Annotated in this window: 423 protein-coding genes, 9 tRNA genes, 3 pseudogenes and 1 riboswitch; of the genes and pseudogenes, 231 read left to right on the top strand and 204 right to left on the bottom strand. The window is 74.0% G+C overall.

Features of this window, described 5'->3' with window-relative positions; all coding sequences use genetic code 11:
• Window positions 1-154: 154 nt before the first annotated feature.
• Window positions 155-667: a hypothetical protein gene (locus IG69_RS22050; RefSeq protein ID WP_157577375.1), complete on the top strand. Its 513-nt coding sequence runs from the start codon at window positions 155-157 to the stop codon at window positions 665-667.
• Window positions 668-1,541: 874 nt separating this feature from the next.
• Here the strand turns inward: IG69_RS22050 and IG69_RS0106065 are convergent.
• Both IG69_RS0106065 and IG69_RS0106060 read right to left on the bottom strand, forming a co-directional pair.
• A complete protein-coding gene (locus tag IG69_RS0106065; protein WP_030527276.1) occupies window positions 1,542-2,753 on the bottom strand; it encodes a tyrosine-type recombinase/integrase in 1,212 nt (403 codons plus the stop codon).
• A gap of 149 nt (window positions 2,754-2,902) precedes the next feature.
• On the bottom strand, window positions 2,903-5,992 hold the full coding sequence (locus IG69_RS0106060; RefSeq protein WP_157577390.1) for a DEAD/DEAH box helicase: 3,090 nt from the start codon (window positions 5,990-5,992) through the stop codon (window positions 2,903-2,905).
• Between the two features lie 142 nt (window positions 5,993-6,134).
• On the opposite strand from IG69_RS0106060, the gene IG69_RS0106055 reads away from it, so the two are divergent.
• Window positions 6,135-7,025, top strand: coding sequence for a nuclease-related domain-containing protein (locus IG69_RS0106055; RefSeq protein WP_030527274.1), 891 nt, complete (start codon window positions 6,135-6,137; stop codon window positions 7,023-7,025).
• Between the two features lie 423 nt (window positions 7,026-7,448).
• On the opposite strand, the gene IG69_RS0106050 is transcribed toward IG69_RS0106055, so the two are convergent.
• On the bottom strand, window positions 7,449-8,576 hold the full coding sequence (locus IG69_RS0106050; RefSeq protein ID WP_030527273.1) for a hypothetical protein: 1,128 nt from the start codon (window positions 8,574-8,576) through the stop codon (window positions 7,449-7,451).
• A gap of 135 nt (window positions 8,577-8,711) precedes the next feature.
• Between IG69_RS0106050 and IG69_RS0106045 the strand changes: the two genes are divergently transcribed.
• Window positions 8,712-9,230: a peptidylprolyl isomerase gene (locus IG69_RS0106045; RefSeq protein WP_030527272.1), complete on the top strand. Its 519-nt coding sequence runs from the start codon at window positions 8,712-8,714 to the stop codon at window positions 9,228-9,230.
• Between the two features lie 58 nt (window positions 9,231-9,288).
• Entirely contained in the window at window positions 9,289-10,167 is an 879-nt protein-coding gene (locus IG69_RS0106040; protein ID WP_245616092.1) for a rhomboid family intramembrane serine protease, read from the top strand.
• Between the two features lie 350 nt (window positions 10,168-10,517).
• Here IG69_RS0106040 and IG69_RS0106035 read toward each other — a convergent pair whose 3' ends face one another.
• A complete protein-coding gene (locus IG69_RS0106035) occupies window positions 10,518-10,772 on the bottom strand; it encodes a cell division protein CrgA (RefSeq protein WP_030527270.1) in 255 nt (84 codons plus the stop codon).
• 71 nt (window positions 10,773-10,843) lie between these two features.
• Here IG69_RS0106035 and IG69_RS0106030 point away from each other — a divergent pair, with 71 nt between their 5' ends.
• The 4 genes from IG69_RS0106030 (at window position 10,844) to IG69_RS0106015 (ending at window position 13,207) form a co-directional block, all read left to right on the top strand.
• The gene (locus IG69_RS0106030) at window positions 10,844-11,626 is read left to right on the top strand and encodes a DUF881 domain-containing protein (RefSeq protein ID WP_051750268.1); all 783 of its coding nucleotides are present in this window, start codon (window positions 10,844-10,846) and stop codon (window positions 11,624-11,626) included.
• Complete coding sequence (locus IG69_RS0106025; RefSeq protein ID WP_084696606.1) at window positions 11,623-12,300, top strand: class E sortase; 678 nt, start codon at window positions 11,623-11,625, stop codon at window positions 12,298-12,300. The genes IG69_RS0106030 and IG69_RS0106025 overlap by 4 nt, the downstream gene beginning before the upstream one ends.
• 4 nt (window positions 12,301-12,304) lie before the next feature.
• Entirely contained in the window at window positions 12,305-12,460 is a 156-nt protein-coding gene (locus tag IG69_RS22455; RefSeq protein WP_036829132.1) for a hypothetical protein, read from the top strand.
• 90 nt (window positions 12,461-12,550) lie between these two features.
• Window positions 12,551-13,207 carry an aminodeoxychorismate/anthranilate synthase component II gene (locus IG69_RS0106015; protein WP_030527267.1) on the top strand — a complete coding sequence of 219 codons (657 nt, stop codon included), beginning with the start codon at window positions 12,551-12,553 and terminating at the stop codon, window positions 13,205-13,207.
• Window positions 13,208-13,752: 545 nt separating this feature from the next.
• Here the strand turns inward: IG69_RS0106015 and pknB are convergent.
• The 6 genes from pknB to IG69_RS0105985 are packed head-to-tail and all read right to left on the bottom strand — an operon-like array spanning window position 13,753 to window position 21,230.
• Complete coding sequence (gene pknB / locus IG69_RS0106010) at window positions 13,753-15,600, bottom strand: Stk1 family PASTA domain-containing Ser/Thr kinase (protein ID WP_030527266.1); 1,848 nt, start codon at window positions 15,598-15,600, stop codon at window positions 13,753-13,755.
• A gap of 12 nt (window positions 15,601-15,612) precedes the next feature.
• On the bottom strand, window positions 15,613-17,067 hold the full coding sequence (locus IG69_RS0106005) for a peptidoglycan D,D-transpeptidase FtsI family protein (protein ID WP_030527265.1): 1,455 nt from the start codon (window positions 17,065-17,067) through the stop codon (window positions 15,613-15,615).
• Window positions 17,064-18,446: an FtsW/RodA/SpoVE family cell cycle protein gene (locus IG69_RS0106000; RefSeq protein WP_030527264.1), complete on the bottom strand. Its 1,383-nt coding sequence runs from the start codon at window positions 18,444-18,446 to the stop codon at window positions 17,064-17,066. Before IG69_RS0106000 ends, IG69_RS0106005 begins: the two co-directional genes overlap by 4 nt.
• Window positions 18,443-19,876, bottom strand: a complete 1,434-nt coding sequence (locus IG69_RS0105995) for a PP2C family protein-serine/threonine phosphatase (protein ID WP_030527263.1) — start codon at window positions 19,874-19,876, stop codon at window positions 18,443-18,445. Before IG69_RS0105995 ends, IG69_RS0106000 begins: the two co-directional genes overlap by 4 nt.
• Window positions 19,877-19,879: 3 nt before the next feature.
• Entirely contained in the window at window positions 19,880-20,377 is a 498-nt protein-coding gene (locus IG69_RS0105990; protein ID WP_030527262.1) for an FHA domain-containing protein FhaB/FipA, read from the bottom strand.
• Between the two features lie 10 nt (window positions 20,378-20,387).
• Entirely contained in the window at window positions 20,388-21,230 is an 843-nt protein-coding gene (locus IG69_RS0105985; RefSeq protein ID WP_030527261.1) for an FHA domain-containing protein, read from the bottom strand.
• 141 nt (window positions 21,231-21,371) lie between these two features.
• Here IG69_RS0105985 and IG69_RS0105980 point away from each other — a divergent pair, with 141 nt between their 5' ends.
• From IG69_RS0105980 to IG69_RS0105965, 3 genes are all read left to right on the top strand, one after another.
• A complete protein-coding gene (locus tag IG69_RS0105980) occupies window positions 21,372-22,358 on the top strand; it encodes a pirin family protein (protein WP_342666151.1) in 987 nt (328 codons plus the stop codon).
• A 75-nt stretch (window positions 22,359-22,433) separates the two neighbouring features.
• A tRNA-Leu gene (locus IG69_RS0105975) sits at window positions 22,434-22,516 on the top strand.
• A gap of 241 nt (window positions 22,517-22,757) precedes the next feature.
• The gene (locus IG69_RS0105965; RefSeq protein ID WP_030527259.1) at window positions 22,758-23,132 is read left to right on the top strand and encodes a DoxX family protein; all 375 of its coding nucleotides are present in this window, start codon (window positions 22,758-22,760) and stop codon (window positions 23,130-23,132) included.
• Between the two features lie 30 nt (window positions 23,133-23,162).
• Here IG69_RS0105965 and IG69_RS0105960 read toward each other — a convergent pair whose 3' ends face one another.
• The 3 genes from IG69_RS0105960 to IG69_RS0105950 form a co-directional block, all read right to left on the bottom strand.
• Window positions 23,163-24,356, bottom strand: coding sequence for a sterol desaturase family protein (locus IG69_RS0105960; protein ID WP_030527258.1), 1,194 nt, complete (start codon window positions 24,354-24,356; stop codon window positions 23,163-23,165).
• 62 nt (window positions 24,357-24,418) lie between these two features.
• Window positions 24,419-25,738, bottom strand: coding sequence for a DUF4232 domain-containing protein (locus IG69_RS0105955; RefSeq protein ID WP_030527257.1), 1,320 nt, complete (start codon window positions 25,736-25,738; stop codon window positions 24,419-24,421).
• 143 nt (window positions 25,739-25,881) lie between these two features.
• A complete protein-coding gene (locus IG69_RS0105950) occupies window positions 25,882-26,406 on the bottom strand; it encodes a hypothetical protein (RefSeq protein WP_030527256.1) in 525 nt (174 codons plus the stop codon).
• A gap of 131 nt (window positions 26,407-26,537) precedes the next feature.
• Here IG69_RS0105950 and IG69_RS0105945 point away from each other — a divergent pair, with 131 nt between their 5' ends.
• Both IG69_RS0105945 and IG69_RS0105940 read left to right on the top strand, forming a co-directional pair.
• Window positions 26,538-26,990 (top strand): DoxX family protein, encoded by a 453-nt coding sequence (locus tag IG69_RS0105945; RefSeq protein ID WP_030527255.1) that lies wholly within the window; start codon window positions 26,538-26,540, stop codon window positions 26,988-26,990.
• Between the two features lie 58 nt (window positions 26,991-27,048).
• Window positions 27,049-28,482, top strand: a complete 1,434-nt coding sequence (locus tag IG69_RS0105940) for a DNA polymerase IV (protein ID WP_051750266.1) — start codon at window positions 27,049-27,051, stop codon at window positions 28,480-28,482.
• 111 nt (window positions 28,483-28,593) lie between these two features.
• On the opposite strand, the gene IG69_RS0105935 is transcribed toward IG69_RS0105940, so the two are convergent.
• Window positions 28,594-28,863: a hypothetical protein gene (locus IG69_RS0105935; RefSeq protein ID WP_030527253.1), complete on the bottom strand. Its 270-nt coding sequence runs from the start codon at window positions 28,861-28,863 to the stop codon at window positions 28,594-28,596.
• A gap of 52 nt (window positions 28,864-28,915) precedes the next feature.
• Between IG69_RS0105935 and IG69_RS0105930 the strand changes: the two genes are divergently transcribed.
• Both IG69_RS0105930 and IG69_RS0105925 read left to right on the top strand, forming a co-directional pair.
• Window positions 28,916-29,476, top strand: a complete 561-nt coding sequence (locus IG69_RS0105930) for a hypothetical protein (protein WP_030527252.1) — start codon at window positions 28,916-28,918, stop codon at window positions 29,474-29,476.
• Between the two features lie 63 nt (window positions 29,477-29,539).
• Window positions 29,540-29,710, top strand: coding sequence for a CsbD family protein (locus tag IG69_RS0105925; protein WP_030527251.1), 171 nt, complete (start codon window positions 29,540-29,542; stop codon window positions 29,708-29,710).
• Window positions 29,711-29,738: 28 nt separating this feature from the next.
• On the opposite strand, the gene IG69_RS0105920 is transcribed toward IG69_RS0105925, so the two are convergent.
• Entirely contained in the window at window positions 29,739-30,542 is an 804-nt protein-coding gene (locus IG69_RS0105920) for an alpha/beta fold hydrolase (RefSeq protein WP_030527250.1), read from the bottom strand.
• Between the two features lie 50 nt (window positions 30,543-30,592).
• Between IG69_RS0105920 and IG69_RS0105915 the strand changes: the two genes are divergently transcribed.
• Entirely contained in the window at window positions 30,593-31,903 is a 1,311-nt protein-coding gene (locus tag IG69_RS0105915; RefSeq protein WP_051750265.1) for a condensation domain-containing protein, read from the top strand.
• Here IG69_RS0105915 and IG69_RS0105910 read toward each other — a convergent pair.
• Window positions 31,900-32,559 carry a GNAT family N-acetyltransferase gene (locus IG69_RS0105910; RefSeq protein WP_245616091.1) on the bottom strand — a complete coding sequence of 220 codons (660 nt, stop codon included), beginning with the start codon at window positions 32,557-32,559 and terminating at the stop codon, window positions 31,900-31,902. The genes IG69_RS0105915 and IG69_RS0105910 overlap by 4 nt on opposite strands.
• 268 nt (window positions 32,560-32,827) lie before the next feature.
• Between IG69_RS0105910 and IG69_RS20890 the strand changes: the two genes are divergently transcribed.
• Window positions 32,828-33,079 (top strand): (2Fe-2S)-binding protein, encoded by a 252-nt coding sequence (locus IG69_RS20890; protein ID WP_051750264.1) that lies wholly within the window; start codon window positions 32,828-32,830, stop codon window positions 33,077-33,079.
• Complete coding sequence (gene bfr / locus IG69_RS0105900) at window positions 33,066-33,560, top strand: bacterioferritin (protein WP_030527246.1); 495 nt, start codon at window positions 33,066-33,068, stop codon at window positions 33,558-33,560. Before IG69_RS20890 ends, bfr begins: the two co-directional genes overlap by 14 nt.
• Before the next feature lie 100 nt (window positions 33,561-33,660).
• Here bfr and IG69_RS0105895 read toward each other — a convergent pair whose 3' ends face one another.
• The 4 genes from IG69_RS0105895 to egtB all read right to left on the bottom strand — a co-directional run bounded on the left by IG69_RS0105895 (window position 33,661) and on the right by egtB (window position 37,648).
• A complete protein-coding gene (locus tag IG69_RS0105895) occupies window positions 33,661-34,452 on the bottom strand; it encodes a 2-oxo acid dehydrogenase subunit E2 (protein ID WP_030527245.1) in 792 nt (263 codons plus the stop codon).
• The gene (locus IG69_RS0105890; protein ID WP_051750263.1) at window positions 34,449-35,234 is read right to left on the bottom strand and encodes an SDR family NAD(P)-dependent oxidoreductase; all 786 of its coding nucleotides are present in this window, start codon (window positions 35,232-35,234) and stop codon (window positions 34,449-34,451) included. Before IG69_RS0105890 ends, IG69_RS0105895 begins: the two co-directional genes overlap by 4 nt.
• A 93-nt stretch (window positions 35,235-35,327) precedes the next feature.
• Window positions 35,328-36,320 carry an L-histidine N(alpha)-methyltransferase gene (gene egtD, locus IG69_RS0105885; RefSeq protein ID WP_030527243.1) on the bottom strand — a complete coding sequence of 331 codons (993 nt, stop codon included), beginning with the start codon at window positions 36,318-36,320 and terminating at the stop codon, window positions 35,328-35,330.
• A complete protein-coding gene (gene egtB, locus IG69_RS0105880) occupies window positions 36,317-37,648 on the bottom strand; it encodes an ergothioneine biosynthesis protein EgtB (RefSeq protein ID WP_051750262.1) in 1,332 nt (443 codons plus the stop codon). The genes egtD and egtB overlap by 4 nt, the downstream gene beginning before the upstream one ends.
• A 211-nt stretch (window positions 37,649-37,859) precedes the next feature.
• Here egtB and IG69_RS0105875 point away from each other — a divergent pair, with 211 nt between their 5' ends.
• Together IG69_RS0105875 and IG69_RS20025 are read left to right on the top strand one after the other, a co-directional pair.
• Window positions 37,860-38,453: a hypothetical protein gene (locus tag IG69_RS0105875; protein WP_084696605.1), complete on the top strand. Its 594-nt coding sequence runs from the start codon at window positions 37,860-37,862 to the stop codon at window positions 38,451-38,453.
• Window positions 38,450-39,910, top strand: coding sequence for a SagB/ThcOx family dehydrogenase (locus IG69_RS20025; RefSeq protein WP_051750261.1), 1,461 nt, complete (start codon window positions 38,450-38,452; stop codon window positions 39,908-39,910). Before IG69_RS0105875 ends, IG69_RS20025 begins: the two co-directional genes overlap by 4 nt.
• 185 nt (window positions 39,911-40,095) lie before the next feature.
• On the opposite strand, the gene IG69_RS0105865 is transcribed toward IG69_RS20025, so the two are convergent.
• The 5 genes from IG69_RS0105865 to IG69_RS0105845 form a co-directional block, all read right to left on the bottom strand.
• Entirely contained in the window at window positions 40,096-41,016 is a 921-nt protein-coding gene (locus IG69_RS0105865) for a lantibiotic dehydratase C-terminal domain-containing protein (protein WP_169742038.1), read from the bottom strand.
• A gap of 5 nt (window positions 41,017-41,021) precedes the next feature.
• Window positions 41,022-42,494 carry a hypothetical protein gene (locus tag IG69_RS0105860; RefSeq protein WP_051750260.1) on the bottom strand — a complete coding sequence of 491 codons (1,473 nt, stop codon included), beginning with the start codon at window positions 42,492-42,494 and terminating at the stop codon, window positions 41,022-41,024.
• A 65-nt stretch (window positions 42,495-42,559) separates the two neighbouring features.
• Window positions 42,560-45,988: a TOMM precursor leader peptide-binding protein gene (locus tag IG69_RS22045; RefSeq protein WP_157577373.1), complete on the bottom strand. Its 3,429-nt coding sequence runs from the start codon at window positions 45,986-45,988 to the stop codon at window positions 42,560-42,562.
• Window positions 45,985-48,579, bottom strand: a complete 2,595-nt coding sequence (locus IG69_RS0105850; protein WP_030527236.1) for a lantibiotic dehydratase family protein — start codon at window positions 48,577-48,579, stop codon at window positions 45,985-45,987. Before IG69_RS0105850 ends, IG69_RS22045 begins: the two co-directional genes overlap by 4 nt.
• Window positions 48,576-49,676: a hypothetical protein gene (locus IG69_RS0105845; protein ID WP_051750259.1), complete on the bottom strand. Its 1,101-nt coding sequence runs from the start codon at window positions 49,674-49,676 to the stop codon at window positions 48,576-48,578. Before IG69_RS0105845 ends, IG69_RS0105850 begins: the two co-directional genes overlap by 4 nt.
• Window positions 49,677-50,264: 588 nt before the next feature.
• Between IG69_RS0105845 and IG69_RS21520 the strand changes: the two genes are divergently transcribed.
• The 3 genes from IG69_RS21520 (at window position 50,265) to IG69_RS0105830 (ending at window position 52,705) form a co-directional block, all read left to right on the top strand.
• Complete coding sequence (locus IG69_RS21520; RefSeq protein ID WP_084696604.1) at window positions 50,265-50,423, top strand: thiazolylpeptide-type bacteriocin; 159 nt, start codon at window positions 50,265-50,267, stop codon at window positions 50,421-50,423.
• A gap of 355 nt (window positions 50,424-50,778) precedes the next feature.
• On the top strand, window positions 50,779-51,528 hold the full coding sequence (locus tag IG69_RS20885) for a helix-turn-helix transcriptional regulator (RefSeq protein WP_051750258.1): 750 nt from the start codon (window positions 50,779-50,781) through the stop codon (window positions 51,526-51,528).
• Window position 51,529: 1 nt separating this feature from the next.
• Window positions 51,530-52,705, top strand: coding sequence for an FAD-dependent monooxygenase (locus IG69_RS0105830; RefSeq protein ID WP_036829125.1), 1,176 nt, complete (start codon window positions 51,530-51,532; stop codon window positions 52,703-52,705).
• Between the two features lie 54 nt (window positions 52,706-52,759).
• Here IG69_RS0105830 and IG69_RS0105825 read toward each other — a convergent pair whose 3' ends face one another.
• The 17 genes from IG69_RS0105825 to IG69_RS0105740 all read right to left on the bottom strand — a co-directional run bounded on the left by IG69_RS0105825 (window position 52,760) and on the right by IG69_RS0105740 (window position 72,361).
• A complete protein-coding gene (locus IG69_RS0105825; protein WP_030527232.1) occupies window positions 52,760-53,614 on the bottom strand; it encodes a carbohydrate ABC transporter permease in 855 nt (284 codons plus the stop codon).
• Window positions 53,611-54,573, bottom strand: a complete 963-nt coding sequence (locus tag IG69_RS0105820) for a carbohydrate ABC transporter permease (RefSeq protein WP_030527231.1) — start codon at window positions 54,571-54,573, stop codon at window positions 53,611-53,613. The genes IG69_RS0105825 and IG69_RS0105820 overlap by 4 nt, the downstream gene beginning before the upstream one ends.
• Entirely contained in the window at window positions 54,570-55,877 is a 1,308-nt protein-coding gene (locus IG69_RS0105815) for an ABC transporter substrate-binding protein (RefSeq protein WP_030527230.1), read from the bottom strand. Before IG69_RS0105815 ends, IG69_RS0105820 begins: the two co-directional genes overlap by 4 nt.
• 204 nt (window positions 55,878-56,081) lie before the next feature.
• The gene (locus IG69_RS0105810; RefSeq protein ID WP_030527229.1) at window positions 56,082-56,522 is read right to left on the bottom strand and encodes a DUF6069 family protein; all 441 of its coding nucleotides are present in this window, start codon (window positions 56,520-56,522) and stop codon (window positions 56,082-56,084) included.
• A gap of 55 nt (window positions 56,523-56,577) precedes the next feature.
• Complete coding sequence (locus IG69_RS0105805; protein ID WP_030527228.1) at window positions 56,578-57,690, bottom strand: 3-dehydroquinate synthase II family protein; 1,113 nt, start codon at window positions 57,688-57,690, stop codon at window positions 56,578-56,580.
• Window positions 57,659-58,510 carry a 2-amino-3,7-dideoxy-D-threo-hept-6-ulosonate synthase gene (locus IG69_RS0105800; RefSeq protein ID WP_036829263.1) on the bottom strand — a complete coding sequence of 284 codons (852 nt, stop codon included), beginning with the start codon at window positions 58,508-58,510 and terminating at the stop codon, window positions 57,659-57,661. The genes IG69_RS0105805 and IG69_RS0105800 overlap by 32 nt, the downstream gene beginning before the upstream one ends.
• Window positions 58,511-58,512: 2 nt before the next feature.
• Window positions 58,513-60,060 (bottom strand): class I adenylate-forming enzyme family protein, encoded by a 1,548-nt coding sequence (locus IG69_RS0105795; protein WP_051750256.1) that lies wholly within the window; start codon window positions 60,058-60,060, stop codon window positions 58,513-58,515.
• Window positions 60,061-60,063: 3 nt separating this feature from the next.
• On the bottom strand, window positions 60,064-61,581 hold the full coding sequence (locus tag IG69_RS0105790) for a multicopper oxidase family protein (protein WP_030527225.1): 1,518 nt from the start codon (window positions 61,579-61,581) through the stop codon (window positions 60,064-60,066).
• 226 nt (window positions 61,582-61,807) lie between these two features.
• The gene (locus IG69_RS0105785) at window positions 61,808-62,563 is read right to left on the bottom strand and encodes an ABC transporter permease (RefSeq protein WP_030527224.1); all 756 of its coding nucleotides are present in this window, start codon (window positions 62,561-62,563) and stop codon (window positions 61,808-61,810) included.
• Window positions 62,564-62,590: 27 nt separating this feature from the next.
• A complete protein-coding gene (locus IG69_RS0105780) occupies window positions 62,591-63,559 on the bottom strand; it encodes an ABC transporter ATP-binding protein (RefSeq protein ID WP_030527223.1) in 969 nt (322 codons plus the stop codon).
• 144 nt (window positions 63,560-63,703) lie between these two features.
• Window positions 63,704-64,342 carry a response regulator gene (locus IG69_RS0105775; RefSeq protein ID WP_245616090.1) on the bottom strand — a complete coding sequence of 213 codons (639 nt, stop codon included), beginning with the start codon at window positions 64,340-64,342 and terminating at the stop codon, window positions 63,704-63,706.
• Window positions 64,339-65,490, bottom strand: coding sequence for a sensor histidine kinase (locus tag IG69_RS20015; protein ID WP_084696602.1), 1,152 nt, complete (start codon window positions 65,488-65,490; stop codon window positions 64,339-64,341). Before IG69_RS20015 ends, IG69_RS0105775 begins: the two co-directional genes overlap by 4 nt.
• Before the next feature lie 55 nt (window positions 65,491-65,545).
• Window positions 65,546-66,232, bottom strand: a complete 687-nt coding sequence (locus IG69_RS0105765) for a hypothetical protein (RefSeq protein ID WP_030527220.1) — start codon at window positions 66,230-66,232, stop codon at window positions 65,546-65,548.
• A gap of 204 nt (window positions 66,233-66,436) precedes the next feature.
• The gene (locus IG69_RS0105755) at window positions 66,437-69,061 is read right to left on the bottom strand and encodes a class III lanthionine synthetase LanKC N-terminal domain-containing protein (RefSeq protein ID WP_030527219.1); all 2,625 of its coding nucleotides are present in this window, start codon (window positions 69,059-69,061) and stop codon (window positions 66,437-66,439) included.
• 166 nt (window positions 69,062-69,227) lie between these two features.
• Entirely contained in the window at window positions 69,228-70,001 is a 774-nt protein-coding gene (gene map, locus IG69_RS0105750) for a type I methionyl aminopeptidase (protein ID WP_030527218.1), read from the bottom strand.
• A gap of 118 nt (window positions 70,002-70,119) precedes the next feature.
• Window positions 70,120-71,481 (bottom strand): dicarboxylate/amino acid:cation symporter, encoded by a 1,362-nt coding sequence (locus tag IG69_RS0105745; protein WP_051750255.1) that lies wholly within the window; start codon window positions 71,479-71,481, stop codon window positions 70,120-70,122.
• Between the two features lie 199 nt (window positions 71,482-71,680).
• Window positions 71,681-72,361 carry an NUDIX hydrolase gene (locus tag IG69_RS0105740; RefSeq protein WP_030527216.1) on the bottom strand — a complete coding sequence of 227 codons (681 nt, stop codon included), beginning with the start codon at window positions 72,359-72,361 and terminating at the stop codon, window positions 71,681-71,683.
• A 92-nt stretch (window positions 72,362-72,453) separates the two neighbouring features.
• Here IG69_RS0105740 and IG69_RS0105735 point away from each other — a divergent pair, with 92 nt between their 5' ends.
• The gene (locus IG69_RS0105735; RefSeq protein ID WP_030527215.1) at window positions 72,454-73,467 is read left to right on the top strand and encodes an SPFH domain-containing protein; all 1,014 of its coding nucleotides are present in this window, start codon (window positions 72,454-72,456) and stop codon (window positions 73,465-73,467) included.
• Window positions 73,464-74,351 (top strand): inorganic polyphosphate kinase, encoded by an 888-nt coding sequence (locus tag IG69_RS0105730; RefSeq protein ID WP_030527214.1) that lies wholly within the window; start codon window positions 73,464-73,466, stop codon window positions 74,349-74,351. The genes IG69_RS0105735 and IG69_RS0105730 overlap by 4 nt, the downstream gene beginning before the upstream one ends.
• 107 nt (window positions 74,352-74,458) lie before the next feature.
• Here the strand turns inward: IG69_RS0105730 and IG69_RS20010 are convergent, their stop codons facing one another.
• Window positions 74,459-77,233 (bottom strand): DEAD/DEAH box helicase, encoded by a 2,775-nt coding sequence (locus tag IG69_RS20010; RefSeq protein ID WP_036829120.1) that lies wholly within the window; start codon window positions 77,231-77,233, stop codon window positions 74,459-74,461.
• A gap of 79 nt (window positions 77,234-77,312) precedes the next feature.
• Here IG69_RS20010 and IG69_RS0105715 point away from each other — a divergent pair, with 79 nt between their 5' ends.
• Window positions 77,313-77,717: a YybH family protein gene (locus tag IG69_RS0105715; protein ID WP_030527212.1), complete on the top strand. Its 405-nt coding sequence runs from the start codon at window positions 77,313-77,315 to the stop codon at window positions 77,715-77,717.
• A 21-nt stretch (window positions 77,718-77,738) separates the two neighbouring features.
• Here IG69_RS0105715 and IG69_RS0105710 read toward each other — a convergent pair whose 3' ends face one another.
• Window positions 77,739-78,410: a DUF2461 domain-containing protein gene (locus IG69_RS0105710; protein WP_030527211.1), complete on the bottom strand. Its 672-nt coding sequence runs from the start codon at window positions 78,408-78,410 to the stop codon at window positions 77,739-77,741.
• Window positions 78,411-78,469: 59 nt separating this feature from the next.
• Between IG69_RS0105710 and IG69_RS0105705 the strand changes: the two genes are divergently transcribed.
• The gene (locus IG69_RS0105705) at window positions 78,470-79,306 is read left to right on the top strand and encodes an Fpg/Nei family DNA glycosylase (RefSeq protein WP_030527210.1); all 837 of its coding nucleotides are present in this window, start codon (window positions 78,470-78,472) and stop codon (window positions 79,304-79,306) included.
• Between the two features lie 27 nt (window positions 79,307-79,333).
• Here the strand turns inward: IG69_RS0105705 and IG69_RS0105700 are convergent, their stop codons facing one another.
• The gene (locus tag IG69_RS0105700) at window positions 79,334-80,986 is read right to left on the bottom strand and encodes an ABC-F family ATP-binding cassette domain-containing protein (protein ID WP_030527209.1); all 1,653 of its coding nucleotides are present in this window, start codon (window positions 80,984-80,986) and stop codon (window positions 79,334-79,336) included.
• A 167-nt stretch (window positions 80,987-81,153) separates the two neighbouring features.
• Here IG69_RS0105700 and IG69_RS0105695 point away from each other — a divergent pair, with 167 nt between their 5' ends.
• Entirely contained in the window at window positions 81,154-82,203 is a 1,050-nt protein-coding gene (locus IG69_RS0105695; protein WP_030527208.1) for a zinc-binding dehydrogenase, read from the top strand.
• 117 nt (window positions 82,204-82,320) lie between these two features.
• Here the strand turns inward: IG69_RS0105695 and IG69_RS0105690 are convergent, their stop codons facing one another.
• Together IG69_RS0105690 and IG69_RS0105685 are read right to left on the bottom strand one after the other, a co-directional pair.
• A complete protein-coding gene (locus IG69_RS0105690) occupies window positions 82,321-82,851 on the bottom strand; it encodes a YdeI/OmpD-associated family protein (RefSeq protein ID WP_030527207.1) in 531 nt (176 codons plus the stop codon).
• Between the two features lie 4 nt (window positions 82,852-82,855).
• On the bottom strand, window positions 82,856-84,016 hold the full coding sequence (locus tag IG69_RS0105685) for a WD40/YVTN/BNR-like repeat-containing protein (RefSeq protein ID WP_030527206.1): 1,161 nt from the start codon (window positions 84,014-84,016) through the stop codon (window positions 82,856-82,858).
• Between the two features lie 468 nt (window positions 84,017-84,484).
• Here IG69_RS0105685 and IG69_RS0105680 point away from each other — a divergent pair, with 468 nt between their 5' ends.
• Entirely contained in the window at window positions 84,485-85,666 is a 1,182-nt protein-coding gene (locus IG69_RS0105680; RefSeq protein WP_030527205.1) for an acyl-CoA dehydrogenase family protein, read from the top strand.
• A gap of 122 nt (window positions 85,667-85,788) precedes the next feature.
• Here IG69_RS0105680 and IG69_RS0105675 read toward each other — a convergent pair whose 3' ends face one another.
• The 5 genes from IG69_RS0105675 to IG69_RS0105655 form a co-directional block, all read right to left on the bottom strand.
• Window positions 85,789-86,649, bottom strand: coding sequence for an aldo/keto reductase (locus IG69_RS0105675; protein ID WP_030527204.1), 861 nt, complete (start codon window positions 86,647-86,649; stop codon window positions 85,789-85,791).
• A 112-nt stretch (window positions 86,650-86,761) separates the two neighbouring features.
• On the bottom strand, window positions 86,762-87,580 hold the full coding sequence (locus IG69_RS0105670) for a class II fructose-bisphosphate aldolase (RefSeq protein WP_030527203.1): 819 nt from the start codon (window positions 87,578-87,580) through the stop codon (window positions 86,762-86,764).
• A complete protein-coding gene (locus IG69_RS0105665; RefSeq protein WP_030527202.1) occupies window positions 87,577-88,455 on the bottom strand; it encodes an SIS domain-containing protein in 879 nt (292 codons plus the stop codon). Before IG69_RS0105665 ends, IG69_RS0105670 begins: the two co-directional genes overlap by 4 nt.
• Window positions 88,456-88,766: 311 nt before the next feature.
• Window positions 88,767-89,081 carry a hypothetical protein gene (locus tag IG69_RS0105660; RefSeq protein WP_030527201.1) on the bottom strand — a complete coding sequence of 105 codons (315 nt, stop codon included), beginning with the start codon at window positions 89,079-89,081 and terminating at the stop codon, window positions 88,767-88,769.
• Window positions 89,078-89,284 (bottom strand): hypervirulence associated TUDOR domain-containing protein, encoded by a 207-nt coding sequence (locus IG69_RS0105655; RefSeq protein ID WP_030527200.1) that lies wholly within the window; start codon window positions 89,282-89,284, stop codon window positions 89,078-89,080. The genes IG69_RS0105660 and IG69_RS0105655 overlap by 4 nt, the downstream gene beginning before the upstream one ends.
• A gap of 299 nt (window positions 89,285-89,583) precedes the next feature.
• Here IG69_RS0105655 and IG69_RS21515 point away from each other — a divergent pair, with 299 nt between their 5' ends.
• Window positions 89,584-92,883, top strand: coding sequence for an ExeM/NucH family extracellular endonuclease (locus IG69_RS21515; protein WP_084696601.1), 3,300 nt, complete (start codon window positions 89,584-89,586; stop codon window positions 92,881-92,883).
• Window positions 92,884-92,977: 94 nt separating this feature from the next.
• Here the strand turns inward: IG69_RS21515 and IG69_RS0105645 are convergent, their stop codons facing one another.
• Window positions 92,978-94,537, bottom strand: coding sequence for a DEAD/DEAH box helicase (locus IG69_RS0105645; RefSeq protein WP_036829118.1), 1,560 nt, complete (start codon window positions 94,535-94,537; stop codon window positions 92,978-92,980).
• 253 nt (window positions 94,538-94,790) lie between these two features.
• Window positions 94,791-95,738, bottom strand: coding sequence for an ROK family protein (locus tag IG69_RS0105640; protein ID WP_030527197.1), 948 nt, complete (start codon window positions 95,736-95,738; stop codon window positions 94,791-94,793).
• A gap of 90 nt (window positions 95,739-95,828) precedes the next feature.
• Between IG69_RS0105640 and IG69_RS0105635 the strand changes: the two genes are divergently transcribed.
• The 4 genes from IG69_RS0105635 (at window position 95,829) to IG69_RS0105615 (ending at window position 99,911) form a co-directional block, all read left to right on the top strand.
• Complete coding sequence (locus IG69_RS0105635; protein WP_036829115.1) at window positions 95,829-96,635, top strand: DeoR/GlpR family DNA-binding transcription regulator; 807 nt, start codon at window positions 95,829-95,831, stop codon at window positions 96,633-96,635.
• A gap of 224 nt (window positions 96,636-96,859) precedes the next feature.
• A complete protein-coding gene (locus IG69_RS0105625) occupies window positions 96,860-98,119 on the top strand; it encodes an extracellular solute-binding protein (RefSeq protein ID WP_245616089.1) in 1,260 nt (419 codons plus the stop codon).
• A 5-nt stretch (window positions 98,120-98,124) separates the two neighbouring features.
• Entirely contained in the window at window positions 98,125-99,090 is a 966-nt protein-coding gene (locus IG69_RS0105620; protein WP_036829113.1) for a carbohydrate ABC transporter permease, read from the top strand.
• Window positions 99,087-99,911 (top strand): carbohydrate ABC transporter permease, encoded by an 825-nt coding sequence (locus IG69_RS0105615; protein ID WP_030527193.1) that lies wholly within the window; start codon window positions 99,087-99,089, stop codon window positions 99,909-99,911. The genes IG69_RS0105620 and IG69_RS0105615 overlap by 4 nt, the downstream gene beginning before the upstream one ends.
• Before the next feature lie 137 nt (window positions 99,912-100,048).
• On the opposite strand, the gene IG69_RS0105610 is transcribed toward IG69_RS0105615, so the two are convergent.
• Window positions 100,049-100,756, bottom strand: coding sequence for a M50 family metallopeptidase (locus IG69_RS0105610; RefSeq protein WP_030527192.1), 708 nt, complete (start codon window positions 100,754-100,756; stop codon window positions 100,049-100,051).
• 96 nt (window positions 100,757-100,852) lie between these two features.
• Here IG69_RS0105610 and IG69_RS0105605 point away from each other — a divergent pair, with 96 nt between their 5' ends.
• The 3 genes from IG69_RS0105605 to IG69_RS0105595 all read left to right on the top strand — a co-directional run bounded on the left by IG69_RS0105605 (window position 100,853) and on the right by IG69_RS0105595 (window position 102,840).
• Entirely contained in the window at window positions 100,853-101,776 is a 924-nt protein-coding gene (locus tag IG69_RS0105605) for an N-acetylglucosamine-6-phosphate deacetylase (protein ID WP_036829111.1), read from the top strand.
• Window positions 101,777-101,863: 87 nt separating this feature from the next.
• Window positions 101,864-102,529 carry an LON peptidase substrate-binding domain-containing protein gene (locus tag IG69_RS0105600; RefSeq protein WP_030527190.1) on the top strand — a complete coding sequence of 222 codons (666 nt, stop codon included), beginning with the start codon at window positions 101,864-101,866 and terminating at the stop codon, window positions 102,527-102,529.
• A gap of 29 nt (window positions 102,530-102,558) precedes the next feature.
• Window positions 102,559-102,840, top strand: a complete 282-nt coding sequence (locus tag IG69_RS0105595) for a MazG nucleotide pyrophosphohydrolase domain-containing protein (RefSeq protein ID WP_030527189.1) — start codon at window positions 102,559-102,561, stop codon at window positions 102,838-102,840.
• Window positions 102,841-102,874: 34 nt separating this feature from the next.
• Here IG69_RS0105595 and IG69_RS0105590 read toward each other — a convergent pair whose 3' ends face one another.
• Both IG69_RS0105590 and IG69_RS0105585 read right to left on the bottom strand, forming a co-directional pair.
• Window positions 102,875-103,573: a dienelactone hydrolase family protein gene (locus IG69_RS0105590; RefSeq protein WP_030527188.1), complete on the bottom strand. Its 699-nt coding sequence runs from the start codon at window positions 103,571-103,573 to the stop codon at window positions 102,875-102,877.
• A 78-nt stretch (window positions 103,574-103,651) separates the two neighbouring features.
• The gene (locus IG69_RS0105585; RefSeq protein ID WP_030527187.1) at window positions 103,652-104,419 is read right to left on the bottom strand and encodes a fructosamine kinase family protein; all 768 of its coding nucleotides are present in this window, start codon (window positions 104,417-104,419) and stop codon (window positions 103,652-103,654) included.
• A gap of 93 nt (window positions 104,420-104,512) precedes the next feature.
• Here IG69_RS0105585 and IG69_RS0105580 point away from each other — a divergent pair, with 93 nt between their 5' ends.
• The 4 genes from IG69_RS0105580 to IG69_RS0105565 are packed head-to-tail and all read left to right on the top strand — an operon-like array spanning window position 104,513 to window position 107,747.
• On the top strand, window positions 104,513-105,286 hold the full coding sequence (locus IG69_RS0105580) for a GAF and ANTAR domain-containing protein (protein WP_051750254.1): 774 nt from the start codon (window positions 104,513-104,515) through the stop codon (window positions 105,284-105,286).
• 23 nt (window positions 105,287-105,309) lie between these two features.
• Window positions 105,310-106,461 (top strand): App1 family protein phosphatidate phosphatase, encoded by a 1,152-nt coding sequence (locus IG69_RS0105575; RefSeq protein ID WP_084696599.1) that lies wholly within the window; start codon window positions 105,310-105,312, stop codon window positions 106,459-106,461.
• 37 nt (window positions 106,462-106,498) lie between these two features.
• Complete coding sequence (locus IG69_RS0105570) at window positions 106,499-107,359, top strand: Fpg/Nei family DNA glycosylase (RefSeq protein WP_030527184.1); 861 nt, start codon at window positions 106,499-106,501, stop codon at window positions 107,357-107,359.
• Window positions 107,360-107,408: 49 nt separating this feature from the next.
• Window positions 107,409-107,747: a rhodanese-like domain-containing protein gene (locus tag IG69_RS0105565; protein ID WP_030527183.1), complete on the top strand. Its 339-nt coding sequence runs from the start codon at window positions 107,409-107,411 to the stop codon at window positions 107,745-107,747.
• Window positions 107,748-107,829: 82 nt separating this feature from the next.
• Here IG69_RS0105565 and IG69_RS0105560 read toward each other — a convergent pair whose 3' ends face one another.
• Complete coding sequence (locus IG69_RS0105560) at window positions 107,830-108,144, bottom strand: DMT family transporter (RefSeq protein ID WP_030527182.1); 315 nt, start codon at window positions 108,142-108,144, stop codon at window positions 107,830-107,832.
• 10 nt (window positions 108,145-108,154) lie between these two features.
• A riboswitch (guanidine-III (ykkC-III) riboswitch) is annotated at window positions 108,155-108,220 on the bottom strand.
• A gap of 259 nt (window positions 108,221-108,479) precedes the next feature.
• On the opposite strand from IG69_RS0105560, the gene IG69_RS0105555 reads away from it, so the two are divergent.
• A complete protein-coding gene (locus IG69_RS0105555) occupies window positions 108,480-110,135 on the top strand; it encodes an alkaline phosphatase D family protein (protein ID WP_030527181.1) in 1,656 nt (551 codons plus the stop codon).
• A 96-nt stretch (window positions 110,136-110,231) separates the two neighbouring features.
• Here the strand turns inward: IG69_RS0105555 and IG69_RS0105550 are convergent, their stop codons facing one another.
• Complete coding sequence (locus IG69_RS0105550) at window positions 110,232-111,797, bottom strand: M20/M25/M40 family metallo-hydrolase (protein ID WP_084696598.1); 1,566 nt, start codon at window positions 111,795-111,797, stop codon at window positions 110,232-110,234.
• 265 nt (window positions 111,798-112,062) lie between these two features.
• On the opposite strand from IG69_RS0105550, the gene IG69_RS0105545 reads away from it, so the two are divergent.
• On the top strand, window positions 112,063-113,277 hold the full coding sequence (locus tag IG69_RS0105545) for an ATP-binding protein (RefSeq protein ID WP_030527179.1): 1,215 nt from the start codon (window positions 112,063-112,065) through the stop codon (window positions 113,275-113,277).
• On the opposite strand, the gene IG69_RS21510 is transcribed toward IG69_RS0105545, so the two are convergent.
• Together IG69_RS21510 and IG69_RS22670 are read right to left on the bottom strand one after the other, a co-directional pair.
• Window positions 113,234-113,953 carry a methyl-accepting chemotaxis protein gene (locus IG69_RS21510; RefSeq protein WP_211250969.1) on the bottom strand — a complete coding sequence of 240 codons (720 nt, stop codon included), beginning with the start codon at window positions 113,951-113,953 and terminating at the stop codon, window positions 113,234-113,236. The genes IG69_RS0105545 and IG69_RS21510 overlap by 44 nt on opposite strands.
• A pseudogene (locus IG69_RS22670) lies at window positions 113,946-114,266 on the bottom strand (PAS domain-containing protein); the annotation flags it as partial. The gene IG69_RS21510 and the pseudogene IG69_RS22670, both read right to left, overlap by 8 nt.
• 124 nt (window positions 114,267-114,390) lie before the next feature.
• Between IG69_RS22670 and asd the strand changes: the two are divergent.
• From asd to IG69_RS0105525, 4 genes are all read left to right on the top strand, one after another.
• Window positions 114,391-115,242 carry an archaetidylserine decarboxylase gene (asd, locus tag IG69_RS0105535; RefSeq protein ID WP_030527178.1) on the top strand — a complete coding sequence of 284 codons (852 nt, stop codon included), beginning with the start codon at window positions 114,391-114,393 and terminating at the stop codon, window positions 115,240-115,242.
• Between the two features lie 153 nt (window positions 115,243-115,395).
• Window positions 115,396-115,794 carry an alpha/beta hydrolase family protein gene (locus tag IG69_RS22905; RefSeq protein ID WP_245616087.1) on the top strand — a complete coding sequence of 133 codons (399 nt, stop codon included), beginning with the start codon at window positions 115,396-115,398 and terminating at the stop codon, window positions 115,792-115,794.
• Entirely contained in the window at window positions 115,709-116,476 is a 768-nt protein-coding gene (locus IG69_RS20000) for an extracellular catalytic domain type 1 short-chain-length polyhydroxyalkanoate depolymerase (protein WP_245616086.1), read from the top strand. The genes IG69_RS22905 and IG69_RS20000 overlap by 86 nt, the downstream gene beginning before the upstream one ends.
• A gap of 40 nt (window positions 116,477-116,516) precedes the next feature.
• Window positions 116,517-117,737 carry an FAD-binding domain-containing protein gene (locus IG69_RS0105525; RefSeq protein WP_030527177.1) on the top strand — a complete coding sequence of 407 codons (1,221 nt, stop codon included), beginning with the start codon at window positions 116,517-116,519 and terminating at the stop codon, window positions 117,735-117,737.
• 3 nt (window positions 117,738-117,740) lie between these two features.
• On the opposite strand, the gene IG69_RS20875 is transcribed toward IG69_RS0105525, so the two are convergent.
• The 3 genes from IG69_RS20875 to IG69_RS0105510 all read right to left on the bottom strand — a co-directional run bounded on the left by IG69_RS20875 (window position 117,741) and on the right by IG69_RS0105510 (window position 120,452).
• Window positions 117,741-119,165, bottom strand: a complete 1,425-nt coding sequence (locus IG69_RS20875; protein ID WP_030527176.1) for an HNH endonuclease signature motif containing protein — start codon at window positions 119,163-119,165, stop codon at window positions 117,741-117,743.
• Window positions 119,166-119,301: 136 nt separating this feature from the next.
• Window positions 119,302-119,880, bottom strand: coding sequence for a mycothiol transferase (locus tag IG69_RS0105515; protein WP_030527175.1), 579 nt, complete (start codon window positions 119,878-119,880; stop codon window positions 119,302-119,304).
• Entirely contained in the window at window positions 119,877-120,452 is a 576-nt protein-coding gene (locus tag IG69_RS0105510) for a dienelactone hydrolase family protein (RefSeq protein WP_030527174.1), read from the bottom strand. Before IG69_RS0105510 ends, IG69_RS0105515 begins: the two co-directional genes overlap by 4 nt.
• Before the next feature lie 55 nt (window positions 120,453-120,507).
• On the opposite strand from IG69_RS0105510, the gene IG69_RS0105505 reads away from it, so the two are divergent.
• Both IG69_RS0105505 and IG69_RS0105500 read left to right on the top strand, forming a co-directional pair.
• On the top strand, window positions 120,508-121,479 hold the full coding sequence (locus tag IG69_RS0105505) for a helix-turn-helix transcriptional regulator (protein ID WP_030527173.1): 972 nt from the start codon (window positions 120,508-120,510) through the stop codon (window positions 121,477-121,479).
• 57 nt (window positions 121,480-121,536) lie between these two features.
• Complete coding sequence (locus tag IG69_RS0105500; protein ID WP_030527172.1) at window positions 121,537-122,943, top strand: amino acid permease; 1,407 nt, start codon at window positions 121,537-121,539, stop codon at window positions 122,941-122,943.
• Between the two features lie 40 nt (window positions 122,944-122,983).
• Here the strand turns inward: IG69_RS0105500 and IG69_RS0105495 are convergent, their stop codons facing one another.
• Both IG69_RS0105495 and IG69_RS0105490 read right to left on the bottom strand, forming a co-directional pair.
• Window positions 122,984-123,673: a VOC family protein gene (locus IG69_RS0105495; RefSeq protein ID WP_030527171.1), complete on the bottom strand. Its 690-nt coding sequence runs from the start codon at window positions 123,671-123,673 to the stop codon at window positions 122,984-122,986.
• A gap of 60 nt (window positions 123,674-123,733) precedes the next feature.
• Window positions 123,734-124,264 carry a GNAT family N-acetyltransferase gene (locus IG69_RS0105490; protein ID WP_030527170.1) on the bottom strand — a complete coding sequence of 177 codons (531 nt, stop codon included), beginning with the start codon at window positions 124,262-124,264 and terminating at the stop codon, window positions 123,734-123,736.
• A gap of 190 nt (window positions 124,265-124,454) precedes the next feature.
• Between IG69_RS0105490 and IG69_RS0105485 the strand changes: the two genes are divergently transcribed.
• Complete coding sequence (locus tag IG69_RS0105485; protein ID WP_030527169.1) at window positions 124,455-125,084, top strand: peroxiredoxin; 630 nt, start codon at window positions 124,455-124,457, stop codon at window positions 125,082-125,084.
• A gap of 107 nt (window positions 125,085-125,191) precedes the next feature.
• Here the strand turns inward: IG69_RS0105485 and IG69_RS0105480 are convergent, their stop codons facing one another.
• From IG69_RS0105480 to IG69_RS0105445, 8 genes are all read right to left on the bottom strand, one after another.
• Window positions 125,192-125,716: a metallophosphoesterase family protein gene (locus IG69_RS0105480; RefSeq protein WP_030527168.1), complete on the bottom strand. Its 525-nt coding sequence runs from the start codon at window positions 125,714-125,716 to the stop codon at window positions 125,192-125,194.
• A complete protein-coding gene (locus tag IG69_RS21505; protein ID WP_084696596.1) occupies window positions 125,713-125,868 on the bottom strand; it encodes a DUF2256 domain-containing protein in 156 nt (51 codons plus the stop codon). Before IG69_RS21505 ends, IG69_RS0105480 begins: the two co-directional genes overlap by 4 nt.
• A 33-nt stretch (window positions 125,869-125,901) precedes the next feature.
• On the bottom strand, window positions 125,902-127,527 hold the full coding sequence (locus IG69_RS0105470; protein ID WP_030527167.1) for an ABC-F family ATP-binding cassette domain-containing protein: 1,626 nt from the start codon (window positions 127,525-127,527) through the stop codon (window positions 125,902-125,904).
• 304 nt (window positions 127,528-127,831) lie between these two features.
• Window positions 127,832-130,627 carry a sugar-binding protein gene (locus IG69_RS0105465; RefSeq protein ID WP_051750253.1) on the bottom strand — a complete coding sequence of 932 codons (2,796 nt, stop codon included), beginning with the start codon at window positions 130,625-130,627 and terminating at the stop codon, window positions 127,832-127,834.
• Window positions 130,628-130,668: 41 nt separating this feature from the next.
• Window positions 130,669-131,496, bottom strand: a complete 828-nt coding sequence (locus IG69_RS0105460; protein ID WP_030527165.1) for a carbohydrate ABC transporter permease — start codon at window positions 131,494-131,496, stop codon at window positions 130,669-130,671.
• On the bottom strand, window positions 131,496-132,437 hold the full coding sequence (locus tag IG69_RS0105455) for a carbohydrate ABC transporter permease (RefSeq protein ID WP_030527164.1): 942 nt from the start codon (window positions 132,435-132,437) through the stop codon (window positions 131,496-131,498). The genes IG69_RS0105460 and IG69_RS0105455 overlap by 1 nt, the downstream gene beginning before the upstream one ends.
• On the bottom strand, window positions 132,434-133,798 hold the full coding sequence (locus IG69_RS0105450) for an extracellular solute-binding protein (protein WP_030527163.1): 1,365 nt from the start codon (window positions 133,796-133,798) through the stop codon (window positions 132,434-132,436). The genes IG69_RS0105455 and IG69_RS0105450 overlap by 4 nt, the downstream gene beginning before the upstream one ends.
• Entirely contained in the window at window positions 133,795-134,949 is a 1,155-nt protein-coding gene (locus tag IG69_RS0105445; RefSeq protein ID WP_051750252.1) for a PfkB family carbohydrate kinase, read from the bottom strand. Before IG69_RS0105445 ends, IG69_RS0105450 begins: the two co-directional genes overlap by 4 nt.
• A gap of 135 nt (window positions 134,950-135,084) precedes the next feature.
• Between IG69_RS0105445 and IG69_RS0105440 the strand changes: the two genes are divergently transcribed.
• Genes IG69_RS0105440 through IG69_RS0105430 form a run of 3 tightly spaced genes read left to right on the top strand, consistent with a single transcriptional unit; the run spans window position 135,085 to window position 138,042 of the window.
• Window positions 135,085-135,846: a DeoR/GlpR family DNA-binding transcription regulator gene (locus IG69_RS0105440; protein WP_030527161.1), complete on the top strand. Its 762-nt coding sequence runs from the start codon at window positions 135,085-135,087 to the stop codon at window positions 135,844-135,846.
• Window positions 135,843-137,207: a 6-phospho-beta-glucosidase gene (locus tag IG69_RS0105435; protein WP_030527160.1), complete on the top strand. Its 1,365-nt coding sequence runs from the start codon at window positions 135,843-135,845 to the stop codon at window positions 137,205-137,207. Before IG69_RS0105440 ends, IG69_RS0105435 begins: the two co-directional genes overlap by 4 nt.
• 52 nt (window positions 137,208-137,259) lie before the next feature.
• The gene (locus IG69_RS0105430; protein ID WP_030527159.1) at window positions 137,260-138,042 is read left to right on the top strand and encodes a lipase family alpha/beta hydrolase; all 783 of its coding nucleotides are present in this window, start codon (window positions 137,260-137,262) and stop codon (window positions 138,040-138,042) included.
• Between the two features lie 6 nt (window positions 138,043-138,048).
• Here IG69_RS0105430 and IG69_RS0105425 read toward each other — a convergent pair whose 3' ends face one another.
• The 4 genes from IG69_RS0105425 to IG69_RS0105410 form a co-directional block, all read right to left on the bottom strand.
• A complete protein-coding gene (locus IG69_RS0105425; RefSeq protein ID WP_030527158.1) occupies window positions 138,049-138,861 on the bottom strand; it encodes an ABC transporter permease in 813 nt (270 codons plus the stop codon).
• The gene (locus IG69_RS0105420) at window positions 138,858-139,811 is read right to left on the bottom strand and encodes an ABC transporter ATP-binding protein (RefSeq protein WP_030527157.1); all 954 of its coding nucleotides are present in this window, start codon (window positions 139,809-139,811) and stop codon (window positions 138,858-138,860) included. Before IG69_RS0105420 ends, IG69_RS0105425 begins: the two co-directional genes overlap by 4 nt.
• A complete protein-coding gene (locus IG69_RS0105415; RefSeq protein WP_051750251.1) occupies window positions 139,808-140,950 on the bottom strand; it encodes a LolA-like protein in 1,143 nt (380 codons plus the stop codon). The genes IG69_RS0105420 and IG69_RS0105415 overlap by 4 nt, the downstream gene beginning before the upstream one ends.
• A 211-nt stretch (window positions 140,951-141,161) precedes the next feature.
• Window positions 141,162-141,452 carry a GNAT family N-acetyltransferase gene (locus tag IG69_RS0105410; protein WP_030527155.1) on the bottom strand — a complete coding sequence of 97 codons (291 nt, stop codon included), beginning with the start codon at window positions 141,450-141,452 and terminating at the stop codon, window positions 141,162-141,164.
• Between the two features lie 115 nt (window positions 141,453-141,567).
• Between IG69_RS0105410 and IG69_RS0105405 the strand changes: the two genes are divergently transcribed.
• The 5 genes from IG69_RS0105405 to IG69_RS0105385 all read left to right on the top strand — a co-directional run bounded on the left by IG69_RS0105405 (window position 141,568) and on the right by IG69_RS0105385 (window position 146,443).
• Complete coding sequence (locus IG69_RS0105405; protein WP_051750250.1) at window positions 141,568-142,797, top strand: GAF domain-containing protein; 1,230 nt, start codon at window positions 141,568-141,570, stop codon at window positions 142,795-142,797.
• 457 nt (window positions 142,798-143,254) lie between these two features.
• Window positions 143,255-144,778 (top strand): acetaldehyde dehydrogenase ExaC, encoded by a 1,524-nt coding sequence (gene exaC / locus IG69_RS0105400; RefSeq protein ID WP_030527153.1) that lies wholly within the window; start codon window positions 143,255-143,257, stop codon window positions 144,776-144,778.
• Between the two features lie 4 nt (window positions 144,779-144,782).
• Complete coding sequence (locus IG69_RS0105395; protein WP_030527152.1) at window positions 144,783-145,172, top strand: DUF779 domain-containing protein; 390 nt, start codon at window positions 144,783-144,785, stop codon at window positions 145,170-145,172.
• A gap of 92 nt (window positions 145,173-145,264) precedes the next feature.
• Complete coding sequence (locus IG69_RS0105390; RefSeq protein WP_245616085.1) at window positions 145,265-145,744, top strand: OsmC family protein; 480 nt, start codon at window positions 145,265-145,267, stop codon at window positions 145,742-145,744.
• A gap of 48 nt (window positions 145,745-145,792) precedes the next feature.
• Window positions 145,793-146,443 carry a DUF2510 domain-containing protein gene (locus tag IG69_RS0105385; protein ID WP_030527150.1) on the top strand — a complete coding sequence of 217 codons (651 nt, stop codon included), beginning with the start codon at window positions 145,793-145,795 and terminating at the stop codon, window positions 146,441-146,443.
• Window positions 146,444-146,464: 21 nt separating this feature from the next.
• Here the strand turns inward: IG69_RS0105385 and IG69_RS0105380 are convergent, their stop codons facing one another.
• The 3 genes from IG69_RS0105380 to IG69_RS0105370 all read right to left on the bottom strand — a co-directional run bounded on the left by IG69_RS0105380 (window position 146,465) and on the right by IG69_RS0105370 (window position 149,890).
• Window positions 146,465-147,814, bottom strand: a complete 1,350-nt coding sequence (locus IG69_RS0105380) for a serine hydrolase domain-containing protein (RefSeq protein WP_030527149.1) — start codon at window positions 147,812-147,814, stop codon at window positions 146,465-146,467.
• Window positions 147,815-147,880: 66 nt separating this feature from the next.
• Window positions 147,881-148,705, bottom strand: a complete 825-nt coding sequence (locus tag IG69_RS0105375) for a sigma-70 family RNA polymerase sigma factor (RefSeq protein WP_051750249.1) — start codon at window positions 148,703-148,705, stop codon at window positions 147,881-147,883.
• 255 nt (window positions 148,706-148,960) lie between these two features.
• Window positions 148,961-149,890 (bottom strand): NADP-dependent oxidoreductase, encoded by a 930-nt coding sequence (locus IG69_RS0105370; protein ID WP_036829240.1) that lies wholly within the window; start codon window positions 149,888-149,890, stop codon window positions 148,961-148,963.
• Between the two features lie 169 nt (window positions 149,891-150,059).
• Between IG69_RS0105370 and IG69_RS0105365 the strand changes: the two genes are divergently transcribed.
• Together IG69_RS0105365 and IG69_RS0105360 are read left to right on the top strand one after the other, a co-directional pair.
• On the top strand, window positions 150,060-150,323 hold the full coding sequence (locus IG69_RS0105365; protein ID WP_030527146.1) for a hypothetical protein: 264 nt from the start codon (window positions 150,060-150,062) through the stop codon (window positions 150,321-150,323).
• Between the two features lie 110 nt (window positions 150,324-150,433).
• A complete protein-coding gene (locus tag IG69_RS0105360; RefSeq protein ID WP_030527145.1) occupies window positions 150,434-151,393 on the top strand; it encodes a DUF808 domain-containing protein in 960 nt (319 codons plus the stop codon).
• A 24-nt stretch (window positions 151,394-151,417) separates the two neighbouring features.
• Here IG69_RS0105360 and IG69_RS0105355 read toward each other — a convergent pair whose 3' ends face one another.
• A complete protein-coding gene (locus IG69_RS0105355; protein WP_030527144.1) occupies window positions 151,418-152,245 on the bottom strand; it encodes a methyltransferase domain-containing protein in 828 nt (275 codons plus the stop codon).
• A 177-nt stretch (window positions 152,246-152,422) separates the two neighbouring features.
• On the opposite strand from IG69_RS0105355, the gene IG69_RS0105350 reads away from it, so the two are divergent.
• Window positions 152,423-153,100, top strand: coding sequence for a winged helix-turn-helix transcriptional regulator (locus tag IG69_RS0105350; RefSeq protein WP_030527143.1), 678 nt, complete (start codon window positions 152,423-152,425; stop codon window positions 153,098-153,100).
• 52 nt (window positions 153,101-153,152) lie between these two features.
• Here the strand turns inward: IG69_RS0105350 and IG69_RS0105345 are convergent, their stop codons facing one another.
• Window positions 153,153-154,142 (bottom strand): LLM class F420-dependent oxidoreductase, encoded by a 990-nt coding sequence (locus tag IG69_RS0105345; protein ID WP_030527142.1) that lies wholly within the window; start codon window positions 154,140-154,142, stop codon window positions 153,153-153,155.
• Window positions 154,143-154,345: 203 nt separating this feature from the next.
• Between IG69_RS0105345 and IG69_RS0105340 the strand changes: the two genes are divergently transcribed.
• Entirely contained in the window at window positions 154,346-154,834 is a 489-nt protein-coding gene (locus tag IG69_RS0105340; RefSeq protein ID WP_030527141.1) for a cupin domain-containing protein, read from the top strand.
• 91 nt (window positions 154,835-154,925) lie between these two features.
• Here IG69_RS0105340 and IG69_RS0105335 read toward each other — a convergent pair whose 3' ends face one another.
• The 3 genes from IG69_RS0105335 to IG69_RS0105320 all read right to left on the bottom strand — a co-directional run bounded on the left by IG69_RS0105335 (window position 154,926) and on the right by IG69_RS0105320 (window position 157,499).
• Window positions 154,926-155,570 (bottom strand): TVP38/TMEM64 family protein, encoded by a 645-nt coding sequence (locus tag IG69_RS0105335; RefSeq protein WP_051750248.1) that lies wholly within the window; start codon window positions 155,568-155,570, stop codon window positions 154,926-154,928.
• A gap of 258 nt (window positions 155,571-155,828) precedes the next feature.
• Window positions 155,829-156,017 carry a hypothetical protein gene (locus IG69_RS19990; RefSeq protein ID WP_036829105.1) on the bottom strand — a complete coding sequence of 63 codons (189 nt, stop codon included), beginning with the start codon at window positions 156,015-156,017 and terminating at the stop codon, window positions 155,829-155,831.
• 48 nt (window positions 156,018-156,065) lie between these two features.
• The gene (locus tag IG69_RS0105320; protein WP_245616084.1) at window positions 156,066-157,499 is read right to left on the bottom strand and encodes an MFS transporter; all 1,434 of its coding nucleotides are present in this window, start codon (window positions 157,497-157,499) and stop codon (window positions 156,066-156,068) included.
• A 124-nt stretch (window positions 157,500-157,623) separates the two neighbouring features.
• Between IG69_RS0105320 and IG69_RS0105315 the strand changes: the two genes are divergently transcribed.
• Window positions 157,624-158,088, top strand: a complete 465-nt coding sequence (locus tag IG69_RS0105315; RefSeq protein ID WP_084696594.1) for a tetratricopeptide repeat protein — start codon at window positions 157,624-157,626, stop codon at window positions 158,086-158,088.
• The gene (locus IG69_RS0105310) at window positions 158,085-159,665 is read left to right on the top strand and encodes an LLM class flavin-dependent oxidoreductase (RefSeq protein ID WP_030527137.1); all 1,581 of its coding nucleotides are present in this window, start codon (window positions 158,085-158,087) and stop codon (window positions 159,663-159,665) included. The genes IG69_RS0105315 and IG69_RS0105310 overlap by 4 nt, the downstream gene beginning before the upstream one ends.
• 130 nt (window positions 159,666-159,795) lie before the next feature.
• Here the strand turns inward: IG69_RS0105310 and IG69_RS0105305 are convergent, their stop codons facing one another.
• Together IG69_RS0105305 and IG69_RS0105300 are read right to left on the bottom strand one after the other, a co-directional pair.
• Complete coding sequence (locus IG69_RS0105305) at window positions 159,796-160,416, bottom strand: methylated-DNA--[protein]-cysteine S-methyltransferase (RefSeq protein WP_030527136.1); 621 nt, start codon at window positions 160,414-160,416, stop codon at window positions 159,796-159,798.
• Window positions 160,413-160,901, bottom strand: coding sequence for an RNA polymerase sigma factor (locus tag IG69_RS0105300; protein ID WP_030527135.1), 489 nt, complete (start codon window positions 160,899-160,901; stop codon window positions 160,413-160,415). Before IG69_RS0105300 ends, IG69_RS0105305 begins: the two co-directional genes overlap by 4 nt.
• Window positions 160,902-161,038: 137 nt before the next feature.
• Here IG69_RS0105300 and IG69_RS0105295 point away from each other — a divergent pair, with 137 nt between their 5' ends.
• Genes IG69_RS0105295 through IG69_RS0105275 form a run of 5 tightly spaced genes read left to right on the top strand, consistent with a single transcriptional unit; the run spans window position 161,039 to window position 165,545 of the window.
• Window positions 161,039-161,857: a glycerophosphodiester phosphodiesterase family protein gene (locus IG69_RS0105295; RefSeq protein ID WP_030527134.1), complete on the top strand. Its 819-nt coding sequence runs from the start codon at window positions 161,039-161,041 to the stop codon at window positions 161,855-161,857.
• 10 nt (window positions 161,858-161,867) lie between these two features.
• The gene (locus IG69_RS0105290; protein ID WP_342666150.1) at window positions 161,868-162,359 is read left to right on the top strand and encodes an ATP-binding protein; all 492 of its coding nucleotides are present in this window, start codon (window positions 161,868-161,870) and stop codon (window positions 162,357-162,359) included.
• 23 nt (window positions 162,360-162,382) lie between these two features.
• On the top strand, window positions 162,383-163,273 hold the full coding sequence (locus tag IG69_RS0105285) for a DUF5926 family protein (protein ID WP_030527132.1): 891 nt from the start codon (window positions 162,383-162,385) through the stop codon (window positions 163,271-163,273).
• The gene (locus IG69_RS0105280; RefSeq protein ID WP_030527131.1) at window positions 163,273-163,986 is read left to right on the top strand and encodes a glycosyltransferase; all 714 of its coding nucleotides are present in this window, start codon (window positions 163,273-163,275) and stop codon (window positions 163,984-163,986) included. Before IG69_RS0105285 ends, IG69_RS0105280 begins: the two co-directional genes overlap by 1 nt.
• On the top strand, window positions 163,971-165,545 hold the full coding sequence (locus IG69_RS0105275; protein ID WP_030527130.1) for an MptA/MptB family glycosyltransferase: 1,575 nt from the start codon (window positions 163,971-163,973) through the stop codon (window positions 165,543-165,545). The genes IG69_RS0105280 and IG69_RS0105275 overlap by 16 nt, the downstream gene beginning before the upstream one ends.
• On the opposite strand, the gene IG69_RS0105270 is transcribed toward IG69_RS0105275, so the two are convergent.
• A complete protein-coding gene (locus IG69_RS0105270; protein ID WP_030527129.1) occupies window positions 165,463-167,631 on the bottom strand; it encodes a hypothetical protein in 2,169 nt (722 codons plus the stop codon). The two genes, IG69_RS0105275 and IG69_RS0105270, sit on opposite strands and share 83 nt — an antisense overlap.
• A 38-nt stretch (window positions 167,632-167,669) precedes the next feature.
• On the opposite strand from IG69_RS0105270, the gene IG69_RS0105265 reads away from it, so the two are divergent.
• The 3 genes from IG69_RS0105265 to pheA are packed head-to-tail and all read left to right on the top strand — an operon-like array spanning window position 167,670 to window position 170,354.
• Window positions 167,670-168,950 carry a glycosyltransferase 87 family protein gene (locus IG69_RS0105265; protein ID WP_051750247.1) on the top strand — a complete coding sequence of 427 codons (1,281 nt, stop codon included), beginning with the start codon at window positions 167,670-167,672 and terminating at the stop codon, window positions 168,948-168,950.
• A gap of 4 nt (window positions 168,951-168,954) precedes the next feature.
• Complete coding sequence (locus IG69_RS0105260) at window positions 168,955-169,383, top strand: DUF4446 family protein (RefSeq protein WP_030527127.1); 429 nt, start codon at window positions 168,955-168,957, stop codon at window positions 169,381-169,383.
• On the top strand, window positions 169,380-170,354 hold the full coding sequence (pheA, locus tag IG69_RS0105255; protein ID WP_030527126.1) for a prephenate dehydratase: 975 nt from the start codon (window positions 169,380-169,382) through the stop codon (window positions 170,352-170,354). Before IG69_RS0105260 ends, pheA begins: the two co-directional genes overlap by 4 nt.
• Window positions 170,355-170,793: 439 nt before the next feature.
• On the opposite strand, the gene IG69_RS0105250 is transcribed toward pheA, so the two are convergent.
• The 3 genes from IG69_RS0105250 to IG69_RS0105240 are packed head-to-tail and all read right to left on the bottom strand — an operon-like array spanning window position 170,794 to window position 173,326.
• Complete coding sequence (locus IG69_RS0105250) at window positions 170,794-171,285, bottom strand: META domain-containing protein (RefSeq protein ID WP_030527125.1); 492 nt, start codon at window positions 171,283-171,285, stop codon at window positions 170,794-170,796.
• A 16-nt stretch (window positions 171,286-171,301) separates the two neighbouring features.
• Complete coding sequence (locus IG69_RS0105245) at window positions 171,302-172,441, bottom strand: 1-acyl-sn-glycerol-3-phosphate acyltransferase (RefSeq protein WP_051750246.1); 1,140 nt, start codon at window positions 172,439-172,441, stop codon at window positions 171,302-171,304.
• 57 nt (window positions 172,442-172,498) lie between these two features.
• Window positions 172,499-173,326, bottom strand: a complete 828-nt coding sequence (locus tag IG69_RS0105240) for a patatin-like phospholipase family protein (RefSeq protein WP_030527123.1) — start codon at window positions 173,324-173,326, stop codon at window positions 172,499-172,501.
• 32 nt (window positions 173,327-173,358) lie between these two features.
• On the opposite strand from IG69_RS0105240, the gene IG69_RS0105235 reads away from it, so the two are divergent.
• Together IG69_RS0105235 and zwf are read left to right on the top strand one after the other, a co-directional pair.
• Window positions 173,359-174,738 (top strand): HAD-IB family hydrolase, encoded by a 1,380-nt coding sequence (locus IG69_RS0105235; protein ID WP_030527122.1) that lies wholly within the window; start codon window positions 173,359-173,361, stop codon window positions 174,736-174,738.
• Between the two features lie 228 nt (window positions 174,739-174,966).
• Complete coding sequence (gene zwf, locus IG69_RS0105230) at window positions 174,967-176,400, top strand: glucose-6-phosphate dehydrogenase (RefSeq protein ID WP_030527121.1); 1,434 nt, start codon at window positions 174,967-174,969, stop codon at window positions 176,398-176,400.
• A gap of 36 nt (window positions 176,401-176,436) precedes the next feature.
• On the opposite strand, the gene IG69_RS0105225 is transcribed toward zwf, so the two are convergent.
• A complete protein-coding gene (locus tag IG69_RS0105225; protein WP_030527120.1) occupies window positions 176,437-177,564 on the bottom strand; it encodes a diacylglycerol/lipid kinase family protein in 1,128 nt (375 codons plus the stop codon).
• 45 nt (window positions 177,565-177,609) lie between these two features.
• Between IG69_RS0105225 and IG69_RS0105220 the strand changes: the two genes are divergently transcribed.
• The 3 genes from IG69_RS0105220 to IG69_RS0105210 are packed head-to-tail and all read left to right on the top strand — an operon-like array spanning window position 177,610 to window position 180,261.
• Window positions 177,610-178,155 (top strand): DinB family protein, encoded by a 546-nt coding sequence (locus IG69_RS0105220; RefSeq protein WP_030527119.1) that lies wholly within the window; start codon window positions 177,610-177,612, stop codon window positions 178,153-178,155.
• Window positions 178,152-179,504, top strand: a complete 1,353-nt coding sequence (locus tag IG69_RS0105215) for a cation:proton antiporter domain-containing protein (RefSeq protein ID WP_051750245.1) — start codon at window positions 178,152-178,154, stop codon at window positions 179,502-179,504. Before IG69_RS0105220 ends, IG69_RS0105215 begins: the two co-directional genes overlap by 4 nt.
• On the top strand, window positions 179,494-180,261 hold the full coding sequence (locus IG69_RS0105210) for a type 1 glutamine amidotransferase (protein WP_051750244.1): 768 nt from the start codon (window positions 179,494-179,496) through the stop codon (window positions 180,259-180,261). Before IG69_RS0105215 ends, IG69_RS0105210 begins: the two co-directional genes overlap by 11 nt.
• On the opposite strand, the gene IG69_RS0105205 is transcribed toward IG69_RS0105210, so the two are convergent.
• Genes IG69_RS0105205 through IG69_RS0105180 form a run of 6 tightly spaced genes read right to left on the bottom strand, consistent with a single transcriptional unit; the run spans window position 180,207 to window position 187,601 of the window.
• Complete coding sequence (locus tag IG69_RS0105205) at window positions 180,207-181,865, bottom strand: dipeptide ABC transporter ATP-binding protein (RefSeq protein WP_030527116.1); 1,659 nt, start codon at window positions 181,863-181,865, stop codon at window positions 180,207-180,209. The genes IG69_RS0105210 and IG69_RS0105205 overlap by 55 nt on opposite strands.
• Complete coding sequence (locus tag IG69_RS0105200; protein WP_030527115.1) at window positions 181,862-183,025, bottom strand: serine hydrolase domain-containing protein; 1,164 nt, start codon at window positions 183,023-183,025, stop codon at window positions 181,862-181,864. Before IG69_RS0105200 ends, IG69_RS0105205 begins: the two co-directional genes overlap by 4 nt.
• Window positions 183,022-184,200 carry an anhydro-N-acetylmuramic acid kinase gene (locus IG69_RS0105195; RefSeq protein ID WP_030527114.1) on the bottom strand — a complete coding sequence of 393 codons (1,179 nt, stop codon included), beginning with the start codon at window positions 184,198-184,200 and terminating at the stop codon, window positions 183,022-183,024. The genes IG69_RS0105200 and IG69_RS0105195 overlap by 4 nt, the downstream gene beginning before the upstream one ends.
• Window positions 184,200-185,084 (bottom strand): ABC transporter permease, encoded by an 885-nt coding sequence (locus tag IG69_RS0105190; RefSeq protein WP_211250968.1) that lies wholly within the window; start codon window positions 185,082-185,084, stop codon window positions 184,200-184,202. The genes IG69_RS0105195 and IG69_RS0105190 overlap by 1 nt, the downstream gene beginning before the upstream one ends.
• On the bottom strand, window positions 185,081-186,058 hold the full coding sequence (locus tag IG69_RS0105185) for an ABC transporter permease (RefSeq protein ID WP_030527112.1): 978 nt from the start codon (window positions 186,056-186,058) through the stop codon (window positions 185,081-185,083). Before IG69_RS0105185 ends, IG69_RS0105190 begins: the two co-directional genes overlap by 4 nt.
• Window position 186,059: 1 nt before the next feature.
• Window positions 186,060-187,601, bottom strand: a complete 1,542-nt coding sequence (locus IG69_RS0105180; RefSeq protein WP_030527111.1) for an ABC transporter substrate-binding protein — start codon at window positions 187,599-187,601, stop codon at window positions 186,060-186,062.
• A 203-nt stretch (window positions 187,602-187,804) separates the two neighbouring features.
• Between IG69_RS0105180 and IG69_RS0105175 the strand changes: the two genes are divergently transcribed.
• Complete coding sequence (locus tag IG69_RS0105175) at window positions 187,805-188,440, top strand: LysE family translocator (protein WP_030527110.1); 636 nt, start codon at window positions 187,805-187,807, stop codon at window positions 188,438-188,440.
• Window positions 188,441-188,506: 66 nt separating this feature from the next.
• The gene (gene serS, locus IG69_RS0105170; RefSeq protein WP_030527109.1) at window positions 188,507-189,775 is read left to right on the top strand and encodes a serine--tRNA ligase; all 1,269 of its coding nucleotides are present in this window, start codon (window positions 188,507-188,509) and stop codon (window positions 189,773-189,775) included.
• A 28-nt stretch (window positions 189,776-189,803) separates the two neighbouring features.
• On the opposite strand, the gene IG69_RS0105165 is transcribed toward serS, so the two are convergent.
• Complete coding sequence (locus IG69_RS0105165; RefSeq protein ID WP_030527108.1) at window positions 189,804-190,166, bottom strand: YciI family protein; 363 nt, start codon at window positions 190,164-190,166, stop codon at window positions 189,804-189,806.
• A 117-nt stretch (window positions 190,167-190,283) separates the two neighbouring features.
• The gene (locus tag IG69_RS0105160; protein WP_030527107.1) at window positions 190,284-190,892 is read right to left on the bottom strand and encodes a GrpB family protein; all 609 of its coding nucleotides are present in this window, start codon (window positions 190,890-190,892) and stop codon (window positions 190,284-190,286) included.
• Between the two features lie 85 nt (window positions 190,893-190,977).
• Between IG69_RS0105160 and IG69_RS0105155 the strand changes: the two genes are divergently transcribed.
• The 11 genes from IG69_RS0105155 to IG69_RS0105105 all read left to right on the top strand — a co-directional run bounded on the left by IG69_RS0105155 (window position 190,978) and on the right by IG69_RS0105105 (window position 202,251).
• Window positions 190,978-192,399: a sensor histidine kinase gene (locus tag IG69_RS0105155; RefSeq protein ID WP_051750242.1), complete on the top strand. Its 1,422-nt coding sequence runs from the start codon at window positions 190,978-190,980 to the stop codon at window positions 192,397-192,399.
• On the top strand, window positions 192,396-193,100 hold the full coding sequence (locus IG69_RS0105150) for a response regulator (protein ID WP_281174718.1): 705 nt from the start codon (window positions 192,396-192,398) through the stop codon (window positions 193,098-193,100). The genes IG69_RS0105155 and IG69_RS0105150 overlap by 4 nt, the downstream gene beginning before the upstream one ends.
• A gap of 52 nt (window positions 193,101-193,152) precedes the next feature.
• Window positions 193,153-194,034, top strand: a complete 882-nt coding sequence (locus IG69_RS0105145; protein WP_030527104.1) for an ABC transporter ATP-binding protein — start codon at window positions 193,153-193,155, stop codon at window positions 194,032-194,034.
• Window positions 194,034-195,251, top strand: coding sequence for an ABC transporter permease (locus IG69_RS0105140; protein WP_036829100.1), 1,218 nt, complete (start codon window positions 194,034-194,036; stop codon window positions 195,249-195,251). The genes IG69_RS0105145 and IG69_RS0105140 overlap by 1 nt, the downstream gene beginning before the upstream one ends.
• 201 nt (window positions 195,252-195,452) lie before the next feature.
• Window positions 195,453-196,508 carry an ABC transporter substrate-binding protein gene (locus IG69_RS0105135; protein WP_030527102.1) on the top strand — a complete coding sequence of 352 codons (1,056 nt, stop codon included), beginning with the start codon at window positions 195,453-195,455 and terminating at the stop codon, window positions 196,506-196,508.
• Window positions 196,505-197,557: a FecCD family ABC transporter permease gene (locus IG69_RS0105130; RefSeq protein ID WP_084696592.1), complete on the top strand. Its 1,053-nt coding sequence runs from the start codon at window positions 196,505-196,507 to the stop codon at window positions 197,555-197,557. The genes IG69_RS0105135 and IG69_RS0105130 overlap by 4 nt, the downstream gene beginning before the upstream one ends.
• Window positions 197,557-198,624, top strand: coding sequence for a FecCD family ABC transporter permease (locus IG69_RS0105125; protein ID WP_036829094.1), 1,068 nt, complete (start codon window positions 197,557-197,559; stop codon window positions 198,622-198,624). Before IG69_RS0105130 ends, IG69_RS0105125 begins: the two co-directional genes overlap by 1 nt.
• Complete coding sequence (locus IG69_RS0105120; RefSeq protein ID WP_084696591.1) at window positions 198,621-199,463, top strand: ABC transporter ATP-binding protein; 843 nt, start codon at window positions 198,621-198,623, stop codon at window positions 199,461-199,463. The genes IG69_RS0105125 and IG69_RS0105120 overlap by 4 nt, the downstream gene beginning before the upstream one ends.
• Window positions 199,460-200,287 carry a siderophore-interacting protein gene (locus tag IG69_RS0105115; protein WP_157577365.1) on the top strand — a complete coding sequence of 276 codons (828 nt, stop codon included), beginning with the start codon at window positions 199,460-199,462 and terminating at the stop codon, window positions 200,285-200,287. The genes IG69_RS0105120 and IG69_RS0105115 overlap by 4 nt, the downstream gene beginning before the upstream one ends.
• A gap of 315 nt (window positions 200,288-200,602) precedes the next feature.
• On the top strand, window positions 200,603-201,397 hold the full coding sequence (locus IG69_RS0105110) for an HAD family hydrolase (RefSeq protein ID WP_030527097.1): 795 nt from the start codon (window positions 200,603-200,605) through the stop codon (window positions 201,395-201,397).
• 56 nt (window positions 201,398-201,453) lie between these two features.
• Window positions 201,454-202,251, top strand: coding sequence for a DUF1206 domain-containing protein (locus IG69_RS0105105; protein ID WP_030527096.1), 798 nt, complete (start codon window positions 201,454-201,456; stop codon window positions 202,249-202,251).
• On the opposite strand, the gene IG69_RS0105100 is transcribed toward IG69_RS0105105, so the two are convergent.
• Both IG69_RS0105100 and IG69_RS0105095 read right to left on the bottom strand, forming a co-directional pair.
• The gene (locus IG69_RS0105100; RefSeq protein ID WP_030527095.1) at window positions 202,236-202,964 is read right to left on the bottom strand and encodes a phosphatase PAP2 family protein; all 729 of its coding nucleotides are present in this window, start codon (window positions 202,962-202,964) and stop codon (window positions 202,236-202,238) included. The two genes, IG69_RS0105105 and IG69_RS0105100, sit on opposite strands and share 16 nt — an antisense overlap.
• Window positions 202,964-203,731, bottom strand: a complete 768-nt coding sequence (locus IG69_RS0105095; protein WP_084696590.1) for a phosphatase PAP2 family protein — start codon at window positions 203,729-203,731, stop codon at window positions 202,964-202,966. The genes IG69_RS0105100 and IG69_RS0105095 overlap by 1 nt, the downstream gene beginning before the upstream one ends.
• A 75-nt stretch (window positions 203,732-203,806) precedes the next feature.
• Here IG69_RS0105095 and IG69_RS0105090 point away from each other — a divergent pair, with 75 nt between their 5' ends.
• From IG69_RS0105090 to IG69_RS0105080, 3 genes are all read left to right on the top strand, one after another.
• Entirely contained in the window at window positions 203,807-204,613 is an 807-nt protein-coding gene (locus tag IG69_RS0105090; RefSeq protein ID WP_030527093.1) for a TrmH family RNA methyltransferase, read from the top strand.
• A 121-nt stretch (window positions 204,614-204,734) separates the two neighbouring features.
• Window positions 204,735-205,292 carry a DUF4240 domain-containing protein gene (locus IG69_RS20870; protein WP_030527092.1) on the top strand — a complete coding sequence of 186 codons (558 nt, stop codon included), beginning with the start codon at window positions 204,735-204,737 and terminating at the stop codon, window positions 205,290-205,292.
• Between the two features lie 132 nt (window positions 205,293-205,424).
• Complete coding sequence (locus IG69_RS0105080; RefSeq protein WP_030527091.1) at window positions 205,425-206,060, top strand: VOC family protein; 636 nt, start codon at window positions 205,425-205,427, stop codon at window positions 206,058-206,060.
• Window positions 206,061-206,212: 152 nt separating this feature from the next.
• Here IG69_RS0105080 and IG69_RS0105075 read toward each other — a convergent pair whose 3' ends face one another.
• The 9 genes from IG69_RS0105075 to IG69_RS0105035 form a co-directional block, all read right to left on the bottom strand.
• Complete coding sequence (locus IG69_RS0105075) at window positions 206,213-208,519, bottom strand: heavy metal translocating P-type ATPase (protein ID WP_030527090.1); 2,307 nt, start codon at window positions 208,517-208,519, stop codon at window positions 206,213-206,215.
• 1 nt (window position 208,520) lies between these two features.
• Window positions 208,521-208,832 (bottom strand): metal-sensitive transcriptional regulator, encoded by a 312-nt coding sequence (locus tag IG69_RS0105070; protein WP_030527089.1) that lies wholly within the window; start codon window positions 208,830-208,832, stop codon window positions 208,521-208,523.
• A 56-nt stretch (window positions 208,833-208,888) separates the two neighbouring features.
• Window positions 208,889-209,293, bottom strand: a complete 405-nt coding sequence (locus tag IG69_RS0105065; RefSeq protein WP_030527088.1) for a hypothetical protein — start codon at window positions 209,291-209,293, stop codon at window positions 208,889-208,891.
• A gap of 114 nt (window positions 209,294-209,407) precedes the next feature.
• Entirely contained in the window at window positions 209,408-210,157 is a 750-nt protein-coding gene (locus IG69_RS20865) for a hypothetical protein (protein WP_157577363.1), read from the bottom strand.
• Between the two features lie 136 nt (window positions 210,158-210,293).
• A complete protein-coding gene (locus tag IG69_RS0105055; RefSeq protein WP_036829087.1) occupies window positions 210,294-210,764 on the bottom strand; it encodes a GNAT family N-acetyltransferase in 471 nt (156 codons plus the stop codon).
• Window positions 210,761-212,209, bottom strand: coding sequence for an adenylosuccinate lyase (gene purB, locus IG69_RS0105050; RefSeq protein WP_051750240.1), 1,449 nt, complete (start codon window positions 212,207-212,209; stop codon window positions 210,761-210,763). Before purB ends, IG69_RS0105055 begins: the two co-directional genes overlap by 4 nt.
• Before the next feature lie 73 nt (window positions 212,210-212,282).
• The gene (locus tag IG69_RS0105045) at window positions 212,283-212,798 is read right to left on the bottom strand and encodes a low molecular weight protein-tyrosine-phosphatase (RefSeq protein ID WP_030527084.1); all 516 of its coding nucleotides are present in this window, start codon (window positions 212,796-212,798) and stop codon (window positions 212,283-212,285) included.
• A 53-nt stretch (window positions 212,799-212,851) separates the two neighbouring features.
• Window positions 212,852-213,559, bottom strand: coding sequence for a dethiobiotin synthase (bioD, locus tag IG69_RS0105040; protein ID WP_030527083.1), 708 nt, complete (start codon window positions 213,557-213,559; stop codon window positions 212,852-212,854).
• Entirely contained in the window at window positions 213,556-214,686 is a 1,131-nt protein-coding gene (locus IG69_RS0105035) for an 8-amino-7-oxononanoate synthase (protein WP_030527082.1), read from the bottom strand. Before IG69_RS0105035 ends, bioD begins: the two co-directional genes overlap by 4 nt.
• Window positions 214,687-214,799: 113 nt before the next feature.
• Between IG69_RS0105035 and IG69_RS20860 the strand changes: the two genes are divergently transcribed.
• Together IG69_RS20860 and IG69_RS0105025 are read left to right on the top strand one after the other, a co-directional pair.
• Window positions 214,800-215,744: a hypothetical protein gene (locus tag IG69_RS20860; RefSeq protein ID WP_051750239.1), complete on the top strand. Its 945-nt coding sequence runs from the start codon at window positions 214,800-214,802 to the stop codon at window positions 215,742-215,744.
• Window positions 215,741-216,115, top strand: a complete 375-nt coding sequence (locus tag IG69_RS0105025; RefSeq protein ID WP_030527080.1) for a GntR family transcriptional regulator — start codon at window positions 215,741-215,743, stop codon at window positions 216,113-216,115. Before IG69_RS20860 ends, IG69_RS0105025 begins: the two co-directional genes overlap by 4 nt.
• Before the next feature lie 105 nt (window positions 216,116-216,220).
• Here the strand turns inward: IG69_RS0105025 and IG69_RS0105020 are convergent, their stop codons facing one another.
• From IG69_RS0105020 to IG69_RS0104990, 7 genes are all read right to left on the bottom strand, one after another.
• Complete coding sequence (locus tag IG69_RS0105020) at window positions 216,221-217,537, bottom strand: S53 family peptidase (protein WP_051750238.1); 1,317 nt, start codon at window positions 217,535-217,537, stop codon at window positions 216,221-216,223.
• Between the two features lie 16 nt (window positions 217,538-217,553).
• Window positions 217,554-219,692 (bottom strand): hypothetical protein, encoded by a 2,139-nt coding sequence (locus tag IG69_RS0105015; RefSeq protein ID WP_030527078.1) that lies wholly within the window; start codon window positions 219,690-219,692, stop codon window positions 217,554-217,556.
• 113 nt (window positions 219,693-219,805) lie between these two features.
• The gene (locus IG69_RS0105010; protein WP_030527077.1) at window positions 219,806-221,122 is read right to left on the bottom strand and encodes an adenosylmethionine--8-amino-7-oxononanoate transaminase; all 1,317 of its coding nucleotides are present in this window, start codon (window positions 221,120-221,122) and stop codon (window positions 219,806-219,808) included.
• A gap of 121 nt (window positions 221,123-221,243) precedes the next feature.
• Window positions 221,244-221,798, bottom strand: coding sequence for an NADPH-dependent FMN reductase (locus IG69_RS0105005; protein WP_030527076.1), 555 nt, complete (start codon window positions 221,796-221,798; stop codon window positions 221,244-221,246).
• 106 nt (window positions 221,799-221,904) lie between these two features.
• Window positions 221,905-222,150: a biotin synthase auxiliary protein BsaP gene (gene bsaP, locus IG69_RS0105000; protein ID WP_030527075.1), complete on the bottom strand. Its 246-nt coding sequence runs from the start codon at window positions 222,148-222,150 to the stop codon at window positions 221,905-221,907.
• Window positions 222,151-222,155: 5 nt separating this feature from the next.
• Window positions 222,156-223,169 carry a biotin synthase BioB gene (bioB, locus tag IG69_RS0104995; RefSeq protein WP_030527074.1) on the bottom strand — a complete coding sequence of 338 codons (1,014 nt, stop codon included), beginning with the start codon at window positions 223,167-223,169 and terminating at the stop codon, window positions 222,156-222,158.
• A gap of 118 nt (window positions 223,170-223,287) precedes the next feature.
• The gene (locus tag IG69_RS0104990; RefSeq protein ID WP_030527073.1) at window positions 223,288-224,013 is read right to left on the bottom strand and encodes an AIM24 family protein; all 726 of its coding nucleotides are present in this window, start codon (window positions 224,011-224,013) and stop codon (window positions 223,288-223,290) included.
• Window positions 224,014-224,132: 119 nt separating this feature from the next.
• Here IG69_RS0104990 and IG69_RS22450 point away from each other — a divergent pair, with 119 nt between their 5' ends.
• A complete protein-coding gene (locus tag IG69_RS22450) occupies window positions 224,133-224,645 on the top strand; it encodes a hypothetical protein (RefSeq protein ID WP_030527072.1) in 513 nt (170 codons plus the stop codon).
• Window positions 224,646-225,005: 360 nt separating this feature from the next.
• On the opposite strand, the gene IG69_RS0104980 is transcribed toward IG69_RS22450, so the two are convergent.
• From IG69_RS0104980 to IG69_RS0104935, 10 genes are all read right to left on the bottom strand, one after another.
• A complete protein-coding gene (locus IG69_RS0104980) occupies window positions 225,006-225,389 on the bottom strand; it encodes a GatB/YqeY domain-containing protein (protein WP_030527071.1) in 384 nt (127 codons plus the stop codon).
• Window positions 225,386-226,228 carry a M56 family metallopeptidase gene (locus tag IG69_RS0104975; protein WP_030527070.1) on the bottom strand — a complete coding sequence of 281 codons (843 nt, stop codon included), beginning with the start codon at window positions 226,226-226,228 and terminating at the stop codon, window positions 225,386-225,388. The genes IG69_RS0104980 and IG69_RS0104975 overlap by 4 nt, the downstream gene beginning before the upstream one ends.
• A gap of 147 nt (window positions 226,229-226,375) precedes the next feature.
• Window positions 226,376-226,816, bottom strand: coding sequence for a BlaI/MecI/CopY family transcriptional regulator (locus IG69_RS0104970; RefSeq protein ID WP_036829083.1), 441 nt, complete (start codon window positions 226,814-226,816; stop codon window positions 226,376-226,378).
• A gap of 2 nt (window positions 226,817-226,818) precedes the next feature.
• Complete coding sequence (cydC, locus tag IG69_RS0104965; RefSeq protein ID WP_157577361.1) at window positions 226,819-228,459, bottom strand: thiol reductant ABC exporter subunit CydC; 1,641 nt, start codon at window positions 228,457-228,459, stop codon at window positions 226,819-226,821.
• Window positions 228,456-230,045, bottom strand: a complete 1,590-nt coding sequence (gene cydD / locus IG69_RS0104960; protein WP_030527067.1) for a thiol reductant ABC exporter subunit CydD — start codon at window positions 230,043-230,045, stop codon at window positions 228,456-228,458. The genes cydC and cydD overlap by 4 nt, the downstream gene beginning before the upstream one ends.
• 16 nt (window positions 230,046-230,061) lie before the next feature.
• Complete coding sequence (cydB, locus tag IG69_RS0104955; protein ID WP_030527066.1) at window positions 230,062-231,093, bottom strand: cytochrome d ubiquinol oxidase subunit II; 1,032 nt, start codon at window positions 231,091-231,093, stop codon at window positions 230,062-230,064.
• Window positions 231,094-231,112: 19 nt separating this feature from the next.
• On the bottom strand, window positions 231,113-232,570 hold the full coding sequence (locus IG69_RS0104950; RefSeq protein WP_030527065.1) for a cytochrome ubiquinol oxidase subunit I: 1,458 nt from the start codon (window positions 232,568-232,570) through the stop codon (window positions 231,113-231,115).
• 237 nt (window positions 232,571-232,807) lie between these two features.
• Window positions 232,808-233,827, bottom strand: a complete 1,020-nt coding sequence (galE, locus tag IG69_RS0104945; RefSeq protein WP_030527064.1) for a UDP-glucose 4-epimerase GalE — start codon at window positions 233,825-233,827, stop codon at window positions 232,808-232,810.
• Between the two features lie 31 nt (window positions 233,828-233,858).
• The gene (locus IG69_RS0104940; RefSeq protein ID WP_030527063.1) at window positions 233,859-234,245 is read right to left on the bottom strand and encodes a phage holin family protein; all 387 of its coding nucleotides are present in this window, start codon (window positions 234,243-234,245) and stop codon (window positions 233,859-233,861) included.
• Window positions 234,246-234,303: 58 nt separating this feature from the next.
• A complete protein-coding gene (locus IG69_RS0104935; RefSeq protein WP_030527062.1) occupies window positions 234,304-235,146 on the bottom strand; it encodes an aldo/keto reductase in 843 nt (280 codons plus the stop codon).
• Between the two features lie 172 nt (window positions 235,147-235,318).
• Here IG69_RS0104935 and hisC point away from each other — a divergent pair, with 172 nt between their 5' ends.
• Window positions 235,319-236,437 (top strand): histidinol-phosphate transaminase, encoded by a 1,119-nt coding sequence (gene hisC, locus IG69_RS0104930; RefSeq protein ID WP_051750237.1) that lies wholly within the window; start codon window positions 235,319-235,321, stop codon window positions 236,435-236,437.
• Between the two features lie 386 nt (window positions 236,438-236,823).
• A complete protein-coding gene (locus IG69_RS0104925) occupies window positions 236,824-237,885 on the top strand; it encodes an NAD-dependent epimerase/dehydratase family protein (RefSeq protein WP_245616083.1) in 1,062 nt (353 codons plus the stop codon).
• A 109-nt stretch (window positions 237,886-237,994) separates the two neighbouring features.
• On the opposite strand, the gene IG69_RS0104920 is transcribed toward IG69_RS0104925, so the two are convergent.
• Window positions 237,995-239,401: a hypothetical protein gene (locus IG69_RS0104920; RefSeq protein ID WP_051750236.1), complete on the bottom strand. Its 1,407-nt coding sequence runs from the start codon at window positions 239,399-239,401 to the stop codon at window positions 237,995-237,997.
• A 124-nt stretch (window positions 239,402-239,525) separates the two neighbouring features.
• Between IG69_RS0104920 and IG69_RS0104915 the strand changes: the two genes are divergently transcribed.
• The 4 genes from IG69_RS0104915 to IG69_RS0104900 are packed head-to-tail and all read left to right on the top strand — an operon-like array spanning window position 239,526 to window position 242,489.
• Window positions 239,526-240,197: a glycosyltransferase family 2 protein gene (locus IG69_RS0104915; protein ID WP_030527058.1), complete on the top strand. Its 672-nt coding sequence runs from the start codon at window positions 239,526-239,528 to the stop codon at window positions 240,195-240,197.
• Window positions 240,194-240,895 (top strand): TIGR04282 family arsenosugar biosynthesis glycosyltransferase, encoded by a 702-nt coding sequence (locus IG69_RS0104910; RefSeq protein ID WP_157577359.1) that lies wholly within the window; start codon window positions 240,194-240,196, stop codon window positions 240,893-240,895. Before IG69_RS0104915 ends, IG69_RS0104910 begins: the two co-directional genes overlap by 4 nt.
• Window positions 240,892-242,067, top strand: coding sequence for a molybdopterin-dependent oxidoreductase (locus tag IG69_RS0104905; RefSeq protein WP_084696589.1), 1,176 nt, complete (start codon window positions 240,892-240,894; stop codon window positions 242,065-242,067). The genes IG69_RS0104910 and IG69_RS0104905 overlap by 4 nt, the downstream gene beginning before the upstream one ends.
• The gene (locus tag IG69_RS0104900) at window positions 242,064-242,489 is read left to right on the top strand and encodes a hypothetical protein (RefSeq protein WP_051750234.1); all 426 of its coding nucleotides are present in this window, start codon (window positions 242,064-242,066) and stop codon (window positions 242,487-242,489) included. Before IG69_RS0104905 ends, IG69_RS0104900 begins: the two co-directional genes overlap by 4 nt.
• Here the strand turns inward: IG69_RS0104900 and IG69_RS0104895 are convergent.
• Window positions 242,456-244,249, bottom strand: a complete 1,794-nt coding sequence (locus IG69_RS0104895) for an alpha/beta hydrolase (RefSeq protein ID WP_051750233.1) — start codon at window positions 244,247-244,249, stop codon at window positions 242,456-242,458. The two genes, IG69_RS0104900 and IG69_RS0104895, sit on opposite strands and share 34 nt — an antisense overlap.
• 157 nt (window positions 244,250-244,406) lie before the next feature.
• Here IG69_RS0104895 and pdhA point away from each other — a divergent pair, with 157 nt between their 5' ends.
• The 4 genes from pdhA to IG69_RS0104875 are packed head-to-tail and all read left to right on the top strand — an operon-like array spanning window position 244,407 to window position 249,526.
• Window positions 244,407-245,606: a pyruvate dehydrogenase (acetyl-transferring) E1 component subunit alpha gene (gene pdhA / locus IG69_RS0104890; RefSeq protein WP_036829081.1), complete on the top strand. Its 1,200-nt coding sequence runs from the start codon at window positions 244,407-244,409 to the stop codon at window positions 245,604-245,606.
• A complete protein-coding gene (locus tag IG69_RS0104885; protein WP_030527052.1) occupies window positions 245,603-246,574 on the top strand; it encodes an alpha-ketoacid dehydrogenase subunit beta in 972 nt (323 codons plus the stop codon). Before pdhA ends, IG69_RS0104885 begins: the two co-directional genes overlap by 4 nt.
• 15 nt (window positions 246,575-246,589) lie before the next feature.
• Window positions 246,590-248,074 (top strand): dihydrolipoamide acetyltransferase family protein, encoded by a 1,485-nt coding sequence (locus IG69_RS0104880; RefSeq protein ID WP_030527051.1) that lies wholly within the window; start codon window positions 246,590-246,592, stop codon window positions 248,072-248,074.
• 3 nt (window positions 248,075-248,077) lie between these two features.
• Window positions 248,078-249,526: a Rossmann-fold NAD(P)-binding domain-containing protein gene (locus tag IG69_RS0104875; RefSeq protein ID WP_030527050.1), complete on the top strand. Its 1,449-nt coding sequence runs from the start codon at window positions 248,078-248,080 to the stop codon at window positions 249,524-249,526.
• A gap of 124 nt (window positions 249,527-249,650) precedes the next feature.
• Here IG69_RS0104875 and IG69_RS0104870 read toward each other — a convergent pair whose 3' ends face one another.
• The 3 genes and pseudogenes from IG69_RS0104870 to IG69_RS22900 all read right to left on the bottom strand — a co-directional run bounded on the left by IG69_RS0104870 (window position 249,651) and on the right by IG69_RS22900 (window position 251,970).
• Window positions 249,651-250,808: an RNA polymerase sigma factor gene (locus IG69_RS0104870; protein WP_030527049.1), complete on the bottom strand. Its 1,158-nt coding sequence runs from the start codon at window positions 250,806-250,808 to the stop codon at window positions 249,651-249,653.
• A complete protein-coding gene (locus IG69_RS0104865; protein ID WP_030527048.1) occupies window positions 250,805-251,212 on the bottom strand; it encodes a YciI family protein in 408 nt (135 codons plus the stop codon). The genes IG69_RS0104870 and IG69_RS0104865 overlap by 4 nt, the downstream gene beginning before the upstream one ends.
• Before the next feature lie 102 nt (window positions 251,213-251,314).
• Window positions 251,315-251,970, bottom strand: a pseudogene (locus tag IG69_RS22900) (sulfotransferase family protein).
• Between the two features lie 97 nt (window positions 251,971-252,067).
• On the opposite strand from IG69_RS22900, the gene IG69_RS0104850 reads away from it, so the two are divergent.
• A complete protein-coding gene (locus IG69_RS0104850; RefSeq protein ID WP_030527045.1) occupies window positions 252,068-253,270 on the top strand; it encodes an acyl-CoA dehydrogenase family protein in 1,203 nt (400 codons plus the stop codon).
• A gap of 297 nt (window positions 253,271-253,567) precedes the next feature.
• Window positions 253,568-254,779 (top strand): MFS transporter, encoded by a 1,212-nt coding sequence (locus IG69_RS0104845; protein ID WP_051750232.1) that lies wholly within the window; start codon window positions 253,568-253,570, stop codon window positions 254,777-254,779.
• Here the strand turns inward: IG69_RS0104845 and IG69_RS0104840 are convergent.
• The 4 genes from IG69_RS0104840 to IG69_RS0104825 form a co-directional block, all read right to left on the bottom strand.
• Window positions 254,760-256,604, bottom strand: a complete 1,845-nt coding sequence (locus IG69_RS0104840; protein ID WP_084696588.1) for an MDR family MFS transporter — start codon at window positions 256,602-256,604, stop codon at window positions 254,760-254,762. The genes IG69_RS0104845 and IG69_RS0104840 overlap by 20 nt on opposite strands.
• Window positions 256,601-257,077: a MarR family winged helix-turn-helix transcriptional regulator gene (locus IG69_RS0104835; RefSeq protein ID WP_036829078.1), complete on the bottom strand. Its 477-nt coding sequence runs from the start codon at window positions 257,075-257,077 to the stop codon at window positions 256,601-256,603. The genes IG69_RS0104840 and IG69_RS0104835 overlap by 4 nt, the downstream gene beginning before the upstream one ends.
• Window positions 257,078-257,219: 142 nt before the next feature.
• Window positions 257,220-257,696, bottom strand: a complete 477-nt coding sequence (locus IG69_RS0104830; protein WP_030527041.1) for an SRPBCC family protein — start codon at window positions 257,694-257,696, stop codon at window positions 257,220-257,222.
• Window positions 257,696-258,544, bottom strand: coding sequence for a maleylpyruvate isomerase family mycothiol-dependent enzyme (locus IG69_RS0104825; protein WP_030527040.1), 849 nt, complete (start codon window positions 258,542-258,544; stop codon window positions 257,696-257,698). The genes IG69_RS0104830 and IG69_RS0104825 overlap by 1 nt, the downstream gene beginning before the upstream one ends.
• Before the next feature lie 28 nt (window positions 258,545-258,572).
• Here IG69_RS0104825 and IG69_RS0104820 point away from each other — a divergent pair, with 28 nt between their 5' ends.
• Together IG69_RS0104820 and IG69_RS0104815 are read left to right on the top strand one after the other, a co-directional pair.
• Window positions 258,573-260,597, top strand: coding sequence for a bifunctional copper resistance protein CopD/cytochrome c oxidase assembly protein (locus IG69_RS0104820; protein ID WP_245616082.1), 2,025 nt, complete (start codon window positions 258,573-258,575; stop codon window positions 260,595-260,597).
• Window positions 260,598-260,680: 83 nt separating this feature from the next.
• Entirely contained in the window at window positions 260,681-261,487 is an 807-nt protein-coding gene (locus IG69_RS0104815) for a nitrilase-related carbon-nitrogen hydrolase (protein WP_030527038.1), read from the top strand.
• A gap of 179 nt (window positions 261,488-261,666) precedes the next feature.
• On the opposite strand, the gene IG69_RS0104810 is transcribed toward IG69_RS0104815, so the two are convergent.
• Window positions 261,667-262,587, bottom strand: coding sequence for a hypothetical protein (locus IG69_RS0104810; RefSeq protein WP_030527037.1), 921 nt, complete (start codon window positions 262,585-262,587; stop codon window positions 261,667-261,669).
• Window positions 262,588-262,817: 230 nt separating this feature from the next.
• On the opposite strand from IG69_RS0104810, the gene IG69_RS0104805 reads away from it, so the two are divergent.
• The 3 genes from IG69_RS0104805 to IG69_RS0104795 all read left to right on the top strand — a co-directional run bounded on the left by IG69_RS0104805 (window position 262,818) and on the right by IG69_RS0104795 (window position 264,824).
• Complete coding sequence (locus IG69_RS0104805) at window positions 262,818-264,197, top strand: FAD-binding oxidoreductase (protein ID WP_030527036.1); 1,380 nt, start codon at window positions 262,818-262,820, stop codon at window positions 264,195-264,197.
• An 87-nt stretch (window positions 264,198-264,284) separates the two neighbouring features.
• The gene (locus tag IG69_RS0104800) at window positions 264,285-264,464 is read left to right on the top strand and encodes a hypothetical protein (RefSeq protein WP_030527035.1); all 180 of its coding nucleotides are present in this window, start codon (window positions 264,285-264,287) and stop codon (window positions 264,462-264,464) included.
• Between the two features lie 105 nt (window positions 264,465-264,569).
• Entirely contained in the window at window positions 264,570-264,824 is a 255-nt protein-coding gene (locus IG69_RS0104795) for a DUF6458 family protein (RefSeq protein WP_030527034.1), read from the top strand.
• A 156-nt stretch (window positions 264,825-264,980) separates the two neighbouring features.
• On the opposite strand, the gene IG69_RS0104790 is transcribed toward IG69_RS0104795, so the two are convergent.
• Complete coding sequence (locus IG69_RS0104790) at window positions 264,981-266,852, bottom strand: acyl-CoA dehydrogenase (protein ID WP_030527033.1); 1,872 nt, start codon at window positions 266,850-266,852, stop codon at window positions 264,981-264,983.
• Window positions 266,853-267,031: 179 nt separating this feature from the next.
• Between IG69_RS0104790 and IG69_RS0104785 the strand changes: the two genes are divergently transcribed.
• From IG69_RS0104785 to IG69_RS0104770, 4 genes are all read left to right on the top strand, one after another.
• On the top strand, window positions 267,032-268,006 hold the full coding sequence (locus tag IG69_RS0104785) for an ADP-ribosylglycohydrolase family protein (protein ID WP_051750231.1): 975 nt from the start codon (window positions 267,032-267,034) through the stop codon (window positions 268,004-268,006).
• Between the two features lie 50 nt (window positions 268,007-268,056).
• Window positions 268,057-268,599: a hypothetical protein gene (locus tag IG69_RS0104780; RefSeq protein ID WP_030527031.1), complete on the top strand. Its 543-nt coding sequence runs from the start codon at window positions 268,057-268,059 to the stop codon at window positions 268,597-268,599.
• A 119-nt stretch (window positions 268,600-268,718) separates the two neighbouring features.
• Window positions 268,719-270,650 carry a glycosyltransferase family 2 protein gene (locus tag IG69_RS0104775; RefSeq protein WP_030527030.1) on the top strand — a complete coding sequence of 644 codons (1,932 nt, stop codon included), beginning with the start codon at window positions 268,719-268,721 and terminating at the stop codon, window positions 270,648-270,650.
• Entirely contained in the window at window positions 270,647-272,590 is a 1,944-nt protein-coding gene (locus IG69_RS0104770) for a DUF6541 family protein (protein WP_030527029.1), read from the top strand. Before IG69_RS0104775 ends, IG69_RS0104770 begins: the two co-directional genes overlap by 4 nt.
• A 45-nt stretch (window positions 272,591-272,635) precedes the next feature.
• Here IG69_RS0104770 and dacB read toward each other — a convergent pair whose 3' ends face one another.
• Both dacB and IG69_RS23250 read right to left on the bottom strand, forming a co-directional pair.
• Window positions 272,636-273,943 (bottom strand): D-alanyl-D-alanine carboxypeptidase/D-alanyl-D-alanine endopeptidase, encoded by a 1,308-nt coding sequence (dacB, locus tag IG69_RS0104765; protein WP_030527028.1) that lies wholly within the window; start codon window positions 273,941-273,943, stop codon window positions 272,636-272,638.
• A 723-nt stretch (window positions 273,944-274,666) separates the two neighbouring features.
• Window positions 274,667-275,335 carry a DUF3885 domain-containing protein gene (locus tag IG69_RS23250; protein ID WP_425414797.1) on the bottom strand — a complete coding sequence of 223 codons (669 nt, stop codon included), beginning with the start codon at window positions 275,333-275,335 and terminating at the stop codon, window positions 274,667-274,669.
• 260 nt (window positions 275,336-275,595) lie between these two features.
• Here IG69_RS23250 and IG69_RS22030 point away from each other — a divergent pair, with 260 nt between their 5' ends.
• Together IG69_RS22030 and IG69_RS22025 are read left to right on the top strand one after the other, a co-directional pair.
• The gene (locus tag IG69_RS22030; protein WP_157577357.1) at window positions 275,596-276,381 is read left to right on the top strand and encodes a hypothetical protein; all 786 of its coding nucleotides are present in this window, start codon (window positions 275,596-275,598) and stop codon (window positions 276,379-276,381) included.
• Window positions 276,382-276,383: 2 nt separating this feature from the next.
• Window positions 276,384-276,917 (top strand): hypothetical protein, encoded by a 534-nt coding sequence (locus IG69_RS22025; protein WP_157577356.1) that lies wholly within the window; start codon window positions 276,384-276,386, stop codon window positions 276,915-276,917.
• A 140-nt stretch (window positions 276,918-277,057) separates the two neighbouring features.
• Here the strand turns inward: IG69_RS22025 and IG69_RS0104750 are convergent, their stop codons facing one another.
• On the bottom strand, window positions 277,058-277,411 hold the full coding sequence (locus IG69_RS0104750; protein WP_030527026.1) for a hypothetical protein: 354 nt from the start codon (window positions 277,409-277,411) through the stop codon (window positions 277,058-277,060).
• A gap of 603 nt (window positions 277,412-278,014) precedes the next feature.
• Between IG69_RS0104750 and IG69_RS22020 the strand changes: the two genes are divergently transcribed.
• Together IG69_RS22020 and IG69_RS0104745 are read left to right on the top strand one after the other, a co-directional pair.
• Entirely contained in the window at window positions 278,015-279,280 is a 1,266-nt protein-coding gene (locus IG69_RS22020; protein ID WP_157577355.1) for a hypothetical protein, read from the top strand.
• An 8-nt stretch (window positions 279,281-279,288) separates the two neighbouring features.
• Window positions 279,289-279,564, top strand: coding sequence for a site-specific integrase (locus tag IG69_RS0104745; protein WP_051750229.1), 276 nt, complete (start codon window positions 279,289-279,291; stop codon window positions 279,562-279,564).
• Window positions 279,565-279,655: 91 nt separating this feature from the next.
• Here IG69_RS0104745 and IG69_RS0104740 read toward each other — a convergent pair.
• Window positions 279,656-279,729: transfer RNA gene (locus IG69_RS0104740), tRNA-Gly, on the bottom strand.
• Between the two features lie 96 nt (window positions 279,730-279,825).
• Here IG69_RS0104740 and dcd point away from each other — a divergent pair.
• Window positions 279,826-280,401 (top strand): dCTP deaminase, encoded by a 576-nt coding sequence (gene dcd, locus IG69_RS0104735; protein WP_030527024.1) that lies wholly within the window; start codon window positions 279,826-279,828, stop codon window positions 280,399-280,401.
• Window positions 280,402-280,580: 179 nt separating this feature from the next.
• Complete coding sequence (locus tag IG69_RS0104730) at window positions 280,581-281,330, top strand: alpha/beta hydrolase (protein ID WP_084696583.1); 750 nt, start codon at window positions 280,581-280,583, stop codon at window positions 281,328-281,330.
• Here IG69_RS0104730 and IG69_RS0104725 read toward each other — a convergent pair.
• The gene (locus IG69_RS0104725) at window positions 281,293-282,699 is read right to left on the bottom strand and encodes an MFS transporter (protein ID WP_030527022.1); all 1,407 of its coding nucleotides are present in this window, start codon (window positions 282,697-282,699) and stop codon (window positions 281,293-281,295) included. The genes IG69_RS0104730 and IG69_RS0104725 overlap by 38 nt on opposite strands.
• A 105-nt stretch (window positions 282,700-282,804) precedes the next feature.
• Here IG69_RS0104725 and IG69_RS0104720 point away from each other — a divergent pair, with 105 nt between their 5' ends.
• The 4 genes from IG69_RS0104720 to IG69_RS0104705 all read left to right on the top strand — a co-directional run bounded on the left by IG69_RS0104720 (window position 282,805) and on the right by IG69_RS0104705 (window position 286,414).
• On the top strand, window positions 282,805-283,947 hold the full coding sequence (locus IG69_RS0104720; RefSeq protein ID WP_051750228.1) for an ABC transporter ATP-binding protein: 1,143 nt from the start codon (window positions 282,805-282,807) through the stop codon (window positions 283,945-283,947).
• 1 nt (window position 283,948) lies between these two features.
• The gene (locus IG69_RS0104715) at window positions 283,949-284,596 is read left to right on the top strand and encodes an ABC transporter permease (protein ID WP_030527020.1); all 648 of its coding nucleotides are present in this window, start codon (window positions 283,949-283,951) and stop codon (window positions 284,594-284,596) included.
• On the top strand, window positions 284,593-285,372 hold the full coding sequence (locus tag IG69_RS0104710) for an ABC transporter permease (RefSeq protein ID WP_084696582.1): 780 nt from the start codon (window positions 284,593-284,595) through the stop codon (window positions 285,370-285,372). The genes IG69_RS0104715 and IG69_RS0104710 overlap by 4 nt, the downstream gene beginning before the upstream one ends.
• A gap of 118 nt (window positions 285,373-285,490) precedes the next feature.
• Window positions 285,491-286,414, top strand: a complete 924-nt coding sequence (locus tag IG69_RS0104705) for an ABC transporter substrate-binding protein (protein ID WP_030527018.1) — start codon at window positions 285,491-285,493, stop codon at window positions 286,412-286,414.
• A gap of 592 nt (window positions 286,415-287,006) precedes the next feature.
• On the opposite strand, the gene IG69_RS19965 is transcribed toward IG69_RS0104705, so the two are convergent.
• Window positions 287,007-290,576, bottom strand: a complete 3,570-nt coding sequence (locus tag IG69_RS19965) for a heterodisulfide reductase-related iron-sulfur binding cluster (RefSeq protein WP_084696581.1) — start codon at window positions 290,574-290,576, stop codon at window positions 287,007-287,009.
• A gap of 209 nt (window positions 290,577-290,785) precedes the next feature.
• On the opposite strand from IG69_RS19965, the gene cysK reads away from it, so the two are divergent.
• Together cysK and cysE are read left to right on the top strand one after the other, a co-directional pair.
• Window positions 290,786-291,715 (top strand): cysteine synthase A, encoded by a 930-nt coding sequence (cysK, locus tag IG69_RS0104690; RefSeq protein ID WP_030527016.1) that lies wholly within the window; start codon window positions 290,786-290,788, stop codon window positions 291,713-291,715.
• Window position 291,716: 1 nt separating this feature from the next.
• A complete protein-coding gene (gene cysE, locus IG69_RS0104685; protein ID WP_030527015.1) occupies window positions 291,717-292,313 on the top strand; it encodes a serine O-acetyltransferase in 597 nt (198 codons plus the stop codon).
• Between the two features lie 31 nt (window positions 292,314-292,344).
• On the opposite strand, the gene IG69_RS0104680 is transcribed toward cysE, so the two are convergent.
• From IG69_RS0104680 to IG69_RS19950, 5 genes are all read right to left on the bottom strand, one after another.
• Entirely contained in the window at window positions 292,345-294,795 is a 2,451-nt protein-coding gene (locus IG69_RS0104680) for a CHAT domain-containing protein (RefSeq protein ID WP_030527014.1), read from the bottom strand.
• A gap of 97 nt (window positions 294,796-294,892) precedes the next feature.
• A complete protein-coding gene (locus tag IG69_RS20855) occupies window positions 294,893-295,396 on the bottom strand; it encodes a hypothetical protein (protein WP_030527013.1) in 504 nt (167 codons plus the stop codon).
• Window positions 295,393-295,983 (bottom strand): RNA polymerase sigma factor, encoded by a 591-nt coding sequence (locus IG69_RS0104670; protein WP_036829067.1) that lies wholly within the window; start codon window positions 295,981-295,983, stop codon window positions 295,393-295,395. The genes IG69_RS20855 and IG69_RS0104670 overlap by 4 nt, the downstream gene beginning before the upstream one ends.
• Window positions 295,983-297,551: a S8 family peptidase gene (locus tag IG69_RS20850; RefSeq protein ID WP_030527011.1), complete on the bottom strand. Its 1,569-nt coding sequence runs from the start codon at window positions 297,549-297,551 to the stop codon at window positions 295,983-295,985. Before IG69_RS20850 ends, IG69_RS0104670 begins: the two co-directional genes overlap by 1 nt.
• Window positions 297,552-298,054: 503 nt before the next feature.
• Window positions 298,055-298,420 (bottom strand): hypothetical protein, encoded by a 366-nt coding sequence (locus IG69_RS19950; protein WP_036829064.1) that lies wholly within the window; start codon window positions 298,418-298,420, stop codon window positions 298,055-298,057.
• 158 nt (window positions 298,421-298,578) lie between these two features.
• Between IG69_RS19950 and IG69_RS0104655 the strand changes: the two genes are divergently transcribed.
• From IG69_RS0104655 to IG69_RS0104640, 4 genes are all read left to right on the top strand, one after another.
• Window positions 298,579-298,665 (top strand) — tRNA-Ser (locus IG69_RS0104655).
• A 561-nt stretch (window positions 298,666-299,226) separates the two neighbouring features.
• Window positions 299,227-299,619 (top strand): cupin domain-containing protein, encoded by a 393-nt coding sequence (locus IG69_RS0104650; RefSeq protein WP_030527009.1) that lies wholly within the window; start codon window positions 299,227-299,229, stop codon window positions 299,617-299,619.
• On the top strand, window positions 299,616-300,581 hold the full coding sequence (locus IG69_RS0104645; protein ID WP_051750227.1) for a DUF1206 domain-containing protein: 966 nt from the start codon (window positions 299,616-299,618) through the stop codon (window positions 300,579-300,581). The genes IG69_RS0104650 and IG69_RS0104645 overlap by 4 nt, the downstream gene beginning before the upstream one ends.
• 32 nt (window positions 300,582-300,613) lie before the next feature.
• Window positions 300,614-301,027, top strand: a complete 414-nt coding sequence (locus IG69_RS0104640; RefSeq protein ID WP_030527007.1) for a GNAT family N-acetyltransferase — start codon at window positions 300,614-300,616, stop codon at window positions 301,025-301,027.
• A 30-nt stretch (window positions 301,028-301,057) separates the two neighbouring features.
• On the opposite strand, the gene IG69_RS0104635 is transcribed toward IG69_RS0104640, so the two are convergent.
• On the bottom strand, window positions 301,058-302,056 hold the full coding sequence (locus IG69_RS0104635) for a LacI family DNA-binding transcriptional regulator (RefSeq protein ID WP_242525854.1): 999 nt from the start codon (window positions 302,054-302,056) through the stop codon (window positions 301,058-301,060).
• Between the two features lie 167 nt (window positions 302,057-302,223).
• On the opposite strand from IG69_RS0104635, the gene IG69_RS0104630 reads away from it, so the two are divergent.
• The 5 genes from IG69_RS0104630 (at window position 302,224) to IG69_RS0104610 (ending at window position 306,162) form a co-directional block, all read left to right on the top strand.
• The gene (locus tag IG69_RS0104630; protein WP_030527005.1) at window positions 302,224-303,330 is read left to right on the top strand and encodes a substrate-binding domain-containing protein; all 1,107 of its coding nucleotides are present in this window, start codon (window positions 302,224-302,226) and stop codon (window positions 303,328-303,330) included.
• A 2-nt stretch (window positions 303,331-303,332) separates the two neighbouring features.
• Complete coding sequence (locus IG69_RS0104625; RefSeq protein ID WP_030527004.1) at window positions 303,333-304,355, top strand: ABC transporter permease; 1,023 nt, start codon at window positions 303,333-303,335, stop codon at window positions 304,353-304,355.
• 58 nt (window positions 304,356-304,413) lie between these two features.
• Entirely contained in the window at window positions 304,414-305,247 is an 834-nt protein-coding gene (locus IG69_RS0104620) for an ATP-binding cassette domain-containing protein (RefSeq protein ID WP_084696580.1), read from the top strand.
• 114 nt (window positions 305,248-305,361) lie between these two features.
• Complete coding sequence (locus IG69_RS0104615) at window positions 305,362-305,754, top strand: universal stress protein (RefSeq protein ID WP_030527002.1); 393 nt, start codon at window positions 305,362-305,364, stop codon at window positions 305,752-305,754.
• A gap of 204 nt (window positions 305,755-305,958) precedes the next feature.
• The gene (locus IG69_RS0104610) at window positions 305,959-306,162 is read left to right on the top strand and encodes a cold-shock protein (protein ID WP_030527001.1); all 204 of its coding nucleotides are present in this window, start codon (window positions 305,959-305,961) and stop codon (window positions 306,160-306,162) included.
• Between the two features lie 227 nt (window positions 306,163-306,389).
• Here IG69_RS0104610 and IG69_RS0104605 read toward each other — a convergent pair whose 3' ends face one another.
• A complete protein-coding gene (locus tag IG69_RS0104605) occupies window positions 306,390-308,267 on the bottom strand; it encodes a penicillin-binding transpeptidase domain-containing protein (RefSeq protein WP_051750226.1) in 1,878 nt (625 codons plus the stop codon).
• A 159-nt stretch (window positions 308,268-308,426) separates the two neighbouring features.
• On the opposite strand from IG69_RS0104605, the gene IG69_RS0104600 reads away from it, so the two are divergent.
• Entirely contained in the window at window positions 308,427-309,878 is a 1,452-nt protein-coding gene (locus IG69_RS0104600; protein ID WP_051750225.1) for an LCP family protein, read from the top strand.
• A gap of 178 nt (window positions 309,879-310,056) precedes the next feature.
• A complete protein-coding gene (locus tag IG69_RS0104595) occupies window positions 310,057-311,523 on the top strand; it encodes a mannitol dehydrogenase family protein (protein WP_030526999.1) in 1,467 nt (488 codons plus the stop codon).
• Between the two features lie 33 nt (window positions 311,524-311,556).
• On the opposite strand, the gene IG69_RS0104590 is transcribed toward IG69_RS0104595, so the two are convergent.
• A complete protein-coding gene (locus tag IG69_RS0104590; protein ID WP_245616081.1) occupies window positions 311,557-312,588 on the bottom strand; it encodes an AraC family transcriptional regulator in 1,032 nt (343 codons plus the stop codon).
• Between the two features lie 258 nt (window positions 312,589-312,846).
• On the opposite strand from IG69_RS0104590, the gene IG69_RS0104585 reads away from it, so the two are divergent.
• From IG69_RS0104585 to IG69_RS0104570, 4 genes are all read left to right on the top strand, one after another.
• Window positions 312,847-314,214 (top strand): ABC transporter substrate-binding protein, encoded by a 1,368-nt coding sequence (locus tag IG69_RS0104585; protein WP_030526997.1) that lies wholly within the window; start codon window positions 312,847-312,849, stop codon window positions 314,212-314,214.
• Window positions 314,215-314,319: 105 nt separating this feature from the next.
• Window positions 314,320-315,252, top strand: coding sequence for a carbohydrate ABC transporter permease (locus IG69_RS0104580; RefSeq protein WP_030526996.1), 933 nt, complete (start codon window positions 314,320-314,322; stop codon window positions 315,250-315,252).
• On the top strand, window positions 315,249-316,064 hold the full coding sequence (locus IG69_RS0104575) for a carbohydrate ABC transporter permease (RefSeq protein ID WP_030526995.1): 816 nt from the start codon (window positions 315,249-315,251) through the stop codon (window positions 316,062-316,064). The genes IG69_RS0104580 and IG69_RS0104575 overlap by 4 nt, the downstream gene beginning before the upstream one ends.
• 37 nt (window positions 316,065-316,101) lie before the next feature.
• Window positions 316,102-316,845 (top strand): SDR family oxidoreductase, encoded by a 744-nt coding sequence (locus IG69_RS0104570; protein WP_030526994.1) that lies wholly within the window; start codon window positions 316,102-316,104, stop codon window positions 316,843-316,845.
• A gap of 279 nt (window positions 316,846-317,124) precedes the next feature.
• On the opposite strand, the gene IG69_RS0104565 is transcribed toward IG69_RS0104570, so the two are convergent.
• Window positions 317,125-317,214 (bottom strand) — tRNA-Ser (locus tag IG69_RS0104565).
• Between the two features lie 137 nt (window positions 317,215-317,351).
• On the opposite strand from IG69_RS0104565, the gene IG69_RS0104560 reads away from it, so the two are divergent.
• Window positions 317,352-317,849, top strand: a complete 498-nt coding sequence (locus IG69_RS0104560; RefSeq protein ID WP_030526993.1) for a hypothetical protein — start codon at window positions 317,352-317,354, stop codon at window positions 317,847-317,849.
• Here IG69_RS0104560 and IG69_RS0104555 read toward each other — a convergent pair.
• Window positions 317,774-318,295: a GtrA family protein gene (locus tag IG69_RS0104555; RefSeq protein ID WP_030526992.1), complete on the bottom strand. Its 522-nt coding sequence runs from the start codon at window positions 318,293-318,295 to the stop codon at window positions 317,774-317,776. The genes IG69_RS0104560 and IG69_RS0104555 overlap by 76 nt on opposite strands.
• Window positions 318,292-320,424 (bottom strand): ArnT family glycosyltransferase, encoded by a 2,133-nt coding sequence (locus IG69_RS0104550; RefSeq protein ID WP_030526991.1) that lies wholly within the window; start codon window positions 320,422-320,424, stop codon window positions 318,292-318,294. The genes IG69_RS0104555 and IG69_RS0104550 overlap by 4 nt, the downstream gene beginning before the upstream one ends.
• Before the next feature lie 81 nt (window positions 320,425-320,505).
• Between IG69_RS0104550 and IG69_RS0104545 the strand changes: the two genes are divergently transcribed.
• Window positions 320,506-320,994: a GNAT family N-acetyltransferase gene (locus tag IG69_RS0104545; RefSeq protein WP_245616080.1), complete on the top strand. Its 489-nt coding sequence runs from the start codon at window positions 320,506-320,508 to the stop codon at window positions 320,992-320,994.
• A gap of 109 nt (window positions 320,995-321,103) precedes the next feature.
• On the opposite strand, the gene IG69_RS0104540 is transcribed toward IG69_RS0104545, so the two are convergent.
• Both IG69_RS0104540 and IG69_RS0104535 read right to left on the bottom strand, forming a co-directional pair.
• Entirely contained in the window at window positions 321,104-322,606 is a 1,503-nt protein-coding gene (locus tag IG69_RS0104540) for a sensor histidine kinase (RefSeq protein WP_030526989.1), read from the bottom strand.
• Between the two features lie 4 nt (window positions 322,607-322,610).
• Window positions 322,611-323,351 carry a response regulator transcription factor gene (locus IG69_RS0104535; protein WP_030526988.1) on the bottom strand — a complete coding sequence of 247 codons (741 nt, stop codon included), beginning with the start codon at window positions 323,349-323,351 and terminating at the stop codon, window positions 322,611-322,613.
• 166 nt (window positions 323,352-323,517) lie between these two features.
• On the opposite strand from IG69_RS0104535, the gene IG69_RS0104530 reads away from it, so the two are divergent.
• Window positions 323,518-324,192 (top strand): hypothetical protein, encoded by a 675-nt coding sequence (locus tag IG69_RS0104530; RefSeq protein ID WP_030526987.1) that lies wholly within the window; start codon window positions 323,518-323,520, stop codon window positions 324,190-324,192.
• A 58-nt stretch (window positions 324,193-324,250) separates the two neighbouring features.
• Here IG69_RS0104530 and IG69_RS0104525 read toward each other — a convergent pair whose 3' ends face one another.
• Entirely contained in the window at window positions 324,251-326,077 is a 1,827-nt protein-coding gene (locus IG69_RS0104525) for a phosphoenolpyruvate carboxykinase (GTP) (RefSeq protein ID WP_030526986.1), read from the bottom strand.
• Window positions 326,078-326,347: 270 nt separating this feature from the next.
• Here IG69_RS0104525 and IG69_RS0104520 point away from each other — a divergent pair.
• Both IG69_RS0104520 and IG69_RS0104515 read left to right on the top strand, forming a co-directional pair.
• Window positions 326,348-326,420 (top strand) — tRNA-Arg (locus tag IG69_RS0104520).
• 723 nt (window positions 326,421-327,143) lie between these two features.
• Complete coding sequence (locus IG69_RS0104515) at window positions 327,144-327,677, top strand: hypothetical protein (RefSeq protein WP_157577354.1); 534 nt, start codon at window positions 327,144-327,146, stop codon at window positions 327,675-327,677.
• 197 nt (window positions 327,678-327,874) lie between these two features.
• Here the strand turns inward: IG69_RS0104515 and IG69_RS0104510 are convergent, their stop codons facing one another.
• Window positions 327,875-328,105, bottom strand: coding sequence for a hypothetical protein (locus IG69_RS0104510; protein WP_157577353.1), 231 nt, complete (start codon window positions 328,103-328,105; stop codon window positions 327,875-327,877).
• Window positions 328,106-328,784: 679 nt separating this feature from the next.
• Between IG69_RS0104510 and IG69_RS0104505 the strand changes: the two genes are divergently transcribed.
• On the top strand, window positions 328,785-329,192 hold the full coding sequence (locus IG69_RS0104505; protein ID WP_157577352.1) for a hypothetical protein: 408 nt from the start codon (window positions 328,785-328,787) through the stop codon (window positions 329,190-329,192).
• A 423-nt stretch (window positions 329,193-329,615) separates the two neighbouring features.
• Here IG69_RS0104505 and IG69_RS0104500 read toward each other — a convergent pair whose 3' ends face one another.
• A complete protein-coding gene (locus tag IG69_RS0104500) occupies window positions 329,616-330,242 on the bottom strand; it encodes a hypothetical protein (protein ID WP_030526982.1) in 627 nt (208 codons plus the stop codon).
• 153 nt (window positions 330,243-330,395) lie between these two features.
• Between IG69_RS0104500 and IG69_RS22665 the strand changes: the two genes are divergently transcribed.
• Window positions 330,396-330,659 carry a nitroreductase/quinone reductase family protein gene (locus IG69_RS22665; RefSeq protein ID WP_211250967.1) on the top strand — a complete coding sequence of 88 codons (264 nt, stop codon included), beginning with the start codon at window positions 330,396-330,398 and terminating at the stop codon, window positions 330,657-330,659.
• 38 nt (window positions 330,660-330,697) lie between these two features.
• Window positions 330,698-330,865: a hypothetical protein gene (locus IG69_RS22660; protein WP_211250966.1), complete on the top strand. Its 168-nt coding sequence runs from the start codon at window positions 330,698-330,700 to the stop codon at window positions 330,863-330,865.
• A gap of 26 nt (window positions 330,866-330,891) precedes the next feature.
• Here IG69_RS22660 and IG69_RS0104490 read toward each other — a convergent pair whose 3' ends face one another.
• Window positions 330,892-331,425, bottom strand: a complete 534-nt coding sequence (locus tag IG69_RS0104490; RefSeq protein ID WP_245616079.1) for a DUF1990 domain-containing protein — start codon at window positions 331,423-331,425, stop codon at window positions 330,892-330,894.
• A gap of 142 nt (window positions 331,426-331,567) precedes the next feature.
• Here IG69_RS0104490 and IG69_RS0104485 point away from each other — a divergent pair, with 142 nt between their 5' ends.
• A complete protein-coding gene (locus IG69_RS0104485) occupies window positions 331,568-332,503 on the top strand; it encodes an acyl-ACP desaturase (RefSeq protein ID WP_030526980.1) in 936 nt (311 codons plus the stop codon).
• Window positions 332,504-332,589: 86 nt separating this feature from the next.
• Here the strand turns inward: IG69_RS0104485 and IG69_RS0104480 are convergent, their stop codons facing one another.
• A complete protein-coding gene (locus IG69_RS0104480; protein WP_030526979.1) occupies window positions 332,590-333,033 on the bottom strand; it encodes a ferritin-like domain-containing protein in 444 nt (147 codons plus the stop codon).
• Between the two features lie 95 nt (window positions 333,034-333,128).
• A complete protein-coding gene (locus IG69_RS0104475) occupies window positions 333,129-333,539 on the bottom strand; it encodes a DUF1232 domain-containing protein (RefSeq protein WP_030526978.1) in 411 nt (136 codons plus the stop codon).
• Window positions 333,540-333,713: 174 nt separating this feature from the next.
• Between IG69_RS0104475 and IG69_RS0104470 the strand changes: the two genes are divergently transcribed.
• The 4 genes from IG69_RS0104470 to IG69_RS0104455 all read left to right on the top strand — a co-directional run bounded on the left by IG69_RS0104470 (window position 333,714) and on the right by IG69_RS0104455 (window position 338,800).
• Window positions 333,714-335,540 (top strand): GAF domain-containing SpoIIE family protein phosphatase, encoded by a 1,827-nt coding sequence (locus IG69_RS0104470; RefSeq protein WP_030526977.1) that lies wholly within the window; start codon window positions 333,714-333,716, stop codon window positions 335,538-335,540.
• Between the two features lie 121 nt (window positions 335,541-335,661).
• Window positions 335,662-336,690, top strand: a complete 1,029-nt coding sequence (locus IG69_RS0104465) for a hypothetical protein (RefSeq protein WP_051750224.1) — start codon at window positions 335,662-335,664, stop codon at window positions 336,688-336,690.
• The gene (locus tag IG69_RS0104460; protein WP_030526975.1) at window positions 336,687-338,078 is read left to right on the top strand and encodes a bifunctional PIG-L family deacetylase/class I SAM-dependent methyltransferase; all 1,392 of its coding nucleotides are present in this window, start codon (window positions 336,687-336,689) and stop codon (window positions 338,076-338,078) included. The genes IG69_RS0104465 and IG69_RS0104460 overlap by 4 nt, the downstream gene beginning before the upstream one ends.
• Window positions 338,075-338,800 carry a glycosyltransferase family 2 protein gene (locus IG69_RS0104455; RefSeq protein ID WP_030526974.1) on the top strand — a complete coding sequence of 242 codons (726 nt, stop codon included), beginning with the start codon at window positions 338,075-338,077 and terminating at the stop codon, window positions 338,798-338,800. The genes IG69_RS0104460 and IG69_RS0104455 overlap by 4 nt, the downstream gene beginning before the upstream one ends.
• Before the next feature lie 18 nt (window positions 338,801-338,818).
• On the opposite strand, the gene IG69_RS0104450 is transcribed toward IG69_RS0104455, so the two are convergent.
• Both IG69_RS0104450 and IG69_RS0104445 read right to left on the bottom strand, forming a co-directional pair.
• Window positions 338,819-339,514 (bottom strand): SDR family NAD(P)-dependent oxidoreductase, encoded by a 696-nt coding sequence (locus IG69_RS0104450; protein WP_169742036.1) that lies wholly within the window; start codon window positions 339,512-339,514, stop codon window positions 338,819-338,821.
• 102 nt (window positions 339,515-339,616) lie between these two features.
• Window positions 339,617-341,113, bottom strand: a complete 1,497-nt coding sequence (locus IG69_RS0104445; RefSeq protein ID WP_030526972.1) for an AAA-type ATPase lid domain-containing protein — start codon at window positions 341,111-341,113, stop codon at window positions 339,617-339,619.
• A gap of 163 nt (window positions 341,114-341,276) precedes the next feature.
• Between IG69_RS0104445 and IG69_RS0104440 the strand changes: the two genes are divergently transcribed.
• From IG69_RS0104440 to IG69_RS0104410, 7 genes are all read left to right on the top strand, one after another.
• Window positions 341,277-342,320 (top strand): amidohydrolase family protein, encoded by a 1,044-nt coding sequence (locus IG69_RS0104440; RefSeq protein ID WP_030526971.1) that lies wholly within the window; start codon window positions 341,277-341,279, stop codon window positions 342,318-342,320.
• Window positions 342,320-343,135, top strand: coding sequence for an iron-sulfur cluster assembly protein (locus IG69_RS0104435; protein ID WP_030526970.1), 816 nt, complete (start codon window positions 342,320-342,322; stop codon window positions 343,133-343,135). Before IG69_RS0104440 ends, IG69_RS0104435 begins: the two co-directional genes overlap by 1 nt.
• A 3-nt stretch (window positions 343,136-343,138) precedes the next feature.
• Window positions 343,139-344,173, top strand: a complete 1,035-nt coding sequence (locus IG69_RS0104430) for an NAD(P)-dependent alcohol dehydrogenase (RefSeq protein WP_211250965.1) — start codon at window positions 343,139-343,141, stop codon at window positions 344,171-344,173.
• Window positions 344,174-344,216: 43 nt separating this feature from the next.
• Entirely contained in the window at window positions 344,217-344,723 is a 507-nt protein-coding gene (locus IG69_RS0104425) for a DUF1097 domain-containing protein (RefSeq protein WP_051750222.1), read from the top strand.
• Window positions 344,724-344,830: 107 nt separating this feature from the next.
• Complete coding sequence (locus IG69_RS0104420; RefSeq protein ID WP_030526967.1) at window positions 344,831-345,160, top strand: putative quinol monooxygenase; 330 nt, start codon at window positions 344,831-344,833, stop codon at window positions 345,158-345,160.
• Window positions 345,161-345,257: 97 nt separating this feature from the next.
• Entirely contained in the window at window positions 345,258-345,749 is a 492-nt protein-coding gene (locus IG69_RS0104415; protein ID WP_030526966.1) for an SRPBCC family protein, read from the top strand.
• A gap of 76 nt (window positions 345,750-345,825) precedes the next feature.
• A complete protein-coding gene (locus IG69_RS0104410) occupies window positions 345,826-346,125 on the top strand; it encodes a putative quinol monooxygenase (RefSeq protein ID WP_030526965.1) in 300 nt (99 codons plus the stop codon).
• 18 nt (window positions 346,126-346,143) lie between these two features.
• Here the strand turns inward: IG69_RS0104410 and IG69_RS0104405 are convergent, their stop codons facing one another.
• Window positions 346,144-346,923 (bottom strand): isocitrate lyase/PEP mutase family protein, encoded by a 780-nt coding sequence (locus IG69_RS0104405; protein ID WP_030526964.1) that lies wholly within the window; start codon window positions 346,921-346,923, stop codon window positions 346,144-346,146.
• A gap of 126 nt (window positions 346,924-347,049) precedes the next feature.
• On the opposite strand from IG69_RS0104405, the gene IG69_RS0104400 reads away from it, so the two are divergent.
• The 5 genes from IG69_RS0104400 (at window position 347,050) to IG69_RS0104380 (ending at window position 350,396) form a co-directional block, all read left to right on the top strand.
• Window positions 347,050-347,331, top strand: coding sequence for a DUF427 domain-containing protein (locus tag IG69_RS0104400; protein ID WP_030526963.1), 282 nt, complete (start codon window positions 347,050-347,052; stop codon window positions 347,329-347,331).
• A gap of 101 nt (window positions 347,332-347,432) precedes the next feature.
• A complete protein-coding gene (locus tag IG69_RS0104395) occupies window positions 347,433-347,930 on the top strand; it encodes a DoxX family protein (protein WP_030526962.1) in 498 nt (165 codons plus the stop codon).
• Complete coding sequence (locus IG69_RS0104390) at window positions 347,930-348,883, top strand: glucosyl-3-phosphoglycerate synthase (protein WP_036829059.1); 954 nt, start codon at window positions 347,930-347,932, stop codon at window positions 348,881-348,883. Before IG69_RS0104395 ends, IG69_RS0104390 begins: the two co-directional genes overlap by 1 nt.
• Complete coding sequence (folP, locus tag IG69_RS0104385) at window positions 348,880-349,770, top strand: dihydropteroate synthase (RefSeq protein WP_211250964.1); 891 nt, start codon at window positions 348,880-348,882, stop codon at window positions 349,768-349,770. Before IG69_RS0104390 ends, folP begins: the two co-directional genes overlap by 4 nt.
• A complete protein-coding gene (locus IG69_RS0104380) occupies window positions 349,767-350,396 on the top strand; it encodes a class III extradiol ring-cleavage dioxygenase family protein (protein WP_030526959.1) in 630 nt (209 codons plus the stop codon). The genes folP and IG69_RS0104380 overlap by 4 nt, the downstream gene beginning before the upstream one ends.
• A gap of 101 nt (window positions 350,397-350,497) precedes the next feature.
• Here IG69_RS0104380 and IG69_RS0104375 read toward each other — a convergent pair whose 3' ends face one another.
• Window positions 350,498-355,546: a GH92 family glycosyl hydrolase gene (locus tag IG69_RS0104375; protein ID WP_245616078.1), complete on the bottom strand. Its 5,049-nt coding sequence runs from the start codon at window positions 355,544-355,546 to the stop codon at window positions 350,498-350,500.
• A 265-nt stretch (window positions 355,547-355,811) separates the two neighbouring features.
• Here IG69_RS0104375 and IG69_RS0104370 point away from each other — a divergent pair, with 265 nt between their 5' ends.
• The 4 genes from IG69_RS0104370 (at window position 355,812) to IG69_RS0104355 (ending at window position 358,258) form a co-directional block, all read left to right on the top strand.
• Window positions 355,812-356,819: a LacI family DNA-binding transcriptional regulator gene (locus IG69_RS0104370; protein ID WP_030526957.1), complete on the top strand. Its 1,008-nt coding sequence runs from the start codon at window positions 355,812-355,814 to the stop codon at window positions 356,817-356,819.
• A 187-nt stretch (window positions 356,820-357,006) separates the two neighbouring features.
• Entirely contained in the window at window positions 357,007-357,345 is a 339-nt protein-coding gene (locus IG69_RS0104365) for an ArsR/SmtB family transcription factor (protein WP_030526956.1), read from the top strand.
• Between the two features lie 5 nt (window positions 357,346-357,350).
• On the top strand, window positions 357,351-357,827 hold the full coding sequence (locus tag IG69_RS0104360; RefSeq protein WP_030526955.1) for an SRPBCC family protein: 477 nt from the start codon (window positions 357,351-357,353) through the stop codon (window positions 357,825-357,827).
• 14 nt (window positions 357,828-357,841) lie between these two features.
• Window positions 357,842-358,258, top strand: a complete 417-nt coding sequence (locus IG69_RS0104355) for a VOC family protein (protein WP_030526954.1) — start codon at window positions 357,842-357,844, stop codon at window positions 358,256-358,258.
• A gap of 3 nt (window positions 358,259-358,261) precedes the next feature.
• On the opposite strand, the gene IG69_RS19940 is transcribed toward IG69_RS0104355, so the two are convergent.
• Window positions 358,262-358,447: a hypothetical protein gene (locus IG69_RS19940; RefSeq protein WP_036829056.1), complete on the bottom strand. Its 186-nt coding sequence runs from the start codon at window positions 358,445-358,447 to the stop codon at window positions 358,262-358,264.
• Between the two features lie 40 nt (window positions 358,448-358,487).
• On the opposite strand from IG69_RS19940, the gene IG69_RS0104345 reads away from it, so the two are divergent.
• The gene (locus IG69_RS0104345; RefSeq protein WP_030526953.1) at window positions 358,488-359,144 is read left to right on the top strand and encodes a hypothetical protein; all 657 of its coding nucleotides are present in this window, start codon (window positions 358,488-358,490) and stop codon (window positions 359,142-359,144) included.
• 121 nt (window positions 359,145-359,265) lie between these two features.
• Window positions 359,266-361,032: a S8 family serine peptidase gene (locus IG69_RS0104340; protein ID WP_245616077.1), complete on the top strand. Its 1,767-nt coding sequence runs from the start codon at window positions 359,266-359,268 to the stop codon at window positions 361,030-361,032.
• Window positions 361,033-361,214: 182 nt separating this feature from the next.
• Here IG69_RS0104340 and IG69_RS0104335 read toward each other — a convergent pair whose 3' ends face one another.
• Genes IG69_RS0104335 through IG69_RS0104325 form a run of 3 tightly spaced genes read right to left on the bottom strand, consistent with a single transcriptional unit; the run spans window position 361,215 to window position 363,203 of the window.
• On the bottom strand, window positions 361,215-361,574 hold the full coding sequence (locus IG69_RS0104335) for a fluoride efflux transporter FluC (RefSeq protein ID WP_030526951.1): 360 nt from the start codon (window positions 361,572-361,574) through the stop codon (window positions 361,215-361,217).
• Window positions 361,571-361,981 (bottom strand): fluoride efflux transporter FluC, encoded by a 411-nt coding sequence (locus IG69_RS0104330; protein ID WP_030526950.1) that lies wholly within the window; start codon window positions 361,979-361,981, stop codon window positions 361,571-361,573. Before IG69_RS0104330 ends, IG69_RS0104335 begins: the two co-directional genes overlap by 4 nt.
• Window positions 361,982-361,985: 4 nt before the next feature.
• Window positions 361,986-363,203, bottom strand: a complete 1,218-nt coding sequence (locus IG69_RS0104325; RefSeq protein WP_030526949.1) for a pyridoxal phosphate-dependent aminotransferase — start codon at window positions 363,201-363,203, stop codon at window positions 361,986-361,988.
• 100 nt (window positions 363,204-363,303) lie between these two features.
• On the opposite strand from IG69_RS0104325, the gene IG69_RS0104320 reads away from it, so the two are divergent.
• Window positions 363,304-363,639: an MGMT family protein gene (locus tag IG69_RS0104320; RefSeq protein WP_036829050.1), complete on the top strand. Its 336-nt coding sequence runs from the start codon at window positions 363,304-363,306 to the stop codon at window positions 363,637-363,639.
• A gap of 71 nt (window positions 363,640-363,710) precedes the next feature.
• A complete protein-coding gene (locus IG69_RS0104315; RefSeq protein ID WP_084696576.1) occupies window positions 363,711-364,982 on the top strand; it encodes a PQQ-dependent sugar dehydrogenase in 1,272 nt (423 codons plus the stop codon).
• Window positions 364,983-365,162: 180 nt separating this feature from the next.
• Here IG69_RS0104315 and IG69_RS0104310 read toward each other — a convergent pair whose 3' ends face one another.
• Entirely contained in the window at window positions 365,163-365,780 is a 618-nt protein-coding gene (locus IG69_RS0104310; RefSeq protein WP_030526946.1) for a hypothetical protein, read from the bottom strand.
• 96 nt (window positions 365,781-365,876) lie between these two features.
• On the opposite strand from IG69_RS0104310, the gene IG69_RS0104305 reads away from it, so the two are divergent.
• From IG69_RS0104305 to pntB, 7 genes are all read left to right on the top strand, one after another.
• A complete protein-coding gene (locus tag IG69_RS0104305; protein WP_051750219.1) occupies window positions 365,877-367,211 on the top strand; it encodes an MFS transporter in 1,335 nt (444 codons plus the stop codon).
• A complete protein-coding gene (locus IG69_RS0104300) occupies window positions 367,208-368,653 on the top strand; it encodes a pyridoxal phosphate-dependent decarboxylase family protein (protein ID WP_036829048.1) in 1,446 nt (481 codons plus the stop codon). The genes IG69_RS0104305 and IG69_RS0104300 overlap by 4 nt, the downstream gene beginning before the upstream one ends.
• Before the next feature lie 20 nt (window positions 368,654-368,673).
• Window positions 368,674-368,892, top strand: a complete 219-nt coding sequence (locus tag IG69_RS0104295) for a hypothetical protein (protein WP_030526943.1) — start codon at window positions 368,674-368,676, stop codon at window positions 368,890-368,892.
• Between the two features lie 246 nt (window positions 368,893-369,138).
• Window positions 369,139-370,767, top strand: coding sequence for an AMP-binding protein (locus IG69_RS0104290; RefSeq protein ID WP_030526942.1), 1,629 nt, complete (start codon window positions 369,139-369,141; stop codon window positions 370,765-370,767).
• 192 nt (window positions 370,768-370,959) lie between these two features.
• Window positions 370,960-372,957, top strand: a complete 1,998-nt coding sequence (locus IG69_RS0104285) for a sunset domain-containing protein (RefSeq protein ID WP_030526941.1) — start codon at window positions 370,960-370,962, stop codon at window positions 372,955-372,957.
• Window positions 372,958-373,139: 182 nt separating this feature from the next.
• On the top strand, window positions 373,140-374,690 hold the full coding sequence (locus IG69_RS0104280) for a Re/Si-specific NAD(P)(+) transhydrogenase subunit alpha (protein WP_030526940.1): 1,551 nt from the start codon (window positions 373,140-373,142) through the stop codon (window positions 374,688-374,690).
• Entirely contained in the window at window positions 374,687-376,090 is a 1,404-nt protein-coding gene (gene pntB / locus IG69_RS0104275; protein WP_030526939.1) for a Re/Si-specific NAD(P)(+) transhydrogenase subunit beta, read from the top strand. The genes IG69_RS0104280 and pntB overlap by 4 nt, the downstream gene beginning before the upstream one ends.
• Window positions 376,091-376,343: 253 nt before the next feature.
• Here pntB and IG69_RS0104270 read toward each other — a convergent pair whose 3' ends face one another.
• Both IG69_RS0104270 and IG69_RS0104265 read right to left on the bottom strand, forming a co-directional pair.
• Complete coding sequence (locus IG69_RS0104270) at window positions 376,344-377,033, bottom strand: HAAS signaling domain-containing protein (RefSeq protein ID WP_030526938.1); 690 nt, start codon at window positions 377,031-377,033, stop codon at window positions 376,344-376,346.
• Complete coding sequence (locus tag IG69_RS0104265) at window positions 377,030-377,374, bottom strand: PadR family transcriptional regulator (protein WP_030526937.1); 345 nt, start codon at window positions 377,372-377,374, stop codon at window positions 377,030-377,032. The genes IG69_RS0104270 and IG69_RS0104265 overlap by 4 nt, the downstream gene beginning before the upstream one ends.
• 175 nt (window positions 377,375-377,549) lie before the next feature.
• Here IG69_RS0104265 and purM point away from each other — a divergent pair, with 175 nt between their 5' ends.
• Window positions 377,550-378,677, top strand: a complete 1,128-nt coding sequence (purM, locus tag IG69_RS0104260; protein ID WP_030526936.1) for a phosphoribosylformylglycinamidine cyclo-ligase — start codon at window positions 377,550-377,552, stop codon at window positions 378,675-378,677.
• A 192-nt stretch (window positions 378,678-378,869) separates the two neighbouring features.
• Here purM and IG69_RS0104255 read toward each other — a convergent pair whose 3' ends face one another.
• The 5 genes from IG69_RS0104255 to IG69_RS0104235 all read right to left on the bottom strand — a co-directional run bounded on the left by IG69_RS0104255 (window position 378,870) and on the right by IG69_RS0104235 (window position 383,792).
• Window positions 378,870-380,048, bottom strand: coding sequence for an endonuclease (locus IG69_RS0104255; RefSeq protein ID WP_030526935.1), 1,179 nt, complete (start codon window positions 380,046-380,048; stop codon window positions 378,870-378,872).
• 118 nt (window positions 380,049-380,166) lie between these two features.
• Complete coding sequence (locus IG69_RS0104250; RefSeq protein WP_030526934.1) at window positions 380,167-380,694, bottom strand: cysteine hydrolase family protein; 528 nt, start codon at window positions 380,692-380,694, stop codon at window positions 380,167-380,169.
• Window positions 380,691-382,235, bottom strand: a complete 1,545-nt coding sequence (locus IG69_RS0104245) for a purine-cytosine permease family protein (protein WP_030526933.1) — start codon at window positions 382,233-382,235, stop codon at window positions 380,691-380,693. The genes IG69_RS0104250 and IG69_RS0104245 overlap by 4 nt, the downstream gene beginning before the upstream one ends.
• Before the next feature lie 98 nt (window positions 382,236-382,333).
• The gene (locus tag IG69_RS0104240) at window positions 382,334-382,516 is read right to left on the bottom strand and encodes a DUF3073 domain-containing protein (protein ID WP_030526932.1); all 183 of its coding nucleotides are present in this window, start codon (window positions 382,514-382,516) and stop codon (window positions 382,334-382,336) included.
• A gap of 184 nt (window positions 382,517-382,700) precedes the next feature.
• Window positions 382,701-383,792, bottom strand: a complete 1,092-nt coding sequence (locus IG69_RS0104235) for a Glu/Leu/Phe/Val family dehydrogenase (RefSeq protein ID WP_030526931.1) — start codon at window positions 383,790-383,792, stop codon at window positions 382,701-382,703.
• Between the two features lie 177 nt (window positions 383,793-383,969).
• On the opposite strand from IG69_RS0104235, the gene IG69_RS0104230 reads away from it, so the two are divergent.
• The 3 genes from IG69_RS0104230 (at window position 383,970) to IG69_RS0104220 (ending at window position 386,831) form a co-directional block, all read left to right on the top strand.
• Window positions 383,970-384,368, top strand: a complete 399-nt coding sequence (locus IG69_RS0104230; protein WP_030526930.1) for a VOC family protein — start codon at window positions 383,970-383,972, stop codon at window positions 384,366-384,368.
• Between the two features lie 274 nt (window positions 384,369-384,642).
• On the top strand, window positions 384,643-385,680 hold the full coding sequence (gene fgd / locus IG69_RS0104225; RefSeq protein ID WP_030526929.1) for a glucose-6-phosphate dehydrogenase (coenzyme-F420): 1,038 nt from the start codon (window positions 384,643-384,645) through the stop codon (window positions 385,678-385,680).
• Window positions 385,677-386,831, top strand: a complete 1,155-nt coding sequence (locus tag IG69_RS0104220) for a CaiB/BaiF CoA transferase family protein (protein ID WP_030526928.1) — start codon at window positions 385,677-385,679, stop codon at window positions 386,829-386,831. The genes fgd and IG69_RS0104220 overlap by 4 nt, the downstream gene beginning before the upstream one ends.
• An 82-nt stretch (window positions 386,832-386,913) precedes the next feature.
• Here IG69_RS0104220 and IG69_RS0104215 read toward each other — a convergent pair whose 3' ends face one another.
• On the bottom strand, window positions 386,914-388,080 hold the full coding sequence (locus IG69_RS0104215; RefSeq protein ID WP_245616076.1) for an SGNH/GDSL hydrolase family protein: 1,167 nt from the start codon (window positions 388,078-388,080) through the stop codon (window positions 386,914-386,916).
• 61 nt (window positions 388,081-388,141) lie between these two features.
• Between IG69_RS0104215 and IG69_RS0104210 the strand changes: the two genes are divergently transcribed.
• From IG69_RS0104210 to IG69_RS0104165, 10 genes are all read left to right on the top strand, one after another.
• The gene (locus IG69_RS0104210; RefSeq protein ID WP_030526926.1) at window positions 388,142-388,903 is read left to right on the top strand and encodes an enoyl-CoA hydratase-related protein; all 762 of its coding nucleotides are present in this window, start codon (window positions 388,142-388,144) and stop codon (window positions 388,901-388,903) included.
• A gap of 247 nt (window positions 388,904-389,150) precedes the next feature.
• Window positions 389,151-389,237 carry a potassium-transporting ATPase subunit F gene (locus IG69_RS21490; protein WP_084696573.1) on the top strand — a complete coding sequence of 29 codons (87 nt, stop codon included), beginning with the start codon at window positions 389,151-389,153 and terminating at the stop codon, window positions 389,235-389,237.
• 13 nt (window positions 389,238-389,250) lie between these two features.
• Window positions 389,251-390,897 (top strand): potassium-transporting ATPase subunit KdpA, encoded by a 1,647-nt coding sequence (kdpA, locus tag IG69_RS0104200; RefSeq protein WP_030526925.1) that lies wholly within the window; start codon window positions 389,251-389,253, stop codon window positions 390,895-390,897.
• On the top strand, window positions 390,894-392,930 hold the full coding sequence (gene kdpB, locus IG69_RS0104195) for a potassium-transporting ATPase subunit KdpB (RefSeq protein ID WP_030526924.1): 2,037 nt from the start codon (window positions 390,894-390,896) through the stop codon (window positions 392,928-392,930). The genes kdpA and kdpB overlap by 4 nt, the downstream gene beginning before the upstream one ends.
• A 10-nt stretch (window positions 392,931-392,940) precedes the next feature.
• Entirely contained in the window at window positions 392,941-393,510 is a 570-nt protein-coding gene (gene kdpC / locus IG69_RS0104190) for a potassium-transporting ATPase subunit KdpC (RefSeq protein ID WP_030526923.1), read from the top strand.
• Window positions 393,511-393,520: 10 nt separating this feature from the next.
• Complete coding sequence (locus IG69_RS0104185; RefSeq protein ID WP_030526922.1) at window positions 393,521-396,022, top strand: sensor histidine kinase; 2,502 nt, start codon at window positions 393,521-393,523, stop codon at window positions 396,020-396,022.
• Complete coding sequence (locus IG69_RS0104180) at window positions 396,019-396,705, top strand: response regulator transcription factor (protein WP_030526921.1); 687 nt, start codon at window positions 396,019-396,021, stop codon at window positions 396,703-396,705. The genes IG69_RS0104185 and IG69_RS0104180 overlap by 4 nt, the downstream gene beginning before the upstream one ends.
• A 259-nt stretch (window positions 396,706-396,964) precedes the next feature.
• A complete protein-coding gene (locus IG69_RS0104175; RefSeq protein WP_084696572.1) occupies window positions 396,965-398,758 on the top strand; it encodes a BCCT family transporter in 1,794 nt (597 codons plus the stop codon).
• 93 nt (window positions 398,759-398,851) lie between these two features.
• A complete protein-coding gene (locus IG69_RS0104170; protein WP_245616075.1) occupies window positions 398,852-399,286 on the top strand; it encodes a GNAT family N-acetyltransferase in 435 nt (144 codons plus the stop codon).
• A gap of 37 nt (window positions 399,287-399,323) precedes the next feature.
• The gene (locus IG69_RS0104165) at window positions 399,324-400,859 is read left to right on the top strand and encodes an ATP-dependent DNA ligase (protein ID WP_030526918.1); all 1,536 of its coding nucleotides are present in this window, start codon (window positions 399,324-399,326) and stop codon (window positions 400,857-400,859) included.
• A gap of 43 nt (window positions 400,860-400,902) precedes the next feature.
• Here the strand turns inward: IG69_RS0104165 and IG69_RS20845 are convergent, their stop codons facing one another.
• Window positions 400,903-401,373 carry a hypothetical protein gene (locus IG69_RS20845; protein ID WP_157577351.1) on the bottom strand — a complete coding sequence of 157 codons (471 nt, stop codon included), beginning with the start codon at window positions 401,371-401,373 and terminating at the stop codon, window positions 400,903-400,905.
• 619 nt (window positions 401,374-401,992) lie between these two features.
• Here IG69_RS20845 and IG69_RS0104155 point away from each other — a divergent pair.
• Both IG69_RS0104155 and IG69_RS0104150 read left to right on the top strand, forming a co-directional pair.
• Entirely contained in the window at window positions 401,993-402,724 is a 732-nt protein-coding gene (locus tag IG69_RS0104155; RefSeq protein WP_051750215.1) for an HpcH/HpaI aldolase family protein, read from the top strand.
• A 43-nt stretch (window positions 402,725-402,767) separates the two neighbouring features.
• Complete coding sequence (locus IG69_RS0104150) at window positions 402,768-403,652, top strand: alpha/beta hydrolase (RefSeq protein ID WP_211250963.1); 885 nt, start codon at window positions 402,768-402,770, stop codon at window positions 403,650-403,652.
• A gap of 13 nt (window positions 403,653-403,665) precedes the next feature.
• Here IG69_RS0104150 and IG69_RS0104145 read toward each other — a convergent pair whose 3' ends face one another.
• A complete protein-coding gene (locus IG69_RS0104145; RefSeq protein ID WP_030526914.1) occupies window positions 403,666-404,634 on the bottom strand; it encodes an aldo/keto reductase in 969 nt (322 codons plus the stop codon).
• Entirely contained in the window at window positions 404,586-405,737 is a 1,152-nt protein-coding gene (locus IG69_RS0104140; protein ID WP_084696570.1) for a lysylphosphatidylglycerol synthase transmembrane domain-containing protein, read from the bottom strand. Before IG69_RS0104140 ends, IG69_RS0104145 begins: the two co-directional genes overlap by 49 nt.
• Before the next feature lie 168 nt (window positions 405,738-405,905).
• Between IG69_RS0104140 and IG69_RS22440 the strand changes: the two genes are divergently transcribed.
• Entirely contained in the window at window positions 405,906-406,361 is a 456-nt protein-coding gene (locus IG69_RS22440; RefSeq protein ID WP_030526912.1) for an ROK family protein, read from the top strand.
• 29 nt (window positions 406,362-406,390) lie between these two features.
• On the opposite strand, the gene IG69_RS0104130 is transcribed toward IG69_RS22440, so the two are convergent.
• Window positions 406,391-407,263 carry a DUF72 domain-containing protein gene (locus tag IG69_RS0104130; protein WP_245616074.1) on the bottom strand — a complete coding sequence of 291 codons (873 nt, stop codon included), beginning with the start codon at window positions 407,261-407,263 and terminating at the stop codon, window positions 406,391-406,393.
• 79 nt (window positions 407,264-407,342) lie between these two features.
• On the opposite strand from IG69_RS0104130, the gene IG69_RS0104125 reads away from it, so the two are divergent.
• The 4 genes and pseudogenes from IG69_RS0104125 (at window position 407,343) to IG69_RS22010 (ending at window position 409,202) form a co-directional block, all read left to right on the top strand.
• Window positions 407,343-408,191, top strand: a complete 849-nt coding sequence (locus IG69_RS0104125; RefSeq protein WP_030526910.1) for an SDR family oxidoreductase — start codon at window positions 407,343-407,345, stop codon at window positions 408,189-408,191.
• A gap of 388 nt (window positions 408,192-408,579) precedes the next feature.
• Window positions 408,580-408,723 (top strand): annotated as a pseudogene (locus IG69_RS23085) (helix-turn-helix domain-containing protein); the annotation flags it as partial.
• A gap of 46 nt (window positions 408,724-408,769) precedes the next feature.
• A complete protein-coding gene (locus IG69_RS22890) occupies window positions 408,770-409,024 on the top strand; it encodes a hypothetical protein (protein WP_051750212.1) in 255 nt (84 codons plus the stop codon).
• A 1-nt stretch (window position 409,025) separates the two neighbouring features.
• The gene (locus IG69_RS22010; protein ID WP_211250978.1) at window positions 409,026-409,202 is read left to right on the top strand and encodes an SDR family oxidoreductase; all 177 of its coding nucleotides are present in this window, start codon (window positions 409,026-409,028) and stop codon (window positions 409,200-409,202) included.
• 183 nt (window positions 409,203-409,385) lie between these two features.
• On the opposite strand, the gene IG69_RS0104110 is transcribed toward IG69_RS22010, so the two are convergent.
• On the bottom strand, window positions 409,386-409,688 hold the full coding sequence (locus IG69_RS0104110) for a helix-turn-helix transcriptional regulator (RefSeq protein WP_036829040.1): 303 nt from the start codon (window positions 409,686-409,688) through the stop codon (window positions 409,386-409,388).
• A 32-nt stretch (window positions 409,689-409,720) separates the two neighbouring features.
• Here IG69_RS0104110 and IG69_RS0104105 point away from each other — a divergent pair, with 32 nt between their 5' ends.
• The 4 genes from IG69_RS0104105 to IG69_RS0104090 all read left to right on the top strand — a co-directional run bounded on the left by IG69_RS0104105 (window position 409,721) and on the right by IG69_RS0104090 (window position 415,769).
• On the top strand, window positions 409,721-413,665 hold the full coding sequence (locus IG69_RS0104105; RefSeq protein WP_157577348.1) for a putative inorganic carbon transporter subunit DabA: 3,945 nt from the start codon (window positions 409,721-409,723) through the stop codon (window positions 413,663-413,665).
• Window positions 413,662-414,516: a DUF6671 family protein gene (locus IG69_RS0104100; protein ID WP_157577347.1), complete on the top strand. Its 855-nt coding sequence runs from the start codon at window positions 413,662-413,664 to the stop codon at window positions 414,514-414,516. Before IG69_RS0104105 ends, IG69_RS0104100 begins: the two co-directional genes overlap by 4 nt.
• A gap of 573 nt (window positions 414,517-415,089) precedes the next feature.
• On the top strand, window positions 415,090-415,407 hold the full coding sequence (locus IG69_RS0104095) for a Rieske 2Fe-2S domain-containing protein (RefSeq protein WP_030526906.1): 318 nt from the start codon (window positions 415,090-415,092) through the stop codon (window positions 415,405-415,407).
• A gap of 26 nt (window positions 415,408-415,433) precedes the next feature.
• Window positions 415,434-415,769, top strand: coding sequence for a cupin domain-containing protein (locus tag IG69_RS0104090; RefSeq protein ID WP_030526905.1), 336 nt, complete (start codon window positions 415,434-415,436; stop codon window positions 415,767-415,769).
• 340 nt (window positions 415,770-416,109) lie between these two features.
• Here the strand turns inward: IG69_RS0104090 and IG69_RS0104085 are convergent, their stop codons facing one another.
• From IG69_RS0104085 to IG69_RS0104050, 8 genes are all read right to left on the bottom strand, one after another.
• Window positions 416,110-416,784, bottom strand: a complete 675-nt coding sequence (locus tag IG69_RS0104085; protein ID WP_030526904.1) for a (Fe-S)-binding protein — start codon at window positions 416,782-416,784, stop codon at window positions 416,110-416,112.
• Window positions 416,785-416,946: 162 nt separating this feature from the next.
• A tRNA-Phe gene (locus IG69_RS0104080) sits at window positions 416,947-417,023 on the bottom strand.
• Between the two features lie 49 nt (window positions 417,024-417,072).
• Window positions 417,073-417,146, bottom strand: a tRNA-Asp gene (locus IG69_RS0104075).
• Between the two features lie 18 nt (window positions 417,147-417,164).
• Window positions 417,165-417,237: transfer RNA gene (locus IG69_RS0104070), tRNA-Glu, on the bottom strand.
• A gap of 120 nt (window positions 417,238-417,357) precedes the next feature.
• On the bottom strand, window positions 417,358-417,774 hold the full coding sequence (locus tag IG69_RS0104065) for a GntR family transcriptional regulator (protein ID WP_030526903.1): 417 nt from the start codon (window positions 417,772-417,774) through the stop codon (window positions 417,358-417,360).
• The gene (locus IG69_RS0104060) at window positions 417,771-418,826 is read right to left on the bottom strand and encodes a PHP domain-containing protein (RefSeq protein ID WP_030526902.1); all 1,056 of its coding nucleotides are present in this window, start codon (window positions 418,824-418,826) and stop codon (window positions 417,771-417,773) included. Before IG69_RS0104060 ends, IG69_RS0104065 begins: the two co-directional genes overlap by 4 nt.
• A 76-nt stretch (window positions 418,827-418,902) precedes the next feature.
• Window positions 418,903-420,114, bottom strand: a complete 1,212-nt coding sequence (locus IG69_RS0104055; protein WP_030526901.1) for a cysteine desulfurase-like protein — start codon at window positions 420,112-420,114, stop codon at window positions 418,903-418,905.
• 94 nt (window positions 420,115-420,208) lie between these two features.
• Window positions 420,209-421,645, bottom strand: coding sequence for a GuaB1 family IMP dehydrogenase-related protein (locus IG69_RS0104050; protein WP_030526900.1), 1,437 nt, complete (start codon window positions 421,643-421,645; stop codon window positions 420,209-420,211).
• Window positions 421,646-421,849: 204 nt separating this feature from the next.
• Between IG69_RS0104050 and IG69_RS0104045 the strand changes: the two genes are divergently transcribed.
• Together IG69_RS0104045 and IG69_RS0104040 are read left to right on the top strand one after the other, a co-directional pair.
• Entirely contained in the window at window positions 421,850-423,106 is a 1,257-nt protein-coding gene (locus tag IG69_RS0104045; protein WP_030526899.1) for a DUF445 domain-containing protein, read from the top strand.
• A gap of 34 nt (window positions 423,107-423,140) precedes the next feature.
• Complete coding sequence (locus IG69_RS0104040) at window positions 423,141-423,569, top strand: DUF2177 family protein (protein ID WP_030526898.1); 429 nt, start codon at window positions 423,141-423,143, stop codon at window positions 423,567-423,569.
• Window positions 423,570-423,593: 24 nt separating this feature from the next.
• Here IG69_RS0104040 and IG69_RS0104035 read toward each other — a convergent pair whose 3' ends face one another.
• From IG69_RS0104035 to IG69_RS0104025, 3 genes are all read right to left on the bottom strand, one after another.
• Entirely contained in the window at window positions 423,594-424,388 is a 795-nt protein-coding gene (locus tag IG69_RS0104035) for a DUF1295 domain-containing protein (RefSeq protein ID WP_030526897.1), read from the bottom strand.
• Complete coding sequence (locus IG69_RS0104030) at window positions 424,388-425,686, bottom strand: SAM-dependent methyltransferase (protein ID WP_030526896.1); 1,299 nt, start codon at window positions 425,684-425,686, stop codon at window positions 424,388-424,390. The genes IG69_RS0104035 and IG69_RS0104030 overlap by 1 nt, the downstream gene beginning before the upstream one ends.
• Window positions 425,687-425,757: 71 nt before the next feature.
• Window positions 425,758-426,753 (bottom strand): B12-binding domain-containing protein, encoded by a 996-nt coding sequence (locus tag IG69_RS0104025; protein WP_084696567.1) that lies wholly within the window; start codon window positions 426,751-426,753, stop codon window positions 425,758-425,760.
• 101 nt (window positions 426,754-426,854) lie between these two features.
• Here IG69_RS0104025 and IG69_RS0104020 point away from each other — a divergent pair, with 101 nt between their 5' ends.
• From IG69_RS0104020 to IG69_RS0103970, 10 genes are all read left to right on the top strand, one after another.
• Window positions 426,855-428,135: an NAD(P)/FAD-dependent oxidoreductase gene (locus tag IG69_RS0104020; protein ID WP_051750208.1), complete on the top strand. Its 1,281-nt coding sequence runs from the start codon at window positions 426,855-426,857 to the stop codon at window positions 428,133-428,135.
• Between the two features lie 4 nt (window positions 428,136-428,139).
• The gene (locus tag IG69_RS0104015) at window positions 428,140-428,895 is read left to right on the top strand and encodes a DUF1365 domain-containing protein (protein WP_030526893.1); all 756 of its coding nucleotides are present in this window, start codon (window positions 428,140-428,142) and stop codon (window positions 428,893-428,895) included.
• Window positions 428,892-430,145, top strand: coding sequence for an SAM-dependent methyltransferase (locus IG69_RS0104010; RefSeq protein WP_030526892.1), 1,254 nt, complete (start codon window positions 428,892-428,894; stop codon window positions 430,143-430,145). Before IG69_RS0104015 ends, IG69_RS0104010 begins: the two co-directional genes overlap by 4 nt.
• Window positions 430,142-430,573: an SRPBCC family protein gene (locus IG69_RS0104005; protein WP_030526891.1), complete on the top strand. Its 432-nt coding sequence runs from the start codon at window positions 430,142-430,144 to the stop codon at window positions 430,571-430,573. Before IG69_RS0104010 ends, IG69_RS0104005 begins: the two co-directional genes overlap by 4 nt.
• A complete protein-coding gene (locus IG69_RS0104000; RefSeq protein WP_030526890.1) occupies window positions 430,570-431,595 on the top strand; it encodes an NAD(P)H-binding protein in 1,026 nt (341 codons plus the stop codon). Before IG69_RS0104005 ends, IG69_RS0104000 begins: the two co-directional genes overlap by 4 nt.
• A gap of 5 nt (window positions 431,596-431,600) precedes the next feature.
• Entirely contained in the window at window positions 431,601-432,335 is a 735-nt protein-coding gene (locus IG69_RS0103995; RefSeq protein WP_030526889.1) for a CPBP family intramembrane glutamic endopeptidase, read from the top strand.
• A gap of 13 nt (window positions 432,336-432,348) precedes the next feature.
• The gene (locus IG69_RS0103990; protein WP_030526888.1) at window positions 432,349-433,713 is read left to right on the top strand and encodes a cryptochrome/photolyase family protein; all 1,365 of its coding nucleotides are present in this window, start codon (window positions 432,349-432,351) and stop codon (window positions 433,711-433,713) included.
• 257 nt (window positions 433,714-433,970) lie between these two features.
• Window positions 433,971-435,047, top strand: a complete 1,077-nt coding sequence (locus IG69_RS0103985) for a TerC family protein (protein ID WP_030526887.1) — start codon at window positions 433,971-433,973, stop codon at window positions 435,045-435,047.
• 103 nt (window positions 435,048-435,150) lie between these two features.
• The gene (locus IG69_RS19930) at window positions 435,151-435,984 is read left to right on the top strand and encodes a D-hexose-6-phosphate mutarotase (protein WP_036829036.1); all 834 of its coding nucleotides are present in this window, start codon (window positions 435,151-435,153) and stop codon (window positions 435,982-435,984) included.
• Window positions 435,981-437,147, top strand: coding sequence for an AGE family epimerase/isomerase (locus IG69_RS0103970; RefSeq protein WP_051750206.1), 1,167 nt, complete (start codon window positions 435,981-435,983; stop codon window positions 437,145-437,147). The genes IG69_RS19930 and IG69_RS0103970 overlap by 4 nt, the downstream gene beginning before the upstream one ends.
• 225 nt (window positions 437,148-437,372) lie before the next feature.
• On the opposite strand, the gene IG69_RS0103965 is transcribed toward IG69_RS0103970, so the two are convergent.
• Window positions 437,373-438,215: a transglutaminase-like domain-containing protein gene (locus IG69_RS0103965; RefSeq protein ID WP_084696565.1), complete on the bottom strand. Its 843-nt coding sequence runs from the start codon at window positions 438,213-438,215 to the stop codon at window positions 437,373-437,375.
• Complete coding sequence (locus IG69_RS0103960; protein WP_030526883.1) at window positions 438,206-438,784, bottom strand: TMEM165/GDT1 family protein; 579 nt, start codon at window positions 438,782-438,784, stop codon at window positions 438,206-438,208. The genes IG69_RS0103965 and IG69_RS0103960 overlap by 10 nt, the downstream gene beginning before the upstream one ends.
• Before the next feature lie 305 nt (window positions 438,785-439,089).
• Here IG69_RS0103960 and IG69_RS0103955 point away from each other — a divergent pair, with 305 nt between their 5' ends.
• From IG69_RS0103955 to IG69_RS0103930, 6 genes are all read left to right on the top strand, one after another.
• Window positions 439,090-439,263, top strand: coding sequence for a hypothetical protein (locus tag IG69_RS0103955; RefSeq protein ID WP_226902022.1), 174 nt, complete (start codon window positions 439,090-439,092; stop codon window positions 439,261-439,263).
• A gap of 129 nt (window positions 439,264-439,392) precedes the next feature.
• Window positions 439,393-440,415 carry an NADP-dependent oxidoreductase gene (locus IG69_RS0103950; protein ID WP_030526881.1) on the top strand — a complete coding sequence of 341 codons (1,023 nt, stop codon included), beginning with the start codon at window positions 439,393-439,395 and terminating at the stop codon, window positions 440,413-440,415.
• Window positions 440,416-440,583: 168 nt separating this feature from the next.
• Window positions 440,584-440,994 carry a TOBE domain-containing protein gene (locus IG69_RS0103945; protein WP_030526880.1) on the top strand — a complete coding sequence of 137 codons (411 nt, stop codon included), beginning with the start codon at window positions 440,584-440,586 and terminating at the stop codon, window positions 440,992-440,994.
• Between the two features lie 10 nt (window positions 440,995-441,004).
• The gene (gene modA / locus IG69_RS0103940) at window positions 441,005-441,844 is read left to right on the top strand and encodes a molybdate ABC transporter substrate-binding protein (protein WP_084696564.1); all 840 of its coding nucleotides are present in this window, start codon (window positions 441,005-441,007) and stop codon (window positions 441,842-441,844) included.
• Between the two features lie 131 nt (window positions 441,845-441,975).
• Window positions 441,976-442,737, top strand: coding sequence for an ABC transporter permease (locus IG69_RS0103935; protein WP_425414796.1), 762 nt, complete (start codon window positions 441,976-441,978; stop codon window positions 442,735-442,737).
• Window positions 442,734-443,801 carry an ABC transporter ATP-binding protein gene (locus IG69_RS0103930; protein ID WP_051750204.1) on the top strand — a complete coding sequence of 356 codons (1,068 nt, stop codon included), beginning with the start codon at window positions 442,734-442,736 and terminating at the stop codon, window positions 443,799-443,801. The genes IG69_RS0103935 and IG69_RS0103930 overlap by 4 nt, the downstream gene beginning before the upstream one ends.
• Before the next feature lie 21 nt (window positions 443,802-443,822).
• Here the strand turns inward: IG69_RS0103930 and IG69_RS0103925 are convergent.
• Window positions 443,823-443,895 (bottom strand) — tRNA-Lys (locus tag IG69_RS0103925).
• Between the two features lie 235 nt (window positions 443,896-444,130).
• Between IG69_RS0103925 and IG69_RS0103920 the strand changes: the two genes are divergently transcribed.
• Window positions 444,131-444,697, top strand: coding sequence for a 2'-5' RNA ligase family protein (locus tag IG69_RS0103920; RefSeq protein WP_030526877.1), 567 nt, complete (start codon window positions 444,131-444,133; stop codon window positions 444,695-444,697).
• Window positions 444,698-444,737: 40 nt separating this feature from the next.
• Here the strand turns inward: IG69_RS0103920 and IG69_RS0103915 are convergent, their stop codons facing one another.
• Entirely contained in the window at window positions 444,738-445,175 is a 438-nt protein-coding gene (locus IG69_RS0103915; RefSeq protein ID WP_030526876.1) for a MarR family winged helix-turn-helix transcriptional regulator, read from the bottom strand.
• Window positions 445,176-445,307: 132 nt separating this feature from the next.
• Here IG69_RS0103915 and IG69_RS0103910 point away from each other — a divergent pair, with 132 nt between their 5' ends.
• Complete coding sequence (locus tag IG69_RS0103910) at window positions 445,308-446,495, top strand: MFS transporter (protein ID WP_030526875.1); 1,188 nt, start codon at window positions 445,308-445,310, stop codon at window positions 446,493-446,495.
• Between the two features lie 45 nt (window positions 446,496-446,540).
• Complete coding sequence (locus tag IG69_RS0103905) at window positions 446,541-446,840, top strand: hypothetical protein (RefSeq protein WP_051750202.1); 300 nt, start codon at window positions 446,541-446,543, stop codon at window positions 446,838-446,840.
• A 3-nt stretch (window positions 446,841-446,843) separates the two neighbouring features.
• On the opposite strand, the gene IG69_RS0103900 is transcribed toward IG69_RS0103905, so the two are convergent.
• Window positions 446,844-447,419, bottom strand: a complete 576-nt coding sequence (locus tag IG69_RS0103900) for an NADPH-dependent F420 reductase (RefSeq protein WP_030526873.1) — start codon at window positions 447,417-447,419, stop codon at window positions 446,844-446,846.
• A gap of 92 nt (window positions 447,420-447,511) precedes the next feature.
• Between IG69_RS0103900 and IG69_RS0103895 the strand changes: the two genes are divergently transcribed.
• A complete protein-coding gene (locus IG69_RS0103895) occupies window positions 447,512-448,060 on the top strand; it encodes a MarR family winged helix-turn-helix transcriptional regulator (RefSeq protein ID WP_245616073.1) in 549 nt (182 codons plus the stop codon).
• A gap of 32 nt (window positions 448,061-448,092) precedes the next feature.
• On the opposite strand, the gene IG69_RS0103890 is transcribed toward IG69_RS0103895, so the two are convergent.
• Window positions 448,093-449,118, bottom strand: a complete 1,026-nt coding sequence (locus tag IG69_RS0103890; RefSeq protein ID WP_030526871.1) for a LacI family DNA-binding transcriptional regulator — start codon at window positions 449,116-449,118, stop codon at window positions 448,093-448,095.
• Window positions 449,119-449,462: the final 344 nt, after the last annotated feature.

Raw genomic sequence — 449,462 nt, 5'->3', positions numbered from 1 at the left:
GCCCTGTGGCCGCCTCGAACCGACTGAGCTTGGAAAGGCCGCGGCGCCACCTGTACTCCACGACTGACGTCGCTCCACGCCGGCGGAGATGGTTTGGGGTGGGTGATCAGTTGCCGACAAGGCGGCTGTCAGGCCCCCCCGATACGCTCGTCGCGTGGAAGACATCTCGTCAGGGGCCCCGCCCTTCGAACTCGTGGCTGCGGAGTTGCCACCCGAACTTGAATCGCTCCTGCTCAGCCAGGAGCTGGATGATGACGAAGTCGTCGTCCTGCCTCAGCGAGTCCAGGCAGGCCGCGGAGAGTACGCGGTAGAGGCCGTTCAAACAGTGAAGGTGCTCCGGGCACAAGGTCTCCAAGCCAGGCTCCTCCATTCCAGCGGGAACCGGACTTCCGTAGCGGAGTTCTCCACGGATGAAGTGGTTGCTCTCACCCTCTTTGTGGCCCAGTCACTAGGCCAGGAAGGCATTTCTCGATTGGTCGACTATCTGGTCGCTACGGTTAGGGGAGCAGGTAGGCGCGCAGCTCCCGCAACAATCGAAATCGAGATCGATCGCTTGGTGATCGAGGGTGATCGGAGGACCATCGAAGGAGTCGTGGTCAAGGGTAGAGGTGAGGAAGCGATTGACGGGGTTGTCAGTGTCCTTAAGCGTCTCGGGACGAGTGACTAGCGGCGACGCCTTCAATAGCAGCGGACCGCGCTCCCTCTCCGGTAGGACGATCCAGGGAATTGCGATTCATACGGGAGTGCCTCTCCCCCCGGAACGTGGACTGGGCCGAGAACAGGAACTCGAGGCTGAGGGCCGACGGCTTCTCCGGGCTGCGCTCAGGGAATTCGGCGCCATGGTCAGGGCAGGAGATGAAAGTGACTCTGAGCGGCGGGCAAGGCATGCCCTTGAACTCGCGGTGGACGCCTACAACTGCCTCGAAGACACGACTAGCGCCGATTGGTGCCATCAGTGGATCCATACGATCGGAGCCTTCGTCGCGGCGAATTTCGGGTGCGCTCATGAACTGTCGGAGGGATTGTGGTTCACAAGGTGCCCAGTGGTACTGGTGCACCTCCGGGTTGGTTTGTCGGTAGGCTTCACCGCTACCCGCGTCTGTTCAATCTGCAGACTCGACATCATGGAGTGCGACCACATCCTGGGACGGCAGTATGCAGTCGGTGGTGGTCAAGATGCCGAGGGCATCTGCCGGGTATGCGCCATCGTTGGGTGTAGGGAACATCGTGAAGGCGTCACGTATCCGGTCACGGCTCATCCCCTCGTCATATCGGTCGACGAGTTGAGGGAGATAAGTCTCGTTCCAAGGCCCCGCGACCCATTGGCCCGGGTTCAGGCGGTCTCTCTGCTGCCCGCAGAGGTGGTGAGGTATCGACCCGCTCAGGGCGAGTGCCCATGTGCAGGTGGATGTCCCGGATTCAAGCAGGCGCTGGATCTGATCTCCGGAGCCTTCCCATTTCGGCTGGACCCGACCCTGGAAGGTAGCGGGTCCCCCGCGGGTTCGCAGCGTCCCTAGCGCTGCCAGCCCTGAACGCGGCAATCAAGAGCCGGACAGTTCAACGCCGAGGCGCTTGAGTGCGTCCCGGGTTGAGTCCGAGGACACCTGAGAGTAGATCTCCATTGTGAGGGCGATGCGGCTGTGGCGTAGGACGGCCATCGCGACGCGAGGGTGAACGTCGACGGCAACGAGGAGACTGGCGCACGTACGCCGAGTGGAGTGAATAGGCACGACCGGAACACCGGCCTTCGCGGCCCTCAGCTTGAAGTCGCGGTGGAAGTTGCGTGGGTCGACCGGATCGCCGAGCCGGGTCGTGAAGACCAAGCCGCAGTCGCCCCACATGTCGCCGGCCGCGAGCCGTCGTCTGGCCTCCTCGACCCGATGCCGCTCGAGTGCCCGCACCGCGATCTCCGGCAGCGGCAGCGGGGCATCCGAAGACGGGGTCTTCGTGTGTCGCCGGAGCAGCTGGTGATCGACCCGCTGTACCTGCCACGCGATGAGCGCCTCGCCACCCTCGAGGTCGACGTCCTCCCAGGCCAGCCCTAGCAACTCCCCGCGACGCAGACCGAGCGTGAGAAGCAGGACGTACCCGGCATACATCGGGTCACCATCCGCGCGCGCCGACTCGAGGAACCGCCGCGCCTCATCGACGGTCCACACCGGCATCTTCTTCGACCGCGGCATGCGTACCCGTACGAGCGCGGCAACGTTGCGGAAGACGAGCTCCTCGCGCATCGCCTGGGTCAGCGCGCCCCGGTGCACCCGCCACGCCTGGTGGACCGTCCAGTCCGAGGCGACCTCATGGCAGCAAGCGCCGAGGGTGCAGCACTGCGGCTCGGGGCGGGCGGCATCCTTGCCCTGGAAGCAGCACTGGCAGCGGACCCGCAGCGTGTTCACCCACACCTGGACGTCCCGGACCATCAGCTTGTCGAGCTTGCGGTCGCCGAGGTCCGGGATGATGTACAGCCGGGAGAACATCTCGTAGTTCGAGGTGGTGGCCGGCGACAGGGTCGGCCGCACCGTCTCCTCCAGCCACCGCTCGAGGAAGTCCCGCAGGCGCGGGGAGACCGGAACCATCGGTCCCCGCCGCCCCTGCTCGTGGAGCCGAAGCCACTTGTCGTGGACCTCTGGCCTGGTCTTCCCGTGGACGGTCTTGCGCTGCCGGCGGCCCTTCGGGGTCACGATCCACACGTGCGCCGTCGAGCCGTTCCGGTACGGGTAGATCGACCCCTCGCCGTTCGCCCGCCGGCTCACGGCCAGTCCGCCTCCGCCGCGGCGGCGCGCATGGCGCCGTACTCGTCGACCCACGCCGGCGGTCCGGGGCGTGAGCGCCGTCTACCGATCCCGGCCCGATCGAAACGTTCCTCGCGTGGTCAGCCCGGAGAGAGAGTGCCGAAATATCGCTAACTGACAACACTCGCCGTGGCGAAGTCTGCGGCGGGCATCGGCGTTCGCAGTTGCCAGGTGATGGCGATGGGCCGCTCTCCGCGGTGCTCGTCATAGTCTGCCTCGCCCAACAGGAGGTAGGGGGCGCCAGCGCCAAAAGGAGAAACCCGATTGATGCGTGAGAATATCAATATGTGTGTTCCCAGGCGCCCATGGTTAAGGTAGCGCTGTCCCGTTTTTGATGCGACCGTGGTTCTGCCCTGTGTCTCCCAATGGAAGCGATCAGGGCTCATCGCAAAGTCCTGATACATGGTGGTGGGTGAGAACTCTGCCTCGGATTTGCGTAGTGTAATGAGACACGCATCGGCACGGAACTTAGGCGCGAAAAACACCCCGTTCTGGAAGCTTTTGGGTTTAATGCCATCAACTGCCGAATAGTCGAGTCCTGCAAGGATTTCTTCGCGCGTGTAACGCGCGTGAGTGCGCAGCGGACTCAATGAGAGCTCGCCGGTTAGCCGATTCGTGACCCGTTCGGCGTGGGCGAGCGATGTCTGGATGACTGCTCGTAGATCTTCACGAACCGCTGGCTCAGCGCGCAGCGCCTCGAGCCCCGCTCGGTACGACGTGAAGCCTCCTCCGTCCGGCCAGAGCGAAAAGAACAGCATCCGCCCGTATGCCTGGATGACCGCATCCGCCGAGTCGTAGCTCAGCGCGTCATCAGCCAGCCAAGTGAGGTAGGCCGCCGCGCGCTCGGGGTCGTCCACGTGGCACAGCGCACGCACACGCTTGAGCAGAGCGGTCTCCCAGGGTCCGCCCGTTGGCACGGACACCCCAGCCTCGCGACGGAGTCGAGTCCACGAGCGATCCCCGCGGACGACGTCCGACAGCTCGACCCCGGACTCGTCGAGGAAGGTCTGCAGCTCACTGGTCGGGTGGGCGCGGAGCTCGGAGGTGATGTTGGGCCAGCGGCTTGTCACCTGACTCTTGATGTTCTCGAGGACAAGCCGCTGACTCTGACGGTCCAGGACGATCTGTGTCCCAGAGGGGAGGAAGGGGAACCCCTGCTCGATGTCCCGCTCCAGCGCGGCTCGCGTGCTGCCGGTCATCGCGCGGAAGCGCTGGTCGAAGCGGAACTCCTTGCGGTGGTGCCCCACGAAGTCGAGCGCTGTGAGCACAGCTTTGTCCTTCGCGCGGCGAAGACCGCGCCCCAGCTGCTGGAGGAAGACGGTCGCGCTCTCGGTCGGACGCAGGAAGAGCACCGTGTTGATCGAGGGGACGTCGACACCCTCGTTGAAGACGTCGACCGTGAAGAGGGCCTTGAGGCGCCCCTCGCGAAGGCTTGCCACCGCCGCATCGCGGTCACCCGAGACGGTGTCGCCGAGCACCGCTGCCGCCGGGATGCCTGCGCGGTTGAAGACCTCGGCCATGTACCGCGCGTGATCACGGGAGACGCAGAAGGCCAGCGCCTTCATGGTCGACAGATCCGCGACCTTGTCCTGGACCGCCTTGAGGACGATGCGAGCGCGAGCGTCATTGCCGGTGAACAAGTTGGACAGCTCGCTGGTGTCGTAGGCGCCGGCCTTCCAGTCCAGCCGGGTCAGGTCCATCCCATCGGCGATCGCGAAGTAGTGGAACGGCGTCAGCAGGTCGGCCTTGAGGGCATCCCACAGCCGAAGCTCGGCGGCGGTGCGTCCATCGAAGAATGAGCGGACGTCGAGGCCGTCACCGCGCTCAGGTGTGGCGGTCAGGCCGAGCAGCTCGCGCGGATTGAGATGGTCAAGGATCTGCCGGTAGGTCTTGGCTTCTGCGTGGTGGAACTCGTCCACGACGACCACCCGGTAGGCACCAGCAGGGATGTTGCCAATCCCGTACGAGGAGAGCGACTGCACAGAGGCGAAGACGTGGTCCCAGCGTTCGGGGCGCTTGCCGTCCACGTACAACTCACCGAAGTTGGCGTCGCCCAGGACCTCGCGATAGGTGCGCAGTGACTGGTGAAGGATCTCGCGGCGGTGCGCCACGAAGAGCAGCGTCGGCCGGGTGGGGGCTACTTCGGCGAGGCGCCGGTAGTCGAGCGCGGCCACGACCGTCTTGCCTGTGCCTGTCGCGGCGATGAGCAGATTGCGATGCCGGCTATGCACGACGCGCTCGACCTCGAGCTGATCGAGCATCTCCTGTTGGTAGGGGTACGGCCGCACCTCGAGACCGGACAGCGTCAGAGTGACGCGACTGCTGTCGCGCCGCCCCGAAGCTTCGGCCAGGGCGTCGTCGAGCTTGTCGCGGTCGACGTCGGGGTCGTAGGTCTCGAAGGACGCCTCGTTCCAGTACGAGTCGAACGTGGCAAGAAACTTCTGCAGGAGCGGAGGGTTCGAGACTGCCGACAAGCGCACGTTCCACTCGACGCCGTCGAGCATGGCCGCTCGCGAAAGGTTGCTGCTGCCGACATACGCGGTGTCGAAGCCGGTGTTGCGGCGGAACAGCCACGCTTTGGCGTGCAGCCGCGTGCGCTGGGCGTCGTACTGGATCTTGACCTCGGCACCGAACTCTCGCACCAGCCGGTCGAGAGCTTGACGCTCAGTCGCGCCCATGTAGGTCGTCGTGATGACACGCAGCGGCACCCCGCGCTCTCGCGCTGCGCGGAGCTGCGTCTCGAACAGCCGCAGGCCGTACCACTTGACGAAGGCCATGATGACGTCGATGCGGTCGGCGCTCGCCAGCTCCGCCCGCACCTCGTGCCCGACTCCGGGCTCTCCCGGTGCGTTGGTCAGGAGGGCAGCGTCCGACAGCGGAGTGGCCGGACGTTCGCGCGTGAGGTGTCGCGGCGCGCCCGGGGCGGCCGGCGTGGTGAGCGCGAGGAGCTGGCCGGCCGACGACACCGAGTCCTCGGTCGCACCCAGCGTCTCGACGACCTCATTGACCAGCCGCAGCCGACGCTCGGCGTTCTTCTCTCGGCGCAGCGCACGGAGGGTCACATCCCGGATGTGCCGAGCCAAGACCTCTGGTTCATCGGCCTCGTCGATGGAGGCCAGTTGCGGTTCCAACGTGGATACGCCCTCCAGGCGCTCCCGCAAGGCACGCGTCAGCAGGCTCTCGTAGAGCCCCTCCAGCAGACTGTCTCCCCCGTCGCTCACCGCAGCAGCTTGCCAGGAGTCACCCCGACGATCAGCGAATCCGCCACCTTTGTGTCGGACAATCGTCCCCCCCTTTGTGGAAGTCGCTGTATAACAGGCTGACTGTGCCTACGGTGGCCGGATGACGGGGGCGGTTGACGAGAAGCGGATGCGGCTGCGGTACGCGGGGGTGTGTCGGGTCTGCGATGCCGAGCTGCCTGCGAAGGCCGAGGCTGTCTACGAGCGAGCGACGAAGAGCGTGCGCTGCGTGGCGCACGACCAGCCGGCGGACGAACCACCCACGCCGGCGGTCGAGATGGAGGACGCCTCGCTGGACGCCCAGCCACGGGTCGCTTATGCGGCCGAGCCGGCCGAACCCGAAGTGGTCGACAGCGGCGTCGCCGGGGCATCGGCTCGTCGAGAGTTCGAGCGGCGGAAGGCCAAGCGCGAGGAGAGCATCCGCACCAGGCACCCGAGGCTCGGTGGCCTCATCCTCGCGGTGAGCGACGACCCGCAGTCGACGCGGGCGTGGGACACCGGCGCCATCGGTGAGGAGAAGCTCGGCAAGGGCCTTAACGCCCAGGCCGGCGACACGGTCCGACTGCTCCACGACCGACGCATCCCACGGACGCGCGCCAACATCGACCACATCGCCGTCACCGCCCACGGAGTGGTCGTCATCGACGCCAAGCGCTACAAGGGCCGGCCGTCGCTGCGGGTGGAAGGCGGCATCCTGCGGCCACGGGTCGAGAAGCTGATGATCGGCTCGCGGGACTGCAGCAAGCTCGTCGACGGCGTCCTCAAGCAGGTGTCGCTCGTCCGCGACATCGTCGGGGAGGACGTGCGGGTCACGGGCGCGCTCTGCTTCCTCGACGCCGACTGGCCGCTGCTCGGCGGCGACTTCACCACCCGCGAGGTGCGGGTCCTCTGGCCGAAGAAGCTCTACAAGCACCTCCAGCAGCCCGGACCGCTGGATGCCGCCGCGGTCGACGCGCTTCACCGCCGTCTGGCCGCCGCCCTCCCGCCGAGCTGACCGCCGTCGAACCCCGGCGAAATCGTGATGAGACGGCGGAAACGCCCCTGACCATCGGCTTTGTCGTGGACCCCGTCGACAACCTTCGACAGTAGCCCGATCGGACCATTCCCCCGCGTGCGCGGCAGGTCTACATTCGGGCTCGTCGACTCCTGGCAGGGCCTCGAAGGGTTTCGAGCCGACACGGCCGACGTCCCGGGACGGTGACGCGACGGGTGCTGAGGGCACCTGGTCGCGACCCCCTCCATCGCCCCGGGACGTCCCGGCCGGACAACTCCATCCACACAGACGCACACGGCGCACGATCCAGAGCGTGCGCATCCCCGGACAGGGCGGCCGACAGGGGGTCGCCCCGTCCGGACACGACGGCGCCGGCCGTATCCCCGGGGGGATGCGGCCGGCGCCGGTCCGTCTGCGCTGCGGTCAGCTCTTGTCGTTCGAGCCGCCCTCGACGTTCGGGGTGGAGAGGTCGGAGCCCTCGGAGGTACCGGTCGTCGACGGGATGGTCGAGTCGCCGGTCTTCGCGTCGTTCCAGGTGGCGGCGGCCTCGTCGGCCGCGTCGCTCGCGGCGTCCTTGAGCTCGTCGGCCTTCGCGGCGGCCGCGTCCTTGGCGTCGTCGGCCTTCGAGGCCGCGGCGTCCTTGAGCTCGCCGGCCTTCTCGAGGCCCTTGTCCTTGAGCTCGGACGCACGCTCGGCGGCGGCGCCGGCGGTCTCGGCGAGCTTCTCGCGCACCTCGCCCGCCTTCTCCTTGGCGCTGTCGACGGCGTCGGACGTCTTGGTCGAGGCCGACGACGGCGGCGTGTAGGAGCCGGCGCTCGCCCACGGGTCGGGGCGCTCGGAGCTCTTGCGGTACGCCATGACGGCGGCGCCGGCGGCGACCGCACCGAGGAGGAGCACCCAGCGGCCCTTGCCGCGGCTCTTCTTTGCGCGGGCGTCGCCCTTGAGGACGGCGTAGGCGTCGGGGGCGCGCTCGGCGGCCTCGGCGGCCTGCTCGCGCGCGGTCGCAGCACCGGCGGCGATGGCGGTCAGGGCCGCCATGACCTTCGGGAGGACGTCGTCGGAGAAGGTCTCCTTGGCGTGCTCGGCGCTCTTCTTCGCGTGCTCGACGCGGGGAGCCAGCGCCTCGAGCGCCTCCTCGGCCTTCTCGCGCGCGGTCTCGGCGGCGTCCTGGGCGCGCTCGCGGCCCTCGCGCACCTTCGGCGCGACCGAGCCGGCGTAGTCACGCGCGGTGTCGGCGTAGTCGTGCGCCTGCTTGGTGGCGTCGTGGGCGAGGTCGCGGGCCGACGTGTTCGCGTCGTGGGCGAGGTCACGGGCCGACGCGTACTGCGCGACGGCCTCCTTCTTCGCCTTCTTGCCCTGCTTGCGCAGGTGCTTCGCCTCGGACTTGCTGCTCTTGCGGAGGTCCTTGATCTCGGACTTCGTCTTCTTGCGCAGGTCGTGGGCGGTGTCGGCGGCGCGCTCGGCGGCGTCGCGCGAGGCCGCGCTCACGCGGTCGGCGGCATCCGTCACGGCATCCACGGCCTGGTCGGTCCTGCTCTTGCTGCGGAACACGCGTCCTCCTCGGTGTGGGACATCTCTTCCGTCCATCCTGCCCTGTTTGCGCTGCTCGGGGCACATCAGGACAAGCCTTGATGCCGTGAGCCGCCCCACCCGGCGGCGTCGGGCCCGCGTGAGAGGATCGGAGGCATGAAGGCAACGCTGCACACCAACCACGGCCCGATCGTCGTCGAGCTCTTCCCCAACGAGGCGCCGAAGACCGTCAAGAACTTCACCGGCCTCGCCACGGGCGAGCAGGAGTACAAGGACGACGCGGGGCGCACCAACCCCACCCCGTTCTACGACGGCCTCGTCTTCCACCGCATCATCCCCGGCTTCATGATCCAGGGCGGCTGCCCGCTCGGCCAGGGCATGGGCGGTCCCGGGTACACCTTCGACGACGAGGTCCACCCCGACAAGCAGTTCGACCGCCCCTACCTCCTCGCGATGGCCAACGCCGGCAAGCGCATGGGCAAGGGCACCAACGGCTCGCAGTTCTTCATCACCGTCGCGCCGACCACCTGGCTCAACGGCAAGCACACGATCTTCGGCGAGGTCGCCGACGGCGCCAGCCGCGAGGTCGTCGACAAGATCGCCGGTGTCCGCACCGGCGCCCAGGACCGTCCGGTCGACGACGTCGTCATCGAGCGCGTCGAGATCGAGCAGTAAGCACCACGCACCACCACCCCGGGAGACCGACGTGTCCGAACCACCGCCGATCCCCCCGGTGAACCCTGCGCCGGAGGCCGCGGGCCAGGTCCCGACCTGCCCGCGGCATCCGGACCGGGAGTCCTACGTCCGCTGCCAGCGCTGCGGACGCCCCGCCTGCCCCGAGTGCCAGCGCCCCGCCGCCGTCGGTATCCACTGCGTCGACTGCGTACGCGAGGCCTCGAAGACCGTCCGGCAGGGTCGCACGACGTTCGGCGGAGCCGTCACCGACGGCCGGCCGCTGGTGACGTTCTGGATCATCGGCATCTGCGTCGCGGTCTACCTGCTGCAGACCGTGCAGCCCTCGCTCACCCGCGACATCGCGTTCGCGCCCGTCGTCGGCGACACGCAGCCCTGGCGCTTCATCACCTCCGGGTTCGCCCACGGCGGCCTCACGCACATCGCGTTCAACATGTACGCCCTCTTCGTGATGGGCCAGTACCTCGAGCCGATGCTCGGCCGCTCCCGGTACATCGCCCTCTACCTGCTCAGCGCGTTCGGCGGGTCGGTGGGCATCCTGCTGCTGGCGTCGAAGCCGGCCGGCGGGGTCGTGACGCTCGCCGACGAGTCGTGGATCACCGCGGCGGTTGGCGCCTCCGGGGCGGTCTTCGGCCTCTTCGGGGCGTTCCTCGTGTTGCAGCGCCGGCTCGGCCGGTCCGCGGCGGGGATGTACGTCGTCATCGGCATCAACGCGGCCATCGGGTTCGTCATCCCGGGCATCGCGTGGCAGGCGCACCTCGGCGGCCTCATCACGGGAGCCGTCGCCGCGGCGGCCATCGGCTACCTCGGCCGGGCCAAGGACCCGCTCCAGCCGCCGGACCGGCGCATCCACTGGGTCGCGCTCGGTGGGCTGTTCGTCGTCCTCGTCCTGCTGTCGGTGGCCAAGTACGCCCTCTGACTCTGACCCCAGCTGTTCCTCGATGCCCCGGCCGCTGCGGCCGGGGCATCGCGCTGTCCACCGGTCGTCCACAGGCGTCCACAGCGCATCCACGCGTTGTTCGCACACTTGTCCACAGGCTGTCCCCATGTGGATTACACGCGTGTCATTCATCCCCAATGGGGACAACCCCTGTGGACAACTGGGGACGAACCTCCAGAACCTGGGGACGAGGTGTGGACGAGCGGTGCACGACGGGGAGTCCGGGCCGGTCATGCACAGGACCCCGGGGCTGCACCACGCATGTCGCGTGGGAGCCCCGGGGTCCGGGGAGCGGTGCCTGTGGACGGCGCCGGCGTCGACCTCGTCGGTCAGCGCCAGCGGGTCGTCATGAGGAAGCCGGAGAGCATGAGGCCGAAGCCGACGCCGAGGTTCCACCGGCCGAGTTGCGGCACGGGGTACTGGTTGGCGCCCGAGATGTAGAAGGTGACGACCCACAGCAGGCCGAGCACCATGAGCGTGAGCATCACCGGGACGAACCAGCGCGCGTTGGGGCCCTGCTGCGCCGCCGACGCCGTCCGCTGCGGGGTGTAGGCGGGCTTCTTGCGACCCTTGGACTCGGGCACGGGAACTCCTCCGGTTCGTTCAGACTCGTGCCCTAGCGTAGAGGCCACGTCGTCAGGAGAGGGGAGGCAGGGTGCCGGGCACGCACGCCGGTCGGTCCGAGCGGTCCTCGCGGCACGCCGGCCGGGTCGACCGACCCTCGCCGTGGCCCTGGCTGGTCCCCGTCGCCGCCCTCGTCGCCGGCGCCCTCTTCGCGAGCAGCGTCCGCGCCTCCGACGGCGAGGAGCTGCGCACCGGCTACACCCGGCTGCCCGACCTCATCCGCGAGCAGACCCGCGTCAACGCCGACCGCGCCGAGAAGGTCGACACCCTGCGCGCGCAGGTCGAGGACGCGACCGCCGCCTTGGCGCCCGGCGACCTCACGACGCAGCGGCTCGAGCGCCAGGCCGCCGAGATCGCGACGGCGGCGGGGCGCACCGAGGTCCGGGGGCCGGCGCTGCGGGTCACGCTGACCGACGCCCCGCTGCCCGGCGGCGAAGTACCGGAGGGCGGCGACCCGGACGACTACGTCATCCACCAGCAGGACATCGAGGCCGTCGTCAACGCCCTGTGGGCCGGCGGCGCCGAGGCGATCATGGTGCAGGACCAGCGGATCATCTCGACGAGTGCCGTCCGTTGCGTCGGCAACACCCTCATCCTCCAGGGCCGCGTCTACTCCCCGCCCTACACGGTCACGGCGATCGGGAACCTCGAGACGATGCGGTCCCGGCTGCAGCAGGACCGCGCGGTCGACCTCATCCGTCAGTACGCCATCGCGTTCGGCCTCGGGTACGACCTCGAGGACGCCGGCACCCAGACCCTGCCCGCGTACGCCGGCAGCATCACGCCGACCGTCGCCGAGGTGGCCGGGTCGTGATCCGTCGCGCCGTCGGCGTGGTCGGCGAGCTCCTCATCACGGCGGGCGTCCTGGTCCTGCTGTTCGTCGCGTGGCAGCTGTGGTGGACCGACGTCACGAGCAACCGCTCCCAGGAGCAGATCGTGCGCGCGCTCGACGAGGGGTTCGCGTCGGGGCGTGACACGGGCGCCGCGCTGCACGACGCGTTCCCGGAGCTGGGCGAGGCTGATGCGTTCGCGGTCATCCGCATCCCCCGGTTCGGCGCGGACTTCGCGCGGCCGGTCATCGAGGGTGTCGGGCGTCCGGTGCTGGCCCTCGGGGTCGGGCACTACGAAGGGTCGGCGTCGCCGGGAGCCGTGGGCAATTTTGCGGTCGCGGGCCACCGGACGACGTACGGGCGGCCCTTCCACGAGATCGACACGCTGCGCGACGGCGACCGCGTCATCGTCGAGACCGCGCCCACGGTGTACGTCTACGAGATCACCGGGCGTGAGATCGTCCGGCCGTGGCAGACCGAGGTCATCGCGCCGGTGCCGGACTCGCCCGGGACGAAGCCGACGGAGCGGATGATCACGATGACCTCGTGCCACCCGAAGTACAGCGCGACGGAGCGGTTCGTCACGCACGGTCGTCTCGTCGAGGCCGTGCCGCGGGCGAAGTGGCGGCTGGCCGACTGGTCGACGGTGGAGGGGTAGGCGGATGTACGCAGCGCTGTGGCGATTCTTGCCCGGGCCCTCGTGGGTGCGGGCGCTGACGTGCGTCGTGCTGGTGGCGGTGGTCGTCGCCGTGCTCTTCGAGTGGGGGTTCCCGGCGATCGCCGAGGTGCTGCCGTTCAACGACAACACGGTGGGGTGAGCGCTGGAAGTGCCCGGCGACCCGCGGAAGGGTGCGGACCGGGGGCGGACCGGGCTGGGTCGGCGCGACCGGGCGGGGCACCATAGGGGGATGACCCGCGTCCTCGTCGTCGACAACTACGACAGCTTCGTCTTCACGATCGTCGGCTACCTCGAGCAGATCGGCGCCGAGTGCGAGGTCGTCCGCAACGACGCCGTGTCGCCGTCCGACGGCGCCGACTTCGACGGGGTGCTCGTCTCGCCGGGGCCGGGGACGCCCGAGGAGGCCGGTGTCTCGATGGCGATGATCGAGGCGTGCGCCGAGCGGGCGCAACCGATGCTCGGGGTGTGCCTCGGGCACCAGGCGCTGGGCGTGGTCATGGGCGCGACGGTGGGGCGGGCGCCGGAGCTGCTGCACGGCAAGACCTCTCGCGTGCTGCACGACGGGTCCGGGGTGCTGGCCGGCGTGCCGCAGCCGTTTACGGCGACGCGCTACCACTCGCTGACCATCGACCCCGCGACGATGCCGGAGGCGCTCGTGCCGAACGGGCACACGGAGTCGGGCATCGTCATGGCCGTGCGGCACGCGACACTCCCGCTGCACGGGGTGCAGTTCCACCCCGAGTCGGTGCTCACCGAGGGCGGGCACCTCATGCTGGCCAACTGGCTGCGCATCGCCGGGATGACGGACGCGGTGTCGCGGGCGGAGGGGCTGTCGCCGCTCGTGCACGACGCGGCGGGGGTCGCGCGGATGGTGGCCGCGACCTGAGGAGGGCGACGCAGGGGCGTTCGGCTCCTGCGCATGGGTTGCGAGCGTCGAGCGGAGGGCGCCCGGTGCGGGTCTCCTGAGAGCCGGGGGCCGAGGTAGGTGTCCCCAGCCTCCATGCGTCGCGGAAGGTTTACCTTGCCCCGCGCAACCACGTCCTTGCACCGCGGAAGGTTTACCTTGCGGGGACGACCGCATGGTTGCGTCGGGAAGGGATCCCTTGCGGGGTGGAAGGGAAACCTTGCCGGGCGCAAGGTAATCCTTCCGGGGAGGCAGGATCCTGGGAGAGGTACATGTCTCCCGGGGCCTCTTGGGCGCGGTCGCCTCAGCGTCGTGTGGTGATCTCGCCTCGCCGCGGGGGTCTCGCCGTGCCGGGGTCTCCTCGGCGTGCCGGGGTGTCCTAGCGGGGCGGCGGGGCGCGATCGCACCGGCAGGGCGAGACGGCCCCGGCTGGGCGAGGTCGAGGCGGGGCGGCGGGACCTGGGCCGGGGGTCGGGATGACCGGGGCCGCGGGGGCGAGTCCGGGTGGACCACCCCCGCCGACCGGGTCAGCTCGGGGAGGGGCTCGGCGACGGGCTCTCGGTGGGCGACTCCGACGGGGTGGGGGTCGGCGTCGGGGTCGGGGTGGGCGTCGGCGCGGCCTTCTGGGCGACGACGATCTTCACCGTCGAGCCGGTGTCGACCGCCTGCTTGCCCTTCGGGTCCTGGCTGATGACGTCGCCCTCGGCCGCCTGGTCGGTCTGCTCGTACGAGGTCTCGACCTTGAGGTTGGCATCGGCGAGGGCGCTCTGGGCCTCGTTCTGGCTCATCCCCACGACGTTCGGCACCTCGACCTGGCCGGTGCCGACCGTCACGTTGATCCGCGTCCCGGGCTTGACCGCGACCTGCGAGCCGGGGTCGGAGGAGATGATGACGTTCTCCGCGGTGTTCGCGTCGTTGACCTCGTCGACGGTCCCGAGCGTCAGCCCGAGGTCGGAGAGGATGCCGCGGGCCTCGTCGAGCGAGCGCCCGGCCAGGTCCGGCACCTCGACGTTGTCGGGCCCGCCGGAGACGGTGATGCGCACCGTCGAGCCCTGGTCGACGCGGGTGCCGCCCTCGGGGGTCTGCGAGATGACGTTGCCCTCGTCGACCGTGTCGGAGGCGGCGACCATCGACTCGACGCGGAAGCCGGCGCCGGTCAGCGTGGCGGTCGCGGCGTCCTGCGGGGCGTCGACGACCGACGGCACCTGCACCTGCGGTGGCGTGTCGGACTCGCCGAGGTAGTTCACGAGGCCGAACACGAGCAGCCCGAGCGCGGCGAGCACCGCGACGACGAGGAGGATGGCCGCGGCCGGGTTGCGCTTCTTGCGCTCCTCCTCCATCACCTCGCGGCGGGTCAGCGGCTCGTTGTCGGCGGGCGGGGTGGCGAACGGGGCGTCCCACGCCGCGGTGCGGTCGGTGAGCGCGGTCGAGGAGGCCGGCAGGGCCTCGGTGACCCCGGCCGCCGCGGCGCCGGCCAACGCCGCGGCCGCCGAGCGGGCGGCGATGCTCACAGGGCGCCCGAGCCGGACGGCCTGGAGGTCGGCGCGGAACTCGTCGGCGTCCTGGTAGCGGTCCTCGCGCGGCTTCTCGAGCGCGTGGAGCACGACGGCGTCGAGGTCGGCCGAGATCCCCTCGGCGAACCGCGACGGCGGCACCGGGGCCTCGCCGACGTGCTGGTAGGCGATGGCGACCGGGCTGTCGCCCTGGAACGGCGGCCGGCCGGTGACCAGCTCGAAGAGCATGCAGCCGGCGGAGTACAGGTCCGAGCGCGCGTCGACCGTCTGCCCCTGCGCCTGCTCCGGCGAGAGGTACTGCGCGGTGCCGATGACGGCCTGCGTGGCGGTGACGGTGGCGTTCGCGTCGGCCATCGCCCGGGCGATCCCGAAGTCCATGACCTTGACCGAGCCGTCGGCCGCGACCATGACGTTGGCCGGCTTGATGTCGCGGTGGACGATGCCCTGCCGGTGGCTGTAGGCCAGCGCGTCGAGGACGCCCTCGGTGACCCGCACGGCCTCGGTCTCGTCGAGCTGCCCCTTCTCGGTCAGCTCCTCGCGCAGCGTCCGCCCGTCGACGAACTCCATGACGATGTAGGGGATGTTGACCTGCGCCCCACCGGACTCGGTGTGCAGGTGGTCCTCGCCGTGGTCGTAGACCGCGACGATCGAGGCGTGGTTGAGAGCGGCCGCCGACTGCGCCTCGCGGCGGAACCGGGTGATGAACGTGGCGTCGCGCGCGAGGTCGCTGCGGAGCATCTTGATGGCGACGGAGCGGCCGAGCCGCGTGTCGAACCCTCGGTGGACCTCCGCCATGCCGCCGCGACCGAGGAGCTCACCGACCTCGTACCGGCCGCCGAGCAGCTTCGGGACGTCAACCATGTCGTGCCTTCCTCATTCGCTCAGCCGTGCTTCCATCATCGCCTTCGCGATGGGTGCGGCGACCGCACCACCGCCGGTCTCGCTGTTGGCCGTCCCGCCGTCCTCGACGACGACCGCGACGGCGATCTTCGGGTCGTCCGCCGGGGCGAACGAGATGAACCAGGCGTGCGCGCGCCGGCCGGTGCCGTGCTCCGCGGTGCCGGTCTTGCCCGCCACCGACACGCCCTGGATCTGCGCCCGGGTGCCCGAGCCCTCCTGCACGACACCGATCATCATGTCCGTGAGGGTCGCGGCGACCTCGGGGGTCACGGCCTCGGACAGCTCGGTCGGGTCGGCCGACTCGATGACCGACAGGTCCGAGCCGATGACGGACTGCACGAGGTAGGGCTTCATGACGACGCCCTTGTTCGCGATGCCGGCCGCGACCATCGCCATCTGCATCGGGGTGACGCGGACGTCGTACTGGCCGATCGAGGCCTGCGCGAGCTGCGGCTCGTTCATCTCGGCGGGGACGCTGCTCGGCGTCACCCGCATCGGGACGGTCAGCGCGTCGCCGAAGCCGAACTTCGCGGCCTGCTCGCGCAGCGCGTCGGCGCCGATCTCCATGCCGGCCTCACCGAAGGCGGGGTTGCACGAGACGACGAGGGCCTGCTTGAGCGTGATCCGGCCGGACGGGCTGCACGGCACGTTGCCGTGGTTGGGCAGGTCGGTGTCGGTGAGCGGCAGGTCGAGGGAGGCGCCGCCGGGCAGCTCGGAGTCGGCCGTGTACTTGCCGCTGGTCAGCGCCGCGGCCGCGGTGACGACCTTGAAGACCGACCCGGGCGGGTAGAGGTCGCCGGCGATGGCGCGGTCGACGAGCGGCCGGCCGTCCGCCTTGAGCAGCGACTGGTAGTTGGCGTCGACCTTGCCGAGGTCGTGACCGGCCAGCGTGTTGGGGTCGAACGAGGGGTGGCTGACGAGCGCGAGGATCGCGCCGGTCTTGGGGTCGAGGGCCACCGCGGCGCCGCGCGCGTCGCCGATGCCGTCGGAGGCGGCCTTCTGGACGGCGGCGTCGAGCGTGGTCTCGACGGTGGCGCCCTGCGGCCGGCGTCCGGTGAAGAGGTCGGAGATGCGCCGGTAGAAGAGCTTGTCGCTCGAGCCCGACAGCAGCTCGTTCTCGGACTGCTCGAGCCCGCCGACCGCGCCGTAGAAGGAGTAGAAGCCGGTGACGTGCGCGAAGAGGTCGGCGTCGTCGTAGGTGCGCTGGAACTTGAACTCGTCGTCGGTCGGCACCGACTTCGCGATCGGGGTCTGCCCGACGAGGATCTCGCCGCGCTCGCGGGCGTACGTGGCGAGCAGCGTCCGGCGGTTGTCCGGGCGGCCGTTGAGGTCGGCCGCGAAGACGTACTGGATGAGCGTCGTCGAGACGAGCAGCGCCGCGAAGAGACCGGCGACGAGGAAGGAGAGGCGGCGGACGGGGGCGTTCACGACAGCTTCACCACCTCGGTGCGGGCCTCGCCGACCGCGCTCTGCGCGGACTCGTCGGGCAGCGGGCGGCGGGCGTGGTCCGAGATGCGCAGCAGGATGGCGAGCAACGTCCAGTTGGCGAGCAGCGAGGAGCCGCCCGAGGAGAGGAAGGGGGCCGTGAGACCGGTCAGCGGGATGACCCGCGTGACGCCGCCGACGACGACGAAGCACTGGAGGGCGAGCGAGAACGAGAGGCCGGCGGCGAGCAGCTTGCCGAAGCCGTCACGCGTGCCGAGCGAGGTGCGCAGGCCGCGCTCGACGAGCAGCGCGTAGAGCACGAGGATCGCGAAGAGCCCGACGAGCCCGAGCTCCTCGCCGAAGCTCGAGATGATGAAGTCCGACTCCGCGAGGTAGGTCAGGTCAGGGCGCCCGCGGCCGAGGCCGGTGCCGACCATCCCGCCGGCGGCCATCCCCATGAGGCCCTTGGCGAGCTGGTCGGAGGTCTGCAGCGCCTCGGGGCTGAAGGTGTGCAGCCACAGCAGGACCCGGACCTGGACGTGCGCGAACGCGAGGTAGGCGACGTACGCGCCGGCCCCGAAGAGCCCGAGGCCGATCGCGATCCACGACACCCGCTCGGTGGCGACGTAGAGCATCGCGACGAAGAGGCCGAAGAAGAGCAGCGACGAGCCGAGGTCGCGCTCGAAGACGAGCACGCTCAGGCTCGCGAGCCACGCGATGAGGATCGGCCCGAGGTCGCGGGCGCGCGGGAGCGTGAGGCCGAGGATCTTGCGGCCGGCGACCGACAGCGCGTCTCGCGTCTGCACGAGGTAGCCCGCGAAGAACACCGCGAGCGAGATCTTGGCGATCTCACCCGGCTGGAACGAGAACGGCCCCAGCCGGATCCAGATGCGCGAGCCGAACTCGGAGGTGCCGATGACCGGCAGCAGCGGCAGCAGCAGCAGCGAGAAGCCGGCGACCCCCGCGACGTAGGTGTACCGGCGCAGGATGCGGTGGTCGCGCAGCACGACGAGCACCGCGGCGGCGATCGCGACGGCCAGCGCGCTCCACATCAGCTGGCGCAGCGCCACCCCGTCGGCGATGTCGCGGCCGCGGGCGATGTCGACGCGGTGGATCATCACGAGGCCGAGTCCGTTGAGGAGCGTGACGATCGGCAGGAGCAGCGGGTCGGCGTACTTCGCCCGCCAGCGCAGCACGACGTGGAAGGCCAGCGACACACCGAGGTAGCCGAGCCCGAGCGCGGCGAGGCCGGGCGGCACCGTGCCGGTCGTGGCCAGGCCGAGGTTGACGTAGGCGAGCCCGACGATGCCGACCGCCCCGAGCACGAGGACGAGCTCGGTGGTGCGGCCGGAGCGCGGCGCGACGGACGAGACGGTGCTCATGCCGGCGGCGGGACGGTCGGGGTGGACGTGGTCGAGAGCGAGGGCAGGCCGCTGGACGACGCCGACGGGGACGCGGACGGCGACGGGGACGCGGACCCGGAGGGGGACGCCGACGGGGACGCCGACGGGGACGCGCTGGGGCTCGGCGGCGTCCATCCGGGCTGGACCGTGCGGCACTCGTCGCCCTGGCTGCGGGCGTAGCGGCACGCCTCGGCCTGCAGGCGCAGCTCGGTGACGCGTGCGTCGGCGTCGGCCCGGCTGCTCGCCTCGATGCCGGCCTCGATGTTCTGCTGGTAGGAGTCGGGCAGCTCGTCGACGGGGATGGTCGTCGCGTACTCCGGGGAGTGCAGCGAGATCGGGCCGAGGTCCTGGTCGACCCCGCGGAAGACCGTGACGACGCCGTCCTGCTCGCCGAGGTAGTACTGCTGCTGCGACCACGCGTAGGCCGCGTACGAGCCGCCGGCGACGACGACCGCGGCGACGACGAGGGCCGCGACGACGCGCAGCACCGTGCCGCGGCGGGTGCGCGGGCCCTCCTCGGCGAGGGTGACGCCGTCGTCGTCGGTGTCGTCGTCCCCGCCGGTGGCCGCCTTGCTCAGCGCGGCGGCCTTCTCGGCCGGAGTGACCGGCACCGGGCGCGTGCCGCGGCGGCGCTCGGCCGCGGCGCCGACGACCTGCGGCTGGGTGGGCGGGGCGTCGACCTTCGCGATGTCGACGAGGTCGCCGACGATGACGGTCACGTTGTCGGGGGCGCCGGCGCGCAGGGCGAGCCCGACGAGCCGCTCGGCGCACTCGCCGGGGTCGCGGGTCTCGCGCAGGACGTCGTCGACGGTCTCGCGCGCCACGTAGTCGGTGAGGCCGTCGGAGGCGATGAGGTAGCGGTCGCCGGCGCGGCCCTGGCGCACGACGAGGTCGGGCTCGTCCTCGTCGCTGCCGGTGAGCACGCGCGTGACGAGCGAGCGCTGCGGGTGGGTCTTCGCCTCGTCGGCGGTGATGCGTCCCTCGTCGACGAGGTTCTGCACGAACGAGTGGTCCTTGGTCACCTGCGTGACCTCGCCGTCGCGCAGCAGGAACGCGCGCGAGTCGCCGATGTGCGCCAACGCGATCCGGTCGCCGGTGCGCAGCATCGCGATGAGCGTCGTGCCCATCCCGTCCAGGCGCGGGTCGTCGTCGACGGCCGTCCCGATCTCGCGGTTGGCCTCGCGGATGCGGTCGAGCAGCGCCTGGCTCGCGTCCCGCCCGGACAACGACTCGCCGTCGAGGTCGACGAGGGCCGCGACGACCGTCGAGCTCGCGACGTCGCCGCCGGCGTGCCCGCCCATCCCGTCGGCCATCGCGAGGAGGTGGGGGCCGGCGTAGCCCGAGTCCTCGTTGTTGGACCGCACCATGCCGACGTCGGAGCGCGCCGCGTAGTGGAAGGCGAACGGCATCGGCTACCTCTGCAGCTCGAGCGTCGTCTGGCCGATTCGCAGCACGCTGCCGGCCGCGACCTCGCGCGGCTCGGTCAGGCGGGTCGCCCCGAGGTAGGTCCCGTTGGTGGAGCGCAGGTCCTCGACCATCCAGCGGCCGTCGTCGCCCTCGAAGATGCGGGCGTGCCGGCCGGACGCGTAGTCGTCGTCGAGGACGAGGGCGCACTCGGGGCTGCGGCCGATGAGCGTGCCCGAGGAGCGCAGCGGCAGCGTCGTGCCGGAGAGCGGGCCGGCGGTGACGACGAGGCGGGTCGGGCCCTTGGACGCCTTCGGCGGCCTGGGGGTGCGCTCGCGGCGCGGGGCGCGCGGGGCGGGGTTGCCCTTGGCCGGTGTCGTGCCCGCGCGCTTGCGGACGCGGGTGCCGTAGAGGTCGCCGCGCAGGACCCCGACGACCGCGAAGACGAACGCCCACAGGGCGACCAGCAGCCCGAGCCGGAGCACGGTGAGGGTCAGTTCGCTCAGCATCGCGGGGTCACCGCCGCCCGGCGCGGAAGGAGACGGAGGTGCGGCCGACGGTGACGCGGTCGCCGTCGGACAGGTGCGCGCTCGTGATGCGCTCGCCGTTGACGAACGTGCCGTTGGTCGAGCCGAGGTCGCGGATCGTCGTCACGAAGTGCGGGCCGTCGGTGGTCACGCGGAGCTCGCTGTGCCGGCGCGAGATGCCGGGGTCGTCGAGGATGATGTCGGCGCTGTCGTCGCGGCCGAGGATCGTCATCGCGCCCATGAGGGGGTAGCGCTCGCCGTCGACGTCGAGCCACGGACGGTCGGCCGGGTTGACGCGGCGCGGGCGGGCCGGCGGGGCCTGCTGCTCGTTCGGGCGGGTCGGGAGGTCGTCGGCCTCGGCGGCAGCGGGAGCCGGCGCGGCGGCGGCTGCTGCGGGCGTGGCGGGAGCGGCGGGCGGGGCCGGGGGGCGCTGGTGCTGGCCGGTGTGCCCCGTGGCGCGGGGGCGCGAGGCCTTGCTCGGGCGCAGCCGGAAGACCCCGGTCTCGAGGTCGTCGTGCTCCTCGAAGACGATGTCGAACGGCCCGGCGGGCTGGTAGTGCTGGCCGTCGCAGTGCTCCTCGGCGGCGGCGACGAGGTCCTCCTCGACGCTCTTGAGGTCGGGCTGGAGCCGGTCGAAGTCACCGGGGCTCAGCTCGATGACGAAGACGTTGGGGACGATCGCGCGCCCCGAGGAGGTGACGGCGCGGTCGTCCATCGCGCGGCGCATGTTGCTCGCGATCTCGACGGGGTGCACGGCCGAGCGCAGGTGCTTGGCGAAGGTGCCCTGGACGGCACGTTCGATGCCCGCCTCGAGGCGGTCGAGCAGTCCCACGGCGCACCTCCTCGTCGGTCACGGGCCGGCAGACGTCGCTCCAGCCTATCCGCCGGGGCTGGACGCTCCCTGAACGCGTGCGCCCGCGCGCGAGGCGCGTCGGGACGGTCGGCTGGCTAGCGTGGACCCATGGTGGACCGGGTGCAGACGCTGAGACCGCGCGAGGTGCCGCTCGGGGGGCCGCGCGCGATGACGGTGCGGCGCACCCTGCCGGCCAAGGAGCGCTCGTTCGTCGGGGCGTGGTGCTTCGCCGACCACTACGGGCCCGACGACGTCTCGGTCAGCGGCGGGATGGACGTCGCGCCGCACCCCCACTGCGGCCTCGCCACCGTCTCGTGGCTGTTCTCCGGCGAGGTCGAGCACCGCGACTCCCTCGGCACGGTCGCGGTCGTCCGTCCGGGCGAGGTCAACCTCATGACGGCCGGACGGGGCATCTCGCACTCGGAGGTGTCGACTGCCGGCACGCGCGTGCTGCACGGCGCACAGCTGTGGGTCGTGCTGCCGTCGGTCGCCGCGTCCGTCGAGCCGCGGTTCGAGCACCACGTGCCGGAGGCGGTGCATCCCGCGCCCGGGGTCGAGGCGCGCGTGTTCGTCGGGTCGCTCTGGGGTTCGCGCTCACCGGTGCGGGTCGAGACCGCGCTGCTCGGGGTCGAGGTCGTGCTCGAGGCCGGGGCCTCGGTGGCCCTGCCGGTGCCGGACGGGTTCGAGGTCGGGGTGCTCGTCGACCGTGGGTCGGTGGACTTCGCCGGTGCACCGGTGGCCGCGACCGAGCTGGGCGTCGTGGAGGCGGCCTCGGCGGACGGCGACGGGGTCAGGGACGGGCGGTCGCTCGTGCTGACGGCGGGGGGCGAGGGCGCCCGCGTCCTCGTCCTGGCCGGTGAGCCCTTCGGCGAGGAGATCGTCATGTGGTGGAACTTCGTCGGGCGCTCGCACGACGAGGTCGTCGCCGCCCGCGAGGCGTGGGAGGCCGGCGCCGACGGGTCGGCGGGCCGCTTCGGCCGGGTCGAGGGCTACGAGGGCGACGTGCCGCGCATCCCCGCGCCCGGCCTGCCCGGCGTGCGGCTGCGCTCGCGGGGCAACCGGGGCCGGCCCGCCCGCCCCGAGACCGAGGCCGAGCCGATGTCCTGAGCAGGCCGCTCCGGGGGTCGCTTTGGTCGATCGGGCATCCATCGGGCACACTGGGACGGCTCATCCGAGCACCACGCGCAAGTGGCGGAACGGCAGACGCGCTGTCTTCAGGTGGCAGTGTCCTTACGGGCGTGGGGGTTCAAATCCCCCCTTGCGCACAGCACGAGGACGACCCCGACCAGGTTCTGGTCGGGGTCGCGCTCGTTCCGGGGGCCAGGACCCGCCGCGAACGTGTGTGAGGCCCCCGCGGCGAGACCGACGTTCTTTACACACGTTCGTGGGATGACCGGGGCGGGGATCAGGGGTCGCCGAGGCCGGCGTCCCGGGCGACGAGCGCGGCCTGGACCCGGTTCGTCACGAGTTCACGCATGAACTGAAACCACCCCACTGGAGGTCCCCGTGAACATCGTGCTCTGGGTCGTCGCCGTCGTGCTCGCCCTCGCGTTCCTCGCCGCCGGCGCCATGAAGCTCTCCCGCCCGAAGGCGGGGCTCGCCGAGTCGGGCCTCGGCTGGGTCGAGGACTTCTCGGCCGGCGCCGTCAAGGGCATCGGCGTCGTCGAGGTGCTCGGCGCCCTCGGCCTCGTCCTGCCCGCCGTCACCGGCATCGCGCCGGTCCTCGTGCCGCTGGCGGCGACGGGGCTCGCGCTGACGATGGTGGGTGCCGCCGTCGTCCACGCCCGTCGCGGCGAGACGCCGATGATCGCCGTCAACGTCGTGCTGCTGCTCCTCGCGGCGTTCGTCGCCTGGGGCCGGTTCGGCTCGTACGCGTTCTGAGCCCGGCGCCGGCCCGCCCGGGGTGGTCGTTCAGGCGGCCACGGGGGCGGGCGGCGCGGGCTCCATCGCCGGGTCGCGCGCCGCGGCGAGGGCCCGGTGGCGTTCGTACGCCCACCCCGGGCCGCGCAGCAAGAACGACCACCGGTCACGCCAGGTCTGCGACCCCGCGACGTCGCGGGCGATGTCGCGCCACTCGTGGGTCGCGATGACCGCCGGGTCGTAGGTGTCGATGTTCTTCGTCAGCCCGTAGACGACCGGCTCGTCCTCCTCCTCGAACGTGCCGAACAGCTTGTCCCACACGATGAGGATGCTGCCGTGGTTGCGGTCGAGGTAGCGCGAGTTGGACCCGTGGTGGACCCGGTGGTGCGAGGGCGTGTTGAGGACCTTCTCGAGCCACCCGATGGAGCGGACCGCCTCGGTGTGGATCCAGAACTGGTAGATGAGGTTGAGCGCGCGGGCGTTCTCGATGACGCTCGGCCGCACCCCGGCGAGCGCGAGCAGGCCGTAGGGGACGCTCATCGTCACGCCCTCGGCGACGGGCTGCCGCAGCGCTGTCGAGAGGTTGTAGCGCTCGCTGCTGTGGTGCACGACGTGCATCGCCCAGAGCCAGCGGCTCTCGTGGTTGAAGCGGTGGTTCCAGTAGTAGATGGCGTCCCAGCCGAGCAGCGCGACCGTGTTGGCGAGCAGGCCGGTGCCGAGGTCGCGGCCGGTGCGGGCGAAAAGCTTCTCGCCGCTCGTCTGCGCCGACCAGGTCGTCGCCACCGTCAGCGCCGTCGACGCGACCGCGGCCACGGCCATCCCGCCGGTGACGCGGCGCAGGGCGGGGACGGACTCGGGGTCGGCGTCCGCAGTGGTGGTGCTCCGGCGGACCTGTCGGGCCTCCTCGGGGATGCTGCCCGCCGGCGGCAGGCCGCCCTCGTCCCGGTGCCGGCGTACGACGTCGAGGACGGTGGTGGCGGCGCTCGCGGCGACGGCGGTGCCCATCAGCCAGCGGGCGCCGCGGCCCTTCCCCGGCGTCACGGGGTCGAGGAGGCGCTTCGCGACGAACGGGGCGAGGAGGCTGCCGACGCCCATCGTCAGGCTCGCGACCGTGTCGGCGAGCTCGTAGTCGCCGGCGCGCGTCGTCCCGGCCGGGGCGGGGTGGCGCTTCTGCCACCAGTACTCGGCGGCCATCGCACCGACGAAGGCGGGGATGGCGAGGACGGTGAGGTCGGGCCGCTTCACCCGGCCACCGTACCGACCGGTAACCCGGTTGTCAGGAGGAGCGGACGGGGGCTTCACCACGCTCAGGGCGCGTCCCTGACCGCCACCCACCGGTCGGCCACGAGGACCTCGCCCGGACGGTCCGGGCCGGCGGTCGCGGTGGTGACGTCGACCGCCTCCCCCGGCGCGAGCAGCACGGGCGGTCCCTCGACCGCGTCCGGCACGCCGTCGGGCAGGGCGGAGACGCCGGGGACGAGCAGGCAGGGTGTGACGGCGGTCAGGTGGGCCCGCACCGACGGAGGGAGCGGCCGACCGGAGCCGGCGTCCGGGCGATCGCTCGTCACGGCGAGCTCCTCGGGCCGGCAGCGGGGCGCGACGTCCGGACGCACCGGGTCCTCCCCGCTCCCGGCTCCGTAGCCCCGGCGCTCCCACGGCGAGAGCGTGACCTCGGCGCCGGGGTCGACGGTCGGGACGCCGGTCCCCGCGGAGGGTGCGAGCCGGACCGGGAGGGGGTCGGGCCCGGCCGGCCCGAGGACCGAGAGCCGCTGGGCGGCGGCCCCGTCGATGCCCTGGACCGGTCGCCACGTGACGAGGGCGGAGGCCGACTCCCGGGGCGCGAGGACGACCTCGCCACGCGACGGGGTGGTGCGCAGGGGCACGTCCTCGCCGTCGCGGGTGAGCACCAGCCCAGTCGGTGCGGCGAGGCGGCACGCGAGGGGGCCGGTGTTGACCACGAGGAGGGGCACGGCGTCCACGCCCGTGAGGTGCTGCGGCGGGCCGAGGGCGAGGTCGAGGTCGTCGTCGGCGCAGGGGTCGGCCTCGCCCCGGGACGTGGGTCGCAGCGACGCGCCCGGACTCCCTCGCCGTGGTGGCGAACCGGTGACGAGCTCCCCCGCGTCCGGAGGGTCGAGGTCCAGGTGGGGGGCCGGGTCGTCGCCGACGGGCTGCACGGGCTCGGGGGTGACGCCGTCGGGGCAGCCGACCGGCTCCGCGGTGAAGGCCGTGCGGGAACGGTCGACGGACAGGCGGGCGCAGACGACGCGCCACGCACCGCCGTCGTCGACGAACGGGCCGCCTCCCGCGGTGCGGTGCCACACGACGACCGGGACCGCCCCGGCGGCGGCCCGTCCGCCCTCGCGCTCGCCGTAGGTCGCGTACTCGACCTGTCCCACGCCGCTGTCCGTGCGCTCCGGGTCGACGACGGAGGGCCGCGCCTCCCGGACGAGCGCCTCGACCTGCGCGCTGCTGCGGACCTCGAGCCCGGCGAGCGCATGGTCGAGCCCGTGCGTCAGGGTGTCGAGCGCGAGCCCGTCGATCGTGTGCGACACCGCTGCCGAGCACCCGGAGGTCGTCAGCAACGCGGCGACGACACCCGCGACCCACACCCCTCGCCCCCCGGTCATGACCTCATCGTGCAGGACGTCCGCGGCGAGGGTGTGACGCGAGCCGGCGGACGGTGCGGAGATCTCGTGGAGACCGCGCCGTCCCCTCGGCACGGACGGCCGGTCGGGCAGACGGCCTCGGGCAAGGTGCCCGTCGGCGTCGCTCAGCGCGTGGTCCGCTCCTCGCTGACCCTCGGACCCGGCCGAGGACGTCGGGGCCGCAGGGCGGCGTGCAGGGCGACCCCGAGCAGGACGAGGACGACGGCCAGCCCGGCGGCCCCCAGCGGCGGGGAGACCACGGTCGCGCCGGCCAGGGGGATGGCCGCGACGGCGCCCACCCCGACGGTGACGAAGACGGCGCGGTGCAGCAGCCACCAGACTCCGCGCTCGCGGTCGACGAGCCGCCGGCCCGCGTCCACGAGTCCACCGAGGACGAGGGCCGCCCCGGTCATCGCGAGCAGCGTCGGCGGACCCAGGGCGGCCCAGGCCTCTTGCTGGTGCTGCCCGAGGTCCTCCCGGGTGCAGGTGCCCGCGGCGAGGCACGACGGCTCGGCGAGGAAGAAGCCCCAGTAGACGTCGGCCCGCCATCCCAGGGAGAGCATCCACAGCAGACCACCGACGAGCACCAGCCACCCGACGACGGTCGTGTCGCGCGGCGGCGCCCCCTTCTCGTCCTCCCCCGGAACCATGCCCCCATCCTCACCGCCGGGTCGGTGCGTCCGTGGGTGCAACGGGCGCAGGACGGGTGGAGATCGCGTGGAGAACGATGCCACAGTCACCGACTCCCCCGTGGGGGCCGCCGACCCAACACACTGGGGGGATGACGCACCACGACGAGACCCCGACCCGCCGCGAGAAGACCGGCCGCGCCCTGCGCGCGCTGGGCAAGGTGGCTCTCGGCGCCGCTCTGGTCGGTGCCGGCACCGCGCACCTCACGAGCAAGCGCGAGGAGTTCCAGGCCCAGGTGCCCGAGTGGATGCCCTTCGACCCGGACGACGTCGTCGTGTGGTCGGGCTACGCCGAGATCGCCCTCGGGGCGGCGACGCTCCTCACGTGGCGCCAGCCGTCGCGTGCGCGGATGGGGCGGGTCGGCGCGCTGTTCTTCCTCGGGGTCTTCCCGGGCAACGTCGCGCAGTGGCTCGAGCGCAAGGACGGCTTCGGCCTCGACACCGACGAGAAGCGCCTGGCCCGGCTCGCCTTCCAGCCGGCGCTCATGGCGTGGGCGCTCTACGCCGGCGACTCCCGCCGCCAGAAGCGCCTCGCCCGGGGCTGAGCCCGCAGCCCTCACGGGCCGACCGGGCGGGGTCGGTGGGCGGAGGCAGACTGGGGGCGTGCGCGCGCGTCCGGTGATCCTCCACCTGGACCTCGACGCGTTCTTCACGGCCGTCGAGCAGCTCCACAAGCCGTCGCTGCGCGGCAAGCCGGTCGTCGTCGGCGGGGTCCGCGGTCGCGGCGTCGTGTCGACCGCGTCGTACGAGGCGCGCGTCTTCGGCATCCGCTCGGCGATGCCGACCGCCGAGGCCCGCCGCCGCTGCCCGAACGCCGCCTTCCTCAGCCCCCGCTTCGAGGCCTACCGCGACGCCTCGCACGCCGTGATGGACCTCGTCCGCGAGCTGACGCCCCTCGTCGAGCAGGTGTCCATCGACGAGGCCTACCTCGACCTCACCCCGCAGCACCCGCAGGCCGACGTCGGGCTGGTCGGCGAGCTGGTCGGGGGGCTGCGCGCCCGGATCCAGGCTCGGACCGGGCTCACCGCGTCGGTGGGCGCCGGCACGAGCAAGCTCGTCGCGAAGATCCACTCCGACCTCGCCAAGCCCGACGGCCAGATCGTCGTGCCGCCCGGCGAGGAGGCCGAGCGCCTGGCCCCGATGGCGGTGCGCGCCATCCCCGGGGTCGGCCCGGCGACGGCGGCGCGGCTGACGGCGCACGGCATCGCGACGGTGGGGCGGCTCGCCGCGCTCGACCTCGACGAGGTCGTCGCGCTGCTCGGCAAGGCGCACGGCACGCAGCTGCACGCGTTCGCGCGCGGCGAGGACGACCGCGAGGTCGTCACCGAGCGCGCGGCGAAGTCGGTGTCGGCCGAGTCGACCTTTGAGACCGACGTGACCGACCGGGTCCGGCTCGCGGAGCACGTGCGCCGGCTGACCGACCGGGTCGGCGAGCGGCTGCGCGCCGACGGGCTCTCGGGGCGGACCGTGGTCCTCAAGGCGCGACGCCACGACTTCAGCACGCTGACCCGCTCGACGACCCTCGACCAGCCGACCGACGCCGACGCGGTGGTCCTGCGGCAGGCGCTGCGCCTCCTCGACGGCCTCGACGTCGCGGACGGCCTGCGGCTGCTCGGCGTCGGCGTCTCGGGCCTCTCGCTCTACACGCAGCCGGACCTGCTCGACGGACTCCTCGACGACCGGCCGGGCCCGGTGCGCACGGGCACGGTCGAGGACGACGACGAGTTCGTCCGGCCGGACGCCGGCGGGGGCGCGCTGCCGGTCGAGGAGCCGGCGGGCCCGGGGGACGAGGCGCCGGCCGCGGACCAGCCGGCGCCGCGCTCGCCGTGGCGCCCGGGCCAGGACGTCGAGCACGTCGAGCACGGCCGGGGCTGGGTGCAGGGCAGCGGGGTCGGGCGGGTGACCGTCCGCTTCGAGGGTCCGAACACCGAGGTCGGCCGCATCCGGACCTTCGCCGAGGACGACCCCGACCTCACGCCGGCCGACCCGCCGGTCTGGCAGCCCGAGGACGCGGCCGACGAGGCCGCGGGCTCCTGACCCAGGGCGCGCGCGATGGCGTGAGACGTGGGGCGATCACCCCACGTCCGGCGCCAGGAACGGCACCACCGCCGGAGCCCGGACTCACGCCACCGGTCGCTCGGCGGCGTGTCAGACGATGACGTCGTCGATGGTGACCTCGACGGGCACGCCCTCCGGCGGCAGCGCGTCCGCGCCGAGCGTGTCGACGACCGCCCGCGCGACGGTCGACCGCACGGCGCTCGCGGCATCGGCGAGGACGGCGCCGTAGGTGGCGGTGACGTGGACGGCCACCGAGGTGCAGCGGTCCTCCTCGAGGCCGACGCGGATCTGGGTGGGCGTCACGCCGACGAGCGCGGACACGGCCTCGCGCAGGACACCGACGAGCACCCACTCGCGCACGACGAGGACGTCGTTGCGTCTCCGTCAAGGTCTCGACCCTGGGAGGCAAGCGATGACCCGTTCCGCGATGCGGCTCGACCGCAGCCTGACCCTCGTCGTCGGGCTGCTCCTCCTCGCCGGTGGCGTCGCCCTCGGCCTCTGGTGGGCGGGCGTGCTCGGCTCGGCCGACACCCTGGCCGTCCCCGCCGCCGGCTCGTGGGCCGCCGCCTCCTGGTGGACCTGGCTCGTCGCCGTCCTAGGTGTCCTGCTCGTCGTCGCCGGCCTGTCGTGGCTCTCGGCGCACCTGCAGCGCGTCGGCATCCGGGCCATCTCGCTGCCGGGCAGCGGTGAGGACGGGCGCCTGCGCCTGCGCCTCGGCGCCCTCGCCGACGTCGTCGCCGCCGCCGCGGAGTCCCGGCTGGCCACCGAGTCGGCCTCCGGCTCCGTGGGCTCCGGCACCGACGCCGGGGTCGTCGAGGTCACCGTCACGGCCCGCCACGACGCCTTGCTGACCGAGCTGCGCCGCGACCTCGCGGCCGTCGACGCCGAGGTGGCCACCGCCACCGGTGGTGCCGTCCCGGTCCGCTACCGCGTCAAGGTGCACCGGCCGCCGCGCAACGCGGCCACCACCTGACCCCCCCGGGTCATCCCGAACCACCCGTCCGACCCATCCACCACCACAGAGAGGAACACCACCATGGGTATCGCTGACAAGGCCAAGAACGCCGCTCAGGACCTCACCGGCAAGGCCAAGGAGGTCATCGGCGACGCCACGAACAACGAGCGTCTCGAGGCCGAGGGCAAGGCCGACCAGGCCGAGGCCAAGGCCACGAAGGCCGGCGAGAACATCAAGGACACCCTGTCCTGATCCTCGCCGCACCACACGGGAGGGCCCGTCACCGCAGGGGGTGACGGGCCCTCTCCGCGTGCGAGGCCACGTGGTCGGCGACGAGCCCGGGCCACGCCATGATCCCGTAGGGCGTGCGGGCGACGACGAGCCGGCTGTCGTCGACGAGCTCGTGCAGGAGGGCTGCCGTGCTCAGCGGATGCCCCGGGTCGTCGCTCCACGCGAGGACCAGGGTGGGCACGTCGATGCCGGTCAGGGCCTCGGCGGGCGGCAGGTCGGTGGAGGCCGCGCCGCGCAGGACGCTCGGCAGCAGGTGCTCGGGGACGGCCGGCTCGGTGAGCGGTGCGTCGGCGAGGGCGGGCGGTGGCCCCGTCGTGGCCGCCCGGGCGACGAACGCGGCGAGGCCCTCGCGCTCGACGAGCTCGGCGCTCGCGAGGTAGGCGGCCGCCTGGGCGCGCCGGGTGGTCCAGGCCGTCGGGGGCACGGCGAGGGTGAGGCTCGCGAAGCGGCCCGGGTCGCGCAGGGCGGCGTGCAGCAGCGTCGCCGTGCCCATCGACGGCCCGAGGCCGTGCACCGTCTCGCCGGGGGCGACGTGGTCCAGGAGCGCGAGGAGGTCCTCGGCGAGGTGGTGCCACGCGTAGGACGCAGGGTGCCGGTCGCCCGTCGAGCGGCCGTGTCCGCGTGCGTCGTAGCGCAGCACCCGGTGGTGGCGCAGGGCGCGGGCGAGGTCGAGGCCCATCCGCTCGTCCCGCTCGCGGCAGGAGGTGAGGCCGTGCAGCTGCACGACGAGCGGGCCGTCGTCACCGACGACGTCGTGGTCGAGCGTCGCGCCGTCGAGCTCGAACGTGGGCACAGCGCCTCCAGGGCGGTCCGTCGTCGGGGATGCGCCTAGAGTACGGCGGCATGCGCCTGACCAACGTCGCGCAGATGGCCCTCCCCGACGGGCGCGTCCGCAGCCTCGGCGTGGTCGTGCCGCCCTCGCGCGGACGGGCGCTGCCGGTCTCGTTCGACCAGGGGCGGCACGTCGGCGAGGGTGACCGGCCCGGGTCGTGGATGGCGGTCGCCGTCCGGCTGCCCTCGGCCATGGACTCGGACGCCCTCGCGGAGGCCTGGTGCGCCGTCGTCCGGCGGCACGGCACGTTGCGGACCGTGTTCTCGCAGAACCCGTCCGGAGAGGTCGAGCTGCACGAGGTCGACGTCGCGCCGGGGTCGTGGGTCGAGCACGCGCTGGACGGGCGACCGGCGCGCGAGGTGCTGCGGGAGGTCCTCGACGCGACCTGCCGCTCGTACTCGGTTCCGGCGCACCGCATCTGCCTCGTGGAGCCGCCGGATGGCTCGCGCCCGTCGCTCGTCGTCGCGGCCGAGCACGCCCACGTCGACATGTGGAGCCTCGTCGTGCTGGTCAGCGACCTGCTGGCCTGTCTCGACGACGTGGTCGCCGGTCGCCCCGTGGGCGCGGCGCTGCCCGAGGTGCCGGCCTTCGCCGAGCACACCGCAGCGCTCGCCGCCCGGCCCCCCGCGCCGGGTGAGGTGCGCCGCCGGTGGGCCGACGTGCTCGAGGCCGAGGGCGGGGTGATGCCCCTCTTCCCCCTCCCCCTCGGCGACGTCTCGAGCGCGCGCCCGGAGGTCGTCGAGGTGCGTGACGTGCTCGACGCCGAGGAGGTCGAGCGGCTGACCGTCCGGGCCCGGGCGGACGGGGTGCGGCTGGTCGCGATGGCGACGTCGGCCCTCACCCGCGCCTCGCGCGCCCTCGCCGGCCGCCCGCTGCGGGCGGTCTTCCCCGTCCACAGCCGCTACGAGCCGCGCTGGCACGACGCGTGTGGGTGGTTCATCACCAACGCGGTGCTCGAGTCCTTCGACCCCGAGCCGGCCGCGTGTGCCACGGCGGTGCGCGAGGCGCTCTCGCTCGGGTCCTGGCCGCTCGCCCCCATCCTCGCGCCGTGGGGCGGGATGCCGCAGGCGCCGGGGATGTTCGCCGTCTCGTGGCTCGACACCCGCCGGCTGCCGGTGGAGCTCGACCCGGCCCTGGAGCTGCAGTACGTCTCGGCGCGGATCCGCACCGACGGCGTGATGGTGTGGCTCGTCGTCAACGGGTCGGGCCTGCACCTGCGCTGCCGCTACCCGGACACGCCGGAGGCGCGCGAGCACGTCGGCCGGTGGCTCGACGCCGTCGAGGAGGGGCTGCGCGCCGACGTCGGTGGGCCGGTGGCCTAGGTCGTCGTCCCCGTCGACCCCGTCGACCCCGTCGGCCGGGGCAGGGTCGTGCCGAGCAGGGTGACGCCCTCGTCGCCGCCGAGCGGCTGCAGCCCCAGGCGGCGGTAGAAGGCGATGGCCCCGGGGTTGCGGGGGTCGACGCCGAGGTGCAGCCCGGCGACCCCGTCGGCGGCGAGCTCGTCGAGCACCGCCTTGACGAGCCGGCGCCCCCATCCACCGCCCTGGAGCCGGGGCAGCAGGTCGACGTGCAGGTGGGCCGGGTGCGTCGCGAGCAGCGCGGGGTCGGTGCGCGGGCCGGCGTGGATGCGCTCGACGACCGCGGCGTCCGCCGGGGTCGTGCCGCTGCCGCGGGGGTGGCGCGCGCGCAGGGCCGGCCACCACTGGTTCTCGAGCCAGTCCTCGAAGGCGGCGGTGTCGGCGGCCGCGACGCAGTAGCCGGCGACCCCGAGCTCGTCCGCGACGACGAGCGCGAGGCATCCGGGGCCGTGGAGGTAGGGCTGCGCCCACACCTCGCCGAGCACGTCGGGGTCGGCGTGCAGGGCGGTGGCGTCACGGCCCGCCGCACCGGTGCGCAGGCAGACGCGGCGCAGGTCGGCGGCGTCGGCCGGGGTGGCGCGACGCATCCGCGGGGCGGGGGGCGGGGTCGGCGGCGTCACCCGTCCACGGTAGGTCGCCCGCGCACCGACCCGCCCCACCGCCCGGGGTCGAGGGCGCACGCGGTAGCCCCGGCGACCGCCAGCGCACTCGACCCGAGAGGGAGAGGAGCGCAGGGGGAGTCGAGGGCGCAGGTGGCAGCCCCGGCGACCACTTGCGCACTCGACCGGGGAAGGGGTCGCCCACGAGACTCTTAGGTAAGCCTCACCTTCGTGTGGTTAGGTGTACCTCACCACGGGAGGTCCGTGGGTCCGAGCGCGAGGAGCAGCGGTGATCATCTGCCAGTGCCGCGTCGTCAGCGACACCGCCGTGCACGCCGCGGTCGAGGCGGGCGCCACGACCCTCGCCGAGGTCTGCCGCACGACCGGCGCGGGCACCGACTGCGGCGGCTGCGTCTTCACGGTCAAGGCCCTCGTCTGCGAGCATGACGTGCTCACGGCCCGCACGATGGACGACCTGCAGCACCTGACCGTCGGCCGGGCCACGACCCCCGACCAGGAGGACCTCCGTGCAGCCAGTTGACCGCCGGGTCGTCGACCTCTTCAACGAGGCGCTGACCTTCGAGCTCACCGTCACGAACACCTACTTCCTCCACGCGCGGATGCTCGACAACTGGGGGTTCACCAAGCTCGGCAAGGTCTTCTACGACCTGTCCATCGACGAGATGAAGGACGCCGACGCCCTCATCAACCGGATCCTCTTCTTCGAGGGGCACCCCAACGTCCAGAAGCTCGGGGCCATCCGGGTCGGCGAGACCGCGGAGGAGATGCTGCGTCTCGCGCACGCCTCCGAGCTCGAGGCCATCGCGCAGTTCAACGCGGCGGCCAAGGAGTGCCACGCCCTCGGCGACCACGGCTCGGCCTCGATCTTCGAGGAGATGGTGCGCGACGAGGAGCGGCACGCCGACTTCTTCGAGTCGCAGCTCGAGGCGATCGAGCGGATCAGCATCCAGCAGTACCTCGCCCAGCACATGGAGGCGGGCACCGGGCCGACGCCCGAGTGACCCCACCCCGTCGCTCGACCTCCCACTGATTGCGAGTTCCGCCGGTCGACACGCGTCGGACCGGCGTGTCGAGCGGGTCAACTGGCAAGAAGTCGGGGGGTCAGGCGGGGGTGTCCATCCGGTCGGGATGGGTGAGCAGCTCGACGACGATCGACTGCAGCCGGCCGGCGTGCGCGCCGTCGACGACCCGGTGGTCGGCCGTCGCGACGAGCACGGCGACCGGCCTGACCTCGACCCGGCCCCCGACCGCCACCGGGCGCTGGCGCACCGCCCCGATGGACAGGTAGACCGGCGTGCGGGCGAAGGGGGCCGGCGCGAGGTAGGCCTCGTCGAGCCCGAGCGGTCCGACGTTGGAGACGAAGCCGGTGCCGAGCGGCCGCCCGGGCTGGCCGAACGCGGGCAGACCCAGCCCCCCGACCAGCAGGCTCGCCGTGGCCATGACCGGCCGCATGACGAACCACGGGGCGATGCGCACGAGGCCGTTGGTGCGGCGGTGGTGGCGGTCCTGCCGCCCCCGGACCGCGGCCACGGCGTCGTGCACGCGGGTCGCGATCTCGACGGGGGTCAGCCGGTCCGCCTGCTCGACGCGCACCGGTGCGAGGTCGACGCCCTCCTCGATGTCGACGGCGAAGGCGATCGTGCAGTCCTCGATGGGGTGCAGCCGCCCGAGCACGACGCGCGCCCGGGCTTCCGGGACGGCCCGCAGTCCCCGCGCCAGCGCGGCGCCGACGAGGTGGGTCAGGGTGACCCGCACGCCGGTGCTCGCGCGCAGGCGCGAGAGGTGCGCCAGCGCGGCGCTCACGTCGACCTCGACGCGGGCCTGGATGCGTCCCTCGACCGGCGGGCGCCACGTGGCGACGGCGATCTTGCGGCGGACCGAGCGGTGGCTCATCCGCGGATCCCGGTGAGCGCGAGCCGGACCGCGAGGCCCGGGGCGGCGGCGAGCGCGGCGAAGGGCGCTGCGCGCCGGGGCAGCCGGACGTGCGGCCGTCCGGCCTCGACGGCGTCGAGCAGCGCCTCGGCGGTCGCGGCGGGGTCGAGGTCCCGCAGCACGCGCAACCGCCGGGCCCGGGCGAACGCCGCCTCGGCCGGAGCATGTCGACGGGCCCGGTCCATCATCGAGGAGTCGACCGGCCCGAGCTCGGCGACGGTGCTGCCGATGCCCGAGCCGCGCAGCTCCAGCCGCAGGCCGGCGGCCGCCCGGGTGAGACCCGCCTTGGTCGCGCCGTAGGGCCCGAGGCCGGGGAAGGTCGCGACCCCGGCGAGCGAGGAGACCCAGAGGAGGTGGCCGCGGCGGCGGGCGCGCATCCCGGGGAGGGCCAGGCGGGTCAGCTCGAGCGGGGCGCGCAGGTTGAGGGCGATCGCGGCGGCGAGGGACGAGGCGTCGAGGTCGTCGAGGCGGCCGACGAGCTCGACCGCGGCGTTGTGCACGAGGACGTCGGGCGGGCCGTGGGCCGAGTGGGCGGCGGCGAGCAGCTCGGCGGGGCCGCCGGGGGTCGCGAGGTCGACGGGCACGGGGTGGGCGCCGGTGCGCGACGCGAGGTCGCCCAGCGCGTCGCGGCTGCGCGCGGTGACGGTGACGCGGGCGCCGCGCGCGGCGAGACCGTCGGCCAGGCGGGTACCGATCGTCCCGGTGGCCCCGGTCAGGAGGACGTGGGCCCCGTGGAGTCGCATCTGCCCAGTCTCCGTGACGTCGAGGGGGTCACCGGCGCGGCACCCGCCCGGCGGTGGTCGGTGTGCAACGTGGCGGCGCGGGGCCGCGGCGCGTCAGTCGCGCCGCGCCAGCGTGAGCGCGAAGTCCCCGGCGTCGTCGGTCCACGTCCGCTCGACGCTGAACCCGGCCTCGCCGAGCTCCGCGGCGATGCCCTCGTGCCGGAACTTCGTCGAGATCTCGACACAGATCTCCTCGCCGGTCGCGAGCTCGACGACGAGGTCGGCGCCCGGGACGGTGACGACCTGCGGCTCCTCGGCGCGCAGCCGCATGTCGATGCGCTCCATCCGCGGGTCCCAGAAGGGGACGTAGCTGAAGGCGCCGGGGTCGAAGTCGGCCCCGAGCTCGCGGTTGACGACGACCAGGCAGTTGCGGATGAACCGCTCGGTGACGCCGGCCGAGTCGTCGTAGGCCGCGACGAGGCGGTCGGCGTCCTTGACGAGGTCGGTGCCGAGGAGCAGCCACTCGCCGGTGTCGAGGGAGTCGGCGAGCGCGCCGAGGAAGGCGGCCCGCTCCTCGAGGTAGAAGTTGCCGATCGTGCTGCCGAGGAAGGCGACCATCCGGCGGTCGCCGCGGGGCAGCTGGCCGAGGTGGAGGGTGAAGTCGCCGACGACGGCCTCGACGGCCATCCCGGGGTAGCGGACGCTGAGCATCGACGCCGCCTCGCGCAGCGTGCCGTCGGACACGTCGACCGGCACGAAGCGCGCGAGCGGGCCGTGCGAGCGGTCCTCGGCGCGGAAGGCGTCGAGGAGCGTGCGGGTCTTGTCGCTCGTGCCGCTGCCGAGCTCGACGAGGGTCGAGGCGTCGCACACCTGCGCGATCTCGGCGGCGTGCGCGGTGAGGATGGCCCGCTCGGCCTCGGTGGGGTAGTACTCCGGCAGCCGGGTGATCTCGTCGAAGAGGTCGGCGCCGACCGGGTCGTACAGCCACTTCGGGGGAAGCCGCCGTGGGCGGCCGCCGAGCCCGCGGCGCACGTCGTCGACGAGCGAGCCGGAGGCCCAGTCGGGGTCGAGGAGGACCTGGACCCGGGGCTCGACGACGCCGCTCACGCGTCGGCCCCCGTCGCCGCGTCGGCCGGTCGGGCCTGCGGCGCACCGCCGTCGGCCAGCCGCACGCCGGACAGGGCCCAGCGCGAGCCGTGCGGGAAGAAGTTGCGGTAGGTGAGCCGGGCGTGCGCCGGCGGGGTGAGGGCGCAGCCGCCGCGCAGGACCATCTGGTTCGACATGAACTTCCCGTTGTACTCGCCGATGGCTCCCGCCGGGGGGTGGAAGCCGGGGTAGGGGTGGTACGCGGACGAGGTCCACTCCCAGCAGTCGCCGTAGACCTGACGCAGCCGGTGCTCGCCGTCCCGCTCCGGCGCCGCGGCCGGGTGGTAGTGCCGCAGGTCGGCGAGGTTTCCGCCGGAGTGCGCGGCGTCGGCCTGGCCGTCGACGACGACCGCGTGCTCCCACTCCGCCTCGCTCGGCAGCCGCTTGCCGGCCCACGCCGCGTACGCGTCGGCCTCGTAGAAGCTGACGTGGCTGACCGGCAGGCCGGGGTTGACCGGCCAGGTGCCGTGGAGGGTGTGCTCGAGCCAGACGCCGTCGTGCTCGGTCCAGTACAGGGGTGCCCGCCACCCCTCCGCCCGGACCCGCGCGAGGCCGTCGGAGAGCCAGAGCTCGGGGCGCTGGTAGCCGCCGTCGGCCATGAACTCGAGCCACTCGCCGTTGGTCACGAGGCGGTCGGCGAGCCGGTAGGGCTCGAGCCACTGCCGGTGGCGGGGCAGCTCGTTGTCGAAGGAGAAGCCGCCGCCCTCGTGGCCGATCTCGACGAGACCGCCCTCGACGTCGACCCAGCCGAGCGCGTCCGGCTCGCTGGGCGCCGGCCGGGTACCGCCGTAGACGGGCTCGAGCGGGTTGCGCGAGAGGACGTGCTTGATGTCCATGAGCAGCAGCTCCTGGTGCTGCTGCTCGTGGTGGAAGCCGAGCTCGATGGTCGGCGCGAGCTTCTCGAGGGAGCCCTCGTCGAGGCGCTCGACGAGGTCGCGCATGCGCTCGTCGACGTTGCCGCGGTAGACCCCCACGTCCGCGGCGCCCGGGCGGGTGATGAACCCCCGGTCGGCGCGCGAGTACCGCGGGCCGATGCCCTCGTAGTAGCTGTTGAAGAGGAACCAGTAGCGGTCCTGGAAGGGCGCGAAGTCCTGCTCGTGCTCGCTGAGCACGAAGGTCTCGAAGAACCACGTCACGTGGGCGCGGTGCCACTTCGTGGGTGACACGTCCGGCATCGACTGGACCGTCTGGTCCTCGGGCGAGAGCGGGGAGGCGAGGGTCTCGGTGTGCGAGCGGACCTCGTCGTAGCGGGTGGTCAGGGTGCTGGCGTCCCACGTCGAGGTGGACATGGCGGCGCTCCTCTCGGTCGGGGCCGGTCGAGCGTGACGTCCATCCTTACCCAGCCCACCGACAGGGGACACCCCACGTGCACCGGTCATCGGGACGACGGCCGCCGTCCACCCGGATGACGGGTGTCATCACGGGTCGGTGGCCGGCGGCACTGCCCCGGCCGGCGGGGCGACGGCCAGGCTGGGACGACCACCGAGAGAGGACCGTCCGATGACGACGACCCACCACCCGTCGGCCGCCCGGGTGCCGACCGACCGGCCGCACCGCGGCATCCAGCACCTCCTGCACCCGCAGGTGCTCGGCGTCATCATCGGCGGCTCGGGGGCCAGCGCGTTCGTGCACGTCAACAAGGACCTCCTGCCGGGCTCGTGGCCGACCGTGGCCGTCCTCGCCTGGGCGGCTGCCGTGTTCGTCTGCGCCTGGGCCGTGCTGCTGCGGCCGCGGCGCTTGCGTGACGTCGGCCCCCCGCGCCCCGGCGCCGGCCTCGTCTACAGCGCCTCGGTGCTCGGGATGCTCGCCGGCTTCGCCATCGGTCGGTTCGTCCTCGACGCCGCGGGCCGGCCGGAGCTGATGCCCGCCGTCGTCGTCGTGGCCGTCGGCCTGCACTTCGTGCCGTTCGCCCGCGCGTTCGGGGCGCCGGTGTTCGGCACGCTCGGCTGGTCGCTCGCCGCGATCGGCGTCGTCGGGGTGCTGCTCGGCCTCGTCGCCGGCACCGTGCCCGTCGCGGCCGCCGCCGTCGTCACGGGCGTCGTCATGCTGCTGCTCATGGCGCTCGACGCCGTCCGTCCCGGCGCCCCGTCGTGACCCCGGACGCCGGCCTCGTCGAGGCCCCGACGACCGTCCTCACCGCCTGGCCCGGCCTGCGCGACGGCGTGACCGCCCGCGTCGAGGGTACCGACCTCGTCCTCACCGGCGAGGGCCGCACGACGCGGCTGCGCGGCATCCCCGAGGCCCTTCGCCGCCACCTCGCCGAGGGCCGACCGGACGCCGATGAGGTGGTCCGTGAGGCGACCGAGCGACTGCTTGCGCGGATGGGGCACCTGACGACGACCCGGCTGCGCTGTGACGCCCACGAGGTGATGCGCCACGAGTCGACGACCCGCTCGACGGCGTACGAGCCCGCCGACCTCGCGGAGACCGATGTCCTGCGCCTCGACCGGTTCGCGCTGTTGCGCACGCGGGGGGACGTCCTCGTCCTCGAGTGCCCGCGGGCCACCCACCGTTTCGTGCTCACCTCCGACCTCGCCCGCGCGCTCGCCGTCGACCTGGGCACCCCGCGCCGGGTCCGCGACCTCGTGACGGGTACGACCTGCGAGGACGCGGCCGTCGAGGTCCTCGGTCACTGGGTGGGCGCCGGCCTCGTCGAGCGGGCCCGCCCGGACGGCGGCTTCGCGACGGACACCGACCCGACGCTCGTCCAGTGGGACTTCCACGACCTGTTGATGCACAGCCGCAGCCGCTCCGGGCGCCACGACGAGCCGCTCGGGGCCCTCAGCCCGCATCGTGGCCGCATCCACCCGCTGCCGGCGGTCGTCCCCCCGCGCGGTGACGCCCTCGCGGTCGTCGACCTGCCGCGACCGGCGCCCTGGACCGGCGGGCTGAGCCTCGCCGAGGCCGTCGAGCGGCGGCGGTCCATCCGCGACTACGCGCGGACCCCGGTGTCGCTCGAGGAGCTCGGCGCCTTCCTCCACCGCTCGTTCCGCGACCGCGCGCGCTTCGACCCGCCGGCGGACGCCGGGCAGGAGTCGAAGGTGTCGCGCCCCTACCCGAGCGGTGGCGGCCTCTACGAGCACGAGCTGTACCTCACCGTGCGCCGGTGCGAGGGACTGGCGCCGGGCATCTACCACTACGACGCACTGCACCACCGTCTCGAGCTGGTCACCGACGACGCCGGCGGGGCGAGCGCGATGCTCGCGGTGGCGGCGGCGGCCACGGGACATCCCGCGAGCCCGGACGTGCTGCTGACGCTCACCGCGCGCTTCCAGCGGATGTCGTGGCGCTACCGGTCCATCGCCTACGCCAACGTCCTGCGGACCACCGGGGCGATCTACCAGACGATGTACCTCGTCGCGACCGACCTCGACCTCGCGCCCTGTGCCCTCGGCAACGGGGACGCCGACCTCGCCGCGCGGGTGCTCGGGCTGGACTACCTGCGGGAGTCGTCCGTCGGTGACTTCGTCCTCGGGCGCCGCGACCCGCGCGACGTCGTCGAGGGCGCGCCGATGGCCGGCTGGACCGTCCTCGACGAGACGACCGCCTGAGCGTCCCCGGTCCGGCACGTCGGAGGGGGCGTGCCCGCCGGGGGTCCCTCCCAGGCCGCCCGGTGCGGAACCGCGCGCCGACCGGCCGAGACGGGGGGGGTCCACGAGACCCCGGGTTCGGAGCCGGGGTCTCGTGGACCTTTCGGGGTCACCCCGAGAAGCGGGGGCCGGTGCGACGGGTGGGGTCAGGCCGGGACGGCGGACGGCGGGACGGGCAGGCCGAGGTCCGGGACGCTGCCGGCGGGCGCCGGGAAGGTCGCGGCGAGCACGGCGTAGGTGCGCAGCTCGTCGAGGATGGTCAGCCCGAGCCGGTTGTGCGTCATGTGGACGTGCGACGAGACGACCGTGCCGGGCAGGGGCACCCCGGCCGTCGTGAGCGTGCCGACGAGGTCCGCGACGTCGTCGTGCCAGCCGCGAGCCCACCCGGACAGCTCGGCGAAGGCCGCCGGGGACGGAGCCGCGCGCACGATGGAGACGCGGGCGACGAGCGACGGCTCGTACCCGTAGGACGCCGCCCAGGCGGCCCACGAACGCCGACCGATCTCGTGGAAGACGGCCCGGGCGACGTCCGGGCCGATCGAGCGTGCTGCGGCCTCGGTGAGCCGCAGCGCCACCTGTCGCCGAGCGCCGAGGTCCGGCAGGCGGGGGAGCAGCCGGACGACGAGCTCGCTCGAGCGGGTGAACAGCTCCTCCGAGGCGTCCATCACCGCCGGGCCGCCGTACCGCTCGATCTCCGGCTCGTAGTGCGCGGCGTGGACGCCGGGCACGCGGAGGGTGTCGACCCGGCGGTTCTCGCCGGTCTCGCCGCGGGCCTGGCGTCCGGCCTCGGCCATGTAGGTCGAGACGTCGACGAGCGGCTCGTCCGGGCGGGGCGCCGCGTGCTGCGGCAGCAGCTCCTCGAGCCGGGCCGTGAGGCGGGCGGCTTCGGCGTCGTCGAGGTCGCGGACCCGCAACCGGACGTGGGGGCCGCCCTGCCAGTAGCGGACGAAGAACCACGGGCGGCCGGTCTCGGCCGCCACCGGGGCGACGACGTGCTCGACGACGCGGTCGAGGGCGCTCACGGCCCCGGTCGAGAGGTGGAGGTGGCGGGTGGTCCAGCGGGTCACGTGCATCAGCTCCTGAGGTCGATCTGCAGCCCGCCGTGCGGGGCGTGGTGGGACACCACGACGGCGATGCCGGGCATCTCGTCGGGGTCGAGGGCGAGCGCGTCGGCGACGTCGCGCTCGTCGAGGGCCCGCACGGGACGGGCCACGAGGTGGCGGGCGGCGGCGCCGAGCCCCAGCCCGTGGACGAGCCAGCCGGTCGCGACGTGGGTCGCCGTCCAGGCGCCCGGCCCGGCACGGCCCACGGACGCGCGCGGACACGACGTGACGACGAAGACGAGCGGTGCGCGGGCGATGTCGCTGCGGGAGAGCTCGTCCGAGCCGTAGAGGTAGGAGCCGGTGAAGCGCTGCACGGCGTCGTGGGGGACGTCCGTCCGGCGGTGGAAGCGGCCGGCGAGCACCTCGTGCACGCCCGGGATCAGCCCCGGGACGTCACGCACGACCGCGTGCAGGCGCAGGCCTTCGACCGCCTCGTCGACCGGCGAAGGGGGCACGGCCCAGCGGGCGAGGGCCCTCGCGTCGTCGAGGGACACGGGGGCGTCGGCGACGCGGAACCCGAAGAGGCGGCGGGGCATCCGCCCGGCGCTGCGGCGCCAGAGCACGTCGCCCCAGGAGCCGGCGCCGTCGTCGCTCTCGACCGACAGGCCGGTGGGCACGGCGACCGGCGGCCGTTCGAGGGTGTGCGACCGGTAGACCCGGGCGAGGTCGGCGCCGGCGTCGTCGAGGTGCTGCGCGGCCCCCGGCGCGGACGGTCCCGGCCGCGGTGCCTCGCCCGTCTGCCCCGGGACGGCGTCGGTGGGGGTCAGCACCCACGGCGGTGACCAGCGTCCGGGGTCGCGCCACAGCCGCGCGAGTCCGCCTGTCTCCCAGCCCTGCCGGGGGGTGTGAAGCGTGAGGGGGAGGCCGTCGAGCCGTGAGAGCGCCGCGAGGTGGCGCAGGAGGATGCCCGTCTCGAGGGCGACGAGGCTGCCGCGGAACCAGCCGTAGCCCGAGGGAACGGCGTCCCACCGCCCGGTCAGCGCGACCGCCCCGGTCGCGTGCTCCGGGTCGGCGGTGACCCCCGTGGCCAGCACCGCGCGGCGGTCCGGGTCGAGGACGTGCCACTCCCCGTCGACGACGACGGCCGCCGCGACGGGGAAGAGGCAGCGGGGGGAGGCGTAGGCGCGGTGGTCGTTGTAGGGGTCGTCGGGGTCACGGCGCACGGGGGCGACGGCCCGCGCCGCGAGCCGGAGCAGGCGGGCGTCCACGGGGCGCCCGCGGTCCGTGTCGGTGGAGGATGAGCAGTGCGCGAACGGGGTCCGTCGAGCGGCGTCCCACAGCCCCCGTGGCCACGGCCGGGTGACCGGCGCCCCGGCCACGAGGGACGAGAGCGGCTCGGGGGGCGGTGGTGAGGCGTCGCCCGAGCCGCGCAGCACCCAGGGCGCCGGCCCCGGACGGTCCACCCCGAGCGCGTGGTCGTACCACAGGGTCTCGCGGTCCACCGCGCCCTGGCGCGCGGACCCCGGCAGCCACCCGGGTCCGCACGGCCGGGGCGGCACCGCGACGCTCACGGGAACGGGTGCGGGTCGAAGGGGTGCGGCCCGGGTTCGCGGCCGGCCAGGGCGGCCTCGAGCCGGGGGATGCCGAGGAGGCGCTGGTGGGCCTGCCCGAACACCATCGGGACGGTGCCCGGCACGACGGTCTTGACGACGTGCAGCCCCTGGTCGCGGTGCTCGCGGGTGGACTGGTCGACGACGACGACCTCGTCGAGGCCGGCGGCCCCGAACCGGTCCGCGACGAGCCCGAGCGTCGTGAGGATGCTCCCGTCGGCCGGCGTGAGGGCTGCGGGCCATCCCGGGAAGGCCTCGGCCAACGAGACGTCCGGGCCGCCGAGGACGGCCCTCACCCGGTCGAGCACCTCCGGCGCGGAGGACCAGCGGACGTGATCCTCCAGCTCGCGCACCCGCCAGGAGTCCTCGACGAGCGCGAGGGCGTCCGCGTGGTCCCAGTCGAGCGGCATCGTCGCGAGCTGCGCGACCTCGCGCAGGCCCGAGCGGGCGGCCGACACGGGGTCGGCCCCGGAGCCGGCGCTCGTGAACGACGCGGGGAAGCGCCCGTCCCGCGAGACCGCCAGCACCCAGACGACGGGCAGGTCGACGTCCTGCGTGGCCCGCAGGAAGTGCACGTCGAGCCCGCGCGACTCGACGAGGGCCACGAGCGCGTCGACCACCGGGTCGGCGAGCTCACCGGCGGGGATGCGCGGCAGCGGCGCCGCCCGGTGCCACGAGAGGAGGAAGGCGTCGCGTTCCGCGACCTCGAAGAGCGCGTGCACCGTGGCCTCGGCGAGGCTCGACCCGAGGGCGCACCCGCTGGACGACTCGAGGAAGAGGCGCCGGCGCTGTTCGGGGCCCGCCGCACGCGAGCCGCGCAGGTCGCGCTTGAAGGCGTGGTCGTACTGGTAGAAGCCGATCTCGGCCGGGACGAGCCGCGGGCGGCCCGTCGCGAGGTCGACACCCCAGGCCCAGTCCAGCGGGACGTCCGGGCCGTACGCCTCGACCTTCGAGGACGGGTGGGCCAGCTGCTCGGCGGAGTACTGCCCGAGCCGCAGCGGGTCGACCGCGTCGGCGGCGACCTCGCGGTAGGTGCGGTCCTCGACGATGGGCGCCTCGTAGGGGAACCCGGCGAGCCGTTCGTACGCCTCGAGCACCGCGACCGACCGGGTCTGGTCGAAGGACAGGGCGCGACCGTGACCCATCACGGGACCGCCGGCGAGGACGGCCATGCTCATCGCGTAGGGCACGCTCTCCTCGCGCAGGATGCCGCGCACCGGGCCGTACCGGTCGTCGACGGCGGCCTCGAGCCGGTCGGCCCGCAGCAGCGGCGTGCCCGCGGCGACCCGGGTCGGGTCGTCGGCGTCGACCGGCTCGTCGACGAGGGGGAGCCCGGCCGGTGGCGCCGACCCCGGGACGGGACCGCACCAGGCGCAGGTCGGGTGACGGAGCACGTCGTGGCGGGTCACCCCGTCGGTGGAGACGACGACGACCTCGCCCTCGCGCAGCGGGCGGGTGTTCCGCAGCGTCGTGGCGGCAAGCTCGAGGAGGCTCGCCGGGGCCGGGCCGCTGGGGGTGGTCGCGACCCGCAGGTCGGTGCCGAGGACGTGGTCGAGCACGGTGCGTCGGCGGGTCTCGGCGCACGCGGGGCACCCGGCCGTCGAGGACGGTGACCAGACCGGCCCCGCGACGACCGCGTCGGCCGTCGTCTGGAGCGGGACCAGCGCGCTGTCCCCGGCCCGGGCCGCCTGGACCGCACGCTCGAGGGCGTCGTGGTCCCACCCGGTGGTGACGACGACCGCGGCGTCGGTCCGGGACCGCAGCTGCGCCGCGACGGCCTCGACGCTCCCGGTGCGGGCGGCGCCGCGGAGCGTGTCGGGCTCCTCGACGATGCGGACCTGTCCGGCGTGCAGCGGGGCCGGGCCCAGGTGCGGGTCGGCCGGGTGGGCGCGCCCGACGAGCCGGAGACCACGGACGGCGAGCCAGGTGCCGAGGTCGTCGGCCAGCATCGCCACGGCGGTGGCCGGCGCGGTCCGCAGCGCCGCGGTGCCGGGGGCACCGAGCAGCACCGAACCCTCGGCGGGCAGCGTGTGGACGGCGACCGCCCGCGAGAGCGCGTCGAGGGCGGCCTCCTGCGCGTCGGGTCCCCAGGCCGTCGTCGCGCGGCCGTCGGCCAGGGCGCACCGGGCGAGGACCCAGCCGAGCCCCGGCAGGCCGTGGACGGTGACGCGCGGCGCGGCGCCGGCCGTCGTCAGGGCGTCGACGAGGCGGACCCCGCGGGGGTCCTCGACCTCCAGCAGGGCACCGTCACCGGCACGGCCCGCGAGCAGGCGCAGGGCACCGTCGAGCAGCCACCGCCGGCCCGTCGTCCCGGCCGCGCCACCGCCGCTGACCCGCCGAGCCACGGCGAGGGCTGCGGAGGCGGCGGCGTGCTGCTGGTCGACGCCCTCCGCCACGACGACGCCGCGATCGGCCGTGCGCAGGCGGCGTAGCGCGACGGGCATCTGGGGCAGGGCGTCCTCGTCGTCAGGGGTGACGAGCCCGAGCCACGGGTCGGTCAGCCGCCCGAGCCATCCGGCGAGATCGGCGTCGTCCCCCTCGTCGTCGACGGTATCGAGGGTCGCCTCGGTGCCGTCGTGCGGGGTCTCGCGCGGTAGGTCGAGCGCCCGCACACCGAGGGTGTCGCCGGAGACGACGTAGGCGTCGGGGCCGGCGACCGAGGCGAGGTCCTGGAGCAGCAGGTGCACGGCCGAGGACACGGCGACGGCGGTCGCGGCGGCCTCGTCGACGACGGGTCCCTCACGGTCGAGCGTCCGGTCGACGAGGGTCCGCCAGCGGGTCCAGCCGCGCAGGTCGTGGACGAGCGGCCCTACGAGAGAAGCCCGCTCGCCCACGACGACGGGCAGCACGCGGCTCGCGCGCGGCGGCACGTCACCGACGCGGTCGCGCGGGAGGACGGTGACCGCGACGTCGTGCTCGCGGCCGGAGTCCTCGACGTCACCCTCGATGCCGAGCCCGCGCAGCGCGCTGCCGGCGACGGCCAGGGCGTCGTCGGGGCCGACGAGGAGGATGCGGGCCGAGAGGATCTCCTCGAACGCCGCGTACGGCTGGGCCGAGCGGCACTCGAGGTAGGCGAGGAGCTCGGCGTGGCGCTCGCGGTCCGCGCCCACCGGGGCGTCCGGCACGAGGTGGTCCAGCCGCAGCACCATGTCGTGCGCCTCGAGCTGGCCGAGCAGGTGACGCACGGCCGGTCGCGCCTTCTCGGTGCCGATGGCGCCGACGAGGTCGTCCTCGTCGGCGCCCTCGCCGAGCAGCGGGAGGCAGCGCGCCATGAGGTCGGCGAAGCCGGACCATCCGGAGAGCGCGAACTCCCCCGTGCCGGAGCTGACGTAGACGCCGTCCGGCAGCGGTGCGTGGTGCAGGTCGGGGCGGGCCTTGAGTCTCATCCTTCTCCTCCGTGGCTGAACCGGCCCCCCGCGGGGCGGGAGACCTCGAGCACCCACTCGGCGGCGTGGGTGCCGTCGACCACCCCGGGGGCGGCCTCCTCGAGGTAGAGGGCGGGGGCGTCCTCGCCGCCGCGCCGCTCGAGCATCCGGGGCAGCACGCGCACGCAGAGGGCGCTGCCGAGGTCGACGTACTGGGGCTTGCTGCGGAACCGGACCGCCTGCGCCTCCGGGCTGCCGACCGACGCGGGACCGGTGTCCGCCGGGACGGACTTGACGACCACCTCGCGGGGGACGCCGTGGGCCGCGCACCAGCGGGCGACGGCGAGGACGCGGTCGGCCTCGTCCGGCTCGGCGAGCGCGGCGGCCAGGTCCTCACCGGGGTACCAGCGGGCCCGGCTGACGACGACGTCGCCGACGAGCACGCGAGGCACGCGGCGGGTGGTCGTCCGGTCGCGGCCGTCGCGCTCGGCCCACGCGTCGGGCAGGCCGTTGTAGAGACGTCCGGCGATGACGAGCCCCGACGCCACCGAGAGGGGCGGCGGGTACAGACCGGGATGGCCGCCGCCGACGGGCAGGACCTTGAGCCGGCGCTCGCCGTCGAGGACCTCGAGGCGGTCGCTCGCGGCGTCGTGGCGCAGCTCGAGGCGCTGCCAGTCCTGCGGCTCGAGGACGTCGTCGAGGACGGGCGGGTGGACGTTGACGTTCATCCCGTGGTGGCTGCGGTCCTCGACGAGGGTCGTGCCCGGCTCGGCGTAGCGCGCCTCGAGGCCGGCACGCAGCCGCGCGAGGGTGTGGCCACCGAGGGCGCGGTCGGGTCCGAGGAAGCGGGAGAAGAGCATCCCGTGGCCGGGCAGCCCGTCGTTGACGACGAGGCGGCCGCCGAGGGACTGCACGAGGACGCCGTAGCCGAGCGGGCGCTCGCGCAGCCGCTCGGGCATCCCGGCGAGGAGCCGGTCGACGTCCGCGTGCGTGAGGACGACCTCGTCGAGGCCGCGGGCCAGGGCGTCCTCGACCGCGGCGCCGACGGCGTCCTCGACCCCGCGACGCACGGCGTAGAGGCGGGCGAGGGTCGAGTCGGCGCCGCCGACGGTGTCGAGCACCGACGGGTCGTCGGCGGCCTCGGCGTAGACGCGGGTCATCCGCTCGGCCGCCTCGGTGACGGCCGCCACGAGGGCCGGGGCGTCGTCGACCAGGCGCACCGTGGCGCCGGCGCCGTGCCGGGCGACGAACGCCTCGCCGAGCGCGACGGCGACGTCGGCCAGCCAGTCGAACGTGGCGAGCAGGTCGACGGCCGGGCCGAGGTCGTCGAGCGCGGGTCGCCAGTGGGCGTCGTCCACCGGGGCGAGCTCGACGAACCGGTCCTCGGTCACCCCGATGCGCGCGGGCCGGCCGGCGGCCCGGCTGAGATCGCCGAGGGAGGTGTCGAGACGGTCGAGGACCGCGCGGCGCTCGTGCGCCGGGGCCTCCCCGAGGGCGGCGAGGTCGGCGGCGACGCCCGGCAGGTGCTCGGCGAGGAGGGCGGAGCCGCGCGGGGTGAGGTCAGCCAGGTCGGCGTCGGTGCTCGGGGCGACGGTGCAGACGAGTCCGCGCTCGACGGCGGTCCGGACGAACTGCTCGAGCCGGTCGCGCAGGGCGTCGTCGGCGTGGGCGGTACCGAGCGTCGCGACGAGGTGATCGACGACGACCGACACGCGCGCGGGACCCATCGCGACGGCCTCGACGAGCTGCCGCAGCGGCGGGGCGAGCGGCACCCCGACCCGCTGCCAGCCCTCGGCGGTCGGTCGAAGGACGTAGAGGCGCTCGCCGTCGGTCGCACCGGTCGGCGGGATGCCGATGTGCGGGTCCGGGCCGAGGACGCCGTCCTGCTCGAGGGCGCCGCCGACGACGTGGTCGAGCATGACGCGGTCGAGGGAGCAGACGCTGCGCTGGCCGAGGACGACCGGTCGGTCGGGGTGCGCGCCCCCGGGCTGGGCGTGGGTGAGGCCGACGGCGGTGAGGCGCGACAACGGGCTCGTGCGGACCGCGGCGCGCATCACGTACTGGACGAGCCCGCGCTCGGACTTGAGCACGCGGCTGGCCGCCCGGCCGGTCGGGGCGACGGCGTCGACGTAGCGCCCGGCCTGCTTGGCGACCTCCGGCGCCACGAGCTCGAGGGCGGCGCGCAGCTCGGGGTCGGTCAGCTGGCGGGCGAGCTCGCGGCGTTCGCGGGCCAGGGCGTCGTCGTGGTCGGCGCGCAGGGCTGCCAGGGCGGTGTCGCGCCGGGCGGCGGCGGCCTGCCAGGCGTCGACCTCGGCCGGGTGCTCGCCCGGGGGGAGCTGCTTGCCACGGCGCAGGGCCCGGCTCGTCGCGAGGAGGGCCTTACGGGAGTCGGGGTCGATGGCCTCGCCCACCAGGACGTGGAGGGCGGCCCCGGCGGCGTCGGCGGCCTGCGCGACCTCCACCTCGGCCGAGAGGACGGCGGCGACCGCATCGGTCAGGTGGGTGTCCGCGAGGCTGGCCCGGGTGAAGGGGTTGACCCGGTGGAACCAGACGGGCCCGGCGTCGGTGGGAGACGCGGTGCGAGGGGTGGGGCGGGCGGCGAGGTCGGTCATCGCGTCTCCTCCTGGTGCGTGCCGACGATGGCCAGCCGGTCGGTCCACGTCTGGCCGAGCACGTCGTCGACGGCCTCGGCGACGGCGTAGCACCCCCACGCGCGGTGCAGCGGTGCGACGCCGAGGAGCGGCAGCTGGCCGTAGACGGCGTTGACGAGGACTCGGTAGGCCGCGAACCACTCGCCGGCGCCGTCGGTGGCACCCGAGCCGTAGACCGTGCGGTGGAAGTCGGTGTCGGGGTGGTCGTCCCCGGTCGGGGGTCCGGCTGTCGAGGTCGGCGCGGCGGCCGCGTCGACGAGGGTGTTGGTCAGCTCGCCGCGGCGCACCGACTCGTCGAGGACGCCCCGGGTGTACGCGAGGGCGGTGCGCCAGGCGGTGACGTCGCCGCCGCCGTCGCCGGCCAGCAGGGTCTCGACGCGGGCGGTGACGGCGGGGCGCTGCGCCGCGTAGCGCGCGACGAACTCGGGTCGCAGGTCGCCGCGGGGCGACCACGCCGCGAGCAGCGCCTCGGCGTGGGAGCGCAGCGAGAAGGTGCCGAAGCCGGGGCCCATCACGTGGGCGTCGGCGATGACGGTGAGGACGTCGACGAGGGTGGCGGGCAGGCGGTCCGCGTCGTCCGCGACGGTGCGGACGCTCCGCGCGACGGCCGGGGCGAGCACCGCGTCGGCGAGCGAGTGCAGGGGGCCGGTCGGGCCGGTCGGCGTCGCCGCGGCCTCGTCGAGAAGGAGGGTCGCGCCGTGTTCGCGCAGCGGGAGGTAGGGCGGCGGCACGTGCTCGAGGCGGCCGCGGACGCGGGCCCGGTCGAGGTACTCCGCCGGGTCGAGCGGCGTGGTCGGGGCCCGGCCGGCGTCGACGGTCCGGGCGAGGGCCGCCCAGGTCCCGGCGGGGGCGGCGGGGCCGAGAGCGACGACGTCGGCGTGCGGGCCGCCGACCCAGCCGCGGCGCATCCGCACGAGCTGGCGGCCACCTTGGCGTGCCTCCTCCCACACGGGGAGCACGCAGTCACGGACCCACGTCGGGGTGACCTCTCCGTGGGTGTGGACGCGCAGGCCCACCACCTCCCGGTGGGGGGTGACGGGGGTCGTCGTGGCGGTCATCGGGTGCTCCGTTCGGTCGTGCGCTGGTTCGTGCTGCCTCTGTGGTCTCACGGGCGGGCGGGTCGCCGGGAGGGGCGACGCGCCAGGTGGTGACAGCCGTCATCCGCGCCGTGACCGCCCCGGTACCCCGGGGGGCTCTCCCTCCCCGCGCGCCCCCGCGAGGGCGCTCGGGGCACGGCCGTCCGCGGAGCGACGAGCGACCAGCTCGCCCCGCCGGCTCGACGTCGCCTCACCGCCCTGCACCCACCCCGCCGGCCCGGTCTCGTCCTGCCGCCTCGTCATCGCACCCGGCACGGCGAGATCTCCCTGACTTTGGTCGTCCTCGACACGGAGCTGTTCGGTCGGTACCGAAGCCGTTGCGCAGCAACGGTTTTGCGTACACGGCAAGCCCGGTGGAGGTCTCTGAGGAGAGTCGGGGCGGAGTGACGTGGGTCATCTCGCGGGTGACGAGCACCCCGTGCTGCTTGCAGTCCCCTTCTGCCGCAGGCGTTCCCCGTCATACCTTCGTTTTGGCGCAAGTGAGCCGCTGGAAATCCGGTGGTAAGCGCCGGATTTCCAGATCACCACACCATTCGAAGGAGACACACCATGAGCAAGGACACCCAGGACATCACGTTCGACAGCTTCGACGTCCAGGACGTCGAGGTCCTCGAGGCCGCCGACGGCACCGCCCTCCCCGAGATGGGCGCGTCGAGCGGCTCGATCGGCACCTCGTCCTCCTCGAGCTCGACCTGCTCCGCCTGCTGAACGTCGTTCACGCGCAGCACGACCACAGGACCCACCCGGTGCACCGGGTGGGTCCTGTCGTGCTGCCTGCGCCAGGACGTCGGCCACGTCCTGCACGTCCGAGAAGGCACGGGCGGGGGTGACCGAAGCCGGCGAGCGGGGTGTCGCGCGGCGGCGGGTGCGGTGACCGCAGTCATCGGGCAGTCGTGGTCGTGCACACTGCCGCCCGCGCGCCGGCCGGAGAAGAGTCGGGCATGCCGGAGGGACGACCGACCGCCGGCCCCGACCATCCCGAGGAGACGGCCATGGAGGACACCACGACCGCTCGCCAGACCATCACGGCGAGCGCAGCACGAGGCATCGGAGGCATGCGCTCATGACCATCACGACCCACCGGGTGCCGACCGCCCCGACGCTCAAGCCCACCGCCACCCTGGCGCCCGAGCACCCCTACCCCACACCGGGACCCGAGGCCGTGCGCGCCGGGTCGCCCGCCGCCGCCGCCGGCGGCCAGAAGCCGCAGGCCGTCCTGCGCCTCGTCGTCGGCCACCCGTGCCGCCTCACCGGCGAGGTCCTGGCCCAGAGCCTCGGTGGGTCCGGGGACTTCGCGGCCATCAAGCTCGTCCACGGCCTCGAGCAGGTCAGCGACGTGGTCGCCCAGTGGAGGCCGCACGTCGTCCTGCTGGCCGGCGTGGCCGGCCAGCCGCAGCTCGAGATGGCGAAGGAGATCGCCGCCACCCACCGCTGCGGGGTCGTCGTCGTCGCGACCGAGCCCTCACGCGCCGCCGTCGACACGGCGTTGCGCCAGGGCAACATCAGCCTCCTGAGCCACCAGGCCGGGCTCGCGCACCTGCTCCACGCGGTCCGCGGCACGGCCATGGGCTGCCCGACCATCGACACCTCGTTCGCCCCGACCGGTGACGACGCCGCAGGCTGCACCCTGACCCCGCGGGAGCGCGACGTGCTCCTGCTGACGACGGAGGGCCTGCCCGTCAAGGAGATCGCCACCCGGCTCTTCCTCACCGGCGGGACCGTGCGCAACATCAGCTCCTCCGCCATCCGCAAGCTCGGCGCCCGCAACCGTTACGAGGCCGCTCGCCAGGCGCACGACAAGGGGTGGCTCTGAGATGACGGCGCGCGCACCGCACCCCGTCGTCGTCGGTGGGGGGATGGCCGGCCTCATGCTGGCGGCCACCCTCGGCGGGCTCGGCCACCGCAGCACCGTCCTCGAGCGGGCGTCGTCGCTCGACGAGATCGGCGCCGGGGTCCAGCTCTCCCCCCGGTCGGTCAACCTGCTGCGGCAGACCGGAGTCCTGAACGAGGTGCTCGAGCGCGCGGTGGCGGTTTCCTACCGCGAGGTGCGGTCGTGGCGCGGCGAGGTGATCAGCCGCACCGAGCTCGGCGACACCTGCGAGGACCGCTACGGCGCGCCGTACCTCGCGGTGCACCGGGCCGACCTCCAGCACGCGCTGCTCAAGGCCGTGCCGGACGACACCCTCCGGCTCGGGGCCTGCGTGACGGCGGTCGAGACCGGGGCCGAGGGGGCCCGGGTGACGCTCGACGACGACACCGTGGAGGAGGGGTCCCTCGTCGTCGGGGCGGACGGCATCCGCTCCACCGTGCGGGGGGTCTTCGCCCCGGACGCCCCCGTCGCGAGCGGGCTCGCGGCCTACCGGGCCCTGGTCCCGACGATGCTGTGTCCGCCCGAGGCCGCGCAGCCCGTCGTGCGGATCTGGGTGGGGGCCGGCTCGCACGCCGTCGTCTACCCGATCCGCGGTGGCGAGATGCTCAACATCGTCGCCGTCGTGCCCTCCACCCGCGGCGGGGAGGACTGGACCGCCCCGGCTCCGGTCGACGAGCTGCTTGCCGCCTACCTCGGCTGGGACGACCTCCTGGCGGGGATCGTCGCCCGCGTCGGGGCGACGAGCGCCTGGGCCCTGCACGACCGCGAGCCGCTGCACCGTCTCGCCGACGGCCGGGTCGTCCTCATCGGGGACGCCGCCCACCCCATGCTCCCCTTCGCCGCGCAGGGCGTGAACCAGGGTCTCGAGGACGCCTGGGTGCTCGGCCGCTGCCTCGGGGCCCCGGGGTCGACCGGGGTGGCCGACCGCCTCGCCGGCTACAGCCGGCTCCGGGCGCCGCGGGCCGCGCAGGCGCAGGTCGCCTCCCGTCACCTCGCGGCGACGTTGCACGTCCCGGACGGGCCGTGGCGCGACGTCCGGGACGCCCAGCTGGTGGCTGGTGCCTCGCTGTCCGCGCAGGACGAGCTGCTCGCCCCGCTCGGCTGGCTCCCGCCGAGCTGACCGCCACGTCCTCCGTGTCCGCCCGGCACGGTGATGCGCGGGGCCGGACCGCGCTCAGCGGATGCCGGTGCGCGCGAACCCTTCGACGAAGTAGCGCTGGGCGACGAGGAAGAGCGCGACCATCGGGGCGACCGTGATGATCGCGAAGGCCATCGTGCCGCCGTAGTCGGACCCGAGCTGCCCCTGGAGGTAGAGCAGCCCGATGGGCAGCGTGTAGAGGGCGTTGTCCTGCAACGCGACCAGCGGCCACGCGAGGTCGTTCCACGACGACAGCAGCGTCATGAAGAACAGCACCGCGAGCAGCGGCCGGCTGAGCGGCAGGACGATCGAACGGAAGATCCGCAGGTGGCCGGCGCCGTCGACCCGGGCGGCGTCGATGAGCTCGCGCGGGATGGCGAGGACGAACTGCCGCGCGAGGAAGGCGCCGAAGCCGCTGGCCGCCGTCGGCAGGATGACCGCCCAGTAGCTGCCGAACAGGCCCATCGAGGTGACGATCCGGAACAGCGGCACCATGATCACCTGGAGCGGGATCATCACCGTGGCCACCGTGAGCAGGAACAGCGCGGTCGACCCCGGGAAGCGCAGCTGCGCGAACGCGTACCCCGCGAGCATGCTCACCGTCACCGAGAGCAGCGCCACGGTGAGCGAGATCGCGACGGAGTTGCCGACCCACGCGGCGACGGGGAAGGCGTCGAGGACCCGGCGGAAGTTGTCGAGCGTCAGCTCCCGCGGGACGAGGCGCAGCGTGCCGCCGAGCAGCTCCGAGCGGGAGGTCAGCGCGACGACGACCATCCAGTAGAGCGGGAACAGCGTGACGAGCGAGACGACGACGGCAGCAGCGAGGCGGGCCGGCATCCACCGGTCGCGGCGGCGCCGGCGGTGGGCGCGGACGGGGGCGGCGGTGCTCATCCGACGAGGTCCTTGGTGCGGCTCGTGCGCCAGCGCAGCCAGGTGAACGCGAGGCTGACGACGAGGAGGAAGACGCCGATCGTCGCGGCGTACCCCTGGTCACGCGTGACGAAGCCGTTGTCGTAGGCGTAGGTGACGAGCACCGTGGTCGCGTTGCGCGGGCCGCCGCCGGTGAGGACGAAGACGATGTCGAACACCTGGAACGAGTAGATGACGTTCATGACGACGAGGAAGAACGACGACGGCCCGAGCATCGGCACGACGACGTACCGGAACCGCTGCCACGGCCCGGCGCCGTCGAGCGTCGCCGCCTCGAGCGTCTCGCGGCCGATGCCCTGGAGGCCGGCCAGGTAGATGAGCATGTTGAACCCGGTTCTCCACCACAGGGTCACGAGCACGACGGTGACGAACGCCGCCGTCCCGCCCGACTGCCAGTCGACCCCGGGGAGGCCGAGGGCGCGCAGGACGGCGTTGGCGAAGCCGCTGTTCTGGTCGAACACGAGGACGCCGACGAGCGCCGTCGCGACGCCGCTGACGGCCATCGGGAGGATGAGCACGGACCGGAAGAGGCCGCGCGCCGGGAGCACCGAGTTGAGGAGCACGGCCGCCCCCAGCCCGAGGGCCATCGACCCCGGCGTCACGACGAGGGTGAAGAGGACGGTGTTGAGCGTCGCCCGCCAGAAGACCGGGTCGGTGAACAGCCGCGCGTAGTTGTCGAGGCCGACCCACACCCCGTCGCCGAACCCGTTGGTGCGCTGCAGGCTGAGGGCTGCGGCGCCGGCCAGGGGGACGAAGACGAAGGTGCCCAGCAGCACGAGGCCGGGCGCGAGGAAGCCGTAGGCGGCGAGCGCCTCCTTGACGGCGCCACGCCGGGGCCCCCGCCGGCCCCGGCGCGGTGGGTCCGGTGCCCGGACGCCGGGCGGAGCGGTGGCCGCGGTCGCGGCGGGGACGGTGCTCACCGCGCGACGGCGGCGCCGATGCCGTCGGCGAGGTTGCGCACGGTCGTCGCGGCGTCCTGGTCGCCGACGAACGCCTCCTCGAGCTGGTCCTTGAGGACGGTGATGATCGCCGACATCGACGGCGAGGCGACCTGCCCGGAGTCCCGCGGCAGCACGGCGCCGGCCTGGGCGACGAAGACGGGCGAGAGCTCGGGGCGGACCGTGAACTCGATGCCCTCCTGCACGAGGTCGGCGCGCGTGGGCAGCAGCGACGCGCCGGCGCAGAAGTCGGCCATCGGCTGCTTCTGCGTCACGTGGTCGAGGAACTTCGCCACGAGCGCGGGGTCCTTGGCGGCCTTCGTCGCGACGAGGGCGTTGCCGCCGAAGTCGCCGGCGGAGCGGACGTTCTTCGGCGGGAACGTGACGCCCCACTCGAAGCCGGCGGTGGTCGTGGCGTCCGGGACGAGAAAGGCGCCGCCGAAGTTCATCGCCGTCGTGCCCGAGTACCAGAGGTCCGCGGCGTAGGTCGACGACTTGACGGAGCTGTTCTGCGGCACCAGGTTCTGCCGGAAGAAGCCCTGCGTGAACTCGACCGCGGCCCGGCCGGCGTCGGAGTCGATGGCCGCCGCCGTCAGGTCCTCCGTGAGGAAGCGGCCGTCGGCCTCGAAGAGCCAGCTGAGCCAGCGCGTCACGCCGTTGCCCTGCCAGTTGTACGCGAAGGGCCACTTGTCGTCGGGGAGCTTCTGCCGCAGGCGCTTCGCGACGTCCTCGAACTCCTGCCAGGTCCACGCGTCCTCGATGCGCGTCGGGACGTCGGTCACGCCGGCCGACTCCATCAACGCCTTGTTGTAGAGGATGACAGAGGTGTCGGTGTGGTGCGGGACGCCGTAGGGCTTGCCGCCGTTCTGGACCGCGGCCCACGCCTGGGGGGTGAACCGGTCGGAGAAGCCGCTGTCGAGGTGGCTGCTCAGGTCGAGCAGCTGCCCGCGGCCGGCGTAGCTGCCGAACGTGTAGTACGGGACGCGGAAGACGTCCGGCGGGTTGCCGGCCTGCAGCTGGGCGTCGATCGTCGTGAACATCTGCTCGTACGGCACCGAGTTCAGCGTGACCTTGACGCCGCTGTTCGCCTGCTCGAAGGAGGAGATGGCGGCACGGAGGCCGGCGAGCTCGGCGTCGGTGCCCCACGTCGTGAACGTGACGGTGCCGGAGGAGGCGGATGCGCCGCTGTCCCGGCCGGAGGTGGAGAAGCCACCGCACGCGCTGAGCGCGAGGGGTGCCGAGGCGGCACCGGCGGCGGCGAGGAGCTGGCGACGGGTCAGGGGCATGCGGACTCCGGGGAGTGGTGCGGGCGGGATCGCCTGCGGCACGCTTCTCGACCACGGACCCGGGCGACGCTAGCCCCCGTCGTCGCAGCCGCGAGCACGCGTGCGTGATCCGCGTCACCGCTGTCGAAGGTCGGGCTCTCCGGCCGACGAGACGAGAAGGTCCACCGGCAACCTGCCGGTGGACCTTCTCGTCGACGTCGCGTCTCAGGCGCGCACGCGCTTCACGCTGACGAACCAGGCGATGCCGGTGACGACGTGCATCGCCGCGAGGACCAGCCGACCGCCGAGGGCCCCACCCATCGACAGGGGCATCACGACGGTGCCGACGCCGATGAGCAGCCCGACCCAGGGCAGCGCCCGGGCGCTCGCCGGCGAGACGCGGGAGAAGAGCACGAGCGCCACCCCGCCGACGACGATCGGGACGAGCGTCATCGTCACGACGGCGAACGGCGCGACGGTGACGGGGGCGGCACCGGGCGGGGTGAGCACGGTCTCGACGCCGGTCACCCGGGCGATGGTGTGGACGAGGACGTTGACGACGACGGCGACGACGGCCGCGCGGACCGTCGCCGTCACCAGGGTGGACGCGGTGGGACGGGCGGCCGGGGCCGCGAGGGGCGCGTCGGCGATGGTGTGTGCGGACATGGTGGCTTCCTTTCGTGGTGTGCCGGAACGGGGCACGGGGGTGGTTGACCTCGGGTCACTGCTCGCGGCAGAACTCCCGGATCGGGTACCCGACGTGCCGGTCGGCGGTCGGGAGGTGCCCGAGGACGATGTGCCCCGGGCGCAGCTCGGTGCTGTTGAGGACCTCCGCGCCCGGGCCGAGCACGCGCACGTGCCAGTCGTGCTGGAGGATGAGGTTGACGGCGCGTCCGTCCGAGCTCTCGGCGTCGATGCTGATGAGCGGGCGGCTCTCGATCTTGACGCGGCCGACCGTCACGAGGCGGGTGCTGCCGTCGGTGCGCACCGCGGTGACGCGGTCCCCGGCCCGCAGCTCCGAGAGGTAGCGGGTGCGGCCGTTCTCGCCGAGCGTGTACGAGTGGATGGCCCCGGCGTTGACGCGGAAGGGACGTGTCGGCATGTACGGCAGCGGGTGCGTCTCGCTGACGCAGAGCACCTGGCCCTTCGACGTCGAGCCCACGAGGATCCCCTCGTCGAGGCCGAGGTAGGAACAGGTGTCGATGCACGCGCGCTCGCCCATCCCGACGTGCGTCGTGCGCACGACCCGCAGCTCGTCGAGCTTGACCGGGTCGGACCCGCCGAGGGCGGCCGCCCGCAGCGCGGTGGCCTCACCCACGGCGCGGGCCCGCAGCGCGACGCCGTCCGACCCGTGCTCCAGGACGGTGTAGATGATCTGCGCCTCCTCGAGGTCACCGGCCATCGTCACGACCGAGCCGTCGCAGGCGTCGGCCGCCGCGAGCACGATCTCGAGCGGGATCTTCGTGGGGTCGCGGAACCGGATGACCGTCAGGTCCTGCGTGCTCGCGGCGCGGCAGGCGTCCTCGAGCGTCGGGGCGTCGGCGACGTCGACGTAGACGCCGAAGCGCACGTCGGGGTGTGCCGCCTCGAGGGTCTGCCGCTCGGTCGGTGTCATGGGGGCCACGACGACGTCGGCGACGCCGAGGTCGGTGCCGGGTGTGACGGGCTCCTCCGAGAGGAGCACGCGGTCGATGGAGGGCGGCAGGCCCGCGAGCTCCGAGGGGTGAGCCGCGACGAGGCCGTCGATGCCCTGGTGCAGGGCCTCCTCGACGATCGCGTCCCGGGACGTCGCCTCGCGCAGGTCAAGCCAGCACAGCCTGGTCGTCGTCGACATGGGTCATTCCTTCCTGGTGGGTGTGCGGGCTCGCGACGAGTCCCGGTCTCTGGTGGATCAGGGCCGCCACGGTGGCGGTCGTGCGGCGGGGGTCGGCGGCGCGGAACAGCGCCCGACCCATGGCGAGCCCACCGACGCCCCCGGCGAGGGCGCGACGCACGTCGGCGACCAGCTCGCGCTCGGTGGCCCGGGGGGGTCCGCCGGCAAGGAGCAGGGGCACGGGGCAGCTCTCGACGAGGTCGCGGGTCGTGGCGACGTCGCGGGGGGCTGCGGTCTTCACGAGGTCGGCCCCGAGATCGGCGGCGACGGTGACGGCCCGCAGGAGCAGCTCGGGGTCGGCAGAGTCGAGGACGGCGGGACCGCGCGGGTAGACCATGACGAGCAGCGGCAGGTTCCAGCGGTCGCAGGCGGCGGCGACGGCGGCGAGGTCGGCCAGCTGCCTCGCCTCCGTGACCGACCCGAGGTTGACGTGGACGCTCACCGCGTCGGCACCGAGCCGGAGGGCCTCCTCGACCGAGGTGAGCATCACCTTGTCGTCGGGGTCGATGGCCGAGGCGGTGCTGCCGTTGAGGTGCACGACGAGCGAGACGGCGGCGAGGTGCTCGGGAGCCACGTGCCGGACCGCCCCCTTGTGCAGGACGACGGCGTCCGAGCCGCCCGCCGCCAGCGCGGCGACGAGGTCGTCGAGGCTGCGGCCGGGGCTCGTCACCGGCCCGCAGGCGAGGGTGTGGTCGAGCGGCGTGACGAGGAGCCCGTGGGGGCCGTGACGGTAGAGGCGGCGCAGGCGCGTGGTGCGTGGGCCGGTCGTGGTGGTCGGCACGGTCATCCCCCCAGGAGCTCTCGGACCAGGCGGCGGTCGGGCTTGCCCGACCGGGTCAGCGGAACGCCGCGCCAGACGACGACGCGGGTCGGTGCGTGGGCGGCGCTCAGTCGCCGCGTCACGTGGGCGACGAGCTCGGCCTCGTCGACGTCGCAGCCGGCCGTGGGCACGACGACCGCGTGGACGGACTCGCGCCGCTCGGCGTCGCGCAGCCCGTGGACGACGGCCTCGGACACGGCCGGGTGCTCGCGCAGCGCGGACTCGATGGCCGCCGGGTGGATCTTGAGCCCGCCCAGCTTGATGACGCCGCCGAGCCGCCCGACGAGCCGGATCCGGCCGTGGGCCTCGAGGGCGCCGAGGTCGCCGGTGCCGACCCAGCCGTCCGGGGCCATCCGGTCGGTGTCGTCCTCGGCCCAGTAGCCGTCGGCCGTCGTCTCGGAGCGGACCCACACCGCGCCGACGTGGCCGAGCGGCAACGGGGAGCCCGAGTCGGGGTCGCGGACCTCGACCTGCACCCAGGGGAAGGGCCGCCCGACCGTGCCGCGCAGCAGCGGCTCGTCGTGGTCCTCGGGGGTGAGCACGCTGATACCGCCGGTCTCGGTGGTCCCGTACACCTGGGCGACGGCGTCCCCGAACACGGTGCGCGCGGCGGCCACGCGGTGCGGTGCGGCCGGGGTGCCGCTGTAGACGACCCTGCGCAGCCCGTCCAGCCGTGCCGTCGCCGTCCGTGGGTGGTCGAGGAGCGCGCAGAGGTGCGGCACGGCGAGGTACAGGTCCGTGACGCCCGCCTCCACGGCGTCGAGCACGGCGTCGGGGTCGAAGCCGCGGTGGAGGACGACCGAGCCGCCGCGCAGGAGGACGGCGTCGAGCATCGGGGCCGTCGTGTGGGTGACCGGGGTGACCGACAGCAGGCGCGTCGGGACCGGACCGAGGTCGTCGGCCAGACGGGCGACGAGGCGCTCACGCGCCGCGTGGCCCTGGCGGACGAGGCGCGGGGCGCCGGTCGTGCCGCTCGTGACGTCGACGACGGTGCACTCACCGGGGTCGTTCACCCACGGGGCGACCGCCGGCGCGGCGCCGGCATCGTCCGTGGTCGGGACGACGAGGAGGCCCGGGCGCAGCGCCCGCAGCTCTGCGGAGCGCTCGGCGGAGGCGGCGTCGGTGACGACGACGTCTGCGCCGGTCCGGTCGAGGACGTCGAGCTGGGCCTCGACGGCGAACTCCTCCTCGTCGCTGCGCGGGTTCATCGACCGCAGGTGGACGACGGTGCTGCCGACGAGCCGCGCGGCGTGCCGGGCGACGACGACGTCGGGGTCGTTGGGCCCGCTGAGCAGCGCAACCACGCGGCCGGCGCCGACGCCGTGCGCGGCGAGGACCGCGGCGGTGGCGCGCGCCCGTGTGACGAGCTCGTGGCCGGTCAGGATGCGGTCGGGCGTCAGCAGGGCCGGCGCCGCGGAGTGCTCGAGCCGGGCGAGCAGCGCGGCGCTGCTGCCGACGGCGTGCGCGCCCGGGTGGGCGGCGGCCGGACGCTGGAGGGCCTCGGTGGTCATCCGTCACACCACCTTGAGCTGGGCCATCATGCCCATCGCGCCGTGGTCGAGCATGTGGCAGTGGTAGGGGTAGACGCCGCGGTAGCGGTCGAAGGTCAGCCGCACGCGGATGCTCTCCCCGGGAAAGATCTGCACGGTGTCCTTGAGCCCGAGCTCGTTGGGGGCGGCCGGTCCGGTGCTGCGGTCGACGACCCGCATGTGCGCCAGGTGGCAGTGGAAGTTGTGCGGGACGGTCGGGTTCGCGTTCGTCACCGTCCACTCCTCCGTCGTCCCGAAGCGCACGGTGGTGTCGACGCGGCCCATGTCGAAGCTGCGGCCGTTGATCGACCCGAACATCGGGGTGACGCCCGGCTCGCTGCTCTCGAGGGTGAAGGCCCGCTTGACCGTCGCGGCGGGGACGGGCGGGAGTGTCGTCAACCGCTCGGGCACGACGCTGTCGTCGGGGGCGTCCGCGCCGACGCGGAAGCGCATCACCTGGCCGACGTCCTCCATCGGGCCGGGGCCGATGTAGTTGACGACGTCGACCTCGGTGCCGGGCGCCCACTGCGAGAAGTCGATGACGAGGTCGGCGCGCTCCCCGGGCGAGACGACGACGACCGGGGCGGTGACCGGCGCCTCGAGGAGGCTCGCGTCGCTGCCGATCTGCGTCATCGGGGTGCCGTCCGAGAGGCCGAGGACGAAGAAGCGCATCGCCGAGGAGTTGATGACCCGGAACCGGTACTTGCGCCTCTTGACGTCCATCCGCGGCCAGGGTGTGCCGTTGACGAGCACGGTCGAGCGGTGCTCGGTGTCGTCCATGGTGAAGACCAGTCGGCCGTCGGAGCCGAAGTCTCCGTCGCGCAGGACGAGCGGCACCTCGAACTCGCCGGAGGGCAGGCCGAGCGCGTCCTCCTCGGGGCTGGTCACGACGTACGGGCTCGACATGCCCCGGTAGACGTTCTCGGCGTCGGTGTGGTGCGTGTGGTCGTGCAGCCACAGGGCGGCGGCAGGCTGGTCGTTCTCGTACACGTAGCTGAAGACGCCGCCGGGCGTGACCGGGCGCGACATCTGGCCGTCGAACACGTCGCGGTTGACGCCACCGTGGAGGTGCACCGACACCGGCACCTTCGTCTCGTTGCGCTGGATGACGACCGTCCGGCGACCGGAGCGGGCGCGGATCACCGGCGGGACCCAGCTGCCGAAGTAGCCGTACACCGGCACGCGGTGGCCGGGGAAGATCTCGGCGGTCACCTCGCGGATGCTGCTGAGGTAGACGTCCTGGCCGCCGCGCGTCGTCACCGGCTTCGCGGTGCGCAGCAGGGGCAGCGGCAGCGTGAACTTCTCGAGGTCCGGGCGGGTGCCGGCGTCGTCGGGGCGGACGGTGGACATCGCGGCGCCGGTGTGGGCCCCGTGGCCACCCCGGCCCAGGGCGAGGCCCTGCGGCAGCTCGGCGGTGCCGGCCCGGGCGACGAGCTGCTGGCCGGCGACGGCGGACAGGGTGCCGGCTCCTGCGAGCCGGATGGCGCTGCGGCGGTTGATCATGACCTCTCCCCGGGGTCTGGGCGGATGTGTGCTGGACCCATCGAATGCGGTGTGCGACAGCGGGAGAAGGTCTCGGGCCTGGATGGCGGCCCGTCATCACCCGGGTGGTGACATCGGTCACCACGCGCAGGGCCGGGACGCTGACACGCGTCAACACCCGGCGGGTCGGAGACGAGGTCACGACCGGCCGGGTGTTCGACGGTGGGGTGCTGCGTGGAGGGCTGGGTCAGGTGTCCTCACGACGGAAGGCGAGGACGCCGGCGGTCAGGCCGAGGACGAGGAGCGTGCCGGTGACAGCCAGGCCGATGCCGACGGCGGGGACGGCGAGGTCTCCCGCGAACGCGCTGCGGACGGCGTCCACGACATAGCGGACCGGCATGACGTCGCTGACGGACCGCAGCCAGCCCGGTCCGAGGGTCATCGGCAGGAGGATGCCCGAGAGCAGGAGCACCGGCATCGTCACGACGTTGACGAGCGGCGCCATGATCTCCTCGCTGCGGGTGCGCAGGGCGACGGCGTTGGACAGCGCCGACCCGGCGGCCCCGAGGAGCAGTGCGAGCCCGACCCCGGCGAGGGCGCCCGACCACGGCGCGTCCATCCCGAAGGCGTAACCGGCCCCGACCAGCACGAGGCACTGGATGCCGAGCTGGAGGACGTCGCGGCCGAGGCGGCCGAGCAGCAGCGCGCCGCGGCTGGCGGGAGACACGCGTTCGGCCTCGAGGACCCCCTCGCGCCACTCGGCGAGCAGCCCGAAGCCGACGTACAGGGCACCGAAGAGGCCCATCTGCACGACGAGCCCGGGGACGAAGAACGTGTAGGCGTTCTCCACACCGATCTGGGTGGCGATCGGGCCGAGCAGGGGTGCGAACAGGACGAGGTAGAGGATCGGCTGCGCCACGCCGAGCAGGACCCACGCGGGGTTGCGGAGGTTGAGGCGCACCTGCCGGCGGAAGACGACGGTCGCGTCGCGGAGGAGCTGCATCGGGTTCTCCTGGGGTTCGGGGGCGGGTCAGGCCGCGGCGTCGCGGAGCGAGCGCCCGGTGAGGGTGAGGAAGACGTCGTCGAGCGTCGGTCGGCGCACGTCGAGGCCGACGACGGCCAGGTCGTGCCGGTCCAGCTCGCGCACGACGACGGCGAGGCCGCCGGAGCCCGCGTGCAGCGGTCCGGTGAGGGTGCCGTCGTCGGTCGGGCTGAAAGCGTGGCCGAGCACCGCCCGCAGGCAGAGTGCCGCCCGTCCGGCCTCGGAGGGGTCGGCGAGCCGTACCGTGAGGACGTCGCCGTCGAGGTCGGCCTTGAGGGCGTCGGAGGTGCCGTCGGCGACGACGCTGCCGTGGTCGACGACGACGAGCCGGTCGCTCAGGGCGTCGGCCTCGTCGAGGTAGTGGGTCGTGACGAGCACGGTCGTGCCATGGCTCTCGCGCAGATCGCGGATGTGGTCCCAGAGGTTGGCGCGCGACTGCGGGTCCAGACCGGTCGTCGGCTCGTCGAGGACGACGAGCTCGGGCCGGTGGACCAGGGCCGTCGCGATCTCGAGGCGGCGGCGCTGCCCCCCGGAGAGCGAACCGGTGGGCCGCTCCCAGAGATCGCCGAGGTCGAGCCTGTCGAAGAGGTCGTGGGCCCGCTCGCGGGCGGCGCGCCGGGTCAGGCCGTAGAGCATCCCCCGGTCGGTGGCCTCGTCACCGCAGCGGGCACGACGCGAGGTCGAGCCGCCCTGGGCGACGTACCCCAGCCGCCGGCGGACCTCGCGCGGGGCGGTCCGCACGTCGTGGCCGCAGACCTCGACGGTGCCGGAGGTCGGGCGGAGCAACGTCGAGAGGATGCGCAGCGTCGTCGTCTTGCCGGCGCCGTTGGGTCCGAGCAGTCCGACGATCTCGCCGCGATCGACATCGAGGTCGATGCCCCGCACGGCGTCGACGGGGCGGCGTCGGCGACCCCGGCCGGTGTCGAACGACATCCGCAGGTCTCGGGTACGGATCACGGGGCTCCCCTTCGGCGGTGCGGGGGCCGGGTGCCCCGCGGGTCACCCCATCAACGCAGGCGGGCCGCGGGGGGCCAAGGGGCCGGGAGCCGGGCGGTGACACGCTGCACCCGGCCGATGACCGATGTCAGCACGTGCGTCGCGTCAGAGCCAGCCGCGCCGCTCGGCCTTCGCGAACGCCTCCGCGCGCGACTGCGCGTCGAGCTTGACCATGGCGTTGCTCAGGTAGTTGCGCACGGTCCCGCGCGAGAGGAACAGCTCGCCCGCGATGTCCTCGGTGCTGCGCCCCCGGCCGACGAGCCGGAGGATGTCGATCTCGCGGTCGGTCAGCGGGCACGGGCCGCTGCGCAGCGCCTCGGCGGCGAGCTCGGGGTCGATGGCCGTCCCGCCCGCGGCGACGGTGCGGATGGCCTCGACGAGCCGGCTGCCCGTCGTCGACTTGAGGATGTAACCGTTGGCGCCCGCCGCCAGGGCCTTGTGCATGTGCCCCGGGCCCTCGAGGGCGGTGAGCAGGAGCACCTTGCAGTCGGTCACCTGCGCGGCGGCCTCGATGCCGGTGGCGCCGGGCATGTCGACGTCGAGCACCGCGACGTCGGGCTGCAGGCGCTGCACGGCCGCCGCCACCTCGTCGCCGCGGCTGACCCGCCCGACGACCTCGAAGGACGGCTCCGTGTCCAGCAGGGCCTCGAAGGCCTCGGCGACGAGGTCGACGTCCTCCGCGATGAGGATCCGCAGTCGCTCGGGGTCGACGACGGTGTCGGGGGCGGTGTAGGTGTCGGTCACGATCGTGCTCCCAGGGGTGTCGGCCGGTCGGCCGCGAGGTCGGAAGGGTCGGTGGTGGGCATCCGGCAGATCGCCCGGAACCGCCCGCCGGGCAGGTGCCCTGCCTCGAGCGAGCCCCCGAGCGCGGACGCCCGCGCGGCGAGGTCCGCGAGTCCGGTTCCCCGGGCCCGCCCGGTGTCGGAGGCGCCGTCGTTGAGGATGACGAGCACGCTGGCCGTCGCCTCCTCGCGCAGGCCGATCTCCACCCACGTGGGCCGGGAGTGCTTGAGGAGGTTGGTGACGGACTCGCGCAGCACCCGTGAGCCGAGGGTGTCGACGAGCTCGCCCACGGGACCGTCCGCGTCGACATCGGTCGTGCAGCGGATCCCGAGGCGCTCGAAGATGTCCTGTGCCGATGCGAGCTCGTCCTCGAAGCCGACGACGGTCTCGCCACGGGTCAGGCCGCGCAGCTGCGACTGTCCCTCGCTGACCATCCGGGCGACCTCCTCGAGCTGCTCGCCGCAGCGCTGCGGGTCGCGCTCGAGCAGGCGGATCGCGGTCTGGATGCGCAGGCCGACGGCGACGAGGCTGCGGCCGAGGATGTCGTGCAGGTCACGCGAGATGCGGTGGCGCTCCTCGTCGACGCGGAGCCGGGCCACGGTCTCGCGCGCTCGGGCGAGCTCTCCGACGGTGACGGCGAGGCGGGTCAGCACGTAGAGCAGCAGCCCGATGGCGGCGGCGACGAGCGTGAGGAACCCGGCGATGAACGGGTTGACGTCCTGGGTGAGCATGAAGCCCCCGATGAGGAGGACGTAGCCGACCCAGGTGACCGCGAGTCGCCGGCCGCCGAGCAGGAGCATCGCCGTCCCCAGCACGAGCGAGGCGTTGAGCCAGATGCCGGCGACGAACGACGCGGTCGCGGCGAGCACGACGAGCCACGGCATCCACGGCGGCACCGGGCGGTCGCGGACCGTGCGGAGCTGGACCATGGTGAAGAGCACGGCGGCGGCGAGGCCGGCGACGACCGCGGCGACGCGCTCGAGCGGCATGCGGTCGTCGTCGACCTGCGTGAGCATGGACAGGGTGCCCTGCACGACGATGACGATGACGACCGCCCACGACGCGACGAGGGCGATCCGGGCATCACTGCCCTGGTTCTTCACTGGCATCCCCGCACGACTCCTGCCCTCCCTGCGACGCCAGCACCGTAACAGCCGCCCCGCGTCACCGCGCGTCGAGGAACGGGCCGAGCTCGACGACGGCGTCGACGAGCGGGTGTGTCGTGGCCGGGAGCCGGTCGAGCTCCTCGACGACGACGACCGTGCGCCCGTCGACGTCCACGAGATCGCGGACGGCGTCGAGGACACGGCCCAGGCCGTCGGAGTCGAGTCGGGCGGCGGGCTCGTCGAGCGCGACGACGTCGGGACCGCCGGCCAGGGCCAGCGCGACCCCGAGGAGCGTGCGGTCGGCGGGGTCGAGGGCCGCGACCGGGCGGTCGAGAACGGCGGTGAGTCCCAGCCGGGCGGCGGCTCGGACGGCTCCGCGGCCGGCGACCGCCAGCAGGTCGGCCGCGGTGGAGCCGTCCGCAGGGTCCGGGTCGTCGGTGACGACCAGCTGCCAGGACGTCGTGGCGACGTCGCGGCGGGAGGAGCCGTCACCGGTCTCGACGGTCCCTCCCGCCCGGGCGAGCTGCCCGGTGAGGCAGAGGACGACGGTGCGCCCGGCGCGGGCGGGGGTGAGGACCGTGACGGTCCCCGCCTCGACCTCGAAACGGGTGCCCTCTAGGGTCGCCGCGGCCCGCTCGGGGGCTCCGGCGACGTCGAGGTCGTTCACCAGGAGGGCGACGACCCGGGTGGCGGGGAGCTCCGGGCGGACCCGCGGACCCGTGCGGACGGGGGTCGACGTGTCCATCTCCGTGCTCAGCAGTAGACGATGGAGATGGTGCTGAACTGCCAGTCGGCGACGACGCCGGTGGTGGTCTCGTCCTCGGTGGCCAGGGTCTGCATCTCGGTGACGCTCATGGTGTGTGGTCCTCTCCCAGTGGTGTGTCGGTGGGCTCTCCCTCCGACTGGCTCTACTCTTCCCGGATCGTCGGGGGCCCTGTAGTACCCGCCGTCAGTGGCTCGTCGTGACGGGTGTCATCCCCGTGGGGACCCTCGTGACGGACCGGGCGACCTCGGGCAGCGCGAGCACCTGCGTGACCGTCCGCGCCATCCTCACGACGTCCTCGTCGCTGACGAGAACCGCTCCGGCAGAACCTGATCCGAGATCCGCTGAGCACCGGATGTTCTGCTCGCCGAGCAGCAGGTCCGCGTCCCCCGCGAGGGGGTGCTCGCGTCGCGAGGTGGCGGAGACCGGCACGGTGTACCAGCCGAGCCGCTCGCGGTGGAGCGTGACGCCCGGGTGGTCGGGGGCGACGACGGCGAGGGTCGCGAGCAGGCCGGCGCGCCCGTGGAGCAGGCCGGCCCCGGCGACCGAGCGCAGCTCGAGGGCACGCACGACGCCGGTGACGGCCTCCCCCGGCGTGACGGCCGCAGGGTCCGGGGCCGAGTCGGATGGAGGGATGCCGGGCTCGTGGCGCCCACCGAGGGCGGCCGCCAGCAGACCGAGGGCGGCCGACCCGGTGCCGAGGTAGGGCATGACGCGGTTACCGTCACTCGCGAGCCAGGCCCCCGCGCGCGCCCGGACTGCGGCGCACTCGCGGCGCATCGCGAGAGCGGCCGCGGCCCGCAGCCGCGGCGACACCCCGTCGCCGGCGTGGCGGTCGACGAGCTCCGCGACGCGCAGCAGGGCCAGGCCGACGCCCGCCCAGCCGTCGAGAAGCCCGGCCCGGGCTCCCGGCGGTGGCACATCGGCCTCGACGGCCTCGAGGGTGTCGGCGGCCAGGCCGAGCGCCGAGGCGACGAGGGCCGGCTCGTCGAGCAGGCCGGCCAGCTCGGCGTGGGCGAGGGCCCGCCCGGCGCTGCCCCGCGACCACCAGGGGCTCGCGCTCTCGCGGTCCGCCCAGCGGCCGACGAGCGTCCGTGCGGCCTCGCGCTCGCCGAGCCGGGCCAGGCACAGGGCGATGCCGTCGGCGCCGTCGGCCAGTCCCGGCACCAGCCACGGGGCGGCGAGGGAGCGCTCGACGAGCCAGCGGCGCCAGGCCGCCGGGACGGGACGGCCGGTGGCGGCGAGCGTGATGAGGACGCCCCCGGCGCCGTGGAGCAGGCCGAGGCCGCCCCCCGGGACCGAGAAGCCCGCCACGTCGGACGGCAGCAGCCGGTCGTGGCGGGCGGGGTCGGCGGCGACGTGGAGTCCGGCGACGAGGCGCTCGGGGCAGGGCGACGCCGGTCGACACGGCGCGGGTAGGGCCCCGGGTTCGGCCACGGCCCTTCCTCCGTGGCCGACCCCGTCCGTCCCCGCGAGGTCGGCCTCGCCGACCCGGGTCAGCTCCTCCGCGAGCTCGGGGCGCCGGGCGGTCAGGGCGTACTGGGGGTTGACGAGCAGCGCCCCCATCCGCGCGAGGGCCGCGAGGTCGGCCGCCGGGGTCACGTCGTCCCCGGTGCTCGAGAGAGCGGTGGCGACGCCCTTGGCGACCGCGACACCGTCGAGCGAGGAGGACTCGAGGTCGACGAGGACAACCCGCCCGTCACGCTCGATGACGTTGCCCGGATGGACGTCGCGGTGGGTGACGCCGTGCGCGTGGAGCACCGCCAGGGCCTCCGCGGTACGGGCGACGACGGCGTCGACCCACGCCCGGTAGGCGGCGGCGTCGGCGCCGGGCACGGCCGCGGGGTGGCCGGTCGCCATCCCGGAGGTCACGATCGGGCCGGCGACGTGCTCCATGACGAGGAACTCGCTGTCGCCGGCGACGTGGTGCGCGACGACCTCGGGGACCACACCGGTGCCGGCGAGCCGCAGGAGCGCGCGCCGCTCGTGGCGCAGGCGGGTGACGGCGTCGCTACCGGCGAGGTCGAAGCCGGTGTGGCGGCGGGCCTCCTTGAGGACGACGCGACGGCCGTCCTCCCACGTGGCGGTGTAGACCCCGCCGGCGTTGGAGCGGTGCACGACCCGCACGTCGGCGACCGGCAGGACCGCGGCGCCGTCGCGCGCGGAGGCGGCGTCACATAGGGCCGAGACGAGAGCCGGTACGACGGCCGCTGCTCGACAGCCGCTGTGCGGCGACCGGTCGTCGGCTGCCGACCCGGTGCCGGCGTCGCCCACGCGCCCGATGCCCCAGCGCCCCTGCGCGTCGACGTGTCGGACCCCCCGGAAGGCCCCGAAGCGCACCGAGACGGGGGCGCCGTCGACCGGGACGTCGCTGAGCACGCGGGCGCCGGGCTCGCCGGCGAGCAGCACCGTGAGGCGCGCGACGATGCGCGCCAGCGACGGCTCGTCGACGGGGTAGACCGTGACGACCTTGCCCGCGCCGGCTGGCTCCGCGTACTTGGCCTGCGTCGCCGCGACGAGGCGCCGGGTCCGCAGGTGCTTGCACGTGAGGTCCTCCGCGAGCGCCTCTGCGACGACGAGCGGCACGACGTGCTCGGCCCGGGACGGGACGCACGACACGTGCACCTTCCAGCCGGAGTCGGGCAGGATGCACGGGGTGCGGTAGACCCGCCACGGCCCCTGGTCGCTCACCTCGACGCGCTCCGGGACGACCGCCGGCCCGAGGACGTCAGCGGCGTCGCACGGGACCTGCCACACGTCGTCGTAGAAGTCGGGGTCGGCGTCGGCGTGGGCGAGGTGGCGTGGGTCCATCCGGGCTCCTGCGGCTCAGGGTGGAGGAACGCCGGCGGCTCCCCCGGGCTGTCGATCCTGTCGGCGTCGCGCACCGGCCGTCAGTGACAGGTGTCACCGGTCGGGATGACCGGTGTCATCTCCGGGGTCGGCGCGCCCGCCGTGGCAGCGCCCTGGCCGGGGCCGCTCAGGCCGCCGGCGGCAGGGTGAGGACGTCGACGCCGTCCTCGGTGACGACCACGGTGTGCTCGCTGTGCGCAGTGCGGCAGCCGGTCTCGCTGCGCAGGGTCCAGCCGTCGGGGTCGGTGACGAGGCGGTGGGTGTCGGCCATGACCCACGGCTCGATGGCGAGCATCAGGCCCGGGCGCAGGGTGTAGCCGCGGCCCGGCCGGCCGGTGTTGGCGACGTGCGGGTCCTGGTGCATCGTCGAGCCGATGCCGTGCCCGCCGAACTGGGTGTTGACGGAGTAGCCGGCGCCCTCGAGCACCGCGCCGATGGCGTGCGAGACGTCGCCGAGCCTCGCCCCGGGCCCGGCGACGGAGATCGCCGAGGCGAGCGCGCGCTCGGTGACGGCGATGAGCGCCTCGTCCTCGGGGGCGGGCGTCCCCACGACGAAGCTCACCGCGGAGTCGGCCGCGACGCCCCCGAGCACGACGGCGAGGTCGAGGGTCAGCAGGTCGCCGTCGGCGAGGGCGCGGTCGTGCGGCAGGCCGTGGAGGACGGCGTCGTTGACCGACGTGCAGATGTAGTGACCGAACGGGCCGCGGCCGAAGGACGGCTCGTAGTCGACGTAGCAGGAGGTCGCCCCCGCGTCCTCGATCATCGCCCTGGTCCAGGCGTCGATCTCGAGGAGGTTGGTGCCGACGGTCGCCCGCTCCCGCATCGTCGCCAGGATGGCGCCGACGAGCGCGCCGGTGGCCCGGGCGCGCTCGACCTGCCGGTCGTCGAGGATCTCGATCATCGGGGCGGCCTTTCGGTGGGGGTCGGGTCCAGTCTCACAGGGCCGGACGCCGCGGTCGCCCGCACGCCCCGAGGGGTGTGCGGGCGACCGAGGGACGGTGCGGTGCAGTGCGCGTCGGTCAGGCGGCGACGAGCGCCGGGTCCCCGACGGGGTCGCTCGAGCGGTCGCCGTCGTAGACGCTCTCGTCGAGGATGCCCTCGCGCCTGGCGACGATCGTCGGCACGAGCGCCTGCCCGGCGACGTTGGTCATCGTCCGCATCATGTCGAGCACGGGGTCGATGGCCAGCAGCAGGCCGACGCCCTCCAGCGGCAGCCCGAGCGTCGACAGGGTGAGGGTCAGCATGACGACGGCGCCGGTCAGGCCGGCGGTGGCCGCCGAGCCGACGACGGACACGAACGCGATGAGCAGGTAGTCGGTGACGGACAGGTCGACCCCGAAGAACTGCGCGACGAAGATCGCGGCGAGGGCCGGGTAGATCGCGGCGCAGCCGTCCATCTTCGTCGTCGCGCCGAGCGGCACGGCGAACGAGGCGTACTCGCGCGGCACCCCGAGGTTGCGGGTGGTCACGTACTGCGTGACGGGCATGGTGCCGACGGAGGAGCGCGAGACGAAGGCCAGCTGGAGGGCCGGCCAGGCGCCGGAGAAGAACTTGCGCGGCGAGAGGCCGTGCAGGCGCAGGACCACCGGGTAGACGACGAGCAGGACGATGGCGCAGCCGACGTAGACGTCGATCGTGAACACGGCGAGCGGCGCGAGGAGGTCCCAGCCGTAGGAGGCGACGGCGTTGCCGATGAGGCCGAGCGTGCCGAGCGGCGAGAGGCGGATGATCCACCACAGCACCGTCTGGACGACGGCGAGGAAGCTCTCGGAGAACGCGACGAAGGGCTCCGCCTTCTGGCCGGTCTTGAGGACGGCGACGCCGATGAGCAGGGCGACGACGACGATCTGGAGGACGTTGAAGCCGAGGCTGACCGAGCCGTCGTCACCCGTGCTGCCCTCGAGGCCGAGGATGTTCGAGGGGACGATGCCCTGGAGGAAGTCGGTCCACGAGCCGGTGGTGCCGGGCGCCGAGGCGGCGGAACGGTCGACGCTCGTGTGCAGGCCGGGGTCGGTGAGCAGGCCGATCGTGATGCCGATGACGACGGCGACCGCGGCGGTGATGGCGAACCAGAGCAGCGTCTGGCCGGCGAGCCGCGCCGCGTTCGTCACCTCGCGCAGCCGGGCGACGCTGACGACGATCGCGAGGAAGACGAGCGGGACGACGATCGTGCGCAGCAGGCTGACGAAGCTGCTGCCGATGACGTCGAGGGTCGTCGCGAGCCCGTCGACCGACCAGGTGCGCGCGACCCAGCCGAGCAGCGCGCCGACGACGAGGCCGGCGATGATCTGCGCCCAGAACGGGAACCGGGGGCGGCGGTGCGCGCGGGTCGGTGGGGCGTCGTCCGGGTGGCGGGCGTCGGTGGCGGTCGAGGAAGCCACGGGGTTCCTTCCGAGGGTGGTCAGCAGGGGGACGGGCGCAGCGGCGCGCCGGAGGTGCTGGTGCACGGGGGTGGTGGTCCCACCCGAGGGGCGTCAACACGACCTCGCCGCGAGGGATTCCCCCCCTTCCTCCCGCGAACGTGTGTGAGATCGCCGGTGACCCCCGGCGATCTCACACACGTTCGCGGTGGAGCGGGGGTCAGGTGTCGCCGCGGGTAAGGGGCGGGCTGAGGACCTCGAGGGTGCCGCGGCGGTAGAGCCGGGCCGGGCGGCCGCCGTCGGCCGTCGAGGTGAGCTCGGTCTCGGTGAGGAACCCGGGGGTGCGCGTCACCTTGCGGTGGAAGTTGCGGGGGTCGAGCGGATGGCCCCACACGGCCTCGTAGACCGCGCGCAGCTGGGCGACGGTGAACTCCTCGTCGCAGAAGGCGGTGGCGAGCGGCGAGTACTCGAGCTTCGCGCGGGCCCGCTCGAGGCCGTCGGCGAGGATCCGCGCGTGGTCGAAGGCCAGCGCCGCGAGGTCGAGGTCGTCGACCGCGACGAAGCGTGCGGCCGCGGCGTCGGTGCCCGCGGTGGGCTCGGGCAGGTCCGGCGCGAGCGCCAGCCAGGCGACCGAGACGGTGCGCATCCGCGGGTCGCGGTCGGGCGCACCGTAGGTCGCGAGCTGCTCGAGGTGGACGCCGTCGCCGACCCCGGTCTCCTCGCGCAGCTCGCGCCGCGCGGCGGCGAGGAGGTCCTCGTCGGGCCGGACGAACCCGCCCGGCAGCGCGAGCGCACCGGCGTACGGCGCCTCGCCCCGCTCGACGAGCAGGACGGTGAGCCGGCCGGCGCGCACCGTGAGGACGACGAGGTCGACGGTGACGGCGAAGGGCGGGTGCTCCATGCCGCCATCCTACCGGGTTGTCGTCATCTTGACGAGATGGGTGACGAGGGCTTATCGTCACATCAACGACAAGTCCTACCGAGGAGGCAGAGATGGCCACCATCACCCGTTACCCGTTCGCCGCCCACCTGCGCAGCACGACGACGATGCACGTCCACCACCTGGCCGGCGGCCGGGTCCGGCACAGCGGCCCCGGTGCCTCGTTCTGGTTCCGGCCGATGTCGGCCGCGATCAGCGAGGTGCCGGTCGACGACCGCGAGCAGTCGGTCCTCGTGCCGGTGCGCAGCGCCGACCTCCAGCAGCTGAGCGCCGCCGGCGTCGTCACCTACCGGTTCGCCGACCCGGTGCTCGCCGCGACCCGCGTCGACTTCGCCGTCGACGTCGCGAAGGGCGTCTGGCTGCGCACACCGCTCGAGACGGTCGGCGGGATGATCCACGGCGCGGCGGCCGCCGCCGTCACCTCGACGCTCGCCGGCCTCGACCTGCGCGCCGCCCTCGCGACGCCCCCCGCCGAGCTCGCGACCCGGGTCACCGCGGCGCTCGCGGTCGACGAGCGCCTGACCGCCGTCGGCGTCGAGGTCGTCGGCGTGCGCTTCGGGCTGCTGCGGCCCGAGCCCGACGTCGAGCGTGCCCTGCAGACCCCGGCGCGCGAGGTCATCCAGCAGGAGGCCGACCGGGCGACGTTCGAGCGGCGGGCGGTCGCCGTCGAGCGCGAGGCCGCCATCGGGCAGAACGAGCTGGCCAGCCGGATCGACCTCGAGGCGCGGCGCGAGCGCCTCGTCGCCCAGCAGGGCGCCAACGACCGGCGCGAGGCCGAGGAGAAGGCGGCCGCGCAGGCGGTCGGGGTCCGGGCCGAGGCCGAGCGCACGACCGCTCTCGCAGAGGCGTCGGCGCAGGCGCTGCGGCTCACCGGGGCCGCCGAGGCGGAGGCCGAGCGCGCCCGGCTCGCGGCCTACGAGCAGGCGAGCCCCGCCGTGCTCCTGGCCCTCGCCGCCCGCGAGGCCGCCGGCAACCTGCCCCACGTCGACCAGCTCGTGCTCACCCCCGACCTCCTGAGCGGCGTGCTGGCCCGGCTCACCGCCCGCGCCGAGGACGGCGCTCGATGAGCACGCCCCGGGCGGTCGTCGTCCGCCGGCGCACCGAGTACGACGAGCTCCTCGCGCGGCACGGGACCCTCGGCCAGGCGGAGTTCTTCCTCCGCACGCGCGGGCAGTCGATCGACCCCGTCCGCGAGCGCCACGAGCGCACCGGCGCCGCGGTCGCGGCGGTGCTCGGGGCCATCCCGGCGGAGTGGCGGCGGGCCGAGGTCGAGCGGGACGAGCTGCCGCGCTTCCTCTTCGAGCCCGGCGACGTCGTCGCGGTCGTCGGCCAGGACGGCCTCGTCGCCAACGTCGCCAAGTACCTGCACAACCAGCCGGTCATCGGGTTCGACCCCCTGCCCGGGGCCAACCCCGGCGTCCTCGTGCCGCACGACCCGGGCTCGGCGGCAACCCTGTTCGCCGCCGTCGCCGCAGGGCGGGCACGCATCGTCGAGCGGACGACGGTCGTCGCCCGTACGGACGACGGGCAGGAGCTGCGCGGCCTCAACGAGGTGTACGTCGGCCAGCCCGGCCACCAGTCGGCCCGCTACGACCTGGCGTGGCGGGGTCGCTCCGAGACGCAGTCGTCGTCCGGCGTCATCGTCGGGACCGGGACGGGCGCCACCGGCTGGTGCGCGTCCATCGCCCGGGCGAGCGCGCCCGACGCGGTGCTGCCGTCGCCGGACGAGCGGGGGCTCGCCTGGTTCGTGCGGGAGGCCTGGCCGTCCCCGACGACCGGGACGACCCTGACCGCCGGGGCGCTGGGTGCGGACGAGGCGCTGCGGCTGCGGGTGTCGTCGGACTCGCTCGTCGTGTTCGCCGACGGGCTCGAGGCCGACCGGCTGCTCGTCGGGTGGGGGCAGGAGGTGTCCGTCGGGGTGGCCGAGCGGGGCCTGCGCACCGTCGCCTGACGTCCGTGTCACCCCCGTCCCTTCCGCGAACGCGTGTGAAACCGCCGGTGACCCCCGGCGATTTCACACACGTTCGCGGTGAGGAGGGGTCGGGTGCAGGGCCGTCGTCAGGTGAGGGGGGCGAAGCGGGTGACGACGAGCACGGGCTCGCCGGCCTCGTCGGTCGCGGCGAGGTCGAGCTCGGCGCCGATGCGCCAGTCGTGGTCGCCGTCCTCGTCGTCGAGCACCTGCTCGACGACCCAGGTGCCGTCGCCCTCCTCGACCCGGAACAGCTGGGGGCCTCGGGCGGCCGGGCCGGTGGAGATCTCGCCGTACTCCGCGAGGTACTCGGCCGCGGCCTCCTGCCACTGCTCGACGGTCAGGCCGCCGTCGAGCGCGGCCAGGGCCTCGTAGCGACGCAGGGCCAGCAGCTCGACCCGCCGGAACATGCTCTGGCGCACCATGACCCGCAGCGCGCGCGGGTTGTCGGAGAGCGCCCGGCCCTCGGTCGACGGACGCACCTCGGTGCCCGGCTCGTCGCGGTCGGGGTGCGCCAGCGACTCCCACTCGTCGAGGAGGCTGGAGTCGGTGTGGCGCACGACCTCGCCGAGCCACTCGACGAGGTCGTCGAGCTCCTCGGTGCGCGCCGAGTGCGGCACGGTCGAGCGCAGCGCCCGGTACGCGTCGGTCAGGTAGCGCAGGACGATGCCCTCGGCTCGCGCCAGCTTGTGGTGGGCGACGAACTCCCCGAACGACATCGCGCGCTCGAACATCTCGCGGACGACCGACTTCGGCGAGAGGTCGCGCGGGTCGACCCACGGGTGGCTCTGGCGGTAGGTGCGCAGCGACAGCTCGAGCATCTCGGCGAGCGGCTTGGGCCAGGTGACGTCCTCGAGGGCGTCCATCCGCTCCTCGTACTCCATCCCGTCGGCCTTCATCGCGGCGACGGCCTCGCCGCGAGCCTCGAACTGCTGGGCCTGGAGCACCTGGCGTGGGTCGTCGAGCGTGGCCTCGATGACGCTGACGACGTCGAGGGCGTAGCCGGGCGCCTCGGGGTCGAGGAGCTCGAGCGCGGCGAGCGCGAACGCCGAGAGGGGCTGGTTGAGGGCGAAGCCGTCGTGGAGGTCGAGCGCGACCTGGAACGGTCCCTCGTCGTAGCGGCGGCCCTCGCGGCGCAGGAAGCGCTCGAGCGGGGTGACCTCGCGCGGCGCCTCGTCCCCGCTCTCCTCCGGCGCGGCCGGGGTGGCGTCCTCCGTCGCGGCGGGGGCGAGACCGGCGGCGGCCAGCGCCTCGCCGAGCGCGCCCATCCCGCCGGCGTCCAGCGGCTGCGGGGCCGGCTCGGGGGTGGCGGCGGGAACCGGGTCGGGCTCCGCGGCAACGACATCCGGCTCGGGTGGCAGCCACGCGTCGACGCGCGAGCCGTCGTCGGGCTCGACGACCCCGGCCCGCACGAGTGAGCCGAGCACCTGCACCGCGCGCTCGACGAGTCGCTCGCGCCGCTCCTCGCTCTCGTGGTTGTCGAGGACGAGGGTGTGCAGGGCGTCCTGCTGGCCCTCCCACTGGTCGAGGACGTTGAGGACCATGGCGTGCGTGACGCGCATCTTGGGCTGGAGCGGCTCGGGCGCTGCGGTCACGAGCTTGTCGAACGAGGCCTCGGTCCACGTCAGCACGCCCTCCGGCGGCTTCTTGCGGACGATGCGGCGCTCCTTCTTCGGGTCGCCGCCGGCCTTCGCGAGGGCCTTGCTGTTCTCGATGACGTGCTCGGGCGCCTGGACGACGACGTACCCGACGGTGTCGAAGCCCGCCCGCCCCGCGCGGCCGGCGATCTGGTGGAACTCGCGCGCCCGCAGCAGCCGCTGCTTGCGGCCGTCGTACTTGGTCAGCGAGGTCAGCAGCACCGTGCGGATCGGCACGTTGATGCCGACGCCGAGGGTGTCCGTGCCGCAGATGACGGCGAGCAGCCCGCCCTGCGCGAGGGTCTCGACGAGGCGCCGGTACTTCGGGAGCATCCCCGCGTGGTGGACCCCGATGCCGTGGAGGACGAGCCGGCGCAGCGTCTGGCCGAAGCCCTTGCCGAACCGGAAGCCGCCGACGGCCTCCTTGATCGCGGCCTTGCGCGCCGACGAGACGACGTCGACCGAGGCGAGGGCCTGCGCCTGCTCGACCGCGCCCGCCTGGGTGAAGGACACGACGTAGACCGGTGCCTTGTCGTCGCGCAGGAGCAGCGCGAGCGCGTCGTGGACGGCGGTGAGCGACCACTCGTACTCGAGCGGCACCGGACGCTGGACCCCCGTGACCGTGACGACCTCGCGGCGGGTGCGGCGCTGCAGGTCGCGCTCGAGCTCCGTCGTGTCGCCGAGCGTGGCCGACATGAGCAGCATCTGGGTGTCGGGCAGGAGGAGCAGCGGCACCTGCCACGCCCAGCCGCGGTCCGGCTCGCCGTAGAAGTGGAACTCGTCCATGACGACGAGGCCGACGTCGGAGGCGTCGCGCTCGCGCAGGGCGTGGTTGGCGAGGACCTCGGCCGTCGCGCAGATGATCGGGGCACCGGGGTTGACCGCGGCGTCGCCGGTGAGCATCCCGACGTTCTCGGCGCCGAAGGTCTCGACGAGGGCGAAGAACTTCTCGGAGACGAGGGCTTTGATCGGCGCGGTGTACCAGGAGCGGCGGCCGGTGGCGAGGGCCAGGGCGTGGGCCGCGACGGCGACGAGGGACTTGCCGGAGCCGGTTGGCGTCGCGAGGACGACGTGCGCGTCCTCGGCGAGGGCGAGGACCGCCTCCTCCTGCGCCGGGTAGAGCGCGAAGCCGCGCTCGCCGGCCCACTCGACGAAGACGTCGAGCGCGGCGTCGGCACCGAGGTCGCCCAGCGGGCCGTCGGCGGAGAGGCGGTCGGTGAGCGTCATCGCCGTCGATCCTCCCACCTCCGACGGGCCTGCCCGTCGCCACCCGCGGCTACCGTGACGAGGGACGAACGGAGCACCGATGACCGACGAGATCTTCTCCGCGTACCTGGGCCGTCGCAAGACGGCCTCGGACGCCTTCGTGGCCGGCGACGTCGGCCCGCTGCACGAGGTGTCGACCCACTGCGACCCCGCGACGATCCTCGGGCCGGCCGGCACCGTCGTCACCGGGGCCGACGCGGTGAACTCGGCCAACGCCGACGGCGCCGCGCACATGGCCGGGGCCGAGCGCAACGACCTCGAGACGCTGCACTCCGGCAAGGAGGGGGACGTCGCGTGGTGGGTCGGCGTGCAACGGTCGGTCGTGTCCGTCGCCGGTCAGGACGCGGCCGTGCCGATGGACCTGCGGGTCACCGAGCTCTACCGGCGCGAGGACGGCTCCTGGAAGGTCTTCCACCGGCACGCCGACCCGCTGAAGGACTCCTGACCCCGGCGCCGGCCGGATGCCTCAGCGCCGGTGCGGGGTCTGCGAGGCGCCGACGTGCTCGGTCATCCACTCGACGAGCGGCCGGACGGCCCGCCAGTCGGCACGGACGTGGTCGAGCACCGCGTCGGTCGCGAGCCAGTCCGGGGCGCCGTGCTGCCGCGACACCACGAGGTGCTTGTGGCGCATCAGGTCCAGGCGCGGGTGGTCGGCCGGGACGCCGCGCGGTCGGGTCCTGACGGCCTCGCCGCCGGTCTCCCAGCCCTGCCCGACGAGCCGGTGGACAACCGCCTCCAGCGCCTGGCCGGTCGCCGGGGCGTCGACGGCCGCACGGTAGCGGGCGGTCTGGTCCGGACCCGTCGGGTGGAAGCCGCCGCCGGTCATCAGGCCGGTCGCCGACACCTGGACGTACCAGCCGACGCCCGGCACGGTGGCCGCCAGCGCGCCCTGGTGGTCCTTGTAGGGGGACTTGTCGTGGCTGAAGCGCACGTCGCGCTGCGGACGGTAGAGGTGCGCCGCCCCGAACTCGTCGGTCAGCGCCTCGGTGAGCCACTCCATCGGCTCGCGCACCGACTCCTCCCACCGCGCGCGCTGCGCCTGCCACCACGTCCGCGTGTTCTCGGCCGCCAGCTCCTCGAAGAAGTCGAGCGCGTCGAGGGGGATGCCCTCTGCGCTCGCGCCGCCGTGCCCGTCCATGCTGTCGAGCCTAGGGACCGCCGGCCCCGCTGTCGTCCCCCCGCGGCGAGGATGGGGCGATGCCCGAAGGCCACACGATCCACGCGCTCGCCGGGCGGGTGGAGGACGCCTTCGCCGGCACGCCGGTGCGGTTCTCCTCGCCCCAGGGGCGGTTCGCGGAGTCGGCGGCCGCCCTCGACGGCGCCCGCGTCGAGTCGGCCGAGGCCCACGGCAAGCACCTGGCCATCCACGTCGAGGGCGAGCAGGTCGTCCACGTGCACCTCGGGCTGTTCGGGCGCTTCGGGGTCCGGCAGCACCGGCGCGTCGACCGCGGCGAGCCGCCGACCGACCTGCCGGTGGCCGGCCAGGTCCGGATGCGGATGGTCAACCGCACCCACGTCGGCGACCTGCGCGGCCCGATCGTCTGCGAGCTCGTGACCCCCGCCGAGTGGCGAGAGGTGCGTGCCGGTCTCGGGGCCGACCCGCTGCGCGACGACCGGCTGCCCGACGCCGTGCGCGACCGGCTCGCGCGGACGCGGCGCGCCATCGGGGCCGTCCTCATGGACCAGTCGCTCGTCGCCGGCGTCGGCAACGTCTACCGGGCCGAGCTGCTGCACCGCCACGAGCTGGACCCCCACACGCCGGCGCGCGACGTGCCGGCCGGTGTGGTGACGGCCATCTGGGACGACCTCGTGCGGCTCATGCCGCTGGGGGTGCGCACGGGCCGGATCCTCGTGTCCGACAGCGACGTCGAGCGGGCCGAGTTCCTCATCGCGAAGGGAGGCACCGGGCGGGTGCGGCCGCACTACGCCGTCTACCGGCGCCACGGGAAGCCCTGCCCGCGCTGCGGCGAGACGGTCGTCAAGGAGACGATGGCCGGGCGCAACCTCTTCCGCTGCCCGGGCTGCCAACACTGACGCGGCCGGCCTCCGGCCGGGTCGCCGTCAGCCGACGTGCGTGACGGTGACCCGGCCGTCCTCGACGTGCCAGCGCTGGTCGAGGCGGACGGTGTCGAGCAGCCGTCGGTCGTGCGTGACGAGCAGCAGCGCCCCGTCGTAGGCCTCGAGGGCCTCCTCGAGCTGCTCGATCGCCGGCAGGTCGAGGTGGTTGGTCGGCTCGTCGAGCACGAGGACGTTGACACCGCGCGCCTGGAGCAGCGCCATCGCGGCCCGGGTGCGCTCGCCGGGTGACAGGCGCCCGACGAGGCTCGCGACCTGGTCGGCGCGCAGCCCGAACTTCGCGAGCAGCGTGCGGACCTCGGCCGAGGTCATCTCGGGGACGGCCGCCTCGAAGGCGTCGGCGAGCGGCCGGTCATCCGCGAGCCCGGTCCGCGCCTGATCGATGCCCCCGAGCGCGACCGAGGCGCCGAGGCTCGCCCGGCCGGTGTCCGGGGCCAGCCGCCCGGTGAGCAGGCCGAGCAGCGTCGTCTTGCCGGCGCCGTTGGGCCCCGTGACGCCGATGCGCTCGCGCGCCGCCACCTGGACCGACACCGGGCCGAAGGCGAAGTCCCCCAACCGGACCGCGGCGTCGTCGAGGGTCGCGACGACGGAGCTCGACCGCGGCGCGCTCGCGATGCTGAACTGCAGCCGCCACTCCTTGCGGGGCTCGACGACCTCGTCGAGCCGCGCGATGCGCGACTCCATCTGGCGCACCTTGCGGGCCTGCTTCTCGGACGACTCGGTCTGCGCCCGGCGGCGGATCTTGTCGTTGTCGGGGCTCTTGCGCATCGCGTTGCGGACGCCCTGCGAGCTCCACTCGCGCTGCGTCCGGGCCCGTCCCTCGAGGTCGGCCTTCGTTGCGGCGAACTCCTCGTAGGCCTCGCGGGCGTGCCGGCGCGCGACCGCTCGCTCCTCGAGGTAGGCGTCGTAGCCGCCGTCGTAGACCGCCACGGCGTTCTGCGGGAGGTCGAGCTCGACGACGCGGGTCACGACCCGGGAGAGGAACTCGCGGTCGTGCGAGACGAGGACGACCCCGGCGCGCAGGCCACCGACGAAGTCCTCGAGCCGCTGCAGGCCGGCGAGGTCGAGGTCGTTCGTCGGCTCGTCGAGGAGGACGACGTCGAACCGGCTGATCAGGAGGGCGGCCAGCGCGGCGCGGGCGGCCTGGCCGCCGGACAGGGCCGTCATCGGGGTGTCGGTCGGCAGGTCGAGACCGAGGTCGGCGAGGACCGGGGCGAGGCGCTCCTCGAGGTCCGGGGCACCGGTCGCCTGCCAGTGGTCGAGGGCGTGCGCGAACTCGTCGCCGGCCGAGGCGGGGGCGTCGTCGGCCGCCATCGCCGCGGCCGCGTCCTCCATCCGGGCGGTGGCGGCGGCGGCACCGGTCCGCCGGGCGACGTACCCGGCGACGGTCTCGCCCGGGACGCGCTCGTGCTCCTGCGGCAGCCAGCCGACGAACGCGTCGGCCGGGACGGTGCTGACGGACCCGCCGAGTGGCGCGAGGTCGCCCGCGAGGATGCGCAGCAGCGTCGACTTGCCGGCCCCGTTCGCGCCGACCACACCGACGACGTCGCCCGGCGCGACGGTGAGGTCGAGGGACTCGAAGAGGGTCCGGTGCGCGTACCCGCCGGCGAGGCCCTTGGCCACGAGGTCCGCGCTCATGCGCCGATCGTAGGCGGCGGCCCCTGCCCTTCTCCGGGCGACCTGCGCGGGTCCGCGTGCGGTCGCACCCGGAGAACCGCAGGTCGCGCGGAGCAGGGCCGGACGCGCACGCCGGGTGTCCGGACCCCGGTTGGCCGGGACGCGTCCCGAGGGTGTCCACTGGAGGGATGCGAGCCATCCACCTCTTCGGGGCCGGCGACGTCCGCGTCGTCGACGCACCCGACCCCGCCCTGCGCCGTCCCACCGACGCGGTCGTCCGCGTCGTCCGGTCCTGCATCTGCGGCAGCGACCTGCACCCCTTCCACAACGCCGAGCGCGACGAGGCCGGCCACCCCATCGGCCACGAGTTCGTCGGCGTCGTCGAGGAGGTCGGGTCCGAGGTCGCCACCGTGCGCCCCGGTGACTTCGTCATCGCCCCCTTCGTCGTCTCGTGCGGCGTCTGCGAGTTCTGCCGCGCCGGGCTTCAGACGTCGTGCGTCCGCGGCGGCTGGTGGGGTGACACCGAGGGCAGCGGCTCGTCCGGCGGGCAGGGCGAGGCCGTCCTCGTGCCGCTGGCCGACGGCACCCTCGTCCCGGTGCCCGGCATCACCGCCGACACCGACGAGCGGATGCTCGCCTCGCTGCTGACGCTCTCGGACGTCTACGGCACCGGGTGGCACGCCGCCCTCACCGGCGGGGTCTCGCAGGGCAGCACGGTCACGGTCATCGGCGACGGCGCGGTCGGGCTGCTCGCCGTCCTCGCCGCCCGACAGCAGGGCGCCGAGCGCATCGTCCTCATGGGTCGGCACGCGACCCGTACCGACCTCGGGCGCGACTTCGGCGCCACCGACGTCGTCGCCGCCCGCGGCGAGGAGGGCATCGAGGCGGTGCGCGACCTCACGGACGGCGGCAGCCAGGTCGTCCTCGAGTGCGTCGGGATGATGCCCGCCTACGAGCAGGCCCTCGGCGTCGTCCGGCCCGGTGGCACCATCAGCCGCGTCGGCGTGCCGCAGTACACCGACGGGCCGGTCGGTCGGGTCCTGTTCAGCCGCAACGTGACCCTGACCGGTGGCGTCGCGCCGACCCGCGCGTACATCGACGAGCTGCTGCCCGGCGTCCTCGACGGCAGCGTCGACCCCGGCCGCGTCTTCGACACCGTTCTGCCCCTCGAGCAGGGCCCCGAGGGCTACGCCGCGATGGACGAGCGGCGCGCCCTCAAGGTGATGCTCCGCCCCTGACCGCCGCGCGCCACCCTCCGGGCGTCGAGTGCGGAAGTGGCTGCCCCGGCAACCACTTCCGCACTCGACCCCGGAGAGGCGGGGTGGTGTGGGAGCGCGGCGTGCAGGGATGCGCGGTCAGGAGGGCTCGGGCAGCTTGCCGCTGCGGGCGACGTCCGGGTCGGTGCACGACGACAGGTCGAAGCAGCACGGCCGGCGCTTGCCGTGGTCGATCTTGTCGATGCTCACGCCGACCCGCTTGGCGCGCGTTTCGGCGCTGCGCGTGGCGCCGACCCATCGCACCCACTCCCAGCGGGCCATCGGCGTGATGTCCTCCCAGACGTCGCGGATGTGCTGCGGCGCCTCGTCGAGCGCGCCGGCGAGGTCGGCCGGGACCTCGGGCTCGGGCCACGCCTCGGCGACGGCCAGCTCGAGCTCGACCGGCGCATCACCGGCGGTGTCGGGCAGCCGGACCCAGTGGCCACGCCGCCCGTCGGGCTCGACCACCGTCTCGAACGCCTCGCCGTCGAGCGTCCCCGTCACCGCGACCTGACCGCGTGACGGCAGCGCGCGGCTGGCGTCCTCCGGGAGGCGCACGAGCCGGGTCGTGCCGACCGTCTCGGGCGTGCCGGTGAAGCGGACCGTCGTCGTGCCGGTGCTCGTCGTCATGCGCTCATCCTCGCGGCTCGAGGACCTCCACGGCCAGCACCGTCGGCAGGTGACGGGCCACCTCGTCCCAGCTGTCGCCCTCGTCGCGGCTCGCGAACACCGACCCGCTGTTGGTGCCGAAGTACACGCCGGCGGGCTCCTGCCGGTCGCCGCTCATCGCCTGGCGGAGCACCGTGAAGAAGCACGACTCCTGCGGCAGGCCGTCGCGGCGGGCCTCCCACGACCGGCCGCCGTCGCGCGAACGCCACACGGCCGCAGCCGCATCGGGCGGGAAGCGGCCCTCCATGTCGCCGTTGAGCGGCAGCGTCCACACGGTGTCGGCGTCGCGCGGGTGGGCCCACAGCGGGAAGCCGAAGGTCGACGGCAGGCCCTCGGTGGCGGCCCGCCAGGTCGCGCCGTCGTCGTCGGAGCGCCAGACGCCGTAGTGGTTCTGCTGGTAGAGCACGCCGTCGGAGGCCGCGTGCTCGAGGTGGTGGACGCAGAGGCCGACCTGCCCGTCCGACGGCCCGGCCGGGTGGTCGGCGGGCTCGTCCTGCGCGGCGTCGGCGAGGTCGTTGCGCCGCTCCCACGTGACGCCGCCGTCGGTCGTCGCGAACACGCCCGCCGACGAGATGCCGACCCAGATCCGTTCCGGGTCACGGGGGTCGGCGACGATCGAGTGCAGGACGAGACCGGCGCCGCCGGGGTTCCAGTCGGGGCGCGAGGGGTGGTCGCTCAGGCCCTTGACCTCGTACCAGGTGCGGCCGTCGTCGTCGCTGGCGAGGAGGACGGCGGGCTTGGTGCCGGCGTAGAGGCGCTCCCCGACGCGGGCGAGCGACCAGACCTGCGAGAAGCCGTCACCGAAGGGGGCCGGCTCCTCGGTCCACCCGATCATCTGCGCGAAGCCGGGGTCGTTCGCGGCCCAGGCGTCCATCTGGCCCGTCGTCAGCTTGGTCAGCTCCCAGGTGTGTCCGGCGTCCTCGGAGCGCCAGACCCCGGCGCCGGACCAGTCGCCACCGCCGCCGGCCCACATCGTGCCGGTCGCCGGGTCGCCGACGACGTGGTTGATCGGCCAGCCGTCGCAGTAGGGCCCGCGGACGCTCCAGCCGCCGCGGTCGGCGTCGCCGTCGAGGACGAAGGCGCCCTTGCTCGTCCCCACGAGGAGGTGGATGGGTGCGTCAGGCACGATCGGCTCCTTCCGCCGGGGTCCCGCCCCGGAGGGTGGTGGGGCGGTGCCGACCAGTGTCCCGAGGACACGGGAGGGCGGCAAGGGTGCGGGCCGGTCGGGATCGGTGAGCGCTCATGGAGGGTCCGACCGGCGCCGGCGGCGGAACTCATCGGTCGCGAACCTCGCACGTGCGGGCTTTTCGCGGGCCGGGAGCGTCACGGACAGCGATATCCCCGCACGTGCGGGCTTTTCGTGGTCCGGGAACGTCACGGACAGCGATATCCCCGCACGGGCGGGCTTTTCGTGGTCGGGGGGCGGTGGGGGCGACGACAACCCGGCACGTGCGGGCTTTTCGTGGACGGAACGGGGCACAGGGTCGAGGGCTCGGGCGCTCGCGGCCCGATCGCGTGCCCGGGCGGGTGATGATCGAGGGGTGCCCCGGGCCACCGACGTCCCGGGGCACGCCGAGCGACGGGAGCGCACCGCATGGACCTGGACCTGACCGACGACGAGCGCGACATCCGGCAGTGGGTGCGGACCTTCGTCGAGAAGGAGGTGATGCCGCTCGAGCAGGACGTCCTCTCCCGCGAGCGGCGCCACGAGCGCGGCCTGCCGGCCGAGGAGCTCGCCCGGCTCCAGGCCACGGCGCGGGAGTCCGGCTTCTTCGGCGTCCTCACCCCCGAGGAGCACGGCGGGATGGGCCTGTCGGCGGTCATGGCCGCCCTCGTCGAGGTCGAGCTGGGCCGTTCGTTCGTGCCGTTCCGGTTCGCCGGCGACGCCGACAACATCCTCTTCCACGCCTCGCCCGAGCAGCAGGAGGCCTACCTGCGCCCGACGATCGAGGGGACGCGCCGCAGCTGCTTCGCCATCACCGAGCCGGGCGCCGGCTCCGACGCGCGCGCCATCCGGACCAAGGCAGACCGCGACGGCGACGACTGGGTGATCACCGGTGAGAAGACCTTCATCACCGGCGGGCACGAGGCCGACTTCGTCATGGTCTTCGCGGTGACCGACGCCGAGGCCCACCGCGAGGGCCGCACCGGTGAGTCGGTGACCTGCTTCCTCGTCGACCGCGAGCGCGGCTGGACCTCGCACCCCATCGACACGATGGGCGAGTGGGGCCCGGCGGCGCTGACCTTCGACGGGGTGCGCGTGCCGTCGTCGTCGGTGCTGGGCGAGGTCGGCAAGGGGTTCGCGCTCGCGATGCAGTGGATCGGCAAGGGCCGCTACCTGCTGCCGGCGAGGGCGCTCGGCGGGTGCGAGCGGATGGTCGAGATGGGGATGGAGTGGGCACGCAACCGCGTCACCTTCGGGCAGCCGATCGCCGAGCGGCAGGCCATCCAGTGGATGATCGCCGACTCGGCGGTCGACATCGAGGCGCTGCGCTGGCTCGTGCTGTCGGCGGCGTGGCAGGTGGATGCGGGGCGCGACAGCCGGCAGGCGCAGTCGATGGCCAAGCTCTTCGGGGGCGTGCGCGCCAACGAGATCGTCGACCGGATGCTCCAGGTCCACGGCGGGATGGGGTACACCCGCGAGCTGCCGCTCGAGCGCTGGTACCGCGAGCTGCGGCTGCTGCGCATCTACGAGGGCACCGACGAGATCCAGCGTCGGACCATCGCCCGCAACCTCCTCAAGGGGCACGCGAGCGTCCGCGGCCACCTCGGCTGACGCCCCTCCTACCCGCACCACGCGTATCGGGTGACCCGATACGACCGCGCCTCACCCCGGAACCGTTCCGGGGTGAGGCGCAGCGTTGTCGGGTCACCCGATACGCGTGGGACCTGACGGGGTCAGGAGGCGGAGAGGCGCTCCACCTCGTCGGCGGTCAGGCGCAGGTCGGCGGCCCGGACCGAGTCGGTGATGGACTCGGGCCGCGAGGCGCCGGGGATGGGGATGACGACGTCGGCGAGCGCGAGCTCCCACGCGAGCGCGACCTGGTGCGGGGACACCCCGTGCTCGCGGGCGACCTCGGCGAACGCGCCGTGGTCGTCGCCGAGCCCGGAGGCCTTCTTGATGCCGCCGAGCGGGCTCCACGGCAGGAACGCGATGCCGAGCTCCGCGCAGTGCCGCAGCTCCTCGAGCGAGGAGCGGAACGCCGGCGAGAACTGGTTCTGCACCGACACGAGCCGCCCGCCGAGCACCTCCTGAGCCTCGTCGATCTGCGCGACGGACGCGTTCGAGATGCCGGCCATCCGGATGACGCCCTCGTCGAGGAGGTCGCGGAGCGCGCCGACGGACTCGGCGTACGGCACATCCGGGTCGGGACGGTGGAACTGGTAGAGCCCGATCGCGTCGACGCCGAGGCGCTGCGCCGAGGCCTTCGCCGCCTCCTTGAGGTACTCCGGCCGGCCGTCCTGCGTCCACGAGCCGTCGCCGGGGCGCAGGTGCCCGCCCTTGGTCGCGACGAGGATGCCCGAGGCGTCGCCGCTCCACGAGCCGAGCGCCTTCGCGATGAGGGACTCGTTGTGGCCGACCTCGCCGGCGTCGCGGTGGTAGGCGTCGGCGGTGTCGACGAGGGTCACGCCGGCGTCGAGCGCCGCGTGGATGGTGCGCACCGAGCGCTCCTCCTCCGGGCGGCCCTCGATCGACATCGGCATGCCGCCGAGGCCGATCGCACCGACCTGCAGGTCTCCGAGTGCACGCTGCTCCATGTCACCAGCTCCTTCGGTTCGGGGTGGGTGCGCACCGGTCGGGCGCGCACCACGTCACCTCAGGGCCAAGGCGGTCAGCGGTGCCGATGTTCCCGCCGCGGAATTCGGGCTCTCAGCCGTGGAGCAGGCGCAGCAGCCGCGCGACCTCGGCGGCCAGCGCCTCGCGCCCGGGTCCGACGTACTTCCGGGGGTCCACGACCCGGGGGTCGGCGGCGAGGACGTCGCGCACGGCGGCGGTGAAGAGCGCGTTGAGGTGGGTCGAGATGTTGACCTTCGTCATCCCGGCGCGCACGACGGCGGCCAGGCCCGCGTCGTCGAGGCCCGAGGAGCCGTGGAGGACGAGCGGCACGGGGACGGCGGCCGCGATGCGCGCGACGAGGTCGGTGTCGACGGCGGCGTCGCGGGTCGTCATCGCGTGCGAGGTGCCGACGGCGACGGCGAGCGAGTCGACGCCCGTGGCCTCGACGAACGCCGCGGCCTCGGCGGGGTCGGTGCGGACGCCGGGCGCGTGCACCCCGTCCTTGCCGCCGACCTCGCCGAGCTCGGCCTCGACCCGAACACCCGCGGCGTGGCAGTGCTCGACGACCGCGCGGGTCGTCGCCACGTTGTCGTCCCAGGGCAGCCGGGAGCCGTCGAACATCACGCTGTCGACACCGAGCGCGACGGCCTCGTGGACGAGGTCGACGTCCTCGGCGTGGTCGAGGTGCACGACGACCGGCACCGCGGCGCGGCGGGCCAGCGAGAGCGACGCGAGCGTCACCGGCTCGAGCGCCCCGTGGAAGGCCGCGGTGTTCTGGCTGACCTGGAGGACGACCGGCAGGCCGGCCTCCTCGGCTCCGCGGACGATGCCCTCGGCGTGCTCGAGCAGGACGACGTTGAACGCGCCGATGCCGTGGCCGCCGGCGCGGGCCTGCGCGACGGCGTCGGTCATCCGAGCACGACCGAGCGGGTCAGCGAGCGCGGGTGGTCGGGGTCGAGCCCGCGCCGCTCGGCGAGGGTGACGGCGAACCGCTGGGCCACGACGAGCGCGGCCATCGGGTCGAGGTCGTGGTGCACGAACCGGGCTCCGGTGGAGGCGACCTCGTCGGCCAGGCCGTCCGGCACCTCGCCGAACGCCCAGACGAGGCGGCCGGGCTGCGCGATGGAGACCGGGCCGTGCCGGTAGTCCATCGCGGGGTAGGCCTCGGCCCAGAACTGCGCGGCCTCGCGGGTCTTGAGGGCGGCCTCGGAGGCCAGCCCGACCGTCCAGCCGCGGCCGAGGAAGGTGCACTGGTCGACGTCGAGGAGGCCGTCGACCTCGAGCTCGAGTGCCGCGCGGCAGTCCTCGGTGGCGGCGGCCAGGTCCTCGCCGAGGTGCGCGCGCAGGAGGGCCAGGGCGCTCGTCGCGAACCGGGTCTGGACGACCGACTCCTCGTCGGCGAAGGGCATCCCGACGACCTGGTCGGCGGCGTCTGCGGCCGGTGAGTCCTCGACGGCGGTGAGGAGCGTCGCGGGCGTCCCGTCGAGCGCGGCGAGGAGGTCGACGACCTCGGACGTCGTGCCCGAGCGCGAGATGGCGACGACGCGGTCGTACCGGCGCCCGGTGGGGAACTCGCTGCCCGCGAAGGCGTCGGTCTCGCCGTGCCCGGACCGCTCGCGCAGCGCCGCGTAGGCCATCGCGACGAACCAGCTCGTGCCGCACCCGACGACCGCGACGCGCTCGCCCTCGCGGGGCAGGCGGTGGGCGACCGTGCCGGCGAGCGTGGCCGCCTCCGTCCAGCAGCCCGGCTGCGAGGCGATCTCGGTGGCGACGTGCGTGGTGGGCATGCGGTGTCCTTCGGCCGGGCGAGGCGGACGAGCGGATGTGCGCGAACGCCTCCTCATTCGATCAGAACCGCTCACACCAGCACAAGCCGACCGGACGACCGCGCGACCGCGCGACGTCCCGATTCGGCATCCCGGACCCTGACTTGGCCCACATATTGCCCATCCGCCACCTCGGAAGGGCTCGAGAGGGCTCCGGGAGGTGGCGGATGGGCAATCAGTCGGGGTCGGGGGGGCGTCGGGAGGAGGGGCTCCCGGGCGGGAAGAAGGGCTCCCGGGCGGGGAGAGGGTCACCCGGACGCGGCAGGGAGGGGTCAGCCGCCGTTGCTCTTGCGGTTGGCCCAGCGCTCGCCGGCGTCGCCGCCCCAGGCGTCCCACGCGACCCGTCCGGGGCTGGGGTAGCCGTCCGACCCGCGCCGGAAGCCCTCGGCGTCCTTGTCGCCGGCGTGGCGCGAGAAGTAGTCGCGCATCCGCTTGAGGACGTCGGCGCTCACGTCGTCGCCGTCGGCGAGCTGGTGCGCCCGCTTGCGCCCGGTGTCGGTGAAGCCCTTGCCGGCCTTGCCGTCCTCGATCCACCCGACCGCGCGCTTCGCCGCCTTCCGGACGTCCTGCGGCGGGACGGGGCTCACGAGTGCTTCTTCAGGGCCGACTCCTTGTGCGCCGCCGTCGCGCCGGTCTTGTCGGACTCGACGATGTAGTACGGGTCGTCGTCGGTCGGCTTGAACTTCTGCCCGTCGTGCTGGAAGTCGGAGGTCTTCTTCTCCTTGACCTTGCCGTGCGTCTCCCCCTGGGAGGTCCCCCACGAGACCTTGTCGCCCTTGCTGTACGCCATCTGCCGCTCCGTCCGCTCGCGTGTCGTCGTGCTCTCGGTCCATCGACCGTAGCCATCGCCATCGACGCATGGACCGGCGCTGACCTGCTGTTTCGCACCTTCGACAGGCGCGCCGCCCCGACGGCGGGGGGACGACGACCCGGTCTTCGGTGGTCGTCACGAGGCGTTCGCCGACCGTTCACGGATCCGCACCCCGCCCCGGTGGCCGAGGTCGGACCCCGGTGTTAGGTTCGCCGCGCGACGGGAGCCGAGGGGTCGTTGACAGGCCGCCCCCCTCCCGCCCTGACCCAGGAGGATGCATGACCCGGACGCCCCTGCGGCGGCTGCTGACGGGGGTCGCCACGAGCGCCCTCGCGCTCGCCGCCCCGGTCGCCCTGACGCCCACCACGGCGTCGGCCGCCACATCGGACCTCTTCTTCTCGGAGTACGTCGAGGGATCGAGCAACAACAAGGCGGTGGAGGTCTTCAACGGCACCGGCGCCCCGGTCGACCTCGCCGCCGGCCAGTACTCGGTCCAGGTGTTCGCCAACGGATCGTCGTCCGGCAGCGCGCCCATCGCGCTCACCGGCACGGTCGCCGCGGACGACGTGTTCGTCCTCGCGAACACCTCGGCGAACGCGGTGCTCAAGCCCCTCGCCGACCAGCTGTCGGGCAGCGCCAACTGGAACGGCAACGACGCCGTCGTCCTGCGCAAGGGCGACGCCGTCCTCGACGTCATCGGGCAGGTCGGCACCGACCCCGGTGCGGCCGGTTGGGGCTCCGGGGACACGACGACCTTCGACCACACGCTGCGCCGGATGGCCTCCGTCTGCGCCGGCGACACCGACGGCAGCGACGCGTTCGACCCGGCCACGCAGTGGGACGGGTTCGCCCGCGACACCTTCGACGGCCTCGGCGCCCACGCGGTGACCGGCTGCGACGGCGGCCCGGTCGAGGACGAGGCCCCCTCCGTCCTCTCGACGACCCCGGCCGACGGCGGCACGGTGACCCCGCGCCAGCGTCTCGGCGTGACGTTCTCCGAGCCGGTCGCCCTCACCGACGGCGCGCTGTCCCTCGCGTGCTCGGCCTCCGGCGACGTCGCCCTCGCGGTCTCCGGCGGACCCACCGACTGGTCGATGGCGCCCGCCTCGCCCCTCGCGGACGGCGAGTCCTGCACCCTGACCGTCGCGGCCGACGGGGTCACCGACCTCGACCAGGTCGACCCGCCCGACACGATGGCCGCCGACGTCACGCGCCGCTTCACGGTCGCGAGCTCGTGCGACGCCGACTTCACGCCGGCCTACGCCATCCAGGGCAGCGGCGCCCAGGCCGCGGTCACCGGCCCCGTCGCGACCGAGGGCGTCGTCGTCGCCGACTACCAGGGCGCCTCCCCCGCCCTGCGCGGCCTCTACGTCCAGGACCTCGAGGGTGACGGCGACCCCGCCACCTCCGACGCCGTCTTCGTGTTCACCGGCAGCGACGACGACGCCTCCGTCGGCGACGTCGTCCACGTCACCGGCACCGCGGGTGAGTTCCAGGGCCAGACCCAGGTCACCGTGAGCAACCTCGAGGTCTGCGGCACCGGCTCGGTCGCCCCGACCGAGGTCGCCCTGCCGATGACGCGCGCCGACGACTTCGAGCGCTACGAGGGCATGCTCGTCACCTTCCCGCAGGAGCTGACCGTCACCGAGCTCTTCCAGCTCGGGCGCTTCGGCCAGGTCACCGTCTCCTCGGGCGGCCGCCTGCAGCAGCCGACCAACGTCGTCGCCCCGGGCCCCGAGGCCAACGCGCTCCAGGCGCAGAACGACCTCAACCGTCTGATCGTCGACGACACGACGCAGGCCCAGAACCCCGACCCGATCGTCTGGGGTCGTGGCGGCCGGCCGCTGAGCGCCGAGAACACCCTGCGCGGCGGCGACACCGTCACCGGCGCCACCGGTGTCCTCACCTACACGTGGGGCGGCAGCTCGGCCAGCCCGAACGCCTACCGCCTGCGGCCGGTGACGGCCGACGGCACCGGCATCGAGTTCGCGGCCGCGAACCCGCGTCCGACCGCCGCCCCGAACGTCGGTGGCGACGTCCAGGTCGTCGGGATGAACCTGCTCAACTACTTCAACACCTTCACCGGGTGCACCGGTGGTGTCAGCGGTGCCTCGCTCGACTGCCGCGGCGCCGAGAACCAGGCCGAGCTCGACCGGCAGACGGCCAAGACCGTCGCGGCGATGACGACCCTCGACGCGGACGTCTTCGGCGTCAACGAGATCGAGAACGACGGCTACGGCCCGGACAGCGCGCTGGCCCACCTCGTCGACCGCCTCAACGCGGCGACGGCTCCCGGCACGTACGCCTACCTCGACGTCGACGCCCGCACCGGGCAGGTCGACGCCATGGGCGACGACGCCATCAAGGTCGGCGTCGTCTACAAGCCCGGTGCGGTCACCCCCGTCGGCACGACCGCGGCGCTCAACTCCGCCGCGTTCGTCACCGGCGGCGACCCGGCGCCGCGCAACCGCGCCTCGCTCGCGCAGGCGTGGAAGGTCAACGCGACCGGCGGCGTCTTCGTCACCGACGTCAACCACCTCAAGTCCAAGGGCTCGGCCTGCTCGGCCCCGGACACCGGTGACGGTCAGGGCAACTGCGCGGTCGTCCGCACCAACGCGGTGAAGACGCTCCTGCAGTGGCTCGGCACGGACCCGACCGGGACCGGCGACACCGACGTCCTCCTCGTCGGCGACTACAACTCGTACGCCAAGGAGACGCCGATCCGCACCCTCGAGGAGGGCGGCTTCACCAACCTCGTCGAGAAGTTCCAGGGCGAGGACGCCTACTCGTACGTCTTCGACGGGCAGTGGGGCTACCTCGACCAGGCGATGGGGTCGGCCTCGCTCGTCTCCCAGGTCACCGGGGTCGCGGACTACCACATCAACAGCGACGAGCCGTCGGTGCTGGACTACAACACCAACTTCAAGTCGCCCGCCCAGGTCGCGTCGCTCTACGCGCCCGACCAGTACCGCGTCTCCGACCACGACCCGGTCATCGTGGGCCTCAGCCCGCGGGGTCCGCTCGGGGCGACGGCGGCCTTCGCCGACGCCTCCGTCCGGTGCGGTCGCGACAACGCGTCGCTGACGGTGTCGGTGGCCAACGCCGACGACGCGACGACCGTCGTCGTCGACTGGGGTGACGGCACGAGCACGACGCGCGAGAACGCCTCGGGCGACGTCACCCTCGGCCACACCTACCGGACGGCCGGGAAGCACACGGCGACGGTCACCGTCACCGACGCGGCCGGCACCGTGGTGCGCACCAGCGCCGACGTCGTCGTCGACTACCGCCTCGACGTCCTGCCGCAGGGCACGCTGACCCTGCCCCGCGGGGTCACCGTCCCGGTCATCGCGGCCGTGCGCGACTGCAACGGGCTGCCGGCCCGCGGCATCACCGTGCCGGTCGTCACGCTGACCGGCGCCGACGGCAGCACCGTGTCGAGCACGTCGATGCGGGCCGTCGGCCCGCTGTGGCTCGACACCGTGCGGACCAAGGGCCTGGCCAAGGGCACGTACACGCTGAGCGTGACCGTGCCCGAGACCGGCCAGTCGGAGTCCTCGACGCTGCGCCTGCGCTGAGCCGCCGAGGGGCCTGACCGGGCCCGGCACGACGGACCCCCGGGTCGCCACGCAGGTGGCGGCCCGGGGGTCCGGTCGTGAACGGGGGTCTCGCTCAGGCGCCGCGGCGCGGGCGCGCGCTCTGCGAGAACGACGCCGCCGAGCCGCCGGAGCGGCCCCCGGCCGAGCCGGCGCCCGAGGACGCGCGGCGCGGGCCCGAGCGGGCCGGACGGCCGGAGGACTGACCGGCGGAGCGCGCCTGGCCCTGGCCGCGGCCGCCGCCCTGCCCGCCGCGGGCGGAGCCGGAGCCCTGCCCACCGCGGGACGGACCGCCACCCTGGCCCCCGCGGGAGGGGCCGGAGCCCTGGCCGCGTGCGGGGCGACCGGAGCGCGACCCGGCGCCTGACCCGCCACGACCACCGGAGGCGCCACGACCACCGGAGCGCGAGCCGGAGCCGTTCCGACCCCCGTCGGCCGCCGGCGCGAGGACGAGACCGCCCTCGACGAAGGTCCGCTCACCCGGCGCGAGCCGGCTGAGCATCGGGTGCTTCGCGTCGACCCGCGTCGTCGTCGGCTTGACCCCGGCCTTGCGGGTGAGGTCACGGACGTCGCGCACCTGGTCGTCGGTCATCAGCGTGACGACGGTGCCGGACGCGCCGGCCCGGGCGGTGCGCCCGGAGCGGTGCAGGTACGCCTTGTGCTCGACCGGCGGGTCGGCGTGGATGACGAGGGCGACCTCGTCGACGTGGATGCCGCGGGCGGCGATGTCGGTGGCGACGAGCGTCTTCGCGGTGCCGGAGTGGAAGGCCTCCATCGTCCGGGTGCGCGCGCCCTGGCTGAGGTTGCCGTGCAGCTCGACCGCCGCGACCCCGGCCGCGTTGAGCTGCTTGGCCAGCTTCTTCGCGCGGTGCTTGGTGCGGGTGAACACGACGGTGCGCCCGGGGGCGGCGGTGAGGTCGACGAGCACCGGCAGGTGGTCGGCGGTGCCGACGTGCAGCACGTGGTGCTCCATCGTCGCGACGGGCGACTGCGCGGAGTCGGCCTCGTGGGTCACCGGCTCGTGCAGGTAGCGCCGGGCGATGACGCCGATGCCGGCGTCGAGCGTGGCGGAGAACAGCATCCGCTGGCCGCGGGGCGGTGTCGCGTCGAGCAGGCGCCGGACCTGCGGGAGGAAGCCGAGGTCGGCCATGTGGTCGGCCTCGTCGATGACGGTGACCTCGACGGCGTCGAGGGACACGTGGCCCTGGCCGATGAGGTCCTCGAGGCGCCCGGGGCAGGCGACGACGACGTCGACGCCCTTGCGCAGCGCGGTGACCTGCGGGTTCTGGCCGACCCCGCCGAAGACGGTGCGCGAGGTGAGGCCGAGGGCGCTCGCCAGCGGCGTCATCGCGTCCTCGATCTGGGTCGCGAGCTCGCGGGTCGGGGCGAGGACGAGGGCGCGGGGGCGCTTGGGCTGGCGTCGGGTCCGGCTCTGCGAGAGGCGGGTCAGCAGCGGGAGCAGGAAGGCGACGGTCTTGCCGGAGCCGGTCCGGCCGCGGCCGAGCACGTCACGGCCGGCGATCGAGTCCGGCAGCGTCGCGGCCTGGATGGGGGTGGGGGTCGTGATGCCGCCGGAGGCGAGCACGTCGACGAGGGTGGACGGCACGCCGAGCGCGCCGAAGGAGGAGGTGGTCACGAAGGGGGTCTCCCGGGAGTGGGCGTCGCCGGTCCGCGGACGGCAGCGACGGGGCTGGATGTTCTGCCGGGCGGGGCTCTGGGGCCGCGGCTCAGGGTGATGCGGACCGGGTCCGTCACACAGGCATCGACATCGGAGAGAACGAGGGGCCCGAGGCAGAACTGGGCGGGCCGCTGGTGACCAGTCTACCGGTCGCGGGGCGGTCCCCCGGACCACCGGGGTCCCCGCAGGACCGTCGGGAGGACGCAGCGGGTCAGGCGGTCCCGGGCAGGTGGGCCGCCCCGATGGCGCCCGCCCAGTCGCCGAGCTCGGCCCGCACGACCTCGAGCGCGTCGTCGGGGCCGCGCAGGCGCAGGGCGGCGCGTAGGGGGTCGAGGAGGACCGGCCCGGCCTGGGCCATCCCGCCGCCGACGACGACGCGCCGCGTGCCGGCGGAGGCGACCACCGGTGCGAGCGTGCCCGCGAGGACCTCGATGGCGTGGTTCCAGATGCGTTGTGCGACAGCATCGCCGGCGGCCACGGCCTCGGCGACGGTGCGCGCGTCACCCTCTCGGCCGGCCTCCCGCCACCGACGGCCGACGGCTCCGGCGCCGGTGAGCGCCTCGAGGCACCCGCTGCGCCCGCAGCCGCACCGCGGACCGGCCGGGTCGACGACGACGTGCCCCAGCTCCCCGGACCAGGACGAGCCGCGGACGACGCGACCGGCGGTCATGAGGGCGACGGCGACGCCCGTGCCGAGCGGGACGAAGAGGACGTCGTCGACCCCGCGGGCCGCCCCGAGCAGGTGCTCCCCGAGCAGCCCGGCCCGCACGTCGTGGCCGACCGCCACCCGTCCGGGCACCCGCCCGCGGAGGGCGCCGAGGAGGTCGAGGTCGCGCCACCCGAGGTTCGCCGACCACTCGGCGACGCCCCGGCGCTCGTCGACGAGCCCGGGGACGACGACCCCGACCCTCGACGGCGTCGCGCCCGCGAGCCCGTCCCCGGCGGCGACGGCGAGCAGCCGGTCGACGCCGCCGGCGACGACGTCGCCGAAGCGAGCCGCGAGCCCCTCCGGCGTCGGCTGGACGTCTCGCGCCACGACCGAACCCTGCTGCACGAGAACGGTCTTGATGCGCGTCCCGCCGATGTCGACGCCGACGGCGAGGTCGCCCCCGTCGACGGCAGGACCGCCGTCCGCGGGGTTCGGGCCGGGAGTGCTCAAGGGATCCTCCTCGTGCGCGAATGCGATGGGTTGGCGGGCCGATCGAGCATAGACGGACGCGGGCCGCCGGGCGCGCCCTACGATGACCGCGTGAGCGACGAGGCCAACGGCACCCGCACGCCGACCTCGCGGTGGGCCGCCGTCCTCGACCTGCTCGCCACCCGGGGGCGGCTCTCGGTGACCGAGACCTCGCGTGAGCTCGGCGTCTCGGAGGCCACGGTACGGCGTGACTTCACCGAGCTCGCCCGCCGGCAGCTCGTGACGCGCCACCACGGCGGGGTCGTCGCGACCGCGGTCGCCTACGAGCTCCCCTACCGCTACCGCGTGAGCCAGACCGACGAGGGCATCGACCGGATCGCCGCCCGCGCGGCCGCGCTGGTCGGCCCCGGGGAGGTCGTCGCCCTCAACGGCGGGACCACGACGACGGCCACGGCGCGCGCCCTGACCTCCCGCGAGGACCTCGTCGGCGAGGACGGCCCGGCGCTCACCCTCGTGACCAACGCGCTCAACATCGCGGCCGAGGCCGTCCTGCGCCCCCACGTGCAGTGCGTCTCGCTCGGTGGCGTCGCCCGGCCGGAGTCCTACGAGGTGACCGGTCCGCTGGCGGCCCAGGTCATCCAGCAGCTCTGGTTCGACGTCGCGGTCGTCGGGGTCAACGCGCTCTCGGCGGCCGAGGGGGCGACCTGCCGGTTCGAGGACGAGGCCGCGGTCGTGCGCGCGATGGTCGAGCGCTCGCGACGGGTCGTCGTCGTCGCCGGGGCGGCCAAGCTCGGCGAGCGCACCTTCGCGGCCATCTGCCCGGCGGAGCGCATCGGCACGCTCGTGACGACCGCCGACGAGGCCGCCCCGGAGGTCGCCGCGCTGCGCGAGCGGGGCGTCGAGGTGCTCTGCGTCTGACCGCGACGCCGCCCCGGTGGCCGACCCGCGCGCGGTGCTGTTCACTGCTCGGGACAGCAGCCGCGACATCCGCCACGGATGAGCGTTCGTGATCGCTTCGTTCACCTATCGCTCACAAACGTGCGCGTGTGTACAGTGGCAGGCGCCCGGGCCGGCGGGTGGTCACGAGCCACGCGGCGGGCAGGGCGGCACGCCGGACCTCCGGCTTCTCGACGAGGAGAGCGATGAGCAGCACGCGACGACACATCATGCTGGCCGCGACCGCGGTGACGGGGGCCATGGTGCTCTCGGCCTGCGGGGGCGGCACGGGGGCCGGGCAGGCCGCCGGGGGCTCGGGGGACGGCGAGAAGGCCACCTCGATCACCCTCATGGCCGCCGAGTACTCCAAGGACAACACCAAGGCGTTCTGGGACGCCTTCGCGAAGGAGTACAAGAGCAAGTACGGGTACACCCTCAACGTCAACGTCGTCAGCTGGGACAACATCGACCAGCAGTCCTCGACGATGATCCAGAACAACCAGCCGCCGGACATTCTCAACCTCAACGCGTACGCCAGCTACGCCAAGGACGGCCTGCTCTACGACGCCGACGCGGTGCTGCCGTCCGAGGTGAAGTCCGACATCCTGCCGACGTTCGTCCAGTACGGCACGTACGACGGCAAGTTCTACGGCTTCCCGGACCTCTCCAGCGCCCGCGCGCTCTTCTACAACAAGACCCTCTTCGACAAGGCCGGCATCAGCGCGCCCCCCACCACCTGGGCCGAGCTCGAGGCCGACGCCAAGAAGGTCAAGGACGCGACCGGCGACGCCGGTTACGCGATGCCGCTCGGGCCGGAGGAGGCCCAGGGCGAGTTCTCGATGTGGCTGTTCAACAACGGCGGCGACTGGAAGAGCGACGGCTCCTGGTCGATCAACTCGGACAAGAACGTCGAGACGCTGACCTTCCTCAAGAAGCTCGCCGACGAGGAGCTCACGCAGTCCAACCCGGCCCGCACCAACCGCGCCGACGCCTTCGACCTCTTCAAGTCCGGCAAGGCCGGGATGGTCGTCGGCTTCAGCCCGCTCGCGGCTGCGCTCGACGCCGACAAGACCGTCGACTACGGCGTCGCGCCGTTCCCCTCCAACGACGGTTCCGAGAGCAAGACCTTCGGCGTCACCGACTACCTCATGGCGTTCAAGAAGAGCGGCAACCAGGACGCGGTCAAGGCGTTCTACGAGCTCTACTACGACAAGGACCAGATCAACGCGTTCATCGAGAAGGAGGGCTTCCTCCCGGTGACGACCTCGGGCCTGGAGTACTTCCAGAAGGACGACGCGCTCAAGGTCTACCTCGACACCCTGCCGAACGCGCGGCTCACCCCGACCGACGACCCGACGTGGGACAAGGTCAAGCTCGCCGTCCAGCAGAACCTCGGCGCCGCGATGACCGAGGACCCGAAGTCGGTCCTCGACAAGCTGCAGCAGTCGGCCGAGGCGGAGAGCTGACCGACGTGACGACGACCGACGACGTCCAGGCGCCGTCGGCCCGCACCACCCCCGGCGGTCCGCGCGCTCGACGCCGGACCGCCGGGGTCGGTCGGGTCAGCGCGCCGGTCGCGCTGCTCTGGCTGGCGCCCGCCATCGCGCTCATCGTCGGTGTGGTGTTCTACCCGGCCGTCATGCTCTTCCGCGCCTCGCGCTCGGAGTACTCGATCACCGGGCTCTACCAGGGCTCGGCCGGCTGGGACAACTACAGCAAGGTGCTGGCCTACCCGGACCTGCCGGTCGTCCTCAAGAACACCGTGGTCTGGGTCGTCGCCGTCGTCGCCATCACGATCGTCCTCTCGCTGGCGCTCGCCCAGCTGCTCGTCAAGGACTTCCCCGGCCGGCGCTTCGTGCGCTGGGCGGTCATCGTGCCGTGGGCGGCCTCGCTCGTCATCACGAGCCAGCTGTTCGTCCTGCTCTACGACAGCAACTACGGGCTCATCAACCACGTGCTGACCGGGCTGCACCTCATCGACGAGCCGATCAGCTTCCTCGGCGACGACCGCTTCACGATGGCCTCGATGATCGTCGTCGGCGTCTTCGTCTCGCTGCCCTTCACGATCTTCGTCTTCATCGCGGGCCTGGCCGCCATCCCGACCGACGTCATGGAGGCCGCCGAGGTCGACGGCGCCTCGCCGTGGCAGCGCTGGCGGCAGATCACCTTCCCGCTGCTCCGACCGGCGATGCTCATCGCGACGGTGCTCAACACGATCTACGTGTTCAACAGCTTCCCGATCATCTACACGCTCAACGACCGCAACCCGGGCTTCACGCACGACACCCTCATCACGTTCATGTACAAGCTCGCGTTCAAGAGCCAGGAGAAGGACGTGGGGATGTCGGCCGCGACCGGCGTGCTCAACGTGGCGATCATCCTGCTCGTCGTCCTCGTCTACCTCAAGGTCGTCAACTGGCGGGAGGAGACCCGATGACGACGACCCGCCGCCCCCGGCTCGTCGCGTTCACCGCGGCCGTCGTCGCGCTCGTCTTCCTCGCGCCGTACGTCGTCATGGTGCTCGACAGCCTCCGCACGAGCACCGACGTCAAGACGACCCCGCCGTCGTTCCTCCCGCGGGTGTGGCAGTGGGACACCTACGCCACCGTCATCGGCGACGGCCGGTTCCCGCACTGGCTGCTCACGTCGCTCATCGTGTCGGTCGGGGCGACCGCCGTCGTCGTGCTCGTGGCCGTCCCGGCGGCGTACATGACGGCGCGGCACCGTTTCCCGGGCCGCGGGGTCTTCCTGCTCGTCGTCCTCGTGACGCAGATGTTCGCGCCCACCTCGCTCGTCGTCGGCCTCTACCGGCAGTTCTTCGAGCTGAACATGATCAACACCTACGGCGCGCTGATCATCACGAACGCGGCGTTCAACCTGGCCTTCGCGATCTGGATCCTCCACGGGTTCTTCTCCTCGATCCCGGTCGAGGTCGAGGAGGCGGCCGCGCTGGACGGCGTCGGCCGGGTCGGGATGCTCCGGCGCATCATGCTGCCGCTGACGCTGCCCGGGCTCGTCACCGCGACGATCTTCACGTTCATCGCGGCGTGGAACGAGTACGTCGTCGCGCTGACGCTGATGATCGACGACGACAAGAAGCCGCTGACCGTCGGCTTCCGGTCCTACGTCACCGGCTACGAGCAGAACTGGGACCAGCTGTTCGCGGCGTCGGTCATCGCGGTCGTGCCGGTCGTCATCCTCTTCGCGGTCATCGAGAAGCACCTCGTCGGCGGCCTGACCGCCGGCTCCGTCAAGTAGCCCTCCACCCATTCCCGACTTCTTGCGAGTTGAGCCGCTCGACACGCCGTCCGCACGGCGTGTCGGCGGCGGAACTCGCAAGAAGTCGGGTGGATGGTGGCCGCGGCGCGGCGCGGGTCGGACGGTGCGTGCCGCCGTCAGGTGCGGAGGGCGGGGACGACGGTGCCGGCGAGCACCCAGGTCGACGCCCCGAGGACGAGCACGAAGGTGGCGAGCCAGAGCACGCGCGGCACGCGGGTCAGCTGCGCGAGGACGGCGGGGTCGCTCGTTCCGGGGTCGCGCGCTCCGGCCACGGCCGCGAGGTGGCGCCACGCGCCGACGACGAGGACGAGCCCCACCCCGACGAGCACCTGTGCCTGCACCCGGACCGCGCCCGACCACCACAGCCACGCGGTGAGCGCCCCGACGACGAGGACGACGAGCACCGTCAGCGCCGACCGCGACCGGACGAGCGCGACGAGCAGGACGACGAGGACGGCCGCGAGCACCGGTGCGGCCCAGCCGCGCACGGCCAGCCAGGCCAGCGCGGCACCGACCACGGCGGGCGCCGGGTAGCCGGCCCACGTCGTCGCGACCCGACCGGGGCCGCGCGCCGGCCCGACCGTCACCGCGTGCCCCGACATGTCCCCCCGCAGGACGAACCCGGTGAACCGGCGGCCGCACAGCATCCCGACGACGGCGTGCCCGAGCTCGTGGACGAGCGTCACGCCGAGCCGCAGCACGGACCAGACCGGCCCCACCCCGACGGCGACCAGCGCCGCGACGAGCACGACGAGGAGCGGCCGGCCGGAGAGGGCGACCTCCCCCACCGGCTGCACCCGCTGCCACACCTGCTCGACGTCCACGGTCACGGACCGTAACGGCCGCACCTGTGCCCCCGGTGGGAGGGCCCGGCCGGGAGCCCCGGTGGGACAGTCCGGGCGGCCGGTAGCGTCGGGGAGGTGACCGGCCTCGTCGACATCCACTGCCACGGCGCCGCGGGCGCCGAGCTCGGCCTCGCGACCGACGGCTCCCGGGCCGCGGCCGCCCACCACCGCGCCGACGGGGTCGAGCACCTCGTCGCGAGCCTCGTCTCGGCACCGTTCGACGATCTCGTGGCGCGGGTCGCGACGCTCGGTCCGCTCGTCGCGGACGGCACGCTGGCGGGCATCCACCTCGAGGGGCCCTTCCTCGCGCACGGCCGTCGCGGCGCCCACGACCCCGCCGCGCTGGCCGACCCCGAGCCCGCGCTCGTCGAGCGGCTCGCGGAGGCCGCTGCGCTCACCGGGGCACCGGACGCCCTGCGGCAGATGACGGTCGCCCCCGAGCTGCCCGGCGCCGACCGGCTGGTGCGCGCCCTCGTCGAGCACGGGGTCCGCCCGGCCGTCGGGCACACCGAGGCCGACGCCGCCCTGACCGCGCGCACCCTTGCCGCCGTCGCCGACCTCCAGGGCGCCCCGGCGCTCGTCACCCACCTCTTCAACGGGATGGCGCCGATGCACCACCGGGCCGGCGGACCGGTCGCCGCCGCCCTCGCCGCCGCGGCCCGGAGCGACGCCGTCGTCGAGCTCATCGCCGACGGCGTGCACGTGGCCCCCGAGGTCGTCCGGATGGTCTTCGAGACGGTCGGGCCCCAGAGCATCGCCCTCGTCTCCGACGCCATGGCCGCGACGGGCCTCGGCGACGGCCGGTACCGGCTCGGCGGCCTCGAGGTCGAGGTCACCGGGGGGACGGCGCGCACGACCGACACCGGCTCCATCGCCGGCAGCACCTCGACCCTCGCCGGGTGCGTCCGCTGGTGCCTCGAGGTGGTCGGGCTGCCCGAGGACGACGTGCTCACCGCCGCGACGAGCACTCCCGCGCGCGCCCTGGGCCTCCTCGTCTGACGAGCCGCCGGTCGGCGCTTCGACCCGTCGCCCGAAGGGGTGCGGATGCATCGCGTGCGCAGGTCGTCGCGTGCCTACAGTTGGGGCATGGAGCCGCTCCCGATCTTCCCCCTGGGCGGGGTCCTCCTGCCCGGCGGCCGGATGCCGCTGCAGCTCTTCGAGCCGCGCTACCTCGACCTCGCCCAGCGGCTGGCCGACGAGCCCGAGGGCGAGCGGCGCTTCGGCATCGTCCGGATCCGGCAGGGGCACGAGGTCGGCGAGGGCGCGGCCACCGACCTGCACGAGATCGGCTGCGAGGCGGTCGTCGACGCGATGGCCATCGCGCAGGGCTCGGCCGGTGCGGTCGTGCACCTCGTGGCGCGTGGTGGGCGACGCTTCCGGCTCGACGCCATCGACGAGGGCGCGGGCACCTCGTTCCTCACCGGTCGTGTCTCGTGGCTGCTCGAGCCGGCGGCCGCGACGGACCCCGACCTGCGGGCGCTCGCCGCCCGGGTGCTCGCCGCGCACGCGGCCTACCTCGAGGCGCTCGGGGCCACGGCGGACCCGGTCGAGGGGCGGCCGGTCGACCTCGCCTACCGCATCGTCGAGCGGATGGTGCTCGAGCCGGGCGACCGCCAGCGGGTCCTCGACTCCGCCGACGCGGTGACCCGCCTGCGGCTCGTGCTGGGCCTGCTGACGCGCGAGACGGCCATCGTCCAGCGCTTCCGCGCCGTCCCGACGCCGACCGACCTCGGCGAGGCGTCCCTCAACTGAGGGTCGGGCCGCCTCGTAGGCTGCCGGGCATGGACCTCGGCCACCTCCAGCGCGTCATCGAGCAGACCTACGGTGAGCGCGACCGCGAGCGCGGGGTACCGAGCACCGTCGCCTGGCTCGCGGAGGAGGTGGGGGAGCTCGCACAGGCGGTCCGCAAGGGGACGGCCGCGCAGCGCGAGCACGAGTTCGCCGACGTCGTCGCGTGGGTGGCGTCGCTCGCGAACCAGACGGGGGTCGACCTCGACGCGGCGCTGGCGCGCTACGCCGACGGCTGCCCGAAGTGCCACGCGATGCCCTGCGCCTGCGCCTGACCCGCATCCCCCCGGCGGCTGCCGGCCGGTCGGGTCAGCCGGTGGGCAGCGTGCGGGCGAGGAACTCCACGGTCCGCGCCCAGGCGGCGGCCGACGCGTCGGCGTCGTGGTTGACGAAGTCGTCGTTGTCGAAGGCGTGGTCGGCGCCGGGGTAGGTGACGACCTCGGCCGGGGCGTCCCCGCCGGTCACCCGCTCGGTGACGCGCTCGACGACGTCCATCGGCAGGTAGGCGTCGGACTCGCCGAAGACGTGGAGCGAGGGCGTCGACACCGACGGCACGGCGTCGACGAGCTGCGGCAGCGCCGAGCCGTAGAACGAGACGAGCGCATCGGCCGGCTCGCCGGCGACGACGGCGTAGCCGAGCCCGCCGCCGAAGCAGAAGCCGACCACGCCGGCGCCGCCGGTCACGGTCTCGTCGTCGCGCAGGGCCCGCAGCGCCTGGGTCGAGTCGGCGACGGCGGCGTCCCAGTCGAGCCGGCCGAGCAGCCCCATCGCCTCCTCGAGCATCGAGGGCCCGTTCGGCACGTCGGAGACCCCGAGCCGCCAGAAGACCTCGGGGGCCAGCACGACGTACCCGAGGGCGGCGAGGTCCTCGGCGCGCCGGCGGATGTAGGGGCTGATGCCGAAGATCTCCTGGAGCAGCAGGACGCCGGGGCCGGTGCCGCTCTCGGGGAGCCAGCGGTGGGCCGGCATCGTGCCGTCGGGGAGGGTGACGTCGACGCGCTCGCTCATCGGGTCAGTATGTCCGTGCCCGCTGTGTCGTGCAGGAACCGTCGAAGGTGTCGTTCCCCGTCCGGGCGCGGGCTGCGGTCAGGCGTAGCGGCGCGCGGCGTCGAGCGCCTGCCGGACGTAGCCGCCGCCGAAGAGCACCGCGTGGAGCAGCAGCGGGTGGACCTGGTGCAGCAGCACCCGCTCCCGCCAGCCGTCGGCGAGCGGGGCCGCCTCGTCGTACGCCGCGAGGAGGCGCTCGAGGCCGGGGGCGCCGAAGAGCGCGAGCATCGCGAGGTCGCCCTCGCGGTGGCCACCGTGCGCGGCCGGGTCGATGAGGACCGCTCCGTCGCGGGTCCACACGACGTTGCCCGACCAGAGGTCGCCGTGGATGCGCGCGGGCTCGTCCGGGGTGTCGAGGGCGCCGGACGCCAGGCGCTCGGCCAGCCGCTCGAGGAGTGCCACGGCGTCGTCGTCGAAGGTCCCGCGCTCGCGGCCCAGCCGGGCCAGGGGCAGCACGCGGGCCTGCGCGTGGAAGGCACCCCAGGTGTCCCACCGGCCGAGCACCAGCGGCAGGGGCTCGCTCAGCGGGCCGAGCCAGCCGTCGCCCTCCCAGCCCTCCGGCGCGCAGCCCCAGGCCGGGGCGCCGGCCGCGTGCAGCGTCGCGAGCCCGCGGCCCAGCTCCTCGGCGGCCGTCGGCGTCGCCGGAGCGGCGTCGAGCAGCGGCAGCTCGAGGTGGTGCGGCCCGTCGTCGAGGACCTCGGCGACGGCGGCGCCGCGCGCGGCCGCGAGCCAGCGCAGCCCGGCGGCCTCCCAGGCGAAGTAGCCCGCGGGCGCCGTGGTCGAGGTCTTCCGGTACCGGCGCGGCATGCGTCCCATCGTGGCACTCGCGGCGCCCCCGACGTGCCGCCGCTCGGTATCCTGCACGTCGAGCAGACCGGGTGACCTCGGAGGATTCCCCTGATGACGAACACGTTGACCGTCCCACCGCCGGAGAACGAGGACACCGACCAGACCGCACTCCTGGCCCGGCTGACCGATGAGGTCAGCGGGGTCCTGGAGTCGATGGGCGAGCTGTCGGACTACCTCGAGCGCGTCGTCCACGCCGTGCGCCGGGCCGTCGACGGCTGCGACGAGGTCGGGGTGACCATCCTGTCCAAGGACCGGCCGCACACCGCCGCCTACACGACCGTCCAGACCCTCGAGATCGACGCGGTCCAGTACGCGCTCGACGAGGGGCCGTGCCTCGAGGCCGCCCGCACCCGCGAGGAGCAGCTCGTCGTCGACCTCTGCTCCGACGACGGGCGCTGGCCGCTCTTCGCGCAGGCCTCCCGCGAGGACGGCCTGCGCAGCCTGTACGCCGTCCCGCTGGTCAGCGGTGACCAGTGCGTCGGGGCGCTCAACCTCTACGCCTGGGCCACGGACGCCTTCGACGGGTTCGACGCCGCGCTCGTCCGGGTCGCCGCGAGCCGGTGCGCCGACGCGGTCGTCGCCGTCACCGCCCTCGACGGGATGCGCGAGCTCGCCGGCCAGCTCGAGCAGGCGATGGCCAGCCGCGCCGTCATCGAGCAGGCGAAGGGCGTCATCATGGCGATGCGGGGGGTGCCCGAGCACGACGCGTTCGAGATCCTGCGCAAGGCCTCCCAGGACCGCAACGTCAAGGTGCGGCTCCTCGCCGAGGACGTCGTCGCGGGTGTCCTGCGCGGCAGTGCCGACCCGGGTGGTGCGGGCGCCTGATCGGCGTGTCCTAGAGTCGGGTCATGGCGCGTCCCCACGCGGCAGCCCTCGTCGAGGATGCCTACACGAGCCGCAAGGCGCGGTTCCTCGAGGCGCGCGGCTGGGTGACCCGGATCGTTCCCTCGACGGGCTACGGCAGCTCGTCGCAGCTGCGCGTGTTCGGGCGCGTCATCCACACCCGGGGGCGTCCCGAGGACGAGCCGACCGAGCCGACGTACGCCGCGCGCCTGCGCGCCGTCGAGCTCGAGACCCGGGGCTGGAAGGCCTTCTTCGCCACGCCCGCGGTCGAGGAGCCGGTGACGGTGCGGGTCAACGAGCGCCTGGTCAGCACGCGCACCGACCGGGGCGGGTTCATCGACCTCGTCATCCGCGGGCACGGCCTGACCCCCGGCTGGCACCAGGTGTTCCTCTCCTCGCCCCGGGCCGAGACCATCGACGTGCCGGTGCTCGTCGTCGGGTCGCAGGTGACGCACGGGATCATCTCCGACATCGACGACACGGTGCTGTCGACCTCGCTGCCGCGCCCGATGATCGCCGCCTGGAACACGTTCCTGCGCTCCGAGGGGGCCCGGCGCCCGGTGGCGGGGATGGCCACGATGTACCGCGAGCTGCTCGCCGCGCACCCCGAGGCGCCGGTCGTCTACCTCTCGACGGGCGCGTGGAACACCGCGCCGCAGCTGACCCGCTTCCTGCAGCGCAACGGCTACCCGGCGGGTCCGATGCTGCTCACCGACTGGGGCCCGACGAACACCGGCTGGTTCCGGTCCGGGCAGGAGCACAAGCGCGCGCAGCTGCACCGCCTGGCCCGTGAGCTGCCGAACGTGCGCTGGCTCCTCATCGGTGACGACGGCCAGCACGACCCGCGCCTCTACACCGACTTCGCGGCGGCGCGACCGGACCGGGTGCGCGGCATCGCGATCCGCGAGCTGACCGCCGGCCAACAGGTGCTCTCCCACGTCATCCCGATGGCCACGGACGACATCGCGCCGGCCCCGACCGAGCGGCTCGAGGTGCCGGTGGTGCGCGGCCCCGACGGCTACGAGCTGTCCCGTCGCGTCCGGGGGCTGTGGGAGGGCGGGGTGCCGCAGCGCACGCTGCGCGAGTACGCCTCCACCGTCGTCACCTCGTCCGAGGACCCGCCGGCCTACGTCGTCGAGGACCCGGACGAGCGCTGACCTCCCCCGCGTCGGTGGTGGACGGTAGCGTCGGGCCATGCCCGAGCTGCCCGAGGTGCAGGCGCTGGCCGACTTCCTGACCCAGCGCACCGACGGGCTCGTCGTCACCGGCGTCGAGCTCGGGAGCTTCCACGTGCTCAAGACCTTCACGCCGCCGCCCGACGCCCTCGTCGGCGCCCCGGTCGACGGGGTGTCGCGGCACGGCAAGTTCCTCGACCTCGACTGCGGCGGCACGCACCTCGTCTTCCACCTCGCGCGGGCCGGCTGGCTGCGCTGGTCCGACGCGATGCCGGCGACGGTGCTGCGGCCGGGCAAGTCGCCGATCGCGCTGCGGGTGCGGTTCGACGACGCGTCGGGCTTCGACCTCACCGAGGCCGGCACCCAGAAGCGCCTCGCCGCCTACGTCGTCAACCGCGTCGAGGACGTGCCGGGCATCGTCTCACTCGGGCCCGACCCGCTCGCCGACGAGTTCACGCAGGAGGTCTTCGCGGGCATCCTCGCGGAGCACCGGATGCAGGTGAAGGGGCTGCTGCGCGACCAGTCGATCATCGCCGGGGTCGGCAACGCCTACTCCGACGAGGTGCTCCACGTCGCGAAGCTGTCGCCGTTCGCGATCGCGGCGAAGCTCGACGCCGAGCAGGTGACCCGCCTGTACACGGCGCTGCGCGAGACCCTCGCCCACGCGGTGGCGACCGCGTCCGGCAAGCCGGCGAAGGAGCTCAAGGACGCCAAGCGGGCGGGGATGCGGGTGCACGGCCGCACCGGCGAGACCTGCCCCGAGTGCGGCGACGTCGTCCGGGAGGTCTCGTTCGCCGACTCCTCGCTCCAGTACTGCGCCACGTGCCAGACCGGCGGCAAGCCCCTCGCCGACCGGCGCACGAGCAAGTTCCTCAAGTAGCGCGGACGCGACCGGCGGCGCCGGCCGGGCCGTGCGCGATGCTGGGGGCATGAGCGAGTTCCCCGACGTGCCGGTCTCCGCGGTCCCCGACGACGCGACCTTCCTCGACATCCGCGAGCAGGACGAGTGGGACCGCGGCCACGCCCCGGGCGCCGTCCACATCCCGATGGCCGAGCTGCCGCAGCGCCTCGACGAGCTCGCGCCCTTCCTCGACCGCGACGAGCCGCTCGTCGTCACCTGCCGCTCCGGCGGTCGCGTCTCGCGGGTGCTGCCGTGGCTCGCGCAGCAGGGCTACGAGGTGGCCAACCTCGAGGGCGGGATGCGCGCCTGGCACGCGGAGGGTCGCCCGATGGAGGCCGCCGGCGGCGCGGAGCCCCAGGTCCCCTGACCCGCCGCCCCATCGCGCGCTACACCGCAGTAACTGCCGCCGTGACGACACGTACTGCGGTGTAGCCCGACACGGAGGCGGGTCAGGAGACGAGCTTGAGGCCGACGACGCAACCGACGATGCCGAGCACGAGCAGGACCCGCAGCAGCGAGACCGGCTCCTCGCCCGTCGCCATCGCGACGGACACGGTGAGCACGGCGCCGATACCGACCCACACCGCGTAGGCGGTGCCGACGGGCAGCTCGCGCATCGCCCAGCCGAGTCCGCCCATGCTCGCGGCGAGCGCGACGACGAAGACGACGGCGGGGACCGGACGGCTCAGGCCCTCGGACCGGCCGAGGGCGGTGGCCCAGACGGCCTCGAGGACACCGGAGAGGACGAGGACGACCCACGACACGACGTGCTCCTGCGGGCCGTCTTGTCGCGTCACCGGGTACGGCGCCCATCGTCCGGGAGCCCGTGCGGGGCTCTGCCGCCACTGTCGCACGCCCCGTCCGCCGGGGCAAACCCGTGTCGATGGGCTCGTCTGTGACTCTCTAGCTCTTCCACTAGACGAGGCCAGACGCGGGCATCGACGGGTGGCACCGCGGTCGCCAGCTCGCTCTTGACGCTCCCCTGACCCGGGCCGGGTGAGCCGCAGGGGCACCGGCCACCCCGGGGTCACGGACCCTTCACGCACCCCTCGTGCCGTGCTCCCCCGCCGGTCGCCGACCGGCGGCGAGGGTGGCGGCCATGACCACGACAGCCTCCCGCCGGACCCTCCTGCGCGTCGGGGCGGTCGCCGCCGCCGGCGCCGCCACGTCCACCGCCGCCCTGCGCGCCGACGCCCGCCCCAGCGCGGCCGCCCCGACGCCGCGCACCGACCCCTTCACGCTCGGCGTCGCCTCGGGCGACCCCTCCCCGGACGGCTTCGTCCTCTGGACGCGGCTGGCCGTCGAGCCGCTGGCCGCCGACGGCCTCGGCGGGATGCCGGACCGCACCTTCGTCGTCGGCTGGCAGGTCGCGCGGGACGAGGACTTCCGCCAGGTCGTGCGCTCCGGCGTGGTCCCGGCCCGGGCCGCCAGTGCGCACGCCGTCCACGTCGAGGTCGGCGGCCTGCTGCCCGGCCGGGAGTACTTCTACCGATTCCGCCTCGGGCGCTTCGTCACCCGCACCGGCCGCGCGACGACCGCCCCCGCGCCCTGGCAGTCCCCGACGTCGCTGACGATGGCCTTCGCCTCCTGCTCCAACCTGCCGGCGGGGTACTTCACGGCGTACGGGCACCTCGCCGACGAGCGGCCCGACCTCGTGCTCCACCTCGGGGACTACCAGTACGAGGGCGCCGGGGACGGCATCGGACGGCACCACGCCGGCCCGGAGACGACGACGCTCGCGGGCTACCGGCAGCGGCTGGCGCAGTACAAGACCGACCCCGACCTCCAGGCGGCGCACGCCGCCGCCCCGTGGCTCGCGGTCTGGGACGACCACGAGGTCGACAACAACTACGCCGACCACGTGCCCGAGAAGGTCTCGGAGACACCGGGGTTCCTGGACCGGCGGGCTGCCGCCTACCGCGCCTACTACGAGAACATGCCGCTGCGCCGCACCTCCGTGCCGCACGGGCCGGACCTGCAGCTCTTCCGGCGGGTTCGCTGGGGCTCGCTCGCGACGTTCCACATGCTCGACACGCGGCAGTACCGGTCCGACCAGGCGTGCGGCGACGGCTACAAGGACTGCCCGGAGGCCGCCGACCCGCAGCGCTCGCTGCCGGGGCACGCGCAGGAGCGCTGGCTGCTCGACGGGTTCCGGCGCTCGCGCGCCCGCTGGGACCTCCTCGGGCAGCAGGTCTTCTTCGGCCGGCGCGACAACGACCCCGGCGCCGCGACGACCGTCTCGATGGACTCGTGGGACGGCTACCCCGCCTCGCGCGAGCGGGTGACCCGCGGCTGGGTCGACGCGGGCGTCCGCAACCCGGTCGTCCTCACGGGTGACGTGCACGCGCACTGGGCGTCCGACCTGTACCTCGACGGGGACGACGGCCGAGTGGTCGGGTCGGAGCTCGTCACCTCGTCGATCACGTCGGGCGGCGACGGGTACGACGAGGCCGACGGCACGCACCCGTGGGCCGCGTGGAACCCCAACCTCCGGTTCTGGACCAACCTGCGGGGCTACGTCAGCACGACGATCACCCGAGACGAGCTGACCGCGCGCTTCCGGTGCGTCCCGGTCGTCACGACCCCCGGGGCGGAGGCCTTCACCCGCGCGACCTTCGTCCTCGGCGACCGGGAGCGGGGGCTCGTCCAGGTGCAGGACGCCCCGCTGGCGAGCGCCGTGGCCCGCGGCACGGCGCGCTCGGACGCGGAAAAGATCGCCGACACCGTCCGCGAGGAGACGCACGGCGGCAGCTGACCGCTGCGATTCGGGCTCCGGCACACGCGGACCCGCCCCGCATCGCCCCGGTCGTGGGGCGGTGGGGGGCGGGTCACTGTACGTGGCGGGTCGGCGTCAGGCGCGGAAGCCGTCGAAGACCCGGTACATGAAGTCCGTGCCGCGCTCGAGGGCCTCGACGTAGATCCGCTCGTCGTTGCCGTGCATCCCGATGAGCTGGTCGTTGTCGATGACGTACGGGTAGACGCCGTACCCGGGGATGCCGCGCTCGCGCCACGGCCCGAGGCTCGTCCCGGCCTCGAAGAGCGCCGGCGAGAAGACGGCCTTCGGGTAGGTGCGCTTCGCCGCCCGCTCGATCGCGTCGTAGAGCGGGGTGTCGAGCGACGCCGGCGCGGTGGCCCACGTCTCGTCGAGCTGGTCGAGGTAGTCGGCCTCGCTGACACCCTCGGGCGCCCCCAGACGGACCTCGATGTCCTTGCCGCGCAACGTCCGACGCAGCCGCGCCACGAAGTCACGCGGCTTCTCGCCACCGGGGATGCCCCGGCAGTTGACGCGCACGTGCGCCTCGGACGGGATGACGTTCTCCTTGTACCCCGCGTCCTCGATGACGAAGGCGGTCGTCGTGCGCAGCAGCGCCGAGTGGAGGTAGGGGTAGTCGGAGTACCGGACGACGAGCGCGGCGGCCCGCTCGCGGACCTTCGTGCTGCGGGTGCCGAGCATCAGCCGGATCGCGTTCGCGAACCGGCGGTCGTCGGTGGCCCGGGCGAGGGCGGCGAAGTACTCGCGGGTGACCTTCGTGAGGTGCACCGGGGCGAGGTCGTCGCCGATGTCCGCGACCGCCCGCGACAGCGAGACGATCGCGTTGTCCGGGATGGGCTTCGACGAGTGCGTCGCGGTGCCGGAGGCGTAGAGGTCGAGGTTGAAGTAGACCTTGTCCTGGCGGGTCACCGTCACGAGCATCGGCGTCGTGCCGTTGGACTGTGCGAGGAACCAGCCGCCCTCGGTCAGCACCATCCCGGCGTCGAGCTTGTCCCAGTGCTTCTCGGCGAGCCAGCCGGAGCCGTAGCTGCCGGCCTCCTCGTCGCAGTCGGTGAGGACGATGATGTCGCGCTCGAACCGGTGCCCCTCCTGGACGTGCCGCAGCAGCCCGGCGATGGACGCCGCGTTGGCGCCCTTCATGTCGAGCGCGCCACGGCCGTAGATCTCGCCGCCCTTCACCACGGCGGCGAAGGGGTCGACCGACCAGTTCTCGCGCTCGACGGGCACGACGTCGGAGTGGCCGAGCAGGAGCAGCGGCCGCGCCGAGGTGGTCCCCTTGATCCGCGCGATGAGGTGGACGTTGTCCGGCTGGGGGGTCGGGATGATCTCGGAGCGGACGCCGGCGGCGTCCCAGACGCCGCGCAGCCACTGCGCGTGCGCCCGGGTCTTGCCGCCCTCACCGAAGTTCTGGGTGTCGAAGGAGATCATCCGGCGCAGGAGCGCGAGCGGGGTCGGCGCGGTCGCGGCGGGCAGGCCGGCGACCGGTCGGGCCACGGCCCCGCTCCCGCTGACGAGGCCGGTGGCGGCGAGGGTCGCGGCGCCGCCGGCGCCCGCGAGGAGGGCGCGTCGCCCGAGGAGGCGGCGGGCGGTGTCGCCGTCGGTGGGGGTGGTGTCGGCTGGTCCGGTCGATGGGTGGTCGGTCATCGTCGTGGTCCTCACGTCATTGTGTGGTGGATGTCGCTGTGTGGTGGTCCCGGGGCGCCCCGACTGTTTCCCCGGGTCCGGGGGTGACCCACGGGTAGGCCCGGCGTCGTCGACGAACGGTCCCCGCGGTGGTGCGAGCGGTCGGGCGACCTCCGCGGCGGGGTGACATGGGCGGGCCATGTCACCCTGGCGCGTCGGCGGCGACACGATCGGGGCGTCTGCGGATGTATCGGGTCAGGGCTAGAGATGCCCATACGGTGTGATCGTGGACCCGATCCGGAACCCCTACGCCCCCGGCGCCGGCCAGCGGCCGCCCGAGCTCGCCGGGCGCGACGAGCAGCTGGACGCCTTCGACGTCGTCCTCGAGCGGGTGGCCCGGGGCCGTCCCGAGCGCTCGGTGGTCCTCACCGGCCTGCGCGGCGTGGGCAAGACCGTCCTGCTCAACGCCCTGCGCTCGGCCGCGGTGCGGGCGGGGTGGGGCACCGGCAAGCTCGAGGCGCGGCCCGACCAGTCGCTGCGTCGGCCGCTGTCGTCGGCCCTGCACCAGGCGGTGCGCGAGCTCGGGCCGGCGGGCGGTGCCGGGGACCACGCGCTCGGGGTGATCCGGTCCTTCGCCCAGCGCGAGCCGGAGTCGGGCCGCTCGGCCCGGTCGGCCCCCAAGCTGCGCGACCGCTGGAACCCGGGCATCACCGTGCCCGCGGTCGCCGGGCGCGCCGACTCGGGCGACGTCGAGATCGACCTCGTCGAGCTGCTGTCCGACCTCGGGGGGACGGCGGCCGACACCGGCCGCGGCATCGCCGTCTTCATCGACGAGATGCAGGACCTCGGGCCCGAGGACGTGTCGGCCCTCTGCGCGGCCGCACACGAGATCAGCCAGACCGGGCTGCCGCTCATCGTCGTGGGCGCCGGGCTGCCGCACCTCCCGGCGGTGCTGTCGGCCTCGAAGTCGTACTCCGAGCGGCTGTTCCGGTACTCGCGCATCGACCGGCTCGACCGCGACGCGGCGGACGCGGCGCTCGTGCGGCCGGCGGCCGACGAGGGGGCGGAGTACGAGCCGGACGCGCTCGCGGCGATGTACCTCGCCACCGGTGGGTACCCCTACTTCATCCAGGCCTACGGGAAGGCGGTGTGGGACAGGGCACCCGGCTCGCCCATCACGCCGGCCGACGTCGAGGTCGCGGCGCCGGAGGCCGAGGCCGAGCTGGCGGTCGGGTTCTTCGGGTCGCGGTTCGAGCGGGCGACGCCCGGTGAGCGCGAGTACCTGCGGGCGATGGCGGAGGTCGCCGCCGCGGCCGGGGGCACCGACGACGCCGACGCCGTCCCGACCGCGGACGTCGCGGCGCACCTGGGACGCAAGCCGCAGTCGCTCTCGCCGGCCCGCGACGCGCTGCTCAAGAAGGGCCTCATCTACTCCGGCGAGCGGGGGCTCATCGCCTTCACCGTGCCGCACTTCGGGCGGTACCTGCGCGACCACACCTGATCCGGGCACGCGCGGGCGGGCGTGCAGCAATCGTCACATTCGTCGATTTCTGCACGGCGTACAGGACGGGCACCGGTCGCGCTCCGGAGTGCGCGCGACCGGTGCCCGTCCAGCCCGGGGGGCGCCGCCTCAGGTGCGGCGCATGACGTCGAGGAAGGTCCCGACCTCGGCGCGGAGCATCTCGGCCATCTGGGCCAGGCCCTGGCCGACGCGGGGGTCGAGACCGTAGCCCCCGTCCGACATCGAGGCGTTGCCCGTCGACGGCGTAGCGCAGGTCGTCGACCATCGGCGACATGTCGCGCACCATGCCGTGGACCGACTGGATCGCGTTGATGCTGCGGCCGGAGGCGGCGATCATCTCCTGGACCTGGTTGGTGATGCCCTCCGTCGACTTCGCGGTGGTCTCGGCGAGCGACTTGACCTCGGAGGCGACGACGTCGAACCCGCGGCCGGCGGTCCCGGCCCGGGCCGCCTCGATCTGCGCGTTGAGGGCGAGGAGCCTGGTCTGTGCGGCGACCGAGGAGATGAACCCGGCGACGTTCTCGATCTCGCGCGAGGCGCCGTCGAGGTTGGCCATCGTCGTGCGAGCGGATCTCGCGGTAGAGGGGCTCGATGACGATGAGGGCCGAGCGGCTCGGCACGCGACGGTTCGAGTGGTAGCCGATGATCGAGCCACGGGCGTCGAACGTCGGGGTCACGTAGGAGAAGACCCAGTAGTGACCGCCGTCGCCGGCCATGTTGACGACGTAGGTGAAGAGCTCCTGGCCGGCCCGCAGCCGGTCCCAGAGGAGCTTGAACACACCCGCGGGCATGCTCGGGTGGCGGATGATGTTGTGCGGCTTGCCGAGCACGTCCGCCTCGTCGAAGGCGGAGACGCGGCAGAACACCTCGTTCGCGTACGTGATCCGACCCTGCAGGTCGGTCTTGGTCACGATGATCTCGTCGCGACCGAACGTGCGCTCGACGCCGCTGGGGGTCGTGCGTGTCATGGGGGGCCTTTCTCCGGAACGGCAATGTCCACCCCGCTCATCGGCGCCGCGACGGGGTGCTCGAGCAAGATCGCGTCAAGATCGGCTCAGGATCGGCGTCGGCCGCCCTTGCTAGGTTGGCCGGGTGCTCGGACGCCTCCTCATCGCCGTCGTCTCGGTCCTGCCCCGGCACGGGATGAGCCGCGGCGCCGGCTGGCTGGCGAGCCGGACCATCCCGCGCCGCCGGCGCGCCACCGTGCTGGGCGGCTTCAGCCGCGTCGTCGGCGCCGACCCCCGCGAGGCGGCGCTCCCGCTCGAGGAGTACCCGACGCTCAACGCGTACTTCACGCGCACCCTCGCGCCCGGCCTGCGGCCGGTGGCCCCGGGGGCGCTCGTCTCGCCCGTCGACGCCACGGTCGGGGCCTGGGGCGAGGTCGTGTCCGACACGCTGGTGCAGGCCAAGGGGCACGACTACTCGCTCGCGGCCCTGCTCGCGGACCGGGCGTACGCCGACCTGTTCGAGGGCGGCACCTACACGACCCTGTACCTCTCGCCGAGCGACTACCACCGCATCCACGCCCCCATCGACGGTCGGGTCACGGCGGCCACCTACGTCCCGGGCGACCTCTGGCCGGTCAACAGCGCCGCGGTGGCGAACGTCGCCGACCTCTTCGCGCGCAACGAGCGCATCGTCGTGCGGATGGAGACCGAGGGCGGCGGCCACGTGGCCGTCGTGCCGGTCGGCGCGACGATGGTCGGGATGACGCGCCTCGCCTTCGACGAGCGGCTGCACACCAACGCGCGCCGGCGCGAGGTGCAGCGGTACGACTACCACGAGCCGCACCACCTCGCGGCCGGAGACCCGCTCGGGCACTTCGAGTTCGGGTCCACCGTCGTCCTCGTGTGCTCACGGGGGGCCGGAGTCGTCGAGCCGCTCACGCTCGGGGCATCCGTGCGGATGGGCGAGCGGATCGGGTCCCCGGCGACGTCCGGCTGAGACGGGGCGCGACGGTGTCGTCGCGCACCATGTCGCACGGGCCCAGGGGCGACCGCTCGTCCTGGGGTCGCACGCCACCGTCGCTGCGCAGTGCGGGTGGCACGGTGTCCCGGTCCGGCGTCGACGGAGCCGCCGGGAAACGGAGGCAGACCGATGACGTCCACACCGTCCGCCGCCCGCGCGACCGCCCTCGGGCGCAGCCTGGTCCTCCTCGTGGCGCTCGCCGTCCTCGGGGCCGTCGGCCTCGTCGTGACGACCTCGCCACCCGCGCGGGCCGCCGGGCTCACGCAGGTGACCGGGTTCGGCAGCAACCCCGGCGCACTGGCGATGTACAGCTACCGACCCGACGGGCTGCCCTCCGGCGCACCGCTGGTCGTCGAGCTGCACGGCTGCACCCAGAACGCGTCGACGTACTTCGCGAACTCCGGGTGGCGCGAGATGGCCGACCGCCACGGGGTTCGCCCTCGTGCTCGCGCAGCAGAGCAGCAGCAACAACTCGAGCTCCTGCTTCAACTGGTTCCAGGCGTCCGACACGGCGCGCGGGCAGGGTGAGGCGCTGAGCATCAAGCAGATGACCGACTACGCGGTGTCCTCCTACGGCCTGGACTCCTCGCGGGTCTACGTCACCGGCCTCTCCGCCGGCGCGGCGATGACCGCCGTCATGCTCGCGACCTACCCCGACACCTACGCGGGCGGGTCCATCAACGCCGGCCTCCCCTACCGCTGCGCGAGCAGCACGCTCGACGCGTTCTCGTGCATGAACCCCGGTGTCGACAAGACGCCGGCCGCGTGGGGCGACCTCGTCCGCGCCGCGTCCTCGGGGTACCCGGGCAAGCGGCCGCTCGTCTCGATCTGGCAGGGGACGTCCGACACGACCGTGGCCCCGATGAACGCCGGCGAGCTGCGCGACCAGTTCACGAACGTCGCCGGCCTGTCGCAGACCCCGACGAGCACCGGCACCGTCGCCTCGGGTGTCACCTACGAGGACTACGCGGGGCGGGTGCGGGTCACCCGCGTCCAGGGGATGACGCACGGCACGGCCGTCGACCCCGGGACGGGCACCGCGCAGTGCGGCACGGCCGGTGCGTACTTCATCGACACCTCGGTGTGCGCCGCCTACCAGTCCGGCGGCTACGCCTACGCGACGGGCTCGAACCAGAACCTCGGCCTCTACAACACGTACTACACGTCGACGCTCAGGCAGACCTCGACGGGCTACTGGGAGAAGTGCTGAGCCACAGCGGTTCCGCATCGGCGGCGGGGTAGAACGGAGCATGCGCCTCCCCACCCCGCCGCCACCCGGCGGTGACGACCCCGTCGCGTGGGTGCGCGAGCACCTCGGCCACCTCGTGCGCGAGGGCGCCGACGGCACGCGGCGGGGCGGGCACGTCGGGGGGCAGAGCGCCGCCGACACCGCGCTCGCGACGCTCGACGTCAGCGGGTACGCGTCGCGCCGCAGCACCGTCCTCCCGGTCGAGCGGCGCGGGGCGAGCCGGATGTCCCCGTACATCCGGTACAACCTCGTGACGCTGCGCGAGGCCTGGGACGCGGTCGCCGACGCCCCGGCCCGCGACCGGGCCAAGTACCGCGACGAGCTGCTCTGGCAGGAGTACGCCCGTCACCTCTACGCCCGGGTCGGCCGGGCGCTCGGCCGACCGCTGCGGCGCGAGCAGCCGCGGACGGCGGACCGCTGGCCGACCCCGTGGCCCGACGAGATGGCGTGCATGGCCGCGACGACGGGCGAGCTCGTCGAGGACGGCTGGCTGGTCAACCAGACCCGGATGTGGCTCGCCTCCCAGTGGGCGGTGCGGGCCGGCGCGGACTGGCGGGTCGGCGAGGACGTCTTCTTCGCCCACCTGCTCGACGGCTCGCGGGCCGCGAACCGGCTCGGGTGGCAGTGGACGGTCGGCACGGGGTCCGGGCGTCCGTACGGGTTCAGCCGCTGGCAGGTCGAGAAGCGGGCGCCGTCCCTGTGCCGCGGGTGCGCGCTCGCGGACCGCTGCCCCGTCCAGGGCTGGCCCGACGACGGCGTCGGCCCACCGGCGGACGGTCCGCCGCTCGGTCGGGCGCCCCTCCCGGCGGGCCCGGCCGAGGTCGAGGGGGGTGGGGCGGACGAGGTCTGGCTGACCGCGGAGTCCCTCGGCGACGCCGACCCCGCCCTCGCCGCCGACGAGGAGCGCCCGGCGGTGTTCGTCCTCGACGAGCCGCTGCTGGCCGGGCTACGGCTCTCGGGGAAGCGCCTCGTGTTCCTCGCCGAGACGCTCGGCGACCTCGCGACGCGGCGTCCGCTCGAGGTGCGGCTCGGGGTCGTCGCGGAGGAGCTGGCCGGGCGGCGGCTCGCGGTCACCCACGCGCCCGTGCCCGGGTTCGCCCGGCGCGCTGCCGAGGTGACACCGGCCGAGGTGCACCCCTACCCGTGGCTCGTGCGGCCGCGCAGCGTGCCGGTGCAGTCGTTCACCGCGTGGCGGCGCGCGGTGGGGGCGCCCCGCTCCTGAGGGTCAGAAGGGAGGGGTGTCGGGCCACCGGGTCGGAGGTCGCCGAGGCGGGTGGTCGCCGGTCGGTGCGACGGTGAACCGGCGGCTCGGGCGGTGGACCTCGACCCGACAGGGCGCTCGTCCCCAGCGGTCGCCGCCGAGGCGCGACTCGAGCGCGTGCTCGACGTCGCTGTGCGGACCGTCCGGAACGGTGAGCCGGGGTTCGCCCGGTGGGGCGGCGAGGTCGTCGGGGGCCGGGAGGTCCCGCGGCGGCCGGTCCCGGAGGTGGTCGGGCGGGTCGGTCCTGCGGACCCGCCCGGTGGGGTCGGTGACGGTGTAGGTGCCGTCCGGGTCCAGCCGCGTGCGCCATCCGGGCCGCTGCTTGGTGCGGTGGTGGCGGCGGCAGAGGCAGACGAGGTTGAGGGCGCTGGTCGGGCCGGCGGGCCAGGGCACGACGTGGTCGAGGTCGCACCAGCGGGCCGCGACGGAGCACCCGGCGAAGCGGCAGTGCCCGTCCCGCGCGCGGACCAGGGCCGCAAGGGCCGCACCCGGCCGGTAGGCGGTGGTCGCCAGCGCGTCGCCGGCGTCGAGGAGGGCGCCGGTGACCGGGTGGGCGTCGTGCTCGACGACGGTGGTGCTGACGGTGGCCTGCCGGAGCACGAGGTCGGTGAGCGCGCGGGCCCGGGCCCGGTCGATGCGCGCGCACGTCCCGTCATCGACGTAGCGCTGCGCGAGCGCGTCGATCGCCGCCCACGCGCCGCGCGCCTCCTCGCTGGGGAAGGTCCCCAGCCACGTGTCGACCCCCGGCTCGTCGACCCAGCGGCGCAGACCCGTCGCGGAGCGGGCACGCTCGGCGCGCTGCCGCAGGAGGTCGGGGTCGATCGTCGCGAGCAGGCGGCGGACGCGGCGGCGCAGCCGGGTGGCGTCCTCCCGCTCGAACCACTCGTCGAGGGACGCCACGACCGCTCGGCGGACGTCCGCCGGGCACTCCTCGAGCTCGGCGGCGACGACGTGCGCGCGGGACGCGTCGAGGCGGCCCTGACCCATCGCCGCGTGCAGGCCGCCGAGCCCGGTCTCCGTCGGCGTGCCCTCGGGGCCGTCGGCGGCCCGTCGCACGGCGTCCCGGACCCGCTGCTCGGCGGCGATGGCCGAGAGGCACAGGACGCCGGAGACGATGGCCGGGGCGTCGAGCGCCACGTGCCCAGGGGCCTTACGGATCTCGCGGACGGTGCCGTCCTCGGCCCGCTCGGGCTCGAGCGCCACGAGGCCGACGAGGACCTCGTCCTGCAGTGCCGTCGCCTCGTCGACGAGGGCCCGGAGCTCGCCGAGGGTCGCCGTCAGCGCCTCACGGGTCCCGACCCGCGTGCCGTGCGAACGCCCGGTGGAGAGGGCCGAGCGCGCCCGGCGCACCACGTCGAGGAGGTCGTCGGACCTGCGGTCGGTGCCCATGTGCTCCCCCCTCCCCTCGGTGGTCCGATCCTATCGAACGCACGTCCGATCGACAAGATCCCAGAGGGCTGAATTGGTTGCACGGCAACCTCATTCGCCACACCACCACCATGCTGATCCCTCTCCGGGCGAGGGCTCAGGACGGTGCGCCCCCACCCGGTGGACGCCAGTCCTCCGGCGGGTCCTCACCGACCCGGCCGTCCACCGCCTCGCGGAGCAGGTCGGCGTGGCCGGTGTGCCGTCCGTACTCCTCGAGGAGGTCGAACAACAGCCGCCGGATGCTCGCGTGCCGGCCCTCCTCGTCCGCCGCGTGCGCGGCGCCGTCGAGCCCCCGGGTGGCGACCGCTTCGCGCACCAGGGCCCGGTTGCGTTCCACGGCACCGTCGTACAGCGCGTACAGCACCTCCGGCGGGTCGGACGCGGCAGAGGTCATCTCCCAGTCGTCCTCGTCGTCCCAGCCGTTGTCGTCCCAGACGTCGGGCATCGGTGCGCCGGAGAGGCGTCGGGTCGAGGAGAAGTCCTCGACCGTCGCGAGGTGCTTGAGCAGCGCCCCGAGGCTGAGGGTGGACGTGGGGACGGTCGCGCGCAGCCCGTCGGCGTCGAGGCCGTCCGCCTTGTACCGGAACGTGGCGCGCATCCGGTCCAGTGACCCGAGCAGCTGGTCGGCCTCGGAGCCGGCGAGCGGCGGCTCCCACGGCGGCGGGGTACGGCTCACGGCAGGCGCTCGAGCATCGCCAGCGAGCGCTCGACGACGAGCGCGGTGGCGTCCGCGTCGTACGACGGCAGGGAGCTGTCGACGAACAGGTGGACGTCGCCGGGGTAGACGAAGAGCTCTGCGGCGGAACGACCCTCGACGAACTCGCGTGCGGCGTCGACGTCCCCCTCGGCGCCGAAGAAGGGGTCCTCGGCCATGCCGTGCACCTGCACCGGGAGCCCGTCGGGCCACGTGCCGAAGTTCGACGGGTCGGCGAACGCCTCGAACAGCAGGGCTCCCGCGGCCCCGGGGGTGTTCTGCGCCACCTGCTGGGCCGCCATGACGCCGAGCGAGATGCCGGCGACGACGAACCCGTCACCGAGCCCGTCGGCGGCGGCGACGCCCCGGGCCCGCATCTCCGCGAAGCCGACCGACCCGACGTACGCCGCGCCCTCGTCGATCGACGCGAAGGTGCGCCCCTCGAACAGGTGCGGTGTGTGCACGGTGTGCCCGGCGGCGCGGAAGCGGTCGGCGAGGTCGACGACCCCGGGGGTCAGGCCCTGGATGTGGTGGAGGAGCAGCATCTCGGTCATGCGCAGCACCGTAGGGGCGGTTGCGGACGGTCGGCGTCCGGTTGAGGATGGCGGCGTGCGCCCCGACACCAGCCCGGCCGCCCGCGCCCTCATCACGATGGAGGCGATCCAGGACGAGCCGGGCATCACCGCCGAGCGGCTCGCCGAGCGACTCGGGGTGTCCGCGAGGGCGGTCCGGCGCTACGTGGGCATCCTGCGCGACGCCGAGGTGCCGGTGGAGTCGACGCGGGGGCCCGCCGGCGGCTACCGGCTCGGCCGGGGCACGCGGCTGCCGCCGCTGGTCTTCAGCAGCGCCGAGGCGCTCGGGCTCGTCATGGCCGTGCTCGACGGCCACCACGCCGCGGCCGACCCGACCGACCCCGTCGGGGTGGCGGTGGCGAAGCTCCTGCGGGCGATGCCGCAGCACGTCGCCGACCAGGCCGACGTCGTGCGGCGCACCACCGCCGCGGCCCCCGACCGCGGCGCCGCGCGGCCCGACCCGGCGACCACCGTCGCGCTCGTGCGGGCGCGCAGCGAGACCCGGTGCGTCACCGTGCACTACCGCTCCGAGAACGGCCGCGAGTTCACGACCGACGTCGAGCCGTGGGCCGTCGTCGTGCGGCACGGGCGGTGGTACCTGCTCTGCCGGTCGCTGCGCTCGGCGTCGGTGCGGACCTACCGGGTCGACCGTGTCCATCGGGTCGACCTGCTGGACAGCACCTTTCGCGTGCCGGACGACCTCGATCCCGTCGCCTCCCTCGAGGAGCACCTCGGCGCGGGATGGGAGCACGCGACCGAGGTCGTCATCGACCTTCCCCCGGAGCGTCTCGACCACGTGCCGCGCACGCTCGGGCGGCTGGAGGCCGACGGCCCCGGCCGGACGCGGCTGGTCGGCACGACGAGCAACCTGCCGGGGTACGCGAGCGACCTCGCCCAGCTGCAGGTGCCGTTCACGGTCGTCGCCGGTCCGGAGCTGCGGGCGGCCGTCGCCGCCCTGGCCGATCGGCTCGCCGCTGCGGTCGCCGAGCCGGCCCCGTCGACGACCTGAGAGAAGCCCGGACCCTCCGGCGCGCGGGCCACCCCGGCGTGCGGTAGGAACGTCCGGGTGACCACGCCCGACCAGACCTCGCAGAGCGGCCAGAGCCAGCTCGGGACGAGCCTCAAGCCCCGCCACATCACGATGATCTCGATCGCGGGGGTGATCGGCGCCGGCCTGTTCGTCGGCTCCGCCAACGCGATCGAGCAGGCCGGCCCCGCCGTGCTCGTCTCGTACGCCCTCGCCGGCAGCCTCGTCGTCCTCGTCATGCGGATGCTCGGCGAGATGGCGACGGCCAACCCCGACACCGGCTCGTTCTCGGTCTACTCCCAGCGCGCGCTCGGCCGCTGGGCGGGCTTCTCGGTCGGGTGGCTCTACTGGTGGTTCTGGGTGCTCGTCATCCCCGTCGAGGCGACGGCGGCGGCGGACATCCTCAGCCGGATGGTCGGCCTCGACCAGTGGATCTGGGCGCTGCTCGTGACCATCCTGCTCACCGGGACCAACCTCGTGTCGGTCGGCAACTACGGCGAGTTCGAGTTCTGGTTCGCGCTCGTCAAGGTCGTCGCGATCATCGCCTTCATCGCGCTCGGCGTGCTCGCCATCCTCGGCCTGCTGCCGACCTCGGAGGTCAGCGGCGTCTCTCGGCTCTGGGAGCCCGACGGCTTCTTCGCCGGCGGCGGGGGCGCCATCATCGCCGCGATGCTCACGACGATGTTCTCGTTCATGGGCACCGAGATCGTCACGATCGCCGCGGCGGAGTCGCCCGACCCGGCCAAGGGGATCACCAAGGCCGTCAACTCGGTCATCTGGCGGATCTTCATCTTCTACATCGGCTCGATCGCGGTCATCGTCTCGCTGGTGCCCTACAACCGGCTCGAGAACGGCTCGTACCAGACGGTGCTCGAGGCGATCGGCATCCCGGGAGCGCCGGTCATCATGGACGTCGTCGTCCTCACCGCCGTCGCGTCCTGCCTCAACTCGGCGCTCTACACCGCCTCGCGGATGGTCTTCTCGCTCGCGGCCCGTGGTGACGCGCCGAAGGCCATCGGCCGGGTCAACGCCCGCGGCGTGCCGGTCGTCGCCATCCTGCTCTCGATGGTGCTCGGCTTCCTCGCGGTCGTCGGCAACTACGTCCTGCCGGACAAGATCTTCGGCTACCTGCTCGCGACGTCGGGCGCCATCGCGCTGTTCGTCTACCTGTCGATCGCGGTCAGCCAGCTCGTCCTCGGCCGGCGGATGCGGGCGTCGCACGAGGTGCCGCCGGTGCGGATGTGGCTCTTCCCCGGCCTGACCATGGTCGTCATCGGGTTCATCGTCGTCGTCATCGGCCTCATGGCCTTCGACCCCGGCCAGCAGCAGGCCATCGCCTTCTCGGTCGTGTCGGCGGCGGTCATCGTCGCGCTCGGGGTCTACCGGCAGCGGCGCGCGGGGGACGCGCGCGAGGTCGTCGAGGACGAGCCGGCCGCCCGCGCCTGAGGCCGTTCGCCGGGGTGCCGGTCGGCGCCGCGCGCTCGGCTCAGGCGCCGGGCGCGCAGACGACGCCGCGGTTGCCGTCCGGGTCGGCGAGGACGACCAGCCGGGGAGCCTGGCTGTCGTCGACGACCGTCGCGCCCGCGGCGACGGCGGCGGCGATGCGCGGGCCGGCGGCCTCGGGGGCGACGTAGACCTCGACGTGGACGCGCTGCCCGGCGCGCTCCTCGGCGGGGTCGTCGAACCAGAGGTTGGGGATGCGCTGGGCGGCGTCCCGCACCTCGTCGCCGGGCGTGCCCCGGCCGCGGCTCGCGGGGTCGCCGGTGAGCAGCGCGGCCCAGACCGGGGCGACGCGCGCGGAGTCGGGGGTGTCGAGGCCGAGCTCGAGCACGCTGACGGCGGCCGGGTCGGGGTCGAGGCCCTGCGCAGCGGCGACCTCGGTGATGCGACGGGCGAGGTCGACGTCCTGCTGCGTCATCCACTCGACGACGTGCTCGGTGCCGTCGTCCTCGCGGTAGACGGCGTCCTCGGTGCTCAGCTTGAGGTCGACGACGCCCGGGGCGATCGCCACGCGCGGGTGGTGGCCGACCTCGTCCCCCGCCTCGGCGACGGCGGCGACGAAGCGGGCGGCCGCCCCGAAGTCGTCGACGCGGTAGCGGGCGTGCAGCCCCTGGGCCAGCCGGCGCCAGTCGTCGAGCGCGGCCGCCGCGATGTCGTCTCCCCCGAGCATGTCCATGGCGGGCGACCCTAGCCCCGATGGGCCGTGGACGACAGCCCCCGGGACGGCGGCTCCGGGTCAGGGAGCGACGAGCTCGAACACCTCGAGCGTGGCGTCCATGTACCTGGTGCTCGGGCCGAGGTGGCGCATCCCCAGGCGCCGGCACACGGCCGTCGAGGCGGTGTTCTCGGGGTGGACGACGGCGACGACGCGGGTCAGCCCCCGGGCGAAGGCGTCGTCGAGGACCATCCGTGCCGCCTCGGTGGCGTAGCCGTGGCCCCAGGCGTCGGGGTGCAGGTGCCAGCCGACCTCGACCTCCGGAGGCCGGTCCGCCTGTTCGTCCGTGCTCAGGGGCACGGGCTTGAGGAGGAGGTTGCCGAGCCGGCGCCCGTCGTGGTCGGCGACGAGCCAGACGCCGTGCACGTGGTGCGCGCTGATGGCCCGCCGCCGGTGGATCGACGCCAGCGCCTCGTCGCGCGAGGTCATCGTCGACGGGGCCGCGCCGAGGTGCCGGACGACCTCCCAACGGCCCTCGAGGTCGAGGAGGAAGTCGGCGTCGGCGGGCTCCCAGGGCCGCAGCACGAGCCGCTCCGAGGTGAGGGTGCGCACGGCGCCGACCCTAGCGACGAGGCGCCGGCGCCGGGCGCGTGCCGGATGTCCCCGCAGCCGCCGGGTCGTCCGGCAGCAACCCCGGCGTCCGATCTGCCGGCCTCGCGCGTCCGGAGTGCGGGCAACCTGAGACGACCGGCGGGGTCCATCGATAACATGTGGTCAGCCATCTTCAAACGAGGAGTTATCGATGTCCCTCCACCTCGGCGACACCGCCCCCGACTTCACTGCCGACTCGACGGCCGGCCCGATCAGCTTCCACGCGTGGAAGGACGGCGCTTGGGCCGTGCTGTTCAGCCACCCGGCCGACTTCACGCCCGTCTGCACGACCGAGCTCGGCCGGACCGCGGCGCTCGCCGGGGAGTTCGCCGCGCGCAACGCCAAGCCGATCGCCGTGTCCGTCGACTCGGTCGAGGACCACGGCCGCTGGGTGCCGGACATCGCCGAGGTCGGCGGGGTCGCGGTCGACTTCCCGATCATCGCCGACCAGGACCGCGCCGTCGCGCAGGCCTACGACATGATCCACCCCGGCGAGGGTGACACCTCGACCGTGCGGTCGGTCTTCCTCGTCGACCCCGGCAACAAGGTGCGCCTGACCATCACCTACCCGAAGTCGGTGGGGCGCAACTTCACCGAGATCCTCCGGGCCCTCGACGCGCTCCAGCAGACGGACGCCGCCCCGGTCTCGACGCCGGCCGAGTGGCAGCCGGGCGACCGCGTCATCGTCGCCCCGACGATCTCGACCGACGACGCCCGCGAGCGCTTCGAGAACGTCGACGAGGTCAAGCCCTACCTGCGCTTCGCCGACGCCCCGGCCTGAGCCGGCGGCCGTCCGGCCCGAGACACGCGAACGTCCACGAGACCCCGGCTCCGAGCCGGGGTCTCGTGGACATTTCGGGGTGACCCCGAAATGTTGAGGCGCCGGGGTCAGGCGGGGGTGTGCGGGGGGAGGCGGTGGAGCTCCACGTCGTGGATGCCGCCGTCGGCCAGGCGCAGGGTCATCCACGTGAAGTCCGGCTGGCGCCGGCGGTCGGTCGGCGAGCCGGGGTTGAGCAGCCGCAGGCCGTCCTGCGCGGTGTCCCACGGGATGTGGCTGTGCCCGAACACGAGCAGGTCGACGTCCGGGTACGTGACGCGCATCCGCTCCTCGCGGCGCTGCTTCTGGCCGGTCTCGTGGACGACGGCGACGCGCACGCCCTCGATGGTCGCGCGGGCGACCTCGGGCAACCGCGCCCGCAGGCCGGGGCCGTCGTTGTTGCCCCAGCAGGCGAGCAGCCGGGCGCTGCGGGCCTCGAGGGCGTCGAGCGTCGCCTCGTCGACCCAGTCGCCGGCGTGCACGACGAGGTCCGCCGCCTCGACGGCGTCCCAGAGCGGCGCCGGCAGGTCCTTGGCCCGCTTGGGCAGGTGGGTGTCGCTCATGAGCAGCACCCGCGTGCCGGGCTCGCGGCTCATGCCTCGTCCTTCGGGCGGTTGCGGCGGCAGGCCTCCGAGCAATAGCGCACCTCGTCCCAGTCGCGGGCCCACTTCTTGCGCCAGGCGAACGGCCGGCCGCACGTCGCGCAGACCTTGGTGGGCAGGTCGGCCTTGCGGGTCATCCGCGCCATCGGGCGTCCTGGTCGTGGCGGCGGCTCATCGCCTCACCGTACGTCGCCGCGTGCGGGCAGCGGCAGCTCGCGTGCGGTCCATCGACGCCGCAGCCAGCGGTCGTGCGAGGCGACGAGCACCGTCGCCGGCGACGCGTCGACGGCCTCCTCGAGCTCGTCGACGAGGGTGAGCGACAGGTGGTTCGTCGGCTCGTCGAGGAGGAGGACGTCCGGGCGGTCCAGGACGACGAGGGCGAGGGCGAGCCGTCGCTGCTGGCCGAGGCTGAGGTCGCCGACCGGGCGGGCGGCGTCGCGCGGGTGGACGAGCCCGAGCGGCAGGAGCGCGGCCCGCGCGTCGTCCTCGTCGAGGCCCTGCTGCGCGGCGACGAGCTGCTGGGGGCTGCGCCGCGGGTCGTCGAAGACGGTGTCCTGCGCGAGGCGCGCCACCCGGCCGCCGACGTCGACGCCGCGGTGCCGCGGGGCGTCCTCGAGGGCGCGCAGCAGCGTGGACTTGCCGCAGCCGTTGGGCCCGGTGACGAGCAGGTGCTCGCCGGCCGCGACGTCGAGCCGCGCGAGCCGGAGGCGTCCGGGCACGTGGAGGTCGCGGACCCGCACGCCCGAGGACGGCGCGCCCCCGCGGCCCAGGTCGACGTCCAGCCTCAGCCGCGCCGGGGGACGCGGCACGGGGTCGGCGACGATGCGCTCGAGGCGCCGCTCGGCGTCCTTGGCCCGGCGGCGGGCGGCGGTCTGCACGCGCGAGCCCTTGAACGCGTGGATGAACTTGTCGTTGTCGGTCGGGCCCCGGCCGTGGGCGACGCCGCCCTCGCGGGTGACGGCCCGCTCGCGCAGGTCCGCGACGAGCTCGCGCTCCTCGAGCCACTGCTCCTCCCAGCGCCGGCGGGCGGCCGCCTTCGCCGCCCGGTAGTCGGCGAAGGAGCCGGTCCAGGACGCCCCGCCGACACCGTCCGTGCCGCGGTGGCGCGGGTCGAGGTCGACGACCCCGGTGCAGGCCCGCTCGAGCAGCACCCGGTCGTGGCTCGCGACGAGCACGGCTCCCGGCATCGACGACAGCTCGGACTCGAGGAACTCGAGCGCGGCGTCGTCGAGGTGGTTGGTCGGCTCGTCGAGGAGCAATGCGTCCGGGCGGCGCACGAGGAGCGCCGCGAGGGCGAGGCGGGTGCGCTCGCCGCCGCTCGTCCGCGCGACGAGCCGGTCGTGGGGGATGCGCTCCAGCCCGAGCGCGTGCGCCGCCACCTCGGCCCGGCGGTCGGCGTCCCACGCGTCGCGCGCGACGGCCCGGGCCAGGGCGTGGTCGTAGGCCGCCGAGGTCGTGGCGTCGTCCGGCCGCGTGGCGAGGTCGGTGGCGAGCCGCTCGACGTCGGCGGCGAGCCGGTGCAGCGGCGCGAGGGCCGCGCGCAGCACGGCGCCGACGGTCGCGGACGGGTCGAGCCCGGAGTCCTGCGGGAGGTACCCGAGGTCGTCGGGGACGCCCGCCGACCCCGACGTCGGGGCGAGCCGGCCGGCGAGGCAGGCGAGGAGCGTCGACTTGCCGGAGCCGTTCTCGCCGACGAGCCCGACGCGGTGGCCGGGCGGGACGGTGAGCGAGACGCCGTCGAGGACGAGGCGGCCGTCGACGGCGTAGGACAGGTCGCGGACGACGAGGGGGGAGGATGCTGGCACGGGGACTCCACGCGGTGGTGCTTGCGTGCTCGCCGGGCGGTGCCTCGGGCGCGAGCAGGGCGTGGGTCAGTGCTTCATGGTCCGACCACGGTACCCCGGTGAAGCGGTCTGGCCGCAACCACTTTCGTCCCCGGAGCCCCCGCGCACGCCGGTGCGGGCTACACCGCAGTAGTTGCTGCTGTGGCGACACTTACTGCGGTGTAGCCCGCGATGGGTGGTGCGGGTGGCGGGCTCTCACCGGTGTCGAGTGCGGAAGTGGTCGCCGGAGCAACCACGTCCGCACTCGACTCCGATGGGGCGGGGGTCAGCGGGGGCCGGCCACCGACGCCAACGTGCCGCCGGCCCGGTCGAGCCAGCCGACGTAGACGCGGGTGTTGCTCCCGCCCCGCCGGTCGAGGTCGACCGTGATGCCGCGCTCGGTGGCGCCGCCGATCGTGACGGTGCGGGACCCGATGGTGCCCTTGCCGTCGACGACGTAGACGTGCGCCGTCCCGGCGGCGTTGGCGTGCAGGCGGACCCACGCGGTGTCCTTCGAGGTCGAGACGCGCTCGACCCATCCGGCGCGCTGCGGCGCGCTCGCGGGGCCACCGGCCAGCGGCACGTCGTTGCGCACCGCCTGCTCGAGCGACGGCGGGCTGTCGAGCGACGACAACGCCGTGCGCGGGATCACCGGCTCCGGCGCCTCGGTCGGACGGTCAGCCGGCGGGGTGTAGCCCGGCAGCGTCGCGACGCCCCAGCGGTACGGGTCGCCCTGCACGCCGCCCCAGGTCGACCAGCCGATGCGGGTCTGGCCGGTCTTGTCCTGGGTGTCGGAGTCGTAGACGAACAGGTCGAGCCCGAGGTGCTCGGGGTCGACCGCGCCGGGGAGCTCCGACATCGGGATGGACACCTCGACGGTGTAGCCGTCGTACGGCTCGTCCACCGTCGACGCCACCTTCATGCCGGGAGCGGTCTCGGCCGCCGGGCCCTGGTGGTTGTCGGCGTCGCGCAGGCCGCACGCCGGACCCTCCGCCGTGGCGGGGAGGACGGCTGCCTTGAACGTCGTCGAGGTGTTCTCGCTGTCGCCCCGCGGGTCGATCGCGATCTCGACCGAGTCGGTGCGCCAGTGCCGCTTGCAGTCCGCGGTGTCGAGCCGGGTGCCGAGCACGTCGTCGGTCACGTGCACGAGGACGTTGAGCGTGTCCTCGTGCCAGGCGACCTTCGCCGTGGCCGAGCAGTCGGCGGCCGAGGAGCAGGCCGTCCCCTCCCAGAGGCGGGAGATGTCGATGGCCTCACCGGGGTACTCGCCCGGCGACTCGGTGCCGTCGACCACCGGTGCGGCGGAGGCCTCCTCGATCGTCGTGGTCGGGACGATCTCGAGGGCGCCACCGGCCGTCGAGGTGCCCGCCCGGGTGGTCGTGACGATCCGGTAGGCGTAGTCACCCGCCGCGGCGCCGGGGGTGCCGCCCTGGTTGGAGGTCGGGAGGGAGGCGTCGGTGTTGGTGACGGTGAACGTCACGCTGCCGTCCGCCCCGGCCGCCAGCGGCCCGTAGTCGGCGCTCGCCGGCTCGGCGGAGAAGCCGTCGGGCAGCTCGAGGGCCACCGTGCCGGCATCCGGGCGGGTGCCGTTGTTGTGCAGGTCGACCCGCACCTCACGGCTCTTGCCGGAGGCGATGGGCAGGACCGGCGTGACGGTGCCGCTCAGCTGGGGCTCGTCGGCCGTCGCCGGGGCCCACCGCTCGAAGTCGGCGACCTGGGGCAGCAGCTGCTGGCGCGCCGAGACGGTCGGGACGACCTCGACGACGCGGTCCGAGTAGCCGGACCCGACCTTCGTCGAGAGGCGGGCGGCGACGCGCGCCCGCTGGCCGGCGTCGGCGTCGGCCGCCGGGGTGACCGTGAACGTGCGGGTGATGGTGCGCCCGGGCTTCACGGTGCCGAGGTCACGTCGGCCGGTCGCGGTCCAGCCGTCGGGCAGGTCGAGCCGGACGGAGGCACCCGGCAGGGCGCGACGGGGCGCCGTGACGGAGACCGTCGCCTCGAACGACCGGCCGGGCAGGACGCCGAAGCGGTCGGTGTCGACGCGCAGGCCGGTGCCCAGCGGGACGGTGCCCGGTGCGTGCACCTTGGACCCGGCGAGCGCCGACCAGGAGCGCTGCGCCGCAGCGGTGCCCGGCTCGGCGAACGGCACGCGCGAGTCGACCTGGCGGAAGACGTCGCAGCCGATCTTCGTCGGGTCGGTCGGCACGTCGGGGAAGCCGGCCCAGCCCTGGGAGGCGTACTGGCGCTGCGCGTCGCGCTCGACGGCGGCCCAGGTGCGGCCGTCCGGCGAGGTGGCGCCGGCCCACACGCCGTAGACCGTCTGGGTCGGGTCCTTCGGGGCGAGCTGCGCCATGCACTGCTCACCGGTCGGGGCGGTGGCCGACCCGCGCATCATCAGCTTGTCGGGCGAGAACGGCCGCAGGCCCTCCGTGCGGATCTGCTCCGGGTAGCGCGTCGGGTCGCCCGCGGCCGCGAAGGCCTCGGTCGCGAGGCGCGCGGCCTCCTGGTGGTTGCCGTGGTTGCCGGGAGACGGCGCGGGGTCCATCGTGAAGAGGATCTCGGGGCGGGTCTCGCGGATGACCCGGACGACCTTGCCGAGGACCTCGTCGTGGTCCCAGACCTCCTGGGTCAGCGGGTCGCTGACGGTGTAGTAGAAGTCGACCTCGTCGAGGTTGAAGATGTCGGTGATACCCGCCCGACCGACGGCCGAGCGCTCCTCCTTCTCGCGCAGGAGGCCGAGCGGCGGGCCCTCCTCGGGGCCGACCGCGTTGCCGCCGCCCTCGCCGCGCGTCACGGTGACGACGCCGGTGCGCAGGTGGTTGTCGTGACCCCACTGCCCGTAGGCCGACAGCGAGCCGGCCTCGTCGTCGGGGTGCGCGCCGATGAACAGCGCCCCGAGGTCGACCGGCTTCCCGGCGGACGTCGTCGAGGTCGGCGGGCGCGAGGAGTGTCCTCCGCCGTGGTGGTCACCGGACGTGGTCGCCGCGGCGGCCCCCGCCCCGGTGAGCGCGAGCGCGACGGTGGTGGCGAGCGTCGCCACCCTCCGCGCGGACGCGCGTGGTCTGCTGACGTGCGTGGTCATCGTTGACCCCAATCCCTGTCGGTGGTGCGGAATCCCCTGCCCTACTCCCGGACTGCTCCTTCGAGCATCCCGGCGATGAAGTGGCGCTGCAGGAACAGGTAGAGCACGACCACCGGGGTCGCGACGATGCAGGCACCGGCCGCGAGGAGGGTGAAGCCCTGCGTGTACTGCCCCTGGAAGAACGCCAGCCCGAGCGGCGCGGTGCGCAGCGACTCGGAGACGACCATGACGAGGGGGACGAGGAACTCGTTCCACGTCCACATGAAGGTGAGCACGGTGAGCGTGACGACCGCCGGCCGGGCGAGCGGCACGAGCACCTGCCAGAGGATGCGCCACGTCGAGGCGCCGTCGAGCCGGGCGGCCTCGACGACGGACCGGTTCGCGGAGCGGAACCAGGCCCGCATCCAGAAGGTGCCGAACGCCACGGACTGCGCGACCTGCGGCAGCAGCAGCGCCCAGATGGTGTCGGTGAGCCCGAGCGCGCGCAGGTCGTAGTACAGCGGCACGAGCACGGCCTCGCTCGGCATCATGATGCCGACGAGGAAGACGTAGAACAGCACCGTCGCCCCGCGGAAGCGCATCGTGCCGAGGGCGTAGCCGGCGAGGAGCGAGAAGACGACGCTGACGACGACGACCGTGCTCGAGACGAGGAGGCTGGTGCGCAGGTAGCTGCCGAACCGGCCCTGGTTCCAGGCGGTCACGAAGTTCTCGGGGTGCAGGCCGAGGACGCCGGCGCCCACGGTGCCGCCCGCGGCGTCGTCCGGCCCGAGGGCCGCGACGACGACCCCGAGGATCGGCCACAGCGCGAAGACGGCGAAGGCCGCGAGGATGACGTAGTTGGTGGCGCGCTCGGCGCGGGAGACGCGCATCAGCGGTCCCGCTCCGCGATCCGGGTGATGCCGAACGAGATCGCGAAGATGATGACCGTCAGCACGACGGCGATGGCGGCGGCCGACCCGACACGCCCCTGCTGGAAGGCGCGGTTGTAGACCTCGTACGACGGCACCGAGGTGCTCGTGCCGGGCCCGCCTCGGGTCGTCACGTAGACGAGGTCGAAGGTGCGCAGCGCCGCGATCACGGTGAGCGTCAGGGCGACCGCGATCTCGCCGCGCAGCGCCGGCAGCGTGACGACGAAGAACTCACGCACCGCGCCGGCGCCGTCCAGCCGGGCGGCCTCGTAGAGCTCGGTGGGGATCTTGCCCATCCCTGCGAGCAGCAGCACGGTGACGAGGCCGATCTCGAACCACGTGCCGATGAGGCCGACCGCCGGCAGCGCGGCGGTGTAGTCGCCGAGCCAGCCGCGGGTCAGGGCGTCGAGACCGATCGCCGACAGCAGGTCGTTGATGCTGCCGTCGGGCGCGTACATCCGGCGCCAGGCCACGGCGATGACGACCATCGCGACGACCTGCGGCAGGAAGACGACGGTGCGGAAGAAGGCGAGGCCGCGGACCTTGGCGCGCCCGAGGACGGCGGCGAGCACGAGGCCGACGACGAGCGGCAGCAGCGCGTAGAACGCGATGAGGACGAGGGCGTGCCCGAAGGACGCGCGCAGGGCCGGGTCGCCGACGACCTCGACGTAGTTGTCGAGGCCCGCCCAGGTCGCCAGCGTGTTGCCGTTCCAGTCGTAGAGCGAGATCTGGACGGCGCGCAGGAGCGGGTAGAGGAGGAAGGCCGCGTAGACGAGGAGCGCCGGCAGGACGTAGAGCCAGCCGACGGCGCGCGGCTCCCCGGGGGGCCCGCCGCGGCGTCGGCGGCGGGTCCCCTCGGGGGTGCGGGCGCGGCTGGGTGCCGCGGTCGCGGTGTCGCTCATCCGTTCTGGGCGACGAAGTCGCCGTAGTCCTTCTGCACCGTCTCGAGGAACTGCTCGGGCGTGGCCTTCTTCGCGAGGAGGTCCTGCAGGGCCGCGCCGAGGGTGTCGGACATCGTCGGCGTCGCGTAGTCGAGGTACGGGACGAGCGAGTCGTCGTCGACGGCGGTGCCGAAGGCGGTGAACACGTCCTGCCCGATCGCGCTCGGCGCCTTCTGGTCGGCGGTGTCGGCGACCGGCAGGTTCTCGGTCTTCGCGAGGACGCCCATCGCGTCCTTGTTCGTGATGAAGTCGATGTAGGCCGCGGCGGCGTCGGGGTTCTTCGTCTTGCTCGAGACTGCCCACGGGATGCCCGTGCCGCCGGTGGCGACGGGCGCCTGCTGGGCCTTCGGCGGCAGGACGAAGGTGACGTCGTCGCCCATCGCCTTGCCGAGGTCGGCCTGCAGCCAGGTGCCGGCGATGAGGTAGGCGCCGGTGCCCTTGCTGAACTGCTGCCAGGCGGGGTCGTAGCCGAGGCCGTTGACGTCCTTGGAGAAGTAGCCCTTGTCGACCCAGTCGACGAGCGTCTGCGCGGCCTTCGTGTTCTCGGCGGTGGTCCAGCTGCCGCCGGACTGGCCGAAGCCGAGGGTGCGGATCTGGTCGGCCGGCGTGGTCTGCGCCTGGACGGTGCCGAAGACGTGGATGGCGGGCCACTTGTCGAGGTTGCCGAGGACGAGCGGCTGCTCGCCGGCGTCCTTGACCTTCTGGAGGCTCGCCTCGAAGCCGGCCCAGTCCGTCGGGACCTCGGAGAGACCGGCCTTCGCGAGGACGGCCTTGTCCGCGTAGACGCCGACGACCTCGCCGACCTGCGGCAGGCCGTAGAGGTTGCCGGTGCCGAAGGTCTTGCCGTCGGGCGAGTAGCTCGAGTACTTGCGGACCGACTCGGGGTAGCGGTCGGTCCAGCCGTAGGCGTCGGCGTAGCGGTCGAGCGGCAGGAGCTGCCCGGCCTGGACGAACTTGCCCATGTCCGGGCGCCCGTTGTTGGCCTGGAAGACGTCCGGGGCGTCGTTGCCCGAGAGGGCCAGGCCGAGGGTGGTCTTGAGGTCGTCGAACGAGCGCGAGACGCGCTTGAGCGTGATGTTCGGGTACTTCGCCTGGAACTCCTTGTTGAGCTCCTCGATCTGCGCGGCCTGGCCGCCGCGGACCTCCTGGTCCCAGACGGTCAGGGTGACCTGGCCGAGCGACGCGGGGTCGGTGTTGACCGTCCCGGTCGGGGCGGCGCTGGACCCCGTGCCGTCGCTGCCCGACCCGGGGGTGCAGGCGGTGAGGGCCAGGGCGCCCAGGGCGCCGACGGCGATCAGGCGGGTGGTGGGTCGTCTCCTCATGCGGGTGCTCCTCGGTGGATGACGGTGCCGCGGGGGTATCCCTCGACGTCGACGTGGCGGGCGATGGTGGCGGTGGCGCGGCGCCCGGCGCCGACGGGGACGTCCTGGACGAGGTCGTCGAGGAACGCGTACCGGCGGCGGACCGAGCGGTGGTAGCTGTCGGTGGCCTCACCGTCGCGCAGGTGGTGCCACCAGTCGGCGATGTCGCCCCAGCCGGGGGCGGCGAGCGAGCCGCCGAAGTGCTGCACGGCGAGTGCCGAGCACAGCGCGGCGAACGAGATGCGCTGCTGGAGAGGCCACTCCGCGAGGGTCCCGAGGACGACGGCGGCCCCGAAGACGTCACCGGCGCCGGTGGGGTCGAGGGCGTCGACGCGCAGCGCGGGGACGACCGCCTCCTCCCCGGTGCGCGAGTCGATGGCCAGCGCGCCCTCCTCGCCGTTGGTGACGACGGCGAGCGGCACGAGGTCGGCGAGCGCGTAGAGCGCCTCGCTCGGGGTGCGGGTGCGGGTGTAGGCCATCGCCTCGACGGCGTTGGGCAGGAACGCGTCGCACGTGCCGAGCTGGTCGAGCACCGTGCGCGGCCACGTGCCGCTGGGGTCCCAGCCGACGTCGGCGAACACGAGCGCGCCCTGCGCCCGGGCCTTCTCGACCCACGTCGGCTCGTCGGCGTCGACGAGCAGCCGGTCGGGTGCGAGCTCGGCCATGACGGCGCGGCTGCGCGGTGGCTCGCCGATGAGCGCGGTCGCGTCGAGGGGCGGCGGGTGGCCGTGGCTGACCATCCCGCGGTCGCGGGCGACGGCCATCGAGACGGTGACCGGGGAGTGCCAGCCCTCGAAGCGGCGCGAGCGGGAGAGGTCGACGCCCTCCTCGTCGGCGAGGGTCTCCCAGCAGAAGTCGCCGTAGGCGTCGTCGCCGAACGCGGCGGCGAGCGAGGTGTTGAGGCCGAGCCGCCGCGCGGCGACGGCGAGGTTCGCGATGCCGCCGGGGCACGAGCCCATCCCCGTGGCCCAGACCTCCTGGCCGCCGTCGGGCAGCGCCTCGAGGCCGGTCATGATGATGTCGAGGAAGACCGTGCCCCAGACGAGGACGTCGATCTGCGGGGCGTCGTCGGCCCGCTGCACGGCGAGCGGGTCGAAGGCCGGGGACGGCACGGCGGGCTCCTCGGGTCAGCGGGGCGGTCGAAGGGCCAAGCATGCACCCGACGACGGGGTCGGACAAGCAGTCGGTGCACACAATTCTTCATCCGTGATCATGACGTGACGAAATCTGATCGGTACAGTGACGGCATGCGAGCGGCCCGGCAGCGATCCATCGTCGGTCGCCTCCGCGCGCGCGGGGTCGCCTCGACCGAGGAGCTCGCCGAGCTGTGCGGGGTGTCCGTCGCCACGGTGCGGCGCGACCTCATCGAGCTCGAGCGGCTCGGCTCCCTGCGTCGGGTGCACGGCGGCGCCGTCCCGACGAACGTCGCCGACGCCGACGCGCTGCGCGGCTTCGCCGAGGTCGCGGCCACCGACGCCGCGGACAAGGCGGCCGTCGCCCGGCGGGCCGCCGCGATGGTCGCCGACGGCGACTCGGTCGTCCTCGACATCGGGACGACGACGATGTTGCTCGCCCGCGAGCTGCGCGGCCGGCACGTCACGGTCGTCACCGCGAGCCTCGCCGTCCTCGACGTCCTGCGCGACGACGACGCCGTCGAGCTCATCCTCCTCGGCGGCATCGTCCGCCGGACCTACCACTCGCTCGTCGGGTCGCTCACCGAGGACGCGCTGCGCCAGGTGCAGGGCTCGTACGTGTTCCTCGGCGCCAGCGGCGTCCGGGCCGACGGCACCGTGCTCGACACGACCGCGGTCGAGGTGCCGGTCAAGCGCGCCCTGCTGCAGGCCGGTGACACCTCGGTGCTCCTCGTCGACCGGCACAAGATGCCCGGCACCGGCTCGCTGCGCGTCTGCGAGGCCGGCGCCGTCGACCTCGTCCTGACCAACGAGGGGGCCGACCCCGCGACCCTGGCGGCCTGTCGGGCCGCCGGCACGGAGGTGGTGCTCGCATGAAGCTCGCGATGCTCGGCGGTGGGGGCTTCCGGACCCCGCTCGTCTACGGCGCCCTGCTGCGCGACCGGCACGAGCGACGGGTCGACGAGGTGTGGCTGCACGACGTCGACGAGGAGCGGCTGGCCGCCATCGGGCGGGTGCTCGCCGAGATGGCCGACGGCGACCCCGACGCCCCCCGCGTCCACACGAGCACCGACCTCGACACCGCGCTCGAGGGCAGCGACTTCGTCTTCTCGGCCATCCGGGTCGGGGGCCTCGAGGGTCGCACGGCCGACGAGCGCGTCGCCCTCGACCTCGGGCTGCTCGGCCAGGAGACCACCGGCCCCGGCGGCCTCGCCTACGGGCTGCGGACCGTCCCCGTCGCGCTGCACGTCGCCGAGCGCGTCGCCGCGGTCGCCCCCGACGCGTGGGTCATCAACTTCACGAACCCGGCCGGGATGATCACCGAGGCGATGCAGTCGGTGCTGCACGACCGCGTGGTCGGCATCTGCGACAGCCCGATCGGGCTCGCGCGCCGGGCCGCTGCGACGCTCGGCATCGACCCGGCCCGCACGACCGTCGACTACGTCGGGCTCAACCACCTCGGCTGGCTGCGCGGCCTGCACTTCGACGGACGCGACGTCCTGCCCGACCTCCTCGCCGACGACGCCGCGCTCGCCTCGATGGAGGAGGGGCAGCTCTTCGGGCTGGACTGGGTCCGCACGCTCGGGGTCGTGCCCAACGAGTACCTCTACTACTACTACTTCACCCGCGACGCGGTCCGCTCGATCACGGCGGCGCCGCAGACCCGCGGCGAGTACCTGCTGGACCAGCAGCAGGGCTTCTACGCGTCGCTGCGCTCCGGAGGGCCCAGCGGCCCGGGCGGGTCCGGTGCGCTCGCCGAGTGGGACCGCGTGCGGATGGAGCGCAACGCCACCTACATGCAGGAGGCGCGCGGCGAGGACGAGGAGCGCGACGAGGCCGACGTCCAGGGCGGCGGCTACGAGGGGGTCGCGCTCGCCATCATGGCGGCGATCTCCCGCGGCGAGCCGGCCGAGCTCATCCTCAACGTGCGCAGCCGGGGCACGGTCCCGGGCCTGCCGGACGACGCGGTCGTCGAGGTCCCCTGCACCGTCGACGCCTCCGGCCCCCGGCCGCACCCGCTGCCGCCGCTCACCGGGCACGCGCTCGGGCTCGTCGAGCAGGTCAAGGCCGTCGAGCGGCTCGTCATCGCGGCGGCCCGCACCGGCTCCGAGCGCGACGCGGTGCAGGCCTTCGCCCTGCACCCCCTCGTCGACTCCGTCACCGTCGCCCGCGAGCTGCTCGCCGGCTACCGGTCGCGCATCCCCGCGGTCGACGCCGTCTTCGCGCGCGGTCGCTGAGGCCGGGTCCGGGCCACCCGCCTCGTAGCATCGGCCGGGTGGGAGACCGACGATGAGCCCGCGCCGCCGGGCGTTCCTCGCGGGGGCGCTCGCCGTCGTCGTCCTCGGCGTGCTCGCGCTCGTGCTCGTCCCCCGGCTGGCGTCGGACCCGGCCGACACCGCCGCCGGCCCGGTGCTGCTCGTCCCCGGGTACGGCGGCAGCACCGCATCGCTCGCCCCGCTCGTCACCGCCCTGCGCACAGCGGGTCGCGACCCGCGCGTCGTCGAGGTCGGGGACGGCACCGGTGACCTCGCGGCCCAGGCGGCCGCGGTCGGTCGGGCCGCCGACGCCGCGCTCGCCGAGGGCGCCGCGTCCGTCGACGTCGTCGGCTACTCGGCCGGGGGTGTCGTCGCGCGCGTGTGGGTGGCCGGCGAGGGCGCCGGGGTGGCCCGACGCGTCGTCACGCTCGGGTCGCCGCACCACGGCACGACCGTCGCCGACCTCGGCGCCCTGCTCGGCGGGGCCTGCCCCACGGCCTGCCGCCAGCTCGCCGAGGGCAGCGACCTGCTCGCCGGCCTGCCCGAGACCCCCGGCAGCGCCCGCTGGACGAGCATCTGGACCCGCGACGACGAGACCGTCACCCCGCCGGACTCGGCCGTCCTCGCGGGCGCGGAGGACGTCGAGCTGCAGGCGGTCTGCGCGGACGCGCGGGTGACCCACGGCGGGCTGCCCGGCGACCCGCTCGCGGTGGGCGTCGTCCTGCGCTCGCTCGGCCGCACCGCCCCGGACGCCCCGCCCACGAGCGCGGACTGCGCGGCCCTGCGGGGGGCCGGCGCCGGGGCGCTCGGCGGCTGACGCGGCTCAGCTCGTGACGTCGCGGGTCGTGAAGTTGGCCCACGCCGCGCCGAGGAAGACGAGCACGTACCCGGCCTGCACGAGCGCGCCGACCTGGAGGTCGTGCCACGGGATGGGGTCGCGGAACAGGTCGACCCACGCCAGCCAGTACCGGGTCGGCAGGTAGTCGCGGACCGAGCCCGCGGCGTCGAGCGTCACGAGGACGGTGCTGCTCACGAGGGCGGCCAGCCCGCCGAGGGCCGCGCCGAGCGAGGAGTCGGTGAGCGTCGAGAGGAAGAGCGAGATGGCCGCGAGCCCGACCATCGACCAGCCGATCGAGAGCACCATGACGCCGGTGCGCCACGCGAGGTCGGTCGGGGTGAGGGCGGTGCCGGAGAGCGTGGTCGTCGTCAGCTGCCCCGAGTTGCCCAGCAGCGAGATGCCCGTGACGTACCCGACGACCGCCACGGCGACGACGGCCAGCAGCGTGTACGCGACGACCGACACGAGCTTGGCCGCGAGGAGCCGGGTGCGGCCCACCGGCCGGACGAGGAGGTAGCGCAGCGTCCCGGTCGACGCCTCGCCCGCGACCGCCTCGCCCGCCTGCACCGCGACGGCGATCGGCAGGAAGAACGGCAGGACGATGCCGAGCGCCGCCGCCGGGTAGAGCGCGCCGTTGCCGAGGACGGCGGCGAGCAGGGTCGGCCCCTGGCCCGGCCGGGGCGCGATCCCGGTGACCGCCAGGAAGACCGCGACGACGACGGGCAGGAGGCAGAGCAGCCCGATGCTCACCCAGGTGCGAGGACGCGAGACCAGCTTGCGCAGCTCGACCCGGATCACGAGGTCAGCTCCAGCACCGACCCCTCGAGCGTGCGTCGCTCGGGGGCGGCCTCGAGGACGGCGACGTCGGCCCGCACGAGCCGCGACGTCGCCTCGGCGACGCTCGACCCCTCGAGGACCAGACGGCCGGCGGGCTCCCCGGTGCGTCGCCGGTCCGGTGGGGGCACCCCGAGCGCCCGCGCCGCGGCCTCCACGTCGTCGACGTCGACGACCGTGCGGCCCGTCGGACCCCGCAGGGCGTCGAGGTCGTCCTGGGCGACGAGCCGGCCGCGGTGCAGCACACCGACCCTCGTGCAGAACAGCTCGACCTCGGCGAGCAGGTGGCTGGAGAGGAACACCGTCGTGCCGCCCTCGTTGAGGCGCAGCAGGAGGTCGCGCACCTCGGCGATGCCGCGCGGGTCGAGGCCGTTCGTCGGCTCGTCGAGGACGAGCAGCCGCGGCCCCCGCAGGAGGGCGGCGGCCAGCCCGAGGCGCTGGCGCATCCCGAGGGAGTAGGCGCGGACCGGCTTGCGGCCGACGTCGGCGAGGCCGACCTCCTCGAGGACCGACTCGATGCGCCGCCGCCGGCTGCGTCGGGAGCCGACCTCGGCGGCGAGGGGGTCGCCGACGTCACGGGGGCCGGCGGCGTCGAGGAGGCGCAGGTTGGCCCGGGCCGACAGGTGCGGGTAGGCCGCCGGACCCTCGACGAGGGCGCCGACCTGCGCGAGGGCGGCGGCGGCCTGCCGGGGCACCGGGTGGCCGAGGACCTCGGCCTCGCCGCTCGTCGCGTGGACGAGGCCGAGGAGCATCCGCACGGTCGTCGTCTTGCCCGAGCCGTTGGGCCCGAGGAAGCCGTACCGGTCGCCCGGCCGCACGAGCAGGTCGAGGCCGTCGACGGCCGTGACCCGCCCGAAGCGCTTCGTAAGGCCCCGCGTGGCGACGGCGGGGGTGTCGGGGCTGGGGTCGGTCACTGGTCCTCCCGGAACGGGGGTGGTGAGGCGAGCGGGGCGGTGGCGACCTCGTCGAGCAGCGCGGGTTCGACGAGCCCGGCCACGACGTAGGCGTGGAAGCGGTCCTCGCCGCGGACGAGCTCGACGTTGAGCAGGCTCGAGCCGATGCGGACGACGGAGCCACCGGGCAGCTCCTCCTCGACCGAGCCGGCGCGCGTCGCGTTGCCGACGACCTCGCGCGCCACGCGGCCGGGCAGCGGCAGCACGAGGACGCGGGTCAGTCCCGTGCCGTAGGTGCTCGCGCCGTCGAGGACCTGCGTCGACGCCGGGAGGCCGGCGAGCTCGTCCGGCAGGTCCCACGGGGAGCGCTGCGCCACCCGGGCGACCAGGTCGGGGGCGGAGTCCAGGGAGCGTCGCGCGGTCGGCGGCGACGGCGGGTCGAGGACGTCGGCGGGGGGCCGTCCGGTGCGCACCCCGCTCACCTCGCTGACGAGGGCGTCGGCCCCGCCGCGCGCGGTGACGACGACGCGCAGCGGCAGGCCGGTCTCGCGGTCGACCCAGACGTCGGCGCGGGCGAGGGTGCTGCGGGCCGAGGCGGGGACGACGCGCAGGCCGTCCGTGGTGCGTCCGTCGATGCGCTGTGGGGGCAGGGCGGACAGGCGGTCGTCGGGTCCGACGGCGGACAGCAGGCGGCGGCCCGCGCTCGGTGCGACGAGGTCGTCGGCCCGGGGCAGGCGGACCGACGGGTCGCCGGTGACGGTGGCGAGCCGCCGGCTGCCGTAGTCCCACGTCGTCGTCGAGGTGGCGAGGCCGTAGGTGTCGCGCTCACCGGCCGCGTCGACGGTGTCGACCCGCCAGCGCCGCGGGCCGTCCCACCAGATGCGGGTGCGGGTCGTCCCGCCGAGGAGCGTCGCGAGGTCGCCGAAGCCGCCGACGTCCGGCAGGGCCAGCCCGCCGCGGCTCTCGCCGACGGCGGTGTAGGCGACCGAGGCCGACGCCAGGGCCCGCTGCCGCACCTCCGCCGGGGTCGTCGTCGCCGCCCCGACCGCCACGGTCGACCGGAGGACGGGCACCGCGGCGAGCATCCCGACGAGCACGCCGGTCGCGGCGACGACGGCCGCCCACCGCCGCCGCGCGTCACGACTGACGACGGTGCCCATACGGCATCCTCACCCGGGAACCGGCCGGGGACAACGTGTCCGATCGTCCGTCCACCGGCGCCGTCCAACCGTGCCCGCCCCGGCACCGCTTCTCGCACCGCCTTCTCCGCGCGACCTGCGCAGGTCCGGGTGCGACCGCACGCGGACCCGCGCAGGTCGCCACGAGGAGAGGCCGGACCCGTGCACGCGCCGCGGCGGCCGGCCGGGTCGGTCAGGTGCGCTGCTGCACCGTGACCGGGTGGTCGGGGTGGCGGCGCAGCCACTCCGCCGCGAACGGGCAGTCCGGCCGGACGGCGCGGCCCTCCGCGGCGAGCTCGTCGAGCGCGGTGCGCACGAGCGCGCCCCCGACGCCCTGCCCCTCGAACGCCTCGCCGACGCCCGTGTGGACGAGGACGACCGCCGAGCCGTCACGGCTCTCGCGCCACACGAGCTCGCCGGCGACCTGCCCGTCGACCCGGGCCACCCACGCGTGCTCGTTCCTGCTCACCTCGACGTCGGCCACGCCGCACCACCTCCTGCGCCCATGCTCGCACCTCCGGGCCGGACGACGCGCCGGTGCGCGGCCACTGTCCGAACGGCCCGTTGCCCGCAGCGCGTCGCCGGGGTGTACTGCGAGGGTGTCGAGCAGGACGGCCCGGCGCGGCGCCGGTGGCCCCGACGGGGTCCGGTCGGTCGTCGCGGAGTCCTGGCTGCGTTCGTCCGCCGCGGGCGTGGACCCCGAGGGGCACCTGCCCCCGGTCGTCCTCGACGGCGGTGACCTCGCCGACTACCGCACCGCGCACGCCCTCTCGCACGTCTTCCCGCTGCTCTACGACGTCCTCGGGCGCGCGGCGGTCGACTGCGACGCACTGATGGCGGTCGGTGACGCGAGCGGCCACCTGCTCTGGGTCGCCGGGGCCCGGCACGTGCTGCGGCGCGCGGAGGACATCAACTTCGTCGAGGGCTCGGCGTGGAACGAGCACTCCGCCGGCACCAACGCCCCGGGGATGGCCCTGCACCTCGACGGTCCCGCCGTCGTGCGCGCCGGGGAGCACTTCAACCGGCTCGTCCACCCCTGGTCGTGCGCGGCGGCGCCCATCCACGACCCGACGACGAGCGCGGTGCTCGGCGTCGTCGACATCACGGGGGGACCCGACGTCGCCTCCCCGCAGAGCCTCGCGATGATCCGGGCCGCGGCGCGGATGGCGGAGTCCGAGCTCGGCCGGCTCGCGCTGACCGGGACGCTGCTCGGGGGCGGGGAGCATCCCGGCGCCGGGCTCGGGCCGGGGGTCGTGCGGGTGCGCGGCCTGGGTCTGCCGGAGGCCGTCGTCGAGGTCGACGGGCGCACGCACCGGCTCAGCCGCCGGCACAGCGAGATCGTCGTCGCGCTGACCGAGAACCCGCGCGGCCTGTCGGCCGAGCAGCTCGAGACCGAGGTGTACCCGGGGCGGGTGACCTCGTCGACGTTGCGCGCCGAGATGACCCGGCTGCGGACGCTGCTCGGACCGGAGGTGATGCTCTCGCGGCCCTACCGCGTGCAGGCCGAGACCGAGACGGACTGGTCCGGCGTGCTCGCGCACCTCGCGGCCGGGCGGGTGCGCGACGCGCTGCGGGCGTACAAGGGCCCGCTGCTGCCGGGGTCGGAGGCGCCGGCGGTCGTCGATCTGCGCGAGGTGCTCGAGGCGCGGGTGCGCGCCGCCGTGCTCGCCTCCGGCGAGGCCGACCTCATGGTCGGGTGGACCCGCTCGCGCTGGGGCGCCGGTGACCTCGAGATGTGGGAGCGCCAGCTCGACACGCTGCCGGCGGCCTCCCCGCTGCGCCCCGTCGCCGAGGCCGAGGTCGCGCGCCTCCTGCGCGACGACGCCTGACCCGCCACCCCCCGTCCCCACCCGCCCCACCCGCCTCCCCTTTTCGGGGTCACCCCGAAATGTCCACGAGACACGACCTCGGAGCCGGGGTCTCGCGGACGAACCGGGGTGCAGCACGGTGCCGGGGCGACCTCGCCGTGCCGGGGCGAGCTCGCCGTGCCGGGATGGTCTCGCCGTGCCGGGGTGGTTCCGACGTGCCGAGGTGCTGTGGCAGGGCGGCGGGGCGAGGTCGGGGCGGCAGGGTGATGTGGGGGCGGCGGGGCGCGGTGAAGGCGGTGGGGGCGAGGTCGAGGTGGGCCCGTGGTGCCGAGGTGGGCCCGCGGTGCCCAGGTGGGCCCGCGGTGCCGGGGTGGGCCCGCGGTGCCGGGGCCGCGCTGCAGCGTGGTTGCAACGTCGCGCTGCCTACGGTCCTCCCCATCCCGCACCGGGCACCCCACGATCGAAGGAGATCGAGTCAATGACGACGTACACCCCGCCGGGCCGCGACGGCAGCAGCATCGAGGTCAAGGGCCGCTACGAGAACTACATCGGGGGCCAGTGGGTGCCGCCGGTCAAGGGCAACTACTTCGAGAACATCACCCCCGTGACGGGCCAGGCGTTCACCGAGATCGCCCGCGGCACCGCCGAGGACATCGAGCTGGCGCTCGACGCCGCGCACGGCGCCTCCGCCGCCTGGGGCCGCGCGAGCGCGACCGAGCGCTCCAACATCCTCCTCAAGATCGCCGACCGGATGGAGGCCCACCTCGAGGACCTCGCCGTCGCCGAGACCTGGGACAACGGCAAGCCGGTCCGCGAGACCCTCGCCGCCGACATCCCCCTCGCGATCGACCACTTCCGCTACTTCGCGGGCGCCGTTCGCGCACAGGAGGGTTCGATCGGCGAGATCGACGAGTACACCGTGGCGTACCACATCCACGAGCCGCTCGGCGTCGTCGCGCAGATCATCCCCTGGAACTTCCCGATCCTCATGGCCGTCTGGAAGCTCGCCCCCGCGCTCGCGGCCGGCAACTGTGTCGTCCTCAAGCCGGCGGAGCAGACCCCGTGGTCGATCCTCAAGCTGGTCGAGCTCGTCGGCGACCTGCTGCCCGACGGCGTCCTCAACGTCGTCAACGGCTTCGGCGTCGAGGCCGGCAAGCCGCTGGCGTCGAGCCCGCGCATCGCCAAGGTCGCCTTCACCGGCGAGACGACGACCGGCCGCCTGATCATGCAGTACGCGAGCCAGAACCTCATCCCGGTCACGCTCGAGCTCGGCGGCAAGAGCCCGAACATCTTCTTCGAGAACGTCTCCGCGCAGCGGGACTCGTTCTACGACAAGGCCCTCGAGGGCTTCGCGCTCTTCGCGCTCAACCAGGGCGAGGTCTGCACCTGCCCGAGCCGCGCGCTCATCCAGTCCTCGATCTACGACGAGTTCCTCCAGGACGCCGTCGACCGCGTCGGGAAGATCGTCCAGGGCAACCCGCTCGACACCGACACGATGATCGGCGCGCAGGCGAGCAACGACCAGCTCGAGAAGATCCTGTCCTACATCGACATCGGCAAGCAGGAGGGCGCGAAGGTCCTCATCGGCGGCGCGCGGGCCGACCTCGGTGGCGAGCTGTCGGGCGGCTACTACGTCCAGCCGACGGTCTTCGAGGGCGAGAACTCGATGCGCATCTTCCAGGAGGAGATCTTCGGGCCGGTCGTGTCGGTCACCCGCTTCGAGGACGAGGCCGACGCGCTGAAGATCGCCAACGACACCCTCTACGGCCTCGGCGCCGGCGTGTGGAGCCGTGACGGGTCGCAGGCCTACCGGGCCGGCCGCGAGATCCAGGCCGGCCGCGTGTGGACGAACAACTACCACGCGTACCCCGCGCACGCGGCGTTCGGCGGCTACAAGCAGTCGGGCATCGGGCGCGAGACCCACAAGATGATGCTCGAGCACTACCAGCAGACGAAGAACCTCCTCGTCAGCTACAGCCCCGACGCGCTCGGCTTCTTCTGAGCCGATGAGCGTCCCGGCCACCGCGAGCCGGGTCGACGTCACGGGTGGGGCGGCGGAGCTCCTCCGCCGCCTCACCGCGACGCACGGCCCGCTGATGTTCCACCAGTCCGGCGGTTGCTGCGACGGGTCGGCCCCGATGTGCTACCCCGACGGCGACCTCATCATCGGCGACGCCGACGTCCACCTCGGGACGCTCGACGTCGGTCTGGACCGGGCTGTCCCCGTGTGGATCTCGCGGGCGCAGTTCGAGTACTGGCGCTACACGCACCTGACGATCGACGTCGTACCCGGCCGCGGCGCCGGCTTCTCGCTCGAGGCGCCCGAGGGCGTCCGCTTCGTCATCCGCTCCCGGATGCTCACCGTCGACGAGCTGCACGACCTCGACGACGACTGACCGGCAGGGCCGCGGGACCGTCCGGCCGGGCGGTCCCGTGGCCGGTCCGGGCGTGCTTGGCTGGGGGGATGGACCGCGCCACCCTCCGCCAGATGCAGGCTCCGCTCCGCGAGCGCTACGCCGCCGACCCGTCCTCCGCGCACACACCGCTGCACGCCACCGCCGACTTCCGGGACGAGGGCGTCACCTGCACCGTCGACGGGTTCGCGGGACCGGTGCGGGCCGGGCTGCACCGCGCGACCGGCGGCGACGGCTCCGACGCGTGCAGCGGCGACATGCTCCTCGAGGCGCTGCTCGCCTGTGCCGGGGTGACCCTGCGCAGCGTCGCGACCGCGATGACCCTGGCGCTCGGTGAGGTCCACGGGGTCGCCGAGAGCTCGTTCGACGCCCGCGGCACCCTCGGCCTCGACCGCGAGGTGCCGGTCGGCATCGGCCCCGTCACCCTCACCTTCACCGTCGCGACGGACGCCGACGACGCCGCGCTCGAGCGGCTGGCGACCTCGACGGAGCGGTACTGCGTCGTCGGTGCGAGCCTCCGGGAGGCACCGACCGTCGTGGTCCGCCGGGCATAGCCTGTCCCCAGCACGGCGACCCCCCCGCCGCACGAGGAGGACATCAGGATGAGCGCACCCCCCGGATGGCACCCGCAGCCCGACGGCCGCGACCGCTGGTGGGACGGCCAGCAGTGGACCGACCACTTCCGGGACCCGGTGGCCCCCGCCGCTCCGGCGCCCTACGGCACCCCGGGCGCGCCCCAGGGCCAGTGGCCGCCGCCGAAACAGGGGATGAGCAGCGGCGCCAAGGGCTGCCTCGTCGCCGCGGTCGTCGTCGTCGTGCTCGTGGTCGTCGCGCTCGTCGTCGGGGGGATCTTCCTCGCGCGCACCGCGAACCGCGTCGTCGAGGACGTCCGGACCTCGTTCCCGACCTCCAGCGCCTTCCCCTCCGGCCTCCCGACGGAGCTGCCCGGCGGTGGCGAGCCGGTCGAGGTGTCGGTCGGCGAAGGGTTCGAGCTGGGGCCGGCCACGGTCGAGCCCGGCTGGACCCTCGGGAGCCTCGGTGGCGTCGGGGCGAACGTCGAGGGCATGACGGTCACGTTCGGCAGCGACAACGCCTTCCCGGTCGTCTTCTCGATGGACTTCGACAGCGGGGCGTCCACGACGTGCACGGCGAGCCCTGCAGAGGGGTCCGACACCGGTGAGGTCGCCTGCGTCCCGATGGTCGACAACGCCCCCGACGACGGCGCCCGCGTCACGGTCACGCCGCGCTTCTGACGGCGGGTCACCACCGCCGGCTCACGACCCGGTGGCGGTGACGACGTCCTGCACGAGCTCGTCGGTCCGCAGGTCGGCGGGGTCGACCTCCGGCGAGAACCCCATCCGCACGACGACGAGCCGCTGCGACGGCACGACGTAGACCCGCTGGCCGTCGTGGCCGCTCATCCAGTAGGCGTCGGTCGGCAGGAGCGGCGTGACGAGCGAGCCGTCGGCCTGGCGGTTGACCCACCAGCCGGCCGCGTAGCCCTTCTCCTCGCTGCGGTCGACCGGCTCGGCCGTCGTCGAGCGCTCCATCCATCCCTCGGGCAGGAGTCGCTTCTCCTCCCACACGCCGTCCTGCAGCGCGAGCTGCCCGAGCACCGCCCAGTCCCGGGGCGTCGCCCACAGGTACGAGCTGCAGACCGGCGTGCCCGCGGCGTCGGTCTCCCAGACCGCCGACGACAGGCCGAGCGGGGCGAACAGCTCGGTCCGGGGGAAGTCGCGGTCCGGGGTGTCGGCGAGCGAGGACAGCCACGAGCAGACGAGGTTGGTCGAGCCGCTCGAGTACTGCTGGTAGGTGCCCGGCCGGTGCGCCAGCGGCTGACTCGCGACGTACTTCGCCATGTCGGGCGCGTCGTAGAGCATCTCGGTGATGGGGGTGCCCAACGAGTAGGTCTCGTCCCACCGCAGCCCGCTCGTCATCCGCAGGAGCTGGTCGACGGTGATGTCGGCGCGCCCGTCGGTCCACTCCGGGCGCAGGTGGTCCTCGCCGAGGTCGAGCCCCCGGTCCAGGACGTACCGGCCGACGAGCAGGTTGGTCGCGCTCTTGGCCATCGACCACCCGAGCTGCGGTGTGCCCGGGGTGAACCCGTCGGCGTACCGTTCGGCCACGAGCTTGCCGTCCTGGACGACGACGACGGCCCGCGTGCCGAGCCGTCGCTTGGCGGCGTTGGTCAGGTCGTCGCCGAAGGCCCGGGCCATGGCCCGGCTCAGCGCCTTGTCGGCGCGCGGCACCTCGGCCCCCTCGAACGGGTTGCCCTCCGGCTCGACCTTGGTCGCCCGGCGCTGGTCCTGCGGCTGCTCGGGCGCGACGGTGCAGCCGTACCCCGGTGTGTACCAGGCCTTCTGCTTGGCGAGGACCCAGGCGACGGCGGAGGTCGAGGAACCTCCGGCCTCGTCGACGTAGCCGGTCAGGTAGGGCACGAGCGGGTTCGGCGGCAGGTCGGCCCCGGGGTCCGTGCGCCCGGCCACGAGCTCGACGGCACACGCGTTGTGCGCGGCGTAGCCGGTGCCGGTGCGCAGCAGCGGTCGGTACTGGCGGTACCCGAGCACGGCGCCGACGACGACGAGCACGAGCAGGACGGCGAGGATCCGGCGCAGGACACGCATGGCGGGACGGTACCGCCCGGTGGCACGCGCTGCGGGGACGTCGGCCGAGCGGCCGGGACCCGCAGGTTAGGCGGCGGGCAGGGCCTCGAGGCGCAGCCGCAGGCGGTCGAGCAGCTGGGTGAGCAGGCGCGAGACCTGCATCTGGCTCACACCGATCGACTCGCCGATCTCGCGCTGGGTGCGCTCCTCGACGAAGCGCATGCGGAGGATGACCTGCTCGCGCGGCGTGCAGCGACGGACCTCCTCGCGCAGCGTCGCGGACAGCGCGAGGTCGTCGGCCCAGTCGGCCGAGCCGGTCAGCAGGTCGCCGACCCGGCCACCGCCGGGCAGCGGCGCGTCGAGGGAGTCCGGGGTGAACGCCGACCCGGTGGCCCGGGCGTCGCGGACGTCGACCTCGCTACGGCCGATGGCCTCGGCCACCTCGCCGGCGGTCGACTCGCGGCCGAGGCGGTGCCGCAGGGCCTCCTCGGCGGCGACGAGCTCGGAGCGCAGCTCCTGGAGGGCGCGCGGCGGGCGCACCGCCCAGCCGGCGTCCCGGAAGTGCCGCTTGAGCTCCCCGCGGACCGACGGCACGGCGTAGGCGGCGAAGCCCCGCCCGGCCCCGGGCCGGTAGCGCCGCACGGCGGCGACGAGCGCGGCCCGCGCCACCTGGACGAGGTCGTCGGTCTCGATGCCGCGCCCGGCGTACCGCAGGGCGAGCGAGTCGGCCAGCGGCAGGGTCTCGGTGACCACCGCGGTGAGGACCCGGTCGTGCTCGGGGCCCGCGGCTGACCGGTACAGCTCGACGAGGAGCGACTCGAGCCGCTCGTCGTGCTCGCGACGCTGCAGCTCGCGGCCGGAGACCTGGTGGTCCCGGGTGGGGACCTGCTCGACGGCGACGATCTGGGACATGGCACTACCTCCGGTCCACGACGAAGACCGGTGGCACCTTGCTCGACCACCGCAGACCCCGATCGGGGTCTGGTCACGACGCTAGACGGACCTTCGACGCCCGAGGGCGGGAGGGTCGCGAAAGTTCGACAAACTTTCGGCAGGACCGAGCGGCCGACGACACGGCTCGACTCGAACTCCCCTGCCGGGCAACGACTTCGCCCCCTCCGGCGCGAATCCGCACGAGGGGGCGAAGGTTCGACAGGTCGTGTCCGCTCAGTCGTCGGAGACGTGGATGACGAGCTTGCCGCGGACGTGGCCCTCCTGGCTGCGGGCGAAGGCGTCGCGCACCTCGTCGAGGCCGTAGCGGCCGGCCACGTCGACGGTCAGGCCGCCGCGGGCCGCGAGGTCGGCGAGCCACTGCAGCTCCTCGCCGTCGGGCCGCACCCACACCCACGACCCGCCGCGCTCGATGACCGACGGGTCGGCGACCGAGGCGTGCCGGCCGCCCTCGCGCAGCACGCCGAGCGTGTCGTCGAGGACCCCGCCGACGAAGTCGGCGACGGCGTCCACACCGTCGGGGGCCAGGGCACGCACGCGCTCGACGAGGCCGTCGCCGTACGTCACGGGCTCGACGCCGAGCTCGCGCAGCCGGTCGTGGTTGGACTCGGAGGCGGTCCCGATGACGCGCGCGCCGAGCTCGCGGGCGACCTGCACCGCGAGGAGCCCGACCCCGCCGGCGGCGGCGTGCACGAGCACGGTGTCGCCCCGGCCGACCTCCAGCCGCTTGAGCGTGCGGTAGGCGGTCTGGCCGGCGAGCGGGAGGGCGCCCGCGCTGTCCCAGTCCAGACCGGCCGGCTTCTTCGCCGCCGCGCGCACCGGGACCGTGACCAGCTCGGCGAAGGTGCCGCCGTGGACCCAGTCCTTGCGCGCATAGGCCAGCACCTCGTCACCGACGGCGAGCTCCGGGGTGTCCGGTCCGACGGCGCGGACGACGCCGGCGACGTCCCAGCCGGGGACGACCGGGAAGGTGGCCTCCATCATCCCGTCGAGGCCGCCGGACATCAGCTTCCAGTCGACGGGGTTCACCGAGGCGCTGCGTACCTCGACGAGGGCCTCGCCGGGGCCGACCTTGGGGTCGGGGAGGTCGTCGCGGACCTCGAGGACGTCGAGGTCGCCGTAGTGGTCGTAGGTCACTGCTCGCATGGGGGAGTCAGCGCCACGGACCCCGGGCGGCATTCCCGCGCGTCCCCGCACCCTCGACGCGTCACGCCGCACGGAAGCTCGTCGATCGGTGTTTGTGCCGGTCACGAGCGGGTACGGTCGGGGGGCCCTGCCACCGCGGGGAGCACGAACGGACGAGGAGGTCCGGGGGATGACGACCGTTCACGTCGCCGAGGGGGCGACCGGCGCGGGGGACGACCCGCTGCTGGCGTCGCACCTCGCCGAGCTGCGCACCGCGCTTGCCGACCACCCGTTCCCCACCCACCAGGACGACCTCATCGCGTCCTGCCTCGCGCTCGGCACGCCCGCGCGGGTCTGCTGCCGGCTCTCCCTCCTGGACCGCACGCACGAGTACGCCTCGCTCGACGAGGTCCAGGCCGCCATCGTCGCGGCCTGCCCGCCGCCCGGCGCCTGACCGCGGCACGCACCCCGCCCGAGCGGGTCCGGGACGCGACCGCGACCCACTAGCGTGGCCTCCCACGGGACCCCGGACGGCCGGGGCCACGACCGAGAGGAACCACCCCGATGGCCGGTGGGCTCGTCGCACTGCTCGACGACATCGCCGCGATCGCGAAGCTCGCGGCCGCGTCCGTCGACGACGTGGGGGCCGCGGCCGGGCGGGCCAGCGCGAAGGCCGCCGGCGTCGTCGTCGACGACACCGCCGTCACGCCCCGCTACGTCACCGGGGTCTCGCCGGAGCGCGAGCTGCCGATCATCAAGAAGATCGCCATCGGCTCGATCCGCAACAAGCTGCTCATCATCCTGCCGGTGGCCCTGCTGCTCAGCCAGTTCCTCCCGTGGCTGCTCACGCCGATCCTCATGCTCGGCGGCACCTACCTCGCGTACGAGGGCGCCGAGAAGATCTGGGAGAAGCTCGCCCACCACGAGGCGCACGCCGAGCCGGTCACCGAGGTCGGGCCCGAGCAGGAGCAGCAGATGGTCTCCGGCGCCATCCGCACCGACCTCATCCTCTCAGCCGAGATCATGGTCATCGCGCTCGACGACGTCGCGTCCGAGCCGTTCCTCACCCGGGCCGCCGTGCTCGTCGTCGTCGCGGTCCTCATCACCGCGCTCGTCTACGGCGTCGTCGGGCTCATCGTCAAGATGGACGACATCGGGCTGCACCTGGCCGGCCGGGAGTCCAGCGGCGCCCGCCGGGTCGGGGAGGGCCTGGTCCGGGCCATGCCCAAGGTCCTCTCGTTCCTCTCGACCCTCGGCATCGTCGCGATGCTCTGGGTCGGCGGTCACATCCTCCTCGTCGGCGCCGACGAGCTCGGCTGGCACGGCCCGTACTCGCTGGTCCACCACGCCGAGGAGGTCGTCCACGACGCCACCGGTGCGCTCGGTGGCCTGCTCGGCTGGCTGACCAACACCCTCGGCTCGGCCGTCGCCGGCGCGGTCGTCGGCGCCGTGGTCGTCGCGGTCGTGCTCGCCGTGAAGCGGGCCCGCGGCGGCGACCCTCAGGACGCCGCCGCGTCGCACTGACACCGCGGCGTCGCTCCCGTCCGGTCAGGCGCGGGTCGCGGTGAGCAGCAGGTACTCCCAGCGCATCCGACCGTCGGCGTCCGTCCCCTCGCGGGCCACGCCGTCGATGGCGGCCTCGAGGGCAGCCCGCTGCTCGGGGTCGTGGGCGACCGAACGGTGCACGGCCACCGTCGGCCCGTAGCGCTCGACGAAGAACGTCCGGAACTCCTCCGGGGTCGCGAAACCCTCGACGACGAGCTCGCGGCGCTCGGCCCGCAGGTCGCGCACACCGTCGCCGAGCAGGCCCTCGACGTGCTCCGGCCGCCCCCACAGCGGCGGCGGCTGCGCCCCGGGCGGCGGGGGCGGCGCCCACGGCCGGATGGCGGCGAGCAGCTGGCCGATGAACCCCTCGGGTGTCCAGGACAGCAGGCCGATGCGCCCGCCGGGCCGGCAGACCCGCAGCAGCTCACCGGCCGAGGCCTCGTGCACCGGCGCGAACATCACGCCGACGCAGGAGAGCACGACGTCGAAGGTCGCGTCGGGGTAGGGCAGGTCCTCGGCGTCGGCGACGTCCCAGAGGACCTCGAGCCCGGCGTCCCGGGACCGTTCCCGCCCGACCTCGACCAGCTCGGGCGTGAGGTCGGACGCGGTGACGTCGGCGCCGGCGCGCGCGGCCGGCAGCGAGGCGTTGCCCGCGCCCGCGGCGACGTCGAGGACGCGCTCCCCGGGCGTGATGGAGGCGGCCTCGACGAGCACCTCGCCGAGGTGCGGGATGACCCGGTCGGCGACGCTCGGGTAGTCGCCGAGCGCCCAGAGGGCGGCATGGCGGGCCTTGACCTCGGGCGGGGCCGGCGGGGCGTGGTGGACGGTCATGGTGGTCTCCTCTCGTCGGGCGACCAGCGTCCCGCCGGGCCGCGCCGGCCATCCAGTGCCGGATGTGGACCGCCTCCGGTCCACGATCTGTACTGGCGCGCCGGGCCCGGGCAGCGGTTCACTGGACGCACCGGCGTCGGCGGCGACCACCCGTCCGCCGTCCAGGGGAGGTGTGCGATGGCCTCGACCTACGGTCAGTTCTGCCCGGTCGCCAAGGCGATGGAGGTGCTCGACGAGCGGTGGACGCTGCTCGTCGTGCGTGAGCTGCTCTGCGGCAGCACCCACTTCAACGACCTGCGGCGCGGGGTGCCGCGGATGTCGCCGACGCTGCTCTCGAAGCGGCTGCGGAGGCTCGAGCGCGCGGGGGTGGTGGAGCGCCGGGTCGTCGGCGGCCGGACGTCGTACCACCTGACGCGCAGCGGGGAGGAGCTGCGCGGGGTCGTCGAGGCGCTCGGGGCCTGGGGGGTGCGCTGGGTCGGTGACCTCGGCCAGGAGGACCTCGACCCGCACCTGCTCATGTGGGACCTCAAGCGGACGCTGCCCCTCGACCGCTGGCCGCGGGAGCGCACGGTCGTCGCCTTCACCTACACCGACGTCGAGCCGCGCGCCCGGCGCTGGTGGGTCGTCGTCGACGGGGCGTCGGTCGACGTGTGCGACGCCGACCCGGGGTTCGAGGTCGACGCGGCGCTCACGACGACGCTGCGCACGATGACCGAGATCTGGCGCGGTGACCGGGCATGGGAGGAGGCGGTGCGGGGGCGGCTCGTCGCCATCGACGCGCCGGCCGACGTCGTCCGCGCCGTGCCGGGCTGGGTCGGCATCTCGACCCTCGGCGCCGTCCCACGCCCGGCCTGACGCTGCGGTCGGGCCGGGCGGTGGGAGGCATCCGCCGGGGTGGGGCGGGGTGTCAGGACGAGGGGGCGGCGGCGCTCAGCTTCTCGAGGAGCTCGGGGGCGACCTCGTCGAGGAACGGCGTCTGGTGCTCGCCGCCGACCTGGACCAGCGCGATGTCGGTGAAGCCGGCCTCCCAGTAGGGCGCGACGGCCTCGACGATCTTGTCGAGGTCGGGGCCGCACGGGATGGACTCGGCGACGTCCTCCTCGCGGACGAACTGGGTGGCCCCGCTGAAGCCCATCGGGGTCGGCAGGTCGGCGTTGACCTTCCAGCCGCCGGCGAACCAGCGGAACTGCTCGTGGGCGCGGGTGACGGCCGTGGCCTCGTCGCGGTCCCAGCAGATCGGGATCTGGCCGATGGCGCGGGCGCCGGAGCCGATCGTCGAGCCGGCGAGCTCGTTCCACTGCTCGACGAGCTCGGCCTCGGGCTGGACGGCGACGAGGTGGTCGGCGAGCGGGCCGAACCGCTCGATGCCCGCACGGCCGCTCACCGCCACGCCGATCGGGACGCCCTGCTCGGGCAGGTCCCAGAGGCGCGCGGAGTCGACGTCGAAGTACTCGCCGCGGTAGGTCGTCAGCTCGCCGGTGAACAGCTCGCGGATGATCTCCATGGCCTCGGCGAGCATGTCCTGGCGCTGGGCGACCGGCGGCCAGCCCTGCCCGATGACGTGCTCGTTGAGGTTCTCGCCGGAACCGAGGCCGAGGGTGAAGCGGCCGTCGGCGAGGATCTGGAGGGTCGCGGCCTGCTGCGCGACGACGGCCGGGTGGTAGCGCATCGTCGGGCAGGTCACGTAGGTCGCGAGGTCGACCGTGCTCGTCGCGTGGGCGACGGCGCCGAGCATCGTCCAGGCGTGGGGGGCGTGCCCCTGCTCGGTGAGCCAGGGCGAGTAGTGGTCGCTGGAGACCAGCAGGTCGAAGCCGGCGGCCTCGGCGCGCACGGCGGCGTCGACGAGCTCCTTGGGGCCGCTCTGCTCGGTCATCAGGGTGAAGCCGAAACGGGTCACGCGTCCTGCTCCTCGGGTCGGGCGGGGGCCGGCGGGTCCGGCCGCTCGCCCGTCCTCGTACCCCGCGGCGCCCCGCGCCGAACCCCTCGCCCGCGTCCACCCCGCCTCCCTCCCGCGAACGTGCGTGGACCCGCCGGTGGACCCCGGCGGGTCCACATGCGTCCGCGCTGGTCGGGGGCGTGGATGGCGCCTACCGTCGGGGGATGGGGTACCCACCACGCCTGTACGACGGGGACGACGGCGAGGTCTCGGCCTGGACGCACCCGGCCGACCGCCCGCCGGACCTGACCTACCCGAACGGCAACGAGGTGCACTACCTCGCGTCGGGGGCCTCGACCGGCGGCCTCTTCGGCCTCTACCGGTGGACCTTCGCGGGGCCACCGAGCGGGCCGGGGCCGCACTTCCACCGGACGCTCAGCGAGTCCTTCCACGTCCTCGAGGGCGTCGTGCGGATCTTTGACGGGCGCGACTGGGTGCGCGCCGGCCCGGGCGACTTCGTCCACGTGCCGCCGGGCGGCGTCCACGGCTTCCGCAACGAGGACGGGCCCGCGCGGATGCTCCTGCACTTCGCGCCGGGGGCGCCGCGCGAGGGGTACTTCGAGGGCCTCGCCGCGGGCACCGACGGCTGGAGCCGCGAGCACTACGACGCCTTCATGGCCGAGCACGACAACATCTGGGTCGACGGCACCTGACCCCGACCGCCGCCCCTCCATCCGCGAACGTGTGTGAAACCGCCGGGGACGTCCGGCGATTTCACACACGTTCGCGCGAGAGGGGAGGGGGTCAGGGGCGGCGGGGGCCGAGGCGTCGGGCGAGCACCCCGGCGGCGACGAGCAGCAGCACACCGGCGCCACCGGCGAGGAGGATGGTCGTCGCGTCCTGGCCGGCCGAGGCGCCGACCGCGACGTAGGCGACCGTCCCCGGCACGACGCCGAGCGCCGTCCCGAGCAGGTAGTCGCGCCGCCCGACCCGGCTCACGCCGGCGCCGTAGTTGACGACCGTGAACGGGACGAGCGGCGTGAGCCGGGCGATGACGACCGCCAGCAGCCCACGCTCGCGCAGTACCCGCCGCACCCGCTCGACCCGGGCGCCGGTGATGCCGTCGACCGCGTCGGCGCCGAGCCGGCCGGCCAGCTCGAACGTCACCCAGGCGCTCGCGACCGCACCGACCCACGACAGCGCGCTGCCCGCGCCGAGGCCGAAGAGGGCGCCGGCGATGCCCGCGAGGAGGTTCTTCGGGACCGGGACGAGGGTGAGGACGACGTGCAGCACGACGAAGACGACCGGGCCCCACGCGCCGCTGGCGGCGACGGCACGGCGCACCGTCGCGAGGTCGCCGCCGAGCAGGAGCAGCGCCAGCCCGCCGGCGAGCAGCACCCCGACGACGAGCCCGACGAGGCGCAGGCGGGCGGCGGTCGAGGACGGCATCCCGGTCAGCCTAGGCGCGGGTGGTGACGTCGACTGCGCCCGCATCCGGGCTTGCTCGAGCGGCGCCGAGGCCGCTCAGCGAGCCGGTGCGCAGGTGTCGGCGGTCGCCAGCCGCCGGCCGAGGGCGCCGACGCCGAGGGCGGCGACCGGCACGAGGGCCCACGTCGTCACGGCGACGCCCGTCATCAGCCGGGCGCGGGCGAGCAGGACGAGCGGGCTCGCGGCCCAGGGGGCGGTGGCGAGGACCCGGGCGGGCGGTCACCGCCGGTCGGTGGCCTGCTCGGCGGGCTCGTCGGCGCAGGTGCAGCGGGCGGGCGGCGGGACGGACGCCATGACCATGTCGGCGTGCATGCCGCAGCCGGCCCAGGTGGTCTTGCCGCAGACGTGGCAGGTGGCGGGGGAGCACACGGGGACCTCCGGGAGGGCGAGGGGGGAGCGGTCGACCACAGGATGGCATATACCCGTGGGGGTATCAATTCACGAGCAGCGACCCGGTCAGGCGAGTCCCGCGGCCCGGGTGCCGGTGGACCGCGAGCGGACCGCGACCACCCCGGCGGCGAGCACGACGGCGGTGATCACGCCGAACCCGAGGCGCGGCTCGAGGGGCACGAGGATGCCGATGGTCCCGCCGACGACCCAGAAGGCCTGGAGGATCGTCTCGGACCACGAGAACACCCGCGCGCGGACGACCTCGGCGACGTCGCGCTGGATGAGGGCGTCGAGGCACAGCTTGGCCAGCTGCCCGAAGACCCCGCCCGCGAGCCCGACGAGGGCCAGCACCCAGACGGAGTAGAAGAGCGACGTGGCGAGCGCGGCGGCCGCCGCGACGACCGCGATGGCGGTGGCCATCACCTCCGGCGCCGGGGTCTCCTTGCGGTTGCCGATGAGCGACCCCACGCCGTTGCCGACGCCCGCGGCCCCCGCGACGACGGCGAGGACGAGCGGCCCGTTCCAGCCGGGGATGGGGTGCTCGCGCATGAGGAAGGTGAGGAACAGGGTGAGGAACCCGGTGAGGAGGCGTGCGCCCGTCGTCAGCCACAGCACGTAGCGCACGGTGACCGGCAGCGCCCGCAGCCGGCGGGCGCCGCGCTCGGGCGAGCCGATGGGCTCCTCCCCGACCGGCGTGCCGTCGACGTCGAGCTCGCCGAGGCTGGAGTCGACCCGCGCGGGCAGGCGGATGGCGAGAACGGTGGCGGCGACGAAGATCACGAAGGCGACGCGCAGCGACCAGTCGGGCCCGATGCGCGACGCGGCCCCGGCGACCCCGCCGCCGAGGACCATCCCGACGATGCCGGCGATGTTGAGGCGCGAGTTGGCGCTCACGAGACCGATGCCCGCGGGCAGCAGGCGCGGGACGGCGGCGGCGCGGGCGACGGCGTAGGACCGAGATGCCACGAGGCACCCGAGGGCTGCGGGGAAGAGCCACGGGCTGTCCTCGAGCACGGCCGTGGCCAGCACCCACGCGAGGAAGCCGCGCATCGCGAGGGTCGTGCCGAGCGCCCAGCGGCGCCCGTGCCGGAAGCGGTCGAGCAGCGGCCCGATGAGCGGCGCGAGGAGGAGGAAGGGCGCCATCGTCAGGAGGAGGAAGAGGGCGACCCGGCCGCGGGCCTCGTCCGTCGGCATCGCGAAGACGGTGCCGGCGAGCGACACGGTGACGGCGGCGTCACCCGCCACGTTGACCGCGTGCAGCTCGGTGAGCCGCGCGAGCCCGGTGTCGGCGGCGCCGTCGGCCCCCGCGAAGCGCCGGAAGCGCTGCCCGGCGGCCCGGCCCCCGCGCCCGACGACCCGCGCGGACGCGGCGCCCCCACGGCCGACCGCCCGCAGGCCCCGGCCACCCCCGCGGCCGACGGCGCGGGCCCCGTCGGTGAACCGGCGCGGGCGCGCGGCGCGCGGCTCCTGCTCCGGTGGGGTGGAGGGCGGGACGGTCACGCACCGATCCTGCCTCGTGCCGGGCGGGTCGTGGGGGACCGGGCCGCCGTCGTGTCCGTCCCGTGGTCGCCCGCCCGCGCCACCGGGCCGGAACAGCCGCCGTCGACGTGGCGTTGAGCGACGCATGACCACCTCCGAGACCGGCATGGCCGAGCGCTACCAGAGGGCCCGGGGGCTCTTCGAGCACGGCGAGTTCCAGGCCGCCGCGGAGGAGCTCTCACAGCTCGTCGACACGAGCGCCTACGAGCCGCCGCTGCACGGGACGACCGAGCTCCGGCTGCTCCTCGCGCGCTCCTACTTCCACTCCGCGCAGCTGTCTCGCGCCGAGACCGTGACCCGCGCCATCCTCGTCGACGACCCCGACGAGGCCTACGCGAACCTGCTCCTGGGGCGCACCCTCCAGCGCCAGGGGCGAGCGGCCGAGGCCAAGCCGCACCTCGTGATGGCCGAGCTGCTCGGCGGCTACGGCGACGAGGGCCGGCTGCCCCCGGTCGTCAGCGACGAGGGGGTCGGGGGCGTCGTCGACGTCGAGCCGCCGGCGCGGGGTGTCGACCGCGGCACCGACGAGCCCCGCCCGGGCACCCCGTGACCGACTACGGGCACGCGCTCGAGCTCGGGATCTTCCCGACGCCCGAGGTCTCCTCGGCCGAGCGCGTGCTCGAGCTCGCCCAGCTCGCCGACGTCCTCGGCCTGGACCTCGTGACCGTCCAGGACCACCCGTACCAGGCGCGCCACCTCGACGCGTGGACCCTCCTGTCGGTCATCGGCGCCCGCACGACCGCCGTGCGGGTCGCGCCGAACGTCGTCAACCTGCCGCTGCGCCCGCCGGCGGTCCTCGCGAAGTCGGTGGCGACGCTCGACGTGCTGACCGGCGGCCGGGTCGAGCTGGGCCTCGGCGCCGGTGCCTTCTGGGACGCCATCGAGGCGGCCGGCGGCACCCGGCTCTCGCCCCGCGAGGCGGTCGACGCGCTCGAGGAGGCGGTCGCGGTGCTGCGCGCCATGTGGACCGGCGAGGGCACGGTCCGCGTCGACGGCCGCCACCACCGCGTCCACGGCCTGCACGCGGGGCCCGCGCCGGCGCACCCGGTCGGCCTCTGGCTCGGCGCCTACAAGCCACGGATGCTGCGCCTCACCGGTCGCGTCGCCGACGGCTGGCTGCCGAGCATGGGCTACGCCGACCCGGACGCGCTGGGGGCGATGAACGCGGTCGTCGACGAGGCGGCGCTCGAGGCCGGCCGGGCGCCCGAGGACGTGCGGCGGCTCTACAACGTCTTCCCGGCGCGCTCCGGCGGCGGCAGCGGGCTGCGCGGCCGGCCGTCCGACTGGCCCGAGCAGCTGGCCGCCCTGACGCTCGCGCACGGGATGTCGACCTTCGTGCTCGGCCCCGACGACCCCGGGCTGGTGCAGGCGTGGGCGCGGGAGGTCGCGCCGGCGACGCGCAAGCTCGTCGAGGCCGAGCGGGAGCGGCGGGCCCCCGGCTCGGCGCCGGCACCGGCCGAGGAGCCGGTCGAGGTCCAGGACGAGCCGGCTCCCGGCATCGAGACCTCGCGCCGACAGGCCGCCACCGCACCGCCGTTCGTGCCGACCCCCGACGACGGCCGCCGGCTGACCGGGGACCTGCCCTGGGACGAGGCGTCGCGTCCGAGGTACCCGGACTCCTCCGACTCCTCGGGGTACACCGAGGCGCAGTTGGCCGTGCCGCGCCACCTCGTCGACGTCCACGACCACCTGCGCACCGAGCTCGCCCAGGTCCGCGACGTCGTCGACCAGGTCGCCCGCGGGATGCTGTCGGTCGGCTCGGCCCGCTCCGCGGTCAACGCGATGACGATGCGCCAGAACCAGTGGACGCTCGGCGCGTACTGCGAGTCGTACTGCCGCGTCGTCACCGGGCACCACACGCTCGAGGACGCCTCGATCTTCCCGCACCTGCGGTGGACCGACCCCGCCGCGGCACCGGTCATCGCCCGGCTCGAGGAGGAGCACGAGGTCATCCACGACGTCCTCGACGACGTCGACCGCGCGCTCGTCGCGCTCGTCGCCGACGAGGACGGGGCGATGGACCGGCTGCGGCACGTCGTCGACGTGCTGACCGACACCCTCCTGTCCCACCTGGCGTACGAGGAACGCGAGCTGATGCACCCCCTCGCGCGCCACGGCTTCCACTGACCGCCGACTTCCTGCCCCTCCGCCACCCGGACGCCTCGAGAGCCCGACTGATTGCGAGTTCCGCCGCTCGACACGCCGCTGAACGGCGTGTCGAGCGGCTCAACTCGCAAGAAGTCGGGAAGGGCCGGGGTCAGGAGCGGGCGGGGTGGGAGGCGTGGGCGGCCTCGAGGGCGAGGAGGTGCTCCTTGGCCGCGGAGCCGCCGGCGTACCCGCCGACCCCGCCGGCCGCCGGCAGCACCCGGTGGCAGGGCAGCGTGACGCACAGCGGGTTGCCGCCGAGCGCGGTGCCGACCGCCCGCGCGGCCCCCGGGTGCTCGACCGCGGCGGCGAGGGCCGCGTACGTCGTCCGCTCGCCGTAGCCGACCCGCGCCGCCAGGCCGGTCAGCACCTCGCGCTGGAAGGGCGACGCGAGGGCGAGGTCGGGCTCGACGTCGACCCGGCGCGTGCGACCGGCGAGGAAGTCGCCCAGGGCCCGGCGCGCGGCGTCCGTCGGGGCGGGATGGCGAAGCACCCGCGGGCTGACGGACGCGGCGAGGCGGGCGAGCCAGCGCTCCTCGGCCGCGTCGTCCGGGGCGAAGGCGGTCGCGAGCACCCGGCCGTCGTCGCGCACCGCGACGAGCATCCGCCCGACCTCGGTGTCGTCGAGGACGTACGAGACGTCGGTCGGCGCGAGGCGGGGCGGTCCGGCCAGGGGCGGGTCGAAGGAGGTGAGGGCGGTGAGGGCAGCGGGCGTGGTGGCGGGGTCGGTCATCGGAGGTCCTCCGGGTCGGTGAGGTCGAGGCGCAGGGCGGCGACGGCGTCGCTGACCAGCCGCCGGCTCATCCCGGGCGACGTGCCGAGGGCGGCCGCGACCGCGCGGTGGTCGAGGTCGCCGACGAAGCGCAGGACGACGGCGTCACGCTGCCGGGGCGGCAGGGCGGCCACCCGCGCCCAGAGCCCGTCGTCGTGCGGGGTCGGCGGGTCGACGACGGGCGCCTCGGCGAGGACGGCCGGGTCCTCGTGCGGGGTCGTGCGCCGGGCGGCACGGTGGTGGTCCATCGCGCAGCGGTGGGTGACGGTGAGGAGCCACGAGCGCAGGTTGCGGGCGTGGGTGAGCCGGGGGTAGGCGGCGAGCGCCCGGGTCCACGCCTGCTGCGCGACGTCGTCGGCGTGCACCGGCCCGACGAGGCCGTTTGCGAGACGGGCGACGTCGCGCCAGTGCTCGTCGACGAGGTGCTGGAAGGGCGGGAGGCTCACGATGGTCCAACGGTAGGGCGGCCGGGAGTGTGAGTGGCGTGACCGCGGGCCGGCCGCACCACCCGCGGGTCGGCCGAACGGCGCGTCCTCGGCCCCGAGGCGTCGTGGACGGCCGTGACCGTGGATGATGGTGTCCCGTGACCGTCGAGCAGCAGACGACCACCCGTCCCCTCGTCGTGGCCCACCGTGGCGCCAGCGAGGAGGAGGCCGAGCACACGCTCCGGGCCTACCGCAAGGCGTTCGCGCACGGCGCCGACGGGGTCGAGTGCGACGTGCGCCTCACGGCCGACCACCACCTGGTCTGCGTCCACGACCGGCGCGTCGAGCGGACGTCGAACGGGTCCGGGGTCGTCTCGACCCTCGAGCTCTCCCGGCTCGAGCAGCTCGACTGGGCGTCCTGGAAGAGCGGCCCCGGCGAGTCCGAGCGCCCCGAGTCCGACCCCGAGCGCGGGCACCTGCTGACCCTGCGACGCCTGCTCGACACCCTCGTCGACACCGGTGACGAGGTGCTGACCCTCATCGAGACCAAGCACCCGACCCGGCACGGCGACGACGTCGAGAAGACCCTCGTCCAGGTGCTGCGCTTCTTCGAGCTCGACCGGGGCGACCGCCCCGGCCGACCGCACGTGCGGGTCATGTCGTTCTCCGCGCGCGCGCTCGCGCGGGTGCACCGGCTCTCGCCGCAGACCCCCCTCGTCCACCTCCTCTCGGCGACGGGCCGACCGCTGCCGCCCGACGGGACGCTGCCCAAGGGGGTCGGCACCGTCGGCCTCGACATCGTGTTCCTGCGCAGGAAGCCGTCGGTGGTCGAGAAGTACCGCCGGCACGGCCACGACGTGTTCGTGTGGACGGTCGACGACGAGGCCGACATGGACCTGTGCCGCGAGCTCGGGGTCGACGTCGTCATCACCAACCGCCCCGGGACGGCCATCGCCCGGTTCGGGAGCAGGTTGTAGCGTGACGCCCGTGACCTCGGAGAACACACCCCTGACTCCCGACGTCGAGGAGGAGGTGCTCGGCGTCGTCGAGTCCTCCGGGCCCGGCGCCGACAGCATCATCTGCACCGTGCGCGTCCCGTCGGACGCCTCGTCGGTCGGCCGCGTCCGCCGCGCCATCGTCACCGACCTCACCGAGCGCGACCTCGACGAGGACCTCGTCGGCGAGGCCGAGATGGTGACCTCGGAGCTGCTGACCAACGCCGTGCGCCACGCCCGTCCGCTCTCGGATGGCACGATCCGCGTGCGGTGGAAGATCCGCGGCGACGTCGTCGAGGTCGAGGTGACCGACGGCGGCGGCGCCACCGTCCCCAAGCCGGCGCCGCGCACGGTCTGGCTCTCCTCGGGCCGCGGCCTGCGCATCGTGCGCTCGATGGCCCACGAGTGGGGCGTCACCGAGGACCGCACGGGCAACGTCGTGTGGGCCACGCTCGGCGGGCCCAGCCGCCGCCGCGCCACCTGAGCGACGTCCCTTAGGGTGCTCGCATGGGCAAGGCATCCCGACGTCAGCGCGGCTCCGACCGCACCCCGAAGGCCGCGCGCCCGGCGCCGGCCCCGTTCGAGGCGCGGCCCTTCGCCGGCCTGCCCGGCGAGACCGACTGGGTCGCGATGCGCGAGATCCTGCCGGCGGCCACCGCGGTCGTCCGGGTGCGCCCCGAGCACGTGCCCGACGGCGCCCCGTCGGAGGTGACCGTCGCGACGGTCCTGCCGATGGCCTGGCCCGCGCTGCACCGCACCGACGGCACCGTGCTCATCGGCACGCAGTCGGGCAACGCGAGCGGCGACGCCTCCCGCGACCTCGCCGCGCAGCTGCTCGCCGGCCTCGCCGCCGAGCAGGGCACCCCGGTCACGAGCACCCCGCAGGTCACCGCCGACAGCCCCCGCCTTCAGGACGTCCTCGCCGAGGACACGACCTTCGAGGTCACCGTCCACGAGGGCTTCGACTTCTGGGTCGAGGGCCAGGAGCTCGAGGGCGAGGCGCAGGAGTCCCTGGAGCGCGCCAACTCCTCCGTCGTCCCGACCGTCGCGATGACCTCGCTGCCGTCGGCGTACTGGGTGCGCATCGGGGACCGTGCGCACGTCCGGCTCGTCCTGCCCGAGGACGAGGACGTCGCCACCGACGCGCTCGCCCGCCTGCACGCCGCCGGTGAGGACGGCCTCGGCGAGGGGACCCGCCTCCTCGGTGCCTTCCGGACCGGCGGCCTGCTCGTCCCCGTCTGGGACCTCGACCCCGAGCTCGAGGCCGGTGACCACGAGTCCGAGCTCGCCGCGTTCGGTGAGCGCTACCGGGCCGCGCTGGCCGCGGACGCGCCCCTGACGCCCGAGGAGCGGCGCGCCCGCTCGGGGCTGCTCAGCCGCCAGGTCACGCTCCGCTGATGGCCGGGGTCGCGGCGGTCGTCCCCTGCAAGGACGAGGCCGACCGCATCGGGGCCACCGTCGCGGCGGTGTCCGCGCTCGACGTCGTGACCCGCGTCGTCGTCGTCGACGACGGCAGCTCCGACGGCACGACCGCCGCGGCCGAGGCCGCCGGCGCCGACGTCGTGCGCCACCCCGTCAACCGGGGCAAGGCGGCGGCCCTGCGGACCGGTGTGGCCCGGGTCCGCGAGCTGGAGGCCGCGGCCGGCGAGGCGCCGGCCGCGCTGCTCTTCGTCGACGGCGACCTCCAGGAGACCGCGTCCGCGCTCGGCGTCCTCACCGACGCGGTGCTCGACGGCAGCGCGGACATGACGATCGCGACGCTGCCCGCGCAGATCACCGCCGGTGGCGGGCGCGGGCTGGTCGTCGGCCTCGCCCGGCGAGGCATCGAGCACCTCACGGGTTTCCGTGCGGTGCAGCCGCTCTCGGGGATGCGCTGCCTGTCCCCGGGCGCCTACGAGGCCGCGTCGCCGCTCGCGCGTGGCTGGGGGGTCGAGACGGCGCTGACCGTGGACGTGCTCCGTGCCGGGCTGCGCGTCCTCGAGGTGCCCTGCGAGCTCCAGCACCGGGTGAGCGGCAGCGACTGGCGCGGCCAGCTGCACCGGGCCGGCCAGTACCGCGACGTGTGGCTGGCCCTGGTCCGGCGCGGTTGGCGGCCGTGGCAGCGGGGCTGAGCGCCGCCCGGCACGACCCCCCGACCGTCGCGTCGGACGGGCCGGTGCGCACCGACGGGGTGCGCCGGCTGCTCCTCGGTGCCTCCGTGGCGCTCCTGCTCGTCGTCGGCCTCGCCCGGCCGAACGCCGCCCAGCCCGACCTGTCGCCGCGCGGCTGGGCACCGGGCACGCTGCTGCCGCTCGACCTCTCGCCCGCCCTCGTCACCGGCGTGCTGTGGGCCGCGTACCTCGTCGGTGCCGCAGCGGTCGTGCTCGGGCTGCGCTCGGGCACACCGGCCCTGCGGGGATGGCGGGTGCCGGGAGCGCTGGCCGTCGCCGCGCTGCTCACCGCGCCCTTCGGCTCCGCCGACCACGTCAGCTATGTCGCGTACGGGCGCATCCTCGCCACCGGGGGCAACCCGTGGGTCGAGTCGCCGAGTGACTGGATGAACGGCACCGACCCCGTGACGAGCCGGGTCGAGGCGCCCTGGACCGAGGAGCCGAGCGTCTACGGGCCCTTCGCCACGCTGCTGCACGGACTGTCGGCCCTCGTCGGCGGACCCCAGCTGCGGCAGGAGGTCTGGGTCTGGCAGCTGCTCGTCGTCCTCGCCTGGCTCGGCGCGCGCTGGGCGCTGCGGTCGGCCCTCCCCGCGCGGCTGCACGGCCGGGTGGACGCGGCGTGGACCCTCAACCCGCTCGTCCTCGGGGCCGGGGTGCTCGGGGCGCACGTCGACGTCGTGGCCGCGGCGCTGCTCGTCGTCGCCGTCTCGCTGCTGGTCCGGCTGCCCGGCCCGGCCGGGCTCGCCTGCGCCGGTGGGGTGCTCGCGCTCGCGGCCTCGACGAAGGTGACGTACGGGGTCGGCCTGCTCGCCGTCGTGACGGCCCTGTGGCTGGTGCGCGACCGGTCGGCGCCGGTCGCGTCGGCGCTGCGCCGCGTCGTCGTGCTCGTCGGCGGCTTCGTCGTCGTGGCCGGGCTGCTCCAGCTCTGGGGCGGGTCGCACGTCTACGACCAGCTGCTGCGCTCGCGGCAGGCCGTCTCGCTCGCGACGCCGTGGCGCCCGCTCCTCGAGGCGCTGCGCTCCTCCCTCGGCAACGCGGACGCCCGGACGCTCGTCAGCGCCGGGGCCGCCGTGCTGGCGGTGCTGCTCGCGGTCCTCCTGGGGCGCGCGACGCGTGGAGCCGTCCGCAGCACCGACCCCGCGCCGCAGCGCCTCGTCGCGACGGCCCTGCGCTGGACGGCCGTCCTCTCGCTGGCTTACTCGCTCGCCGCCCCCTACTCGCTGCCCTGGTACGACGTCCTCGTCTGGGCCGCGCTGCCCGCGCTCGCCGCCGGCTGGGTCGACCGGCTCGCCCTCGCCCGGCTGCTGCTCATGTGCCTCGCGTACGTCCCGGGCCGGGTCCTCGGGATGACGCCCGGCGTCGAGTCGGTGACGCTCGGGTTCCGGCGCGAGGTCGCGCCGTGGCTCGCGCTGCTCGTGTGGCTCGTGGCGGTCGGGGTCAGCGTCGCCGTCGGCCGGCGCGGGTCGGCGCCGTCGTCCGTGCCTCCTCGAGCAGGTACCCCACCGACACCGACACGATGAGCGGGACGGCGAGCGTCGCCCCGACCGCGGGGATGGCCACGCCGGAGTCGTTGACCGCGAACCCGATCGCCAGCACGAGGAACAGCGCGACGAGGCCGGGGCGGAACGTCGGTGCCGCGTCGAACGAGCGCTGCAGCGAGCGCGAGCCCCACGACGTCGGGCGCGCGAGGACGTAGGCGACGAAGAGCAGGGCCGCCGGCACGAGGAGCGTCAGGGGCGCGTTCTCTCGGAGGATCTCGAGGTTCTGCTCGGCCTTGCGCACGACGATGTCGTCGGCCGTGCCGTCGATGATCGACTGGACGAAGCGGCCGAGGTGCGTCCGGCTGCCCGGCGGCCGCAGCCAGTCGGCCCCGGCGGCCGCGAAGAACACGACGACGACGGAGACGACGATCAACCCCCAGCGCTTCCACGTGAGGCGGATGCCGAGGATCGTCAGGACGAGGTAGACGACCGCGGGCAGGAGCGCCGGCGGGCCGCCGAGGTCGGCGCCCCAGAACGGCGCCGCGTCGACGAGCAGCGCGACGAACCCGATGCCCCCGACGGCGACCGCCGCGGCGACCCGCGCCCCGCGCAGGACGAGGACCGACGAGACGGCCGTCGCGAGGAGGATCGCCGCCGTCCCGAACAGGGCGAACGTCGGGTTCCCCATCCCGTAGAAGCGCCCGGCGACGACCGGCTGCAGGCCCATGAGCGACGACAGCTGGAGGCGGGAGCCGGTCATGACGTCGGCGGCGAGGACGACCGCGGTGACCGCCGAGACGAAGGCCATCGGCCCGAGGGGGCGCTTGCCCCACGGCCCGCGGAGCGCGACGCCGGCGATGACGGCGACGAAGGCCAGCACCGCCGCGACGACCGCGAGCATCTCGACGGGGAAGCGCCACCACGGCACGAGGTTGGCGAGGAAGGTCGAGACCGGGACGGCCGCCGCGGCCACCGACAGCACGCGCACACGCGTCAGCACGGTCGCCCGGGTGGCCTCCGAGCCGATCCGGCCCTTCCAGACGAGGAGCACGAGCAGGTAGACGACGAGCTGGCCGTACGCGAAGACCTGGAAGAACGGCTCGACGAGGCCGTGGACGTCGTGGCTCGCCTCGTCGAGGTCCCGCAGGTGGGTGAGCCGCTCGGTGGCGCGGCGCTCGGAGCCGTCCGGCGCGGGGTCGGTCGTCAGCGGCGAGCCGGCGACGGAGTCGGGGACGGGCAGGCCGACCCCGGCGAGCACCGTCGCGGTGAGGTCGGGGGCCTGGGCGAGGCCGTCCTGCCGGGTCGAGCCGGAGACGAGCGTGCCGGGGCCGAAGTGCGGGCCACGGGCGAGGACCATCCGCAGCCGCTCGGAGAGACCGGCGTCCGACAGGCTGGCGACGACGAAGTCGGCGCCGTTCGGGCCGGCGTCGAGGACCTGCCCGATGCGCTGGTCGACCGCGCGCACCTGCTCGACGCGCGAGCCGGTGGCCTGCTCCCCGGGTGCGAGGTCGTCGGGGTCGCGGACCGTGCCGACGTCGACGAGCGTGACGGGGCAGGTGTTGAGGTCGACGAGCAGGTCGTCCGGGGCGAAGTCCATCTGCTGGGTCACGCGGCCGTCGGGCAGCGCGCCGCCCAGCGCCGCGTACGGGCCGACCGTCGCGACGCACATCTTCTGGGCGTCGACCTGCTGGGCGAGCAGCCCCAGCCGGGTGTCGAACTTCTGCTCCGCCGCGGCCGCCTCGTACTGCGGCCACTCGGTGACGCGTCCGTCCTGCACGGTCGGCGGGCCGGGGCAGGCGCGGTCGGCGGGGTTGGCGGCGTCGCCGGTGCGCGGCACGGCGGCCCGCGAGCCGGCGGACAGCCCGAGCCACCCGTCGGCGGGGCAGGTGTTGGACCACACGGAGCGGACCGACAGCGTCGCGCCGGAGCCGCTGCGCAGCATCGACCAGAGGGTCGGGGTGTCGCGGGCGTTGACGTCGGACCACGACAGGCCGCCGGTGCCGACGAGGACGACGGCGCCCGTGGGCTCGCGCGCGGCGGTGGCCGAGGACCCCGGGACGGCGAACAAGAGCCCGCCGACGACGGCCACCAGGGCCACGGCGACGGCGAGGGCTCTGCGGGTCACGCGGCCCAAGGGTAACGACCCGTGGTGAGAATGGTGTCGTGACCTCCCCGCCTGCCCGACGCCCCGCCGTGCCCCGGCACCGCTGGATCCTCGCTGTGGTGCTCGTGGCGCTCGCCGCCTCGCCGGTGGCCCTGCGCTACCTCGTCTTCTGGCCGCTGGACCAGTGGCAGGTCGACGTCGACGTGTACCGGCAGGCGGGGGTCTCGATCCTCACCGGGCGGCCGGTCTACTCGGCGATGACCGAGGCGCCGCAGCTGCTGCCGTTCACCTACCCGCCGTTCGCGGCGTTCCTCGGGATCCCGTTGGCGCTCATCCCGTTCGGTGTCGTCGGCTGGCTCTGGACGGCGATGCAGGTCGTCGCGACGACGGCCATCGTCTGGTACGCCGGCCGGGCGCTGCTGGCCCGCTCCGGGTCGTGGCTGCCGCTGGCGCTCGCGGCCCTCACGGCGCCGATGCTCTGGCTGCACCCCGTCGGCGACGGCATCCGGTTCGGGCAGGTCAACGCCTTCATCGTCCTCGCCTGCGTCATGGACCTCGTCGAGCCCCGACCGCGCCTCGCGCGCTGGCTGCCCAAGGGCGCGCTCATCGGGCTGGCCATGGCGGTCAAGCTGACGCCGGGGGTCTTCGTCGTCCACTTCCTCCTGACCCGGCGCTGGAAGGAGGCGGCGACCGCCGTCGCGTCGGCCGCGGTCGCGACGCTGCTCGCGGCCGCCGTCCTGCCCGGCACCTCGTGGACGTACTGGACCTTCGCGCTGCGCGACCCCACGCGCCTGGGGCCGAACGCGGGGACGGCCAACCAGTCGGTGCGCGGCTTCCTGCTGCGCCTCGGCCCGGAGGGGCTGCCCGGCACCGTGATCTGGCTGGTCGTCGTGGCCGGCATCGCGTGGGTGGGGTTCCGGCTGGCCGCCCGGATGTACCGCGCCGGCGACCCCGTCGGCGAGCTCGCGGTCGTCGGCATCGTCGCGTGCCTCGTGTCGCCGGTGTCGTGGGTGCACCACTACCACTGGGTCGTCGTCGTCGTGCTGGCGCTGCTCGGGGCCCGGCCGTGGGAGGAGCGGCACCGGCTGTGGGCCGCGGCGGCCGTCACGGTCTTCTTCACGCTGCGCCTGCCGTGGTGGGGCATCGACTGGCTCGCGCAGCGGGACTGGCCGCAGTGGCCGGGGCGGGTGCTGCAGAACGCCGACGTCGCCGGTGGGCTGGCGTGCCTGGCGCTGCTGTGGTGGAGCGCCCGTCGGCGGGACCGCGACGCGGAGGCGCACGAGGGGGCCGGCGCGGACCCGGACGTCGAGGCGCGGCCGTCGTCCCCGGCCCTAGCCTGAGGGCATGCTCGACATCGGACCGGCGGAGGCGCTGCTGCTCGCGGTTCCCGCGCTGCTGCTCCTCGCCGCGGTCGCGCTCGTCGTGCTCCTCCTCGTGCGGACGGCCGGGCTGCGCCGGCGGGTCGACGCCCTCGAGGCGCACCGGCCGGCCGGCGACACCGACGTCAGCGCGTTGCGGGCCGAGGTCGCCCAGGCGCTGCGGCACGTCGCGGTGGTCCGCTACGACGCGTTCGGCGACATGGGCGGCCGGCTGAGCTTCAGCGCGGCCGTCGTCGACGACCGGGGCGACGGCCTCGTCATCAGCTCGATCCACGCGCGCGGCGAGTCGCGCACCTACGCGAAGGGGGTCGTCGGCGGCGCGTCCGAGGCGACCCTCTCGCCCGAGGAGCAGCAGGCCCTCGCCGCCGCCCGCACCGGCAAGGAGCAGCCATGACCACCCGCTTCGGCTACCTCGGACCCGAGGGCACCTTCACCTCGATGGCGCTGGACGCGTGGCCGGCCGCCGGCGACGGGGCGGAGCGCGTCGCGTTCGGGTCGGTCGGGGCGGCGCTCTCGGCGCTGCGGGCCGGCGACGTCGACGGGGCGATGGTGCCCATCGAGAACTCCGTCGAGGGAGGTGTGTCGGCGACGCTCGACGCCCTGGCCAGCGGCGACCCCCTCGTCGTGACGGGCGAGGTGCTCGTGCCGGTGCGGTTCGTCCTCGCAGCGCGCGGCGGGGTGTCGCTCGCCGACGTCCGCGCCGTCGGGACGCACTCGCACGCGTGGGCCCAGGTACGCGGCTGGATGGCGACGCACCTGCCCGAGGCCGTGTACGTGCCGACGCTGTCGACGGCGTCGGCCGCCGAGACGCTCGGGGCGGTGCACGAGGGGCGCGCCGGTGCGGTGGACCAGGCGGGCGCCGGCTCGCCGCAGTTCGACGCGGCGGTGTGTGCGCCGGCCGCGGCGTCGCTGCACGGGCTGTCGACGCTCGCCGAGGGCATCGGCGACATGCAGTCGGCGGTCACCCGCTTCGTGCTCGTCGCGCGGCCGGGCGCGATGCCGGCGCCGACGGGGGCCGACAAGACGACGGTCGTGCTCTACCAGCGCGAGGACCACGCCGGTGGGTTGCTGGAGCTGCTCGAGCAGTTCGCGGCGCGGGGCATCAACATGACGCGGCTGGAGTCGCGGCCGACCAAGGAGTCGATGGGGGCGTACTGCTTCTCCGTCGACGTCGAGGGGCACGTGCTCGACGAGCGGCTCGGGGAGGCGCTCATGGGGCTGAAGCGGATCTGCGCCGAGGTGCGCTTCCTCGGGTCCTACCCCCGGGCGGACCGGCAGCCCGCGACCGTCGGGCCGCGCGCGAGCGACGCCGACTTCGCCGCGGCCCGGGAGTGGATCCAGGGGCTGCGCGCCGGAGGCGCCTGACCCGTCGAAGGCCGGACCCCGACCCCGCCCCGTCGTGCCCACCGCCGCCGATCCTGAGAGCGGGCCCCGGTATGGATGACTCCCAGCCTCCATGCGCCCCGGAAGGTTTACCTTCCACCCGCAAGCATCTGGTTGCACAGGGAAGGTTTCCCTTTCACCCCGCAAGTGTCTGGTTGCTGCAGGAAGGTTTCCCTCCTCCGCGGGAACCATGTGGTTGCGCCGGCGAGGTTTTCCTTCCGCGCAGCATGGATGTGGTTGCGCGCGGAAGGTTGACCTTGCGGCCGAAAGCAGATGGTTGCGAGGTGGAAGGTAAACCTTCCGGGGAGACAGGAGGCTGGGAGGACACACCTCGACCGGCCGCTCTCAGGATCGCGGTCCCTGCGCCCCGGGTGCTCGGGTCGGGACGGTCGGAGGGTGGGGGCGTCGGGTGGTCGGGGGCTCACACGCCGGCGGGCTGCCGCTCCATCCCCAGCCACCAGCGCTCTCCGTCGCCCCAGTGGAGGTAGAGGTACGGGCCCGAGATCTCGAGTCGCGGCCGGGACGACAGCATCTCGAGCGCCCACGCCTCCTGCGCCATCCGGTCGGCGTCCAGGCACGCCATCTCGGTCACGGCGAGCCCGTCCGGGACGGCCAGCCGAGACTCCTCCACCGCCACGCGCCCCCCGCCGGAGTTGCACCCCGGCTGCACCGTGAGCCGATCCCCGTCGACGGAGAACGACAGGGTCCGCGGGACGACGGGGGCCGGGGCCCCGGTGGTGTTCACCGCCACCCACCGCCCCGCGAGGTCGTCCACCGACCCCACCGTCCGCGACCCGTTGGCCGAGCCGTCGCCCCCGTCGCCCACCACCTGCAGCCGTAGGGCCGCCGCCCCCGCGACGACGAGCAGGACGACGGCGAGGGCGGCGGCCACGCGACCGGACAGGCGCTGCATGCCCGTGCGACGCCCGTCAGGGCGCGACGGTTCCGCCGGCGGTGCCTCCGGACGAACCGCTCGGGTCGTCCGGCGACGCGTCCGGCGACGCGTCCGGCAACGCGTCCGGCAACGCTGCTGCGGACCCCGTCGCCGGACGCCGCTCCGGGATGCCCCCGGGGTCCGTGTGGGCCGTCACCCACGCGTCCACCTCGTCCCACCGGGCGTCCAGCCACGCCGCGAACGCGACCGGGTCGGACGGCACGTCCTCGCTGCGCCAGGTCCACGTCCGCACGAGGAAGGGCCGGTCGCGGAACGGCATCGCGTCCCAGATGAGCCGCGGGCTCGAGAGCTGCCCGTACCCCGCGTGCGCCACGACCATGACGTCGGCCCCGGGTCTGGCCTCGCGCGCCGCCCACGCCCCCCGCGTCTTCGGGGGGAGCACGTTGACCAGCGCCTCGGCGCGGGCGGCCCGGCGGTGCTCGCCGCGCCGCCGCAGCCGCTCGATGAGGTGCGCCCGGCGTGACGGGGTCCAGTTCTGGCCCTCGGGGAAGATGAGCAGGACGTCGTCGTCGCCGAGGGTGCCGGCCATCCCGCGCACACCGGCCAGCCGGTCCTCCCCGGCCGACGGGACGAAGAACGAGTCGAGGCGGGTGAGGATCGTGTCGACCCCGGGGTCCCACCGCAGCGCCTCGGCGAGGACGATCCGCGGCAGCCGGCCGGCGGTCCGGGCCAGCAGCCAGGCGACGGCCAGCGAGTCGAACGGCCCCGCGTGCCGCGCGAGGGCGAGGAGCGGACGCCCCGCGGTGCCGAAGTGCATCCGGTCGGTCAGCCGCACCTCGAGCCCCAGCCAGCGCCGCGTGTAGAACATCAGGGAGTCGAGCGCGTCGGACAGCAGCCGCTCGTGCGCCTCGCGCCACTCCGGGGCCCGGTCGTCGTGGGGCTCCGCCCCGAGCACCCAGCAGCGCACGAGCATCCGGATGTCGACCCACATGAGCAGGACGGCGAGGCAGGCGCAGCGGAACAGCCGCGCGCGCCGGTCGACGAGCGAGTGCAGGGCCCCGGCCACGACGACCGGCACCATCAGCCCGGTGACGACGAGGCCGACGAGCGGCCAGAGCGGCGCCAGCACGCGGCGGACCGCCCGTGGCGGCGGGGGGATGCCTCGAGCGCCCATGCCCGCGAGCCTAGGGCCAGGTCCGGCTGCGGGACAGGGCCTCCGGCAGGTGCCCCGTCAGAGCGCGGCCAGGTACGCCGCCGACGCCTCGAAGGCCTGCCGCTCCCGCTCGCGCATCCGGGAGGACCGGGCCGCGCGCAGCGACACGCTGGGGGTCGACTCGGCCCCGCTCGGCAGGACGTGGGTCTCGACCTCGGCCGGGACCGACGCCATCTCGTGGACGTACCGGTGGCGGCGGGCGATCTCGAACGCCACCGTCCCGACCTCCCACGGCCGGCGCGGCGGCGCCAGCGGCTGCTCGACGCGCCCGACCTGGAGGACGAACACCCGGGTCGCCCCGAGCGCCAGCGCCCGACCCACGGGGATCGAGTGCACGAGACCGCCGTCGAGGTGCGACCACCCGTCGATGACGACCGGCGGGAAGAGTCCCGGCACCGAGCACGACGCGACGACCGGCCACGCCAGCGGCCCGGCTTCGAACCACGCGGCGCTCGCGTCCTCGATGCGGGCCGCGACGCACTGGAACGGCACCGCCAGCTCCTCGAACGTCGACACCGGCAGGTAGGTGTCGATGACGTGCCGCAAGGGCGCGTTCGACAGCAGGTGGGTGCGCGACCGGGCCGCCCGCGCCGCCTGACGCACCGGGTTCTCGACGAACACCCCCTCGCGGACGACCGCCTCCCAGACCTCGGCCAGCCGGCCCGCCCCGGCGGGCGTCGGGTCGGCGGCCACGAACGCCCCGTTGAGCGCCCCGATGCTCGTCCCGAGGACGAGGTCGGGCACGACACCGGCGTCGGCCAGCGCGCGGACCATCCCGACCTGCGTGGCCCCGAGGACGCCGCCCCCGCCGAGGACGAACGCCGTGAGTCCCTCGCCGTCCGCCATCCCGCCATGATGCCGCCCGGTAGCCTGCGACCATGGCTGGCGCGGCGATCTTCGACCTCGACCGCACCCTCCTGCAGGGCGGCACCGGGCCGCTGCTCTCGCGCGCGATGTACGACCTCGGCGTCGTGAGCCGGCGGCTGCCCGGTGAGGGTCTGCTCTTCAAGGCCTTCGACCTCATCGGCGAGACCCTGCCGAGCATCGCCCTGGCCCGCCAGGCCACGCTCGTCGCGCGCGGCCGCGCCGGGGACGCGTTCGACGCGGCGGCCACCGCTGCGGCGGAGACGATCTCCGCGGTCATCCACCCGTTCGCGCTCGCGCTCATCGAGCAGCACCGCGCCGCGGGCCGCCCCGTCGTCCTCGCGACGACGACGCCGGAGCACCTCGTCCGCCCCCTCGCCGACCGGCTCGGCGTCGACCACGTCGTCGCGACCCGGTACGCCCTGACCGAGGACGGGCGCTTCAGCGGCGACCTCGAGGGGCCGTTCGTCTGGTCGCGCGGCAAGCTCGACGCGGTGCGCGCGTGGGCCGCGCGCGAGGGCATCGACCTCGCCGAGTCCTTCGCCTACTCCGACTCGATCTACGACCTGCCGCTGCTCTCGGCGGTCGGCACCCCGGCCGCGGTCAACCCCGACCCACGGCTCACCGTCTACGCGCTCGCCCGGGGGTGGCCCATCGTGCACTTCGACGTCTCGCCCGGAGTCGTCAAGATCCCGGTCCTCGGGGTCGAGCTCCAGCGGCTGCTGTTCCTCGCGAGCCCCTCGCTGCTCACGCCGTACGCGCGCTTCGACGTCGGCGGCACCGAGAACATCCCGCGCACCGGGCCGGCCATCCTCGTCGGCAACCACCGCAGCTACTTCGACATCCCCGCGATGATCCAGATGATGCGCCGCACCGGCCGCACGGGGCGCATCCTCGCGAAGAAGGAGCTCTTCGACGTCCCGGTCGTCGGGGCGCTCGCGACCGCCCTCGGCGGCATCCCCGTCGACCGCGCCGGCGGTGGGCAGGAGTCCTTCGAGACCGCGGCCGTCGCGCTCGAGGCCGGCGAGCTCGTCTGCCTCCTGCCCCAGGGCACCATCCCGCGCGGCGAGCGGTTCTACGACCCGGTCCTCAAGGGGCGCACCGGCGCCGCCCGGCTCGCCGCCGCGACCGGCGCCCCCGTCATCCCCTTCGGGATCTGGGGCAGCGAGAAGGTGTGGCCGCGCAGCTCGGCCACCCCGCGGATGCTCGCGCTCACCGACCCTCCGACGGTCCGCGTACGGGTCGGCGAGCCGGTCGAGGGGCTGGGGGGCACCCCCGCGGCCGACACGAAGAGGATCATGGCGGCGATCGTCGACTGCCTCCCGCCCGAGGCCCGCGAGCAGCGCACCCCGAGCGCCGAGGAGATCGCGCTCGCGACCCCGCGCGGCCGCTGACGAGATGGCAGGAGGGCCGGCGCCCGTCGGTCCGAGGCGGTGACCTCTGACCGGGAGGCGAGGCCGCGCGGGCCCCTGCGCCGGCGCGGACCCGCCTCCGGTCAGGACGCTACCGACGGCCACCGCCGGCTGCGATGGGGAGAACTCCCCTCCTGACGAAATATATTCCGCACCAATGGAAATGCGCAAACGCTGGTGTCGGGCCGCCTCGGGCGACAGGGTGGGACCATGACCGCGCCCACGACCGTCATCCTCTTCGGCGCCACCGGCGACCTCGCGCAGCGCAAGCTCATCCCCGGGCTGCTGCACCTCTTCCAGTCGCGCCTGCTTGACGACCTGCGTGTCGTCGGCACCTCGCTCGACGACAAGTCGCCGGACGAGTTCCGCGACTTCGCCCACACCGCGATCCGCGAGCACAGCACCCGCGACATCGACGAGGCCGACTGGCGCGAGTTCGTCCAGCGGCTCGACTACGTCCCGCTCTCGGCCGGGCCCGACGCGCTCGCCGAGGCCGTCGGGCGGGCCGAGAAGCAGCTGCCCGGCGAGGTCGAGCTGCGACTGCACTACCTCGCGGTCCCGCCCAAGGCGGCGCTCGCGGCCGTGAAGACCATCGCCGACGCCCGGCTGGTCGAGCGCAGCCGCGTCGTCATGGAGAAGCCCTTCGGCCACGACCACGCGAGCGCCGTCGCGCTCAACGCCCAGCTGCACGAGGTGTTCGACGAGGACCAGATCTTCCGGATCGACCACTTCCTCGGCAAGGAGCCGGCGCAGAACATCCTCGCGTTCCGCTTCGCCAACGGCCTCTTCGAGCCGATCTGGCACCGGAACAACATCTCCCACATCCAGATCGACGTCCCCGAGACGCTCGGCCTCAGCCAGCGCGCCGACTTCTACGAGGCGACGGGCGCCTACCGGGACATGGTCGTCACGCACCTCTTCCAGATCCTCGCCTTCACCGCGATGGAGCCGCCGACGGCGCTGGAGCCGCTGGCCATCAGCCGCGAGAAGAACAAGGTCTTCCGCTCGATGCAGCCGATCATGCCGTCCGACGTCGTGCGCGGGCAGTACACCGGCTACCACCAGGAGCCCGGGGTGGCGGCGGACTCCGACACCGAGACCTTCGTCGCGCTCAAGTGCTACGTCGACAACTGGCGCTGGGCGGGGGTGCCGTTCTACCTGCGCACCGGCAAGCGGATGGCCGAGGGCGCGCGGATCATCTCCATCGCCTTCAAGGAGCCCCCGCAGTCGATGTTCCCGAAGGGCTCGGGCGTCGGCGACCAGGGGCCGGACCACCTGACCTTCGACCTCGCGGACCGGTCTCGGATGTCCTTGTCCTTCTACGGCAAGCGGCCCGGCCCGGGCTTCCGGCTCGACAAGCTCTCCATGCAGTTCTCGATGCAGGAGACGAGCTGGGCCGGCGCGGTGCTCGAGGCGTACGAGCGGCTCATCTACGACGCGGCCCGCGGCGACCGGACCCTCTTCACGTCGGCGACCGGCATCGAGCGGCTCTGGGAGATCAGCCAGCCGATCCTCGACAACCCGCCGCCGGTGCACCCGTACGCGCAGGGGACGTGGGGCCCGAACCAGATCCACCAGCTCATCGCGCCCTTCACGTGGCGGCTGCCGTTCGAGCGCACCTGGCGCGAGCACACGAGGGGCTGAGCGCCGGCCGGCGCGGCCGGCGCCGGCGACCCCGGGTCAGGCGCCGGCCGGCCGCCCGTTCTCGGTGCGGACGACGAGCACGCGCGGCTGCACCTCGACCGAGAGGCGGCTCGCCTCGCCGATGATGTCGCCGTCGACCTGGACGCGCTGCGGCTCGTCGACCTGCACGGTCGCCGTCTGGCACTTGTGCCGCGCGAGGTTGGCGTTGGTCCGGTCGCTGCGGGTGATGACGCGCGCCGCGACCGACGCCCACGCAGCCACCCCGCGGGGCGCCAGGACGATGACGTCGAGCATGCCGTCGTCGGGCTCGGCGTCGGGGAGCAGGTCGATGCCGCCGGTGATCTTGCCGCAGTTGCCGATGACGACCATCCGCGCCCGCTGCGTGGCCGGTGGGCCGCCGTCGACGGTCAGCGTGACCTTGAAGCGCTCGGTGAGCATGTGGCGCAGGCCCGCCGGGACGTACGCGCCCCAGCCGATCCGCGACTTCAGCTGCTCGGACGTCGAGTCCATGATCGCGGCGTCGAGGCCCATCCCGGCCATGACGAAGAAGGCGTGCCGCTGCGCGCCGGCGCTCGAGCCCTCGCCGGCGCCCTCCTCGAGCTCGAGGTCCTCGGGGTCGAGGGTCAGCCAGGCGGCGTCGACGTGCCGGTTGCGCCCGGTGAGGGCGACGACCATCGCGCGCTCGAGGTCGTCGACGGGCATCTCGAGGTTGCGGGCGAGGAGGTTGCCGGTGCCGCCGGGCAGCAGCCCGAGCGGGACGCCGGAGCCGACCATCTCCTGGGCGACGGCGCGGACGGTGCCGTCGCCGCCGAGCGCGCAGACGAGGTCGACCCCGCTCGCGAGGGCCTCGCGGGTCTGGCCGAACCCGACGTCGTGGACGGTCGTCTCGTGCAGCTCCGGCGGGGCCCAGTCCTGCGCCTCGCAGACGCGGGCGAGGGTGGCGCGGACGGCGTCGAGGTCGTCGAACTTCGTCGGGTTGACGACGACGGCCACCCGCTTGCGCGGCGGCGGGGCGTCGTCGACCCCGCGGAAGCTGTCACGCGAGGGGCGCTGGGCCGCGACGTGCCGCCCGGGCTCGCGCGCGGACAGCACGAGGTAGACGCCGACGACGGCGAAGAGCACCGCCACCGCGACGCCGACCCAGGTCCACGCTTCGCCAGACACACACCGGAAGGTACAGGAGGCCCGGCACGCCCGTAGTCTGCGGGGATGACCGAGAACGCCGACGCCGCCCTGGTGCCCGACACCAAGGACTGGACGTGGGTGCTCGAGCGCCCGTGCCCCGACTGCGGCTTCGACCCGCGGGCCGTCGCCTCCGACGACATCGCCCGGCTGGTGACCGCCTTCACGGACCCGTGGGCGTCGGTGCTCGAGCGTCCCGACGCCGCCGTCCGGCCGGACCCGGCCACGTGGTCGCCGCTCGAGTACGCCTGCCACGTGCGCGACGTCTGCCGCCTGTTCGACCAGCGGCTGGAGGGCATCCTCACGCAGGACGACCCGACGTTCGGCAACTGGGACCAGGACGCCACCGCCGTCGCCGAGCGCTACGGCGAGCAGGAGCCGGCCACCGTCTCCGTGGAGCTGCGGGAGGCCGCCGCCGGCCTCGCCGACCGGTTCGCCGGCGTCGAGGACGTCGCGTGGTCACGGACCACCACCCGCTCCGACGGCGCCCGGTTCACGACTCTGTCCTTCGGCCGCTACGGCCTGCACGACCTCGCGCACCACCTCGTGGACGTCGGGGTCGCCCTCCCGTGAGTCCCGAGCTCGTCTACGTCCTGCTGGGCGGGGCGCTCCTCCTCGCGGCCGTCCTCCCGCAGGCCCTGCACCGCTGGGCCCTCTCGGCCCCGATGGTCCTCGTGGCGGTCGGGCTCCTCGTGGGGACGACCGCGGTCTCCGGTGACGTCGTCATCGACCCCGTGGCGCTGCGCCCGTGGATCGAGCACCTCGCCGAGTTCACCGTGCTCGTCGCCCTCATGGGCGTCGGGCTCGCGCTCGACCGCCCGCTGCGGCCGCGGCTGCGCGCGTCCTGGGCCTCCTGGGAGCCGACGTGGCGGTTGCTCGGCATCGCGATGCCGCTGACCATCGGCGCGGTCGCCCTGCTGGCCTTCGGTCCGCTCGGGGTGGCGTTCCCCGCGGCCCTGCTGCTCGGGGCGGCGCTGGCGCCGACCGACCCCGTCCTCGCCTCGGACGTCCAGGTCGAGGGGCCCACCCTCGAGGGGGACGACGACGACCTCGACGAGGACGACGAGGTGCGGTTCGCGCTGACGAGCGAGGCCGGGCTCAACGACGGCCTCGCGTTTCCGTTCGTCTGGGCGGCGATCTTCCTCGCCGGCGCGGCCCCGGCCGGCGGCGTGCTGCGCTGGGTCGGCTGGGAGCTCGTGGGGAAGGTCGTCGTCGGCGTCGCGGTCGGATGCCTCGTCGGCTGGGTGCTGGCCCGGCTGGCCTTCCGGGCCTCGCGCCGCTCGCTGCGTCTGGCCGAGGTCGGTGAGCCGCTCCTCGCCCTCTCGGCCCTCCTCCTCGCCTACGGCGCGGCCGAGTTCGCGCACGGCTACGGCTTCCTCGCGGTCTTCGCCTGCGCGATGACCATCCGCTCCTTCGAGCGCCACGACCAGTACCACCGGCACATGCACGACGTCGTCGAGCGGCTCGAGACCCTGCTCACCCTCGTCATGCTGCTCGGGCTGGGCTTCGCGATCACGACCGGGCTGCTCGCCAACCTCGACTGGCGCGGCGTCCTCGTCGGGATGCTCCTCGTCTTCGTCATCCGGCCGGTCGCCGGCTACGTGTCCTTCCTCGGCCACCGCAAGGGCACCCGCACCGCGTGCCTCAGCGTGCCGGAGCGGCTCGTCATCGGCTTCTTCGGGGTCCGGGGCATCGGCTCTCTCTACTACCTCGCCTTCGCGCTCGGCCACGCGCGCTTCACCGAGGAGCGCTGGCTGTGGTCGGCCGTCGGGTTCACCGTGGCCCTCTCGGTCGTCGTCCACGGCGTCCTCGCCACCCCCGCCATGCGCTGGTTGGAGCGCCGGCGCGACGAGGCGGCCGCCGAGGGCGGGGGGCGCCCCGGCGGGCCGGGCGGACCGGACGGGATGGCCCGTGCGACCTGAGGTCCGTGACACCCCACTCGTCCTCGTCGTCGTCAACGACCCCGACAGCGGCCCCGGGCGCTCCGGGGCCTGGCTCGAGGAGGCCGGGGTGCGGCTGCGGGTCGTCGACGGTCCGTCCGTGCCGGCGACGACGGAGGGTCTCGACGGCGTGCTGCTCCTCGGCGGCGGCTTCATGCCGGACGCCGACGATCGTGCCCCCTGGCTGCCGGCCGAGCGCCGGCTCGCGGCCGCCTGCCTCGACGACGGCACGCCGCTGCTCGGCATCTGCCTCGGCGCCCAGCTCCTCGCGCTCGTCGCCGGCGGCCGGGTCACGGCCGACTCGGGCCGCCCCGAGCGGGGGTCGGTCGTCGTCCGGCGCACGCCCGCGGCCACCGGTGACGCGCTGTTCGGCGGCCTCCCGGACACCTTCCCGGCGATCCAGAACCACCGGGACGAGGTGACGGCGCTACCCGAGGCGGCCGTGCACCTCGCGGCCTCCGACACCTGCCCGCATCAGGCCTTCCGGGTCGGCGCCGCCGCCTGGGGCGTGCAGTTCCACCCCGAGGCCTCGGCCGAACGCCTCGAGCGCTGGGACGCCGGCCGGGTCGCGGCCGAGGGGTTCGACCTCGACGCGCTGCGGGCCGCCGCCCGCGCCGCCGAGCCCGCGTCGGAGGCGGCCGCCCGGGCGCTGCTCGTCGCCTTCGTGGCCGTGGTCGGGCGAGGTCAGGAGCGGGCGAGCGAGCGGCCGGGGATCGCGTCCAGCAGCCGGCGCGTGTAGTCCTCGCGCGGGTCCGCGAACAACGCCTCCGGGTCCCCGTGCTCGACGATCCGGCCGTCCTTCATCACGTAGACCCGGTGCGCCACCAGTCGCACGACGGCCAGGTCGTGGGTGATGAACAGGTAGGACAGCCCGAGCTCCTCCTGGAGCCGGACCATGAGGTCCAGGACCTGCTCCTGGACGAGGACGTCGAGCGCGCTGACGGCCTCGTCCATGACGACGAGGCGCGGGTCGAGCGCCAGGGCGCGGGCGATGGCCACGCGCTGACGCTGCCCGCCCGACAGCTCGTGCGGGCGGCGCTCCGCGAGCGCGACCGGCAGGGCGACCCGGTCGAGCAGCTCGCGGACGGCGACCCGGCGGGTGCGGGCGTCACCGACGCGGTGGACGACGAGCGGCTCCGCGACGGCCTGCTCGACGGTGTAGCGCGGGTCGAGGGACGCGTACGGGTTCTGGAAGACCGGCTGCACGGCCCGCCGGAAGCCGCGCAGGCGGCGGCCGCGTCGTCCGGTCACGTCCTCGCCGTCGAAGTGGACCGTGCCCTCGTCCGGGTCCTCGAGCCTGAGGGCGAGACGGGCGGTCGTCGACTTGCCGGAGCCCGACTCGCCGACGACCGCGACGGTCCGACCGACCGGTACCTCGAGGTCGACCTGGTCGACGGCGGTGAGGGGCTCGGACCTCCCGGGCACCCGGTAGCGCCGCACGACACCGGACAGGGTGAGCAGCGGGCTCTCCTCCCCGGGGTCGACGGCACCCTCGGACGCGCCGGCAGGACGGTCCCGCACCTTGCGCGCCGCGAGGCCGGGCGCTGCCCCGAGGAGACGGCGGGTGTACTCGTGACGGGGCTGCGTGACGAGCTCCTCCGCAGGCCCGGTCTCGACGATCTCTCCCCGGTACATGACGGCCACGCGGTCGGCCCGTTCGGCCGCGAGGGCGAGGTCGTGCGTGATGAGGACCACCGCGGACCCGAGGTCGTCGGCCAGCTCGGCCATCTGGTCGAGGACGAGCCGCTGGACCGTGACGTCGAGGGCCGAGGTGGGCTCGTCGGCCAGCAGCACCTCAGGGCGGCAGGCCAGGGCCATCGCGATGAGCACCCGCTGGCGCATCCCTCCGGAGAACTCGTGCGGGTACTGGTCGACCCGGTGCCCGGCGTCCGTGAGGCCCGCGCGTTCGAGGAGGGCCACGGCATCCGCTCGGGCCGCGGACCCCCGGGCGCGGTCGTGCACCTCGAGGGCCTCGGCGATCTGGGCCCCGACGGTGAGCACGGGGTTGAGGCCGGTCATCGGGTCCTGCGGGACCATGCCGACGCGCCGGCCACGCACGTCGCGCAGGGTGCGCTCGTCGGCGGTCGTGAGGTCGAGGTCCCCCAGCCGCACGCTGCCCGCGGTGATCCGGCCGTTCTCCGGCAGCAGCCGGTTGACGCACGAGGCGAGCGTGGACTTGCCGGAGCCGGACTCGCCGACGACGGCGACGGTCTCGCCGGCACGGACGTCGAGGTCGACGCCACGGACCGCCTCCACGTCGCCGCGCGCGGTGCTGAACGCGACGCGCAGGCCCCGCACGGAGAGGACGGGGCCGGCGCGACCGGGGTCGGACGGGGTGCTCATCGCGTGGTCTCCTCACCGCGGGGTGCCGCCGCGAGGACCGCGGCGGCGATCTCGTCCCCGGTGGCCAGGCCGGCCAGCGGGTCGGGGGTCTCCGGCGCCGGTGGGACGGCGAGGAGCGGCCCGGTCGTGCCGTGCAGTCGGGTGGCGGCCGCGGCCACGACGACACCGGTGGCCGGGTCGAACGCCCAGAAGGTCCCGGTGAACCCGCTGTGCCAGAGCCACCTCCCGGGACCACCGCGCCCGTCGGCCCGGTCGTGGACGCGGAACCCGAGCGCCTGGCTCGGGTCCACGGCGGTCGGGCGCGTGAACCGGTCGAGGAGGGTGGTGTCGACGAGTCGTCCGTCGGTCAGGGCGGCGCCGAGGAGGAGGAGGTCGGCGAGCGGCGCGAAGAGGCCGGCGTGACCTGCGACGCCACCGAGCGCGTGCGCCGCGTTGCCGTCGTTCGCGCGTCCCCGGACCGGACCGGCGCGCCAGCCCCGGAAGTCCGCGCCGTCCCCGTCGACCGGGTACGGCCGGCCGGTGGCGACCATGACCTGCTCGACGACGTCGCTGTCGGAGCTGGTGGCGGCCTGCGCCGCCGCGACCGGGCCGAACCGGGCGGCGAGGCCCAGCGGTTCGGCGACGCGGGAGCGGAAGGCCACGTCGAGGTCCTCGCCGCAGGCCCTCTCGACGACGAGCCCCGCCAGGACCATCCCCAGGTCCGAGTAGCGGCACTCGTGGCCCGGAGGGCGGTGGAGGGGGAGGGCGAGGACGCGCTCGAGGGTCCCCTCGCGGTCGGTGCCGGCGAGGTAGAGCGGGCGCCACGGCGGCAGTCCTGCGCTGTGCGAGAGCAGGTCCGCGACGGTGGCGTCCTCGCGCAGCCGGGCGTCGGCGGCGTCCGGGAGGTACTCCCCGACCGGGGCGTCCACGTCGAGCAGCTGCTCCGCGGTGAGGAGGAGGGCGAGCGTGGTGGTCACGGCGACCTTGGTCACCGAGGCCAGGTCCAGCCGGCAGTCGGGGGTCATCGGCGTCCCCTCGGCGTCGGCCGACCCCAGGTCGGCCCAGCCGGATGCGGCGACGTCGCACCCGCCGTCGGGGGTGCGCCACCCCACCACGGCTCCGGCCGGGTGGCGCTCGCCGAGGGTGAGGAGGTGCTGTGCCGTGTCGGCCGGTGAGCTCACGGAGCCCCCTCGACGACGAGCGAGCCGGGCCAGCTCGCAAGCGGGGGACCGGGCCGCCAACCGCCGACCCCCGGGACGAGCACACCGCCGAGGACGCGGGGGCCGCAGGCCCCGGTGCAGGACGGGACGTTGCCGGGCAGGCCGTGGGCGGTGGCCCAGCCGATGAGGGCGAAGGCCACGGCCTCCTTCTGGTCGGAGGGGATCCCGAGGCTCTCGGTCGTGGTCAGCTCGACCCCCTCGAGGAGTGCGCCGAGCCGGGTCATGAGCCCGGGGTGGCGGACCCCGCCACCGGACGCGACGACGAGGGCGAGGTCCGCGGCCCGCACGGCGTGGGCCACGGTGCGCGCGGTGAGCTCGACGAGGGTCGCGACGAGGTCGGGGAGGAGGGGGTGCGTCCCCGCACGGGCGAGCGCGTCGTCGAGGTAGGCGCGGTGGAACAGCTCCTTGCCGGTGCTCTTCGGCGCGGGCAGCGCGTAGTACGGCTCGGCGAGCAGGACCTCGAGCAGGCCCTCGTCGACCGTTCCCGCCGCCGCCAGCCTGCCGTCCGCGTCGAACGCCGCGGCGCCGTCGGTCCCGGTCACCACGGCGGCGTCGACGAGCGCGTTGGCCGGCCCGATGTCCCAGGCGACGGGGTCCGCGCCCGGTGCGCAGACGGTGATGTTCGAGATGCCGCCGAGGTTGAGCGCGCCGGCGCGCCTGCCGTCGGTCCCACCCAGCAGGAGCCGGTCGAGCACCGGGACGAGCGGCGCGCCCTGCCCACCGGCGGCGAGGTCGGCGGCGCGCACGTCGGCGACCACGGGGACGCCGGTGGCCTCGGCGATCCACGCCGGCTGCCCCAGCTGGAGCGTGCCCAGGGCCTTCCCGGCCTCGACCCAGTGGTAGACGGTCTGGCCGTGGGAGCAGACGAGGTCGACCGCGCCCACGGCCTCCAGCGCGTCGGCGGCGGCCGCGGCGAACGCCTGCCCGATCCGTGTGTCGAGCTCGCACACCGCGTCCATCCCGACGGCCGTCGGGGGCAGGGCGTCGAGCAGCCGGCGGCGGAGGTCCGCCGGGTAGGGAGCGGACGCGGTGTGCACGAGCCGCATCCGCAGCCGGTCGCGGTCGGCGACGAGGTCGACGACCGCGACGTCGATCCCGTCGTGCGAGGTGCCGGAGATCATCCCGAGGACGCGCATCAGCGACCCCCGGCGCGCGGGTCGAGGGCCGAGCGCAGCGCGTCCCCGAGCAGGTTGAGCCCGACGACGGCGACCACGAGCCCGATGCCGGGGAACACGAGCAGCCACGGGGCGATGACCGCGAGCGTCTGGGCGTCGTAGACCATGCCGCCGAGGGAGGCGGCGGGCGGCGGCGTGCCGAAGCCGAGGAAGCTGAGCGAGGCCTCCGTGAGGATCGCCCAGGACAGCGACAGCGTCGTCTGGACGACGAGGATGCCGGTCATGTTGGGCACCACGTGCTCGACGAGCGTCGAGAGGCGCGAGCGCCCGACGGCCTGGGAGGCGACGACGTACTCGGCGGAGCGCAGGCTGAGCACGGGGCCCCGGGCCACGCGCGCGAAGATCGGGACGTAGACCACGGCGATGGCGATGCTCACGGTGAGCCAGCTGCGCTCGAGCGTGGCCGCGAGCGCCAGGGCCAGGAGGAGCGAGGGGAACGCGAAGAGGATGTTGGTCAGCATGCCGGCGAGCCGGTCGACCAGCCCGCCGAAGAAGCCGGCGAGCACCCCGAGGGTGAGGCCGACCGCCCCGGACGCGGCGACGGAGACGACGGCGACCCGCATCGAGTTCGCGAGACCCGACGCGACACGGGCGAAGACGTCACGGCCGAACTGGTCGGTCCCGAACCACGCGTCGCCGGACGGGCCGAGCAACGAGCGGGACACGTCCTGAGCGGCGGGGTCCCGCGGGGTCAGGCCCAGGGCGGCGACGAGGGCGAGGCCGACGACCAGCACCATGAGCAGCACCCCGACCGCGCCCGAGGGCGTGCCGAAGGCGGCCCGCCACGCACGCGCCCGACCGGCGGCGGCCGCGCCCGGCTCGAGACCGGTCTCGGTGGCGCTCACCGGGCACGCACCCGGGGGTCGACCAGCCGGTAGACGAGATCGGTGAGGAGGTTGACGAGCACGAACATGACGGCGATGACGAGCACGGTGCTCTGCACCACGGCGTACTCCTTCTGCTGGAGCCCGAGCAGCACCTGGCGGCCGATGCCCGGGACCGCGAAGATCTGCTCGGCGACGAGCGCGCCCGAGAGGAGGAAGCCGAACTGCAGGCCCGTCATCGTGACGACGGGGATCAGGGCGTTGCGCAGCACGTGCCTCACCTGCAGCAGTCGCGGGGGCACGCCCTTGGCCCTCGCTGTCCGGACGAAGTCCTCCGAGCGCACCCCGAGGATCGCGGTGCGCGTCGTCTGCAGCACCGGCGAGGCGATGCTGACGCCGAGCACGAGCGCGGGCAGGGCCATCTGCTGGAGGTTGAGCCAGGGGTCCTCGAGCAGGGTGCGGTACCCCTCGCCGTTGGGGTACCAGCCGAGCTGGTTGGCGAGGAACGTGGCGAGGGCGGTCGCGAGGAGGAACGAGGGGACGGACAGCGAGAGCAGGCTCCCGAGCTGGGTCGCCCCGTCACGGGCCCGCCCCGGACGGCTGGCGGCGAGCATCCCCCCGGGGATCCCGAGGAGCAGCCCGACGACGATCGCGAGGACCGCCAGCTCGACGGTGTTGGGAAGCGCCTGCGCCGTGAGGGCGGCGACGCTCGTGCCGGAGGCCGTCGAGAGCCCGAGGTTGCCCGACAGGACTCCGCCGAGCCACCCGAGGTACTGCACGGGCCACGGTCGGTCGATGCCGTAGTACGCCTCGAGGGAGCGGATCTGGTCGGGGCTCAGCTCCCCGGCCGCGATGCCGTACGACGCGGTGATCTGGTCTCCCGGCACCACGCGCAGCACCACGAAGGTGAGCAGCGAGACGCCGACGAGGGTGACGACGGCCTCGGCGAGCCGGCGGACGAGCGGACGGGAGAGGGCTGCGCGCAGTCGGGTCATGTCAGCCGAGCGAGGCCTTCCACAGGGTGCTGAGGCTCGCGTCGGTCCGGGCCTCGAGCCCCTGCATCGCGCTGTCGTGGACGAGGAACAGCTTCGGCGTGAACAGCCACACCCAGGCCGCCTGGTCGACGAGCTCGTCCGAGACCTGCGCGTAGACGGCCTTGCGCTCGGCCGGGTCGGTCGTCGCGACTCCCTCGGTGAACAGCCGGTCGAGCGAGGGCGAGGAGTAGCCCGCCACCTTCTGGAAGCTGCCCTTGCTCGTGAAGTACCGGGCGTACATGGTGTTGGGGTCGGCACTGCCCCCGTTGAGCGCGATCGCCGCGTCGAAGTCGCCCGCCAGCCAGCGGTCGACGTAGTCGCCGGAGTCCAGGCTCTCGAGCTGGACCCGGATGCCCACCTTGCCGAGCTGGGCCTGGATGGCCTGGGCCTCGTCGACCGCGGTCGAGTACAGGCCCTGCGACGTCATGAGCTTGAGGTCGAAGCCGTCGGGCGTCCCCGCGGCGGCGAGGTACTGCTTGGCCTTGGCCAGGTCCTGCTCGGGGCAGGGCTGGGCGGCGGGGTCGGAGCGGTACTGGGGTGAGGTGATGGGGCCGGTCACCTCACCGGCTCCGAGGGCCGCGGAGTCGACGACCTCCTGCCGCGAGACCGCGCACTGGATGGCGAGCCGCGTGTTGACGTCCGAGAGCGTCGGTGACGACGCGCGCAGCTGGAGGGCGTGGTAGCTGAGCGAGTCGACGGCCGTGCTCGTGACCTTGCCCGTCCCGGCGGTCCGCGCGGTGATCGGGTCGTCGAGCACCGTGAGGTCGACGGCCCCGGTGCGCAGGGCCGAGACCATGGCCTGCTCGTCGGGGATGACGCGGAACTCCAGGCCCGCCGCGCCCGGCGTGCCGCCGTAGTAGGAGTCGTTGCGCTTCAGGGTGATCGACTGGTTCGGGGTCCGGGTGTCCCAGGCGTACGGGCCGGAGCCGAGCGGCGTCTTCTCGAGGGTCGCCGGGTCGGCGTCGGAGGGGACGATGCCGGTGTTGGTCCCGGTGAGGCCGCTGGGGAACGAGGCGTCCGGACGGCTCAGCGTCACGACGACGGTCTGGGCGTCGGGAGCCTCGACGGAGGCGACGCTCGCGAAGTACGACGCCGACGTGGCCTTGGACTCCGGGTCCATGATCGTCTCGAACGTGTGCTTGACGTCGGTCGAGTCGAGGGCCGACCCGTCACTGAAGGTGACGCCCTGCTTGAGGGTGAAGGTGTAGGTGAGCCCGTCGTCCGAGACGGTCGGCAGCTCGGCGAGCCCGGCGACCGGTTCGGAGTTCGCCCCGGTGTCGAGCAGGGTGCTGTAGACCTGCGACAGGACCTGGATCGCCTGCTTGGAGGTGACCGTCCACGGCAGCGTCTGGGTGGGGTCGGCGCTGATGCCGACGACGATGCGCCCGTCGCCGGACGCGGCCGTGCCGCTGGTGGCCCCGCCTCCGCAGGCCGAGAGGCCGAGGGCCGCGCAGAGGGTGAGGGCCGCGGTGGCCCGGGCGGACGGTCGTCGGACGGAAGGCATCATCGGCTCCTGGAGGTGGTCGGAGGGCCCGTGTCCCCGCAGGTCGGGGACCGGCACGGTCCACGCGGCCGATGCTAGGTCAACAAGTCACGCAGTGGAACGCATGGACGTTACTTATTCACGATCCGAGCGGTCGACCGCCACCGGCAGGTGTCCGCCGAACGGGGGTGCGGCCCCCGTCCTCACGGCGCCACACTGGGCGCGTGCCGTCCGCCGCCACCGTCCTCGCCTTCGCCCTCGCCTCGGTCGTCATCGTCGCGATCCCGGGACCGTCGGTGCTCTTCACCATCGGCCGCGCCCTCTCGGCGGGGCGCCGGGCCGCGCTGCTCACCGTGCTGGGGAACGCGGGTGGCATCCTCACCCAGATCGTCGCGATCGCCGTCGGTCTCGGTCCCCTCGTCGCCTCGAGCGCGGCCGTCTACACCGGGCTGAAGCTCGTCGGCGCCGGCTACCTCGTGTACCTCGGCGTCCAGTCGGTCCGCCACCGCCGCGACCTCGCGGCGGCGCTGTCGTCCGGGCTGCCGCCCGCGCCTGCCTCGCACGCGGTCCGGGCCGGCTACGTCGTCGGCGTCACCAACCCGAAGTCGCTCGTGTTCTTCATGGCGCTGCTGCCGCAGTTCGTCGACCGCACGGGCCCGGTCGCGCTCCAGCTCCTCGTCCTCGGTGCCGTCTTCGCGGTCGTCGCGCTGGCGGGGGACGGCGCGGTGGCGCTCGCCGCGTCGCGGTTCCGCGAGTGGTTCGCGTCGTCCCCGCGCCGGATGGAGCGGGTCGGTGGCGTCGGCGGGCTCATGATGGTCGGCCTCGGCACCGGCCTGCTCGTCACCGGCCGCCCCGACTGAGCCGGGCGCGGCCGGTACCGGGAAACACGGAGGAGGCGGCCCCGACCGCGTCGTTAGACTCGCCGCGTGATCGACATCAGGCTGCTCCGGGAGGACCCCGACACGGTGCGCGCGAGCCAGCGTGCCCGCGGTGAGGACGACGGCGTCGTCGACGCCGTGCTCGCCGCCGACGAGCGCCGCCGTTCCTCGCTCACCGCCTACGAACGGCTGCGCGCCGAGCAGAAGTCGATGGGCAAGGACGTCGCCCGCGCCCAGGGCGACGAGAAGCAGGCGCTCCTGGCCCGCACCAAGGAGATCGCCGCCGAGGTCAAGGCGCTCTCGGCCGCGGCCGACGACGCCCAGACCGAGCTCGACGCGCTGATGCGCACGATGGGCAACGTCGTCGAGCCCGAGGTGCCGGCCGGCGGCGAGGACGACTACGTCGTGCTCGAGGATGTCGGGACGCCCCGCGACTTCGCGGCCGAGGGCTTCGAGCCGAAGGACCACCTCGCGCTCGCCGAGGGCCTCGACGCGCTCGACATGGAGCGTGGCGCCAAGGTCGCCGGCTCGCGCTTCTACTTCCTCAAGGGCGTCGGCGCGCGGCTCGAGATGGGCCTGCTGCACCTCGCGATGCAGAAGGCGATCGGCCTCGGGTTCGTGCCCCTCATCACCCCGACGCTCGTCAAGCCCGAGGTGATGGCCGGCGCCGGCTTCCTCGACCACCACGCCGACGAGGTCTACCGGCTCGAGGCCGACGACCTCTACCTGACCGGAACCTCGGAGGTCGCGCTCGCGGGCTTCCACGCCGACGAGGTCGTCGACCTGTCGGCCGGGCCGGTCCGCTACGCCGGGCAGTCGACCTGCTACCGCCGGGAGGCCGGCTCGTACGGCAAGGACACCCGCGGCATCATCCGCGTGCACCAGTTCAACAAGATCGAGATGTTCGTCTACTGCCGTCCCGAGGACGCCGCCGCCGAGCACGAGCGCCTGCTCGCCCTCGAGAAGGAGATGCTCGCGCTCGTCGAGGTGCCCTACCGGGTCATCGACACCGCCGCCGGCGACCTCGGTGGGCCGGCCGCGCGCAAGTTCGACTGCGAGGGATGGGTGCCCACGCAGGGCCGCTACCGCGAGCTGACCTCGACCTCGAACTGCACGACCTTCCAGGCGCGCCGCCTCAACACCCGCTTCCGGGGCGAGGCGGGCAACGAGGTGGCGGCCACGCTCAACGGCACGCTCGCCACGACGCGCTGGCTCGTCGCCATCCTCGAGAACCACCAGCAGGCCGACGGGTCGGTCGTCGTCCCCGAGGCGCTGCGGCCGGTCGTCGGCCTCGACGTCCTGACGCCCGTCCGCTGACCCGCCCCGCCCCGGCCACCCCGGCCGGTCAGGCCGGGAGGTCCGGGTTCCTGCCGAACCGCCGGATCTCGTGCGGCCAGCCGCAGGCCGCGGAGATGCGGGCGCCCCAATCCCGGGCGGCCGCGTCGTCGGGCACGTCGACGACCGCGAACCCGCCGAGGAACTCCTGCGTCTCGACGTACGGGCCGTCGGTGACGACCACCTCGTCGCCGACCGTCGGGTCGACGGAGTAGACCGGGGCGTCCTCCTCGAGGCCGCCCGCGAAGACGTAGACGCCGGCGGCGCGCATCTCGTCGACGACGGCCAGCGCGAGGGGGGCCCTCGACGCGAACCACTCGGCGGGGTGCTCCCCGACCCACTGCTGGTTGAAGTACAGGAGGTACTCGGCCATCACTCGTCCTTCCGTCACGGCGGCCCGCCCGTCGAGCCGTCCCACGTCCCGATGACGAGCGAGCCGCGCCGGGATCGACACGCTAGCGGCCCGATCCCGTGGACGGCGGCGACGGCGTCAGCGCACGGGCAGCCCGGCGGCGGCGAAGGCCCGGCGGGCGATGTCGCGCAGGACCTCCTGCTTGCGGGCGTTGTACTGCATCGCGTGCTCGCCGGCCCCGACCGCGGCGACGGACGCCTCGCGCTTGACGGCGGCGTAGCGGTCGCGGTCGTCGTCGTGCGCGCGCAGCCAGTCGCGGAAGACGCGGTCGCGCCACGGGCCGGCGCTGTCGGGCCCGAACACGTGGAGGTTGGCTGCCGGGTCGGCATGCCGCAGCAGGCGGTGGCCGTCCCACCACGGCTCGCGCACCCAGAGGACGAAGCCGGCCGTCTCCAGCGCGGGGACGTAGTGCTCCTCGTCGTCGGGGTCCGCGACGACGAGGTCGAGGTCGATGACGGGCTTGGCGGGCAGGCCGGGGACCGATGTCGAGCCGATGTGGTCCAGCTGCAGGACCCGGGGCCCGAGCGCGTCACGGACGAGGGCGTCGAGCCGCTCGAACGACGCCGGCCAGGCCGGATCCGGGTCGACGACGGCGACCATCGGGGACGGCCCTCCGGCGACCCACGGGGAGGCGCCGGGGGGCGGGGTGTCGTCGGGGAAGGACGCGATCTCCTCGGCGGTGGCCACCGCCGCACCCTAGTCCGGTGGGCCGAGGTCGGCTCCCCCTCGCGGGGGAGGCCGCACACCGCGGCCCCGACCTAGGCTGGTCGCCATGCCCAGCCCCGTGCGCCCCGCGCAGCCCGCGCGACCCCTCCTCGCCCGCGTCGCCGGGTGGTTCGGGGCCGACGAGACGTGGCAGCGGCCGCGACCGCCCGTCGGCCGCGCCGACGTCGCCTGGGCGGTCGCCATCGGGGTCTTCGGCCTCGTCGCGCTCGAGCTCGTCCGCAGCGTCGGCGTGCTCCGTGAGACCGGCGCCCCGTGGTGGGTGCAGTGGCTCGCCGTCGCCACCGGCGCCGGGCTGCTCGTCGGCCGGCGGCGCTGGCCGGTCACCGTCGCCGCGCTCGCCGCCGTCCACATGATCGTCGTCGGCGTGACGATGCCGATGGTCATGGGCCAGTTCACGATGCAGGTCATCTACTTCGTCGCCCTCATGTCGGGGGTGGCGTGGGCGCGCGACCGGCGCTGGATGCTCGTCGTCGTCGGGGTCATCGTCGTCGTGATGTTCACGTGGATCGCGCTGCAGTTCGCCCTCGGCAACGCGGCGCAGGACTACGTCGACGAGGCCACCGCGGGCGAGCGCTACGGGGTCCTCGGGCAGATCCCCGCGGCGGTCCTGCTCACCCTCGTCATCAACGTCGTGTACTTCGGCGGGGCGGTCGTCATCGGCCAGCTGCAGTGGCGCTCGGCGCGCGACCGCGCGGTGCTCGAGCGGCAGGCGGCCACCATCACGGCCCAGACCGAGGCGCTGCGCCAGCGCGCCGTCACCGAGGAGCGGCTGCGCATCGCGCGCGAGCTGCACGACGTCGTCGCCCACCACGTGTCGGTCATCGGCATCCAGGCCGCGGCCGCCCGGCGGGTCATGGACCGCGACCCGGAGGCCACGCGGACGGCGCTCGCCGGCATCGAGGGGTCCTCGCGGGAGGCGGTGACGTCGATGCGTGGCCTCCTCGGCACGCTGCGCGAGGTCGAGCGGCCGGGCGCCGCGTCGGACGCCGCGGCCCCCGGGCGCGCTCCCCAGCCGGGCCTCGCCCAGCTGCCCGACCTCGTCGCGGCCTGCACGACCCCGGGTCGCCGCGTGGCGCTCGACGTCGTCGAGGCCCGGCCCGGGGCCGCGTCCCGGCTCGGCACGCCGCTGGCCCACTCCATCCACCGCACGGTGCAGGAGGCGCTGACCAACGTCGAGAAGCACTCGACGGCCACGCGCGTCTCGGTCGTCGTCCGGCTCGACGACGTCGCGGGGTTCGCCGAGGTCGAGGTCGTCGACGACGGCCGCCCGCGCGCCGGCACCTCCGGCAGCGGCCTCGGTCAGCTCGGCATCCGCGAGCGGACGGCCTCGCACCGCGGCACCGTCGAGATCGGCCCGCGGCCGACGGGCGGCTACCGGGTCCGGGCCCGCTACCCGTGGCGCGAGACGGCGCCGGGCGTCCCCGACAGCCCGGACGGCCTGCCCGACGCCGAGGTGGTGGAGCAGTGAGCGGCGAGGCCGGCCCGACGGACGCGACCGACGCCGCCGCACCGCTGCGGGTGCTCCTCGTCGACGACCACGCGATGGTCCGCTCGGGCTTCACGATGATGCTCTCGGTCGAGGACGACCTCGAGGTCGTCGGCCAGGCCGCGAACGGGGCCGAGGCCGTCGTCGTCGCCCGCGAGACCAGGCCCGACGTCGTCCTCATGGACGTGCAGATGCCCGTGCTCGACGGCATCGAGGCGACGCGGCGGATCGTCGCCGAGGACCTCGGCCGGGTCGTCGTCCTCACGACGTTCGACCGCGACGACTACCTCTTCGACGCGCTCGACGCCGGGGCCAGCGGCTTCCTCCTCAAGAACGCCGAGCCCGAGCAGCTCGTCGAGGCCGTGCGCGTCGTCGGCTCCGGCTCGGGCATCCTCGCGCCGGAGGTGACGCGCCGGGTCATCGAGCGGATGACGAGCGAGCGCCCGGCCCCGCGCCGCCCCGACCCGCCGGGCCTGGACCGGCTGACCGAGCGCGAGCGCGAGGTGCTCGTCCTCGTCGGGCGCGGCCTGTCGAACGGCGAGATCGCGCGCACGCTCTTCCTCGGGGAGGCGACGGTCAAGACGCACGTGTCGAACTGCCTCGCCAAGCTCCAGCTGCGCGACCGGGTGCAGGCCGTCGTCCTCGCGCACGAGGCGGGCCTCATCACCCCGGCGGAGGGCTGAACCCACCCACGGGGGGATCCGCCGACGGCCGCGGACGCCTAGCGTCGGAGGCATGTTGGAGATCAAGGGACTCACCCGGCGCTTCGGTGACACGACCGCCGTCGACGGCGTCAGCTTCGACGTCCGCGACGGCATCCTCACCGGCTTCGTCGGCGGCAACGGGGCGGGCAAGACGACGACCATGCGGATGGTCATGGGCGTCCTCGGCATCGACGGGGGGGAGGTGCGCTGGCGCGGCCGCCCGGTGACCGCGCAGGACCAGCGGCGCTTCGGCTACATGCCGGAGGAGCGGGGCCTCTACCCCAAGCAGCGCGTCCTCGACCAGCTCGTCTACCTCGCCCAGCTCAAGGGGATGGAGGCCGCGGTGGCGCGCGGTGCGGCGCAGGAGCACCTCGAGCGGTTCGGGCTCGACGGCCGTGCGGGCGACCGGCTCCAGGAGCTGAGCCTCGGCAACCAGCAGAAGGTGCAGGTCGTCGCCGCGCTGCTCCACCGGCCGACGGCGCTCATCCTCGACGAGCCGTTCTCCGGCCTCGACCCGACGGCCGTCGACTCGATGGCCGACATGCTGCGCGAGCACGCGAGCACCGGTGTGCCGGTGCTGTTCTCGAGCCACCAGCTCGACCTCGTCGAGCGCCTCTGCGACCGCCTCGTCATCCTCTCGCGGGGGCGCGTCGTCGCCTCGGGGGGCGCCGACGAGCTGCGCTCGCGCGGTCCCGTCCGCTACCGACTGAGCCTCGACCGCGACGCCGGCTGGGTGCGCGAGGTGCGCGGCATCCACGTCGTCGACGTCGACGGCCGCACCGCCCTCGTCGAGGTCCTCGAGGAGGGCGCCGAGCAGGCCGTGCTGCGCGAGGCCGCCGGGCGCGGCGCCGTGCACGAGTTCGCCCCCGTCCGACCGGCCCTGGCCGACATCTACCGAGAGGTGGCCGCCTGATGACCACGACGCTGACGCCCCCGCAGACCTCCGTCACCGACGAGCCGGTCGCCGGCCGCGCGGCGTGGACGCTCGTCGCCCGCCGCGAGGTCGTCGTCAAGCTGACCGACCGCGCGTTCGTCATCGGCACCGTCGTGACCCTCGTGCTCATCGCCGCGTTCATGGGCTGGCAGGCCTGGAGCGCCGAGCGCACGAGCACCTACACGGTCGCCGCGACGAGCGCCGACCGGGCGATGGCCGACCGGCTCGCGTCGTCCGCGACCGGCATCGACGACAAGGTGGAGGTGGGCGTCGACCCCGTGGCCGACGACGCCGCCGCCCGCGCGCTCGTGACGTCCGGTGACGCCGACGCCTGGCTGCACCGCGTCGACGGCGGGTGGGTGCTGACCTCCGACACCGAGTCGCAGGACGACCTGACCCGGGTCACGCAGGAGGTCGTCCGGCAGGCGACGCTCGAGCAGCAGGCCGGCGAGCTCGGGACGAGCGTCGAGCGGCTCGAGGCCGGCAGCCGGGTGACGACCTCGCTGCTCACCGGCGACGCCGAGAAGGCCGGCCTCGCGCAGGGCGTGGCGTTCGCGTTCGCCTTCCTCTTCTACATCGCGACGCTGACCTTCGGCATCACGCTGGCCAACAGCGTCGTCGAGGAGAAGCAGTCGCGCATCGTCGAGATCATCGCGACCTCGATCCCGGTGCGGCAGCTGCTCATCGGCAAGATCGTCGGCAACAGCGTGTTGGCCATCGCCCAGATGGTGCTCTACGCGGGGGTCGGGCTCGTCGGGCTGTCGCTCACGCCGTACGCGTCCCTCGTGACGGCGGTCAGCGGGCCGGTCGTGTGGTTCCTCGTGTTCTTCGTCGCCGGCTTCGTCGCCCTCGCCGCGCTGTGGGCCGTCGCCGGGGCCCTCGCCTCGCGGACCGAGGAGGTCCAGAGCACCGCGACCCCGCTGACGATGCTCGTCATGGCGGTGTTCTTCGGGTCGCTCTTCCTCGACGGGACGGCGAAGGTCGTCGCCTCGTACGTGCCGCCGTTCTCGGCCGTGCTCATGCCGACGCGGGTCCTCGAGGGGACCGCGCAGTGGTGGGAGGCCGTCGTCGCCCTCGCCGTGCTCGTGGCCGCGGCGGTGCTCGTCCTCCGAGTGGCCGAGCGCCTCTACCGGCGGGCGCTGCTCCAGACGAGCGGCAAGCTCTCGATGAAGCAGGCCTGGGTGGCCCCCGAGTAGGCGCCCCACCCGTCGAGTGAACAGAACACGCCGTCCGTGGTCCGCCGCGCACGGCGTGTTCTGTTCACTCGACGGGGTTACTGCCGGGGGAGGGGCGCCTGCGCGGTCCCGATGGCGGGGGAGGTTGACGGCGGCACAGCGAGTGACGCTAAGGTGAGGCTCACCTAAGTAAGGCAAGCCTCACCCCGACTGGAGTCCATCGTGCCCTCGCGTCGCCGGCTGCTCACCGCCGCCCCTCTCGCCGCAGCCGCCCTCGTCCTCGCCGCCTGCTCGACCGGCCCGACCGGGGCCTCGACCCCGAGCGCGTCGACCGCCGCCACCGCCGACGCGGCCGCCTTCCCCGTGACGATCGAGCACGCCTACGGCTCGACGACGGTGACCCGGGCACCCACGCGCATCGCGACCGTCGGATGGGCCGACGCCGACACCCTCGCCGCGCTCGGCATCGTCCCGGTCGGCGCCCCGAAGATCACGTGGGGAGGCAACGACGCCGGCTCGACCGACTGGTTCGACGAGCAGGTCGAGGAGATCGGCGCCGACACCTCCGGGATGGCCCGCTACGACGACTCCGCCGGCATCCCGTTCGACGACATCGCGGCCACCACCCCGGACCTCATCCTCGGCCTCAGCTCCGGTGTGTCGCAGGAGGACTACGACAAGCTCTCGAAGATCGCCCCGACCGTGCCCTGGACCGAGAAGGCGTGGGGGACCCCGTGGCAGGACCAGGTGGCGGCGATCGGTCAGGCGGTCGGCAAGCCGTCGGAGGCGGCCGCGCTGACCGCGAGCACCGAGAAGACCATCGCCGACGCCGTCGCCGCCAACCCGGAGATCAAGGGCAAGACCGCCGCCTGGGCCTGGTTCACGCCCACCGACCTCAGCACGATCGGCCTGTACACGACCTCCGACCTGCGCCCGCAGATGCTGCGCGAGTTCGGGTTCGCCGACTCCCCGACCGTCGCCGAGCTGAGCGCGAAGGACCCGTCCGCGTTCACCGCCAACCTCAGCGCCGAGAAGGCGTCGAGCCTGCAGGCCGACGTCGTCGTCTTCTACGCCGAGCAGGGCGCCGGCGCCGAGGAGCTGCGCAAGAACGCGCTCATCGGCCGCATCCCGGCGCTCGAGGACGGCCACTACGTGGCGAGCGCCGACAACGAGGTCGCCCTGTCGATGTCGCTGCCCAGCCCGCTGTCGGTCCGCACGGCCGTCGAGGACTTCCTGCCCAAGCTCGTCTCCGCGGTCAAGGGCGAGCCGTCCGCGTGACCACCACCGCCGCGCCGCCGACCCGGCCCGCCCCCGCAGGGGGGTCGCGGGGCGGGTCGGCACGCGTCGCGCTCCCGTGGGCCCTGGCGGGGTCGGCGCTCGTCGTCCTCGCGGCGGTCGCGGCCTCGCTCCTCCTCGGGGTGCAGCACCTCGCGCCCGGTGCCGTCCTCGACGCACTGACGGGGGGTGGCGCCGATCCCGAGACGGCTGCGATCGTCTCCTCCCGCGTCTCCCGCACCGTCATCGGCCTCGTCGTCGGCGCGGCCGTGGCGCTGTCGGGAGTCGTCCTCCAGGGCCTGAGCCGCAACCCGATCGCCGAGCCCGGCATCCTCGGCCTCAACTCCGGGGCCGCGCTGGCGGTCGTCCTCGGCATCCGCTTCCTCGGGCTCGACTCCGTCGGCGGCTACGTCGTCGCCGCGATCGTCGGCACCCTCGCCGTCGCCGTGCTCGTGCAGTCGCTCACGCTCATGGCGCCACGGGCCAGGGCCCCGGTCTCGATGGCGCTCGCCGGTGCGGCGGTGATGGCCCTGGCGCAGAGCCTCATCGGTGCTGTGCTCGTCACCGACCGCGGCTCGCTCGACAGCTTCCGGTTCTGGCAGGTGGGTTCGGTCGCCGGCCGGGACGCCGGCCAGGTCCTCGACGTCCTGCCGTTCCTCCTCGTCGGCGCCGCGCTCGCCCTGACCTCGGGGCCGACCCTCGACGCGGTCGCGCTCGGCGACGACCTCGCCCGCGGCCTCGGCCAGAACGTCGTGCTGCACCGCGGGCTCGCCGCGGCCGGCGCGGTGCTGCTGGCCGCCACCGCCACGGCCCTCGCCGGACCGATCGCCTTCGTCGGGCTGGTCGTGCCGCACCTGGTGCGCGTCCTCGTCGGGGTCGGGCACCGTCGCGTCCTCCTCGTCTCGGCCCTGCTCGGCCCGGCCTTCGTCGTCCTCGCCGACGTCGTGGGGCGCCTCGTGGCCCCGCCGTCGGAGGTGCAGGTCGGCATCGTCTGCGCGGTGCTCGGCGCGCCCGTCCTCGTCCTCGTCGTCCGCCGCGTCAAGGGGATCTGATGTCGACCGCCCTGCGTGAGAGCGAGGTCCGCGACTCCTCCGCGACCGCCGACGCCCTGGCCCGGGCACGGCGCGGCCCGCGGCGTCGTCGCCGCCTCGTGGTGGGTGTCCTCCTGCTGCTCGTCGTCGCCCTCGTCCTCGTCCGCGCGCTGCTCGGCGACTACCGCGTGTCGTTCGTCGACGCCGTGCGCATCATCGGCGGCGAGCAGGTCCCCGGGGCGTCCTTCGTCCTCCTCGAGTCCACATTGCCCCGCGCCCTCATGGCGGTGCTCGCCGGCGCCGCCTTCGGGGCCGCCGGGGCCGCGTTCCAGACGATGCTGCGCAACCCGCTGGCCAGCCCGGACGTCCTCGGCATCACCCTCGGTGCCAGCGCGGGCGCGGTGCTCGTCGTCGTCGCCTTCGGGGTGCGGGGCACCCCCGTCACGCTCGCGGCCCTCGCCGGGTCGGTCCTCGCGGCGGTGCTCATCCTGTCCCAGGCCGGGGGGCGCGGCGGGGCCACCGGCCGGATGGTCCTCGTCGGCGTCGCCCTCGCGGCGGGCCTGTCGGCGCTCGTGCACTGGCTGCTCGTGCGGGCCAGCATCTACCAGGCGCAGGACGCCCTGGTCTGGCTCAGCGGCAGCCTCAACACCGTCACGTGGACCGACATCCTGCGCCTGCTCGCCGTCGACGCCGTGCTCCTGCCCCTGCTGCTCGTCGCCACCGGGCGGCTGCCGGTGCTCGGGCTCGGCGACGACCTCGCCGCGGCCCTCGGGGTGCGCGTCGCCCGCCTGCGCGTCGGCGTCACCGTCCTCGTCGTCGGTCTCGTGGCGGCGGCCACGGCGGTCGTCGGGCCGGTCGCGTTCGTCGGGTTCCTCAGCGGCCCGATCGCCCGCCGGCTCGTCCCCGGTCGGCCGTCCGTCGGCGTCGCCGCCCTCGTCGGCGCCGTCGTCGTCGTCGCGGCCGACTACGCCGCCGCCTACGCCGTGCCGGGCACCGCGCTCCCGGTCGGCCTGGTCACCGGTCTGCTCGGTGCCCCCGTCCTGCTCTGGATGCTCCGCTCCCGTCCCACGTCCCAGGAGGGCCGATGACCGTGACCGAGACCGCACCCCGCGTGCCCCAGCACCCGGCGGAGGCGCCGGCCGGATCCCGCCTCGCCGCCCGCGACCTGCGGCTGGCCTACGACGACCGGGTGGTCGTCGACGGCGTGACCCTCGTCGTGCCGACCGGCCGGACGACGGCCGTCGTCGGCCCGAACGGCTGCGGCAAGTCGACGCTCCTGCGCGGGCTCGGCCGCCTGCTGCGGCCGCGCGGCGGCCAGGTGCTCCTCGACGGCGACGAGATCGGGTCGCTGCCGACGCGCGAGGTCGCGCGCCGGCTCGGGCTGCTGCCGCAGCAGCCGATCGTCCCCGAGGGGGTCAGCGTTCTCGAGCTCGTCGAGCGCGGACGGCATCCGCACCACGGGCTCTTCCGCACCTGGGGTCGCGACGACGAGGTCGCGGTGGCCGACGCCCTCGAGCGCACCGACCTCGTGCACCTCGCCGGCGTGCCCGTCGACAGCCTGAGCGGCGGTCAGCGGCAGCGGGTCTGGCTCGCGATGGTGCTCGCCCAGCGCACGCCGGTGCTCCTCCTCGACGAGCCCACGTCCTTCCTCGACATCGCCCACCAGCTCGACGTCCTCGACCTCGTGCGCCGCCTGTGCGACGACGACGGCACGACCGTCGTCATGGTGCTGCACGACCTCGCGATGGCCGCGCGCTACGCCGACCACCTCGTCGCGATGCGCGACGGCCGGGTCGTCGCCGAGGGCACGCCGCACGAGGTCGTGACCCCCGAGGTCGTCGAGGCCGTCTTCGGGGTGTCCGCGCGGGTCATCGAGGACCCCGAGACCGGGACGCCGGTGGTCCTGCCGCGCCGGAGGGTGTTGTGAGCGCAGTGGCCCGCGAGCGCCGCGCCGACGCCTCGACCGGCATCGTGCGCGCCGACTTCCCGCAGTACGCGGCGACCGTCGCCGAGGTGCACGACCTCGGGGCCGGGATGCGCCGGCTCGTCTGCGAGGCACCGGGACTGCGCGACTTCGTGCCGTGCGGGCCGGACGAGTACGTCGGCCTGCTCATGCCGCCGGCGGGCGCCCCGCTCGTCCTGCCCGACCCCGAGCCGGTCAACGTGCGCGCGACGGTGGCCGCGCTGCCGCCCGCCTGGCGGCCGGCGCTGCGCTGGTACACGGTCCGCGAGCACGACCCCGTCCGCGGGCGGGTCGACATCGACGTCGTGACGCACGGCGACAGCGGCCCCGGCTCGACGTGGGTCTCGCGCGCCCGACCCGGCGACGCCGTCGGCATCCGGGCGAGCGGGGCGCTGTACCGCGGGTTCGAGGCCGGCGGCCGTCAGGTTCTCGTCGCCGACGAGACCGCGGTGCCGTCGGTCGCGGCGATCCTCGACGCGTGGGGCGGCGCCGACGACGCCCGCGACCACGGGGTCGAGGTGCACGTCGAGGTCGCCGACCCGCGGGTGCTCGACGCCTACGACCTCGGCGACGCCCGTGTCCACGTGCGCCGGGGTCGCCCCGGGAGCGCCGTGCTGCCGGCCCTCGACGCCGAGCTCGCCCGGCGCCCCGGCCCGGTCGCCTACGGCTGGGCGTGCGGCGAGGCCTCGCTCGCCGCCGGCGCCCGGCGCGTCCTCGTCCGTCACGGCACCGACCGGCGCGGCGTCTTCTTCTGCGCCTACTGGAAGGTCGGCCGCCCCCGCCCCTGACGCAAAGCCCGGCACGTGCGGGGTTGTCGCTGTCGGAACAGGGCCGCGGGCTCGGGAAGTCCGCACGTGCGGGGTTGTCGCGGTCGGGATCGGCCGGCGGGCTCGACAAGCCCGCACGTGCGGGGTTGTCGCGGTCGGGATCGGCCGCGGACTCGACAAGCCCGCACGTGCGGGGTCGCCGCGGTCGGGATCGGCCGGCGGGCTCGACAAGCCCGCACGTGCGGGGTTGTCGCTGTCGGAACAGGGCCCCGGGGTCGTCGCCGGTCCGTGACGCGGACACCCGGCGTTCACCCCGCCTCGGTAGCGTGGGCAGCGATGAGAACTCCACACCTCGTGTGCCTCGACATCGACGGCACGACGGTCGACCACGACGGCCGCCTCCACGACCCCGTCCGCAGCGCCGTGCGCGCCGTCCTCGACGCCGGCCACCACGTGACGATGGCCACCGGCCGCGGCGTCCTCGGCACGCTGCCGGTCCTCGACCAGCTCGGCCTCGTCGACGGGTACGCCGTCTGCGCCAACGGCGCGATCACCCTGCGCCTCGACCCCGCGCTCCCCGACGGCTACGAGGTCCTCGAGGCGGTGACCTTCGACCCCGCCCCCGCCCTGCGCGTCCTGCGCGAGGAGTTCCCCAGCGCGCTCGTCGCGGTCGAGGAGCTCGGCGTCGGCTTCAAGGTCTCCGCCCCGTTCCCCGACGGCGAGCTCGACGGCACGCCCCAGGTCGTCCCCTTCGAGGAGCTGATGGCCCACCCGGTGACGCGCCTGACCATCCGCGACCCCGAGAGCTCGAGCGAGGAGTTCCTCGCCGGCACCGAGCGCATCGGCCTGCACGGCGTCGAGTACGCCGTCGGCTGGAGCGCCTGGCTCGACATCACACCGGAGGGCGTGTCCAAGGCTGCCGCGCTCGAGGTGGTCCGGCGCCGCCTCGGCGTCGAGCCCGGCGCCACCGTGGCCGTCGGCGACCAGCGCAACGACCTCGAGATGCTGCGCTGGGCGGCCCGCGGGGTCGCGATGGACAACGCGCCCGACGAGGTCAAGGAGGCGGCCGACGAGGTGACCGGCCACGTCGACGAGCACGGCCTCGTCACGGTCCTCGACTCGCTCCGCTGACATCCGCGGGGGCGGATCTCGACGCCACCTCCCCGGGGGTGGCAGGGTGTCCTGCCATGAGCAGCGCCGACGTCTCCCGTGTCACCCGTGAGGCCAACGAGAGTCCTGTCGTCGAGTGGGGCGCACGGGTCGGGTACGCCGTCCTCGGGGTGCTGCACCTCGTCATCGCCTACCTGGCCGTCAAGATCGCCTGGGGCATCGGCAGCTCCGGCTCGCAGAGCGCGGACCAGTCCGGGGCCCTCTCGACGGTCGCCGGCTCCACGACCGGACCGTTCCTCCTCTGGGTCGCCGTCGTCGGCTTCGCCCTCCTCGGGCTCTGGAACCTCACCGAGGGCGCCATCAGCCACAGCGAGGCGACCGACCGGCTCAAGCTCGCCGCCAAGGGCGTCATGTACCTGTTCTTCGCGTGGACGGCGTTCAAGGTCGTCGCGCTCGGCACGGAGGGCTCGAGCGAGAAGGACACCGAGGACGCCACCCAGGCGCTCATGGGCAGCCCCGCCGGGCAGGTCCTCGTCGGGGCGCTCGGGCTCGTCGTCCTCGGCATCGCCGGGTACCACGTCTACAAGGGCTGGAAGAAGAAGTTCCTCGGCGACCTCACCGAGCACCCCGGGGACTGGGCGGTCCAGGCCGGCAGGGCGGGCTACGTCGCGAAGGGCGTGGCGCTCGTCGTCGTCGGCGTGTTCTTCCTCGTCGCGGCGGTGCAGCACGACGCCGACAAGGCGCAGGGTCTCGACGGGGCGCTCAAGTCGCTCAAGGACATGGCCGGTGGGCCGGTGGTCCTCACCGTCGTCGCACTCGGCATCGCCGCGTACGGCGTCTACTCCTTCGCCCGCGCGCGCTACGCGCGGCTCTGAGCCGCCCGGTCGCCCGACCCGTCCGTCGACGCGCCGGTGTCCCGGCGCAGGTAGCCCCACGCCAGCAGCGCGCACGCGATGCCGTTGGCCAGCCCGACGACGATGTCGGTCACGTGGTGCGCGCCCCGGTAGAGGCGCGCGAACGACACCGCGAGCGGCACGAGGACGCACACCGCGATGACCGCCCGGCGCACGGCGAGGTTCGGGATGCGGGTGGCCATGAGGACGAACGAGACGTACAGCGCGGTCGACGCGCCGACGTGACCGCTCGGGTAGCTCGACGTCGGCGGCGTGGGGTCGAGGCGCTCGACCGTGGGGCGGGGTCGCCCGACGACGGCCGTCGCGATGACGAAGATCGTCGCCTGCAGCGAGATCGCGAGCAGCGGGACGACGGCGAACCACCACTGCCGGGTGCGCCAGAGGACGACGAGGGCCACGAGCACGGCGACGGCGATGACGTACTCGGTGTTGCCGATCATCGACATGACGTTGGTGATGCTCTCGCCGAGCGGGGTGCGCCGGTCCTGGAACCAGCGGCTCACCGCGTTCTCGGCCTCGAAGCCGCGCAGCGGGCCCATGATGACCAGCCCGATGGCGACGATGACGGCGAAGACGCCGACGCCGGGGAGGACGGCGCGGACGGCCGCGTCGCGCAGGGCCGAGCCGAACGAGGGGCGGGACGTGTCGTCGTCCCAGCGGGTGAGGAAGGACATCAGGACTCCTGGCGAGAGGCGGAACGGTCGGAGGCGACGTCGGTGTCGGCCGGGTGGCGCGTGGTGTCGGGGTCGCGGGCGTCGTCGGGGTCGCGCGGGTTCCAGCCGGTGTAGCCCGCGTAGGAGGCGAGGACGAGGCCGGTGCCGGTGAGGACGCCGACGGTCACGTCGCTCGGGTAGTGGACGCCGAGGAACATCCGGTCCAGCGCCGTGACGACGACGACGGCCGCGCCGAGGACGACGGCGACCGTCCGGGAGGCGCGGGTCCTCAGCAGCGGCCACACCAGGATGAGCAGGACCGACACCCACGCCGCCGAGTTGAGGGCGTGCCCCGACGGGAAGGAGTACCCCGGTGCCTCGGAGACCGGGTCCTCGACGACGGGCCGGGCGCGCTGGAAGACGTACTTGGCGACGAGGCCGACGAACCACGAGAGCATGAGCGTCGCGAACGCCCACCAGGCCCGCGTCCGCATCCCCTTGCGCAGCCAGACCCAGAGGCAGACGAGGGTGCCGACGACGTGCAGGTTGACGGGCTGGCTCACGGCCTGCCACACGATGAACGCCTCGCGCAGACCCGGGTGGGCGCGGGTGACGTCGGTGAGGTGCCGGATGACGTCGTCGTCGAGGCTGATGAGCGGGTCCCAGCGGCTGCGGACGAGGAACCCGACCCCGAAGAGCACGAGCCCGGTGACCAGCGCGTAGAGGGCGGCCCGCCCGAGGCGGCGGGTGCGCGTGCGGGACGGGGCCGCCTCGTCGGTGCTGGTCATCCGGCATGTCTACCGCACCCGGGGCGGGCCGCGGTGGGCGCGGGCCCCTCCGCCGCGTGGGATGCTGGGCGCGCCATGGCCGAGCTCCACGTCACCTCCGCGACCAACCCGCGCCTCAAGGCCGTCGCCGCGCTCCGGCGCCGCCGGGCCCGCGAGGCCGAGGGGCTGACCGTCGTCGACGGCTACGACGAGCTGCTGCTCGCCGTCGACGCCGGGGTGCGGCCGCGCACGCTGCTCTACTGCCCCGAGCTGATGCTCGACGCCGACGCGCAGCTGGGGCTCGTCGAACGGGTCCGCGACCTCGGGGCGAGCACGATCCGCTGCGGGCGCACGGCCTTCGAGAAGGTGGCCTACCGCGAGGGGCCCGACGGCTTCATCGCCGTCGTCCCGGTCGCCGGCACGCCGCTGCGGGCGCTCGACCTGCCCGAGAACCCGCTCGTCGTCGTCCTCGAGGGCCTCGAGAAGCCGGGCAACCTCGGCTCGGTCCTGCGCAGCGCCGACGCCGCCGGGGTCGCGGCGGTCGTCGCGGCCGACCCCGTCACCGACTGGGGCAACCCCAACGTCGTGCGCGCGAGCAAGGGCACGGTCTTTTCGGTGCCGGTCGCCTCCGCCCCGCTGCCCGAGGTGCTCGCCTGGCTCGCCGACCGGGGCATCCGGCTCGTCGCGACGACCCCCGACACCGAGATGCTCCACACCGACTGCGACCTGACCGGCGGGGTCGCCGTGGCCGTCGGCACCGAGAAGACGGGCCTGACCGACGCGGCGCTCGCGGCCGCCGACGCGCGCGTGCGCATCCCGATGGCGGGGACGGTCAACTCGCTCAACGCCGGCGTCTCCGCCGCGGTCGTGCTCTACGAGGCGGTGCGTCAGCGCCAGGGCTGAGTCGCCGTTCGGCCGTCGCCGCGACGGCGGAACGGCCCGACGTCGCCGTCGGGTCGTGACCGGGGCCCGCCCGCGAACCTAGGGTCGGCAGGGCGGGGACCCCTCTGGAAGGTGGACCGACATGGACCGGGACCGGATGTGCGAGATCGTCGACGGCGTGCGCGCGCGAGGTGGCGGTGACGTCGACCGGATGGCGGTCGAGCTGTTCGACACCCTCTGTGGGCTGGGCGCCGACGAGGTCGTCGCCTTCCATCGCGAGTGCGGGCGCCAGCACCGGCGGATGTTCGTCCACCCGCTCTGGTGCGCGGGCGACTTCGCCATCGGCCCGCTGGGCGACGACCTCTTCGCGGACCTGCGCACGCACCTGCTCTTCCGCGGTCTCGAGGTCGTCGACGAGGTGCTCGCGGACCTTGACGCCCTCGCCGGGTACCTGCCGGCCGACCTCGACGAGGTCTGCCTCGCGCACGAGCTCGCGGCCGCGGCGCCCGACGCGTACCAGTACCTCACCGGGGTCGACCTCTACGAGGCGTACCCCCGGCTCGCCGCGTCCGACCTGCCCGACGGGCACCCCCTCGGCGCCGTCCTCGACCCGGTGCGGTACGCGGAGGTGCTGCCCCGGCTGGCCCGCTGGCGGCGTCGGCGGACACCGTCGGGCTCCCGGCGGCACGGTGGCTTCTGAGCCACCGCGGCCGCGGCGTCGCCCGCGGTGGTCCCACGACGGGATGGGGCTGCTGTGGCCGGTGGGACGTCCGAGCCGGTACCCTCCGACCCCGGTCAAGAGCACCCTCGCGCGTGTGCGACCATGAACGGCATGCGAGTTGACCACGTCGTCTACGCGGCCGAGCACGATGGCGTGCACGCGACGGCCGAGCGTCTCGCGAAGCTGATCGGCGTCGAGCCGGTCGACGGGGGAGTCCACCCGCGCTTCGGGACGCGCAACGTCATCCTGCCGCTCGCCCACGAGCGGTACGTCGAGGTCGTCGAGGTCCTCGACCACCCCGCCAGCGACAAGGCGCCCTTCGGGCAGGTCGTCCGGGCGCGCTCCCAGGCCGGCGGTGGCTGGCTCGGCTGGGTCGTCCGCGTCGACGACATCGCCGAGCAGGAGCAGCGCCTCGGCCGCGAGGCCGTCAACGGCAACCGGCACCGCCCCGACGGGGTCGAGCTGCGCTGGCGCCAGCTCGGGGTCAAGGGCCTGCAGGCCGACCCCCAGCTCCCCTTCTTCATCACGTGGGAGGAGGGCACGCCGCACCCCTCCGAGGACGCCGACACCGAGGTGACCATCGAGTCGCTGACGATCGCCGGTGACCCCGACCGCGTGCGCGACTGGCTCGGCCTGCCCGCCGACTACACCTCGTCGGTCATCGAGTTCTCGTTCGTGGCGCCGCACGGCACCCCCGGGCTCATGGCCGTCACGTTCGACACCCCGCAGGGCGAGGTCGTCGTCTGACGCCCCGCCCCCGCGACGACGAGGCCCCCGCCGGACCATCCGGCGGGGGCCTCGTCACGTCCTCGGGCCGACTTCTTGCGAGTTCCGCCGCTCGACACACCGCGGGGCGGCGCGTCGAGCGGCGGAACTCGCAGTCGGTGGGGAAGGACGGGTCAGCCGCGGGGGGTCCAGCGGCGCAGGCGCAGGCTGTTGGTCACGACGAGGACGCTCGAGGCGGCCATCGCGGCGCCGGCGACCATCGGGCTGAGCACCCCGGCGACGGCGAGCGGGATCGCCGCGACGTTGTAGCCGAACGCCCACCCGAGGTTCTGGCGGATGGTCCGCAGGGTCGCCCGGGAGAGGTCCATCGCGTCGACGACGGCCGGCAGCTCCGAGCGCAGGAGGACGATGTCGGCGGCGTCGGCCGCGACGTCGGTGCCGCTGCCCATCGCGATGCCGAGGTCGGCCTGCGCGAGCGCCGCCGCGTCGTTGACGCCGTCGCCGACCATCGCGACGACCCGCCCACGGCGCTGGAGGTCGGCGACCATCGCGTGCTTGTCCTCGGGCCGGACGTCGGCGACGACGCGTCCGACGGGGATGCCCACGTCGCGGGCCACGGTGAGCGCGGCCCGGTCGTGGTCGCCGGTCAGGAGGTAGCAGACCAGCCCGGACTCGTCGAGGGCGCGCACGGCCCGCCCGGAGCTGCGCCGCACGGTGTCGGCGACGGTCAACGAGGCCCGGGCCCGGCCGTCCCACCCGACCCAGACGCAGGTGCCCTCGGCGGCGGGGGTCGCGATCTCGCGCGGTACCTCGTCGAAGAGGTCGGCCCGGCCGACGACGACCTCGGTGCCCTTGATGCGAGCCCGCGCGCCCGCGCCGGGGAGCGCCTCGAAGTCGGAGGCCTCCGGGACGCCGAGTGCGCGGGAGCGGGCGGCCGCCACGACGGCCCGCGCCACCGGGTGCTCGCTGCCCTGCTCGACCGCCGCGGCGGCCCGCAGCGCCTGGTCCTTCGGCAGCCGGCCGGCGGTCGCGACGTCGACGAGCGTCATCTCGCCCGAGGTGACGGTACCGGTCTTGTCGAGGACGACGGTGTCGATGCGCCGGGTGTCCTCGAGCACCTCGGCACCCTTGATGAGGATGCCCATCCGCGCGCCGCGGCCGGTGCCGACGAGCAGGGCCGTCGGCGTCGCGAGGCCGAGTGCGCAGGGGCAGGCGATGACGAGCACCGAGATGGCGACCTCGAGCGCGCGGGCGGGGTCGCCGGACCCCAGCCACCAGCCGACGAAGGTGAGCGCCGCGACGGCGAGCACGACCGGCACGAAGACGGCCGACACGCGGTCGGCCAGGCGCTGCACCGGCGCCTTGCTCGTCTGCGCGCGCTCGACCATCCGCGTGATGCCCGCCAGCGTCGTCTCGGCGCCGACGCGCGTGGCCTCGACGACGAGGCGGCCGGTGGTGTTGACGGTGCCGCCGGTGACCTCGGCGCCCGGCGCGACGTCGACCGGCACCGACTCGCCGGTGACGAGCGAGGCGTCGACGGCGCTGCGCCCGTCGCGGACGACGCCGTCGGTGGCGACCTTCTCGCCGGGGCGGACGACGAAGCGGTCGCCGACGCCGAGCCGGTCGACGGGGATGCGCTCCTCGACGGTGGCCCCGGAGGCGGTGTCGGTGCGCAGCACCGCGACGTCCTTGGCGCCGAGGTCGAGCAGGCCGCGCAGCGCGTCGCGGGTGCGGTCGGTCGCGCGCGCCTCCATCCAGCGTCCGACGAGGAGGAAGGTCGTGACGACGGTCGCGGTCTCGAACCAGACGTGCGCGCCGTCGCCGTCCATCCCGCCGGCGCGGCCGGTCACCACGACGACGAGGGACGAGAGGTAGGCCGCGAGGACGCCGAGCGAGACGAGGGTGTCCATCGTCGAGGCGCCGTGCCGGGCGTTGAGCGCGGCGGCCCGGTGGAACGGCCAGCCGGCCCAGGCGACGACGGGGGTCGCGAGGACGAGCTGCACCCAGGGCGAGGCCGTGAAGTGCAGGCCGGGGACCATCGCGAGGACGACGACGGGGACGGTGAGGAGGGCGGCGACCTCGGCGCGTCGGCGCAGGTCGTCCTGGCGGGAGACCTGGTGGTGGGCCGTCGGCGCGACGGCGCGCTCGACCGCGGCGCCCGCGTCGACGGTGGGTGACGCAGGGGCGTCGGTGGACGCGTCGTCGGCGGTGGTGGCGTCGGCATCGGCGGCCGGGGCGTCGCCGAGCACCTCGGCGCCGTACCCGGTGCGCTGCACGGTCGCGACGATGTCGGCGACGGTCAGCGGCCCGGTCCAGCGGACGGTGGCCTTCTCGGTCGCGAGGTTGACGACGGCGTCGACCCCGTCGAGGCGGCCGAGCTTCTTCTCGATGCGCGCCGAGCACGAGGCGCAGGTCATCCCGGAGATCGCGAGGTCGACCTCGTGGACCTCGTCGGCGGGACGGTCGGTGGTCTGGGTCATCTCAGCTCCTCACGAGGCGCGTGACGGCGGCGATGACCTCGTCGACCTTCTCGGCCGCGGCCTCGTCGGACTCGCGTGCGGCGTCGACGACGCAGTGGGCGACGTGCTCCTCGAGCAGGCCGAGGCTCACGGCCTGCAGCGCGCGGGTCACGGCGCTCACCTGGGTGAGGACGTCGATGCAGTAGGTGTCGTTCTCGACCATCCGGGCGATGCCCCGCACCTGGCCCTCGATGCGCTTGAGGCGGCGCAGGTGGGCGTCCTTGGTCTCGGAGTAGCCGGGGACGACCGGCTCGGCCGCGGGGGAGGTGGTCATGCGTCGATGATACCCCCATGGGGTATTAGGCGACCATCCGGGGGCCGCCGTCCGCGTCAGCCGAGGTGCTCCTTGACGAGCTTCTTCGGCGCCCTGGTCGCCCACGCGTCGGTGATGATCTCGGCGAGCTCGAGGTAGTCCAGCCGCCCGAGGTCGCGCTCGCGGACGAGGACGGCGTCGTAGCCGTCGAAGTGTGGTGTCGTGAACCAGGGCTCGCCGAGCTGGAGGATCGACTCCTTGTCGTCCGGGCCGGGCACGACGATGCAGATGACGTCGTCCATCCGCTCGCCGGTGTCGGGGTCGACCGCGTCCTTGCGCGGCCCCCGCCAGGTGACGAAGCCCTTGCCGCGCACCGCGTAGGACGGGTGGGTGTCGGTGCCCTCGCGCGTGACGTCGGGCAGGGCCATCGCGATGCCGTCGACGTCGTCACGGTCGACGGGACGCGGGTCGGTGCTGGACACGGCCCCACCCTCCCACGCCGGGCGTCCCGCGTCCCACGCGAAAGTGTGTGAAACCGCCGGGCGGCACCGGCGGGTTCACACGCGTTCGCAGAGAGGGGGAGGCGGAGGGCGCGGTCAGTCGCGCGGCGGGGCGACGATCTCGAGCGCGGCGCCCCAGCCGTCGTAGGTGATGGTGACCCGCGAGTCCCCCATCGTCGCGTTCGCGTCGCGCAGCAGGCCGTCCTCGTCGACCCGGACGATGTAGGTGACCGTGTCGGGCGACCCGGGCTGCGTCACCATCCCGAGCGCCGCCCAGGCGGCGTCCGCCCGCACGGCGACGGCGTAGGTGGTCAGGGTGTGGCCCTCGACCACCTCCGTCCTGCCCCGCGTCACCGACCGGACGCCGTCCTGCCATGCCCGGACGTGGTGCGACGGGCCGGCGGCCTCGAGTCCCTCCGGGCGCTCGTCGACCTCCGTCCACGGCGACCCGAGCGGCTCCTCGTCCTGGGTCCACACGACGTCGTCGATGACGACGACGTTGAGCGACTGCTCCGCGTCCCGCAGGAGGACCCGCTGTGCACCGGTCGAGAGCAGGAGGTCGGCGTTGAGGAACTCGTAGTCCGAGTCGACGACGACGTTGACCGAGTCCTGCCCCTCGACCTTCTCGAGGAGTCCACCGAGGAACGCCTCGGCGTCGACCGGCCCCGGCGCGGGGGCGGCCGACGTGGACGCGGCGGTACGCGACGCTGCCGGCGCGGCGGTCGCGCCTCCGGCCGGGGTGCCGGTGCACGCAGCCACCGTCATCGCGCCGGCGACCGCCACGAGGACGAGAACGGTCCGACCGCGCCACGGGGCGCGACGGAGCTCAGCGGTGGACCCACCCACGATGCAACCCCCTGAACGACTGGGCGCAGTCTCCCACCGCGAACGCGTGTGAACCCGCCGGTCGGCGCCGGCGTGTTCACACGCGTTCGCGGGAGGAAGGGGCGGAAGGAGGGGCGGAAGGAGGGGGCGGGCAGCGTCAGAGGGTGCGGGTGAGGAAGGTGCTGTGGCGGTCGGGGCGGTAGTCGCCGAAGGGCTCGCAGTCGACGAACCCGTGCGCGCGGTAGAGGCCGCGCGCCGGCGCGAAGACGTCGCCGGAGCCGGTCTCCAGGCTGACCCGCGTCGCACCGGCCGCGCGCGCCTGCTCCAGGGCGTGGTCGAGCAGCCGCCGCCCGAGGCCGGAGCCGCGCAGCGAGGGCGCGACCCGCATCGTCTTCAGCTCGAGGTGGCCGCCACCGAGGTCCTTGAGCGCCACCGACCCGACGAGCGCGCCGGCCGCCTGCGCGACCCACAGCCGCACGGCGGGGTCGCGGAACTGCTCCAGCGAGAGCGCGTGGCGGCTGCACGCCGGCGCGGTGGGCTCCATCTCGGCGAGGTGCTCGGCGACCAGCACGGCCAGCCGCGGGTCCTCGAGCCGCGCCGGGACGATGGCCACCGCCGCCGTGCTCACGGCAGGTGCCGCACCAGGGTCGGGGCGAGGCCGACGTAGGTCGCCGGCGTCATCGCGGCGAGGCGCTCCTCGACGTCGGCGGGCAGCCCGAGGCCGCGGACGAACGCGACGAGGTCGTCCTGGCCGATGCGGCGGCCGCGGGTCAGCTCCTTGAGCCGCTCGTACGGCTCCTCCATCCCCGGCACGCCGCGGGCGCCGAGCGCGCGCATCGCGGACTGCACCGGCTCTCCGAGGACCTCCCAGTTGGCGTCGAGGTCGGCGGCCATCGCGGCCGGCACGGCGTCGAGGCCGTCGAGCCCCCGGTGCGCGTTGTCGATGGCGAGGAGGCTGTGCCCGAACGCGGTGCCGATGTTGCGCTGCATCGAGGAGTCCGTGAGGTCGCGCTGCAGGCGACTCTGGACGAGCGTCGAGGCGAGCACGTCGAGCAGGGCGTTCGAGACCTCGAGGTTGGCCTCGGCGTTCTCGAAGCGGATCGGGTTGACCTTGTGGGGCATCGTGCTCGACCCGACGGTGCCCTGACCGCGCACCTGGGCGAAGTAGCCCATCGAGATGTACGTCCACACGTCCGTGCACATGTTGTGCAGGACGCGGTTGAAGCGCGCGATGTCGGCGTAGAGCTCGGCCTGCCAGTCGTGGCTCTCGATCTGGGTCGTCAGCGGGTTCCACGTGAGGCCGAGGTGCTCGACGAAGGTCCGGCTCACGTCCTCCCAGTCGGCCTCGGGCACCGCGGCGAGGTGGGCGCCGTAGGTGCCGGTGGCGCCGTTCAGCTTGCCGAGGTACTCGGCGTCCTCGATGCGGCGCAGCTGGCGGCGCAGGCGCCACGCGAGGACGGCGAGCTCCTTGCCCATCGTCGTCGGGGTCGCCGGCTGGCCGTGGGTGTGCGCGAGCAGCGGCACGTCGGCGAGCTCGGTGGCCATCGACGTCAGCTGTTCGACGAGGGCGGTCGCCCGCGGCAGCCAGACCTGCTGCACCGCGCCCTGGACCATGACGCTGTACGAGAGGTTGTTGATGTCCTCGCTCGTGCAGCAGAAGTGGATGAGCTCGGCGAGACCGGCGTCCTCCGGGGCGGGGGCGATGTCGCGCAGCCGCGCCTTGAGGAAGTACTCGACCGCCTTGACGTCGTGCTGCGTCACCCGCTCGGTGGCCGACATCTCGTCGATCTCGTCGGCGCCGAAGGTCGTGACGACGGCCCGCAGCCGGGCCTTCTCGTCGTCGGTGAGGCGGCGCACGCCGGGCACGACCTCGCGGTCGGTCAGGTGCAGCAGCCACTCGACCTCGACGTGCACGCGGGCGCGGTTGAGCGCCGGCTCCGACAGGTGGTCGACGAGCCCGGCCACGACGCCGCGGTACCGGCCGTCGAGCGCCCCGAGCGCGATGGGCGGGGCGACGTCGACGAGGGACTGGGCGGCGTGGAGCCCGGACGCGACCGGGGGCGTGCTCGACATGGCCCCCATCCTCCCAGAGTGCGCGCGGGCGTCGTCCCCGGCGTCCGGGCGCCGCCCGCTGCCGGGTCGGCGGTCAGGCGTCGAGGGCGCGGCGGACGTGCTCGACGATGCCCGGCACGGCGGCGCGGATCTCGTCGTAGGTCTGCTCGTACTCGGCGTCACCGCCGTACCAGGGGTCGTCCATCCCGAGCTCGCCGACGGCCACGGCGTCCGGGTCGAAGGAGCGCACCAGCCGGACCTTCGCGGCGTCGTCCTCGTGGCGGGCCAGGCGGCCGAGGCGCTCGGCGTGCGGGTGGTCGGCGGCGAGGACGAGGTCGGTGTCGTCGAACCAGTCGGCGCGGAACTGCCGGGCGCGGTGGGCCGACCAGCCGACGTCGGGATGGCCGTGCCGGCGCAGCGTGGCGATGGTCCGCGGGTGCGCCGGGTTGCCGAGCTCCTCGGCGGAGGTGCCGGCCGAGTCGACCTCGACGCGGTCGCCGAGGCCGGCGTCGTCGAACGCCTCGCGCAGGAGCATCTCGGCCATCGGCGAGCGGCAGATGTTGCCGTGGCAGACGACGGTGACGCGGTAGGGGTGGTCGCTGGCGCTCATGCCCCCATCATCGCCGGGCTCCGTGCGGGTGCGGCGCCCGCCCCGGCCGGTCGTCAGGAGATGTCGAACCAGCCCGGTGCGGCGGCGGTGAAGTCCTCGGCGGTCATCGACCCCGCACCCGCGGGGATGCGTCCCCAGAGCGGCGCCCCGGTGACGCGCGGGAGGTCGACGAGGTTCTCGGTCTCGGCGAGCCCGGGGTCGGCCGGCCACGAGCCGACGACGACCCCGATGAGCGGCAGCGAGCGGGTGGCGAGCGCCTCGGCGGTGAGCTGGGCGGTGCTGAGCACGCCCAGGCCCGGCGACACCACGAGCACCACCCCGCACGAGACGCCCTTGTAGCGCAGGGCGGTGCCGAGGTCGGCGAGCGTGCCGCCGCGGGAGTCGAGACGCACGAGCAGGCCGCCCGCGCCCTCGACGATGGTGACGTGGGCCTGCGCCGCGAGCTCGCCGATCTGCTTGGCGTGCAGGGCGACCGGCGGAAGCGTCACGCCCTCGCGGCGGGCCGCGGCCTCCGGGGAGAGCGGGTCACGCAGCCGGAGGAGCTCGTGCGTCACGAGGTCGGTGCCGACGAGCCGGCGCACCGCGTCGACGTCACCGGGGTCGCCCGGGCCGACGCCGGTCTGGGTGGGTTTGACGACCTGCACCTCGGAGCCCCGCCCGCGGACGAGGGCCGCGAGGGCGGCGGTGGCGACGGTCTTGCCGACGTCGGTGCCGGTGCCGGTGACGAGGACGACGGAGGGGAGTGCGCGCGGGTCGCTCACTGCTCGCGCCCGGGGACGATCTCGGCGAGGACGGCTGCGGCACGGTCGAGGTCGTGCGCGGTGTGGTGGGCGTGCGCGGTGAGGCGCAGCCGCGACGTGCCGTCGGGGGTCGAGGGCGGGCGGAACGCGCCGACGCGCACCCCGAGCGCGAGCGCCCGCTCGACGGCCTCGACCGTCTCGTGCGGCCCGGGCATCGGTACGGACATGACGGCCCCGGTCGGCGCCTCGACCCCGACGGCCTCGGCGAGGCGGGCGGCGTTGGCGTGCAGGCGGGCCGGGAGCTCTGGATGGTCGCGCAGGACCTCGAGCGCGGCGAGCGCCGCGCCGGCCGCCGCCGGGGCGAGGCCGGTGTCGTAGACGAACGGCCGGGCCGTGTTGACGAGGTGCTCACGGACCTCGGGGGCGGCGAGGACCGCTCCGCCCTGGGAGGCCAGCGACTTCGAGAGGGTCGTCGTGACGACGACGTGCTCGGCGCCCATCGACCCGGAGGCCGCCACGAGGCCGGCGCCGCCAGGCCCGACGACCCCGAGCGCGTGGGCCTCGTCGATGACGAGCAGGGCGCCGGCCTCGGCGGTCAGCGCGACGAGGTCCTCGACGGGCGCGACGTCACCGAGCACTGAGTAGACCGACTCCGCGACGACGACCGCGCGCGGGGTGTCACGGCGGGCCAGGAGCTCGGCGACGTGCTCGAGGTCGTTGTGCCGCGAGACCGTCACGGCGGCCCGGGCGAGGCGGCAGCCGTCGATGAGCGAGGCGTGGGCGTGCTCGTCGCTGACGACGAGGGAGCCGGCGTCGGCGAGGGTCGTGAGGACCGAGAGGTTGGCCGCGTAGCCGCTGGAGAGGACGAGGGCCGAGGGGGCGCCCGTCATGGCGACGAGCGAGGCCTCGAGCTGCTCGTGGACGTCGAGCGTGCCCGTGACGAGCCGGGAGGCGCCGGCACCGGTGCCGTAGGTCTCGACGGCGGCGACGGCCCCGGCGACGACGGCGGGGTGGTGCCGCAGGCCGAGGTAGTCGTTGCCCGCGAGGTCGAGGACGTCGCGCGCCTTGGTCGTCACGAGACGCCGGGTCAGGCCCACGGCGTCGCGGGCCGCGGCGGCGTCCCTGATCCAGTCCAGCGGGCTGCTCATCCCTCGATCCTGCCATGCCCGGCCACCGGCACTTGTGACAAGTCCTTGACACAAGTGCCGCGAGCGGTCATCCTCCTTGTGTCAAGCATCCGGTACAAGTAAAGGAGACGACCGTGCTCGTCAGCATCCTCGCCCTGCCGCTCGCGCTCGTCGCCTTCGGTGTCGCCCTGGCGCGTCGCCACGTCGTCACCGTCGGGGTCAACGAGCACGCCGAGGTCGTCCGTATCGCCGACCGCACCCGAGGATGGCGGCTCGTCGGCCTCGCCCTGGGGCTCGTCGGCGGCGGGCTGCTGCTCGTCCTCGGGCAGCGGGTCGACGCGCTCGGCCGGCTGACGGCGCTCGCCCCGGCGGCCGTCGGCGCCGGGGTGCTGCTCGGCACGGTCGTCGGCGAGCTGACGGCACGGCCCTCCGCCGGGGTCCGGCGCACCGCGGTCGTCGAGACGCGGACCGTGCGCTCGGTGCTGCCGCGGGGGCGGGCGACCCTCCTCGCGCTCGCCACCGTGGCGCTCGGCGGGGTCCTCGCCGCCGGGACCGCCTGGGGTTCGCCGGACGACCTCGGCCGCGCGGGTCGCGCCCTCTCCGAGCGGTGCACGCTGCTCGTCGACGGGGTCGCGACGCAGGTGGCGGGCTCGCGCGGGCCGTGGCCGGGGTCGTTCTACACCCTGCCGCTCGCGGCGACGTCCGGCGTCCTGGCGCTGCTGACGGTGCTCGCCCTGCGGGCGGTCGTCCGTCGGCCCCGCCCCGACCCGCACGGCCTCGGCCTGGACTCGGTGCTGCGCCGGTGGTCGGCCGGGACGGTCCTCACCGCCGCGCTCTTCGCGGTGCTCGGCACCCTCGGGCCGGTCGCCTCGCTCATGGTCGCGCCGCTCGCCGACCTCGACTGCGGCACCCCGGTCCAGGCCGTCGGCCGCTGGGTCGTCACCGTCCTCGGCCCGCTCGCGCTCGTCGGGGCGGCCGCCGCGCTCGGGGCGCTGCTCGTCACGCCGCGCGTGCGCGTCGAGGACCTGCCGCGCCCGCTGCCGGGGGACGCGGCGCCGGTCGGGGCCCCGCGGCGATGACGCTGCAGTCCGTCACGGTCGACGTCCTCGACCCGACACCGCCCTACGAGCAGCTCCGGCGCCAGCTGGCCGACCTCGTCGGTTCCGGCGTGCTGGCGCCGGGCGACCGCCTGCCCCCGGTGCGGCAGCTGGCCGCCGACCTCGGGCTCTCGCCGGGCACGGTCGCCCGCACCTACCGCGAGCTCGAGCAGTCCGGCCACGTCCGCTCGCGCCGGGGCGGGGGGACCCGTGTGGCGCCGCACCCCCCGACCACCTCGACCCCCGAGCAGGCCCTCGAGGAGGCCGCGCGCGCCTACCTCGAGCGGGCCCGCGTCCTCGGTCTCGGCCCCGCCGAGGCCGCTGCGGCCCTCGACCGCCTCACCCCCCGCTGACCCAGCCCCACCCGCCCCACCTTTTCGGGGTCACCCCGAAATGTCCACGAGACCCCGGCTCGGAGCCGGGGTCTCGTGGACGAACCCTTGTGTCGGGGTGCTGCCTCAGCCGGTGAACACCCGCAGGCCGCGCGGCGTGCCGATGCCGCTCGGGGCGTCGTAGCCCTTCACGCCGCGGCAGAGGTAGTCGCCGCCGCAGAAGCCGTTCGTGCCGCCGACGACGTCGTTGACGAAAGCGGTGCGGCCGTACAGCGCGCTCGTCCGCACGGTCCGGCCGGCGCGGGCCGCCCCGACCATCCCCGCGACGAGCGGCGCGGACGTGCTCGTGCCGCCGAGGACCACCCAGTCCGGGCCGAAGGGGTTCTCCCACGTGTCGTAGACGGCGACGCCGGTCTGCGGGTCGGCGACCGCCGAGATGTCCGAGACGGTGCGCATCGCGCAGTGCGTGTCCTTCTGGCCGGCCGGCTTGGGGAACCACGCCGAGCACCCGCTGCCCGCGAACTCCCAGACCCGCTCGGACCAGCCCCGGGCACTGGTGCTGCGGCGCAGCGACGTCCCCCCGACCGCGATGACGTCCGGCAGCGCCGCGGGGAAGCTCGCCGTCGTGAAGCCCCAGTCGCCCGAGGAGACGACACTGATCATCCGGTCGCTGCGGTAGGGGCGCTTCACCGTGAGGGCGTAGCCGGACTCGTCGGCGCCGTAGCTGTGCGACGCGACGCTCGCGCCGAGGCGACGGGCCGTCTCGGTCGCGGCGGCGAGGTTCTCGAGCGACGGGTCGTCGGCCGTGACGAGGAGGATGCGGCAGGTCGGGCAGGCGGCCGAGACCATCTGGACGTCCATCGAGCCCTCGAGCGCCCAGCCGGGGTCGCCCGCCGGGAGGGGCGCGGCGCGGCCCTGCTGGTTGACCTTGCGGAAGCAGCCGGTCGACGAGCGGCACGGCGGCAGCTTGTACGTCGCGCGGTAGACGGCGAGGTCGGCCTCGGCGTGGGGCACGTCACCGGCGATGAGCACGGCGACGGTGGCGGTGCTGCCCGTCGCGGGGAGCCCGTAGGCCTTGCGCAGCTGGTCGGCGCCGTAGCCCGGCGGGCGGGTGGCCGCGGTGGCGAGGGCCCCGGTGCCCCGCGCCCCCACGCGGCGGTCGGTCGCGGCGCTCGCGGCCAGCCCGGCCTGGCGGGTGACGCGGTCGACGCGGCCCTTGGCGAGGCACCGTGCCTTGCCCGGACGTGGTGTCGCGCAGGCGTTCTCGACGACCGCGGGCGCGGTGAGCGTCACGTCCGCCGTGGCGGGCGACGGGTCGAGCGGAGCCGCGCTCGTCGGGGCGGCCACGAGGGTCGCGCCGACGACGGCGGTGGCGAGGAGGGCGCCCGTGGCCCGCAGGATGCGGCGGCCGGGACGGGGGGAGGCGGTGCGCTGACGGTTCATCGTGGTCTCCAAGGTCTCAGCGCACGGTCCACGCGCGGGTGATGGTCTGGGTGACGGTGCTGCTCGCCGAGTCGTTGGCACGGACGCGCAGGTCGGCGGTGCCGGCCGAGCGCGGGACGCGCAGGTCGAGGGCGAACGTGGTCGGCCCGGTACGGGTCCACGGCACCGTCGTCCACGGCCCCGAGCCGTACCTCACGTCGACGGCCAGGCTCGTCACGCGGGCCGTCGACAGGTAGGGCGTCAGGGTGAGGGTGCCGGTGTGCCGGCCGGGGAGCACGGTGCCGTCGTCCCCGATCCGGAGGTCGTAGCGCGGCTCCAGCATCGCGAGCGCGCTGCACGGCCCCACGCCGTCGAGGCAGTACTCGCCGGGCACGCTGCCCCGCGCGGTCCGCGGGACCTGCCAGGTCGTCGTGGTCGTCGAGTCCGCGAAGCCGAGGCGCCGCATCCGCTCGCGGTGCTGGATGACGACGGGCGCCGTGCCCTTCGGCAGCTCGACGAGGTCGACCATCGGGCCGTCGGACTCCCGGAGCACCCGCCCCGCGGTCGAGACCGACCACCGGACGCGCGACGGGTCGTCGACCAGGCCCCAGTGCGCGGGGTCGTTGTCGGAGAACGACGGCACGCCGAGGAACAGATAGCCGTCCTGGAGGCACGCGCCGCACACCGGGAAGGTCGGGCTCGGTCGGACGATGCTCGGGTGCGACGGCCGCTGGTTCCACACCTCGGAGTGCGAGGTGCCGGGGACGATGGGCCGCTCGGCGGACGTGAGGTACTCCGAGCCGACGTTGCTCTCCCAGTCGTAGGCGGCCGTGTACGACGCCGACACCGTGAGGCCCGCGCTGCCGCCACTCCACACCGTCGTCCGGGCGGGGGCCGGCCGGAAGAAGCCGATCCCGATGCCGCTGCCGTTCGGAAGGGTGATGCCGTGCTCGATGAGTGCGTCCATGCCGCTGCGTGCCGTGCTGCCGCGGTACCGGTGCGTGACCTGCATCAGCTCCGACGGCTTCGGGTCGAGGGTGATGTCGGCGGGCAGGGCGTCGGCGAATGCGGCGCCGAGGTCGTACTGGTACGCCGGGGCCGCGGCGTGTCCGCGCTCGGTCGAGATGGAGGTGTAGGCGCTGTCCAGGGAGCCGTGGACCACCGAGCCGGCCGGCACCGGGGAGTAGCGCACCGGCTGGCCGTCGAAGGAGATCACTCCGAGGGCGAACGAGCCGGCGCCCTTCGCGTCGAGGCGGTTGACGTCCAGGGCGGTGAAGACGGTGTCGGTCGGCTGCGGGGTCCGCGTGCGCGCCTGGGCCGTGGCGGCGCGGGTGTCGAGCCGCAGCGTCGTCGGGCCGGTGACGAGGGACTCGGGCTGCACGACGAGCCCGCTCGAGGTCTCGTCGCCGAACAGCGCGGCCAGCTGGTAGTGGCCGGCCGGGACGCTGAGGCGGGCTTCGCCGCCCACCGTGAACCCGGCGGTGAAGGCCTTGCGCATGTCGTCGACGTTGGTGAGGATCACGAGCCCCTCGACCGGGGTGCTGCCGTCGCCCAGCCGGATCTTCACGGTGTGCATCGGGAAGGTCGGGCGGACGGTCGGCGAGGCGGCGGTGATGCCGGCGACGCCGCGGAACACCGATGCGGCGGAGCGTGTCCGCAGGGCCTTCGCGAGCGCGGCCGACGACTCGGCGGTGACCACCCCGGTGGCCGTGCGCCCGGAGCGCTTCGTGATGCTCACGCCCGGGACCGCGGTCGGGGTCGAGGTGGAGTCGTACGTGACGGTGACCGGCGTCTGCGCCGGCTTGGTGGCGAGGGTGCGGGCGTCGAAGAGGGAGAGGTCGAGGCGGCCGACGAGGGGGCGGACCGCCGACGGCACGACGTACGTGTGGTCGGTCGTCCGCACGACCGAGAAGGACGAGCGCGACCCCGGGCTGCGGGTGACCGTGAGCGGCCGCCCGGCCCCGGGCAGCGTGACGACGTCTCCGGTGATGAGGCGGACCCGCTGCGCCGCCGAGAACGCCGAGGCGTCGACGGCCGGGCTCGCGGTGGCGGCGCGTGGCGCGACCGTCGGTGGCGGTGCGGCGTCGGCCGGGATCGTCAGGCCGGCCGCGGCGAGGGCCGCGACGGCGGCGCCGGACGCGGCGCGAACCGCGGTGGAGATGGGTCGACGGCGCATGCTGTTCTCACCTTCAGGAGTCCCCGGCACTGCTGTGGTGAGCGATGTCTACTCGGTATGCGAGCGGCTCCACAAGAGTCTTGCGAGAACTCGCAAACGGCGGCAGGCGGCCCTCAGCGGTGGACGTCGGCGACGGCACCGACGAGACCGGCCGTCAGGGTGGTGAGGTCCGCGTCGGAGGTGACGTAGGGAGGCATCGTGTAGACGAGGTCCCGGAACGGCCGGACCCAGACCCCGCGGGCGATCGCCGCGGCGGTGACCTCGGGGACGCGCACCGCCTCGCGCAGCTGGACGACGCCGACCGCGCCGAGGACCCGCACGTCGGCGACCGCGTCCAGCGTTGTCGCAGAGGCGAGCCCGTCGCGCAGGCCGGCCTCGAGGCGTGCGACCTCGGCCTCCGTGTCGCGTCGGGCGAGGAGGTCGAGGTTGGCGACCGCGACCGCGCAGGCGAGCGGGTTGGCCATGAACGTCGGGCCGTGCATGAGCCCTCCGGCGGCGCCCCGGCTGACCCCCTCGGCGACCTCGCGGGTGCAGAGCACCGCCGCCAGCGTGAGGTACCCGCCGGTCAGCGCCTTGCCGACGCAGAGGATGTCCGGGGTCGTGGTCACGCGGTCGCCGGCCCAGCGCGGGCCGGTGCGGTGGAAGCCGGTCGCGATCTCGTCGTGGATGACGAGGGCGCCGTGCTCGCGCGCCAGCCCGTGCAGCACCTCGAGGACCCGCGGTGGGTAGACGTGCATGCCTCCGGCGCCCTGGAGGACCGGCTCGAGGATGACCGCGGCGATGTCGGCAGCGTTGCGCGCGAACACTTCTCGCGTGGTGGCCTCCCACGCGACGAGGGCGGGGTCGTCCGCGGCGAGGTCGATCCCGCCGGGCGGGCGCGGGACGAAGACGTGCTCGGGCAGGACGCCGCGGAAGAGCGCGTGCATCCCGCCGTCGGGGTCGGTGACGGACATCGGCGAGAAGGTGTCGCCGTGGTAGCCGCCGCGGACGGTGAGGAAGCGGGTGCGTCGGCGGCCGGCGGCGAGCTGGTACTGGAGCGCGGCCTTCATCGCGACCTCGACCGAGACCGACCCGGAGTCGGCGAGGAAGACGTGCTCGAGCCCGGTGGGCGCGAGGGCCAGCAGGCGCCGCGACAGCTCGACGGCCGGCTCGTGGGTCAGGCCGCCGAACATCACGTGGGCCATGCGGCCGAGCTGCTCGGTGACCGCGGCGTCGAGCTCGGGCACGCGGTAGCCGTGGACCGCACACCACCAGGAGCTCATCGCGTCGACGACCTCGCGCGCGTCGCCCGCGGCGTCACGCAGGCGCAGGCGCACGCCCTCGGCGGACTCGACGACGTACGGGTCGGTGGGCGTCAGCGCCGAGGAGTAGGGGTGCCACACGTGCGCGCGGTCGAAGGCGCGCAGGGCGGCGAGGGCGGCGGCATCCATCGCGGCCCATCATGCCCGTCGGTTCGTGCGGCCCCATCACGGCGAACGCGTGTGAGCTCGCCGGGGGGCACCGGCGTGTTCACACGCGTTCGCGGGAGGGGCTCGAGGGGTGGGGGGAGCCTCAGGCGGCGTCGCGGGCGCGCTCGACCTTGGCCGCGAGCGAGCGGACGAGGTCGCGCAGGGCGGCGTCGAGCTCGGCGTCGGCCAAGCGGCCCTCCTCGAAGGCCTGGAAGGCGGAGCCCACGCCGACGGTGTCCTCGAGGACGTCGGCGCCGGCGACCGTGAGGACCTTGACGCCCTCCTCGCGGGCCCACTGGGCGGCGCGCGGCGAGCCGCTCGCACCGAGGACGGCGGCGGGCTTGCCGGCGACGGCCGCGGCGCCGCGGGGGCGCGAGACCCAGTCGACGGCGTTCTTCAGCGCGCTCGGGAGGGAGCCGTTGTACTCGGGGGTGACGAGCAGGAGCGCGTCGTGGTCGGCGACGGCGTCGCGCAGGTCGCGGGCGACCTCGGGCAGCGCGTCGTCGTGGTCGAGCTCCTCGGAGTAGTGCGGGAGGTCGGCGAGGCGCTCGAAGACGGTGGTGCGGACGCCGGAGGGCAGGTGGGCGACGGCGGCGTCGGCGAGCTGGCGGTTCGTGGAGCCGGCGCGCAGGCTGCCGACGAGGACGAGGACGTTCACGGTGGTGTTCTCCCGGTCGTGGCGATGGGCGGATCGGACGGGGCGATCGACGCTGATCAGGTCGTTGAACGCGCAACGACCCCCGGCTATTCCGCCCGGCCGCCCGTCAGCCCCAGGTCGTGCGCTCGACGCTGCCGTGGGCCACGCACGTCGCGGTCCATGCGGCCGGGGTGACCTGCACCTTCATCCGGCGGCGGCAGTGCACGCAGAAACGCGGCGGGTCGAGCGCACCGCGGCGCTCGCACGCCGCGTGGTCGCCGTCGGCCAGCGCGAGCCCGCACTGGCCGCACCACGTGCCGGGCTCGTCGCCCCGGGCGACCGGCTCGTGCGCCCCGGCATCCGCGAACACCATCGGGGTCAGAACGTCTCGTTGAGCGCCTTGACGGGCATCTCGAGCTCGTCGAGGAGGGCGAGGTCCTCGCGGGGGTCGCGCCCCAGCGTCGTCAGGTAGTTGCCGACGATGACCGCGTTGATGCCGCCGAGCAGCCCGTCGCGCGTGCCGAGGTCGCCGAGGGTCAGCTCGCGGCCGCCGGCGTAGCGCAGGATCGTCCGCGGCAGCGCGAGGCGGAAGGCGGCGATGGTGCGCAGGGCGTCGCCGGTGCCCATCGGCTCGAGGTCGCCGAACGGGGTGCCGGGGCGCGGGTTGAGGAAGTTGAGCGGCACCTCGTGGGGCTCGAGCTCGCCGAGCTGCGCGGCGAGCTCGGCGCGCTGCTCGAGGGTCTCGCCCATCCCGACGAGTCCGCCGCAGCAGAGCTCCATCCCGGACTCCTTGACCATCCGGCAGGTGTCGAGACGCTCGTCGAAGGTGTGCGTCGTCACGACCTGTGGGAAGTAGGAGCGCCCGGCCTCGAGGTTGTGGTTGTAGCGGTGCACCCCCATGTCGACGAGCTCGTCGACCTGCTCCTGCGTGAGCATCCCGAGCGAGGCGGCGACCTGGATGTCGACGGCGGCCCGGATGGCGGCGACGCCCTCGCGCATCTGCTCCATGAGCTTCGCGTCGGGGCCGCGGACGGCAGCGACGATGCAGAACTCGGTGGCCCCCGTGGCAGCGGTCTGCTTGGCCGCGCGCACGAGCTCGGGGATGTTGAGCCACACCGAGCGCACCGGGCTCGTGAACTGGCCGCTCTGGGAACAGAAGTGGCAGTCCTCGGGGCAGCCGCCGGTCTTGAGCGAGACGATGCCCTCGACCTCGACCGCGGGCCCCTGGTACTTCATCCGCACCTCGTGGGCGAGGGCGAGGAGGTCCTGGAGGCGCTCGTCGCCGGTGCGCAGGACCTCGAGCACCTGCTCCTGCGTCAGGGGGACGCCGCGCTCGAGCACCTGCTCGCGGGCGACGTCGAGGATGTCGGTGCCGGTGGCCTGTGCCGTCATGCGGGTGATTGTTGCAGCCGACGTCGCGTCGGGCGCGCCCCCGGGCCGGACGGACGGACCCCCGGCCGGCGCGCGCTGCACCGTCCGGGGGTCCGAGGAGCTCGTCCGAGGACCGGGGTCAGCTGAGGAACTGGCCGAGCATCCCGCCCTGCTGGCCGCCGCCGCCCTGGTGGCCGCCGTCGACGACGTTCTCGCAGGGCTGCACGAGCACGTAGCCCTGGCCGCCGAAGGCCATCTGGAGCAGCTCGCCGGTGCCGCCGCGGATCATCGATCCGAAACCGCCGGTGTCGACGCGGACGTCCATCGAGACGCCGGAGGTCCACAGGACGACGGCCTGGGCGTCGGCGAAGGTCGGGGAGGAGGCGACGTCGAGGGCGATGGGGTCGCCCTTGGTCGTCACCGCGACGTAGCCGGTGCCGCGCAGAGAGACGTTGTAGAGGCCGCCGGTCATCGCGGCGCCGCGGGCCTGGATGCGGTGGATGTCCCACTGGATCGAGCTGGAGAACGCGAGGACGTTGTTGCCGTTGACCGAGATCATGTCGTTCTCGAGGTACATGACCTGGATCTCGGCGGCCTCGTCGGCGACGAAGAGCTCGCCCTGGCCGGAGCACTCCATCATCTTGACGCCCTCGCCGGTCATCGCCGCCTTGAACATCTTGCCCATGCCGCCCGAGCCCTTGTTCGCGAAGCGGACGTCGCCCTGGTAGGCGACCATCGAGCCGGTCTTCGCCTGGACGGGCCCGTAGCGCATGTCGATGCGCAGGAGCTTCTTGTTCTGGAGGGAGAACGGGTCTTGGCTCTCCTTCTCGCGGAAGTCCTGGAACAAGGAGCCGTGGATCGTCATCGTGCCGCCTTCTCGTGTCGTCGGGGACGGCGTCCCCGCTGTCGTCAACGCTAGAAGAGACGAGGGGGTCGGCACTATGGTTCCGGGGAGTCCCGAGGGTCAGGTCAGGGAGGTCCCGGATGAGCTTCTTCGAGCGGGCGAAGGCGGCGGCGAGCGACCTCGCCGCCAAGGCCGACGTCGCGATGTCCAACGCCGGCATCAACGTCCCGGGGATGGGGGGCGACCGCGCGCTGCGCGACCTGGGGGTGCTGGCGTGGCTCGAGGCCACCGGCCGCCCCGTCGACGCCGCCGACCGCGAAAGGGTGATGGCGACGCTGCGCGAGCTGGAGACCGCCGGGCGGCTCGGGCCGCTCACGGTGACGCCCGCCCAGCCGTACGGGGCGCCGCCGCCCCCGCCCGGGTCCGCGGGTGCGCCGCCCCCGCCCGGGGCGAGTGCGCCACCGCCTCCGCCGCCCGCCCCGGGGGCCGGTGCGCCCCCACCGCCCCCGCCGGGTGGGGTCTCGCCCGCGGGGGACGCGCCCGCCGGCCCGCCGCCGGGCGCCGCCCCGGACCTGCGGCCGCCGCTGTCCGACACCGACGACCAGCCCCCGTCGTCCACGCCGCCGCCTCCGCCGCCCCCCAGCTGGGCCTGAGCGGGGTGGCCGCGGGGGCCGCGCCGACCTGGCGCGCCCACGCCGCGCACATCGCGGATCGAGACGGCAGGGTCCCTGAGAACGGGGAGCCGTGGTGTGCTCTCCCGGGATCCATGCCCGGCGGAAGGTTTCCCTTCCCCTCGCAACCACACGTTTCATTCGCGGAAGGTCTACCTTTCGCGGCGCAAGGGATCTGTTGCCGGGTGGCAGGGAAACCTTCCGCGGGGCAAGGAGTCTCGTGGGTGGGTCCGAAGATGGTTGCGCGCGGAAGGTAAACCTTCCGGAGCGCCAGGAGGCTGGGAGCACACACCTCTGCCGGGGGCGGTGGCGACCGCCCGGTCGCCGATGGGCGGGCGCCGGTCAGGCCCGCCGACGGGCGGCGTCGAGGAGCCCACGGAGCACCGCGGCCTCGGCCTCGGGACGCTCGCCGTCCGCAGGGCGCCCCAGGGCCCGCAGCCGGTCGGCCGCCTCGACCCGCTCCGCCACCTCCTGCTCGACCACGGCTCGCACCTCGTCCTCGGAGAGCTCCCGCCGCGGGACGTCCGCCGCTCCCACCCCGAGGGCCGCCTCCTCCATCGCACCCGCCCGCGGGCGGTCGCCCGACGGGACGGCCTCGGCGTTGCCCAGCGCGGCGAGGGCCGAGCGCAGGGCCGAGACGGTGACCGCGTCCCGGGCCCGCATCGCCGGCACGAGGCCGGCCGACAGGGCCGCCCGCAGGTCGCCCGGCGCCGCCTCGCCGGTCACGACCAGGCCGCCACGAGGAGCGCCAACGGCGCGGCGAAGGCCACCGCGGCGATGGCGTAGGCGGTCGCGGCCAGACGGGGGTGCGGCCCCAGCGCGAGCAGCTGCATCCGGACCGGCGCCGACGTCCCCGCGCCCATCGCCTCGTCGGGGTAGCGGCTCTGGGCGATGGCCACGAGGGCCCGCGCCGTCGCCACCTCCCCGCTGCGACGCACGGCGGCCCGGTCGGCCAGCGCCTCGACGAGCAGCCGCACCTCGGTCAGCGCCCGGTGCGAGCGCAGCGCCGACGGCACCGACTCGTGGAGCACGGTGAAGAACTCCAGCAGCAGGTCGTGCCGGGCCCGCAGGTGCGCCTTCTCGTGCGCGACGACGGCCGCGAGCTGCTCCTCGGGGAGGGTGTCGAGCACGCCCTGCGACAGCACGACCCGCGACGAGCGCCCGGGGATGCAGTACGCCGTCGCGGTGGGGTGTTGCAGGACGCGCAGGCCGTCCCGGTCGTGCTCGGCGACGATGTCGACGATCTCGCGGTGCCGTGCCCGGGCCGCCCGGATGCGGGTGCCGACCCGGTGCCCCGACACGAGCACCCGGACGATGAGGGCGGCGCTCACGCACGCGGCGACGACGACGAGCGCCGGGTGCTGACGCAGGTCGTCGGCTCCCGCGAAGAGCGGCAGCGCGGCGGGCGCCACGAAGAGCGCGGCGAGCACCCCGCCGAGCGAGACCGCCTGCCAGGCCAGGAGCGCGGCCCGCGGCGCACGCCGGAAGCGCGGCTGGCGGGCGAGCAGCCCGGGCGCCACCCACACGAGGGCGACGGCCAGCCCGGCAAGGACGAGCGGGAGCACGACCCCATGGTGGCAGGGGAGCCACCGCCGCGTCAGCCCGCCGCGGGCAGCGTCACCTCGGGCGCCCGGGCTCCCGGAGGGCGCAGCGCGGGGAAGGGCGGCAGGAGGGCCGTGGGGCCGAGCGAGGGGAGGTCGGTCTGCGCGGGGTCAGCGGCGCAGCCGACCGCGTAGACCCCGCGGGCTGCTCGCCCTCTCCTCGGCTTTGGCCTCGACCTCGGCGAGCACCGCCTTGATGTCGGCGATCTCCTCCGAGCTCGCGCCGTCGAAGAAGTGCAGGAGGGCGGCCCGGCGGTCGGTGACCTCCATGTCGTCGAGGGTGCGCCGCATCGTCTGAGCAGTGAGGGCCTCGCGGGAGTCGGCGGGGAAGTAGCGCCAGGCGCGGCCCTCCCGCACGCGCGTCACGAGCTCCTTCTTCGCGAGCCGGTCGAGCACGGTCATCACGGTCGTGTAGGCGATCTCGCGGTCGCGCTCGAGGATCTCGAAGACCTCGCGGACGGTCGCGCCGTCGGTGTGGCCGGCCTCCCAGAGGCGCTCCATGACCACGCGCTCGAGGTCGCCGAGTCGGGGTGCGGAGGTCGAGTGCGGCATGGCTACTCCTGGGGGCCGGGACGGACGGAGAGGTCGAGGACGGCGTCGAGACGGTCGAGCGCCTCGGGGCGGTGGCTCACGAGGACGACGGCGCGGTCGCGGGTCGCGTCGAGGACATCATCGAGCACGGCCGTGGCCGTCGGGTGGTCGAGGTGCGCGGCGGGTTCGTCGAGGAGCACGACCGGGCGATCCGCGAGCACCGCGCGGGCGACGCCCAGGCGGGTGCGCTCGCCGCCGGAGAGCCCGCGGCCGCCGGTGCCGAGCCGGGTGTCGACGCCGTCCGGCAGGCCGTCGAGCCAGCCCCGCAGGCCCGCGAGGTCGAGGGCGCGGCGCAGGGCGGTGTCGTCGCAGCCGGGCCGGGCCAGGCGGAGGTTCTCGGCGAGGGTCGTCGCGAAGACGTGGGGCTCGTCGTCGACGACCGCGACGTCGCCACGGGTGTCGGCGAGGGCCAGCCCACGGACGTTGGCGCCGCCGACGGTGTGCCGGCCGCCGCTGACGTCGAGGCTGCGGGCGAGCACGGCCAGCAGCGTGCTCTTGCCCGACCCGTTGGGCCCGACGACGGCGACGTGGCGGCCGGGCACGAGCTCGAGGTCGGTCGGGGCGAGGTCCTCGCGCGCCCCCGTCCACGACGCGCTCGCGGCCTCCAGCCGGACGCCGCCGCCACCAGCGGCGGAGAAGTCGGGGCGGGTCGCCGGGTGCGCGGGCTCGTGCACGGCGGGGTCCTGGTCGAGGAGCCGCTCGAGCCGCGCGCGGCTGCCCTGGGCGCGGGCGAGGGCACGCATCGTGTCGACGAGCGGGGCGAGGGCCTCGCCGACCGCGACCGGTACGAGCACGAGCAGGGCGGCGACGGGACCCCCGGTGGCGGCCGGGTCGACGACCGCGGCGGCGGCGACCGTCGCGGCGGCCGTGCCGAGCAGCAGGAGGGCGGCGACGAGCGCGCGGCCCCGGCTCTGCCGCCGGACGGCGGCCCGCAGCGTCGCGTGCGCCGCGTCGAGCCAGCCGAGCGCGGCGCCCTCGGCCCCGATGGCCCGCAGCTCGCCGGCCTGGCGGGCGACGAGGTCACCGACGCGGGCGGTCTCGGCGCGGGCGGCGAGCAGCTCGTCCCGCGACCGGGACTCGAACCACCACGCGAGGACGCACCCGAGGGCGACGACGACGAGCAGCCCGACGACGACGAGCCCGACGGCGGGGGCGAAGGCCGCCGTCAGCGCGGTTGCGAGCAGCCCGGCGACGGCGCTGGAGACGAGCGGCACGGTGACCCGGACCTGCGCCTCGACGACGTCGGTCAGGTCGTCGACCACGCCGGTGAGGACGGCCGAGCGCGAGCGGCGCCCGAGGCGCGCCGGGGTCAGCGGCACGAGCGCGCGGTACACGGCGCCGCGCCGGTCGGCGAGGTCGGCGAGCGCCGCGTCGTGCGACACGATCCGCTCGAGGTAGCGGAAGAACGGCCGGGCCATCCCGAACGCGCGCACGGCGACGATGGCCGCGAGCAGGGTGAGGATGACGGGCCGCTCGCTCGCGCGGACGACCAGCCATCCGGACGTCGCCGTGAGGGCGATGCCGGCCGAGGTCGCGGCGCCCCCGAGGAGCCCGCCGAGGACGGTGGCCCGGGTCGGGCGCAGGACGGTCGTGGTGTCGCTCACCGGTGCACCTCCGCACCGGTCGCCGTGACGACGACGTGCCGGTCGGCGAGGTGCACCAGCTCCGGGCGGTGCGTGACCACGACGACGGTGCGTCGCTCGGCGAGTTCCTGGAGCAGCGCGTGCACCTGGGCGCTCGCGTGCTCGTCGAGGTGGGCGGTGGGCTCGTCGACGAGCAGCACGGGCGCGGTCGACAGGGTCGCGCGAGCGATGGCGACGCGCGAGCGCTGGCCGGCCGAGAGCCCCACGCCGTCGTCACCGAGCGGTGTGGCCAGCGCGTGCGGGAGGCCGGCGACGAAGCCCTCGAGCCCGACGGCCCGCAGCGCCCCCCAGAGCGCGTCGTCGGGGGCGTCGGTGCCCAGGCGCAGCGCGTCACGCAGGGTGCCGGCCGGCAGGAACGGGCGCTGCGTCACGAGGTGGCAGCGTCCGGCCACGACGACACCGGAGGCGGGCGTGCGCAGGCCGGCGAGCAGCTCGAGGAGCGTCGACTTGCCGACGCCCGAGGGGCCGGTGACGACGGTGAGGCCGGGGCCGGCGGACAGGGTCACGTCACGGACGACCGGCTCGGGGCTGCCCGGGTAGGCGTACGAGACCTCCCGCAGCTCGGCCCCGACGAGGTCAGCGCTCCGTCCCGCGGGCGAGGGCGCCGGCTGGTCGGCCGTGAGGTCGTCGAGGACGGCGGCCACCGCCTCTGTCCCGTCGGCCGCGTTGTGGAACTCGGCGCCGACCCGACGGATCGGCCAGTAGGCCTCCGGCGAGAGGAGGATGGCGAGCAGGCCGGTCTGCAGCGCGACCGTCCCGTGCGTGAGGCGCAGGCCGACCGTGACGGCGACGATGGCGACCGAGATCGACGCGAGGAGCTCGAGCGCCGCGGAGCTCATGAAGGCCAGGCGCAGCGTGCGCATCGTCGCCGTGCGGTGCCGCCGGCTGACGTCGCCGACGACCTCGGCCTGGCGCTCGGCCCGTCCGTACCCGACGAGCGTGGGGAGCCCGCGCATGACGTCGACGAAGTGGCCGGACAGCTGCGAGAGGGCCTGCCAGCGGCGGTCGGTCTCGTCGCGGGTGGCGGCGCCGATGAGCGCCGCGAAGAAGGGGAGGAGGGGCAGGGTGAGGACGACGACGAGGGCGCTCAGCGGGTCGACCCACAGCAGCGCCGCGACCGCCATCACGGGGACGGCCGCCCCGGCGACGAGGGCCGGCAGGAAGCGGGCGGCGTAGGGCTCGACCGCGGCGACCCCCTGCGCCGCGAGGGTGGCGGCGCGGTCGGGGTCCGGGCGGTGCTCCGCGGGGACGGTGAGCCAGCGCCGCAGGAGGGCGCTGCGCAGGGCGGCGGTCACCTCGACCCCGGCCCGGGCGGCCACCCGCTCGGAGGCCCAGCCGAGGCCGGCGCGCCCGACGAGCAGCCAGGCGAGCCAGGCCGCGGGACCGACGACCCCCGCGCCCTCGACGACCGCCACGACGAGCGCCGCGAGGGCGAACGCCGTGCCGATCGTGGCGGCCCCCTGGAGCACGCCGACGACCGCCAGGAGCAGGACGGGGCGGCGGGCCGCGGGGGCGACCGCGAGGACGCGGGGGTCGAAGGGCCTCATCGAGGGGTCAGGGTCCTCACTTGACCGCGACCGGGGCGGGGATGTGGTGCGTCCCGATCCGCTTGCGGAAGGTGTAGTAGGTGTACGCGGTGTAGAGGAGCACGATCGGCGTGAAGACGAGCGCCGCGCCGGTCATGATCTTCAGGGTGAGCGGGCTGCTCGACGCGTTCTCGATGGTCAGCGACCGACCACCGGCGAGGCTCGTCGGCATGACGTCCGGGTAGAGGGCCAGGAAGTACGTGGCCACCGCGGTCGCGGCCGTGACGGCCGTGCCGATGAACGCCCAGCCCTCGCGGCCCTGCGTGTTGGCGTAGATCGCCGCGAGGAGCGCGACGGCGGCGACGACCGTGGTCACCCACGACCACACCGAGCCGGTCGCGACGTTGAGCCAGAGCAGCGTGACCACGGCGAGGCCGGCCGTCACGAGCCCGAGGACGGTGCCCATCCGCCGGGCGTCCTCGCGGATCGACCCGCTGGTCTTCAGGGCGAGGAAGAACGCGCCGTGGGTGAGCGAGAGCGCCAGCACGGTGAGGCCACCGAGCAGGCTCAGCGGGTTGAGCAGGGTGAAGAGGTTGCCCGCGTACTCCGAGTCGGCGTCGAGCGGGACGCCGCGCACGACGTTGGTCAGCGCGACCCCGACGAGGAGCGGCGCGGCGACCGAGCCGCCGATGATGGCGATGTCCCAGCGCTTGCGCCAGGTCGCGTCGTCGCGCTTGCCGCGGTACTCGAAGCCCATGTTGCGCACGATGAGCGCGACGAGGACGAGCAGGAGCGGCAGGTAGAACGCGGAGAACATCGTCGCGTACCACTCGGGGAAGGCGGCGAAGGTGGCACCGCCGGCGGTGAGGAGCCAGACCTCGTTGCCGTCCCAGTGGGGGCCGATCGTCGTGAGCATCACGCGGCGGCGCTTCTCGGTGTCCTCGGCGTCCGTGCCGGCGCCGAGCGAGGGGAGCAGAGCGCCGACACCGAAGTCGAAGCCCTCGAGGACGAGGTACCCCGCCCAGAGGAGGCCGATGAGGCCGAACCAGAGCAGCTGAAGAGTGTCCATGGTGTGCGAGTCCCTGTGGTCAGTAGGCGAACTGGAGGGGGGCGTCCTCGGGGACGTCCGTGTGGTCGGCCGGGTCCTCGAAGGGCTCGGCGCCACGGCGGACGTAGGTGAGGAAGAGCTTGACCTCGACGACGGCGAGCGCTGCGTAGAGGAGCGTGTAGACGACCATCGACACCCAGACCTCGCCGACGCTGACCGAGGGCGAGACACCGGTGGCGGTCGTCATCAGGCCGTAGACGAGCCAGGGCTGGCGACCCATCTCGGTGAAGATCCAGCCGAAGCTGTTCGCGGCGATGGGCAGGAGCGGGGTGAGGACGGCGACCGCGGTCCACCAGCGGGCCTGCGGCACACCGTTCTTGCGGGTGACCCAGAGCGCCGCGGCGGCGAGGAGGATCGTGAGGAACCCGGCGCCCATCATGAGGCGGAACGTCCAGTAGGCGACCGGGATGATCGGCGCGTAGTCGTCGGCCTGCACGAGCGCGGCGACCTCGGGGCCGTACTGCTGGCCGACCTTCTCGGCCATCGCGCGCTCGGAGACCTTGAGGTCGTTGATGCCCTCGACCGTCCCGTTGAAGTCGCCCGTGCCGAGGAAGGAGAGCAGCCCGGGCACCTGGATGACGCGGGTGGCGGTGCTGCCGTCGAGGGGGCCGATCGACAGGACCGAGAACGGGGCGTTGCTCGTCGTGTCGTAGAGCGCCTCTGCCGCAGCCATCTTCATCGGCTGGACCTCGGTCATGATCTTGCCCTGGACGTCACCGGAGACGATGACGCCGAGCGAGGCGACGAGGGAGACGACGGCGCCGACGCGGACGGCCTTGCGGTACATCGGGGCGTCGTCGGTGGCGTGGTCACGGCGCAGCAGCCAGAGCGCGACCCCCATGATCACGGCGCCGCCGACCATGTAGGCCGAGAGGACGACGTGGGGGAAGGTGACGAGCTGGACCTTGTTGGTCAGCACGGCGAGGAAGTCGGACATCTCGGCGCGGCCGGTCTCGGGGTTGAACCGGAAGCCGACCGGGTGCTGCATGAACGAGTTGGCCGTGAGGATGAAGTAGGCCGACAGCACGGTGCCGACGTGGGTGAGCCACATCGAGCTGGCGTGGAGCTTCTCGGGGATGCGACCCCAGCCGAAGATCCAGACGCCGAGGAAGGTCGACTCGAGGAAGAAGGCGAGCAGCGCCTCGAAGGCGAGCGGGGCGCCGAAGATGTCGCCGACGAAGCGGGAGTAGTCCGACCAGTTCATCCCGAACTGGAACTCCTGGACGATGCCCGTGACGAGACCGAGCGCGAAGTTGATGAGGAAGAGCTTCCCGAAGAACTTCGTGAGGCGGTAGTACTCGGGGCGGTGCGTGCGGACCCACTGGGTGTGGAAGTACGCGACGACGCCGGACATCCCGATGGTCACCGGGACGAAGAGGAAGTGGTAGACCGTCGTGATGGCGAACTGCCACCGGGCGACGTCGAGCGAAGATCCCATGCCTTGCTCCTGGAGCGCGTAGTACGACGTGATGTAGTACAAACTACACAACGTCGTAGATCGCACCCAGTCGTCCCGGTGTGAGGCGGGCCACGCAGGCCAGCGTCACCTCACGCGGGCGTCGGAGCGCGACACAAGGCTTCGTCCACGAGACCCCGGTTCGGAGGTCGTGCCTCGTGGACATTTCGGGGTGACCCCGAAATGTCGACGCGTCGCGCGCCCCGGTTGTGCCGCCGCTCAGGCGTCGGGGTAACCGTGCGGGTTGCGCGACTGCCAGCGCCAGGTGTCGGCGCACATGTCGTCGACGGTCCGCGTCGCGCGCCAGCCGAGCTCGGCCTCGGCCCGCGACGGGTCGGCGTAGGACGCGGCGATGTCGCCCGGCCGGCGGTCGACGACCTCGTGCGGCAGCTCGTGGCCGCAGGCCCGCTCGAACGCGTGGAGCAGCTCGAGCACCGACGTGCCGTGGCCGGTGCCGAGGTTCCACGTCGACACCGCGTCGTCGGTGCTCCCGAGGCGCGCCAGCGCGGCGACGTGTCCCGCGGCGAGGTCCTCGACGTGGATGTAGTCGCGCACGCCCGTGCCGTCGGGCGTCGGGTAGTCGCCGCCGAAGACGAGGAGCTTGTCGCGCCGGCCGACCGCGACCTGCGCGATGTACGGCATGAGGTTGTTCGGCACGTCGGACGGGTCCTCGCCGATCGTCCCCGAGGCGTGGGCGCCGACCGGGTTGAAGTAGCGCAGCAGGGCGACGCGCCACGTGGGGTCGGCGGCGGCGACGTCGCGCAGCACCTGCTCCTGCATCACCTTGGTCCAGCCGTAGGGGTTGGTCGCCGAGGTCGGCAGGTCCTCGTGCATCGGCACCGGCGCCTCGGCCCCGTAGACGGTGGCCGAGGACGAGAACACGAGACGGCGCACGCCGTGGCGGCGCATCGCCCGCACGAGAGAGAACGTCGACCCGAGGTTGTTCTCGTAGTACTCCAGCGGCTTCTCGACGCTCTCGCCGACGGCCTTGAACCCCGCGAAGTGGATGACCGCGTCGAACGGCTCGTGCGCGAAGAGGTGCTCGGTCTTGTCGTGGTCGGTCAGGTCGAAGGAGCGGACGTCGAGCGGCTGCCCGGTGATCGCCTCGATGCGCCCGACGACGGTGGGCTTGGCGTTGGCGAAGGAGTCGACGACGACGACGTCGTGCCCGGCGCCGACGAGCTGGACGACCGTGTGGGACCCGATGTAGCCGGCACCGCCGGAGACGAGGACGCGCATGGCGTCGACCCTAGCGTTGGAGGGGTCGGGCTCAGTCGTCCTCGGGGAGGACGACGCTCAGCACCCACGAGACGAGGGTGATGACGATGGCCGCGAGCACGGCGTCCCAGAAGAAGTGGTCGATGGTGAACGACAGCCCGAGGCCGTTGCTGATCCACTCGGTGATCTGGAGCATCAGCGCGTTGACGATGAACGTGAACAGGCCGAGCGTCAGGATGATGAAGGGGAACGAGAAGAACTTCGCGATCGGCTTGATCACCGCGTTGACGAGCCCGAAGACGAGCGCGACGAGGACGATCGTGAGGATCTTGCGGCCGGTGGAGACCTGGTCCTCGGCGAGGTCGACCCCCTGGACGACGAGGGCGGCGACCCAGAGGGCGACGGCGTTGATCCCGACCCGGATGAGGAAGTTCGTCACCGCTCGATCATGACAGGTCGCGGGCCCGGGGTGACGGACCCGCGAGGGCGCATCCGGCCTACATCTCCTCGTGCGTGTCGGGGTCGCCGTCGAAGAGGCGCCCGTCGGGCCGGCCGAGGCCGGTGATGGCGGCCATCTCGTCGTCGGTCAGCGCGAAGCCGGTGACGTCGAGGTTCTCGCGCTGGCGGGCCGGGGTCGCGGACTTGGGCAGCGGCATCGAGCCGAGCTGCACGTGCCAGCGCAGGATGACCTGACCGGGGGAGACATCGTGCGTCGAGGCGGCCGCGGCGACGGGGTCGGCCCCGAAGGGCGCCTGCCGCTTGCCCAGCGGGCTCCACGCCTGGGTGAGGATGCCGAGCCGCGCGTGCACGGCCCGCATCTCCTCCTGCGGGAAGAGCGGGTGCAGCTCGACCTGGTTGAGCGCCGGGGTCACACCGGACTCCTCGATGACGCGGATGAGGTGCGCCTCGGTGAAGTTGCTGACGCCGATGGTCTCGACGAGGCCCTCCCGCTGCGCCTCGACGAGCGCCTGCCAGGCCTGCGGGTAGAGGTCGCGGCTCGGGTTGGGCCAGTGGATGAGCGCGACGTCGATCCGCTCGAGGCCGAGCGTGCGCGCCGAGTCGCGCAGCGAGGTGAGCGCGAGCTCGCGCTCGTGGAAGCGGCCGGGGACCTTCGTCGCGACGCGCACCTCCTCGCGCGGGACGCCGCTGCGGCGCAGGGCCTCGCCGACCTCGGCCTCGTTCTCGTAGTTGACCGCCGTGTCGAGGTAGCGGTAGCCCGCCTCGAGCGCGGAGACCATCGCCTCGATGCCCTCCTCGCCGCGCAGCGGGTAGGTGCCGAAGCCGACGAGGGGCGCGGTCGTGCCGTCGGAGAGCCGGTGCGGGATGGGGTCGGAGGCCATGCGCCCACGCTAGCTGCGAGGCGTCCCCGCACCGGTCCCACCCGTCGAGTGAACAGGACGCGCCGTCGGGGCGGACGCTCGCACGGCGCGTCCTGTTCACTCGACGGGGTGCGAGGCCGGAGGGCGGCGGCGCTCGGCGGCGGCGCTCGCCGGCGGTCCTACAGTGGAGGCCATGACCGACGACCTCACCGCCGAGGCCGCGGCGCACCCCACCCCGGTGCGCCTGCGCGACGCCCTCGGCTCCCTGCCCGCGTACGCCCCCGGCAAGCCGGCGACGGCCCGCGAGGGGCTCGTGACCTACAAGGCGAGCAGCAACGAGAACCCGTTCCCTCCGCTGCCGTCGGTCCTCGACGTCGTGCGCGACGCGGCGGGCGGCATCAACCGCTACCCGGACATGGCGGTGACCGCGCTCACCGAGGCGATCGCCGCCCGGCTCGGCGTCCCGGCGGCGCGGATCTCGACCGGCCCGGGGTCGGTCGGCGTCCTCGACCAGCTCGTCCGCGCGACGTGCGACGACGGCGACGAGGTCCTCTTCGCGTGGCGCAGCTTCGAGGCCTACCCGATCCTCACGACGCTCGCCGGCGCGACGCCCGTCATGGTGCCGCTGGCGCCCGGCGAGCGCCACGACCTCGACGCGATGGCCGATGCCGTCACCGAGCGCACGCGGCTCGTCCTCGTGTGCACGCCGAACAACCCGACGGGCACGACGGTCGGCGCCGACGAGCTCGAGGCGTTCCTCGCGCGCGTGCCGCGCGACGTGCTCGTCGTCATCGACGAGGCCTACCTCGAGTTCGTCGACGCCCCGGACGCCCCGGACGCGATGGCCGTCCACGAGGCCCACCCCAACGTCGTCGTGCTGCGCACCTTCTCGAAGGCCTACGGGCTGGCCGGCCTGCGGGTCGGGTACGCCGTCGCGCACGAGCCGGTGGCGCAGGCGCTGCGCAAGTCGGCGCTGCCGTTCGGGGTCAACTCCCTCGCGCAGGTCGCGGCCCTGGCGTCGCTCGACGCCGCCGACGAGCTCGACGTGCGCGTCAAGGAGCTCGTCGCCGAGCGCGAGCGGGTCGTCGCGGCGCTGCGCGAGCAGGGCTGGGACGTGCCGCAGCAGCAGGCGAACTTCGTGTGGTTCCCGCTCGGGGACGACACCCCGGCCTTCGCGGCGGCCTGCGACGAGGCCGGGCTCACCGTCCGGCCGTACGCCACCGACGGGGTGCGCGTCACGATCGCCGAGCCCGAGGCCAACGACCGCCTCCTCGAGGTCGCCGGCCGCTGGCGCGCGGCCCACCCCGCCTGACGCCCCTCCTCCTTCCTCCTCCCACGAACGCGTGTGAACTCGCCGGGGTCGCCCGGCGGTTTCACACACGTCCGCCTGGCCCTGACCCGTGACCGACGACCCCGCACGTGCGGGGTCATCGCGTCCCGTCCCCCGCCGGCGTGGCAGGGGGCGTTGCCGGGGGCGCGGGCGGTGGCGCAGGAGCCGGGGTGATCGCCCCACGTCCTGCGCCATCAGCCACGCCACCGACCCCGCCGTCCGCGGTTCCCGCCGCCGTCCGCCCGCGCTGCAGCCCGCGGCCACCCACCGGCTCCTCCACGTGCTCCTCCTCGCGAACGCGTGTGAACCCGCCGGGTCGCCCGGCGGTTTCACACGCGATCGCGGATGGTCGAGCACGGCAGGGCAGGATGGCGCGCGTGCGCATCCTCCTGACCGGCGCGGCCGGGTTCATCGGCACGGCGACCTGGCGCGAGCTCGTGGCCGACGGCCACGACGTCGTCGCGGTCGACCTCCTCCTGCCCGAGGCCCACGCGGCCACGACGCGCGACGACCCGCCGGCGGGCGTCCACGTCCTCGACGTCCGCGAGGCCGGGGGCTGGGCCGACCTCCTCCAGGGGTGCGACGCCGTCGTCCACCTCGCCGCGATGGTCGGCGCCGGCGCGACGGCGGCCGACCTGCCCCTCTACGCCGGCCACAACGACCTCGGCACCGCCGCGCTGCTCGCCGCGATGCACGCCGAGGGGGTCGGCCGGTTCGTCCAGGCGTCCTCGATGGTCGTCTACGGCGAGGGCCGCTACTCCTGCCCGCAGCACGGCCCGCAGGCGCCCGGCCCGCGCACCCGCGAGGCGCTCGACGGCGGCGAGTTCGACAACCCCTGCCCGGTCTGCGGCGGCCCGCTCGACTGGGACCTCGTCCCGGAGGACGCCCCGTTCGACGCCCGCAGCAGCTACGCCGTCAGCAAGGTCGCGCAGGAGGGGTACGCCGCGGCGTGGGCGCGCCAGGCCCCGGGCGCCGCCATCTCGCTGAGGTACCACAACGTCTACGGGCCGGGGATGCCCCGCGACACCCCCTACTCCGGGGTCGCCGCGATGTTCCGCTCCTCGCTCGAGCGCGACGAGCCGCCGACCGTCTACGAAGACGGCCGGCAGATGCGCGACTTCGTCCACGTCGCCGACGTCGCCCGCGCCAACCTCGCCGCGGTCCGCGGGGTGCTGGAGGCCCCGGTCGCGAGCCACCGCGCCTACAACGTCTGCTCGGGCACGCCGATCGCCATCGCCGACGTCGCGCGCCACGTGGCCGCCGGCTCCGGCCGAGACCTCGAGCCGCGCATCACCGGCCAGTACCGGATCGGCGACGTGCGCCACGTCGTCGCCTCGCCGGAGCGGGCCCGCGAGGAGCTGGGGTTCACGGCGTCCGTCACGCCCGAGGAGGGCCTCGGCGCCTTCGCGACGGCCCCGCTGCGCGCCTGACGAGCCCGCGCGCCCGGCATCACCTCCGCCGCGGGCCCAGGTGCGGGCTACACCGCAGTAGGTGCTGCGCTGGCGACACGTCCTGCGGTGTAGCGCGCGATGGACGCGGTCACCAGACGGTGCGGACGAGGTGCTGGACGAGCAGCGCGAGCACCCCCTGGCCGACGAGCGCCGGCCGCCGCCAGCGCTCGGGCAGCCACAGCGTGCCGAGGAGCATCCACGGCACGAACGGCAGCCAGATGCGCTCGACCTCGGCCTTGCTCATGAGCGAGAGGTCGGCGACGGCGACCATCCCGACCCCCGCGGCGACGAGCGGGCCGGCGGCGCGCTCCCACGTGGCCGCCGACGCACGACCGGCCGCGCTCACGAGCCGCACCACGGGCCGCGACGCCGCCGCGACCCCCGCGGGCAGGGCGAACCCGGCGCAGATGACGAGGGCGCCGAGGTTGCCGACGACCCAGTACCAGGCCGGCCGGCGGCTCGCGACGTCGCCGGGCGCCCAGTAGCGGTCGTGGAGGACCGGGAAGGCCTCCCACCAGGCGAAGCCGAGCGCCGCGAAGGTGAGCACCACTCCGAGGGCCACGAGCGCCGCCACCGCGGCCACGCGCACCCGCTCGGCCCACGTGGTCCGCGCGGCGAGCAGCACCCCGACGGCGAGCAGCCCGGCGAGGACGAGCCCGTAGGACTCCATGACGCACCAGCCGAGCAGCAGCCCGGCGACGACGGCGAGCGCCCAGCGGCGGCCGCCGCCGGCCCGCAGCGCGGCGGCGAGCGCGGCCATCCCCCAGGCGACGGTGGCGGCGAAGACGGCGTCGGCCGAGACCGCGGCGATGACCGCCGACGGCCCGACGACGAGGAAGGGCAGCGCGCGGCGGGCGGCGTCGCGGGCGCCGAGGCGGTCGAGCGTCACGGCGACGGCGACCGGCGTGGTGGCGGCGACGGCCACGACGATCGGCCCCGCCACCTGCCAGGCGCCCAGGCCCAGCCGGTCGAGCCCGATGAACATGAGGACCGCGCCCGGCGGGTGCCCGGCCAGGTGCACCGCCCAGTGCCCGGGCGCGTCGAGGGGGATGCGCGAGACGTAGACCCGCAGCATCTCGCCGACGTCGTCGATCTTGCGGGCGCTCTCGAGGTACTCGGTGCCGTGGTCGAGGACCCGGCCGAGGCCGGCGTACCCGTCGACGAGCGCGAGCGAGACCATCCAGGCGGCGCCGACCACCCACGACGCGAGCAGCAGCCGCCGCCACGGCACCCGCTCGACGAGCGACGGCAGGCGCGGGTGCGCGAGGGCCACGACGACGAGGACCGCGACGACGCTGCTCGGCCCGTACCGCAGGACCCAGTCGCCGATGAGGGGAGCCGCGCCCCCGGCGACGACGTCGACGCCGGTGAGCACCGGCACGAGGACCGCGAAGCCGACGACGAGCGCGCCCGCGAGCAGTCCCCACCCGGCGCGCCGGCCGGCGCCGTCGACCCGCGGCGCGGGCGGTCGGGTCGTCACGGGCGCGGAGGTCATGGCCCCAGCATGCCCTGCGCACCTCGACCGCCCGCCCTCCGCGACCGACCCCACCTACGACGTCGCACGAGGGAGGCCGTGCGCTCGGCGCGTCCGGGCGACCGCGACCACCTAGGCTCGCGCCGTGACCACCTGCGACCTCGTGCTGCCGTGCCGTGACGAGGCGGCGGCCCTGCCCGGCGTGATGGCGCGCGTGCCCGAGGGCTTCGCGGTCATCGTCGTCGACAACGGCTCCCGCGACGGCACCGCCGAGGTCGCCCGCGGCCTCGGCGCCACCGTCGTCGCGGAGAGCCGGCCGGGCTACGGCGCGGCGGTCCACGCCGGCGTCGAGGCGGCCAGCGCCGAGTACGTCGCGGTGCTCGACGGCGACGGGTCGATGGACCCCGCCGAGCTCGTGCCGCTGCTGGAGGAGGTCCGACGCGGCGAGGCCACGATGGCCGTCGGCCGCCGCCGCCCGGGCGCGCGCGGCGTCTGGCCGTGGCACGCCCGCACCGGCAACGCCGTCGTCCTCGCGTGGCTGCGCCGGCGCACCGGCCTCTCCGTCCGCGACATCGCGCCGGCGCGGGTCTGCCGGCGCACCGACCTCCTCGACCTCGGGGTGCAGGACCGCCGCTTCGGCTATCCCGTCGAGCTGCTCGTCCGGGCGCAGCGGGCCGGCTGGACCATCACCGAGCACGACATCACCTACCTGCCCCGGGCGGCCGGCACCAGGTCGAAGGTGTCGGGCTCGGTCCGCGGCACGCTGCGGGCGGGCCGCGACTTCGCCCGCGTCCTCGCGACGGAGGCCGGCCGGTGAGGGGCAGCATCCTCGTCATGGCCAAGGCGCCCGTGCCCGGCCAGGCCAAGACCCGCCTCGCCGCCCGCGTCGGAGACGAGGCGGCGGCCGACCTCGCCGCCGCGGCCCTCCTCGACACCCTCGACGCCGCCGCGCAGGTCTGGCCGCGCGGCCGCCGCGTCCTCGCGCTCGCCGGCGACCTCTCGCAGGCCCTGCGGGAGAAGTCGATCCGCCGGAGTGCCGCCGACTGGCACGTCGTGCCCCAGGGTGGCGTCACCTTCGCCGAGCGCCTCGTCGACGGCCACCGCCAGGCCCACCGGCTCGCCGGCGGGCCGGTCGTCCAGGTGGGGATGGACACCCCGCAGGCCCATCCCGACCAGCTGCGCGCGGTCGCGGACGCCGCCCACGACCACGACCGGCCGGTGCTCGGGCCCGCGCTCGACGGCGGCTGGTGGGTGCTCGTGACGACCCACCCGCACCAGGCGCGCGTGCTCGCCGGGGTGCCGATGAGCCGCGACGACACCGGCCGCCTCACGGCCGCGGCGCTCACCGAGGCCGGCCATCCGCCGGTCGAGGGGCCGGCCCTGCGCGACGTCGACGAGGTCGAGGACGCGCAGGCCGTCGCGCTCGAGGCGCCGGGCACCCGGTTCGCCGAGCGGTGGCGCTCGCTCGTGCTCCTGCCCGAGGCCGACCGCGGCAGCACGGGCGCGAGCCGATGAGCGAGCGGGCGCTGCGCGGGCTCGCCGCGCGCCTCGACGCCCGGATCCCCCGGCCGGAGGACTTCGACGACACCCTGCGCGGCCCGCGCACGGCGGCCCGCATCGGCGTCTGGCTCGGGCCGGCGTTCGTGCTCTGCTTCCTCACCGGCCTGTTCAGCCACGCCCTCCAGCACCCCGGCTCCTTCCCGCTGCCGACCGGGCCGACGCGCCTCTACCAGGTGACCCAGGGCCTGCACGTCGCCGCGGGGACGGCCGCGGTCCCGCTGCTGCTCGTCAAGCTGTGGTCGGTCTTCCCCCGCTTCTTCGAGCGGCCGCCGCTCGCGCCGCGGCGGCTCGTCCTGCACCTGCTCGAACGCGTCTCGGTCTTCCTCCTCGTCGGGTCGGCGGTCTTCCAGCTCGCGACCGGGCTGGCCAACTCGGCGCAGTGGTACCCGTGGCGCTTCGACTTCATCCGCTCCCACTTCGCGATCGGATGGGTCGCCGTCGGGTCGGTGATCCTCCACGTCGCGGTCAAGCTGCCGCAGGTGCGCGCGGCCTTCGGTGCGCCGCCGGAGACCCGGTCGGCGCGGGCGGGAACGCCGTCGCGTCGCTCGCTGCTGCGGACGACGTGGCTGGCCTCCGCGGTGGCGGTCGTCGCGACCACGGCCGTCGAGCTGCCCGGGCTGCGCCGGGTCGCGCTGCTCGCGGTCCGCTCCGGCACCGGCCCGCAAGGGATCCCGGTCAACCGCAGCGCCGTCGGGGCGCTCGTCGCCGACCTCGCCGTCGACCCCGCGTGGCGGCTCAAGGTCACCGGGCCGTCGGGCACGGTCGAGCTGTCGCGGGACGACCTCCTCGCGATGCCCCAGCGGTCGGTCGTCCTCCCCATCGCGTGCGTCGAGGGCTGGAGCGCCAGCGGCACGTGGGGCGGCGTGGCGGTGCGCGACGTCGTCGCGCTCGTCGGCGGCACGACGTCCGACGACGTGACGGTCCGCTCGATGCAGCCCCGCGGCGCCTACCGCGAGTCGACGCTGCCGTCCGCCTGGGTGGCCCGCACCGACTCCCTGCTCGCGCTGTCGCTCGCCGGCGAGCCGCTCGACCCCGACCACGGGTACCCCTGCCGCCTCATCACCTCGGCGAGGCCCGGTGTGCTCCAGACCAAGTGGCTCGGCGAGGTCGAGGTGGTCCGGGCATGAGGGCCGCCCGGCTCGCGCTCGGTGCCCTCGGCCTGGCCGCGCTCGCGTGGGGGCTGCTCCTCGTCGCCGACCTCGGCCCGCAGGTCGTCGACGTGCTCGTGTGGGTCGTCGGCGGCGTCCTCGCCCACGACGCCGTCCTCGCGCCGGTCGTCGTCGGGCTCGGCGCGCTGCTCGCGCTCGTCGTCCCGCCGTGGCTGCGCCCACCGCTCGTCGGGCTGCTCGTCGTCCTCGGGCCTCTCACCCTCGTCGCTGTCCCGGTGCTCGGCCGCTTCGGCGCGCGCCCCGACAACCCGACCCTGCTCGACCGCCCGTACACCACCGGCTGGTTGGTCATCGCGGCGGTCGCGGTTCTGCTCACCGTGGTCGCGGCCCTGCGGGCCCGGCGCGCTCAGCTCGTCGACGAGACCGAGCCGCGTCCGTAGGGGTGCGGGCGCTTCGCGACGACGTCCGAGAGCCGGGCGAGGCCCGCGGCGTCCCAGCCCTCCGGACGCGTGATGGCCACCCAGGCGCGCAGGTTGGCCGGCGCCGAGTAGAGGTGCCCGTAGCCCATCGGGACGCTGCCGGCGCCGGGCAGGTCGAGCAGCACCTGCACCATCGTCACGAGCGGGAACCAGCCCATCCGTGGTGAGACGTCCGGACCCCGCTGGTCGGCCCGCAGCCACGCCGGCGGGGTGAACGCGAGGTCGGTGCTGAAGAACACGACCGGGTCGGACGCGTGCTGGAGGTAGACGACGCGGGTCGGCCCCCACTGCCCCGGTGTCCGGTCGACGTCCCGCGTCTCCGAGGCGAAGCGCACGGTCCGCCCGCCGCCGTACACGGGCAACGACGCGGGGCTGCCGGCATCCCGTTCGGCGACGAGCTGGGCGTGCACCGGTGAGACGAACGGCGGCCCGACGAGCAGCGCGCCGTCGATCGGCTCGTTGATGAGGTTGAAGGACCCGAGGATGCTCTCGACCCCGTACGCGCCGAGCGAGAGGCCGTAGAGGTAGAGGCGGGGTCGGCTCTCCTCGGGCAGCGTCGACCAGTAGCGGTGCACGGCCGAGAACACCGTCTGCGAGGTCTCGCGCGCCGAGTCCTGGTCGGCGAGCAGCGAGATCCAGCTCGGCAGGTACGAGTACTGCACCCCGGCGATGGCGGTGTCGCCGTTCCACAGGTACTCGAGCGGGTCGGTGCCGTTGCGGTCGAGGTACCCGGTGCCGGTCGTCGTCGCGAGGACGAGCACCTTGCGCCCGAAGGCGCCGGTCCGCTGGAGCTCGCGCAGGACGAGCTGCGCCCGCTCCTCGGCCGTCTCGGCGCTGCGCAGCCCGACGTAGACGCGCACCGGCAGGCGGGCGCCGCCACCGGTCACCGCGTTGATGGCGTCCACGCTCGGCCCGCCGGACACGAAGCCGCGCCCCTCGGCGCCGAGGTCGGCGAAGTCGACGAGCGAGCCCGGGCCGCCGGAGCGCACCGGCGCCGTCGGGGCGCGCGATCCGCTGGAGACGACCTGGTCCGACGGGGCGAAGAGGGCGTTGGCGCCGGCGAAGAAGGCGTTGACCAGCACCCCGGTGAAGGCGGCCCAGAGACCGACGACGACGAGCGTGCCGCCGAGCAGCGCCGAGACACGTCGCGGCATCCGGCGGTTCAGCCGGCGGCGCACCGCGAGGAAGGCCCAGGCCACGGTGCGCGTCACGAGCAGGAGCCCGACCGCCGCCAGGACCGTCACCGCCGCGACGAGCGGCCAGCCGTCCGGCCCGATCGGCGGCATCCCGTAGAGGACCCGGATGTCGTTCTGCCAGCCGACCTGCTTCCACGCCGCGAGCACGAGGGCGGCGACCGCGACCGCGGCGGCCGCCCCGACGACGGCCTCGTGCAGGCGGCCACGCAGCCGCGGGATGCCGAGGTAGGCACGCAGGGCCGAGAGGGCCGTCCCCGCCGCGTAGCCGAGGAAGAGGCTGACCCCCGAGATGGCGCCCTGGACCACCGAGGGCCGCGGCAGCAGCGAGGGGGCGAGGGAAGCCGCGGTGAAGACCGCCCCGAGGAGCAGCCCCGGCCCGGAGAAGCGGGCCTCGGTGATGCGCGACGGCGCGCCGAGGGGCGGCTCGAAGCGCTGGAGGCGCGCGCCGGTGGCCGCGAGGCGGGCCACGAGCGGGAGTGCCCGGCCGCGCCGGTCACCCGGCCGTGCGCGCGTCTGCAGGGTCATCGTCCTCGTCCCGTGGGTCCCGTCGCGGCGTCGGACCGCCGCACCGGTCAGGGTACGGTGGCCCCGACACCGGCCGTGACCCCTGCCACACCCCGCAGCGACGTCGCGACGCCCCCGAGAACGGCCCCCCACACCGGGGCCCGAGAAGGAGTGCCCAGTGAGCGACAACGAGGTCGCCCCCCTCGAGACCGCCTTCGGCGTCGACCACCACGTGACCACCGCGGAGGCCCCCGAGCGCCCGGCGCACGAGGGGGGCCCCGAGATGGTCCAGCTGCTCAGCCCGGAGGGCGAGCGGGTCCCCAACGCCGAGCTCGACGCGCTCGTCGACGAGCTGTCCGACGAGGCCCTGCGCGGCCTCTACCGCGACCTCGTCCTCGTGCGCCGCTTCGACGCCGAGGCCACCGCGCTCCAGCGCCAGGGCGAGCTCGGCCTGTGGGCCAGCCTGCTCGGCCAGGAGGCGGCCCAGGTCGGCTCCGGCCGGGCGATGCGCCGTCAGGACTACGCCTTCCCGACCTACCGCGAGCACGGCGTCGCCTGGACCCGCGGCGTCGACCCGGTCAACCTCCTCGGGATGTTCCGCGGCGTCAACCACGGTGGCTGGGACCCCAACGAGAAGAACTTCCACCTCTACACGATCATCATCGGCGCCCAGACGCTCCACGCGACGGGCTACGCGATGGGCGTGCAGCGCGACGGCGACGTCGGCACCGGTGACGAGCGCCGCGACACCGCCGTCATCGCCTACTTCGGTGACGGCGCGACCTCGCAGGGCGACGTCTCGGAGGCGCTCGTCTTCGCCGGCGTCAACAACAGCCCGGTCGTCTTCTTCTGCCAGAACAACCAGTGGGCGATCTCCGAGCCCAACGAGAAGCAGACCCGTGCGCCGCTGTGGCACCGGGCCCGGGGCTTCGGCTTCCCCGGCATCCGCGTCGACGGCAACGACGTCCTCGCGGTCTGGGCGGTCACCAAGCAGGCGCTCGACGCCGCCCGCTCCGGCCAGGGCCCGACCTTCGTCGAGGCCTTCACCTACCGGATGGGCGCGCACACGACCTCTGACGACCCGACGAAGTACCGCGTCTCGGCCGAGGTCGAGGTGTGGAAGCACCGCGACCCCATCGAGCGCTACAAGCGCTGGCTGACGACCACCGGCAAGGGCGACGCCGACTTCTTCGACGCCGTCGACGCCGAGGCCGACGAGCTCGGCACCTCGGTCCGTGAGCGCTGCCTCGCGATGCCCGACCCGCAGCCCTCCGAGATGTTCGACCACGTCTACGCGACCGAGCACCCGGTCACCGCGCGCGAGAAGGAGTGGTTCGCCGGCTACCACGCGTCCTTCGAGGAGGAGGGGGCCCGATGAGCACCACGACGATCGCCAAGGGCATCACCTCGGGCCTGCGGGCCGCCATGGAGAAGGACCCCAAGGTCGTCCTCATGGGCGAGGACATCGGCAAGCTCGGTGGCGTCTTCCGCGTCACCGAGGGCCTCCAGAAGGACTTCGGCGAGGACCGCGTCATCGACACGCCGCTCGCCGAGGCCGGCATCATGGGCACCGCGATCGGGATGGCCCTGCGCGGGTACCGCCCGGTCGTCGAGATCCAGTTCGACGGCTTCGTCTACCCGGCCTTCGACCACATCGTCAGCCAGGTCGCCAAGCTGCACGCCCGCTCGCTCGGCTACGTGAAGATGCCGCTCGTCATCCGCATCCCGTTCGGCGGTGGCATCGGCGCGGTCGAGCACCACAGCGAGTCGAACGAGACCTACTTCGCGCACACGGCCGGCCTGCGGGTCGTCGCGTGCAGCAACCCGCACGACGCGCACTGGATGATCCAGCAGGCGATCGAGTCCGACGACCCCGTCGTGTTCTACGAGCCCAAGCGGCGCTACTGGGACAAGGGCGAGGTCGGCGACGGCCCGGACGGCGCGCTCGGCTCGGCCCGCGTCCTGCGCGAGGGCACCGACCTCACGCTGCTGGCCTACGGCCCGATGGTCAAGACCTGCCTCCAGGCCGCGCAGGCGGCGCAGGAGGAGGGTCGCTCGCTCGAGGTCGTCGACCTGCGCTCGCTCTCGCCGCTCGACGAGGGGGCCATCCTCGCGTCGGCGCGCAAGACCGGCCGGGTCGTCGTCGTCCACGAGGCCTCGACCTTCCTCGGCATCGGCGCGGAGATCTCGGCGATGGTCACCGAGCGCGCGTTCTACGAGCTCGAGGCGCCCGTGCTGCGTGTCGGCGGCTACAACGTCCCCTACCCGCCGAGCCGTCTGGAGGAGGAGTTCCTCCCCGACCTCGACCGGGTCCTCGACGCCGTCGACCGTTCGCTCGCGTACTGAAAGGCGCTGCCGCAGATGGCTCTTCGTGAGTTCAAGCTCCCCGACCCGGGCGAGGGTCTGACCGAGGCCGACATCGTCACCTGGCACGTCGCCGTCGGTGACACCGTCAAGGTCAACGACGTCGTCGTGGAGGTCGAGACGGCCAAGTCGCTCGTCGAGCTGCCCGTGCCGTTCGCCGGCACCGTGTCAGCGCTGCACGTCGCCGAGGGCGACACCGTCGAGGTCGGCACGCCGATCATCACCGTCGACGACGGCGTGGGCGGCGCGTCCGCTCCTGCCGCTCCGGCGCCCGCCGCGGCGCAGGAGCCGGCGGCTCCGGCAGCTCCTGCCTCGGACGGCGAGGAGATCGGCGAGGGGCTCATTGGGGGCACGACCTCGACCGGCCGCACCGCCGTCCTCGTCGGCTACGGCGTCAAGCAGACCGAGGCCGTCCGCCGTCCCCGCAAGGGCGCCGCGAACCCGGCCCCGGGCACGTCGCCGTCCCCCGCGCCCGTGCAGCAATCGACGAATGTGTCGACTTCTGTACGGTCGGACGCCCGGCCGGACGCTTCAGGCGTGCAGGAATCGTCGAATGTGTCGACTTCTGTACGGTCGCAGGCGGCGACGGGCGCCCGCGCGCTGGCCAAGCCGCCGGTGCGCAAATTGGCCAAGGACCTCGGCGTCGACCTCGGCTCCGTGACGCCCACCGGTGACGGCGGCGTCGTCACCCGCGCCGACGTCGAGGCCGCGGCCTCCGGTGCCTCGCAGCCCCCTGCGGCGGCCCCCGACCGCGGAGCAGAGACGGGAACCCGCGAGACCCGTGTCCCGGTCAAGGGCGTCCGCAAGATGACGGCGCAGGCGATGGTGGGCTCCGCGTTCACGGCCCCCCACGTCACCGAGTGGGTCACCGTCGACGTCACCGCGACGATGGAGCTCGTCGAGAACCTCAAGCGCGACAAGGAGTTCCGTGACGTCAAGGTCACGCCGCTCCTCGTGCTGGCCAAGGCGATGTGCGTGGCGGTGCGTCGCAACCCCGAGATCAACGCGAGCTGGGACGAGGCCGCCCAGGAGATCGTCCTCAAGCACTACGTCAACCTCGGCATCGCGGCCGCGACGCCGCGCGGCCTCGTCGTCCCCAACATCAAGGACGCCGACCGGATGACGATGCGCGAGCTCGCCGACGCGATCGCCGGCCTGACCGCGACCGCCCGCGAGGGGCGCACCCAGCCGGCCGACATGTCCGGCGGCACGCTGACGATCACCAACGTCGGGGTGTTCGGCGTCGACGCGGGCACGCCGATCCTCAACCCCGGCGAGTCGGCCATCCTCGCGTTCGGCTCGGTCACCCGCCGGCCGTGGGTCGTCGGCACCGGGGCCGACGAGCGCATCGAGCCGCGGTGGGTCACGACCCTGGCGCTCTCGTTCGACCACCGCCTCGTCGACGGCGAGCTCGGGTCGCGCTTCCTCGCCGACGTCGCGGCCCTCCTCGCCGACCCCGCCCGCGGGCTGGTCTGGGGCTGACCCGTGGCGACGGGGGAGCACGGGGTCGTCTTCCCGACGGCCGGTGACCGACGCTCGACGTCGGCCACCGGCCGCGGGGTCGTCGCGGACGCCCTGCGCCCGGTCGACCCCGTCGGCGCCGGCGCGGCCGAGCGCGAGACCAACTGGCGCAGTGGGTATCCCACCCACTTCCGCCGTCTCGTCGAGGCCGGCCTCCCCAGCTACTCGGACGCCCGGTCGGTCGCGGAGGCGGGGCTCGCGTCGGTCCACCAGCGGATGCGCTGGAGCCCCGACGGCGCCGAGGAGCAGCCTCTGTCGGCGGCCGTGGCCGGTGGCACCGCGCCCGGGGTCGAGACGCTGGCCGGCGGCGGCCGCGCCGACACCGCGCTCACCATCCCCTACCGCGGGCGCCGGCTCGCCGGGGACGACCTGCGCCGCCAGCTCGACGCGTGGGTGGACGCCGACGTCGTCGAGCCGAGCCTGCGCGACGCCGTCACGGCCGTCCTCGAGAACCCCGAGTGGCTGCGGCTCGACGGGCGCACGGTCGTCGTCCTCGGGGCCGCGGCCGAGATGGGCCCGCTGCGCTCGCTCCTGCGCTGGGGTGCCACCGTCGCCGCGCTCGACCTGCCGCGCCCCGAGCTGTGGACCCGCTTGCTCGACGACACCCGCGGGCTCGCCGGGGCCCTCGTCGTGCCGGCGCGCCCGGGTGACGGGGACCTCGCCCACCGCGCCGGCGTCGACCTGCTGCACGACCTGCCGGACGCGACCGCGTGGGTCGGCGGCCTCGAGGGCCGGCTGGTCCTCGGCAACTACGTCTATGCCGACGGCGCGACCAACGTCCGGGTCAGCACCGCCGTCGACGCGCTGACGCAGGCCGTGCTGGCTCATCGCTCCGACACCGCGCTGTCCTTCCTCGCGACGCCGACCGACGTCTTCGCGGTGCCCGGCGAGGCGGTCGACGCGTCCGTCGAGGCGTACGCGACCCGGCGCACCTCGAAGGTCCTGCGGGTGCCGCTGCGCACGCTGTCGGGTGGGCGCCTGCTGCGGCGCAGCTACGTCCCGGGCACGGAGCCCGGCATCAACGACTCCGTGGTGCTCCAGCAGGGGCCGAACTACCTGCTGGCCAAGCGGATCCAGCGCTGGCGCGCGACCGCGGCCCGCGCCGCCGGCACGACGGTGTCGTTCAAGGTCGCGCCGCCGACCCGCACGCGCTCGGTCGTCAAGAACCGGGCGCTGGCGGCGGCGTACTCGGGGGCACACCGGTTCGGGGTCGAGGTCTTCGAGCCCGGCACCGCGAACACCCTGATGGCGGCGTTGCTCGTCCACGACCTCGCCCAGGGCTCGCCGGCGCACGACCACCCGTGGCAGGACGAGGCGTACGCCGCGGCCCACGGCGGCCTGTGGCGGACGGCCTACGACCCGCGCAGCGCGCTCGGGCTCGCGGCCCTGCTCGGCGCAGCCTCCGCCCGCTGACCCACCCGTCCGCCCCTCCTTCTCCCCGAACGTGTGTGAAATCGCCGGTGGACCCCGGCGATTTCACACCCGTTCGCGATGAGGGAGGCGCTGGGAGGGGAGCCGGGAGCCCGGGAGCCGCGGGTCAGGGGTCGCGGCGGTGGGGTGCGAGGCGGGCGGCCTGCCGGGTCAGGTGGTCGCGCTCGTCGGTGCGCGTCGCGGCGGCCGCGGCCTCCGCGGAGAGGCGCGCCGCGTCCGCGAGGTCGCCGGCGCGCTCGTGGAGGTGGGCGGCGACGGCGGCGTACCGCGGCAGCGAGGGGTCGAGCTCGCGCAGGGCCCGGAGGCCGGCGGCCCCGCCGTCCGCCTCACCGACCGCGACCGCCCGGTTGAGCCGGTGGACGGGGCTGCCGGTCAGCGCGACGAGCTCGTCGTACCACTCGACGACCTGCGCCCAGTCGGTCTCCTCGGCCCGCAGCGCGTCGGCGTGCAGCGCCGCGACCGCCGCCTGCGCCTGGTACTCCCCGAGCCGGTCACGCGCCAGCGCGTCCTGGAGCAGGTCGATGCCCTCCGCCGCCAGCCGCCGGTCCCAGCGCGAGCGGTCCTGCTCGGGCAGCGGCACGAGCCGGCCCTCGGCATCCCGTCGCGCCGCCCGCCGGGAGTGGTGGAGCAGGAAGAGCGCGAGCAGCCCGCGCACCTCGGGCTCGTCCGTCAGCGCCGCGAGCCGCCGCACCAGCCGGATGGCCTCCGCGGCGAGGTCGACCTCGCCGGCGTAACCCTCGCTGAAGACGAGGTAGAGCACCCGGAGCACGGTCGCGAGGTCGCCGGGGACCCCCAGCGGCACGTCGGCCACGGTGCGCTTGGCCCGGCTGATGCGCTGCGCCATCGTCGCCTCGGGCACGAGGTGGGCCTCGGCGATCTGCCGGGTCGTGAGCCCGCCGAGCGCCCGCAGCGTCAGGGCCGTCGCGGCAGACGGTGACAGCGACGGGTGGGCGCAGAGGAAGTACAGCCACAGGGTGTCGTCGGACGCCGCCGCACGGCCGGGCGGGGGCTTGTGGTGGAGCCGCTCCTCCCGGGCCCGGCGCGCGGCGTCCGAGCGGACCAGGTCGACGTGCCGCCGCCACGCGACCGTGACGAGCCACGCCCGGGGGTCGCGCGGCGGCTGCTCGCCCCACTGCTCGTGCGCGGCGAGCAACGCCTCCTGCACGGCGTCCTCGGCCGACGCGAAGTCCGCGCCGCGCCGGACGAGGACGCCGATGACCTGCGGCGCCAGCTCGCGCACGAGCGTGGGGTCGAGCGCGCTCACTCGACGGCGTTGGGCCGGTCGTCGAGGAACGGCCGCAGCTCGAGCCACTCGCCGATCGGGACGCCGCCCGCGCCCGGCGCCGACGACAGGACGGACGCGACCTCGAGGGCGCGCTCCTCGGACTCGACGTCGATGACCATCCATCCGGCGATGAGGTCCTTGGTCTCGGCGAACGGCCCGTCGACGACCGGTGGCCGGCCCTCGCCGTCGAACCGGACCCACGTGCCGCCCGGCGAGAGCGCCTGCGCGTCGACGAACTCGCCGCTCTCGCGCAGCTCGTCGGCGAGGTCGTCCATGAAGCGCACGTGCGCGTCGACCTCCTCGGGCGTCCACCGGTCCATCGGCACGTCGTGCACCGCGGTCTTCGGGCCGCGGTAGTGCTTGAGCATCAGGTACTTCGCCATCGGTCTCTCCTCGGTGTGGTGCGGCCCATTCTGGCCGCGCTCACCCCTGGGTCGGAGCCGCCGACGGGTTCTCGACATCGCCGCCGGACCGGTGGCGCGGGCTCAGGCGTCCGGCGGGGTCGGGGGAGCGCTGCGGGCGAGGAACTCCTCGCGGGTGTTGACCTTGGGGAAGGGGGCGTCGGGCGCGGCGACCCCGAGGGCGTCGGCCAGGGGCTGCCAGCCGTCGCCGGGCTGCCACTCGACGAGGCGGTCGGCCGGGACCTCCTCGCGCACCTGGCGACCCCAGTCCTCGTAGAAGCGCATGGCCGTGGCCGCGTCGTCGAGCGCCTCGGGGCTGCCGAGCATCCGCTGCCCGAGGACGGCCATGACCTCGGTCATGTCGCGCCGCTCGTCGGCCGGGACCTCGGCGAGCCACGGCGGCAGGGCGTCGTCGGGCAGGTCGCCGGCCGACCCCAGGTCCCGCCACCGCCGGATGTTCGGCAGCACCGTCGCATCCATCGACGCCCACCAGGTCTCGGGGTCCGTCCGCCGGGTGAGAGCACCGGGGCGTCGGGGAAGGCCTCGGCGGCCTCGCGCCAGGCCAGGCAGAACGGGGTGTCCACACCGGCCCCGTACCCGGCGAGGAAGGCCGGCCAGTCCACGTCCTCCCCCCGGAAGGCCGCGGCCCAGGTGCGGGAGTCCCGGGGCCGTTGGAACCACTCGGTCATGTGGTAGCACGGTGCACCGGTCAGCTCGCGCAGCGCGTGGCTGAGCGACATCGTCCCGGTGCGGGGCAGGGCGGCGCCGACGATGCGCACGGGCGACCTCCGAGGATCGGTCATGGGATCCCCGAACGCTAGCCTGCATGATGGGCCCATGAGCTCGTCGACGATGCCGAAGCGCCCCTCCGACCCCCTCGACGTCATCGACGTCGACTCGATGCTCACCGACGAGGAGAAGGCGATCCGGGCCACGGTCCGGCAGGTCTGCGACGACCTCGTCGACCCGCACGTCATGGGCTGGTACGAGGCCGGCGACCTCCCCGTCGCGCGCGAGCTGGCCCGCGAGTTCGGCAAGGTCGGCCTCCTCGGGATGCACCTCGAGGGCTACGGCTGTGCCGGGATGTCCTCGGTCGACTACGGCCTGGCCTGCCTCGAGCTCGAGGCGAGCGACTCCGGCATCCGCTCGCTGGTCTCGGTGCAGGGCAGCCTCGCGATGTACGCCATCCACGCGTTCGGCTCCGAGGAGCACAAGCAGGAGTGGCTGCCGCGGATGGCCGCCGGCGAGGCGATCGGCTGCTTCGGCCTCACCGAGCCCGACCACGGCTCGGACCCCGCCTCGATGCGCACGCGCGCCCGCCGTGACGGCGACGACTGGGTGCTCGACGGCTCGAAGATGTGGATCACCAACGGCACGCTCGCCGACGTCGCGGTCGTCTGGGCCAACGCGGGCGAGGAGCACGGCGGCATCCGGGGCTTCGTCGTCCCGACGGACACGCCGGGGTTCGAGGCGCACGTCATCAAGAACAAGATGTCGCTGCGGGCGTCCGTGACCGCCGAGCTGACCTTCAGCGGGCTGCGCCTGCCGGCCGATGCCGTCCTGCCCGAGGTGCGCGGCCTCAAGGGGCCGCTGTCGTGCCTGTCCGAGGCCCGCTACGGCATCGTCTGGGGGTGCCTCGGCGCCGCGCGCTCGGCCCTGGACTCCGCCCGCCGCTACTCGATGGAGCGCACGCAGTTCGACCGGCCGATCGCCGGCTTCCAGCTGACCCAGGCCAAGCTCGCGCACATGTCCACCGAGCTCCAGCTCGGCCGGCTGCTCGCCCTCCACCTCGGCCGGCGCAAGGACGCGGTCGGGCTGCGGCCGGAGCAGGTCTCGGTCGGCAAGTACAACAACGTGACCAAGGCGATCGAGATCTGCCGCACCGCGCGGACCATCCTCGGCGGCAACGGCATCAGCGGCGAGTACCCGGTGATGCGCCACGCCAACAACCTCGAGTCGGTGCTGACCTACGAGGGCACCGTCGAGATGCACACGCTCGTCATCGGTCAGGCGCTGACCGGCGAGGCCGCCTTCCGCTGACCCCACCGGTGCGCGCTACACCGCAGTACGTGCTGCTGTGGCGACACGTACTGCGGTGTAGCCGGGACCCGGGACGGGGCGCGGTGAGGCGCGGCGGCGTCGGGACGAGGTGGTGGCGGCCGTCGTGGCGTCGGACGTGGGGTGATCACCCCCGTTCCTGCGCCGTCGAGCGCGCCACGACGCACGCCGGAACCGGTTTGTCGCCTCTCGCCTCCCGGGAGCACACTGGAGGCGACCTGTTCCAGAACGCTCGACCCGGCCGGGTGCCCCGGCGGTCGCCCGACCGACGAGGCCCCTGTGCTCGCCCCCTACCGCCCCCTGTTCGCCGTCCCCGGTGCCCTGCCCTTCATCGCCGGGACCGCCCTCTCCCGCACCGGCGGCGCGATGTTCGGCGTCGCCGTCATCGTCATGGTCAGCGAGCGGCAGGGCTCCTACGGCCTCGCCGGGGCGGTCAGCGCCGTCGGGCTCGCGGTGCTCGCGGTCGCCGGCCCGGTGCTCGGGCGGCTCATCGACCAGTACGGCCAGCGCCGGGTCGCCCGGCCCTTCATGGTGCTCTCGGCGGTCGCCGGCCTGGGCACCGCGCTCGCGTCCGGGTTCGGTGCGCCGGTCTGGACCCTCTTCGTCCTCTACGGCGTCAGCGCGTTCCTGCCCGAGCCCGGCCCGATGTCGCGCGCCCGGTGGGCGCACATCTTCCGCGACGACCCGGACCGCCTCCACACCGCGATGTCCTTCGAGCAGGTCGCCGACGAGGCGTCGTTCGTCATCGGTCCGGTCATCGCGGTGCTGGTCTCGACGCTGTGGTTCCCCGAGGCCGGGCTCGTCCTCGCCGAGGTCCTCTTCACCGTCGGCGTCCTCACCTTCCTCGCCGCCCGGGCGACCGAGCCGCCGGTCGTGGCCCGCGCCGACCGGCCGAGCGGGCTCGCGATCCGCCGGCCCGGCCTGCTCGTCGTCGCGACCGCGCTCGTCATGACCGGCGTGATCTTCGGCGCCAACGAGGTCGTCGCGGTGGCCTTCGCCGAGGCCGACGGCAACGCCAGCCTCTCGAGCCTCGTGCTCGGCGGCTTCGCGGTCGGCTCGACGCTCTCGGGGCTGTGGTTCGGCGCCCGGACCTTCCGCTCGACGCTGACGAAGCGCCTGCTCGTCGCCGCCGCGGCGATGCTCGTCCTCGAGGTCCCGGCGCTCCTCGTGGCGAACACGTGGCAGCTGACCGCCGTCATGGTCGTCGCGGGCTCGGCGACCGCGCCGATGCTCATCACGAGCCTGTCGCTGGCGCAGCGTCTCGTCCCGGCCGCCCTCGTCACCGAGGGGATGGCCGTCGCGGTCACCGGCATCCTCATCGGCATCTCGGCGGGGTCGGCGGTCGGCGGCTGGGCCGTCGAGGCCCTCGGGCCGCAGCGCGCCTACGCCGTCCCCGTGCTCGCCGGGGCGCTGGCCCTGGCGATCGTCGCGGTCCGCCGTCGGCACCTCGAGGGTGCCGAGGCGGCCCGCGTCAGCTCGCCGGTGCCGTGACCGCCGCGTCGTCGGAGCGTGCCGCTCCGGTGCGCGGCCCCTCCCCGGTCGACCCGCCCCCGGCGTTCGCGCGCTCGGTGTAGGCGGAGCCCTTGCGCAGCTCGACCTGCGGGAGGAACGCCAGCACGACGACGGCGAGCACCATGACGATCGAGCCGACGAGGAACACCACGTCCATCGCCTCCGAGAAGCCCATGAGGAACGGCTTGGCCAGTGCGGGGTCGAGCCCGTTGAGGAACGAGCTGTCCTGGAGGACACCGCTGGAGGCGGCGGCCGACCCGCCGGCCTGGCTCTGCTGGAGCTGCTGCGCGAAGGCCGCGTTGGCCGGGTCGCGCAGGGCGCTCTGGAACTCGGCGGTGGGGGCCACGGTGCGGAACGCGGACGAGATCCGGTCCGGCACGAGCGAGAACAGCACCGTGAGGAAGACCGCGGTCCCGATGGTGCCGCCGATCTGCCGGGTGAAGGTGGCGGTCGAGGTCGCGACGCCGATCTGCTGCGGCGGGACGGCGTTCTGCACGGCGAGGGTCAGCGGCTGGAAGTTGAAGCCCAGGCCCAGGCCGAAGAAGACCATGATGACCATCGTCTGCCACAGCGGGGTGTCGAACGCGGTGTAGTGCAGCGCGAACAGCGAGCCGGTCAGCAGCACGGCGCCGGTGACGGGGAAGAGCCGGTACTGCCCCGTGCGGCTGATGATCTGGCCCGACGAGATCGACCCGGCCATGATGCCGAGGGTCAGCGGCAGGAGCAGCAGGCCGGCCTCGGTGGGCGAGGCGCCCTTGACGATCTGCAGGTAGAGGGGCAGGGCGGCCAGCCCGCCGAACATCCCCATGCCGATGATGATCGAGGCGGCCGAGGACACCCCGACGGTGCGGTTGCGGAAGATCTTCAGCGGCAGGATCGCCTCGTCGTCCATCCGGCTCTCCTGGAGGAGGAACAGCACGGCCGCGACACCACCGACGACGTAGGCGGCGATCGAGCGACCCGAGCCCCAGCCCCACTCGCGGCCCTGCTCGGCGACGAGCAGCAGCGGCACGAGCGAGACGGACAGGAGCGCGGCGCCGAGCCAGTCGATGCGGTGGTCGAGGCGCTGGTGGCGCAGGTGCAGCGTCTTGGTGACGAGCGCGAGGGCGACGATGCCGATCGGCACGTTGACGAGGAAGACCCAGCGCCACCCGGTGACACCGAAGATGGCGTCGGTACCGGCGAAGAAGCCACCGATGACCGGGCCCAGCACCGAGGAGGTGCCGAAGACCGCGAGGAAGTAGCCCTGGTACTTGGCGCGCTCGCGGGCCGGGACGATGTCGCCGACGATCGCCAGGGCGAGCGAGAACAGGCCGCCGGCGCCGAGGCCCTGGACGGCGCGGAAGAACGCCAGGCCGGTCATCGAGGTCGACAGGGTGCACAGGACCGAGCCCACGACGAAGATCGAGATGGCCGTGACGAACAGCTTCTTGCGGCCGTAGATGTCACCGAGCTTGCCGTACAGCGGCGTGACGATCGTCGACGTGATGAGGTACGCCGTCGTCGCCCACGCCTGGTGGTCCAGCCCCTTGAGGTCGTCGGCGATCGTGCGGATGGCGGTGGCGACGATGGTCTGGTCGAGGGCGGCCAGGAACATCCCGGCCATGAGGGCGATGAGGATGGTGACGATCTGGCGGTGCGAGAGGGCGCCGTCGCCGGTGGGGGCGGCGGGGCCGCCGCCGGTCGCGGTGCGGGTGGCTCCGGCGGCGTGGGCGCCGCCGCTGCCGGCGACGTGGCGGCCGGGACCGCCGGCGCTCGAGTGGCTCGTCGGCTGGTCGGGGTCCGCGTGGCGGGGTGAGCTCATCGGGTGCTCCTGGCGGTCGGGTCGGTGAAGGAGGCCTCGAGGTCCGCGGCGAGGCGGGCCAGGTGGCGGGTGAGGGTGCGGACGTCGTCCTCGCTCCAGTCGGCGAGCAGTCCCTGGAGCCAGCGGTCGCGGCCCTCGCGGATGGCGACGAGGAGAGCGGTGCCCTCGTCGGTCACGGCGAGGACGTGGGCGCGCCCGTCGTCGGGGTCGGGCTCGCGGACGACGAGGCCGTGCTCGACGAGGGTGCTCACCTGGCGGCTGACCGTCGAGACGTCGGAGTGGACGGCCTCGGCGAGCTCGGAGACGCGCAGGGGGGTGCGGACGAGGTTGAACAGCAGCGGGTAGGCCATCGGGTCGACCTGCTCGTGCATGCGGGGGGCACGGGCCCGCGCGACGTGCATGAGCTTGAGCACGCGGACGAGCTCGTCGCCGAGGACGGCCGTCGGCGTCGACGACGCGGCGCTGAAGGACATCGGACCTCCTCGGGGGTGGGGGCGGACGCGGACGTCCGGGCGGGCAGTTGTTTGCAGCATACAACTACATCGCCGGACGACGGCACGGATCGGGACCGACCTTCGACAGCCGCGCGGCGGACGACCGCCGCGCCGGCGCGCCTCAGAGCGAGCGGGCGCCGAGGTGGTTCAGCAGGTTCTGCGAGAACCGCTGGCCCATGAGCGTCACGACGCCCTTCATCGCGGTGTTGACCGCCGGCCTGGTGAGGGCGGGGAACGGCAGGTCCACCGAGATCGTCATCGACGTCTCGAGATGCGTTCCGCCAGAGCGCGGTTGCAGCGCGTACCAGCCCTCCACTCCGGCCGACTCCTCGGCGAGCGCGGCGTCCGGGTCGTGCGCGAACTCGATGCGGTGAGGCTGGTCGAACGTCATCCGCTCGGTGAACGAGAACGAGAAGCTCTTCCCGAGCACCGGCACGCGGGTCATCTCCCACACCCAGTGCTCGCCGTGCTCGGTGACGCGCTGGAGGAACGGGGTGAGCCGGGCGATCTCGTCGGGGTCGGTCAGCGTCGCCCAGACGGCGTCGGGCTCGGCACTGACCGTCGCCGCGGACCGGGTCGACGTCGAGAAGCGCGCCATCAGGGCGTGATGGCCAGGGCCGCGAGGACGGACCGGGCGACGGCCTCGTCGCCGTGCACGGTGACCGGCAGCTCGTCGGGGGAGCGCCGGCCGCCGGCCAGCCGCATCGCCACCCGCGTCGACATCGACAGCGAGGTGGTCACGACGTCGGGGTGGTCGGCGTCCTCGCCGGTGAAGAGGGGGATGCCGACGGCGCGGTCGCCGTCCTGCTCGACCCGGACACCGGCGCGGCCGACCGTGGGGCCGGTGAGGTCGAGGACGACCGCCTGGCCGGCGCCGACCCGCGCGTCGCGCGCGACGACCCGGGGCAGCACGGCGAAGAGGCGGCTGACGCTCAGCGCGGCCGCGGGGGTGTCGAGGCCGCCGGGACGGTCGAGGGCCTCGCGCAGGTCCTGCTCGTGCATCCAGACGTCGAAGGTGCGGATGCCGACGAGGTCGGCGAGCGTCGTGCGGCCGAACGGCCCGCGGACCTCCTCCTCGCCGGTGACGCCCTCGGACCGGTAGACCGCGAGGCGCTCCTCGAGCCGCCAGTCGAGCTCGTCGACGAGGTCCTCCGGCGAGCGGCCGCGGCGGGCCTCGACGAACTTCTCGTGCCGCGTGCCGAAGTCGTGACGCAGGTAGTCGTAGCCGCTGACGTCGACGTCCGGGTCGGGGTCGCCGGCCACCATCGACTCGCCGCCGAGGACGTGGGCGAGCTGGTCGGCCACCGTCCAGCCGGGGCAGTCGGTGGGGCGCTCGGCGTCGCCGGGGCGCAGCGCGCGGCCGAGGTCGGTCACGCAGCGGACGGTGTGCGCCCACGCGTCGACGACCTCGGCGAAGCCGGTCGGGGCAGGTGGGTGCAGGGACATGTCGACCACAGTACCTACGCTGGGGGGTGTGACCTCCCTGCCGAGCAGCCGCCCCGCGGCCCGTGACGCGACGGGCGACGGCACCGACACCGCCCGCTGGCTGCGGCCGCTGCTGCTGACGCTCGCGGCCGGCCTCGTGGCCCTCGTGCCCGCCGCGCTGCTGACCGGCGCCGCCGACCCGCTCGCGCTCGCCGACCCCGGTCCGGCCGTCCGCTGGGGCGTCCCGGTCGTCGCGACCGTCGGCAACATCGCCTCGTCCACGACCCTCGGCCTGCTGCTGCTCGCCGTCTTCCTCGCGCCCGAGCGCGCCCGCACCGACCGCCGCGGCACGGCCCGGCGGCTGGCCGGCGCCACCGGTGTCCTGTGGGCCGTCGCCGCGCTGCTCGAGGTCGTCCTCACCTTCGCGGACCTGTCCGGGACGCCGCTCACCTCGCCGGACCTCCTGCCCCAGCTGCTGTCGTTCGCCTGGGCGCTCGAGACCACCCGCGTCCTCGTCATCGCCGCCGGGGTGGCGGTCGTCGTCGCCGCCACGGTCGGCCTGGCCCGCAGCCGCGCCGCGACGGCGTGGCTCGCCGCGCTGACGCTCGTCGCGATCGTCGTCCACGCCCTCAACGGCCACTCGGCCGGCTCGGCGAGCCACGAGGACGCCGTCAACGGCCTCGCCGTGCACCTGCTCGGGGTGAGCGTCTGGGTCGGGGGGCTCCTCGCGCTGGTCATGATGCGGCGCGCCCTGGGCCGCGACCTCGGGGCCACGGTCGGGCGCTTCTCGGTGCTCGCGACGTGGGCCATCGTCGCCGTCGGTCTCTCGGGGCTCGTCCAGGCGTGGATCCGCATCGGCTCGCTCGACGGCCTGACCACGACGTACGGCATCGTCCTGCTCGGCAAGGTCGTCGCCATCGCGGTGCTCGCCGTGCTCGGGGCGCAGCAGCGCCGCACCCTCGCGGCCCGCCTGAGCGCGGACCCGTCCGACGGCCGGGCCTTCGCGCGCCTCGCCGTCACCGAGCTCGCGGTGATGGGCGTCGCCGTCGGGCTCGCCTCCGTGCTCGCGCGCAGCATCCCGCCGGTCCCGGACGCCCTGCCCGACCCCGGCATCGTCCTCGAGCTGACCGGCTACCCCGACCCCGGGCCGTTCGGGGGCGCCGACTGGCTCCTCGCGTGGCGGATGGACTGGCTCTTCGTCGCCGTCGCGGTGCTCGCGGTCGGCCTCTACGTCGCGGGCTTCGTCCGGCTGCGGCGGCGCGGCGACGCGTGGCCGGTGCTGCGGGTCGTCACGTGGACCCTGGGCTGGGCGCTCTTCGTCTGGGCGACGTGCGGGGCGCCGGGCATCTGGGGCAGGGTGCTGTTCAGCGCCCACATGGTGATGCACATGGTCATCGCGATGATCGTGCCGCTGCTCCTCGTGCCGGCGGCCCCGGTGACCCTGGCCCTGCGGACGCTGGCCGCCCGGCGCGACAAGACGTGGGGAACGCGTGAGCTGCTGCTCCAGGTCGTGCACTCCCGGGCGATGCGGGTGCTGGCCAATCCGGTCGTCGCCGCGGCCGTGTTCTTCTTCAGCCTCGCGGCGTTCTACTACACGGGCCTGTTCGAGCTGGCGCTGACGACCCACACGGGCCACCTGCTGATGATGGCCCACTTCCTCCTGACCGGGTACCTGTTCGTCTGGGTGATGATCGGCATCGACCCCGGCGTGCCGCGCTGGTCGCCGCTCATGCTGCTCGTCATCCTCTTCGCGACCGTGTCCTTCCACGCGTTCTTCGGGGTCGCGCTGACCGGCAGCTCGACGCTGCTCGCGCCGGACTTCTTCACGGCCATCAACCTGCCGTGGGGCCCCGACCCGCTCGCCGACCAGCACACCGCCGGCGAGATCGCGTGGGGCATCGGCGAGGCGCCGACGCTGACGCTGGCCGTCATCGTCGCCGTCCAGTGGTTCCGCAGCGAGATGCGCGAGACCGCCCGCCTGGACCGCAAGGCCGACCGCGACGGCGACGCCGACCTCACCGCCTACAACGCGCGCCTCGCCCGGCTGCGCGAGGAGGCCGACCAGCTCGACTGACCTCCGGCGTCGAGCAGGTGGGCGTGCAGCAACCGACGAAGGTGTCGGTTCCTGCACACCGGCGGGTGCGCGAGGATGGGGCGATGCGCATCGCCCTCCTCCAGCTGGCCTACGGCGACGACGAGCCCGCGGGCGCCCGCATCGACCGGGCGGCGGAGCTGGTCGCGCAGCAGCGCGGCCACGACCTCGTGGTGCTGCCCGAGCTGTGGGCGCCGACCGGCTTCGACTACACCCGCTGGGACGACGAGGCCGAGCCGCTGGACGGCCGGTTCGCCGCGGCGATGGCGGAGGCCGCCCGCGCGGTCGGCACCACGCTGCACGCCGGCTCCTTCGTCGAGCGGCTGCCCGAGCCGGGGCCCGACGGCAACACGCTGTCCAACACCTCGCTCCTCTTCTCGGGGGACGGCGAGCGCCTCGCCGTCTACCGCAAGATCCATCGCTTCGGGTTCGGCGCCGGCGAGCCGAAGCTCATGGAGGCCGGCGAGGACGTCGTCGTCCTCGACCTGCCGGACGGCGCCGGCGGCACGGTGCGCACCGGCGTGACCACCTGCTACGACCTGCGCTTCCCCGAGCTCTACCGCCGCCAGCAGGAGGCGGGGGCATCCCTCCTGCTCGTCCCGGCCGCATGGCCGCTGGCCCGCGTCGCGCACTGGACGCTGCTCGGGCGTGCGCGGGCGGTCGAGAACCAGTGCGTCCTCGCGCAGGTCAACACCGGTGGCACGCACGCCCGGACGCCGATGGGCGGCCACAGCCAAGTCGTCGCGGCGAACGGCGAGGTCCTCGGCGAGCTCGCGCACACCGACGAGGCCGTGCTCTCGGTCGACGTCGACCTCGCCGCGACGACGGCCTACCGCGAGGCGTTCCCCGTCCTCGCCGACCGCCGCCTCTGATCCGCCCCCCTCCCCTCCCCTCCCCTCCCGTCCCGGAGTCGAGTGCGGAAGTGGTTGCCGGGGCTGCCACTTCCGCACTCGACTCCAGGCGGGCGGGCGACCCCGTGGAGTCGAGGGCGCTCGCGGTCGCTGGAGCGACCACTTCCGCACTCGACTCCGGACGGTGGGGCGGCGCAGGGTCAGCCGGCCGCGGCGTCGGGGGCGCGCGGCACCCCGAGAGCGACCAGGTCGCCGGCGACGACCCACGGCTCCCGGCGCAGCTCGTCGGTCGTGGCGCGGATGACGATGCGGTCCGGCCGCGTGAGCCCCCGCTGGCGCCGGACGTCCTCGGTGTACTGGCCCACCTCGAGATGGAAGGCCCCGTCGACCTCGAGGACGAGCGTGCGGCCGTCGGGCAGGTCCCACTCGCAGTCGGTGTACCGGCGTCGCCCCGACCGGTCGGTGCGCGCGCGCTGGCGGGCCGGCAGGGCGAGGCCGTAGGCCCGGCACATCCGGACGACGTCGACCTCCCCGAGCGACTCGGACCCGCCCTCGATGTCGCGCAGCAGGGCACGGAAGTCGGCCGCCCGGCGCAGCGGGCGCAACGCATCGACCCACGTGAGCAAGGAGGTCGCGTTCGTCAGGCGCTGCTGCACGACGGCGGCCAGCAACCCGGCCGCCGAACGAGGGTTGCGCTCGTGGGCCGCCCAGAGGAGGGCCGCCGGCTCGACGCGGCAGCACGGCAGGGCGCCGGGGCCCCGCAGCCGCTCGAGGGGCCGTCGCGTACGGAACGGCCGGATGCCGTCGACGTGCTGGAACGAGTCCGGGTTGGCGACGATGACGGTGACCTCGTCCCGCGTCCAGCCCGTGAGGCCGTGGACCGCCAGCGCGGTGAGGCCGCCCAGCATCGCGTCCGGTCCGCAGTGCAGGACGGCGACCCAGCGCTCCTGCTCGGGTGACAGCGGTCCGGTCGTCGTCGTGAGCACGGACTCGGTCCGACGTCGCCAGCGCTCGGACGCCAGCTTGTGCCGGATGACCCCGCGGCTGACGCCGAGCTCCGCGAGCTGGCGCCAGGAGAGCACGCCGGCCTGCTGGTCGGCGAGCGCGCGCCACGAGTCCATCCGCCGACTCTGCCGCGATCTGCCGGGAGGGCCGTGAGGTTCTCCACAGCCCCGGGGTCGAGTGCGGAAGTGGTCGCTGGGACAGCCACGTGCGCCCTCGAGGCCGGGGAACGCGGCGGGCCGGTGCAGTCGAGGGCGCCGGCGGTCGCCGGGGCAGCCACTTGCGCACTCGACTCCGGGAGGGAGGTGCGGGGGCGCGGGGAGGGCGACGCCGTGCGAAGGTAAGGGGCATGGACGCCGCCGTCACCGCAGCCGCCGTCGCCGAGCTCGCGCAGGCCCTCCCGCCGGGGGTCGTCACCACCGACCCCGCCGCGCTCGAGAAGTACCGCCACGACTGGACGCACGACGCCAGCGCCGGCACGCCGCTGGCCGCCGTCCGTGTCGAGGACGCCGCGCAGGTGCAGCAGACCCTGCGCTGGGCGACCGAGCACCGCATCGGCGTCGTCCCCCGCGGAGCCGGCACGAGCCTGTCCGGCGGCTCGATGGGCGTCGACGGCACCATCGTCCTCAGCCTCGAGCGGATGCGCGCCGTCGAGATCGACACCGCCGCGCGCGTCGCGGTGGTCGAGCCCGGTGCGCTCAACGTCGAGGTCAAGAACGCCGCTGTCGCAGAGGGCCTCTGGTACCCGCCGGACCCCAGCTCGTTCGAGATCTGCTCGATCGGCGGCAACATCGCGACCAACGCGGGCGGCCTCTGCTGCGTCAAGTACGGCGTGACGACCGACTACGTCCTCGGTCTCGACGTCGTCCTCGCCGACGGCACCCTCGTGACGCTCGGTGGCAAGCGGGTCAAGGACGTCGCCGGCCTCTCGTTGCTCAAGCTCTTCGTCGGCTCCGAGGGCACGCTCGGCATCGTCACCCGGGCGATTCTTCGGCTCGTGCCCGCGCAGGCGCCGCGCTCCACCGTCGTCGCGCTCTTCCCGACCGTCGCCGACGCCGCCGCGGCCGTCATCGAGCTCGGCCGCACCGTCCGCGCCTCGATGGTCGAGCTGATGGACCGCGCCTCGATCAACGCCGTCGAGGACTACCAGCCGATGGGGCTCGACCGCGACGCCGGCGCCCTGTTGCTCATCCAGTCGGATGCCCCGGGCGCCTCGCGCGCCGAGGAGGTCGCGGCCATCGTCGCGGCCTGCGAGGTCACCGGCGCCAAGGAGGTCGTCGCGACCGACGACCCCGACGAGGCCGAGATGTTCGTCCAGGCCCGGCGCGTGCACTTCACCGCGCTCGAGCCGCGCGGCGCCGTCCTGCCCGAGGACGTCGGCGTGCCGGTGCCGCAGCTGCCGGCGCTGCTCGCCGAGATCGAGGCCATCGGCCAGCGCCACGGGGTCGAGATCCCGGTCGTCGCGCACGCCGGCGACGGCAACACGCACCCGGCGATCGTCTACGACGCGACGGACGCCGACTCCGAGCGGCGGGCGCGCCTCGCCTTCGGCGACATCATGGACGCCGCCATCGGCCTCGGCGGCACGATCACCGGCGAGCACGGCGTCGGCCGGCTCAAGAAGGGCTCGCTCGAGGCGCAGCTCGGTCCCGAGGTCATGGACCTCAACCGCCGCGTCAAGGCCGCGCTCGACCCGCAGGGCATCCTCAACCCCGGCTCCTTCGTCTGACCGGATGCCTCGACAGCCGCGCCACGCCGTGCGACCCTGACGGCACGGCAGCCCGGAGGCACCGGACGCCGGAAGTGGAGTGGCGCCATGTGGTGGATCATCGGACTCCTGGCCCTGGTCGTCGTGCTCGGGGTGGTCCTCGAGCGCCGGCGCCGCGGCACGGGCACCCGTTCGGAGTTCACCGGCGACGCGCCCTACGGCGCCGAGGCGGCAGCCTCCCGGATGACCCACAACGGCCCGGGCCTGGGTGGTGGCGGCGGCCAGTAGGCCGCTGCCCGGCATCGACGAAGTCTGCACAAACCTTCGACGGCGCAGGTCGGAACAGGTACGGTCGGGATGACCGCCCGCCGACCCCCTGACCCAGGAGACCCCATGTACATCGGACTCGGCATCTTCCTCCTCGTCCTCGGCGCCATCCTCACGTTCGCCGTCGGCGACCAGAGCGTGGCCGGCCTGGACCTCGAGATGATCGGCTACATCCTCATGGCGGGCGGCGTCCTCGCCATCCTCCTGTCCTTCGTCATGCAGGCCGGCAGCCGCCGCGGCCGCGTGACGACGACCCGCGAGAGCCACGTCGACCCCAACACCGGCACCCGCGTCGACCGCACGGAGATCGACCCGCGCTGACGCCGGTGCCGCCCGGCCACGCCGGCACCCAGCACGCCCGACGGGCCCGCCCCTCCTGGAGGAGGGACGGGCCCGTCGTCACGTGGGTCCGGGCGCGGCGCGTGCTCCGGGCAGGCGCGCCGGGCCCGGGGTCGGGGGATCGCCGGGTGGGGCGGGTCAGAAGGCGGACTCGGGCACGTCCATGAGGTCGTTGTCGCTGGCCTCGGCCATGGCCCGCTCGGCGGAGAGGCGGGGCAGGACCTGGCGGGCGTAGAACTTCGCCGCGGCGACCTTGCCCTCGTAGAAGTCCTTCTCCCGGCCCTCGGCGCCGGCCTCGAGCGCGTCGAGCGCGACGGCGGCCTGGCGCAGCAGCAGCCACCCGACGACGAGGTCGCCGGCGCCGAGCAGGAGGCGGGTGGTGTTCTGCCCGACCTTGTAGAGGTTGGGCAGCTCGCCGCCCTGGCGCGGGTCGGACTTCATGAGCTCGCCGACCATGTAGCCGAGGATGCCCTGGACGTCCTCGACGCCCTGGCCGAGCAGCTCGCGCTCGCGGTCGAGGCGCCCGCCGTTGAGGCCGAGGTCCTTGGCGAACTCCTGCATCTGCGTCGCGAGGTGGGTCAGCGCCTGGCCCTTGTCGCGGACGATCTTGCGGAAGAAGAAGTCCATGCCCTGGATGGCCGTCGTGCCCTCGTAGAGCGTGTCGATCTTCGCGTCGCGGACGTACTGCTCGACGGGGTAGTCCTGGAGGAAGCCGGAGCCGCCGAAGGTCTGCAGCGACTCGGTGCCGAGCAGCACCCAGGCCCGCTCCGAGCCCAGGCCCTTGACGATCGGCAGCAGCAGGTCGTTGACGCGGTTGGCGACGTCGGCGGCCGAGCCCTTCTCGAAGGTCTGCTCGCCGGTGGTCAGCACGTGCTGGTCGACGACGTCCTGCTGGCTCGCGGTGAAGAGCACGAGCGCGCGCAGGCCCTCCGAGTACGCCTTCTGCAGCATGAGCGAGCGGCGCACGTCCGGGTGGTGCGTGATGGTGACGCGCGGCGCCGACTTGTCGGTCATCTGCGTGAGGTCGGCGCCCTGGACGCGCTGCTTGGCGTACTCGAGCGCGTTGAGGTAGCCGGTCGAGAGCGTGGCGATCGCCTTGGTGCCGACCATCATCCGCGCGTTCTCGATGACGTGGAACATCTGCGCGATGCCGTCGTGCGCGTCGCCGAAGAGGGTGCCGACGGCCGGCTTCTCGCCGCCGAAGGTCAGCTCGCAGGTCGTCGAGACCTTCAGGCCCATCTTCTTCTCGACGTTGGTGACGTAGACGCCGTTGCGCTCGCCGAGCTCACCGGTCTCGAGGTCGACGGCGTACTTCGTGAGGATGAACAGGCTGAGGCCCTTGGTGCCGACGCCGGCGCCCTCGGGGCGGGCGAGGACGAAGTGCACGACGTTGTCGACCATGTCGGACTCGGCGCTCGTGATGAAGCGCTTGACCCCGCTGATGGTCCAGGTGCCGTCCTCGTTCTGGGTGGCCTTGGTGCGGCCGGCGCCGACGTCCGAGCCGGCGTCGGGCTCGGTGAGCACCATCGTGCAGTGCCAGCCCTTCTCGACGATCCAGCGGGCGAGCTTCTTCTGGTCGTCGTTGCCGATGAGGTACAGCAGCTTGGCGAAGGAGTAGGACGCGGCGAACATCGCGAGCGCGGGGTTGGAGCCCAGCAGCATCTCGTTGGCCGCCCAGCGCAGGCTCGGCGGGGCGACGGTGCCGTCGAGCTCGGCCGGCAGGTCGATGGCCCAGAAGCCGCTCTCGCGGTAGGCCTCGACGGACTTCTTGAACGACTCCGGCATCGTGACGGCCTGCGTCTGCGGGTCGTAGACCGGCGGGTTGCGGTCGGCGTCGGCGAAGGACTCGGCGAGCTCGTGCTCCGAGAGGCGCGCGATCTCCTTGAGCATCTCGCGGGCGGTGTCGGCGTCGAGGTCGGCGTAGGGGCCGCTGCCCAGGACCTCGCCGCGGCCGAGCACCTCGAAGAGGGTGAACTCGATGTCGCGGAGGTTGCTCTTGTAGTGACCCATCGTGGTCCTCCCGGGGACGTCGCAAAGTGAGCGCTTGCTCACCAGTGTGCTACCAGCGGGTAACCGACGCAACCACCGGGTGGGTGAGGGCCGTCTCGCCCGTCCGGCGGATCCCCGTCGGCCTAGGGTGACGAGACGTCGCGGCCGCCCGGGGTCGCCCGGCACCGGAGGGAGCGCGGATGGTCACGGCCGAGCAGGACGCGGACGGGGTCGAGCGCGCCGTGGGGGCCCTGCTCGGGGTGCACGCCGGCGACTCCCTCGGCGCGGCCGTCGAGTTCTCCTCGCGCGAGGAGATCCGCGCCCGGTACCCCGACGGGCTGTGGGACGTCGTCGGCGGCGGGCCGTTCGCGTGGCCGGCCGGCCACGCGACGGACGACACCGACCTGACCCGGGCGGTGCTGCTGGCCCACCTCGAGGGACCGGACGACGTCGTGCGCGCCGCGTCCGACCACATGCTCGACTGGTTCGAGGGGCGCTGGCCCGGCCGCACCCCCGGCATCCCGCCCCGCGACGTCGGCGGCGCCACCCGGACCGGCCTGACGCGCTACCGCGCCTCGGGCGACCCCCGCCGTGCCGGCTCGGGCCCCGGGCAGGCGGGCAACGGCTCGCTGATGCGCTGCCTGCCGACGGCCCTCGCCGAGCGGGACGCCGCGCGCCGCGTCCGCCTGGCCGTGGAGATCTCGGCGGTCACCCACGACGACCCCCGGTGCACGGCGGCCTGCGCCGCGTACGTCGAGGTGGCGGCCGCGCTCGTCGACGGCACCGGGGCCGCCGACGCGGTGGCCGCAGGTCTCGCCACCGCGCAGCGGCTCGGCGTCGACGGGGTCGTCGAGGCGTTCGCGGACGACGGGCGGCCGTCGGTGGCCGACCTCGCCGAGGCGCGCGCGCGGCTGGCCGGCGACGGCGGCGGGTACGTCCTCGACTCGCTGCGCATCGCCCTCGCCGCCGTCCTCGATCCCCGTCCGCTCGAGCCCGTGCTCGTCGACGTCGTGCGCATCGGCCGCGACACCGACAGCAACGCCGCCATCGCCGGCGGCCTGCTCGGGGCGCGCGACGGCGCCACGGCCGTGCCGGAGCGCTGGGTCAGGCTGCTGCAGTTCGCCGACGAGTTCGCCGACGGCGCACGGGAACTCTGGGTCGGTCGGCGCGGCTGACGCCTGCGCGCCAGCCGCGACAGCGCGGCGCTGCGGGGCATACTCGGGGCGTGAGCACCGCGGACGTCCTCGCCGAGGCGCGCCGGCTCGTCGACGACGGCCGTGCGTGGAAGGCCCGTGACCTCCTGCTCGAGCACGCCGAGACGGACGCCGACCCCGAGCTCCTGCGCGTCCTCGGTCACGTCCTCCACGGGATGGGCGACCTGCCGCGGGCCGGGGCCATCTGGTTCGCCGCCGGCGTCAAGGGCCCCGAGGCCGACGACGCCGTCGCCGCGTGGCGCGAGCAGTCCGGCGACGACTTCGTCGCGATGTGGCGCGCCCTGCCGGAGCCGGTGCGCGAGGAGCCGCGCGCGCCCCGCATCGAGGCGCTGCGCACCAAGGCCCTCGTCGCCGACCCGAAGCTCGACGCGCCGCCGGAGCCGCTCGTGCGACCGGGTGAGCTGACGGCGCCGGACGCCGAGAAGACCTGGGACGACGACGAGGCGGGCGGCGTGGACGGCGCCCAGGTCATCGGCTGGATCCTCGCGGCGCTCTTCGTCGTGTGCGCCGTCATCGGCATCGTCACCGTGCTCGGCTGGGTCGTCCCCAGCTGACCTCCGCGCGGCGGCGTGGAGGCCCTCGGCCGGGGCGCACGGGCTGTTAGCGTGTCCGGCGTCCGCGGCGCGGACGGCACCTCGCGCCCCCCTCGGCGCGAGGTCGGGACGGAGGACGAGTGCAGCCCCAGGTCAGCGTGGTCGTCGCGGTGTACAACCCCGGCGAGAACATCGACGGGCTCGTCGACAGCCTGCTGACGCAGACCCTCCCCGCCGACGCCCTCGAGGTCCTCTTCGTCGACGACGGCTCGACCGACGGCACCGCCGAGCGGCTGCAGGAGGTCGTCGCGACCCGCCCGGGATGGTCGGTGACGACGATCCCGAACTCGGGATGGCCCGGGCGCCCCCGCAACATCGGCCTCGACCGCGCCACGGGGGAGTACGTCTTCTTCGCCGACCACGACGACGAGCTCCTGCCCGAGGCGCTGGAGCGGATGCACGCCCTCGGTCGGGCCAACGGGTCGGACGTCGTCTACCCCAAGCTCGTCCGGCCCGGGCGCCCCACCCCGTACTGGTCGCTGGCCCGCGAGACCCTCCCGGTCGCGGACCCGCTGGGCGACGTCCTCACGTCCCGGACGGTGCACAAGCTCTACCGGCGTCAGTTCCTCCTCGACTGCGGGGCCCGCTTCCCCGAGGGGCGCGTCCGGCTCGAGGACCACCACTTCAGCTCGCAGGTCCTGCCGCGCGCCCGGGTCGTGTCGGTCGTGGCGGACTACCCCTGCTACCGGTGGATCCACCGCGGCGACGGCTCGAACAACTCCACCGCGGCCGTGTCCGCCGAGTCCTACTGGGGCCACTACACCGAGGTCCTCCGCGTCGCCGAGCGGGTGGCCGGCCCGGGCCCCCTCCTCGACCGCCTGCGACTCGTCGCGATGGCGCAGGCCTTCTCGCGGCTGTCCCCGGCGGAGTACCTCGAACGCCCGGAGGAGAAGCGCCGCGCGCAGTTCCGGGCGGTGGGAGACCTGGTGCGCGAGCAGTTCCCCGCGGACCTCGACGACCGGCTGCCCGTCCTCAAGCGGATGCGCGTGCGTGCCCTCCGGGCCGGGGACGAGGCGCGGTTCGAGGCCGTCCAGCGGCTCCGCGCCCGGATCACCTTCGGCGTCGGGCTCGCCGAGGTGCGGTGGGACGGCGAGCGGCTGCACCTCGTGCTCGGGGTCGCGCTCGACGACGTGGACGGCGCCCCCTTCCTCCTCGGGCGGCACGACGGCGACCTCGTCGTGCCGGACGTGCCCGGGGCCGACGTCACCTTCCCGGTCGACGAGCGACGCCTGCTGCCCGACGACCTCGGCACGGCCGAGGTGACGGTGCGGCACCGGGCCGCCGCGACCGAGTGGCCGGTGCCCACGACGGTCCGGCTCGAGCAGCACGACGTGGGGGAGGGGGTGGCCCTGCGGATGCACGTCGAGGCCGACCTCGACCCGGCCATCGGTGGCTTCGGGGCCCCGCTCGAGGACGGGACGTGGTCGGTGCTCGTGCGCGTCCAGCTCCTCGGTGAGTCCCTCGCCGTCCCGCTGCCGGCGGACGGGGCGTCCGCGCTGCCGATCACCGGGTGCGACACCTCCGGGCGGACCGCGGCCGTGACCCGCCTCGGGAGCGGCGCCCTGGCGGTGCGGCTGCCCGCCCCGGCGGCCGCGCCCGAGGTCCGCCGCGCCACCTGGGACGGTGACCGGCTCTCCCTCGACCTGCGGGTGGCCGACGGGGTCGACGCCCGTTCCCTGACCGTGCGTGACCGCGACGGCGCCGACAACGGTGTCGTCGAGGTGGTGGAGGGTCGCGCCGTGGTCCCGGTCCGCGGCACGTCCGTCGGCGACATCCTCGACCTCCACCTCCACGAGGGGCCGCCGGCGGACCCCGGGCCGGGCCGCCGCCTGCGCTTCGGTGACGCCGTCGTCGAGGACCGGCCGCCCTACCGGCTCTACCGCACCGAGTCCGGCTTCTTCTCCGTCAAGCACGTCTCGTCCCCACCGGCCCCGCGCTCGCGCCTGCGCCGCGCGCTGTCCGCCGTCACGCGGCGCGAGCCACAGGAGCGACAGGAGCGGCACGGCGGATGACGGCGTGGTTCGGTGCCCTGCCGGTCCTCGTCGTCGCGGGGTTGGTGTGCGGCCTCCCGGGGTGGGTCGCGGGCCGGCTGCTCGGCCTGCGCGGGCTGCCCCTACTCGGCCTCGCCGGTCCCCTCGGCGTGGCCGTCACGGGCGTCGGGGCGGTCGTGACCGAGCTGGTCGGGCTGTCGTGGACCCTGCCCGTCGTGGCGCTGACGGTCGGGGTGGGCTGGGTGCTCGCCGCCCTCGTCGGGCTCCTCCTGCGCCGCGCGTTTGCAGCCGTCTCCGGTGGTGACGCCGACGGCCGGCGTCTCACGGCCTGGGGGTGGGTCGCCTCCGCCCTCGGGCTCGTCGCGGTCTCGGTGCCCGCGATGTGGGGGATGGGGCGCCCGGACGGGCTGCCCAACCAGCCCGACACGCTCTTCCACCTCAACACGATCCGGCTGGTGCTCGAGACCGGTGACGGCTCGAGCCTGCACGCCGGGGCTCTCCACTCGCCGGCGGGGACGGGCTTCTACCCCGCGGCCTTCCACGACCTCGTGACGGTGGTCGTGCGCCTCACCGGGACGGACGTCCTCACGGCGGCCAACGCCGTGGCCCTCGTGGCCGCTGCCGCCATCTGGCCGACCGGGTGCGTCCTCCTGGCGCGTCAGGTGCACGGCGCCGCGCGGCTGCCCCTCGTCGTCTCCGCCCTCGTCGCGGCCTCCTTCAGCAGCTTCCCGTTCTGGATGATGGGCTACGGCGTCCTGTGGCCCAACCTCCTCGGGTACGCGATGGTGCCCGCCGCCCTCGCCTGCGCCCTGGCCGTCCTCGGGCTGGGCGACGCGATGGGTCGCGTCCGCGGGCTCGTCGCCGGGCTGGCGGTGCTGGCCGGGACGGCGCTCGCCCATCCGAACGCGCTCGTCGCGGCCCTGCTGCTCGCCTTCGTGGTCCTCGCGTGGCCGCTCACGGCGTGGGTGCGGCGCTCGGGGCGCGCGCATCCGGTGCTCGCCTCGCTCGCGGTGCTCGGGTACGCCGCGGTCCCGGCGTTCTGGGCGGTCGGGCCGTACCTCACCCCGGTGCTCGCGAGCGTCGCCGCCCCCAACGTCTACCGGGAGATGACGCCGGCCCGCGCCGTGGGGGAGGCGCTGCTCGCCTCGCCCCGCTCGTGGCCGGCGCAGTGGACGGTCTCCGTCCTCGTCGTGGCCGGGCTCGTCGTGCTCCTGCGGCAGCGCCGTGCCCGGTGGACGGCGCCGGTGCTCGGCGTGCTCGTCGGCCTCTACGTCGTGTCGGTGTCCTACCCCGGCAGGCTCGGCGGGGCCATCACGGGGTACTGGTACAACAACCCGCCGCGCCTGGCCGCGCTGCTGCCGATCATCGGCGTCGTGCTCGCGACCGCGGCGCTCGTGGCCGGTACGCGGCGGCTCCAGCGCACGCGCCTCGGCCGGCGGGGCTGGCCGGCGGCGCTGGCGGTGGGCCTGGTCTTCGTGGTGCTCACCTCCGGCAACTACCTGGCGGACAACGCGCAGCGGGTGCGTGACTACTACCAGCCGACGAAGCGCACGGACAGCCTGCTCACCGCGCGCGAGGCGAGGAGCCTCGAGGAGCTGGCCCGGTCCATCCCGCGGGACGGCGTCGTGGCCGCCGACCCGTGGAACGGCACCTCGCTCCTGTACGCGCTGACCGGGCGGGAGGTGCTCTTCGCCTCCGAGAAGACGCGCATCACCCCCGACCGCATCCTGCTCGCGGACCGCCTCGACGAGGCCGCCACCGACCCCGCGGTGTGCGCGGCGGCCGAACGGGCCGACGTCCGGTACGTCGTCACCGGCGGATCCCCCTTCCACGAGGACCGGCACGGGAGCCGGACCTTCGACGGGGTCGACGGCGTCCCGGACGCGACCGGGTTCGAGCGCGTGACGGCCGTCGGGCCGTTCACGCTCTACCGGCTCCTCCCGTGCCGCACGAGCGGGTGAGCGGGGCGGTGTCCGACGGCCGGGCCCGCCGGCGTGGGGGTGGCGTCAGGAGCAGCCGTTGACGGTGGCGGCGAGCAGGTCGAGGCCCTGCTTGAGCGCGGTGCTCGAGGTCCGCCCGTTGACGATGAACGCGAAGACCTTGATGCGACCGTCGGGGTCGCGGGTGTAGCCGGCGAGCGAGGCGACGTCGCTCAGCGTGCCGGTCTTGGCCCAGACCTTGCCGGCGGCGCAGCGGGAGGCGCTGCTCGTGAACCGGTCGTATTTTGCGGCGAGGGTGCCCGTGCGGCCGGCGATCGGCAGGCTGCGCGAGCTGCGCATCGGGGCGAGCTCGGCGTGGCTCGAGTCGACGGCGCGGTCCATGACCGTCGCGAGCTGCTGCGAGCTGATGCGGTCGGAGCGCGAGAGGCCCGAGCCGTCGTACATCGCGCCGACGGACAGGCCGGCCTGCTGCAGCACGCGCGTCTGGGCGGCACGGGCGCCGGTCCACGTGGCGTCGCCGCCGGCGGCGCGGCCGACGAGCTTGTGCAGCGCCTCGGCGATCTCGTTGTCGCTGACCAGCAGCATCCGGCCCACGATGTCGGTCAGCGTCGCGCCGTCGGACGACGCGAGGGTCTCGGCGCCGGAGCGGACGTTCTCGCGGCCGGCGTACGTGGCGGTGAGGCCGCGCGCCGTCAGGCGGGAGGCGACGTAGGAGCCGACGTCGGCGCTCGTGTCGGCCACGTCGCGCTGGTCGCGCACGAGACCGCGGACCGGGGTGATGGAGTCGGGGACGTAGCTGGTCTTCCACCCGGGAGCGAGCGTCGGGGTCGGGAAGACGTCGTCGTCGACGTAGACACGGACGCTCGTGCGCCCCCGGGCCTTGAGCGTGGTCGCCGTGGTCGCCGCCATCGCGTCCAGCGCGGCGCTGCTGAGCAGCGGGTCCCCGCCGCCCTCGACGACGACGCGGTCGACGGCCGAGCCCTGCCGGACGCTCGTGCGGAACCGCTTGTCCGGGCCGAAGACGGTCAGGGCGTTGTGCGCGGTCACGAGCTTGGCGGTCGAGGCGGGCAGCTCGGTGGTGGTGCCCCTCAGCGACCAGATGCGGGTGTTGGACTCCGCGTCGATCACGGTGCCGGAGAACGCCGTCCCGAAGGCGGTCGTCGTCACGCGCTGCGTCAGCTTCGTGCGCATCCGCTGGTCCGCGGCCGAGAACGTGTAGCCGCTCGCGGCGACCGGCACCGGGCGCGGCGTCGTCGACACCGGCGTGTACGGCCGTGGTGTCGTCGCCCCGGACGCGGTGGCCGGCGCGGCGACGAGGGCCGCACCGATGGCGACGGCGGTCAGCAGGCGGGTGGGGCGGAGGGCTGGGCGCATCGCGCTCTCCATCGTGACGTGCGGTCAGGAGCGGCCGTCAGCCCCTGCCGCCGCGGTCGGCAGGAGGCTAACCCGCCGCCTCCCGCCCTGTCCTGCGAAACGGAGCCGGCCCCGCCGAAGGGCCGATCGCTACCGCCCGGCGCACGCCCGTCCCGCACATCCCGCACATCCCGCAGGTGCGGGGTTATCGCCGTCCGATCGCCGGGCCGAGCACAAAAGGCCCGCACGTGCGGGGTTGTCGCTGTCAGATCGCCGGGCCTACCGCGATGAGCCCGCACGTGCAGGGTTGTCGCTGTCCGATCGCCTCGCCGACCGCGATAAGCCCGCACGTGCGGGATCGTCACGGGCCGGTGGAACGCCGAAGGCCCGGGCGCTGCCGCGTCCGGGCCTTCGTGAGGGAGCCGATGACGGGAATCGAACCCGCGTGTCCAGCTTGGGAAGCGAGCGGACGGGTCCTGCCGGGCGATGATCACGCACGGCTGCAGTCGCTTTGGTGGTGCCTGATTGGTGTGTTCTGGAGGGTGATTGGGCACGATTGGGCACGCGGGCAGGGAGAGCCACCGATCCGTAGCGGAGCAGGGGAGCCGGCCGGAGTGGTTGGGTCAAGGGTGGCCGCAGGTCATCGCGCAGCGACGCGGAGCGCCCTTGATGCGGCCCGGAGGCGGGCGGAGAGTGGAGCGAAGGGTCGGCGGCTCCTCACCTCACGACCTCTGGTTGTGGCGCTCAGGTGGCGGAATCGTCGTCCGGAAGCCACGGAGCGTGCCGAGCGGCCAGGGATGCCCGTTGCTCGGTCGAGCGAGCGCACACGTCTGCTCCCCCGTCGTAGGGGCAGTACAACCAGGCCAGCGACTTTGCGGTCAGGACGAAGCGTCCCTGGTAGTCGGCGGCAGCGCGGAGCAGCGCATCGAGCTCGTCTGGGGTCAGTCCTTCCTGCACCCAGCAGTACATGGGGGCGGTGGTGTCGTCCTCGTCGACGAATCGCCTCCATGCCCACGCGTTGGGCACTTGTCGGCGCGCCAAGCCCGTTGCGAGGTCTCTGCGACCCCAGTCCACGGCGATGACCACCAGTGCCGCCAGATCTGCACCGTCGAGCAGTTCCTCGATCACAGTGCAGTGCCTACGGAGGATCTCCGCGTACTCGTCTTCCGTCTCGGCGTACCGCTTGCCCTGAGGCAGGCTGTGGAATCGAACCCACCGGCCACGGCCTTCGTCACGTAGGTCCCAAGGGAAGGGGAGGTTGCCACCCCACTCGCGGTCCCAGGCTTCCGTTAGTCGAAGAGCCCGCTCGCTGCGATCGGGCCGGCCCGAGTCCCCAGCCAGCCCACGCAAGCGGAGGACTCGCCAGCGGAGCCCCCGGCGAGCGGAGGCCGCGGCGTCGCGGATCGGGGCCACGAGTGAGTCGTGGGCAACGAGCGGGGTCACCCGGCGGAGGCTAGTCCTTCGGGGTCTATCGCGACCGCGAATTTGCTGGGCGTGGGGTGCGACGGGGGTGCGCGGAGGGCGCGAAGCGCCCGGAGCGCGGGGGTCCCTGTCGCGGGGCCCCGCGCCCGCGCGCCGGAGGCGCGCCTTGAGTCAGTAGAGAAAGTCCTCGCGGGCGCCATCCATACTCGCTGGAGGTTTCCCTGCGTAGCCCGCTAGTGCAAGATGCCTGCATGGGGGACGACGGGGCGCCGGGCAGAGAGTCGCCGGAGGAGGCAATCTCCTCTGAGCTGCTGCTAAAGCAGTACGAGATGCTGCTTGATGCGCCTGAGGACTGGAGGCGTCGCGCCGCCACGGCAGCGGGTCTGCTGTCCGCCGGCGCGGCTGCGTTGCTGGGAGGGCTTTTGCTCAGCCCGAATCGGGATCTGCCGTCCGTGGCGCGCAACTTGAGTTTAGTCGCGGCTTTTTTCTATCTTTTGGCTGTCCTCTCCTTCTTGTACTCAGCAACGAAGCCCCCAGTCCATATTGCTGTGGACGTCGATACGCAGAAGCTGGCAAAGCAGACTCGGCGCGCGCGCATTCAGCGAGCCTTTGAGCGAGCGCGGAGTTGGCGCAAGTCTGGTGACAGCTCACGTGTTGATGACTCATTGAACGGAATGATCGAGCCTCGCCTCTTGGCGCAGACAATCCGGGATGAGATTGAGATCGAGGTTAAGCCGCTACGGCGGGGCGTTCAGGCTGGCGGTTGGTTTGGCGGATTGGCGATGGCCGCGACCGTCGGTAGCATTGCATCTCTTGTTTTGCAAGGCCCCACGATGGCGCGAGTCGACATTACGTCGACTGAGCTGCGGGCGGAGCTTCAGAAGCGATGCGGTAAGTTTAATGCTTCAAGTCTGATTCAGATTGATGAATTTACTGCGCAAACGGCAAGCGTAACCATCCCGAGGGCTTTGTGTGGATCGGCGCCCGTGCGCGTCGTTCTCCCTTCTCAGGACGTGCTTATCCGACCGGATAACTAGACGTGGCACGAATCAAGGTAGTGTTAAAGACCTCCACCTCGGCGCCGTCCGCCCTGTCCGCCTTCTATGAAGGTGTCGAAGGGGCACAAGAACAGCTGAACGTTCCTATTGATGTGGTTCGCCCTGGTGATGGATTAGGTGACACCGAGGGGTGTGCAATATGTTTCGTCGTTCTTATGAATGTCAGGAGCGCTGTCCAGCGAGAGCGCGAAATTGTGCAAGAGGCGCTGTTCTTGGCCGAATCTATCGATGCCATCTCGCTGTTGATCGTGGCCGCACCCCTCTCACCTTTCGAAGCAAACCAGGCGACGACAGATGTTCTAGGTCGAGACGTGCCCGATAGTGTTGCAGTTGATGGGGTTCTGGATATGCCACAGTTCGCTGGATCGGTGAGAGTGCATTTGGTGGATGTTCTTGGCCGCCTAGTTCCACAGACGGGCATGGTGGAATCAACACAAGAGCAAGCACTTGAATATGCACGCAGAGACGAAGCGGGTTCCGCACCGCGGCTCGCGTACGTCAGGAGGCTAAGTTGAATCTCAACTGGGTAGTTGCCGTGGTGTCGCCGCGGGACGTCGCCGTACATCCAAACTTTGGGGAGCCCAGGTACTCAGCGCCCCGCGCACTCGCTTCTCGTCTGCGTGGATGGGACTTTGCTGTTCGCGACATGCCAGAGTCACTTTTTCCCGATACGAGTGCTGACTCGCACGACCTCTTGTCTGCCAGCGTGTCGGCCTTCGGTAGCGCCGAAGAGGGTGAAGCACAAGAGACGTTGCGTCGGCTCGCTGCGTCGTCTGATGATCTCGCCCTGGCAACCGTCGCGTGCCTGTTCTTCGCCGTCAGTCAGGCCGATTCCGACAACTATCGCCAGGTCCTCGATGGGCTTCACGAGCATGCGCGGAGATTGAGCGAGTCCAAGGAGGAGCCGGGAGTCCGTATCCTTCAGGCCCTTGTTGATCTGCAGCTGGCGCTGCGGACCTCCGAGGTCGGCGGCGGTGGCGAGGATTTCGCCCAGAGTGCGTCCGCTCACCTGGCAGGGGTCGGTTGGAGGGAGTTGGGCGCCCTCGACTTGAGCCCTGGCGTTGGGTGGACCTCACGACGGGCCTGGCTCCGCGTGAAGGCGGAGCTCGAATCCACGGCCTTGGGATACACATCGACGCTAGATCCATTCAGTGACAATGGCAGATGGCGTAGAGTAATTCGGCAAGAGTCTCCAGTTGTGCGCGCCGAGTTTGTTATGCGAGGCGCCGACGGGATGGAGAACTTTTTGGGGGAAGCATTCGACCGCGTTACTAGAGATCCAACTTTTGTCTGGGGCGGCTCGGATAATGTCGAGACTCCACTCGTTAACGAGCTGATGCACTATGAATTGATTGGATCACGGTCTGCAGCACCTGCTCGTAAGGACCTAGGGCGTATGCGACTACTGCGCCAAGAAGTTCACGGTCCCTTGGATTCGCTGCGACTGCTTCGTCAATCGCAGGACTCGAAGGCTTTCACCAAGGGTGCTCGCTACTTCTGGGCCCACGGCCCGTTGTCAACGCTCCAGGAGGAAGCCACGGCAGTTGTCTATCGACGGCCGATCGGCTGGTGGCGAGATGTAGACGTAGATGCTCTCGCCCAGGGGGCTGACGTGCTGCCGAAGTCGGCAGCCATGGCCGGTTTTGAGAGAGCCTGTGACTACGCGGTGACTGCGGTGACTAACCCGAGCGCCCGGTTCCACATGAACGTGCTCATGGATGCCCTTGCTGGACTCGCTAGAACAGCGCGTGTGCAAGCGCAGCTCGGGTCATTGATCCTCGGATTCATCAGCAGTGGGCCGCAGGATCAGATGCTGATGAATGCTTACGCCGTTGCTCTTCGATCAATCGATTGGGAGGTCATAGGCGAAGTTGACAAGGAGGAGTGGCGTCGATGGCTTGCGGGTGCGCCCGCTACTGCGGAGTATGACTCGGTTAGGCTCGCATTGTCCGCTGCAATCCGGGAACCTCAGAATTCCGCAGAGAGAGGCGTTTCCCTTACGGAGATCGCGGCAGAGTTGAACGCCACGGTGCGTTTCCCAGATGTCAACATTTCTCAGGTTCGTGTTGCCGAGATGTCTGAGGCGTTGATCCGAGATATGGAGGAGATACGCCACAACGCCGCAAAGGGGATGTCTGGTTTTGGTGGTTTAAGTTCCCCGGAGCTGGCAGCAATGCTCGTGCTCGAGTGCCCCAACGAGCCTCTGTGGCAGAGTATCGCGGAGTTCTTGAGGGATCGCAAGGTGGCTCGCGATTTAAAGATTCCCGCGCTCGAGCGGTTTGCGGCCGACCCCGAGAAGGTGGATGCGCAATTCGTCAAGACGATGCAGTCCCAGTATGACGAACTGACTAAGAGTGCGCCAATGCGTCTGTCCAATGACAGTGACGACTCGATATTTGCAGATGCCGTCACATTCGCAGCAGCGATTGGAATAGTTCCACCGGAGCGGACTTTGTCAGACGTATCTCTATTGGCGTCTGACCCTGCTCCCAGGACGCGGGTTGAAGCGGCGAAGGCGCTCCGCGGTGTCGCGCGGCGCTCGGGTCTCACGCCTCTCTGGAGCGTGGCTCTACTGGTTCAGCTGTGCCGCGATCGGGACGCAACGGTCCGTGCCCACGCCGGTCAGGGGTTGGCATTGGCCAACGTCGACGGACTTGGCATGACAAGGCTTCAGAATCAAGTGCTCGATGAGCTATTGAGAGACCCGGGAGTGCTGGTGCCACTTCTCGTGGTCCAAGGACTCGACTTAAGGTGGCACGACGACAGCGCGCGCAGTTCAGACCTTCTGCGAGCTGTCCAGCGAACGGGAGAAGAGTCCCTCTCTCACCTCGTGCGAAGCGCGGCTGATCACGCGCTGCAGACTGCGCGGGTGAAGTAAGTGGGCCGGTGCGGGGCAACACCCTGCACCGGTCGAACTGGACCTCGGTGTGGGCCGCGGCCCGGTCGGCGGCGGACCTGGACCCGCGCGTGCATCTGCACGACCTGCGCAACACCTGCAACCACTTCGCCGCCGCGTCGGGGGCCAGCACCCGCGAGCTGATGCACCGGATGGGTCAAGCGAGCATGCGTTCGGCGCTGATCTACCAGCACGGGACGGCGGAGCGGGACGCCCGCATCGCGGCGACCCTGGACCAGGTCTTCAGCGGGGGTTCGAGGCGGTGATTGGGCACGCGGTGGGCACGCGAGGCGCTGGCTGCGCCATCCGGGAAAGGGGGTCGGTCGGCCTCATTGGGCCTGACCTGCGGTGACGCGGTGGAGCCGATGACGGGAATCGAACCCGCGTGTCCAGCTTGGGAAGCTGGCGCTCTACCATTGAGCTACATCGGCGTGCCGGGTCGAGTGACCTCCCCGGCGCCCGGGAAGTCTAGCCCACCACCGCAGCCGCCTCGCACCCGGTCCCCCCCGTCCCGGTAGCCTGACCGCGTGCTCCTCTCCGACCGTGACATCCGCGCCGAGGTCGACGCCGGTCGGGTGGCCCTCGACCCGTGGGACCCGGCGATGATCCAGCCGAGCAGCGTCGACGTCCGCCTCGACAAGTTCTTCCGGCTGTTCGACAACCACAAGTACCAGGTAATCGACCCCGCGCAGGACCAGGCGGACCTCACCCGCCTCGTCGAGGTCGACGCCGAGGAGGGCTTCGTCCTCCACCCCGGCGAGTTCGTCCTCGGCTCGACGCTCGAGACCGTGAGCCTGCCCGACGACCTCGCGGCCCGCGTCGAGGGGAAGTCGAGCCTCGGCCGCCTCGGCTTGCTGACCCACGCGACGGCCGGCTTCGTCGACCCGGGCTTCACCGGGCACGTCACGCTCGAGCTGAGCAACGTCGCGACGCTGCCGATCATGCTGTGGCCGGGGATGAAGATCGGGCAGCTGGCGTTCTTCCGGCTGACGAGCCCCTCCGAGAACCCCTATGGCTCCGAGGCCTACGGATCCCATTACCAGGGCCAGCGAGGCCCGACGGCCAGCCGCAGCTTCCAGAACTTCCACCGCGCCGACGTCTGAGTTGTCTCACCAGGTGGCCATCCGGTGAGACGGAGGGTGCCGAACACCCCGCGACACGCCGATCTTCGCCCGTCCTGCGTGCGGAATCGGTCGTCACGGGGTACGCATCGTGGGTGCGGCTCTCCGTCCGTCCCTGACCCACGGCTGGACCCGCCCGACCCGCAAGGGGGGAACGAACGATGTACGAGCGCGCCACCCACGCTCGGCCCCGCGCGGCCGCCCGCGCCTCCCGCACGCCGCGCACCCCGGTGCGCCGTCCCCGCCGACGCACCCTCGAGTCCCTCCTGCTCGCGCCCGACGGGGGTGGCGGCGCACGCCTGCGTGGCCACGTCCCCGACCGGCCGAAGGCCCTCGTCCTCGTGCTGCACGGTGGTCGCGAGAAGAGCCGCGCCAAGGTGACGCGCTGGCAGCTCGCCGTCCTGCGGATGCTGCCCTTCGCCGGCTCGCTGCGTCGCGGGCTCGGTGACCAGGTCGCGGTCGTCCGTCTCACCTACCGGGTGCGCGGCTGGAACGGCCACGCCGCTGACCCCGTCGTCGACACCCGGTGGGCGCTCGAACGCATCCGCCGCGTCCTCCCGGGCGTCCCCGTGGCCGTCGTCGGGCACTCGATGGGTGGCCGCGTCGCGCTGACCGTCGCCGCGGACGCCGGCATCGCGGCGGTGGCGGCCCTCGCCCCGTGGGTCGAGGGCGACCTGCGCGCCCCGCGCGACGGCCGACCCGTCCTCCTCATGCACGGCTCGGCGGACCGCACGACCGACCCGCGGCGCACCGCGCTCGTCGCGGAGCGCTGGCAGGAGTTCGGTGTCCCCGTCACGTGGGTCCGCGTGCCGGGGGAGCGCCACGCGATGCTGCGCCGCGCCCGCCGCTGGCACGACACCGTGACGGAGTTCGTCAGCGGCGCGCTGCCGGTCGCAGACCGAGCCAGCTGACCGCCGCTCCGGCCACGAGCAGGCCGGCGCACCAGAGCATCGCCGAGCGGTAGCCGGCGGTCATGGCGACGGGGTCGAGGTAGTCCTCCCCGGCGAGCCCGACCACGCCGGGCAGCGCCGCGACGGCGAGCAGCGACCCGGCCCTGGCCACCGCGTTGTTGACTCCGCTCGCCACCCCGGCGTGCCGGTCGGGCGCGGCGCCCAGCACCGCGGCCGTCAGCGGCGACACCAGCCCCGCGAGGCCGAGGGCGAAGACGACCATCCCCGGCAGCACGTCGAGCCACCCCGCGGAGGCGTCGACCCGCAGCAGCAGGAGGCTGCCCGCGGCGCACAGCAGCGGGCCGACGGTCATCGGCAGACGCGGCCCGATGCGCTCCGCGAGCGCCGCCGACCGCGACGACAGCAGCATCATCACCACGGTCAGGGGGAGGGCCGACATGCCGGCGGTCAGCGCGCTCCATCCGGCCACCTGCAGCTCGAGCACCACGAAGAGCGTCACCGCGCCCAGCGCCCCGTACACGAGGAGCGTCATCGCGTTGGCCGCCGAGAAGACGCGAGAACCGAACAGCGACAACGGGACCAGCGGATGGGCCGAGCGTCGCTCGACGACGACGAAGCCCACGGCCGCGGCCGCCACCAGCGCCCAGCACCCGACGAGGAGGGCGGGCGGCAGCGTGCCTGCGGCGGTCAGCGCGTAGGTCGTCGCTCCGAGCGCGAGCACCGTGAGCACCGCGCCGGCGACGTCGAAGCGCCGGCCGGCGGCACCCGGGTCGCGGCTCTCGGGGACGCGTCGACCCGTGAGGAGGACGACGGCCACGCACAGCGGCACGTTGACCGCGAACACCCAGCGCCACGAGGCGTGGTCGACGAGCCAGCCGCCGACGAACGGCCCGAGCGCGGCGGCGACCCCCGAGACGCCGGCCCACGTGCCGATGGCCGCCGCGCGGTCCGCCGGGCGGAACGTCGTCTGGATGATGGCGAGCGCGCCCGGCGTCAGGAGGGCCGCCCCGACCCCCTGGAGAACCCGCAGCCCGACGAGCTGGAGCGGGGTCTGCGCCACGGCGCACGCCACGGACGCCAGCGCGAACCACACGACCCCGACCTCGTAGACGCGCCGCCGACCCCAGCGGTCGCCGAGCCCGCCGCCGACGAGGACGAGGGAGGCGAGGGCCAGCAGGTAGCCGTTGACGACCCACTGCAGCTGCGCGAGCGAGGCCCCGAGGTCGGCGCCGATCGTCCGCAGCGCGACGTTGACGACGCTGCCGTCGAGGATGGCGACCCCGGTGCCGAGCACCAGCCCGGCCAGCACCAGTCGTCCCTGCGCCGAGCGGCGGTCGAGGTGCTCGTCGGCGGGGACGGTGTCGGTCACGCCCCTCACGCTAGGTGGCGCCGTGGGTCTCGATCCGGTCTCGGTCCGTCGAACGTGCGTCACCGCGGGGCGTCCACCTGCGGGTCCGCGCACTAGGGTCGACGGATGATCCGCTTCGACGGCGTGACCAAGCAGTTCCCGGACGGCACGGTCGCCGTCGACGACCTGAGCCTCACGGCCCCGACGGGCAAGATCACCGTGCTCGTCGGGCCTTCGGGGTGCGGCAAGACGACGAGCCTGCGGATGGTTAACCGGATGATCGAGCCGACGAAGGGGTCCATCTCCCTCGACGGCCAGGACACGGGCCGGATGAAGCAGTCCGAGCTTCGGCGCGGCATCGGCTACGTCATCCAGCACGCCGGGCTCTTCCCGCACCGGACCGTGCTCGACAACATCGGCACCGTGCCCCGGCTGCTCGGCTGGGACCGCAAGCGCACGCAGGAGCGCAGCCGCGAGCTGCTCGAGCGCGTCGGGCTCGACCCCGCGCTCGGCGACCGCTACCCGGCACAGCTCTCCGGCGGGCAGCAGCAGCGCGTCGGCGTCGCCCGGGCGCTCGCGGCCGACCCGCCCGTCATGCTCATGGACGAGCCGTTCTCGGCCGTCGACCCCATCGTCCGCGACCAGCTCCAGGACGAGTTCCTCCGCCTCCAGGACGAGCTCGGCAAGACGATCATCTTCGTCACGCACGACATCGACGAGGCCATCAAGCTCGGCGACCAGGTGGCCGTCCTGCGGGTCGGCGGGCAGCTCGCGCAGGTCGCCGAGCCCTCGTACCTGCTCGCCCACCCGGCCGACGACTTCGTCGCGGACTTCGTCGGCCGCGACCGCGGCTACCGCGCCCTGCAGTTCCAGCCGACGCCGCGGCTGCCGCTGCGCTCGGAGCGCACCATCGTCCTCGGTGAGCAGCCCGCGGCCGGCAGCGGCGCCTGGCTGCTCGTCGTCGACGAGCAGCGCAAGCCGCTCGGATGGGTCGAGCCGGCGCGCATCGGCTCCCGGGGCGTCGAGGACGCCGACCTGCACCGCGGCGGCACCGTCGCCCGGGCGGCCGGGACCCTGCGCGGTGCGCTCGACGCGGCACTGTCCTCGCCGTCGCGGCGCGGCGTGGTCGTCGACGACAGCGGCGTGCTCGTCGGCACGGTGCTCGCCCACGAGGTGCTCAGCGCCATCGAGGACACCGACCGGCCCGAGCGCGACGAGGAGGACCCCGTGCACGGCGGGGCCGTCGCCCTCGCGGAGGACGGGGCCTGAGGTGGACTGGCTCGCGTCGAACTGGCGCACCGTCATCGACCTCGCGGGGCAGCACCTCTACCTCGCCGGGGTGCCCCTGCTGCTCGGGCTCCTGCTCTCGCTGCCGCTCGGGTGGCTGGCCAAGCGCTGGCGCGGCGCGTACCCGGCGGTCGTCACGACGAGCGGGCTGCTCTACACGATCCCGTCGCTGGCCCTGTTCATCATCATGCCGATCGTCCTCGGGACGAAGATCCTCGACCCGGTCAACGTCATCGTCGCGATGACGGTCTACACGGTCGCGCTGCTGGCCCGCACGGTCGCCGACGGCCTGATATCGGTGCCCGACCACGTCGAGCAGGCCGCGACCGCGATGGGCTACCGGGGGCTGCGCCGCCTCGTCGGGGTCGAGCTGCCGCTCGCCGTCCCGGTCATCGCGGCGGGCCTGCGGGTCGCGGCCGTGAGCAACGTGAGCATCGTCAGCGTCGCCTCCCTCGTCGGGGTGTCGCAGCTCGGCTCGCTCCTCGTCGACGGGTGGCGGCGCATCATCTGGGGCGAGCTCGTCACCGGCATCGTCGCCTGCCTCGTGCTGGCGCTCCTGCTCGACGGGCTCATCCTGCTCGGCGCCAAGGCCCTGACTCCGTGGCGGCGCGTGGCGGGAGGTGCCGCGTGATCGGCTCCCTGCTCTCGTGGCTCACCGACCCGGCCAACTGGTCTGGCTCGGACGGCATCCCGACCCGCCTGCTCGAGCACCTGACGTACGCCCTCATGACGATGGTCATCGCGGCGGCCGTCGCGCTGCCGCTCGGACTGTGGATCGGCCACAGCGGGCGGATGCGCTGGCTCGTCACCGCGACGAACGCGGCCCGCGCCGTGCCCACGCTCGGCCTGCTCTTCGCCGCCTCGCTGCTCGTGGGGCCGGTCCTCAAGGGGGATGCCGCCTACCTCGCCCCGAGCATCGCCGTGCTCGTGCTGCTCGCCGTCCCGCCGCTGCTCGCCGGCACGTACGCGGGCGTCGAGGCCGTCGACCCGGCCGCGCGCGACGCCGCCCGCGGGGTCGGGATGACCGGGTGGCAGGTGCTGCGCCAGGTCGAGCTGCCGTGCGCGCTGCCCCTCGTGATGTCCGGGCTGCGCACCGCCGTGCTGCAGGTCGTGGCGACCGCGACGATCGCCGCGTACATCGGCCTCGGCGGGCTCGGGCGCTACCTCGTCGACGGCATCGCCCTCGGTGACTACCCCCGGGCGGCCGGCGGCGCGCTGCTCGTCGCGCTGCTCGCCATCGCCCTCGAGGGGCTGCTCGCGCTGCTCCAGCGGCGTCTCGTCTCGCCCGGTCTCACCGGGCGCGGGCGCCGTGTCGGTGGGTCACGAAACGATGACGAATCCGTCGCCGCGGAAGCAAACGCCCGGACGGCTGTTGCTCCGGGTGGGAGGCCGGGTACGAGCTCCTGACCCGACCTGCCCCGAGCCCATCCGGACGCCGCGAGCCGGCCTCCCCCATCCCGTGCACCACCGACCACACACCGGCCCCGGCCACCGAGCCCGGCCACCACGAAAGGGACCGACCCCGATGAAGCGCAGAACCGTCCTCACCTCCGTCGCCGTCGCCGCCGCCCTCGGGCTGTCGGCCTGCGGCGGCGGCAGCGACCCGCTCGCCAGCGAGAGCCCGGCCGCGGGCTCCTCCTCCGGCGGTGCCTCGTCCGGCTCGATCGTCGTCGGCGGCGCCGACTTCTCCGAGTCCACCCTCCTCGCCGAGGTCTACGCCGGCGCGCTGCGCGCCAAGGGCGTCGACGCGTCGACGAAGACCAACATCGGGGCGCGCGAGATCTACCTGCGCGCGCTCGAGGACAACTCCGTGCAGGTCTTCCCCGAGTACACCGGCGCGCTCGCCGTGTACTACGACAAGGAGTACTCCGGCACCGACGCCGAGGAGGTCTACGAGAAGGCCAAGGAGGTCGTCCCCGACACCCTGACGGTGCTCGACAAGTCCGCCGCCGAGGACGTCGACTCGCTCGCCGTCACGAAGGAGACGGCCGACTCGAAGAACCTCAAGACCATCGAGGACCTCAAGGCCGTCGCGGGCGACATGACCCTCGCCGCGCAGCCCGAGTTCAAGGAGCGCCCGCAGGGTGTCGTCGGCCTCGAGAAGGTCTACGGCATCACGTTCGGGTCCTTCCGCCCGCTGACCGGCCAGGCCGTCCTCCAGGCGCTCGTCAACGGCCAGGCGGACGTCGCGAACGTCTTCTCGACCGACCCCGGCATCGCGGCGAACAACCTCGTCGTGCTCGAGGACACCAAGCGGGTCTTCGGGTCGCAGAACATCGTGCCGCTCGTGCGCGCCGACAAGGCCGACCAGGTCAAGGACGCCCTCAACGCGGTCTCGGCCAAGCTGACGACCGACGCGGTGACGCAGATGCTCAAGCAGACCGACATCGACAAGAAGGACCCGAAGACCGTCGCCGAGGAGTTCCTCAAGAGCAACGGCCTCGGCTGAGCGACCGTCCGCGGGGCGCGACCCCGCGGTTGAGCGACCGGGCCCCCGGTGACCGACGAGGTCACCGGGGGCCCGCTCGTCGTCCTGGGCCGGTGTGCGGCCTGCCCCGTCGCCCCATCCGCCGCCTACTCGCCGCCCGCCCCCATTCCCGACTTCTTGCGAGTTGAGCCGCTCGACACGCCGCCGGTGGGCGTGTCGAGCGGCGGAAATCGCAATCAGTGGGGTGGTGAGGGCGACCTCTTGCGCATCCGCCACCTCGGAGGGGCCTCTGGGGCGCTTCTGAGGTGGCGGATGCGCAATCAGTCGGGATGGGTCGAGCCGGCGGTCAGTCCCAGGGGTCGGGCTCGTGACTGGCGTGGACGGATCGCGCAGCCCGTCACGCCCGGGGTGTGGCCTCCTACGACGTCGGCCTCATCCGACTTCTTGCGGCTTGAGCCGCTCGACACGCCGCTGGTGGGCGTGTCGAGCGGCGGAACTCGCAATGAGTGGGGTGGTGAGGGCGACTTCTTGCGCATCCGCCACCTCGGAGGGGCCTCTGGGGCGCTTCTGAGGTGGCGGATGGGCAATCAGTCGGGATGGGTCGAGCCGGTGGTCAGTCCCAGGGGTCGGGCTCGTCGAGGAGCGCTGCGTCGCCGCCGAACGACCCGGGGGCTGCGCCGGGCTTGCTCGCCGGCTTCCGCTCCTCGGTGGTCGGCGCCTCGACCGTCGGCTGCTCGTCGGCCGGCTCCGGCTCCTCGGCCGGCTCCGGTGTGGCGGACTGCTCGCTGTCCTCGGTCGGGTGCGGCTGCTCGACGGATGCCGGGGTGTCGGTCGTCTCGTCGGTGGCCGCCGCATCCTCGGTGGGCTTCGCGTCGTCCGTCGACGGGGAGCTGTCGGGTGCGGCATCGTCGACCGCGGTCGCCGGCGTCGCCTGCGCGACCGGGGCGTCGACCGGCTCGTCCCACGGGTCGGGCTCGTCGAGCAGTGATGCGTCGCCACCGAACGAGCCGCTCGCCGGCGCCGCCGGTGCCTCTTCCGCGACGGGCTCCGCCTCGAGGGCCGGCTCCTCGTCCGCCTGCTGCACGGCGTCCGGCTCGGGGGCTGTGTCCGGCTCCGGCGCCGGAGCGTCGGTGGCAGGCGCCACCGAGTCGGCGGGCTCGTCCCAGGGGTCGACGTCGTCCGCGTCCGTGGTCGTGGCGGTGGGCTGGTCGGAAGTCGACACATTCGTCGGTTCCTGGACGGGCTGCGTGGCCGGCGCGTCGGCGGGCTCGTCCCATGGGTCGACCTCGTCGGTCGAGGCCGCGGCATCGGCCTTGGCCTTCTCCTCGGACGGCTCGCCCTGCGAGCGGCCCGGTGCCGGGTCGGCGACGGCAGCGGGCTCGTCCCACGGGTCGGGCTCGGAGCCGTCGACGACGGCCTCCGCCGTCTCGGTGTCCACCGCGACCTCGGGCTCCGCGGCGCGCTCGGACGTGGCCGGCGCGGCGGGCTGGTCGTCCCAAGGGTCAGCCTCGTCCTGGTCGGGAGTCGACACATTCGTCGATTCCTGCACGGGCTGCGCAGCGTCGGTGCTGGGTGCAGGCGTGGGCTGGTCGTCCCAGGGGTCAGCCTCGTCCTGGTCAGGAGTCGACACGTTCGTCGGTTCCTGGACGGGCGCGGCGTCAGCAGCCGGGGCGGGGGCGGTCTCGGGCTCGGTGACGGTGGCCGTAGCAGCAGCGGTCGCCGCAGCGGCGGGCGCCGTGACCTCCGGCGCGACCGACGTGTCCTTGGCCTCGACCGCGGCCTCGGGCGACTCCTGGCCCCGGCGGACGGCCGCGAGCAGCATCTGCGCGACGTCGACGACCTCGACCTCCTCGCCGACGCCCTGCGCCTGCTTGGCGGTCAGCCCGTCCGAGATCATCACCCGGCAGAACGGGCAGCCGATGGCGATGCGCTCCGCGCCGGTGGCCAGGGCCTCGTCGGTGCGGTTGGTGTTGATGCGGGTGCCGAGCTTCTCCTCCATCCACATGCGCGCGCCGCCGGCGCCGCAGCAGAACGACTTCTCGCCGTGCCGCGGCATCTCGCGCAGCTCGACCCCGGGGAGGGCGCCGATGAGCTCGCGCGGCGGGGCGTAGACGTCGTTGTGCCGACCGAGGTAGCAGGGGTCGTGGTACGTGACGGACGGCGCGGTCGACGCGGCGTTCTTCGCCGACGACATGCCGGGCGCCTCGTCGGGACGGCCCACCGGGACGAGCTTCTTCTCGCGCACCAGGCGGTTGAGCAGCTGCGTGTGGTGGACGACCTCGTAGCTCCCGCCGAGCTGCGGGTACTCGTTCTTGATCGTGTTGAAGCAGTGGGCGCAGGTGACGACGACCTTGGTGACGCCGAACTCGCCGAAGGTCTCGACGTTCTGCGCGGCGAGGGTCTGGAACAGCAGCTCGTTGCCGGCGCGGCGGGCGGAGTCGCCGGTGCACGTCTCGCCGTCCCCGAGGACGGCGAACGAGACGCCGGCGGTGTCGAGGAGCTCGGCGACGGCGCGCGTGGTCTTCTTCGCGCGGTCCTCGTAGGCGCCGGCGCAGCCGACCCAGAAGAGCCACTCGACGTCCGAGGCCTTCTCGACGTCCTGGCCGAGGATCTTGACGTCGAACGGCAGGTCCTTGGCCCAGTCCAGGCGCGCCCGGGCGCCCATGCCCCACGGGTTGCCCTTGCCCTCGAGGTTCTTGAACAGGCCCCCGAGCTCCTGCGGGAATGCCGACTCGATGAGGGTCGCGTACCGGCGCATGTCGATGATGTGGTCGACGTGCTCGATGTCGACCGGGCACTGCTCGACGCAGGCGCCGCACGTCGTGCACGACCAGAGCACGTCCTGGTCGATGACGGCGTCGGGGCCGTGCGGGTTGTACGCGGTCAGCGGGGCAGCCGGGTCGTAGCCGGTGTCGCCGACGAGGGCCATCGAGGTCCAGTCGACGACGTCGACCGAGCCGGCGGGCTCGGTGCCGTCGGTCGGGACGGTCGCGGCCGCGCTCGCGACGGAGGCCATCGCCTTCTCCTGGTCGCCGTCGGCGGCCGAGAGCGCGCGCAGGTACGGGGCCTTGGCGTCCGCGTGGTCACGCAGCGTCATCATGAGGAGCTTGGGGGAGAGGGGCTTCTCGGTGTTCCACGCAGGGCACTGCGACTGGCAGCGGCCGCACTCGGTGCAGGTCGAGAAGTCGAGCAGCCCCTTCCACGTGAAGTCCTCGACCTGGCCGACGCCGAGGACGTCGCCCTCCTCCATCTCCTCCATCGCCTCGATGTCGAACGGCTTGCCGCCGACCGTCATCGGCTTGGCCGGGCCGAGCGCGGTGCGGCCGGACGACTCGCGCTTGAACCAGATGTTCGGGAAGGCCAGGAAGCGGTGCCAGGCGACGCCCATCGTCGGCTGGAGCGCGATGGTGATCATCCACGCGAAGGAGATGAGGATCTTGACGGTCGCGACGACCTGCACCCAGGCGGCGAGCCCCGCCGGTGTGGTGCCCGACCACCAGCCGGCCATCCAGCCGGTCAGCGGGAAGTGGGCGACCAGCGAGGTGTCGGGCTCGAAGCGCTGCACCATCGCCGCCTCGAGGCCGCGCAGCAGGAGGATGCAGAACGTGACGAAGAGGATGGTCAGCTCGACGTAGTAGGCCTGCCAGAAGGTCGAGCCGTAGAACCGCGAGAACCGCCCGCCCTCACCGCGCGCCCGCCGCGGGTGGTTCTTCTGGCGGATGGCCATGAGCACGACGATGCCGACGAGCCCGCCCCACGCGAAGACCTCGACGACCCACTCGAACGGGGCGAAGTGGCCGAGGACCGGCAGCCGGTAGTCGGGCTGGACGAGCTGGAAGAACGCGTTGACGAGCGTCGTGAAAAGGATGATGAACGCCAGCGCGGTGAACCAGTGCGCCGCCGCGACGACCTTGAGCCGCGACATCCGGGTGTGCCCGAGGAACTCCTTGGCCAGCGTCCAGGTACGGGCCGCCGGCGCGTCGGTGCGCGAGCCGTCGGGCTGCCCGAGCCGGTAGAGCGTGACGAACCGCCCCACCTGCCGGAAGAGCAGCGCCCACCCGATCGTCGGGACGACGAGGCAGAGGACGATGGCGACGACCTGCAGGGCGGTGACCCCGCCGAACCGGTCGTCGAACGACGGGATGACGTCGCTGGCCAGGGCGGGCGCGAGGGCAGCAGGCATGCGGGTCAGCGTACCCGTGGGTAAGCAAGCGCTCACCGGTCTGTGACGACCGTCAACAGGGCCCCGGACAGCCCCGAGAGCTCGTTGTCCGACTGGATAACGGCGTGTTGGAATACGCATAACGACTCCGGGGTTGGCCCGGAGAGCAGGCTCGACGTGCCGCATCCCCGGATCCCGGGGCCGGCGCCCACCGACAGAGAGGCGACCCGATGCCCATCCTCGACGACGTGACCCAGGCCGTCGGCAACACCCCGCTCGTCCGACTCAACCGGATCATCGACGGGGACGCCACGGTCGCGGCGAAGCTGGAGTTCTACAACCCGGCGAGCTCGGTCAAGGACCGCATCGGGGTGGCCATCATCGACGCCGCCGAGGCCTCGGGCCAGCTCGAGCCCGGCGGCACGATCGTCGAGGCCACCTCCGGCAACACCGGCATCGCGCTCGCGATGGTCGGTGCCGCGCGCGGCTACAAGGTCGTCCTCGCGATGCCCGAGTCGATGAGCAGGGAGCGCCGCGCCCTCCTGCGCGCCTACGGCGCCGAGCTCGTCCTCACCGACCCCTCGACCGGGATGAAGGGCGCGGTCGCCAAGGCCGACGAGATCGTCGCCGAGCGCGAGGGCGCCGTCCTCGCCCGTCAGTTCGCCAACGCCGCGAACCCCGAGGTGCACCGTCGCACGACCGCCGAGGAGATCTGGAAGGACACCGACGGCGCCGTCGACATCGTCGTGGCCGGCATCGGCACCGGTGGCACGATCACCGGCGTCGGCGAGGTCCTCAAGTCCCGCAAGCCGGACGTCCAGATCATCGCGGTCGAGCCGGAGGAGTCCCCGATCCTCAACGGGGGCCAGCCCGGCCCGCACAAGATCCAGGGCATCGGCGCGAACTTCGTCCCCGAGATCCTCAACACCGAGGTCTACGACGAGGTCATCGACGTCAACGCCCAGACCTCCGTCGAGTGGGCCCGCCGGGCCGCGACAGAGGAGGGCCTGCTCGTCGGGCTGTCGTCCGGCGCCGCCCTCGCCGCCGCCAACCAGGTCGCGAGCCGCCCCGAGAACGCCGGCAAGACGATCGTCGTCATCATCCCGAGCTTCGGCGAGCGCTACCTCTCGACGATCCTGTTCGAGGGTCTCGTCGACTGACATGTCCCTCCTCCAGAAGGCGCGCGCCGCGGTCCGGGAGGACCTCGATGCGGCGATGCGGCGCGACCCCGCCGCAGAGACGCGGACCGACCTGGCCCTGAACTCCCCCGGGATGCACGCGATCTGGTCCTACCGGCTCGCGCACCGGTTGTGGCAGAAGGGTCCCCAGTGGCGCCCGGCCGCCCGCCTGCTGTCGACGGCCACCCGCGCGGTGACCGGCGTCGAGATCCACCCCGGAGCCCGCATCGGCCGGCGCTTCTTCATCGACCACGGGATGGGCGTCGTCATCGGTGCCACCGCCGTCGTCGGGGACGACGTGATGCTCTACCACGGGGTCACCCTGGGCGGTCGGTCGCTGGCGCGCGGCACGAAGCGGCACCCGACCCTGGGCGACCGCGTCGTCGTCGGCGCCGGTGCCCGGATCCTCGGCGACATCGGGATCGGGGACGACGCGCAGATCGGCGCCAACTCGGTCGTCGTCAAGGACGTCCCCGCGGGCGCCGTCGCGACCGGCGTGCCGGCGCGCGTTCGCGTGCCCCAGCTGCTCGGCGAGGACCCCTACGACGCGCTGTTCGCCGAGCCGGCCATCTTCATCTGACCTGCGCGAGAGCCTTTCTGGTCACGCGAGATCATGGCGTAGCCCGCCACTCCGATCCGTAGAGACAGAACACCCCGGCTCCGGGGTGGTCGACCACGACCTCGGCCCACGCCAGCCCGGCGTCGACCCCCGCCGCGATGCGCCGGTGGTGCGCGACCATCGCGTCGTGGGCCACGTCGTCCGCGACCGGGGCGACGGCGGCGAGCACGCTCGTCGCGCCGAGCGAGAGCAGGGCGATGGCCAGCCCGAGCGGCTCGTCGCCCGGACGGGTCGAGAACTGCCCGACGTCGCAGGCCGACAGCGCGACGTGCTCGGCGGCCACGGGCCGCGGGAACTCGTGGGCGAAGACGGGGCCGTCGGCCATCCGCACCGACGAGAAGAGCGGGCTCTGGCCCTGGTGCAGGCCGTGGGCCGCGAGGTGCACGACCCGCGCCGATCCCAAGGCGTCGAGCACGTCCGCACTGGAGGCCGGCCGCTCGTCGACCTCCCCGGCGACGCCCCAGGCCCCGGCGACGGCCCGGATCTCCGGGAGGGTGCGCGCCAGCCCCGGCCCGTAGAGGGCGGCGACGGGGGTCGTCGGCCGTGCCGAGGCCGCGCGGGCGGGACCCCGCACCCAGCGGGTCAGGCTCGGCGCCACCGTGACCGGTCGACCGCGCAGGCTGGGCATGAGGCTCCACGGCATCCCGGCGAGGGTGCGTGACGGCACGACGACGACCCGGTGCTCGTCGGCGCCACCGGGGTTGAGGAGCGTGTCGGCCGCCGCGAGCGACGAGACCGTCGCGCGCTCGAGGACGGCGGCCATGGGCGACCCGGAGGCGATCGTCGCCCGGGCGCGCAGGTCGCGCCGCAGCCGCGTGACCGCCTCGACGACCGCGGCCACCGGCCCGACGTGCACGACCTCGGCCCCGGATGCGCGGAGCACCACCTGGTGCAGCTCGCCGGCGGACTCGAAGAACTCGACGACCGTCGTGCCGTCGTCGAGGGCTGCGCGGGCCTCGTCGGCATCCACGGGATGGACCGCACCGCTCGCCGTCCCGTCGAGCGCGAGGCTCCACTCCCGCTGTGCGACAAGGGTCTCGAGCTCGTTGACCCGGGGGGCCAGCGTCGCTGCCTGGTCGCCGTCACTGTCGGCGAGCAGCTGCCGCAGGCGGCGCAGCTCGCGCGTGGCCTCGGCGAGGTCGGGGTCGTCCGGGTCGGTGACGGGGTTGATGCGGTGCGAGATCGCCCGCCAGCGCTCGACCGTCGCGAGCACCTCGTCGGCGGGGTCCTCCGCGAGGGCGCGCTCGGTGTCGAGGGCCGCGAGCCGCCGGCCGTGGAGGGCCAGGGCGGCGCGCACGTCGAGGCTGGCCGACTGGACCTGGTGCGCCGCGAGGACGCGGTTGCCGTCCTCGAGCCGTGCCCGGGCCTGCGGGCCCCGGCCGCGGGCGAGGTCGAGGCGCGCCCGGACGAGCACCTCGTGGAGGGTCGCGGCCAGAGACGGCTCGCCGCCGTCCCCGAGCGCCTCGAGCCGCTGCTCAGCCCCGTCGGCGTCGCCGAGCAGCAGGCGGGCCTCGGCCTCCAGCCGGACGGCCTCGCGGCCCGAGGTGCCGAGCGTCGGGGCGCCGGGCTCGCCGGCCCCGTGCTCGGTGTGCCGGACGAGCCGCTCGACGACGGCCGGCAGGTCACGCCCCTCGGCGACGTCGACGCCCGCCCGCAGCAGCTCGGCCTCGCGCACGAGGTCGTCGGCCTGACGGGCGCGGTAGGCGGCGGTGGCGTCGCGGATCCGGTCGCGTGCCCGCTCGAGGTCGCCGACGAGCAGGTCGCAGCGTGCGAGGCGCAGGCTGATCTCCCCCTCCTCGAGGCGGTGGGCGGAGGAGTGGGCCGTCGAGAGCGCGGCCTCGAGCTCGGACCGTGCCCCGTCGACGAGCCCGGCGGCGAGGAGCACCTCGGCGTGGTCGAGGCGGGCCCGGTCGCGCGCGACCGCGACGTCCATCGCGTCGGCCTCGCGCATGAGGGTGAGGGCGCGGGGCAGGTCGCCGTCGACGAACGCGACGACCGCCCGGTTGTGCCGGGCCTTGAACTCGAGCTCCGGGTAGCCGTTCGCGACCGCGATGTCGCGGGCGAGGTCGAAGTTCTCGGCGGCGTCCTCCGAGCGGCCGACGCCGAGCCAGGCCTGCCCGAGGTTGAGGTGGTAGGCCCACCGCTGGGCGGGCTCGAGCCCGGAGCCCTCGACGTCGACCGCCAGCAGCGCCTCGACGCACGGCGGCCACGCGCCGACGCGTCCGTGGAGCGTGCCCTCCTGGATGTGGGTGAGCGCGACGAGCAACGGGTCGTCGAGCTCGAGCGCCTCGGCCCGCGCGGCGTGCAGCGTCCGCAGCGCCGGCTGGATGCCGTCCGCCTCGAGCTCCGACCACGCCCGCGTGATGCGGATGCGGACCCGCAGCCAGCGGGCCCCGTGGTCGGAGCGACCCTCCAGCAGTCCGAGGGCCTGGTCGAGCCGCACGGCGGCAGAGGCGAACTCACCGATCTCGTTGTCGGCGCGCGCAGCATCGAGCAGCCCCCCCGCAGACTGCAGCGGGTCGCGCTCGATGGCTCCTCCTCTAGAGGTCGATGGCCGGTGTGATGACCGGCGGCGCGTCCGGTCGCCCGCGTCGCCGCAGGACGAAGTTCACCAGACCGCGCTCGACCCCCGCAAAGGTGAACCGCCCGTCGGGATCGGTGGCCGCGGTGCGGGTCCGGCTGCGCTCGCGCAGCTCGACGTCGACCTCGCCCTCGCTGGCCCAGCCGACGACGTCGACCCGCCCGGGGCCGGCCGGCTCGAGGCTGACCATGACGCTCAGGCCGTCGCTGGCGAAGGTCACGGTGTCAGCACGGTCGTAGTCGGCGCCGCGCACGCTCGTCAGGGCCTCGGCGTCGGAGACGATGCGGGCCACCTCGGCCTCGAGCGAGGCGACGGTCATCGCGAAGGTGATGCGCTCGACGAGGCCGGACGGCACGGGGTCGAGCGCGTCGTGGGCGGCGCGGACGGCGGCGAGGACGCGCACGTCCGTGGCGTCGACCGGCTCGCCGGCCAGGCGCTCCTCGTGGTCGGGTGCAGGGTTCATGAGGTCATCTCCCAACGGGGATCGGAGGTCAGGGCGGCGCGCAGCTTCGCGAGACACCGGCCCCGGGTCGGGCCGATCGACCCGACCGGCATCCCGAGGGCGTCGGCCACCCCCGCGTAGTCGGGTCGGTCGGCGTACGCGATGGCGCGCAAGAGGGTCTGGCAGCGGTCGGACAGCAGGTGGAAGTGCTCCCAGACGACGCGCTGCTCGTCGTGGGCGAGGACGGCGTCCTCGGGGGAGGGGGCGGTGTGGTCGGGCTCGGCCTCGCGCACGTCGTCGTGCGCGTCGGGTTCCTCGCGGTGCCCGCGCGAGCGCAGCCGCCACGAGTCACGGCGCGTCGTCGTGAGCAGCCACTTGAGGACCGAGCGGGGGTCGTCGACCGACCCCGCGTGCTGGACGAGCTTGAGCCAGGTGTTCTGGACGACGTCCTCGGCGGCCTGGTGGTCGAGCCCCGACTGGCGCGCCACGGCCCACAGGAGGGGCGTGACCTCCCCGACGAGCAAGGTCATCCCCGAGCCGTCGCCGTCGCGGAACGTCTCGAACGCGGCGGCCGCCCGGACGGCGAGGCCGTCGGCGTCGGTGTGCATCACGGTGCTCCTCCCAGGGCCTTGGCGACCGCCTCCGCCACCGACCCGCAGGTCTTCGTGGCGAGCAGCTGCGAGATGCCGCCGGCGCAGCACGGGGCGGCGAACGAGGTGCCGCTCCAGACACCGAAGCCGGTGGCGTAGCAGTCGGGGTCGGGGGTCTCGCGGGCCGGCGACCCGTGCCCCGCGGGCACCGCGAGGTCACCGCGCAGCGACCCCTCGAGCGTCGTCGGCATCGTGCTGACGACGGCCACGCCGGGGTGCCAGTGGGTGACCCACTCGCCGGTGTTCGAGAACGTCGCCGCGGCCTTGCCCGTCGGGTTGAGGGCACCGACCGCGGCCACCGGGATGGCGCGGTTCGGGTTCTGCGAGAGGGCGGCCGGCCAGAAGTGCTCCGTGGTGGAGCCGTTGCCGGCGGCGGCGACGACCGCCACGCCGTCCTCCGCGAGCGTCGCCATGACGCGGAAGAGGGCGTCCTCGTCCGAGACCGTGTCCGGGCGCTCGTGGTAGTAGCCCATCGAGAGGTTGACGACGCTGAGCGGCTCGTGGTCGACCCGGCCCTCCTGGGCGGCCCAGTGGTAGAGCGCCAGCAGGCCGAGCGCCTCGACGACGTCCTGCTCGTCGGCCGCGCCGTCGCCGTACATGACGGGGACGACGACGAGGCGCGCGTCGGGGCACTGCTGCCGGATGACGCCCGCGACGAAGGTGCCGTGGCCCGCGAGGGCATCGAGGGTGCCGTTGACGGTGTCGATGGTGACACCGCGGCCCTCGGGGTCCCGGTCGGGCGCGAAGCGCAGGCCGATGGTCTGCCCGGCGACGCTCGGGTCGCGGTCGACGAGCGGTGAGCCGTCGAACCACGGGTGGGAGCCGAGGCCGGTGTCGAGGACGGCGACGACGGGGGACGGGCCCCCGGTGGGCTGCGGTGCGTCGACGTGGAGCTGGACGGGCCCGCGGCCGGCGGCCACGCCCGGCGCCCCCACGCCGCCCATGTAGCCGACCCCGCCCATGTACCCGACACCACCCATGTAGCCCACGCCGCCCATGTACCCGACGCCACCCATGTACCCGACGCCCTCGAGGCCGCTCGACATCATCACGTGGTTGAGGCTGAATCCGGCGGCGGCCTTGCGGTCGACGCCGCGGGCGCGCTGGACGACGTCCCAGGCGGTCAGCGGTGCGCCGACGCGGCCGGGGTTGGGGCGCAGCTCCACGAGGCGGTGGGTCGAGCGGCCGAGGCGCTCGGCGTAGCCCAGTTCCTGCGCGGCGGCGGCGACGCGGCTCGGGAGCACGTCGACCTGGAAGTCCATCTCCTCGCCGATCCGGCGCAGCAGCTGCAGCGGCCCTTCGTCGAGCTGCTCGTCGGTGAGCCCCGGGACGAACAGACGGTGCGGGACGTACGCGACCGCGCGCGGTGCCGGCTCGTCCCCGACGCGCGTGGCGGTGCGGGGGTCGAGGACCGTCGCCCCGAAGCGGCGCAGGGCCGTCTCGGGCACCGCGAAGACCGGCGGGACGGGTGGCCGGGGTCGGCGGCCGTCGTCGTCGGTCGGGCGGTCGGGGTCCTTGCCGTCCATGGCTGCTCCTGGGGGAACCGGGCCGGATGGGGTGTCCGCGCCGGTCCAGCGTAGTGAGGATCGTCAACGCTGAGAAGGAGCCGGCGAGGGCCGGAGTGATACCTACGACCGTGTGACGTGGATCTCGTCGTCAAGGACGTATCAGGAGGGCCGGCCGGTGCTCCTGACGCACGTGAGCCCCCTCGGGCCACGACGATCGGGTCCCGTAGGGGAGCTCCCCCGGTCGCCGTGACCCGGGGCCGGTCCGCCGCCCGAGGTGGTGGACCGGCGGTCCCCGGGGCTGACCGGGCGGACGGTCCACGTGGCCGGCCGACCGAGCGGGGCCGACGGCCCCGGTGCCTCACCGCCCGGACCTGCGGTGTCGCACCGGTCGGAGGAACCGCGCACCCGGGGGACCGGTCACGCCGAACGGCGCCCGCAGGGGGGCGCCACCGGGTGCTTCCAGAGGGCGCCCAGACGGTGTGGCCGGTCTCCCACCGACGGTCCGGGCCGCGGAGGGGCGGTCAGTCGGGGGTGCCAGGGGCCCGGGTCGCGGCCGCCCAGGCGTCCGCGTGCTCGGCCTGCTCGGAGGGCAGGGGCGCCCCGTCGCTGGTCGGGTGACCGTTGGGGGCGATGGCCTCCGAGGCGACCGTGCGACCCTGCCGCAGCCGCTCGCCCGTGGCGCGCGCGGCGTCGGCGACGAGGTCGGCGACCACCGGCGCCGCCTTGGTGCGCGCGGCCTCCTTGGCCTGCGCGACCTGCTTCTGCACCGGCCCGGAGTTCCACACCCTGCTCGAGGTGCGACGGATCTGCTCGTAGCGCTGCGTCCCCGCCTTGGCCCCGAGGACGTAGCCCGCGGCCAGCCCGGCCATGAAGGTCAGCTTGCCCATGAGGGCTCCTCTCGTCGGCCTCCGACCTTACCCATGGCCCGGTGGCGCCACGCAGCCGCGCACCCGGCGGATGCCGAGCGCCCGCGCCCCGCGCGAGCGACGGGGCGGGCGAGCCCTACGCTGGGCGGGCGGTCCGGGCGTGATGCCCCAGGGCCGTTGGAGGGCTCGCATAGTGGCCTAGTGCGGCGGTCTTGAAAACCGCTATGGCGGCAACGTCATCGTGGGTTCGAATCCCACGCCCTCCGCGAGGCTCCGCCCGCGAGCCCGCGAGCGGCGGAGGCCGCGGAGGACCGGGGGATGACGGGGAGGCCCGCGCCGAGGAACGAGGCGCGAGCCGGAGTCCCACGCCCGTGCCCTCCCGACATATTGCGAGTTGAGCCGGTCGACACGCCGCTGGAGGGCGTGTCGAGCGGCGGAACTCGCAAGAAGTGGGGGATCGGGAGCGACTGATTGCTCATCTGCCACCTCGATGGGCCCTCCGGAGGGGGTGGAGGTGGCGGATGCGCAAGAAGTCGGCCTGGGTGTCATTCGACTGATTGCGAGTTGAGCCGGTCGACACGCTGCTGGAGGGCGTGTCGGGCGGCGCGACTCGCAAGAAGTGGGGGATCGGGAGCGACTGATTGCTCATCTGCCACGTCCCGAGGGCGTCCGGGGGCGCGAGGAGGTGGCGGATGCGCAAGAAGTCGGCTGGGTGTCATCCGACTGATTGCGAGTTGAGCCGGTCGACACGCTGCTGGAGGGCGTGTCGAGCGGCGGAACTCGCAAGAAGTCGGGGACGGGGGGAGTGGGGTGGCTACCGTGGGCGGGTGGACCACCAGCCGGTGCGCGTCGTGACCGACGCCGAGCTCGTCGACGCCGACCCGACCTCGGGGATGCTGCGCCGGCGGGCCTTCGAGGTGCCGGGGCTGTGGGCCGGCCAGGTCGTCACCGAGCCGGGCGCGGTCTCGGGGTGGCACCACCACCACAGCAACAGCAGCGTCCTCTACGTCGTCCGCGGCGTGCTGCGCCTGGAGTGCGAAGGCGTCGAGGGATGGGTCGACGCGGTGCCGGGCAGCTACGTGCAGGTGCCGGCGTTCACCGTCCACCGCGAGTCCAACCCCGGGCGCGAGCCGTCGCTGGCGGTCATCGCCCGCGCCGGGACGGGCATCCCCACGGTCAACGTCGACGAGGCGCCGCCGCCCCACCGGGGACGCGGGTGAGCGCGACGCCGACCCCGCCGGGCGGCACGGCGGTGCCCGACGACACAGGCCCGCTCGAGCACGTGCGGGGGGCCGCCGCCGACCTGGCCGCGCCGGTCGTCGACGCGGCCCACGACGCGCTCGACGCCGCCCACGACGCCGTCGAGGTGGTCGCGGAGACCGCGCACCAGGTGGCCGAGGTGACCGCGCAGGCCGCGGAGGTCGCCGAGACCCACGCCGCGGTGAGCACCGGTGCGCGCCTGGGGTTCTTCCTCGACGGCCTGCTCCACGCCGCGATGGGGTGGGCCGGCCTGCAGATCGTCTGGCTCGGGCACAGCCGCAGCACCGCCGACGAGTCGGGCGCGCTCACCTCGATCGCGACGTCGCTCGGCGGGCGGGCCGTCCTGTGGGTCGGGGTCGTCGGCTTCGCGGTCGTCACCGTCTGGAACCTCGCCCGCGCCCTGACCGGCCGCCACTGCCACACGCGGCTCAAGCGGCTCGAGCACGCCGCTGACGGCATCGCGTACGCGACGGTGGCCTGGGCGGCCGCCGCCTTCGCCATCGGTGCGGGGCAGACGAGCCGGGACTCGACGGTCGGCATCACGCGCACCCTCCTCGCGCTGCCCGGCGGCGTGCTCCTTGTCGTCGGCACCGGCATCGCGGTCGCCGGGGTCGGCGCCTTCAGCATCTGGTCGGGCCTCTCGCGCGACTTCCTCGTCGACCTCGCGCGCCGGCCGGGCCGGGCGCTCGTGCTCGTCGGCATCGTCGGGTTCGTCGCCCGCGGCGTCGCGTTCGGCATCGTCGGGCTGCTCTTCGTCATCGCCGCGTGGACGCACGACGTCAGTGCCTCCACCGGCATCGACGGCGCGCTGCGCTTCCTCCAGGACGCCCCGGCCGGCCGCTACGCGCTCGCGGTCGTCTCGCTCGGGCTCGTCGCCTTCGGCGTCTACCTGATGACGCGCGCCCGCCACCTCCGGCGCTGACGCGCGCCGCGTCCATCGGCGAGGATGGTCGGATGCGCCTGACGACCGGGACCGCCGACGCCGCCCTCGACCAGCGGCTCTCCGACGAGCTGGACCGCGTGAACGCCGCCGCGACACCGGGACTCGCCCCGGCGGAGGAGCTGACCGTCCGCGTCACCGACGACGGCGAGCTCGTGGCCGGCGTCTCCGGCTGGACCTGGGGCGTCGCCGCAGGCATCGGGATGACCTGGGTGCGCGAGGACGAGCGGGGCACCGGCGTGGGCCGCAGGCTGCTCGGCGCGTTCGAGGACGAGGCGCGCCGGCGCGGCTGCGCGCACGTCCACGTCACGTCGTTCACGTTCCAGGCGCCGGCGTTCTACGAGCGGGCCGGCTACCGCGAGCTCTTCCGCTGGGACGACGTGCCGGCCCGGGGCATCGCGGACGTCCACCTGCGCAAGGACCTCTGACGAGCCGAACAGCCTGTGTCGCAACCGCCCTCAGGCGCGCGGCGGGATCTCCCCGGAGCCGCGGCTGACGAGCGTCGGGTCGACGACGAGGTGCTGCGGCGGCGAGGTGTCGCCACCGATGCGCGCGAAGAGCCGCTCCGCGACGAGCCGGCCGATCTTCGTCACGTCCTGGCGGACGACGGTGAGCGGCGGGTCGAGGAGGTCGGCCAGCGGGAAGTCGTCGAAGCCGACGAGCGCGACCTCGTGGTGCACGCCGCGCTCGCGCAGCGCCCGGACGGCCCCGGACGCGAGGATGTTCCGGCCCGCGAAGACCGCGGTCGGCGGGTCGTCGAGGTCGAGGAGTCGGTGCACGACCTCGCTCGCCTCGTCGGTGGAGGCGACGCCGTCGACGACGAGCCGCGGGTCGGGGCGCAGGCCGCGGTCGGTGTGCGCGGCGGTGAAGCCCTCGCGCCGCAGCTGCGCGGTCGTCAGGGTCGGGAGGTGGAAGAGGGCGGCGATGCGTCGATGGCCCCGGTCGAGCAGGTGCTCCGCGGCCATCCGACCCCCGAGGAGGTTGTCGATGACGACCGAGTCGACGTCGACCCCGCGCGGCGGCCGGTCGACGAAGACCGCCGGTGTGCCGGTGCGCAGCTCGGCGACGAGGTAGTCCTGCCGGTCGCTCGCCGGCATGAGGACGAGGCCGTCGACGCGGCGCGTCACGAGGTCGTGGACGAGCTCCTGCTCGCGGTCGACCCCCTCGTCGAGGCTCGCCGCTAGGACGCCGGTGCGGTGCGAGCGGGCGGCGTCCTCGAGCGAGCGGAGCAGCCCGGCGGAGAACGAGTTGGACACGTCCTGGACGAGGGCGCCGATGAGCCCGGAGCGTGCACCGGTGCGCCGGAGGTTGCTCGCGGCGAGGTTGGGCCGGTAGTCGAGGCGCTGTACCGCGGCGGTGACACGCTCGCGGACGTCGGGCGAGACGCCCGCCTCCTCGTTGACGACGCGCGACACCGTCTTGAGGCTCACCCCCGCCAGGGCCGCGACGTCACGCATCGTCGCTCGGGGGCGACTCTCTCCTGACAACGATGTCACGGCCATGTCACAAGGTGTAGCCCATCTCTTGACCTCGGCGCAAGCAGCGAGTACAACTGTGGCCTGACAACGTTGTCACCTGGCAGCGTCGTTCGGTCCAGCCCAGCACTCAAAGGAGAGTCACGGACATGCAGCTCCGTCAGATCCCCACGACGCGCACCGCCCGCCGTGCCGTCGTCTCGGCCGCGATCGTCGGCCTCGCCCTCACCAGCACCGCGTGCAACCGCGGCAGCGACGCCGACACCGGCTCCGGTGGGGAGGCCGCCGTCGGCGTCACCCTCATCACCAAGGACTCCACCAACCCGTTCTTCGTCGCCATGCAGAAGGGCGCGCAGGCCGACGCCAGCAAGAACAACGTCAAGCTCACCGTCGCCTCCGGCAAGCAGGAGGGTGACGACCAGGGCCAGATCACGGCCATCGAGGACGCGATCGCCCGCGGCGACAAGGGCATCCTCATCACCCCGATGTCCACCGGCGTCAACGCGGCGATCAAGAAGGCCCGCGACGCCGGCCTCTACGTCATCGCCCTCGACACCCCGCCGGACCCGGCCGACACCGTCGACATCACCTTCGCCACCGACAACCGCTCGGCCGGCAAGCTCGACGGCCAGTGGGCCGCCGCCACGCTCGACGGCAAGCCCGCCGTCATCGCGCTGCTCGACCTCTTCGACGACAAGATCGTCTCGGTCGACTACAACCGCGACCAGGGCTTCCTCGAGGGCATGGGCATCGACGTCGCCGACGGCAAGAAGAACGGCGACGAGGCCCCCACCGGCAAGTACACCGGCGGCAAGGGCGGCGACTACACGATCGTCTGCAACGAGGCCAGCAACGGCGCCGAGGACGGCGGCCGCACCGCGATGGAGAAGTGCCTCGCGAAGAACCCGAACATCAACCTCGTCTACACGATCAACGAGCCGGCCGCCGTCGGCGCCAACGCCGCCCTCAAGGCCGCGGGCACCCAGGCGACCATCGTCTCGGTCGACGGTGGCTGCGCCGGCGTCAACTCCGTCAAGGAGGGTGTCATCGGCGCCACCGCCCAGCAGTACCCGCTGAAGATGGCGACCCTCGGCATGGAGGCGATCGCCAAGATCGCCCGTGGTGGCGAGAAGCCGAAGACCACCGAGGGTCTCGACTTCTTCGACACCGGCGTCGCGCTCGTCACCGACAAGCCGGTCGACGGGGTCGAGAGCATCGACTCGACCAAGGGCTCCGAGATCTGCTGGGGCAACTGAGCATGAGCTCCACCACCGGTTCTGCTGCCGCCGAGTTCGCTCGGCGGCAGCAGTCGCCCCTCCAGCGCGTGCAGGGCCTCCTGCACAAGCGGCCGTGGCTCAGTCCGCTGTTCCTGCTGTTCGTGGCGTTCCTCGCCTTCTTCGTCGCGACCCCGACGTTCCTGACGCCGAGCTCGATGGGGATCCTGCTGCAGCAGACCGCGGTCGTCGCCGCGCTGGCGGTCGGCCAGACCATCGTCATCCTCACCGCGGGCATCGACCTCTCGGTCGGCGCGATCATGGTGCTCTCGATGATGGTCATGGCCTCCCTCGCCCGTGACGGCGGGATGCCCGGTCTCCTCGCGCTGCTCATCGGCGTGGCCCTCGCGACGCTCGCCGGCCTCGTCAACGGCCTGCTCGTCACGCGGATCAACCTGCCGCCGTTCATCGTCACGCTGGGCACCCTGAGCATCTTCACGGCCATCGCGCTGCTCTACTCGGGAGGCGAGAGCATCCAGGCCGAGCACCTGCCGCGGCTGCTCAACTTCCTCGGTGAGGGCTTCGGGATCGGGTCCTTCCGGCTCACGTGGGGGATCGTCGTCGTCGTCCTCATGTACGCGGTGATGGCGTTCGTGCTGTCGCAGACCGCCTGGGGGCGCTACGTCTACGCCGTCGGCGACGACGCCGAGTCCTCGCGGCTCTCCGGCGTCCCGAGCCGGCGCATCCTCCTCGGCGTCTACACCGTGGCCGGGCTCATCTACGGCCTCGCGGCGTGGATCCTCATCGGCCGGGCCGGCGCCGCCACCCCGAACGCGGTGCCGGACGCGAACCTCGCGTCGATCACCGCGGTCGTCATCGGCGGCACGAGCCTCTTCGGCGGCCGGGGCCGGCTCATCGGCACCCTCATCGGCGCGCTCATCGTCCAGACGTTCTCGTTCGGGCTCTCGCAGCTCGGCGTGAACCAGCAGTGGCGCTACCTCGCGACCGGTGTGCTCGTCGTCGTCGCGGTCGCCATCGACCAGTGGATCCGGAAGGTCAAGGCATGAGGATCACCCCAGAAAGTTCTCCGCTCCTTCGTCGCTCCGATACTTTCCGGGGACCCCGATGAGCACCATCGACAAGCTCCCGCTCACGGTCGACCACATCCCGGAGGACCGTCGGCACATCTACGACGCCGAGCCGATCCTCTCCGCCCGCGACCTCGTCATCACCTTCGGGCGCGTCGTCGGCCTCGACGGCGTGAGCCTCGACCTCTACCGGGGCGAGGTGCTCGCGGTCATCGGCGACAACGGCGCCGGCAAGTCGACGCTCATCAAGTGCCTCACCGGGGCGTACCTGCCGGACTCCGGCCAGCTGCGGCTCGACGGCAAGGACGTCGCCTTCCGACGGCCGCAGGACGCCCGCGAGGCCGGCATCGAGACGGTCTACCAGCAGCTGGCCGTCATCCCCGCCCTCGACATCGCGAGCAACCTGTACCTGGGTCGCGAGGAGCGCCGCAAGGGCATCCTCGGCTCGGTGTTCCGGATGCTCGACAAGGGCGGCATGGAGAAGCGCGCCGGCAAGTCGGTCCAGGACCTCGGCATCCAGACGATCCAGAACATGGGTCAGGCCGTCGAGACGCTCTCCGGTGGGCAGCGTCAGGCAGTCGCCGTCGCCCGGGCCGCGGCGTTCGGGTCCAAGGTCGTCGTCCTCGACGAGCCGACGGCCGCGCTCGGCGTCAAGGAGTCGGGGATGGTCCTCGACATGGTCAAGCAGCTGCGCGACAGCGGCCTGGCCGTCATCCTCATCAGCCACAACATGCCGCACGTGTGGGACGTCGCCGACCGCATCCACATCCAACGGCTCGGGGGCTGCGCCGGTGTCATCACGCCGCAGTCGCACGACATGGGAGAGGGCGTCGCGATCATGACCGGCGCCAAGACGCTCTCCCGGTCCTGATCGCGTGGCGCCGCACCTGTACCTGTCACCAGGTGCGGCGCCACGTCCCAGGTGGCGGGCCCGCCGGATGACGCCGTGTGCCTTGGGTTCCCTTCTGCGCGAACCGGACCGGCGATGACCATCGTCGTGGGCTACGTCCCGCGCAGCGACGGGCTCGCCGCCCTCGAGGCCGCGCTCGCCGAGGCCGCACGGCGTGACGAGCCGCTCGTCGTCGTCAACGCCGGCGCCGACGCGGACCCCCGCGGCGCGGGTCGCGCACAGCGTCGCGACGTCGAGGCGATGTGCGCCGACCTCGCCCGCCGCGGGGTGCCCGTCGAGGTGCGCCAGCCGGCCCGCGGCCTCGCCCCCGCCGACGAGCTGCTCGAGGCGGTCCGCACCTGCGGGGCGCGGCTGCTCGTCGTCGGCCTGCGCGACGGGGGACGCCCGGGGTCCGGCGACACGACGGTCGTCCGGCTGCTTGCCGAGGCCGAGTGCGACGTCCTCGTCAGCCGCTTCGTGCGGGGCTGAGCGGCCTGCGCTCCCGGTCCGTGGACGCGGGCGCCGCGGACCCGGCGCGGCGTGGCGCGCTCTGCTAGTTTCGTGACCGGTTGCAGCAACAGCAGTACCTCGAAGGTCGAACCATCCTCGCGCCACAGGGGGCTGGAGTCGCATCCACGGCCGGTGCGCAGTGTGCCGGGCGAGTGACACACAGGAAAAGGAAGTACCCCCCACATGGCACAGGGCACCGTGAAGTGGTTCAACGCCGAGAAGGGCTTTGGTTTCATCGCCCAGGACGGTGGCGGCCCCGACGTGTTCGTTCACTACTCCGCCATCGACACCCAGGGCTACCGCAGCCTGGACGAGAACCAGAAGGTCGAGTACGAGGTCACCCAGGGCCCCAAGGGCCCGCAGGCCGAGCAGGTCCGCCCGATCTGACGCCGGTCTCCTCCGACTGACGACGACCCCGCCCGGGTGCACCGGGCGGGGTCGTCCGCGTCCGGGCCCGGCTGTCGCCCCGTCCGCCGCGGTCGAGGGCGCAGACGGTCGCCGGGGCGACCACTCGCGCACTCGACTCCGGGCCGATGTCGTGAACGCTCGAGTCGAGGGCGCAGACGGTCGCCGGGGCAACCACGTGCGCACTCGACCCCGTGCGGGGGGCGCGGTCAGCGCTCGGCGAGGGCGGTGAGGAACCGCTTGGCGACCGGCGCCGCGGTCTGCCCGCCGCTCACGCCCTCCTCGACGAGGACGGCGAACGCCACCTGCCCCTGGTAGCCGGTGAACCACGTGTACGGCTTCTCGTCGACGCCGTGGTCGGCGGTACCGGTCTTGCCGCGGACAGTCCCGCCGGGGGTGCCGCGCAGCGTCGTCGCGGTGCCGCTCGAGACGACCTCGCCCATCATCGCGCGCAGCTGCGCGACGGCCTGGCCGTCGAGCGGGGTGGGCCGTGGCGTCGTCCCGCTGCGCACGAGCACCGGCGGCACGTAGGTGCCGCGCGCGACGCTGCCCGACATCACCGCGAGGGAGAGCGGCGAGGCCTCGGTCCGGGCCTGGCCGATGACCGCCGCGGCCTGGTCGGTGCCCTTGCGCGTCTCGGGGATGCTGCCGTCGAACGCGCCCGCGACGCCGAGCGTCGACCCCCATCCCGCCCCGATGCCGAGCGCCTTCGCCGCCTCGGTCAGGTCGGTCGTGCCGAGTCGCTGCGAGAGCGAGATGAAGGCCGTGTTGCACGAGTGCGCGAAGTCCTGCGCGAACGGGACCGAGCCGGGGATGGACTCACCGGCGTAGTTGCGGAACGAGCGACCGTCGACGGTGATCGTCTTCGGGCAGGGCACGGTGCTCGTCGGGGTGGTGAGGCCCTTGGTCAGGTAGGCGTAGGTCGAGGCGATCTTGAAGGTGGAGCCGGGCGGGTACTTGCCGGTGATCGCGCGGTCGAACCCGCTGCTCGGGGAGCTCGCGGCGGCGAGCACCTCACCGCTGCGGACGTCGACGGCGACGACGGCCCCGGGGACGCCGAGCTTCGACTCCGCGAGGGCCTGCTCCGCCGCCTCCTGGACGCCGGGGTCGAGGGAGGTGCTGACGTCCGAGCCGGCCGTCGGGGCGGACTCGAACACGGTCCGGTCGCCGGCCTCGACCGTGAGGCCCGGGCGCCCCGCGAGCTCGGGGTCGTACTGCCGCTGCAGCCCGCTGATGCCCGCGCGGTCGCCGGCGACGTACCGCCCGTCGCTGCCCTCGACGACCTCGGCCGTCACCTCCCCGACGGAGCCGAGGAGGGGCTGGCCGAACGTCCGCGTCCGGCCGAGGGGCTGGGTCGCGCTCGGGGCGATGACCCCCGTGATGGCGTCGAGCCGGGCCTCGCGCGAGCGGTAGTCGGACTCCCGGTAGGTGATGACCGGGATGGGCGCCTGCGACCCCGACTTCTCGCGCTGGGCCAGCGCCTCGACCACCGAGCCGGCGCGCACCCCGGTCACCTTCTCGAGCGCCGCGGCGTCGGCGGCGTCGGCGCGCACGGGGTCGAGCTGCACCTGGTAGACGATGCCCTGCGGCATGAGCGGCTCACCGTCGCGGTCGAGCAGGTCGCCGCGGGTGGGCGCGGTGCGCTTCAGGGCGAGGCGCTCGCCGGCCGCGAGCGAGGGGTGCCACGGGGAGCCGTCGGTCGGGCCGGCGACGAGCCAGCGGTCGCCGCGCTCGACGAGGCGCACGGGGGTGCGGTAGCTCCACGCCACGTCGCCGGGGAGCGTCCACGTGACGTCGAGGGAGGCGGTGGCGGTGGCTCCGTCGCGCGTCAGGGCACCGGGACGCGCGGACACGGACGCCGACCCGAGGCCCTTGACCGCCGCCGCGAAGTCCGTGCCCGCGCCACCGGTCGCGAAGGGGACGGCCGAGAGGTCCTTGCCCTGCCAGGCGGCGGCGTAGCGGGCCAGGGCGGCCCGGGCCGCGTCGTCCTGCGCATCGCCTCGGGCGAGCGTCCACCACGCCCCGCCGCCGGCCACCACGACCAGCGCCGCGACCACCCCGAGCACCCACCCCGTGCGACGTCCCATGGGGACATCCAACCCGATGGGTCCCCGGGCCGCCCGACGCGACGCCGGTGCTCGCGTTTCCAGCCGCCGCACAGGTGGCGTCCGTACACTCGGACGGTCGTCCGTACCTCTTTCGCCCGGCCCACCGGCCGGACACGGTCGGCACCGAAGGAGCAGACCGTGTCGCAGCCCACCCGGAGGGCGCGCGCCGAGCGCGCGCGCGCCACGCGTCGACCCCGGCGCCGGCGCATCGTCACCGTCCTCGTCGTGTTCGTCGTCGTGGCCGCCCTCGTCGGCGGCGCCGCGTGGTGGCGCCTCGACGGCAACATCAGCCGGCTCGACATCAGCAGCGCGCTCTCGCAGGACCGTCCGACCCCGGTCGACGCGGACCCGACGAACATCCTCCTCATCGGCTCCGACACCCGGGTGGGGCAGGGCACCGGCGACGGTGCGACCGTCCAGGGGGCCCGCTCCGACACCACGCTCATCGCGCACCTGTCCGGTGACCGCAAGCACGTCACCGTCGTCTCGATCCCCCGTGACTCGATGGTGCCCATCCCGCCGAACTGCGACGCGAAGGTCCCCAAGCAGCAGTGGCCGGTGCAGCAGTTCAACGCCGCGTTCAGCCTGGGCGGTCCCGCCTGCCTCATCAACACGATCGAGGCGAACACCGGGGTGTTCATCAACCACTTCGCGGTCGTGGACTTCAACGGCTTCAAGGGGATGGTCGACGCGCTCGGTGGCGTCCCGGTCTGCACGCCCGTCGCCATCGACGACCGGCGGGCGCACCTCAAGCTCGCGGCCGGACGTCACGTCCTCGACGGCACCCAGGCGCTCGGCTACGTGCGCGTCCGCTACACCGAGGGTGACGGCTCCGACCTCGGCCGGATCAAGCGTCAGCAGGCGTTCCTCTCCTCGATCGTCCAGGAGGCCACCCGCACCTCCCTGCTGCTGCGGCCCGACAAGCTCTACGGCTTCCTCGACGCGGCGACCAGGTCGCTGACGACCGACGAGGACATGGGGCTCGGCACGATGCGCGACCTCGCGACCTCAGTGCAGGACGTCGGCATCAAGAACGTCGCGTTCGTCACCGTGCCGGTCGAGCCGTACACGTCGGACGCCAACCGGGTCCAGTGGACCTCTGCCGCCGAGACGCTGTGGACGAAGATCCGCACCGACGAGCCGCTCGACGGCCCCACGAAGAAGCCGACGCCGACCGCCAGCGCGGCGCCGCTGACCGTCAGCCCCGCCGACGTCGCCGGTGTCGCGGTCGTCAACGCGACCGGGGTCGACGGCCTCGCCAAGCAGGAGGCCGACGCGCTGAAGGTCCAGGGCTTCCCCCTCGTCACGACCGCCTCGACGGCCGAGCGCACCGAGGGCGTCCTCGTCCAGTACACCTCCGGGCAGGAGCAGGCGGCCCGCACGGTCGCGGCCGCCTTCCCCGGCTCGAAGACCGAGAAGGCGGACGGCCTCGGCACGACGATCCGCGTGGTGATCGGCCCCGGGGCCAAGACCGTCGTCGAGCTGCCGAACCGCCTCGGGTCCGACCCGGTCCCCAGCCCCTCGATCAGCCCGCCGTCCCCCGAGAAGACGATCGAGGCCCGCACCGCCGACCAGGACATCTGCGCCTGAGGCGCGGTCCGGCCGCACCGGGCGGTCGGACCGATACGAAGTCCTCGGGTGCTGGTGCTTTCGTTCCCGTCCCGGCCCGGGGTCTCCCCACGCGGCCCGAACCTTGGTTTCATGCGGGACGGACCCGCGACGTCGCGCGTGACAGCGGCGGCGGGCCGCGCGCGAAAGGACCCCTCCGGTGACCGCACTCACGACGACCGCGCCCGACGCGGGCGTGCCGAGCCCCTCGTACGACCGCACGACCGCGACGGTCGGCATCGTCCACTTCGGGTTCGGCAACTTCCACCGCTCCCACCAGGCGATGTACCTCGACCGCCTCATGGAGCGCGGCGAGGGCCTCGACTGGGGCATCTGCGGGGTGGGGGTGCTGCCGCAGGACGCCGCGATGCGTGACGCGATGCGCGCCCAGGACTGCCTCTTCACGCTCGTCGTGCGGCACCCGGACGGCTCGCTGGAGCCGCGGGTCGTCGGGTCGGTGCTCGAGTACCTCTACGGGCCGCAGGACGCCGAGGCCGTCTACGCCCGGCTCTGTGACCCCGCGGTGCGGATCGTCAGCCTCACGGTCACCGAGGGCGGGTACCTCAAGAACGCCGCGACGGGGGCCTTCGACGCGACCGACGCCGCGGTCGTCCACGACGTCGAGCACCTCGAGAACCCGCGGACGGCCTTCGCGTACGTCGTCGAGGGGCTGCGGCGCCGGCGCGAGGCCGGCCTGGAGCCGTTCACGGTCCTCTCCTGCGACAACCTCCAGGGCAACGGCGAGGTCTGCCGCCAGACCGTCACCGGCTTCGCCCGCCTCGTCGACCCGGCGCTCGCGGACTGGATCGAGGCGTCGGTCTCGTTCCCCAACTGCATGGTCGACCGCATCACGCCCGCGACGACCGACGCCGACCGCGAGTCGCTGCTCGCCGACTTCGGCATCGAGGACCGCTGGCCGGTGCCGGCCGAGCCGTTCACGCAGTGGATCGTCGAGGACGAGTTCCCCCTCGGCCGACCGGCGCTCGAGCAGGTCGACGTGCAGTTCGTCGACGACGTCAAGCCCTACGAGCTGATGAAGCTGCGCCTGCTCAACGCCAGCCACCAGGCGCTGGCCTACCTCGGCGCCCCGGTCGGGTACACGCTCGTCGACGAGACGATGCGCGACGAGCGCATCCGCACCTACCTCGAGCGCTACATGGCCGACGAGGCCGCGCCGACGCTCGGCGAGCTGCCCGGCATCGACCTGCCGGGGTACATGGCGACGCTGCTCGAGCGGTTCGCCAACCCGGGCATCCGCGACACCCTCGTCCGCCTGGCCACCGACGGCGCGAACCGGATGGCGACCTTCACCCTCCCGGCCGTGCGCGCCAACCTGGAGGCCGGGCGACCGGTGACCCTCGGCGCGCTCATGGTCGCCGCCTGGGCCGAGTACTGGGCCCTCATCGCCCGGGGTGGCCTGCCGGAGAGCGAGATCCCGCCCGAGGTCCACGCGCAGGCGCTGCGGGAGGCGGCGTCCGACGACGACCCGGCGGCGTTCCTGCGCGTCGAGGCCGTGTTCGGCGACCTCGCCGACGACGAGCGCTTCCGCGAGGAGTTCCTGCGGATGCGCAGCGCGCTCGCGGCCGAGGGCGTGCCGGCCACGCTCGACGAGGTGCTGGGGGGCTGAGCGGGCCGGGCGCCGTCGGGCGCCGTCAGGACCTCAGGGCTCGACGGGCGCCCGCAGGCCGAGGCTGAAGACCTCGGGCGGCGGCTTCTGCGACGACTCGAGCTTGCGGTACGACGTCGGCGTGGTGCCGACCTCGGCGAGGAACTGCCGGTTGAAGTTCGCCATGTTGTGGTAGCCGCTCATCGCCGCCACCTGCGCGATCGGGTGCTCGGTCGTGTCGATCAGCCTGCGGGCGTGGGCGATCCGCAGCTTCTTGACCATGTTGCTGAAGGTCATCCCGGTCGCCGACTTGAAGTACTTCGAGAACGTCGGCTCCGACATGTAGGCCATCCGCGCGGCCGTCGAGAGCCGGATGTCGCCGGTGAGGTTCTCGAAGATGTACGCGAGCCCGGCCTCGACCGCGCCGAGCGAGCCGGCGTCGGTCGGTCGGCCGAGCCACTCGCTGGCGACGACGTCGCGCTCCTCGGCGGGAGCGGCCGCGAAGAGCCCGAGCAGGCGGAAGAAGTGCGCCATCTGCTCGGCGCCCTGGGTGCGCGTCACCTCGAGGATCGTCTCGGCCGCGCGCCACGCCGTGGCCCCGGAGAAGACGAGCCCGCGCGTCGAGAGGCGCAGCACCTCGTCGACCTCCTGGAGCTCCGGGATGAGCCGCATGCACTGCCGGATCCAGTCGTCGGAGAACTGGATCACGGCGTCGCGGTCGACGGCGACCTGGCCCGGCTCGAGGTCGCTCACCCAGTCGTGCGGCAGGTTCGGGCCCATGATGCTCACATGGCCGGGGGAGAAGGTCCCGACGTGGTCGCCGGCGATGAACGACCCGTGCGACTTGGTGATGAGGTGGATCTCGTACTCGGGGTGCGCCCCCCAGCCGCAGATCTCGCTCGGGAAGTCGTGGGTGAGCACGCGCAGCGCGTGCTGGGGGTGCGGCGGGATGATCTCGCGCCGCGGCGCGTCCGGGTACGGGCCGCGCACCAGGGGGGTGTCGGGGTCGACGCCCTCGACGGCCAGCGAGGGAAAGCCCGCGAGCCGGAGCCGCGGCGTGCCGGTGGACTGATACGAAATCGTCACCACTCCTCGTTGACATCCTCGTCAGGACCCCGCTCACGGTGCCGCGTGCAGCGGTGCCGCTCAGCCGTACGGTCACCCGCACGGGTGAGCACGGAAAAATAGTACCGAAACGACGAGGCGCATGGTCCTTGTCGCCCGGCGCGCCCGCCTTCTACGTTGCCGGTGTTCCACCGCGGCAAGGCGACGCGGAACGCTCCCCGGGCTCGGGGACCTCCTCCCGGGGACGGGTGGGGGAAAGACCTACCAAAGGAGTTAGGCATGCTCACCACGAAGCGCGCCCTGACCTTCGGCGCCGGTGCGCTGGCTTCGGCCCTCGCCCTGGCCGCCTGCTCGTCGGGGAACGTCTCCACGGACTCGGGCTCCGCCGGTGGCGGCGGGGGCGGGAACGTCACCCTCAACGTGGCCACCGTGAACAACGGCCAGATGAAGGACATGGAGAAGCTCAAGTCCGAGTACGAGAAGGCCAACCCCGGCACGACCGTCAACTTCCAGGTCATGGAGGAGGGCGACCTGCGCGCCGCCGTGACCGCGGACGTCGCGAGCGGCGCCGGCCAGTACGACATCGTCACCATCGGCGCGTACGAGACGCCGCAGTGGGGCGCCAACGGCTGGCTCGTCGACCTCACGCCGGACCTGCAGTCCGACTCGGCCTACGACGTCGACGACCTCCTCCCGCCGGTGCGCGACGTCAACACCTACGACGGCAAGCTGTTCGCGGTCCCGTTCTACGGCGAGTCCTCCATCCTCATGTACAACAAGGAGGTCCTCGACAAGGCGGGCGTCACGCTCGGCGACACCCCCACCTGGCAGCAGGTCGCGGAGGCGGCCAAGAAGGTCAACTCCGCCGACATGGCCGGCATCTGCATGCGCGGCAAGCCCGGCTGGGGTGACCTCTTCGCCCCGCTGACGACGGTCGTGCAGGCCTTCGGCGGCAACTGGTACGACGAGCAGTGGAACGCGACGGTCGACACCCCGGAGTGGAAGCAGGCCGTCACCTTCTACAAGACGATGCTCGACGAGTCCGGCGAGAAGGACCCGGTGTCGTACAGCTTCAACGAGTGCCTCACCGCGCTCAAGGAGGGCAAGGCCGCGATGTGGGCCGACGCCTCCGTCGCCGCGTCGATGCTCGAGGCCGACGACTCGCCGGTCAAGGGCAAGATGGGCTACGCGCACATGCCGGTCGAGAAGACCCAGCAGTCCGGCTGGCTCTGGAGCTGGAACCTCGCCATCCCGTCCTCGACCAAGCAGAAGGACGCCGCGCTGAAGTTCGTCAAGTGGGCGACGAGCAAGGACTACATCAAGCTCGTCGGTCAGCAGATCGGCTGGTCCAACGTGCCCCCGGGCTCGCGCACCTCGACCTACGAGATCCCGGAGTACAAGGAGGCCGCGGCCGCCTACGCCCCGATCACGCTCGACGTCATGAGCTCGGTCAACCCGAAGCAGCCGGGCGTCAACCCGCAGCCGTGGGTCGGCATCCAGTACGTCTCGATCCCCGAGTTCCAGGACGTCGGCAACCAGTGCGCCCAGCTCGTGGCGGACTACCTCGCCGGCCGCTCGTCGGTCGACGACGCCCTCGCCAAGTGCCAGTCGCTCGCCCAGGCCGCGGGCGACAAGCACAAGAGCTGACCCGCAACACCCCGTGAGCGACGGGTGCCGAGGCCGGTCCCCCCGGCCGGCCTCGGCACCCGTCGCCACATCCCCGCCAGACCGCTCGCACAAGGGAGTGCCCAGATGACCGTGACCGAGCTCGACACGGTGGAGGCCGAGACCGCCACCGAACCCAGGCGGGTGAACAAGAAGGAGCTGCGGACCGCGCGCGGGCTGCTGCTGCCCGCCGTCATCTTCCTGATCCTCCTGACGCAGGTCCCGTTCGTCGTGACCATCGTCTACTCGCTGCTCCGCTGGAACCTGCTCTACCCCAACGACCGCGGGTTCACGGGTCTGTCCAACTACGCGTCGGCGCTGACCTCGGGGGACCTCTGGCCCTCGGTGCTGGCGACCGTCCTCATCACGGCCTTCTCGGTCATCCTCTCGGTGGCCCTCGGGATGATCTTCGCGATCCTCCTCGACCGGCCCTTCCGCGGCCGGGCCATCGCCCGCACGCTGATGATCACGCCGTTCCTCGTCATGCCGGCGGCGGCCTCGCTCATCTGGAAGTACTCGATGTTCGACACGAACATCGGCATCCTCAACTGGCTCTCCCGCACGCTGGGCCTGCCCGTCGTGTCGTGGTCGACCGAGCACCCCATGCTCTCGGTCGTCATCGTCCTCACGTGGCAGTTCACCCCGTTCATGATGCTCATCCTCCTGGCCGGGCTGCAGGGCCAGGACAAGGGCATCCTCGAGGCGGCGCAGGTCGACGGCGCCGGCACGTGGCGCACCTTCACGTGGATCACGCTGCCCCACCTGCGGATGTACGTCGAGATCGGCGTCCTCCTGGGGTCGGTCATCATCCTCCAGGTCTTCGACCCCATCGCCATCCTCACCAAGGGCACCGGCGGCACGAAGACGCTGGCCTACCTGCTCTACGAGCGGGCCTTCATCGGCCTGGACGTCGGGCAGGCCGCGGCCTACGGCGTCGTCACGGTGATCCTCACGATCATCGTCGCGACCGTGGCGCTGCGCACCCTCTTCAAGGTCTTCATGGCAGGAGGCAGCCGATGAACCGCTCGCTCCGTGGCTCCCTGGTCACCGCGCTCACGTGGGTGCTCGTGCTCGCGTTCTTCTTCCCCGTCTTCTGGATGATCCTCAACGGCTTCAAGCCCGAGTCGGTCGCCTCGTCGGTCAACCCGAAGCTGTTCTTCTCGCCGTCGACCGAGGGCTACCAGCTCGCGATGGACCGCGGGATGAAGGGCTACCTGCTCAACTCGGTGACCGCGGCGGTGACGGCGACGATCATCGCGGTCGTCCTCGCCATCCCGGCGGCCTACGCCCTGTCGATCCGCCGGGTCAAGAACGTCGAGAACGCGCTGTCGTTCTTCATCTCGACGCGGTTCATGCCGCTGGCCGCCGTCGTGCTGCCGCTGTTCATGATCCTCAAGACGCTCGGGCTGCTCGACAACATCTACATGCTCGCCGTCGTCTACGGCGCGGTGAACCTGCCGGTGGCGGTGTGGATGATGCGCTCGTTCTTCCTCGAGGTGCCGTTCGAAATCATCGAGGCCTGTCGCGTCGACGGCGCCGGCCTCGGCCGCGAGATCTTCCGGGTCGCGCTGCCGCTCGTGCTGCCCGGCGTCGCGTCGGCCGCGCTCATCACGTTCATCTTCAGCTGGAACGAGTACTTCCTCGCGACGCTGCTCACCTCGTCGGCCGCCCGCACGACGCCGCCGTTCCTCGGCTCGTTCGTCGACGGCCGCGGGCAGTTCCTCGCGGTCCTCTCGGCGGCGGCGACCATCGCCGCGCTGCCGGTCATCGTCGCGGGCTGGGTCGCCCAGAAGCAGCTCGTCCGCGGCCTGTCGATGGGAGCCATCAAGTGACCCGGACGTCGTCCCCTGCTCGTCGGGTCGTGGTCTGATGCCCGCGCCGAGCCGCGACCTGACCGGCACGGTCGTCGCCGTCACCGGAGCCGGCGGGGGCATCGGTGGGGCGACGGTCCGGCTGGCCGTCGAGGCCGGGGCCCGCGTCGTCGCCGGGGACCTGCGCCCCGAGGGGCTGGACCGGCTCGTCGAGGAGCTGGGGTCGGACCACGTCGTCCCCGTCGTCGGCGACGTCCGCCACGAGGAGACCGCCGACCGGCTGGTCGCCGCCGGGGTGGAGGCGTGGGGCCGGGTCGACTCGGTCGTCGCCAACGCCGCCGTCGGCTTCTACGGCGGGGTGCTCGACCAGAGCGCCGACGAGGTCGAGCTGATGGTCGACGTCACGCTCAAGGGCACCATCTGGACCACGCGGGCCGCGGTGCGGCAGTTCCGCGCCCAGGGCGACGGTGGCGACCTCGTCGTCCTCGCCTCGGTCGCGGGCCTGCTCATCGGCGGTGGCAAGGAGGCGGTGTACGCCGCGACCAAGGGCGCCCAGGTGAACCTCGGCTACGCCCTCGACCGCGAGCTGCGCGGCGAGGGCATCCGGACGACGGTCATCGCGCCCGCGGGGGTCAACACCCCGTTCGCGGCGGCCGACGGACGCTTCGGCGACGGCGACCCGTCGCAGGGGCCGTTCATGGAGCCGGCCGACATCGGCGGCGCCGTCGTCCACGTGCTCCAGCAGCCGCGGCGGATGCGCACCGAGCTCTGGACGATGTGGAGCCTCGCCGAGCAGCACTGAGGCATCCCCCGAGCGACCGCCGGCCGGCGACCCTGCCCGGCCGGCCGGCGGTGCCGTCACGGGGCCCCCGGGAGTGACTGGGCCTTCCCGGGGGCCTCGTCATGCGCCCGCTCCGCGCCTGCTCCGCGCCCGTCCCGCTGTCGGTACCCCGTCGAGTGAACAGAACACGCCGTGCGCGCCGGGGTGCCCGCGGCGTGTCCTGTTCACTCGACGGGTGAGAGGCGTCGGGAGACAGCGAAGTCCCCCGGGGGCGCAAGCTTCCCGGGGGACTTCTTCGTGCGGAGGCGGAGGGATTTGAACCCTCGATGGGCGGTTAGCCCAAACCGCATTAGCAGTGCGGCGCCATAGACCGGACTAGGCGACGCCTCCAACGCTTGCACAGGGTATCCGGCACGGGACCTGCGGGCAAAAGCGCCCCGCCCGGTGACCGACGACCCATCGGACGGACGGCCCGGGGTCCGCCGGATCGCGGGACGGAGCCCGCGGACGGCTGCCACACTGCCGCCGTGTCGAGTGCCCCGTTCCCGCAGCCGCCGTCCCCGCAGCCGGTCCACCCGCACCTCGCGGGCCCGGACCCGATGGCGCCGCCCGTGGCGCCCGCGCACGCCTCGACCGGGGGCGGCGCCGCCGTCGGGTGGGCCGTGGGGGCCGCCGTCGCGTCGGGCATCGCGGTGGTCCTCTCCGTGGTGGCGCTGCTCCTCGCCGGCAGCGGGTTCTTCGCCGGCGCGGTCGACGACGGCGGCGGCGGATGGGCGGAGTCGGTGCGCGGTCAGGTGACCGCCCTCCCGGACGGCGCGGCGCTGAGCGGCGACCGGCTCGAGTGGGCGGTCGGCGCCGCCGAGAGCGACTTCGGCTGGACCATCGACGACCTCAGCTGCCCCGACACCCCGGCCGTCACCACGTCGACGGTCGTCGTGTGCACGGGGACCTACGAGGACGCGGACTGGACCGGGGCCGTGCTGTTCGAGGACTCCGTCGGCGGGTTCGTCGTCGCCGAGTTCTGAGGCCCGCGCGGCGCGAAGACCCACCAGCGCATCGCGGCGTACTTGACCGCCGTCGCGGCGACGGTGGTCACGGCGACCACGCCGGTCTCGACCCGGGTCGGTGCGTCCGGCGCGACGTGGGCCAGCAGCGCCAGCCCGCCCGAGGTCATCGCGAGCGTGAGGGCCAGCACGAGCAGCCCCTGCAGCTGGTGGCGTGCGACCCCCTCGCGGCCGCGGATGCCGAACGTCCAGCGCCGGTTGGCCCAGGTGTTCGCGACGGCGGCGACGAGCAGGGCGACGGCGTTGGCCACCTGGGGCGTCCCGAGGAGCGTCCGCAGGACGACGAAGCCGCCGAGGTGCAGGACGGTGCTCGCGACCCCGATGACGGCGAAGACGAGCAGCTCGCGGGGTACCGACCCCCGCGAGCGCACCGGGGCGGCGCTCGCAGGGGTCCGCACGACGGTCACTGCCCCGAGCCCGTCGTCGTCGGGGTCAGGTCGTAGAACGTCTGCCCGCCGATGGTCTGCGCGGTGAAGTGCTGCGAGACCCAGGTCGCGATCTCGCTCGAGGCGCTCGAGCCGCCCTGCTGCCCACCGAACCCACCGCCGGCGAGGAACCAGTGGATGCGTCCGTCCGCCACGTACTGCTGGAACTGCGCGAGGGTCGGGGAGGGGTCCGAGCCGTTGAACCCGCCGACGGCCATGACCGGCAGCTCGGTGGCCAGCTGCAGACCGGCCGCGTTCTGCGACCCGACGGCGGCCGCGACCCACGTGTAGCTCGACGCGTCGGCGGTGAGGGCCTCGACGACCGCGCTGTCGGGGGTGGTGGCGTCGAGCAGGCCGCCCATCCCGCCGCCCCGGGACGTCCCGCCCTGCGTGGTGCCGCCCTGCGTGGTGCCGCCCTGTGCGGTGCCGCCCTGTGCGGTGCCGTTGCCGAAGGGCGCGGTGCCGCCGTTGGGGTTGGTGGTGGTGCCGCCGGGTGCCTGACCGGGCATCCCGCCCTGCCCGCCACCGGGGCCGCCCTGCGGCATGCCCCCCGGCATCCCGCCACCGCCGGGTCCGCCACGGCTGCCGGCCGGTCCGGCCGTGACGATCGACCCGCTGTGCCCGGTCGCGAGCGTCGAGGCGGAGTACGCCGCGGGGCCGGCGAGCCCGGCGACGACCGCGAGGGCGGCCACGGGGGCGAGGCCCCGGCGGTGCAGCCGACCGACGACGAGGAACAGCAGGGTCGCCGCGAGACCGAGCGCGAGGACGGTGAAGCGCAGCCACCCGCCGTACGAGGTCGTGCGGGAGAGGAGGACGAAGCCCCAGACCGACGCGGCCGCGGTGCCGGCGGCGAGGGTGAGGGCGCCGAGGGCGTCGTGCCGTCGCTCCCACGCCTCGCCGGCGCCCATCCCGACGAGCGCGGCGATCGCCGGCGCCAGGGCGACCGTGTAGTACTCGTGGAAGATCCCCTGCATGAGCGAGAACACGAGCGCCGTGACGGCGAGCCACAGGCCCATCGCGAGGTAGGCGGCGCGCCGGCCGTCCGTGCGTGGTGCTCGGCCGCGCAGCGCGAGCCCGGCGACGAGCAGGACCAGCGCGGCGGGCAGCAGCCACGAGATCTGGCCGCCGACCGCGGAGCCGAACATCCGGAAGATGCCGACGCCGTCGGAGAAGCCGCCGGCGCCCCCGCCGCCACCGCCGACCCGGCCGACCTCGGAGCCGTCGAGCCGTCCGAGGCCGTTGTAGCCGAAGGTCAGCTCGAGGAAGGAGTTGGTCTGGCTGCCACCGATGTACGGGCGCATCGAGGCCGGCGTGAGCTCGACGACCGCCACCCACCAGCCGGCGCTCACGAGGAAGGCCGCCGCCGACAGCAGGCCGCCGACGAGTCGCCGGCGGACGGGGGTGTCCGCGCAGACGAGCCAGACGATCGCCACGGCCGGCACGACGAGCAGCACCTGGAGGCTCTTCGTGAGGAAGCCGAGGCCGGTGAAGACACCCGCGAGGGCGATCCAGCGGTAGGAGCCGGCCTCGACGGCCCGCAGCGTCGCCCAGATCGCGAGGGCCATGAGCAGGGTCAGCAGGGCGTCCGGGTTGTTGAACCGGAACATGAGGACGGCCACCGGGGTCAGGGCGAGCGCGACGCCAGCCAGCAGCGCCGCGCCGTGGCCGAAGCGCCGGCGCACGGTCGCGTGCGTGACCCAGACGGTGCCGACGCCCATGAGCACCTGCGGCAGGAGCATCGCGAACGAGGAGAGGCCGAGGAGGCGCACCGAGAGGGCCATGACCCAGAGCGACGCCGGCGGCTTGTCGACGGTGATCGAGCTCGCGGCGTCCGAGCTGCCGAAGAGGAAGGCCTTCCACGAGACGCTGCCGGCCTGGACCGCGGCGGAGTAGAAGCTGTTCGCCCAGCCGCTCGCCGTGAGGTTCCAGAGGTAGGCGGCGGCCGTGACGACGAGGAGGGCCACGAGCGCGGGCCGGGCCCACGCGGGGTCCTCGGCCGGCCCGCGGAAGGTGCGGGCCAGGCGGCCGGTCCTCGGGGTCGTCGTGGTGGGGTGCGTCGCGAGGTCGGGGGTCCCGGGGCCGGAGGCCGTGCGCAGGGTGGCGGTGTCCATGCGTCCACGGTCCGGTCCGGGGCTGTGGCGTTCCTGTGGTCGCCCTGTCGCCGGTGGATGACCCGGTGCGAGGATCGGGAGGTGACCGTCACCGTGCGCCCCGCCCGCCCCGACGAGCTCGCCGCGGTGGGCGAGCTGACCCTGGCCGCCTACGCCGCCGACAGCGGCATGACGCGCGAGCACCCGTACGCCGCATCGCTGCTCGATGCCGGGGCGCGACTGCGCGACGCCGAGCTGCTCGTGGCCGAGCAGGGGGGTGCGGTGGTCGGCACCGTCACCTACGTCCGCCCCGGCACGCCGTTCGCGGAGGTCGGCGGGGAGGGCGAGGCCGAGGTGCGGATGCTCGCCGTGTCGCCCTCGGCCCGGGGCGCCGGCGTCGGCCGGGTCCTCAGCGAGGCGTGCGTCGAGCGGGCACGCGCCGAGGGGTGCCGGGCCGTCGTCCTGTCGAGCGCCTCGTGGATGCTCGCGGCCCACCGGCTCTACGGGCGGCTCGGCTTCCGGCGCTGGTCGGAGCGCGACTGGTCGCCGCGTCCCGACATCGACCTGCTGGCCTTCCGGCTCGACCTCTGACAACCCCCGCCGCTCCTCGAGCCCACTGATTGCCCATCCGCCACCTCCCGGGCCGTCTGGGAGCGCTCCCGAGGTGGCGGATGGGCAAGAAGTCGGGTGGGGAGGTGGGTCAGGAGGCGGGGAGGAGGACCGAGAAGGTCGTCGCGCCCGGCTCCGAGGTGACCTCGACCCGCCCGCCGTGGGCCTGCCCGACCGCGGCGACGATGGACAGCCCGAGCCCGGTCGACCCCTGTGCACGGCTGCGCGAGTCGTCGCCGCGCACGAAGCGCTCGAACACGGTGGGCTGCAGGTCACGGGGGATGCCGGGGCCGTTGTCCGACACCGAGATGCGCACCATGTCGGCCTCGGGCCGCAGCCTGGTGACCACCCGCGTCCCGGACGGGGTGTGGGTGCGGGCGTTGGCGAGGAGGTTCGCGAGGATCTGGTGCAGGCGGGCGCCGTCGCCGGTGACCTCGACGGGCTCCTCGGGGAGGTCGAGCTCCCAGCTGTGGTCGGGCGAGGCGGCGTGCGCGTCGCTCACCGCGTTGACGGCGAGCAGTGACAGGTCCACCGGCTCGCGCTCGAGGGGGCGACCGGAGTCGAGGCGGGCCAGCAGGAGGAGGTCCTCGACGAGCTCCTGCATCCGCAGGGCCTCGGACTCGACGCGGCCGAGGGCGTGGGTGACGGTCTCGGGCACCGGTTCCCGCTCGCGCCGGGTCAGCTCGGCGTAGCCGCGGATGGACGCGAGCGGGGTGCGTAGCTCGTGCGAGGCGTCGGCGACGAAGCGGCGCACCCGCATCTCGCTCTCCTGCCGCGACTGCAGCGCCTGCTCGACGTCGTCGAGCATCGTGTTGAGGGCGAGGCCGACCTGGCCGACCTCGGTCCGGGGGTCGGCGTCCCGCTCCGGGACGCGGACGGCCAGCGACACGTCGCCGGAGTCGAGCTGGAGGGTCGAGACCCGGCGGGCCGTCGCGGCGACCCGGTCCAGCGGGGCGAGGCTGCGGCGCACCACCACCGCGCCGCCCACGCCGACGAGGACGAGCCCGACGACGGTCCCGCCGACGACGAGGGCCAGCAGCTTGCCGAGCAGCTCGTCGACCGGACGAGTCGAGACGCCGACGACGAAGGTGCCCCCGTCGCCGATGCTGCGCGAGGTCACGAGGTAGTCGCCGAGGTCGTTGCCGAGGGAGATGCGCACGGGCTCGCCGCCCTCGACGGCGCTCGCGAGGCGGCGGATCTCGTCCGCGCTCAGCGTGCCGTCGGTGTTGGAGCGGGTGACCACCTGGTTGAGCGGGTAGCCGCGCGGGTCGGTGGCCACGGCGCCGGAGGCGGTCAGCCCGAGGACGAGCGTGCGGTCGCTGCCGGGAGCCCCGGGGGGCTGGCCGTCGCCGAAGCCGCGCCCGTCGTTGTCGTCGTCGAACACGCCGCGCCGGTCACCGGCGCGGAACAGCGCGCTCTGGAGGTCCTGGCTCAGCTGGCCGTCGAGGTAGCGCCGGGTCTCGACGACGGTCAGCGCGCTCGTCGCGAGCATGACGAGGGTGAACAGGACGAGGACGCCCGCGAGCAGCTGCGCGCGCAGGGTCCAGCGCGAGGGCCGCGCGAGGGCCGCGGGCCGGCGCAGGGCAGGTGTCATCGGCTCACTCGGCCGGCTTGAGGACGTACCCGACGCCGCGCATGGTGTGGATCATCGGGGCGCGTCCGACGTCGATCTTCTTGCGCAGGTAGGAGATGTAGAGCTCGACGACGTTGGCCTGGCCGCCGAAGTCGTAGTTCCACACGCGGTCGAGGATCTGCGCCTTGGACAGGACGCGCTTGGGGTTGCGCATGAGGTAGCGCAGCAGCTCGAACTCGGTGGCGGTCAGCTGGATCTCGACCCCGCCGCGCGTCACCTCGTGGCTGTCCTCGTCGAGCGTGAGGTCGCCGACGACGAGCACCGAGTCGCTGTCGGCGGCGGCGATCGCGGTGCGCCGCATGAGGGCCCGCAGCCGCGCGACGACCTCCTCGAGGCTGAACGGCTTGGTCACGTAGTCGTCGCCGCCGGCGGTCAGGCCGGCGACGCGGTCCTCGACGGCGTCCTTCGCGGTGAGGAAGAGGACGGGGACGTTGGGGTCGTCGGCGCGCATCCGCCGCAGGACCTCCATCCCGTCGAAGTCGGGGAGCATCATGTCGAGGACGACGGCGTCGGGCCCGAACTCCTTCGCCGCTCGCACCGCCTGGATGCCGCTCGCGGCGCTGCGGACCTCCCAGCCCTCGTAGCGCAGCGCCATCGAGAGCAGCTCGGTGAGGTTCTGCTCGTCGTCGACGACGAGGACGCGCACCGGGCTGCCGTCGAGGCGGGACAGGGCGGGCGCAGGGGCGGGCTGCTGGCGGGTCGGCATGCGCCCACTCTGCGGCGACCGGCTTGGCCCTCCCGATGCGTCACCTGTGCGCTTCCTGTGTGCCACCACTCCAATCTGCCAGCCGGGTGCTGGATGCGCCACAGGTTCGTGACAGCCGCGGGCGTGAGGGTGCACGCAGCCATCCGCCCGACGAAGGAGACCCTCGATGAGCGAGCGCCGCGACGAGCACGACCCCGTGACGCCCGGTTCGCCTGCCGCACAGCCCACCCCGGCCGACCAGACCGCCGCGCTGCCGGTCGCGGGCGAGATGCACGAGCTGGCGCCCGCGACGGGTGCCTCCGAGCCCGTCGCGCCGGCCTGGGCCGCGCCCGGTCCGGAGGCGGCACGTCCGGTCCCGCCGAGCGGTGGACCGGGCGCGGCGTACGGCGTGCCCGCCGCGGCAGCCGCTGCCCCGGCGCCGGCGCCCGCCGCGGGCGACGGCCTCACGTGGCGTCGGCCGTGGGCCGGCTGGGGCACGCCGTCGCGGTGGTCCGGTCCGCGGACCGTCGTGGCGCTCGTCGTGGCCCTCGTCGTCGGCGCCCTCGGGGCGGCCGGTGCGACGGCGGCCATCACCCAGTCCGACGGCGGGCGCGGCGGGTTCGGGCAGGGGCGCTTCCCCGGCGGTGGCCCGGGCCAGCAGCAGGGCGGGCAGGGGTTCGGCGACCGGCACGGGTTCGGTGACCGCGATGGCGACCACGACGGTGGCCGTGGCTTCGGCGACCGCGACGGCGACCGCGGCGGCCTGCCGGGCCTCCCCGGTCAGCAGCCCGGCGCGCCCGGCCAGCAGGGCGGGACCTCGACCGACCCGGGCGACGCGAACGGCACCTCGCCCTCCACCTGACGGCACGGCAGGGCCCCGCCGGAGCGCATGCCGGCGGGGCTCTGTCGTGTGCTGCGGCTCAGGCCTTCTCGAGCCGCTCCTCGAGGGCGGTGAGCTCGTCGGCGAGGGCGGCCGGCAGCCGGTCGCCGATGGTGTCGAACCACTCGTGGACGAGCGGGACCTCGGCCTTCCAGTCCTCGGGGTCGACGCGCAGGGCCTTGGTCACCTTCGCGGCGGCGGCGGGGTCCATCCCCGTCGTGTCGATCGCCCCGGGGGCGGGGACGAGACCGACCGGTGTCTGCACCGCGTCGGCGGTGCCGTCCAGGCGCTCGACGACCCACTTGAGGACGCGGGCGTTGTCGCCGTACCCCGGCCAGAGGAACGAGCCGTCCTCCTCGTCGCGGCGGAACCAGTTGGCCTGGAAGATCTTCGGCAGCTTCGCCGGGTCGGCCTTCGCACCCATGTCGAGCCAGTGCTGCATGTAGTCGCCGGCGTGGTACCCGATGAAGGGCAGCATCGCCATCGGGTCGCGCCGCACGACGCCGACGGCACCGGTGGCGGCGGCGGTCGTCTCGGACGAGAGGGTGGCGCCGACGAAGACGCCGTGGGCCCAGTCGCGGGACTCGTAGACGAGCGGGCCGGTGGTCTTGCGGCGGCCGCCGAAGAGGATCGCGTCGATCGGCACGCCGTCCGGGTTGTCGTACTCGGCGGCCATCATCGGGGTCTGCTTCGCGGGGGTCGTGAAGCGGCTGTTCGCGTGGCTGCTCGGCACGCCGGACTCGGGCGTCCAGTCGTTGCCCTTCCAGTCGGTGAGGTGCGAGGGCGGCGCCTCGGTCAGGCCCTCCCACCAGACGTCGCCGTCATCGGTGAGGGCGACGTTGGTGAAGATCGAGTTGCCCTTCTCGATGGTCCGGACGGCCTGCGGGTTGGTGTGCATGCCCGTCCCCGGCGCGACGCCAAAGAGACCGAACTCGGGGTTGACGGCGTAGAGCCGGCCGTCGGGCCCGAAGCGCATCCAGGCGATGTCGTCACCGACCATCTCGGCGGACCAGCCGGCGAGCGTCGGTTCGATCATCGCGAGGTTGGTCTTGCCGCACTGGCTGGGGAAGGCGCCGGCGACGTAGTGGACGCTGCCCGTGGGCGAGGTGAGCTTGAGGATGAGCATGTGCTCGGCCATCCAGCCCTCGTCGCGGGCCATCGCCGAGGCGATGCGCAGGGCGTAGCACTTCTTGCCGAGGAGGGCGTTGCCGCCGTACCCGCTGCCGTAGGACCAGATCTCGCGGGCCTCGGGGAAGTGGGCGATGTACTTCGTCGTGCTGCACGGCCACGGGACGTCCTGCTGTCCGGGCTCGAGCGGTGCGCCGACCGAGTGCAGGCCCTTGACGAAGGGCGCCCGCCGCTCCTCCATCGCGCGCAGCACGGGGGTGCCGATGCGCGCCATGATCCGCATGTTCGTCACGACGTACGCGGAGTCGGTGATCTCGACGCCGAACATCGGCACGGTCGCGTCGAGGTGGCCCATGACGAACGGGATGACGTACATCGTGCGACCGCGCATCGAGCCGCGGTACAGCTCGGTCATCGTCGCCCGGAGCTCGGCCGGGGCGACCCAGTTGTTCGTCGGGCCGGCGTCCTCCTCGCGCTCGGACGCGATGAAGGTGCGGTCCTCGACGCGTGCGACGTCGGTCGGGTCCGACTGGCAGAGGAAGGAGTTGGGCTTCTTGCGCTCGTCGAGGCGGACGAACGTGCCGGCGTCGACGAGCTGCGTCGTGAGGCGGTCCCACTCCTCGCGCGAGCCGTCGCACCACACCACCTCGGCCGGCTGCGTGAGGGCGGCCACCTCGTCGACCCAGGACTGCAGGTCGGGATGGGTGGTCCGGGGGAGGGTGCTGGTCGTGGTCGTCATCGCGGGGTCCTTCCGCCGCTACCGGGTGGGGTCGGTCACCGGGCGACGGGCTCTCGACGCTGTCGGGAAGGAACCTCGGCGGCCCATCGCTCAGGGCCTCACCCCCACCGTAGGACCGTCGTCCGCGGGGGTCGAGAGGCCGCGGGACGGCGCGCTTGTGAAACTCTTCACAAGGTCTCGGGCTTGCACCGGCGGGCGCCGAGGGGGCCGATTTCTGATGCGCCCCGGAGGTCCGGTAGTCTGCTCTCTCGTTGCGCCTCGGCGTGACGGGCGCCCGTAGCTCAACGGATAGAGCATCTGACTACGGATCAGAAGGTTAGGGGTTCGAATCCCTTCGGGCGCGCACTGTGTTGAGACAGTGAAACGGGCCCCGGCCAGCGGAAACGCGGCCGGGGCCCTGCTCTGTCCACAGGCTGGAACTGCCCGGACAGGACTCTGGGCCTGCTGCTCCTTCAGGGCGTCGACATCCGCACGGTCATGGCCATCATGGGCTGGACCGAGATGGCCACCGCCCAGCGCTACGTCCACGCCGTCGATGAGCTCCGCCACGAAGCGGCCCGTCGGATGGGCGAGGCGCTCTGGAACAGCCCCCGAAGCCCTTGGCCGGCCCCAGGTCGGCCCGCTCACGGGCGGCCGGGATAGAGGGTCGAGCCGGCCAGCCTGCGACACGGCACGTCGGGCCCTGGCTGCGCACTTAAGAGGCAGTCAGCGCTTTACACCGCGCGATCCGCACGAAGCAGGAGTTTCCCGCAGCGCGGCATGAGCGCAAGATTGGCATCAACCCCGCGCGGGCTAGTGCGCGTTGCGTCGTGCGCTGCCACAGTGGAACCTCGAGGTACTGGGGGCGACTCGAATGTGGAGCGCTCACGATGGGGAGGCAGGTATGCGGGCTCGTCAGGCGGTTTTCATCGTTGTTGGCCTCATGCTGTCGGGATGCTCGCTTGGGAGCCCGAGCGCCACGGACGCCCTGCGTGCCCGCGCTGAAGGGTCAAGCGGTTGCCGGCCCTACGACTCGCTCGATGACTTACTGGGCAACACGCGCTTTCGCATCGGGGAGGCGGCGCCCATGGCGCTGACGACGGCGGTGGCCACTGGCCGCTTCCAGTCGGTGAGGCCCGGCAAGGCGTTCACAGTTCCCGGCGGTGACGGCTCAAGTGGGCAGGGGCTCGCCTTCGACACGGAGGGGGCAGTTTGGAAGACAGTGGAGGCGCGGTTCACGGTCGACCACGTGGTCAGTGGCGATCTCGCGGTGGGCGAGACGATCACGGTCGGGCTCGCATTCGACCCCGATGTTGACTCGAGTGGAGTCGAGGAGGACCTGCGGGGCCTCGGGCGCGCCGTGGTGTTTCTCGAGAAGTCACCGGTCTTTGCGTACGACCCCTCTGTGTACGGCACGGCTGAGAGCGGCTCACTTCTTGCCGTAGTGGCGGAGGACGGGAAGCTTTCCCTCCCGGCGCGCGCCCCCGACGATGCCGCGGTATTGCTTAAGCGGACCCCCGATCTGGCCAGTCTTGACGCGGCAGCGGCCAAGCCCGCACGGATCCTGGTGACAGACCCCACCGGGTGCCAAGTCATCGACGAGGCGGCTGCCAACGCCTAGCGACACGATCACGAATGACCCGATTCGCGGCAGATGAGGGCAGGCGACCGAGCAACTGCGTCGTCACTGTGATGACGCGGAAGTCCGCTGGTAACGGGGATGCAACCGTGCCATCCGCCGCTTTCCCCGTCATCACTGGGATGACGGGGAAGCTGGCGCGCATCGGCATGCGCGGGAAACTGCGAACGCCACGAGGGTCAGTGAAGGCGGCGGTTGAACGCAGCGATCAGCGTGGTCATCGCGGAGGTGAGAGAGGCGAGGTCGCGCTCGTAGATGCGCCCTGTGTCGAGCCGGAGAGACAGCTCCAACAGGATGGCGGCGTAATCGGATGAAGTTCGTGGGCGGTCGGCTGCCGGAACCTCGACCTGTAGCTTTTCGACGACTTGCTGGGTCCTGACGACCTCTGCGACCCGCTCCACCACGCTCACGGCGCAGAGCCCCGAAGCGGCGGCCCGGCGCTGTTCCCATGCGCGGTGTCGGCAGCTGTCGGAGCACCACTTAGGGATCCGACCCCGGGCCGGCACCGGGAAGCCTGTGCCGCACCACTGGCACGTGAGGGAGCTCGGGCGATGGCGGGTCTTGGACTCGGTTGACTGTGAAGGCGTTGTCGGAGTCGGGTCGCTCAGCGGCAGCGAAGGTGACGTGTCGTCGAAGTCGACCAGCGTCAGCTGCCCGGGACCGGCTCTATCCGAGCCGTATTCCGTCGACCCGCGTGAACCTGTCGTTGTCATGACTCCCAAGGCACGTACCCACCTCCCGGTGGACGCGCCGCGAGTCGTGACAACGAGTACGCCGCGCCGCAATGCATGAGGTGTGTCGTGGATGAGTTCTGGCGTTCCTGCGTCGGCGTCGGCGTCGGCGTCGTGCGTGGGAATCGGGCTCGCGTGTGACGGACGGGTGAAGGCGGCTGTCGGGGAGGGGGATGTGCGGGGCTGCGTCGGCGGCGGTTCGGTGGTTGCAGGGGGAGTCGACCAGTTTGGGTGGTCGTCGGACAGTGCCCTGCGCGCGAAGGAAGTGCGTGACATCGGGGATGGCGCGGTGAGACCATCGCCCATGCGGGGTTGGGTTCGGCGTGGAGGCCGAGGGGCGGTCATTCTCGTGGCCGGCGTGGCATTGCTCGTGGTGGGCGGGTGTAGCGATGATCGGACGCCGCTGGACGTCTGGCCCACCGGCCGCCCAGAGGCGACGGCGCAATCACCCCTGGCACGCTCCAGCTGGCAACCGGGGCAGAGTGCGATGTCGGCCGCGATCTCCGGCACGCTCACGCTGGGAGACGACGGATGCGTCCGGCTCGTCGAGCAGGGTGCGGCGAGCGAGCCCTGGCCCGTGCTCTGGCCCGTGGGCTGGATTGCACAGGCCGACGGCAGCGAGCTTCTCATTCGTGATCCGTCCAGGTCCGAAGCACCCGAGTACCGCACCGGCGTACCGGTGACCCTCGGAGGAGGGTTCCTCGAGTCGGACCGTTATCAGGCACAGGCGTGCGCCAGCGGACCCGCGTGGCAAGTCGTCGGATGAACGTCAGCTGGCTCGACAGCGCGACGGCCAACCGGCCGGCTCCGCACAGCAGGCCTGTGACGGTTCGACCGCGGCGGGCGCCATTCGTCGAGCAAGCGCCGCCTTGACCGGCTGAAGAGACCGCCTGTTCTGGGCCACGAAATGGGCCCCAAAATTCGCCCGCAGTCTCGATTCCGTAACGATGCGACCTGCGCCGACTCGGAACGCTTCATGCGCTCTGACCTGCGAAAACGCCGCGCATCCAGTCGCCACCGGTCGTCGCGGATCGGGGCTTGTCAGGCCCGGATTGGGCCTACGGATCAGAAGGTTAGGGGTTCGAATCCCTTCGGGCGCGCACTGTGTTGAGACAGTGAAACGGGCCCCGACCGGCGGAGACGCGGTCGGGGCCCTGCTCTGTGTGGGGTGCCCACGAGCGATGCGGCGTCAGGCGATGCGCGTGGCGAACGATGACGCCGCGAGCACCGACTCGACGATGCGCCGGCAGGTCAGCACCGGCTGCGGGCCCCGCCGTGCCGGCGCCTCCGCGACGACAGGCAGGTGGTCGAGCACGGCGCAGAGGGCGTCGCCGTCGCGGAGGTGGTCGCCGTCCATCGCGGGCCCCGTGAGCGTCGGCAGCCGACGCAACCGGGCGACGCCGCACGACGCCAGGGCGTCGAGGTCGTCGCCGAGGTCCGCGAGCATCGCAGGGGTGAGGGCGCCGGCCGCCAGCTGACGGGCGAGGCTGTCGACGAGGCCGCCGAGGTGGTCGAGCTCGGCGACGAGCCGCAGCTCCGACGCCGTGCGGGGCAGGGACCGCGGCGAAGTCGCACGATGGGCGACCCGGACGCGGGCGCAGCTGTCCGTGCGGCTGCACGCGAGCCGGCGAGGGCCGGAGCCGCGCACGACGCGGCGGGTCGCGGTGGCGTCCCCGGATCGGGCTGCGGCGAGCACCTGCTCGAGGCCGCGGGCCACGAGCTCGGCGGCCGTCGCGAGCATCGAGCCGGGGCCACCGGCCGACGAGCGGGTGGGAGGGAGGGGCGCGGGGGATGCGGTGTGCGATGGGGCGGTCACGCGGACCAGCCTCCGCCCGGTGGGCAGCCTGCCCGGCGAGCGGCCCGTGATCTTGACGCCCTCCGACGCGTCTTGACGCGGTCCTGTCACCGGTCGCCGGAGGCATCCACCGAGGGCTGGTCAGGCCGCGGCGACACCCCTACCGTGGAGGGCATGGCCGGTCCCGGGGGCGCGGCGGCCGCAGGGCCGCGCCGGACGAACGCGCGGCACCGTCTGCACGGTGTCGAGAACGCCGTGACGGCGGTCCTCACGCGCGCCGGTCTCATCCCCCGCTCGTGGGTGCTGACGACGGTCGGTCGACGGACCGGCCGGGAGCGACGCAACCCCGTCACCGTCGCCGACGTCGGTGGCCGGCGATGGCTCGTCGCCCCCTACGGACCCGTCCCCTGGGTGCTCAACACGCGCGCCGCGGGATAGGTCCGGCTGACCAGGAGGGCTGCGAGCAGCGGTTCCGGGTGCGCGAGGTGGGGGCGGACGAGGCCGGTCCCGTGCTCAAGGCGTACGCGAGGACGGCGCCCGCGACCCGGCCCTACTTCGGCGCGGGCCTCGACGACCCGCCCGAGGCGTTCGCCCGCGAGGCCCACCTCCACCCCGTCTTCGAGCTCCTGCCCGCCCCCGCCTGACGTCGGCACCCGACCGTCACGACCCGTCAGGGCCGATCGAGGGCGCGGAGGTACCGGCGGGTCATCCACCGCTGGGCGGCGCGACCCACCGGGCCGGCGAGACGGGCGGGGAGCGACGCAGGCCGCGAGACGGCGGTGATGCGGAAGCGGAGGCGGCCGTCGTCGAGCCGCTCCAGCAGGAAGCGCTCCTCGCCGGCCTCGGGGTGGCCGACGAGCGTGCCGTAGGTGAACCCCGCGCGCCCGGGCTCGTCGACGACCTCGACGACCCGGCACGGGATGCGCAGCGCCAGCGGGCCGACGCCCCACCGCATCTCCACCACGGTGCCGGTGCGCAGCGGCAGCCGCGAGGTGCGGACGCGCAGCCCTGCACGGGCCTGCACCTGCCAGGTGAGCAGGTCGCGTGCGGCGTGCTCGAAGTCGGTGCGGGACAGGACGACAGACTCGTCGAGCAGCGCGAACCCGTCCGGTGGGCGATCGAGGAGGCCGGGGCGCCGTTCGTAGGACAGGTGTGCCGACGACAGCCGCGCCCGATGGCGCGGGTCGAGGAGGCCGACGGTCACGGGTCGATCCTGCCTCCTCGTGGCGGCCGGCGGCGGCAGTGCGCGAGGTTGGTCCGTCGCTCCCTCTGGCCCGGGGCCCGGCGAGGGTGTAGGCAGGGGGTGGGCGCGGCCCGCGCGTTCGCCCCCGACGAGGAGGACCCGCATGGCCACACTCGACAGCGCCCGGCTGCTCGCCGCGCTCGAGCCCACGGTGGAGGAGAACCTCAACCGCCACCTCGCCGCCGCGCAGGAGTGGATGCCGCACGAGTACGTGCCGTGGTCGCTCGGCCGGGACTTCAAGGAGCTCGGCGGCGAGCCGTGGTCGGTCGAGCAGTCACAGCTCTCGCCGATCGCCCGCACCGCCCTCGAGGTCAACCTCCTGACCGAGGACAACCTGCCGAGCTACCACCGCGAGATCGAGCGGGCCTTCGGCCGCGACAGCGCCTGGGGTGCGTGGGTCAACCGCTGGACGGCCGAGGAGGGCCGGCACGCGTTCTGCATCCGCGACTACCTCCTCGTCACGCGCGGCGTCGACCCCGACGAGCTCGAGCGTGCCCGCATGGACACGATGGAGACCGGCTACGACTCGGGCGACAAGCCGCTGCTCAACGTCTGCGCCTACGTGTCGTTCCAGGAGCTCGCGACCCGTGTCTCGCACCGCAACACGGGCCGGTTCACCGAGGAGCCCGTCGCCGAGAAGCTGCTGATCCGGGTGGCCAAGGACGAGAACCTCCACATGATCTTCTACCGCAACATCATCCAGGCGGCGCTCGAGCTGACCCCCAGCCAGACGATGCGCGCGATCACCGACGAGGTCGTGTCCTTCCAGATGCCGGGCTCGGTCATCCCCGGCTTCGGCCGCAAGGCGGTGCAGATGGCGATGGCCGGTATCTACGACCTGCGCATCCACCACGACGACATCGTCGCGCCGCTGCTGCGGCAGTGGGGCGTCTGGGAGCTCGAGGGCCTCGACGCCGACGGCGAGAAGGCTCGCGAGGAGCTCGCCGCCGCCGTGTCGTCGCTCGATGCCGAGGCGACCCGCTTCGTCGAGAAGCGGGAGGAGCGGGCCGCGAAGCTCGCCGCCCGCCAGAACGCCTGACGCGCACCGCACCGCACGCACCGCACACACGACCGAGGGGCCCCGTCCGGCGCGGACGGGGCCCCTCGGGGCCGTGGACGGGCGGGTCAGCCCGCGGTCTGCAGCGCCTTGACCTCGTCACGGGCGGCGACGACATCGGCGTGCTGACGCGAGACGACCTCGCGGAAGCCCGCGCTCAGGTCCTGCTCCAGCGCCTTCTCGTACTCCTGGACCGCGTGGTCCTCGCCGGTGACGGCCGCGCCGAGCACGCTGTCGGGGCTGTCGCCGGTCACGGCGTCCTTGAGGGCGATCCAGCCACGGTGGAGGGCGGCCGCGGCCGACCCGCTCTCGTCGACGTCGTCACCGTACTCGTGACCCATCGCGACGATCTCGCGGTGGAAGCCCGCGCGCTGCTCCGACAGGCGCTGCAGCGTCGTCGCCCACTCCGGGTGGTCGCTGTCGCGCAGCTTCTCGGCGGCGTCCGCGAACCCGCGCTCGCCGTCCTTGAGGGTCTCGACGAGCTCCTTGGCCGCCTTGGCGTCGTCCGACATGTCGTGCTCCTTCGTGTTCGAGGTGGCTGGACACCTGCGCTACCCCGGCGGTCCGCCCGCGAACCGTCCTGTCGAGGACCTTGTCCGACGGCCACTCAGCCGGGCGGCAGGCCCGCAAGCCGGCGGACCGCGGCGAGGCCGGCCGGGCTCCCGGGCCAGTGCCGCTCGAGCGCCTCGGGTCCGGCCCGGCGGGTGACGGAGCGCAGCGCGAGGGCGACGACGACCGCGTCGTCCGCGTACCCGATGACCGGGACGACGTCCGGGACGAGGTCGACCGGCAGGGCGAGGTAGCCGAGCAGGAGCCACAGGCGCACCCGCAGGCCCCGGGGGAGCGACCGGTCACGGGCCAGCCGCGCGAGCAGCCGGACGACGTCCGGCAGCAGGCGCAGCGCCTCCTTGAGGCCGGTCTCGTCGGGCCGGGCGCGCCAGAGCACGACGAGCAGTGCCGCCCAGAGCAGGACGAGCCCGCCGGCGACGGCGAGCAGCACACGTACCCATCCGTCCACGGGGCCATCCTGCCGGGAGGGGCGGGCGTGCAGTATTCGACACATTCGTCGGTCGATGCACGGTCCGGACGCCGCGTGAGGACGGGGCGGAGCGGCTCCGGGCGGCGGTCCGTTCGACCCCTGCCCGATGGTCGGTGCTGACAAGCAGTCGTTCCACCTGCGAGGATGACGAGCGTGGAGCCGTTCGACGGAGCGCCGCGCACGCCGCGCCTCCCCCGCCAGGTCGGTCAGACACTGACCGAGCTCGCGCACGTCACGAACGAGCTCGTGCGCGCCACGACGGTCGAGGCCGTGACGACGGTCGTCACCGAGCACATGGCGGATGCCGTCGGCGCGACGATTGCCGCGCTCGGCCTGCGGCAGGGCGAGACCGACGCCCGTCTCATCGGGGTGCGGGGGCTGCCCTCCGACGAGGCGAGCGCCTGGCGCACCTTCCCGCTGTCCTCCGGAAACTCGATGGCCCACGCCATCCGCACCGGCGAGCGCGTCGTCGTCGTCGGTGCCGACGAGATCAGCCGGCGGTTCCCCGAGATCGCCGGCCGCGGCGAGCGGACCATCATCACGGTGCCGCTGCAGGGCAGCGAGCGCACGATCGGCGCGATCCACCTCTCCGTGCCGGAGGCGGTCGCCCCGCACCCCGCGGCGCTGGAGTTCGTCGACGTCCTCGCCGACACCTGCGCGCAGGCGCTCGAGCGCATCGAGGCCGCCGCCGTCGCCGAGAGGCAGACCAGCCGCCTCGCCTTTCTCGCGGAAGCCTCCATCCAGCTGGCGAGCAGCCTCGACGTGCGCGCCACGACGGCGAAGATGGCCCGGATGACGGTGCCGCGCTACGCGGACTGGTGCGCCGTCGACGTCGTGCGACGCGGCTCGCTCCGCCGTCTCGCCTCGGCGCACACCGACCCGGCCGCGGCCGACCTCGTCGCCGCGATGCGGGAGCGGTGGCCCGAGGGCGCAGCGGGCGGCTCGTGGCTCGACCGCGTGGTCGAGACCGGCCGGCCCATGCTCGTCTCCGAGGTCACCGACGAGCTCCTCGACCGCACCGCGCGTGACGCCGGTCACCGCGCGGCGCTCGCCGCCCTCGACCTGCGCAGCGTCCTCATCGTCCCGCTCTTCGTCCGCGGCCGGGTCGCGGGCCTGCTCACGTGGGGCTCGAGCACACCGGGCCGGCACTACGACGAGGACGACGTCCGCTTCGCCGAGCACCTCGCCCGGCGCGCGGCCAGCGCCCTCGACAACGCCGACCTCTACGGGCAGACGCGGGCCGTCGCCGAGCAGCTGCAGCGGGCGGTCCTGCCCGAGCGGCTCACCGGCGACGACGACTTCGAGGTCGCCTGGCGCTACGAGCCGTCCGGCCGCACCGAGGTCGGCGGCGACTTCTACGACGCCTTCCCCGTCGGGGACGGCCGGCACGTGGCCTTCGTCGGTGACGTCATGGGTCGTGGGGTCGCGGCCTCGGCCGCGATGGCCCAGATGCGGGCCTCGGTGCGCGCCTTCGCCTCGGTCGACCCCACGCCGGAGTCGGTCCTCGACGCGCTCGACCGGATGGTCACCCGTTTCGACGCCGACCAGCTCGTGACCCTCGTCTACGTGCTCGCCGACGCGCGCGCCGGCACCCTGCACGTCGCGAGCGCCGGGCACCTGCCTCCGCTGCTCGCCCACCCCGACGGCAGCGTCGAGCGACTGCCCGACGCCGACGGCCCGCCGCTCGGGCTCGCCGACGGCCGGCACGGCCTCGAGCTGCCGTTCGGCCCGGGCGACTCGCTGCTCCTCGTCACCGATGGGCTCGTCGAGCGCCGCGACGAGGACATCGAGACGGGTCTGACCCGGCTGCAGAACGCGATGCGCGCCCTGCGCGGGGCGACCCTCGACGACGCGCTCTCGCGGCTGGTCCGCACCGTCGGCGACGAGTCGGCCGACGACGACGTCGCAGCCCTCGTGCTGCGCCGCACGGTCGTCTCCACCGCCGGTGGCGGCGTCGCAGCCCCCCGGATGAGCGCCTGACCCGTCCGACCGGCTGTTCGCGTCACCCGCGAAGCCGCCGCAGGTGTGGATCCCGCCCCGCGGGGTACGCCCCCCCGCCGACGATGACGAGGGCCCTGGCGGGCGGTGAGGACGGTGGGGCGTGGACGCCCGGGTGCACACGACGTGGCGGGCGCAGGAGTGGCGACGCCCCGACCTCGAGCCGGACGGGCGTGACGTCGCCGCCGGCCTCGCCGTCGCCCGCGACGAGCACCGGGTGGCCGAGGGGCTGGCGGCCGACCCGTGGCGCTACCTGTCGACCCTCGCGACGCTGGGCTCCCTCGACCTGACGCTCGCGCGCGCCGCCGAGCCCCACCTCGACGCCGTCGCGATCCTCGCGCAGGCGGGAGACCCGGACCTCTCGACGCTCGGCGTCGACGCGACGAGCAGCTTCGGGGTCTATGCGGCCCGCGCGCCCGGGACCGTGCTGGCCGCTCGCACGGCCGGCAAGGGGTCGGTGCGCCTCGAGGGCACGAAGGCCTGGTGCTCGCTCTCGTCCGTGGTCAGCCACGCGCTCGTCACGGTCGACGCGGGGGAGCGTCCCGGCCTGTACGCCGTCCCGCTGCGGCATCCCGGGGTCGTGCACGACGACGGTGGCTGGGTGCCGCGCGGACTCGCCGCCGTCCGCACCGGCTCGATGACGCTGACCGACGTCCCGGCCGTCCCCGTCGGCGAGGGCTCGTGGTACCTCGAGCGGCCCGGGTTCGCCTGGGGCGGGATCGGGGTGGCGGCGGTGTGGTTCGGCGCGGCCGCGGCGGTCGCGGGACGCCTCGTCGACGCGGCGGCGCGCCGCCCGCCGGACCAGGTCGCGCTCGTGCACCTGGGCACCGCCGACCGGCTGCTCCACGCCGCGCTGCTGGCCCTGCGCGACGCGGCGCGGGAGATCGCGGACGGCACGGCCGACGGCCCCGCCGGGGCGCTGCTCGCGGCGCGGGTGCGGGCGGTCGTCGCGGAGGCCGCCGAGGAGGTGCTGCGCCTCGTCGGCCACGCGCTCGGACCGGCGCCGCTCACCGCCGACGACGAGCACGCGGGGCGGGTCGCCGACCTCACCGTCTACCTGCGCCAGCACCACGCCGAGCGCGACCTCGCCGCGCTCGGTGCGATGGTCCTCGAGACCGGAGGGGCCCGATGACGGACCCGGTCCTGTTCCGGCACACCGACGCCGGGACCGGTGAGGGCCGCTGGCTCGGCGACCCGCGCTGGGCGCTCGCCCCCGTCCTGGACGTGCCCGCCCTCGCCGCGGCCCACGACGAGCTGCTGGTCCTCGCGGCGCACCCGGACGACGAGACGCTCGGGGCGGGAGGCCTGCTGGCGATGGCCGCCCGCGCCGGGATGCTCGTCCGCGTCGTCGTCGCGACCGACGGCGAGGGCTCGCACCCCGATGCCTCGGTGTGGGACCCCGAGCGGCTCGCCCCGGTGCGCCGGGACGAGGCCGCCGCCGCCGTGGCAGCGCTCGCGCCCGGCGCGGAGCTGCGGCACCTCGGGCTCGGCGACGGGTCGCTGGCCGAGCGGCGCGACGAGCTCGACACGGCGCTGGACGGTCTCGTGCGCCCGGGCTCGCTCGTCGTCGCGCCGTGGAGCTCGGACGGCCACCCGGACCACGACGCCCTGGGGGCCGCGGCGGACGAGGTCGCCCGACGGCGCGGCGCGACGCTGCTCCAGTACCCGGTGTGGCTGTGGCACTGGGCGACTCCCGACGAACTGCCCTGGGCCAGGGCCCACGTCGTCGAGCTCGACCGGGCCGCGCACGACCGGCGGGCCGTCGCGCTGCGCGAGTACGGCTCGCAGTCCGCCCCGCTCGGGCCGGCCGCGGGGGACCAGCCGGTGCTCCCGCCGCAGGTGCTGCGCCGGGCCTCCCGCCCGGCCGAGCTCCTCCTCGGCGACGGACGCGCCCTGCCGGAGCTCCCGCGCGGGGTGGAGCCGGGCGCCTTCGACGCGATGTACGACGACGGCGAGGACCCCTGGGGGTTCCACGGCTCGTTCTACGAGCGACGCAAGCGCGACCTGACGCTCGCCGTCCTGCCGAGGGAGCGATACGAGCACGTCCTCGAGATCGGCTGCGCCACAGGGGTCCTGACCCGCCTACTGGCCGAACGGGCCGACCGCGTGACGGCGACGGACGTCAGCGCGCGGGCCCTCGAGCTCGCCCGACGCGAGGCCCCGACCCACGTCACCTGGGTGCTGGGGCGGGTGCCGGAGGCGCTGCCGGACGACGGGTCGCGGGAGGACGTCGTCGATCTCGCGGTCCTCTCGGAGGTGGGGTACTTCCTGCGGCCGACCGAGCTCCTCGAGACGCTGCGGCGTGTCCGGTCGGCCCTCTCCTCCTCGGGTGAGGTGCTCCTCGTGCACTGGCGCCACGCCACCGAGGACGTGCCCCTCGACGGCCCGCTCGTCCACGAGGTCGCGGCCTCCGTGCTCGAGGATCTCCCGCACCGGCTGCACCTCGAGGACGACGACGTGGTCGTCGACCTGTGGGGCGGCCTGCCCGGCTCGGTCGCCGAGCGCGAGGGACGCGCGTGACACCCGTGCGCCACGTCGTCGTGGCGGTCCCGGCGCGCGACGAGGAGCTCGTCCTCGGCCGCTGCCTCGCCGCGATCGGCCGGGCGGTGCGCGACCTCGCCGCTCACCGATCCGGGATCGGTGTCGACGTCGTCGTCGCCCTGGACCGCTGCCGCGACGCGTCGGCGTCCGTCGTCGCGGCGCACCCGGCCCTCGCCGTGACGCTCGACGCCGGTGCGGCAGGTGCCGCGAGGCACCTCGCGGTCACCGTCGGGCGGTCGCTCCCCGGGGCCTCGCGCGCGGGGAGCACCGCGACGTGGCTGGCGTCGACCGACGCGGACTCCGAGGTGCCGGTGCACTGGCTGAGCGAGCAGGTCCGGCTCGCCGACGCCGGCCACGACCTCGTCGTCGGCACGGTCGAGCCGCACCCCGACCTGGCGCCCGGCGCCGCCGCCGCGTGGCGCGCCCGTCACGTCCTCGAGGAGGGCCATCCCCACGTCCACGGGGCGAACCTCGGCGTCCGCGCCGACGCCTACGACGAGGCCGGTGGCTTTCCTCCGTGGCCCACCCACGAGGACGTCGAGCTCGTCCGCCGGGTCCGGGCGGCCGGGCGGGCGTCGGTCGCCACCGACCGGCTGCGGGTCGTCACCTCGGCCCGGCTCGTCGGCCGGTCGCCGGGCGGGTTCGCCGCGTACCTCGGCGACCTCCTCGTCACGCCGAGTGCCGAGGTCGAGCCGGCCTGAGCCGCAGCGCGGTCCGGGTCAGCGTCGGCGGCGCCGCACCGCCATCCCGACCCCCGTCGCGGCCGCGGCGAGGAGCCCGGCCGCCGCCGTCAGCTCCCCTGGGGACGAGCCGGCGGCCGCACGCAGCACTGCCGACGCGGCGGTCGCGGTGCTGTCGCCCTCGCCGCGCTCGACGAGCGCGAGACGCACCGGGCTGCCCTCGGTGCGCAGCTCCTCGGTGACGGACTCGTGGAAGCCGCGGACCGCGGCCTCCGCGCCCGACCGGGCCGACTGCCCGGCCCGGCCGCGCCGGGCGGCCGCCGACGTGACGTGGACGATCGTGCCCCGGCCGCGCTCGCGCATCCGCTCGAGCACCGCCATCGTCGTGTGGACGTGCCCGAGGTAGAGCTGCTCGGTAATCGCCCGGAACTCGCGCGGCTCGTGGTCGCGGAAGCTGCGGTCGGCGGGGTCGTCGGCCGTGTTGACCCAGACGTCGACCGGCCCCAGCTCGACCTCGATGCGGGCCACGGCGGACTCGACGGCGTCGGGGTCGGTCGTGTCGACGACGACCCCCATCGCGTCGGTCCCCGAGCGGCGCAGCGCGGTGACGAGCTCGTCGACCGCGATGGGGGTGCGTGACAGCAGCGCGATGCGGTCGCCCCGTCCGGCGAAGCGTGCGGCCGCCTCGACCGCCGTCTGCGAACACGCTCCGGTGATGGCCACGACCCTGGGCACGACGCTCCTTCCGGGGCGGCCGCCTGCTCGGCGCCCCGGGTCATCATGGCAAGGCGGCACCGCTCGGGCGACGACTCCGCCCGACCCGTCCCCAGCGATGTCTCAGCGCAGGTCGTCGAGGCCGTAGTGGCTGATCTTGCGGTAGAGGGTCGAGCGGCTCATCCCGAGCTCGGTCGCGGCCTGCTTGACGGTGACACCGGGCGCGGTGAGGGTGCGCGCGATCTCGTCGCGCTCGAGCGACTCCAGCCGCGAGAGGCGGTGGCCGCGGGTGGCCGTCAGCTCTCCGGGCAGGTGTCGCACGTCGACGGTCTCGGCGCGGGTGGCGGCCCCGTGGACGACCCGCACGAGCTCGTCGACGTTGCCCGGCCACGCGTACGTCGTGAGGACGCGCTCGGCCGCGGGCGTGAAGTGGACCTCGCGCATCCGCGTCTGGTGGCCGACGTACCGGGCGAGCGGCATGACGTCGTCGGGACGCTCGCGCAGCGGTGCGACCCGCACGGCCGAGGCGACGAGCCCGGCCAGGGGCGCCGGCACCGCCTCGAGCGACTCGGTGGTGACGGCCCACGCGAGGTCGGACGGCTCGCCCGAGGGGGAGGATCGCAGGGCGTCGACGGCCCGCCGGTGCAGCTCGGCCGCGGCCCACGCGGGGAGGGTGTCGACGTTCTCGACGACGACGGCGGTGTCGGGCTTGGTCAGCTCCGGGGTCCACAGCGACAGCCAGGTCTCGACGTCGTCGGGGGCGGGCGCCGCGGCGCTGAGGATGCGGTGGTGCGGGTGGGCCCGGCGCAGGGCCTGGGCGAGCAGGGTGGCGCGGCCGGCGCCCGGCTCGCCCACCGCGGCGACGACCCGGCCCGCGGTCAGCCCGGCGGTCGCCTCCTCGAGGGCGCGGACCCAGGGGCCGGAGACGCTGCGCAGCGTGCCCGCGCCCGGCTCGAGGCGCCCGCGCTGCACCCGGAAGACACCGCCCTTGGGCGGGGTCCGCGGCGCGCGACCCCGCGAGCGCGCGAGCATCATCGCGCTCGTCGTGCTCGCGGCCGACTGCGCGAGGGCGAGCAGCAGGTCGGCCGAGGAGCGGGCCCACGTCGTGATGTTGACGCTGCCCTCGAGCCGGCCGCTCACCGGGTCGAGGACCGGGACGGCCGCGCAGGTGTACGTGCACAGGCTCGCGCTGTAGTGCTCCTCGGCGCGGACGAGCGAGGGCGTGCGGTCGGCGAGGGCCAGGCCCAGCCCGTTGGTCCCCGCCTCCCGCTCGGAGAAGGCGAACCCCGGCGCGAGGTGCACGGCGTCGAGGGCGCGCAGCAGCGAGGTGTCGCCGGAGAAGCGGTTGAGGACCAGCCCGTCCGGGTCGGTGAGCATGAGCGAGAGCGGCTCGTTGGCCAGCGTCCGGTGCAGGTCGGTGAGCACCGCGCCGCCGCACTCGGCGAACAGCGACCCGTCGGCGACGGGCCCGACCCAGACCGGCTCGACGGACTCGAGCGAGACGCCGTACTCCTCGCTGCGGCGCCACGAGGCGAGCAGCCGGTGGTCGACGGCCGACCCCGGGGCACCGAAGGGCGCGGACGCCCGCTCCGGGAGTGGTGACCCGCCGCTCGGCCCCATCGCCGACTCCTTCCGACCTCCCGACGGTAACCCCGCACCGTCCGGGCGGCCAGCGATCCGTGTCCCAAAGTGGGACACGAGGGGTCTGGGACGCCTCCGGTGGCCGACCTAGCGTCGGTGGGGTCCACGACGACGAGGTCGTGGGGAAACGGAGACATCGGGGATGTACACCAAGGACGGCGAGAGCTACTTCATCGTCGACGCGCACATCGCGCTCTGGGACGCGCGGGCGGAGAACCTGCGCAACGTCCACGGCAAGCAGTTCATCGACTGCTTCTACGACTACCACCGCAACCTGTCGCCGGAGAGCGAGGTGTGGACCTACGACGAGTACCTCTACCAGGGCGGTCAGCGCCTCATGAAGGACCTCTTCGAGGACGGCTACGTCGACCACGCCATCTTCCAGCCGGCAGCCCTGACCGAGTTCTACCGCAACGGTTTCGGTCAGACCGAGGAGGCGTACGAGCTCGCCGCCGCGAACCCCGGCCGGCTGACGTACAACCACAACTGGGACCCGCGCAACGGCGAGCAGGGCCTCGAGCAGCTCCGGGCCGACCACGAGAAGATGAAGTTCACCGGGGTCAAGCTCTACACCGCCGAGTGGCACGGGGAGTCGCGCGGCTGGAAGCTCACCGACCCGTGGGCCTACCGCTACCTCGAGGCCTGCCGGGAGCTCGGCGTCACGAACATCCACATCCACAAGGGCCCCACCATCCGGCCGCTGGACCGCGACGCCTTCGACGTCGCCGACATCGACCACGTGGCGACCGACTTCACCGACCTCAACTTCATCGTCGAGCACGTCGGCCTGCCGCGCCTCGAGGACTTCTGCTGGATCGCCACCCAGGAGCCGAACGTCTACGGCGGGCTCGCCGTCGCGATGCCGTTCATGCACACCCGGCCGCGCTACTTCGCGCAGATCCTGGGCGAGCTCCTCTACTGGATCGGCGAGGACCGCATCTTCTTCTCGAGCGACTACGCGATCTGGACGCCGAAGTGGCTCGTCGAGAAGTTCGTCGACTTCCAGATCCCCGAGGACATGAGCGAGTACGCGCCCGTCACGACGGCGCAGAAGAAGAAGATCCTCGGCCTCAACGCCGCGAAGATGTACGGCATCGACGTGCCCGCCGAGCTGCGCCTGCCCGAGGCCGACGCCACCGAGACCGGCCCGCGCGACCCCGAGGCCGCCGACCTGGCGACGGTCTGATGACCGCCCTCGCCACGCGGGACGTCACCGACGCCGACGTCCGCGCCGCGCTCTCCGGCGTCCTCGACCCCGAGCTCGACGAGCCGATCACCGACCTCGGCTTCGTCCGCTCCGTCGAGGTCGACGGCGGCGACGTCACGGTGCACCTGCGCCTCCCGACGTCGTTCTGCTCCCCGAACTTCGCCTACCTCATGGCCTCCGACAGCAAGGACGCCCTGACCGGCCTCGCGGGGGTCGGGCGGGTGGTCGTCGAGCTCGACGACCACCACGACTCCGACCTCATCAACCGCGGGCTCGCCGCGGACGCGGGGTACCGGGGGACGTTCGGGCACGAGGCCGAGAAGGACCTCGAGGAGCTGCGGGCCACCTTCCGCCGCAAGGCCCACACCGCCGCCATGGAACGCTGCCTGACCGCCCTGCTGCGGGCGGACTCCACTCTCGCGGAGGACGGGCTGAGGTCGGTGCGCCTGCGCGACCTGCCGGCCGGCCGGGAGCGCGACGCGCTGCTGTCCCGTCGGTCGGCGCTCGGGCTGCCCGACGCGCCCGACGCGCCGGTCCTCGTCGACCACGAGGGCCGGCCGCCGGTGGCCGGCGACACGGCGATGTTCCTGCGCCGGGCCCGCTCGACCCGCATCAGCATCGACGGCAACGCGCACTTCTGCCGCGGCCTGCTGCGCACCCGCTACGAGGGCTCCGGCGCCGACCAGGCGCCCCGGCCCGACGGGGCGGAGCCCGCCGACCACCACCTGCTGCTGCCCCTCACCCCCCTCACCAGCGGCACCGCTGTCGCCGACGCCACCCCGAAGGAGTCCTGACCCATGAGCACCATGCGAGCCGTCCAGGTGGTCGGCTACCACGAGAAGCTCGAGATGACGGAGAAGGCCGTCCCGGAGGCCACCGGCCCGTGGGACGTCGTCGTCCGGATCGGCGGGGCGGGCGTGTGCCGCACCGACCTCCACATCCTCGAGGGGCAGTGGGCCGAGAAGTCGCAGGTCGCGCTGCCGTACACGATCGGCCACGAGAACGCCGGGTGGGTGCACGCCGTCGGGTCGGCGGTCACCAACGTCACGGAGGGCGACAAGGTGATCCTGCACCCGCTCGTCACGTGCGGCCTGTGCCGCGCGTGCCGCTCGGGCGACGACGTGCACTGCGAGAACAGCGCGTTCCCGGGCATCGACACCCACGGCGGGTACGCCGAGTACCTGCTGACCTCGGCGCGCTCCTGCGTGCGGATCGACGACTCGCTCGAGCCGTCGGACGTCGCGGCCCTCGCCGACGCGGGGCTCACCGCCTACCACGCGGCCGCCAAGGCGGCCCGGCGCCTCACGCCCCGCGACACCTGCGTCGTCATCGGCGCAGGAGGGTTGGGGCACATCGGGATCCAGGTCCTCAAGGCCCTGACGCCGGCGCGGATCGTCGTCGTCGACCGCATCCCTGCCGCGCTCGACCTCGCCCGCTCGATCGGGGCGGACGAGGGGGTCGCGGCCGACGGCACCCAGGTCGAGGCCGTGCTCGACCTCACCGGTGGCCACGGGGCCGAGGTGGTCGTCGACTTCGTCGGGGAGAACGGCTCGACGGCCGAGGGCCTCGCGATGACCCGGCAGGCCGGCGACTACCACGTCGTCGGCTACGGCGAGAACGTCGACGTCCCGACGATCGACCTCATCTCGAGCGAGAAGAACGTCATCGGCAACCTCGTCGGCTCGTACAACGACCTCCAGGACCTCATGGCGCTCGCCGCCAAGGGGCTGGTCACGCTGCACACGCAGAAGTACGCGCTCGACGACTTCCAGCAGGCCGTCACCGACCTCGACAACGGCGCCGTCCGCGGCCGCGCCATCCTCGTGCCCTGACCGGGCGCGACCCCACCTCACCTCCCGGACGAAGGAGTCCGTCGTGAAGAGCTACATCGGAGTCGCCGTGTCCATCGGCGTCCTCGCGGGCATCTGGACGCAGGTCAGCGTCGAGCTGGGCCTGGTCACCTGGATCGCGTTCGTCGTGTGGGCCGGCTTCTACGCCGCCGGCGGCAACCGGGACGGGTTCGTCCGCATCCTCGCCTCGGCGCTGTCCGGCGTCGTCTACGGCTGGCTGGCCGTCTGGTTCGCCGGCGTCGCCACGTTCCCCGGCGCGCTCGCGGTCGCGGTCGCGGTCATCGCCGCCGCGATGTGCCTGCAGGCCGGCTGGTTCGTCCTGTCGTTCATCCCCGGCGCGTTCTTCGGCGCGGCGTCGTACTTCGGCAACGGGGCGTCCTTCTGGTCGACCGTCGTCGCCGTCGTCGTCGGCGCCGTCCTCGGGTGGGCCTCGGCGGTCGCCGGTGCCCGCATCCAGGCGCTCGTCGACGGGCGCTCGGGTGCCGCCCGGCCGCCGGCCGCGGAGCCCCCCGCCGCCCCGGCGGCCCTCTGATCCGGCGACCCGTCCGACCTGGCTGCTGCGGGCCGGACGGGTCGCCACCACCGCCGCGCCCCTACCGTGGAGCCGGTACGGACCCCCCCCGGCAGAAGGAGAGCCCCTTGATCCTCATCACCGTCAAGTTCCCGATCCGCGAGGACCGGCTCGAGGAATGGAAGGAGCTCTCGCGGTACTACGTCGAGCACGTCACGGCCGAGCCGGGCAACGTCTTCTTCGAGTTCTCCGAGAGCGTGCACGAGCCGCGCACCTTCGTCTGCATCGAGGGCTTCCGCGACGACGCGGCCGGCAAGGAGCACATGGCGCAGCCGCACGTCGAGCGGTTCATGCGCGAGATGCCCGACATCGTCTCGGCGCAGCCGCAGATCATCTACGTGGACGCCGAGGAGGTCGACGGCTTCGGCCCGATGGGCGAGATCCAGCCCCGCGGCTGAGCCACCACCCCGTCGACCCCGGGCGCCGGTCTCCCACCCCTCCGGGAGGCCGGCGCCCTCGTCGCGCTCCGGCCGGCGCGTCCGGGAGGATGGACCCGTGATCGGTGACCGCTGGGGCGTGACGGACGACGAGGTCGCCTTGCGCTACGGGTGCGACGCGATCGTGCCCCGGCCGGCGCTGCAGGCCTGGCGCGGCGTGACGGTGGACGCTCCGCCCGAGCGGGTGTGGCCGTGGGTGACGCAGCTGCGGGTCGCGCCCTACTCCTACGACTGGGTCGACAACCTCGGGCGCCCCTCGCCCCGGGAGCTGCTCGACCTCCCGCCGCTCGCGGTCGGCGACCCGTTCACGAGCACCGCCGGCCGCCCGGTGGGCCGGGTCGTGGCCGTCGCACCCGGGCGCGAGCTGACCGGGCGCATCCTCGGTGCGGTCATGAGCTACCGGCTCGAGCCCACCGGTGACGCCTCGACGCGGCTGCTGCTCAAGCTCGTCATGGCGCGGGGACGCCTGCTCGCGCCCGCCGTCGCGGTCGGCGACCTCGTGATGGCCCGCCGCCAGCTGCTCACCTGGAAGGCCCTCGCCGAGTCCTGAGAGGCCGGCCGCTCGCCGCGGCCGTGGACGGCGCCCGGCGCCCTACGCTGGGGCTCCCCGAGCAACGGAGACCCCCATGGCCGAGCTGCACGTCGTCGCCACCATCCCCGCCGCGCCCGAGCACGTCGAGCCGCTCCGTGCGGCGCTGCGCACGCTCGTCGAGGCCACCCGGCAGGAGGAGGGCTGCCTCGCGTACGACCTCTACGAGTCGGCCTCCGCCCCGGGCGTCTTCGTCACCGTCGAGCGCTGGACCGGGCAGGAGGCGCTCGACGCGCACATGGCCTCGCCGCACATCGCCGCGGCGATGGGGGCCGCGCAGGGCGCGCTGGCCGGCGACATCGCCATCCACCCGCTCGTGCCGGTCGACGCCGGCTGACCGACGCCGACCCGGGGGTCAGTTGAGCGGTCGGGTGCCCTCGGGCAGGCCGCGGCCCTCGTGCACGCCCTCGACGAGCTGCTGCAGGGCGGTGAGCGCCACCCGCTGCGACCACGGCCCGTACGAGACGCGGGCGACCCCGAGCTGCTCGAGCTCGGCCAGGGGAAGGGTGCCCGGGACGCCGATGAGGGTCAGGCGCTGCGGGCCGAACGCCTCGACCAGCGCCTCGACGTGCGCGCGCTCGGTGGCCCGGGGGACGAACACCAGCGGGGCGCCGGCGTCGAGGTAGGCCCGGCCGCGCTCGATGGCCGCGTCGAGGCACTCCTGCGGGCTGCGGCCCTCGGCCTTGACGAACGCGTCGGTGCGGGCGTTGAGGCAGAAGTCCGGCACGCCGGCGTCACGGGCGGCGCCCATCGCGGCCTCGACGGCCCGGACGGAGTCGGCGAGCGGGCGCATCCCGTCCTCGAGGTTCGCCCCGACGACGCCGAGGTCGACCGCGCGGGCGACCGTGCCGGCCGGGTCGCCGTACCCGGACTCGAGGTCGGCCGTGACCGGCAGGTCGGTGGCACGCACGATGCGCTCGACGGCGGCCAGCATCTCGTCGACCGGGATGTTCTCGCCGTCCTCGTAGCCGAGCATCGCGGCGATCGAGTGCGATGCCGTGGCGATGGCCCGCGTGCCGGGCACGTCCGCCACGACGGTGGTCGAGACGACGTCCCAGACGTTGACGACGGTGAGCAGCTCCGGGGCGCGGTGCAGCTCGAGGAGGTGGGTGGCGCGGGCGGCGGTGTCGGTCACCGGCCCATCCTCACCCGGGGCACAGGCTTCGACAAGCGTTCGCCGCCCGGGAAGAGGGCCAGCCCGTCGGGTGTTTCCGCCCCTGACCGGGAGCGCCCGGCCGCAGACCCACGCGAAGGAGCGGACATGAAGGCCATCTGGAACGGGACCGTCGTCGCCGAGAGCGACGACACCGTCGTCGTCGAGGGCAACCACTACTTCCCCGCCGAGTCGGTCCGCGAGGACCTGATGCGCCCCTCGGGCACGACGACGGTCTGCCCGTGGAAGGGAACCGCGAGCTACAAGAGCCTCGAGGTCGACGGCACGGTCAACGCCGACGCCGCCTGGTACTACCCGGAGCCGAAGGACGCCGCCCGCGAGATCACCGGCCGCTACGCCTTCTGGAAGGGCGTCGAGGTCACCGCCTGACCGACCGGCGCCGAGACCTAGAGTGATGGCGGCCCGACCGGGCCACGGCCCGGGCTCGCCGGGCCACCCCGCCGGTGCGCGGGGCGACTGACGGGAGCGGGATGGACCTCGACCTCGGGATGCTCGTGCTGCGGCTCGCCCTCGGGCCGATGCTCGTCCTCCACGGCGTGAACAAGGTGTGGGGCGGCGGTGGGCTGTCCGGCACGGCCGGATGGTTCGAGTCGCTCGGCCTGCGCCCGGGGTGGCTGCACGCGCGGCTCGCCGCCGGCACCGAGATCGTCGCCGGCGTGCTCGTGACCCTCGGCCTGCTCACCGGTCTCGCCGCCATGGCCTTCGTCGGGCTCATGGCGGTCGCCGCCCTGACCGACCACCGCGGCAAGGGCTACTTCGTCTTCAAGGGCGGTTGGGAGTACGTGCTCCTCGTCGCGATGGCCGCCGTCGCGCTCGCGGTCGTGGGCCCGGGCGGCTGGTCCGTCGACGCCGCCGCGGGGCTCGACCTCGCCGGCGCGTGGTGGGGCCTGGCCGCGGCCGTCGGTGGTCTGCTCGCGGCCGGTGGCCTGCTCGCCGTCTTCCGTCGTCCCACCCCCGGCGGGGCCTGATGCCGGTCCGCACCGTGAGCGGCCCCGGGCCGTCGGTCCCCGACCTGCTCGCCGCCAAGGGCGCCACGACCGTCTCGGTGGTGATCCCCGCGCGGGACGAGGAGGCGACCGTCGGCGACGTCGTGGCCGGGGTGCGCCGGGCGTGGGTGGAGGACGTGCCGCTCCTCGACGAGCTCGTCGTCATCGACTCCGACTCCACCGACCGCACCGCCGAGGTCGCGCGCGCCGCCGGCGCCACCGTGCACGCGGCCGCCGAGGTCCTGCCCGGGCTCGGGCCGGCCCGCGGCAAGGGCGAGGCGCTGTGGAAGGCGCTCCACGTCACCAGCGGCGACGTGCTCGTCTTCCTCGACGCCGACCTCGTCGAGTGGGGGACGCACTTCGTGAGCGGCCTGCTCGGCCCGCTGCTCACCGACCCGGGGGTCGCCCTCGTCAAGGCCGTCTACGACCGGCCGCTCCTCGACGCCGAGGGCCGGGAGGCCGAGACGGGCGGTCGCGTGACCGAGCTCGTCGCCCGGCCGCTCCTCGCGCTGCACCACCCGGAGCTCGCGGGGCTCGTCCAGCCGCTGGCCGGCGAGTGGGCGGTGCGGCGCTCCGCCTTCGAGCGGTTCTCGGTGCCGGTCGGCTACGGGGTCGAGATCGCGGCGCTCGTCGACACCGCCGCCCTCCTCGGGGCGGACGCCGTGGCGCAGGTCGACCTCGGCCGTCGCACGCACCGGCACCACCGCCACGACACGCTCGGTCCGATGGCCGTCCAGGTGCTGGCCGCGGTCGAGGCCAGGCTCGGTCGGGGCGTCGACGCGGCGGCCGGCGTCGCGGACGGCCGCGCCACCCTGACGCAGTACGAGCGGACGGCCGAGGGCTTCACGCCACGGCCCCGCGAGGTCGACCTCGCCGAGCGGCCGCCGGCCGTGACGGTCGAGGGCTACGCCACGAGGACGGAGACGGTGCGATGAGCGGGTCCGCTGCGGGACGTGGGGCAGTGCTCCGGCTGGGTCGGCACGAGTACCCCGCCTCGGCGCGCCTGGTGATGGCGATCGTCAACCGCACGCCGGACTCGTTCTACGACAAGGGCATCAGCTGGGCCGAGGACGCTGCCCTGGACCGCGTCCGGATGGTCGCCGAGCAGGGCGCCGACATCGTCGACATCGGCGGCATCAAGGCCGCACCCGGGGTCGAGATCGACGCCGCCGAGGAGAAGCGTCGGGTGGTCGGCTTCGTCGAGCGCGTCCGCGGCGAGTACCCCGACCTCGTCATCAGCGTCGACACCTGGCGCAGCGAGGTCGCCCGCGCCGTCTGCGGGGTCGGCGCCGACCTCATCAACGACGCGTGGGGCGGGGCTGATCCCGAGCTGCCCACCGTGGCAGCTGAGTTCGGTGCTTCGCTGGTCTGCACGCACACCGGCGGCGTGACGCCGCGGACCCGGCCGCACCGCATCGAGTACGACGACGTCGTGGCCGACGCGCGGTCGTCGCTGCTGCGCCAGGCCGAGCGCGCGGTGTCGATGGGCGTGGAGCGCGAGCGGGTCATCATCGACCCGGCGCACGACTTCGGGAAGAACACGTGGCACTCGCTCGAGGTGACCCGGCGGCTCGACGAGCTGACGTCGCTCGGCTGGCCGACGCTGGTCTCGCTGTCCAACAAGGACTTCGTGGGTGAGTCGCTCGACCTGCCCGTGGGTGAGCGGCTGACCGGCACGCTCGCCGCGACGGCGCTCTGCGCGTGGCTCGGGGCCCAGGTCTACCGCGTGCACGAGGTCGTCGAGACGCGTCAGGTGCTCGACATGGTGTCCGTCGTCGCCGGCGACCTGCGGCCGGCCCGTACCGTCAGGGGGCTCGCGTGAGCCGCTCGGTCGTCGTCGTCCCCAGCGCGCCGATGCTGCTGCCCGAGTACTCCGGGCGCACCGACGCCGCGGCCGAGCTGCGGTCGTGCGCCGTCGAGGCGCTCACCGCCGCCGTCCCGGACGGTGACCCCGTCGTCCTCGTCGTCGCCAACGACCGCGAGCAGCGCGGCACCCGGCCGCCGCTCGGTGAGCGGGTCGGCCGGCACCTCGCAGGCCTGGCCGGTCTCCCCGTCGCCGAGGTCGCCGTCGTGCCGTGGGACGCGCCCGTCGACCGCTGCGCGGCGGCGGGGGAGGCCCTGGCGGCGTCGCATCCGGAGGCCTCGGTCGTCGTCGTGGCCGACGGCAGCGCGCGCCGGGGCGAGAAGGCCCCCGGGCACCTCGACGAACGGGCGTTCGCCGTCGACGAGGCGCTCGTCGCGGCGCTGCGCGCGGCCGACGCCGAGGCGCTGCTGGCGCTCGACCCCGCGCTCTGCGCCGACCTCCTCGTGCACGGCCGCGCCCCGCTCCAGGTGGCCGCCGGTGTCCTCGGCAGGGCCGACGGGACGGTTCGCGCACGCTGCGAGGCACTGCACACCGAGGACCCGTTCGGCGTCCTCCACGTCGTCGCCCGCCTCACCCTCCCCTAGCGCCTCCACATTTCGGGGTCACCCCGAAATGTCCACGAGACCCCGGTTCGGAACCGGGGTCTCGCGAACGAGCTCGTGCGTCGAGCCGGCGGCGGACGCGCTCAGCGGACGGTGACCACCAGCGTGCCGACGACGTCCGAGCGGGTGTCGCCCGCGAGAACCGTCACCGTGTAGGTGCCGGCCGCGGCCCAGGTGTGCCGCCCCGAGAGGCGCACGGCGCCGTCGGAGCCCGCAGCGAGCGTCGCGTCCTCGGTCACGCTGCCGTCGCCCCACTGCACGCGAGCCGTGTAGGCCTCGCCGGGCACGCCGCCCGACACCGTGCCGAGCGGCACCGTCGTCGCGCTGCCGCGCCGGGCGGTCGTCGCCCCGGCCGCGTCGAGGGCGACGGGGGCACCGTCGTCGGCGACGGCGAACACGTGGACGCGTCCGGCCGTCTGCGGGTCGCCGGTCTGCTCGGGCATCGTCACCGACACCACGGACCGGCCGGACGGCACCTCGAGCGGCGCCGTGGCGAACAGCTTGAGGCGGCACGGGTCCGTCCCGGTCCCGTTCGTCCGGTAGGCCAGCTCGACGGCCACGGTGTTGCCGAACTTCGCCGAGCCGCACCAGTCGCCGTACTGCAGCGGGTAGTCCGCGGTCGAGCCGTCGTCGAACGTCACCGTGGCGGTGGTGTCCTGGTCCTTCTGCGTCGCGGTGCCGATGAGCGACATCCGCGTCGCACCCGGCGCCAGGGTGACGTCGAGGGTCTGCCCGGCGCCCGACGCGCTGTCGGGCTCACCCGCCGGCACGGCCGGCAGCGACCAGCGCAGGTCGGTGCCCGGGACGGTCTGCACCCGCCCGGGGACGACGCCCTCGTCGGCCAGGGCCTGACGGGCGATGCCGGACCGGCCGCCGTCACAGGGGACGGCCGTGCCGACGTCACCGATGCACTGCAGGTCGAAGCCCTTCGCGTACGACGGGACGACGGCCTGGTGCACGGTCACGGCGGCCAGCCCGCTCGCGGACTCCTTGCCGGACGTCACCGTGACCCGCGGCTGGTAGAAGCCCGGCTCGGTCCACGTGTGCGACCCGCTGACCGTCGAGGTCCCGAGGTCGCCGACCTTGACACGGCCGGGGGACGAGGTGCCGTCACCCCAGTCGACCGTCACCGTCGGCGCCGTCTCCTGACCGCCGCGCCCACCGGCGAAGGTCGCCAGCGTGCCCGACCACTCGCGGCCGACGGAGGTCTCCGCCGCGTCGGCACCGGTGACCGACAGGGGTCCTCGCGCCGCCTTGGTGCCGTCGGTCAGCAGCTCGACCTCCGAGAGGTTGACCGCACCGTTCGCCGCGGTGACGACGAGCCGGTAGCTCGCGTACGCGCCGGGGTGGCGGATCTCGAACGGCCGGGTCTGCACCCGCCACGGGAAGGTCTCGCCGGAGCGCCGGTCGAGGGTCTTCCAGTGCTTGCCGTCCTTCGAGCCCTCGAGCCGCCAGGCCGTCGGGTCGCCCTTCTGGGGACCGGAGGTGAGCGTGTACCAGGTGGCGCGCTGCCCGGGGCCGGAGAGCGTGTACGACACCGTCGGTCGCCTGGTCGTGAACGTCGCGGCGGTGCGCGAGGTGTCGTCGAACAGCGACTTGGCGCTGCTGCCGTCCGCGAGACCGGTGGCCGTGGCCGTGGCCGAGCCACGCCCGGCGCCGGTGGCGTCGCGCAGCGGGTTCGGCGCGTCCGTGCCCTTCGTCAGCGACGGCGGCAGGTCCTGCGGCCGCGAGCCGAACGACGAGGGGCGCGTGCCCATCGCGAACCGGACGGTCGTGCGGCCGGCCAGCTGCGACTGGTCGATCGACACGCCCGACTGGCGCTTGCCGTCGATGCTCACGCCCTGGACGTAGATCGCCCGCTCCGAGTTGCCGGGCGCCTCGACGACGAGGTCACCCTGCGTGCGGTGGACGGTCGTCTTCGTGAACTTCGGTGAGCCGATGGCCCACTGCGACGACCCGACCTGCAGCGGGTAGATGCCGAGGGACGAGAGCAGGTACCACGCCGACATCTCGCCGTTGTCCTCGTCGCCGGGGTAGCCCTGCCCGATCTCGCCGCCCACGTAGAGACGCCGCATGATCTCGCGGACCTTCTCGGCCGTCTTCCACTGCTGGCCCGTCCAGTCGTACATGTACGGGATGTGGTGCGAGACCTGGTTGCTCTGACCGAGCATCCCCATCCGGACGTCGCGGGCCTCGAGCATCTCGTGGATGACCCCGCCGTAGCCGCCGGGCTTCGTCGCGGTCTCCGGCGTCGCGAAGAACTCGTCGAGCTTCTTCGCGAGGCCGTCCCGTCCGCCGTAGAGGTTGGCCAGGCCGACGCCGTCCTGCGGTGCGTGGAAGGCGAAGTTCCACCCGTTGGTCTCGGTGAAGTCGCCCCCCCAGTCCTCCGGGTCGAAGGACGCCGCGTCCGGGAAGTCGCCGTCCGCCGCGCGGCCGCGGAAGAAGCCGGTCTCGCGGTCGAAGCTGTTGACGTAGTGGGTCGCCCGCTCGAGGAAGTACGCCGACTCCTCGCGCAGCTGGGCCCGTCGGTCCTTCGGGGTCCGGCGGTCCGTCGCCAGCTTCTTCGCCATCTGGCCGATGCCGTAGTCGTTGACGAAGCCCTCGAGCCCCCACGACACCGACTCGTGCGTGGCGTTGCTCGTGTAGCCCTTGAAGGTCGAGGTGTCGATGCCCTTGCGGCCGACCGCGCTCGAGGTCGGCAGCACCGTGGCGTTGCGCACGGCGGCGTCGTAGGCCGCGAGCGGGTCGGGCAGGTCGACGCCCTTGACGTAGGCGTCGGCGAACGCCACGTCCGAGCTCGTGCCGGTCATCAGGTCGGCATAGCCCGGCGAGGACCAGCGCGCGACCCATCCGCCGTCCCGGTACTGCTGGACGAAGCCGTCGGCCAGCTCGGCGGCGACCTCCGGGTAGAGGAGGCTGTAGGCCGGCCACACCGTCCGGTAGGTGTCCCAGAAGCCGTTGTTGACGTAGATCTTGCCCTTGACGACCTTCGCGTTGGTGCGGGTCGCGGTGGCGTCACCGTCCTTCGGCGACACCGGGCTCGCGTAGGCGTACTTCGGCGAGCGGGCCGTCCCGGTGTTCTCGAACTGGCTGTTGGGGTAGAGGTTGAGCCGGTAGAGGTTCGAGTACAGCGTCGAGCGGTCGGTGTCGTTCGCGCCCTCGACCTCGACGACCCCGAGCCGCGCGTTCCACGCGGCGTTGGCGGCCTGGCGGACGCGGTCGAAGCCACGCCCGGCGAGCTCGAGCGCGTGGTTGTGCTTGGCCTGGTCGAGCGAGATGAACGAGGTCGCGAGCCGCAGCGTCACGGCGCGGTCGGTGCTCGTGTCGAAGGTGGCGTAGCGCGTGCCGTCGTGCCCGTCGGGGGCGGTGCCGGCGCCGGTCGGCTTCTGCGAGAACGTGCCGTAGACGAACATCCGGCTGCGGCCGGCCGAGAGGCCGCTGCCGTTGTCGACCCAGCCGGTCACCGTGTTCGTGCCGGCTTGCACGGTGAACTCCCCGTCGTCATTGACGGTGTCGAGGACGAGGTGGCCGGTGGCCGTGTCCTTCGGGAAGGTGAAGCGGAAGACGCCACCGTGGTCGGCCGGGGTCTGCTCGGCGACGGTGCCGTCCTCGAGCACCGCCCGGTAGTAGTCGGGGTGCGCGATCTCGGTCGCGTGGTCGAAGGCCAGGCCGCGGGCGTCGGCGTCCCCGGTGGGCGTGCCGGACGCGGTCGACGGCATGACGGACAGCTGGTTGCGGTCACCCATCCACGGGCTCGGCTCGTGCGAGACCGCGAGGCCCTGCAGGACAGGGCGGTTCCGCTCGTCGTTGGCCGACTGGTAGTAGTACTGCCACGACTGGGAGGTCGCGTCGGTGACCGGCGTGAGGAACGTGAACCCGTTGGGCAGCGCGCTGATCGGCAGGTTGTTGCCGCGCGAGAAGCTGCCCGAGGCGTTCGTGCCGCGTCGGACGTCGACGAAGTTGGTCAGTTCGCGGCCGTCGACGACGGCGGGCTTCCCCTCGATGCTCACGTCGTCCAGCCAGCCGCCGAAGCGGGTGTCGGCTGCCGCCGTCGGGTTGTCGTAACCGAGGAGGATCGCGTCGACCGTGCGCCCGGCGGCCACCCGGCCGAGCTCGACCGTCACGGCGTTCCACTGGTTGGCGTAGAGGATCTTGCCGCGTCCCTGGCCGCTCGGGCTCGCCTCGGTGCCGTGGGCGTCGGTGGCCCGCAGGTCCGAGAGGAAGGTGCCGTCGGTGAAGCGCAGGTCGACGGCCGTGTACGTCGACGGGTAGGTCAGGTCGCCGCTCACCATGTCCGGGAAGATCTTGTACGTGAGGCGGCTGGCGTGCCCGACGGGGACGTCGACGTCGAACAGCCGGTTCCAGGCGTAGCCCCGTCCGGCCGCGGTGTGGCCGCCGGAGTAGCGCAGGGCCTTGACGCCGGTCCAGCCGACGAGCGGCTTGATGTTGAAGCCGGAGATCGGGCCGGGGCCGGTGCGCGTCACCATCGGCGAGACGGTGCCCGGGCCGGTCGTGCCGTCGCTGATGTCCCAGTCGGCGAGCTGCACGAGCCCGCCGGAGTGGTTGGCCGTCACGTCGAGCCGGTAGAAGCGGTACTCGGCGGGGGCGTCGACCTCGAAGTCGAGGGTCGCGAAGCGCTGCGGGAAGTCGAGGCCGGTCTCGCGGTCGAGGTCGGTCCACGTCGTGCCGTCGGCGGATCCCTGGAGGGTGACGTCCTTCGGGTCGCGCTCGGGGGAGTCGTTGGCCGAGGTCATCGACCAACTCACGACGGTCGCCGGCTTCGCGAGCTCGTAGCGGACCCAGCCGGAGGGCTCGAAGGCGAGCCACTTGGTGTCGGGGTTGGCGTCCGCGAGGCTCGAGGCGGCCTCGTTCGGGGCGTTCTCGGCGCTGGCCGTCACGTCGGTGACCTGGCCGAGGAGGCTGCCGTCGGTCGACGCCGTGCCGGTGACGTTCTGCTGGAGCGGGCCCTTCGGCCCCTGCTCGACGCTCGAGTCGGCCGGCTGCGGCTGGCCCTCCTCGAAGGAGGTCGAGAAGTCGCCCGGCGCCGGGGCGGCCGCGCTCGGCAGCGCCGCTCCCGACACCGTGGCGGCCGCGACCGCGAGGACGGTGGCCCCCGCGCGGAACCTTGTCATGACACCCATCGGTCCTCCGTGCTCGCCCGCGTCGGGCGTCGTGCCGGCTGTCCGGGGCGGCGACGACGCGGCAGGTGAGGCCGTCGAGGGGGCGTCGCTGCCCACCGGTGCGGCGAGCCTCGGTGGGGGCGCGGCGGCCGGCAAGCCGGGACGCGGGCTTGTCCGGTCAGGACATCCGACCGGACAACGGGGTGTCGGGCGGGGTGGACGTCGCGCCCGCCTCGCTGGTCGCGGCGCCGTGTGGTGTCATGACGTGGTGACAGCGATGTCGGCCAACCGGACACCGGGGCGCCCCACGATGGCCGAGGTGGCCGCGGAGGCGCACGTGTCGGTCAAGACCGTGTCGCGGGTCGTCAACCACCAGGCCGGCGTGCGCCCGGACACCGCAGAGCGGGTGAGAGAGGTCATCCGGCGCACCGGTTTCCGCCGTGCGGGTGGGCTCGCGACCATCCGGGAGGGACGGACGTTCACGATCGGGCTGGCCGTCGAGGAGCTCGCCAACCCCTTCTACTCGCAGATCGCGGCCGGGGTCGAGCGCGAGGCCCGGATGCACCAGTACCACCTCATCACCGCGTCGGCCGAGAACTCCCCGAACCGCGAGCGGGCCGTCATCCGGGCGCTGCTGGCCCGTCGGGTCGACGGCATCGTCGTCGTCCCCGCCGGCGAGACACCGGTGGCCGACCCCGAGGTCGAGGGGGCCGGGGCGCCGATCGTCCACCTCGACCGGCCGGTCCGCGGCGCGACCTGCGACACCGTCCTCAGCGACAACGTCGGCGGGATGCGCAGCGCGGTCGAGCACCTCGTCGCGCACGGGCACCGGCGCATCGGCTTCCTCGGCGACGACCCCGAGTTCTGGACGGCGCGCCAGCGCCGCGAGTCCTTCCTCGCGACCCACGTCTCCCTCGGGCTGCCCCGCACCCCGCCGGTCGCGATGGGGCCGCACTCGGGCGAGTCGGTGCGCACAGCGCTGGGGGAGTGGGCGGCCGACCCCGAGCCGGTCACTGCCGTCGTCACCGGCAACAACCGCGTGACGGTGCTGACGCTCGTCGCGCTGCGCCACCTCGGGCTCGACCTGTCGCTCGTCGCGTACGACGACTTCGAGCTGGCCGAGCTCGTCGACCCACCGGTCACCGCCGTCCACCAGGACCCCACGGCGATGGGCGAGAAGGCCGCGCAGGTGCTCTTCGCCCGCCTGCTCGGGGACGAGTCGCCGCCGCGCACCATCGTCCTGCCGACACGCCTCGTCGTCCGCGGCTCCGGCCGCCGCCGCTGACCCGCCGCCCCCTCATCCGCCGCCCCTCACCTGCCACCGCCTCCCCGCCGCCCCCTCCCCGCCGACCCTCCTTCCGCGCGAACGCGTGTTGACTCGCCGAGGAGCCCCGGCGAGCCAACACACGTTCGCGGAGAAGTGCGCAGAGATCAACTTGACGGTTGATCAACGATCTGGTTGAGTATGTCTCGTGGACGACGAACTGGTGGACCGGGGCTTCGCGGCTCTCGCCGACCCCGTGCGCCGCGCGATCATCGCGCGGCTCAGCCGCGGGCCGGCCACCGTCGGCGAGCTCGCCGAGCCCTTCGGGATCAGCGTGCAGGCGGTCTCGAAGCACATCCAGGTCCTCGAGCACGCGGGCCTGGTCACCAAGGGCCGGGACGCCCAGCGCCGCCCGGTCCACCTCGAACCGGCCGCCCTCGAGCGCCTCACGGCGTGGCTCGACGGCTACCGGCTCGCTCACGAGCGCGGCTACCGCCGCCTCGACGCCCTGCTCGGGGAGCAGTGGCAGGACCTCACGAAGGAGTGAGCAGCATGGCCAACAGCCTCGACCTCGACATCCCGGCCGGTGTGCCCTGGATCGACTTCACCCGCGAGTTCGACGCCCCCGTCGCCGCGCTCTACGCCGCGCACGCCGACCCCGAGCAGGTCCGGCAGTGGCTCGGGCCGCAGGGGTACGCGATGGACGTGCCGCGCTGGGACTTCACGGACGGTGGCGGCTACCGCTACGTCCACCGCTCGCCCGACGGCGGCGAGTTCGGCTTCCGCGGCAGCTTCCACACGGTGCGCACCGACGAGCTCATCGTCCAGACCTTCGAGTTCGAGGGGATGCCCGACGAGGTCGCGCTCGAGCTGCTCCGCTTCGAGGACCTCGGTGACGGGCGCTCGCGGCTGCACGGTCGCAGCATCGGCTCGAGCGTCGAGGGGCGTGACGCGATGGTCGCCTCCGGCATGGAGGGTGGGATGACCGAGGGCTACGTCAAGCTCGACGCCCTCCTGGCCCGGGGCTGAGGGAGGAGCGCAGCGTGGACTGGACCCTCGAGGTCGTCGTCGTCCCGGTCTCGGACCTCGACGCGTCGGTCGCCTTCTACCGGGACCGGGTCGGGTTCCAGCTCGACCACGACACCGACGCCGGCTTCGGCCGGATCGCCCAGCTGACCCCGCGCGGCTCCGGCTGCTCGGTCGTCATGGGCACGATGCCGAACCTGCGGGCGATGCCGCCCGGCAGCCTGCACGGCGTCCAGCTCGTCGTCGCGGACGCCCGGGCGGCGCACGCCGAGCTCGTCGGCCGTGGGGTCGCGTGCGACGAGGTGGTCGTTCTCGACGAGCGGGACGGGGGCACGCTCTTCGGCTTCCGTGACCCCGACGGCAACTCGTGGACGGTGCAGGAGATCCGGGCGCGCGCCGGGCAGCCGCTCCTCCCGCGGGCCGACGACGCCTGAAGGTCAGCGGTCGGCGTCGGGGCGCTCGTCGGCCGCGGCCTCGTCGAGGCGCGCCCGCAGGCGGTCGCGCACCTCGTCCGGCTCGTACGCGCGGCGGCTGCGCTCGTCGCGGGCGACGAGCACGCCGGTCGCCACGACACCGGCCGCGCCGGCCACCCCGAGCAGCTTCCACAGGCGGTTGCGGTCCACGTCGCCACCCTAGCGAGCGCGGCCCGGCAGACTGGGCGCCATGGCGCACACCGGCACCCGGCCCGTCCCCTTCGACGAGGCCGTCGCGGCGGCCCGCACCGGGGACCTGTGGATCTTCCGCGGGGGCACCGTGGCCGACCGCGTCATCCAGACCGCGAGCAACGCGCCGGTCAACCACGTCGGGATGGCCCTCGTCCTCGACGACCTGCCGCCGCTGCTCTGGCACGCCGAGCTCGGCCGCTCGATGCGCGACCACTGGACCGGCGACCACCATCGCGGCGTCCAGCTGCACGACCTCGCCGAGGCCGTCACCACGTGGCAGGTGCGCTACGGGCAGCGGGCGTGGCTGCGCCAGCTCGAGCCCCGCGCCGGCCGGGCCGAGGAGGACGCCGCGCTGCGCACGGTCGCCCGGCTCGACGGCGTCTCGTTCCCGTCGACCGTCCGGCTCGGGTGGCGGTGGCTGCGCGGGCGCGACGCGCACCTGACCCGGCGGGCGCGCGACGTCAAGGGACTGCGCCCCGAGGACGCCTACTGCGCCGAGGTCGTCGCGGCGACGCTCGAGGACATGGGCGTGCTGCGCCCGGACGTCCCGACGAACTGGTACGACCCCGGCCGCTTCTGGAGCGGCGACAGCCTGCCGCTGGCCGACGGCTGGTCCTACGGGCTCGAGGTCGAGGTGGCCGCCGCCGACCGCTGAGAGATCCCCCGATCTCGGGGGTTCCCAGCCCGCGGCCGCTCCCCTACGGTGGCGCCCGGACGCAACGCCGCGTCCATCCCGACGGAGGAGACACACGATGCGACGATCTCGCATGGTTGCGATGACGGGAGTCGTGGCCCTGGCCACGGCGACCCTGGGGGCGGTGACGGCGACGGCATCCGCGCAGCCGACCGCAGCCACGGCCTCGACGGCCCGGACGGCGTACGCCGTGCTCGCCGACGAGGGAACGGACGCGCGGGCCCTGGCGCAGCGCCTCGAGAAGGCCGGCGCCACGGTGACCGCGGTCAACACCGACATCGGCCTGGTCTCGGTCACCTCGACCCGGGGTGGCTTCGCCGCCTCCGCCCGGTCGATGCCCGGGGTCGCGGCCGCCGCGAAGGACGGCGTCATCGGGCGCACCCCGGACGCCGGCAAGGTCAAGGACCGGGTGACCCGCGAGCAGCAGGACACCGCCGTCCGGAGCGCCGCCGCACGCCACAGCAAGGACGACCACAAGCCACCGAAGCCGCCGAAGGGCGCCAAGGCCGACCCCCTCGACTCCCTCCTGTGGGGCATGGACATGATCGGCGCTCCGCAGGCGCACCGCACCGAGATGGGCGACAAGCGCGTCCGGGTCGGCGTGATGGACACCGGCGTCGACGGCTCGCACCCGGACCTCGCCGCGAACTTCGACCGCCGTCTCTCGCGCAACTTCACGACCGACATGCCCGACATCGACGGGCCGTGCGAGTACACCGGCTGCGTCGACCCGGCCGACCACGACGACGACGGCCACGGCACCCACGTCGCGGGCACCATCGCCGCGGCGATGAACGGTCTCGGCGTCTCGGGCGTCGCCCCGAACGTCGACCTCGTCAACGTGCGCGCCGGCCAGGACAGCGGGTACTTCTTCCTCACCCCCACCGTCAAGGCGCTGACCTACGCCGGTGACGCGGGCCTCGACGTCGTCAACATGTCGTTCTACGTCGACCCGTGGGCGTACAACTGCGCCGGCGGAGCGCCGGAGGACAGCCCGGAGGAGGCGGCCGAGCAGGACCTCATCATCCGGTCGATGACGCGGGCGCTCAACTACGCGCACCGCAAGGGCGTCACGCTCGTCGCGGCGCTCGGCAACAACAACGAGGACATCTCCAACCCCCGTACCGACACCTCGAGCCCCGACTACCCCGGCGGCACCGAGCACCCGCGGACGATCGACAAAGCGACCTGCCTCGACCTGCCCGTCGAGGGCCCGCACGTCCTCGGCGTCTCGTCGGTCGGCCCGTCGGAGCGCAAGGCCGACTACTCGAACTGGGCCACCGACCTGCGCTCGGGCGAGATCGAGGTCTCGGCGCCGGGCGGCTGGTTCCGTGACGGCCTCGGCTCCGACACCTACCGCACGAACGGCAACCTCATCCTCTCGACCGCGCCGCTCAACGTCATGCAGGCGGAGGGCCAGGTCGACGAGAACGGCGACATCACGCCGCTCGGGGAGTCGCTCGGCACGATGAAGGACTGCCGCGTCGTCAAGGGCCACGGCCGCGACAAGAGCCGCGAGGTCTGCGGGTACTACCACTACCTCCAGGGCACCTCGATGGCCTCGCCGCACGCCGCCGGCGTCGCCGCGCTCGCGGTCTCGGCCCATGGCAAGTCGCAGCGCCACGGTGGCTTCGGTCTCGCGCCCGACACCGTGCGCTCGATCGTCATGGGCACGGCCCGCGACCACGCCTGCCCGGCGGGTGGCGTCCAGTCGTACACCGACGTGGGTCGCTCGGACCTCTACACCGCCACCTGTGTCGGCGGGAAGGGGTTCAACGGGTTCTACGGCGCCGGCATCGTCAGCGCCTCCGGCGTGGTGGCCAAGCACCACCACGGTCACGGTCACTGACCGAAGCTTCCTGACCGGACGCGCCGCCCGCCCCGCTCTCGCGGGACGGGCGGCGCGTTCCTGCGCGTCGGCGACGACGCGACACAGGGGTTCGTCCGCGAGACCCCGCTTCGGAGCCGGGGTCTCGTGGACATTTCGGGGTCACCCGGAAATGTCGGGGCGGGTGGGGCGGGTGGGGCGGGTCAGGCGGCGAGGGCGTAGCCGAGGGCCGCGGCGCCGAGGCCGAGGACGAGCGAGAGCCCGAGGTTCGCGGCGGCCGCGACGGGGCGGTCGTCGTCGAGGGCCTCCCACAGCTCGAGCGCCAGCGTCGAGAAGGTCGTCAGGGCCCCGCAGAAGCCGGTGCCGACGAGGGCGAGGGCCGAGCCGCCCACCGCGTCGCCGACGAGCACCCCGAGGACGAGCGACCCGACGACGTTGACGACCAGCGTCCCGGCCGGCGGTGCCGCCCGGAGCCGCTCGCGTGCGTAGTGGGCGACGACGAGCCGCAGCGGCGCCCCGACGGCGGCGCCGAGCGCGACGAGGAGCGCGTGCGTGGCGGTCACGGGCCCGGCCAGACGCGCCGGCCGCCGAGCATCCCCGCGGCGACGGCGAGCGTTCCGACGAGGAAGGTCGCGCCGACGTACAGCAGTGCCAGCTGGACGTGGTGCGTGGCGCCGAGCTGCACCGCGTCGACGGCCAGCGCCGAGAACGTCGTCCACCCGCCGAGCACGCCGACCCCCACGAACGGCCGGGCCAGCCGGTGCACCCCCGGGCGGTCGACGAGGAAGGCGACGAGCAGGCCCATCGCGAAGGCCCCGGTGACGTTGACGACGAAGGTGGACCAGGGGAAGGCGCCGACCTCGTGGGGGATGGCGAGCCCGACCGCCCAGCGGCCGAGCGACCCCAGCACGCCGCCGACGGCGACGACACCGAGGGTCGCGCCGTCGGGAAGGGCTGCGGCGGAGGCCATCCCGTCAGGCGCGCATCGTCGCGAGGTGCTCGGCGATGCGGCCGATCGCCTCGGTCAGCGTCTCCTCGTCAGGCAGCGTCACGAGCCGGAAGTGGTCCGGCGCGAACCAGTTGAAGCCGGTGCCGTGCGTCACGAGGATCTTCTTGGCCCGCAGCAGGTCGATGACGAACGCCTCGTCGGACTCGATCGGGTAGACCTCGGGGTCCAGCCGCGGGAAGCAGTAGAGCGCGCCCTGCGGCTCGACGCACGACACTCCGGGGATCTCGTTGAGCAGCCGCCACGCGAGCTTCGACTGCTCCCGGAAGCGACCGCCCGGCCCAATCAGCTCGTTGACCGACTGGTACCCGCCGAGTGCGGTCTGGATGGCGTGCTGCGCAGGGACGTTGGCGCACATCCGCATGTTCGCGAGCAGGGTGAGGCCCTCGAGGAAGTCCGACGCGAGGTGCTTGGGGCCCGAGACCATCACCCAGCCGGCGCGGTAGCCGCAGACCCGGTAGGCCTTCGACAGGCCGCTGAAGGTGAGGCAGAGGACGTCCTCGCCGGCGAACGTCGCGGCGTGGTGGTGCACCGCGTCGTCGAAGAGGATCTTCTCGTAGATCTCGTCGGCCATGACGACGAGGTCGTGGCGCCTCGCGATGTCGACGAGCGCGCGCACCGTCTCCTCCGAGTACACGGCCCCCGTCGGGTTGTTCGGGTTGATGACGACGATCGCGTGCGTGTTCGGGGTGATCTTGGCCTCGATGTCCTCGAGGTCGGGGTTCCAGCCGTTGGACTCGTCGCAGCGGTAGTGCACCGGGGTGCCGCCGGACAGCGAGACCGCGCCGGTCCACAGCGGGTAGTCGGGCGCCGGCACGAGGACCTCGTTGCCGTCGTCGACGAACGCCTGGAGGACCATGGTGATCAGCTCGGAGACACCGTTGCCGATGTAGACGTCCTCGACGCCGGTGTCGCGCAGGCCGCGCGACTGGTAGTACTGCGCGACCGCGGTGCGCGCCGAGTAGATGCCCCTGGAGTCGGCGTAGCCCTGGCTCTCCGGGAGGTTGTGCACCATGTCGGCGACGATGGCCTCGGGCGCCTCGAAGCCGAACGGCGCGGTGTTGCCGATGTTCAGCTTGAGGATCTTGTGTCCCTCGGCCTCGAGGCGCTGGGCCTCGACGAGGATCGGGCCGCGCACGTCGTAGCGCACGTACTGGAGCTTCTGGCTCTGGACGATGCGCCGCATGCGCGACAGTCTCGCAGGCCCCACCCGTCCCACGCAGGGGTGTTTCGCGGGATGTCGCCCACACCGCACGGCGAGGCACGCCTCGGGCAGACTCCTGCGCGTGGACGACGTGCTCGTGGAGCGGGTGCTGCGCGCGGTGGAGCAGGTGCCGCGCGGGTGCGTCGTGTCGTACGGCGACCTCGCGGCGCTCGTCGGTATCGGCCCGCGCCAGGTCGGCTCGATCATGAAGGCGTACGGCGGCAACGTCACGTGGTGGCGGGTCACGAACAGCTACGGCGACCTGCCGGCGCCCCTGCTCGAGCGCGCCCGCGAGACCTGGGCGCAGGAGGGCATCCTCCTCAAGCGCAACGGGCTCGGCTGCGACATCCGTCGGTACCGCGCCGACCTCGATGCGCTCGCCGCCTCCTACGAGCGGGCCGTCACCGACCTCCCCTGACCGACGGCCGCGACCTGTCGAACGCCGGTCCGGGCCGGGGCACGGTCGCCGGCGGGATGTGAGACTGGGGCATGGGACCCCGTCGCTCGACCGCCGTCCGCCGCACCGGGGCCCTCGCCGCCTGTCTCGGCCTCGTCGCCGTCGGCGGCTGCTCGTCGGGCGACGACGACGGCTTCGGCGAGGTGCCCGCCCGCCCGAGCACGTCGGCGTCCGGCAGCGCGAGCGCGCCGGCCTCCTCGAGCCCGGCGCCGCGCAGCGCGCAGGAGCCCGAGCTCGACGTCGAGGAGGTCGCCGGCGGGCTCGAGCACGGCTGGGACATCGGCTTCCTCCCGGACGGCACGGCGCTGGTCACCGAGCGCCCTGGGCGGATCTCGCTCGTGTCGGGCCTGCGCGAGGGCGCGTCGGTCACGCGGGTGCGCGCCGACCTCGACGACGTCTACGTCAACAGCGAGGGGGGCCTGCTCGGGATGGTCGTGCACGCCGACTTCGCGCAGACCCGCCGGTTCACGACCTGCCAGACCCACCAGGAGGGTGGCGCGCCGACGGACATCCGCCTCGTCACGTGGCGGCTGGCGGCCGACGGACGCTCTGCCGAGCGGGAGAAGACGCTGCTCGACGGGCTGCCGATCTCGACCGGCCGCCACTCGGGCTGTCGTCCCGAGCTCGACGCCGACGGTGCGCTCGTCGTCGGCACGGGCGACACGGCCGTCGGCAGCATCCCGCAGGACCTCACGAGCCTCGGCGGCAAGACGATCCGGCTCGACCTGGAGACCGGAAAACCGATGGAGGACAACCCGTTCCCGTTCGCGGAGGACCCGATGCAGCGGTACGTCACGAGCTGGGGGCACCGCAACATCCAGGGCGTGGCGCTGCAGCCGGGGACCGGTCGCATCTTCACCGCCGAGCACGGCCCGTCGAACAACGACGAGGTCAACCTCGTCGAGCCGGGGAAGAACTACGGCTGGGACCCGGCCCAGGGCGGCACCGTCGGCGGCTACGACGAGAGCGTGCCGATGACCGACACGGAGCGCTACCCCGACGCCGTGCCGGCGGTGTGGCAGAGCGGTCGCACGACGCAGGCGGTCTGTGCGGCCGAGTTCCTCGAGGGCGAGCAGTGGGGGGCCTGGGACGGCGCCCTCGTCGTCACCGCGCTCAAGGGCGCCAAGCTGCTCGTCCTCAGCCTCGATGGCGACGGCTCCGTGACCGACGTGGCCATCCCGGAGGCGACGAACGGCCCCTACGGCCGCCTGCGGGCGGCACGCCTCGGCCCGGACGGCGCGCTCTACGTGACGACGACGAACGGCGACGACGACAAGCTGCTGCGCATCACCCCGCGCACCTGACCCCCACCCCGCCCCTGACCCCGCCCGCCCCTGACCCCGCCCGCCTCACGCGTATCGGGTGACCCGATATCGCTGCGCCTCACCCGACAAGCGTTCTCGGGTGAGGCGCGGTCGTATCGGGTGACCCGATACGCGAGTGACGCGGGGGGCGCGCACGAGGCGGGGGGCCACCGACGACCGTCAGGTGACGTCGACGATGGTCGTCGTGACCTCGGTGACCGACGGCCGGCGCGGGGTGGAGGAGAACCCGAACCGGCACGGTGGGTCGACGGGGGCCAGTGCGCCGAGGTCGGCGCCGTCGAAGCGACCCGACATCGCCGTCACGGCGTGGACGTCGGTCGCGCCGTAGTACTCACGACGTCCGGCGCGGGCGACGCCCCGGGTCCGCACCCCCCGCAGGACGGCGCGGGCGACGGGGTCGGCCAGCGTCGCGAAGGCGGGGCTCGTCGCGAGCACGGCTGGCACGAGGCCGAGGAGGGCGCCGAGCGGGGTCCGGCCCCCGAGGTCGGCGGTCAGCGTCAGCGACGGTGACGCGACGTCGAGGCGCACCGGCCGGTCGCCGGTGAGGCCGACCGCCACCGGCTCGAGCCGGACCTCGTCGAAGGTGTAGGTCGTCGCGACGAGGTCGACGACCTGCTGCGTCGGGGCCAGCAGCACCCGGTGCCCTGCGGCGGTCTCGACCATGACGTCGGCGAAGGCGCCGAAGGGCGACTCGAGCCACCACCCGACGACGACCCGCACCCCGGAGGTGGAGCCCACGCCCGTGATGCGTCCGCCGAACCTGCGCCTCGTGCCCACCGCCCCATCATCGCCTCCCGCAGCGGTGGCGCCGCGGGCGACCCGTCCTGCGTCGGGCCCCTCCCGCCGGGCGATGCGGCCCACTAGGGTCCGGCCATGGGCGAGCGCGGGGTGGCGACCGAGTCCGCCCGCCTGCCCGCGTCCGTCCGCCGCGGCTACGGCCTCGGCTCGGTCGCGACCGGGTCGTTCGGGACGGTGCCCGGGCTGCTGCTCCTGCCGTACCTGACCGACCGGCTCGGGGTCGGTGCGGGCCTCGCCGGCCTCGTCGTGCTCCTGCCCAAGGCCTGGGACGTCGTGCTCAACCCCGTGGCCGGGCGGGTCAGCGACCGCTCGACGCACCCTGCGGGGCGGCGCCGGCCGTTCCTCCTGCGGGCAGGCCTGACGCTGGCGGTCGCGTTCGTGCTCCTCTTCGCCGGTCCGACGAGCCCGACCGCCCTCGCGGCGACGTGGGTCGTCGTGGCCTTCCTCGCCTGCGCGAGCGCCTACGCCTTCTTCCAGGTGCCGTACGTCGCGATGCCGGCCGAGCTGACCGACGACTACGACGAGCGCACGCGCCTCATGACGTGGCGCGTCGCGGTGCTCGCGCTCGCCATCCTCGTCAGCGGCGGGCTGGCGCCAGTCGTCCGCGACGCCGTCGGCCCCGAGCAGGGGTACCGCGCGGTCGGGCTCTTCGTCGGCGCGCTGATCCTCGTCGGCACCCTCGGCGCCTGGTGGGGGACGCGGGACGCGCCGGTGCGCCGCGCCGCGACCGCCGGCGGGAGCCTGCGCGACCAGCTGCGCGTCGTGTCGGCGTCGCGCGAGTTCCGCACCCTGCTGGCGGTGTTCGTGCTCCAGGCGCTCGCGACCGGCGCGATGCTCGCCGGCGTCGACTACGTGGCCCGGGTGCAGCTCGGCCGGCCCGGGGCGTCGGCCGTGCTCTTCGTCTGCTTCGTGGGGCCGGCGCTCCTCGTCACCCCGCTGTGGCAGCGGGTCGGCGAGCGCCGCGGGAAGCGCACCGGCTACGTCTGGGGGTCGGCGCTGCTGGGCGTCGGTGCGCTCGCCACGCTGTTCGCCCTGCCGCTGGGGACCGCCGCGACGGCCGTCACCGTCGGCGTCGTCGGGGTGGGCTACGCCGCCTGCCAGATGTTCCCGCTCGCGATGCTCCCCGACGTCGCGGCGGCCGACACCGCCCGCACCGGCGAGGACCGCGCCGGGACGTACACCGGCGTCTGGACCGCCGGGGAGACGCTGGGCCTCGCCGTCGGCCCGTTCCTCTACGCGCTCGTGCTCACCGTCGGCGGCTACGTCTCGTCGACCGACGCCGCTGCCGCGCAACCGGACTCGGCCCGCACCGCCATCGCCCTCGGCTTCACCGTCGTCCCGGCGGTGCTCGTCGCGGTCTCGGTCGTCGTGCTGCGCCGCTACCGGCTCGACCCGAAGGAGACCGGATGACCACCTCCGCCGCCCCCACCGGACCACGCGCCGCCGAGGTCCTCGACGAGCTGCGCGCCCTGCGTGCGGCCGACCTGCCGACGCACGGCGGCCGGACCCTCGCCTACGTCTACGACTCCGGTCTCGCCGAGGCCGACGCCCTCGGCCGCGAGGCGCTGGCGATGTTCTCGTCGGCGAACGGGCTGGACCCCACCGCGTTCCCGTCGATCCAGCGGATGGAGAACGACCTCGTCGGCGGCGCCGCCGCGCTGCTGCACGCGCCGCCCGGGGCCGTCGGCGTCGTGACCTCCGGCGGGACGGAGTCGATCCTGCTCGCCGTCCTCGCCGCGCGCGAGGCCGCGCCCCACGTGGCGTCGCCGAGCATGCTCCTGCCCGCGTCGGCCCACGCCGCCTTCCGGAAGGCGGCGGAGTACCTCGGGGTGCGCGCGGTCGTCGTCGACGTCGATCCCGTCACCCTCCGGGCCGACCCCGCCGCGATGGCCGAGGCCGCGGACGGGTCGACGGTGCTCGTCGTCGCCTCCGCCCCGTCGTACGCGCACGGCGTGGTCGACCCCGTCGCGGCCCTCGCCGAGCTGGCGCTCGACCTCGGCGCCCGCTGCCACGTCGATGCGTGCATCGGCGGCTGGGTCCTGCCCCACCTCGACGACGTGCCGCCGTGGGACCTCGCCGTCGACGGCGTGACGAGCATCAGCGTCGACCTGCACAAGTACGCGTACACCCCCAAGGGGGTGTCGGTCCTGCTGCACCGCGACGCCGGGTTGCGGCGCGGGCACCTGTTCGCGTCGGCGGACTGGCCCGGCTACACGATGCTCAACACGACGACCCAGTCGACGCGCTCGGGCGGCCCGGTCGCCGCCGCGTGGGCCGTCACGCGCTTCGTCGGGGACGAGGGCTACGCGCGGCTGGCGCGCGAGACGCACCGGGCGACGCTCGAGGTGGCCCGGGCGGTCGGGGACCTCGACGGCCTGCGCGTCGTCGCCCCACCTGGGTCGACGCTGCTCGCGCTCGCGACCGACGACACCTGCGACGTCTTCACCGTGGCCGACGAGATGCTCGCGCGCGGCTGGTTCGTCCAGCCGCAGATGACCTTCCGCGACCTGCCGCCGACCCTCCACCTGACGTTCTCGGCCGCCACCGCGGCGGCCGTGCCGGAGGTCGTCGACGCGCTCCGGGCGTCGGTGGCCGCGGCGCGCGCTGCCGGGCCGGTGCGCCTCGACCCCTCCCTGGCGGGGATGCTCGAGCACCTCGACCCCGCGACGCTCGACGACGCGGGGTTCGCGGGCCTGCTCGTGGCGGCCGGGCTGGCCGGTGACGACGGCGGCGTCACCCTGCCCGCCCGGATGGCGCCGGTCAACGCGCTCCTCGACGCGAGCCCGCCGGCGCTGCGCGAGGCCCTGCTCCTCGGCGTCCTCGACCGGCTCTCGCGCCCCACCCGTCCCTGACCCACGACCGGAGGACCCCGATGACCTCGTCCCTCTCGAGCAGCTGGCGCTGCGAGCAGTGCGGCCGCATGGTGCGCGGCCCGAAGCACACGACCCAGCTGGGTCGCACCGTCTGCACCTCGTGCCAGCACGACCACGACGCGCTCGTGCTCGGATCGTGGAGCGGCGGCGGCTTCGGCGACGTCGTCGCGGTGCGCGGTGCGCGTAGCTGGATCCGTCGCGTGCTCGGCCGCGGCTGACCGCCGGGGCGTTCCGGCGGCCACGGAAAGCCCGCACGTGCGGGGTTGTCGCTGTCGGGTCGGGCCGGCGCCCACGGAAAGCCCGCACGTGCGGGGTTGTCGCTGTCGGGTCGGGTCGGTGACCACGGAAAGCCCGCACGTGCGGGGTCCTCCTCGCCCCGGGAGCGATGAGGCGGGGCTCGGTTGCCCGGCGGGCCGCGGACGTGTTGGCTGGACCCCGTTGGCACCGCCGCCGAAGGGACCCCGATGACGCTCACGCCCGACCCCGCCCTCTCGCACACGGTCGGCCTGCTCGACCCGCCCCTGCTCGAGCAGACCATCGGGGACGCGCTCGACGCCACCGTCGAGCGGTTCGGCGACCGGGAGGCGCTCGTCGACCGGGCCCAGGACGTGCGGATGACGTGGAGCGAGCTCGGCGAGGCCGTCGACCGGCTCGCCCGCGGGTTGCTCGCGAGCGGTCTCGAGAAGGGTGACCGCGTCGGCATCTGGGCCCCGAACTGCGCCGAGTGGACCCTCGTGCAGCTCGCGACGGCCAAGGTCGGGCTCGTCCTCGTCAACATCAACCCGGCCTACCGCACCCACGAGCTGACCTACGTCCTGCGGCAGGCGGGCATCCGGGTGCTCGTGACGGCGGCGTCCTTCAAGACCTCCGACTACGTCGCGATGGTCGAGACCGCCCGGCCCGAGTGCCCGGCGCTCGAGCAGGTCGTCGTCATCGGCCGCGACAGCTGGGACGCGCTGCTGGCCGGCGCCGACGATGTCAGCCCCGAGCGCCTGACGATGGCGCAGCGCGACCTCGACCCGTACGAGCCGATCAACATCCAGTACACGTCGGGGACGACCGGGTTCCCCAAGGGCGCGACCCTCTCGCACCACAACATCCTCAACAACGGCTACCTCGTCGGCGAGCTCTGCCGCTACACCGAGGCCGACCGCATCTGCATCCCCGTGCCGTTCTACCACTGCTTCGGGATGGTCATGGGCAACCTCGCGGCGCTGACCCACGGCGCCTGCATGGTCATCCCCGCACCCGGGTTCGACCCGGCGCTCACCCTGGCCGCGGTGTCCGAGGAGCGCTGCACGTCCCTCTACGGCGTCCCCACGATGTTCATCGCGGAATGGGCTCTGCCGCAGTTCGACTCCTACGACCTGTCGTCGGTCCGCACCGGCATCATGGCGGGCTCGCCGTGCCCGGCGTCGATGATGACCAAGCTCATCGAGTCGGGCATCGAGGAGATGACCATCTGCTACGGCATGACCGAGACCTCGCCCGTGTCGACGCAGAACCGCGTCGACGACACCTTCGAGCAGAAGGTCAACACCGTCGGGTCGGTGCACCCCCACCTGGAGATCAAGGTCGTCGACCCGGTCACCGGCGAGACGGTGCCCCGCGGGACGCCGGGCGAGTTCTGCACCAAGGGCTACTCGGTGATGCTCGGGTACTGGGAGGAGCCGGAGAAGACGGCCGAGGTGCTCGTCGACGGCTGGATGCACACCGGCGACATCGCCGTCATGGACGACGAGGGCTACGTGCAGATCACCGGTCGCATCAAGGACATGGTCATCCGCGGCGGCGAGAACGTGTACCCGCGCGAGATCGAGGAGTTCCTCTACACGCACCCGGACGTCCTCGACGCCCAGGTCATCGGCGTCCCCGACGAGAAGTACGGCGAGGAGCTGTGCGCCTGGGTCCGGATGCGCGACGGCGCCGAGCCGCTGACCGTCGAGGCGGTGCGGGAGTTCTGCGCCGGACGCCTCGCGCACTACAAGGTCCCGCGGTACGTCAAGGTCGTCGAGGAGTTCCCGATGACCGTGACCGGCAAGGTGCGCAAGGTCGAGATGCGCGAGCGGACGGCCGAGGAGCTCGGTCTCTGAGGGCAGCCTGACCTGCGGCGACGCGTCGAGGACGGCAGGGTGGACCGTCTTGCCGCGTCCGGCGCCGACCCCCTAGGTTCTCCTCTCGCAGGGGATGCCCGGGCGACGCCCGGCAGGTGCTGCCGGGCCCGCGCCCGGCGGTAGGTTGGTCCGACGCCGTCACCCGGCGTGCTCTCGACAGAAAGTCCCGACATGCCCTCCACCACGATCCTCCTCGTCGTCGCCGCCGTCGTGGTCGTCGGCCTGCTGGCCGCCTGGCTCCTCGCGCGCCGGGCCACGAACCGGCGCAAGGACGCCGCGCGCGCCGAGGCCGCCGAGCTCCGGGCGCAGGCCGAGGGCCTCGCCCCCGCGGTCGCCGGGCAGGAGGCGTTCGCCGCCCAGTCCGAGGAGCGGGCCGAGCTGGCCCGGGCCGAGGCCGAGCGCCTCGCCGCCGAGGCGGAGACCCGCCGGGCCGATGCGGAGGCCACCCGCACCGACTACGAGTCGCTGCTGACCCGCGCCGATGTCGTCGACCCCGACGTCGAGACGCCGCGCGAGGCCGTCGAGCCCGCCCCCGCGCAGGGTGCCGACACCGCCCCCGCGCAGGGCGCCGACGCCGCCGACACCGCCGTGGAGGCCGACCGCGCCCCGACGACCCGCGCCGAGGCCCGCCGCCTGCGCGAGGAGGCCGAGCGCTCCGCGTGGGCCGGCAGCCCCGCCGCGCCCGTGCCCGGCGCGGCCGGCGCCGCCGTCATGGGCGCCGAGCTCGCCGCCGAGGGGCCGCGCTCCGCCGGGACCTCGTCCGAGGAGGAGGCCCCGGTCGACCCGACCACCACGCAGGCGCTGCCGGCCGCCGACGAGGAGACCGTGGCCGCCGAGCCGGTCGTCGTCGACGCCATGACGGTCGAGCCGGAGCAGGAGCAGCCCGAGCCCGTGTCCTCGACGTCCGGCGCCGAGGCCGCCACCGAGGACGCTGCCGCCGACGACGCGAGCGCCCGCATCGCCACGGCCGCCGACTACCGCGACGACACCCCCGCGGACGCCGACGTGTGGACGGCCCCGGGCGCGGGTAGTGACGACGCCGTGAGCAGCGACCAGGACGAGACGTCTGCCGCCGACGACGCCCGGACCCCGTCCGGCGAGTGGGGCGGCCCCCGCGACCCCGAGGCGGCCCCGGCCGCCGCGGAGCCCACCACGCCCGCGGCCGACGCCGTGGACGTCCCCGCCGATGACCAGAGCGCCGAGTCCGACGAGAGCGTCGAGGCGCGGCCGACGGACGCCGAGCAGGTGGATGACGCCGAGCAGGTCGAGGACGCCGAGCAGGTCGGGGACGCCGAGCCGCCCGCGCCGGCCGAGCGCACCGAGGACCCGGTCGAGGAGCCCGCGCCGCGCTCCGAGGTTTCCGACCACGAGGGGCCCGAGGCCTCGCAGGCCGTCGAGGACCCCGCCGACGGCGCCTTCGCCGAGCCCGAGGAGCCGGTGCCCGGCGACGAGCACGACCCCTCGACCCAGCGCGACTGGTCCGCCGACGAGGCCGAGCTCCTCGACGAGAACCGCGAGCGCGGCGACCGGCTGGCCCAGGAACGGGCCGAGATGGACCGCGAGGCGGCCGCCGTCGGGATGGACCCGGTCGACCCCGCGTCCGCCGAGCCCGTCGAGGAGCCCGTGTCCGACGAGGCCGCGTCCGACGAGCCCGCGGCCGACGAGCCCGTCACCGGTGAGCAGCCGGTCGCGGACGCGACCGGCGCCCAGCAGGACGACGTCGAGCAGGCTGCGGACGCGTCCGCGACGGACGACGAGCCGGTCGCCGACGCGCCGGAGACGGACGTCGTCGGTGAGGTCCCGGCCGACCCCGACCCGGTGGCCGAGGCCCCGGTCGAGGAGGCGGCGAGCACCGACGAGCCGACGACGGACGAGCCGACGACCGACGAGTCGGCCCCCTCCGACGAGACGGCCACGGACGCCCCGGCCGCCCCCGCGGCCCGCCGGGTCTCCGAGTTCCACGAGATCCGCGACGGTGGCTACGGCATGGGGTCCGCAGCGGCCCTCGAGGACGGCGCCCAGCCGCTCGACCACCCGGTGCAGGCCTACCGCGACACGATGACCTACCGCCTCCCGGAGGACGACGGCTACGCCGACGCCGTCGCCGACGTCTGGTTCTACGACGCGGACGCCGCCGAGCGCAGCGGCTTCCACCGCTCCGAGGGCTGAGCCCACCCCCTCCGTCGACGCGCCGGTCCCCTCGGGGGCCGGCGCGTCGTGCGTCCACCGGCGCCGACCGGCCACGAGATCGCCGACGGCCGGCCGTGTGCCACGCGCCACACGTCGCGAATCCCCGGGCCCGACCCGCTAGGTTCGGACGGAGCCCGCCCCGGCAACGGAGAGGAAGCCCCGTGCGCATCGGAGTCCCCCGCGAGTCACGACCGGGGGAGACCCGTGTCGCCGCGACCCCGAAGACCGTCGAGCAGCTGGTCGGCCTCGGCTACACCGTCTTCGTCGAGGCCGGCGCCGGGGCGCGCGCGAGCTTCTCGGACGAGGCCTACCGCGAGGCCGGCGCCGACGTCATCGAGGGCGCGGTCTGGAACGCCGACGTCGTCCTCAAGGTCACCCCGCCGACCGACGAGGAGGTCGCGCGGCTGCGGCCGGGCACCGTGCTCGCCTGCCTGCTCGCGCCCGCGCTCGACCCCGACCTCGTGCAGCGCCTCGCCGACGCCGGGGTCACCGCGCTCGCGATGGACGCGGTGCCGCGGATCAGCCGCGCGCAGTCCCTCGACGTCCTCTCCTCGATGGCCAACATCGGCGGCTACCGCGCCGTCGTCGAGGCCGCCCACGAGTTCGGCTCCTTCTTCACCGGCCAGGTGACGGCCGCGGGCAAGGTCCCGCCGGCCAAGGTGCTCGTCGTCGGCGCCGGCGTCGCAGGGCTCGCGGCCATCGGCACCGCGAGCAGCCTCGGCGCGGTCGTGCGGGCGTTCGACGCGCGGCCGGAGGTCGCCGAGCAGGTCGAGTCGATGGGGGCGGAGTTCCTGCGCATCGACGTCGAGGACGACGGCCCGTCCGCCGACGGGTACGCGAAGCAGACGAGCGCCGACTTCGACGCCAAGGCCGCCGAGCTGTACGCCGCGCAGGCCCGGGACGTCGACATCGTCATCACGACGGCGCTCATCCCCGGGCGCCCGGCGCCGCGCCTGCTCACCGAGGAGATGGTCGCCTCGATGAAGCCGGGGTCGGTCGTCGTCGACATGGCCGCGGCCAACGGCGGCAACGTCGCCGGCACGGTCGCCGGCGAGAAGGTCGTCACCGACCACGGCGTGACCCTGCTCGGCTACACCGACCTGCCGGGGCGGCTGCCGACGCAGGCCAGCCAGCTGTACGGCACCAACCTCGTCAACCTCATGAAGCTGCTGACGCCGCAGAAGGACGGTGAGGTCCACCTCGACCTCGACGACGTCGTCCAGCGCGGCATGACCGTCGCGAAGGACGGCGAGGTGATGTGGCCGCCTCCCCCGGTGCAGGTCTCGGCCGCGCCGACGCCGGGCACCGACGTCGTCACCGTCGACACGACGGCCAAGCCCGCGAAGCAGCCGATGAGCGGGACGACGAAGCTCGCCCTCGCCGGGGTCGGCGCCGCGCTCTTCCTGCTCGTGTCGGCCTATGCCCCACCGCCGTTCCTCGGGCACTTCATGGTCTTCATGCTCGCGGTCGTCATCGGCTTCTACGTCATCGGCAACGTGCACCACGCGCTGCACACGCCCTTGATGTCGGTGACCAACGCGATCAGCGGCATCATCGTCGTCGGGGCGCTGCTCCAGGTGGGGCGGGACAGCGTGGCGGTGACGGTGCTCGCGTTCGTCGGCATCCTCGTCGCGAGCATCAACGTCTTCGGTGGCTTCCGGGTGACCGCGCGAATGCTCGAGATGTTCAAGCGCGAGGAGCCCGTCCGATGAGCTCGACCCTCACGCAGGGCGCGTACATCGTCGCGGGACTGCTCTTCATCCTCGCCCTCGCCGGGCTGTCGCGGCACGAGTCCGCGCGCCGCGGCAACCGCTTCGGCATCGCCGGGATGGTCGTCGCGCTCACCGCGACGGTACTCGCGGCGACCGCCGGCACGGGCGGCTCCGGCTGGCTCGGCCTGCTGCTCATCGTCGTCGCCATGGGCATCGGCGCGGCGATCGGCCTCGACCGCGCCCGCAAGGTCGAGATGACCGGGATGCCCGAGCTCATCGCGATGCTGCACAGCTTCGTCGGGCTCGCGGCCGTCCTCGTCGGCTGGAACTCCTCCTACGAGATCACGGCGTACCCGACGATCCACGACGTCGAGGTGTTCGTCGGCGTCTTCATCGGCGCGGTGACCTTCACCGGCTCGATCGTCGCGTTCCTCAAGCTCTCCGCGCGCATCCCGTCCAAGCCGCTGATGCTGCCGTTCCGCAACTGGCTCAACGTCGGTGCGCTGGTCCTGTTCGTCGTGCTGACGGTGGTCTACGCCGCGGTGCCCGAGCACGCGGTGTTCGTGCGGCACCTGCTGCTCGGGTTCGTGACCCTGCTCGCGCTCGCGCTGGGCTGGCACCTCGTCGCGTCGATCGGCGGCGGTGACATGCCGGTCGTCGTCTCGATGCTCAACAGCTACTCGGGGTGGGCGGCGGCCGCGGCCGGCTTCCTCCTCGGCAACGACCTGCTCATCATCACCGGCGCGCTCGTCGGCTCCTCGGGTGCGTACCTGTCGTACATCATGTGCCGGGCGATGAACCGCTCGTTCATCTCGGTCATCGCCGGCGGCTTCGGGGTCGAGGGCGGCACCGTCGCGGCGGGCGACGTCGACTACGGCGAGCACCGCGAGGTCACGGCCGAGGGTGCGGCCTCGCTGCTCACCTCGGCGCGCTCGGTGGTCATCACCCCGGGCTACGGGATGGCCACCGCGCAGGCGCAGCACGCCGTCGCCGAGCTGACCAAGCGGCTGCGGACCTCCGGTGTCGCCGTGCGGTTCGGCATCCACCCCGTCGCCGGGCGGCTGCCGGGGCACATGAACGTCCTGCTCGCCGAGGCCAAGGTGCCCTACGACATCGTCCTCGAGATGGACGAGGTCAACGACGACCTCGCCGAGACCGACGTCGTCCTCGTCATCGGCGCCAACGACACCGTCAACCCGGCCGCCGCCGAGGATCCCACCTCGCCGATCGCCGGCATGCCGGTGCTGCGGGTGTGGGAGGCCAAGGACGTCATCGTGTTCAAGCGGTCGATGGCCACCGGGTACGCGGGCGTGCAGAACCCGCTGTTCTTCCGCGAGAACACCCAGATGCTCTTCGGCGACGCCAAGGCCCGGGTCGAGGACATCATCGCCGCCCTCTGACCCCGGCGCTCCCTCCCTCCTCTGCGGAGTCGAGTGCGGAAGTGGTCGCCAGGGCGACCGCCGGCGCCCTCGAGGCCGGGGCGTTGGAGCGCACCGGTGCGGGTCGAGGGGCTCGAGCTTCCGCGTCATCACCGTGACGGCGCGGGAGCTCGTCCCGGTCGGGGATGTATCCGCGACGCGCATGAGCATCCGCGTCATCACAGGGACGACGTAGATCCTCCGGTCAGGTCGCGGGCGGCGCCGAGGTCCGGCGTCAGGCGGTGGGGCGCTCGCGCCAGGCACTGACGGCCGCAGCGACGACGAGCCCGGTCGTGGCGAGCGCCAGCACCGCGGTGAGGACGCCGCTGACGACCCGCGGCTCCTGCCAGATGACGCCGACGAGCACGGTGGCGACGCTGATCGGCCCGAGGGCGAGCAGGACGCCGCGGGTGCGGGGTGCGAGCCGCCACGCGACGAGCAGGAAGGCGACCGACACCGCCCAGGGGAACCAGCCGAGGAAGATCATCTCGGCGACGTGCGGCAGCAGCGGGACGCCGAACATCCCGCCCCCGAACGCGGTGTCGGCCCCGCTCGACGTGAGCCCGACGATGCGCGCGAGGGCGGCCGTCGCGGTGAAGGGCACCGTGCTCAGGAGCAGCAGCGCGAGGCCGGCGCCCAGCCAGCCCCGGGCCGGCAGCGGTCGTGTCGGCCCTGCGGTCCACGGCCCGGGCGACGGGACCGCGGGCTGGTCGGCGCGGGCCTCCGCGGCGATGCGCTCCGGCGGACCGAGCCGGACCAGCGCCTCCTCGAGGGCGGCGGGGTCCCCGGGGTGCTCGGCGGCGACGGCATCGAGGTGCTCGCGCACCCCGGCGAGGACGTCGTCGCGGGTGCCGGGGTCGAGGTCGGAGAGCATCCGCGCGAGGTCGTCGAGGTAGGTGGTGACGCGGGTGTCGGAGCCGTTCACGGGTGTCCTCCCTGGAGGGTGGTGTCGACGGCGTCGCGGAAGGACTTCCACGTGCGCCGGAAGGTGTCGAGGGCGATCCGCCCCTGCGCGGTGAGCGTGTAGTAGCGGCGCGGCGGGCCGGCGCTCGACTCGGCCCACGTGGTCTCGACGAGCCCCTGCTTCCGTAGCCGCGACAGCAGCGGGTAGAGCGTGCCCTCGCCGGCGAGCAGCACCCCGTCGTCGCCGAGGCGGCGCGCGATGTCGAGGCCGTACATCGGCTCGGTGTCGAGCAGCGCGAGGACGCAGTGCTCGAGCGCGCCACGACGCAGGTGCGTCAGGATGGCGCTGTCACCGGGTTCCATGCGTCACAAGGTACTTCCGACAGGCGGCCGGCGGCAAGCATCCGGCACACCTCCCGGGGTCGAGTGCGGAGGCGGCAGCCAGGGCTGCCGCGTGCGCCCTCGACTCCGGAGGGGGAGGGGTGCCGACCGCGGGCGCGGGCGGGTGGGGCGGCCCGGTCTCGGTAGGCTGCGCGGCGTGAGCGACACCGAGCAGCCCACCGCCATCACCTACGCCGCGGCGGGGGTCGACGTCGAGGCCGGTGACCGCGCCGTCGAGCTGATGAAGGAGTCCGTCCGCCGGGCCACCCGCCCCGAGGTCCTCGGCGGCCTCGGCGGCTTCGCCGGGATGTTCGACGCCAGCGCGCTCGCGGCCTACCGGCGGCCGGTGCTCGCGACGTCGACCGACGGCGTCGGCACGAAGGTCGCCATCGCGCAGGCCCTCGACCGGCACGACACCATCGGGTTCGACCTCGTCGGGATGGTCGTCGACGACATCGTCGTCTGCGGCGCCGAGGCGCTGTTCATGACCGACTACATCGCCTGCGGCAAGGTCGTGCCCGAGCGCATCGCGGCCATCGTCTCCGGCATCGCCCGGGCCTGCGAGCAGGCGCGGGTCGCGCTCGTCGGCGGCGAGACCGCCGAGCACCCCGGCCTCCTCGACCCGGATGAGTACGACGTCGCGGGCGCGGCCACCGGCGTCGTCGAGCACGATGCCGTGCTCGGGCCGCAGCGGGTGCGCGCGGGCGACGTCGTCCTCGGCCTCGCGAGCAGCGGCCTGCACTCCAACGGCTACTCGCTCGTGCGTCGTGTCGTCGCGCACGCCGGCTGGGCGCTCGACCGGCACGTCGACGACTTCGGTCGCACCCTCGGCGAGGAGCTGCTCACCCCCACCCGCGTCTACGCCGCCGACCTGCTCGACCTCGTCCGGCTCGACGGCGTCGACGTCCACGCGCTCTCGCACGTCACCGGCGGCGGGCTCGCGGCCAACCTCGCGCGCGTGCTGCCCGACGACGTGCACGCCCGGCTCGACCGCGCCTCGTGGACGCCGCCGGCCGTGTTCTCGACGGTGGGCTCGCTCGGCAACGTCCCGCGCGCCGACCTCGAGCGCACGCTCAACATGGGCGCCGGCTTCGTCGCGGTGCTCCCGGCCGCCTCGGTCGACGCGGCGACGGCGCACCTGACCGCTCGTGGCATCGAGACCTGGGTCATGGGCGAGGTGCACGAGGCGTCGGCCGCGGACGCCGCGACCGGCGAGGTCGTGCGCGGCGCCAAGGGCGTCGACGGCGGCTCGGTCGAGCTCGTCGGCGACCACCCCGCCGCCTGAGGGACGCCCCCACCGCGACGTCTTGCGCATCCGCCACCTCTCCGTGCCCTCGTGGGGGCCTTCGAGGTGGCGGACGGGCAATGAGTCGATGACGGGAGGGGCCGGCCGCCCGTCGGGACAGGGGACAGGATGTCGGCGACGGACGACCGGCGGTTCTGGTGGGGGTGGTCGGGGAGAGCGGCCCCGGGCGGGTCAGCCCCAGATGGCCGTGGCCCACTCCGGGTGGTCGACGAACGGGTTCCGGTTGTGCTGCCACGTCGTGTAGATGCGGTCGTTGCGGCGCATCTCGAAGGCGTCGACCGGGTCCTGGGCGTTCCACTGGAGGAGCACCGAGAGCCTGCCGATGTTCGGGGCGCTGCCGTTGCCGACGGCGTTGTTCATCTCGAGGTTCGCCCAGCCGTCGTCGCCCTCGTAGCGGACCGCCATGTAGAAGATCATCCGGGCGACGTCACCCTTGACCGCGTCGCGGGGCTCGAAGGAGTCGGAGTCCGAGAGGCAGCCGGTGCACTGCGCGACCGCACTGCCGCCGTCGTCGAAGTCGAGGTTGCCGCGGGTGGAGTTGACCGTGACGTCCTCGGGGCGCAGGTGGTGCACGTCCGTGCCCGGGCCGGTGGCCGTCCCGAAGTCGCCGTGCGACTTGGCCCAGACGTGCTCGCGGTTCCACTGGTCGACGCCGCCACCGTTGTCGGACTTGGCGATCGAGCGCCCCGAGTAGATCTCGACGACGTTGTTGGTGTTGTTCGGGTCCTCGTCGGTGTCCTTGAGGGCGGTCCACACCTGGTCGTAGGTGAGCTTCGTCTGGTCGTCGATGATGCCGTGCAGCGCCGTCTTGAGCGCCGACCCGGTCTTGCCGACGGCCGGGGCGTAGTAGGTGCCGTCGTAGTCACCGGTGCCCCCGGCGCCACCACCCGTCCCCCCGCCGGTGCCGCCGCCCCCCGTGCCGGCGGTCGCGACGGCGGTCGTGCCGGTCATCCCCGGGTGCGAGAAGTACGCGGCGAGGGTGCCGGTCACGTCGACCTGCCGGCCCATGAGGCTCGGGTTGGTCTTCAGACCCCACTGCGAGCGCAGGGCGCTCGGCAGCTGGACGTAGAGCATCTTCGACGTCGAGGTCCCGGACGCGGTGTCGGCGATCGCGAGGGCGTAGTCGTTGGGGAAGGCCGAGCGCACGACGGTCGAGGTCGCCGTCGGCTGGCCCACCACGTAGCCGCGGACCGTGTGGGAGGCGCCGTCCTGGGTCGCCACCGCCTGGGCGACGGTCAGCGGGGTCGCCGCCTGCGACGCGGGGGCGGTCAGGCCGAGGAGGACGACGAGGGCGGAGGCGAGCGCGAGGGCCGTGGGCAGCGCGCGCCGTCGGGTCTGGTGTCGGGTCACGGTGGACGACCCTGCCGGTCGGGCGGTCGGGCGGGGGTCTGCCGGGGTCAAGGATTCGGTCAGGACTCACCCATCCCCGGGTCAACCCCACCGGGCCTCCCCTCCGGAAGAAGCGGGGTCAGGTGACGGTGACCTGGGGGGCGAAGAGGGCCATCGTGGCGAGGGCCCGGGCGTGGTTCTCGGGGGTCGAACCGGCGCACGCGTCCGCGACGACCTCGACCGTGACGCCGGCGTCGGCCATCGGCAGGACCGTCGAGACGACGCAGCAGTCCGTCGCCACCCCGGCCACCGTCACCCGGGCGTCGGAGCCGACGACGTCGCGCAGGACCGGCCACTTGCCGAAGGTCCCGGCGGTCACGACGGTGCCGGCGAGGCCGTCGAGCTCCGGCACGACGGCGTACAGCGGGTCGCCGTCGGGGACGAGGGCGAAGGGCCACTCCTCGTAGTACGGACCCCAGGACCCGCCGAGCGAGGGGTCGGCGACGAACCGCGTGACGACCGTGCGCTCCGGCCCGAACCGCTCGGCGAGCTGACGCATCCGGCCCACGGCGCCGGCGAACATCGACGAGCCCCACGGCGAGGTGCCGGGGTCGGCGAAGACGACCTGCGGGTCGACGACGACGAGCCAGTGCCCGCCGGACGTCATCGGGCGGCCGGTGCGGCTGCCGGGGTCTCGGCGCCCCGCTCCTGCCGGCGGACCGCGGCCCGGCGCGCGAGGAGCGTCACCCCGAAGCCGATGACGAACGCGAGGATGACGCCGATGTTCGCGTAGGGCCAGGTGCCGTCCCAGTACGGGGCGCCCTCGCCCTGCGTGACGTAGGTGCCGAGCCCCAGCGGCTCGAGGAGGTAGCCCTGCCAGTTGTTCCAGGCGGCGTCGACCGCGAAGTTGTTGACGACCAGGCCCCACCCGAGCACGGAGGCCACGACCATCGTCCCGACCGAGACCCAGTCCCACGCGCCGTAGCGGCCGCGCGGGTCGAAGAGGGCGTCGGCGCCGTCGGGGCCCCAGTCGTAGTCGCGGCGGCGCATCACGAGGTCGGCGATGAAGATGCCCGCCCACGCCGCGAGCGGCACGCCGAGGGTGATGAGGAAGGACTGGAACGGCCCGAGGAAGTCCTGCGCGACGAAGACGACGAAGAACGTGCCCAGCGTGAGGATGACGCCGTCGACGAGCGCCGCGGCCGGCCGCGGGACCTTGACCCCGAGCGAGAGCAGCGTCAGGCCCGAGGAGTAGATGCCGAGGACCGCGCCGGACACCAGCGAGAGGATGACCGCGACGAGGAACGGCACGAGGAACCACGTCGGGAGGATGCCGGCGAGCGCGCCGATCGGGTCGCTGCCGATGCCGGCCGCGACGTCGGGGTCGGAGGCGGCGACGAGCAGGCCGAAGCCGACGAGCAGCACGGGCGCGACGGACCCGCCGACCGTGTTCCACAGGACGACCGCGCGGTCCGAGGCGTCGCGGCGCTGGTAGCGCGACCAGTCGGCGGCGATGTTGATCCAGCCGAGGCCGAAGCCGGTCATCACCATGACGAAGGCGCCGACGACGGCGCCCGCCGGGCCGGACGGCACGGCCGAGACCTTGCTCCAGTCGATGGTGCCCTGCACGAGCACGATGACGACGAACATGACGGTCACGGCGCCGGTGACCCAGGTGAGCACCGACTGCAGCCGCATGATGACGTGGTAGCCGGCGACCGAGGCGCTGACGATGAGCAGCGCGACGACCACCGCCGCGACGACCTTCGTCACCGTGCCGCCGCCGAGGCCGAGGCGCTCGAAGACCGTCGCGGTCGCGAGCACGGCGGTGATCGCGAGGAAGGTCTCCCAGCCGATCGACGTCAGCCACGAGATGACACCGGGCACCTTCTGCCCGGTCACCCCGAAGGACGCGCGCGACAGGATCATCGTCGGGGCCGACCCGCGCTTGCCGGCGATGGCGACGACCCCGCAGAGCAGGAACGACACGACGATACCGAGCACCGCGACGAGGACGCCTTGGCCGACGGAGATGCCGAAGCCGAGGACGAACGCGGCGTAGGAGATGCCGAACACCGACACGTTGGCCGCGAACCACGGCCAGAAGAGGTCGCGGGGCGACGCGGTGCGCTCGGCCTCGTCGATGATCTCGATGCCGGTCGTCTCGACGCCGAGGCGCCGGGTCTCGGCTGCGCTGGTCTCGCTCATGGAGCGAGCATGGCAGACCGTCGACGCGCCGACGGCGCACGGCACACCGCCGTCAGCGACGCCTCACGGCACCGGGGGAAGGGAGGGGGAGGGCGGCGTCAACGCCGCCCGGAGACCCACTGCCCGTCGTCGTCCTCCCAGTCGCGCTCATCGGCGGTGTCGCCGGTGTGGCTCTGGGTGTGCAGTTCACGCTCAAGCGCCGACAGGTCGGTGTCGGGGCTGAAGTACTTCAGCTCGCGAGCAACCTTGGTCTGCTTGGCTTTGGCCCGGCCGCGCCCCATGGCGTGACCCCCTCGTGAATCTGCCGGGGCGGCACCACAGGCCCGATGGCCCTCGAGGAGGGTCATCCAGCTCCGCGGGGCGGCTCCGGGAATGGTGTGCATATCGTGCTGCCAACGATACATGGCCCGGGGGCGTGACGGTGACCGGACCGACCGCGCCCGGCCGGGTGGGCAGGGTGTCCGGTCAGCGGGACGGCGGCGTGTCCCCGCGCCGCAGCCACGGGGTCCGGCCGCCGCCGGCGATGCGCCGCTCGGCGAGCCGGTCGGCGGCCACGGCGGGCGTCACGCCCTCGGCGTCGGCGGTCCGCAGCACCTCGCGGGTGGCCTCGAAGATCGTCCGCGTCCGGGCCCGGGCCCGCTCGAGGTCGAAGCCGTGGAGCTCGTCGCTGACCTGGATGACCCCGCCCGCGTTGACGAGGAAGTCCGGGGCGTAGGTGATGCCCCGGGCCGCCAGCCGGTCCGCGGTCTCGGGGGTCGCGAGCTGGTTGTTCGCGCCGCCGCAGACGACGCGGGCCCGCAGCGCCTCGACGGTGACGTCGTCGAGGGCGGCGCCCAGCGCGTTGGGGCTGAAGACGTCGAGGTCGGTGCGCGCGAGCTCCTCGGCGTCGGCGACGACGGTGACCTCCGGGTGCCGCACCAGGAGGCGCTCGACCGCGGCGGCGTCGACGTCGGTGACGACGACCTCCGCCCCGTCCTCGAGCAGATGCTCGGTGAGGCGCGCCCCGACCTTGCCGGTGCCGGCGATGCCGACGCGCCGCCCGGCGAGGGTCGGCTCGCCCCAGACGTGCTCGGCGGCGGCGCGCATCCCCTCGAAGACCCCGAGGGCGGTGAGCAGCGAGGAGTCGCCGGCGCCGCCGCGCTCGGGGGAGCGGCCGGTGGCCCAGCGGGTCTCCTCGGCGACGACGTCCATGTCGGCGACGTAGGTGCCGACGTCGCAGGCGGTCACGTAGCGGCCGTCGAGCGACTCGACGAAGCGCCCGTAGGCGCGCAGCAGCTCGGGGGTCTTGTCGCGGTGCGGGTCGCCGATGACCACCGCCTTGCCGCCGCCGTGGTCGAGGCCGGCCAGCGCGTTCTTGCTCGACATCGCCCGGGACAGGCGCAGGACGTCGGCGACGGCGGCGTCCATCGACGGGTAGGGGTGGAAGCGGGTGCCGCCGAGGGCCGGCCCGAGCGCGGTCGAGTGCAGCGCGATGACCGCGCGCAGCCCGGTGGCGGGGTCGGAGCAGAAGACGACCTGCTCGTGGCCCGCGAGGTCGACGAGGTCGGTGGGGGGCATGCGGCCACGGTAGACCGCGCGACCGCGCGACGACGGCCGTCGTCCCGTCCTCGGCCCGTCCGGCCGGACGGGGTGGGGGCGGCCGGGCGCTGGTAGACCGGACGGAGGCCGTCGACGCGCCCGGCGCGGGGCGGCCAGTACGCCCCACGCCCCACGGCACACGGCAAAGGAGCCGACATGGCCTTCCCCGGTCTGCAGCACGTCGCGATCACCGTCACCGACCTCGAGCGCAGCACCCGCTGGTACTCCGCCCTCTTCGGGGCCGACCCGGTCCTCGACGAGGACGAGGAGGGCGGCCGCTTCCACCACACCGTGTTCGTCCTCGAGGGTGGCCAGCTCTTCGGGCTGCACACCCACCAGGGCCGCGAGTCGGGCGACGCCTTCGACGAGGAGCGCACCGGCCTGGACCACGTCGGGTTCGCCGTCGGGTCCGTGGCCGAGCTCGAGCAGTGGCAGGCCCGCCTCGACGAGCTCGGCGTCGAGCACGGCGGCGTCAAGCGGGCCGGCTACGGCGTCGGCCTGTCCTTCCGCGACCCCGACAACATCGCGCTGGAGCTGTTCACCGGCCCGGAGTGACCGCACCTGCGGCCCCGGCGAGAGCTTCGCAGCGGATTCGCAGCGCCGTCGTAGCGCCCGCGGTCACGCTGGTCCCGTCGCTGCACCCGGGGGGGACCGGGCGCGGCGGCTCCCGCGTCGGCAGGGGGTGGCGGCGCGGGACTCGTCGTCAGGGGGGTGCGGACCGGTCGGAGGGGGTCGGTCCGCACCGGACGGGGGGTCCGGTGGCCGGCGTCGACAGGGCGCCGCGCCGCCGACCGGTCCGCCCGCGCGCCGGGTGTAGCAGGATGGCGACATGAGCGCAGCGCAGGGCATCAGGGTCGGGTACAAGGCGTCGGCGGAGCAGTTCGCGCCGGGTGAGCTCGCGGGGTACGCGGTGCTGGCCGAGGAGCTCGGGCTGGACTCGGTGACCATCTCGGACCACTTCCAGCCGTGGCGGCTCGAGGGCGGGCACGCCCCGAACTCGCTCGCGTGGATGTCGTGGGTGCTGGCGCGCACCGAGCGGGTCATGGTCGGGACCTCGGTGATGACGCCGACCTTCCGCTACAACCCGCCGGTCGTCGCGCAGACCTTCGCGACGCTGGCCTGCCTCGCGCCGGGGCGCGTGATGCTCGGCGTCGGCACCGGCGAGGCCCTCAACGAGATCGCCGTCGGGTCGGTCGCCGAGGGCGAGTGGCCCGAGTTCAAGGAGCGCTTCGGGCGGCTGCGCGAGGCCGTCACGCTGATGCGGCAGCTGTGGACCGAGCCGCGGGTGACCTTCGAGGGCGAGTACTACCGCACCGAGGACGCCGCCATCTACGACCGCCCCGACACCCCCGTGCCGGTCTACATCGCCGCCGGGGGCCCGATGGTCGCCCGGTACGCCGGCCGCCACGGCGACGGGTTCATCTGCACCTCCGGCAAGGGCGAGGAGCTCTACCGCGACCAGCTCGTGCCCTCGGTCGACGAGGGGATGGACAAGGCCGGGCGCGACCACGCCGAGATCGACCGGATGATCGAGGTGAAGGTCTCCTACGACCCCGACCCGGAGAAGGCGCTGGAGAACTGCCGGTTCTGGGCGCCGCTGTCGCTCTCGGCCGAGCAGAAGCACTCCATCCACTCCCCCGAGGAGATGGAGCGCGCCGCCGACGAGCTGCCGATCGAGCAGGTCGCCAAGCGCTGGATCGTCGCCTCGCGCCCCGAGGAGGTCGTCGAGACGATGCGGTTCTACACCGACCTCGGGTTCGACCACCTCGTCGTGCACGGCCCCGGCCACGACCAGGAGCGGTTCCTGCGCACCTTCACCGAGCAGGTCCTGCCCGGTCTGCGCGAGCTCGTCCCCGCCGCCCGGTGAGCGCGGGGTCGTCCGTCGCCGCCGGCCCGCTCGCCGGCGTCCGCGTCGTCGAGCTCGGCGGCATCGGGCCGGCGCCGTTCGCGGCGATGGTCCTCGCCGAGATGGGGGCCGACGTCGTGCGGGTCGACCGGCCCGGCGCCCCGAGCGACGTCGACGCCTCGGGCGGGCTGCGGCGCTCGCGGCCGAGCATCGCCGTCGACCTCAAGCACCCGGACGGCGTGGCCGCCGTGCGGCGGCTCGTCGCCGGGGCCGACGTGCTGGTCGAGGGGTTCCGGCCGGGAGTGCTCGAGCGGCTCGGGCTCGCGCCCGACGACCTGCTGGCGGACAACCCGCGCCTCGTCGTCGGCCGGATGACCGGCTGGGGGCAGGAGGGGCCGTGGGCGCCGCGCGCGGGCCACGACATCACGTACGCCGCGCTGTCCGGGACGCTGCACGCGATGGGCGGCGCCGAGCGGCCGGTCGCGCCGGTGCCGGTGCTCGCCGACTTCGCCGGTGGGGCGATGTACCTCGTGTCCGGCGTGCTGGCGGCGCTCGTCTCCCGGGGGGCGACGGGGCGCGGGCAGGTCGTCGACGCGGCGATGGTCGACGGCGCCGCGCACCTGCTGACGCTCGTCCACACGATGCTCGGGGCGGGGGAGTGGACGGACCGGCGCCGGTCGAACGTCCTCGACGGCGGGGCGCCCTTCTACGACGTGTACGCCTGTGCCGACGGCCGGTTCGTCGCGGTGGGCGCGCTGGAGCCGCAGTTCTGGCGCGAGCTGCTACGGCTGCTCGGGGTGTCGGTCGAGGGGGACCAGTACGACCCCACGACCTGGGCGGAGCAGCGCTCGGCGTTCGAGACGGCCTTCGCGCAGCGGACCCGCGACGAGTGGGCGGCGCACTTCGAGGGTTCGGACGCGTGCGTCGCCCCGGTGCTCTCGCTCGAGGAGGCGCACCGGCACCCGCACCACGCGGCGCGGGGGTCGTTCGTGCCCGGGCCCGATGGCTCGCCGGTGCCGCGGCCGGCGCCGCGGCTGTCGGGGACGCCGCTCGGCACGCCCGGGCCCGAGCCGGTGCCGGGGCAGCACACGCGCGAGCAGCTGCTGGCGCACGGGTTCGGGGCCGACGAGGTCGAGGCGCTGCTCGCCTCCGGGGCGGTCGTCCAGGCCTGACCGGCCGTCTTCTCCGCGCGACCTGCGCGGGTCCCGGCGCGACCGCACCCGGAACCCCGCAGGTCGCGGGGAGGACGGGCCGTCAGCTGGTGGGGAAGGGGCCGCCGTCGGCGAAGACGGTGCGCGCGAACCGCTCTCCCATCAGCCCGTGCGTCTCCTCGTCGGGGTGCAGGGCGTCCGGCAGCGGGTGGGCGGCGACGTCGTCCGGGCCGTACATCGCGAGGCCGTCGACGAGGTGGAGGTTCGGGTCGTCCGCCCGGCGCTGCTCGACGACGCGCGCGAGCTCCTCGCGGACCGTGCGCAGGGTGAGCCGGCCGGCCGGCACCTCGGCGGGGTCGCCGGTGGCGGTGAAGACGAGCCGGCCCTCGCGCAGCGCCTCGACGTCGACCGAGCCGGGGCCGGGGGTCTCCTCGTGGATCGGGCAGAGGACCGGCGTCACGACGAGCAACGGGGTGGTCGGGTGGCCCTCGCGGACCGTGTCGAGGAACCCGTGGAGCGCCGGCCCGAGGACGCGGCGGCGCATCAGGTCGCCCCCGACGATGTTGATGCCGACCTTGAGGCTCAGCAGGTCGGCGTCGAGGTCGCGCATCGTGCGGGCGACGAACGGGTCGAGGACGGCCGAGCCGCCGAAGCCCAGGTTGACGAGGTCGAGCCCGGCGGTGCGCGCGGCGACGACGGGCCAGGTGCCGGTGGGGCGGACCGCGTTGCTGCCGTGGCTGATCGAGCTGCCGTGGTGGACCCAGCGGGGGCGGCCGTCGCGCGGCACGGCGGTGACGGGGGCATCAGCGCGCAGCGCCACGAGCTCGACGCCTTCCTGGTGCGGCAGCCACAGCTCGACGGTCTTCTCGCCGGCGGGCAGCGGGAAGCGCACGGTGCCGGGGCCGCCCTCGACGAGGGTCGTGGCGCCGGTCGTCATGTCGGTGGTCAGCAGGTCGCCGTTCGGCACGACGGCGCCGTCCTTCACCTCGCCGTCGACGACGAGGTCGACCTGGCCCTCGGGCCGTGCCGGGGCGCCGGTCAGCGCCCGCCGGGTGACGACCGCGTCGAGCTCGACGGCCGTGGCGGTGGTCCGCAGCACGAGGCGCACACCCGCCGGCTGGCCCTCGTTGATCGCGAGCATCGGGTCGGCGTTCTGGGCGCGGGCCCAGGCCGGCAGCCGGTGCGGGCGCAGGCCGCCGTCGCTCGTCTCGAGCTCGACGGCGCCGTGCACGAGGTCGGGGGTCAGGGGGACGGGCTGGAGTCCGGTCACGGGCACAAGTCCATCACCCGCCGCCACTGCGGGGTCGCGCAGGGTGCGGTTGGATGGCGGGATGAGCAGCGCACGGGTCCGCGTGGAGGCGGACGGGGCCATCGGACGGATCACCCTCGACGCCCCGGAGCGGCTCAACGCCGTCGACCCCGAGATGTGCGCCGCCGTGACCGAGGCCGTGCGCCGCTTCGACGCCGACCCCGACGTGCGCGTCGTCGCGCTGACCGGCGAGGGGCGCGGGTTCTGCTCCGGCGCACCCCTGACCGCCGAGGGCGCGCAGATGGGCGTGCTCGACGCCGGCGCCGACCTCGTCCGGGCGATCGTCGGGTCGCGGACGCCGGTCGTCGCGCTCGTCCACGGGGTGGCGGCCGGCATCGGGGTGCCGATGGCGCTCGCCTGCGACTACGTGCTCGCCGCCGACGAGGCACCGTTCGTCCTCGCGTTCAGCCGGATCGGGCTCATGCCGGACGGTGGTTCGACCGCGCTCGTCGCCGCCGCCGTGGGCCGGGCACGGGCGATGCGGCTCGCGCTGACCGGCGAGGCGCTGCCCGGCCGCACCGCCGCCGAGTGGGGTCTCGTCGCCGAGTCCGTGCCGGCCGACGGGTTCGCCGCCCGGGCCGAGGAGCTGCTCGCCGCCTTCGCCGCGGGGGCGACGCTCGCGCTCGGCGAGACCAAGGCGGCCGTCAACGCCGCCTCGCTCGACCTCGAGGGCGCGCTGGCCCGCGAGGACGCCGGCCAGCGGACGCTCGCGACGACGGCCGACCACCGCGAGGGCGCGGCCGCGTTCGTCGGCAAGCGCCGCCCGGAGTTCCGCGCCCGCTGACCTCCGGGCCCCGCCGGGCGTCTAGGAATCGTCGCTTTCGTCGATTTCTGCACGGTCAAGGCGGACCGGGCGTGCGGGAAGCGTCACATTCGTCGATTTCTGCACGGTCGGTTGGGGCGGGGTGTGCATCAATCGTCGCTTTCGTCGAATGCTGCACGGGTGAGGGGCGTCAGGATGGCGTCAAGAGGCCGTCAGCGCCGCGTCACCGCGCGGGGTGCGGCGGCGGCCCGCTGGTGTGGTGGGCCGCATGTGGGAAGACCTCCTCGCAGGCGTCATCGGCCTGCTCCTCCTCGGCTACCTCCTCGACGCGCTCGTGCGCCCCGACCGGTACTGAGGGGCGCCGCACCATGTCCATCGCCCTCCAGACGGCCACCGCCGTCCTCCTCGTCGCCGCGATCCTCGCCGCGACCCACGTCCCCCTCGGCGCCTGGATGCACCGCGTCTTCACTGACGAGCGCGACTGGCGCGTCGAACGCGTCGTCTACCGGCTCGTCGGGGTCGACCCCCGCACCGAGCAGCGCTGGCAGGGCTACGCCGGCTCGGTGCTGGCCTTCGCCGTCGCCTCGGTCGCGCTGCTCTTCCTCCTGATCCTCGGCCAGGGCCTGCTGCCGTGGGACCTCGGCCGCTCGATGCACTGGGACACCGCGCTCAACACGGCCGTCTCGTTCACGACGAACACCAACTGGCAGTCCTACTCCGGCGAGTCCGGCGCCGGCCACGCCGTGCAGATGCTCGGCCTCACCGTCCAGAACTTCGTCTCGGCCGCCACCGGCATCGCCGTGGCCGTCGCGCTCCTGCGCGGCCTGGCCCGTCGGCACTCCGACCGGCTCGGCAACTTCTGGGTCGACCTGACCCGCGCGACCGTGCGCATCCTCCTGCCGATCGCCGCCGTCGCCGCCGTCCTCCTGCTCCTCGGCGGGGTGATCCAGAACCTCGCCTCGCCGCACAGCATCGAGACGCTGACCGGCGTCCAGCAGACGATCCAGGGCGGCCCGGTGGCGTCGCAGGAGGCCATCAAGGAGCTCGGCACCAACGGCGGCGGGTTCTTCAACGCCAACTCGGCACACCCCTTCGAGAACCCCGGCCCGTGGACCAACCTCCTCGAGATCGTCCTCATCCTCCTCATCCCGTTCGCGCTGCCCTACACCTACGGCCTCATGGTCGGCGACCGCCGCCAGGGCGCCGTCGCGGTCGGCGTCATCGGCACCCTGCTCATCGGCAGCATCGCGCTCGCCACGTGGGCCGAGGCGCACGCCGCGGCCGGTCCGCTCGCCTCGATGGAGGGCAAGGAGCAGCGCTTCGGGATCGTGTGGTCCAGCCTCTTCGCGTCGGTGACCACCGGCACCTCGACGGGCGCCGTCAACTCGATGCACGACAGCTACAGCGCGCTCGGCGGCGGTGTGCCGCTGGTCAACATGCTGCTCGGCGAGCTCTCGCCCGGCGGCGTCGGCACCGGCCTGTACTCCTACCTCGTCGTCGTCGTGCTCGCCGTGTTCATCGCCGGCCTGATGGTCGGGCGCACCCCCGAGCTGCTCGGGAAGACGGTGGGCCGCACCGAGATCACCAGCGCCGCGCTCGTCACCCTGACGATGCCCGCCCTCGTCCTGCTCGGCACCGGCCTGTCGGTCGTCCTCCCGACGGCCCTCGACGCCCGCGCCAACGACGGGCCGCACGGCCTCTCGGAGCTGATGTACGCCGTCGCGTCCGCCTCCAACAACAACGGCTCGGCGTTCGCGGGCCTCTCGGCCGACCAGCCCTATCTCAACCTGCTCCTCGCGTTCTGCATGTTCGCCGGCCGCTTCGTGCCGATCGTCCTCGTCCTGCGCCTCGCCGGATCGCTCGCGGCCCAGGGCCGCCGTCCGGTCACCGCCGGGACCATGCCGACGCACACCCCCCTGTTCACCACGCTCGTCGTCGGCACGGTCATCGTCGTCGCCGGCCTGACGTTCTTCCCGTCCCTCGCCCTGGGACCCATCGCGGAGGCCCTGTCATGACCACGTCCCTCGCGCGCACCGCCTGGCAGAACCTGCCCGCGGCGTTCGCCAAGCTCGACCCGCGCCACCTCTGGCACACCCCCGTCATCATGGTGGTCTGGGTCGGGTCGGTCCTCACGACGGTGCTCTCCGTCCTCGACCCCTCGGTCTTCTCGATCGCGGTCACGGTGTGGCTGTGGGCGACCGTGCTGTTCGCCAACCTCGCGGAGGCCGTCGCCGAGGGGCGCGGCAAGGCGCAGGCCGACACCCTGCGCCGCACCCGCACCGAGACCGTCGCCCGACGGCTGCGCGAGGACGGCACCGTCGAGGAGGTCCCCGGCACGGCGCTGCTGCTCGGCGACCGCGTCGTCGTCGAGGCCGGCCAGGTCATCCCCGGCGACGGCGACGTCGTCGAGGGCGTCGCGACCGTCGACGAGTCGGCGATCACCGGTGAGTCCGCGCCCGTCATCCGCGAGTCCGGCGGCGACCGCTGCGCGGTGACCGGCGGCACGACGGTCCTCTCGGACCGCGTCGTCGTCCGGATCACGAGCAAGCCCGGCGAGACGTTCATCGACCGGATGATCGCTCTCGTCGAGGGCGCCTCGCGGCAGAAGACGCCGAACGAGATCGCGCTCTCGATCCTCCTGACGACGCTGACGATCATCTTCGTCCTCGCCGTCGCGGCCATCCAGCCGATGGCGGTCTACTCGGGGCAGCGGCTCTCGCTCGTCGTCCTCGTCGCCCTGCTCGTCTGCCTCATCCCGACGACGATCGGTGCGCTGCTGTCGGCCATCGGCATCGCCGGGATGGACCGGCTCGTGCAGCGCAACGTCCTCGCGATGTCGGGCCGCGCCGTCGAGGCGGCCGGCGACGTCAGCACCCTGCTGCTCGACAAGACCGGCACGATCACCTTCGGCAACCGGCGCGCCAGCGAGCTCGTGCCCGTCGGCGGCGCCTCGCGCGCCGACCTGGCCCGCACCGCCTACCTCTCCTCGCTCGCCGACGAGACGCCCGAGGGCCGCTCCATCGTCGAGTACACCGTCGAGGACGGTGTCGACGCCGTCGCGCTCGGCGACGTGGTGGCCCTGCGGCGCGCGGGCGCCGAGGTCGTCGAGTTCAGCGCGACGACCCGGATGTCGGGCGTCGACCTCCCCGACGGCACGCGGGTCCGCAAGGGCGCCGGCAGCGCCGTCACCGCCTGGGTCCGCGAGAACGGCGGCACGGTCGGGGGCGACCTCGAGATGCACGTCGACGCCATCAGTGGCTCCGGCGGCACGCCGCTCGTCGTCGCCGAGGCGGCGCCCGGAGGGGCACCGACCGTCGTCGGCGTCGTCCACCTCAAGGACGTCGTCAAGCCCGGGATGCGCGAGCGCTTCGAGCAGCTGCGGGCCATGGGCATCCGCACCGTGATGATCACCGGCGACAACCCGCTGACCGCCAAGGCGATCGCCGAGGAGGCCGGGGTCGACGACTACCTCGCCGAGGCCACGCCCGAGGACAAGATGGCGCTCATCAAGACGGAGCAGTCCGGCGGGCGGCTCGTCGCGATGACCGGCGACGGCACCAACGACGCGCCGGCGCTCGCACAGGCCGACGTCGGCGTCGCGATGAACACCGGCACGTCCGCCGCGAAGGAGGCCGGCAACATGGTCGACCTCGACTCCGACCCGACGAAGCTCATCGACGTCGTCGCCATCGGCAAGCAGCTGCTCATCACCCGCGGCGCCCTGACGACGTTCTCGATCGCCAACGACGTCGCGAAGTACTTCGCGATCATCCCCGCGATGTTCGTCGGCATCTTCCCCGGCCTGCAGACGCTCAACGTCATGGGCCTGTCCAGCCCGGAGTCGGCGATGCTCAGCGCCGTCATCTTCAACGCGCTCGTCATCGTCGCGCTGATCCCGCTGGCGCTCAAGGGAGTTCGCTACCGCGCCCTGTCGGCGCACGCGATGCTGCGCCGCAACCTGCTCGTGTTCGGGCTCGGTGGGGTGGTCGTGCCGTTCGTCGGCATCAAGCTCATCGACCTCATCGTCTCGCTCGTCCCCGGTCTCTGAGGTGACCACCATGACCCGTCAGCTGTCCGCGGCGCTCAAGGCGCTGCTCGTCCTCACCGTCCTGTGCGGCGTCCTCTACCCGGCCGCGATCCTCGCCGTGGGGCTCCTCGTGCCCGACCGCGCGGCCGGCCAGCCGGTGGAGGTCGGCGGGCGCGAGGTCGGCTCGGCCCTCCTCGGCCAGCCGCCGAGCGGCGCCGAGTGGTTCCAGGGCCGCCCCTCGGCCTCCGACGCCTCCGGCGAGACGAGCGGTGGCTCCAACCTCGGCCCGTCGAACCCCGACCTCGCGACCGCGGTCGCCGAGCGCGAGCAGGCCCTGCGCGCCGCCAACCCGGATGCGCCGCAGGAGATCCCGGCCGACGCGCTGACCTCCTCCGCCAGTGGCCTCGACCCCGACGTCTCGCCGGCGTACGCCCGCTGGCAGGCGCCGCGCGTGGCGGCCGCCCGGGGCCTCGACGTGTCCCAGGTGCTGCGCCTGGTCGCCGACCACGTGCGACCCGCGCCGCTCGGCGGGGTCCTCGGGCAGGAGCGCGTCAACGTCCTCGAGCTCAACGTCGCGCTCGCCGCCCTCGGCCGCGGGTGAGAATGGCGTCATGGCACGCGGTCGGCTGCGCATCTACCTCGGGGCGGCCCCGGGCGTCGGCAAGACCGTCGCCATGCTCGACGAGGGGCACCGGCGGCTCGACCGCGGCACCGACGTCGTCGTCGGCCTCGTCGAGACCCACGAGCGGGCGCACACCCGGGCGCTGCTCGAGGGCCTCGAGCTCGTGCCCCGCGCCCGGGTCGGGCACAGGGGGGCGACCCTCGACGAGATGGACCTCGACCGCCTGCTGGCGCGGCGGCCGCAGGTCGCCCTCGTCGACGAGCTGGCGCACACCAACGCGCCCGGATCGCGGAACGAGAAGCGCTGGCAGGACATCGAGGAGCTGCTCGAGGCCGGCATCGACGTCGTCTCGACGGTCAACGTCCAGCACCTGGAGTCGTTGAACGACGCCGTCACGGCGATCACCGGCGTCGTGCAGCGCGAGACGGTGCCGGACGCCGTCGTGCGGGCGGCGGACCAGATCGAGCTCGTCGACATGTCGCCCGAGGCGCTGCGCCGCCGGATGGCGCACGGCAACGTCTACGCCCCCGAGAAGGTCGACGCCGCGCTGGCCAACTACTTCCGGGTCGGCAACCTCTCGGCGCTGCGCGAGCTCGCGCTGCTCTGGCTCGCCGACCGCGTCGACGAGGGCATCGGCCGCTACCGCGCCGACCACGGCATCCACGCGACGTGGCCGACGCGCGAGCGGGTGGTCGTCGCCGTGTCCGGCGGGCCGGAGGGCGAGGTGCTCCTGCGGCGGGCGGCGCGCATCGCGGCCCGCGGCGCCGGCGGCGAGCTGCTGGCCGTCCACGTCGCGCGCTCGGACGGCCTCGCCGGGCCGACACTGCCGGACCTCGTGACCCAGCGTCGGCTGACGGACGAGCTCGGTGGCTCCTTCCACACGGTGACCGGCGACGACCTGCCCGAGGCGGTGCTCGACTTCGCCCGGGGCGTCAACGCGAGCCAGGTCGTCATCGGCTCCTCGCGGCGCGCTCGCTGGCGGACCCTGCTGTCCCCCAGCACGACCGAGGAGGTCATCACCCGCTCCGGCGACATCGACGTGCACGTCGTCACCCACCGCTTCGCGCACGGCAAGGGCCGGCGTGTCTCACGGGCCGCGCTGCCGAAGCGGCGGGTGCGGCTGGGGTACGCCCTCGCCGTGGTCGGGCCCTTCGCCCTCACCGAGGCCCTCGTCGGCCTGCCCGAGGACCCCGACCTGCCCCTCACGGTGCCGCTGTTCCTCCTGCTCAGCGTCCTCACCGCGCTCCTCGGCGGGATGGGCCCGGCGGTCGTCGGGGCGCTGACGTCGTCGCTCTTCCTCAACTGGTTCTTCACGCCGCCGACCGGTGGCCTGACGATCTCGCAACCACAGAACGCGGTCGCGCTGCTCGTGTTCGTCGTCGTGGCCGCCGCGGTGGCCTGGGTGGTGCACCGCAGCGCGCGGCGGGCCGACCGGGCGCTGCGCGCGCAGGCCGAGGCGTCGGCGCTGGCCGAGCTCAGCCACACCCTCCTCGGCTCGACCGACCAGCTCGCGCTGCTGCTCGCCCGGGCCGTGGAGATGTTCGGGGCCGAGGCCGCCGCCGTCGTGCACCGCGGCCGGTCGGGCTCCGAGGTGGTCGCCGCCACCGACGCCTCGCTCACCCCCGACGACCTGCGCCGCGAGGGGCTGCCCCGCGCCGAGGCCGACGACGCGCACGACCTCGTCCTCGTCGGGGCCGCCGTCCCCGCCGGGCGCCAGCGCCTGCTGGCGGCCTTCGCGGCGCACGCGGGCGCCATCCTCCAGCGGCGCTCGCTCCAGGCGTCGGCCGGTGAGGCCGCGGCGCTGGCCCGCGACAACTCGGCCCGCACCGCGCTGCTCTCGGCCGTCTCCCACGACCTGCGCACACCGCTCGCCGGCATCAAGGCGGCCATCGGCAGCCTGCGCTCGAGCGAGGTGACCTTCAGCCCCGAGGACGAGGCCGAGCTCGAGGCCGCCATCGAGGACTCCGCCGACCGGCTCGACGCCCTCATCGGCAACCTCCTCGACATGTCGCGCCTCCAGGCCGGCGCGCTCGTCGCCCACCCGCGGGCCGTCGACCTCGGCGAGGTCGTGCCGGGGGTCGTCGACGCCGTCGCCGAACCGGAGCGGGTGCAGTGGCACCTCGACCCCGCGGCACGCGTCGTGCACACCGACGCCGGGCTGCTCGACCGGGTGCTCGGCAACGTCGTCGAGAACGCCCTGCGCCACCAGCCGGCGCCCGGCTGCGTGCGGGTCACGACGAGCGCGCTCGGCGGGCGGGTGCACATCCGCGTCGTCGACACCGGACCCGGTGTGCCGGAGGGTGACCGCGACCGCATCTTCCTGCCCTTCCAGCGGCACGGCGACGCACCGGGTGGTGACGGCGTCGGGCTCGGCCTCGCCGTGGCCCGGGGGCTCGCCGAGGCGATGGGTGGCAGGGTGACCGCCGAGGACACTCCTGGTGGCGGCCTGACGATGGTCGTCGACCTGCCGAGCGAGGAGGAGGCCGGATGAGCCAGCGCGTGCTCGTCGTCGACGACGACCCCACGCTGCGCCGCACGCTGCGCATCAACCTGCGGGCCCGCGGCTACGAGGTCGAGGAGGTCGGCACCGCCCACGACGCGCTGACGACCGTCGCCGACGCCCCACCGGACCTCGTCGTGCTCGACCTCGGGCTGCCGGACCTCGACGGCGTCGAGGTGCTGCGGCGCATCCGCGCCCGCTCCCGCGTGCCCGTCGTCGTCCTGTCGGCGCGCCACCAGTCCGACGACAAGGTCGAGGCGCTCGACGAGGGCGCCGACGACTACGTGACCAAGCCCTTCGGGATGGACGAGCTGATGGCCCGGGTGCGCTCGGCGCTGCGGCGCGGCGGCGAGGACGAGGGGCTCGCGGCGGTCGATCCGGTCGTCACGGACGCGTTCACGCTCGACTTCGCGACGCTGTCGGCGACGCGCGACGGCGCCCCCGTCCACCTCACCCCGACCGAGTGGCGGCTGCTCGCCGAGCTCGCGCGCCACCGCGGGCGCGTCGTCACCCAGGCCGACCTGCTGCGGGCGGTCTGGGGGCCGGGGTACGGCCGCGAGTCCAACTACCTGCGCGTCTACGGCAACCAGCTGCGCCGCAAGCTCGAGGCGGACCCCTCGGCGCCGCGGTACATCGTCACCGAGCCCGGCATCGGCTACCGGCTCGCCGTCTGAGCCGCAGCGCGGCACAGCGGCTCCGGGGGACGTGGGTTCCGCGGCAGGGCGTGACGACCGTCTCGCCGGGCCGAGGAATAGACCCGGCGTCCCCGCAGGTCAGCAGTGGTTCGACGCGCACGGCGTGCGGCGCCGCGCCCACGAGCCGGTTTGAGCGAGCGGCGCATCGGTGGTGTGGTTGAACGGTTGACCTGACCGAGTACCCCCGAGCAGAGCGAGAACGGAGGGCCGCGGGCACCCCGCGGCACACACCACGAGCGTGAGCACAGACATCCGTACCACCCCCGAGCCCACCCCACCGCCCACCGACGACGACGGCACCCGCGCCCCGGTCGCCGACGAGGCACCGCACCCCGTCCTCGGCATCGACGTCGTCGAGCAGACGGCGCGCGGTGCGACCGTCGACAAGGTCGTCTTCGGCGTCGTCGCGGCGATCGCCGTGGCCTTCGTCGCCTGGGGGTTCCTCAGCACGGACACGCTCTCGGCGGCGTCGGACTCCGCCCTCGGGTGGTCCGTGACGAACATGGGCTGGATGTTCGTCGTGCTCGCATCGGGGTTCGTCGCCTTCGTCATCTGGCTGGCCGTCAGCCGGTTCGGTGACATCCCGCTGGGCACCGACGACGAGGAGCCCGAGTTCCGCACCGCCTCGTGGATCGCGATGATGTTCTCGGCGGGCATGGGCATCGGCCTGATGTTCTACGGCGTCAGCGAGCCGCTGTCGCACTTCGTGACTCCGCCGCCCGGTACCGGGGAGGCCGGCAACCCGCAGGCCGTGCAGACCGCGATGGCCACGACGCTCTTCCACTGGACGCTCCACCCGTGGGCGATCTACGCCGTCGTCGGCATCGCCATCGCGTACGGCGTCTTCCGCAAGGGGCGCTCGCAGCTGGTGTCCTCCGCGTTCATCCCGCTCATCGGCGAGAAGCGCGCGACCGGTGGCGCCGGCCGCGTCATCGACATGCTCGCGATCTTCGCGACGCTCTTCGGGTCGGCCGCCTCGCTCGGCCTCGGCGCGCTCCAGATCGGCAGCGGCCTCGAGATCGTCGCCGGCATCGGTGCGGTCGGCAACGGCGTGCTCGTCGGCGTCATCGCGCTGCTGACCGTCGCGTTCATCCTCTCGGCGGTCTCCGGCGTCGCCAAGGGCATCCAGTGGCTGTCGAACATCAACATGGTGCTGGCCATCGGCCTGGCCGTGTTCGTCTTCGTCGTCGGCCCGACCGTCTTCATGCTCGACCTCGTCCCCACCGCGGTCGGCTCCTACTTCCAGGACCTCGCGATGATGTCGGCGCGCACCGACGCCGCGGGCGGCGACGGGATGGCCGACTGGCTGTCCGGCTGGACCGTCTTCTACTGGGCCTGGTGGATGTCGTGGACGCCCTTCGTCGGCATGTTCATCGCCCGCATCTCGCGCGGCCGCACCATCCGCCAGTTCGTCACCGGGGTGCTGCTCGTCCCGAGCCTCGTCAGCCTCGTGTGGTTCGCGATCTTCGGCGGCGCGGGCATCCACGCGCAGCAGAACGGCACCGACCTCGCCGGGCAGTCGACGTCCGAGGGGCAGCTGTTCGGCCTCCTCGACACCATGCCGCTGGCCGGCCTCACGACCGTCGTCGTCATGGTCCTCGTCGCGATCTTCTTCGTCTCGGGCGCGGACGCGGCCTCCATCGTCATGGGCACCCTGTCGCAGCGCGGGACGATGGAGCCGAGCCGCTGGAACGTGGTCTTCTGGGGCGTCGCCACCGGCGCCGTCGCGGCGGTCATGCTGCTGGTCGGCGGTGACTCGGCGCTGACCGGGCTGCAGAACCTGACGATCGTCGCGGCGCTGCCGTTCGCGCTCGTCATGGTGGGGCTGGCCTGGGCCCTCGTCAGGGACCTGCGCGAGGACCCCGTCGTCGTCCGGCGCAAGTACGCCGTGGCCGCCGTCGAGAAGGCCGTCGTCACCGGCGCCACGCTGCACGGCGACGACTTCGCGCTCTCCGTCGAGCCGGCGGACGAGCCGGTGCTAGGCGAGGGCGACAGCACCCCGAGCGAGGCCGCGGAGGTCGCGCGCGGTTGACCCCGCCCCACCGCGAACGCGTGTGGGCTCGCCGGACGTCCCCGGCGAGCTCACACGCGTCCGTGCGTCGTGGGGGTCCCTAGGGTGGACGGCGTGCCCGTCGTCCGCTCCGCCCCGACCCGTGACCTGCCCGCCGAGGTGCTCTACGCGCTGATGCGCCTGCGGCAGGACGTCTTCGTCCTCGAGCAGGAGTGCCTCTACCCCGACCTCGACGGCCGTGACCTCGAGCCGGGCGCCGTGCAGTGGTGGTCCCAGTCGGGGTCGGGTGAGGTCGTCGCGACGCTGCGGGTGCTCGACGACGGGGGCGGGGTGCTGCGCATCGGCCGGGTGGCGACCGCGGCGTCGGCCCGCGGGGCCGGGGTGGCGCGCGAGCTGGTCCTCGCCGTGCTCGCGGCGACCCGCGGCCCGGTCGTGCTCGACGCCCAGAGCCACCTCGAGCACTGGTACGCCGGGCTCGGGTTCGCGCGCGACGGCGCCGAGTTCGTCGAGGACGGCATCCCGCACGTGCCGATGCGCCTCGCGCGCTGACGCCCTCCCTGTCGGTGGCGGCGGGCAGGATGACCGGATGGACGTCACGCTGGCCGAGCTCGTCGCCACGTCGCAGGAGGTCGCGGCCACGCGCTCGCGCACCGCGAAGACCGAGGCCATCGCCACGCTCCTCGCCCGCGCCGACGCCGCCGAGGTCGGCACCGTCGTCGCGTTCCTGTCCGGCGTGCTGCCGCAACGCCGGCTGGGTGTCGGCCACCGCTCGCTCTCCCGGCTGCCCGAGCCGGCCGCCGAGCCGACGCTGACCGTCGCCGAGGTCGACGCCGCGTTCGACCGGCTCGCCGCCACGGCGGGGGCCGGGTCCACGGCGTCCCGCCGGGCCGAGCTGGGCGGGCTCCTCGGCCGGGCGACCGCCGACGAGCAGCGGTTCCTGCGCGACCTCATGACCGGCAACCTCCGCCAAGGAGCGCTCGACGGCGTCGTGCTCGCCGCCCTCGCCCGCGCCTTCGAGGTGCCCGACGCCGTCGTGCGCCGGGCGGTCATGCTCGCCGGCTCGGCCCACGAGGTGGCCGGCATCGCCGCCACGGGCGGGCAGCCGGCCCTCGAGGAGGTGGGGCTCGTCGTGGGGCGGCCGCTGCGCCCGATGCTCGCCGGGTCGGCCAAGACGACGGACGAGGCGGTCGAGGGCTTCGGCGGGGCCGAGCTGCTCGTCGACGGCAAGCTCGACGGCATCCGGGTCCAGGTGCACCGGCGCGAGGGCGAGGTCACGGTCTTCACCCGCAGCCTCGACGAGATCACCGAGCGGCTGCCCGAGGTCGTCGAGGCGGTCGCGGCCCTCCCCGGCGGCGACCTCGTGCTCGACGGCGAGGCCATCGTCCTCGGTGACGACGGCCGGCCGGCGCCGTTCCAGGTGACCGGGGCGCGCACCGCGAGCTCGGCCGACGTCGAGCGGCTGCGGGCCGAGGTGCCCCTGACGACGTTCCTCTTCGACGTGCTGCACGCCGACGGTCGCGACCTCGTCGACGCGCCGGCCCGCGAGCGGCACGAGGTGCTCGCCGCGCTGGCGCCGCACCTGCTCGTGCCCCGGCTCGTGACGGCCGACCCCGCCGAGGCCGCCGCCTTCTTCGGGCGGCTGGTCGCCGACGGCCACGAGGGGGTCGTCGTCAAGGACGCCGCCGCGCCGTATGCGGCCGGTCGCCGGGGGAGCGGCTGGGTCAAGGTGAAGCCGACGCACACGCTCGACCTCGTGGTGCTCGCCGTCGAGCGGGGCTCCGGCCGCCGGCGCGGCTGGCTGTCCAACATCCACCTCGGGGCCCGCGATGCGGGGACCGGCGAGCTCGTCATGGTCGGCAAGACCTTCAAGGGGATGACCGACGAGATGCTGCGCTGGCAGACCGAGCGGTTCACCGAGCTCGCCGAGGGGCCGACCGACGGGTACGTCGTGACGGTCCGGCCGGAGCAGGTCGTCGAGATCGCCCTCGACGGCGTGCAGCGCTCGACCCGCTACCCGGGCGGTGTCGCGCTGCGGTTCGCCCGCGTCCTGCGCTACCGCGACGACAAGCCGCTCGACGAGGTCGACACCCTCACCACCGTCCGCGCCCTCGGAGGGATCTGAGCGGGCCGACGCACCGAGCGCCGGTCGCGGGGAGTGGGGGCGGTCAGCCGCGGCGCCGACGGCGAGCGTCCGGGTCGGGTGGGCTGCCGCCGAGGATGCGCACGAGCGAGGAGACGACGCCCGCCACCCCGCCGACGATGGCCACCACGAGAGCGGCCCGCAGCGGCGTGCGCCACGGGCTCCCCGCCACGACGGGGAAGAGGTCCCACGCGGCGACCGACGCAGCGAGGCCGACGGCGGAGGACGTGAGGTCGGCGACGGCCCGCCACCAGCGCGTCCGGACGACGAGCGCGACGGTCTCGAGGACGACGCCGGTCCACAGCGCTCCGACCACCCACGGCACGAGCTCCTCGGCGGCCGGCGTGAGCAGGGGCAGGGTGCGCCAGCCCGGCCACACCTGGACGAGGTAGAGCAGCCCCAGCTCGACGGCCGCGACCACGGCGGAGACCGCGCGGGGTGGGAGGGAGCGGGTCCTTGCTCGCGGCGGGCTCGGCCGGGCGAGGGCTGCTGACATCGTGGTGCTCCTACCGGCGGCGGCGTCGGGAGAGCCGCGCCGCCGGGCGCGCGCCACCGCCACCTCGATCGTCCCACCGGGCGGACGGCACGACGGGGGGCTGGGAGGGACGTCACGTGGAACGGGTCGGGAGCGGCCGGCGCCCGGGGTCGCCGGCGTCCCGAGGACTGTCAGCCGGCGGCGGCGCGGGCGAGGGTGAAGTGCTCTGTCGGCCGCTGTCGTTCGCGTCCGCCCCTGGAGCAACCATGACGAGCGGTTGCATGTGCGTCACCTGCTGGAGCAACTATGACGAGCGGTCGCGTGTGCGTCACCTGCTGGAGCAACCGGGATGAGCGGGGGGTTGCTTTCGTGCGACATGCTTCTGACCGCTCGTCATGGTTGCGTCGGCGACGGGAGCGAACGACAGCGACGGGCGGACCCCTGTGTCCTGCCGGAGCCGTCCTCGGCCGACCTGCGGCTCGCCTCCCGTCTGCCGGTCCTCGGCCGACCTGCCCCTCGTCTCCGGACCCCCGCCTGCCGGTCCTGGGCCGACCGGCTCCTCGTCTCCGGACCCCCGCCGGCCGTCGGTCGACCGGCTCGCCGCCGCACCGGGCAGCCTCCCGGCTGGCACGATGCCCGGATGGAGGACTCCCGGGGTATCTGGACGACGACGGCCGACGTCGACCTGCTCCTGCGGCTCGCGGGCAGCGGCGTCGACTGGGTCGCCCTCGACGCGCAGCACGGCGCCCTCGACCGCGCCGCCCTCCACGCCGCCGGGCGCGCGCTGACCTCGGCCCACCACCCGTTCCTCGTCCGCGTCCCTGCCGTCGACCCCGCCTGGATCGGGGCAGCCCTCGACGCCGGCGCCCACGGGGTGGTCGTGCCGTCGGTCACCGGCGCCGGCGACGCCGAGCGCGCGGCCCTCGCCTCCCGCTACCCGCCCCTCGGGGGCCGTAGCTGGGGCCCGTGGTCACCGATGTGGGGAGTCGACGCCCCGGACACCGCCACCGCGAACGAGCTCGTGCGCTGCTGGGCGATGGTCGAGACCGTCGGCGCCCTCGACGAGGTCGAGCAGATCGCCGCCACCCCTGGCGTCGACGGCCTCTTCGTCGGCCCGCTCGACCTCGCCCTCGCGCTCGGCACGACCGTCGACGCGCTCCTCGACGACACCACGCCGGACGGTCCCCTCGCCCGGGTCGTCGCGGCCGCCGACCGGCAGGGGATCCTCGTCGGGGCCTTCGCGGGCAGCCCGGCGGTCGCCCACCGGCTGCGGGCGCACGGCATCGGGTTCCTCGCCGTGACGACCGACGCCGGCGTCGTCGCGACCGGCGTGCGCGCGGTGCTCGACGAGCTGGGCCCGCGCCAGGCCTGACCGGAGGGCCATCCGCCCGCACCGGAGGCGCCGAACCACGCGCGTGACCCTCCTCGACGACGTCCGTGCGCTCGCGATGCAGGTCTCGGCGCGGTTCACCGTGCGCTACGGCGAGCCGCTGCGCTTCGCGGGCAGCGACCTGCCGGCCCCGCAGCGCCTGCGCGTCCCGACGCGCCACGGGCCGGTGCGGGTCGACCTGTACCGCCCGCCCGGCGTCGAGGCGCCTCCGGTCGTCGTCCACTTCCACGGCGGTGCCTTCGTCATGCGCTACCCCGAGATGGACGACTGGTGGTGCCGCTACCTGGCAGCGACCGCCGGCGTCGCGGTGGCGAACGTGGACTGGTCCGTCGGTCCGCAGGCGCGCTACCCCGTCGGCCAGGAGGAGGGGCACGACGTCGTCGCCCACCTCGCGGCGGCGGGGCACGAGCACGGCCTCGACGGCACGCGCCTCGTCGTCAGCGGCTTCAGTGCCGGCGGTCAGGTGGCCGCCGCGGTCTGCCTCATGGCGCGCGACGCCGGCTCGTGCGCGCCGGTCCTGCAGGTCCTCGGCGTCCCCGCGCTCGACCTCGCCTCCGACGTCGAGGACCGCCCGGGCATGGTCGACCCGGCCCTGCGCCGCCTCGTCCGCCGGGTCTACTTCCCGGACGTCGCCCGACGCGAGGAGCCCTACGCCTCACCGCTGCTCGCGCCCGACCTCGCCGGCCTGCCGCCGACCGTCGTCCTGACCGGCGAGCGCGACGCGTTGCGACCGGACGGCGACCGGTACGCCGCCCGGCTGCGCGCCGCCGGCGTCGACGTGCTCCACGACGTGACGCCGGGCGCCGACCACTACTTCCTCACCGGCGACCCGGCGCGCGCCCGGCTGACCATGCAGATGGTCGTGGCGCGCATCCAGGAGGCCTGCGCGGCAGGCGTGCCCGAGGCCTGACCGGCGACGGCGGTCAGAAGCCCGTCGGCCGCCGCGGCGTGTAGGCACGCTCGAGCGCGGCCACCTCGTCGTCCGTCAGCTCAAGGTCGAGCGCGGCGACGGCGTCCGGCAGGTGGTGCGGCTTGGTGGCCCCGACGATGGGGGCGGTGACGACCGGGTTGCGCAGCACCCACGCCAGCGCGACGGTCGACATCGCCACCCCGCGCTCGCGCGCCACGGCCTCGACCGCGCCGACGATCTCGCCGTCGCCGTCCTGGTAGAGCCGCTTGCCGAACTCGTCGGTGTCCGACCGCCCGGTCTGCTCGCCCCACGGCCGCGCGAGCCGCCCGCGCGCCAGCGGGCTCCACGGCAGCGCGCCGAGCCCCTGGTGCTCGAGCAGGGGGAACATCTCCTGCTCCTCCTCACGCATGAGCAGGCTGTACTGGTCCTGCATCGTCACGAAGCGGGTCCAGCCGCCCAGGTCCGCCGCGTGCTGCATCGTCGCGAGCTGCCAGGCCCACATCGACGACGCCCCGATGTAGCGAGCCTTGCCGGCGCGCACGACGTCGTGGAGGGCCTCCATCGTCTCCTCGACGGGGACCTCGGGGTCGAAGCGGTGGATCTGGTAGAGGTCGACGTGGTCGGTCTGCAGCCGGCGCAGCGAGGCGTCGAGCTGCTCGAGGATCGCCTTGCGGGAGAGGCCACTCCCGCCGGGGCCGTCGTGCATCTTCCCGTGCACCTTGGTGGCCAGCACGATGTCCTCGCGGCGGCTGTACGTCCGGATGGCCCGCCCCACGAACTCCTCGGACGTCCCTGCGCTGTAGACGTTCGCGGTGTCCCAGAACGTGATACCGAGCTCGACGGCCTGCCGGAAGAACGCTCCGGACGCCTCCTCGTCGAGGGCCCACGGGTGGTAGCCGCGCGAGCCGTCGGCGTAGCTCATGCAGCCGAGCGCTAGCCGGCTGACGGTGAGCCCGGTGCTGCCGAGGCGGGTGTACTCCATCGAGGTGCTCCTTCGGTCGGGATGCTCCCCGCATCATGCGCCCCGACCACCTCCACGGCGGGCGCCGGGTGCACGCCGACCGCACCGTGGACGCGCCGAGCCGCGCGGCGGTGCGCGAGCCACCACCCGCCGAGGGCGAGGCCGCCGACCGGTACCTCCATCCCGACGACGAACGCGCGGTAGAGCAGCACCCCCGCGGCGGCCGGCGCGGCGGGGGTGCCGAGCGCGGTGAGCGCTCCGGCCATCCCGACCTCGACGACCCCCGTCGCGCCCGGCGTGATGACGAGCATCGACAGCAGCCGCTCGACGACGAAGGCCGACGCGACGAGCAGCGGCGCCGCCGGCGCCCCCACCACGACGAGGCACGCCCACAGCAGGAGCGCCTGGAAGAGCGCGTACAGCACCTTGGCCCCGAGCATCCGCGCCCAGCCGCGACGCACGAGGTCGGCGCTCTCGGCGCGGAAGCGGGCGCCCCGCTCACCCCAGCCCTCGGGGGCCGCCGGCACCCGGCGGTGGCGGGCGGCGAGGCGGTCGAGCGCGCGACCGGCCCGCCGCACGGCCCGGTCGTCGCGTCCGACGAGGACGACCCCGCTGAGGAGGACGAGGAGCAGGAGCAGGCCGAGCGCCCCCGGGACCGCCAGGCGCGCGGTGCCGCGGTCACCGGACAACGCGAACCAGCAGAGCACGACTCCCGGCAGGAGCAGCTTGACCGCCGTGTCCGCGAGGTTGGTCACGAGCGCCCAGCGCCCGAAGGCGGCGGAGCCGAAGCCCCAGCCGCGGGCCATCCGCCAGTTGACGACCGTCCCCGCGGCGCCGCCGAGCGGCAGGAGGTTCGAGACGCACGAGCCGGACAGGTTGAGGAGGAGGGCGCGACGGTGGCTGAGGCCCGGCAGGGCCGCCGTGAGCGACGGGGTGTGCACCCACAGGCCCGCCAGCCACAGCACCGTGAGGAGCCCCAGCTGCAGCGGGCTCGGGTGGGTCAGCGCCTGCGCGATGGGCCGCCACGACGTCCCCGCCACCCGCGGCAGCGCGAGCGCCAGCACCGCGGCGGCGGCCGCCGTCCCCAGGCCCAGCCGCAGCCCCGGACCCCACATCCTCGTCATGGTCCCCACCGTGGCGTGCCTCCTGCCGCCCGCACATCAGGGGTGACCCGGACATCGACCCCGGCCCACCGTAGCGAGGTGGGGGTCCGGGTTCACGGGATTTCCGTCGTGTCGCGCCGGCCCGCCGGCGGCCCGGGCCGGCCCGTCCTACCTCCTAGGGTGGGCGATGTGGAGCCGGGTGACGCAGTGCTGGTCGTGGCCGACGTGGGTGGGACCAAGGCCCTCCTGCGGGCGCTCGCCGCGGACGGCTCGATGGTGGCGGAGATCCTCGAGCCGACCGGCCCGGGCACGACCGGGGAACGGCTCGACCACCTCGTGGGCGAGGTCGTGCCGGAGTATCCGAGCACGCGCTCGGTCGCGGTCGCCGTGCCCGGGCTTGTCGACCCCGAGGGCCGAGTGGTCGTCTCGGACGTCCTGCCGCTCCTCGCCGGATGGCGACCACGGCCGACGGCCGCAGGAGCGCCGGTGGTCGTCAACGACGTCCGCGCCGCGCTCGCGGCGGCCCGTGCCGCGGCGCCGGCGGTGCGCGACCTCGTCGTCGTCGTGGTCGGGACCGGCATCGCCGCCGGCGTCGTCAGCGGGGGGTCCCGGGGTCTGGCGGCGGGGGCGTCCCCGAGGGCATAGATACCCCCCGGGGTGTGCAATCCGAGGGGTCAGGGACGGTGCGTCACCGGGACGTGGTGGTCGCCGAGGCGGGCGATGAGCCGGACCGCGTCGTGCGGCGCGTGGCCTCGCGCGTCGTTGTCGAAGAAGACGACGACGTCGTGGTGCTGCGCCCAGCCGCGGCAGCGCTCGGCCCACCGGTCCAGGGCGGCGTCGGAGTAGCCGCTCGCGTAGAGCTCGGTGTCGCCGTGGAGGCGGACGTACACGAGGTCGCTCGTGACGGCGTCGGCCGTCGGCCAGCGCCCGGCGGTGTCGGGCACCACCGTCGCGACGTCGTGGCGGCGCATGAGGTCCGCCGCCTCGTCGGTGCAGAACGTCGCGCTGCGGAACTCGAGGGCGTGCCGGATACGACGCGAGGCCAGCCCGCGCGGGGCCCGGGTCAGGGCGCGGGCCTCGGGGACCTTGGCGTCGTGCCGCCGGGCGAGCGCGGCCGCGTCACCGACGGTGCGGGGGAGGAGCGCGAAGAAGTCGGCGAGGAGCGCGGCGTCGTACTCCTGCCGCTCGGGCAGCTGCCAGAGCACCGGGCCGAGGGTGGGTCCGAGCGCCAGCACGCCCGAGGCGAAGAAGTTGGCGAGCGGCACCTCGACGTCGCGCAGGCGCTTGAGGTGGGTGACGAACCGGCCACCCTTGACGGCGAGCTCGACGCCGTCGGGGACCTCCTCCCGCCAGTGCGCGTAGGTCGTCGGCCGCTGCAGGGAGTAGAACGAGCCGTTGACCTCGAGGGCGCCCATCCGCTCGGCGGCGTACCGCAGCTCCTCGCGCCGGACCAGGCCGCGGGGGTAGAAGTCCCCCCGCCAGCGCGGGTAGGTCCAGCCCGACGTCCCGACGCGGATGCGTCCTCCGCGCGCCTGGTCCACCGTCACCCCGGGCACCTACCCGGAAGGTTCGACGGTCACACCGGCGCCCTCCCCCGGAGGCTGCGGGCGGGTCTACGCTCCGGCCATGTCGCGTCGCGAGGTCGCCCTGGTCACCGGTACGTCGAGCGGGATGGGGCTGGCGACCGCCGTCGGCCTCGCGAGGGCCGGCCGCACCGTCGTCGCGACGATGCGCGACACCGGACGGGCGGACCGGCTGCGGGCGGCGGCCGAGGCGGCGGGCGTCGAGCTCGACGTCCGGGCGCTGGACGTCACCGACGCCGACGGTGCCCGGGCCGCGGTCGAGGGGGTGCTGGCCGACCACGGGGGCGTCGACGTCCTCGTCAACAACGCCGGCCGCGGGGCGGTCGCGACGCTCGAGCAGCTGACCGACGCCCAGCTCCAGGAGCAGCTCGACGTCAACTACCTCGGCGTGGCGCGGATGACCCGCCTCGCCCTCCCCGCGATGCGCGCCGCCGGCCGCGGGCGCGTCGTCACCGTCACGAGCGTCGGCGGCGCGGTCGGCCAGCCGTTCGCGGACGCCTACTGCGCGGCGAAGTTCGCCGTCGAGGGCCTCATGCAGTCCTTGGCTCCCGTCGTCGCCCCGTTCGGGGTGACGGTGAGCATCGTCGAGCCGGGCGCGGTCGCGAGCGACTTCACCGGCAACGTCCACCGGGCCGACACGGGCGGGGGTGACGCGGACGCCGACGACCCGTACGCCGAGCTGCTCGCCGCCTACCTGCGCCGCACCGCCGGTGCCTTCGACGACGCACAGACCTCCGAGTCCGCGGCGGCGGTCATCGTCGAGGCAGCGACGACGGACGCACCCCGCTTCCGCTGGCAGACGACCGAGCAGGCCTCCGCGTTCGTCGGCCTCTCGCTGGCGGACCTCGACGGCAGCCGGGTGCTCGGCGCGACGTCGACCTGGCTGACCTGAGCCCGGGCACGACGACTCGCCGGGGACGACAAGAGCCGCAGCCCGGGGTGCGGACTGCGGCTCGTGGTGGTGGCCAGGGGCGGGGTCGAACCGTCGACCTTCCGATTTTCAGTTCGAGATGGGGTGTCCCAGAGTTGCTCTCGACGTGCGTTCTGTGCTCGGCGGACGCCTGAATCGTGCGCGTGGAGACCCAACTGTCCGGGCTCCGGTTAGCAAAGTGTGAGCAACGCGCGGGGTGGACCCATCTGCCGGTCGGGATCGGCTACCACCTGTCGGGCCGACGAGCAACCGGCTCCCAGTGTCCATAACGCCACGGCCGGACGCTTGTGGACGTCCCCGGCCAGCTCCCGTGACCACACGGGAAGGCCTCGAAGAATAGGGGAGAACCATGGAGGAGAAGATGCTTTACAAGCTGACGGATGTCGCGGCTGCGCTGAGCGTGAGCCGCACCAAGGTGTACGAGTTGGTTCGCAGCGGCGCCCTGCCCTCGGTCCGCATCGGTGGCTCTCGGAGAGTCCGCGGCGAGGACCTCTCGGGCTACGTCGACTCACTGGAGCGGCGGTGCGAAGTGGCCCCACATGGGTCCCTGGAACCTCGGGATCGGGCGGTTCCGTGTGGTGGCCGTCCTGTGCCTGGCCGCGATGGCGCTCATCTTCATCGTGGGCGTTCAGGCACCCAACGACTACGCACTCCCGATCACGGTCGGGTTCGTCGTACTCGCCCTCGTGGTCTGGCTCGCCCTTGAGCGGCGTCGGTTCGAGGGGCCACCGACCGGTGACCTCATCGCCGCTCGTGAGGCCGCGATCCATCGACACACCGCACGGGCGTCGTGAGGTGGAGCTGCTCACGTCGTGCGGCGTGGACGTGTCCGACGAGGTGATCGCCTCTCAGCAGGGACGCCTGTGTAGACCCGAGGAGGTCGCGAGGGCGACGCTCTTCTTGCTGAGCGATGACGCGTCGTTCGTCAGCGGCGCCCAGCCGTTCGTCGACAACGCGTTCACGGCTGTCTGATGTGAGCGGTCCTCAGCGCCTCCGTTGGGAGGCCTGCAGCGCCGGGGTGCAAGCCTCTGGATCGGGGTGCCGATCCCAGACAGGGGGGCGTGGTGACCAGCCGGAACCACCAACTGCCAGCTCCCTGACCTGGCCGTTGACTCGTAGAGTCCAAGGACGCAGCGAGGTACCTCGGAGTCGGCCTCACATGGGTGGTTGCGGAGCGTCGAAGATGGCGAGCAGGGCCGCGACGGGGACCGTGGACTCCGCGGGGTGTCGCAGGTGCATCTCGGGGTCGACCCGGTAGACGGTCCGGCGGCCCACCCGGGTCCGGGTGAGGTAGCCGGCCTCCTCGAGGTCGCCGAGGATCGAGAGGGTGGCGCGCTCGGTGATGCCCACGAGGTCGGCCAGCTCCCGGACCCGGCAGTCGGGGGTGCGGCTGAGGGCCACGAGCACGTGTCCGTGGTTGGACAGGAACGTCCAGCGCCGACTCTGTTCGGTGTCCATCGCCCGACGATATCCACGCGTGCTCGACATGCGTGGACGTCTCTCGACTAATGCAGCTTAATTCATGTATAACTCTGCATGTGTTTGGGTTTCTCACCGCGCGCCTCGTCGCCCTCGTCGGTTCTCTCCTCGGGCTCGCCGCCCTCGCCCCTGCGATCCGGGACCGGCCGCTGTCGGGCGCGGTCGCACTCGGCCCCTTCGCCTGGCACTGGCGCCTGGACGTCGCGGCCGCGGTGTTGCTCGTCTTCGTCGCGGCACTCGGCTGGGTGGTGGCCCGGTTCTGCGCGTCGAACCTGCGCGGACGTCCCGGAGGCCGCACCGAAGCGCTGCTCTGCCTGACGCTGGTCGCACTGGCCGCGATGGTGACCAGCGACGACCTCGTCGTCCTCGCCGCGGGCTGGACGGTGAGCGGCCTGGCCGTGACCGGACTCATCGCCCGCAGCGGCACGACACGAGCCCCCGACGCCGCGCGCTTCGTGCGGCGCCACCTCCTGCTCGGCGACACCGCCCTGTGGCTGGCCGTCGGGCTCCTGGCCTGGTGGTTCGGAACGAGCCGGCGGAGCGGGCTGGCGCAGGTCGACCCCGGCCAGCAGGCCGACCTCGTCGCCGTCCTCGTCGCGCTCGCCTGCCTCACCCGCAGCGCCCTCGTCCCGGCCCATCGGTGGCTGCAGGAGACCGCTGAGGCTCCATCGCCGGTGTCGGGTCTGCTGCACGCCGGGATCGTCAACGGCGCGGGGGTGCTCGGGGTGCTCACCTGGCCGCTGCTGGCCGCGAGCCCCGGCGTCCTGCTCGGCCTGCTCGTCATCGGCGGACTGACCGTGGCGGTGGGCGCGTGGGCGGGATCCGTGCGGCGTGACGTCAAGGGCCGGCTGGCGTGGTCGACGACGGGGCAGATGGGGTTCATGACCGTCCAGCTGGGTCTCGGCCTGCCGGCCATGGCACTGATGCACGTCATCGCGCACGGGTCGTACAAGTCGTGGCTGTTCCTGCGCGCCGGAGGAGCCGTCGACCGCCGTCGCCACCGGTGGCGGACGAGCCACCGGCCCCGGCGACAGACGTTGCTCGCGCTCGTGGCGCTCACTCTCGTGGTCGGCCCGGGTGCGCCCGCCGCGGGGTCCATCTTCTCCTCCGTCGGTGCCGCGGCCATCGTGCCGATGCTCCTCGGCGCCTGCGCGGCCGCCGCCGGTGGCTGGCACGCCGGCGCCCTGGAGCGGGTGCCGACACCCCTTGCCCTCGCCGTCGCCACGCTGAGCGGTCTCGTCGGCGCCGCGTACCTGTGGCTGCTCAGGGGGTGGGAGCGGCTACTGGAATCGGCTCTCCCCGTGACGACGGTGTGGTCTGGGGCCGCGGGGGTCGCGGTGGTCGGGGGGGTGCTGCTCGCGGGGGGCGTCGTGCTGTGGGTGTTGCGCGAGGTGCAGCGAGACCCTTTGGGCCGCAGGGCGACCGCGCTGCTGCCGTTCTCGCTGGGGCCCGGGCGGGTTTCGCGCCGACGGCTCGCGTCGTCGCACGTGGCGGCGCTGGCCGCGGCGGCCGAGCTGGGACCGGAGGACGACCGGCGGGTCGTCGAGAGCGTCGAGCGGGCCGCCGCGACGACCGGTCCGGGGTGGCCGCTGCGCTCGATGGTGGCGGCCAACCCCTTGTCCGGGCTCGAGCACCTTCCGGTACCGGAGGCCCTGGCCCGGGGGGAGGCTGTCCACGGCGTCCGGCTGCGCCCGGCTCTCGAGCACTACCTGGCGCTCCACGCCGAGGGCCGCATCCGGGACGAGCACCTGGTCGCCGCACTCGCCGTGGCGCCCCCGGGGCACCCCGCGGATGTCGGCGACCTCCTCAGCGCTACGTCGAGATGGCGCGGGCCCGGGGCGTCGAGGGCGGGAGATGCGACTCCGGAGCCCGGGAAGCGCCGCCTGCTGGACCGGGTGGCGTCACCGACCTGGGCTCGGCGGGCCATCGAGCACGAAGGCGTGTGGCTGCTCCACGCATGGGCCGACACGCCGACGTCGAACGAGGTCGGACCCGGTCCCTTCGTGGTGTGGCGGGAAGCGGCGCACGACCCTGTCTACGACCGGGTGGCCCGGGTGGAGGGCGCGGCCGAGTGGGTGGCGCAGCTCCCCACGGACCCCGCTCGGGCCGTCGGCGTGCTGGCCAGCGTGCTGGGGCTCGACCCGACGGAGCTGGAGGAGTACGTCACCGACCTGTTCTCCGCCGGTGCGGGATGGAGCGCCCACGCCGCCTGGCGGGCCCGCGAGGCCGGCACCGTCGAGCCGCTCGTCGAGCTCGTCGCCCTGCGGATGGCGCACGACGTGCTCTTCGCGAGCGCGGTCGAGCCGTCGGGCCCGTCCTCGCTCGTGCCACCCGCGGGCCGGTCGCGAGTCAGCCCGGTCACCGCCGAGGAGGCCGACCTCGCCGCGATCTGGCAGGACGCCCTCGAGCTCGGCGAGCAGTCCAGGCTCGTGGAGGGGCTCGACCTCGACGGGCCCGACGGCGACGACCTCACCGGCGGTCGGCCCGCGAGCCAGTCCCTGTGGTGCATCGACGTTCGTTCCGAGCGAGTCCGACGGCACCTGGAGGCGGTCGGTGACCACGAGACCTACGGCTTCGCCGGCTTCTTCGGCGCCGCGCTCCGTCACACCGACGCCGACGGGACGACGAGCGACCGGTGCCCCGCCATCCTGGAACCCGCGCTGCAGGTCACCGAGGACGGTGGGCCGCTCCGGCTGAGCCAGGCCCTGCACCGCGCCGCGACCTCGGTGAGCCGGCACCCCCTGGCCGCGCTCGCCGTCGCGGACGGTGGGGGGATCCTCTGTGGGCTGACCAGTCTGGCGACGCTGATCCGTCCCGACCTCGTGCGTCGACTGACCCGGTCGGTGACGACGGACGAGACGCTGCCGGGTCGGGACCCTGCTCCCGCCGAGCGGGATCTACCGGACCTGCCCGTGCAGGAGCTGCTCGAGCTCGCACACGGTGCGCTGACGGCAGTCGGGCTGGTCGACCGCTTCGCACCCGTCATCCTCGTGTGCGGCCACGGTGCCACCATCGAGAACAACGCGTTCGTCTCGGCCTACGACTGCGGCGCCTGTGGTGGCCACTCCGGAGCCGTCAACGCCACGATCCTCGCCGCCGCGCTCAACGACCCCGAGGTGCGCATCCAGCTGTCCGCGCGCGGGGTCCGGCTGCCGGACGACACCGTCGCGGTCGCAGCCCTGCACGACACGACGACCGACGGCATCCGGATCCTCGGTCCCGGTGCGCCCATGAGCCTGCTGCGCGACCTCCACTTGGCGGGGGAGGCGGCGGGACGAGAACGACTGGGCGACCTCCCGGGCGGCGGTCGCTCGCGAAGCCCCCAAGTGCTGCGCCGGCGCGCCGCCGACTGGTCCGAACCCACGCCTGAGTGGGGCCTCGCCGGGAACGCCGCCCTCGTGATCGGACCCCGGAGCCTGACCCGGGGCACCCCATGGGGAGGAAGGGTCTTCCTGCACTCCTACGACCGGCGGCTCGACCCCGGCGGAGAGATCCTTGCACTGCTGCTCACCGCACCGCTGGTCGTGGCGCAGTGGATCAACGCCCAGTACCACTTCTCCACCGTGGCGCCCGAGCTCTTCGGCTCCGGGGACAAGACCACCCACAACGTCGTCGGTGACGTCGGAGTCCTCACCGGCGCACGGGGCGACCTGCGCACCGGCCTGCCCTGGCAGGCGCTCGCCCGTCATCCCCTCACCTCCGGCTCCACCGACGGGCTCGTGCACACGCCCGTCCGGCTCACGGTCATCGTCGCCGCCGACCCGGAGGCGATCGGCGGCGTCGTCCATGGCCACGACGGTCTGCGCCGCCTGGTCACCGGGCGTTGGGTGACCCTCCTCGCCGTCGACGACGGACGGGTCCTCACCCTCGGTCACGACCTCGCCTGGCGTCCCTTCCCCACCTCACTCGCCATCCTGCCCGGCGTCGCGCCGGCGACCACCACGGAGTACGCATGAGCACCGTCTTGCTTCCCAGCACGTACCACTGTCGACCCGTCGCGATCGCCACCCGGCACCAGAAGGAGGAAGTCCTGCGCACCGTGCTGTCGAGGGCGGGGCTGCACCTGATCCCCCTTCGGGTGGACACCGACTCGCTGGGGACCTTCAGCGGCGAGGTGCCTCGACCCGCCGGGATCATCGAGACGGCCGTGCTCAAGGCGCGGCTGGGCGCCGGCTCCAGCGGGCTCGCGCTCAACCTCGCCTCGGAGGGATCGTTCGGCCCCGAGCCGGACACCGGGTTCGTCGTCATCCAGCGGGAGGTCGTCGTCCTGCTCGACACCGACACCGACGTGGCGGTCGCCGGACGGGCCTGGGGGCTCGCCCCCTGGGTGCGCGCCTGGGTGCTCGAGGTCGACGAGGACCCCGTCGAGAGGATCGGGGGGCTCGACCTGCGCGAACACCGGCTCATCGTTCGTCCCGACACTGACAGGCCGCCCGCCGATGCCGTCACCAAGGGTGTCGCCGACGCCGACGAGCTGAGGGCTGCCGTGGCCCGGCTCGCCCGGGACCATCCCCGGGTCCGCATCGAGACCGACCTGCGTGCCCACATGTGCCCCACGCGTCATCTCGTGATGGTCCGCGCCGCCCAGGACCTCCTGCTCAGGCTCTCCAGCCCGTGCCCCTCGTGCGCCGCCCCGGGCTACGGTGTCGAGGACGTCGTGCGCGGCGCGCCGTGCCGCGACTGCGGCACCGCGACCGACGAGGTCCTCGCCCTCGTACACCGGTGTCCGCACTGCGGCGCGACGAGCACGCGGTCGGCCGAGGCCGCAACGGCCGACCCGGCGCGGTGCCCCTCCTGCAACCCCTGAGGTCTTCCTCGCGCCCTGACCATGACTACCCGGATCGAGACGTATCGGGCGTCGTGAGGGAGCGGGCCAAACGGCGTGTTGGCGCAACCGCGACGGCGCGGCGTCGATGACACCATGAAGCGGCGTGTGGCCCCCAGTCACCCCGGCGGGTCCGGTGGGGCTTGGTCCATGACGGGAAATCGGCGTGCCGAGGCACGGGCTATCGGACTGTCCTGGGGTGCGCTGCTCGGGGGAGCAAACCCGAGAGGCAGGTCCGTACGACCGTCTGCGGGCTCCTTGCATGACGTCCTCGCCGAGGCGGCTTCACCCCGCGGCCCGGCGCCCCGGGGCCGGTGGACGAGATCCGCCTGTACAACTGTCCGTTCCGGGAGTTGGCCGAGAGCCGCAGCCAGCTCGTCTGTGCTCTGCACGCCCGGATCCTCAAGGGATCGTGCACGGCGACACCCCCCCCGCCTCCGGGTAGCACGGATGTCGCGCTCGTCCCCTTCGCCACCCCGACGACCTGTGTTGTCTGTCTGTCACCGCGGTAGTGACCTCTCGGCCACCCGGGAAGGGCCACGACCCGCCGTCCGGGTGGCGTCCATCGGGCAGATCCCCTTCGGTGGCGGAGTCTCCGTCGGCCGCGACGTCACCGGTGCCGTCAACGACATCGCCGTACTGCGGGACGGTGACGGGCGGGTGTGGGCGACCGACGACACCTGTACGCACGAAACCGCGTCGCGGGCACACGGGTGGGTCGAAGACGGTACGGTCGAGTGCCCGCTGCACGGCTCGACCTTCTCGCTGTGGACCGGCAAGGTGCTCTGCCTACCGGCCACCCGCGACACGGTCGTGTACCGGGTCGAGGTGATCGACGACGAGGTGTACGTCCACGTCGATGGAAGGCCGTAGTCAACGGTCGTGAGGAAGGGCAGCACATGGACAGCACGTCACTCACCGCACTGGGCGACGAGGTGCTCGCCGTCGCTCGAGAGAGCGTGGCCGGTCGTGCCTCGCGCACGATCCACGGTGGTCACGACCGGATGCTTCGCGAGACGGTCATCGCCCTCGTCGCGGAGCACGAGCTCGCCGAGCACGAGAGCCCTGGTGAGGCCACCCTGCAGGTCCTGCGAGGACGGGTCCGACTCCGCACCTCGGGCGGAGAGCGTGAGGCGGGCGCCGCCGACCACCTGGTCATCCCCCCACGTCGGCACTCGCTCTTCGCGGTCGAGGACTCCGTCGTGCTCCTCACCGTAGTCAAGCCGTTGTCATGAGCGACTCGGCGGGGCGGGCGTCCGACAGCGTCGCGGACCTCCAACGACTGATCCGCTGGGAGGAGTCCGGGGGTGTCTGGGAGGTGGCCACCCGGGGCCCGGAAGGGACGACGTTCGCACTCCTGCGATGTGACGCAGGTGAAGAGATGGACCGGTTCACGACGACCGACCGCGCCACCCTGGCCTACGCCGAAGGGCGGACACGGTCCGACCACCCTGCACCGTCAAGACCGAACCGGGACGGGTAGACGCGTGGGTGCCCGAGGCGTTCACGTCCCGGATGGTCAGGTCACGAGCGTGACCCCACGCGAGTCGTTCCGACTCGACGATCTCGTGTCTGTCAGTCGGGACTGCCAGCCTGCTGCGCCCGGATGGTGTCCCGGAACAGCTCGGCGAGGTGCCGGGGCTGTCTGTCGGTGAGGTGCTGGATCTGCTCGCGGCAGCTGAACCCGTCGGTGACGATCTGGGTGCCCGCCGAGGCCGCCCGGATCCGCGGCGCCATATTCCGCTCGCCGACGCGCACGGACACGTCGTACTTGCTCGCCGAGAAGCCGAAGGACCCGGCGAGGCCGCAGCACCCGGCGTCCATCACCTCGGCGTCGACACCCATCCGCCGGAGTAGGGCCACCTCGGCATCGGTGCCCAGGGCCGCGACGTGGTGGCAGTGCATCTGCACGAGGGCATCGACCGGGAGCCGCGGGGGCTGGTAGCGCTGGCGCTCGAGGAACTCGGAGAGGATGAAGGTCTGCTCCGAGAGCCGCCGGGCGTCCGCGTCGTCCGGGAAGAGGCCGACGAGCTCGTCCTGGAAGGCCGCGACGCAGTTGGGCTCGACGCCGACGACGGGCACGCCAGCCCGGATGTCGTCGCGCAGGATGTCGAGAACCTGGCGCCACAGGCGTTCGGCGGTGGTGAGCATGCCGGCGTCGTACAGCGGCCGGCCACAGCAGAGGGGCCGGGAGGGCAGCGACACCGTGTAGCCGACGTGCTCGAGCACCTCGACGGTCGCCTCGAGCACCGAGGACTCGACGTAGGGCGATTCATCTCACCCGTGCCGCCCCGACGACGGGCTGCGGGCTCTGGAGGTACCGTTGTGGGCGGCTGTGAGCAAACTGTGAGCATGCGCGAATCCTGAGGAGTCGCGATCACTCTGCAACAACTTTGTGACCTGCGGGTTTGCTGGTGGCCAGGGGCGGGGTCGAACCGCCGACCTTCCGATTTTCAGTCGGACGCTCGTACCAACTGAGCTACCTGGCCTGGACCTGCACGGAAGGGCCGGACGTATCCGGCCCCTCTCGTGAAGGAGCGACCCCGACGGGACTCGAACCCGCGACCTCCGCCGTGACAGGGCGGCGCGCTAACCAACTGCGCTACGGGGCCTTGGCTGGTGCAAGACCGTATCCCCAACGGGATTCGAACCCGTGCTACCGCCGTGAAAGGGCGGGGTCCTGGGCCGCTAGACGATGGGGACCCGACCTTCGTCGGACCCTCTCCGTCGCACAACCCGGGATCGGATCCGTCGAGGACTCCGAAAGCATAGGGGAGATTCCCGCGACCACCAAAACGGGGTCCGGCCGGGGCCGGAGGGGCGTCAGCGCAGGTGCCCGAGGGCGTCCCGCACGAGCGCGACGGCCGCCTCGTCGGTGAGTCCGGCGGCCCGTGCCGCCCGGGCGAAGTCGGCCGCGGCCAGCCGCATCGCGGGGTCCGGGACGGATGCCCCGCCGCGTGCGCCGCCCCCGCCGCGGGGCGCGACGACGGTCCCGAGGCGTCCCCGGGTGACGACGAGGCCGGCGGCCTCGAGCTCCTTGTAGGCCCGCGCGACGGTGTTGGCGGCGAGACCGAGCTCCTCGGCCAGGCCGCGGACCGTCGGCAGCCGCGTGCCCTCGGCCAGGCGCCCGTCGCCGACGGCCTCGGCCAGCTGGGTGCGCACCTGGTCGAACGGCGGTCGCGCGCCGTCGTGCTCGACCCGTAGGACGCCGCCGAGGGCGGTCGTGACGCGCCCGCTCACCGCCCGACCCCCGTCCACTCCAGGACCTGCTCGACGTCCCACGTCGTGACGATGCGGTCGGCCGGCACGCCGAGACGCTCGGCCCGCTCGCACCCGTACGCCTTCATGTCCAGCTGCCCCGGCGCGTGCGCGTCGGAGTCGATGCTGAACAGGCAGCCGATCTCGAGCGCGAGGGTCACGAGCTCGTCCGGCGGGTCGCAGCGCTCGGGGCGGCTGTTGATCTCGACGGCGGTGCCGTGCTCGGCGCAGGCCTCGAACACCGCCCGGGCGTCGAACTCGGACTGCGGGCGCGTGCCGCGCGATCCGGTGACCAGCCGCCCCGTGCAGTGGCCCAGCACGTTGACCCGTGGGTTCGACACCGCGGCGACCATCCGCCGCGTCATCGGGTCGGCGTTCATCCGCAGCTTGCTGTGCACCGACGCGGTGACGAGGTCGAGACGGCCCAGCATCTCGTCGGTCTGGTCGAGCGAGCCGTCGTCGAGGATGTCGACCTCGATGCCCTTGAGCAGTGTGAACTGGCCTGCGAGCGAACGGTTCACGCCATCGGCGATCTTCAGCTGCTGCCGCAGCCGTTCCACCGTCAGGCCGTTGGCCACGCGCAGCTGCGGGCTGTGGTCGGTGAGCACCATCCACTCGTGCCCGGTCTCGATGCCGGTCAGCACCATCTCGTCGATGGGGGAGCCGCCGTCGCTCCAGTCCGAGTGCAGGTGGCAGTCGCCGCGGAGCATCCCGTAGAGGTCCTCGCCGCCGTCGACGAGCGGGCCCCCGGACTTCTCCTGGAGCGACGCCAGGTACTCCGGCACCTCGCCGGCCACGGCCTCGGCGATGACGCCCGCCGTCGACTTCCCGATGCCGTCGAGCTCCTGCAGCGTTCCGGCAGAGGCGCGCTCGCGCAGCTCGTCGTCGTCCAGCGTCCTCACGCGCTTCACCGCGTTGCGGAACGCCTCGACCCGATAGGTGCCGGCGCGGGTGCGCTCGAGCAGGAAGGCGATGCGGCGCAGCGCGTCGACGGGGTCGACGGGAGCCTCCAGCGGCTCGAGCAGGGCGACCATGCCGTCGATGCTGTCACAGCCGCGGCACGGCCGGACGGGACGCGACGGCCCCGTCCGGCCGGGCAGGGGGCCGACGTCAGCAGACGTCGTCGAGCGCGCTGAGCAGCCGGTCGACGTCCTGGCGGTTCGTGTACGGCGCCAGGCCGACCCGCACGCCGCCCGCGTCGCCGAGGCCGAGGTGGCGGCTGCACTCCAGCGCGTAGAAGCTGCCCGCGGGGGCGTTGACGCCGTGGCTGGCCAGCGTGCGGCGCACGTCCTGCGGGTCGCGGCCGGTCACCGTGAAGAGGAGGGTCGGCGTCCGGCGGGCGGCGTTGGACCACACCTGCACACCGCGGCGGCCGCGCAGGGCCGGCTCGAGGCGGGCGAGCAGCCCCTCCTCGTACTTCTCGAGGGCGGCCATCGACGAGCGCAGGCGCGCCCGCCGGGTCTCGGGCGTCACCGGGGTGTCGAGGTCGTCGAGGCCGGCGAGGAAGTCGACCGCGGCCGTGGCGCCGGCCAGCAGCTCGTAGGGGAGCGTCCCCAGCTCGAAGCGCTCGGGCACGTCGTTGCTCGAGGGCAGCAGCTTGTCGGGGTGCAGCGACTCCAGCAGCTCCGGGTCGGCCGCGAGGACGCCGCAGTGCGGCCCGAGGAACTTGTACGGCGAGCAGGTCCACACGTCCGCCCCGAGCGCGGCGACGTCGACCGGGACGTGGGCGGTCGCGTGCACGCCGTCGACCCAGTGCAGGGCGCCGACCGCGTGCGCGGCCGCCGAGATCGCGGCGGTGTCGGGACGGGTGCCGATGAGGTTGCCCGCCGCCGTCGTCGCGACGAGCCGCGTGCGCTCGCTGAGCACGGCCTCGACGGCGGAGGTCGGCATCTCGCCCGACTCCGGGTCGAAGTCGACCCAGCGCACGGTCGCACCGACCGCCTCGGCGACCTGGACCCACGGGCGGATGTTCGAGTCGTGGTCGAGCCGCGTGACCACGACCTCGTCGCCGGGACCCCAGCCCTTGGCCATGGCCCGGGCCAGGTCGTAGGTGAGCGTGGTGGCGCTGCGGCCGTGGACGATGCCGCGCGGGTCGGCGCCGAGGAGGTCGGCCATCGCCTGCCGGTAGGCGACGACGACGGCGTCGGCGCGGCGCTCGGAGGAGGTGACGACGCCGCGGTTGGAGATGGCCGAGGTCAGGGTGTCGGCGACGGCGCGGCCGACGACGTCCGGCACCTGGCTGCCGCCGGGGCCGTCGAAGTGGGCCGCCCCCTCGACGAGGGACGGGAAGTGGGAACGGATCCGCTCGACGTCGTAGGCCATGCACTCATTTTCGCCCATCGGCGACGCCGCACGGTGCGCACCCTCCCGGCCGATGACCGGCTGTCCGAGGGGTGGGCGCGCACCCGGGCGGGGCTCACCAGGAGGTGTGCAGCGGCCGCCCCTCGGCGAAGCCGGCCGTGCTCTGGATGCCGACCGTCGCCCGCTCGTGGAACTCCTCGAGCGAGCGCGCGCCGGCGTAGGTGCATGCGCTGCGCAGGCCGGCGACGATCTGGTCGATGACGTCCTCGACGCTCGGGCGCGCGGGGTCGACGTACATCCGGGCGCTGCTGATGCCCTCCTCGAAGAGGGCCTTGCGGGCGCGGTCGTACGCGCTCTCGGTGGCGGTGCGGTTGCGCACGGCCCGGGCCGAGGCCATCCCGAAGGACTCCTTGTACTGGCGGCCCTGCTCGTCGGTGTAGAGGTCACCGGGGGACTCCAGCGTCCCGGCGAACCACGAGCCGACCATGACGTTCGACGCGCCGGCGGCCAGGGCGAGCGCGACGTCGCGGGGGTGGCGGACGCCGCCGTCGGCCCAGACGTTCTTGCCGAGCTCGCGGGCCGCCGTGGCGCACTCGAGCACCGCGGAGAACTGGGGGCGGCCGACCGCGGTCATCATCCGGGTGGTGCACATCGCGCCCGGGCCGACGCCGACCTTGACGATGTCGGCACCCGCCTCGATCAGGTCGCGCGTGCCCTGCGCGGAGACGACGTTGCCGGCCACGACCGGCACCCCGAGGTCGAGGGCGCGCACCTGGCGCAGCGCCTCGATCATCTTCTCCTGGTGGCCGTGCGCCGTGTCGATGACGAGGACGTCGGCGCCGGCCTCGGCGAGGGCCTGCGCCCGCTCCGCGACCTCGCCGTTGATGCCGACGGCCGCCGCGATGCGCAGGCGGTTCGAGGCGTCGACCGCGGGGGAGTACAGGTGCGCGCGCAGGGCGCCGGCGCGGGTCAGCAGGCCGACGAGCGTGCCGTCGGGGGCGATGACCGGGGCGAGACGTCGGCGGGCGTGCGAGAGGACGTCGAAGGCCTTCTCGACGTCGACGCCGTCGTCGAGGGTCACCATCTCGCGGACCATGACGTCGGCGAGCTGGGTGAACCGGTCGACCCCCGTGAGGTCGGTCTCGCTGACGATGCCGACCGGGCGGTCGCCCTCGACGACGACGGCCGCGCCGTGCGCGCGCTTGTGGAGGAGGACGAGCGCCTCGCCGGCGGTCGTCGTCGGCGCGAGGCTGATCGGGGTGTCGTAGACGAGGTGGCGCGACTTCTGCCACGCGATGACCTCGCGGACGACCTCGACCGGGATGTCCTGCGGGATGACGGTCAGTGCGCCGCGGCGGGCGGTCGTCTCGGCCATCCGGCGGCCGGCGATCGCCGTCATGTTGGCGACGACGAGCGGGATCGTCGTGCCCGTGCCGTCGGTGCTGGCGAGGTCGACGTCGAGCCGGCTCGTGACCGACGAGCGGTTCGGCACCATGAAGACGTCGTCGTAGGTGAGGTCGAGCTGGGGCATGAGGCCGTTGAGGAACTGCACGGGTCCAGCGTAGGCGCGCCCGCCCGCCCGCCACCTCGCCATCCCGCCCGACCCCCCCGGAGTCGAGTGCGCTCGCGGCTGCCCCAGCGACCGCCGGCGCCCTCGACCCAGCGAGGCGCGGGGGACCCCTGGCGTCGAGGGCGGAGGTGGTCGTCCTGACCACCACTTCCGCACTCGACACCGACGTCGGGCAGGATCGGCTGGGTGAGCCTCATGGCGGAGTCCCCGGCCGACGCGCGGCGCCGCACGGCGCTGCGCCGGATGCGCCTGGTCGCGCTGTCGTTGCTGCTGCTCGCGGCGGTCGTCTTCCTCGCGACGCTGCGCCTGGACCACGCCGGCGTGTGGGGGTACGTCAACACCGCGGCCGAGGCGGCGATGGTCGGCGCGCTCGCCGACTGGTTCGCCGTCACCGCCCTCTTCCGGCACCCGTTGGGCCTGCCGGTGCCGCACACGGCGATCATCCCGCGGCGCAAGAACGAGATCGGGCGCAACCTCCAGGAGTTCGTCACCGAGAACTTCCTCACCGTCGAGATCGCCCGCGAGCGGCTCGCGGCGGCCGACGTGACCGGCCGGGTCGGCCGCTGGCTCGGGGTCGCGCGCAACCGCCGACGCGTCCTCAGCGAGGTCGTCCGGGTCGCGCGCGCCGGCCTCGGCCGGCTCACCGACGACGAGGTGCGCTCGCTCGTCGCCGACGTCCTCGTGCCCCGCCTCGTCCGCGAGCCGGTCAGCCCGATCGCCGGCGCGCTGCTCGAGGGGGTCGTCGAGGAGAGCACCCACCACGGGCTCGTCGACCTCGGCCTCGAGCAGCTGCACGACTGGCTGCGCGAGAACCCCGGCACCTACGCCGACGTCCTCGGCAGCAAGGCGCCGTGGTGGACCCCGCCGTGGCTCGACGACCGCGTCATCACCTGGACCTACGACCAGGTCCTCGCCTGGCTGCGCGAGATCCGCCGCGACCCGCGCCACCCGGCGCGCCTCGCCCTCGACGACCTCCTGCGCCGACTCGCCCACGACCTCCAGCACGACGCCGACGTGATGGCGCGCGCCGAGTCGCTCAAGGAGCGCCTGCTCACCCACCCGCAGGCCGCAGAGACCGCGGTCGGGCTGTGGCGCTCGTTCCGCAGCTCGCTCGAGACGGCGATGGACGACGAGCGCTCGTACTTCCACACCCGCGGCGACGAGCTGCTCGAGCACCTCGGCGCCCGGTTGGAGCACGACCCGGAGTGGAAGGCCGTCGCCGAGGCGCGCCTCGGGGAGGCGGTCTCGTTCGTCGTCTCGACCTACGGCGAGGAGCTCGCCGAGGTCATCTCCGTCACCGTCGAGCGCTGGGACGCCCGGGAGGCCTCCGAGCGCATCGAGCTGCACGTCGGTCGCGACCTCCAGTTCATCCGGATCAACGGCACGGTGGTCGGCGCCCTCGCGGGCCTCGTCATCCACGCGGTCGCGCAGCTGCTCGGATGACCCCGGCGGGCGCCCGGCTGGGATGCTGGGGCGCATGACCGCCGAGGCCGCCACCCCGCCGACCCGCCTGCTGCTCACCGCTGCTGCCCTGAGCGCGCTCGTCTTCGCCGTGCTCGACGCCGTCTGGCTGACCACCGGCTCCGGCACGCTCTACGACGACCGGATCGGCCACCTGCTCGCCGAGAAGCCGAACATGGCCGCTGCGGTGGCGTTCTACGTCGTCTACCTGCTCGGGTTCGTCCACTTCGTCGTCCGGCCGGCGCTCGCGGCGGGCTCGGTGCGGCGGGGCGTGCGCGACGCGGCGGCGTTCGGCGTCGTCACCTACGCGACCTTCGACCTCACCTCGATGGCGGTGCTGCGCGACTTCCCGCTCGTCGTCGTCCTCGTCGACATCGCGTGGGGGACGGTGCTGTGCACCGTGACCGCCGCCGTCGCGCTGGGCGTCACCCTGCGCCGCCGCTGACGGGCGGCAGCAGGGCGACGGCGCTCACTTCTTCTTCGGGGGAAGCGGGAAGAACATGCTCGTGCGCTCCTGGTACTCCGGGTAGCCGGGGCGCTTGGCCATCTCGGACTCCAGCAGCCGGGCCCCGGTCGCGAACGCGAGGAAGTAGGTCATGACGACCGGCGAGAGCACGGTGAGCACCCCGGGCCACGCCTCGGCCGCGACGACCCACATGCCCCACCAGACGGCGGAGTCGCCGAAGTAGTTCGGGTGGCGGGTCCAGCCCCAGAGGCCGCGGTCCATGACCTTGCCCTTGTTGGCGGGGTCGGCCTTGAACGCCTTGAGCTGGGCGTCGCCGACCGACTCGAAGGTCACGCCGACGAGCCAGACGAGGACGCCGAGCGCCGCGACCCAGCCGAGGGCCGAGTCGGTGGCGGCCGCGACCTGCAGCGGCAGGGACACGAACCACGCCGCCGCGCCCTGGGTGCCGAACACCTTGACCAGGGCGGTGCGGAACCGCTTCTCCTCGGGGACGCCCGACAGCATCTTCGCGTAGCGCGGGTCCTCGCCCTGCCCGAGCGCACGCCCGCGAATGTGCCACGCCAGCCGGCCACCCCAGAGGGTGACGAGCACGGCGAGCAGCAGCGAGCGGCCCGAGTGCTGGCCGGCCAGGTACGCGACCCAGCCGATCGCGACGAAGACCAGGCCCCACGTGATGTCGACGACCGCGTACTTGCCGACCCGCTTCGACCACAGCGCCGTGGCGCCCATGGCCACGAGCGACGTGAGGGCGGACGCGACGAGGACGACGCCGAGCGTCCCTCCGGAGAAGCCGTCCATCAGCGCGCGGGGTCCGAGACGACGGCCGGGCCGCCGGTGCGGCGGAGGAGCAGCTGGTCGACGCCCATCCGGTTGTCGCGGAAGGCCTGCGCGCCACCGACGAGGTAGAGGCGCCAGACCCGCGCCCCCTCCTCGCCGAGGAGCTCGACGGCGCGGTCCCAGTTCTCCTCGAGGGTGCGGTGCCAGGCCTCGACCGTCCACACGTAATGCTCGCGCAGGGCGTGCACGCCGCGGACCTCGAAACCGGCGCCCTGGAGGAAGGTCAGGGTGTCGCCGACCGGTCGCATCGTCATGTCGGGGGCGATGAACTGCTCGATGAACGGGCCGCCGCCGGGGTGGTGGCCGCGGAAGCGCGACATCTGCTGGACGAGGACGTACCCGCCGGGCTTGACGTTGCGGTGCAGCACCTCGGCGTAGGTGTCGTAGTTCTTCTCGCCGACGTGCTCGCCCATCTCGAGCGACGCGACGGCGTCGTACGGGCCGTCGTGCACCTCGCGGTAGTCCTGCAGGCGGATCTGCACCCGGTCCTGGAGCCCGCGCTCGCGGATCCGCTCGTCGATGAACGCCTTCTGCTCGGCGGCGATCGTCACGCCGGTGACGTGCGCCCCGAAGTGCTCGGCCGCGTACAGCGACAGCGAGCCCCAGCCGCAGCCGACGTCGAGGAAGCGCATGCCCTCCTGGAGGCCGACCTTGCGGCAGACCAGGTCGAGCTTGGCGGCCTGGGCGTCCTCGAGGCGCATCTGCGGACCGTCGGCGTAGAAGGCGCACGAGTAGGCCATGTGCGGGTCGAGGAGGAACTCGTAGAACTCGTTCGAGAGGTCGTAGTGGTGGCTGATCGAGGCGCGGTCGCGGGCCAGCGAGTGCAGCCGCCCCTTGATGACCGCCTGCGTGGCCGGCGGGGCCGGCGGGCGGGCGAGGGCCCCGGCGTCACGGGCGAGCCGGACGAGGTCGGGGAGCATCCGCGCGACGCGGGCCGGGGTGAGCGGCGGGAGGCTGCGCGCGGCCACCGTCTCGCGGACGAGGTCGAGGGCGTCACCGATCTCGCCGTGCACCTCGATCTCGCCGGTGACGTAGGCCTGCGCGGCGCCGAGCTCGCCCGGGTGCCAGAGGAGGCGGGTCAGGGCCTGCGGCGAGCGCAGCTCGACGAGCATGGCGCCCTCGGGGCCGGCCTCGGAGCCGTCCCAGGCCCGCAGCCGCACGGGCAGGGGGCCGGCGAGGAGGGGGCGCAGGGCGGCCTCGATGCGGGGGGCGAGCCCCTGTGTCGAGGTGCTCGTCGTGCTCCGGTCGGTCAGCGTCACGGGGGCTCCTGGGGTGTGGGGGGTAGGGGAAGGCCGGGCGCTGGCTGCAGCGCCCGGCCCGTCGGGTGTGGTCACGACCGGGGTTCGGAGTCCGTCCGGGTCGCGGATGCCCCGTTGCCGGCGTCCTGCTCCTGGGCCTGTGCCCGGCGGCGCTCCCGCGCGGCGTTGGTCAGCTCGGTGACGTCGCCGACGAGGTCGGGGCCGAGGTGGTAGGCCTTGATCTCGTCGAGGACGCGCGGCGTCGTGCCGCGGCCGGCCAGCCAGACCGGGTGGCGCTCGGCGAGCCGGCGCAGGGCCGGTGCGTGCGCCCGGAAGCCCGAGGGGCGGCGGCTGGCGAGGACGACGGCGTCCGGCTGGGTGAGGTCGGCGGCCGACGCGAGCGACGCGATCGGGGTGTCCGGACCGAGGTAGCGGATGCGCCACCCGGCCCGGCCGAGCAGCACGCCGAAGCTGAGGAGGATGATGTCGTGGAACTCGCCCGGCGGGCACGCGAGCACGGCCACCGGGCCGGTGCCGATGCCCCAGGTGAGCGACAGGGCGCCGAGGCGCCGCCGCACGAGGCTGGAGGCGAAGTGCTCCTGGGCGATGCCGATGCGCCCGAGCTCCCACATCTCGCCCACCCGGACGAAGAACGGGACGAGCACGTCGACGATGGCGCTCTCCACGGAGCGGTCGAGGAACGCGGTGTCGAGGACGGCGTGCGCGCGGTCCTCGTCGAGCGCGGTGACCGCGTCGAGCAGCTGGGTGACGAGCAGCGGAGGGTCGGTGCGCATCGGGTCGACGGTGTGACCGTTGGTCGTCGGCTCGCCCTCGACGTCGTCGGTGGTGATGCCGGTCGCGGCGTTGCCGGCGCGCTCGGCGGCCAGCACCTGCCGGCATGCCTCCATGGCGCTGACGCCCTGCTCGCGCAGGGCCAGGACGTCGCGGACGCGGCGCTCGTCGTCGGCCCCGTAGAGCCGGTAGCCGCCGCTGCTGCGGACCGGGGTCAGCAGCCCGTAGCGGGACTCCCACGCACGCAGCACGTGGGTGCTGACCCCCACCTTGGTGGCCAGCTCTCCAATCCGCATCGATGGCGGAACCGAACGCCTCACGTCCTCCACGGTAGGCGCTCGGCAGAGATTTGACAAACCTTTGACGACATTCGATGAAAGGTTCTACGGTCGTGGCCATGCCCACCCACCCCGCGGCGAGCCCCGACGCTCGCCGGCGCATCGCCGTCGTCGGCGCCGGAGTCTCCGGTCTGACTGCGGCACACGTCCTCTCGTCCACCCACGACGTCACGCTCTACGAGGGTCAGGGCCGCCTCGGCGGCCACGCCCACACCCACACCGTCCCGACGGCGAGCGGCGACGTCCGGGTCGACAGCGGCTTCATCGTCCACAACGACCGCACCTACCCGCACCTGCGCCGCCTCTTCCGCGAGCTCGGCGTCGAGGCGCGCGACACCGAGATGTCGATGAGCATCCGGGACGCCTCGACCGGCCTCGAGTACGCGGGCGGCCGCGGGGTCAAGGGCTTCGTCGCCCGGCCCCGCCAGCTGCTCGACCGCGAGTACGTCGGGATGCTCCGCTCCGTCAAGCGCTTCCACGGCCTCGCCGCTCGCTTCCTCGACGAGACCGACGACGAGGACACGACGACCTACGGCGAGTTCATCCGCGAGCACGGCTTCCCCGAGTCCTTCACCCGGCTGTACGCCGTGCCGGTCGTCGCCTGCGTCTGGTCGAGCGGCGGCGGCGACGCCCTGGACTACCCGGCGCGCTACCTCTTCCGCTTCCTCCAGCACCACGGGATGCTCTCGGTCGGCGACTCCCCGCAGTGGATGACCGTCGTCGGCGGCTCCCGCACCTACGTCGACCTGCTGGCCGCCCGCCTGCCCGCGGTCCACGTCGGGGACCCCGTCACCTCCGTCGCCCGCACCCCCGAGGGTGTCGAGATCCGTACGGCGGGAGGGCGGCTCGACCGCCACGACCAGGTCGTCGTCGCGACTCACGCCGACGACGCCCTGCGGCTGCTCGCCGACGCGACGCCCGCCGAGAAGGAGGTCCTCGGGGCGTTCCGCTATTCCCGCAACGAGACCGTCCTGCACCGCGACGGCTCGCTGATGCCGCGCGCCCGGCTCGCGCGCTCGTCGTGGAACTACCTCGTCGGGGACCCGGCGCAGGGCGCCGTCGTCACGTACTGGATGAACAAGCTCATGGGCATCCCCGACAGCGAGCCGTTCTACGTCACGCTGAACGCCACCGAGCGCATCGACCCCGGTAGCGTCGTCGCCACCATGGAGTACACCCACCCCCTCTACGACGTGGCGTCCGTCCGGGCCCAGCGACGCCTGCCCGAGATCACCACGGACCGCACGGCGTTCGCCGGCGCCTACCAGGGCTGGGGCTTCCACGAGGACGGCTGCCGGTCGGGGGTGGAGGCGGCGCGCGCCTTCGGTGTCGAGTGGTGACCCGATGACCACCACCGCCGACCTGCCCGCCCTCCCCTCGATCGTCGTCGGGCAGGTGCACCACACGCGGCACCGCCCGGTGCGTCACTCGTTCACGCACAAGCACACGCAGTGGCTCGTCGACCTCGACGACATGCCGCGGGTCCCGTTGCCGCTCAGGCCTTTCGCCACGTTCCGCGCAGAGGACCACCTCGCCGGCAACCCGGGCATCCCGGCCCTCAAGGCCAACGTCCTGCGCGTCCTCGAGCGCCACGACGTGCCGACGTCGGCCCGCGACCGGGTCGTCATGCTGTCGCACGCCCGGGTGCTCGGGCACGTGTTCGACCCGATGTCCGCCTTCTGGGTGTTCGCCCCCGACGGTGCGCTGCGCGCGGTGCTCGTCGAGGTGCACAACACCTACGGCGGCCGGCACGCCTACGTCCTGCGCCCCGACGAGGGCGGCCGCGCCTCGATGGACAAGGACTTCTACGTCTCGCCGTTCAACGACGTCGAGGGCGAGTACGCCATCCGCCTCACCCTCACCCCCGGGACCGTCGGCGTGGCCATCCGGCTGCGCACCCGCGACGAACCCCTCGTCACCGCGACCGTCACCGGACGCCCCCGCGCGGCCACCACCGCGCAGGTCGCCCGCACGGCGCTGCGGTACCCGCTCATGCCCCAGCGGGTCACGGCGCTCATCCGCGTCCACGGCATCTGGCTGTGGCTGCGGAGGCTGCCCGTCCGACCCCGCCCCGAGAACTCACTGGAGACCGTCCGATGACCGCAGAGACCCCCCGCCTCGAGCTCGCCACCCCGGCGCTGCGCTTCCCCCACGTCCTGACCCGGGGCACGGTCGCCAAGGCCATCACCGAGGTCGCCGTCAAGCCGATGCCGGTCCGGATGCGCTACCCCGACGGCACCGTCGTCGGCGCCGGCGGGCCGGACTCGCCGGTGCTCGAGGTCGTCCGGCCGCGGGCGATGTTCCGCCGGCTGGAGGCGCACCCGAAGATCGGCCTCGGCGAGGCGTACATGGCCGGCGACTGGCGCGTCGCCGACGGCACCGACCTCGCGCGGGCGCTCGCCCCGTTCGCGGCCCGGATGGGTGAGCTCGTGCCCAAGCCGCTGCTGTCGCTGCGCGGACTCGTCGACCGGGCCATCCCGCGGGCGCAGCGCAACACGCTGGAGGGCTCGCGCAGCAACATCAGCGCGCACTACGACCTCTCGAACGACCTCTTCGCGGCCTTCCTCGACCCGTCGATGTCCTACAGCTCGGCGCTGTTCGACCCGACCCGTCCGGTCGCCGAGCAGGACCTCCTCGAGGCGCAGGTGCGCAAGGTCGAGGCAATCCTCGACGCCGCCGACGTCCGCGAGGGCTCCCGTGTCCTCGAGATCGGCACCGGCTGGGGCGAGCTGTCCATCCGGGCGGCCGCCCGCGGCGCCACCGTCACCTCGGTCACGCTCTCGGCGGAGCAGCGCGACCTCGCGCTGCAGCGCATCGCCGCCGCGGGGTACACCGACCGCGTCCGGGTGCTGCTCCAGGACTACCGCGAGACGACCGGCGAGTACGACGCGATCGTCAGCGTCGAGATGATCGAGGCCGTCGGGGAGGAGTACTGGGAGACCTACTTCCGCCAGATCGACGCGCTGCTCGCGCCGGGCGGCGTCGTCGCCGTGCAGGCCATCCTCATGGAGCACCACCGGCTGCTGGCGACCAAGGGCTCCTTCGGCTGGATCCAGAAGTACATCTTCCCGGGCGGCCTCATCCCCTCGCTCCAGGCGATCCGCGACGTGACGCGTGAGTCGACCACCCTGCGGGTAGAGAGGGTCCACGGCTTCGGCGCCGACTACGCCGAGACGCTGCGTCGCTGGCGCGAGAGCTTCAACGCGCAGTGGCCGGACATCCAGCGGTACGGGTTCGACGAGACGTTCCGCCGGATGTGGGAGTTCTACCTCGCGTACTGCGAGGCGGGCTTCGCCACCGGCTACCTCGACGTGGCCCAGATCCGTTTCTCACGAAGGGACACCGCATGAGCACCACGGTGGAGCGCACCATCACGACGACCGCACCCCCGTCCGACGTCCTGCCCTACCTGGCCGACTTCCGCAACGCGACCGAGTGGGACGCGGGCACCGTCTCGTGCGAGCGGGTCAGCGGCGACGGCGGCGTCGGCACCACGTACAAGAACGTCTCGAAGTTCGCCGGCAACACCGTCGAGCTCGAGTACACGACCGAGGAGCTCGGTGAGGACCACGTCGTCATCGTCGGGCGCAACGACGCCGCGACGAGCCACGACACCATCACCGTGCGGCCGCACGGCACCGGCTCCGAGGTCACGTACAAGGCGGAGTTCGACTTCAGCGGGATCGTGGCCCTCGTCGGCCCGCTCATGACGCCGCTGCTCGAGCGGCTGGGCGACAAGACGGCCGCCCAGCTCAAGGACGTGCTGGACCGCCGGTGAGCGACTCCCGCGGCGCCGGCCGCCGAGCCCTCGTCACGGGCGTCACCGGCTACATCGGCTCCCGGCTCGTGCCGGCCCTCCTCGACGAGGGCTGGACGGTCCGGGTGCTGACGCGCGACGCCACCAAGCTCGACCGGCGCCTGTGGCGCGAGCGGGCCGAGGTCGTCGAGGGGGATGCGACCTCGCGCGCCACCCTCGCCGAGGCGCTCGCCGACGTCGACGTCGCCTACTACCTCCTGCACTCGATGGACGGCGCGGGCAACTTCGTCGAGCGCGACCGCGAGATGGCCCGCGCCTTCGGCCTCGCCGCCTACGAGGCCGAGGTCGGCCGCCTGGTCTACCTCTCCGGGCTGCACCCCGACGACGGCCCGCTCAGCGACCACCTCGCCTCCCGCGTCGAGGTCGGCGACCTCCTCATGGCCAGCGGCGTGCCGACCGCGGTGCTGCAGGCGGCGATCATCCTCGGGTCCGGCTCGGCGTCGTTCGAGATGCTGCGACACCTCACCTCGCGGCTGCCGGTCATGGTCGCCCCCAAGTGGCTCGACAACCGGATCCAGCCGATCGCCGTGCGCGACGTCCTGCACTACCTCGTCGGCGCGGCCGACCTGCCGCCGGACGTCAACCGCACGTTCGACATCGGCGGCCCGGAGGTGCTGACCTACCGCGAGATGATCACCCGCTTCGCGAGGCTGGGGGGCATGCTGCCGCGCACCGTCCTCACCGTGCCGGTGCTGACGCCGCGCCTGGCCAGCCAGTGGGTCGGGTTCGTCACCCCGGTGCCGACGGGGGTCGCCAAGCCGCTCGTCGAGAGCCTGCTCCACGAGGTCGTCTGCGAGGAGCACGACGTCGACGACCTCGTCGGCCCGCCCCCGCAGGGCGCGCTCGGCTTCGACCGCGCCGTCACCGACGCCATCGCCGGCGACGACGCGGACCCGCGTCCCGAGCCCGGCACCGTCGACCCCGCCCGGGTCACCGCGGCCGACCCCTCGTGGGCCGGGGGTGGCAGCGGGTCGTCGGGCTGAGTCCGATGGCCACGTCCGTCCGGCCGGTCGCCGAGCTGCGCGCGTTCGTCCGCGCCGCGCTCGTCGACCCCGTCCCGCGCGACCACACCGAGACCGACCGGGCCTTCCGTCGGCGCCGGGTCGTCGCGGTCGTCACCCTGCTCGTCGGGGCCGGCATCCTCGCGTACGCGCTGCGGATCGAGCCCGGCGACCCGACCTTCTACCTCGCGACCCTCGCGCTGGCGCTCGTCTGGGCGGTCGGGGCGTTCGTCTCGGGGCCGCTGCACCTCGGCCGCGCCCACTCGCGTGCGGGGCGCACCGACAGCCGCCCGGTCGTGCAGTCGCTGGCGCTCGGCGCGCTGCTGCTCGGGGTCTTCCTGCTCGGCTCGGTCGTCGTCGCGCAGATCCCCTTCCTCCGTGACCCCGTGCAGCAGCTGCTCGACCACGCCCGGTACGGCTCGCTCTGGGTCGTCGCGGTGATCACGGTCGTCAACGGGGTCGCCGAAGAGCTGTACTTCCGCGGTGCCCTCTACGCGGGCGTCGGCCGCAAGCACGCCGTCGCGGTGACGACCGTCGTCTACGCCCTCGTGACCGCCACCTCGGCCATCCCGCTGCTCGTCTTCGCCGCGGCGGTCGTCGGCGTCGTCGTCGGGCTGCAGCGACGGGTGACCGGCGGCATCCTCGGCCCGATCGTCACCCACCTCACCTGGTCCCTCGGGATGCTCTTCCTCCTGCCCCCCGTCCTCGACCGCCTCTCCTGAGGAGCGACCCGCGATGACCTCCGTCCTCTGGCTCCGCCGCGACCTGCGCCGCCGGGACCACCCGGCGCTCCTCGCGGCCCGTGACGCGGCGGGGGACGGCGACCTCGTCGTCGCCTTCGTCGTGGACCCGCGGTTCTGGGACCGCGGGGGGCCGGTGCGCCGCGCCTGGCTCGCGGCAACGCTGCGCGACCTCGACGAGACGCTCGACGGCTCGCTCACCCTCCTCCACGGCGACCCGCGGCAGGTCGTGCCCGCCCTCGCGGAGCGCGTGGGAGCCTCCAGCGTCCACGTCTCGCGCGAGACCACCCCCGGCGGGCTGCGGCGCGACGAGGCCGTCCGTGACGCGCTCGGCGAGGGCGTCGAGTGGGTCGAGACCGGCACCCCGTACGCCGTCGGGCCGGGCCTGGTGACCAACGGCTCCGGCGACCCCTACAAGGTCTTCACCCCGTTCTCCAAGGCGTGGCGCTCGCACGGATGGCCCGAGCCCGCGCCGACCCCGCGCGCCCTGCCGCTGCGGCACGCCCGCAACGACGCCGACGCGACCGCGGCGCTCGACGCCGCCCTCTCCGCCTCCGACCTGCCCGACCTGCCGCCGGTGGGCGAGGAGGCCGCGCTGCGCCGCTTCCGGGCTTTCCGCGACGACGCCCTCACCGACTACGACGACGACCGCGACCGCCCGGCCCTCGACGCCACGTCGCGGATGTCGCCCTACCTCAAGCTCGGGGTCGTGCACCCGCGCACCCTGCTCGCCGAGCTGGCCGACCGCAGCGGCACCGGGGTCGAGACCTACCGCGACGAGCTCGCCTGGCGCGAGTTCTACGCCGACGTGCTCTTCCACAACCCACGCAGCGCGTGGTCCGACCTGCGACCGGCCCTGAAGGGCATGCGCTACGACGAGCCCGAGGACGCCGTCGAGGCGTGGCGTCGTGGCGAGACCGGCTACCCCGTCGTCGACGCCGGGATGCGGCAGCTGCTCGCCGAGGGCTGGATGCACAACCGCGTCCGGATGATCACCGCGAGCTTCCTCACCAAGGACCTCCACGTGTGGTGGCCGGTCGGGGCGCGGCACTTCCTCGACCACCTCTGCGACGGCGACCTCGCCTCCAACAACCACGGCTGGCAGTGGGTGGCCGGCACCGGCACCGACGCCTCGCCGTACTTCCGGGTCTTCAACCCGGTCACGCAGGGCGAGAAGTTCGACCCGACCGGCGACTACGTCCGGCGCTGGGTGCCGGAGCTGCGGCACCTGTCGGGCAAGGCCGCGCACCAGCCGTGGAACCACGACGACGGCTACGCCCACGGCTACCCGGAGCGCATCGTCGACCACGCCGAGGAGCGCCAGGAGGCCCTCGACCGGTACGCCGCCGTCCGCGGCTGAGGTCGGCCACCGACCGGGTCCCGACCGTCGGTCCCGGGTCCTGCCCGGGGCCGGCGGGGGCGTCGAAGGTTGGGCGGTTTTCCGCACACGGACTTGGGGAAAAGATCGGCCCGCCGGTAGCCTTGCTCGCGACGAGGGGAGTACTTCCCAAGTCCGTCACCGGTCAGTACGAGCATCCCATGGTGCTCCCGGGGCGGCGCCACACCCCGGTGTGGTGAAGGAGACCTCGGGACAACGATCGTGCCCCGAGGAGCGTCATGCCATCCCTCCACACCCTCGTCGCGGCGGCCGAGCCCGCCGCCGCCACCGAGCAGTCCGTCGGCACCCCCCTGCTGTGGGGCGTCACCATCGCGGCCGTCCTCGGTCTCTTCGCCCTCGACTTCGTGCTGACGCGCAAGCCGCACGAGGTGTCGATGAAGGAGGCCGTCGGCTGGTCGAGCTTCTACATCGCCCTGCCCCTGGCCTTCGGTGTCTTCATCTGGTCGCAGTACGGCGGTGACCGCGGCCTGGAGTACTACACCGGCTACCTCGTCGAGAAGTCGCTCTCGGTCGACAACCTCTTCGTCTTCATGCTGCTGCTCGCGGCCTTCGCGGTGCCGGACGAGCTCAAGCAGCGCGTGCTGCTCATCGGCGTCGCCGGCGCCCTCATCCTGCGCGGCATCTTCATCGCCGTCGGGGCGCAGCTCATCTCGATGTTCGCGTGGACCTTCCTCCTGTTCGGCGTCATCCTCCTGATCACCGCCGTCAAGGTGCTCAAGGACGCGATGTCCGACGAGGAGGAGGCCGTCGACATCGGCTCGCTGCGCACCGTCAAGCTGCTCCGCCGGTTCTTCCCGGTCGTCGAGGACTACCGCGGCCCGCACCTGACGGTCAAGGAGAAGGGCAAGCGCGCCCTCACCCCGCTCGGCCTCGTCGCCGTCGCGATCCTCGGCACCGACATCGTCTTCGCCGTCGACTCGGTCCCGGCCGTCTTCGGCATCACCGGCGACGCCTACCTCGTCTTCGCGACCAACGCGTTCGCCCTGCTCGGCCTGCGCGCCCTCTACTTCGTCCTCGAGGGCCTGCTCGGCGCGCTGCGCCACCTCGGCTTCGGCCTCGCGGCCATCCTCGCCTTCATCGGCGTCAAGCTCGTCCTGCACTGGGCGCACGGCGTCTGGCCCGGCACCCCGGAGGTCCCGACCCTCGCCTCGCTCGGCGTCATCGTCGGCATCCTCGCGCTCGTCACGACGACGAGCATCATCGCCAACAAGCGCGACGAGGCGAACGGCGTCGACCGGGGCGACGACGACCCGGACGCCACCCGGCGCCCGGAGCTCGAGGCCGAGCGCTCCTGACCCCCACGCACGACACCGGACGGCCCGGCGGGACCCCTCCCGCCGGGCCGTCCCGTGTGGACGCGACGTGCACGAGCGCGGCACGCCTCACTACGGTGGGCCGGTGACCGACGACGCCCCCACCTCGCACCCGGTCTCGGGGGCGGACTGCGCCGGCGAGGTGCTCGACGAGGGGGCGCTCGTCCTGCGCTGGCACCCCGTCGGCTCCGAGCCGGTCCTCTTCTCCCACCCGACGCTGCCGGTGCGCTCCGGCACGCCGCCGCACGCCGGGATCCCGGTGTGCTGGCCCTGGTTCGGCGCGGGGCGCCACGGCGACAAGGCGCCCTCGCACGGATGGGTGCGCTCGACGCGCTGGCACCTCCTCGAGGAGGTCGCCGACGCCCGTGGCGGCACGGTGCGGATGGGCCTGTCGTCGCGGGACTCCGGCAGCCTCCAGTGGCCGCACCCCTACCGGCTCGAGCTCGTCGCCCGGATGGGTCGCGAGCTCGAGGTCTCGCTCTCGACGACCAACCCCGGGCGCGAGCCCGTCGTCGTCGAGGAGGCCCTGCACGCCTACCTCGCGGTGGGTGACGTGCGGCAGGTGAGCATCGGCGGCCTCGACGGTGCACGCTTCCACGACAAGGTGACCGGGCGCGACGAGACCCAGCGGGGCGACCTCGTCCTCGACGGCGAGACCGACCGCGTCTACCGCTCGGACGCGGCCGTCACCGTCACCGACCCCGTGCTCGGCCGCCGGCTGCGTGTCGAGACCGAGGGCGCCGCCGACCGCGTCGTCTGGAACCCCGGCCCGGACAAGGGCCCCGGCATCCCCGACATCGGCGACGAGTGGCCGCGCTTCGTCTGCGTCGAGGCCGCCAACGCGCTCGCCGACGTGGTGACCGTCGGCCCCGGAGAGACCCACACCCTGACCTACCGCCTGTCCGTGGAGGACCTGTGACCAGCTGGCTCGACGACCCGACCCACCGCGAGTGGCTCGGCCGGGGACTGTCCGACGTCCTCGGCTTCGCCCTGCGCTCGATCCGGCCCGAGGGCGGCTTCCACCACCTCGACGCCGACGGCACCCCCCTGCCGGACCACCCGCCGATGCTGTTCCTCACGGCGCGCATGGCCTACTCCGCGTCCGCCGGTGTGCGGCACGGCGTCCCGGGCTCGGGGGAGCTGCTCGACCACGCGATGGCCTCTCTCACCGGGCTGCACGCCGACGCCCGGCACGGCGGCTGGCTGACCCAGCCGGGGACCGAGACGCGCAAGGCGACGTACGACCACGTGCACGTCGGGCTCGCCGCCTCCGCGGCCCTCGGGGTCGGGCACCCGGGAGCGCGGGCGCTGCTCGACCAGGTGGTCGAGGTCGTCGACACCCACCTGTGGGACGAGGGTTCGCGGTCGCTGCGGGAGTCCTTCGCCGCCGACTGGAGCGACTCCGAGGACTACCGCGGCGCCAACGCCAACATGCACGGGCTCGAGGCCTTCCTCGCGATGGGCCACGCCACCGGCGACGCCGTCTGGCACGAGCGCGGTCTGGACATCGCCGACCGGCTGATCAACCGGGCCGCCCGCGAGAACGGCTGGCTGCTGCCGGAGCACTTCTCGGCCGACTGGCAGGTGCTGCCCGAGTACAACCGGGACGAGCCGAACCACCCCTTCCGCCCGTACGGCGCGACCTTCGGCCACTCGCTCGAGTGGGCGCGCTTCCTCCTCCAGCTGGACGCCTCGCCGCTCGTCGGGTCGCCGGACTGGCTCGTCGAGTCGGCGGACGCTCTGGCGCGCCGGGCGCTCGACGGCGGCTGGGCCCTCGACGGTCGCCCGGGCCTGGTCTACACGGTCGACTGGGAGGGCGCTCCCGTCGCGGACGTGCGCCTGCACTGGCCGGTGTGCGAGGGCATCCAGCTCTCGGCGTCGATGGTCCGGCTGACCGGCGACCCGCACTGGGAGGGCTGGTACCGCCGGCTGTGGGACCACGCGGCGCGCTTCTGGGTCGACGAGCGTGGCACCTGGCGCAACGAGCTGGACCACGAGATGCGCGAGGCCGGCACCATCTGGCCCGGGCGCCCCGACGTCTACCACTGCGGCGGCGCCCTCTCCGGCCCCCTCGAGGCCTGAACCCCGCGCCCCACACGCCCCACGCGTCCCTCGCGTCACCACATTTCGGGGTCACCCCGAAATGTCCGCGAGACCCCGGCTCGGAGCCGGGGTCTCGCGGACGAACCGGGGTCTCGACGCCGCCGGGACCGGAGTGTCGCTGATGGCGCGTCCGGTGGCGTGAGAACCGGGGTGATGACCCCAGGTCCTGCGCCACGGATGGGACCACGCGCCGGCGGAGCGGGCTCAGCCGAGCACGACCACAGCGTCCGGGTCCTCGACCGGCAGGTCCGGGTCCGCGGTCGCGGTGACGTCCATCGCGAACGGACCGGTCTCGGCGCCGAGCGTCGTCATGAGGGCGACGTCCGCCGCGTCCCGCCCGGTGCCGGTGCGCACCATCGACGCACGGGGCGCGAGCCGGGTCGCGTCGAGCAGGCGCCACTCGTCGCCGACCGCCGCCTCGACGACGGCGTGCGCGTCCATCGGGTCGAGGCCGGGGGCGTAGACCGAGACGTAGCGGGCCGGGACCTCGAGGGCCCGCAGCAGCGTGACCGTCAGGTGCGCGTAGTCGCGGCAGACGCCCTGCCCGGTGTGCAGCGGGACGAGGGCGTCGTCGCCCGCGTCGGTGGAGCCGGGGGTGTAGGTGGTGCGGTCGTGGACCCACGCGGCGACCCGGCGAGCGAGGTCCCACGGGTCGTCGACACCGGCGAACTCGGATGCCGCCCAGCCCTGCACGCGGTCGCTGGGGCAGTAGCGGCTCGGCAGGACGTAGGTGAACCGGTCGGCGTCGGTGACCGGCGCCGGGTCGAGCAGGTCGCGACGGACGGTCGCGCGGTAGCGCACCGACAGCTCGCCCCGCGGGGCGTCGACCACGTGCAGGCGGGTGTGGTGGTGCAGCCCGAGCTCGCGGACGTCGAGCGGGTGCCCGTCGGGGCCGGTGACCGCCAGCGACTCGTCGCGGTCGAGGTGCCCGGCGACGGTGAGGCAGAACGCGACCTCGCCGGCCGTGACGACCTCGGTGCGCAGGTCGAGCGCCACCGAGGTCGTCGGGCCGGCAGGCGTACCGCCCGCGGCGGCGCTCAGAGCCATCCGGCGCCCTGGGCGATGAGGAGCAGGCCGAAGACGAGGAACGCGGCGGCCGCGCCGTACTTGATGACCTTCTCCGGCAGCTTGCGGCCGAGGACCGCGCCGACGCCGATGGCCAGCGCGTCGGCGGCGACCATCCCGACGGTGCTGCCGATCCAGGTACCGAACCAGCCCTCCTGCGTCGCGAGCGTGATGGTGGCGAGCATCGTCTTGTCGCCGAGCTCGGCGAGGAAGAACGCGACACCGACGGCGAGGAGCGCCGCCCCGGTGCTGCGGCGGGCCTTGTCGGCCTCGTCCTCGGTCAGCTCGTCGCCGCGCAGGGTCCACGCGGCGAAGACGAGGAAGGCGACGCCGGCGACGATCGAGATCGTCCCCTGGTACTGCTCGAAGGCGGTCCCGACGGCGGCGCCGATGCCGACGGAGACGAGGTGGACGATGGCGGTGGCGGCGGTGATGCCGATGAGGACGTCGCGGACGCGGTAGCGCGTCGCGAAGGTCATCGCCATGAGCTGGCTCTTGTCGCCGAGCTCGGCGACGAAGATGACGGCAGTGCTGAGCAGGAACGCGTACATGTGGTGGGGGCTCTTCCTCGTGCCGGACGAGGAGTGCCGCGGGACGGACCTCTCGGCCGGCACGCGTGACTGGACGGGCGTGCTTCTGGCCGAAAGTCTCGTCCGCCACCGAAGGTGGCCCGCCGTACCGGACCCGGGGGTCAGTGTGTCGACACGGCGATTGGGGACTACTCCCTTTCGCCACCAACCGTAGCGGCCCACGACGTGGAGACGGAAATCGCCGGCGGTGCGCATCCCGTAGGTTGGACGGGTCGAGGCACGAGCACGCGGGCGGCACCGTCCGCGCACGAGGAGAGGTGGCCGCCGTGGCGGGCTCCGAGGGACTGTCGCTGGGCTACCGGTTCGGGTGGCGGGTCCGGTACCTCCTGACCAGCGTGTTCGGGCCGGCGCAGCTCGGCACCGAGGACGACCCCCAGGCGAAGCTGCGCCGCGAACGGGCCCGGCGGGTCGAGGAGGCGCGGCGCTCGCGCGAGGGCTGACGGATCCGTCGGCGCACGGGCGCCGGCGCGGCGACCTCCGGCGGGTGAACGAGGTCACGGCATAGACCCCGGCCCTGGTGGCGTTGGAACCACTCGGTCCACGTCCCCGACACCCCTGGAGGTCCACCCATGACCGACACCACCGGCTCCTCGACCACCGCACGCGAGTGGCGCCTGGCGTCCCGCCCGACCGGCTGGCCGACGCCCGAGAACTTCGAGCTCGCCGAGAGCGACGTCCCCGCGCCGGCCGAGGGCCAGCTGCGCGTGCGCAACGTCGTCCTCTCCGTCGACCCGTACATGCGCGGGCGGATGAGCGCCGCCAAGTCCTACGCCGCCCCCTACGCGGTCGGCGAGGCGATGAACGGCGGCGCCGTCGGCGTCGTCGAGGAGTCGCGCGCGGACGGGTTCGCGGTCGGTGACCACGTCCTCCACGGCCTGGGCTGGCGCGAGGTCGCCGTCCTCGACGCCAAGGACGCGCGCGTCGTCGACACCGCTGCCGCACCGGCGTCCGCCTACCTCGGCATCCTCGGGATGACCGGCCTCACCGCCTACGCCGGCCTCAAGCGTGTCGCCGCCCTCACGGAGGGCGACGTCGTCTTCGTCTCCGGGGCCGCCGGAGCCGTCGGTGGTGCGGTCGGCCAGATCGCCAAGGCGATGGGTGCCTCGCGCGTCATCGGCTCGGCCGGCTCGCCCGAGAAGGTCCGCCACCTGACCGAGGACCTCGGCTTCGACGCGGCGTTCTCCTACCGCGACGGCCGCGTCGCGGACCACCTGCGCGAGCTCGCGCCGGACGGCATCGACGTCTACTTCGACAACGTGGGCGGCGAGCACCTCGAGGCCGCCATCGGCTCGCTCAACCTCGGCGGCCGCATCGCCGTCTGCGGGATGATCTCGGTCTACAACGACACCGAGCCGGCCCCGGGCCCGCGCAACCTCGCGCGCCTCATCCAGACCCGCGGCCGCATCGAGGGCTTCCTCGTCGGCGACCACTACGACCTCGCGGGCGAGTACTTCTCGACCGCCGCCGGGTGGCTGGCCGACGGCACGCTGTCGCAGCGCGAGACCTCGGTCGAGGGCTTCGAGAACGCCGTCGACGCCTTCCTCGGCGTCCTGCGCGGCGAGAACACCGGGAAGATGGTCGTCACGCTCTGACCTCCGCCTCCCCACGACACGGCCGCGGGCCGGGGCGCCTCCGCGCACCACCGGTCCGCGGCCGTCGGCGTCCCGAGGCCGGCTCAGGCGCGGACGACGGCCCAACGAGAAGTGGCAGGTTCGCGCCGATCCGTGGATTCTGGCCGCATCTGCGGTTAGGGTCCTTGCATGCACCTCTTCCGGATGCGCGAAGCGGCCGACCTCCTGGGGATCAGCGACGACACGCTGCGTCGCTGGGCCGACGCCGGGCGGCTCGAGACCGTCACCGATGCCGCGGGGCGGCGGGCCGTCGAGGGCCCCGTCCTCGCCCGCTTCGCCGAGGAGCTCGCGGCCGAGGGTGCGCACCTCGACGTGGGAGAGGTCGCGGCGGCCTCGGTCCGCAACCGCTTCACCGGGCTGGTGACGCGGGTGCTCAAGGACGGCGTGATGGCGCAGGTCGAGATCCAGTCCGGGCCGCACCGCTTCGTCTCGCTCCTCAGCCGGGAGGCCGCCGACGAGCTCGGCCTCGAGCCGGGGGTGCTCGCCGTGGCCGCGATGAAGGCCACCAACGTGTCCGTCGAGATCCCGAGCAGCCGGTGAGCGTCGTCCGATGACCACCACCCGTCGTCTACGAGGAGCCACCGTGCGCCGTGCCGTCACCACCTGCGTCGTCCTCGTCGCGGGGCTCGGCCTCGCGGGGTGCGGGTCGGGCTCGTCGAGCCCCGCCGCGTCCACCACCGCGGGCGGCGGGTCGTCCGCGTCGGCGAGCAGCCAGGTGGCGGGTGACATCACCGTGCTCGCCGCGGCGTCGCTCACCGAGTCCTTCACGACGATCGCGAAGCAGTTCGAGGCCGCGCACCCCGGGACGACGGTGACGCTCAGCTTCGGTGCGAGCTCGGCGCTCGCGACCCAGGTCACCTCGGGTGCGCCCGCCGACGTGTTCGCGTCGGCGAGCGCGAAGAACATGGACGCGGTGGTGTCGGCCGGCGCCGCCACCGACCCGAAGACGTTCGCGCAGAACGTGATGGAGATCGCCGTCCCGCCGTCGAACCCCGGCGGGGTGACGGGGGTCGAGTCTCTGGCCGGCTCGGGCGTGAAGACGGCGCTGTGCCAGGAGCAGGTGCCGTGCGGTGCCACCGCGGCCAAGGTCTTCGCCAACGCGGGCGTCACGGTGAAGCCGGTGACCCTCGAGCCCGACGTGAAGTCGGTGCTCAGCAAGGTCACGCTCGGCGAGGTGGATGCCGGGGTCGTGTACGTCACCGACGTCCGTGCCGCCGGCGACAAGGTCGAGGGCATCCCGATCCCGGCCGACGTCAACGCCTCCACGAGCTACCCGATCGCCGCGCTCGACGACGCCCCGAACGCCGCGACCGCGAAGGCGTTCGTCGACTACGTGCTCTCGGCGGAGGGGGCGAAGGTCCTCACGGCGGCCGGCTTCGAGCAGCCGTGAGCTCGCGCGGCGACGGGACACGTCCCGGCCGACCCGGTTCAACCACAACCCGTCCGGTGACCCTCGACGCCCGTGAGCGGCAGCGTCGCGCGAGCACGGGCGGGGCGTCCCGCCGGCCGCCGGCACCCTTGCTGGTGCCGGCGTTGGTCGGGGTCGCCTTCCTCGTCGTCCCCCTGCTCGGGCTGCTCGTGCGGGCCCCCTGGGGCGACGCCTGGCGCATCCTGCGGGAGTCGCAGGCGTCCGAGGCGCTGAGGCTCTCGCTGTGGACCTCGAGCGTCGCGACCGTCATCGCCCTCGTCGTCGGGGTGCCGCTCGCCTGGCTGCTCGCGCGCAGCAGCTTCCCGGGGCTGCGGCTCGTGCGGGCACTCGTCACGCTGCCGCTGGTGCTGCCTCCGGTCGTGGGTGGCGTGGCCCTGCTGCTCGCGTTCGGGCGCAACGGTTTTCTCGGTCGCTGGCTCGACGAGTGGTTCGGCCTGACGATCCCGTTCAGCCCGGTGGCGGTGGTCATGGCCGAGACGTTCGTCGCGATGCCGTTCCTCGTCGTCACCGTCGAGGGGGCGCTGCGGGCGGCGAACCAGGGCTACGAGCAGGCCGCGGCCACGCTCGGGGCCGGCCGGATGACCGTCTTCCGGCGGGTCACGCTGCCGATGGTGGCGCCGTCGCTCGCGGCCGGCGCGGTGCTCTGCTGGGCGCGGGCGCTGGGCGAGTTCGGGGCGACCATCACCTTCGCCGGCAGCTTCCCGGGGCGCACGCAGACGATGCCGATCGCCGTCTACTACGCCCTCGAGACCGACCCGGACGCCGCCATCCTCCTCAGCCTCGTCCTGCTGCTCGTGTCGGTCGCCATCCTCGTCGCGCTGCGCGACCGCTGGCTGCGCGGAGGCACGGTGTGAGCAGCCGTGGGCTGGACGCGCGGGTCGAGGTGCGCCGGGGCGGCTTCGTCCTCGACGCCGCGGTGCGCGCGGCGCCGGGGGAGGTGCTGGCCGTCCTCGGGCCCAACGGGTCCGGCAAGTCGACGCTGCTCGGCGCCGTCGCGGGGCTCGTGCCGCTGGCGGGTGGGAGCATCCGGCTCGACGACGTCGTGCTCGACGACGCGAGCACGGGGGCCTTCGTCGAGGCGGCGCACCGCCCGGTCGGCTTCGTCTTCCAGGACTACCGCCTCTTCCCGCACCTCTCGGTGCTCGACAACGTGGCGTTCTCGCCGCGGGTCCGCGGGCGCTCGCGGGCCGAGGCCCGGGCCGTCGCCGCGGGGTGGCTCGAGCGTCTCGGGCTCGCCGACCTCTCGCGTCGGCGGCCCCACCTGCTGTCGGGCGGGCAGGCGCAGCGCGTGGCGCTGGGGCGCGCGCTGGCCGGCTCGCCCGACCTCCTCCTCCTCGACGAGCCGCTGTCCGCCCTCGACGCCCGGACCCGGCTCGACGTGCAGGCCGAGCTGCGCACGCACCTCGCCGAGTTCGGCGGCCCGAGCCTGCTCGTCACCCACGACCCGCTCGAGGCGCTCGTGCTCGCCGACCGGCTCGTCGTCCTCGAGGGCGGTCGCGTCGTCCAGGAGGGCAGCCCCGCGGAGGTCGCGCGGCGTCCGGCGACGGAGTACGTCGCGCGCCTCGTCGGGCTCAACCTCTACGCCGGGACGGCGGATGCCGACGGGGTCGCGCTGGAGGGTGGGGGGCGGTTCGTCGTCCCCGACCACGGCGAGCGCGGCGAGGTGCTCGTGGCCCTGCGGCCCTCCGCCGTGACGGTCAGCGCGCAGCCACCGGGCCCCTCGAGCGCGCGCAACACGTGGGCGGCGACCATCTCGGGGCTGACCCTGCTCACCGACCGCGTGCGGCTGGACCTCGACGGCGAGCCGTCGTGCCTCGTCGACATCACGCCCGCGGCCGTGGCCGACCTCGGGCTGTCGGCCGGGCAGCGGGTCTGGCTGTCCGCCAAGGCCGTCGACCTCGAGGTCTACGCCCGCTGACGTGTGATCAGTCGGCGGGAGTGGGCCCCGTGGGATTCGAACCCACAACCTACGGATTAAAAGTCCGCAGCTCTGACCGTTGAGCTAGAGGCCCGAGGGTGGGGGACGTCGTCGTGGAGCCCACCGACGACATCCGGTGGCCCGGATGTCCCGTCCACCCGCGTGACCGAGGGTAGCGTCACCTCCGGTCGTCCCCGGAGGGACCGGACCGGTGGGGCCGTCCACGGGCCCTTTGCCCGGCTCGCGTCGGACGGTGACGGCCCGAGCCTCCCGGAACGCGGGGGCCGACAGTGCCACGATGTCGTGGACCCGACGAGCGAGGAGGTGCCATGCAGGTGTCCGTGGCGGTGCGTCCGCCCGAACACATCCGCGACGCGGTGACCGGCATCGCCGCGCGCGTCCCCGGTGCCCGGCAGCAGCTCGAGCTCACGCACTCGGGAGCGTTCCGGCTGAGGATGATCGGCCTCGGCAACCTCACCGTCCCCGACGCCCGACGGCTGCACGAGGCCCTCTACTGGCCGGTGACGCGGTTCGGCCTCGTGGCGAAGGTCCGGCTCTCGGGCGTCTGGGCGCTCGAGGACGAGACCGACCCGAGCATCGCGATGAAGCTCGAGGGCGACCTCGACACGCTGGCGGAGATCGCGCGCCGGCTGCCCCCGCTCGTCGCGGACCACGCCTTCTACGTCGACCGCCGGATCTTCGTGCCCCGACTCACGGTGGCGCGCGTGACCCCCGAGACCACGGTGCCCGTCCTCGAGCACCTGGTCGAGGCGCTCGAACGGTACGAGAGCCAGGAGTGGGAGATCTCGGCGGTGCAGATCCTCAGCCGCGTCAACCGCGACTACGGCCACTCCTTCGAGGTCTTCGAGGACCTCCCCACCGTCGTCCCGTCCTAGCGGTCGATCCGGCCGGCAGCGGCCCGCCCGGTCGGTCGCCTCAGGCGAGGCCGGCGGCCCCGACGAGGTCGGCGAGCTCCGGTGTCGCACGGGCCTGCTCGACCGCTCCGTGCAGGGCGTCGTCCGCGGTCGGCCGGGCCTGCTCGAGCAGCTCGCGGCCGGCGGGTGTGAGCTCGGTGTAGATGCCGCGGCGGTCGTCGGCGCAGAGGATGCGGGTGAGCAGCCCGCGGTCCTCGAGCCGGTTGACGAGCCGGGTGGCGGCGCTGGGGGAGAGGGCGGCCGCGCGGCCGAGCTGCGTCATCCGCAGGTGCCAGCCGTCCTGGCGCGAGAGCGTGTCGAGGACGGTGTACTCGACGACCGAGAGCCCGTGCTCGTCGGAGAGCGAGCGCTCGAGGGTCGACTCGATGAGCCCGTGCAGGGCGGCGAGCCGGCGCCACCCCTGGGCGCGCACCTCCACGGCGCTGTCGCTGATCCCCATCGGTCCTCCTCGTGGTCGGGCGTCCTGCCATCCTATCGCGTTTGCAATATCCCGCGTGTGCAACTACCGTCGTCCGAGTTAGTTGCGAACGCGGGATATCGCCGCGTGCACCCATCCCGAGAAGGACCTGTCATGCCCCTCGCACTCCTCGCCCTGGCCGCCGGCGGCTTCGGCATCGGACTCACCGAGTTCGTCATCGCCGGCCTGCTGCCGGAGGTCGCCGCGGACTTCGCCGTCTCCGAGGCCGCCGCCGGATGGCTCATCTCCGGCTACGCGCTCTCCGTCGCGGTCGGCGGCGTGTTCCTCACGATGGCCACCGCCCGGATGCGCCCGAAGCGCGTCCTGCTCGGCCTCATGGTGCTGTTCGTCGTCGGCAACCTCGTCTCCGCTCTGGCGCCCACCTACGCGCTCCTCATGACCGGACGCGTCGTCGCGGCCCTCTGCCACGGAGCCTTCTTCGGCATCGGCGCGGTCGTCGCCGCCGGGCTCGTCGCACCGGACCGCAAGGCCGGCGCCGTCGCCACGATGTTCGCCGGGCTCACCGTCGCCAACGTCCTCGGCGTCCCCTTCGGCACCTTCCTCGGGCAGGCGTACGGGTGGCGCTCCACCTTCTGGGCGATCACGGCCATCGGCGTGCTCGCCCTCGTCGCCATCGCGGCGCTCGTGCCCGCGGCGGGTGCGGAGGACCGGCAGCCGACGAGCCTGCGCACCGAGGTCCGGGCGTTCGCGAGCGGCCAGGTCTGGCTCTCGCTCGCGGTGACCGTCCTCGGCTTCGGCGGGATGTTCGGCGCCTTCACCTACATCGCCTACACGCTGACCGGCGTCTCCGGCTTCGCCGCGAGCTGGGTGCCGTGGCTGCTCGTGCTCTTCGGGGTCGGGCTCTTCGTGGGCAACCTCGCCGGCGGCCGCGCCGCCGACCGCGACGTCGACCGCACGCTCGTCGTCGTGCTCGCGGGCCTCACGGCCGTCATGGTCGCCTTCGCCCTGCTCGCGTCCTCGCCGGTCGCGACGGTGGTCCTGCTCGTCCTCATGGGCGGGTTCGGCTTCGCGACGGTGCCCGGGCTGCAGATGCGCATCATGCGCTTCGCCGGCCAGGCCCCGACCCTCGCGTCGGGTGCGAACATCGCCGCCTTCAACGTCGGCAACGCGCTCGGCGCCTGGGTCGGCGGGATGGCGATCGCCGCCGGGCTCGGCTACACCTCGCCCATCTGGGCGGGCGCCGGCATCACCGTGCTCGGCCTCCTCGTCCTCCTCCCGGCGGCGCGACGGGTGCGCCGGACGGCCGAGGTGGTCGAGCCCGCCGAGCCCGCCCTGGTCTGACCGGCGAGGGGTGACGGCGGCGGCCGCCGCGCCTACCGTGGGCGGATGGCCTTCCTCCGTCTGGCGTTCTTCCCCGGCGCCACCACCGAGCACTGGGCCGCGGTCGTCGAGGCGGTCGGCGAGGTCCCACCGCCCCCCGGACGGCGGGCCTTCGCCGCCGGGCCGGCGGAGGGCGGCTGGCAGGTCGTGCAGCTCTGGGACACCGAGGCCGGTCTCGAAAGGTTCAACGCCGAGGTCTTCGGACCCGCCCTCGCGCGGCTGGGTGGCGGAGGGTTCCCGGCGCCGCCGGTCGTGCGCGACGTGCACACGACCGCGGCGTGGGTCGACGGCGAACCGGTGACCTGAGGGTCAGGCCTCGAGGGCGAAGCCGCCCGTCCAGGGGGTCTTCTCGCCGACGGCGAGGGTCAGCTGCAGGAAGCCGAGCGCCTCGAGCTCGCGCGCCCGGCGCAGGCTGCCGGCGTCGACGGCACGCAGGCCGGCGGAGGTCACGACCTCCGACAGCGTCGCCTTGGCGTTCGCGTCGTCACCCGCGACGAGGACCGCGGTGGGCCGAGCGCCGACCGTCCCGGAGGTGAGGGTGGCGACGAAGTTCGTGTTGAACGCCTTGACCACGTGCGCGTCGGGCAGTGCGGCGGCGAGCTCGGCCGCCGCGGAGGAGTCGGCCGGTACGACGAGCGTGTCGAAGGTCTCGAAGTCGAGGGGGTTGGTGATGTCGACGACGACCTTGCCGGCGAGTTCGGCAGCGCGGGCGCCCACGATCTCTTGCAGCGCCGGATAGGGCACGGCGAGGACGACGACGTCACCCGTGACGGCCTGGTCGGCGTCGGCGCGGCCGAGCACCTGCACCGTGTGACCGCCCTTCTCGGCGAGGGCGGCGATGGCCGAGCCCATGGACCCGGCCCCGATGATGCTCACTGCGGTCATGACGTGTCTCCCTGGGATGATTTGGTTGTTCCGACAACTAACGTAGCAGCGAATAGTTGTACCGACAACCACTGCCGCGGCAGACTGTCCCCGTGCCTGCCGACGACCCCTCGACCCCGGTGTCCTCCCGCGAGCCCCGCGAGCCGCGCTGGCTCTCCACCGCCGAGCGGGCCGCGTGGATCCGGGTGGTCTCGGTCCTCGAGCTCCTGCCCGGAGCCCTCGACTCCCAGCTGCGGCGCGACGCCGGGCTCACCTTCTTCGAGTACTACCTCCTCGCCCGGCTCTCGGAGGCGCCGAACCGCGTGCTGCGGATGAGTGCTCTCGCGCACGGCACCAACTCGACCTTGCCCCGCCTCTCGCACGTCGTGCGCCGGCTGGAGGACCGGGGCCTCGTCGAACGGCTGCCCTGTCCTGGCGACGGTCGCGCGACGAACGCCCACCTCACGGATGCAGGCTGGGACGCCGTGGTCGCCGCCGCGCCCGAGCACGTCGGGGAGGTGCGCAGCCGCGTCTTCGACGGCCTCGAGCCGGGTCAGGTCGCGCAGCTCACCGCCATCTGCGATGCCGTGCTGACCACGCTCGACACAGAAGGGCGCACGAAGGCTTTCGACGGGCTCGGGGCCGACGGCCCCACCGGCTGACGAGAGGCCGGGCGACCTCAGGCCCGTGCTGCTCAGGAAGCGGTACCGGGCGCGTGGAGGACCAACCGCGGGGGCACCAGCCGATGTCGGCCGAGGCGGCGGCGACCGTGGATCGAGTCGATGAGCAGGTCCACGCTCTCGCGGCCGATCTCGTTCGCGCGCAAGGCGATGCACGGGAGGGGCGGTCTGGTGGACGCGTACGCCGGGTTGTCGGTGATGCAGACGACGCGCAGGTCGTGGGGCACCTGCAGGCCGGTGCGGTCGGCGACGTCCAGGACGTGGTGGCCGGAGTCCTCGTACACGCCCACGACGCCGTCCGGCCGATCGTCCCCGGCGAGGAGCGCGGCCGCCGCCGCCGTCTCCGATCCGCGGTAGTCGGGCAGGGGCGCGAACGGGGCGATGCGCACGGCCACCCCGGTGCGTGCGGTCCAGGCCTCGCACCCGGCCAGCAGCTGGGTCGGGAAGGCGTCGTCGTGCTGGGGGAGGAGGAGGGCCGGCCGCCGGGATCCGTTCTCCCACAGGTGGTCCAGCGCCATGATCATGGCGCCGGGGGTGTCGCTGTCGACCCACAGCTCGTCGCGTGCCGTCGGCCCGGGGTGGCCCGCGCTGACCATCGGGATGCCGCGCCGCAGCAGGATCTCGCGCACCGGGTCGTCGGCGCGGGGCTCGCTGTGCACGACGCCATCGAGCGGGGTCGACATCCAGGCCCACGAGGTGAGCGAGCTCGGCAGGACGAGGAGGAGGTAGCCGCGGCGCAGGGCCTCCGCCATCGCGCCGAGGACGAGCTCGCGGTAGTAGGAGATCTCCAGGTAGTCGACCGGGTGGTCGCCGTAGAGCGTGAGGGTCAACCCGACGACCCCGGTGCCGCCCCGCTCGCCGGCCCGCGCCGACGTCCACGGGCTGTAGCCCAGCTCGCGGACGGCGTCGAGGACTCGCGCGCGGGTCGGTGTGGCCATCCGGCCCGTGCCGTTCATGACGTTCGAGACGGTGGCAGGGGAGACACCGGCCAGCGCCGCGACCTCGCGGACGGTCGGCCGGGAGCGGTAGCGAGAGGTCATGGGCGCCCCCCTTGTGGTGAACACGTTCATCATCGAGCGTCTCGCCCGGGACGTCCACGGCCGCCCGGCCACCGGACGCGCAGGGCGGTGTGACCACCGGCCCACGAGCACGCAGGAGGCGTCATGACGGTCGACCTGACTCGACGAGGACTCATCACCGGCGCAGGAGCGCTGGCGGTCGGAGCGGACTCCTCTCCGAGACGATCATCGCCTCAGCTCAGGTGTCCGGAAAAGCGGGTCAGGCTCCGGGAACACCGCAGATGATCACGAGGGCCACTGGTTCATCCGGGATGTGAGAAGGGGACGGTGGACCGTGAGACCTCGACGACCGCATGGTCGTCGAG

It is taken from the genome of Phycicoccus jejuensis, assembly GCF_000720925.1.
GTDB classification, from domain to species: domain Bacteria; phylum Actinomycetota; class Actinomycetes; order Actinomycetales; family Dermatophilaceae; genus Phycicoccus; species Phycicoccus jejuensis.
Note: the sequence above shows the minus strand (reverse complement) of the source record. Positions and strands in the feature narration are given on the sequence as shown.

Bases quoted from the DNA above. Each gene is read 5' to 3' on its own strand.
- IG69_RS0106055 (WP_030527274.1), top strand. From the start codon at position 6,135: ATGACGGGGGCGGTTGACGAGAAGCGGATGCGGCTGCGGTACGCGGGG.
- IG69_RS0106045 (WP_030527272.1), top strand. From the start codon at position 8,712: ATGAAGGCAACGCTGCACACCAACCACGGCCCGATCGTCGTCGAGCTC.
- IG69_RS22455 (WP_036829132.1), top strand. From the start codon at position 12,305: ATGTACGCAGCGCTGTGGCGATTCTTGCCCGGGCCCTCGTGGGTGCGG.
- IG69_RS0106015 (WP_030527267.1), top strand. From the start codon at position 12,551: ATGACCCGCGTCCTCGTCGTCGACAACTACGACAGCTTCGTCTTCACG.
- pknB (WP_030527266.1), bottom strand. From the start codon at position 15,600: ATGGTTGACGTCCCGAAGCTGCTCGGCGGCCGGTACGAGGTCGGTGAG.
- IG69_RS0106000 (WP_030527264.1), bottom strand. From the start codon at position 18,446: ATGAGCACCGTCTCGTCCGTCGCGCCGCGCTCCGGCCGCACCACCGAG.
- IG69_RS0105995 (WP_030527263.1), bottom strand. From the start codon at position 19,876: ATGCCGTTCGCCTTCCACTACGCGGCGCGCTCCGACGTCGGCATGGTG.
- IG69_RS0105955 (WP_030527257.1), bottom strand. From the start codon at position 25,738: ATGACCGGGGGGCGAGGGGTGTGGGTCGCGGGTGTCGTCGCCGCGTTG.
- IG69_RS0105950 (WP_030527256.1), bottom strand. From the start codon at position 26,406: ATGGTTCCGGGGGAGGACGAGAAGGGGGCGCCGCCGCGCGACACGACC.
- IG69_RS0105945 (WP_030527255.1), top strand. From the start codon at position 26,538: ATGACGCACCACGACGAGACCCCGACCCGCCGCGAGAAGACCGGCCGC.
- IG69_RS0105930 (WP_030527252.1), top strand. From the start codon at position 28,916: ATGACCCGTTCCGCGATGCGGCTCGACCGCAGCCTGACCCTCGTCGTC.
- IG69_RS0105925 (WP_030527251.1), top strand. From the start codon at position 29,540: ATGGGTATCGCTGACAAGGCCAAGAACGCCGCTCAGGACCTCACCGGC.
- IG69_RS0105915 (WP_051750265.1), top strand. From the start codon at position 30,593: ATGCGCCTGACCAACGTCGCGCAGATGGCCCTCCCCGACGGGCGCGTC.
- IG69_RS0105895 (WP_030527245.1), bottom strand. From the start codon at position 34,452: ATGAGCCACCGCTCGGTCCGCCGCAAGATCGCCGTCGCCACGTGGCGC.
- IG69_RS0105890 (WP_051750263.1), bottom strand. From the start codon at position 35,234: ATGCGACTCCACGGGGCCCACGTCCTCCTGACCGGGGCCACCGGGACG.
- egtB (WP_051750262.1), bottom strand. From the start codon at position 37,648: ATGTCCACCTCGACGTGGGACGCCAGCACCCTGACCACCCGCTACGAC.
- IG69_RS0105875 (WP_084696605.1), top strand. From the start codon at position 37,860: ATGACGACGACCCACCACCCGTCGGCCGCCCGGGTGCCGACCGACCGG.
- IG69_RS22045 (WP_157577373.1), bottom strand. From the start codon at position 45,988: ATGAGACTCAAGGCCCGCCCCGACCTGCACCACGCACCGCTGCCGGAC.
- IG69_RS0105850 (WP_030527236.1), bottom strand. From the start codon at position 48,579: ATGACCGACCTCGCCGCCCGCCCCACCCCTCGCACCGCGTCTCCCACC.
- IG69_RS0105845 (WP_051750259.1), bottom strand. From the start codon at position 49,676: ATGACCGCCACGACGACCCCCGTCACCCCCCACCGGGAGGTGGTGGGC.
- IG69_RS21520 (WP_084696604.1), top strand. From the start codon at position 50,265: ATGAGCAAGGACACCCAGGACATCACGTTCGACAGCTTCGACGTCCAG.
- IG69_RS20885 (WP_051750258.1), top strand. From the start codon at position 50,779: ATGACCATCACGACCCACCGGGTGCCGACCGCCCCGACGCTCAAGCCC.
- IG69_RS0105830 (WP_036829125.1), top strand. From the start codon at position 51,530: ATGACGGCGCGCGCACCGCACCCCGTCGTCGTCGGTGGGGGGATGGCC.
- IG69_RS0105825 (WP_030527232.1), bottom strand. From the start codon at position 53,614: ATGAGCACCGCCGCCCCCGTCCGCGCCCACCGCCGGCGCCGCCGCGAC.
- IG69_RS0105815 (WP_030527230.1), bottom strand. From the start codon at position 55,877: ATGCCCCTGACCCGTCGCCAGCTCCTCGCCGCCGCCGGTGCCGCCTCG.
- IG69_RS0105810 (WP_030527229.1), bottom strand. From the start codon at position 56,522: ATGTCCGCACACACCATCGCCGACGCGCCCCTCGCGGCCCCGGCCGCC.
- IG69_RS0105805 (WP_030527228.1), bottom strand. From the start codon at position 57,690: ATGTCGACGACGACCAGGCTGTGCTGGCTTGACCTGCGCGAGGCGACG.
- IG69_RS0105795 (WP_051750256.1), bottom strand. From the start codon at position 60,060: ATGACCACCGAGGCCCTCCAGCGTCCGGCCGCCGCCCACCCGGGCGCG.
- IG69_RS0105790 (WP_030527225.1), bottom strand. From the start codon at position 61,581: ATGATCAACCGCCGCAGCGCCATCCGGCTCGCAGGAGCCGGCACCCTG.
- IG69_RS0105785 (WP_030527224.1), bottom strand. From the start codon at position 62,563: ATGCAGCTCCTCCGCGACGCGACCGTCGTCTTCCGCCGGCAGGTGCGC.
- IG69_RS20015 (WP_084696602.1), bottom strand. From the start codon at position 65,490: ATGCCAGTGAAGAACCAGGGCAGTGATGCCCGGATCGCCCTCGTCGCG.
- IG69_RS0105765 (WP_030527220.1), bottom strand. From the start codon at position 66,232: ATGGACACGTCGACCCCCGTCCGCACGGGTCCGCGGGTCCGCCCGGAG.
- IG69_RS0105755 (WP_030527219.1), bottom strand. From the start codon at position 69,061: ATGGACCCACGCCACCTCGCCCACGCCGACGCCGACCCCGACTTCTAC.
- map (WP_030527218.1), bottom strand. From the start codon at position 70,001: ATGATCGAGATCCTCGACGACCGGCAGGTCGAGCGCGCCCGGGCCACC.
- IG69_RS0105740 (WP_030527216.1), bottom strand. From the start codon at position 72,361: ATGGAGCACCCGCCCTTCGCCGTCACCGTCGACCTCGTCGTCCTCACG.
- IG69_RS0105735 (WP_030527215.1), top strand. From the start codon at position 72,454: ATGGCCACCATCACCCGTTACCCGTTCGCCGCCCACCTGCGCAGCACG.
- IG69_RS0105730 (WP_030527214.1), top strand. From the start codon at position 73,464: ATGAGCACGCCCCGGGCGGTCGTCGTCCGCCGGCGCACCGAGTACGAC.
- IG69_RS20010 (WP_036829120.1), bottom strand. From the start codon at position 77,233: ATGACGCTCACCGACCGCCTCTCCGCCGACGGCCCGCTGGGCGACCTC.
- IG69_RS0105715 (WP_030527212.1), top strand. From the start codon at position 77,313: ATGACCGACGAGATCTTCTCCGCGTACCTGGGCCGTCGCAAGACGGCC.
- IG69_RS0105710 (WP_030527211.1), bottom strand. From the start codon at position 78,410: ATGGACGGGCACGGCGGCGCGAGCGCAGAGGGCATCCCCCTCGACGCG.
- IG69_RS0105705 (WP_030527210.1), top strand. From the start codon at position 78,470: ATGCCCGAAGGCCACACGATCCACGCGCTCGCCGGGCGGGTGGAGGAC.
- IG69_RS0105700 (WP_030527209.1), bottom strand. From the start codon at position 80,986: ATGAGCGCGGACCTCGTGGCCAAGGGCCTCGCCGGCGGGTACGCGCAC.
- IG69_RS0105695 (WP_030527208.1), top strand. From the start codon at position 81,154: ATGCGAGCCATCCACCTCTTCGGGGCCGGCGACGTCCGCGTCGTCGAC.
- IG69_RS0105690 (WP_030527207.1), bottom strand. From the start codon at position 82,851: ATGACGACGAGCACCGGCACGACGACGGTCCGCTTCACCGGCACGCCC.
- IG69_RS0105680 (WP_030527205.1), top strand. From the start codon at position 84,485: ATGGACCTGGACCTGACCGACGACGAGCGCGACATCCGGCAGTGGGTG.
- IG69_RS0105675 (WP_030527204.1), bottom strand. From the start codon at position 86,649: ATGGAGCAGCGTGCACTCGGAGACCTGCAGGTCGGTGCGATCGGCCTC.
- IG69_RS0105670 (WP_030527203.1), bottom strand. From the start codon at position 87,580: ATGACCGACGCCGTCGCGCAGGCCCGCGCCGGCGGCCACGGCATCGGC.
- IG69_RS0105665 (WP_030527202.1), bottom strand. From the start codon at position 88,455: ATGCCCACCACGCACGTCGCCACCGAGATCGCCTCGCAGCCGGGCTGC.
- IG69_RS0105655 (WP_030527200.1), bottom strand. From the start codon at position 89,284: ATGGCGTACAGCAAGGGCGACAAGGTCTCGTGGGGGACCTCCCAGGGG.
- IG69_RS21515 (WP_084696601.1), top strand. From the start codon at position 89,584: ATGACCCGGACGCCCCTGCGGCGGCTGCTGACGGGGGTCGCCACGAGC.
- IG69_RS0105625 (WP_245616089.1), top strand. From the start codon at position 96,860: ATGAGCAGCACGCGACGACACATCATGCTGGCCGCGACCGCGGTGACG.
- IG69_RS0105615 (WP_030527193.1), top strand. From the start codon at position 99,087: ATGACGACGACCCGCCGCCCCCGGCTCGTCGCGTTCACCGCGGCCGTC.
- IG69_RS0105600 (WP_030527190.1), top strand. From the start codon at position 101,864: ATGGAGCCGCTCCCGATCTTCCCCCTGGGCGGGGTCCTCCTGCCCGGC.
- IG69_RS0105595 (WP_030527189.1), top strand. From the start codon at position 102,559: ATGGACCTCGGCCACCTCCAGCGCGTCATCGAGCAGACCTACGGTGAG.
- IG69_RS0105590 (WP_030527188.1), bottom strand. From the start codon at position 103,573: ATGAGCGAGCGCGTCGACGTCACCCTCCCCGACGGCACGATGCCGGCC.
- IG69_RS0105585 (WP_030527187.1), bottom strand. From the start codon at position 104,419: ATGCCGCGCCGGTACCGGAAGACCTCGACCACGGCGCCCGCGGGCTAC.
- IG69_RS0105580 (WP_051750254.1), top strand. From the start codon at position 104,513: ATGACGAACACGTTGACCGTCCCACCGCCGGAGAACGAGGACACCGAC.
- IG69_RS0105575 (WP_084696599.1), top strand. From the start codon at position 105,310: ATGGCGCGTCCCCACGCGGCAGCCCTCGTCGAGGATGCCTACACGAGC.
- IG69_RS0105570 (WP_030527184.1), top strand. From the start codon at position 106,499: ATGCCCGAGCTGCCCGAGGTGCAGGCGCTGGCCGACTTCCTGACCCAG.
- IG69_RS0105565 (WP_030527183.1), top strand. From the start codon at position 107,409: ATGAGCGAGTTCCCCGACGTGCCGGTCTCCGCGGTCCCCGACGACGCG.
- IG69_RS0105555 (WP_030527181.1), top strand. From the start codon at position 108,480: ATGACCACGACAGCCTCCCGCCGGACCCTCCTGCGCGTCGGGGCGGTC.
- IG69_RS0105550 (WP_084696598.1), bottom strand. From the start codon at position 111,797: ATGACCGACCACCCATCGACCGGACCAGCCGACACCACCCCCACCGAC.
- IG69_RS22905 (WP_245616087.1), top strand. From the start codon at position 115,396: ATGACGTCCACACCGTCCGCCGCCCGCGCGACCGCCCTCGGGCGCAGC.
- IG69_RS0105525 (WP_030527177.1), top strand. From the start codon at position 116,517: ATGCGCCTCCCCACCCCGCCGCCACCCGGCGGTGACGACCCCGTCGCG.
- IG69_RS20875 (WP_030527176.1), bottom strand. From the start codon at position 119,165: ATGGGCACCGACCGCAGGTCCGACGACCTCCTCGACGTGGTGCGCCGG.
- IG69_RS0105510 (WP_030527174.1), bottom strand. From the start codon at position 120,452: ATGACCGAGATGCTGCTCCTCCACCACATCCAGGGCCTGACCCCCGGG.
- IG69_RS0105495 (WP_030527171.1), bottom strand. From the start codon at position 123,673: ATGGACATGCTCGGGGGAGACGACATCGCGGCGGCCGCGCTCGACGAC.
- IG69_RS0105485 (WP_030527169.1), top strand. From the start codon at position 124,455: ATGTCCCTCCACCTCGGCGACACCGCCCCCGACTTCACTGCCGACTCG.
- IG69_RS0105480 (WP_030527168.1), bottom strand. From the start codon at position 125,716: ATGAGCCGCGAGCCCGGCACGCGGGTGCTGCTCATGAGCGACACCCAC.
- IG69_RS21505 (WP_084696596.1), bottom strand. From the start codon at position 125,868: ATGGCGCGGATGACCCGCAAGGCCGACCTGCCCACCAAGGTCTGCGCG.
- IG69_RS0105465 (WP_051750253.1), bottom strand. From the start codon at position 130,627: ATGACCACGCACGTCAGCAGACCACGCGCGTCCGCGCGGAGGGTGGCG.
- IG69_RS0105460 (WP_030527165.1), bottom strand. From the start codon at position 131,496: ATGCGCGTCTCCCGCGCCGAGCGCGCCACCAACTACGTCATCCTCGCG.
- IG69_RS0105455 (WP_030527164.1), bottom strand. From the start codon at position 132,437: ATGAGCGACACCGCGACCGCGGCACCCAGCCGCGCCCGCACCCCCGAG.
- IG69_RS0105450 (WP_030527163.1), bottom strand. From the start codon at position 133,798: ATGAGGAGACGACCCACCACCCGCCTGATCGCCGTCGGCGCCCTGGGC.
- IG69_RS0105440 (WP_030527161.1), top strand. From the start codon at position 135,085: ATGCGAGCGGCCCGGCAGCGATCCATCGTCGGTCGCCTCCGCGCGCGC.
- IG69_RS0105435 (WP_030527160.1), top strand. From the start codon at position 135,843: ATGAAGCTCGCGATGCTCGGCGGTGGGGGCTTCCGGACCCCGCTCGTC.
- IG69_RS0105430 (WP_030527159.1), top strand. From the start codon at position 137,260: ATGAGCCCGCGCCGCCGGGCGTTCCTCGCGGGGGCGCTCGCCGTCGTC.
- IG69_RS0105415 (WP_051750251.1), bottom strand. From the start codon at position 140,950: ATGGGCACCGTCGTCAGTCGTGACGCGCGGCGGCGGTGGGCGGCCGTC.
- exaC (WP_030527153.1), top strand. From the start codon at position 143,255: ATGACGACGTACACCCCGCCGGGCCGCGACGGCAGCAGCATCGAGGTC.
- IG69_RS0105395 (WP_030527152.1), top strand. From the start codon at position 144,783: ATGAGCGTCCCGGCCACCGCGAGCCGGGTCGACGTCACGGGTGGGGCG.
- IG69_RS0105390 (WP_245616085.1), top strand. From the start codon at position 145,265: ATGCAGGCTCCGCTCCGCGAGCGCTACGCCGCCGACCCGTCCTCCGCG.
- IG69_RS0105385 (WP_030527150.1), top strand. From the start codon at position 145,793: ATGAGCGCACCCCCCGGATGGCACCCGCAGCCCGACGGCCGCGACCGC.
- IG69_RS0105380 (WP_030527149.1), bottom strand. From the start codon at position 147,814: ATGCGTGTCCTGCGCCGGATCCTCGCCGTCCTGCTCGTGCTCGTCGTC.
- IG69_RS0105375 (WP_051750249.1), bottom strand. From the start codon at position 148,705: ATGTCCCAGATCGTCGCCGTCGAGCAGGTCCCCACCCGGGACCACCAG.
- IG69_RS0105370 (WP_036829240.1), bottom strand. From the start codon at position 149,890: ATGCGAGCAGTGACCTACGACCACTACGGCGACCTCGACGTCCTCGAG.
- IG69_RS0105365 (WP_030527146.1), top strand. From the start codon at position 150,060: ATGACGACCGTTCACGTCGCCGAGGGGGCGACCGGCGCGGGGGACGAC.
- IG69_RS0105360 (WP_030527145.1), top strand. From the start codon at position 150,434: ATGGCCGGTGGGCTCGTCGCACTGCTCGACGACATCGCCGCGATCGCG.
- IG69_RS0105355 (WP_030527144.1), bottom strand. From the start codon at position 152,245: ATGACCGTCCACCACGCCCCGCCGGCCCCGCCCGAGGTCAAGGCCCGC.
- IG69_RS0105350 (WP_030527143.1), top strand. From the start codon at position 152,423: ATGGCCTCGACCTACGGTCAGTTCTGCCCGGTCGCCAAGGCGATGGAG.
- IG69_RS0105340 (WP_030527141.1), top strand. From the start codon at position 154,346: ATGGGGTACCCACCACGCCTGTACGACGGGGACGACGGCGAGGTCTCG.
- IG69_RS0105335 (WP_051750248.1), bottom strand. From the start codon at position 155,570: ATGCCGTCCTCGACCGCCGCCCGCCTGCGCCTCGTCGGGCTCGTCGTC.
- IG69_RS0105315 (WP_084696594.1), top strand. From the start codon at position 157,624: ATGACCACCTCCGAGACCGGCATGGCCGAGCGCTACCAGAGGGCCCGG.
- IG69_RS0105305 (WP_030527136.1), bottom strand. From the start codon at position 160,416: ATGACCGACCCCGCCACCACGCCCGCTGCCCTCACCGCCCTCACCTCC.
- IG69_RS0105285 (WP_030527132.1), top strand. From the start codon at position 162,383: ATGGGCAAGGCATCCCGACGTCAGCGCGGCTCCGACCGCACCCCGAAG.
- IG69_RS0105280 (WP_030527131.1), top strand. From the start codon at position 163,273: ATGGCCGGGGTCGCGGCGGTCGTCCCCTGCAAGGACGAGGCCGACCGC.
- IG69_RS0105260 (WP_030527127.1), top strand. From the start codon at position 168,955: ATGCTCGACATCGGACCGGCGGAGGCGCTGCTGCTCGCGGTTCCCGCG.
- pheA (WP_030527126.1), top strand. From the start codon at position 169,380: ATGACCACCCGCTTCGGCTACCTCGGACCCGAGGGCACCTTCACCTCG.
- IG69_RS0105250 (WP_030527125.1), bottom strand. From the start codon at position 171,285: ATGCAGCGCCTGTCCGGTCGCGTGGCCGCCGCCCTCGCCGTCGTCCTG.
- IG69_RS0105245 (WP_051750246.1), bottom strand. From the start codon at position 172,441: ATGGGCGCTCGAGGCATCCCCCCGCCGCCACGGGCGGTCCGCCGCGTG.
- IG69_RS0105240 (WP_030527123.1), bottom strand. From the start codon at position 173,326: ATGGCGGACGGCGAGGGACTCACGGCGTTCGTCCTCGGCGGGGGCGGC.
- IG69_RS0105235 (WP_030527122.1), top strand. From the start codon at position 173,359: ATGGCTGGCGCGGCGATCTTCGACCTCGACCGCACCCTCCTGCAGGGC.
- zwf (WP_030527121.1), top strand. From the start codon at position 174,967: ATGACCGCGCCCACGACCGTCATCCTCTTCGGCGCCACCGGCGACCTC.
- IG69_RS0105220 (WP_030527119.1), top strand. From the start codon at position 177,610: ATGACCGAGAACGCCGACGCCGCCCTGGTGCCCGACACCAAGGACTGG.
- IG69_RS0105205 (WP_030527116.1), bottom strand. From the start codon at position 181,865: ATGAGCACCCCGTCCGACCCCGGTCGCGCCGGCCCCGTCCTCTCCGTG.
- IG69_RS0105195 (WP_030527114.1), bottom strand. From the start codon at position 184,200: ATGCGCGTCCTCGGGATGATCTCCGGCACCTCGCACGACGGGATCGAC.
- IG69_RS0105185 (WP_030527112.1), bottom strand. From the start codon at position 186,058: ATGACCCGACTGCGCGCAGCCCTCTCCCGTCCGCTCGTCCGCCGGCTC.
- IG69_RS0105180 (WP_030527111.1), bottom strand. From the start codon at position 187,601: ATGCCTTCCGTCCGACGACCGTCCGCCCGGGCCACCGCGGCCCTCACC.
- IG69_RS0105165 (WP_030527108.1), bottom strand. From the start codon at position 190,166: ATGGCCGAGTACCTCCTGTACTTCAACCAGCAGTGGGTCGGGGAGCAC.
- IG69_RS0105155 (WP_051750242.1), top strand. From the start codon at position 190,978: ATGCCCAGCCCCGTGCGCCCCGCGCAGCCCGCGCGACCCCTCCTCGCC.
- IG69_RS0105145 (WP_030527104.1), top strand. From the start codon at position 193,153: ATGTTGGAGATCAAGGGACTCACCCGGCGCTTCGGTGACACGACCGCC.
- IG69_RS0105140 (WP_036829100.1), top strand. From the start codon at position 194,034: ATGACCACGACGCTGACGCCCCCGCAGACCTCCGTCACCGACGAGCCG.
- IG69_RS0105125 (WP_036829094.1), top strand. From the start codon at position 197,557: ATGTCGACCGCCCTGCGTGAGAGCGAGGTCCGCGACTCCTCCGCGACC.
- IG69_RS0105120 (WP_084696591.1), top strand. From the start codon at position 198,621: ATGACCGTGACCGAGACCGCACCCCGCGTGCCCCAGCACCCGGCGGAG.
- IG69_RS0105110 (WP_030527097.1), top strand. From the start codon at position 200,603: ATGAGAACTCCACACCTCGTGTGCCTCGACATCGACGGCACGACGGTC.
- IG69_RS0105105 (WP_030527096.1), top strand. From the start codon at position 201,454: ATGAGCAGCGCCGACGTCTCCCGTGTCACCCGTGAGGCCAACGAGAGT.
- IG69_RS0105100 (WP_030527095.1), bottom strand. From the start codon at position 202,964: ATGTCCTTCCTCACCCGCTGGGACGACGACACGTCCCGCCCCTCGTTC.
- IG69_RS0105095 (WP_084696590.1), bottom strand. From the start codon at position 203,731: ATGACCAGCACCGACGAGGCGGCCCCGTCCCGCACGCGCACCCGCCGC.
- IG69_RS0105090 (WP_030527093.1), top strand. From the start codon at position 203,807: ATGGCCGAGCTCCACGTCACCTCCGCGACCAACCCGCGCCTCAAGGCC.
- IG69_RS20870 (WP_030527092.1), top strand. From the start codon at position 204,735: ATGGACCGGGACCGGATGTGCGAGATCGTCGACGGCGTGCGCGCGCGA.
- IG69_RS0105080 (WP_030527091.1), top strand. From the start codon at position 205,425: ATGCGAGTTGACCACGTCGTCTACGCGGCCGAGCACGATGGCGTGCAC.
- IG69_RS0105075 (WP_030527090.1), bottom strand. From the start codon at position 208,519: ATGACCCAGACCACCGACCGTCCCGCCGACGAGGTCCACGAGGTCGAC.
- IG69_RS0105070 (WP_030527089.1), bottom strand. From the start codon at position 208,832: ATGACCACCTCCCCCGCGGCCGAGCCGGTCGTCCCCGGCTACTCCGAG.
- purB (WP_051750240.1), bottom strand. From the start codon at position 212,209: ATGTCGAGCACGCCCCCGGTCGCGTCCGGGCTCCACGCCGCCCAGTCC.
- IG69_RS0105045 (WP_030527084.1), bottom strand. From the start codon at position 212,798: ATGAGCGCCAGCGACCACCCCTACCGCGTCACCGTCGTCTGCCACGGC.
- IG69_RS0105035 (WP_030527082.1), bottom strand. From the start codon at position 214,686: ATGAGCAGCCCGCTGGACTGGATCAGGGACGCCGCCGCGGCCCGCGAC.
- IG69_RS0105025 (WP_030527080.1), top strand. From the start codon at position 215,741: ATGACGCTGCAGTCCGTCACGGTCGACGTCCTCGACCCGACACCGCCC.
- IG69_RS0105020 (WP_051750238.1), bottom strand. From the start codon at position 217,537: ATGAACCGTCAGCGCACCGCCTCCCCCCGTCCCGGCCGCCGCATCCTG.
- IG69_RS0105015 (WP_030527078.1), bottom strand. From the start codon at position 219,692: ATGCGCCGTCGACCCATCTCCACCGCGGTTCGCGCCGCGTCCGGCGCC.
- IG69_RS0105010 (WP_030527077.1), bottom strand. From the start codon at position 221,122: ATGGATGCCGCCGCCCTCGCCGCCCTGCGCGCCTTCGACCGCGCGCAC.
- bsaP (WP_030527075.1), bottom strand. From the start codon at position 222,150: ATGGTGTTCGCGGATGCCGGGGCGCACGAGCCGGTCGCCCGGGGCGAC.
- bioB (WP_030527074.1), bottom strand. From the start codon at position 223,169: ATGACGGCACAGGCCACCGGCACCGACATCCTCGACGTCGCCCGCGAG.
- IG69_RS0104990 (WP_030527073.1), bottom strand. From the start codon at position 224,013: ATGACGATCCACGGCTCCTTGTTCCAGGACTTCCGCGAGAAGGAGAGC.
- IG69_RS22450 (WP_030527072.1), top strand. From the start codon at position 224,133: ATGAGCTTCTTCGAGCGGGCGAAGGCGGCGGCGAGCGACCTCGCCGCC.
- IG69_RS0104970 (WP_036829083.1), bottom strand. From the start codon at position 226,816: ATGCCGCACTCGACCTCCGCACCCCGACTCGGCGACCTCGAGCGCGTG.
- cydD (WP_030527067.1), bottom strand. From the start codon at position 230,045: ATGAGGCCCTTCGACCCCCGCGTCCTCGCGGTCGCCCCCGCGGCCCGC.
- cydB (WP_030527066.1), bottom strand. From the start codon at position 231,093: ATGGACACTCTTCAGCTGCTCTGGTTCGGCCTCATCGGCCTCCTCTGG.
- IG69_RS0104950 (WP_030527065.1), bottom strand. From the start codon at position 232,570: ATGGGATCTTCGCTCGACGTCGCCCGGTGGCAGTTCGCCATCACGACG.
- galE (WP_030527064.1), bottom strand. From the start codon at position 233,827: ATGCGCGTCCTCGTCTCCGGCGGTGCCGGCTACATCGGGTCCCACACG.
- IG69_RS0104935 (WP_030527062.1), bottom strand. From the start codon at position 235,146: ATGGCCTCCGACCCCATCCCGCACCGGCTCTCCGACGGCACGACCGCG.
- hisC (WP_051750237.1), top strand. From the start codon at position 235,319: ATGACCGACGACCTCACCGCCGAGGCCGCGGCGCACCCCACCCCGGTG.
- IG69_RS0104925 (WP_245616083.1), top strand. From the start codon at position 236,824: ATGGCGCGCGTGCGCATCCTCCTGACCGGCGCGGCCGGGTTCATCGGC.
- IG69_RS0104920 (WP_051750236.1), bottom strand. From the start codon at position 239,401: ATGACCTCCGCGCCCGTGACGACCCGACCGCCCGCGCCGCGGGTCGAC.
- IG69_RS0104905 (WP_084696589.1), top strand. From the start codon at position 240,892: ATGAGCGAGCGGGCGCTGCGCGGGCTCGCCGCGCGCCTCGACGCCCGG.
- IG69_RS0104900 (WP_051750234.1), top strand. From the start codon at position 242,064: ATGAGGGCCGCCCGGCTCGCGCTCGGTGCCCTCGGCCTGGCCGCGCTC.
- IG69_RS0104895 (WP_051750233.1), bottom strand. From the start codon at position 244,249: ATGACCCTGCAGACGCGCGCACGGCCGGGTGACCGGCGCGGCCGGGCA.
- IG69_RS0104885 (WP_030527052.1), top strand. From the start codon at position 245,603: ATGAGCACCACGACGATCGCCAAGGGCATCACCTCGGGCCTGCGGGCC.
- IG69_RS0104880 (WP_030527051.1), top strand. From the start codon at position 246,590: ATGGCTCTTCGTGAGTTCAAGCTCCCCGACCCGGGCGAGGGTCTGACC.
- IG69_RS0104865 (WP_030527048.1), bottom strand. From the start codon at position 251,212: ATGGCGAAGTACCTGATGCTCAAGCACTACCGCGGCCCGAAGACCGCG.
- IG69_RS0104850 (WP_030527045.1), top strand. From the start codon at position 252,068: ATGAGCTCGTCGACGATGCCGAAGCGCCCCTCCGACCCCCTCGACGTC.
- IG69_RS0104840 (WP_084696588.1), bottom strand. From the start codon at position 256,604: ATGAGCTCACCCCGCCACGCGGACCCCGACCAGCCGACGAGCCACTCG.
- IG69_RS0104835 (WP_036829078.1), bottom strand. From the start codon at position 257,077: ATGTCCTTCAGCGCCGCGTCGTCGACGCCGACGGCCGTCCTCGGCGAC.
- IG69_RS0104830 (WP_030527041.1), bottom strand. From the start codon at position 257,696: ATGGCGCGCTTCTCGACGTCGACCCGGTCCGCGGCGACGGTCAGTGCC.
- IG69_RS0104825 (WP_030527040.1), bottom strand. From the start codon at position 258,544: ATGTCCCTGCACCCACCTGCCCCGACCGGCTTCGCCGAGGTCGTCGAC.
- IG69_RS0104815 (WP_030527038.1), top strand. From the start codon at position 260,681: ATGCGCATCGCCCTCCTCCAGCTGGCCTACGGCGACGACGAGCCCGCG.
- IG69_RS0104810 (WP_030527037.1), bottom strand. From the start codon at position 262,587: ATGGACTCGTGGCGCGCGCTCGCCGACCAGCAGGCCGGCGTGCTCTCC.
- IG69_RS0104805 (WP_030527036.1), top strand. From the start codon at position 262,818: ATGGACGCCGCCGTCACCGCAGCCGCCGTCGCCGAGCTCGCGCAGGCC.
- IG69_RS0104800 (WP_030527035.1), top strand. From the start codon at position 264,285: ATGTGGTGGATCATCGGACTCCTGGCCCTGGTCGTCGTGCTCGGGGTG.
- IG69_RS0104795 (WP_030527034.1), top strand. From the start codon at position 264,570: ATGTACATCGGACTCGGCATCTTCCTCCTCGTCCTCGGCGCCATCCTC.
- IG69_RS0104790 (WP_030527033.1), bottom strand. From the start codon at position 266,852: ATGGGTCACTACAAGAGCAACCTCCGCGACATCGAGTTCACCCTCTTC.
- IG69_RS0104785 (WP_051750231.1), top strand. From the start codon at position 267,032: ATGGTCACGGCCGAGCAGGACGCGGACGGGGTCGAGCGCGCCGTGGGG.
- IG69_RS0104770 (WP_030527029.1), top strand. From the start codon at position 270,647: ATGACGGCGTGGTTCGGTGCCCTGCCGGTCCTCGTCGTCGCGGGGTTG.
- dacB (WP_030527028.1), bottom strand. From the start codon at position 273,943: ATGCGCCCAGCCCTCCGCCCCACCCGCCTGCTGACCGCCGTCGCCATC.
- IG69_RS22030 (WP_157577357.1), top strand. From the start codon at position 275,596: ATGGGGGACGACGGGGCGCCGGGCAGAGAGTCGCCGGAGGAGGCAATC.
- IG69_RS0104730 (WP_084696583.1), top strand. From the start codon at position 280,581: ATGTACGAGCGCGCCACCCACGCTCGGCCCCGCGCGGCCGCCCGCGCC.
- IG69_RS0104720 (WP_051750228.1), top strand. From the start codon at position 282,805: ATGATCCGCTTCGACGGCGTGACCAAGCAGTTCCCGGACGGCACGGTC.
- IG69_RS0104705 (WP_030527018.1), top strand. From the start codon at position 285,491: ATGAAGCGCAGAACCGTCCTCACCTCCGTCGCCGTCGCCGCCGCCCTC.
- IG69_RS19965 (WP_084696581.1), bottom strand. From the start codon at position 290,576: ATGCCTGCTGCCCTCGCGCCCGCCCTGGCCAGCGACGTCATCCCGTCG.
- cysK (WP_030527016.1), top strand. From the start codon at position 290,786: ATGCCCATCCTCGACGACGTGACCCAGGCCGTCGGCAACACCCCGCTC.
- cysE (WP_030527015.1), top strand. From the start codon at position 291,717: ATGTCCCTCCTCCAGAAGGCGCGCGCCGCGGTCCGGGAGGACCTCGAT.
- IG69_RS20855 (WP_030527013.1), bottom strand. From the start codon at position 295,396: ATGAACCCTGCACCCGACCACGAGGAGCGCCTGGCCGGCGAGCCGGTC.
- IG69_RS0104670 (WP_036829067.1), bottom strand. From the start codon at position 295,983: ATGCACACCGACGCCGACGGCCTCGCCGTCCGGGCGGCCGCCGCGTTC.
- IG69_RS20850 (WP_030527011.1), bottom strand. From the start codon at position 297,551: ATGGACGGCAAGGACCCCGACCGCCCGACCGACGACGACGGCCGCCGA.
- IG69_RS19950 (WP_036829064.1), bottom strand. From the start codon at position 298,420: ATGGGCAAGCTGACCTTCATGGCCGGGCTGGCCGCGGGCTACGTCCTC.
- IG69_RS0104640 (WP_030527007.1), top strand. From the start codon at position 300,614: ATGCGCCTGACGACCGGGACCGCCGACGCCGCCCTCGACCAGCGGCTC.
- IG69_RS0104635 (WP_242525854.1), bottom strand. From the start codon at position 302,056: ATGCGTGACGTCGCGGCCCTGGCGGGGGTGAGCCTCAAGACGGTGTCG.
- IG69_RS0104630 (WP_030527005.1), top strand. From the start codon at position 302,224: ATGCAGCTCCGTCAGATCCCCACGACGCGCACCGCCCGCCGTGCCGTC.
- IG69_RS0104625 (WP_030527004.1), top strand. From the start codon at position 303,333: ATGAGCTCCACCACCGGTTCTGCTGCCGCCGAGTTCGCTCGGCGGCAG.
- IG69_RS0104620 (WP_084696580.1), top strand. From the start codon at position 304,414: ATGAGCACCATCGACAAGCTCCCGCTCACGGTCGACCACATCCCGGAG.
- IG69_RS0104615 (WP_030527002.1), top strand. From the start codon at position 305,362: ATGACCATCGTCGTGGGCTACGTCCCGCGCAGCGACGGGCTCGCCGCC.
- IG69_RS0104610 (WP_030527001.1), top strand. From the start codon at position 305,959: ATGGCACAGGGCACCGTGAAGTGGTTCAACGCCGAGAAGGGCTTTGGT.
- IG69_RS0104605 (WP_051750226.1), bottom strand. From the start codon at position 308,267: ATGGGACGTCGCACGGGGTGGGTGCTCGGGGTGGTCGCGGCGCTGGTC.
- IG69_RS0104585 (WP_030526997.1), top strand. From the start codon at position 312,847: ATGCTCACCACGAAGCGCGCCCTGACCTTCGGCGCCGGTGCGCTGGCT.
- IG69_RS0104580 (WP_030526996.1), top strand. From the start codon at position 314,320: ATGACCGTGACCGAGCTCGACACGGTGGAGGCCGAGACCGCCACCGAA.
- IG69_RS0104575 (WP_030526995.1), top strand. From the start codon at position 315,249: ATGAACCGCTCGCTCCGTGGCTCCCTGGTCACCGCGCTCACGTGGGTG.
- IG69_RS0104570 (WP_030526994.1), top strand. From the start codon at position 316,102: ATGCCCGCGCCGAGCCGCGACCTGACCGGCACGGTCGTCGCCGTCACC.
- IG69_RS0104550 (WP_030526991.1), bottom strand. From the start codon at position 320,424: ATGGACACCGCCACCCTGCGCACGGCCTCCGGCCCCGGGACCCCCGAC.
- IG69_RS0104540 (WP_030526989.1), bottom strand. From the start codon at position 322,606: ATGACACCTGCCCTGCGCCGGCCCGCGGCCCTCGCGCGGCCCTCGCGC.
- IG69_RS0104535 (WP_030526988.1), bottom strand. From the start codon at position 323,351: ATGCCGACCCGCCAGCAGCCCGCCCCTGCGCCCGCCCTGTCCCGCCTC.
- IG69_RS0104530 (WP_030526987.1), top strand. From the start codon at position 323,518: ATGAGCGAGCGCCGCGACGAGCACGACCCCGTGACGCCCGGTTCGCCT.
- IG69_RS0104525 (WP_030526986.1), bottom strand. From the start codon at position 326,077: ATGACGACCACGACCAGCACCCTCCCCCGGACCACCCATCCCGACCTG.
- IG69_RS0104515 (WP_157577354.1), top strand. From the start codon at position 327,144: ATGGCGCTGACGACGGCGGTGGCCACTGGCCGCTTCCAGTCGGTGAGG.
- IG69_RS22665 (WP_211250967.1), top strand. From the start codon at position 330,396: ATGGCCGGTCCCGGGGGCGCGGCGGCCGCAGGGCCGCGCCGGACGAAC.
- IG69_RS0104485 (WP_030526980.1), top strand. From the start codon at position 331,568: ATGGCCACACTCGACAGCGCCCGGCTGCTCGCCGCGCTCGAGCCCACG.
- IG69_RS0104480 (WP_030526979.1), bottom strand. From the start codon at position 333,033: ATGTCGGACGACGCCAAGGCGGCCAAGGAGCTCGTCGAGACCCTCAAG.
- IG69_RS0104460 (WP_030526975.1), top strand. From the start codon at position 336,687: ATGACGGACCCGGTCCTGTTCCGGCACACCGACGCCGGGACCGGTGAG.
- IG69_RS0104445 (WP_030526972.1), bottom strand. From the start codon at position 341,113: ATGGGGCCGAGCGGCGGGTCACCACTCCCGGAGCGGGCGTCCGCGCCC.
- IG69_RS0104440 (WP_030526971.1), top strand. From the start codon at position 341,277: ATGTACACCAAGGACGGCGAGAGCTACTTCATCGTCGACGCGCACATC.
- IG69_RS0104435 (WP_030526970.1), top strand. From the start codon at position 342,320: ATGACCGCCCTCGCCACGCGGGACGTCACCGACGCCGACGTCCGCGCC.
- IG69_RS0104430 (WP_211250965.1), top strand. From the start codon at position 343,139: ATGAGCACCATGCGAGCCGTCCAGGTGGTCGGCTACCACGAGAAGCTC.
- IG69_RS0104410 (WP_030526965.1), top strand. From the start codon at position 345,826: ATGGCCGAGCTGCACGTCGTCGCCACCATCCCCGCCGCGCCCGAGCAC.
- IG69_RS0104400 (WP_030526963.1), top strand. From the start codon at position 347,050: ATGAAGGCCATCTGGAACGGGACCGTCGTCGCCGAGAGCGACGACACC.
- IG69_RS0104395 (WP_030526962.1), top strand. From the start codon at position 347,433: ATGGACCTCGACCTCGGGATGCTCGTGCTGCGGCTCGCCCTCGGGCCG.
- IG69_RS0104390 (WP_036829059.1), top strand. From the start codon at position 347,930: ATGCCGGTCCGCACCGTGAGCGGCCCCGGGCCGTCGGTCCCCGACCTG.
- folP (WP_211250964.1), top strand. From the start codon at position 348,880: ATGAGCGGGTCCGCTGCGGGACGTGGGGCAGTGCTCCGGCTGGGTCGG.
- IG69_RS0104375 (WP_245616078.1), bottom strand. From the start codon at position 355,546: ATGACAAGGTTCCGCGCGGGGGCCACCGTCCTCGCGGTCGCGGCCGCC.
- IG69_RS0104370 (WP_030526957.1), top strand. From the start codon at position 355,812: ATGTCGGCCAACCGGACACCGGGGCGCCCCACGATGGCCGAGGTGGCC.
- IG69_RS0104360 (WP_030526955.1), top strand. From the start codon at position 357,351: ATGGCCAACAGCCTCGACCTCGACATCCCGGCCGGTGTGCCCTGGATC.
- IG69_RS0104345 (WP_030526953.1), top strand. From the start codon at position 358,488: ATGGCGCACACCGGCACCCGGCCCGTCCCCTTCGACGAGGCCGTCGCG.
- IG69_RS0104340 (WP_245616077.1), top strand. From the start codon at position 359,266: ATGACGGGAGTCGTGGCCCTGGCCACGGCGACCCTGGGGGCGGTGACG.
- IG69_RS0104330 (WP_030526950.1), bottom strand. From the start codon at position 361,981: ATGGCCTCCGCCGCAGCCCTTCCCGACGGCGCGACCCTCGGTGTCGTC.
- IG69_RS0104325 (WP_030526949.1), bottom strand. From the start codon at position 363,203: ATGCGGCGCATCGTCCAGAGCCAGAAGCTCCAGTACGTGCGCTACGAC.
- IG69_RS0104315 (WP_084696576.1), top strand. From the start codon at position 363,711: ATGGGACCCCGTCGCTCGACCGCCGTCCGCCGCACCGGGGCCCTCGCC.
- IG69_RS0104305 (WP_051750219.1), top strand. From the start codon at position 365,877: ATGGGCGAGCGCGGGGTGGCGACCGAGTCCGCCCGCCTGCCCGCGTCC.
- IG69_RS0104300 (WP_036829048.1), top strand. From the start codon at position 367,208: ATGACCACCTCCGCCGCCCCCACCGGACCACGCGCCGCCGAGGTCCTC.
- IG69_RS0104295 (WP_030526943.1), top strand. From the start codon at position 368,674: ATGACCTCGTCCCTCTCGAGCAGCTGGCGCTGCGAGCAGTGCGGCCGC.
- IG69_RS0104290 (WP_030526942.1), top strand. From the start codon at position 369,139: ATGACGCTCACGCCCGACCCCGCCCTCTCGCACACGGTCGGCCTGCTC.
- IG69_RS0104285 (WP_030526941.1), top strand. From the start codon at position 370,960: ATGCCCTCCACCACGATCCTCCTCGTCGTCGCCGCCGTCGTGGTCGTC.
- pntB (WP_030526939.1), top strand. From the start codon at position 374,687: ATGAGCTCGACCCTCACGCAGGGCGCGTACATCGTCGCGGGACTGCTC.
- IG69_RS0104265 (WP_030526937.1), bottom strand. From the start codon at position 377,374: ATGGAACCCGGTGACAGCGCCATCCTGACGCACCTGCGTCGTGGCGCG.
- IG69_RS0104250 (WP_030526934.1), bottom strand. From the start codon at position 380,694: ATGACGTCCGGCGGGCACTGGCTCGTCGTCGTCGACCCGCAGGTCGTC.
- IG69_RS0104245 (WP_030526933.1), bottom strand. From the start codon at position 382,235: ATGAGCGAGACCAGCGCAGCCGAGACCCGGCGCCTCGGCGTCGAGACG.
- IG69_RS0104240 (WP_030526932.1), bottom strand. From the start codon at position 382,516: ATGGGGCGCGGCCGGGCCAAAGCCAAGCAGACCAAGGTTGCTCGCGAG.
- IG69_RS0104235 (WP_030526931.1), bottom strand. From the start codon at position 383,792: ATGCCCCCCACCGACCTCGTCGACCTCGCGGGCCACGAGCAGGTCGTC.
- IG69_RS0104230 (WP_030526930.1), top strand. From the start codon at position 383,970: ATGGCCTTCCCCGGTCTGCAGCACGTCGCGATCACCGTCACCGACCTC.
- fgd (WP_030526929.1), top strand. From the start codon at position 384,643: ATGAGCGCAGCGCAGGGCATCAGGGTCGGGTACAAGGCGTCGGCGGAG.
- IG69_RS0104210 (WP_030526926.1), top strand. From the start codon at position 388,142: ATGAGCAGCGCACGGGTCCGCGTGGAGGCGGACGGGGCCATCGGACGG.
- IG69_RS21490 (WP_084696573.1), top strand. From the start codon at position 389,151: ATGTGGGAAGACCTCCTCGCAGGCGTCATCGGCCTGCTCCTCCTCGGC.
- kdpA (WP_030526925.1), top strand. From the start codon at position 389,251: ATGTCCATCGCCCTCCAGACGGCCACCGCCGTCCTCCTCGTCGCCGCG.
- kdpB (WP_030526924.1), top strand. From the start codon at position 390,894: ATGACCACGTCCCTCGCGCGCACCGCCTGGCAGAACCTGCCCGCGGCG.
- kdpC (WP_030526923.1), top strand. From the start codon at position 392,941: ATGACCCGTCAGCTGTCCGCGGCGCTCAAGGCGCTGCTCGTCCTCACC.
- IG69_RS0104185 (WP_030526922.1), top strand. From the start codon at position 393,521: ATGGCACGCGGTCGGCTGCGCATCTACCTCGGGGCGGCCCCGGGCGTC.
- IG69_RS0104180 (WP_030526921.1), top strand. From the start codon at position 396,019: ATGAGCCAGCGCGTGCTCGTCGTCGACGACGACCCCACGCTGCGCCGC.
- IG69_RS0104165 (WP_030526918.1), top strand. From the start codon at position 399,324: ATGGACGTCACGCTGGCCGAGCTCGTCGCCACGTCGCAGGAGGTCGCG.
- IG69_RS20845 (WP_157577351.1), bottom strand. From the start codon at position 401,373: ATGTCAGCAGCCCTCGCCCGGCCGAGCCCGCCGCGAGCAAGGACCCGC.
- IG69_RS0104155 (WP_051750215.1), top strand. From the start codon at position 401,993: ATGGAGGACTCCCGGGGTATCTGGACGACGACGGCCGACGTCGACCTG.
- IG69_RS0104145 (WP_030526914.1), bottom strand. From the start codon at position 404,634: ATGGAGTACACCCGCCTCGGCAGCACCGGGCTCACCGTCAGCCGGCTA.
- IG69_RS0104140 (WP_084696570.1), bottom strand. From the start codon at position 405,737: ATGACGAGGATGTGGGGTCCGGGGCTGCGGCTGGGCCTGGGGACGGCG.
- IG69_RS0104125 (WP_030526910.1), top strand. From the start codon at position 407,343: ATGTCGCGTCGCGAGGTCGCCCTGGTCACCGGTACGTCGAGCGGGATG.
- IG69_RS22890 (WP_051750212.1), top strand. From the start codon at position 408,770: ATGGGTCCCTGGAACCTCGGGATCGGGCGGTTCCGTGTGGTGGCCGTC.
- IG69_RS0104110 (WP_036829040.1), bottom strand. From the start codon at position 409,688: ATGGACACCGAACAGAGTCGGCGCTGGACGTTCCTGTCCAACCACGGA.
- IG69_RS0104100 (WP_157577347.1), top strand. From the start codon at position 413,662: ATGAGCACCGTCTTGCTTCCCAGCACGTACCACTGTCGACCCGTCGCG.
- IG69_RS0104090 (WP_030526905.1), top strand. From the start codon at position 415,434: ATGGACAGCACGTCACTCACCGCACTGGGCGACGAGGTGCTCGCCGTC.
- IG69_RS0104060 (WP_030526902.1), bottom strand. From the start codon at position 418,826: ATGGTCGCCCTGCTCGAGCCGCTGGAGGCTCCCGTCGACCCCGTCGAC.
- IG69_RS0104055 (WP_030526901.1), bottom strand. From the start codon at position 420,114: ATGGCCTACGACGTCGAGCGGATCCGTTCCCACTTCCCGTCCCTCGTC.
- IG69_RS0104040 (WP_030526898.1), top strand. From the start codon at position 423,141: ATGACCGCCGAGGCCGCCACCCCGCCGACCCGCCTGCTGCTCACCGCT.
- IG69_RS0104035 (WP_030526897.1), bottom strand. From the start codon at position 424,388: ATGGACGGCTTCTCCGGAGGGACGCTCGGCGTCGTCCTCGTCGCGTCC.
- IG69_RS0104025 (WP_084696567.1), bottom strand. From the start codon at position 426,753: ATGCGGATTGGAGAGCTGGCCACCAAGGTGGGGGTCAGCACCCACGTG.
- IG69_RS0104020 (WP_051750208.1), top strand. From the start codon at position 426,855: ATGCCCACCCACCCCGCGGCGAGCCCCGACGCTCGCCGGCGCATCGCC.
- IG69_RS0104015 (WP_030526893.1), top strand. From the start codon at position 428,140: ATGACCACCACCGCCGACCTGCCCGCCCTCCCCTCGATCGTCGTCGGG.
- IG69_RS0104010 (WP_030526892.1), top strand. From the start codon at position 428,892: ATGACCGCAGAGACCCCCCGCCTCGAGCTCGCCACCCCGGCGCTGCGC.
- IG69_RS0104005 (WP_030526891.1), top strand. From the start codon at position 430,142: ATGAGCACCACGGTGGAGCGCACCATCACGACGACCGCACCCCCGTCC.
- IG69_RS0103995 (WP_030526889.1), top strand. From the start codon at position 431,601: ATGGCCACGTCCGTCCGGCCGGTCGCCGAGCTGCGCGCGTTCGTCCGC.
- IG69_RS0103990 (WP_030526888.1), top strand. From the start codon at position 432,349: ATGACCTCCGTCCTCTGGCTCCGCCGCGACCTGCGCCGCCGGGACCAC.
- IG69_RS0103985 (WP_030526887.1), top strand. From the start codon at position 433,971: ATGCCATCCCTCCACACCCTCGTCGCGGCGGCCGAGCCCGCCGCCGCC.
- IG69_RS0103965 (WP_084696565.1), bottom strand. From the start codon at position 438,215: ATGGCTCTGAGCGCCGCCGCGGGCGGTACGCCTGCCGGCCCGACGACC.
- IG69_RS0103960 (WP_030526883.1), bottom strand. From the start codon at position 438,784: ATGTACGCGTTCCTGCTCAGCACTGCCGTCATCTTCGTCGCCGAGCTC.
- IG69_RS0103950 (WP_030526881.1), top strand. From the start codon at position 439,393: ATGACCGACACCACCGGCTCCTCGACCACCGCACGCGAGTGGCGCCTG.
- IG69_RS0103945 (WP_030526880.1), top strand. From the start codon at position 440,584: ATGCACCTCTTCCGGATGCGCGAAGCGGCCGACCTCCTGGGGATCAGC.
- modA (WP_084696564.1), top strand. From the start codon at position 441,005: ATGACCACCACCCGTCGTCTACGAGGAGCCACCGTGCGCCGTGCCGTC.
- IG69_RS0103920 (WP_030526877.1), top strand. From the start codon at position 444,131: ATGCAGGTGTCCGTGGCGGTGCGTCCGCCCGAACACATCCGCGACGCG.
- IG69_RS0103915 (WP_030526876.1), bottom strand. From the start codon at position 445,175: ATGGGGATCAGCGACAGCGCCGTGGAGGTGCGCGCCCAGGGGTGGCGC.
- IG69_RS0103910 (WP_030526875.1), top strand. From the start codon at position 445,308: ATGCCCCTCGCACTCCTCGCCCTGGCCGCCGGCGGCTTCGGCATCGGA.
- IG69_RS0103905 (WP_051750202.1), top strand. From the start codon at position 446,541: ATGGCCTTCCTCCGTCTGGCGTTCTTCCCCGGCGCCACCACCGAGCAC.
- IG69_RS0103900 (WP_030526873.1), bottom strand. From the start codon at position 447,419: ATGACCGCAGTGAGCATCATCGGGGCCGGGTCCATGGGCTCGGCCATC.
- IG69_RS0103890 (WP_030526871.1), bottom strand. From the start codon at position 449,118: ATGACCTCTCGCTACCGCTCCCGGCCGACCGTCCGCGAGGTCGCGGCG.